Origin of the sequence: Winogradskyella sp. SYSU M77433, assembly GCF_029911945.1 — a bacterium.
Taxonomy (GTDB): domain Bacteria; phylum Bacteroidota; class Bacteroidia; order Flavobacteriales; family Flavobacteriaceae; genus Winogradskyella.
Window position 1 is genome coordinate 1 of sequence record NZ_JARYTG010000001.1, and the last position, 461,373, is coordinate 461,373.

The 461,373-nt window shown below is 32.8% G+C and carries 398 protein-coding genes, 2 tRNA genes and 1 pseudogene (1 of these 401 only partly in view); 186 read left to right on the plus strand and 215 right to left on the minus strand.

Annotation, left to right across the window (positions count from 1 at the left end):
* The first annotated feature begins 50 nt into the window (after positions 1-50).
* From QGM60_RS00005 to QGM60_RS00025, 5 genes are all read left to right on the plus strand, one after another.
* Entirely contained in the window at positions 51-584 is a 534-nt protein-coding gene (locus QGM60_RS00005) for a hypothetical protein (RefSeq protein WP_281138103.1), read from the plus strand.
* Between the two features lie 147 nt (positions 585-731).
* The gene (locus QGM60_RS00010) at positions 732-1,364 is read left to right on the plus strand and encodes a hypothetical protein (protein WP_281138105.1); all 633 of its coding nucleotides are present in this window, start codon (positions 732-734) and stop codon (positions 1,362-1,364) included.
* Positions 1,365-1,474: 110 nt separating this feature from the next.
* Positions 1,475-2,233, plus strand: a complete 759-nt coding sequence (locus tag QGM60_RS00015; protein ID WP_281138107.1) for a DUF6090 family protein — start codon at positions 1,475-1,477, stop codon at positions 2,231-2,233.
* A 278-nt stretch (positions 2,234-2,511) separates the two neighbouring features.
* A complete protein-coding gene (locus QGM60_RS00020; RefSeq protein ID WP_281138108.1) occupies positions 2,512-2,970 on the plus strand; it encodes a DUF4352 domain-containing protein in 459 nt (152 codons plus the stop codon).
* A 65-nt stretch (positions 2,971-3,035) separates the two neighbouring features.
* The gene (locus QGM60_RS00025) at positions 3,036-3,770 is read left to right on the plus strand and encodes a class I SAM-dependent methyltransferase (RefSeq protein WP_281138109.1); all 735 of its coding nucleotides are present in this window, start codon (positions 3,036-3,038) and stop codon (positions 3,768-3,770) included.
* 6 nt (positions 3,771-3,776) lie between these two features.
* On the opposite strand, the gene QGM60_RS00030 is transcribed toward QGM60_RS00025, so the two are convergent.
* The 5 genes from QGM60_RS00030 to QGM60_RS00050 all read right to left on the minus strand — a co-directional run bounded on the left by QGM60_RS00030 (position 3,777) and on the right by QGM60_RS00050 (position 9,455).
* Complete coding sequence (locus QGM60_RS00030; protein ID WP_281138110.1) at positions 3,777-4,376, minus strand: MCP four helix bundle domain-containing protein; 600 nt, start codon at positions 4,374-4,376, stop codon at positions 3,777-3,779.
* Between the two features lie 247 nt (positions 4,377-4,623).
* Positions 4,624-6,843 carry a TonB-dependent receptor gene (locus QGM60_RS00035; protein WP_281138112.1) on the minus strand — a complete coding sequence of 740 codons (2,220 nt, stop codon included), beginning with the start codon at positions 6,841-6,843 and terminating at the stop codon, positions 4,624-4,626.
* A 2-nt stretch (positions 6,844-6,845) separates the two neighbouring features.
* Positions 6,846-8,120, minus strand: coding sequence for a cell surface protein (locus QGM60_RS00040; RefSeq protein WP_281138114.1), 1,275 nt, complete (start codon positions 8,118-8,120; stop codon positions 6,846-6,848).
* Between the two features lie 94 nt (positions 8,121-8,214).
* On the minus strand, positions 8,215-8,778 hold the full coding sequence (locus QGM60_RS00045) for a DUF4331 family protein (protein WP_281138116.1): 564 nt from the start codon (positions 8,776-8,778) through the stop codon (positions 8,215-8,217).
* Positions 8,779-8,798: 20 nt separating this feature from the next.
* Positions 8,799-9,455, minus strand: coding sequence for a DUF4331 family protein (locus tag QGM60_RS00050; protein WP_281138118.1), 657 nt, complete (start codon positions 9,453-9,455; stop codon positions 8,799-8,801).
* A 147-nt stretch (positions 9,456-9,602) separates the two neighbouring features.
* On the opposite strand from QGM60_RS00050, the gene QGM60_RS00055 reads away from it, so the two are divergent.
* The gene (locus tag QGM60_RS00055) at positions 9,603-10,790 is read left to right on the plus strand and encodes an LETM1-related biofilm-associated protein (RefSeq protein WP_281138120.1); all 1,188 of its coding nucleotides are present in this window, start codon (positions 9,603-9,605) and stop codon (positions 10,788-10,790) included.
* A 2-nt stretch (positions 10,791-10,792) separates the two neighbouring features.
* On the opposite strand, the gene QGM60_RS00060 is transcribed toward QGM60_RS00055, so the two are convergent.
* Genes QGM60_RS00060 through QGM60_RS00085 form a run of 6 tightly spaced genes read right to left on the minus strand, consistent with a single transcriptional unit; the run spans position 10,793 to position 14,614 of the window.
* Positions 10,793-11,548 carry a LytTR family DNA-binding domain-containing protein gene (locus tag QGM60_RS00060; protein WP_281138121.1) on the minus strand — a complete coding sequence of 252 codons (756 nt, stop codon included), beginning with the start codon at positions 11,546-11,548 and terminating at the stop codon, positions 10,793-10,795.
* A gap of 30 nt (positions 11,549-11,578) precedes the next feature.
* Entirely contained in the window at positions 11,579-11,905 is a 327-nt protein-coding gene (locus QGM60_RS00065; RefSeq protein ID WP_281138122.1) for a 2TM domain-containing protein, read from the minus strand.
* 12 nt (positions 11,906-11,917) lie between these two features.
* Entirely contained in the window at positions 11,918-12,265 is a 348-nt protein-coding gene (locus QGM60_RS00070) for a 2TM domain-containing protein (RefSeq protein ID WP_281138124.1), read from the minus strand.
* An 11-nt stretch (positions 12,266-12,276) separates the two neighbouring features.
* Positions 12,277-12,630, minus strand: a complete 354-nt coding sequence (locus tag QGM60_RS00075) for a 2TM domain-containing protein (RefSeq protein ID WP_281138126.1) — start codon at positions 12,628-12,630, stop codon at positions 12,277-12,279.
* Positions 12,608-13,960, minus strand: coding sequence for a histidine kinase (locus QGM60_RS00080; RefSeq protein WP_281138128.1), 1,353 nt, complete (start codon positions 13,958-13,960; stop codon positions 12,608-12,610). The genes QGM60_RS00075 and QGM60_RS00080 overlap by 23 nt, the downstream gene beginning before the upstream one ends.
* Positions 13,961-13,975: 15 nt before the next feature.
* Entirely contained in the window at positions 13,976-14,614 is a 639-nt protein-coding gene (locus QGM60_RS00085) for a hypothetical protein (protein WP_281138130.1), read from the minus strand.
* A 474-nt stretch (positions 14,615-15,088) separates the two neighbouring features.
* Here QGM60_RS00085 and QGM60_RS00090 point away from each other — a divergent pair, with 474 nt between their 5' ends.
* From QGM60_RS00090 to QGM60_RS00105, 4 genes are all read left to right on the plus strand, one after another.
* Positions 15,089-15,364, plus strand: a complete 276-nt coding sequence (locus tag QGM60_RS00090) for a hypothetical protein (protein ID WP_281138132.1) — start codon at positions 15,089-15,091, stop codon at positions 15,362-15,364.
* Positions 15,365-15,499: 135 nt separating this feature from the next.
* Complete coding sequence (locus QGM60_RS00095; RefSeq protein ID WP_281138134.1) at positions 15,500-16,168, plus strand: SLATT domain-containing protein; 669 nt, start codon at positions 15,500-15,502, stop codon at positions 16,166-16,168.
* A gap of 118 nt (positions 16,169-16,286) precedes the next feature.
* The gene (locus tag QGM60_RS00100; RefSeq protein ID WP_281138136.1) at positions 16,287-17,237 is read left to right on the plus strand and encodes a hypothetical protein; all 951 of its coding nucleotides are present in this window, start codon (positions 16,287-16,289) and stop codon (positions 17,235-17,237) included.
* A 132-nt stretch (positions 17,238-17,369) separates the two neighbouring features.
* Positions 17,370-17,900, plus strand: a complete 531-nt coding sequence (locus tag QGM60_RS00105; RefSeq protein WP_281138138.1) for a GNAT family protein — start codon at positions 17,370-17,372, stop codon at positions 17,898-17,900.
* 298 nt (positions 17,901-18,198) lie between these two features.
* Here the strand turns inward: QGM60_RS00105 and QGM60_RS00110 are convergent, their stop codons facing one another.
* Positions 18,199-18,618, minus strand: coding sequence for a nucleoside-diphosphate kinase (locus QGM60_RS00110; RefSeq protein WP_155089679.1), 420 nt, complete (start codon positions 18,616-18,618; stop codon positions 18,199-18,201).
* A gap of 239 nt (positions 18,619-18,857) precedes the next feature.
* Between QGM60_RS00110 and QGM60_RS00115 the strand changes: the two genes are divergently transcribed.
* Genes QGM60_RS00115 through QGM60_RS00125 form a run of 3 tightly spaced genes read left to right on the plus strand, consistent with a single transcriptional unit; the run spans position 18,858 to position 21,642 of the window.
* Positions 18,858-19,877, plus strand: coding sequence for a bifunctional oligoribonuclease/PAP phosphatase NrnA (locus QGM60_RS00115; RefSeq protein ID WP_281138144.1), 1,020 nt, complete (start codon positions 18,858-18,860; stop codon positions 19,875-19,877).
* A 30-nt stretch (positions 19,878-19,907) separates the two neighbouring features.
* The gene (gene gldI, locus QGM60_RS00120) at positions 19,908-20,441 is read left to right on the plus strand and encodes a gliding motility-associated peptidyl-prolyl isomerase GldI (protein ID WP_281138145.1); all 534 of its coding nucleotides are present in this window, start codon (positions 19,908-19,910) and stop codon (positions 20,439-20,441) included.
* Positions 20,434-21,642, plus strand: a complete 1,209-nt coding sequence (locus tag QGM60_RS00125) for a peptidylprolyl isomerase (protein WP_281138146.1) — start codon at positions 20,434-20,436, stop codon at positions 21,640-21,642. The genes gldI and QGM60_RS00125 overlap by 8 nt, the downstream gene beginning before the upstream one ends.
* 98 nt (positions 21,643-21,740) lie before the next feature.
* Here the strand turns inward: QGM60_RS00125 and QGM60_RS00130 are convergent, their stop codons facing one another.
* Positions 21,741-23,207: an aminoacyl-histidine dipeptidase gene (locus QGM60_RS00130; RefSeq protein ID WP_281138148.1), complete on the minus strand. Its 1,467-nt coding sequence runs from the start codon at positions 23,205-23,207 to the stop codon at positions 21,741-21,743.
* Between the two features lie 152 nt (positions 23,208-23,359).
* On the opposite strand from QGM60_RS00130, the gene QGM60_RS00135 reads away from it, so the two are divergent.
* The 4 genes from QGM60_RS00135 to QGM60_RS00150 all read left to right on the plus strand — a co-directional run bounded on the left by QGM60_RS00135 (position 23,360) and on the right by QGM60_RS00150 (position 29,392).
* Complete coding sequence (locus tag QGM60_RS00135) at positions 23,360-24,427, plus strand: DUF3810 domain-containing protein (protein WP_281138149.1); 1,068 nt, start codon at positions 23,360-23,362, stop codon at positions 24,425-24,427.
* Positions 24,428-24,504: 77 nt separating this feature from the next.
* A complete protein-coding gene (locus tag QGM60_RS00140; protein WP_281138150.1) occupies positions 24,505-27,480 on the plus strand; it encodes an amidohydrolase family protein in 2,976 nt (991 codons plus the stop codon).
* Between the two features lie 11 nt (positions 27,481-27,491).
* Positions 27,492-28,802 (plus strand): amidohydrolase family protein, encoded by a 1,311-nt coding sequence (locus tag QGM60_RS00145; RefSeq protein WP_281138151.1) that lies wholly within the window; start codon positions 27,492-27,494, stop codon positions 28,800-28,802.
* Positions 28,803-28,897: 95 nt separating this feature from the next.
* The gene (locus QGM60_RS00150) at positions 28,898-29,392 is read left to right on the plus strand and encodes a class I SAM-dependent methyltransferase (RefSeq protein WP_281138153.1); all 495 of its coding nucleotides are present in this window, start codon (positions 28,898-28,900) and stop codon (positions 29,390-29,392) included.
* Between the two features lie 194 nt (positions 29,393-29,586).
* Here the strand turns inward: QGM60_RS00150 and QGM60_RS00155 are convergent, their stop codons facing one another.
* The 3 genes from QGM60_RS00155 to QGM60_RS00165 form a co-directional block, all read right to left on the minus strand.
* Complete coding sequence (locus tag QGM60_RS00155; RefSeq protein WP_281138154.1) at positions 29,587-30,345, minus strand: hypothetical protein; 759 nt, start codon at positions 30,343-30,345, stop codon at positions 29,587-29,589.
* A gap of 125 nt (positions 30,346-30,470) precedes the next feature.
* Positions 30,471-31,271 (minus strand): DUF6503 family protein, encoded by an 801-nt coding sequence (locus QGM60_RS00160; protein ID WP_281138155.1) that lies wholly within the window; start codon positions 31,269-31,271, stop codon positions 30,471-30,473.
* Positions 31,272-31,377: 106 nt separating this feature from the next.
* Positions 31,378-33,759, minus strand: a complete 2,382-nt coding sequence (locus tag QGM60_RS00165) for a T9SS type A sorting domain-containing protein (protein ID WP_281138156.1) — start codon at positions 33,757-33,759, stop codon at positions 31,378-31,380.
* 41 nt (positions 33,760-33,800) lie between these two features.
* Between QGM60_RS00165 and QGM60_RS00170 the strand changes: the two genes are divergently transcribed.
* The 17 genes from QGM60_RS00170 to QGM60_RS00250 all read left to right on the plus strand — a co-directional run bounded on the left by QGM60_RS00170 (position 33,801) and on the right by QGM60_RS00250 (position 53,808).
* Positions 33,801-34,598 (plus strand): RNA methyltransferase, encoded by a 798-nt coding sequence (locus QGM60_RS00170; protein ID WP_281138157.1) that lies wholly within the window; start codon positions 33,801-33,803, stop codon positions 34,596-34,598.
* Between the two features lie 97 nt (positions 34,599-34,695).
* Complete coding sequence (locus QGM60_RS00175) at positions 34,696-35,928, plus strand: M48 family metallopeptidase (protein ID WP_281138158.1); 1,233 nt, start codon at positions 34,696-34,698, stop codon at positions 35,926-35,928.
* Positions 35,929-36,056: 128 nt separating this feature from the next.
* Complete coding sequence (locus tag QGM60_RS00180; protein ID WP_281138159.1) at positions 36,057-37,142, plus strand: FUSC family protein; 1,086 nt, start codon at positions 36,057-36,059, stop codon at positions 37,140-37,142.
* A gap of 99 nt (positions 37,143-37,241) precedes the next feature.
* On the plus strand, positions 37,242-38,879 hold the full coding sequence (locus QGM60_RS00185; RefSeq protein ID WP_281138160.1) for a glycoside hydrolase 43 family protein: 1,638 nt from the start codon (positions 37,242-37,244) through the stop codon (positions 38,877-38,879).
* A gap of 102 nt (positions 38,880-38,981) precedes the next feature.
* Positions 38,982-39,158 (plus strand): hypothetical protein, encoded by a 177-nt coding sequence (locus QGM60_RS00190; protein WP_281138161.1) that lies wholly within the window; start codon positions 38,982-38,984, stop codon positions 39,156-39,158.
* A 116-nt stretch (positions 39,159-39,274) separates the two neighbouring features.
* Positions 39,275-41,482, plus strand: a complete 2,208-nt coding sequence (locus QGM60_RS00195) for a RelA/SpoT family protein (RefSeq protein WP_281138162.1) — start codon at positions 39,275-39,277, stop codon at positions 41,480-41,482.
* Positions 41,483-41,508: 26 nt separating this feature from the next.
* Entirely contained in the window at positions 41,509-41,961 is a 453-nt protein-coding gene (locus QGM60_RS00200) for a transcriptional repressor (protein WP_281138163.1), read from the plus strand.
* 13 nt (positions 41,962-41,974) lie between these two features.
* Positions 41,975-43,255 (plus strand): adenylosuccinate synthase, encoded by a 1,281-nt coding sequence (locus tag QGM60_RS00205; protein WP_281138164.1) that lies wholly within the window; start codon positions 41,975-41,977, stop codon positions 43,253-43,255.
* Between the two features lie 85 nt (positions 43,256-43,340).
* Positions 43,341-45,161 carry an OstA-like protein gene (locus QGM60_RS00210; RefSeq protein ID WP_281138165.1) on the plus strand — a complete coding sequence of 607 codons (1,821 nt, stop codon included), beginning with the start codon at positions 43,341-43,343 and terminating at the stop codon, positions 45,159-45,161.
* A 7-nt stretch (positions 45,162-45,168) separates the two neighbouring features.
* Entirely contained in the window at positions 45,169-46,344 is a 1,176-nt protein-coding gene (locus QGM60_RS00215; RefSeq protein ID WP_281138166.1) for an aspartate aminotransferase family protein, read from the plus strand.
* Positions 46,345-46,504: 160 nt separating this feature from the next.
* Positions 46,505-47,911: a tetratricopeptide repeat protein gene (locus QGM60_RS00220; protein ID WP_281138167.1), complete on the plus strand. Its 1,407-nt coding sequence runs from the start codon at positions 46,505-46,507 to the stop codon at positions 47,909-47,911.
* A gap of 36 nt (positions 47,912-47,947) precedes the next feature.
* Positions 47,948-48,916 (plus strand): DUF368 domain-containing protein, encoded by a 969-nt coding sequence (locus QGM60_RS00225; protein WP_281138168.1) that lies wholly within the window; start codon positions 47,948-47,950, stop codon positions 48,914-48,916.
* Positions 48,916-49,938 carry a DUF368 domain-containing protein gene (locus QGM60_RS00230; RefSeq protein ID WP_281138169.1) on the plus strand — a complete coding sequence of 341 codons (1,023 nt, stop codon included), beginning with the start codon at positions 48,916-48,918 and terminating at the stop codon, positions 49,936-49,938. Before QGM60_RS00225 ends, QGM60_RS00230 begins: the two co-directional genes overlap by 1 nt.
* Entirely contained in the window at positions 49,904-50,665 is a 762-nt protein-coding gene (locus tag QGM60_RS00235; protein WP_281138170.1) for a shikimate dehydrogenase, read from the plus strand. The genes QGM60_RS00230 and QGM60_RS00235 overlap by 35 nt, the downstream gene beginning before the upstream one ends.
* Before the next feature lie 90 nt (positions 50,666-50,755).
* A complete protein-coding gene (locus QGM60_RS00240; protein ID WP_281138171.1) occupies positions 50,756-52,729 on the plus strand; it encodes a DUF349 domain-containing protein in 1,974 nt (657 codons plus the stop codon).
* A 55-nt stretch (positions 52,730-52,784) separates the two neighbouring features.
* Complete coding sequence (locus QGM60_RS00245) at positions 52,785-53,129, plus strand: hypothetical protein (RefSeq protein ID WP_281138172.1); 345 nt, start codon at positions 52,785-52,787, stop codon at positions 53,127-53,129.
* 283 nt (positions 53,130-53,412) lie between these two features.
* Positions 53,413-53,808, plus strand: a complete 396-nt coding sequence (locus QGM60_RS00250) for a DUF2459 domain-containing protein (protein ID WP_281138173.1) — start codon at positions 53,413-53,415, stop codon at positions 53,806-53,808.
* A 243-nt stretch (positions 53,809-54,051) separates the two neighbouring features.
* Here QGM60_RS00250 and mazG read toward each other — a convergent pair whose 3' ends face one another.
* The 4 genes from mazG to ruvX are packed head-to-tail and all read right to left on the minus strand — an operon-like array spanning position 54,052 to position 56,311.
* Positions 54,052-54,825, minus strand: coding sequence for a nucleoside triphosphate pyrophosphohydrolase (gene mazG / locus QGM60_RS00255; RefSeq protein ID WP_281138174.1), 774 nt, complete (start codon positions 54,823-54,825; stop codon positions 54,052-54,054).
* A gap of 1 nt (position 54,826) precedes the next feature.
* Entirely contained in the window at positions 54,827-55,258 is a 432-nt protein-coding gene (locus QGM60_RS00260; RefSeq protein ID WP_281138176.1) for a DUF5606 domain-containing protein, read from the minus strand.
* A gap of 10 nt (positions 55,259-55,268) precedes the next feature.
* Positions 55,269-55,859: a peptide deformylase gene (gene def / locus QGM60_RS00265; protein WP_281138177.1), complete on the minus strand. Its 591-nt coding sequence runs from the start codon at positions 55,857-55,859 to the stop codon at positions 55,269-55,271.
* A gap of 38 nt (positions 55,860-55,897) precedes the next feature.
* The gene (ruvX, locus tag QGM60_RS00270) at positions 55,898-56,311 is read right to left on the minus strand and encodes a Holliday junction resolvase RuvX (protein ID WP_281138179.1); all 414 of its coding nucleotides are present in this window, start codon (positions 56,309-56,311) and stop codon (positions 55,898-55,900) included.
* A gap of 378 nt (positions 56,312-56,689) precedes the next feature.
* Here ruvX and QGM60_RS00275 point away from each other — a divergent pair, with 378 nt between their 5' ends.
* Entirely contained in the window at positions 56,690-57,505 is an 816-nt protein-coding gene (locus QGM60_RS00275; RefSeq protein WP_281138182.1) for a 2,3,4,5-tetrahydropyridine-2,6-dicarboxylate N-succinyltransferase, read from the plus strand.
* Positions 57,506-57,602: 97 nt separating this feature from the next.
* The gene (locus QGM60_RS00280) at positions 57,603-58,667 is read left to right on the plus strand and encodes a glycosyltransferase family 9 protein (RefSeq protein WP_281138183.1); all 1,065 of its coding nucleotides are present in this window, start codon (positions 57,603-57,605) and stop codon (positions 58,665-58,667) included.
* A gap of 3 nt (positions 58,668-58,670) precedes the next feature.
* On the opposite strand, the gene QGM60_RS00285 is transcribed toward QGM60_RS00280, so the two are convergent.
* Entirely contained in the window at positions 58,671-59,492 is an 822-nt protein-coding gene (locus QGM60_RS00285; protein ID WP_281138184.1) for a glycosyltransferase family 2 protein, read from the minus strand.
* A 219-nt stretch (positions 59,493-59,711) separates the two neighbouring features.
* On the opposite strand from QGM60_RS00285, the gene QGM60_RS00290 reads away from it, so the two are divergent.
* Positions 59,712-60,467, plus strand: a complete 756-nt coding sequence (locus QGM60_RS00290) for a glycosyltransferase family 2 protein (protein WP_281138185.1) — start codon at positions 59,712-59,714, stop codon at positions 60,465-60,467.
* Positions 60,468-60,509: 42 nt separating this feature from the next.
* Here the strand turns inward: QGM60_RS00290 and QGM60_RS00295 are convergent, their stop codons facing one another.
* Positions 60,510-61,283 (minus strand): Kdo domain containing protein, encoded by a 774-nt coding sequence (locus QGM60_RS00295; RefSeq protein ID WP_281138186.1) that lies wholly within the window; start codon positions 61,281-61,283, stop codon positions 60,510-60,512.
* A gap of 124 nt (positions 61,284-61,407) precedes the next feature.
* Here QGM60_RS00295 and QGM60_RS00300 point away from each other — a divergent pair, with 124 nt between their 5' ends.
* The 6 genes from QGM60_RS00300 to QGM60_RS00325 all read left to right on the plus strand — a co-directional run bounded on the left by QGM60_RS00300 (position 61,408) and on the right by QGM60_RS00325 (position 67,669).
* Complete coding sequence (locus QGM60_RS00300) at positions 61,408-62,259, plus strand: glycosyltransferase (RefSeq protein ID WP_281138187.1); 852 nt, start codon at positions 61,408-61,410, stop codon at positions 62,257-62,259.
* A 39-nt stretch (positions 62,260-62,298) separates the two neighbouring features.
* Complete coding sequence (locus QGM60_RS00305) at positions 62,299-63,405, plus strand: glycosyltransferase family 4 protein (protein ID WP_281138188.1); 1,107 nt, start codon at positions 62,299-62,301, stop codon at positions 63,403-63,405.
* A 2-nt stretch (positions 63,406-63,407) separates the two neighbouring features.
* A complete protein-coding gene (locus tag QGM60_RS00310) occupies positions 63,408-64,589 on the plus strand; it encodes a glycosyltransferase family 4 protein (RefSeq protein ID WP_281138189.1) in 1,182 nt (393 codons plus the stop codon).
* Between the two features lie 86 nt (positions 64,590-64,675).
* On the plus strand, positions 64,676-66,094 hold the full coding sequence (locus tag QGM60_RS00315; RefSeq protein WP_281138190.1) for an HD domain-containing protein: 1,419 nt from the start codon (positions 64,676-64,678) through the stop codon (positions 66,092-66,094).
* 18 nt (positions 66,095-66,112) lie between these two features.
* A complete protein-coding gene (locus QGM60_RS00320) occupies positions 66,113-67,129 on the plus strand; it encodes a COX15/CtaA family protein (RefSeq protein ID WP_281138192.1) in 1,017 nt (338 codons plus the stop codon).
* A 24-nt stretch (positions 67,130-67,153) separates the two neighbouring features.
* Entirely contained in the window at positions 67,154-67,669 is a 516-nt protein-coding gene (locus QGM60_RS00325) for a hypothetical protein (RefSeq protein WP_281138194.1), read from the plus strand.
* A gap of 7 nt (positions 67,670-67,676) precedes the next feature.
* Here the strand turns inward: QGM60_RS00325 and QGM60_RS00330 are convergent, their stop codons facing one another.
* Positions 67,677-68,738: a hypothetical protein gene (locus tag QGM60_RS00330; RefSeq protein ID WP_281138195.1), complete on the minus strand. Its 1,062-nt coding sequence runs from the start codon at positions 68,736-68,738 to the stop codon at positions 67,677-67,679.
* 99 nt (positions 68,739-68,837) lie between these two features.
* Between QGM60_RS00330 and QGM60_RS00335 the strand changes: the two genes are divergently transcribed.
* The 7 genes from QGM60_RS00335 to uvrB all read left to right on the plus strand — a co-directional run bounded on the left by QGM60_RS00335 (position 68,838) and on the right by uvrB (position 85,746).
* On the plus strand, positions 68,838-69,737 hold the full coding sequence (locus QGM60_RS00335; protein ID WP_281138196.1) for an ATP-binding cassette domain-containing protein: 900 nt from the start codon (positions 68,838-68,840) through the stop codon (positions 69,735-69,737).
* Positions 69,738-69,792: 55 nt separating this feature from the next.
* Positions 69,793-70,620, plus strand: a complete 828-nt coding sequence (locus QGM60_RS00340) for an ABC transporter permease subunit (RefSeq protein WP_281138197.1) — start codon at positions 69,793-69,795, stop codon at positions 70,618-70,620.
* A gap of 105 nt (positions 70,621-70,725) precedes the next feature.
* Positions 70,726-74,163 (plus strand): T9SS type B sorting domain-containing protein, encoded by a 3,438-nt coding sequence (locus QGM60_RS00345; protein WP_281138198.1) that lies wholly within the window; start codon positions 70,726-70,728, stop codon positions 74,161-74,163.
* A gap of 38 nt (positions 74,164-74,201) precedes the next feature.
* Entirely contained in the window at positions 74,202-75,986 is a 1,785-nt protein-coding gene (locus QGM60_RS00350; RefSeq protein ID WP_281138199.1) for a gliding motility-associated C-terminal domain-containing protein, read from the plus strand.
* 449 nt (positions 75,987-76,435) lie between these two features.
* The gene (locus tag QGM60_RS00355) at positions 76,436-81,277 is read left to right on the plus strand and encodes a choice-of-anchor L domain-containing protein (protein ID WP_281138200.1); all 4,842 of its coding nucleotides are present in this window, start codon (positions 76,436-76,438) and stop codon (positions 81,275-81,277) included.
* Between the two features lie 78 nt (positions 81,278-81,355).
* Complete coding sequence (locus QGM60_RS00360; RefSeq protein ID WP_281138201.1) at positions 81,356-83,704, plus strand: choice-of-anchor L domain-containing protein; 2,349 nt, start codon at positions 81,356-81,358, stop codon at positions 83,702-83,704.
* A 35-nt stretch (positions 83,705-83,739) separates the two neighbouring features.
* Positions 83,740-85,746, plus strand: coding sequence for an excinuclease ABC subunit UvrB (gene uvrB / locus QGM60_RS00365; RefSeq protein WP_281138202.1), 2,007 nt, complete (start codon positions 83,740-83,742; stop codon positions 85,744-85,746).
* Positions 85,747-85,858: 112 nt separating this feature from the next.
* Here uvrB and QGM60_RS00370 read toward each other — a convergent pair whose 3' ends face one another.
* On the minus strand, positions 85,859-86,260 hold the full coding sequence (locus tag QGM60_RS00370) for a TerB family tellurite resistance protein (protein ID WP_281138203.1): 402 nt from the start codon (positions 86,258-86,260) through the stop codon (positions 85,859-85,861).
* Positions 86,261-86,401: 141 nt separating this feature from the next.
* Between QGM60_RS00370 and QGM60_RS00375 the strand changes: the two genes are divergently transcribed.
* Positions 86,402-87,202, plus strand: coding sequence for an alpha/beta hydrolase-fold protein (locus tag QGM60_RS00375; protein ID WP_281138204.1), 801 nt, complete (start codon positions 86,402-86,404; stop codon positions 87,200-87,202).
* 33 nt (positions 87,203-87,235) lie between these two features.
* Positions 87,236-87,496 (plus strand): DUF1456 family protein, encoded by a 261-nt coding sequence (locus tag QGM60_RS00380; RefSeq protein ID WP_281138205.1) that lies wholly within the window; start codon positions 87,236-87,238, stop codon positions 87,494-87,496.
* A 33-nt stretch (positions 87,497-87,529) separates the two neighbouring features.
* Here the strand turns inward: QGM60_RS00380 and sucC are convergent, their stop codons facing one another.
* Positions 87,530-88,720: an ADP-forming succinate--CoA ligase subunit beta gene (gene sucC / locus QGM60_RS00385; RefSeq protein WP_281138206.1), complete on the minus strand. Its 1,191-nt coding sequence runs from the start codon at positions 88,718-88,720 to the stop codon at positions 87,530-87,532.
* Positions 88,721-88,949: 229 nt separating this feature from the next.
* On the opposite strand from sucC, the gene lysA reads away from it, so the two are divergent.
* The 3 genes from lysA to QGM60_RS00400 all read left to right on the plus strand — a co-directional run bounded on the left by lysA (position 88,950) and on the right by QGM60_RS00400 (position 91,811).
* On the plus strand, positions 88,950-90,152 hold the full coding sequence (gene lysA / locus QGM60_RS00390; protein WP_281138207.1) for a diaminopimelate decarboxylase: 1,203 nt from the start codon (positions 88,950-88,952) through the stop codon (positions 90,150-90,152).
* Between the two features lie 160 nt (positions 90,153-90,312).
* The gene (locus QGM60_RS00395) at positions 90,313-91,416 is read left to right on the plus strand and encodes a sensor histidine kinase (RefSeq protein ID WP_281138209.1); all 1,104 of its coding nucleotides are present in this window, start codon (positions 90,313-90,315) and stop codon (positions 91,414-91,416) included.
* On the plus strand, positions 91,413-91,811 hold the full coding sequence (locus tag QGM60_RS00400; protein ID WP_281138210.1) for a response regulator: 399 nt from the start codon (positions 91,413-91,415) through the stop codon (positions 91,809-91,811). Before QGM60_RS00395 ends, QGM60_RS00400 begins: the two co-directional genes overlap by 4 nt.
* A 164-nt stretch (positions 91,812-91,975) precedes the next feature.
* On the opposite strand, the gene QGM60_RS00405 is transcribed toward QGM60_RS00400, so the two are convergent.
* From QGM60_RS00405 to QGM60_RS00445, 9 genes are all read right to left on the minus strand, one after another.
* On the minus strand, positions 91,976-93,385 hold the full coding sequence (locus QGM60_RS00405; protein ID WP_281138211.1) for a M20/M25/M40 family metallo-hydrolase: 1,410 nt from the start codon (positions 93,383-93,385) through the stop codon (positions 91,976-91,978).
* A gap of 17 nt (positions 93,386-93,402) precedes the next feature.
* A complete protein-coding gene (locus QGM60_RS00410; protein ID WP_281138212.1) occupies positions 93,403-94,281 on the minus strand; it encodes a PPK2 family polyphosphate kinase in 879 nt (292 codons plus the stop codon).
* Between the two features lie 9 nt (positions 94,282-94,290).
* Positions 94,291-95,454, minus strand: coding sequence for a sigma-54 dependent transcriptional regulator (locus tag QGM60_RS00415; protein ID WP_281138213.1), 1,164 nt, complete (start codon positions 95,452-95,454; stop codon positions 94,291-94,293).
* A gap of 1 nt (position 95,455) precedes the next feature.
* Positions 95,456-96,340 carry a DUF6268 family outer membrane beta-barrel protein gene (locus QGM60_RS00420; RefSeq protein WP_281138214.1) on the minus strand — a complete coding sequence of 295 codons (885 nt, stop codon included), beginning with the start codon at positions 96,338-96,340 and terminating at the stop codon, positions 95,456-95,458.
* A gap of 26 nt (positions 96,341-96,366) precedes the next feature.
* Positions 96,367-97,245 (minus strand): mechanosensitive ion channel domain-containing protein, encoded by an 879-nt coding sequence (locus QGM60_RS00425; protein WP_281138790.1) that lies wholly within the window; start codon positions 97,243-97,245, stop codon positions 96,367-96,369.
* 7 nt (positions 97,246-97,252) lie between these two features.
* Entirely contained in the window at positions 97,253-98,566 is a 1,314-nt protein-coding gene (locus tag QGM60_RS00430) for an ABC transporter permease (RefSeq protein ID WP_281138215.1), read from the minus strand.
* A gap of 2 nt (positions 98,567-98,568) precedes the next feature.
* Positions 98,569-99,495 (minus strand): ABC transporter ATP-binding protein, encoded by a 927-nt coding sequence (locus tag QGM60_RS00435; protein WP_281138216.1) that lies wholly within the window; start codon positions 99,493-99,495, stop codon positions 98,569-98,571.
* A gap of 244 nt (positions 99,496-99,739) precedes the next feature.
* Positions 99,740-100,858, minus strand: coding sequence for a molecular chaperone DnaJ (gene dnaJ / locus QGM60_RS00440; RefSeq protein WP_281138217.1), 1,119 nt, complete (start codon positions 100,856-100,858; stop codon positions 99,740-99,742).
* Between the two features lie 47 nt (positions 100,859-100,905).
* On the minus strand, positions 100,906-101,457 hold the full coding sequence (locus QGM60_RS00445; RefSeq protein ID WP_281138218.1) for a nucleotide exchange factor GrpE: 552 nt from the start codon (positions 101,455-101,457) through the stop codon (positions 100,906-100,908).
* A 153-nt stretch (positions 101,458-101,610) separates the two neighbouring features.
* On the opposite strand from QGM60_RS00445, the gene QGM60_RS00450 reads away from it, so the two are divergent.
* Both QGM60_RS00450 and QGM60_RS00460 read left to right on the plus strand, forming a co-directional pair.
* Positions 101,611-102,264: a YceI family protein gene (locus QGM60_RS00450; protein WP_281138220.1), complete on the plus strand. Its 654-nt coding sequence runs from the start codon at positions 101,611-101,613 to the stop codon at positions 102,262-102,264.
* Between the two features lie 309 nt (positions 102,265-102,573).
* Positions 102,574-102,960 (plus strand): nucleoside triphosphate pyrophosphohydrolase family protein, encoded by a 387-nt coding sequence (locus QGM60_RS00460; RefSeq protein WP_281138223.1) that lies wholly within the window; start codon positions 102,574-102,576, stop codon positions 102,958-102,960.
* A gap of 53 nt (positions 102,961-103,013) precedes the next feature.
* Here QGM60_RS00460 and QGM60_RS00465 read toward each other — a convergent pair whose 3' ends face one another.
* The gene (locus tag QGM60_RS00465) at positions 103,014-104,081 is read right to left on the minus strand and encodes a branched-chain amino acid aminotransferase (RefSeq protein ID WP_281138225.1); all 1,068 of its coding nucleotides are present in this window, start codon (positions 104,079-104,081) and stop codon (positions 103,014-103,016) included.
* Between the two features lie 117 nt (positions 104,082-104,198).
* Here QGM60_RS00465 and QGM60_RS00470 point away from each other — a divergent pair, with 117 nt between their 5' ends.
* The 4 genes from QGM60_RS00470 (at position 104,199) to QGM60_RS00485 (ending at position 106,876) form a co-directional block, all read left to right on the plus strand.
* Positions 104,199-104,708, plus strand: coding sequence for a DUF4920 domain-containing protein (locus QGM60_RS00470; protein ID WP_281138226.1), 510 nt, complete (start codon positions 104,199-104,201; stop codon positions 104,706-104,708).
* 7 nt (positions 104,709-104,715) lie between these two features.
* Positions 104,716-105,144 carry a hypothetical protein gene (locus QGM60_RS00475; RefSeq protein WP_281138228.1) on the plus strand — a complete coding sequence of 143 codons (429 nt, stop codon included), beginning with the start codon at positions 104,716-104,718 and terminating at the stop codon, positions 105,142-105,144.
* 1 nt (position 105,145) lies between these two features.
* A complete protein-coding gene (mnmD, locus tag QGM60_RS00480) occupies positions 105,146-105,844 on the plus strand; it encodes a tRNA (5-methylaminomethyl-2-thiouridine)(34)-methyltransferase MnmD (RefSeq protein ID WP_281138229.1) in 699 nt (232 codons plus the stop codon).
* 129 nt (positions 105,845-105,973) lie between these two features.
* On the plus strand, positions 105,974-106,876 hold the full coding sequence (locus QGM60_RS00485) for a TIGR01777 family oxidoreductase (protein ID WP_281138230.1): 903 nt from the start codon (positions 105,974-105,976) through the stop codon (positions 106,874-106,876).
* A gap of 81 nt (positions 106,877-106,957) precedes the next feature.
* On the opposite strand, the gene QGM60_RS00490 is transcribed toward QGM60_RS00485, so the two are convergent.
* Positions 106,958-108,997 (minus strand): dihydrofolate reductase, encoded by a 2,040-nt coding sequence (locus tag QGM60_RS00490; protein WP_281138232.1) that lies wholly within the window; start codon positions 108,995-108,997, stop codon positions 106,958-106,960.
* Positions 108,998-109,096: 99 nt separating this feature from the next.
* On the opposite strand from QGM60_RS00490, the gene QGM60_RS00495 reads away from it, so the two are divergent.
* Together QGM60_RS00495 and crcB are read left to right on the plus strand one after the other, a co-directional pair.
* Positions 109,097-110,119 (plus strand): GyrI-like domain-containing protein, encoded by a 1,023-nt coding sequence (locus QGM60_RS00495; protein WP_281138234.1) that lies wholly within the window; start codon positions 109,097-109,099, stop codon positions 110,117-110,119.
* Complete coding sequence (gene crcB, locus QGM60_RS00500) at positions 110,120-110,488, plus strand: fluoride efflux transporter CrcB (protein ID WP_281138235.1); 369 nt, start codon at positions 110,120-110,122, stop codon at positions 110,486-110,488.
* Here crcB and QGM60_RS00505 read toward each other — a convergent pair.
* Complete coding sequence (locus QGM60_RS00505; RefSeq protein WP_281138236.1) at positions 110,485-111,087, minus strand: DUF1684 domain-containing protein; 603 nt, start codon at positions 111,085-111,087, stop codon at positions 110,485-110,487. The two genes, crcB and QGM60_RS00505, sit on opposite strands and share 4 nt — an antisense overlap.
* Before the next feature lie 235 nt (positions 111,088-111,322).
* Here QGM60_RS00505 and QGM60_RS00510 point away from each other — a divergent pair, with 235 nt between their 5' ends.
* Positions 111,323-112,534 carry an MFS transporter gene (locus tag QGM60_RS00510; protein ID WP_281138238.1) on the plus strand — a complete coding sequence of 404 codons (1,212 nt, stop codon included), beginning with the start codon at positions 111,323-111,325 and terminating at the stop codon, positions 112,532-112,534.
* A gap of 33 nt (positions 112,535-112,567) precedes the next feature.
* Complete coding sequence (locus tag QGM60_RS00515; protein ID WP_281138239.1) at positions 112,568-113,539, plus strand: YpdA family putative bacillithiol disulfide reductase; 972 nt, start codon at positions 112,568-112,570, stop codon at positions 113,537-113,539.
* A gap of 6 nt (positions 113,540-113,545) precedes the next feature.
* Here QGM60_RS00515 and QGM60_RS00520 read toward each other — a convergent pair whose 3' ends face one another.
* Positions 113,546-113,983 (minus strand): Lrp/AsnC family transcriptional regulator, encoded by a 438-nt coding sequence (locus QGM60_RS00520; protein ID WP_281138240.1) that lies wholly within the window; start codon positions 113,981-113,983, stop codon positions 113,546-113,548.
* Between the two features lie 121 nt (positions 113,984-114,104).
* On the opposite strand from QGM60_RS00520, the gene QGM60_RS00525 reads away from it, so the two are divergent.
* Positions 114,105-114,500, plus strand: a complete 396-nt coding sequence (locus QGM60_RS00525) for a hypothetical protein (RefSeq protein WP_281138241.1) — start codon at positions 114,105-114,107, stop codon at positions 114,498-114,500.
* Here QGM60_RS00525 and QGM60_RS00530 read toward each other — a convergent pair.
* The 4 genes from QGM60_RS00530 to QGM60_RS00545 form a co-directional block, all read right to left on the minus strand.
* Entirely contained in the window at positions 114,497-115,036 is a 540-nt protein-coding gene (locus tag QGM60_RS00530) for a sigma-70 family RNA polymerase sigma factor (protein WP_281138243.1), read from the minus strand. The two genes, QGM60_RS00525 and QGM60_RS00530, sit on opposite strands and share 4 nt — an antisense overlap.
* 219 nt (positions 115,037-115,255) lie before the next feature.
* Complete coding sequence (locus tag QGM60_RS00535; RefSeq protein ID WP_281138244.1) at positions 115,256-115,591, minus strand: DUF3703 domain-containing protein; 336 nt, start codon at positions 115,589-115,591, stop codon at positions 115,256-115,258.
* Positions 115,592-115,653: 62 nt separating this feature from the next.
* On the minus strand, positions 115,654-116,283 hold the full coding sequence (locus tag QGM60_RS00540) for a transglutaminase family protein (protein WP_281138245.1): 630 nt from the start codon (positions 116,281-116,283) through the stop codon (positions 115,654-115,656).
* A gap of 102 nt (positions 116,284-116,385) precedes the next feature.
* Positions 116,386-119,826: a methylmalonyl-CoA mutase family protein gene (locus tag QGM60_RS00545; protein WP_281138246.1), complete on the minus strand. Its 3,441-nt coding sequence runs from the start codon at positions 119,824-119,826 to the stop codon at positions 116,386-116,388.
* 203 nt (positions 119,827-120,029) lie between these two features.
* Between QGM60_RS00545 and QGM60_RS00550 the strand changes: the two genes are divergently transcribed.
* The 4 genes from QGM60_RS00550 to QGM60_RS00565 all read left to right on the plus strand — a co-directional run bounded on the left by QGM60_RS00550 (position 120,030) and on the right by QGM60_RS00565 (position 123,707).
* Positions 120,030-121,619, plus strand: coding sequence for a HAMP domain-containing sensor histidine kinase (locus QGM60_RS00550; RefSeq protein WP_281138247.1), 1,590 nt, complete (start codon positions 120,030-120,032; stop codon positions 121,617-121,619).
* Positions 121,612-122,001 carry a response regulator gene (locus QGM60_RS00555; protein ID WP_129761587.1) on the plus strand — a complete coding sequence of 130 codons (390 nt, stop codon included), beginning with the start codon at positions 121,612-121,614 and terminating at the stop codon, positions 121,999-122,001. Before QGM60_RS00550 ends, QGM60_RS00555 begins: the two co-directional genes overlap by 8 nt.
* A gap of 67 nt (positions 122,002-122,068) precedes the next feature.
* The gene (purU, locus tag QGM60_RS00560; RefSeq protein WP_281138249.1) at positions 122,069-122,923 is read left to right on the plus strand and encodes a formyltetrahydrofolate deformylase; all 855 of its coding nucleotides are present in this window, start codon (positions 122,069-122,071) and stop codon (positions 122,921-122,923) included.
* A gap of 79 nt (positions 122,924-123,002) precedes the next feature.
* Entirely contained in the window at positions 123,003-123,707 is a 705-nt protein-coding gene (locus QGM60_RS00565; RefSeq protein WP_281138250.1) for a DUF4197 domain-containing protein, read from the plus strand.
* A gap of 311 nt (positions 123,708-124,018) precedes the next feature.
* On the opposite strand, the gene QGM60_RS00570 is transcribed toward QGM60_RS00565, so the two are convergent.
* The 4 genes from QGM60_RS00570 to prfA form a co-directional block, all read right to left on the minus strand.
* On the minus strand, positions 124,019-124,795 hold the full coding sequence (locus QGM60_RS00570; protein ID WP_348634876.1) for a helical backbone metal receptor: 777 nt from the start codon (positions 124,793-124,795) through the stop codon (positions 124,019-124,021).
* Between the two features lie 11 nt (positions 124,796-124,806).
* Positions 124,807-125,625, minus strand: a complete 819-nt coding sequence (pyrF, locus tag QGM60_RS00575; RefSeq protein WP_281138252.1) for an orotidine-5'-phosphate decarboxylase — start codon at positions 125,623-125,625, stop codon at positions 124,807-124,809.
* Positions 125,626-126,300, minus strand: a complete 675-nt coding sequence (locus QGM60_RS00580) for a S26 family signal peptidase (RefSeq protein WP_281138253.1) — start codon at positions 126,298-126,300, stop codon at positions 125,626-125,628.
* A gap of 67 nt (positions 126,301-126,367) precedes the next feature.
* A complete protein-coding gene (gene prfA, locus QGM60_RS00585; protein WP_281138254.1) occupies positions 126,368-127,444 on the minus strand; it encodes a peptide chain release factor 1 in 1,077 nt (358 codons plus the stop codon).
* Between the two features lie 112 nt (positions 127,445-127,556).
* On the opposite strand from prfA, the gene QGM60_RS00590 reads away from it, so the two are divergent.
* Complete coding sequence (locus tag QGM60_RS00590) at positions 127,557-127,847, plus strand: hypothetical protein (protein WP_281138255.1); 291 nt, start codon at positions 127,557-127,559, stop codon at positions 127,845-127,847.
* An 87-nt stretch (positions 127,848-127,934) separates the two neighbouring features.
* Here the strand turns inward: QGM60_RS00590 and QGM60_RS00595 are convergent, their stop codons facing one another.
* From QGM60_RS00595 to QGM60_RS00620, 6 genes are all read right to left on the minus strand, one after another.
* A complete protein-coding gene (locus QGM60_RS00595; protein ID WP_281138256.1) occupies positions 127,935-130,493 on the minus strand; it encodes an adenosylcobalamin-dependent ribonucleoside-diphosphate reductase in 2,559 nt (852 codons plus the stop codon).
* 301 nt (positions 130,494-130,794) lie between these two features.
* Complete coding sequence (locus tag QGM60_RS00600; protein WP_281138257.1) at positions 130,795-131,793, minus strand: DUF3078 domain-containing protein; 999 nt, start codon at positions 131,791-131,793, stop codon at positions 130,795-130,797.
* Between the two features lie 4 nt (positions 131,794-131,797).
* Complete coding sequence (locus QGM60_RS00605; RefSeq protein ID WP_281138258.1) at positions 131,798-132,976, minus strand: AIR synthase related protein; 1,179 nt, start codon at positions 132,974-132,976, stop codon at positions 131,798-131,800.
* Between the two features lie 42 nt (positions 132,977-133,018).
* Positions 133,019-133,693 (minus strand): Curli production assembly/transport component CsgG, encoded by a 675-nt coding sequence (locus tag QGM60_RS00610; RefSeq protein WP_281138259.1) that lies wholly within the window; start codon positions 133,691-133,693, stop codon positions 133,019-133,021.
* 180 nt (positions 133,694-133,873) lie between these two features.
* Entirely contained in the window at positions 133,874-134,011 is a 138-nt protein-coding gene (locus QGM60_RS00615; RefSeq protein WP_281138260.1) for a hypothetical protein, read from the minus strand.
* A gap of 215 nt (positions 134,012-134,226) precedes the next feature.
* Entirely contained in the window at positions 134,227-136,413 is a 2,187-nt protein-coding gene (locus QGM60_RS00620; protein WP_281138261.1) for a glutamine synthetase III, read from the minus strand.
* A 177-nt stretch (positions 136,414-136,590) separates the two neighbouring features.
* Here QGM60_RS00620 and QGM60_RS00625 point away from each other — a divergent pair, with 177 nt between their 5' ends.
* On the plus strand, positions 136,591-137,607 hold the full coding sequence (locus QGM60_RS00625) for a glutamine synthetase beta-grasp domain-containing protein (RefSeq protein ID WP_281138262.1): 1,017 nt from the start codon (positions 136,591-136,593) through the stop codon (positions 137,605-137,607).
* A 62-nt stretch (positions 137,608-137,669) separates the two neighbouring features.
* Here QGM60_RS00625 and QGM60_RS00630 read toward each other — a convergent pair whose 3' ends face one another.
* A complete protein-coding gene (locus tag QGM60_RS00630; protein ID WP_281138263.1) occupies positions 137,670-138,620 on the minus strand; it encodes a calcium/sodium antiporter in 951 nt (316 codons plus the stop codon).
* Between the two features lie 165 nt (positions 138,621-138,785).
* Between QGM60_RS00630 and QGM60_RS00635 the strand changes: the two genes are divergently transcribed.
* Together QGM60_RS00635 and QGM60_RS00640 are read left to right on the plus strand one after the other, a co-directional pair.
* Positions 138,786-139,145 (plus strand): BlaI/MecI/CopY family transcriptional regulator, encoded by a 360-nt coding sequence (locus QGM60_RS00635; RefSeq protein ID WP_281138264.1) that lies wholly within the window; start codon positions 138,786-138,788, stop codon positions 139,143-139,145.
* 2 nt (positions 139,146-139,147) lie between these two features.
* On the plus strand, positions 139,148-141,541 hold the full coding sequence (locus QGM60_RS00640) for a M56 family metallopeptidase (protein ID WP_281138265.1): 2,394 nt from the start codon (positions 139,148-139,150) through the stop codon (positions 141,539-141,541).
* Between the two features lie 69 nt (positions 141,542-141,610).
* Here QGM60_RS00640 and QGM60_RS00645 read toward each other — a convergent pair whose 3' ends face one another.
* Positions 141,611-143,572 (minus strand): endonuclease, encoded by a 1,962-nt coding sequence (locus tag QGM60_RS00645; protein ID WP_281138266.1) that lies wholly within the window; start codon positions 143,570-143,572, stop codon positions 141,611-141,613.
* Between the two features lie 575 nt (positions 143,573-144,147).
* Between QGM60_RS00645 and QGM60_RS00650 the strand changes: the two genes are divergently transcribed.
* The 10 genes from QGM60_RS00650 to QGM60_RS00695 all read left to right on the plus strand — a co-directional run bounded on the left by QGM60_RS00650 (position 144,148) and on the right by QGM60_RS00695 (position 162,063).
* Entirely contained in the window at positions 144,148-144,300 is a 153-nt protein-coding gene (locus QGM60_RS00650) for an SsrA-binding protein (protein ID WP_281138267.1), read from the plus strand.
* Between the two features lie 161 nt (positions 144,301-144,461).
* A complete protein-coding gene (locus tag QGM60_RS00655; protein WP_281138268.1) occupies positions 144,462-146,003 on the plus strand; it encodes a trypsin-like peptidase domain-containing protein in 1,542 nt (513 codons plus the stop codon).
* Between the two features lie 24 nt (positions 146,004-146,027).
* Positions 146,028-147,470, plus strand: coding sequence for an alpha/beta hydrolase (locus tag QGM60_RS00660; RefSeq protein WP_281138269.1), 1,443 nt, complete (start codon positions 146,028-146,030; stop codon positions 147,468-147,470).
* 28 nt (positions 147,471-147,498) lie between these two features.
* Positions 147,499-148,935: a hypothetical protein gene (locus tag QGM60_RS00665; protein WP_281138270.1), complete on the plus strand. Its 1,437-nt coding sequence runs from the start codon at positions 147,499-147,501 to the stop codon at positions 148,933-148,935.
* Positions 148,936-148,942: 7 nt separating this feature from the next.
* Complete coding sequence (locus QGM60_RS00670) at positions 148,943-150,919, plus strand: caspase family protein (protein ID WP_281138271.1); 1,977 nt, start codon at positions 148,943-148,945, stop codon at positions 150,917-150,919.
* A complete protein-coding gene (locus QGM60_RS00675; protein WP_281138272.1) occupies positions 150,920-152,224 on the plus strand; it encodes a CHAT domain-containing protein in 1,305 nt (434 codons plus the stop codon). It begins immediately after the preceding gene.
* 13 nt (positions 152,225-152,237) lie between these two features.
* Entirely contained in the window at positions 152,238-154,334 is a 2,097-nt protein-coding gene (locus QGM60_RS00680; RefSeq protein ID WP_281138273.1) for a CHAT domain-containing protein, read from the plus strand.
* Positions 154,335-154,348: 14 nt separating this feature from the next.
* On the plus strand, positions 154,349-157,342 hold the full coding sequence (locus QGM60_RS00685) for a caspase family protein (protein ID WP_281138274.1): 2,994 nt from the start codon (positions 154,349-154,351) through the stop codon (positions 157,340-157,342).
* On the plus strand, positions 157,339-159,012 hold the full coding sequence (locus QGM60_RS00690; RefSeq protein WP_281138275.1) for a DUF6531 domain-containing protein: 1,674 nt from the start codon (positions 157,339-157,341) through the stop codon (positions 159,010-159,012). Before QGM60_RS00685 ends, QGM60_RS00690 begins: the two co-directional genes overlap by 4 nt.
* 60 nt (positions 159,013-159,072) lie before the next feature.
* On the plus strand, positions 159,073-162,063 hold the full coding sequence (locus QGM60_RS00695; protein WP_281138276.1) for a caspase family protein: 2,991 nt from the start codon (positions 159,073-159,075) through the stop codon (positions 162,061-162,063).
* A gap of 1 nt (position 162,064) precedes the next feature.
* Here QGM60_RS00695 and QGM60_RS00700 read toward each other — a convergent pair whose 3' ends face one another.
* The 17 genes from QGM60_RS00700 to QGM60_RS00780 form a co-directional block, all read right to left on the minus strand.
* Entirely contained in the window at positions 162,065-166,177 is a 4,113-nt protein-coding gene (locus QGM60_RS00700; RefSeq protein WP_281138277.1) for a hypothetical protein, read from the minus strand.
* A 1-nt stretch (position 166,178) separates the two neighbouring features.
* Entirely contained in the window at positions 166,179-166,952 is a 774-nt protein-coding gene (locus QGM60_RS00705; RefSeq protein ID WP_281138278.1) for a hypothetical protein, read from the minus strand.
* On the minus strand, positions 166,931-168,094 hold the full coding sequence (locus QGM60_RS00710) for a CHASE2 domain-containing protein (protein WP_281138279.1): 1,164 nt from the start codon (positions 168,092-168,094) through the stop codon (positions 166,931-166,933). Before QGM60_RS00710 ends, QGM60_RS00705 begins: the two co-directional genes overlap by 22 nt.
* A gap of 6 nt (positions 168,095-168,100) precedes the next feature.
* Positions 168,101-169,000 carry a hypothetical protein gene (locus QGM60_RS00715; RefSeq protein WP_281138280.1) on the minus strand — a complete coding sequence of 300 codons (900 nt, stop codon included), beginning with the start codon at positions 168,998-169,000 and terminating at the stop codon, positions 168,101-168,103.
* Positions 169,001-169,141: 141 nt separating this feature from the next.
* Positions 169,142-171,034 (minus strand): OmpA family protein, encoded by a 1,893-nt coding sequence (locus QGM60_RS00720; RefSeq protein WP_281138281.1) that lies wholly within the window; start codon positions 171,032-171,034, stop codon positions 169,142-169,144.
* Positions 171,035-171,052: 18 nt separating this feature from the next.
* Positions 171,053-171,961, minus strand: a complete 909-nt coding sequence (locus tag QGM60_RS00725) for a type IX secretion system membrane protein PorP/SprF (RefSeq protein WP_281138282.1) — start codon at positions 171,959-171,961, stop codon at positions 171,053-171,055.
* A 26-nt stretch (positions 171,962-171,987) separates the two neighbouring features.
* On the minus strand, positions 171,988-173,901 hold the full coding sequence (locus QGM60_RS00730; RefSeq protein WP_281138283.1) for a gliding motility-associated C-terminal domain-containing protein: 1,914 nt from the start codon (positions 173,899-173,901) through the stop codon (positions 171,988-171,990).
* An 83-nt stretch (positions 173,902-173,984) separates the two neighbouring features.
* Positions 173,985-177,947 (minus strand): hybrid sensor histidine kinase/response regulator transcription factor, encoded by a 3,963-nt coding sequence (locus QGM60_RS00735; protein ID WP_281138284.1) that lies wholly within the window; start codon positions 177,945-177,947, stop codon positions 173,985-173,987.
* 111 nt (positions 177,948-178,058) lie between these two features.
* On the minus strand, positions 178,059-179,981 hold the full coding sequence (locus tag QGM60_RS00740; protein ID WP_281138285.1) for a T9SS type A sorting domain-containing protein: 1,923 nt from the start codon (positions 179,979-179,981) through the stop codon (positions 178,059-178,061).
* Positions 179,982-180,236: 255 nt separating this feature from the next.
* Positions 180,237-181,844 carry a peptide-N-glycosidase F-related protein gene (locus tag QGM60_RS00745; RefSeq protein ID WP_281138286.1) on the minus strand — a complete coding sequence of 536 codons (1,608 nt, stop codon included), beginning with the start codon at positions 181,842-181,844 and terminating at the stop codon, positions 180,237-180,239.
* A 110-nt stretch (positions 181,845-181,954) separates the two neighbouring features.
* Positions 181,955-187,297, minus strand: coding sequence for a T9SS type B sorting domain-containing protein (locus QGM60_RS00750; protein ID WP_281138288.1), 5,343 nt, complete (start codon positions 187,295-187,297; stop codon positions 181,955-181,957).
* Positions 187,298-187,505: 208 nt separating this feature from the next.
* Positions 187,506-187,799: a hypothetical protein gene (locus QGM60_RS00755; protein ID WP_281138289.1), complete on the minus strand. Its 294-nt coding sequence runs from the start codon at positions 187,797-187,799 to the stop codon at positions 187,506-187,508.
* Between the two features lie 11 nt (positions 187,800-187,810).
* Positions 187,811-188,224: a nuclear transport factor 2 family protein gene (locus QGM60_RS00760; RefSeq protein WP_281138290.1), complete on the minus strand. Its 414-nt coding sequence runs from the start codon at positions 188,222-188,224 to the stop codon at positions 187,811-187,813.
* A 77-nt stretch (positions 188,225-188,301) separates the two neighbouring features.
* Complete coding sequence (locus QGM60_RS00765; protein WP_281138292.1) at positions 188,302-188,745, minus strand: hypothetical protein; 444 nt, start codon at positions 188,743-188,745, stop codon at positions 188,302-188,304.
* A 17-nt stretch (positions 188,746-188,762) separates the two neighbouring features.
* A complete protein-coding gene (locus tag QGM60_RS00770) occupies positions 188,763-189,311 on the minus strand; it encodes a carboxymuconolactone decarboxylase family protein (protein WP_281138293.1) in 549 nt (182 codons plus the stop codon).
* A 65-nt stretch (positions 189,312-189,376) separates the two neighbouring features.
* Positions 189,377-190,237, minus strand: coding sequence for a helix-turn-helix transcriptional regulator (locus tag QGM60_RS00775; RefSeq protein WP_281138294.1), 861 nt, complete (start codon positions 190,235-190,237; stop codon positions 189,377-189,379).
* Between the two features lie 171 nt (positions 190,238-190,408).
* Positions 190,409-190,482, minus strand: a tRNA-Arg gene (locus QGM60_RS00780).
* 86 nt (positions 190,483-190,568) lie between these two features.
* On the opposite strand from QGM60_RS00780, the gene QGM60_RS00785 reads away from it, so the two are divergent.
* The 4 genes from QGM60_RS00785 to QGM60_RS00800 are packed head-to-tail and all read left to right on the plus strand — an operon-like array spanning position 190,569 to position 192,465.
* Positions 190,569-191,204 carry a Crp/Fnr family transcriptional regulator gene (locus QGM60_RS00785; protein WP_281138295.1) on the plus strand — a complete coding sequence of 212 codons (636 nt, stop codon included), beginning with the start codon at positions 190,569-190,571 and terminating at the stop codon, positions 191,202-191,204.
* Between the two features lie 22 nt (positions 191,205-191,226).
* Positions 191,227-191,784: a YeeE/YedE thiosulfate transporter family protein gene (locus QGM60_RS00790; RefSeq protein WP_281138296.1), complete on the plus strand. Its 558-nt coding sequence runs from the start codon at positions 191,227-191,229 to the stop codon at positions 191,782-191,784.
* 1 nt (position 191,785) lies between these two features.
* Positions 191,786-192,202 (plus strand): DUF6691 family protein, encoded by a 417-nt coding sequence (locus tag QGM60_RS00795; protein WP_281138297.1) that lies wholly within the window; start codon positions 191,786-191,788, stop codon positions 192,200-192,202.
* A 56-nt stretch (positions 192,203-192,258) separates the two neighbouring features.
* The gene (locus QGM60_RS00800) at positions 192,259-192,465 is read left to right on the plus strand and encodes a DUF2892 domain-containing protein (RefSeq protein ID WP_281138298.1); all 207 of its coding nucleotides are present in this window, start codon (positions 192,259-192,261) and stop codon (positions 192,463-192,465) included.
* 16 nt (positions 192,466-192,481) lie between these two features.
* Here the strand turns inward: QGM60_RS00800 and QGM60_RS00805 are convergent, their stop codons facing one another.
* Together QGM60_RS00805 and prmA are read right to left on the minus strand one after the other, a co-directional pair.
* Positions 192,482-192,754 (minus strand): ATP-dependent Clp protease adaptor ClpS, encoded by a 273-nt coding sequence (locus tag QGM60_RS00805; protein ID WP_281138300.1) that lies wholly within the window; start codon positions 192,752-192,754, stop codon positions 192,482-192,484.
* 37 nt (positions 192,755-192,791) lie between these two features.
* Positions 192,792-193,625, minus strand: a complete 834-nt coding sequence (gene prmA / locus QGM60_RS00810; RefSeq protein ID WP_281138301.1) for a 50S ribosomal protein L11 methyltransferase — start codon at positions 193,623-193,625, stop codon at positions 192,792-192,794.
* A gap of 76 nt (positions 193,626-193,701) precedes the next feature.
* On the opposite strand from prmA, the gene QGM60_RS00815 reads away from it, so the two are divergent.
* Positions 193,702-194,904 carry a porin gene (locus QGM60_RS00815; RefSeq protein WP_281138302.1) on the plus strand — a complete coding sequence of 401 codons (1,203 nt, stop codon included), beginning with the start codon at positions 193,702-193,704 and terminating at the stop codon, positions 194,902-194,904.
* Between the two features lie 5 nt (positions 194,905-194,909).
* Here the strand turns inward: QGM60_RS00815 and QGM60_RS00820 are convergent, their stop codons facing one another.
* The 11 genes from QGM60_RS00820 to QGM60_RS00870 all read right to left on the minus strand — a co-directional run bounded on the left by QGM60_RS00820 (position 194,910) and on the right by QGM60_RS00870 (position 207,499).
* A complete protein-coding gene (locus QGM60_RS00820; RefSeq protein WP_281138304.1) occupies positions 194,910-195,545 on the minus strand; it encodes a response regulator transcription factor in 636 nt (211 codons plus the stop codon).
* A complete protein-coding gene (locus QGM60_RS00825; RefSeq protein WP_281138305.1) occupies positions 195,535-197,475 on the minus strand; it encodes a sensor histidine kinase in 1,941 nt (646 codons plus the stop codon). Before QGM60_RS00825 ends, QGM60_RS00820 begins: the two co-directional genes overlap by 11 nt.
* Positions 197,476-197,533: 58 nt before the next feature.
* A complete protein-coding gene (locus QGM60_RS00830) occupies positions 197,534-197,998 on the minus strand; it encodes a hypothetical protein (protein ID WP_281138306.1) in 465 nt (154 codons plus the stop codon).
* 21 nt (positions 197,999-198,019) lie between these two features.
* Entirely contained in the window at positions 198,020-199,198 is a 1,179-nt protein-coding gene (locus QGM60_RS00835; RefSeq protein ID WP_281138307.1) for a T9SS type A sorting domain-containing protein, read from the minus strand.
* Between the two features lie 12 nt (positions 199,199-199,210).
* On the minus strand, positions 199,211-200,290 hold the full coding sequence (locus tag QGM60_RS00840) for a right-handed parallel beta-helix repeat-containing protein (RefSeq protein WP_281138308.1): 1,080 nt from the start codon (positions 200,288-200,290) through the stop codon (positions 199,211-199,213).
* A 134-nt stretch (positions 200,291-200,424) separates the two neighbouring features.
* Positions 200,425-202,869, minus strand: a complete 2,445-nt coding sequence (locus QGM60_RS00845) for a tail fiber domain-containing protein (protein WP_281138309.1) — start codon at positions 202,867-202,869, stop codon at positions 200,425-200,427.
* A gap of 139 nt (positions 202,870-203,008) precedes the next feature.
* Positions 203,009-203,758: a triose-phosphate isomerase gene (gene tpiA / locus QGM60_RS00850; protein ID WP_281138310.1), complete on the minus strand. Its 750-nt coding sequence runs from the start codon at positions 203,756-203,758 to the stop codon at positions 203,009-203,011.
* 77 nt (positions 203,759-203,835) lie between these two features.
* Entirely contained in the window at positions 203,836-204,912 is a 1,077-nt protein-coding gene (locus QGM60_RS00855; RefSeq protein WP_281138791.1) for an ABC transporter permease, read from the minus strand.
* Between the two features lie 14 nt (positions 204,913-204,926).
* Entirely contained in the window at positions 204,927-206,510 is a 1,584-nt protein-coding gene (locus QGM60_RS00860) for a BT_3928 family protein (RefSeq protein WP_348634877.1), read from the minus strand.
* 59 nt (positions 206,511-206,569) lie between these two features.
* Positions 206,570-206,923, minus strand: coding sequence for a four helix bundle protein (locus QGM60_RS00865; protein WP_281138311.1), 354 nt, complete (start codon positions 206,921-206,923; stop codon positions 206,570-206,572).
* Positions 206,924-206,956: 33 nt separating this feature from the next.
* Complete coding sequence (locus tag QGM60_RS00870) at positions 206,957-207,499, minus strand: DUF1599 domain-containing protein (RefSeq protein ID WP_281138314.1); 543 nt, start codon at positions 207,497-207,499, stop codon at positions 206,957-206,959.
* Positions 207,500-207,630: 131 nt separating this feature from the next.
* Between QGM60_RS00870 and folP the strand changes: the two genes are divergently transcribed.
* The 5 genes from folP to QGM60_RS00895 are packed head-to-tail and all read left to right on the plus strand — an operon-like array spanning position 207,631 to position 211,630.
* Complete coding sequence (folP, locus tag QGM60_RS00875; RefSeq protein WP_281138315.1) at positions 207,631-208,452, plus strand: dihydropteroate synthase; 822 nt, start codon at positions 207,631-207,633, stop codon at positions 208,450-208,452.
* On the plus strand, positions 208,449-209,210 hold the full coding sequence (locus QGM60_RS00880; RefSeq protein WP_281138318.1) for a hypothetical protein: 762 nt from the start codon (positions 208,449-208,451) through the stop codon (positions 209,208-209,210). Before folP ends, QGM60_RS00880 begins: the two co-directional genes overlap by 4 nt.
* Positions 209,211-209,244: 34 nt before the next feature.
* Complete coding sequence (cdaA, locus tag QGM60_RS00885) at positions 209,245-210,027, plus strand: diadenylate cyclase CdaA (RefSeq protein WP_281138321.1); 783 nt, start codon at positions 209,245-209,247, stop codon at positions 210,025-210,027.
* Entirely contained in the window at positions 210,027-210,806 is a 780-nt protein-coding gene (locus tag QGM60_RS00890; protein ID WP_281138323.1) for a DUF3667 domain-containing protein, read from the plus strand. The genes cdaA and QGM60_RS00890 overlap by 1 nt, the downstream gene beginning before the upstream one ends.
* A complete protein-coding gene (locus tag QGM60_RS00895) occupies positions 210,803-211,630 on the plus strand; it encodes a DUF3667 domain-containing protein (protein ID WP_281138324.1) in 828 nt (275 codons plus the stop codon). The genes QGM60_RS00890 and QGM60_RS00895 overlap by 4 nt, the downstream gene beginning before the upstream one ends.
* Here QGM60_RS00895 and QGM60_RS00900 read toward each other — a convergent pair.
* Together QGM60_RS00900 and truA are read right to left on the minus strand one after the other, a co-directional pair.
* Positions 211,627-213,393 (minus strand): ABC transporter ATP-binding protein, encoded by a 1,767-nt coding sequence (locus tag QGM60_RS00900; protein WP_281138325.1) that lies wholly within the window; start codon positions 213,391-213,393, stop codon positions 211,627-211,629. The two genes, QGM60_RS00895 and QGM60_RS00900, sit on opposite strands and share 4 nt — an antisense overlap.
* A 3-nt stretch (positions 213,394-213,396) precedes the next feature.
* A complete protein-coding gene (gene truA / locus QGM60_RS00905) occupies positions 213,397-214,140 on the minus strand; it encodes a tRNA pseudouridine(38-40) synthase TruA (RefSeq protein WP_281138326.1) in 744 nt (247 codons plus the stop codon).
* A gap of 71 nt (positions 214,141-214,211) precedes the next feature.
* Between truA and QGM60_RS00910 the strand changes: the two genes are divergently transcribed.
* Positions 214,212-214,703, plus strand: coding sequence for a metallophosphoesterase family protein (locus QGM60_RS00910; RefSeq protein WP_281138327.1), 492 nt, complete (start codon positions 214,212-214,214; stop codon positions 214,701-214,703).
* A 62-nt stretch (positions 214,704-214,765) separates the two neighbouring features.
* Here the strand turns inward: QGM60_RS00910 and QGM60_RS00915 are convergent, their stop codons facing one another.
* Positions 214,766-215,176 (minus strand): DUF4293 domain-containing protein, encoded by a 411-nt coding sequence (locus QGM60_RS00915; RefSeq protein ID WP_281138328.1) that lies wholly within the window; start codon positions 215,174-215,176, stop codon positions 214,766-214,768.
* A 216-nt stretch (positions 215,177-215,392) separates the two neighbouring features.
* Between QGM60_RS00915 and rho the strand changes: the two genes are divergently transcribed.
* Positions 215,393-217,063, plus strand: a complete 1,671-nt coding sequence (rho, locus tag QGM60_RS00920; protein WP_281138329.1) for a transcription termination factor Rho — start codon at positions 215,393-215,395, stop codon at positions 217,061-217,063.
* A 52-nt stretch (positions 217,064-217,115) separates the two neighbouring features.
* Here the strand turns inward: rho and QGM60_RS00925 are convergent, their stop codons facing one another.
* The 3 genes from QGM60_RS00925 to QGM60_RS00935 are packed head-to-tail and all read right to left on the minus strand — an operon-like array spanning position 217,116 to position 219,693.
* Entirely contained in the window at positions 217,116-217,574 is a 459-nt protein-coding gene (locus QGM60_RS00925) for an RNA methyltransferase (protein WP_281138330.1), read from the minus strand.
* A gap of 51 nt (positions 217,575-217,625) precedes the next feature.
* A complete protein-coding gene (locus QGM60_RS00930) occupies positions 217,626-218,741 on the minus strand; it encodes an aldo/keto reductase (RefSeq protein WP_281138331.1) in 1,116 nt (371 codons plus the stop codon).
* A 4-nt stretch (positions 218,742-218,745) separates the two neighbouring features.
* A complete protein-coding gene (locus QGM60_RS00935) occupies positions 218,746-219,693 on the minus strand; it encodes an aldo/keto reductase (protein WP_281138332.1) in 948 nt (315 codons plus the stop codon).
* Between the two features lie 90 nt (positions 219,694-219,783).
* On the opposite strand from QGM60_RS00935, the gene QGM60_RS00940 reads away from it, so the two are divergent.
* Positions 219,784-220,638 carry an AraC family transcriptional regulator gene (locus QGM60_RS00940; protein ID WP_281138333.1) on the plus strand — a complete coding sequence of 285 codons (855 nt, stop codon included), beginning with the start codon at positions 219,784-219,786 and terminating at the stop codon, positions 220,636-220,638.
* Between the two features lie 56 nt (positions 220,639-220,694).
* Here QGM60_RS00940 and QGM60_RS00945 read toward each other — a convergent pair whose 3' ends face one another.
* The 23 genes from QGM60_RS00945 to QGM60_RS01055 all read right to left on the minus strand — a co-directional run bounded on the left by QGM60_RS00945 (position 220,695) and on the right by QGM60_RS01055 (position 245,120).
* Positions 220,695-220,973: an STAS domain-containing protein gene (locus QGM60_RS00945; protein WP_281138334.1), complete on the minus strand. Its 279-nt coding sequence runs from the start codon at positions 220,971-220,973 to the stop codon at positions 220,695-220,697.
* 104 nt (positions 220,974-221,077) lie between these two features.
* Entirely contained in the window at positions 221,078-221,548 is a 471-nt protein-coding gene (locus tag QGM60_RS00950) for a hypothetical protein (RefSeq protein WP_281138336.1), read from the minus strand.
* 30 nt (positions 221,549-221,578) lie between these two features.
* Positions 221,579-222,766 (minus strand): glycosyltransferase family 2 protein, encoded by a 1,188-nt coding sequence (locus QGM60_RS00955; protein ID WP_281138338.1) that lies wholly within the window; start codon positions 222,764-222,766, stop codon positions 221,579-221,581.
* Positions 222,767-222,890: 124 nt separating this feature from the next.
* Positions 222,891-223,514 carry an acyltransferase gene (locus QGM60_RS00960; protein ID WP_281138340.1) on the minus strand — a complete coding sequence of 208 codons (624 nt, stop codon included), beginning with the start codon at positions 223,512-223,514 and terminating at the stop codon, positions 222,891-222,893.
* 2 nt (positions 223,515-223,516) lie between these two features.
* On the minus strand, positions 223,517-224,719 hold the full coding sequence (locus QGM60_RS00965; protein WP_281138341.1) for a glycosyltransferase: 1,203 nt from the start codon (positions 224,717-224,719) through the stop codon (positions 223,517-223,519).
* Entirely contained in the window at positions 224,716-225,882 is a 1,167-nt protein-coding gene (locus QGM60_RS00970; RefSeq protein WP_281138342.1) for a glycosyltransferase family 1 protein, read from the minus strand. The genes QGM60_RS00965 and QGM60_RS00970 overlap by 4 nt, the downstream gene beginning before the upstream one ends.
* A gap of 1 nt (position 225,883) precedes the next feature.
* Positions 225,884-227,095, minus strand: coding sequence for a glycosyltransferase (locus tag QGM60_RS00975; RefSeq protein ID WP_281138343.1), 1,212 nt, complete (start codon positions 227,093-227,095; stop codon positions 225,884-225,886).
* Between the two features lie 25 nt (positions 227,096-227,120).
* The gene (locus tag QGM60_RS00980) at positions 227,121-228,086 is read right to left on the minus strand and encodes a phosphoribosyltransferase family protein (RefSeq protein WP_281138344.1); all 966 of its coding nucleotides are present in this window, start codon (positions 228,084-228,086) and stop codon (positions 227,121-227,123) included.
* Positions 228,087-228,097: 11 nt separating this feature from the next.
* Positions 228,098-229,570, minus strand: coding sequence for an O-antigen ligase family protein (locus QGM60_RS00985; protein WP_281138345.1), 1,473 nt, complete (start codon positions 229,568-229,570; stop codon positions 228,098-228,100).
* Positions 229,571-229,790: 220 nt separating this feature from the next.
* Positions 229,791-231,161 carry an oligosaccharide flippase family protein gene (locus QGM60_RS00990; protein ID WP_281138346.1) on the minus strand — a complete coding sequence of 457 codons (1,371 nt, stop codon included), beginning with the start codon at positions 231,159-231,161 and terminating at the stop codon, positions 229,791-229,793.
* A gap of 93 nt (positions 231,162-231,254) precedes the next feature.
* Positions 231,255-233,579, minus strand: coding sequence for a hypothetical protein (locus QGM60_RS00995; protein WP_281138348.1), 2,325 nt, complete (start codon positions 233,577-233,579; stop codon positions 231,255-231,257).
* Between the two features lie 18 nt (positions 233,580-233,597).
* Positions 233,598-234,332 carry a TolC family protein gene (locus QGM60_RS01000; RefSeq protein WP_281138350.1) on the minus strand — a complete coding sequence of 245 codons (735 nt, stop codon included), beginning with the start codon at positions 234,330-234,332 and terminating at the stop codon, positions 233,598-233,600.
* A 219-nt stretch (positions 234,333-234,551) separates the two neighbouring features.
* Positions 234,552-235,733, minus strand: a complete 1,182-nt coding sequence (locus QGM60_RS01005; protein ID WP_281138351.1) for a sugar transferase — start codon at positions 235,731-235,733, stop codon at positions 234,552-234,554.
* 38 nt (positions 235,734-235,771) lie between these two features.
* Positions 235,772-236,158, minus strand: a complete 387-nt coding sequence (locus QGM60_RS01010) for a response regulator (RefSeq protein ID WP_281138352.1) — start codon at positions 236,156-236,158, stop codon at positions 235,772-235,774.
* A gap of 23 nt (positions 236,159-236,181) precedes the next feature.
* Positions 236,182-237,123 carry a UDP-glucuronic acid decarboxylase family protein gene (locus QGM60_RS01015; protein WP_281138353.1) on the minus strand — a complete coding sequence of 314 codons (942 nt, stop codon included), beginning with the start codon at positions 237,121-237,123 and terminating at the stop codon, positions 236,182-236,184.
* Positions 237,124-237,159: 36 nt separating this feature from the next.
* Complete coding sequence (locus QGM60_RS01020; RefSeq protein ID WP_281138354.1) at positions 237,160-238,524, minus strand: UDP-glucose/GDP-mannose dehydrogenase family protein; 1,365 nt, start codon at positions 238,522-238,524, stop codon at positions 237,160-237,162.
* A gap of 342 nt (positions 238,525-238,866) precedes the next feature.
* Positions 238,867-239,580, minus strand: coding sequence for a LytTR family DNA-binding domain-containing protein (locus QGM60_RS01025; protein ID WP_281138355.1), 714 nt, complete (start codon positions 239,578-239,580; stop codon positions 238,867-238,869).
* A 9-nt stretch (positions 239,581-239,589) separates the two neighbouring features.
* Positions 239,590-239,907, minus strand: coding sequence for an Hpt domain-containing protein (locus tag QGM60_RS01030; protein ID WP_281138357.1), 318 nt, complete (start codon positions 239,905-239,907; stop codon positions 239,590-239,592).
* Positions 239,894-240,931, minus strand: a complete 1,038-nt coding sequence (locus QGM60_RS01035) for an ATP-binding protein (protein WP_348634878.1) — start codon at positions 240,929-240,931, stop codon at positions 239,894-239,896. The genes QGM60_RS01030 and QGM60_RS01035 overlap by 14 nt, the downstream gene beginning before the upstream one ends.
* Positions 240,932-240,955: 24 nt before the next feature.
* Positions 240,956-242,089 (minus strand): FIST N-terminal domain-containing protein, encoded by a 1,134-nt coding sequence (locus QGM60_RS01040; RefSeq protein WP_281138359.1) that lies wholly within the window; start codon positions 242,087-242,089, stop codon positions 240,956-240,958.
* Between the two features lies 1 nt (position 242,090).
* On the minus strand, positions 242,091-244,073 hold the full coding sequence (locus QGM60_RS01045) for a PAS domain S-box protein (protein WP_348634879.1): 1,983 nt from the start codon (positions 244,071-244,073) through the stop codon (positions 242,091-242,093).
* Complete coding sequence (locus QGM60_RS01050; protein ID WP_281138360.1) at positions 244,070-244,609, minus strand: heme NO-binding domain-containing protein; 540 nt, start codon at positions 244,607-244,609, stop codon at positions 244,070-244,072. Before QGM60_RS01050 ends, QGM60_RS01045 begins: the two co-directional genes overlap by 4 nt.
* Before the next feature lie 100 nt (positions 244,610-244,709).
* On the minus strand, positions 244,710-245,120 hold the full coding sequence (locus QGM60_RS01055) for a response regulator (RefSeq protein WP_281138361.1): 411 nt from the start codon (positions 245,118-245,120) through the stop codon (positions 244,710-244,712).
* 309 nt (positions 245,121-245,429) lie between these two features.
* Between QGM60_RS01055 and QGM60_RS01060 the strand changes: the two genes are divergently transcribed.
* The 5 genes and pseudogenes from QGM60_RS01060 (at position 245,430) to QGM60_RS01080 (ending at position 248,976) form a co-directional block, all read left to right on the plus strand.
* On the plus strand, positions 245,430-245,801 hold the full coding sequence (locus tag QGM60_RS01060) for a transposase (protein WP_281138362.1): 372 nt from the start codon (positions 245,430-245,432) through the stop codon (positions 245,799-245,801).
* Between the two features lie 29 nt (positions 245,802-245,830).
* Positions 245,831-246,652: pseudogene (locus QGM60_RS01065) on the plus strand (IS3 family transposase); the annotation flags it as partial.
* Between the two features lie 63 nt (positions 246,653-246,715).
* Positions 246,716-247,621, plus strand: coding sequence for a hypothetical protein (locus tag QGM60_RS01070; protein WP_281138363.1), 906 nt, complete (start codon positions 246,716-246,718; stop codon positions 247,619-247,621).
* Positions 247,622-247,849: 228 nt separating this feature from the next.
* Positions 247,850-248,443, plus strand: a complete 594-nt coding sequence (locus QGM60_RS18160; RefSeq protein ID WP_348634880.1) for a phosphopantetheine-binding protein — start codon at positions 247,850-247,852, stop codon at positions 248,441-248,443.
* Positions 248,444-248,628: 185 nt separating this feature from the next.
* Positions 248,629-248,976 carry a VOC family protein gene (locus QGM60_RS01080; protein WP_281138364.1) on the plus strand — a complete coding sequence of 116 codons (348 nt, stop codon included), beginning with the start codon at positions 248,629-248,631 and terminating at the stop codon, positions 248,974-248,976.
* A 140-nt stretch (positions 248,977-249,116) separates the two neighbouring features.
* Here the strand turns inward: QGM60_RS01080 and QGM60_RS01085 are convergent, their stop codons facing one another.
* On the minus strand, positions 249,117-249,317 hold the full coding sequence (locus QGM60_RS01085) for a hypothetical protein (protein WP_281138365.1): 201 nt from the start codon (positions 249,315-249,317) through the stop codon (positions 249,117-249,119).
* A 272-nt stretch (positions 249,318-249,589) separates the two neighbouring features.
* On the opposite strand from QGM60_RS01085, the gene QGM60_RS01090 reads away from it, so the two are divergent.
* Positions 249,590-250,798 carry a site-specific integrase gene (locus QGM60_RS01090; protein WP_281138366.1) on the plus strand — a complete coding sequence of 403 codons (1,209 nt, stop codon included), beginning with the start codon at positions 249,590-249,592 and terminating at the stop codon, positions 250,796-250,798.
* On the opposite strand, the gene QGM60_RS01095 is transcribed toward QGM60_RS01090, so the two are convergent.
* The 5 genes from QGM60_RS01095 to QGM60_RS01115 all read right to left on the minus strand — a co-directional run bounded on the left by QGM60_RS01095 (position 250,788) and on the right by QGM60_RS01115 (position 257,060).
* Entirely contained in the window at positions 250,788-253,163 is a 2,376-nt protein-coding gene (locus QGM60_RS01095) for a tetratricopeptide repeat protein (RefSeq protein ID WP_281138367.1), read from the minus strand. The genes QGM60_RS01090 and QGM60_RS01095 overlap by 11 nt on opposite strands.
* 639 nt (positions 253,164-253,802) lie before the next feature.
* Entirely contained in the window at positions 253,803-254,384 is a 582-nt protein-coding gene (locus QGM60_RS01100; RefSeq protein ID WP_281138368.1) for a tyrosine-type recombinase/integrase, read from the minus strand.
* 265 nt (positions 254,385-254,649) lie between these two features.
* Positions 254,650-255,312 (minus strand): hypothetical protein, encoded by a 663-nt coding sequence (locus tag QGM60_RS01105; protein ID WP_281138370.1) that lies wholly within the window; start codon positions 255,310-255,312, stop codon positions 254,650-254,652.
* 3 nt (positions 255,313-255,315) lie between these two features.
* Positions 255,316-255,837 (minus strand): hypothetical protein, encoded by a 522-nt coding sequence (locus QGM60_RS01110; RefSeq protein WP_281138371.1) that lies wholly within the window; start codon positions 255,835-255,837, stop codon positions 255,316-255,318.
* Between the two features lie 83 nt (positions 255,838-255,920).
* Positions 255,921-257,060: a hypothetical protein gene (locus QGM60_RS01115; RefSeq protein WP_281138373.1), complete on the minus strand. Its 1,140-nt coding sequence runs from the start codon at positions 257,058-257,060 to the stop codon at positions 255,921-255,923.
* A 467-nt stretch (positions 257,061-257,527) separates the two neighbouring features.
* Between QGM60_RS01115 and QGM60_RS01120 the strand changes: the two genes are divergently transcribed.
* From QGM60_RS01120 to QGM60_RS01135, 4 genes are all read left to right on the plus strand, one after another.
* Positions 257,528-259,138: a BspA family leucine-rich repeat surface protein gene (locus QGM60_RS01120; RefSeq protein ID WP_281138374.1), complete on the plus strand. Its 1,611-nt coding sequence runs from the start codon at positions 257,528-257,530 to the stop codon at positions 259,136-259,138.
* A gap of 83 nt (positions 259,139-259,221) precedes the next feature.
* Positions 259,222-259,494 (plus strand): helix-turn-helix domain-containing protein, encoded by a 273-nt coding sequence (locus tag QGM60_RS01125; protein WP_281138376.1) that lies wholly within the window; start codon positions 259,222-259,224, stop codon positions 259,492-259,494.
* Between the two features lie 3 nt (positions 259,495-259,497).
* Positions 259,498-259,770 (plus strand): hypothetical protein, encoded by a 273-nt coding sequence (locus tag QGM60_RS01130; RefSeq protein ID WP_281138377.1) that lies wholly within the window; start codon positions 259,498-259,500, stop codon positions 259,768-259,770.
* A gap of 50 nt (positions 259,771-259,820) precedes the next feature.
* Positions 259,821-260,279, plus strand: a complete 459-nt coding sequence (locus QGM60_RS01135) for a JAB domain-containing protein (RefSeq protein WP_281138378.1) — start codon at positions 259,821-259,823, stop codon at positions 260,277-260,279.
* A gap of 29 nt (positions 260,280-260,308) precedes the next feature.
* On the opposite strand, the gene QGM60_RS01140 is transcribed toward QGM60_RS01135, so the two are convergent.
* Positions 260,309-260,989: a hypothetical protein gene (locus QGM60_RS01140; protein ID WP_281138379.1), complete on the minus strand. Its 681-nt coding sequence runs from the start codon at positions 260,987-260,989 to the stop codon at positions 260,309-260,311.
* A gap of 46 nt (positions 260,990-261,035) precedes the next feature.
* Here QGM60_RS01140 and QGM60_RS01145 point away from each other — a divergent pair, with 46 nt between their 5' ends.
* Entirely contained in the window at positions 261,036-261,329 is a 294-nt protein-coding gene (locus QGM60_RS01145) for a hypothetical protein (RefSeq protein WP_281138381.1), read from the plus strand.
* Here the strand turns inward: QGM60_RS01145 and QGM60_RS01150 are convergent, their stop codons facing one another.
* From QGM60_RS01150 to QGM60_RS01175, 6 genes are all read right to left on the minus strand, one after another.
* Positions 261,330-262,205 carry a hypothetical protein gene (locus QGM60_RS01150; RefSeq protein ID WP_281138382.1) on the minus strand — a complete coding sequence of 292 codons (876 nt, stop codon included), beginning with the start codon at positions 262,203-262,205 and terminating at the stop codon, positions 261,330-261,332. It abuts the gene before it with no gap.
* Positions 262,202-263,617: a TraM recognition domain-containing protein gene (locus QGM60_RS01155; protein WP_281138383.1), complete on the minus strand. Its 1,416-nt coding sequence runs from the start codon at positions 263,615-263,617 to the stop codon at positions 262,202-262,204. Before QGM60_RS01155 ends, QGM60_RS01150 begins: the two co-directional genes overlap by 4 nt.
* A 515-nt stretch (positions 263,618-264,132) precedes the next feature.
* The gene (locus QGM60_RS01160) at positions 264,133-264,483 is read right to left on the minus strand and encodes a hypothetical protein (RefSeq protein ID WP_281138385.1); all 351 of its coding nucleotides are present in this window, start codon (positions 264,481-264,483) and stop codon (positions 264,133-264,135) included.
* Between the two features lie 501 nt (positions 264,484-264,984).
* Positions 264,985-265,926 (minus strand): hypothetical protein, encoded by a 942-nt coding sequence (locus QGM60_RS01165; RefSeq protein ID WP_281138386.1) that lies wholly within the window; start codon positions 265,924-265,926, stop codon positions 264,985-264,987.
* Positions 265,927-266,063: 137 nt separating this feature from the next.
* Positions 266,064-266,426, minus strand: coding sequence for a DUF3768 domain-containing protein (locus QGM60_RS01170; protein WP_281138387.1), 363 nt, complete (start codon positions 266,424-266,426; stop codon positions 266,064-266,066).
* A 50-nt stretch (positions 266,427-266,476) separates the two neighbouring features.
* A complete protein-coding gene (locus QGM60_RS01175) occupies positions 266,477-266,887 on the minus strand; it encodes a hypothetical protein (protein WP_281138388.1) in 411 nt (136 codons plus the stop codon).
* Positions 266,888-267,233: 346 nt separating this feature from the next.
* On the opposite strand from QGM60_RS01175, the gene mobF reads away from it, so the two are divergent.
* Both mobF and QGM60_RS01185 read left to right on the plus strand, forming a co-directional pair.
* Complete coding sequence (mobF, locus tag QGM60_RS01180) at positions 267,234-269,930, plus strand: MobF family relaxase (protein WP_281138389.1); 2,697 nt, start codon at positions 267,234-267,236, stop codon at positions 269,928-269,930.
* On the plus strand, positions 269,914-270,321 hold the full coding sequence (locus QGM60_RS01185; RefSeq protein ID WP_281138390.1) for a hypothetical protein: 408 nt from the start codon (positions 269,914-269,916) through the stop codon (positions 270,319-270,321). The genes mobF and QGM60_RS01185 overlap by 17 nt, the downstream gene beginning before the upstream one ends.
* Here the strand turns inward: QGM60_RS01185 and QGM60_RS01190 are convergent.
* The gene (locus QGM60_RS01190; RefSeq protein ID WP_281138392.1) at positions 270,303-270,743 is read right to left on the minus strand and encodes a type II toxin-antitoxin system HicB family antitoxin; all 441 of its coding nucleotides are present in this window, start codon (positions 270,741-270,743) and stop codon (positions 270,303-270,305) included. The genes QGM60_RS01185 and QGM60_RS01190 overlap by 19 nt on opposite strands.
* 33 nt (positions 270,744-270,776) lie before the next feature.
* On the opposite strand from QGM60_RS01190, the gene QGM60_RS01195 reads away from it, so the two are divergent.
* Positions 270,777-271,157: a hypothetical protein gene (locus QGM60_RS01195; RefSeq protein WP_281138394.1), complete on the plus strand. Its 381-nt coding sequence runs from the start codon at positions 270,777-270,779 to the stop codon at positions 271,155-271,157.
* Between the two features lie 89 nt (positions 271,158-271,246).
* On the opposite strand, the gene QGM60_RS01200 is transcribed toward QGM60_RS01195, so the two are convergent.
* The 3 genes from QGM60_RS01200 to QGM60_RS01210 all read right to left on the minus strand — a co-directional run bounded on the left by QGM60_RS01200 (position 271,247) and on the right by QGM60_RS01210 (position 273,345).
* On the minus strand, positions 271,247-272,530 hold the full coding sequence (locus QGM60_RS01200) for a tyrosine-type recombinase/integrase (protein WP_281138396.1): 1,284 nt from the start codon (positions 272,528-272,530) through the stop codon (positions 271,247-271,249).
* Positions 272,531-272,799: 269 nt separating this feature from the next.
* Positions 272,800-273,012, minus strand: coding sequence for a hypothetical protein (locus tag QGM60_RS01205; protein WP_281138397.1), 213 nt, complete (start codon positions 273,010-273,012; stop codon positions 272,800-272,802).
* A 60-nt stretch (positions 273,013-273,072) separates the two neighbouring features.
* Positions 273,073-273,345, minus strand: coding sequence for a hypothetical protein (locus QGM60_RS01210; protein ID WP_281138398.1), 273 nt, complete (start codon positions 273,343-273,345; stop codon positions 273,073-273,075).
* 222 nt (positions 273,346-273,567) lie between these two features.
* On the opposite strand from QGM60_RS01210, the gene QGM60_RS01215 reads away from it, so the two are divergent.
* Positions 273,568-273,936 carry a hypothetical protein gene (locus tag QGM60_RS01215; protein WP_281138400.1) on the plus strand — a complete coding sequence of 123 codons (369 nt, stop codon included), beginning with the start codon at positions 273,568-273,570 and terminating at the stop codon, positions 273,934-273,936.
* A gap of 276 nt (positions 273,937-274,212) precedes the next feature.
* Here the strand turns inward: QGM60_RS01215 and QGM60_RS01220 are convergent, their stop codons facing one another.
* Positions 274,213-278,481: a hypothetical protein gene (locus tag QGM60_RS01220; protein WP_281138401.1), complete on the minus strand. Its 4,269-nt coding sequence runs from the start codon at positions 278,479-278,481 to the stop codon at positions 274,213-274,215.
* A gap of 141 nt (positions 278,482-278,622) precedes the next feature.
* Between QGM60_RS01220 and QGM60_RS01225 the strand changes: the two genes are divergently transcribed.
* Complete coding sequence (locus tag QGM60_RS01225) at positions 278,623-282,213, plus strand: hypothetical protein (protein WP_281138402.1); 3,591 nt, start codon at positions 278,623-278,625, stop codon at positions 282,211-282,213.
* A gap of 715 nt (positions 282,214-282,928) precedes the next feature.
* On the plus strand, positions 282,929-284,122 hold the full coding sequence (locus tag QGM60_RS01230; protein ID WP_281138403.1) for a hypothetical protein: 1,194 nt from the start codon (positions 282,929-282,931) through the stop codon (positions 284,120-284,122).
* A 569-nt stretch (positions 284,123-284,691) separates the two neighbouring features.
* Here the strand turns inward: QGM60_RS01230 and QGM60_RS01235 are convergent.
* The 20 genes from QGM60_RS01235 to QGM60_RS01330 all read right to left on the minus strand — a co-directional run bounded on the left by QGM60_RS01235 (position 284,692) and on the right by QGM60_RS01330 (position 322,186).
* Positions 284,692-286,155, minus strand: coding sequence for a hypothetical protein (locus QGM60_RS01235; protein WP_281138404.1), 1,464 nt, complete (start codon positions 286,153-286,155; stop codon positions 284,692-284,694).
* 5 nt (positions 286,156-286,160) lie between these two features.
* A complete protein-coding gene (locus QGM60_RS01240; RefSeq protein ID WP_281138408.1) occupies positions 286,161-286,484 on the minus strand; it encodes a hypothetical protein in 324 nt (107 codons plus the stop codon).
* Positions 286,485-286,486: 2 nt separating this feature from the next.
* On the minus strand, positions 286,487-286,948 hold the full coding sequence (locus QGM60_RS01245; RefSeq protein ID WP_281138409.1) for a hypothetical protein: 462 nt from the start codon (positions 286,946-286,948) through the stop codon (positions 286,487-286,489).
* A gap of 19 nt (positions 286,949-286,967) precedes the next feature.
* Positions 286,968-287,567 carry an N-acetylmuramoyl-L-alanine amidase gene (locus QGM60_RS01250; protein WP_281138410.1) on the minus strand — a complete coding sequence of 200 codons (600 nt, stop codon included), beginning with the start codon at positions 287,565-287,567 and terminating at the stop codon, positions 286,968-286,970.
* A 4-nt stretch (positions 287,568-287,571) separates the two neighbouring features.
* Positions 287,572-289,122, minus strand: coding sequence for a T9SS type A sorting domain-containing protein (locus tag QGM60_RS01255; RefSeq protein WP_281138411.1), 1,551 nt, complete (start codon positions 289,120-289,122; stop codon positions 287,572-287,574).
* An 18-nt stretch (positions 289,123-289,140) separates the two neighbouring features.
* Positions 289,141-289,950: a hypothetical protein gene (locus tag QGM60_RS01260; RefSeq protein ID WP_281138413.1), complete on the minus strand. Its 810-nt coding sequence runs from the start codon at positions 289,948-289,950 to the stop codon at positions 289,141-289,143.
* Positions 289,951-289,967: 17 nt separating this feature from the next.
* The gene (locus QGM60_RS01265; RefSeq protein WP_281138415.1) at positions 289,968-298,151 is read right to left on the minus strand and encodes an Ig-like domain-containing protein; all 8,184 of its coding nucleotides are present in this window, start codon (positions 298,149-298,151) and stop codon (positions 289,968-289,970) included.
* Positions 298,152-298,166: 15 nt separating this feature from the next.
* A complete protein-coding gene (locus tag QGM60_RS01270; RefSeq protein WP_281138416.1) occupies positions 298,167-305,462 on the minus strand; it encodes a hypothetical protein in 7,296 nt (2,431 codons plus the stop codon).
* Between the two features lie 125 nt (positions 305,463-305,587).
* Positions 305,588-305,848 (minus strand): hypothetical protein, encoded by a 261-nt coding sequence (locus tag QGM60_RS01275; protein WP_281138418.1) that lies wholly within the window; start codon positions 305,846-305,848, stop codon positions 305,588-305,590.
* 6 nt (positions 305,849-305,854) lie between these two features.
* Positions 305,855-306,331: a hypothetical protein gene (locus QGM60_RS01280; RefSeq protein WP_281138419.1), complete on the minus strand. Its 477-nt coding sequence runs from the start codon at positions 306,329-306,331 to the stop codon at positions 305,855-305,857.
* Complete coding sequence (locus tag QGM60_RS01285) at positions 306,331-309,606, minus strand: hypothetical protein (protein WP_281138420.1); 3,276 nt, start codon at positions 309,604-309,606, stop codon at positions 306,331-306,333. The genes QGM60_RS01280 and QGM60_RS01285 overlap by 1 nt, the downstream gene beginning before the upstream one ends.
* A 7-nt stretch (positions 309,607-309,613) precedes the next feature.
* A complete protein-coding gene (locus tag QGM60_RS01290; RefSeq protein ID WP_281138421.1) occupies positions 309,614-311,854 on the minus strand; it encodes a hypothetical protein in 2,241 nt (746 codons plus the stop codon).
* Positions 311,855-312,058: 204 nt separating this feature from the next.
* The gene (locus QGM60_RS01295; protein WP_281138422.1) at positions 312,059-312,730 is read right to left on the minus strand and encodes a response regulator; all 672 of its coding nucleotides are present in this window, start codon (positions 312,728-312,730) and stop codon (positions 312,059-312,061) included.
* 466 nt (positions 312,731-313,196) lie between these two features.
* A tRNA-Met gene (locus QGM60_RS01300) sits at positions 313,197-313,269 on the minus strand.
* 119 nt (positions 313,270-313,388) lie between these two features.
* Positions 313,389-314,231, minus strand: a complete 843-nt coding sequence (locus tag QGM60_RS01305; protein ID WP_281138423.1) for a Two component regulator three Y domain protein — start codon at positions 314,229-314,231, stop codon at positions 313,389-313,391.
* Positions 314,232-314,372: 141 nt separating this feature from the next.
* Positions 314,373-314,555: a CPXCG motif-containing cysteine-rich protein gene (locus tag QGM60_RS01310; RefSeq protein ID WP_281138424.1), complete on the minus strand. Its 183-nt coding sequence runs from the start codon at positions 314,553-314,555 to the stop codon at positions 314,373-314,375.
* 14 nt (positions 314,556-314,569) lie between these two features.
* Entirely contained in the window at positions 314,570-315,886 is a 1,317-nt protein-coding gene (locus QGM60_RS01315; RefSeq protein ID WP_281138425.1) for a TolC family protein, read from the minus strand.
* The gene (locus QGM60_RS01320) at positions 315,876-319,073 is read right to left on the minus strand and encodes an efflux RND transporter permease subunit (RefSeq protein WP_281138426.1); all 3,198 of its coding nucleotides are present in this window, start codon (positions 319,071-319,073) and stop codon (positions 315,876-315,878) included. The genes QGM60_RS01315 and QGM60_RS01320 overlap by 11 nt, the downstream gene beginning before the upstream one ends.
* A complete protein-coding gene (locus QGM60_RS01325) occupies positions 319,073-320,212 on the minus strand; it encodes an HlyD family efflux transporter periplasmic adaptor subunit (RefSeq protein WP_281138427.1) in 1,140 nt (379 codons plus the stop codon). Before QGM60_RS01325 ends, QGM60_RS01320 begins: the two co-directional genes overlap by 1 nt.
* 63 nt (positions 320,213-320,275) lie before the next feature.
* Entirely contained in the window at positions 320,276-322,186 is a 1,911-nt protein-coding gene (locus QGM60_RS01330; protein ID WP_281138428.1) for an ABC-F family ATP-binding cassette domain-containing protein, read from the minus strand.
* Positions 322,187-322,294: 108 nt separating this feature from the next.
* On the opposite strand from QGM60_RS01330, the gene QGM60_RS01335 reads away from it, so the two are divergent.
* Entirely contained in the window at positions 322,295-322,684 is a 390-nt protein-coding gene (locus tag QGM60_RS01335) for a DUF983 domain-containing protein (RefSeq protein WP_281138429.1), read from the plus strand.
* Between the two features lie 3 nt (positions 322,685-322,687).
* Here QGM60_RS01335 and QGM60_RS01340 read toward each other — a convergent pair whose 3' ends face one another.
* The 9 genes from QGM60_RS01340 to QGM60_RS01380 all read right to left on the minus strand — a co-directional run bounded on the left by QGM60_RS01340 (position 322,688) and on the right by QGM60_RS01380 (position 333,204).
* Complete coding sequence (locus QGM60_RS01340; RefSeq protein ID WP_281138430.1) at positions 322,688-323,734, minus strand: FAD-binding oxidoreductase; 1,047 nt, start codon at positions 323,732-323,734, stop codon at positions 322,688-322,690.
* Between the two features lie 109 nt (positions 323,735-323,843).
* Positions 323,844-324,755: a gliding motility protein GldN gene (gldN, locus tag QGM60_RS01345; protein ID WP_281138431.1), complete on the minus strand. Its 912-nt coding sequence runs from the start codon at positions 324,753-324,755 to the stop codon at positions 323,844-323,846.
* Between the two features lie 50 nt (positions 324,756-324,805).
* Positions 324,806-326,380 carry a gliding motility protein GldM gene (gene gldM, locus QGM60_RS01350; RefSeq protein WP_281138432.1) on the minus strand — a complete coding sequence of 525 codons (1,575 nt, stop codon included), beginning with the start codon at positions 326,378-326,380 and terminating at the stop codon, positions 324,806-324,808.
* 52 nt (positions 326,381-326,432) lie between these two features.
* Positions 326,433-327,065 carry a gliding motility protein GldL gene (gldL, locus tag QGM60_RS01355; RefSeq protein WP_281138433.1) on the minus strand — a complete coding sequence of 211 codons (633 nt, stop codon included), beginning with the start codon at positions 327,063-327,065 and terminating at the stop codon, positions 326,433-326,435.
* 85 nt (positions 327,066-327,150) lie between these two features.
* Positions 327,151-328,503, minus strand: coding sequence for a gliding motility lipoprotein GldK (gldK, locus tag QGM60_RS01360; protein WP_281138434.1), 1,353 nt, complete (start codon positions 328,501-328,503; stop codon positions 327,151-327,153).
* A 159-nt stretch (positions 328,504-328,662) separates the two neighbouring features.
* Complete coding sequence (locus QGM60_RS01365; RefSeq protein WP_281138435.1) at positions 328,663-329,829, minus strand: formimidoylglutamase; 1,167 nt, start codon at positions 329,827-329,829, stop codon at positions 328,663-328,665.
* 6 nt (positions 329,830-329,835) lie between these two features.
* Positions 329,836-332,349 carry a type I DNA topoisomerase gene (gene topA, locus QGM60_RS01370; RefSeq protein ID WP_281138436.1) on the minus strand — a complete coding sequence of 838 codons (2,514 nt, stop codon included), beginning with the start codon at positions 332,347-332,349 and terminating at the stop codon, positions 329,836-329,838.
* Positions 332,350-332,508: 159 nt separating this feature from the next.
* Entirely contained in the window at positions 332,509-332,943 is a 435-nt protein-coding gene (locus QGM60_RS01375; RefSeq protein WP_281138437.1) for a hypothetical protein, read from the minus strand.
* 45 nt (positions 332,944-332,988) lie between these two features.
* Complete coding sequence (locus QGM60_RS01380; RefSeq protein ID WP_281138438.1) at positions 332,989-333,204, minus strand: hypothetical protein; 216 nt, start codon at positions 333,202-333,204, stop codon at positions 332,989-332,991.
* A gap of 159 nt (positions 333,205-333,363) precedes the next feature.
* Here QGM60_RS01380 and miaB point away from each other — a divergent pair, with 159 nt between their 5' ends.
* The 8 genes from miaB (at position 333,364) to groL (ending at position 341,043) form a co-directional block, all read left to right on the plus strand.
* Entirely contained in the window at positions 333,364-334,809 is a 1,446-nt protein-coding gene (miaB, locus tag QGM60_RS01385; RefSeq protein ID WP_281138439.1) for a tRNA (N6-isopentenyl adenosine(37)-C2)-methylthiotransferase MiaB, read from the plus strand.
* 12 nt (positions 334,810-334,821) lie between these two features.
* Entirely contained in the window at positions 334,822-335,751 is a 930-nt protein-coding gene (locus tag QGM60_RS01390) for a hypothetical protein (RefSeq protein ID WP_281138440.1), read from the plus strand.
* A 2-nt stretch (positions 335,752-335,753) separates the two neighbouring features.
* Entirely contained in the window at positions 335,754-337,022 is a 1,269-nt protein-coding gene (locus tag QGM60_RS01395) for a sigma-54 dependent transcriptional regulator (RefSeq protein WP_281138441.1), read from the plus strand.
* A 78-nt stretch (positions 337,023-337,100) separates the two neighbouring features.
* Positions 337,101-337,607 (plus strand): LptE family protein, encoded by a 507-nt coding sequence (locus QGM60_RS01400; protein WP_281138442.1) that lies wholly within the window; start codon positions 337,101-337,103, stop codon positions 337,605-337,607.
* A gap of 7 nt (positions 337,608-337,614) precedes the next feature.
* Positions 337,615-338,550 (plus strand): hypothetical protein, encoded by a 936-nt coding sequence (locus QGM60_RS01405; RefSeq protein ID WP_281138443.1) that lies wholly within the window; start codon positions 337,615-337,617, stop codon positions 338,548-338,550.
* 1 nt (position 338,551) lies between these two features.
* Positions 338,552-338,893, plus strand: coding sequence for a preprotein translocase subunit SecG (gene secG, locus QGM60_RS01410; protein ID WP_281138444.1), 342 nt, complete (start codon positions 338,552-338,554; stop codon positions 338,891-338,893).
* 144 nt (positions 338,894-339,037) lie between these two features.
* Complete coding sequence (locus QGM60_RS01415) at positions 339,038-339,313, plus strand: co-chaperone GroES (RefSeq protein WP_281138445.1); 276 nt, start codon at positions 339,038-339,040, stop codon at positions 339,311-339,313.
* A gap of 101 nt (positions 339,314-339,414) precedes the next feature.
* Positions 339,415-341,043 (plus strand): chaperonin GroEL, encoded by a 1,629-nt coding sequence (groL, locus tag QGM60_RS01420; RefSeq protein ID WP_281138446.1) that lies wholly within the window; start codon positions 339,415-339,417, stop codon positions 341,041-341,043.
* 373 nt (positions 341,044-341,416) lie between these two features.
* On the opposite strand, the gene QGM60_RS01425 is transcribed toward groL, so the two are convergent.
* The 4 genes from QGM60_RS01425 to xrtF all read right to left on the minus strand — a co-directional run bounded on the left by QGM60_RS01425 (position 341,417) and on the right by xrtF (position 343,849).
* Positions 341,417-342,274 (minus strand): HAEPLYID family protein, encoded by an 858-nt coding sequence (locus QGM60_RS01425; protein WP_281138447.1) that lies wholly within the window; start codon positions 342,272-342,274, stop codon positions 341,417-341,419.
* Positions 342,275-342,356: 82 nt separating this feature from the next.
* Positions 342,357-342,743: a hypothetical protein gene (locus QGM60_RS01430; protein WP_281138448.1), complete on the minus strand. Its 387-nt coding sequence runs from the start codon at positions 342,741-342,743 to the stop codon at positions 342,357-342,359.
* A 133-nt stretch (positions 342,744-342,876) separates the two neighbouring features.
* Positions 342,877-343,305: an exosortase F system-associated protein gene (locus QGM60_RS01435; protein ID WP_281138449.1), complete on the minus strand. Its 429-nt coding sequence runs from the start codon at positions 343,303-343,305 to the stop codon at positions 342,877-342,879.
* Positions 343,298-343,849 carry an exosortase family protein XrtF gene (xrtF, locus tag QGM60_RS01440; RefSeq protein ID WP_281138450.1) on the minus strand — a complete coding sequence of 184 codons (552 nt, stop codon included), beginning with the start codon at positions 343,847-343,849 and terminating at the stop codon, positions 343,298-343,300. Before xrtF ends, QGM60_RS01435 begins: the two co-directional genes overlap by 8 nt.
* Positions 343,850-343,944: 95 nt before the next feature.
* Between xrtF and QGM60_RS01445 the strand changes: the two genes are divergently transcribed.
* Positions 343,945-344,400, plus strand: a complete 456-nt coding sequence (locus QGM60_RS01445; RefSeq protein ID WP_281138451.1) for a GAF domain-containing protein — start codon at positions 343,945-343,947, stop codon at positions 344,398-344,400.
* A gap of 43 nt (positions 344,401-344,443) precedes the next feature.
* Here QGM60_RS01445 and QGM60_RS01450 read toward each other — a convergent pair whose 3' ends face one another.
* Positions 344,444-345,694, minus strand: coding sequence for an ABC transporter permease (locus tag QGM60_RS01450; protein ID WP_281138452.1), 1,251 nt, complete (start codon positions 345,692-345,694; stop codon positions 344,444-344,446).
* Positions 345,695-345,833: 139 nt separating this feature from the next.
* On the opposite strand from QGM60_RS01450, the gene purH reads away from it, so the two are divergent.
* The 6 genes from purH (at position 345,834) to rodA (ending at position 353,069) form a co-directional block, all read left to right on the plus strand.
* Positions 345,834-347,363 carry a bifunctional phosphoribosylaminoimidazolecarboxamide formyltransferase/IMP cyclohydrolase gene (purH, locus tag QGM60_RS01455; RefSeq protein WP_281138453.1) on the plus strand — a complete coding sequence of 510 codons (1,530 nt, stop codon included), beginning with the start codon at positions 345,834-345,836 and terminating at the stop codon, positions 347,361-347,363.
* Positions 347,364-347,488: 125 nt separating this feature from the next.
* On the plus strand, positions 347,489-348,517 hold the full coding sequence (locus tag QGM60_RS01460; protein WP_281138454.1) for a rod shape-determining protein: 1,029 nt from the start codon (positions 347,489-347,491) through the stop codon (positions 348,515-348,517).
* 10 nt (positions 348,518-348,527) lie between these two features.
* Positions 348,528-349,349, plus strand: coding sequence for a rod shape-determining protein MreC (gene mreC / locus QGM60_RS01465; RefSeq protein ID WP_281138455.1), 822 nt, complete (start codon positions 348,528-348,530; stop codon positions 349,347-349,349).
* A complete protein-coding gene (locus QGM60_RS01470; RefSeq protein WP_281138456.1) occupies positions 349,342-349,848 on the plus strand; it encodes a rod shape-determining protein MreD in 507 nt (168 codons plus the stop codon). Before mreC ends, QGM60_RS01470 begins: the two co-directional genes overlap by 8 nt.
* A complete protein-coding gene (mrdA, locus tag QGM60_RS01475) occupies positions 349,845-351,788 on the plus strand; it encodes a penicillin-binding protein 2 (RefSeq protein ID WP_281138457.1) in 1,944 nt (647 codons plus the stop codon). Before QGM60_RS01470 ends, mrdA begins: the two co-directional genes overlap by 4 nt.
* 3 nt (positions 351,789-351,791) lie before the next feature.
* On the plus strand, positions 351,792-353,069 hold the full coding sequence (rodA, locus tag QGM60_RS01480; RefSeq protein ID WP_281138458.1) for a rod shape-determining protein RodA: 1,278 nt from the start codon (positions 351,792-351,794) through the stop codon (positions 353,067-353,069).
* Positions 353,070-353,125: 56 nt separating this feature from the next.
* Here the strand turns inward: rodA and QGM60_RS01485 are convergent, their stop codons facing one another.
* Both QGM60_RS01485 and QGM60_RS01490 read right to left on the minus strand, forming a co-directional pair.
* Positions 353,126-353,785, minus strand: a complete 660-nt coding sequence (locus QGM60_RS01485; RefSeq protein ID WP_281138459.1) for a hypothetical protein — start codon at positions 353,783-353,785, stop codon at positions 353,126-353,128.
* A 244-nt stretch (positions 353,786-354,029) separates the two neighbouring features.
* Positions 354,030-356,663, minus strand: a complete 2,634-nt coding sequence (locus QGM60_RS01490; protein WP_281138460.1) for a valine--tRNA ligase — start codon at positions 356,661-356,663, stop codon at positions 354,030-354,032.
* A 186-nt stretch (positions 356,664-356,849) separates the two neighbouring features.
* On the opposite strand from QGM60_RS01490, the gene QGM60_RS01495 reads away from it, so the two are divergent.
* Positions 356,850-357,275 carry a DUF1573 domain-containing protein gene (locus tag QGM60_RS01495; protein ID WP_281138461.1) on the plus strand — a complete coding sequence of 142 codons (426 nt, stop codon included), beginning with the start codon at positions 356,850-356,852 and terminating at the stop codon, positions 357,273-357,275.
* Positions 357,276-357,308: 33 nt separating this feature from the next.
* Here the strand turns inward: QGM60_RS01495 and QGM60_RS01500 are convergent, their stop codons facing one another.
* Positions 357,309-358,643 carry an aspartyl protease family protein gene (locus tag QGM60_RS01500; RefSeq protein ID WP_281138462.1) on the minus strand — a complete coding sequence of 445 codons (1,335 nt, stop codon included), beginning with the start codon at positions 358,641-358,643 and terminating at the stop codon, positions 357,309-357,311.
* A gap of 161 nt (positions 358,644-358,804) precedes the next feature.
* On the opposite strand from QGM60_RS01500, the gene QGM60_RS01505 reads away from it, so the two are divergent.
* The 11 genes from QGM60_RS01505 to QGM60_RS01555 all read left to right on the plus strand — a co-directional run bounded on the left by QGM60_RS01505 (position 358,805) and on the right by QGM60_RS01555 (position 369,992).
* Complete coding sequence (locus tag QGM60_RS01505) at positions 358,805-359,995, plus strand: pyridoxal phosphate-dependent aminotransferase (protein WP_281138463.1); 1,191 nt, start codon at positions 358,805-358,807, stop codon at positions 359,993-359,995.
* Positions 359,995-361,008 carry a UDP-N-acetylmuramate dehydrogenase gene (gene murB, locus QGM60_RS01510; RefSeq protein WP_281138464.1) on the plus strand — a complete coding sequence of 338 codons (1,014 nt, stop codon included), beginning with the start codon at positions 359,995-359,997 and terminating at the stop codon, positions 361,006-361,008. The genes QGM60_RS01505 and murB overlap by 1 nt, the downstream gene beginning before the upstream one ends.
* A 223-nt stretch (positions 361,009-361,231) precedes the next feature.
* On the plus strand, positions 361,232-361,765 hold the full coding sequence (locus QGM60_RS01515; protein WP_281138465.1) for a sigma-70 family RNA polymerase sigma factor: 534 nt from the start codon (positions 361,232-361,234) through the stop codon (positions 361,763-361,765).
* Positions 361,766-361,776: 11 nt separating this feature from the next.
* On the plus strand, positions 361,777-362,562 hold the full coding sequence (locus QGM60_RS01520) for an anti-sigma factor (RefSeq protein ID WP_281138466.1): 786 nt from the start codon (positions 361,777-361,779) through the stop codon (positions 362,560-362,562).
* 144 nt (positions 362,563-362,706) lie between these two features.
* The gene (locus QGM60_RS01525; protein ID WP_281138467.1) at positions 362,707-362,910 is read left to right on the plus strand and encodes a membrane or secreted protein; all 204 of its coding nucleotides are present in this window, start codon (positions 362,707-362,709) and stop codon (positions 362,908-362,910) included.
* A gap of 6 nt (positions 362,911-362,916) precedes the next feature.
* Positions 362,917-364,032 (plus strand): glycosyltransferase, encoded by a 1,116-nt coding sequence (locus QGM60_RS01530; RefSeq protein ID WP_281138468.1) that lies wholly within the window; start codon positions 362,917-362,919, stop codon positions 364,030-364,032.
* Complete coding sequence (locus tag QGM60_RS01535; protein WP_281138469.1) at positions 364,023-364,568, plus strand: sigma-70 family RNA polymerase sigma factor; 546 nt, start codon at positions 364,023-364,025, stop codon at positions 364,566-364,568. Before QGM60_RS01530 ends, QGM60_RS01535 begins: the two co-directional genes overlap by 10 nt.
* Positions 364,568-365,782, plus strand: coding sequence for an Nramp family divalent metal transporter (locus tag QGM60_RS01540; RefSeq protein WP_281138470.1), 1,215 nt, complete (start codon positions 364,568-364,570; stop codon positions 365,780-365,782). The genes QGM60_RS01535 and QGM60_RS01540 overlap by 1 nt, the downstream gene beginning before the upstream one ends.
* Positions 365,783-365,833: 51 nt before the next feature.
* On the plus strand, positions 365,834-366,706 hold the full coding sequence (gene lipA, locus QGM60_RS01545) for a lipoyl synthase (protein WP_281138471.1): 873 nt from the start codon (positions 365,834-365,836) through the stop codon (positions 366,704-366,706).
* Positions 366,706-367,722: a type I glyceraldehyde-3-phosphate dehydrogenase gene (gene gap, locus QGM60_RS01550; protein ID WP_281138472.1), complete on the plus strand. Its 1,017-nt coding sequence runs from the start codon at positions 366,706-366,708 to the stop codon at positions 367,720-367,722. The genes lipA and gap overlap by 1 nt, the downstream gene beginning before the upstream one ends.
* 29 nt (positions 367,723-367,751) lie before the next feature.
* Positions 367,752-369,992 (plus strand): ATP-binding protein, encoded by a 2,241-nt coding sequence (locus QGM60_RS01555; RefSeq protein ID WP_281138473.1) that lies wholly within the window; start codon positions 367,752-367,754, stop codon positions 369,990-369,992.
* Here the strand turns inward: QGM60_RS01555 and lpxK are convergent.
* Positions 369,985-370,983, minus strand: coding sequence for a tetraacyldisaccharide 4'-kinase (gene lpxK, locus QGM60_RS01560; protein ID WP_281138474.1), 999 nt, complete (start codon positions 370,981-370,983; stop codon positions 369,985-369,987). The two genes, QGM60_RS01555 and lpxK, sit on opposite strands and share 8 nt — an antisense overlap.
* 40 nt (positions 370,984-371,023) lie before the next feature.
* On the opposite strand from lpxK, the gene QGM60_RS01565 reads away from it, so the two are divergent.
* The 3 genes from QGM60_RS01565 (at position 371,024) to msrA (ending at position 373,715) form a co-directional block, all read left to right on the plus strand.
* Positions 371,024-372,139: a Nif3-like dinuclear metal center hexameric protein gene (locus QGM60_RS01565; RefSeq protein ID WP_281138475.1), complete on the plus strand. Its 1,116-nt coding sequence runs from the start codon at positions 371,024-371,026 to the stop codon at positions 372,137-372,139.
* A gap of 2 nt (positions 372,140-372,141) precedes the next feature.
* Entirely contained in the window at positions 372,142-372,927 is a 786-nt protein-coding gene (locus tag QGM60_RS01570) for a C4-type zinc ribbon domain-containing protein (RefSeq protein ID WP_281138476.1), read from the plus strand.
* Positions 372,928-373,052: 125 nt separating this feature from the next.
* Positions 373,053-373,715, plus strand: coding sequence for a peptide-methionine (S)-S-oxide reductase MsrA (gene msrA, locus QGM60_RS01575; RefSeq protein ID WP_281138477.1), 663 nt, complete (start codon positions 373,053-373,055; stop codon positions 373,713-373,715).
* 99 nt (positions 373,716-373,814) lie between these two features.
* Here the strand turns inward: msrA and QGM60_RS01580 are convergent, their stop codons facing one another.
* Positions 373,815-374,615 (minus strand): methyltransferase domain-containing protein, encoded by an 801-nt coding sequence (locus QGM60_RS01580; RefSeq protein ID WP_281138478.1) that lies wholly within the window; start codon positions 374,613-374,615, stop codon positions 373,815-373,817.
* Between the two features lie 39 nt (positions 374,616-374,654).
* On the opposite strand from QGM60_RS01580, the gene QGM60_RS01585 reads away from it, so the two are divergent.
* From QGM60_RS01585 to QGM60_RS01635, 11 genes are all read left to right on the plus strand, one after another.
* Positions 374,655-375,338 carry a hypothetical protein gene (locus QGM60_RS01585; RefSeq protein WP_281138479.1) on the plus strand — a complete coding sequence of 228 codons (684 nt, stop codon included), beginning with the start codon at positions 374,655-374,657 and terminating at the stop codon, positions 375,336-375,338.
* A 221-nt stretch (positions 375,339-375,559) separates the two neighbouring features.
* On the plus strand, positions 375,560-376,828 hold the full coding sequence (kynU, locus tag QGM60_RS01590) for a kynureninase (RefSeq protein WP_281138480.1): 1,269 nt from the start codon (positions 375,560-375,562) through the stop codon (positions 376,826-376,828).
* 70 nt (positions 376,829-376,898) lie between these two features.
* Positions 376,899-378,302, plus strand: a complete 1,404-nt coding sequence (locus QGM60_RS01595; protein ID WP_281138481.1) for an NAD(P)/FAD-dependent oxidoreductase — start codon at positions 376,899-376,901, stop codon at positions 378,300-378,302.
* 12 nt (positions 378,303-378,314) lie between these two features.
* On the plus strand, positions 378,315-378,728 hold the full coding sequence (locus QGM60_RS01600; protein ID WP_281138482.1) for a RidA family protein: 414 nt from the start codon (positions 378,315-378,317) through the stop codon (positions 378,726-378,728).
* Between the two features lie 77 nt (positions 378,729-378,805).
* The gene (locus QGM60_RS01605; RefSeq protein WP_281138483.1) at positions 378,806-380,245 is read left to right on the plus strand and encodes an aldehyde dehydrogenase; all 1,440 of its coding nucleotides are present in this window, start codon (positions 378,806-378,808) and stop codon (positions 380,243-380,245) included.
* Between the two features lie 36 nt (positions 380,246-380,281).
* Positions 380,282-380,599, plus strand: a complete 318-nt coding sequence (locus QGM60_RS01610; protein WP_281138484.1) for a GIY-YIG nuclease family protein — start codon at positions 380,282-380,284, stop codon at positions 380,597-380,599.
* A gap of 33 nt (positions 380,600-380,632) precedes the next feature.
* A complete protein-coding gene (locus tag QGM60_RS01615; protein ID WP_281138485.1) occupies positions 380,633-381,415 on the plus strand; it encodes an SDR family oxidoreductase in 783 nt (260 codons plus the stop codon).
* 141 nt (positions 381,416-381,556) lie between these two features.
* Entirely contained in the window at positions 381,557-382,093 is a 537-nt protein-coding gene (locus QGM60_RS01620; protein ID WP_281138486.1) for a 3-hydroxyanthranilate 3,4-dioxygenase, read from the plus strand.
* An 80-nt stretch (positions 382,094-382,173) separates the two neighbouring features.
* Entirely contained in the window at positions 382,174-383,262 is a 1,089-nt protein-coding gene (locus tag QGM60_RS01625; protein WP_281138487.1) for an amidohydrolase family protein, read from the plus strand.
* A gap of 60 nt (positions 383,263-383,322) precedes the next feature.
* The gene (locus tag QGM60_RS01630) at positions 383,323-383,556 is read left to right on the plus strand and encodes a hypothetical protein (protein WP_281138488.1); all 234 of its coding nucleotides are present in this window, start codon (positions 383,323-383,325) and stop codon (positions 383,554-383,556) included.
* A gap of 23 nt (positions 383,557-383,579) precedes the next feature.
* The gene (locus QGM60_RS01635) at positions 383,580-384,221 is read left to right on the plus strand and encodes an O-methyltransferase (protein WP_281138489.1); all 642 of its coding nucleotides are present in this window, start codon (positions 383,580-383,582) and stop codon (positions 384,219-384,221) included.
* Between the two features lie 55 nt (positions 384,222-384,276).
* Here QGM60_RS01635 and QGM60_RS01640 read toward each other — a convergent pair whose 3' ends face one another.
* The 6 genes from QGM60_RS01640 to QGM60_RS01665 form a co-directional block, all read right to left on the minus strand.
* Positions 384,277-385,788 carry a S8/S53 family peptidase gene (locus QGM60_RS01640; protein ID WP_281138490.1) on the minus strand — a complete coding sequence of 504 codons (1,512 nt, stop codon included), beginning with the start codon at positions 385,786-385,788 and terminating at the stop codon, positions 384,277-384,279.
* A gap of 110 nt (positions 385,789-385,898) precedes the next feature.
* Positions 385,899-386,189 (minus strand): twin-arginine translocase TatA/TatE family subunit, encoded by a 291-nt coding sequence (locus QGM60_RS01645; RefSeq protein WP_281138491.1) that lies wholly within the window; start codon positions 386,187-386,189, stop codon positions 385,899-385,901.
* 97 nt (positions 386,190-386,286) lie between these two features.
* Positions 386,287-388,584 carry a M1 family metallopeptidase gene (locus QGM60_RS01650; RefSeq protein WP_281138492.1) on the minus strand — a complete coding sequence of 766 codons (2,298 nt, stop codon included), beginning with the start codon at positions 388,582-388,584 and terminating at the stop codon, positions 386,287-386,289.
* Between the two features lie 63 nt (positions 388,585-388,647).
* On the minus strand, positions 388,648-389,154 hold the full coding sequence (locus QGM60_RS01655) for a DUF6702 family protein (RefSeq protein ID WP_281138493.1): 507 nt from the start codon (positions 389,152-389,154) through the stop codon (positions 388,648-388,650).
* 45 nt (positions 389,155-389,199) lie between these two features.
* Positions 389,200-390,012 (minus strand): hypothetical protein, encoded by an 813-nt coding sequence (locus QGM60_RS01660; protein WP_281138494.1) that lies wholly within the window; start codon positions 390,010-390,012, stop codon positions 389,200-389,202.
* On the minus strand, positions 389,999-390,814 hold the full coding sequence (locus QGM60_RS01665; protein WP_281138495.1) for a carboxypeptidase-like regulatory domain-containing protein: 816 nt from the start codon (positions 390,812-390,814) through the stop codon (positions 389,999-390,001). Before QGM60_RS01665 ends, QGM60_RS01660 begins: the two co-directional genes overlap by 14 nt.
* Positions 390,815-390,959: 145 nt before the next feature.
* Here QGM60_RS01665 and pepE point away from each other — a divergent pair, with 145 nt between their 5' ends.
* Positions 390,960-391,667 (plus strand): dipeptidase PepE, encoded by a 708-nt coding sequence (gene pepE, locus QGM60_RS01670; RefSeq protein ID WP_281138496.1) that lies wholly within the window; start codon positions 390,960-390,962, stop codon positions 391,665-391,667.
* 2 nt (positions 391,668-391,669) lie between these two features.
* Here the strand turns inward: pepE and QGM60_RS01675 are convergent, their stop codons facing one another.
* Both QGM60_RS01675 and QGM60_RS01680 read right to left on the minus strand, forming a co-directional pair.
* Complete coding sequence (locus QGM60_RS01675) at positions 391,670-392,095, minus strand: GNAT family N-acetyltransferase (protein WP_281138497.1); 426 nt, start codon at positions 392,093-392,095, stop codon at positions 391,670-391,672.
* A gap of 120 nt (positions 392,096-392,215) precedes the next feature.
* Positions 392,216-392,611, minus strand: coding sequence for an ankyrin repeat domain-containing protein (locus QGM60_RS01680; RefSeq protein ID WP_281138498.1), 396 nt, complete (start codon positions 392,609-392,611; stop codon positions 392,216-392,218).
* Between the two features lie 264 nt (positions 392,612-392,875).
* Between QGM60_RS01680 and gpmI the strand changes: the two genes are divergently transcribed.
* Entirely contained in the window at positions 392,876-394,393 is a 1,518-nt protein-coding gene (gpmI, locus tag QGM60_RS01685; protein ID WP_281138499.1) for a 2,3-bisphosphoglycerate-independent phosphoglycerate mutase, read from the plus strand.
* A gap of 44 nt (positions 394,394-394,437) precedes the next feature.
* Positions 394,438-394,836 carry a hydrolase gene (locus QGM60_RS01690; RefSeq protein WP_281138500.1) on the plus strand — a complete coding sequence of 133 codons (399 nt, stop codon included), beginning with the start codon at positions 394,438-394,440 and terminating at the stop codon, positions 394,834-394,836.
* Positions 394,837-394,851: 15 nt separating this feature from the next.
* Here the strand turns inward: QGM60_RS01690 and QGM60_RS01695 are convergent, their stop codons facing one another.
* The gene (locus QGM60_RS01695; RefSeq protein ID WP_281138501.1) at positions 394,852-396,117 is read right to left on the minus strand and encodes an acetyl-CoA hydrolase/transferase C-terminal domain-containing protein; all 1,266 of its coding nucleotides are present in this window, start codon (positions 396,115-396,117) and stop codon (positions 394,852-394,854) included.
* A 125-nt stretch (positions 396,118-396,242) separates the two neighbouring features.
* On the opposite strand from QGM60_RS01695, the gene map reads away from it, so the two are divergent.
* From map to QGM60_RS01715, 4 genes are read left to right on the plus strand one after another with little or no spacing between them, the layout of a single operon-like run.
* Positions 396,243-397,061 carry a type I methionyl aminopeptidase gene (map, locus tag QGM60_RS01700; RefSeq protein WP_281138502.1) on the plus strand — a complete coding sequence of 273 codons (819 nt, stop codon included), beginning with the start codon at positions 396,243-396,245 and terminating at the stop codon, positions 397,059-397,061.
* 9 nt (positions 397,062-397,070) lie between these two features.
* A complete protein-coding gene (locus tag QGM60_RS01705) occupies positions 397,071-397,850 on the plus strand; it encodes a DUF3050 domain-containing protein (RefSeq protein WP_281138503.1) in 780 nt (259 codons plus the stop codon).
* Positions 397,851-397,855: 5 nt separating this feature from the next.
* Positions 397,856-398,626, plus strand: coding sequence for a class I SAM-dependent methyltransferase (locus QGM60_RS01710; RefSeq protein WP_281138504.1), 771 nt, complete (start codon positions 397,856-397,858; stop codon positions 398,624-398,626).
* Between the two features lie 6 nt (positions 398,627-398,632).
* Positions 398,633-399,001 (plus strand): DUF423 domain-containing protein, encoded by a 369-nt coding sequence (locus tag QGM60_RS01715; protein ID WP_281138505.1) that lies wholly within the window; start codon positions 398,633-398,635, stop codon positions 398,999-399,001.
* Positions 399,002-399,094: 93 nt separating this feature from the next.
* Here the strand turns inward: QGM60_RS01715 and QGM60_RS01720 are convergent, their stop codons facing one another.
* From QGM60_RS01720 to QGM60_RS01730, 3 genes are read right to left on the minus strand one after another with little or no spacing between them, the layout of a single operon-like run.
* Positions 399,095-400,072 (minus strand): FAD:protein FMN transferase, encoded by a 978-nt coding sequence (locus tag QGM60_RS01720; protein WP_281138506.1) that lies wholly within the window; start codon positions 400,070-400,072, stop codon positions 399,095-399,097.
* 20 nt (positions 400,073-400,092) lie between these two features.
* Positions 400,093-400,470 (minus strand): Na(+)-translocating NADH-quinone reductase subunit F, encoded by a 378-nt coding sequence (locus QGM60_RS01725; protein ID WP_281138507.1) that lies wholly within the window; start codon positions 400,468-400,470, stop codon positions 400,093-400,095.
* A 20-nt stretch (positions 400,471-400,490) separates the two neighbouring features.
* On the minus strand, positions 400,491-401,357 hold the full coding sequence (locus tag QGM60_RS01730; RefSeq protein WP_281138508.1) for a DUF4846 domain-containing protein: 867 nt from the start codon (positions 401,355-401,357) through the stop codon (positions 400,491-400,493).
* A gap of 68 nt (positions 401,358-401,425) precedes the next feature.
* Between QGM60_RS01730 and QGM60_RS01735 the strand changes: the two genes are divergently transcribed.
* Both QGM60_RS01735 and QGM60_RS01740 read left to right on the plus strand, forming a co-directional pair.
* Positions 401,426-401,791, plus strand: a complete 366-nt coding sequence (locus tag QGM60_RS01735) for a cupin domain-containing protein (RefSeq protein ID WP_281138509.1) — start codon at positions 401,426-401,428, stop codon at positions 401,789-401,791.
* A gap of 38 nt (positions 401,792-401,829) precedes the next feature.
* A complete protein-coding gene (locus QGM60_RS01740; protein ID WP_281138510.1) occupies positions 401,830-402,267 on the plus strand; it encodes a Na(+)-translocating NADH-quinone reductase subunit F in 438 nt (145 codons plus the stop codon).
* Between the two features lie 98 nt (positions 402,268-402,365).
* Here QGM60_RS01740 and QGM60_RS01745 read toward each other — a convergent pair whose 3' ends face one another.
* The 7 genes from QGM60_RS01745 to QGM60_RS01775 form a co-directional block, all read right to left on the minus strand.
* Positions 402,366-403,202 (minus strand): hypothetical protein, encoded by an 837-nt coding sequence (locus QGM60_RS01745; protein ID WP_281138511.1) that lies wholly within the window; start codon positions 403,200-403,202, stop codon positions 402,366-402,368.
* Between the two features lie 116 nt (positions 403,203-403,318).
* Positions 403,319-404,629 carry an NADH:ubiquinone reductase (Na(+)-transporting) subunit F gene (nqrF, locus tag QGM60_RS01750; RefSeq protein WP_281138793.1) on the minus strand — a complete coding sequence of 437 codons (1,311 nt, stop codon included), beginning with the start codon at positions 404,627-404,629 and terminating at the stop codon, positions 403,319-403,321.
* A gap of 12 nt (positions 404,630-404,641) precedes the next feature.
* The gene (gene nqrE, locus QGM60_RS01755) at positions 404,642-405,376 is read right to left on the minus strand and encodes an NADH:ubiquinone reductase (Na(+)-transporting) subunit E (protein WP_281138512.1); all 735 of its coding nucleotides are present in this window, start codon (positions 405,374-405,376) and stop codon (positions 404,642-404,644) included.
* Positions 405,377-405,461: 85 nt separating this feature from the next.
* Entirely contained in the window at positions 405,462-406,106 is a 645-nt protein-coding gene (locus QGM60_RS01760) for an NADH:ubiquinone reductase (Na(+)-transporting) subunit D (protein WP_281138513.1), read from the minus strand.
* Positions 406,107-406,110: 4 nt separating this feature from the next.
* Positions 406,111-406,902, minus strand: coding sequence for a Na(+)-translocating NADH-quinone reductase subunit C (locus tag QGM60_RS01765; RefSeq protein WP_281138514.1), 792 nt, complete (start codon positions 406,900-406,902; stop codon positions 406,111-406,113).
* Between the two features lies 1 nt (position 406,903).
* Positions 406,904-408,127: an NADH:ubiquinone reductase (Na(+)-transporting) subunit B gene (locus tag QGM60_RS01770; protein ID WP_281138515.1), complete on the minus strand. Its 1,224-nt coding sequence runs from the start codon at positions 408,125-408,127 to the stop codon at positions 406,904-406,906.
* Positions 408,127-409,476 carry a Na(+)-translocating NADH-quinone reductase subunit A gene (locus QGM60_RS01775; protein WP_281138516.1) on the minus strand — a complete coding sequence of 450 codons (1,350 nt, stop codon included), beginning with the start codon at positions 409,474-409,476 and terminating at the stop codon, positions 408,127-408,129. The genes QGM60_RS01770 and QGM60_RS01775 overlap by 1 nt, the downstream gene beginning before the upstream one ends.
* A gap of 161 nt (positions 409,477-409,637) precedes the next feature.
* Here QGM60_RS01775 and QGM60_RS01780 point away from each other — a divergent pair, with 161 nt between their 5' ends.
* From QGM60_RS01780 to apaG, 3 genes are all read left to right on the plus strand, one after another.
* On the plus strand, positions 409,638-410,885 hold the full coding sequence (locus QGM60_RS01780) for a DUF5103 domain-containing protein (protein ID WP_281138517.1): 1,248 nt from the start codon (positions 409,638-409,640) through the stop codon (positions 410,883-410,885).
* 72 nt (positions 410,886-410,957) lie between these two features.
* Complete coding sequence (locus QGM60_RS01785; RefSeq protein ID WP_281138518.1) at positions 410,958-412,334, plus strand: aminotransferase class V-fold PLP-dependent enzyme; 1,377 nt, start codon at positions 410,958-410,960, stop codon at positions 412,332-412,334.
* A 61-nt stretch (positions 412,335-412,395) separates the two neighbouring features.
* Positions 412,396-412,782 (plus strand): Co2+/Mg2+ efflux protein ApaG, encoded by a 387-nt coding sequence (gene apaG, locus QGM60_RS01790; protein ID WP_111682085.1) that lies wholly within the window; start codon positions 412,396-412,398, stop codon positions 412,780-412,782.
* Here the strand turns inward: apaG and QGM60_RS01795 are convergent.
* Positions 412,779-413,786: a DUF6695 family protein gene (locus QGM60_RS01795; protein WP_281138519.1), complete on the minus strand. Its 1,008-nt coding sequence runs from the start codon at positions 413,784-413,786 to the stop codon at positions 412,779-412,781. The genes apaG and QGM60_RS01795 overlap by 4 nt on opposite strands.
* A gap of 144 nt (positions 413,787-413,930) precedes the next feature.
* Between QGM60_RS01795 and pruA the strand changes: the two genes are divergently transcribed.
* The gene (gene pruA / locus QGM60_RS01800; RefSeq protein WP_281138520.1) at positions 413,931-415,556 is read left to right on the plus strand and encodes an L-glutamate gamma-semialdehyde dehydrogenase; all 1,626 of its coding nucleotides are present in this window, start codon (positions 413,931-413,933) and stop codon (positions 415,554-415,556) included.
* A 143-nt stretch (positions 415,557-415,699) separates the two neighbouring features.
* Complete coding sequence (locus QGM60_RS01805; protein ID WP_281138521.1) at positions 415,700-417,400, plus strand: T9SS type A sorting domain-containing protein; 1,701 nt, start codon at positions 415,700-415,702, stop codon at positions 417,398-417,400.
* Between the two features lie 64 nt (positions 417,401-417,464).
* Here the strand turns inward: QGM60_RS01805 and rsmG are convergent, their stop codons facing one another.
* Positions 417,465-418,091, minus strand: coding sequence for a 16S rRNA (guanine(527)-N(7))-methyltransferase RsmG (gene rsmG, locus QGM60_RS01810; RefSeq protein WP_281138522.1), 627 nt, complete (start codon positions 418,089-418,091; stop codon positions 417,465-417,467).
* A 146-nt stretch (positions 418,092-418,237) separates the two neighbouring features.
* Between rsmG and QGM60_RS01815 the strand changes: the two genes are divergently transcribed.
* Both QGM60_RS01815 and QGM60_RS01820 read left to right on the plus strand, forming a co-directional pair.
* Positions 418,238-419,338: an acyl-CoA desaturase gene (locus tag QGM60_RS01815; RefSeq protein WP_281138523.1), complete on the plus strand. Its 1,101-nt coding sequence runs from the start codon at positions 418,238-418,240 to the stop codon at positions 419,336-419,338.
* Between the two features lie 21 nt (positions 419,339-419,359).
* On the plus strand, positions 419,360-420,544 hold the full coding sequence (locus tag QGM60_RS01820) for a pyridoxal phosphate-dependent aminotransferase (RefSeq protein WP_281138524.1): 1,185 nt from the start codon (positions 419,360-419,362) through the stop codon (positions 420,542-420,544).
* 68 nt (positions 420,545-420,612) lie between these two features.
* Here QGM60_RS01820 and QGM60_RS01825 read toward each other — a convergent pair whose 3' ends face one another.
* The 4 genes from QGM60_RS01825 to trkA form a co-directional block, all read right to left on the minus strand.
* Positions 420,613-420,894 (minus strand): hypothetical protein, encoded by a 282-nt coding sequence (locus tag QGM60_RS01825; RefSeq protein WP_281138525.1) that lies wholly within the window; start codon positions 420,892-420,894, stop codon positions 420,613-420,615.
* 88 nt (positions 420,895-420,982) lie between these two features.
* A complete protein-coding gene (locus tag QGM60_RS01830) occupies positions 420,983-421,231 on the minus strand; it encodes a hypothetical protein (protein ID WP_281138526.1) in 249 nt (82 codons plus the stop codon).
* Between the two features lie 160 nt (positions 421,232-421,391).
* Positions 421,392-422,894: a potassium transporter TrkG gene (locus tag QGM60_RS01835; RefSeq protein WP_281138527.1), complete on the minus strand. Its 1,503-nt coding sequence runs from the start codon at positions 422,892-422,894 to the stop codon at positions 421,392-421,394.
* A gap of 5 nt (positions 422,895-422,899) precedes the next feature.
* Complete coding sequence (trkA, locus tag QGM60_RS01840) at positions 422,900-424,249, minus strand: Trk system potassium transporter TrkA (RefSeq protein ID WP_281138528.1); 1,350 nt, start codon at positions 424,247-424,249, stop codon at positions 422,900-422,902.
* A gap of 171 nt (positions 424,250-424,420) precedes the next feature.
* On the opposite strand from trkA, the gene ubiE reads away from it, so the two are divergent.
* Both ubiE and QGM60_RS01850 read left to right on the plus strand, forming a co-directional pair.
* Positions 424,421-425,152 (plus strand): bifunctional demethylmenaquinone methyltransferase/2-methoxy-6-polyprenyl-1,4-benzoquinol methylase UbiE, encoded by a 732-nt coding sequence (gene ubiE / locus QGM60_RS01845; RefSeq protein ID WP_281138529.1) that lies wholly within the window; start codon positions 424,421-424,423, stop codon positions 425,150-425,152.
* A gap of 1 nt (position 425,153) precedes the next feature.
* Positions 425,154-425,870 carry a porin family protein gene (locus QGM60_RS01850; RefSeq protein ID WP_281138530.1) on the plus strand — a complete coding sequence of 239 codons (717 nt, stop codon included), beginning with the start codon at positions 425,154-425,156 and terminating at the stop codon, positions 425,868-425,870.
* On the opposite strand, the gene QGM60_RS01855 is transcribed toward QGM60_RS01850, so the two are convergent.
* Positions 425,857-426,588, minus strand: coding sequence for an RNA methyltransferase (locus QGM60_RS01855; protein WP_281138531.1), 732 nt, complete (start codon positions 426,586-426,588; stop codon positions 425,857-425,859). The two genes, QGM60_RS01850 and QGM60_RS01855, sit on opposite strands and share 14 nt — an antisense overlap.
* A 147-nt stretch (positions 426,589-426,735) precedes the next feature.
* On the opposite strand from QGM60_RS01855, the gene QGM60_RS01860 reads away from it, so the two are divergent.
* The 3 genes from QGM60_RS01860 to accD all read left to right on the plus strand — a co-directional run bounded on the left by QGM60_RS01860 (position 426,736) and on the right by accD (position 431,616).
* The gene (locus tag QGM60_RS01860) at positions 426,736-429,327 is read left to right on the plus strand and encodes a BamA/TamA family outer membrane protein (protein WP_348634881.1); all 2,592 of its coding nucleotides are present in this window, start codon (positions 426,736-426,738) and stop codon (positions 429,325-429,327) included.
* 125 nt (positions 429,328-429,452) lie between these two features.
* Positions 429,453-430,520: a class II fructose-bisphosphate aldolase gene (fbaA, locus tag QGM60_RS01865; protein WP_281138532.1), complete on the plus strand. Its 1,068-nt coding sequence runs from the start codon at positions 429,453-429,455 to the stop codon at positions 430,518-430,520.
* Positions 430,521-430,758: 238 nt separating this feature from the next.
* Positions 430,759-431,616 (plus strand): acetyl-CoA carboxylase, carboxyltransferase subunit beta, encoded by an 858-nt coding sequence (gene accD / locus QGM60_RS01870; protein ID WP_281138533.1) that lies wholly within the window; start codon positions 430,759-430,761, stop codon positions 431,614-431,616.
* Between the two features lie 41 nt (positions 431,617-431,657).
* Here accD and QGM60_RS01875 read toward each other — a convergent pair whose 3' ends face one another.
* The 3 genes from QGM60_RS01875 to QGM60_RS01885 all read right to left on the minus strand — a co-directional run bounded on the left by QGM60_RS01875 (position 431,658) and on the right by QGM60_RS01885 (position 434,875).
* Positions 431,658-432,503 carry a hypothetical protein gene (locus QGM60_RS01875; RefSeq protein WP_281138534.1) on the minus strand — a complete coding sequence of 282 codons (846 nt, stop codon included), beginning with the start codon at positions 432,501-432,503 and terminating at the stop codon, positions 431,658-431,660.
* Between the two features lie 70 nt (positions 432,504-432,573).
* Entirely contained in the window at positions 432,574-433,689 is a 1,116-nt protein-coding gene (locus QGM60_RS01880; RefSeq protein ID WP_281138535.1) for a sensor histidine kinase, read from the minus strand.
* Positions 433,690-433,756: 67 nt separating this feature from the next.
* A complete protein-coding gene (locus QGM60_RS01885) occupies positions 433,757-434,875 on the minus strand; it encodes a sensor histidine kinase (RefSeq protein ID WP_281138536.1) in 1,119 nt (372 codons plus the stop codon).
* A 190-nt stretch (positions 434,876-435,065) separates the two neighbouring features.
* Here QGM60_RS01885 and rpsO point away from each other — a divergent pair, with 190 nt between their 5' ends.
* The 9 genes from rpsO (at position 435,066) to rpe (ending at position 444,790) form a co-directional block, all read left to right on the plus strand.
* A complete protein-coding gene (gene rpsO, locus QGM60_RS01890; protein WP_281138537.1) occupies positions 435,066-435,335 on the plus strand; it encodes a 30S ribosomal protein S15 in 270 nt (89 codons plus the stop codon).
* A 194-nt stretch (positions 435,336-435,529) separates the two neighbouring features.
* The gene (locus QGM60_RS01895) at positions 435,530-437,776 is read left to right on the plus strand and encodes a polyribonucleotide nucleotidyltransferase (RefSeq protein ID WP_281138538.1); all 2,247 of its coding nucleotides are present in this window, start codon (positions 435,530-435,532) and stop codon (positions 437,774-437,776) included.
* Between the two features lie 177 nt (positions 437,777-437,953).
* Complete coding sequence (locus QGM60_RS01900; protein ID WP_281138539.1) at positions 437,954-439,375, plus strand: glycosyltransferase family 2 protein; 1,422 nt, start codon at positions 437,954-437,956, stop codon at positions 439,373-439,375.
* Positions 439,376-439,650: 275 nt separating this feature from the next.
* Positions 439,651-440,457, plus strand: a complete 807-nt coding sequence (gene proC / locus QGM60_RS01905) for a pyrroline-5-carboxylate reductase (RefSeq protein WP_281138540.1) — start codon at positions 439,651-439,653, stop codon at positions 440,455-440,457.
* Between the two features lies 1 nt (position 440,458).
* The gene (gene proB / locus QGM60_RS01910; RefSeq protein WP_281138541.1) at positions 440,459-441,238 is read left to right on the plus strand and encodes a glutamate 5-kinase; all 780 of its coding nucleotides are present in this window, start codon (positions 440,459-440,461) and stop codon (positions 441,236-441,238) included.
* 11 nt (positions 441,239-441,249) lie between these two features.
* Complete coding sequence (locus tag QGM60_RS01915) at positions 441,250-442,449, plus strand: glutamate-5-semialdehyde dehydrogenase (protein ID WP_281138542.1); 1,200 nt, start codon at positions 441,250-441,252, stop codon at positions 442,447-442,449.
* 69 nt (positions 442,450-442,518) lie between these two features.
* Complete coding sequence (locus QGM60_RS01920) at positions 442,519-442,893, plus strand: hypothetical protein (protein WP_281138543.1); 375 nt, start codon at positions 442,519-442,521, stop codon at positions 442,891-442,893.
* A 94-nt stretch (positions 442,894-442,987) separates the two neighbouring features.
* Positions 442,988-443,851 carry a sigma-70 family RNA polymerase sigma factor gene (locus QGM60_RS01925; RefSeq protein WP_040247666.1) on the plus strand — a complete coding sequence of 288 codons (864 nt, stop codon included), beginning with the start codon at positions 442,988-442,990 and terminating at the stop codon, positions 443,849-443,851.
* Between the two features lie 276 nt (positions 443,852-444,127).
* The gene (gene rpe, locus QGM60_RS01930; RefSeq protein ID WP_281138544.1) at positions 444,128-444,790 is read left to right on the plus strand and encodes a ribulose-phosphate 3-epimerase; all 663 of its coding nucleotides are present in this window, start codon (positions 444,128-444,130) and stop codon (positions 444,788-444,790) included.
* Positions 444,791-444,794: 4 nt separating this feature from the next.
* On the opposite strand, the gene QGM60_RS01935 is transcribed toward rpe, so the two are convergent.
* The 16 genes from QGM60_RS01935 to QGM60_RS02010 all read right to left on the minus strand — a co-directional run.
* Positions 444,795-445,214, minus strand: a complete 420-nt coding sequence (locus QGM60_RS01935) for a CBS domain-containing protein (RefSeq protein WP_281138545.1) — start codon at positions 445,212-445,214, stop codon at positions 444,795-444,797.
* Positions 445,215-445,327: 113 nt separating this feature from the next.
* On the minus strand, positions 445,328-447,664 hold the full coding sequence (locus tag QGM60_RS01940) for a tyrosine-protein kinase domain-containing protein (RefSeq protein WP_281138546.1): 2,337 nt from the start codon (positions 447,662-447,664) through the stop codon (positions 445,328-445,330).
* 7 nt (positions 447,665-447,671) lie between these two features.
* Positions 447,672-448,436: a polysaccharide biosynthesis/export family protein gene (locus tag QGM60_RS01945; protein WP_281138547.1), complete on the minus strand. Its 765-nt coding sequence runs from the start codon at positions 448,434-448,436 to the stop codon at positions 447,672-447,674.
* Between the two features lie 97 nt (positions 448,437-448,533).
* Positions 448,534-449,640, minus strand: a complete 1,107-nt coding sequence (locus QGM60_RS01950) for an MraY family glycosyltransferase (RefSeq protein WP_281138548.1) — start codon at positions 449,638-449,640, stop codon at positions 448,534-448,536.
* A gap of 82 nt (positions 449,641-449,722) precedes the next feature.
* Positions 449,723-450,472, minus strand: coding sequence for a glycosyltransferase family 2 protein (locus QGM60_RS01955; RefSeq protein WP_281138549.1), 750 nt, complete (start codon positions 450,470-450,472; stop codon positions 449,723-449,725).
* The gene (locus QGM60_RS01960) at positions 450,473-451,024 is read right to left on the minus strand and encodes a WcaF family extracellular polysaccharide biosynthesis acetyltransferase (RefSeq protein ID WP_348634882.1); all 552 of its coding nucleotides are present in this window, start codon (positions 451,022-451,024) and stop codon (positions 450,473-450,475) included. It lies immediately after the preceding gene.
* 9 nt (positions 451,025-451,033) lie between these two features.
* Positions 451,034-451,990, minus strand: a complete 957-nt coding sequence (locus QGM60_RS01965; RefSeq protein ID WP_281138550.1) for a UDP-glucuronic acid decarboxylase family protein — start codon at positions 451,988-451,990, stop codon at positions 451,034-451,036.
* Between the two features lie 3 nt (positions 451,991-451,993).
* Positions 451,994-453,148, minus strand: a complete 1,155-nt coding sequence (locus QGM60_RS01970; RefSeq protein ID WP_281138551.1) for a glycosyltransferase — start codon at positions 453,146-453,148, stop codon at positions 451,994-451,996.
* Complete coding sequence (locus tag QGM60_RS01975; RefSeq protein ID WP_281138552.1) at positions 453,141-454,133, minus strand: glycosyltransferase family 1 protein; 993 nt, start codon at positions 454,131-454,133, stop codon at positions 453,141-453,143. Before QGM60_RS01975 ends, QGM60_RS01970 begins: the two co-directional genes overlap by 8 nt.
* Complete coding sequence (locus tag QGM60_RS01980) at positions 454,133-455,509, minus strand: hypothetical protein (protein ID WP_281138553.1); 1,377 nt, start codon at positions 455,507-455,509, stop codon at positions 454,133-454,135. Before QGM60_RS01980 ends, QGM60_RS01975 begins: the two co-directional genes overlap by 1 nt.
* A gap of 14 nt (positions 455,510-455,523) precedes the next feature.
* Complete coding sequence (locus tag QGM60_RS01985) at positions 455,524-456,333, minus strand: hypothetical protein (RefSeq protein WP_281138554.1); 810 nt, start codon at positions 456,331-456,333, stop codon at positions 455,524-455,526.
* Positions 456,334-456,348: 15 nt separating this feature from the next.
* Positions 456,349-457,344: a glycosyltransferase family 2 protein gene (locus QGM60_RS01990; RefSeq protein ID WP_281138555.1), complete on the minus strand. Its 996-nt coding sequence runs from the start codon at positions 457,342-457,344 to the stop codon at positions 456,349-456,351.
* Positions 457,337-458,497: a glycosyltransferase family 4 protein gene (locus tag QGM60_RS01995; protein WP_281138556.1), complete on the minus strand. Its 1,161-nt coding sequence runs from the start codon at positions 458,495-458,497 to the stop codon at positions 457,337-457,339. The genes QGM60_RS01990 and QGM60_RS01995 overlap by 8 nt, the downstream gene beginning before the upstream one ends.
* A gap of 10 nt (positions 458,498-458,507) precedes the next feature.
* Positions 458,508-459,752 carry a hypothetical protein gene (locus QGM60_RS02000; protein ID WP_281138557.1) on the minus strand — a complete coding sequence of 415 codons (1,245 nt, stop codon included), beginning with the start codon at positions 459,750-459,752 and terminating at the stop codon, positions 458,508-458,510.
* Positions 459,752-460,939, minus strand: a complete 1,188-nt coding sequence (locus tag QGM60_RS02005; protein WP_281138558.1) for a hypothetical protein — start codon at positions 460,937-460,939, stop codon at positions 459,752-459,754. The genes QGM60_RS02000 and QGM60_RS02005 overlap by 1 nt, the downstream gene beginning before the upstream one ends.
* Positions 460,940-461,151: 212 nt before the next feature.
* A protein-coding gene (locus tag QGM60_RS02010; protein ID WP_281138559.1) for a glycosyltransferase family 2 protein crosses the window boundary here: on the minus strand, positions 461,152-461,373 show its end. 744 nt of this gene lie beyond the right edge of the window; the window shows 222 of its 966 coding nt (coding positions 745-966); its start codon lies beyond the right edge, outside the window; its stop codon occupies positions 461,152-461,154.

A 461,373-nucleotide genomic window follows, 5' to 3' on the forward strand; every position in this document is an offset into this window, starting at 1 on the left:
GAAAAATAATAACAAGCTGGAATTTTTAACCATTTAAAATACATCCAAAAATGGTCAACCTATTTCAGGACAAGACAAAACAGAGAACTAAAGACATTTTAGCAATTATTCTGATAATATTAGTTACTGCTGAATTGCTGATATATAAATCTGAACTGAATTTTGCTCATTCTAATATTTATAAAATTACCTTCCTAAATTTAATAGTTATTATCGGATTTACTTTATTGCATTCCAATAAATTAAGTCATCGGATTTTATCATTGATTTTGACAATTGGAATTGGATTTACAATACTTTTCTTTGAGTTTATTGGAGATTATTCTGGAACTGAAAAAAAACATAGTTCGTGGGAAATTGATAATTATGAAATCATTTATGCAACTCAAGAATACTTCGCTGGTCCTGGAAGTGAACCTTATTTGAAATTAAGAAAAAAATATTTATTTGGAACTTTCTATGAGGACATTGATGAAACCGAAACTGAAGTTCTTTTTTTAAAATCTGAACCCGAAGATTTCATTGTGAAATTTATAAAAACCAAAACTGAATTTGATCTTTGCAAAAAGAAACAACTGAAATAAAAACGATTTGCCAACAATGTACAACCGCAATTACGGCGGATTCGACTACGTCCGAATCCACTCGGAATTGCTAACGTCAGTGCTTAACCGAAAAGTAAAACATATAAACCCGTAACTGACGGTTATACGAGACCGTCGTTCACAATTATGAAAAAACTCAACATGAAATCCATTCACATTATATTTCTTATCGCAATTTTAATTGTTGGTTGTTCTAAAAACGACAAAAAACAATCTACTATTGACAAATTAAACGAAACACCTGAAACTCTTGAAGGAACAGAAAGTAGAATTTTAAGTACATATCGATATGATGGAAATATTATTGATAACCTTTACAAAGAAGCACTTAGTAAAAATCAAAAATTGGAAGAATTAAATGATCGAATTGAAGAAATCTCTTCGGACAGTTTAACCGAAAAAACAAAAGAATATTTAAAATATAGAAATATCAATAAAAGATATTGGTCTACAGCAAAAAGCTATGCTAATAACTTGAATGATAGTATTTGGAAAATTGAAATGATTGATATAATTGAAAAGTTAGAATCGAGCTATGAAAAAAAAGTCTCAAAACATGAAAGCAAAATGGATTCAATTGAAGAACTAAAATCGACTCTACGAGATAAACTTATTCTAATGAAATTATTCATTACTGAACCTATGATACATAATTATCAGTCTAACGAATTACCCGATATTATACAGCTCGAATCGATAATAAAAGATTATAAGAAAGCAATTGAGGATTCAAAGGAATATACCAAAATCAACAAATAACACTGTAAATTAATGCCTATAAGTAATAGCTTGCTCTCACCTATTTCTGAAAATAGTAACAACTAACCCTGATTTCATTTCACAATATCACAACAACAAACCACTAACCAATGATAAAATTCTTTAGAAAAATCAGACAAAATTTACTTTCAGAAGGAAAAACTGGAAAGTATTTTAAATATGCAATCGGAGAAATTATTCTTGTCGTTATTGGAATTTTGATTGCCTTACAAATCAATAACTGGAATGATAACAACAAAAAAAATGAGTTAGAACAAGAAGCCTTATATAATCTAAAAGTAGATTTTGAACTCAATAAAAAAGAACTTGAGAACATCATTGCATCCACAGAATCTAGCATCAACAAAAGCCTAGAGATTCTTAAACATACCGGAAAAAATAATTCGGATAACTTTCTTCTCGATAACTTGCTACTTGCCACAGTAAGCGGACAAATATTTAATGCTCAAAATGGTTTTTTAAACGATTTAATTAACTCAGGTAATCTAGGGATTTTAAAAAATGTACAATTAAGAAGTAAGCTATCATCTTGGGCTCCAAATCTAGATAAGTTAGCACGTAAGGAGGCATATCTTGAGGGAAGCGAATCAGAACTCATTCGTTATGTTACAAAAAACGGAAGCTGGCTCAATGTCGATAATTACATTTTCTCAAAGTCTAAATCGGACTTAAAAATTCCAAAATCTGGTTTCGATGTGTCTAATAATGATATGCTCTCTTCTTTAGAGTTTGAAAACCTAGTAGAAAATTGTGTAATTTATCATAACATCAACTTAAGGTATCAAAAAGAAATTTTAAAATTATCTAATGAAATCTTAGAGTTGATTCAGTCGGAAATTGATGAATAAAATAATGAAATTAATTCTACTACTATTATCACAATTCAATATGATTCGGATAATTATCCAATAAGCAGGACTGCTGCTTATACAACAAATGGTTTTGACAACGGAACAGTTACTTCAAATTTTACTTATCAATAGGATTTAATTTTTAAAAAATTGTAATTAATTATTAGGCATTGTCTATTTGTAAAAATTAATCTTCATATTCATCTAGAAATTTTTGTACTGAGCCATTACTCAGTTTTATTCATTAGATTAGAGAAAAATTAAATTATTTCAATATGCGTAGAATCATTTTCCTTTTTTTACTTTTTTCTATTTCTGTTTCAGCCCAAAAAATTGATAGAAAAATTTTTTATGAGTTCAATGAAAATGTAGATTTTCGAGTATATAACATGAGTAAAAGTCGTACGACAAGTAGAAATCATTTAACTTATATAGCTAAAAAAGGGCAAAGATATATTTCTATGACATTAGAGCTAAGAAACAATTCCTCAGAAACTCAAATTGTAGATTTTAGAGATTTTTATTTATTGGATGCAAATTCTAAACTTAATGAACTAGAAATGGTTATTAAAGCAATGAAATTAAGCGGCAATCCCAAACAATTTGAACAAAAAATAAAACCGAACAAAAAAATTAAAGTTGGTATTGAATTTAAATATCCCATTTCCAAGGAAGAAATTATAAAAACTATTGTAATAGACGGAAGAAAAATTGAATTGGAGTTAAAAAGTTAAATTCAATTTTTAATCCTAATTGAAGAATATCACATTAAAAATATACCATTAATATCTCTTCAAAATTGAAAGACAACTTCTCTACAGCTTCAGATAATTATGCCAAATACAGACCTAAATATCCTACAGCTTTTTTTGAGTATTTAAACACTTTAATACCCGAAAAAATAAATGCTTGGGATTGTGGTACTGGTAATGGCCAAGTGGCTTTTGAGTTGTCTAAATATTTTAAAAATGTTTGTGCTACAGATATTAGTCAATCACAATTAGATGAAGCTTTAGAAGCAATGAACATAGCCTATTCGGTGCAACCTGCTGAGAAAACTAATTTTAAGGACAATACATTTGATTTAGTTATTGTAGCTCAAGCCATTCATTGGTTTGATTTTGAAAAGTTTTATACCGAAGTAAAGCGTACAGCTAAACAGAATGCTATAATTTGTGCTGTTGGTTATGGATTGATTAAGATTTCTCCAGAAATTGATAGTGTTATTTCTCACTTTTACACGAACATTATTGGATCTTATTGGGATAAGGAACGCCAATATATTGATAACAACTACCAAACCATACCTTTTCCTTTCAAGGAGATTACAACTCCAGATTTTGAAAACACATACAGCTGGACATTAGTACACCTCATTGGATATCTTAACACTTGGTCTGCTGTAAAACATTACATCAAAAACAACAATACCAATCCTGTCAATGCTCTTGAAAAAGAACTGAAACCTCTTTGGAAAACTGATGAAACCAAGCTGGTCACATTTCCTATACTCTTAAGAATCGGTAAGGTTTAAAAACGACTAACTTTTATCTTTTGGTTGGTATATAATGATGATTTGTATCAACAACGCTAAGAATATTAAAAAATAAATTTCCATTTGGGTAAACAGTTCTACTGTATCAATAGCGCGTTTACTAATGGCCATTTGTTTGTTGCCTTCATCTAATTGAATTCTAGATAAATCATCTAAATTGGCTTTTATCGCGTTTATGTCATTATTAATCGCACTTTTATCACTCAACTCAGAGTCTATAAATTGTTGTTCAGAAGCCTTTAAATCTTTGAGATGTGCTTTCAAATCATTAAAGTTCTTATTTTCTTCATCAGTGAGTTTTGTTTTTTCATAATTTGAAATCAAGACTTCTAATTCCTTATTTATTTTAGGATTTTCAGCGTCAAAAAAAGACGTATCAGATTTAGCGACAGCTAACTCTTTTTCTTGAATTGTTTTTGAAATATCATAGATAATACCTTTTACAATAAGTCGGTCTTCATAGATGGTAACTACCGAATCTCTAACTCTAACAAAGTTGTTTCTATCAATTAGATTAGTCGTAATAATCAACACAAATACAATCAGTATACCTAAAATCCATTTTACTTTATTGAAAAAATTCATAGCCTAAAATTTGCAAAATCATAAATTATCCTAAAAATAATTAAAAATCCTCAACAACCATACTAATTAACATTCCTGATTCTATAAATAGAAACACCCACGCCTAAACGTGGGTGCCCAACTAACAAAAAAACTCAAAAACATCATGAGCAATCATGATATGATTAATCAATGATTAATCTTTCTTGCTAGCAATCAATCAACTTGAATTAACTTGCTTCCCCACAAGTTAAACCTTGATATCTATTTAAAACTTATAGGTTACCATGCCTTTTATAAAGAATGGTGTTCCTGGTGTAAAATGTATTTCTTCTACCGACTGCGTTTCATTTTGTAATCTCGATTCTGTTGCAAACTGTGTTTCATTCCAAGCCACATCAAAAAGGTTTTCTACTGCCACACCTAAAGTGATATCATTAAATTCATAATTGATGTTTAAGTCTGTAATAAAATAACCTTCAGCGACTATAGAATTATCTTCATTCGCAGGTCTGTCATCTAAGTATCTAAATCGTATACCTCCAGAAAAATTATCTAAATCATCAACAGACAAACCACCTGTTAATGTGAAATCTGGTGCTAGAGGAATATAGTTTTCACCATCAGGATCATCTATACTTCTAGCTTCTGTAACAGTAGCATCTGCATCTAAAAACAACCAATCATTAGCTTGATAACGTAGGCCTAAATCCAAACCATAGCGTCTTGTTTTTCCACTTGGCTCCACAATTCCTGCATCACCTACATACACAAACTCTTGCTCTAGAAATAAGTACCACAACGCAGAATTAACAACAAGCTTTGGAAACGGTTTCCAAACAGTTCCTAAATCAGCTCCATAAGAACGTGGTAAAATATCTTCACCTCCATTAGCCACAACTACTCTAGTATCATTAGAATGAAAGCCCAAACCAGACTTTAAGTACAGTTGTAAATTATCTTTAGCATTTAGGTAAAAGTTAAGCTTTGGACTTAAAATAGTCTTGGTCTCCGATTGTGTTTCGTAAGCAGTTTGTAATTGATCGTTGTACATAAACTTGAAATAATCTAATCGTAACGCTGGAGCGATTTTAAATTTTCCAAATTCAAACTCTGCTTTGGCAAAAGCATCAATATTTGTTTGATTGATATCGCCAAGTTGAATGTATTCTAAAGTTTCTGTTCTATTTAAAGTATGAGAAAGTTCTATGTCATTTACAATGTCATGTCTAAATCCTAAACCTGTAGTTAGATTGAATTCGGTATCACCTAAAAATGTTGCGTATTTCAATGTTGAATTTGCACCGAAAATATTACGATCTTCTTTCTGTTTTATCTGATCTCCATTAACAGGATCTTCTAAGAAAAATGTGAAATTAGAATACAATTCAAAGGCATAACGCGAATAAAACGCATCAGTACTTATTGAAGTATTATCATTAATATACTTATCGAACGTTACATTGAAATTGGTACGTTCGGTCTCACCTCCTTCGGTATCATCTATAGCTCCAAAACGTGAAATATTTCTATTATCAACTTCACGTTGCGGAATTTGACCTGAGGCATCCCAACGACTAGTAAAATGAGAAGCCGTTAAAGTTAGTTTGTCATTTTCAGGAGAAAACATAACGTATTTTCCAAACATGTTTAAGCGGTTGAAATTTTGAGGAGACTCAAAAGGACCGTCCGTTGCCAAATATTCAATTGCCATATATGCATTTTGATTTTTTGTATTTTCCATAAGGTCGAACAATCCAACTGTTCTAAGCGTATTGAATTGTCCTGCTGAGAATGAAATACTACTATTTTCTAGATAATCTCTGGTACTAAAATCTACATAACCTGCAGTGTTAAAATCGTCTTCCTGTGCATAATAACCACCTTTACCAAAATCGATTTTATTTACCGTTTCTGGAATTAAAAAGTGTAAATCGCTATAACCTTGTCCATGTGCATGGGACACCATATTGACTGGCATACCATCTACTGAGATAGAAACATCAGTTCCATGATCGATGTCAAATCCTCTGAGGAAAATCTGTTCAGCCTTACCTCCACCTGCATGTTGGCCAATAAATAAACCTGGTACTTTTCTTAAAACTTCCTGTGAAGAATTTACAGGTGTTACTTTAAGATCTAATCGGGAAATTGTGCTTACCGTATTCAATTCTTCTTCAATAACCATTTCATCTAACTGAAAGGCTTTTTCTTCTAAAATGATATTTTGAAACTCCGTAGTCTCTAATATAATCGTCTTTGTTTTATAGCCGAGTAAACCTATTTTTAAAGAATCACCAACTTTTGTATCCGTTATAACGAACATACCATTTTCTGAAGTGTGTGCATGAGATTCTGAGTTCAAATTATAAACATAGGCAGCTTCTAAAGGTTGATTGAGCTCATTAGCCACAAGTCCTTTTATGTTTTGAGCTGTTACAGTAAAAGCAAAGCTCAAAAACAATACTACTAAAATTAAATTTTTCATGATTACAGTTGTTTAATTTTAGCCTCCATTGTTGGCCCTAGCTCATATAAGCTTGCCAATAATTCTTCTTTAATAGGCATAACTTGTTCCTCTTTACCAGCAGCTTTATATATTTCAGCAATGTGGTATAAAACCTCTGGTTCAAAGGTTTGACCTTCTATATGTTTAACAACAATTGCATATGCCTTCTCTATATCTCCTTGCTTAAAATAACTCCAAGCCAATAAATCGTAAGATTCTGGTGTTGGTCTATTTTCTACCTCCTCTAATGCTATCGCAATAGCTTCTTCACGACGCTTTAAATCTTCAATTAAAAGCAATACATTATATTTATTATACATATCACCATAAAGCTTGTTTGCTACTGATTTTTGATAATCTTTTAAAGCATTTTCTTTTAGTTTATCATCACTTTTGAATTCTGCGATTTCAGCTTTTAACAAATTATAATCTGGCGCTTCATAATAGGATGTTACATGGTTTAGAATTCTTAAAGCTTCTTCAGGGTTTTTCTCATAAGAATAGGCTATCCAAGCAATACCACGTTTGGCATGCGCATCATTAGTGTCCAATTCTAAAGCTTTTAAATAGTATTGGTAAGATTTCTCTATCTCTCCAGCATGTCCATAAAAGTCGGCCAAATTGGTATAAGACCATTGCTTGTTACTTTTTAGATTAGAAGATTCTGCAATCTTTGCCGCAGCTTCCATATTTTCTATCGCTTTTTCTAGATTACCATTATGATCTTGCCATTTTGCTAAGCGAATGAGATAATCAAAATCTGATGTATTTTTAATCTGGAATAAATAGCTTTCTGCTTTAAGGTAATCACCAAGTTCTAAATACACATCAAAAAGCATCTTTTTGGTTCCTGTTAAGTTTTCACCATTTTCTTCTGCTTTTTTCAGCAATTCCAATGCTTCTTTAAAGCGATGTTGAGAAATATAATTAGAAGCTAATATCTTAAGATAAGACGCTTGTTTGCCTCCAGTCATTTCTATAGCTTTAACTAAATCCTCTTCTGCTTTTATTAAGTAAGAAATATTGCCTGTAGTATTAAATATTTGTGTGTACGCACTAGCGCGTTTTGCTAAATAAGGGAATTGATTTGGCCCATTTTGTAGTTTATCTGTCCAAAATTGAGCACTTTGCATTAGTTCTGTGCTATCAATTTTAGTATCTAAGTAGGTGTTATAGTCTTCTGATTTGGTGATTTTTTTATCACAACTATACATTACTACTAATACAATGAGGGGAAGGTATCTTCTTAGTATCATGATTATTTGTTTTTATGAGTTTTTTGTTTTTAAAATAATTCTGAAGCGAAACAAATGTCCCAAATGCTCCACTTCAGAATTGAGATCTAGCAACCTACCATGGCGAAGCTAGATAAGGGAAAGCGGTTGTAAATGCTTTATCGTTGGCATCTACGTTATCATTGGATAAACCTGGGTTTTCGCTAAAATCTTCACCGCCAAAGATTAAAAGCAATTCTACTGTGATGACATCATCAGCTAAAGCTCTACCAGTAAGTACATTTGTACCATCGTAAAATGTTGTTGTTCCGTCTAAAGAAACATTAAGTACATCTGTTGCTAAAAGTCCTGTGAAAGTTGCAGAGTCTAATCCTAAGGCATTTGTATCACCTGGATTTGCATACGCTGGACTCAATGCCTCAAGATTTGTTTGAAACATAGATTGAAAAGCTGCATTCTGTTGTGAAGGTACTGTTGTATTAAAAGCATCTTTCATTCCTGAGGACACAAATACTGTATTCACAGCTGGTCGTCCCATTTGATCTTCTTGTGCATAAGTCCCTGAAAAATCAGGTCCTGTTGGAGCTACATAGCCTCCTTCGTCGTCATTACTACAATTGTAAGCTGTCATTGACACTACAACTGCGATTGCAAAAAGTTTTATAGTATTAAATTTCATGTGTTCTAATTTTTAAGTTCTTATTGTTTTCTTTTAGATTCTACCCAAGTGTTTATCGTACCTGATCCACCAATCATAGATTTTGGTACTTCAACAACTACAGACATCACATTACTTCCTGCAAATGTGTCCATACCCGGATCGTTAAAACTTGTGGCATTACCACCTATAATTTGTCCATACTGTGCAAAATCCATAAAGAAAGGATCATCTCTTGGTCCTGCAAAGGCCATAATTCCACCTGAAGATTCAACAATTGCTGATTGTCCGTAAGGAGTAATATCTACCACGACTTGATTTGAAGAAGTTGAAGCAATTGTGCTATTTAATCCTGTTTGTGAAGGAGCTGTTGGTCCGAAAACATACATTTTCCCATCTCTTGGAGTGGCTTGAATCACTAAGTCTTCAACATTGTCACCATTGGTGTCAATATTAAACTCTATTAATACATTTTCATCAAAAGCTGCATTTTGGGTGTCACTACCAGGACCTAAAAGTCCTTGTACATTAGCTACAAAAGCAATGTTTGAAGTGTTTTCGCCTTGAAAAGCGTAGAAATCTGTAATGTCACTCGTTCCGTTTGTGACTGCAGGAGCATCGATATGATCTGCTGCAATGGCAACAAAAGTAGCTACCACCACGATTGCTGTTGCGAATAATAGTTTTGTTTTTTTCATAATTTTGAGATTTGTTAATTATTTGTGTCTCTGCATTACCTACGCAATTATCATCATAGCAGTTTTGTTAAAATTTTGTTAATGAAATAAATTGATGCTAAATCCACATAAAAAATTAATTTTGCATCATCAAATTGAAAATGGTTTATGAACCCGTCAACAAGCGGTTGGATAGTTAATTTTTGTTCTCAGATTTCTAAGAACCCATTGCCCTATGAAACTTATGAAGACCTCTACGAAGGTTTAAAACAGAATGGTTTTATCTATGGTGTTAATGTTGGTATAACACATGCTATTAAAAAAATTCATAAATATTCTGAAGACGAACTTGCCAAAGTAAATTTAATTACGGCTTTCTATCATGTATACAGGTATCATAACCCTTATTTTACTACTGAGGAATTTATCTCCAAGCTCTTAAAATTCTACACACAACTTGAAGTTTCGGATTTAAACCTTTGGGATAAATTAGTGATAGGAAAGAGTGAAACGTCGATGTTAGAACGACTTATTCACGACCGTATTCAGATTGATGACAACCTATTAACTAGAAATTTTAATAAGTCTATTACCAACTCACTACTCTTTGTAGATGTTCTTACTTTTGAAACACACCTGAGACGTGAGTTTGACATAAAATCTTATGCAGCTAACTTAGAGAGTATCATTATTGGTACACTATACCAATCCTTGAATTCAAAAAGTAAAATTACCGATTACGATAAGGAGATTATTGAAATTATAGAAACCTCAACCTCTTTTGTAGATGATGAAGAGCTCGATGTAGAAGATTTAATCTATGATATTGATTACAACATTAATTATCATGAGAAAAAATATCTTCTGGACTTAATGTGTCTTTCCATTTGGGATGATGAAATACTTGAAAAATCGGAATTTAGATTCCTAAAAAGCTTAGAAAAACGATTAGATTTAGAAGAGCACGAAATTTATAAATCCATTATAGACGTTAATAATTTTCATAAAGAACACCGAAAGGAAATTATGCTTTTTCAGCAATCTAATCCTATCAGTAACTTTTATGAAAACTCATCTCAGCTGGTTAACAAACTCATCCGAAGAAACAGTAAACGCTTAGTAAAAGAGTTGAGACAAAGTAAAGAGTTACTCTCTCTAATTTCGAAATCAACACATTCAGATTTAACCAAAGAAGAGCAAAAACAACTACAAGAACAATTATTGGATATTTTAAAAACCGTACCAAGTTTGGCTATTTTTATGCTACCTGGTGGAGCCATTTTATTACCAATTTTTGCGAAACTTATCCCTAATATGTTACCATCGGCTTTTGATGATAATAGAGTTGAAGATTAAATCTATTCTAACCAGTTTTTAAAATCTTTCACACGCTCGCGTGATACAATAACCTCCTGCTCACTGAAGTGATTCAGTTTTATTTGAAGTCTAGAATTGGTATAACTGATAATATCTTTGATAGCGTTGATGTTAACATAGAATTTACGACTAATCCTGAAAAATACATCTGGTTCTAATTCATCTTCAAGTTGATCTAAGGTGACATCTAGAAGATAATCTCTACCTTCAGAAGTATGTGCATATGTTCCTTTGTTTTCGCTATAAATACATTCTATATCTTCAATATTTATAAGCTTAATATGTTGACCAACTTTTACAGAGAAACGTTTTTTATATTCTCGTTCTATAGGATTGACCAAAAGTTTTTTGATATCGTTAAAATCTAAACTTACCGATTGTTTTTGAGGTGTACGACCTTTAAATTTTTCTACAGCTGTTTTAAGATCATCCTCATCAATTGGTTTTAGTAAATAATCTATACTGTTGAGTTTAAAAGCTTGTAGCGCATACTCATCATAAGCCGTTGTAAAGATTACCGCAGAATTGATTTTTATAGCTTCAAAAATTTCAAACGATAAGCCGTCACTCAACTGTATGTCTAAAAATATTAAATCGGGATGCTCATTCTCCTGAAACCAAGCTATGGATTCTTCCACAGAATGCAACATGGTTTCCGCCTCAATATCCAAAGCTTTTAGCATACGTTGCAATCGTCTTGCTGATGGTTTTTCGTCTTCTATAATGATTACGTTCATTGGTCAGTTATTCTTTTTAATGTATTTAATTTATTCCCAAAAGGTCTGTTCTTCTTGGTGCTTATCCTTTAAATATTCTTCTATCTTTTTCTCTTCCCAGTCTTTATTAAAAATTGGTTTTTTTCTAAAAACTACGATAGCATTTACAATAATGGCAATACTCCACAGCACAATTATTGACACATTTAAACCTGTTATTGGCTTTACATAAGGCCCTTCTTCCATAACGTAAAAGTTCAGTAGAATTAGTGCCATTACAATAAGATATAAGGCTAAATGCCAATAAAATATCTTAATCTGCCTTACTCTTTTCTGAGCTTTTAGAAATAACTCTTTTTCGTCTTGTTTTGGTTGCATATCACTTCTGATTTATTCCCAGCGTTTACGTTCCTTTTCCATGTATTCTTCAATCTTTTTGTTTTCCCAATTACTACCGAAGAAAAAGTTAGGACCAAAAACTCCTAAGAAGTGAAATATTAAACCAATACCCCAAAATGTCGCTGTGGCATAAGGTCCAAAACCTGAAAATCCACTTTCAGAATTTAAGGCAATTAATAAAATTAAAAAGATGTTTACCACAACATAGACTGCCAAATGCCAATAAAACCCAATAATGGCATCTACTTTTTTCTTGGCTCTTAAGTAAGCTTCCTCTTCTCTATAATCTCTGTTAGAATCACTTGATTCTTTATACGGTTCTAAACTATATTTTTCCATTGTGTAATGCTTTAATCTTTATTTAATTCTTCTTTCATATGCTTTTGTATCATACGCTCTTCCCAATCGTCACCTACCAATTTTGGTAAAATAAACACTGAAAACGCATGCAATGCCAAAGCAATGCCCCAAGCCATCCATGTTAGTAATGTAGAAAAACTAAAAATGGCTTCACTAATAGTTTGTCCTGCTTTTACTCCATACATCACTTTTACAATTGTAATAACCGTATTAATGGCAATAAAAACAGCTAAGTGCGAATAAAAGCGTTTTAGTTTTTCAACCTTACGTTGTGCTTTTTGATATTTTAAATCTTTCTCTAAACTTTTCATAACTCCAGTATTAATTCCAACGACTTCTTTCATCCTCTTTGCGCATATATTCTTCAATTTTGCGCTTTTCCCATCCAGCTCCAAAGGCACCATTATCTACAAAAACTCTGTAGGCTTGAAATACTAGACTCAATCCCCAACCAAAGGCCGGAAACCAAAACCATTGTATGGTATGGCTAGAATAGTTGTACCATATAAATACCAAAAATGGTATGACAAACACATAGGATATTAAGCTGTAATAGAAACCTTTTAATTCTTCTACGCGTTTGCGAGCTCTTACATAATCGTCGTTAAGACGTTCTCTTGATTTTTGTGCTGTTCTCATAACTGACACTTGTTTTGTGAGCATCGGAATCGCAACTGCAAAATCCTTCTCTCGTTGATTGATAATAACTTTTCTGTTGGATAATAGGCTATAACGTTGTTTAATGTTTTCTAGACCTACTCCACTACTTTTCTTTACAATTTGTTTTAGTTGAAGATTGTTCATCACTACAAGGTAATTTCCATCTTCATATATTTTAATGTGCAACGGTTTGCTTGAGGTTACCATATTATGTTTCACTGCATTTTCCAACAACAATTGAAGCGACAATGGCACGACTTTACAATCTGGATTTGAAGCTTTTTCAGGCATTTCAAAAATGATACTATCCTCAAAACGCATTTTTAAAAGCGACATATAAGTCTTAGCAAAACTCAGTTCCTCATCAACCGTTACTAATTCTTTATTCTTCTGTTCTAAAACATAACGATATACTTTAGAAAGCGACGTTGTAAACTTTTGTGCTGCATTAGGATTTTCCTCAATTAAGCTCGTTAATACATTAAGACTATTGAACAAAAAATGCGGATCTAACTGATTTTTTAAGGCATCAAACCTAGCACTTGCTGCGCCTGCAATAACTTTTTGTTCTTTTATTTTATTCTTCTGGTAACGATTGTAAAAGTAAATGACATAAAAGATAGAAACGATAGTCAAAGTAATCCAAAGACCGAATGAATAGCCGCTCCAAGTTTCATTAGCGAGGAAGACTTCAAACGCTTGTCCAAAAATGATGACTTCTACAAAAACCCGTAATAAAAATATGGTAACTAAAGTTATTACTGTGCTTCCTAAAATGCCATAAACAATACGTTTTAAAATTTCATAATCTCTAATTTTTCGCTTTTCCAAGAAATCGAAAAACAACGTATTTACATAGTTTAGAACAAAAGTATAGAGTTGATATATGGCAAAGTAAATTAAAAACTCATTGGTACTCTCGTAATGAAATCCACCAGAAAGCAGTGTTCCAATAACAAATACAATACAGCCTAAAAAAAAGGTGATAATGATATTTTTAACTTTCTTGTTCATAATCATTTTTATAATTTATTCTTTACAAGATTTTGTAACTTCTTCAGCACGTTCTCTTCCCCAGTTTGGATGAAAAGCACTCTCTGGCTTAAAGGTATCAAAAAGTTCTAATGATGCTTCTATTTCATCACAATAAGGTGTGGTATCCTTCCCGAAATATTTAGCACTTCCCATCTCCCAGTCAGCTTTACAAAATACGGCTCTTGGGTTTTCTGGCTCTAGCTCTAATGCTTTTTTGTACAGTTCATTTACTTTTCCGCTATACTTCATGCCGTAGGTCATGCCATCAAACACAATCCAGTTGGTATAGATTTGCGCTTGCATAATGATTAACTCTACATTCTCTTCAGAAGACTTTGTTTTTGCGATATCTAAATGTTCTTGCGCTTTACCTAATTGTGCTTTTATTACCGTAGCATCTTTTTCATTCCAACTTTTTAAGCTATTCATTTGTGCTACATAATAATTAGGTAACCATTGGTCTTGTTCTGCTTTGGCAATACGTTCAAACATATTTTCGGCTTCGTCCCATTTACCTTCTTCCCAAAGTTCAAAGGCTTTGGTCATTCCTTTTTCAAAATTGGTCTGCGCTTTTGCTTGATTATTGGTTAACGCTAAAACCAATATAACTGCGATTTTTACTAGTGTGTTCATGATGTCTTGATTGATATTTTATGATTACGGTACAAATATCTTTCACAACTCTAGCTTTTTAAAATAGGAATTACCGAACTGTATGTTTTTAATGACGAATTGTAATTTTTTAAAAATTACTTCTAAATAACAGTAACTTAGAACATCTTTTTACGACTGATGAGACAGTTAGTAATTATGAAACCGTCATTTCGAGTGTTAATACGTCTGTCGTTTTAATGTATGGAGAACTGCTTTTATTACTCTCCATATAATTTTTCATCTTTTCATCTTGAAAAACCACTCGAACTGACGATTTTCAACCAAAAACCAAAAAAACCAACCATAAAAACAATAAAACATAACACTCTAAAAACAAAGCTGGCAACTATAAACAATACTAAAATTATAATTATCTTACTTGTTTGAATGTAAGGTGGGTATAACCGATTTGATGTTTTATTGTTATCTCACCATTAAACTTAAAATGTAATTATGACTGATAACGAAATTTTAAACGAATTAAATAATCCTGAGTTTAGAATAAATATAACTAGACTTATTTGGCGTTCTCATCAATTTAATAGGCTAAACTCTGAGTATTTAAAAGAAATATTGAAACAACAACTTGAATTAAAAGAATTACTCAAAGGGAACAAAGAACATAAAATCGAAAATAATTTGGAATCAAAATTCTCTGAAATAGATTCAAAGATTCGGGCTTATGTCAATAAAGATTTAATTGATGACATGAATTACATTCAAGAATAATTTTAGGTTTCTTAAATATCATTTTCAGCACTAGGAATTATACCAAAACGAAACAAGAATATTTTTGAGTATAAACTACCTTTTGAAACAAAAAGACTCGTAATAAGTTTATTGAAAAATTTTAAAACAAAGTTAATGTCAAAAAAAAATAACCAATTTACTGGACCTAAAAAATACTTAGAAAAAAGTTTCTTAGAGGAGTTGAATTATAAAATATGGTCAACCAAAGCTGCTAGATTTCACGCCGACAAAAGATTAAAAATTAAAGCTAAATTGTCAAATATCAGCTTAGCATTTCTTTCAGCTTACTTGATAATTGCAAGTTTGATCTCTGTTTACAACATTAATACTGGCAATAATGAAGATATAATAAATTACATTATTACTGCATTATCAATTTTAGTTTTAGTTGTCAGCCAATTTGAGAATGCACAAGATTATAAACTAAATGCAAAAATATTTCATGATTGTGGACTTGAATTATCTGTCCTTTATAATGATTTACGTGTATTTAAAACCTTAAAGAAAAAGCCATCGGAATACGAACAATACACTTTCGGAAAGAATCTCTCTGAAAAATATCAAAATGTTTTGAGGAATTACCAAAACCATTCACCAATAGATTATGATATGTTCCAAATTAGCAATATAGATTATTTCGAGAAAATTGCACCTAAAAAAGTAACCCCTAAAAACATAAAAAAAGTTAAACGTAAATATATTTGGCAAGTTTATGGTTGGTATTCAATTATGATTATTACTCCTCCTATATTTATAGCTGGTATAATAATAATTACAAAATAAAATCATGTTTTGTAAAGTAATAATTATTTACTTTCTATTCTAGCCTTATAAAATCACTCTAGAACTTTACCTGAAAAATTAGAAAAGTTTTAGTTTTTTAAAGCAAAAAAACAGCCAAATGAACAAAACACTCAGAATCTTAAAAAAGATAATTTTATATACATTTTCCATTCTTTTATTGCTCTCAGTGGTAGGTTATATTTACCTCTATGTGCTACCAAAAGGCCCTGAAATTACTGCAACCAATAAAATTAATGTAGGTACAGACACTTTTGTTATGCATGCTTATAAAGATAGTGAGCGAAAATCAATCAAAGTGTGGACATACAAACCTAAAAGTTGGAACGACAAAGACAAAATAGTTTTTGTAATGCATGGTGGCGGACGAAATGCAGATGATTATCTAAACGCATGGATTGAATTAGCTGATAAAAATAACCTACTCATTATAGCACCTGAATTCGAGAATAAGTTTTCAAAATATACAACAAACGACTATCAAGAAGGGAATTTATTTACCTTCTTCGGAACTAAAAACCCGAAAAGCGAATGGGCTTACACAGTCATTGAAAACATTTTCGACCACATTAAATCAGTTAATAATATCACCAACGAGCAGTACGATATTTTTGGTCATTCCGCTGGCGGACAATTTGTACATAGAATGGTTATGCTAATGCCAGAGTCTAGAATCGGAACAGCTATTGCCGCAAATTCTGGATTTTACACTTTGCCAAACGAGAATCTTGAATTTCCCTATGGAGTGAAAAACACAGAGACAAATGTACAAAAAGCTTATAAAAAAAGATTGGTTATTCTATTAGGAGAATTAGATAATGATCCAAGTTTAGGAACTTTTAGAACAACAGATTTAGCAATGGAACAAGGAGCTCATAGGTTGGAACGTGGAACAACATTTTTTAATGTGAATAAAGAATTGAAGAACAAAAATAATTGGACATTTAATTGGGAAATAGACACTGTAAAAAACACAGGTCACAACTATAAAAAAATGTCTAAAAGTGCCATTGAGTGGATAAGGACTAGTCCTTATAATGAGTATGAGTAATTACTTGTTATCAGCTAGTTATGAAAGTCTTTTAGCATTTTTATCAAGAAATATAAGAAAATCATAGAAATCAAAATTATTACACATCATAACACATACAATGATACTTAACAAAACAATTTCAATTAATTGATGATTACCTTTGAAAACTATACCATAAGACCTCTAAAGATTGATGACCTTAACCCCTACTTTGATCTTGTAGAAAGAAATCGAAAAAGGTTAGAAGATTTTTTTACAGGAACAGTTTCTAAAACAAGAGATTTAGAAGCTACTAAAAACTTTTTGGTTGAAATCGATAAGAAAAGGAATAAAAAAGAATATTACCCATATTTAGTAGTTGATAATATAACAAACAATTTTGTTGCATTTATAGACCTTAAAAATATAGATTGGTCAATTCCTAAGACAGAAATCGGGTGTTATACAGATGAAAAGCATGCAGGAAAAGGAATAACTACAAAGGCACTTAACTTATTTATAGATTTTTGTTTCGATAATTTCAACTTTAAAAAAATCTATCTTAGAACACACAAATCAAATAAAGCTGCTCAAAATGTAGCTAAAAAATGTGGCTTTGACCTAGAGGGAACTATTAGAATGGATTATATAACAACTGCAGGGGATATAGTTGACTTAATGTACTTTGGTCGTTTGAATTGAAAAAAGCACTTGAGTTTATTAAACAGAAAGTAAGAAAATATCCATTTCACCATAATCATATAATCAATTGATTATATGATATTTAATTAATTTAAAAATTAGAAATTCTATTGAAGGAAGAAAAATAATACGATAAGCTTTAAATAGAAAAGAACTTGTTAAACTATCTATTCACAATAGAAATAAAGCTGCTATTAGTCTTATTGCTTTAATAGATGAATACTTATAGATGGAACTATCTCAAAAAAAAAGACCATCCTAACAGATGGTCTTTTCATATCTAAAATAAATATTTTTTTTAGAACATCTCTCTACCAGAGAAGTGGAAAGCACCTTCAATAGCAGCATTTTCATCACTATCACTTCCGTGTACTGCGTTTTCACCTATTGAAGCAGCATATAACTTACGGATAGTACCTTCAGCAGCATCTGCAGGGTTTGTAGCACCAATTAAAGTTCTAAAGTCTTCAACAGCATTATCTTTCTCTAAGATTGCAGCTACGATTGGTCCACGAGTCATATACTCTACTAACTCGCCAAAAAATGGACGTTCTTTGTGGATACCGTAAAATTCTTCAGCATCTGCAGTTGTCATCTGAGTTAATTTCATTGCTACGATTCTAAAACCTGAAGCTGTAATTTTTTCTAGTATTGCGCCAATGTGTCCTTTTTCAACAGCATCTGGCTTTAACATTGTAAATGTTCTGTTAGTTGCCATGTGTAATTTTTTAATTGGGTGCAAAAGTAATGTATTTCTTTTATTTATCAAGTTCAGGTTTATTAAATTAATGTTACTACACGCTGCCAAACTGAGTACAGGAGAAATGCAACTGAAACAAATAACTCATTAGGCTTCAACTGCACTCAGCCTGACACATAACAATAGAAAAAGAACGATTCTTAATTTCATATTAAAACCATAATTCAGAAAAAGTAAAAATTGTATATTCGTCCACTATGATTACAGCACAAATTCCTGAAATAAAAACACTCTTAAGCACACCAAAAAACTGTGTTATTGTACCTCATAAAAATCCTGATGGTGATGCTATGGGTTCTACTTTAGCGCTATATCATTATCTGAAAATTTATAATCACAACGCTGTTGTTATTGCCCCTAATGATTATCCAGATTTTTTAAAATGGTTACCAGATAATGATTCCGTTTTAATTTTCGATACTAATCAGGAAGCTTGTCAAGCCTTTATTGAAGATGCCGATTTACTTTTCACTTTAGATTTCAATGCTTTTCATAGAGCTGGTGATGGCTTAGGCAATGCTATGGAAACTTCAAAAGGCATTAAACTAATGATAGATCATCACCAACAACCCGATGATTATGCTACATATATGTATTCTGATGTAAGCATGTCATCAACTTGTGAAATGGTTTACAATTTTATAGAAATGCTTGGCGATTTAGATAAAATTGATGCTGAGATTGCAACATGTCTCTACGTTGGAATAATGACAGATACAGGATCTTTTAGATTTCCAGCTACAACGAGTAGAACTCATCAGGTCATTGGTGACCTAATTGAAAAAGGAGCAAACAATTCAGAAATTCACAATAATATATACGATACCAATAGCTATAGTCGTTTACAGTTGCTAGGCAAAGCCATGCAAAACTTAAAAGTAATTCCTGAATTAAAAACAGCTTACATCACTTTATCTCAAGATGAATTGGATGAATACCATTTTAAAAAAGGAGATACAGAAGGTTTTGTTAACTATGCACTGTCTTTAAAAGGCATTGTTTTTGCTGCTATATTTATTGAAAATAAACAAGAAGACATTATTAAAGTCTCATTGCGTAGCAAAGGTGACTTTTCAGTTAATGAATTTTCTCGTGCTCATTTTAATGGTGGTGGACATACCAATGCTGCTGGTGGACGTAGTGAAAGTGATTTAAAAACAACGATTGACAAATTTATTAGTATATTACCGCAGTATAAACAACAATTGTCCCAATAACCCTCAATTGGGTAAATAAAATAGAATAATATGAAACACCTACTCTTTATCATATTTATTGTGGCACTTTGTGTAAGCTGTAAATCTCCTGAGGCGAGAATGCCAGAGATTGTACAATCTGGTTCATTTTTAAAAGAATCTGCTGAGCGTAACAAAAAACTCAACGAGCTAGAGTACAAACAAATTGAAGCTATAATCGAAGATAATCCTGATATAGAATACCTCACTTCTGAAAGTGGCTTTTGGTATTTCTATGAAAATAGGATTGAAGAAGATACTATACAACCTCAATTCGGTGATCTTGTTGATTTTCATTATAACGTCTCCAATATCCAAGGTTCTGAAATTTATACCACGCAAAACAAAACCTATATTATGGACAAAGAAGAACTGTTCACAGGTTTACGCGAGGGTTTAAAATTAATGAAACCAACAGAGAGTGTAACTTTTATTTTTCCATCACAAAAAGCTTTTGGCTACTATGGTGATGATAATAAAATAGGAACGAACATTCCACTAATTTGCGAAGTAACTTTAAACACAATAACCCAAAACAATGATTAAAAAAACTCTTACAGCAATAGTTGTATTATTAGTCTTGGTAAACATTTCTTGCCAAGAGAATCATCCTGATTTAGAAGATGGACTTTATGCCGAAATAGTAACAACCAAAGGTACTATGGTAGCTAAACTCTTTTATGATAAAGTACCTGTAACTGTCGCTAATTTTGTAGCACTTGCTGAAGGCAACCACCCTATGGTTGAAGAAAAATATAAAGATAAACCATTCTATGATGGTCTAACTTTCCACAGAGTAATGGACAACTTTATGATCCAAGGTGGAGATCCTTTAGGAAACGGATCTGGAACACCTGGTTATAGGTTTGCTGCAGATTTTAGCCCTGAACTTAAGCATGATAAGCCAGGCATTTTATCAATGGCAAATGCTGGTGGAATAAATACTAACGGAAGCCAGTTTTTTATTACTGAAGTTCCTTACCCAAGAGGAAATTTCTACGACGAAAACGGAGCTTTAAAACCATGTGACCAACCTGGAGTTAGCTGTCACTCGGTATTTGGTGAACTAGTTAAAGGGCTTGAAATACAAGATTCTATTTCTAATGTAAAAGTGATAAACCCAAGAGCAAGAAATAATAAGCCTGTTGAGGATGTTGTTATCACTAAAGTAAATATTATCAGAAAAGGAAAAGAGGCTAAATTCTTTGATGCACCAAAAGTGTTTTCTGAAGAAATGCCAAAAGTTGAGGATAATTTTAGATCAATTAGAGAAGAAGCTAAAGAAGCTGCTAAAGCTAAAGCCAAAGAAGCTAGAGATGAATGGCTTAAAAAGAATGACTCTTTAGAAGGTCGTAAATTAGAATCTCCAACAGGAATGGCTATGATTTTCACCAAAGAAAGTAATAGTGTAAAACCTAAACCAACAGACCAAGTAAACATTGATTGTGCTGGGTATTTTGAAGATGGTACATTATTTTGGACTACTTGGAAAGAAGTTGCTGAGAAAAATGGCAAATACGATGAACGACAAGATAAAGCTGGGCAATACGCTCCCTTCTCTAAACCTTATAATGAAAGTGCTGGCTTGATAGCTGGTTTTAGAGAAGCGATGTTAAACATGAAAGTGGGTGATAAAGCCAGAGTGTTTATACCTTATTATTTAGGTTATGGAGAAAATGGCAACGGACCAATACCTCCAAAAACCAACTTGGTGTTTGATATTCAACTTACAAGTATTGCTAATTAAGCAAACCAAAATAAAAGATAAAAAGCAGCTATTCATTCTGAGTAGCTGCTTTTTTTTAATCTTATTGTCATGCTGAACTTGTTTCAGCATCTAAAACATTAATCTTTCTTCGGGATGTTTTTCAAAATCTCTAAAACAAAATCCCAATACTTTTGAGCTGAAGAAATCTGAGCACGCTCATCAGGTGAATGTGCTCCTTTAATATTTGGCCCAAAACTAATCATGTCCATTTCTGGATAATTCTGTCCTAAAATCCCACATTCTAAACCTGCATGGCAAGCCGCTACATGAGGCTTTTCGCCATTATTTAAACGCTCGTAAATTGGCACCATTACTTTTAAGATAGCAGAATCCATATTTGGCGCCCAACCAGGATAACTACCCGAAAATTCTACTTCGCAACCTGTTAATTCAAAAGTAGCACGTAATGTATTGGCTAAATCCCATTTAGAACTTTCCACAGAACTACGTGTTAGACAACCTATTTTAATAGCTCCATCTTTTACGATTACTCGTGCAATATTATTAGAGGTTTCAACCAAATCCTTAATATCAGGACTCATTCTATACACACCATTTAAAGCAGCATATAAGGCTCTTGTTAATCCTTCTTGTACTCCTAAGTCCATGATTTTTTCTGGTGTTTCAGATTTAGAAATCTTAATTTCTAAGTCAGGTTCCATAGTTTTAAACTCATGCTTTATTGTATCTGCTAAAGCCTTCATTTCAGTTTCAAAAGCCGCTTCATTAACGGCATCTATAGCGACTATAGCTTTACTTTCTCTTGGAATAGCATTTCGCAAACTACCACCATCAATTTCAGAAATACGTAAACCATAATTTTCAAAACCATCAAATAATAAACGGTTCATTAGTTTATTTGCATTTCCTAATCCTTCATGAATTTGCATACCAGAATGTCCTCCTTGCAAACCTTTAACTTCAATTGTATAACCAATTTTAAACTCAGGAGTTTCCTCTTCGTTATAAGTACGTGTAGCAGTAACATCTACTCCACCAGCGCAACCTACTCCGATTTCATCATCCTCTTCAGTATCTAAATTTAGTAGAATATCACCTTTTAGCAAACCACCTTTTAATCCCATAGCACCTGTCATACCAGTTTCTTCATCTATAGTAAAAAGTGCTTCTAATGCTGGGTGAGCAATACTATCACTTTCTAAAATAGCCATTATGGTTGCTACTCCCAATCCATTATCTGCGCCAAGTGTTGTCCCTTTTGCTTTTACCCAATCCCCTTCAATGAACATATCGATGCCTTGTGTATCAAAATCGAATTGGGTATCGTTATTTTTTTGGTGTACCATATCTAAATGCGATTGCATAACGATTGGCTTTCGGTCTTCCATACCTGCTGTTGCTGGCTTTCGAATGATAACGTTTCCTACCTCATCTACAATAGTTTCTAAACCTAGATTTTCTCCAAAGTCCTTCATAAACTTTATAACGCGCTCCTCTTTTTTTGAAGGTCGAGGTACAGCATTAAGATCTGCAAATTTGTTCCAAAGTACTTTAGGCTCTAAGGCTCTTATTTCTGTGTTCATGTTTGTTTATTTTAGTATTGCAAAATTACAAAATGACTTGCTGAATGACGTATCATTTGCTAGTTGATTCTTTTCTTAATCAAGAATTAAAATTTTCATAAATGGATTCTTACAAAATAAAGTAATGACAAGTTTTTTCTATTTTTGAGACTATGCGAAAAAACATAAAATTCGGCCATACTATTTTTTTAGTTGTTCAGATTGTAATTATTTTAATTCTGAAAAAATCACCTGAGTTTATTGAGCAATTTTATAGTAATGGCTTATATGTTTTTATCTCTAAACTAATGCATTATAGTTTTGGCTGGATTCCTTTTTCTGTCGGAGATATACTGTACACCTTAGCAGGAATATATCTTCTAAGATGGTTATTTCTTAACAGGAAACGCATCTACAAAGACACGATCAAATGGTTACTCGATGTTGGAGCTACATTATCTTTAGCTTACTTTGCATTTCACCTCCTTTGGGCTTACAATTATTATAGACAGCCGTTGTACAAATCCTTAGATATTGAAGCTGACTACACAACCGAACAACTCGTTTCGTTTACAAAACGACTTATCGCAAAATCAAATACTATTTATTTAGAATTATCTCAAAATGATAGTTTAAAAATAGATTTGCCTTACTCTAAAGCTGAAATATTCAATAAAGTAAAAGATGGCTATGATGAACTGTCAAAAGAGTATCCACATTTGAAATATAATCCAAAAAGCATAAAACAATCACTTTATAGTTTACCATTAACGTATATGGGATTTTCGGGATATCTAAATCCTTTCACTAACGAAGCTCAGGTAAATGGCCTTATTCCTATTTATAAATTTCCAACTACAGCTTGTCATGAAGCGGCTCACCAACTTGGTTATGCCGCCGAAAATGAAGCTAATTTTATTGGCAGTTTGGCTGCTATTCATAATGAAGATCTATACTTTAAATATTCTGGCTATACGTTTGCACTACGCTATTGTATAGTTGAAATTTACAGAAGAGACCCTGAGCTTTATGAAAATATGTTAACCACAATCAACAAAGGTATCCTTAAAAATTATCAGGAAGTGCAAGACTTTTGGTTATCTCACGAAAACCCAATCGAACCTTTTTTTCAAAAAACATTTGATAACTTTTTGAAAGCCAACAACCAATCCGACGGTATGAAGAGTTACAGTTATGTTGTGGCACTTTTGGTTAACTATTATGAGAACCAACCACTCTAAAAGTTAAAAAAAGAGATATTCGCTGTACCTTGAAATGATAATTCTTATATTTAGAATTCTAATTTAACTAACCACATATGATTAAACTACATCTACGGCTGCTCATGCTTATGTGCAGTTTTTCGTTGTTTGCCCAAGATTACTTCCCAAGTAATTCTGGTGTAAAATCTAAAAACACGAATTACACAGCATTTACAAATGCTAAAATTCACGTTTCACCTACAAAAGTTATAGACAATGCCACACTGCTTATCAAAGATGGTAAAGTTATAAGTGTTGGCACATCGGTTAAAATCCCAAAGAATACAACGGTCAATGATTTATCTGGTAAAAGTATCTACCCATCTTTTATTGATATGTACACCACTTTTGGAGTCAAAAAACCTGAACGTGGAGGTAATGGTCCACAGTATGGACCAAGTAGAAGTGGTTATTATTGGAATGATCATATTATGCCTGAGCAAGATGTAATGAACAGTTTTACTTATAATGACAAGGAAGCTACAGAATTACACGAACTAGGTTTTGGTGTTGTAAATACCTATATGCCTGATGGTGTTGCAAGAGGAACAAGTGCTTTAATTGCTTTAAACTCTGATGCCGACAATTCTATGAGAATTGTTGATGCCGAAAGTGCTCAGCATTTCTCATTTTCACCTAGCGTTAAATCTCGTCAAACCTATCCTTCTTCAATTATGGGAAGTATGGCGTTGTTAAGACAAATGTACAATGATGCACAATGGTATGCCGCAGGAAATATTGACACCAGAGATTTATCGCTCGAAGCTTTAAACGGCAATAAAAACCTACCACAAATTTTTGAAGCAGGCAGTAGAGCTAATCTTTTGCGAGCCGATAAAGTTGGTGATGCTTTTAATATTCAATATACTATTGTTGGTGGTGGTGATGAATATGAAAGATTAGATGAAGTTAAAGCAAGTAATGCTACAATAATTCTTCCTATAGATTTTAGAATAGCTTATGATGTTGAAGATCCGTTTTTGGCTTCAACGCTTTCACTGAGTGATATGCGCGCTTGGACACAAGAGCCTCATAATCCAAGATTATTAGCTGAAAATGGTATTGTTTTCACTTTAACAACACACGGACTAAAATCTAAAAAATCTTTTCAATCTAACTTATTAAAAGCTATTGAAAGCGGGCTTTCTAAAGAAAAAGCCTTAGAAGCTTTAACAACGATACCTGCTAAACTTTTAGGAAAGTCTAATGTTTTAGGCACCTTAGCAGAAGGCAGCTATGCGAACTTTTTAATTACTTCTGGTGATGTTTTTGATAAAGACACTAAACTTTTTGAAAACTGGGTACAAGGGTCGCAACATATCATTTCTGATATGAATGTGAAAGATATTGATGGTGATTACACTTTTGAATTGAGCGGTAATGACTATAAATTAAATATCTCGAACAGCATAACTAAACCTAAAGCAAAATTAGAATCTGACTCTATAAATTACGACACCAAACTTTCTTACGAAGATGATTGGGTAAAACTAACTTTTAAAACCACAGACTCTACAAAAAAAGAATATGTAAGAATTGTTGTAAATACTACAAATAACAATAGCTTAAATGGTAAAGCTATTTTACCAAACGGAAATGAAGTTTCTATTTTTGCACTGCAAGCAAAACAAGATGACAACGAAAAAGATAAAAAGGACAAGAAAGATGCTGATGACGAAAGTGATACGCCTTTTATGAGTCCTATTTCCTATCCAAATGTTGGTTTTGGGTTTAAAGAAAGTCCAAAATCTGAAACGTTATTATTCAAAAACGCCACTGTTTGGACTAATGAAAATGAAGGTGTCCTTGAAAATACCGATGTTTTAATCAAAGATGGAAAAATTGCCAAAATAGGCAAAAACCTATCGGATGGTAAAGCAAAAGTTATTGATGCTACAGGTAAACATATAACCGCAGGGATTATAGATGAACATTCTCATATTGCTACAGCTTCCGTTAATGAATTTGGTCAGAATTCTTCTGCTGAAGTTACTATAGAAGATGTGATTGATGATGAAGATATTGATATCTATCGCAACTTGGCTGGTGGTGTAACCTCTATTCAGATATTACATGGTTCGGCTAATCCTATTGGTGGTCGTTCAGCTATTATCAAGCTAAAATGGGGAGAAGCGGCAGAAGATTTAGTGTATAACAATTCACCTAAGTTTATAAAATTTGCTTTAGGTGAAAATGTAAAACAAACACGATTGAGCCGTAATGAGCGTTTCCCTCAATCTCGTATGGGAGTTGAGCAGGTTTTTGTAGATTACTTTTCTCGTGCAAAAGCTTATGATGAACTCAAGAAAAGCGGTAAACCCTACCGAAAAGATATTGAAATGGAAGTTTTAGCTGAGATTATTAATAAAGAACGTTTCATCACCTGTCACTCTTATGTGCAAAGTGAAATCAATATGTTAATGAAAGTTGCTGAGCAATTCGACTTCAATATTAATACTTTCACTCACATTTTAGAAGGTTATAAAGTTGCTGACAAAATGAAAGCTCATGGTGTTGGTGGTTCAACATTTAGTGATTGGTGGGCCTACAAATACGAGGTTAATGATGCTATTCCTTACAATGCGGCTATTATGCATAACGCAGGTGTTACGGTTGCTATAAATAGTGATGATGCCGAAATGTCTAGACGCTTAAATCAAGAAGCTGCTAAATCCGTAAAATATGGTGGCGTTAGCGAAGAAGACGCTTTAAAATTTGTGACTTTAAATCCTGCAAAATTATTACATCTAGAAGATAGAGTTGGTAGTCTTAAAGTTGGAAAAGATGCCGATGTTGTATTGTGGTCTGATCATCCTTTATCAATTTATGCTAAAGCTGAAAAAACCATTATCGAAGGAGTTACCTATTTTGATCTTGAACGCGACCAACAAATGCGAGATGCTATAAAAAAAGAAAAAAGCGAGTTAATTAATAAGATGCTTCAAGAGAAAAACAAAGGTTTAAAAACACAACCAATAGAGAGAAAAGAAAAGAAATTATTGCATTGCGATTCGATAGATGCTCAACAATAAAACAAAGAAATATGAAGACTTTAAATAAAATAAATATCGTATTGATTCTGTTGTGCACTATCTTAGGCTTTGCACAACAAACGCCAGCACCTAAGCAAACTAAAGATTTTGCTATTGTTGGTGCTACTGCTCATATTGGTAATGGCGAGGTTGTAGAGAACAGCATCATTGTAGTTAGCAATGGAAAAATTACCACTATAGGACCAGAAGCTACTACTCCACTTACCAGACAAGCTATGGATATCATTGACGCGAAAGGCAAACACGTCTACCCAGGATTTATTGTTTCTAACGGAACGCTTGGCTTAGTTGAAGTAGATGCTGTGAAGGCTTCCGATGATTTATCTGAACTCGGCACTTTTAATCCACATATAAGAAGTATAATTGCCTACAATGCTGAATCTAAAGTTGTAGAATCTATGCGACCAAACGGAGTGCTTTTAGGGCAAGTGGTTCCTAGAGGTGGTCGAATTTCAGGAACTTCTTCTGTAGTACAATACGATGCGTGGAATTGGGAAGATGCTGCTATAAAAACAGATAACGGCATTCACCTCAACTGGCCAAATAGCTTCAGTCGTGGTCGTTGGTGGCTTGGTGAAGATCCAGGTCTAAAACCAAACAAAAACTACAACAAACAAGTTACCGAAGTAGAAAACTACTTTAACGAAGCTAAAAGCTACAGTAAGGGCTCAAAAGATAATCGTCATTTACCTTATGAAGCAACAATTGGGTTATTTGATGGCACTAAACGTCTGTTTATAAATGCTGATGATGAAAAAGGCATTACTGATGCCGTTAATTTTGCAAAAGCTCAAGGAGTAAAACACATTACTATTGTTAGTGGTTACCAAGCTGGTAATGTTGCTGACTTTTTAAAACAAAATGATGTTTCTGTACAACTGCGACGTATACATTCTAGACCAGAATTGGAAGATGATGATTATGACCAATCCTATAAGCTAGCAAAAAAGCTTGTTGACACAGGTGTTTTAGTAGCTTTAGAGCCTAGTGGTGATATGGAACGCATGAACTCTAGAAACCTTCCTTTTTATGCAGGTACTACTGTAACATATGGCTTAACAAAAGAACAAGCGCTACAACTTATAACTCTAAATGCTGCAAAAATATTAGGGATTGATGATTCCTATGGATCGTTAGAAGTAGGAAAAAGTGCAACATTATTTATTAGTGAAGGTGATGCTTTAGACATGCGCACCAATCAACTTACTCATGCTTTTATTGATGGCAGGAATATTAGTTTAGAAACACACCAAACTGAATTATGGAAACGTTATTCTGAAAAGTACAAAAATGAACAATAAAAAAAGCGAGCTGTTTAGCTCGCTTTTTTTGTTTTACGTCTAATATTTATTGAGTTAAGGTAAATTAAATTTATTTTGATTCAAAACTATTTATTTTGAACGTTATAATTCGAACAGTAAAAAAAATTCACAGAGATGGATTCTCAAGGACATTTAGAGCTATGTATTCTCATCTTTACGATTTATATTTTGACTGGAAAAACAGTACCGATACTGTTTCTTGGATTTCTCACGAAGAATTAATTAGAGAAAATGATATTGCAAAGTATTCTGTCCACTATCAAGGGTGTAATGCATATCTTGTTAAATCAATTTTGAAGAAACTGAAATTACCTAAAAATCAAACCTTCATAGATATGGGTTGTGGAAAAGGAAAAATTCTACTACTTGCAAACAGCTATGGGTTTAAACAAGTAAAAGGCATAGAACTTTCAAAAAAACTTTGTGGTATAGCAAAAAGAAACATTTTATCTTTCGAATCCAAAACAAATTCAAAATCGAACATTTCTGTTGAAATAGAGATGCTACAACCTATGAATTTCAGCCTGAAGATAGTATCTTATTTATGTATAACCCTTTTAATGGAATAATTTTTGAAAAGGTTATTAATAACCTAAAAAAATCTTTGGATAATTCTCCTCGTAAAATGACTATTATTTATATGCATCCTACAGAAAGAAAGTTTTTGGAATCTACATTCAATTTTTCTTCAATACAGCATCATACCTGGAATGAAGATTATATTATATATACTATAAATTAAAAACATTAAGTCTATTTTATCCTAAGACTGTGTTACAACTATCTTTTTTTCTTCAGAAGAATATAACGGAGAAACATTAAAGTGTTTTGATTTTTTTGACTGGTAATATTTTCTATTTCTTAACTGTTTACGCACAAATTTTGATTTATCATACACTTCATAAACAAATAACTTATTATTTTTTCCGTCTTCGGTTTTAAGCTCTAATTCAATTTTGGAAATCATCTTTTCTATTTCTTCAACGCTTTTTAAGCCCATAGTTTTTCCAGACGAAAACTGAGAATTACTTTCATAAACTACCCAGTACATCATATCTTTATTAAACAATGTTTCTTCTGAGCTTTCTTTGGAAATGGTTATTCTTTCAATTTCATCAGAAACATCAATGATTTTATTTTCTAAAACAGCTTCTTTTTTCTCTAAGTACATAACAACCCAATGTCGGTCAATTTTAGCCTGTACAACATAATTACCTATAGGAAGATTTCCTAGCCCTACTTTACCACTTGTGTCATAAACGTCGATGGTTTCTAAATAATCATCATTAAGAATATCAATTTGACGAATTGGTTGATTCTCCGTTTCTAAAATTAGACTGTCACCAGTGGTTTTGAGTTCTTGAATAAATTTTAATTTTCGAGCTGCGTAACTTACGTTCTTTTGGAATGTGAGTTCATAACCAGAAGTGTCTCGTACTGTAATTTTATCTGTAGCATTGTTTTGTCCATAAGAGAATATGGTAATCAACATAACTACTATTACAGTACACTTTTTAATCATGGTTTTATTGAACTTTTTATAAAACAAAGATACAAGTACAAGTAAGTTTACTTAAACTCAATCCGATTAAACCTTAACTCTTATCAAAACGTATTCTTCTTATTCTTAAGACTTTTAAGGCTATATCACTCTATCAATCTGCCTTCCTCAGGTTTTAAAAACATTTGTTTATTTGATACTTCTTCAGAAATAGATACATTTACAAACTCAATAGTATTTCGCTTTTCAGTAGGCTGATTATTTTCGTATTTATACCAATCCATACTTTTAGGCAGCTTTAACCCACTTAGAGTTTGCCAATTATTGTATCTTATAAAATGAAAATCTTTACTTTTTTCACCTTCACCAAAAGTAACCGTGTAACCTAGCCAAGCCATCTCTCCTGTCAATTTATCATAATAAAGCTTGTATTGATCATCTGGTGATTCACCAATACCAGATTCATAGGAAATTAAAATCCCAGGATAAGTTTTACCGTCATAAGTCAATGGTTCTATTTCTTTATAAGAAATACCGTTATCTCCAAGTACAAAAGGCATGGCGTAAAAATAAAACATGAGTCCTTTATAGAATTTTGCATTTCCAGCAAAAGGCTTGTTGTTCTTTTCTAAAACCCATTGCGACTTTCCATCATAACCCATTGTATAGTCTGGCGTATCAATCAATTCAGCTCTCGTTTTAAGATTTATTGTCGTTACTTCTTTACCATCTGGTTTCTCCATAGTAAAGGATAGCATTCTCATTTTATTCCAGTTGTCTATGCCTCCATGAGCATCAAAAACTTTAGTTATAGTTTCCGGGTAAATACTAGTAGTAATCTGTTCTTTTTCGATTTCTTTAGTAATAGTTGGGATTTCTGATTTTACTTCATTTTTACAAGCTGAAGCAATAATTGTAAATAATAAAAGATAGACTGTTTTCTTCATGTTTTGGTTATTAGTTGTGATATTGGACGAAAACAGAAACAATACTTTACAAAAAAAGCCTCAGAGTTTTTCTGAGACTTTAAAATGTATCTATTCGAATAAGTACTTATTGAATTACCAGTTTTTCTGTAACCGATATTTCATCATTAGAAAGTTTGACAAAATAAATTCCTGATTCAAAATTTGAAACATCTAATTCAGTGATATTAGAACTTAAAGTCTTACTTAATCCTATTTGTTTGCCTTGAACATCATAAATTGACACTTCTACATTTGAATAAATATTATCCATTTGGATGTATAAAGTCGCTTTTGCTGGATTTGGGTAGATCTTGAAAGCTTCTACATTAAAATTATTGACATTAAGTGCTACCGCAGCCTCTAAATAATCTGGAATCATATTAGAGTTGGTATCATCGTCCGTTGGATCTCCATTGTTATTATAATCTTCGTCTATGGTTAAAACACCATCGCCATCATCGTCATTATCTAAATAGTTTTCAATAGAATCGTTATCTGTATCTATAAATTGGTGTAAAACTGTTGAACTATTTCGTCCCGAAACCTCTCCGACTTCAACTTCTGTTGGTATATTATCACCATCATCGTCACTATCTAGATAGTTAGGTATACCATCATTGTCTGTATCATCATCATCTAAATTGCCATTACCGTTAATATCTTCATCACTATCAATAACTCCATCAGAGTCTGAGTCAGTGCAGTCTACCTCTTCAATATTTATTTCTGTTGAAGTTATCCCACAACCAAATACAGAAGTAGCACTAACAGAATAAACTCCCGGTTGAGTAACTGTTAAAGTCGCTTGAGTTTCTCCTGTAATATTTGCGCCTTCATAATACCATGAAAAATAATAATTATTACTATCCAAACCTGTATCAATTACAACAGACTCCCCTTGGCAATAGGCTATATCACTAATAGAAAAATAAGGTAAAGGATTTACTAATAAGGTAGCTTCTGTTGTATCGTAACAAACTGAGTTGTTATTTTCCAATCTAGCATATATAATTTGTGGATTACTTATGTTCTGATATAATACTGGTAAAGGATTTATACCCATGTCAGCATCTATTAATGTTGCAAAATAACTTACTGTAAATTCTGATGGATCTTGACCACCAATGACCTGTGCATCCATATTTGATAAATCAAACTGAACACTATCATTGCTTATATCTCCATCTGTTTCTATATTATCATCACATTGTTCGTAAATAATTGGTGACATACTAGGATTTGCTTGTACTCCTTCGTTAACAATCAAATCAAAACTTTGTATAGCCGATGTACAACCTGAACTATAATTTGTAATTGTAAAATATATTGTTTCTGGATTTGAAGTATTAATCCAAGGACTTAATAGAGCATTACTTTGTGTTTGTGCATCTACTATAGTTGCATAGTATGTAACATAAAAATTAACTGGATCTAAACCATCAAGAACTTCTTCATCTTTATATGTTAAATCGAAATTAGCAATACCTTCAGAGTTTATTTGGCATACAACAAAATCTGTCACAGCTACAACTTCTGGCAGTGAATTGACCCATATATCAAAACTAGTAAGTGTATAACACCCTGTGACATCATTTTCTACCCTAACATAAATTTCTTGAGGATTACTAGTGTTTACATAATTTTCAGGGTTACTAATAGCATTAGTTCCAGAATCAGCATCAACTAAAGACACATAATAATTCATTAAAAAACCTTCACCAGAAGGGTCTAAGAAACTTTCATTAGTAGTTAAATCAAATATGGAAAATCCACTCCCATCATCACAAATTTCAATATCATCTGGGTTTTCTAATAAATCAGGACTAGGCAGAACTCTAATGGTCAAATTTCCAGAAGTATAAAAGTAACTACAACCATTAGTAAGATCCGTTAGTCTTAGAAATAAAGTTTGAGGGTTTGTAAGGTTTGTATAAGATGTAGGATTAGATATAGGATTGGTTTGATTTTCAGCATCTGAAATTGTTTCATAATATGTCACTGACACATTAGTATTTGCGCCAATAATTTCGGCATTTTTAACTGTTAAATCAAATTCAGCAAAACCATCATTTGTATCATCACATAAATCTAAAGATGATGGTTGAGTAGGAATAGGTGAAAAATTTACGATTAAATCTAATGTTGTGGTATCAAAATTTCCTGAACTGATTTCTTCCAAACGCACATATATAGTTTGTAATGATGGAACTACATTTCCATAGGGAGATTGTAATGCGTTGACACCATTTTCTGCATCACTTTGTGTTTCGTGATAGGTCACTATAAAATCTGCTGGATTTTGTCCTCCTAAAACTTCTGCATCTGCAAATGTTAAGTTAAAAAAAAGGAAAAAACCATCATTATCATCATCACAAACCATTAAGTCTGAAGGTTGATTTGCTACCTGAGCAAAAGAAAAAGATGAGACAAATAAGATTAAAAATAGGTTAAGTAGTTTTTGTTTCATAATAGCTTAATTTTGTTGTTGCCAAATATATAGAAATTAAAATGGTTAAAAACATTTCAAGCCCACAAAACCCTCTTATTAAACAACTTGTGCAACTAAAAGAAAAATCTAGGCAACGCAAAAAAACTGGTCAGTTCTTAATAGAAGGTAAACGTGAATTATCACTAGCTATAAAAGGCGGCTACAAAGTAGACACGCTTTTGTTTTTTCCTGATTTGTTTTCTGAAACTGAAGCCAGAGCTATGTCTCAATACGGTATTGAAATTATTGAAATTTCAAAAGAAGTTTTTCAAAAATTGGCACATCGTGATACTACTGAAGGTGTTATTGCTGTCGTAAAGAGTAGAGCACACCAACTTGAAGATTTAAAACTCTCTAATAAAAATCCTTTAATTCTAGTTACTGAAGCACCCGAAAAACCAGGTAACGTTGGCGCTTTATTGCGAACTGCGGATGCTGCCAATGTAGACGCTGTGATTATTGCCAATCCAAAGTCAGATTTATACAACCCTAACATTATTCGCTCTAGTGTTGGTTGTGTGTTTACGACTGAAATTGCCACGGCGAGTACTACTGAAGCTATTGATTTTTTAAGGCGTTATAATTTCAATATTTTTTCTGCTATTCTGCAAGAATCACAACCGTATCACACACAAGATTACACCTTACCTACTGCTATCGTCGTTGGTACAGAAGCTACTGGCTTAACCCAAGAATGGCGAGATGCTGCAATGCAAAATATCAGTATTCCTATGCAAGGCGTTATCGATTCTATGAATGTTTCTGTTGCTGCTGGAATTCTTATTTTTGAAGCCAAAAGACAACGAGACTTTAAATAATTATGTCATTGCGAGGAATGAGACACGAATGACGTCGCAATTTCTTAAGTTTTAAGATTGCCACGCTACGCTCGCAATGACAAAATAAAAACACACAATGACCGCACAAACCCTATTTTATATCATCATAGCTATCATAATCATCGATTTTGTTATTGATAAAATTCTAGATGCGTTAAATGCCAAACATTTTAACGATGCTGTTCCTGCTGAAATAAATGACGTTTACGATGAAGGTGAATACAAAAAGTCGCAAGCTTACAAGACAATCAATTATAAATTTGGCATTTGGTCCTCATTGTTTTCTTTAGTACTAACTTTAGGCTTTTTGCTTTTAGACGGCTTTGAATTTGTCGATAATATAGCCAGAAACTACTCAGAGAACCCAATTATTATTGGCTTAATTTTCTTTGGCATTATTATGATTGCCAGCGATATCATTACCACACCATTTGGTTATTACAAAACCTTTGTCATTGAAGAAAAATTCGGATTCAACAAAACCACAAAAAAGACTTTTATTTTAGATAAAATCAAAGGCTTGTTAATGACTGTTATAATTGGTGGAGGCATCATAGCTTTGATTATTTGGTTTTATCAAATTACAGAAAATCAATTCTGGCTATACACCTGGGGAATTGTAACGGTATTCACTGTATTTATGAATATGTTTTATTCCAAACTTATCGTACCACTATTCAATAAGCAGACTCCTTTAGAAGATGGTGATTTACGCCAAAAAATATCCGACTATGCTGCTTCTGTTGGTTTTAGCCTGAACAAAATATTCATCATTGACGGTTCTAAACGTAGCACTAAAGCCAATGCGTATTTTTCGGGTTTTGGAAGTGAAAAACGTGTTACACTTTACGATACTTTGGTCAATGATTTAGACGATGAAGAAATTGTTGCGGTTTTAGCACACGAAGTTGGGCACTATAAGCGCAATCATATTATTTTCAATTTGATTGCTTCTGTTTTACTTACCGGATTGACATTATATATTTTATCGATTTTTATTTCAAATCCATTATTGTCTAATGCCATAGGTGTAGAACAACCTAGCTTTCACGTTGGGTTAATTGCTTTTGGATTACTCTACTCACCTATTTCAGAAATTACAGGTTTGATTATGAATTACGTTTCAAGAGTTTTTGAATATCAAGCAGATGATTATGCCAAAAACACTTACAAAGCAGAACCTTTAATTACGTCTTTAAAAAAGCTGTCTAAAAACAGTTTAAGCAATTTAACTCCTCACAAAGCCTATGTATTTATGCATTATTCACATCCAACTTTGTTAGAAAGAGTTAGAAATTTAAAGAAATAATAGCATCACTCTTGCTATCTTTTTTCAGATAACTTCGGTATTTTTGTAATCTCTATTCAAAACTTTTTCTTTACGCATAAAATCACTGAAAATTACTTCTTGGGTAAGAATTTGATGCCTTTTTGAAAATGAAGCAAAGTATACATAAAGAGCTTAAACAATTAGTTACCCTAAAGGACTCTAATAGAAAATGGCAAATGGCTTTACTAATTGCCATTTCATTGGGAGTACCTCTATTTTTAGGGATTTACTTTGGTAACGTCAGTGCTGGATTAACAGCATGTTTAAGTGGATTGGTAATACTTTACTTGCCCAGTACTGGTAGTTTAACAAATAAAATATCAACACTGCTTATAAGTGCATTTGGTTTCATTTTATCGTTTTCTATCGGACAATTTTTCAGTTTCAATCATATCGTTTCCGTCATTGTCTTTGGAATTTTCTCAATGGTAACCCATTGGATAATGTTATATTATAAAACAGCTCCACCTAGAAGTTTTTTCTTTATTTTTTTAGTATCTATATCTATTTGTCAGCCATTTAACCTTAACACCATACCTTTTAAAGTCGGACTTATTAGCCTTGGTTTAATGTTTGCTAGTTTTTTAGCTCTAGCCTATTTAGTCATAGAATCCCTAAAGACTAACCAAAACACACAGCCAAAACCTTCACCTATACTTCAAAAAAACAACTATGCCGATTATTGGGAGGCGATTATCATGGGAGTGTTTATGGCCTTATCCTTAATGTGCGGTTATTTATTAAAAATGAATAATGCGTATTGGATTCCTGTATCGTGTGCAGCAGTTATGCAAGGTGCATCACGTTATCATATATGGCAACGCACGTTTCAAAGAATTCTCGGCACACTTCTAGGTTTAGGACTGTGCTGGTTATTACTCAGTATTACCAAATCTATAATTATACTTTGTGTTTTTATAATCGTACTACAACTTATTGTAGAAATACTCATTACAAGGAATTATGCGCTGGCAGTAATTTTTATAACACCTTTGGCTATCTTTCTCTCTGAAGCTGCCAACCCAATTATAACCACACCAAACGAACTGATTGTTTTACGTTTTCAAGAAATTATAATTGGAAGTTTTATTGGTGCCATTGGTGGATGGTTGCTACATAAAGAAAAAGTTAGATACGCTACCATTAAAGGCTTAGCAAAAATCACTAATGGTTTTGAAAATAAAAATTACTAAAAAACTACATACTTAAAATCCCAAACTTGATTTTATAACAGAAAAAGCCGAACTTGGTTAACTTATAATTAAGCATTAATCAACAATCTGAGGCTAAAAATGATAAAAGAAAATCATATTTCGAGAATAATACTAACTGTTTTAATTACGCTTTTCAACTTGAGTTTAATCAATATTTATGCTCAAGTTGCTAAAAACCCTGTTATTTGGGCAGATGTTCCAGATGTTAGCACTATCAGAGTTGGTGATACTTATTATATGAGTAGCACCACAATGCACATGAGTCCAGGATTACCAATTATGAAATCCAAAGATTTAGTTAACTGGGAAATCGCTGGTTATGCTTACGACCGTTTGGTAGAGAATGATAAAATGAATCTTGAAAATGGTCAAGAAGCCTATGGAAAAGGGTCTTGGGCTAGTAGTCTTCGTTATCACAATGGCATATTCTATGTGTCCACTTTTTCTGCCACATCAGGTAAAACGCATGTTTACAAAACAAAAAATATTGAAACAGAGCCTTGGGAAGCATTTTCTTTTGAGCCTGTTCTTCATGACAACTCACTCTTTTTTGATGATGATGGTAAGGTATATATGCTTTACGGAGGAGGAACTATAAAACTTGTTGAATTACTTCCAGATGCATCAGGAATAAAACCAAACGGTATAGAAAAAGTAATTATAGACAATGTCAACTTAGTTTTTGGTAAAGATGAAGTTGGAGGTTTACCTGGTGAAGGCTGCCAAATACGCAAAATAAACGGAAAATATTACCTTTTCAATATTGCCTCGCCTAAAAGTCATTGGGCACGTACAGTAATTGTGCATAGAGCTGATAAAATTACTGGTCCTTATGAAGGTCGTGTTGTACTTCAAGACCAACATATTGCACAAGGTGGGTTAATTGACACGCCAGACGGAAATTGGTATGCCATGCTTTTTGGAGACCGAGGAAGTGTTGGTAGAATTCCCTACTTAGTCCCTGTTAAATGGGAAAATGATTGGCCTATTTTGGGAACTAACGGTAAAGTACCTGAAACTCTAGATTTACCAGATAATTCAAATGGTATTTTTGGCATTGTAGCTTCTGATGAATTTGAACGAAAAGAAAATGATCCAAAACTTCCGCTAGCATGGCAATGGAATCATAACCCTGATAACAAAAACTGGGCTATTCTTGAAAATCCGGGTCGATTACGTATTACAACAGGTCGTGTTGATAAAAGTATTTTATTCGCAAAAAACACGCTTACCCAACGTACGTTTGGTCCTAAATCTTCAGCCACAACTCTAGTGAATGTTAGTGAAATGAAAAATGGTGATGTTGCAGGTCTCATTGCCTTTCAAAACAAATTCGGTTACGTCGGTGTAAAGAAAGAAAATGATAAAATGTTCATTGTAATGACACAATCTAGATTAGGTTTTGAAGATGAAGACCAAAAACAAGGCATTAAAATGATAAACAAATTAAGTGAGTCATTCAAAGAGATAGAACAAATCCCTCTTCATCAAGAAAACGTATATTTTAAAATAGATTGTGATTTTGAAACTGATGAAGCCTATTTTTATTATAGTCTCGATGGTGAAAAGTGGCAAAAAATAGGCAACACTTTAAATATGGTATATACCTTTACCAAGCACTTTATGGGTTATCGCTTTGGGTTATTTAATTTCGCCACAGAAGAGGCTGGTGGTTATGTTGACTTTGATTATTATCGTGTAAATAAGATTGATTAAAAAGTAAAAACCTGAATTAGAAAAAAGTTCATGCTAACATACCTAAAACAAGTTTATTCAATAATATCAACTGTTCTACTTTTAATTTGAAAAAACACAGAAATGAAAAAAATATCACTCATTAAACTAGCTGGAATATTGCTCCTTACGTTCGGGATTACGGATTTGGATTTCGATAATCTTTTGATAAGTACAAACTATAAAGCATATATCTCAATGATTATTGGACTCATCATAGTCATAATATCATTCTTTATGCCTCAAAAATTGAAAGACTGATTAAACTTACTTCACTATTATCTTGATTTCAGAATTCAATAACTAAAATATAACCAATCAAAATTTCCTCATCAAACTCCATTGCCAGTTAAAAGAACTTTTACTACATTAGTTCTATGACAGAGGAAGCTATAGAAAAAGAAAATAAAGCCATTGCCAAAGCTTACAAAGAATTACTAAAAGTAAGCTATCAAACCTTAACGGATGATGATAAAAAATTAATTCGTCATGCCTTTGATGTGGCTGTAGATGCACATAAAGATCAGCGTCGCAAATCTGGCGAAGCCTATATCTTTCATCCAATTGCTGTGGCTAAAATTGTAGCTCAAGAAATTGGTCTCGATGCAACTTCTATTGCAGCAGCTTTACTTCATGATGTCGTAGAAGACAATCCAGATTACACCATTGCAGATATGGAACGTCTTTTTGGTGAAACCGTAGCGCGCATTGTCGATGGACTTACAAAAATATCATCCTTAAAAAAGGATATGGATGTCTCGCTTCAGGCTGAGAATTTTCGTAAAATGCTTTTAACCCTTAATGAAGATGTTAGGGTTATCATTATAAAAATTGCCGACCGTTTGCACAACATGCAAACTATGGAGTCAATGAGGGATGACAAACAAATTAAAATTGCTTCGGAAACCCTTTATATATATGCACCTTTAGCACATAGAATTGGACTCTACAATATTAAAACCGAACTTGAAGATCTTGGCTTAAAATACACCGAACCTGAAGTGTACAATGACATTGCCGAGAAAATGCAAGAGAGCAAAGAAGAACAAGATGCTTACATTAAAGCGTTCTCCAAAGTCATTGAAAATTCTTTAAATAAAGAAGGTCTTAATTATGAAATAAAAGGGAGACCAAAATCTATTTTCAGTATTCGTCGAAAAATGGTCAAGCAAGGCGTAAGCTTTGATGAAGTCTATGACAAATTTGCCATTAGAATTATTTACAGATCCGATTTGGAAAACGAAAAGTTTTTGGCTTGGAAAATCTATTCCATAGTTACCGATCACTTTACACCAAACCCTATTCGTCTTCGTGACTGGATTTCGTCACCTAAATCTACAGGTTACGAAGCACTTCACATTACCGTTGTTGGCCCAAAAAGTCGTTGGGTAGAAGTACAAATACGTAGCGAACGCATGAACGAAATTGCTGAAAAGGGTTATGCTGCGCACTACAAATACAAAAATGCCAACGAAAAAGAAGACAGTTTAGATCTTTGGATTAATAGACTACAAGAAGCTTTAGAAAACAATGAAGCCAATGCTGTAGATTTTGTTGAGCAGTTTAAGCTTAACCTCTACTCTAAAGAAATCTTTGTGTTTTCACCTAAAGGTGATTTAAAATCCCTTCCAAAAGGTGCTACTCCACTAGATTTTGCATTCAGTATTCATACTGAAGTTGGCATGAAAACACGTGGAGCAAAGGTGAACGGAAAATTAGTCCCTCTGAGTTATGAACTAGAAAGTGGTGATCGTGTTGAAATATTAACTTCAGATAATGCCAAACCTAATAGCAACTGGTTAGATTATGCTACTACAGCTAGAGCTCGCAGTAAAATTAAATCGGCCTTAAATGCCGATACTAAAGAGATTGCAGAAGAAGGCAAGGAAATATTAAGACGAAAGTTAAAGCAACTCAAAATAACACTCAACGAGAAATCGGTTAATGAGTTAGTAAACTATTTTAAGTTAAGCACCTCATTAGATTTATTCTACAGAGTTGGTATTGGCACTATAGACAACACCAAGCTAAAAGCATTTGCATCTTCGCGAAGCAATGCTTTTGTGAGTTATATTAAAAATAAAATCTATAAACCAGAAGCGCCAAAAGACATTCATAAAGAAGAAATTACTTCTAAATATGATATGTTAGTTTTTGGTAAGGAAGAAGAAAAACTCAACTATACCTTAGCCAATTGTTGTAACCCTATTCCTGGAGATAAAGTATTTGGTTTTTTAACTATAAATGATGGTATAAAAGTCCACAAAAAGAATTGTCCGAATGCCGTAAGTCTTCAATCTAATTACGCGTATAGAATTATGTCTGCCAAATGGATTGATTCTTCGCAAGAAGTTTATACTTCTCATATAGAATTGTCTGGTATTGATAATTTAGGATTAGTAAATGACATTACAAGTCTCATCTCGCAAAACATGCACGTTAATATGAAAAGCATTAGTTTTTCTAGTGATGATGGCGTCTTTACAGGTAGAATAACCGTACAGGTAAAAAACCAAGCGATGTTAAAAAAATTAATGGACAATCTTAAAAAAATTAATGGTATCGATAAGGTTTCTAGAGTTTAAAAATTGTGTAAATTTGCACCTTAATTATGAATGCAACTACAGAAGAAAGTAATCAGGAAATTGTAAAACGCGTATTTACACAATTCCTTGAAGAAAAAGGACATAGAAAAACGCCTGAGCGCTATGCTATACTTCAAGAAATCTATGATAGTGAAGAGCATTTTGATATAGAATCACTTTATATCAAAATGAAAAACAAAAACTATCGTGTAAGTAGAGCTACGCTTTACAACACTATCGAATTGTTGTTAGAATGTGCTTTGGTACGTAAGCATCAGTTTGGACAAAGTCAGGCACATTACGAGAAATCCTATTTCGATAAAAATCATGATCATGTTATTTTAACTGATACTGGTGAGGTTATTGAATTCTGTGATCCTCGCATTCAATCCATAAAAAAAACCATTGAAGAGGTTTTTGATATTCAGATAACTAATCATTCATTATATTTTTACGGTAACCGTAAAAAGGACGACTAACTAATTTTTTACAATGGCAGTAGATTTACTACTAGGTTTACAATGGGGCGACGAAGGCAAAGGAAAAATTGTCGATGTATTCACCTCTAAATACGATATTATTGCACGCTTTCAAGGTGGCCCAAATGCTGGACATACTTTGGTTTTTAATGGCAAAAAGCATGTTTTACACACTATTCCTTCTGGGATATTTCATGATAACACAGTAAACCTTGTGGGTAACGGTGTGGTAATAGATCCTGTTATTTTCAAAAAGGAATTAGATAAATTAGATGAGCAAAATGTTGATTATAAAAAATCCCTTTGCATCTCAAGAAAAGCACATATCATTTTACCTACGCATCGCTTATTGGATGCTGCGAGTGAAGCTTCAAAAGGCAAGGCGAAAATTGGATCTACCTTAAAAGGTATTGGTCCAACATACATGGACAAAACTGGTAGAAATGGCATCAGAGTTGGTGATATTGAATTAGCCGATTGGAAAGAGAAATATAGAGCTTTAGCTGATAAGCATGAAGCAATGATTGAATTCTACAATGTAGATATTCAATATGATTTAAAAGAACTTGAAGCTGATTTCTTTGAAGCTATTGAGACTTTAAAATCCTTAAAATTTATCGATTCAGAAGAATTCATCCACCAAGCACAAGCTTCTGGAAAATCAATTCTAGCTGAAGGCGCTCAAGGCTCTTTGTTAGATATTGATTTCGGAACCTATCCTTTTGTTACCTCATCAAACACAACTGCCGCTGGTGCTTGTACTGGTTTAGGTGTTGCACCAAACCAAATTGGTGAAGTTTTCGGAATCTTCAAAGCTTACACTACACGTGTTGGTTCTGGACCTTTCCCAACAGAACTTTTTGATGAAGATGGAGAAACTATGGCTAGAGTTGGTAACGAGTTTGGTGCTACAACTGGTCGTCCAAGACGTTGCGGATGGTTAGATTTAGTGGCATTACGTTATGCTTGCCAAGTTAATGGTGTTACACAGTTAATTATGATGAAAGGTGATGTTTTATCTGGCTTTGAAACCTTAAAAGTTTGTACCGCTTACAAATATAAAGGTGAAACTATCACACACTTACCATATAACATAGAAGAGGAAAATGTAACTCCTATTTACACAGAAGTAAAAGGTTGGGCTGCAGACTTAACAGGAATGACAGAAGCTTCGCAATTACCTAAAGAGCTTAACGACTATGTTGAGTTTTTAGAAAAAGAGCTTAATATTCCTATTACTATTGTTTCTGTAGGACCAGATCGTAAGCAAACTATTGTTAGGAAGACAGTTTAGATTTTCAATTAAGATTCTGTTAAAAAAACTGTTAACTCATACTAAAGCAAATCTATAAGTGTTACTTTACAAAAAACATATTGCTTTGAATAGTTTTAAGAATCTTCTTTTTCTACTTGGTTTCATCATAGCTTTTTCTGTTTCTGCTCAAGAAAAACAACGTATTACAGTTGAGTATGCTGGAACGTTTTATTCTGATCCGGAAATAGAAGATGGCGCTAAGGTTTTTCTTAGAGATAAATCTCAACAAGTTCACTTTGTTCACAAAGGAGCCGATGTATTTTGTGATAAAGCAATTTATTACGAAGATCAGGATTACCTAGAAGCTTTTAGTAATGTAAGTATGAAACAAGGCGACTCTATTAATATGGTCGCCAAATATGTAGAATATAGTGGAAAAACGCAACTCGCCTTCGCAAGAGGTGATGTTGTTTTAACGGAACCTCAATCGGTTTTAACGACTGACAAACTCTATTACGATAGAAATCGTCAACTTGCGTACTACGACACTAAAGGTAAAGTAGTTAGAGACTCATCTGGCACAATAACGAGTCAGATTGGTCGCTACTACATGAATGCCCAAAAGTATCAGTTTACTCAAGATGTAGTTCTTGTAAATCCTGAATATACTTTAAACACGGACCGTTTAGACTTTTTTACAGAAAACGGACACGCTTACCTTTTTGGACCTTCAACAATTGTGGGCGAAACTAGTAAAGTCTACTGTGAACGTGGTTTTTACGATACTAATAATGATACAGGTCATTTTCAAAGAAATGCCAAAATAGACTACGATAATAGAACTGTTGAAGGTGATAGCCTATATTTTGATAGAAACAAAAGTTTTGCTTCGGCAACAAATAACATAACGGTTACAGATACTATTAACAATAGTATTGTCCGTGGGCATTATGCCGAAGTTTGGCGTGAAAGAGATTCTGTTTTTATAACCAAGCGTGCTTTAGCGATTACAGTACAAGAAAATGATTCTGTTTACATGCATGCGGACACTTTAATGGTTACTGGAAAAGCTGAAAACCGTATTACACGTGGCTATTATAATGCTAGAATATACAAAAGTGATTTAGCCGGAAAAGCCGATTCCATTCATGTTGATCATAAATCTGGACTAACACAAATGCTGAATCTCGCACGTTTTAGTTCTTCCGATGCTTTTGCTCTAGCAAGAAAACCAGTGCTTTGGAATTTAGGCAATCAAATGACAGGTGATACCATTCATCTACTCTCAAATACAGAAACCGAAAAACTAGACTCCTTAAAGGTATTTAACAATGCGTTTTTAGTGAGTAAAGATACCTTGAGCGAAGATGGTTATGATCAAATCAAAGGACAACGACTGATTGGTTTGTTTAGAGATAATGAACTCTACAATGTTGATATTATCAAAAATGCGGAAACGATTCGTTATTTAAGAAATGATAAAAATGAGCTTATAGGAATCCAAAAATCAAAATCAGGAAGTATTAATATTCAAATTGTTGAAAGTGCCATCGAAGAAGTTCGTTTTATAAATCAAATTGATGGCTATATTTATCCTGAAGAAGATTTTCCAAAAAGCGGAAGACGACTTAGAGGTTTTAACTGGCGTGGAGACGAACGACTACTGTCTATTGAAGATTTATTTAAAGACGATCCTCCTTTAGATCTTCCAAAAATTCAAGGTTTGGAAGACTATGTTCCTCCTGAAGAATTTATTGACGATGCCGTTACCGAACGTATTGAAGAGGCTGGAAAAGAAACACCAAACAAACCTAACAAAGCGGCTAGGAATTTACCAGAAAAGGAAAAAACTAAACCGTTACAACCTAGCGTAAAAAAGCCTCAAAAAGCTTTTCAAACAAAGACTTTAAAAGTAGATAGTAGCTCCGTAAAAAAAGAAGAGTAGCGTAAAAATGTTAAGTGACTTTTTTAAATACCAAGCACAGACTTCTCCTCATCCTTTAGCTATGGAAGTCAGCCATTCCAAAGGAAGCTATATCTATGATAAAAACGGTAAAGGTTATCTTGATTTTGTTGCAGGTGTTTCTGCGTGCAGTTTGGGACACTGTCATCCTAAAGTTATTGAAGCCGTTAAATCTCAACTAGACAAGTATCTACATGTTATGGTTTATGGCGAATATGCTCAAGAACCAGCTGTTGAGCTTTCAAAGTTTATTGCAGAACATTTACCTAAACCTTTAGACACCACATATTTAGTCAATTCCGGAACTGAAGCTATTGAAGGTAGTTTAAAATTAGCACGACGCTATACAGGAAGAACCGAAATTATTGCCGCTAAAAATTGCTATCATGGCAATACAATGGGATCACTGAGTTTAATGGATTATGAAGAACGCAAAAAACCTTTCCTCCCATTAATCCCTGATGTAAAACATATTCAATTTAATGATGAAGCTGATCTTTCTCAAATTACGGAAAATACAGCTGCTGTGATATTAGAAACTATTCAAGGAGGCGCAGGCTTTATTCAACCCACAAATGATTACTTGCAAAAAGTCCAAAAGCGCTGTAATGAAGTTGGTGCTGTTTTTATCTTGGATGAAATTCAACCTGGTATAGGAAGAACTGGTAAACTCTTTGGTTTTGAAAATTATAACTGCCAACCAGATATTGTTGTCACAGGAAAAGGTCTTGGAGGTGGTTTGCCTATCGGAGCATTTACAGCTTCAAAAGAGATGATGTACACATTAAGTGACAATCCTAAAATGGGACACATTACAACATTTGGTGGAAATCCTGTTATAGCTGCTGCTGCTTTAGCGACATTAAAGGAAATAACATCCTCTAACCTAATGACTGAAGCTTTAGAAAAAGAAAAATTGGTAAGACAACATCTTCAGCATAAACACATTAAAGACATACGAGGCAAAGGATTAATGTTGGCTGCAATAACTGAACATGCTGACATAACAAACCAAGCTATATTAAAAAGTCAAGAAGAAGGTTTAATTCTTTTTTGGCTACTTTTTGAACCAAAAGCTATCAGAATTACCCCTCCTTTAACAATTTCTAATGAAGAACTTATTAAAGGTTGTAAGATAATCACTTCTATTTTAGATTCTATTTAATTCACCTAAACACATTTCAAATCACTGAATATCAGCTTAAAATTAATTTCAATTGAAGTTTTATTTCAATGTTAATTAATTTGTTAAAAACATTCAAGCAAAAATCTACAATGAACAATTGATAACAGTAAATTTATTCATGTGAATCATTAATCCGCTTATGCAATATAGTCACGACGACGAAAATTTATCTCTCACAAGGTTTGAATCGATGTTAAAAACAAACGATATTTTGTTCTTCGATTCTGACGAATTTGAAAACATCATCCATCACTATCTTGAAAATGGAAAAATGGCTTTAGCTAAAAGAGCTATCAAATTAGGTTTAGAACAACATCCTACTTCCATTAACCTAAGACTATTCAAAGTAGAGATTTTGGTGATTGAGAATAAATTTGCACAAGCCAATGAAATTTTAGAAATGCTTCACACATTAGAACCTAACAATGAAGAAATCTTCATTCAGAAAGCTAATGTTTTATCTAAACAAGATCATCACCAAGAAGCTATACAAACACTACTTATTGCTATTGGTATGTCTGGTACTCCAGAAGACGATGCCGATTTGTATGCTTTGGTCGGAATGGAATATTTGTTTTTAGATGAATTTGAAAATGCACTCATCTACTTTAAAAAATGTTTAGAAACTGATACTTCAGACTATTCTGCACTTCATAATATTGTGTATTGTTATGATTTCTTAAACAAAAATGATGAAGCTATCAGCTATCTCAATGAGTTTTTAGATTCTAACCCTTATTGCGAAGTCGCTTGGCATCAATTAGGCCGTCAATATTTTACTTTAAAAGAATACGCTAAAGCCAATGCTGCTTTTGAATTTGCTATTATATCAGACGATACTTTTGTAGGAGCATATATTGAAAAAGGTAAAGTTTTAGAAAAGCTGAAGCACTATGAAGATGCTATAGAAAACTATAAAATTACGCTTGCTTTAGAAGATCCAACCTCTTTTGCGCTTTTACGTATCGGTCATTGTTATGATAAGCTTGGACTTGAAGAGTTGGCTATTCAGTTCTTTAGAAAAACAGTTGATGAAGATCCTCTTTTAGACAAAGGGTGGATTGCGATAACTAAGTTTTACATGAAGCGCTTAAACTACCAAAAAGCACTTTATTATATCAATAAAGCTGTAAATATTGATGGTGAAAATGTGTTATACTGGAAACTCTATGCAACAATCAATAAGCGATTAAATTTTCTAGAAGAAGCCGAACGTGGTTATAAACGTTCTTTGGAATTGGGTAACTATGAATTAGAAACTTGGATTAACAGATCTGATATCTTAACTAGTTTAGGAGAATACCAAGGAGCTATTTTTAATTTAATTCAAGCAGCTGAGTTTTATCCTGAAAATGCTGAAATAGAATACCGTTTGGCAGGTCTATATTTTACAACTCACCAACAAGAGGAAGGCCGTTTTCATCTTAAAAATGCTACAAAACTGAATATTGATTACAGTTTTATAATTTCTGAGTTGTTCCCGAACCTAAATAACAAGCCTATGGTTAAGGCTATTATTTCTGAATCCAAAAGAACTTCCAACTAAAAAATCCATACCTTAGCAGTTCATTTTTTAGAACGAATGCAAAGACGATTTTTTGACTATTTAATCATAAGCCTTAAAGGTATTGCCATGGGCGCAGCCGATGTTGTACCTGGTGTTTCTGGTGGAACTATTGCTTTTATTTCTGGTATTTACGAAGAACTTATTGAGAGTATTGATAAAATTAGCCTAGAGGTTTTTAAAGTTTGGAAAACAGAAGGTTTTAAATCTGCTTGGAAATCTATAAACGGTAATTTTTTACTCGCGCTGTTTTCAGGTATTGCTATTAGTATTTTATCCTTAGCAAAGTTAATTAAATGGCTTCTTCATAACGAACCTATCTTACTTTGGTCATTTTTCTTCGGATTGGTTTTAGCTAGTATTTTATACATCGCAAAGCAAATTGAAGGCTGGTCTATAAAAATAATTTTAGCCATTGTTGCCACATCTATACTTTCATATTACATCACTTTAGCAGAACCTTTTGCCTCACCAGAAAGCCCTTTTTATTTATTGTTTTGTGGATTTATAGCCATTATAGCAATGATACTACCTGGTGTTTCTGGAGCTTTTATTTTATTGATACTTGGAGCTTATCAAACAGCTATTGATACTGTTAACGATTTAAGGGATGGCTTACTTCAAGGTAATATGGAACTTTTTAAGAATGCTCTTTTAAAGTTCTTTCTATTAGCTATTGGTGCTGTTGTTGGGATTAAAGTATTCTCAAAAGCTTTGAACTGGATGTTCAAACATCAAAAAAACTTGACTTTAGCTATTCTAACTGGTTTTATGATTGGCTCATTAAATAAAATATGGCCATGGAAAGAAGTGCTTAAAACCCGCATAAATTCTGAAGGAGAAGAAGTCACACTTCTCGATAAAAGCATACTTCCATCTTCATATGATGGAGACAACCAACTTATAATGGCTATTATTTTTATTGTCATCGGTTTTGCTGCAATTCTGATTTTAGAAAGCTTAGGAAAAAACAAAACTAAAGCCTAATGCAAAGTACCAGAACCCTTAAAGATCGTATTTTCTTGGTCATTAAAGGTCTGGCTATGGGAGCTGCTAACAAAGTTCCTGGTGTTTCTGGTGGTGTTGTAGCTTTTGTTGCTGGTTTTTACGAAGAGTTTATTTATTCTTTACAACGCGTAAACAACAAGGCTTTTAAACTGTTTTTCAATGGCAGGTTTAAAAGTTTCTACCGCTATATTAATGGTAAATTCCTAAGCCTTTTATTTCTAGGCATGATAGTGAGTTATTTTAGTATTTCAAAAGTACTAGACTATCTCATTGTTAACTATCAACTCTATGTTTGGAGTACTTTCTTTGGTATGATCTTAGGATCTATCTACTACATCAATAAAGATTTTAAACAATGGAACCAAAAAACAATAACAGCCTTAATTTTAGGAGCAGCTGTTGGTATAAGCATTAGCTTTTTGGATCCTGCAACCGAAAATGACAACCTCTTCTTTGTTTTTTTCTGCGGCATTATAAGTGTTTCTGGCATGACGCTTCCTGGTTTTTCAGGATCTTTCATTCTTATTTTATTGGGCAACTACGTCTTACTTTTGGTAGATTCTGTAAATGCACTTTATGATACCTTATTCGATATTATTAGTGGAGATTTTAGCTTTTGGCAAGACCAAGCCAGAATGCGAATGCTAAAAGTACTTGGTGTATTTACATTAGGTTCCGTTACTGGCTTGGTGACCTTCTCACATATTCTAAATTACATTCTACATCACTACAAAAATATAACCTTAGCAACCATTGTTGGCTTTATTATCGGTTCGCTTGGAGTAGTATGGCCTTGGAAGGAAACTATATACAAAACAAATTCTGAAGGTGCTTTTATTTTGGATTCCACTGGAGAACAAGTTATTGCAAATTACCAACGATTTTTACCCGAACTTAATACCCAAACATACATTGCAATTGCTTATATTGTCCTTGGAATCTTTATAATTTTAGGACTAGAATGGTATGGGCAAAGGACTAGACAAGTTAAAAACAAGTAAGTACGGATTAGTTGGTAGAAATATCTCTTACTCTTTTTCTAGAGCCTATTTTGCAGAAAAATTCAAGTCAGAAAATTTGCCTCATAGTTATGTTAACTTTGATTTAAAATCGATACATGAACTAGATGACATCATAAAAAACAATCCAGATCTAAAAGGCCTTAACGTTACTATTCCTTACAAAGAAGATGTTATTCCTTTATTAGACGATCTTAATAAACGTGCCAGAAAAATTGGTGCCGTTAATACAATTAAAATTACACGCTTTCAAAAACTCATCGGTTATAACACCGATTATTATGGTTTTAAAAACTCACTAAAACCTCATTTAAAAAAGCATCATAAAAGTGCATTAATTCTAGGAACTGGTGGAGCTTCAAAAGCTATAGCTCATGCTTTAAAAAAACTAAAAATAGATTTTGATTATGTTTCTAGAACCGAAAAAAAAGACGCCAAATTTTTATATACAGACCTTACACAAGAAATTATTGCCTCCTATTCCATTATAATTAACTGCACTCCAATTGGCACATTCCCTAAAGTAAATGAATGCCCTGACATTCCTTATGATGGTATTTCGGACAAACATATTCTTTATGATCTTATTTATAATCCTGAGCAAACCAAGTTTTTAAGCTGTGGAGATCTCAAAGGAGCTGTTACAATAAACGGATTGGAAATGCTAAAGCTTCAGGCTGAAAAATCCTGGGAAATCTGGAATAAGTAAGCCATTCCTTACATATTTGCCAAATTATCAAAATGCTTTGTATTTCAAACGCTTGTTAGTATCTTTAACTTCTAATAAATACATTGACATATGTCTGAGCACGATAACCTGCAAGATGCAGATGGAAAAAAAGAAGTAGAATCTACAGAAGCTACTCCAATACAAGAACCAACATCTAAAGTTGAAGAAAACACAGAGACAACTTCTAACGAAACCAAAGAAGTTGAAACTCCTGATGCACAAGAAGCAACACCGAAAAATGAAAATCATGTGGATGAGATTGATGCTTCAAATGCTGAGGATGCAGAAGATGAATCTAATAGTGAACGTCACCAATTAGAGGATAAAGATTACCATGCCATGACGATGAATCAGCTGGTAACTGAACTCAATAATCTACTAAGACGTCATAAAATTCAGACCATTTCAAAACATGTCAATGAAATAAAAGCTGAGTTTAACGCTAAATTTGGTGAACTTTTAGAGCAGAAAAAAGAAGAATTTATTGAGGATGGTGGTAATGAAATAGACTTCTATTACACCAATGATGAAAAAAAACTTTTCAATTCGCTTTACAAAGAATACAAACAATCTATAAGCGCTTACTATAAAGACCGTGAGCAATCGCTCAAACAAAATCTAGAAAACAGATTAGCTATTATAGAAGAAATAAAAGGCTTGCTTAATGTTGAAGAAAACATGGGTACCACTTACAAAACCTTTAAAGAGCTTCAAGAAAAATGGAGAAATGCTGGTCCTATTCCTAGAGACAAATACAATAATGCTTGGAACTCTTACCACCATCATGTAGAAAATTTCTATGATTTCTTACATCTTAATAATGATTTAAGAGATATGGACTTTAAGCACAACTATGAGCAAAAGTTAAAAATCATAGAACGTGCTGAGGAATTAGCTGCTGATGATAATGTAAATCGTGCCTTTAGAGAACTTCAAGTTCTTCACAAAATGTGGAAAGAAGAACTTGGGCCTGTTGGTAAAGAACATAGAGAAGAAATTTGGGAGCGTTTTAGCAATGCTACAAAAACTATCCATGATAAGCGACAAGCTTACTATGCTGACTTAGATAAAGCTTACGAGAAAAATCTAGAAAGAAAAGAGGAGATTATTGCCAATATCCTAGCAGTAGGCGAAGAGCAAATTAATTCTCATGGTGCTTGGCAAAAGAAAATTAAAGAAGTTGAAGCATTAAGAGAAGCTTTTTTCAACGCAGGAAAAGTGCCAATCAAAGTCAATGAAGCAACTTGGGCAAAGTTTAAGGATGCCGTTCGAAGCTTTAACCGTGGAAAAAATAAATTCTATAAAGACTTAAAGAAAGAACAATACGAAAATCTTCAGAAAAAGAGAGATTTAATAAAAATTGCTGAAGACAATATGGAAAGTGACGATTTTGAAACCATCACTCCATTGATGAAGAAAATTCAGAGTGATTGGAAAAAAATTGGTCATGTACCAAGACGTGATAGCGATAAAATCTGGAAGCAATTTAAGAAAGCTTGTAATCATTATTTTGATAGAATGCATGCACAGCGTAAAGCTGAAAACCAACATTTATACGATGCTTTTGACAAAAAAGTAAAACTTCTTGATGAACTTAAGGAGTTAAAACTATCAGACGATACCAAAACCAATGTAGAAACCCTAAAAGCAAAAATTGCTGAATGGAAAGAAATTGGTTATGTACCTCAAAATAAACGTTACATAGACGGAAAGTTTTATAAAGCTATTGATGACGCCTTCGATAAATTAAAGATGGACAAGTCTAAATTAGAGATGGTGAAATTTGAAAGTAAAATTGAAAACTTCTCTAGCGATGACAACGACACTAGACTACTAGATAACGAACAAAACTTCATCAGAAAACGTATTAGTGAGATAAAGGCTGAAATTAACCAACTTGAAAACAATTTACAGTTTTTCTCTAATGTAGATTCTGACAATCCTTTGGTAAAAGACGTTCATAAAAACATTGACAAGCATAAAAAAGAGCTTGATACCTGGAAGAAAAAATTATCTAAGGTTAGGGATATGTATGATGAGTAGATGGTTTTTTCAATTGAAAATTGGACATTACCCTTATTTTTTTAGGTAATTAAAAATGAATATAGAGGAGTTAAAATCTAATATTAAATGGTGGGAATCCAAAAGATGGGTCTTCAATGTTTTAGTTGGATTATCTGGGTTATTTGCCATCTTTAATTTTCTTGCTGAAAGCCAGTATAAATGGACTTTTGAAGACACAATTGGTGTATTAATTTGGGGAATTGGTGCCAACATTTTTTATTCCTTAGGTACACTATTAGAACTATTTGACTGGTATTATCTTGATAGCAAAATAGGAATAAAAAGTTTTAGATTATTTTTCTTTATTTCTGGTACATTTCTGAGTTGCATTTACACCTTTTGGTGCGTTTTGGTTTACTTCTTGGGTACTGCTTTTTGAAAAACATTATCATCAGAAAAAAGAGCTAAGCTTATGAAATCACTTAAAAAGTTATTAAATGGTTTCTATATTTTTTACTAATTCCGATTTCATATTTAATCTTTTCAATGATCTTATCTGTAATAACTATAGATAGAGAAAATTCAGATTTGGTTTCCAATAAATCCATTTATTTGAGTACTAACGGAGTTCATTTAGACATTGTAATACCTACTTATAACATTGATAAATCATTACTTTCGGGAATAAAGCATAGCGCATCTGACAACTATTTATCTTTTGGTTGGGAGACGAAAACTTTTATATCAATACACCTACTTGGGGAGATTTAACGTTTAACAATGCATTCAAAGGTATGTTCTTAAAAAGTTCAACATTGATGCATGTTACACAATATAAATCAAAACGATCTCATTGGATTGAAATAAAAATAAACGAGATAGAACTTCATAAACTGAACAACTATTTATATAACACATTTTTAAAAGATGACAACGGAATGAAGATTATTCTTGAAAACCAAGGCTATACTTCTATCGATAATTTTTATAAAGCAAAAGGGAGTTATTCTTGTTTTAAAACTTGCAATAGTTGGGTTAATTCAGGCTTTAAAGAAAGTGGGCTAAAGTCCTGTTTATGGACTCCATTTGATTTTAGTTTAATGAATAAATACAACTAAAACTTTAAAAAATCAAAACCCACCTGTTATCCACAGATGGGTTATGCCCTAACTAAACTAAATTAACCTTAATTACAACCGCTTAAATAATAATTAAGATTCCTACTAAGAATACAAAAGCTTTAAACTTTTATATACTCTATTTACGTAGGTAAATTCTGTTTGGATGTTTTGGATTTCGTTTTATGATTTTTTTAACATTTTGAACTTTAGAAACAAGTTCTAAATATCAAAAATATAGTATTAAAGTGACTTAGCTTCTTCCCAAAATGTATCCATTTCAGCAAGCGACATATCTTTTAAAGATTTCCCTAAATCCTTAGCTTTTCCTTCTAAATATTGAAAGCGCTTTATGAATTTTTTATTGGTACGCTCTAGAGCGTTTTCAGGGTTTACTTTCAAAAAACGTGCGTAGTTAATCATTGAAAAAAGTACATCACCAAATTCACTTTCAATAGTATCTTGGTTACCGTTTGCTATTTCTGCTTTTAATTCAGCTAGCTCCTCTTCTACTTTTTCAAAAACTTGTTCTGGCTGTTCCCAATCAAAACCAACACCTGCAACTTTATCTTGTATACGGTTAGCTTTTACCATTGCTGGCAGACTTTTAGGCACGCCTTCTAGCACACTCTTTTTACCCTCCTTAAGTTTAAGCTGTTCCCAATTGCGTTTTACATCTTCTTCATTTTCTACCTTTACATCTCCATAAATATGAGGATGGCGCTCTACAAGTTTATCACAAATGCTATTACAGACATCAGCAATATCGAAGTCTTTGGTTTCGCTTCCAATTTTAGAATAGAATACAATATGCAATAAAACATCACCCAACTCTTTTTTAACCTCATCAAGGTCATTATCCAAAATAGCATCGCCAAGTTCGTAAACTTCTTCAATGGTAAGATGACGTAACGATTCCATAGTCTGTTTTTTATCCCAAGGACATTGCTCTCGCAACTCGTCCATGATAATTAACAAACGCTCAAAGGCTTTTAGTTGGGTGGCTTTGTCAAGCATGCTATTCTTCTTCGTCAGAAGTTTTAGTAGTTTCTTCTTCAGCTTCTAATGAAGCTAAAAGATCATTTTTTTGAAGAATATTATACCACTGAATAACTTTCTTTATATCCGAAGCATAAACTCTATCTTCGTCATACTCTGGTAAAACTTCAAAGAAAAATTCTTCAAGTTTTATTTTACTGTCTTTATGACTTATAGATGTTTGCGCGCCATTTTCTTTCTCTTTAATACTTTTAAGAACTTCTCTTAAAGGCACTTCCTCAGTTAAAGTGTAAATAGCAATTTCGCTAAGTATACTAATGTTGCTATGCGCACCAACAGTGATACGTTTTTTATCTATTAAAGATTCTACAACAGCACCTGTTCTGGTCTGCGTTACGATTTGGTATAATCCTGGTTTTCCAGAAATTGATAAAATTTTATCTAAACTCATAAATTCTTTATTAGCGTTTTTTGCTCATGGCAGGAAAACGCATTTTATAGTCAATTCTTATTTTTCCTTTTGAAATATTGGTTAGTTTACCTTTAATCAATCGCTTTTTAAAAGACGATAATTTATCCGTAAACAGTATACCTTCAATATGATCGTACTCATGTTGAATAACTCTAGCGATTAAACCGTCATACTCTTCAACATAGGTATCAAAATTTTCATCTTGGTATTGAATTTTAATTTTTGGCTTTCTAAAAACATCTTCCCTAACATCAGGTATGCTTAAACAACCTTCGTTAAAAGCCCACTCATCACCTTCTTCCTCTAAAATCTGAGCGTTGATAAAGGTTTTTTTGAAATCTTTCATCTGCTTTCTTTCTTTTTCAGAAAGATCCTCATCTTCAGCAAATGGAGACGTATCTACCATAAACATACGAATTGGCAAACCTACCTGTGGTGCAGCCAAACCTACACCGAATGCTCCATACATGGTTTCGTACATGTTTTCAATAAGTTCGTTAAGCTTAGGGTAATCTTTATCAATATCCTTAGCTTGTTTCTTTAAAACAGCATCGCCATAGGCAACGATTGGTAAAATCATAATTCGTTAATTTTCGGGTGCAAAAGTACAATTCTTATTTAAGATTGAGAAGCCAAATAACTCTGTAAAATCAAAGTGGCACTAATTTCGTCTACCAATGCTTTATTCTGTCTTTGTTTTTTCTTCAATCCACTATCAATCATGGTCTGAAATGCCATTTTTGAAGTAAAACGTTCATCAACACGTTCTACCGGAATCGATGGTATTTCCTTATTCAATTTTTCTAAAAACTTTTGAATAAATACTTCACTTTCAGAAACAGTGTTATCCATTTGCTTAGGTTCACCTACAACAAATTTTTCAACGTTCTCTGTTGAAATATAATTTTTTAAAAATGGTAAAAGTTCATTGGTGTTTACTGTTGTTAGTCCTGAAGCAATTATCTGCATTTCGTCCGTAACAGCAATTCCTGTTCGTTTTGTACCGTAATCAATGGCTAAAATTCTTCCCATAGGCTACAAAGATACGTTGAAGTTATGTAATGAAAAAAACGCTTCTCAATGACAAGAAGCGTTTTTCTGAAATTAGCTATTAATTAAGTTCTGAATTTATTACCCTCTAACTTAATAAAATCAGTTATTAATCTATTTTAAGACACCTTATAATCTCTAAGGTCACATTTTCTTTTAAGAAAACTCCTCAAAAAATGGGGTGAGGAGTTTTCGGAATTAGCTATTAATTAAATTCTCGGACGTATTTATTTAGATAAATCATCCTTCTTTTAATTATAGTTTAGACACTACTATTTTTAATTGGTCACATTTTTTTTGAAAAGAATTTTAGCTTCAGTTATTATAGAGGTATCTTTGGCATTTAAATGCAATTAACAGATGGAACAAGTAAAAACAATTATAGAAAGTGCTTGGGAAGACCGTTCTCAACTAAAAAATAAAGTTACCATTGATGCTATAAGAAGCGTCATAGAGCTTATTGATGCAGGAACACTTAGAGTTGCCGAACCAACAGAAAATGGTTGGCAAGTTAATGAGTGGGTAAAAAAAGCTGTGGTACTTTATTTCCCTATTCAGCAAATGGAAACTATGGAAGTTGGTATTTTTGAATACCATGATAAAATTCCACTTAAACGCAATTATGCCGAAAAAGGAATTAGAGTTGTTCCGCATGCTGTAGCTAGACATGGAGCTTATATTTCTTCTGGTACTATTCTTATGCCAAGTTACGTAAATATTGGTGCTTATGTTGATGAAGGTACGATGGTAGATACTTGGGCAACAGTTGGTAGTTGTGCACAGATTGGTAAGAATGTTCACCTTTCTGGAGGTGTTGGTATTGGAGGAGTTTTAGAGCCTTTACAAGCTGCACCTGTAATTATAGAAGATGGTGCTTTTATTGGTAGTCGTTGTATTGTTGTTGAAGGTGTACGTGTAGAAAAAGAAGCTGTATTAGGCGCAAATGTAGTACTAACTATGAGTACAAAAATAATTGATGTTACAGGAGATGAACCTGTTGAAACAAAAGGAGTTGTTCCTGCACGTTCGGTTGTAATTCCTGGAAGTTACACTAAGAAATTTGCTGCTGGAGAATACCAAGTCCCTTGTGCTTTGATTATTGGAAAACGTAAAGAAAGTACAGATAAAAAAACATCGCTTAATGATGCTTTACGTGAATATGATGTAGCGGTTTAATCTAAATGCTATAAAAACATATATAAAACCAAATTCCTTATTTGAATACTTCTTTTTTGGAATTTGGTTTTTATTATTTGTAATTTGAATTTTCAAGATGAAAATTTTAATCATACAACAAAAAATGATTGGTGATGTTTTAGCTACAAGCATTTTGTTTGAAGCTATAAAAAACATCTATCCAAATTCGGAATTACACTATGTAATTAATTCGCACACATACCCTGTTGTAGAAAACAATCCTTTTATTGATAAGTTTCATTTTTTTACTCCTGAACATGAAAAAAGTAAAAGGAAACTTTTCAAATTGGCTAAACAACTTCGTAAAGAAAAATTTAATGCTGTAATTGATGTTTACTCTAAGTTTTCGAGTAATTTTATTTCACTAATTTCGGGAGCAAACACAAGGATTTCTAAGCATAAGTCTTACACTTCTTTTGTTTATACGGATACGTTTAAAGATAAAGCTACACCGAAATCTAACGCTGGTCTGGCTATAGAGAATAGATTACAACTCTTAGAACCATTAGGCATTAATCCTTCAAATATTGTAAGACCGAAAATTTATCTTTCAGATTCAGAGAAAAATGATGCTAAAAGTTTTCTAGAAAACCATAATATAGATTTAAACAAACCTCTTTATATGATAGGCGTTTTGGGTAGCGGAGCTAGTAAAACCTATCCATTTGAATATATGGCTAAGGTAATCGACTCAATAATTGACGAGCAACCTGAAAGTCAAATATTATTCAACTACATTCCAAAACAAGAAGCTGATGCCAAAGCTATTCTTGAGTTATGTTCACCTAAAACCAAAGCACAAATTCATTTTGAAGTTTTTGGAAAAAGTCTCAGAGATTTTATGGCTATTACCTCGCATTGTAATGCTTTGATCGGTAATGAAGGTGGTGCAATAAATATGGCTAAAGCTTTAAGTATTTCAACATTCACCATTTTTTCGCCTTGGATAAAAAAAGAAGCTTGGAATATGTTTGATGATGGTGAAAAGCATGTTTCCGTTCACCTCAAAGATTATGAGAGCCAGCAGTATTCAGAAATCAATCATCCTAAAGAATTAAAATCGGAAGCTTCGGAACTGTATTTAAAATTTAAACCTTCTTATTTTGAAGAAGAATTAGTTCACTTTTTAAATCGAGTCTAGAAATTAACCTTTCTTAATACCGTATTCGGTCCACTTTAAATTTTCTTTCTTCACCTTCGCTCTAATAGCTAGGTTACGATCTAAGGATTCTTGTGTTTTATAACCACGTGCATGATCTAGATGTAGACAAATAGCTTTGTATCTTATTTGTTTGGTTTTAATACCACTGTTTACCAAACGCTCACCCAATTCTCTGTCTGGCCCACCATATTGCATACGTTCGTCATAACCGTTTATGGCAATTAAATCAGACTTCCAAGCAGAAGAATTACAATTATTAAATGTAGCTCCTGTTGGTGTTAATACATTTAAGAAGTTTGCCAATCCATTTTTAGCCGAAAGTTTTAGTTTGTTTTTTCCACTAAGATTACCTTGTTCTTCAAGCCATTTAACTTCAAAACATCGTTTAGATTTTATATCATCTTCTGCAATTGTTTCACTAATATCCATTGGCAATTTACAGTAACCACCAGATAAAAAGAAACCTTTTTCGGCATTCTTAGCATGAGTTTCTACAAAATCTTCACGAGGAATACAATCTCCATCAGTGAATAAAATGTATTCATTTTTAGCCATAACAATAGCTTCATTTAATATTTTTTGACGTCTATATCCTTCGTCTTCGTGCCATGCATGTGTGATTTCTACAGGATAATTTTCCTTAAACTTATCTATGAGTTCTTTGGTTTCGTTTGTAGAACCATCATCAGCAATTATGATATCAAAATCTTTATAGGTTTGAACACTATAACCATACAATACCTTTTCTAACCAATCGGTTTTATTATATGTGGCAATTATTACGGTAATTTTTGGAAATACCATAGTTTATTTCTAAATATTAATTTATTGACATAATAGTCCATTCAAATACCATCCATTTACTAATTTATTATACTCAAGACTACTAATTTTACAAATGTATGAAAATAGCGTGTTCATTTTATAAATAAAAGTAATTACACCTTATTTGAATTTAATAAGAAAAATAATATATGTAAATTAATTACTTTTGATTTTTGTTTTCTAAAACTCATACTCAATATGCAAAAACTGACTGCATTAATTCCTACAGGCAATGAAATCCATAATATAGAAGATGTTATTAAATCTGTCAATTTTGCCGATGAAATTTTAATTGTAGACAGCTTTAGCACTGATGGCACTTATGAGAAATCACTAGATTTAGCGACTAATGTAATACAAAGAAATTACGAATATTCTGCTTCACAAAAAAATTGGGCAATCCCACAAGCCAAGCACGAGTGGATATTACTAGTAGATGCTGATGAGCGTGTAACAAGTGAGCTAAAACAAGAGATTATCTCATTACTAAAAGAGCCCAAAAAAGATGTTGTCGCCTATTGGATAGGTCGCGAAAATCATTTTATGGGACAAAAAGTAAAATATAGTGGATGGAGAAATGATAAGGTTATTCGTTTATTTAAGAGAGATTATTGTTCTTACGAAGATAAACGAGTACATTCTGAAATTATAGCTAATGGTAAAGTTCAATTTCTTCAGAATAAGCTATACCATAATACTTATGTAACTTTTGATAAGTATATTGAAAAAATGAACAGATATGCTGATTGGCAAGCTAGAGATTACGATAAACGTACAGGCAAATTAACACCTTATCATTTCATAATTAAACCTTTTTGGGGATTTTTTAAACATTATATTTTACAAAGTGGTTTTAGAGATGGTGTCATCGGATTAACAATAGGATACATACAAGGATATGTAGTTTTTATAAGATATGTAAAGCTATGGTTATTAAGGAGAAATTTGAAGTAATTAATTTTTAGAGAAGCATTTTCAATTAAAAAATATAAAAGATTATTTTGCCTTCTTTCTCCAAAAAAAATATTTCTTTTTAAAAGCTTCCTTCTTTTTAAATCCAGATGAGAATTTTTCTGAAAAATAAAACATTCGTTCTCGTACTTCTACATGAGGTTTATTGATGAGCTTAGCATATTCATCACTAATGATATCTAACATATAATCTTTTGGTGATAATCGTGCAAAATTTGCTAATCGTTCATCAAGAGATAAGTTTTTAAATTCCATTCGGTTAAGGTCTACTAAGTAAAATTCGTAACCTGTAGCTGTTTTTCTTATAAGTGTATTACCTGGTGAGTGATCTAAAAAATGGATACCTTTTTCATGAAGTTCAAACGTAAACCTTGTAAACTCTCTCAAAATACTTTCATAATTCTCACACTTTGGTTCTCTTATAAGTTTTCGAATTGTAAAATCGTATTCCAGCTGTTTACTTATATAATAACTTTTCCCGAAAGTTAGTGGTGAGGTATATTCTACGTAAGCTTCTGGCGAAGGTGTTAGAATTCCCGAATCTAGTAAACGCTGGCCATAAAGAAATGATCGTTCTGCCTTACTTTTTCTAAAAAAACGATAGACAATTTTATTAACTAGATTAGGAATCTTAAATTCCTTGATATTATACCGTTGTCCATCAATCGTTAGAATTTTAATGACGTTACGGTAACCATTACCTATCATTTCTCCTTCATGGTCAAAATTCTCAATAGCTTTCATTAAGCTATCTTTTGACAAGGCTGAGTCTTTATGTATTTTAATGGTTACTGACATAGGTTAAAACATATCTAACAATGATTTGCAAAAGTAGGTATTTATAGCGTGCCTTTCAAATTAGCAAACTAAGGATGTAGAAATATTATTTCTTTAAATTTGTCTATCAAATAACAGCAAGAAGATGTTTAAACACTATCTCATTACACGTTTTAATCTCAAAAATAAAAATTGGGAGGTAACTAAAAATAACGAAACGCTTTTAACACGTGAATGGATGACACATCGCATTGGCTTGTTTAGCAATTTCTGCCTACCTTCTGTTGCTAACCAAAGTAATACTAAGTTTGAATGGCTATTGTTTTTTGACACAAGTACAGATTCTGATTTTAAGGATGAAATAAAAACTTTACTAAAACCTTTTTCGCATTTTAAATCCTTTTATATTGATGGCATGGACGCTTTTCACTCTTCCATCAAACAGCATATTGAAGAAGATAGCAAAGGTAGTCAATACATCATCACCTCTCGTATAGATAATGATGACTGTATTCATAAAGATTATATCGGCACAATTCAAGAGCAATTTAAGTCACAAAATTTTATGGCTATTGATGTTTTAAAAGGCTATTCGCTTCAAATTTCACCTGAAATAATGCTAGGTAAAAAAGAGCATATTTTTAACCCTTTTATAAGTCTTATCGAAAAAAATGAAGCTCCAAAAACAGTTTGGTTTAGCGATCATAATATGTGGAAAAAAGAATCGAGACGTGTTGAAATTTCAAACAAACGTCTTTGGATGTCTATAATACACGAAAAAAATAAAGTCAATGAATTTGATGGTTATGACAATGTAGATTGGGACGATATAAAAACTCAGTTCATGGTATCTGAAACTATTGAAGAAAAAATATCTAACAAGATTATTCCGCATAAAAAATGGCGAAAATTAAGCCTAAAGAATAAGCTCTACGTTAATTATGTTCTTGCCAGTAAAAAGTTTAAAAAAGCCTTAGGTCTCTATAAAATAAAGTAACTTGAAAGCCTTACTTTTGCTTTGCTAAAAACAATTTAAATGCGGTTAATACAATTTACAGCCTCTAATGGTTGGCGTGGTCACGAACAAAAAATCATTTATTTATATGAAGCTTTTAAAGCAGAAGGTTATGTGGAAGACCAATGGATTGTTTGCCCTATAGGCTCGGAAGTAGAACGCATTGCAACAGAAAAAGGCATGCAAGTAATTCCTTTTGAATACAAATCTGAATACAGTTTATCTTACGCAAAAGAATTTAAAAAGTTAGCCGAAGAAAAACAAGCTTCGGTAATTTTCATTCATAGCAGTAAAGCACATACTATAGCGGTTTTAGCACATTTTTTATTCGGAATGAAAGTACCTCTTGTACTTTGTAGAACACTAATAAAACGAGTAGATACCAATTTTTTCAGAAAGTGGAAATACAATTACAAAGGCATAAAAAAAATTATTTGTGTCTCTCAACCTGTTATAGAATCTTTAAAATTTGCAGTAAAAGATCATAATAAATTCACCGTAATTGGTAGTGTTACTGATGTAAATAAATTTAAAAAGCAAGAAGGCACCGGAATTTTACATGAAGAATTCAACATTCCAAAAGACTATAAAATAATTGGGAATATTGCCGAATTCACAGGTTTCAAAGATCATTATACTTGGGTAGATACTGTTGAAATTTTAGTTAAAGAAAATGCTATTAAAGCCAAATATATACTTGTTGGTAAAGGCAGTATGGAGCAAGACATCAAGAATTATGTAGAAGAAAAAGACCTAACAGAACACATTATTTTTACAGGTTTTAGAAGAGATGTTCCTGAAATTTTACCAGAATTTGATTTATTCTTATTCACTTCAAATAATGAACCTACAGGAGGAGTTCTTTTAGAATCTTATGCTTGTAAAGTTCCTATTGTAGCTGCCGATGCTGGAGGTATTTCTGAAGTTATTGTAGATGGCGAAACCGGTCTTTTAGCCAAGGTAGGCAATCCCAAAGATTTTGCAGAAAAAGTAAGTTTACTAATGCATAACGAAAACCTACAAGATAAATTTACCAAAAAAGGATATCAATATTTATTAGATAACTTTACCAAAAAAGTTATTGCTAAGAAAATGTATGATGAGTTATCTAAGCACGAAATAAATTAAGTATGAAAATCCTGTTTTTCACTAATGAATACTCACATACTAAATTACCTAATTCTGGTGGTGTAGGCTCTTTTTTAAAAATAATGAGCGAATCATTATCAAAGCAAGGACATGACATCTTTGTTTATGGCTTTTCTAAAAAACCTATAGAATTTAAAGACAAAGGCATTCATTTTAAATTCATAAAAAAGTACTCTAAACAATTTCGTTTTAACGAATTTATTAGATCTTCAGCTTCAAAGCTCGGACACAAAAAAGCTAACCTGAATTTTCTCATCAAAGAAAGAAAGTATTATGCCAAAAAGTTAAAAACCCACTGTAGAAAAAACAATATTGATATTATTGAGTCCTTTGTTTTTAACGGTTATACAGCATATTGGGATAACAGTACGCCTTTAGTTCTAAGATTTCATGGATCTAGAGGGTTTTGGCATTATTATTTGGGTGCTGAGAAAGATGAATTTAAAATTGAAATGGAACAAATAGCTTTAAAAAAAACAAAACACCTTATTGCTGTTTCAAAATTCTCAGCAGATGCTGTAAAGAAAATTTACAACATCAACATTCAGAATGTAATATATAATGGAATTGATTCTAGTTTTTTTGCTCCAGATGAGAAGAAATTCGATACAAAGAAACAATCTATATTTTATTTTGGAACAATTTCAAAAGCCAAAGGAGTTGATATTTTATGTGATGTATTTAATAGTATTTCTTTAAATTTCCCAGATGCAACTCTTCACCTCATTGGCAGAGGGCAAAATTACTGGGAACACCTATCAAAAGAAGTACTCACATCAAATGCTTTAAAGAAAACCACATACTACGGGCCAAAAAACCCAAGAGAACTAACAAGCCTACTTCAAGAAGCTAATATTTGTGTTTTCCCTTCTTTAAATGAAAATTTTAGTCTTGCAATAGAGGAAGCTATGTCATTGAAAAAAATTGTTATTGCTTCTGATATTCCTGCTTTTAAAGAAATTATTAATCATGGTGAGAATGGACTTATAGCTCATCATAAGAAAGATTATATAACTTTAATAAGTTATATTTTTAAATCGCCAGAAAGTTATAGTCCAATCGCGGTTAAAGCCAGAGAAGATATTCTCGAAAATTATACAAAGGAAAAAATGGTGGCTCAAACCCTTACTTTATATAAGAGTATTCTATCAAATAAATTTTAATAATCTAAAAATTAAGTTGTCATAAATCCTTTTGATTATACATGCCCTAAATTGTATCTTTGCAAAACCATTTTAGTGGGTAAAGTATGACACACAAAACAGCTCTAAAACACCTAATTTTTAAAATCATTTCTCAATCTGCTGAAGAATTGCAGCTAGATTGTTATGTGATTGGTGGCTTTGTACGCGATTATTTATTAGAGCGCGGAGATGCCAAAGATATAGATGTGGTTGCTGTTGGCAGTGGTATTGAATTGGCGCAACAAGTTTCTAAAAACATAGAAACCAATCCTAAGGTTCAAATATTTAAAACCTATGGTACAGCAATGTTGCGTTATGATGATATTGAAGTTGAATTTGTAGGTGCTCGTAAAGAAAGTTATCGTGAAAATAGTAGAAATCCTGTTGTTGAAAATGGAACTCTACAAGACGACCAAAATCGTCGTGACTTTACCATTAACGCTTTAGCATTAAGCCTCAATAAAGCTAATTTTGGTGAACTATTAGATCCTTTTAATGGAATAGCTGATTTAGATAAAGGTATTATAAGAACACCTTTAGATCCCGATATAACCTATAGTGACGATCCTCTTAGAATGATGCGTGCTATTCGTTTTGCAACGCAATTAAATTTCAAAATTGAAGAGCAGTCTCTTAAAGCTATTGCAGATAATAAAGATCGTATAAAAATTATCACCAAAGAGCGTATTGTTACCGAAATCAATAAAATTCTAGATAGTCAAAAACCTTCTATCGGTTTTTTATTGTTAGAAAAAACAGGGCTTTTAGATTATATTCTTCCAGAACTTATAGCACTCAAAGGTATTGATGAAGTTGAAGGCCAACGTCACAAAGATAATTTTTACCATACGCTTGAAGTGGTTGACAATATTTGTGAAACCACTGACAACCTTTGGTTGCGTTGGGCAGCCTTACTTCATGATATTGGAAAAGCTCCTACCAAGAAGTTTAGCAAAAAAGTAGGCTGGACTTTTCATGGCCATGAATTCGTTGGATCTAAAATGGTTTACAAGCTTTTCAAAAGATTAAAAATGCCATTGAATGACAAAATGAAGTTTGTTCAGAAAATGGTACTTATGAGTTCTAGACCAATTGTTTTAGCAACTGAAGTTACAGATTCTGCTGTTCGTCGTTTGGTCTTTGATGCTGGTGATAATGTAGAAGATTTAATGACACTATGTGAAGCTGATATTACTACAAAAAACCCTAAAAAATTCAAGAAATACCATAACAACTTTAAACTCGTAAGAGATAAAATTGTTGAAGTAGAAGAACGTGATAAAGTACGTAATTTTCAACCTCCTGTTTCTGGTGAAGAGATTATGAAAACTTTCAATCTCAAACCTTCTAAAGAAATTGGAATTATAAAAGAAGCCATTAAAGAGGCTATTCTTGAAGGTGAAATACCAAATGAACACGAAGCCGCTTATCAGTTGATGCTAGATAAGGGAAAAAAACTGGGTTTATCTATCAAGGATATATAAAATTCATAAGAAAGGCTAATGAAAAAAGACAATAAAGCCGTTATATATTGGCTACTTACAGGTTGTATTTTAATTTTTATTATGGTTATTGTAGGAGGCATTACTAGACTTACACATTCTGGGCTTTCTATTTCTAACTACAAACTTATCTCAGGAACAATTCCTCCAATGAATGACCTAGAGTGGCAAGAAGCCTTTGAGCTATATAAACAATACCCTGAATATCAAAAGTTGAATAACCATTTCACATTAGAGGATTTTAAGGATATTTATTTTTGGGAATGGATCCATCGTGTTATTGGTCGTTTTATTGGTTTAGTTTTTATACTTCCTTTTTTATACTTCTTAATACGAAAACAGCTTACTAAAGCCACGATCAAAAAATCTATCATCTTACTAATAATGGGTGGTTTCCAAGGTTTTTTAGGGTGGTATATGGTAAAAAGCGGATTAGTTGACAGACCAGATGTAAGTCATTTTAGATTGGCCGCGCATCTTACCACAGCGTTTTTAACTTTCGCTTACACGTTTTGGGTCGCATTGGATTTAATGTTTCCAAATAAAAAGAGTATAGATAAAAAACTCAGAAACTTTATAAGAATTGGTCTCGTAGTTCTTGTTTTACAGATTATTTATGGTGCTTTTGTTGCTGGTTTAGATGCTGGTTGGATTCATAACCATTGGCCATTTATGAACGAAGGTAAACTGATGCACGAAACCGTTTACACAGAACACACGCCAACTTATCTCAATTTTGTTGAGGGCAAAAGTGGTGTGCAGTTTGTACACAGAACTTTAGCTTATGTGGTAGTTATTTTTGTTCTTGCAATTTATTACAAAGCCAAAAAAACAACTTTAACACCTCTGCAAAACAAAGGAGTAAACGGTTTAATGATAATGGTTGGTGTTCAGTTTTTACTAGGAGTTTTAACTATTCTATTAGCCGTACCTGTTTGGCTTGGAGTAGCCCATCAGGTTGGTGCTTTTGTTTTATTAAGTTTAATGACATTTACATTACATCGTTTTTCTAAATAATCAAATTTCAATTAAATTTGCAGCATGATATACAGATTTAGAGTTATACTAGATAACGATACAGAAGACGACGTTTTTCGTGATTTAGAAATCCGTGAAACCGATACAATGGAAGACCTTCACAACATCATTACTCAATCTTTTGGTTTTGATGGTATGGAAATGGCTTCTTTTTATATAAGTGATGACGAATGGAATCAAGGTGAGGAAATCGCTATGATGGACATGAGTGAAGCTGGAAATGAAGTAAAAATGATGAATGAAACCATCATTAAAGATATTGTGCATGAAGCTTCACCTAAATTGATATACGTTTACGATTTTTTAAGTATGTGGACATTTTATGTTGAACTTGCTGAAATTGTAGAAGAAGCGCAAGGTACAGACTACCCAAACCTAATGTTTGTACACGGACAAATTCCTGATGAAGCTCCAGATAAATCTTTTGAAGCTGAAGATGATGATGCCTTCAATGAGTTTGATGACGATCTAGATATCGATGACTACGATAGTTTAGATTTTGATGAAAACTGGAACTAACTAGAAACTAAAAGAAATTTTTCATATTAATGCCTTGGTAATTTCGTCTCACGAAATCTAAGGCATTTTTTAGTACCGCTCCCATATTCTTACTACGTCTGAATTCAAGATCGTTAGTATAATTATAAATTTCTTCCTTCAGCATTTCTATATGTTTTGGTATAGAAATAACGTCATCTTCCATACAATCTATTAACTCTGTAATCCTATCATGATAACTTATCATACGACGTGCTACAATAGAGCGTTCCTCTATTTTATACTGATCTATGGATTCTTTTTGAATCTTTTCACGCACTAGCTCAACCATTTTAAAGTTTTCCTTAAAAAATTGAGGTCGATATATTTTAAGCTTTCCTTCATAACTCTGTTGGTCAAAATCTATCGCCCGAATTTTAAAAACCACATGGTCAAAATCGTGTGTTGGCACAATCACGTAGTTGTAAGATCGCATATCTCCCAAAAGTCTAATCATACAACGCTCATTAAACTTCACAAACTCTTTGGCAATTTGAGATTTTTCTGAAGGACTGCACTCTGGCAACATATTCTTTATAAACTCATCACCAGGAATCCCAGCAATATGTTCTTCTATTAAAGTATCCTTATACACCAAAAAGTTAAGATTATAAGGAGATAACATATGCTCCAACTCCAACCCATATACACGTGAGGCATCAGCTTTTTTTACATAAAAATAGGTGTAGTTGTCATTCAGAATATTCCTAACTTTTACACGGAAAGGTTTTGAATTTCCGAACGTACAGTAATCAATGGCATCAACACTAAGGTATTTAAAAATATGCTCGTTACCATCTGATATTAAAATGGAATAGACACGTTTTAGGCTTAAATCGATTTCTTCACGTTCAAATTCGTTATAATAAACCCTAACCCAAAGTGTATCCTCATCATTTTTATCATAAACCACAACAGACCCTTGAAAACGCAATAAATCATCATAAAATATTGGCAGTCTAATGTTTCTATTATAGACTTGTAGATAGTTATGCAGCCTTTCGCTTATTGGATAAGAAGGCTTCTTTTTTGAAATTTTTAAATCTTCCATAACAGTAAATTCATATCTAAAATAATCTTTTCTACTTTTATGATGTAACAATAACAGAATTAGTTCGTCATATTTTTAACTAATCAATCTATTTTTATTTTGGAGCCAATCCTTACAATCAATAACCTTACGAAAAAATTCGGCTATTTAACAGCCGTAAAAGACCTAAGTTTCACCATTAACAAAGGTAATGTCTATGGCATTTTGGGACCTAATGGCAGTGGTAAATCCACAACTTTGGGTATTGTACTTAATGTCGTTAACAAAACAAACGGAAACTTCCATTGGTTTGATGGTAATACCACTACGCATGATGCTTTAAAACGTGTTGGTGCTATTATAGAACGCCCAAACTTTTACCCTTACATGACAGCCGAGCAAAACCTAAAACTCGTTTGTAAGATAAAAGGAGTTGACCATAGTAAAATTGCTGAAAAATTAGAAGTTGTTGGTCTATTAGACCGAAAAGACCATAAGTTTAAAACCTATTCTCTTGGTATGAAGCAACGTTTAGCCATTGCCTCTGCTCTACTTAATGATCCTGAAATTTTAATTTTGGATGAACCTACTAATGGTCTAGACCCTCAGGGTATTCATCAAATTCGCCAGATTATTAAGGATATTGCTGCAGACGGCACTACCATACTTTTAGCCTCTCATTTATTAGATGAAGTTGAAAAAGTATGTTCTCATGTTGTGGTTTTACGAAAAGGTGAAAAACTGTATTCTGGCCGTGTTGACGAGATGATAAACAGTTATGGTTTCTTTGAATTAAAAACTGAAAAACATGATGAGCTCCTTAAATTATTAGAGGATAATTCAGATTTCGGAAAAATAAAAGTAGAAGGTGAACTCATAACAGCATTTTTAAACGAACCAATGTCTGCTTCAGAATTTAATAGGTTGATGTTTGAAAAGGGCATTGTGCTTTCACATCTTGTAAAACGAAAAGAAAGCTTAGAGGAACAGTTTTTACAACTTACCGACAACCTTAACTAAAATCAATCAAAAACAATAATTCTAGTAATTTCAGAATTACCAATCCAATCCAATTATGTTACGTCTTATACAATTAGAATTACAAAAACTTTGGCTTAACCGCACAAGTAAAGTCCTGATTTTTATATCATTTATTTTACCATTTACAGTTTTAGTATTATCCTCTATAAAAATTAACTTTTTCGGTTTTTTCACTTTAGAATTAGGAGAACTTGGAATTTTTAATTTTCCAATAATTTGGCATATAACTACATTTTTCGCTTCATATTTTAAATTTTTCTTTGCCATTGTAGTAGTAAGTATGATTGGTAATGAGTACAGTAACAAAACTCTTAAACAGAATCTTATTGACGGCTTAAGCAAAAAAGAATTTATTCTATCTAAGTTTTATACGATTGTTTTCTTTTCAATATGTGCTACACTTCTTATCGGAATAGCTACATTTTTAATCGGACTTTACTATTCAAGTTATACAGAAGCTTCAATTATTTTCAGGGAAGTTGAGTTTTTATTAGCCTATTTTATGAAGTTAGTAGGCTTTTTCAGTTTATGTCTATTTTTTGGAATGTTATTAAAACGCTCTGCTTTTGCATTAGCATTCCTGTTTGTATTATATATTGTTGAATGGCTAGTATTTTGGGGAGCTTACGAAATTTTTGATAGCGCAGATAAAGCTTTTCAAGTAAAAAACTTTATGCCATTAGAATCGATGTACAAGCTAATAGACCAACCTATACAGCGAATTATAATGACTAAGTTTCCTGAAAAAACAGATATTGCTTATGATTATGCCGTGCATTGGTACGAAATAGCTATCGTACTTGGTTGGACTGCTATATTTATCTTTTTATCGTACAGATTATTAAAAAAGCGAGATTTATAATATCTTTAAAGCGATTGCTATTTTCTTACAACATTAACTGAGGAATTTTCAAGTTTTAGTTGTTATATAGCTAAACAAATGTGTTTGCTATTAGCCAAAATCGTTATGAAAAAGATATACTTTACGCTTCTTTCACTTATTATTTGTACCCCTATTTTTGCGCAGAATGAAGCCGCTTATTGGTATTTTGGACAAAATGCAGGTTTACGATTTGATGCTGACACAGGTAATGTTACTGCTTTAACCGATGGGCAAATAAGTACTCTAGAAGGTTGTACTTCCATATCTGATGCTAATGGTGATTTAATGCTTTATACAGATGGTAGAACTGTTTGGAATCGCAATCATCAAATTATGGCTAACGGAAATTATTTTGGTGGAACTGGTTTACTAGGCGATCCATCAAGTACGTCTTCTGGGCTTATAGTCCCAAAACCAGACGACCCAACAAAATATTACATTTTTACTGTTGACGAGCCTCATCATCAAAATGCAGCTGTTCATCCAAATCAGTTCACTGGATTTTATGATAGTGGTGGGTCCGTTCCCAGTCAAGATGACGGCTTCAACAATGGCTTTAATTATTCTTTAGTGGATATGACGCTAAACGGTGGTCTAGGAGATGTAGATCCTATAGAAAAAAATGTCCATTTAGTAACTTATGATACAACTAACCCTGAAGAAGTAAAGTTTAAATGTGCCGAAAAAATCACAGCTGTTAGGGCAGAAGATTGTTCTTCTTTCTGGGTGATTACACATTTTACCAGTTCATTTTATGCTTTTAAAATAGATGCTAATGGTGTAGATCCTAATCCAGTAATTTCAACTGTTGCACCAAATATTCCTATTTCTGGATACCGTCGCAATGCTTTAGGGTATCTTAAAGCTTCTCCTGATGGATCAAAAATAATTGTTGCTCATATGGGTGAAGCTACTGTAACTGCAGGTGATGCTGCCGGAAGTGTTCACTTATATGATTTTGATAACAGTACTGGAATTGTTTCTAATGGTATAGAACTCTATGGTACTGCAAATGGCGATAGTCCGTACGGTGTAGAATTTTCTGCTGAAAATAGAAAAGCTTACGCTACAATAGGATTAGGAGCAGCTGGAAATGGTGCGAGCCAAGTTGTACAATGGGATTTAGAGAGTAGCGACATTCCTTCTTCTATGCAAATTATTCATAGTTCTAGCACCACTAGTGCTGGTGCGCTTCAACTTGCAGCAGATAGGAAAATATATAGAGCTCAACTAAGTTTTACAGCTGCAGACGGATCTAATCGATTTTTAGGAATCATTCATAATCCTGAAGCTAATGGAACTGCTGCAAACTATGATGCGCAGGGCATTCTGTTAGATGTTACTGGGCTTAACCAAAATTTAAGTCAGATAGGTCTACCTCCCTTCATTCAATCTTTATTTAATTCTGAGATTGATATCATCAGAAATGATTTAAGCACAACTGAGCTTCGACTTTGTACTGGAGACAGCTACACACTTCAAGCAGATGACATAGCAACTGCAGATTATTTTTGGACATTTGATGGTAATCCATTAGCTGAGGACTCTCACGAATTATTTGTTGATACACCTGGATTTTATGAAGTCTACATTGAGCCTAACAATGGGGATTGTCCAATTATAGGAAGTGCAGTTGTTGGTGTCTATGAAATACCTGTAGCAAATAATTTAGCCAATGTTAATGTTTGTGATGGTGACATACATGACGGTATTTCTACGTTCGATTTTTCTTCTAAAAATTCCGAAGCTTTATTAAGTCAAGATCCTGCCGAACATAATGTTCGTTATTTTGAAAGTCTTGATGATGCCAATAATTTAGAAAATGAAATTGTTTTTCCTTACACCAATATTGAAAACCCACAGACTATATATGTAAGGGTTGATAATGTAGAAAACACCAACTGTTTTGATGTTAACAGTTTTCAACTTGAAGTTTATAGTACACCACAAATTGTACAATTGAATGATATTGAATTCTGTGATAATGAAGGTGATGCCATGGACGGTATTGCTACAATAGATTTAAATGTTCTTATTCCAGCAATTGCAGGAAGCCAAGAAAATGCAGAAGTTAGTTTTCACAGTTCACAGGAAGATGCAGATGATAATATATCTTCACTTCCTTTGAGTTATACCAATACATCCTCCCCTTTTAACGATACAATAGTTGTTAGAATAGAAAATTCAGAAAGTACTGATTGCTACAGCACCCAAAGCTTTGAAATTACTATTAATGATGCGCCTATAGCTAATGATATATCAATAATTCAATGTGATGAAGATGGTATTCCAGAAGGCTTTACTACATTCAATATTTTGGCTCATGAAGAAGAAGTGACAAATGGTAACACAAATTCAGAAGTTAAATATTATCTATCGGAAGACAATGCACAAAATGATATTAACGAATTGACCAACCCAGAAGCTTTCGATAACTTTTTCACCCCACAAATAATTTATACTAGAGTAACCAACACTACTACCGATTGTGTTAATTTTAGTGAAATTTCTTTGGAAATCAGTACTACTTCAATTAACAATGCTACTCTAGAACTCTGTGATACCGATGGCACTGAAGATGGTTTTATGAACTTTGATCTTTCGCAATCCGACGCTATTGTTCTGGCTGGTGCTCCCGTTGGACTAGATCTTCAATATTACGAAACTTATGAGGATGCACTGCTCGAAACCTTCCCTTTAACTTCTTCTTTTACCAATTCTATAGCTTATAACCAGACTATATATGCTCGTGTTGAAAATGCCAATGCTTGTTTTGGCATTAGTGAAATAGAACTTCGAGTTTTTGAGCTTCCTAATATTGAAACAGAAAACGAAACACTTTACTGTCTCAATTTTTTCCCTGAAACTATTGTTTTAGACGGAGGCATTCAAGAAGATCTGGCTAACAATTATCTTTACTCATGGTCTACAGGTGAAAATACTTCAACTATCGAAGTTAATGAAACAGGTACTTATACTGTTAGAGTAACAAATACAAATGGTTGTTTTAAAGATAGAACTATTAATGTACTACCCTCTAACATTGCCACTATTGAAAACATAGAAATCGTTGATGCCTCTTCAAATAATTCTATATCAGTGTTTGTTACTGGTGAAGGAGATTACGAATATGCCCTTGATAATGTAAACGGACCTTATCAAGACAGTCCTATTTTTGAAAACGTAGAACCTGGTTTTTATACAGTTTTTGTTAGAGATAAAAATAACTGTGGTATTGCCGAAGAACTCGTCTCGGTAATTGGATTTCCTAAGTTTTTTACACCAAACAACGATACTATAAACGATTTTTGGCAAGTCTATGGGATTTCTAATCAGTTCCAACAAAATTCAATAATTTATATCTTTGACCGTTACGGTAAGCTTCTTACCCAATTAGATCCTTTAGGACCTGGATGGGACGGAATGTACAACGGTAAAAAAATGCCTAGCAATGACTATTGGTTTAAGGTAACTCTAGAGGATGGCAGAACTTTTACAAGTCATTTTGCTTTGAAGCGCTAAGCAAAAATTGTAATTTAGACTTCATCTAAACCAACCCATTGAAAAAAATCAAGTACATACAGTTTCTCTTACTATTTGGTCTTTTTTTTCAGTCATCAGCTCAGGATATTTCGTTATTTCAACAATTTAACGGAAGATATGATTACCATGCTATTGGTAATACTCTAAATACAACTGAAAATGGTACCAACGGACCATGCACTATATTAACATCTTCTTCTGCTTCACTCAGCTTAAATAGTAATCAGAATGTTGTTGCCGCTTTCCTTTATTGGGCAGGTTCAGGAAATGGTGACTTTGATATTACATTAAACGGTGAATCTGTAACTGCTGAACGCACATTTAATGACGCTCTTGATAGTGCTCGTGTATTTTTTGCTGCATTTGCAGATGTTACAGATATAATTTTAGATCAAGGAAACACAAACTATACTGTATCAGATTTTGATTTAACTGCTGTTCTAAATTCATCTTATTGTGATACCGGAACAAATTTTGGAGGCTGGGCAATGACCATCATCTATGAAGACACAAGCTTACCCTTAAATCAATTGAATGTTTATGATGGTCTGCAAAGTGTCCCTACATTTCTAAGTATTACTTTAGATAACCTTAATGTTCTTGATAATGAAAATGCCAAGATAGGTTTTATAGCTTGGGAAGGAGATAGTTCCTTAGCTGTAAACGAACAATTAGCCATAAATGGTAATGTTATTAGTAATTTCCCATTAAATCCAGCTAATAATGCTTTTAATGGAACAAATAGTTTTACAGGTGCTACTGACTTATATAACATGGATATTGATGTTTATAATATTCAAAACAACATCAATATTGGTGACACTTCTGCAAGCATAACATTAACATCTGGTCAAGATTTCGTAATGATTAATAATATTATAACAGTACTAAACAGTCAATTACCAGATGCTACTATTATTGTTGACAATTATAGTGTTGATTGTGGTGACAATACTGTTCAGCTCTCTTTTACAATTAATAATTTTAATAGTACTGATGCACTACCAGCAAATACACCTATTTCCTTTTATGTAGATGGAATTTTAATCGGTCAATCGGCTACTATCAATGAAATTCCAATCAATGGAAGTGAAAGTAATTCTGTTAGTGTAACCATTCCTGAAAACACTAACCCTAACCTAACAATTGTAGCAGCAGTAGATGATGACGGAACCATGTCAGGAGTTATTACAGAAACTAATGAAAATAACAACACTGATATTGTGAACATTGAGTTATTGACAATACCAGATATAATTACACTTCCTAACCTTATAGGTTGTAATGAAGGTTTTGAAACTTCAACATATAATCTATTTGAAGCTATAACAAGTATTGACTTTTCTAATGAAGACATTACTTTTTACCAATCTATTGAGGATTTGGAGGATTATAATAATGAAATTTTAATCCCGAGTAATTTTAATAACACAACTAATCCTCAAACCATTTATGTAAGATTAGAAAGTGCTCCTTGCTACGAGATTTTTCAGTTTAATCTAACTATTGAAAATTGTCCTCCATTAATTCCAGAAGGTTTCTCACCAAATAATGACAGCTATAACGATTGGTTTAATATTCAAGGGCTCTATGACGTATTTACAGAACATCAATTAGAAATTTATAACAGGTATGGTGATATTATTTTCTCAGGAAACAATGACAAACCATGGCAAGGAGAAATTAATAAAGGGTTGGGTAACCACGGTAATATAGTACCTGTTGGTACTTACTTTTATATCTTAAATTTAAACGACCCGAATTACAGACCATTTGTAGGTTGGGTATATGTAAATTATTAAATATGTTAAAATTTTAGTCCATTCATCTTATTTTTTTGTTGTTTTGACATTCTCTAGTTAGCTTTACTTTCGTTATAGTATGCCTATGACATTCTCCCTCTATAAATAAAACTCTCCCTCATTAGCCATTTGGCTATTAAACCTTGGTTTAGTTAGGTTAATTAAAAAACCACATAGAAAATATTAAAATATTGAGTTTCAGGTTAAGGGGCTTTCGGTATTTTTTACCTAAGTCTTAGAATTCAATTTGGGATGAAAAAGACCTCAAAATGGGGTCTTTTTTGATTTTAAGGTAGGTTTTTTCTTTCATTATGTTAATGTTTAGCGTATTTCATCTTGTTTTTTTGCATTTCATCATAAACACCTTTACTTTTCGCCCCTAAACTAAGTACGTGTTAGTGTCAGACCCAAAACTATACTAACCTAAGTATTAAAAACTTAACCTACTAATGAAATACGTTAACCGTTCCCTCTGCTTATTTTTATGCATTTTTAGCAGCGCTTTGTTCTCTCAGCAAATCACTGTTGACAACACAGTAACTGCTCAAGATTTAATTCAAAATACATTAATACAAGGTTGTGTCGAAGTCTCAGACATTTCGTCTCCTTATAATGGAAGTTCTATTGGTCTAGGTAGCTTTGGCTACTTTGAAAAAGGATCGTCAAACTTTCCTTTCGAAAATGGTATTGTATTAACAACAGGAAATGCTTACGCAGCTGGAAACGGTCTTAACAATACAGTTCTTAACGATGGTGATGATACTTGGACCACAGATGCAGATTTAGAAACTGCTCTTGGAATTTCAGGAACATTAAATGCTACATCTATAGAGTTTAATTTTGTTTCCATTTCAAATCAAATTCAATTTAACTACATTTTGGCCTCAGAAGAATATTACGGAAATTTCCCTTGTAATTATTCTGATGGTTTCGCTTTTTTAATACGTGAAGCAGGATCTTCAGATCCTTATACCAATATCGCTTTAGTACCAGGAACTTCAACTCCAGTAAATACCAATACTGTTCATGATGATATTATAGGATTTTGTGAAGCTTCTAATGGTGAGTACTTTGAAGGTTATAACTTGGGTGACACCAACTATAATGGTAGAACAACAGTAATGTCTGCTACAGCATCTATACAACCAAATGTACAATACCAAATTAAGTTGGTTATAGCAGATCAAAATGATGAAAACTATGACTCAGCTGTATTTATAGAAGGTAATAGTTTTAATGCTTCTGTTAATTTAGGAGAAGACATTACAACTTGTGCTACAAGTGCAGACTTAAATGGAGATATCCAAAACCCTGATGCAACATACTCTTGGTATTTAAACGATGTTTTAATTCCTTCTGCTACTCTACCCGATTATACAGCAGTACTATCTGGTACTTATAGAATAGAAGTAGAAATTCCTTTAGCTGGATCTTCTTGTGTTATTGAAGATGAAGTGAATATTAGTTTAAGTTCTACACAAACTGCAGAACCTATAGATGATTATGTTTTATGTGATGACAGTAGCGCTGATGGTGTAGAATTTTTTGACTTATCGACCAAAGATTCTGAAGTTTTGGCATCTGTTCCTGCTTCAAATTATACATTTTCATACCACTACACTAGCCTTGATGCTTTAAACAATGTAAACCCTATAACAGCACCAATACAAAATACCTCAAGTCCACAAACTATCCATGTCAGAATTGAAGATATTGACAATGGCTGTTTAGCGTATTCATTTATAGATTTAGTAGTTAATCCTTTACCTTCTATAACAGATCCTACACCTTTAGAAATATGTAGTGGCCAAGAATCAAGTGGTACCGCTTCGATTGACTTAAACTCTCTGAAAGATGACGAGATAACAAATGGACAAACAAATCTTATCGTTACATACCACACAAGTGCATCGGACGCTGAAGCTGGCACAAACGCTATCCCTATGCCTTACGTTAATACTAACGCAAATGAGCAACTGTTCGTTAGTGTAGAAGACCCTGAAACTGGCTGTAATAGTACAACAAGCTTAAGCATAACGGTATTAGAAAACCCTGATATTAATACTGAAGATTTATACATTGATGCCTGTGATGTAGACCATGACGGCTTTGCTAGTTTTGATCTTACTTCTATTACGCCAGATGTTCTACAAGGTGTAACAGGTGTAACAGTAACTTTTCACACTTCTGAAGAAGACGCGCTTTCAGGAGCTAATCCCATTGCTGATGAAAACAACTATCAAAACGTAGATACTGAAGAACAAACACTATACGTAAGAGTTGTAAGCAACGCTACTGGTTGTCCTTCAATTGCTTCATTTGAAATTCATACAAATTTATTATTGACTGCTACAAACATTAGAGATGTTAATGCTTGTGACGAAGGAGATGATGGTGTAGAAGAGTTTGATTTTGAAAATATTTCGGTTGGGATAATTAATAATGTTCCAGATGTTACCATCACATATTATGAGTCTGAAACGGACAGAGCCAATCAAGTAAATGCTATTGATACTTCTTCACCGTACACTAATTTATCAAATCCTCAGACTATATATATTACTCTAGAAAATTCAACTTGTAGTGAAGATGCTGAAATAGAATTAGTATTATTTCCTATCATTGAGTTTGAATCCGTAGGTAACTTAACTGTTTGTGATGAAGATCAAGACGGAATTACAACTATTGATTTAACTCAGTTCAATGATATTATAACTGATGGTCAAAATGGTTTTCAGGTAAAATACTTTTTAACAGAAGAAGATGCACTTAATAATCAAAATGCTATACAAGGTTCTTACACTAATGAATCATCTACATTTACACTTTATCCAAGGATAAGGCTTCCTCAAACAAATTGTTCTTCAGTAAACTCATTTGAGGTTACCGTTTTACCTGCACCTCTTGGAGAATCACCAGAAGAAATAATTATATGTGACGCGGACATGGATGGATTTTCTATTGTGAATTTGTTTAATAGTATACCAAATTCTATTCTTTCTACTCCGGACAGAAATGTTACATTCTATAACACGCAAGAAGATGCTGACACAGCTGCAAATGTTATATCTAACACATCTAATTATAATGCACAAACCGAGATTGTTTATATGCGTATAGAAAATACTATTACAGGTTGTCACACTACAGAAGAACTTAGTATTATCGTAAACACATTACCTTATATTGGTGATTTATCTAACTATGTAAACGAATATAATTTCTGTGAAGACGAAACCGACGGTATCGGAGAATTTGTTTTTGAACTTAAAGATGACGAGGCTCTAGATGGGCAAACAGGAAAAGAGGTGTCTTACTATCTTACGCAAGCCGATGCAGACAATAAAGTGAATGCTATTGACAAAACTAGTGTTTACGAGAATGTTAGCAACCCACAACAGATATATGTAAGAATAGATAACATCTCTGACGAATCTTGTTACACAACATCTTCATTTACTATTGAAGTAGGTACAAACCCACTATATAACGAACCAACAGACATATTTGTTTGTGATGATTTTTCAAATGATGGTTCTGAAACATTTGACCTTTCTTCGAAAATTGCTGAAGTTTCTCAAGGAATTCCAGACATTCAAAATGTAACATTTTATGCTACTGAAGAAGATGCTAGAAATAGTACAAACGCACTTCCAACAGAGTTTACAAATACGGTAAACCCTCAAGAAATATACGTCCAAATAGATAATGGTACAATTTGTAATTCTATAACTTCATTCGTTATCAATGTTATTTTAGTTCCTGAAGTAACTGCTCCAGAGCCAATAGTTGAATGTGACGATGATACTGACGGTGTTTTAACTTTTGATATTACTCAAGCTGAAACTAATATTTTAGATGTTAGACAAGAAGATATTGTTATTGACTATTATTTAACTTGGGAAGATTCTGAAGCTAATGTAAATGAAATCACTAACCCTGAAAGTTTTAACAACACATCAAACCCTCAGACGGTTTTCTTTAAAGTTACAAATACGGTATCTAATTGTTATATTACCTTACCTATTGAACTAGTTGTAAATCAACCACCATTAATCAATGATTTCGAAGTTTACAATGTTTGTGAAAATGAAAGCAATACAGTTGATTTATCTGAGATTAACGAGATAGCAAGGGATACTAATTTTAATGTTTTATATAGCTACTTTGCTACCGAAGCAGATGCCATAGCAAATGAAAATGCTTTAGATACAAATTACACTTACTCTTCAAATCAAGAAACCTTATTTGTAAGAACTGAATACAGTACAACTCACTGTTCTACTTATTATGAATTTGATTTAGTTGTAAATCCATTACCGATTGCAAACCAAGCCAATGACTTAATTGACTGTGATGATAATTTTGATGGTATTTTAGAGTTTGATCTATCTCAACAAGACGCTGACATATTAGGGTCTCAAAGTTCAAGTAATTATACTGTAACATATCATAATAGTGAATTGCAAGCTCAAGAAGCAAACTCTGCTTTAGAGACTAATTATATGGCGTTTGACACAGAAGTTATTTATGCTAGAGTTGAAAACAACATGACGGGGTGTTACGATATATCACAATTCTCGGTCTTTGTTAATCCACTTCCAGTAATAGATATAGAGGATCAAGTTATTTGTTTAGATAACTTACCGTTATTGGTTTCTGCAAATACAAATAATCCAAATGACACCTATTTATGGTCTACAGGACAAACAACACCAGAAATAGAAATCACAGAAATAGGTTCTTATTGGGTTACTGTAACTAGTGAGTTTGGATGTGAGAACACTAGGGTTTTTGGAGTTACAGAATCTGAATCTGCGAGTATTGAAGTTACTGAAATTTTAGATTTCTCTGACCCAAATAATATCACTGTTACGATAAGCGGTATTGGTGATTATCTTTATCAACTAGACGATTTGGAGCCACAGGAATCTAATGTTTTTTATAACGTGGCAATGGGTTATCATACAGTAACAATTATAGATTTAAACGGTTGTTCTAATGTTACTAAAGAAGTTTTAGTGGTAGATATTCCTAAGTTCTTCACCCCTAATAACGATGGAGCTTTTGATACTTGGCATATCGTTGGTGTAGAAACCTTACCAGGAACTACTATTGATATTTTTGACCGTTATGGTAAATTTATCAAAAGGCTAACCTCTAATACACCTGGTTGGGATGGCTATTATAATGGTGTAAAAATGCCTACTAGCGATTATTGGTATGTTGCAAATGTTCAACGAAACAATATTTCATTTGAAGTAAAAGGACATTTTACCTTGAGAAGATAACCCAACATCTTTTTTAACATCTCGTTGCATTTTCAATAAGGGTTAGATACGTATCTTTGCAATCCCTTAAAAAAGAAAATGAAAAGAACGTTAATAGCTGTAATACTGTTATTTCAACTATTTAGTTATAGTCAAGGTATTTCAGTAGATAGTCAAACTTATACTCCTCAACAACTTATTGAAGACATCCTCATTGATAGTGATTGTATAGAAAATGTAGTTGTAACAAATGTATATGGTGGAGACTTTAATGGCTCTGATCAAAGTTATGGCTATTTTGATGCTAGCGGAACTTCATTCCCTTTTCAAAGTGGCTTAGTTTTAAGTACAGGAAGGCTTCAAAATGTACCTGGCCCTAATAACTCTCTTAGTGATGATGATGCACCGAATTGGCAAGGAGATGTTGATTTAGAAACGGCTCTAAACGAAAACAATACTATAAATGCTACTATTTTAGAATTCGATTTCACTTCAATTGCTTCACAAATTAGCTTTAGATATATTTTTGCTTCTGAAGAATATCAAGAAGGTAATGCCAATAGTTGTCAGTATTCAGATTTATTTGGCTTTTTAATCCGTCCCGTTTCTGGTGGAGGCCAATATCAAAATATTGCTTTAGTACCTAATACTTACACACCTGTAAAAGTTACAACAGTTACACCTGGTGTGCCTGGGGCTTGTCCACCGCAAAACGAAACTTATTTTGGTAACTATAATTACGGTAATACACCTATAAATTTCAATGGGCAAACTACAGTTTTAACAGCAACTGCCAATGTAACACCAAACGCAACCTATCATGTAAAATTGGTTATCGCTGATGAACAAAATTACAGATATGATTCTGCTGTTTTTTTAGAAGCTGCAAGTTTTGAACTATCTACTGATTTAGGTCCAGATCGACTATTAATAAATAATAATGCACTTTGTGAAGGTGAAACTTTAGAACTGAGTGCTTCCCAACCTGGGCAAAACACATACGAATGGTATAGAAATGGCAATTTAGTACAAGGCGTATCTACAGGCTGTGGATCTTGCGACACATTTACCGTTACAGAACCAGGAAATTACAGTGTAGAGGTTAATTATGCTAACGGCTGTATCTCTTACGGAGATGTTATTATAGAATATGCTGATTTACCTGTAGCAAATGACAATGTTCTTATTGAGTGTGATTCTAATGAAGATGGTCTTACAACTTTTAATCTTTACGATGCTATTTCTAACCTAACGAGTAATGACAATACCTTATCTGTTTCCGACTTCTTTTTAACCGAGAATGAAGCGTTGGACAATAGCAATCCTATCACTAACCCTAATGAGTTTCAGAATGATTATCCTATGCAAATTGTTTTTGCAAGAGTAGTAAATAGCAACAACTGTTTTGATATAGCTAGCTTAGAGTTACAAACCTCTAACAATACATTGAACATTCCTCAATTAGATGCTTGTGATAGTGATGATTTTGATGGTTTTGCAACATTTAATCTTAATGAAATTGAAACTTCTATAATAGCTCAAATTCCTACAGGTGCAAATGTCACTTATTACCAGACTGAAGAAGATGCCTTAAACGAAGTTAACGTGCTACCGATTAGTTTTGAAAACACATCAGCCTACTCACAAACTATTTATGTAAAAGTTGAAAGCAATAGTCAATGTTACAGTATTACTACAGCAAACCTCAATGTTTTAGATCCTCCAATTCTTGAAAGTGATGCCACTACTATATATTGTATCAACAGCTATCCTGAAACCATTACACTTTATGGTGGTGTTGCTAATGATATACCTAACAACTATTATTACGAGTGGTTACTCAATGGGAATCCAACCGGAACAGATACTTCTTTCATAGAAATCAACGAAACAGGTACTTATACTGTTATAGTGACTAATACAGATGGTTGTTCTTCTAGTAGAACTATAAATGTGAATCCGTCTAGTACAGCAATCATTGATGATGTGAGTTATTCAGGAATGTATCCTAACAATTTTGTGGAAATTATCACTTCTGGAGAAGGTATTTATCAATATGCACTTGACGATAGTGAAGGCGCCTATCAAGATAGTAATATCTTTTACGGTGTAACAGAAGGTTTTCATACCGTTTACATTAAAGACCTTAATGGTTGCGGAATTATAGAACAAACAATTTCTGTACTTGGTTTTCCTAAATTTTTCACACCTAACGGTGATAATGATAATGAAACTTGGAGAGTTATCGGTAACGATGAACAATTGAGTGAAATACAAACTATAGAAATCTATAACCGTTACGGAAAACTTATTACAGTACTTTCTTCATCAAATCTTGTTTGGGATGGCTCATACCATGGCAAAAAATTACCCAGTGATGATTATTGGTTCAGCGTAAAATTTCATAATGGTAAAACTATAGTTAATCATTTTGCATTAAAGCGCTAATCTTTTTTATGAAGCAATTATCGTAACTTTGCTGTATGCGCTTTAAAATAGAATCAGAATTCAAACCTACAGGAGATCAACCACAAGCTATAAAAAAATTGGCTGGTGGAATTGAAAGCAATGAAAAGTACCAAACCCTACTTGGTGTAACCGGCTCTGGTAAAACATTTACCGTTGCCAATGTTATACAAGAAGTACAACGACCAACATTGGTTTTGGCTCATAATAAAACGCTTGCAGCTCAATTGTATTCTGAGTTCAAACAGTTTTTTCCTGATAATGCTGTTGAATATTTTGTTTCCTACTACGATTACTATCAACCTGAAGCTTATATTCCTGTTTCTGGTGTTTATATAGAAAAGGATTTATCTATCAATGAAGAGATTGAAAAGATGCGTCTCAGCACCACCTCTTCCCTACTTTCTGGCCGAAGAGATGTCTTGGTTGTTGCCTCAGTATCTTGCTTGTATGGTATCGGTAACCCAGTAGAGTTTCAGAAAAATGTAATCACTTTAGAACGCGACCAGGTCATTTCAAGAACAAAACTATTACATCAACTCGTTCAAAGTTTGTATTCGAGGACTGAAGCCGATTTTAAAAACGGAAATTTCAGAATAAAAGGAGATACGGTTGACGTATTTCCTGGTTATGCAGATCATGCTTTTAGAATTCACTTTTTTGGTGATGAAATTGAAGAAATTGAGGCTTTTGATGCGCATTCTAATGAAGTTATAGAACGCTACGACCGTTTGAACATCTATCCTGCCAATATGTTTGTAACGTCACCTGATGTACTCAATGGTGCCATTAAAAATATTCAAGATGATTTAGTAAAACAACATGATTATTTTAAGGAAATTGGTAAACATCTTGAAGCAAAACGTCTTAAAGAACGTACAGAATTTGACCTTGAAATGATTCGGGAACTTGGCTACTGTTCTGGTATTGAAAACTATTCAAGATATTTAGATGGAAGAGCGCCTGGGACAAGACCATTCTGTTTGTTGGATTATTTCCCAGACGATTATTTAATGGTTGTAGATGAAAGTCACGTGACTATTTCTCAAGTTCATGCTATGTATGGTGGTGACCGAAGCAGAAAGGTAAATCTTGTAGATTATGGTTTCCGTCTACCTGCTGCTATGGATAATAGACCTTTAAAATTTGAAGAGTTTGAAGCACTTCAAAATCAAGTTATTTATGTATCCGCAACTCCTGCAGATTATGAAATGCAAAAGACAGATGGTGTTTATGTGGAGCAAGTGATTAGACCAACAGGTTTATTGGATCCTATTATTGAAGTTCGCCCTAGTTTGAATCAAATTGATGACTTAATAGAAGAAATTCAGAATAGAGTTGAAAAGGACGAGCGTACTCTAGTTACAACACTTACAAAGCGTATGGCAGAAGAGTTAGTGAAATATTTAACGCGTATTTCTATTCGTTGTCGCTACATTCATAGTGATGTAGACACTTTAGAACGTGTTGAAATTATGCAAGATTTACGAAAAGGGCTATTTGATGTTTTGGTCGGTGTTAATTTACTTCGTGAAGGCCTAGATTTACCCGAAGTGTCTTTAGTTGCCATACTAGATGCTGATAAAGAAGGCTTCCTTCGCTCTAATAGATCATTGACGCAAACGGTCGGTAGAGCTGCAAGAAACCTCAATGGAAAAGCTATAATGTATGCAGATAAAATTACAAATAGCATGCAACAAACTATAGATGAGACCAACTATAGACGTGAAAAGCAAATCGCATACAACACTAAGAACAATATTACCCCAAAGGCTTTAAATAAAAGTTTAGATAGTGCCTTAGCTAAAAATTCGGTCAGTACTTACAGAACGGAATTGGATGCTAAAATTGCTGCAGAACCAGAGAGTGAATACCTAACAAAAGCTCAGCTTGAAAAGAAAATACGAGAAAAACGTAAGCAAATGGAACAAGCTGCAAAAGCGCTCGACTTTATGGAAGCTGCAAAATTCAGAGACGAAATTACTGCCTATCAGGAAAAATTGGAGAAACTGAAAGTAAAGTGATTAGTGTTTAGTGTTTAGTGTTTAGTGTTTAGTGTAACTAACAATCTAATGAGACCATAAACAACTTAAAGAAACGATTAAACAAATAAACGCTTCATCAGTTAAACATTATTTAATTATACTGAACCTTAAAGATATCAATCAAAAAGTCGGGTGGCACAATTTTATTAGGAAAACTATCCATTAGATCTAAAACTCTATTAATAGACTCATGGCTCAATCCCATTCTTAGACCAAAATTATGAATCTTTACCAATTGTTTTGGTGCAACTTTATGGTCTAAGTTCATTAATAAAACTAATCTATGGAACTGTACAATACGTTCACTGTGGGACTTTAAATGAACATAAGTTACAGGATGTTTAAAAAGGTATTCAAAATCTTCTTTAGAAATTTCCAATTGCTTGGCTATACTAAATAAGAAATTATATTCAATGGCTCTAATATTATCATCTGTCTGAGCGAATGCGATCATCTCGGAAAGTAGGCTCAATTTTTCAGCACGGTTAATCATAATCTTGAGGGAATTATTTATAGTGTAAAGTTAAAGAGGTTGTTTAATTTATTGTCGTTGATATAATGTATCTTGTCGAAAAGTTGGCTGTATTTAGTCGGTAATTTTAAACGTTTGTCAAACTTCGACACTTATAACTGCATGAAATTGAAGTATTTTCATTTATTAATAGTATTGATATTTCTTACAAAAATAAACAGTCAAACTACTGCCTCTAAACAAGTTATAAAAATAAACATAGATTCACCTGAACTTCATACAGATAAAACCATATGGATTTATTTACCTAAAAATTACGAAAATTCTAAAACGCGATTTCCTGTGATTTATATGCATGATGCACAAAATTTGTTTGATGCTGAAAGTGCCTATGCTGGAGAATGGCAAGTTGATGAATATTTAGGTGGCCTAGCCAATAATGAAAGTATCATTGTTGGCATAGAGCATGGCAATGAAAAACGTATAGAAGAACTTACTCCTTATAAACATGAAAAACATGGAGGAGGTAATGGTAATGCTTATATGAATTTCATCAAAAACACATTAAAACCACATATTGATCAATCTTACAGAACAAAACCTGAAGCAGAATATACTACACTTTTTGGTTCTTCTTTAGGTGGACTTATATCATTTTATGGTGTTATTAAATATCCTGAAGTTTTTGGTAAGGCAGGTGTTTTCTCACCATCATTCTGGATTAACCCTGAAATTTATGATTTTGTGAAATCTACAGAGATTCCTAAAAGTTCAAAATTCTATTTTTTAGCGGGAACCAATGAAAGCGAAGACATGGTTAAAGATCTTGAGAAAATGACAGCTTTATTAAATCTTAAAGGAGTTAAAAATAAAAACATCAAAAGTAATATTGTTGAAGGAGGTAAACACAATGAAACATTTTGGTCTGCTTATTTTGGTGAAGCTTATCAATGGTTGTATTAACTTTGTCCTATTAATAGAAATAAAAAAATAATTATGACTAATAACGATATATTTAAAAAGCTACGTGTTGCACACAAACTTCGTGATGACGATATTGTAAAAATACTGGCGTTAGTAGATTTTAGAATTTCTAAAAGTGAACTTAATGCTTTCTTTAGAAGAGAAGATCATCCTAAATATGTAGAATGTGGTGATCAAATATTGAGAAATTTCCTCAACGGTTTAATTATTCATCTAAGAGGGCCAATGCCAAAGAAAAACAACAACCCTAAACAAAAAAAGAGCAACGATTAAGTTGCTCTTTTTTATTTATATTATTAAAGCTTATTAGCTAAGTACTTCTTGTACTTTATCCGCAGCTTCTTTAAATTCTGTTGCACTTAATACATCTAAGCCAGAATTATCAATTAAGTCTTTAGCTACATCTGCATTTGTTCCTTGTAAACGTACAATAATTGGCACTTCAATGTTACCCATATTTTTATAAGCATCAATAACACCTTGCGCTACTCTATCACAACGTACAATACCACCAAAAATGTTAATTAAAATAGCTTTTACATTAGGATCTTTAAGAATAATCTTGAAAGCAGCCTCTACTCTAGCCGCATCAGCAGTACCACCAACATCTAAGAAGTTAGCTGGCTCACCACCTGCTTGCTTAATTAAATCCATGGTTGCCATTGCTAAACCAGCTCCGTTAACCATACACCCAACGTTTCCATCTAAATCTACGTAGTTTAAGCCTAAAGAACCTGCTTCAACTTCAATTGGGTTCTCTTCACGTAAATCACGCATTTCAGCTAAATCTCTATGTCTGTATAAAGCATTAGCGTCTAAAGTTACTTTAGAATCTACTGCCATGATTTTATCATCACTTGTTTTTAAAACGGGATTGATTTCAAAAAGAGAAGCATCAGATTTTGTGTATGCTGTATATAAAGCAGTAACAAACTTTGTCATTTCTTTAAAAGCTGTACCAGATAATCCTAAATTAAAAGCTACACGACGTGCTTGGAATGGTAAAATTCCAATTGCAGGATCAATTTCTTCAGTAAAGATTAAGTGAGGTGTTTCTTCAGCTACAGTTTCAATATCCATACCACCTTCGGTAGAATACATAATCATGTTTTTACCCGTACCACGATTAAGTAAAACAGACATGTAATATTCTTCTGGCTCACTATCACCTGGATAATATACATCTTCTGCGATTAATACTTGGTGTACTTTTTTCCCTTCAGCAGAGGTTTGTGGAGTTACCAAATTCATTCCAATGATTTGTCCTGCGATTTCTTCAACTTCTTGAAGGTTTTTGGCAAGCTTTACACCACCACCTTTTCCACGTCCACCAGCATGAACCTGAGCTTTAATAACATGCCAGCTAGTGCCAGTTTCCGATGTTAATTGTTTTGCTGCATCAACAGCCTCTTTTGCATTTTTAGCAACAATACCACGTTGGATACGTACGCCAAAACTACTTAGTAATTCTTTTCCTTGATATTCGTGTAAATTCATTTTTTATCAGAAATTTTTGATTGCTCTTCGGAAAAATTTAGACCGAAATATTAATGACACAAAAATAATTAATCGTATTTACTTACGCTAATATTTAATTATTAAATCCCCTAATTTTAAAGACAATCTCAAATTGTTAATTATATAACATATTGTTTAATATGTGAAATATTCTGTGGTATTCATTTTATAATGACTCTAAAAAAATATATTTGAAAAAAAATCTAGAATGAACAAGCAACTTTTACAAATCGCTAAAGACTTTGGAAGTCCAGTATATGTTTACGACTCTGAAAAAATTGTATCGCAATATCAACGTTTGACCAGCGCTTTTAGCAAAGTAAAAAAACTAAAGATAAATTATGCTGTAAAAGCACTTTCTAATATTTCTGTATTAAAACTATTTAATAGTCTAGGCTCTGGAATAGACACCGTTTCTATACAAGAAGTACAATTGGGTTTAAAAGCTGGTTTTAAGCCTGAAAACATCATCTACACTCCTAATGGAGTATCACTTGAAGAGATAGAAAACGTTGCGAAACTTGGTGTTCAAATTAATATAGATAACCTTTCCATTTTAGAACAATTTGGTACAAAACATCCTAATATTCCTGTTTGTATTCGTATAAACCCTCATGTGATGGCTGGTGGCAACACTAACATTTCTGTTGGACATATTGATAGTAAGTTTGGTATTTCAATACATCAAATTCCACTTTTGCTTCGTATTGTTGAGAATACAAAAATGAATATTAATGGTATTCACATGCATACTGGTAGCGACATTTTAGATATTGATGTCTTTTTATATGCTAGTGAAATTTTATTTGAAACTGCCAAAAACTTCAAGGACTTAGAGTTTATTGATTTTGGTTCGGGCTTCAAAGTACCATACAAAACTGGAGATATTGAAACAAATATTGAAGAACTTGGTAGTAAACTCTCAAAACGTTTTAATGAATTCTGTAAAGAATATGGTAAAGATTTAACTTTAGCTTTTGAGCCTGGTAAATTCTTGGTGAGCGAAGCTGGTGTGTTTTTGGTAAAAGTCAACGTTGTAAAACAAACCACCTCAACTGTTTTTGCTCAAGTAGATTCTGGTTTTAATCATTTAATTAGACCTATGCTTTATGGCTCTCAACACGAAATAATAAATATATCTAACCCAACAGGTCGTGAACGTTTTTATTCAGTTGTAGGTTACATATGCGAGACCGATACTTTTGCAAGCAACAGACGTATTTCTGAAATTACTGAAGGTGATATTCTTTGTTTCAAAAATGCTGGAGCTTACTGTTATTCAATGTCTAGCAATTACAATTCGCGCTACAGACCTGCCGAAGTACTCATTCATAATAAAAAACCTCACCTGATTAGAAAACGTGAGACTTTTGACGATATCATCAATAACCAACTGGAAATTAACATCTAACATTTTTTTAATCTCTATTTAGAGAAAAAACCTTACAAAGTATTATTATTACTGTGGTTTCCTTTTTAAAAAAATCATTATATTGAACTACGTTTGAATTTTTTATCATTATAAACACAATATAATCAACCCTTAGTAATCTGATCTAACCCTAAAGATTATGATAAAAAGTAAGTCCCTTAAAAGCAATAATGATGTTGATTTGTTCAACTTCATTCAAGAAGCTGCAGTAATTGGCACATGGGAATATGACGTAACAACTCAAGACTTATTCTGGAGTGATGTTACTCGCAAAATACATGAAGTCGACTCTGATTACGTTCCAAATGTAGAGTCCGCTATAAGTTTTTACAAAGAAGGTATTAGTAAATCTAAGATTACTCGACATTTTACCAGTGCTATAGAGTATAATAATAATTACGATATTGAAGTTGAGATAATCACCCCAAAAGGAAAGGAGAAATGGGTAAGAGCTATTGGTTATCCTGTTTTAGAAAACAATAAATGTATTAGGGTTCGTGGTTTATTTCAAGATATTTCTAAAGCAAAACGAACGGAAACAGAAATTAAAAAACTATTAAGAACCACAGTAGACCAGAATAAAAGACTAATTAATTTCGCTCATATTGTTTCCCACAATCTTAGGACACACTCTGGTAATTTATCTTTACTACTAAACCTAATTGAAGAAGAACACCCAAAAACTACGGAAAACGAACTTTTTCCTTTGTTGAAAAAAGCTTCTGAGAATCTTAATGAAACTATTTTGAATCTCAACGAAGTTGCTCAAATCAACATAGCTCTAACAGAAACTTACTTTAAAGTTAATGTTCACCAAGAAATTCAGAAACACATCAATAGTATTTCGGCAAAAGCTATTGATGCTCATGCTACAATAAATAATGATATTCCTGAAGATACTTTTTTAAACACTATTCCAGCTTATTTTGAAAGTATTGTAATAAATCTTTTATCTAATGCCATAAAATATAGAAGAGTTAATGTACCTTTAACTATTAATATCTTCTGTGAACAAAATGACGATTATTTTATTTTAAAATTTGAAGATAATGGTTGTGGTATAGATTTAGAACTACATGGCGATAGAATATTTGGCATGTACAAAACATTCCACAAAAACAAAGATGCAAGAGGCCTTGGATTATTTCTTATAAAAAATCAAATTGAAGCAATGCAAGGTAAAATAAAGGTGGATAGCTTTGTAAATAAAGGCTCTACTTTCACAATATTCCTGAGAAAATGAAAAAAATAGATACTGCCTGTATTATAGACGATGATGAAATATACATTTTTGCTGTAAAACGGTTAATTCAAAAAAATGATTTTTGCAATAATGTTATAGTCTACAACAACGGTAAAGATGCTTTGGAAAAAATCAAACATCTTATTTCAAGCAATGAAAATTTACCCGATGTTATTCTTTTAGATATAAACATGCCTATTATGGACGGTTGGCAATTCTTAGATGAATTCACCTCAATTAAAACTGAAAAAGAAATAACCATTTATATGGTCAGTTCCTCTATTAATCCTACTGATGTAGAACGTGCCAAATCTTACAAGAGAGTAAGTAATTATATTGTTAAGCCTATTTCAGGTGAAGATCTATGTGAAATCAAAAGATCGTTTGCTGCATAGTACTGCTTTATCATTTTAGATAATATACCATGACTGGTTTTGACATTGTTATAGTAATTTCCGTTATACTTTTCGCTAGACTTGGTGTGCGCTTAGTATCAAAATACATGAAGATGAAGAAAGGGAGCAAACAAGATGAAACGGATTAGATCTAATTAATAGCTCTAATTTTTTATTTCGGTTTCCTTAGTAATTGGATTAACACCATATTTATCATAAAGATAAACCAAAGCTGTCATAGTCGCAGCACCAAGTTCTAGTTCTCTTTTATTTACATGTTCAAACGTATCGTTAGATGCATGATGATGATCGAAATAACGTTGAGAGTCTGGTCTTAAACCAGCAACAACATTAGTTTCTGTTTTTAGAGGACCTACATCTGCTCCACTTCCACCTTGTTCAAAATAATGAATTAAATAAGGTTTGAATAATGATTGCCAACCCAAAACTTGATTAAAATTGGTATCATTTGCTGAAAATGAAAACCCTCTTGGAGTAAAACCTCCAGCATCACTTTCTAAAGCAAAAATGTGATTTTCATTATTTTCTTTTGCAACTCTAGCATATTCTGTAGCACCACGAAGGCCATTTTCCTCATTCATAAACAACACTACTCTAATACTTCTTTTTGGGGTAATACCACTTTCTTTTAAAAGTCTTAACACATCCATAGACTGCACCACTCCTGCACCATCATCATGCGCTCCATCTCCAAGGTCCCAAGAATCTAAATGACCACCAACAATGATATATTCATTAGGATATTCACTACCTGTAATTTCTCCAATAACATTATACGACGGCACATCTTCATACTGTTTACAATTCTGTTTAAAATAAAATTGTAAGTCTTTATTACTTTTTAATGCTACACTTAAAACATTAGCATCATTGGTACTTATTGCTGCAGAAGGAATACGTTGTTCTACCGGCAAATCACCATAACTCATGCTTCCTGTATGTGGAAAATCGTCTTGTCTTAAATTCATTGAACGTACTATAACACCAATAGCACCATATTTAGCAGCTTCCATTGCACCTGCATAACGCTGATTAACGCAACCTCCATAAGCATTAAAAGTGCTTATTAAATCAGCTTGCATTGGTCTATTGTAAAAAACAATTTTTCCTTCGATATTTTCTCTGCCAAGTTTTTCTAATTCTTCAAAATCATGAACTTCTACTATATTAGCTTGCAATCCATTCTCATCAGTTGCTATTGAACCGCCAAGGGCACAAATATTCACGTTTTTCTTTTGGTTTTCTATCAAATAAAAAGCTTCTTCCTTTTCTCCTCTTTCCCATTTTGGAACCATAACGGGTTGTAACCAAACTTTATCCAAACCTAATTTCTCAAGTTCAGCTTTGGTATACTGTACAGCTAACTCGGCATTTTTAGATCCAGATAATCTTCCACCTATTTCATTCGATAAATAATCTAGCCATTCATAACTTTTTCCATTGGTTAAGGATGTGGAATAAATAGTCTTTAATGCTGACTCATCCGTTTGACCGTTAACGTTAATAGAAATTAACAAAGAAAGTGTAAAGGCTAAAATTGAAAAATATCTCATTTCAGATGGTGTTTAAATTATTCGTTTTCCAGTTGCTGTTTATACAAATGAATTTTAGACTTTTCGTCAGCAGGTAATTCTGGTTCTTTAATATCGGTATATTCTTTTAAAGTATCGTATAAAATTTTAGCGACTAAATATCTTGCTGTAGGTTTATCATCTGCAGGAATGTTATACCAAGGTGCATGAAATTTAGATGTTTTATTGATGGCATCTTCATAACAATCCTGATATTGACCCCAAAGTTTACGCTCATCCAAATCATCAGAAGAAAATTTCCAATTCTTTGAAGGCTTTTCTAAACGTCTTATTAATCTATTTTTTTGTTCATCTTTTGAAACATTCAAAAAGAACTTAAAAATAATGGTACCATTATCTGCAATATGCTTTTCAAAATTATTGATTTCTTCAAACCGTATTTCCCAAAATGCTTCATTCACATCATCAACACTTTTAATGTCTGGCATATTTTCATACATCAAATATTCTGGATGAACTCTTGTTACCAATACATTTTCATAATGTGTACGATTAAATATTCCAAACTTACCTCTAGCAGGAAGTGCGATGTAGTGTCGCCACAAATAATCGTGTTTTAATTCATTTTCCGTTGGTTTTTTAAAACTATGCGCATCAATTCCCCTAACATTAAATTCTTTAAAAACCTCTCTAATCAAACTGTCCTTTCCTGCTGTATCCATACCTTGAATACAAAATAGTACAGCATATTTTCCATGTGCATACATGGTATTTTGAATTTCGGCTAATTCTTCACTTACCGTTCTTAACTCACGCTCGGTTTTCTTTTTGTTAACCTCTAAATCATAGGTTGTCGGTAAATCCTTAATACTGATTTTTGAAGTGATTTTAAAGTCTTCGATATTGATATCTTTCATAAGCTTAGTTTATTTTGAAGCAAAAGCTTTAACATCAGTTTCGCTTACTTCATTACCTCCAAGAATAATAAGTCGCTCTACAACATTGCGAAGTTCACGGATATTACCTGTCCAGTCATAATCTTGAAGCAATTTCACAGCTTTATCAGAAAATGATTTTTTTGATGTGCCTTGTTCGTTTGAAATTTTTTCAGAAAAATGTTCTATCAGCAGAGGAATATCATCTCGTCTGTCGTTCAATGCTGGAACCTCAATTAAAATCACAGCGAGTCTATGATATAAATCTTCTCTAAATTTTCCATCAGCAATTTCTTTTTTAAGATCTTTATTTGTTGCTGCAACTACCCTAACGTTGACTTTAATATCCTTATCACTACCAACACGTTGAATTCTACTTTCCTGTAATGCTCGTAGAACTTTAGCTTGGGCAGATAGACTCATATCACCGATTTCATCCAAGAAAATTGTTCCGCCATTGGCAGCTTCAAATTTACCTGCTCTGTCTTTAGCTGCAGAAGTAAAAGCCCCTTTTACATGACCAAACAATTCACTTTCTATAAGTTCGCTTGGTATGGCTGCACAGTTAACTTCAATCATTGGTCCTTTAGAACGCTCGCTCTTTTGATGTAACCAATGCGCCACTAATTCCTTTCCAGTTCCATTTGGTCCCGTTACAAGAACTCTTGCATCTGTGGGTGCCACTTTATCAATCATTTCTTTGATACGACCAATACTGTCACTCTCACCTATCATTTCGTAGTTTTTGCTAACCTTCTTTTTTAGCATCTTATTTTCAACTACAAGCTCTTTTCTATCTAAAGCAATACGTACAGTGTTAAGGAGTCTATTTAAATCTGGTGGTTTTGAGATATAATCAAAAGCTCCAAGACGCATCGTATTTACGGCTGTATCTAAATCTCCATGACCAGAAATCATCACCATTGGTGTTTCTGGTTTTATTTTTTTCACAGCTTCTAGCACTTCAACACCATCCATTTTTGGCATTTTAATGTCACAAAGCACTAAATCGTAATCGTCTTTTTTTATTTTTTCGACACCAACCAAACCGTCTTCGGCTTCTTCTACTTGGTATTTGTCATTTTCTTCGGATAGTATTTTTACCAGCACTCGTCGGATTGCTGCTTCATCTTCAATGATTAATATTTTTGGCATTTTATATTTTGAGTTTTATTCCCGTTCTAAAATACAAAGTATTTTTTGCTTCTATGGTATAAATGTCTTCACGTTCATTATCTCTTAACCTAAAGTCGTTAGAAATAGTATACGCAGCATAGCCATAAAACATAATATGATCTGTAAAATAATGCTCATAACCAAGACCTCCCAAAACTGTTGTCATAGAAATATTTTCAGCCACTCTACCATTTACTTCTTTATTAGCTTGAATATTTGCAAAGAAATTGTCAAGAGTTACAAAGGCTTGAACATGATTTGTCTTATCAAATTTATAACGAATGTTTGTTTTTGGCACACCTAAAGTATAGGTCCAATTGGGATGAAATTCTCTATAATAGTTTAAAATTGGTAATGGATAATTACGACCAGGTGTGGTTGTATACTGTAAACCTATTATGAGTCGATTGGGTTTATCTCCTTCTTTTACATCTTCTGTTCTATCTCTAATCGCATACACGTTTCCTACGTAAATGTAATCATCGCTAACTAACTTAGATGCGAAGTTAGATTGTAAACGCATTCCGGCTTTGGCAGCATAAATCCAATCACCACTTGTTCTATAAAGATAACCTAAAGAAGCTTCTATTCGTTGTACAGAATGTAAATCACTTGTATCAAAAGGCACATCTTTTAAATCTAAATTTATGTTTCTATACTCACCACCAACTACGATATAATTATTTTTCTTAAACTCTAATGGCAATTGAAAAAACGTTCTAAATCTTCCTATACTATTTCCTGTATTATCATTCGGAATATGTAAATATTCAATACGAAATAGATCTGAAGATTGCGCGTTTCCAACAAAAACCAAAGAAATTAAACAAAATAATAATGTAGCTTTAATGTGTTTTATAGACATAAATGATTTTTAAATTAAACTATACTTTATTGCGGTTTTTCAATAATATGAATATCGCGTTGAGGGAATGGAATCGTGACTTTATTTTCTCTAAATAACTTATCGATTTCAAACCGAATATCACTTTTTGGGAATTGTGCTTTAAAACTGTCTGCAAGTGTAAATACAAGCTTAAAGTTTAAAGAACTATCACCAAAATTGGTAAATATTACAGAGGGCTCTGGTTCTGAAATAACATCTGGATGTGTACTTGCTGCCTGTAATAATAATTTTCTTACCAACTCAACATCACTTCCGTAGGCTACACCAACTTCAACACTTTCACGTGTTGTGGTTCCGTTTTGTGTCCAATTGTAAAGCGAATTTGTTAAGTATAAATGATTAGGAATTACCAATACTTTATTGTCTATAGTTACTGCTCTTGTGGTTCTTAATTTTATTTCCTCAACTCTTCCTACTTTACCTTCTATTTCAATAATATCACCAACGTGTACCGACTGATCTACCAAAATAAATACTCCAGAAATTATATCTTGAAACAGTGTTTGAAGTGCTAAACCAACACCTATTAAAAGTGCTGCAGAAGCTGCAAAAACAGCCGTTACATTTACACCAACACTATGAAGCGTTATGAGCAAAATGATAAGATAAACAACCCATCGGAAGTAGCCATAAACCACATTAAACTTCCCTTTATCATCTTCTGGTAATTTTCTTGTAATTATTCTAAGTAGAATTCTTAAAACAATTGTGGTAATGAAAATAGCAGTTACTACTATGATAAGATCAAAAATTGATACGCTTATATCTTCCGTAAAATCTAAATGCATCCCAAGAAAATTCTTAACGGCTTCCCAAGCAGAACTTTCAGTAATTGTTTCTTCTATTTTTTCTAAATCCTGCATCATAATCTTAATACTTCAACCACTTAAATAGCTCCTTGTATGTTGGTTTTTTACCATACATTAAAATGCCTACTCTATATATTTTAGCTGCAAACCATACAGCAAAAATGAATGTTCCTATTAATAACAATAGTGACAAACCTTGTTGCCAAAGCGGTACACCAAAAGGAATACGCATTAACATAACCACAGGTGACGTTAGCGGAATAAAAGAAAACACTGTTGAAACCGTACCATGAGGATCTTCAATAACCGTAAATACACCAACATAAACTGCTAAAATCAAAGGCATTAATATTGGCAGCATAAATTGCTGTGTATCTGTTTCATTATCAACCGCAGCACCAATTGCTGCATATAATGAGCTGTATAATAAGTATCCACTAATAAAGAATAGTAAGAATGCAAAAACTAAATTAGCCAATGGTAAACTTTGAAATGCAATGAAAAAATCTCCTATATTCTTTTCTAACCCAGAACTTTCGATAGATTGCAACAAAACTTCTTGTCTCTGAGCTAACAGTGCTGTCACATCGATATTAAATATAAAACCAACTACTGCCATCAAAACTACACCAAGAATAGCCCAAATAGCAAATTGCGTAACACCTGCTAATGATGTACCTATAATCTTACCCATCATTAATTGTATTGGTTTCACAGAGGATATAATTACCTCAATTATTCTACTCGTTTTTTCTTCTATAATACTTCGCATTATCATATTTCCATAAATGATAATAAACATGAATAGCAAATAACCTGCCGCTCCACCAAAAGCTAGTTTTACAATATTATCTGCCTTAGAACTTTTTTGCCCATCAAAACTTTCTTGGGCAATATCAACCTTGGTGTTAGAGGCTTCTATCTGGGCCATCGTTACTCCATCTTTCTGCAATTTAAGCTCACGTAAACGATTTTCTATCTTGGACTCTAAATTAGAGATTACAGAAAATGATGGTGTTTCTTCTGAATAAAATTTTATCTCATTTGAAATATCATTGATAGAATCCGCTCCAGTAATATATAAAAGCCCATAACCATCGCTCTCTTTCACCAAAGTAATAGCGTCGTCCAAACTCAGCCCTGTTAATTGAGAATAAGTTGTATTTTCTGTATTCTTAAAACCTTCTGTTATATAGCCAGTTTCATCAAGTATGGAAATCGTTCGTTTTTTATCGTTGTTTAATTGAGATAAATAGGCAACAACAGCTATAAGCGCAATCATTATTACAGGACTTAAAAATGTCATAATAATGAACGACTTGTTTTTAACCTTAGTTAAATATTCGCGTTTTATTATAAGTGGTAAATGATTCATGCCTAATTATTTTTTACTGTTTGAATAAAAATGTCATTTGCTGAAGGAATAACTTCTACAAAATGATTTACCTGTGCTTTTGAAGTTAAAAATGACAACAAATCATTTGGAGATGTTGTTTCAGGAATCTTAACATTGAGTTTGATATCATCATACAAATTTTTGAATGTAGCTGGTAACACATCAAAACTATTCTGAATATCTGCAATCACTTTTTCCTTATCCAAAGCTTCTAAACCAACTTCAAACGTATTGGTTTTGTATTGACGTTTTATATCATTTAACTTGCCATCTAAAACTTTATTTGATTTATGAATCAAAGCAATATGATCGCATAATTCCTCAACAGATTCCATACGATGTGTAGAAAAAATAACAGTAGCTCCTTCATCTCTCAATTGTAAAATTTCATCCTTTATTAAATTGGCGTTAATAGGATCAAAACCAGAAAAAGGCTCATCAAAAATTAAAAGCTTTGGTTGATGCAAAACTGTGACGACAAACTGAATTTTTTGCGCTTGTCCTTTACTTAACTCTTGAATTTTTTTGTTCCACCAATCACCAATATCCAATTTATCAAACCAGTATTTTAATCTACTTTTTGCTTCAGATTTAGACATGCCTTTCAGTTGTGCCAAATACAAAGCTTGCTCACCGACTTTCATAGATTTATACAGTCCTCGTTCCTCTGGTAGATATCCAATATCCTGAATATGTTCTGGTTTAAGCGGTTGACCATCTAGCATTACAGTACCTTCATCTGGCATTGTAATTTGGTTTATAATTCTAATAAGTGTTGTTTTTCCTGCTCCGTTTGGTCCCAGCAAACCAAAAATACTTCCTTTTGGAACAGCTATAGATACTTGATTTAGTGCCTTGAAATCCCCATACTTTTTTGATACGGAATCAGCAACTAATAAGTCATTCATATTTGATAAGATTTTACTTAGGGTTAATACGTAAATATATTAAATGTTGTAGAGTAATAAAGAATAAATAGGATATATAATAATGTATTCTTTCACAGCAACTACCACACTTTCAACCTAAAAAACAAAACCCACCCTTATAATTAAATAAGGATGGGAAAAAATTGCTATGAAAAAGAAAAATTACCGCTAATTAGCATTAGCGATAATTCAAAGATAATATTTTTTATGAATTAATACCTTTTTATGAAAACATATCTTTTACCTTTTCAAAAAAAGATTTATCAGAGCTTTCTGGTTTTGGTTCAAAATGCTCGTCATCTTTCATACTTTCAAAAAATTCTTTTTGTTTTTTATTTAAGGTCTTTGGTGTCCAAACATTTACATGTACCAATAAATCTCCTTTACCATAACCATTAATACTTGGTATACCTTTGCCTCGTAATCTTAATATTTTACCAGACTGAACACCAGCTTCTATTTTAATTCTAACCTTACCAGTTACCGTATCTATTTCTTTAGATGAACCTAACACGGCATCAGGTAGACTTACATACATATCATAATGAAGATTATCACCTTCACGTTTCAATGTTGGATGTTCTTCTTCTTGTATTGCGACTAACAAATCACCAGAAATACCATTTCCAGGAGCTTCATTACCTTTTCCTGTAACTTTAAGCTGCATACCATCTACAACACCTGCAGGTATTTTTACAGACACTGTTTCCTCAGCTACTTTTAAACCTTGAGCATCTGCATCTGAAGGTTTTTTATCAATAGTTTGACCAGCTCCACCACAAGTTTGACAAGGAGCAGACGTCTGCATTCTTCCTAAAATTGTATTGGTAATTCTTGTCACTTGACCAGAACCGTTACAAGTACTACAAGTTTTATAAGTTGTACCAGGTGCTTGAACTTTGCGCTTAACTTTAATTTTCTTTTCTACTCCATTAGCCACTTCTTCTAAAGTCAGTGTGACACGAATACGTAAGTTACTTCCTTTTACAACGCGTTGTCTACCACCTCCACCAAAGCCGCTGAAACCGCCTCCTCCACCGAAAGCGCCTCCAAAAATGTCACCGAACTGGCTGAATATGTCATCCATATTCATACCACCTCCACCAAAACCACCTGATCCGTCAAAGGCTTGGTGACCAAACTGGTCGTAACGTGCTCTTTTATCAGCATTACTTAAAACTTCGTAAGCTTCTGCTGCTTTTTTAAACTTTTCTTCCGCTTCTTTATCATCAGGATTTTTATCTGGATGATATTTTAGCGCCATCTTTCGATAGGCTTTTTTTATCTCAGAATCTGATGCTCCTTTACTTATTCCTAATACGTCGTAATAATCTTCTTTCATCTAAATAATTAATTGTTCGTCTTTAATTCTCGAAAAACGATTTTCACTTACTGTCCAAAAACAACTTTTGGAAAACGGATAACTTTATCTCCTAACTTGTAACCTTGTTCAATTACATCTATGATTTTACCTTTAAGATCTTCTGAGGGTGCAGGAATTTGAGTTACCGCTTCATGGTCATCTGCATTGAAAGTGTCTCCTTTATTAACTTCTATTTTAGATAATCCTTTTTGCTGTAACGTACTCACCAATTTATTGTAGATTAACAAAACACCTTTTCTTAATTCTTCAGCTTCTTTGTCTTCTTCAATATGAGTTAAAGCACGCTCAAAATCATCTAAAATTGGTAACATAGCCGTCATAACATCTTGACTAGCTGTTTTGAACAAGTCTATACGTTCTTTAGTAGTTCGCTTCTTGTAATTTTCAAACTCTGCAAACAAACGCATGAATTTATCTTTTTCAGCAGCTAATTCACCTTGTAATTTTTCTTCTACAGATTGTTCTGTCTGTCCTTCATTTTCTGCTTCAGCAGTTGCAGTTGCTGTGTCCTCTATTTGAGGTTCTTCCACTTTTTTGTCTTTATCTTTTTTACTCATTTGAGTTCAATTTTTTAAATCTTCGATTTAGAAATGGCAAAAGTACTGCCATTATTATTAAAATGTCAAAATGTCATTAACATTTTTTTATAATTGTTGTGTTGAAACAATTATTAATTTTACGCCTCAAAAAAACAAACTTAAAACACTAACATGAAAACACCTATTTTTAAAATTTTTGCTGTTGTTGCTCTAATCACTTTTTCAAGTTGTGGTGACAAAGCTAAAGAAGCTGAAACAAAAGAAGCAACAGAAGCTGCAGTTGCTAAAGTTGAAGCTGTAGCCTATACTGCGAATACTGAAAAGTCAATGATTGAGTGGACAGGTTACAAGCCTACAGGATCTCACAATGGTACAATTGCTATTAAAGACGGAAAGTTAAAAGTAAATGATAATACTGTTGAGAGCGGAAAATTTGCAATTGATATGGCTAGTATCGAAGTTTTAGACATTCCTAAAGAAGATGAAGGAAATGCTAAATTAGCAGGACACTTAATGAATGCTGATTTCTTTGATGTAGAGAATCATCCTGTTGCTAATTTTGAAGTTACAGGTATTGAAACTGTTGACGGAAAAACAATGCTTTCTGGAAACTTAACTATGAAAGAAAAAACTAACAACATTAGTTTCCCTGTAACAATTGAAGTAAATGGTGATACTTTAACTTTAACAAGTGAAACGTTTACAATTGATCGTTCTAAGTGGAACATCGAGTACGGTTCTAAATCATTCTTTGATAATTTAGGTGATAAGTTTATCAATGATGATATTGAGTTAAAAGTGACTTTAGTAGCAAATAAAGCTTAATTAAAAGCAATTTTATATAAAAAAAAGCAGCTAGATAATAGCTGCTTTTTTTATGCTCTAAATTTAGCTATTACATAAAAATAAACTTAATAGCCGCTATCATGCCTATGAAAGCTATAAAAGCTATAAGTATCCAAATGGTTCCTTTGTAGTGTTGTTTATGAAGTTTAAGGTTTTTTCGATATTGAAAACCAATAATGATAACAAAAACAATAAAAAATAATAAACCAAAAATCAATTGACCGTTACTAAACATCTTCTTATTTTTATGCGAATTTAATAATTGCCAGAATAAAAAACTAACTAATAATGCAAGATAAAATCAATGCTGTTAAAGCATTTCATACCGCCTTCAAAATAGGACATAGAGGAACTCCGAAAGCCGATTTAGGTCTAGAAAAAAATATGCTTCGTTATAAATTAATGCGCGAAGAAAACGAAGAATATTTAGAAGCTGCCAACAATAATGATTTAGTAGAAGTTGCTGATGCTTTGGGTGATATGCTATATATTCTTTGCGGTACCATTATAGAACATGGTTTGCAACATAAAATAGAAGAAGTCTTTGAAGAAATTCAACGTAGTAATATGAGCAAACTTGGAGAAGATGGAGAACCAATTTACAGAGAAGACGGGAAAGTTCTTAAAGGCCCTAACTACTTTAAACCTAATATTAAAGATATTTTAGAGTCATAAAACAAAAAAGCAGTCAATAATTTGACTGCTTTTTTATTTTAATTATTTCCATATTACTTCACCTCATATCTCCAACCGTGAATATCCTCAGAGATATTGTTCTGAATATTCAGTAAGGTTTCCTTGAATAATTTTCCGTAAGAGTCTTCAATTTCAGGAACCTCAAACAATTCACCTTGATGTTGAAAAGCAGACACTGGACTTACAACAGCAGCTGTACCAACACCAAAAACTTCTTTTAGGTTACCTTCTCTAGCTGCCGTTTTAATTTCACCAACAGCTATTTGTCTTACCTCACATTCTATATTAAGGTCTTCTGCTAATTGAATGATACTTTTTCTTGTAATACCATCCAAAATTCTATCGCTAGTTGGTGCTGTTACCAATTTGTCATTGATTCTAAAAAAGACATTCATAGTACCAGCTTCCTCAAGATATTTGTGTGTATTGGCATCTGTCCAAATTACTTGCTGAAAGCCTTCTTTCTGAGCTAAGCTTGTTGGGTAGAATTGTCCTGCATAGTTACCTGCTGCTTTAGCAAAACCTATACCTCCATCAGCAGAACGGCTAAACTCTTCAGCAATTAAAACGCGCACTGGCGAATTATAATATGATTTTGCAGGTGAGCATATAATCATAAAACGGTAAGTGCTTGCTGGTGATGCCGATATTGCTGGTTCAGTAGCTATTACAAAAGGTCTTATGTATAAAGAATTTCCAACTCCTGCTTTTATCCATTCGTTATCTAATTTTAAAAGTGTCTCTAAACCTTCAAAGAAATAATCTTCAGGAAATTCTGGCATTGCCAAACGTGCTGCAGATTTATTAATTCTGTCAAAATTCTGTTTTGGTCTAAACAAAAATACTTTTCCGTTCTCATCTTTATAGGCTTTCATACCTTCAAAAACTGCTTGTCCGTAATGAAACACACGTGCAGAAGGTTCAAACGTCATAGCTTGGTAAGGCTTTATTTCAGGATTTTGCCATTTTCCATCTACATAATCGCAGACAAACATATGATCTGTAAAAATTCGACCAAAGTCTAGTTTACTAAAATCAACACTGTTTATTTTTGAAGATTGTATAGTTTCTACGGTAAGTTTGCCTGTTTCAATAGCCATAATTATCAATAATTTAGTCCACAAAAATACGCAATCATTACCGTTAAAAAAAGGCTACAATCTCTTAAATTTATGTAAATTTGTTAATCAATAACTTATTCAAATAAAAACTTAATAATGAAAAAATTAGCTTTATTAGCTATACTTGGTTTAGCTATGTACTCATGCAAAGACGACACAAAAAAAGTTGAAGAAGACGTCGCTGATGTTAAAGAAGTAAAGGAAGAAATTGCTTACGCATCTTTTGGTGATAAAATTAACGATACTGATGCTTTAAGTCCAGATAATATGATGGAAAAATACAAAGGTCTTAAAGCTGGTGACACTATTAATGTTAAAACCACAGGAAAAATTATTGAAGTATGCTCTAAAAAAGGTTGTTGGATGACTTTAGATATGGGTAGTGATGAAGTTATGGTACGATTTAAAGATTACGGTTTCTTTATGCCATTAAATGCTGAAGGCGAAGTTGTAATAAATGGTAAAGCTTTTATTACCGAAACACCTGTTGAAGAATTACAACATTATGCTGAAGACGCAGGAAAATCTAAAGAAGAAATCGCTGCTATTACAGAACCTAAATTAGAATACCGTTTTGAAGCTGATGGAGTTTTACTTAAAGAATAAAAATCTTTTGGCGGTCTTACTTTTCGCTTTCTTAGCTTTTAGCTGTGAAAATGAAGAAAAAAAGACCGAGGAAACAGCTCAAAAAAAAGTTGAATACGATATGTACAAGCCTTCTGAAATGGCAAATTTTATGAATGCTATGTACATATACAATCAACAAATTAGAGATCAAATTATTGCTGGAGAAATACCAAAATCAATGCCTTTGGATTTGATGACGCTTCATTCAGCAGAAATGTCTGATGGAAAAGGTAGAACACCAGTTTGGGACAGCTTTGTAAATGTGTTTATAGAATCTCAGAAAACTATTGCTGATACACTTTCTAATGTAGAGTTAAAACAGCGTTATAATGATGCTATCACAAATTGTTTGAACTGTCACAAAACAGAATGCGTAGGACCGATTCCTAAGATTAAAAAGCTTTTGATTCAATAATTTGAAACGAAAAATAATCACCACATCAGATGGTTCTAAAACCATACAGATAGAAGATTGGAATGAGCAATACCATTCCATTCATGGTGCCATACAAGAAGCAAACCATGTGTTTTTAAAACATGGTTTGCTTTATTTTTCAAAATCTTACCGTCCTGAAATTACTTCAGAATTCAATCCTATAAACATCCTCGAAATAGGTTTTGGCACAGGTCTTAATGCTTTTCTAACTTTAATCGAAGCCGAAAAAACAAATCTAAAAATCAACTATGTTGGTGTTGAAGCTTATCCTGTAAAGAAAGAGGAAATAAATCAGCTCAATTATATTGAACTTATTTCAAAAGAACACGATACTTTTTTTGAAAAAATGCATGCTGCTCCTTGGGAAGAAGAACACTTTATAACATCTAATTTTCAACTAGAAAAACAGAAAAAATTCTTTAAGGACATACAAGCCAAAGATACTTTTGACATCATCTACTTTGATGCTTTTGGAGCACGCGTTCAACCTGAATTATGGACAGAAGCTATTTTCAAGATTATGTTTACAGCACTTAAAAAGAATGGTATTCTAGTCACGTATTCTGCTAAAGGTAGTGTAAGACGTGCTATGCAAGCTGTTGGTTTTACCGTAGAACGACTTCCTGGACCGCCTGGTAAAAGAGAAATGCTGAGAGGAACAAAGCATTCAGTGGAATGAAATGAACTAAATGCTGAGAGCACCGAAGTATTCAACGAAATGAAACTTTAATTCTTGCTAAACGTTAAAGCAAAATTAAAGTTCTTACCTACGCTTTTCACCTTTCGTATCTTTACAAAAAAAGCAATAATGACAGTTTTAATAACAGGTGCAACAGGTTTAATAGGACAAGAAATTGTAAAAATTTGTCATGCCGAAGGTATAACTGTACATTATTTAACGACTTCAAAATCAAAACTAAAATCAGATCCTAATTATAAAGGATTTTATTGGAATCCTGATAATAACGAAATTGACCATAAATGTTTTGAAGGTGTTTCAGCTATTATCAATATGGTTGGTGCAACAATAGCGAAACGCTGGACAGATTCTTATAAAAAAATCATACTAGAAAGTCGAACAAAAACCGCAGCATTACTTCAAGACACTATAGAAAAACATAATTATAGTATAGATCAAGTTGTTTCTGCTAGTGCTATTGGTATTTATCCTTCAAGTTATGTGAATTATTACGAAGAAACTAATACTGAAATCTCGAGTACATTTTTAGGTGATGTAGTAAATGCCTGGGAAGATGCTGTGGATGGATTCAAAACTCCAACATGTAGAGTAGCTAAAATACGAATCGGACTTGTTTTAGCTAGTGATGAAGGCGCTTTACCTAAAATGGTTCAACCTATAAAATTAGGATTGGGAGCTCCCTTAGGAAGCGGTAAACAATGGCAAAGCTGGATTCATGTAAAAGATTTAGCTAATATGTTTGTTTTTGCATTAAAAAACGGACTAGAAGGAATTTACAATGGAGTGGCACCAAACCCGGTTACTAATAGAGATTTAACCAAAATAGCTGCTAAGGTTTTAAAGCGACCATTACTCTTGCCAAATGTTCCAAAATTTACTTTGAAATTAGTTCTTGGTGAAATGCATATTTTACTTTTTGAAAGTCAACGTGTGAGCTCACAGAAAATGGAAATTGAAGGTTTTGATTATACCTATGCCAATTTAAAACCTGCTTTAGAAGATTTACTTTAAAAAAATAATTACCAACATTATAAAAAATAAAAAAGCACTTACAAATTTGTAAGTGCTTTTTTAGTTTGAGTAAAGATTTTATTAATTCACCTCAGGCAAATGACTATACGCTTTACTGTACTCTAACATTTGTTCTGGGAAACCAGCTGGCTGTGTTACTTTAATTGCTGTGATTTCTCCATTATCATCCATTTCTGGAACTAAAACTGGGTTTACAAAACCACTATAAGGAGCAGATTTAAATTGCTTATTACGCTCTAAAACCTCAGCGTGAACATCTTGATCTACCTTAACACCATAACCTTCAACCAAGGCTTCAACGGCAGCATAATCTCCTTCAGACTTAATACGTTGTGTTTCTCTTAATAATTGTCCGAAAAGATCATGTAGTTTTTCGTAATCGTTAATATTGAAATACGTTTTACCGTCTTTGTTTACCTTTTCAATAACGTTATCTGCTTTTCCTTTTTCAAATACCCAAGCAGAAACCCATTGACGGTTTCTCATGTGAGCTTCTTCAACATCATCACCTAGATTCAAACGGATTAACTGTGTCATTAAACCATTTCTGATATAACCATCATAAGCTGCTTTTCCTACCTTTTGCCAATCTTCAACTAAACCTAATTCTTGTAATTTAGGATTGTATAAGTAATATAGACCAACTAAATCTGCACGTCCTTCTTCCAAAGTAGAGGCATAATTTTTCAAAGTTTCTTTGGTCTCACCTACTCCAGGATTTAACTGACCTGATGCATGACCAATAACTTCATGTAATGCTGTATGAAGTTTATCTGCCAATTGTCCGTATTCTTCTTCTAATTGCAACTCCTCTTCATCGTGAACAAATTCTTTTAATCTACCTGTACTACCTGCATTATTATATGCATTAATGATATTTCCAAGTGATACTGACTTACTTCCAACTTCTTTTCTAATCCAGTTGGCATTTGGTAAGTTCACACCAATTGGTGTACTTGGTGATGCATCTCCTGCTTCACCTGCAACAGTAACAACTTTGTAAGTTACACCAACTACATTTTTCTTTTTGTGCTCATCCATTAAAGGTGAATTATCCTCAAACCACTGTGCATTATCCGATAACACCTTCATCTTTTTAGACATATCAAAGTCGTTGATTTGCACAATAGTTTCATAAGAACCTCTATAACCTAAAGGATCGTTGTAGACTTCGATAAAGCTATTTATGTAGTCTACATTACCTTCTGTTGCTGCTGTCCAAGCGACATTGTAATCATCCCAAGTTTGTAAATCACCTGATTTATAATATTCAATTAACAAACCTAAAGCATCACCTTGTGCTTTATTTTCAGCTACACCTTGCGCTTTTTCTAACCACTTTATAATTTCATCAATAGCAGAACCGTAAAGTCCACCAGATTTATAAACACGTTCTTTCAATTCGCCATTTTCTTTTACAAGTTGAGAATTTAAACCGTATGATAATGGCTGCTCAGGGTTTGGTGATTTTTTATTTTTGTAAAAACCAATAACATCTTCATTAGTTACATCTGGACCATAAAAATTTACAGCAGATAAAGCTACATTATCAACACCTTTAGCTTGGTTTACTTTTTTCATGTCCTTATCATTAAAGATCACATCAAAAGCTTCACCATCTAACTTAGTGTTGGTTGCCAAAAGCAACTCATTTAAATAGTCTTTTGAAAATTCTGGTTTCAACTTATCGTTAGAATAATGATGATGAATACCATTACTGAACCAAACACGTTTTAAGTAAACTTCAAAAGCGTTCCAATCATCAGATGATTTATCACCTGAATAGTTAGCATAAACATTCTCTAAAGCTTTACGGATTTTAAGGTTATGTCTGTAGTTTTGATCCCACATAATATCTCTACCAGCTAAACCAGCTTGCGTTAAATAGTAAACTAATTTTTGCTCTTTTAAAGATAGATTGTCCCAGCCAGGAATTTGATAACGTAGAATTTTAATATCTGCAAATTGCTCTACGTTAAAGTCGAACTTTTCATCAGATACTTCAACAGTATCTTGCTCTGTAGGTGCTTTTGAATCGTCCTTGCAAGACCATGCAAACACTGCTACGAAGCAAAACACCACTATAGATTTTAGTTTCATATAAGTTAGTTTTATTTTGTTTTACACAAATGTAATGTTTATATCACATATAATAAATTACTATCTTTGAGAAACAACTAACTAACTCAACATTATTTAATGAAATCCCTAAAGTACATTTTACTACTACTGCTCATCCTTATTATTGGATTTTCCGTCTATGTTGCTGTGCAACCTAATGACTATAAATTCAGTAGAAGTAGGACTATTGAAGCACCTGTAAGTTTGCTTTACAATAAGGTTAACGACTTTAAAGAATGGCCTGAATTTTCCCCTTGGATTGAACAAGAAAAAGATGCTAAACTGACGTATTCTGAAAATACTAGTGGTGAAGGCGCAAGCTATAGTTGGAATGGTGAAATTTTAGGTGAAGGTTCTATGACGACCTTAGATACAGAAAAAAATAAGGCTATCAATCAAAAGATTGAATTTATAAAACCTTTTGAAGCGCAATCTAACATCAACTGGTATTTTGAGCCAACCGAAAAAGGCACCAAAGTAACTTGGGAAATGGAAGGCAAACAGGATTTCATGACAAAACTTTACACCACTTTTGCAGGTTCAATTGAATCTGGAACTGGTCCAGATTTTGAACGTGGTTTATTTAAATTGGATAGTATCACAAATGCTGAAATGAAAGTTTACAGCATAAATATTGATGGTGTAACCCAACATAGTGGTGGCTATTACCTTTACAATACAACATCTTGTAAGTTCAGTGAGTTTGAAACAAAAATGAAGGAAATGATGCCAAAAGTTGGTGCATATGCTATGACAAATAATATCACCATGGCTGGTTCACCTTTTGTACTTTACCATAAATGGGACGAAGAAAATAATGCCGTTATCTTTTCGTGTTGCATACCTACAAACTCTAGAGTTATTACTGAAGATTCAGATATTCTCACAGGAAAACTAGATTCCTTCAATGCGCTTAAGACTACTTTGAAAGGAAATTATGACAACCTTGAGGAAGCTTGGAACAAGTCTATGGAGTATATCAACACCAACAATCTTGTAATGTTAGAAGCTGGACCAATGTTAGAAACTTATGTTACTGATCCGATGAATCATCCTAATCCTGCAGATTGGATTACTGAAATCTATATTGCTGTTGAATAAATGAAACAAATTATTCTCGTTTTTATTGGTGGTGGTTTTGGCAGTGTCCTAAGGTTTATTATTGGGAAATGGCTAAATAGCAATGAAACAGGTATTCCATATGGTACATTTGCCGCCAACATTTTAGGTAGTTTATTAATAGGAATCATACTAGGTTTAGCTGCAAAAAATGATAGCTTATCACAAAATCAAACGTTACTACTTGCAACAGGTTTTTGTGGTGGCTTTACTACATTTTCAACTTTCGCTTATGAAAATCACGTGTTTTTAAAATCAGGCGATTTTATGACTTTCGCGATTTATACTATTGCCAGTTTTATTGTGGGATTTTTAGCTGTGTTCTTAGGAATGTATTTGGTGAAGGCTTAGTGTTTTTCAAACGCCTTTACTCCTGCTTCAACTTCTGTACTTAAATAATTTACCCTTGGTACAATTGGACAAGAATACTTTTCGTTATATGCACAATAAGGGTTATAGGCTTTGTTGAAATCTATTTCTATTTCGTCCCCTTCTGGAATTCGTAAGTCGATATAGCGTCCACCACCATAGGTTGCATCTCCATTAGTATCATCTAAAAATGGTAAGAATAAATAGTCTTCATAACCTTCGGTAGTCATTAAATCTTTACCCTGATACACATTTAGTTGAAACTTTTGTCCTTTCAACTCAAAAGAAAGGATACCAAAAACCCTTTCTTCCGATTCTCTACTTGTGGTCGTTTTCATTTTGAACCATTCCGAGTCTGGTGTTTTTTTTAGAACTGCTTTTACTACATATGTAGAATCAAATTTGAAAAAATCTAATCCTTCAAAAGCCTTCAGATCTTTAGCTTTTAATGGCGATTTTGAAGCATCTTTAAAATCTGAATTCATTTCTTTTTGCCACTCCGTATCACCTTTTGTAGTAGTTTTTTCTTGTGTACATCCTAAACATAAGGCTAAAGTAAAAATGACCAGTAGTTTTTTCATTCTTGATTTTTTTGATTTCCAAAAATACAACATATCAAAATTTATTGTAGTTTTACCGCAAGTAATTAAAAAATAAAATGTTACAAGTCATTAGATATTATAAGCAAACCTGGACAATTTCTTCGGAAATGATTCGGACGTATTATCTATTGTAGCTATTCCTATATACTATTTAACAATATTTAAAAGTCCGACGATACCGTCGGACTTTTTATTTTTATAATAATCAATCAAAATGAAAACATTATTCAAAAATTACTTAAGCACATTTAATGGACTCTCTAGAGAAGTTTGGTGGTTGGCATTAATAACATTTATCAATCGCTCTGGTACAATGGTTATTCCTTTTTTATCCTTATACCTAAAGGATGATTTACAATTCTCATTTGATCAAATTGCATGGATTATGAGTGCCTTTGGTTTAGGCTCTGTAATTGGTACTTGGATTGGCGGAAAACTAACCGATTCCATTGGCTATTATAAAGTAATGGTAAGAAGCTTATTGAGTACTGGTTTTTTATTCATTGCTTTACAGTACCTAAATACATTTACTAGCATTTGTATCGGCATCTTCTTGGTTATGGTTGTTGCTGACACTTTTAGACCTGCAATGTTTGTGGCCATGAGTGTTTATAGCAAACCTGAAAACAAAACACGATCTGTAACTCTAATTCGATTAGCGATAAATTTAGGATTTTCTGCTGGTCCTGCTATAGGTGGTTTTATCATAACAGCTATGGGTTATGGTGGTTTATTTTGGGTTGACGGCATTACCTGTATTCTGGCGACATTACTTTTGATTAAAGTTTTGAACCCTAGAAAAACTAAAGCTATTGATGAAATTACAATCGAAAATCCTGTATCTGTTTACAAAGACAAACCCTTTTGGATTTTCTTTGCAGCCATGACAATTTTCGGAATTATATTCTTACAATATTTTTCTACAATCCCATTATACTATAAGGATATTCATAGTCTTACTGAATTTGAAATTGGTGTGCTTTTAGGACTTAATGGCTTTTTCATTTTCTTACTAGAAATGCCATTGATTAAGTGGTTAGAGAATACAAAATATTCCAAAATTGGTCTCACACTCATTGGGCTTTTTCTAACTATTTTGAGTTTTTATGCGCTTAATATTTCATCTTGGACTGGGATTCTAATTGTAGGTATGCTATTTATGACTATTGGAGAAATGATTGCTTTTCCATTTTCTAATGCATTTGCAATGGACAGAGCAAAAAAAGGAAAGCAAGGCGAGTATTTATCTATGTACGTAATGTCTTTTTCGATTGCTCATATTTTTGGTCATAATGCAGGACTTCGCCTAGTGGATAGCTTTGGATATACAAATACTTGGTACATAATGATTGCTTTAGGAGCCTTAGGTATTTTACTTTTATATTATTTGAAACGTGTACTAATATCTAAGAATGAATTAGCATAATTCTTACCTAAAACCCGTAATTTTGCCTTCAATATGAAAGACGAAAATTTAGACATCATAATTATTGGCGCAGGACCTATAGGAATTGCCTGCGCCTTAGAATGTAAAAAACGAAATTGGAATTATTTGGTTATTGAAAAAGGAGCCTTAACAAACTCTTTGTTTAATTATCCTTTAAATATGACATTTTTTTCAACCTCTGAAAAACTTGAAATTGATGCTATTCCATTTATAAGTAATAATCCGAAACCAACTCGAAATGAAGCTTTGGAATATTACAGAAGAGTAACAACATCAAATGAATTACACATTAATTTATATGAAGAAGTAAAATCAATTTCTAAGGATAATGGTAGTTTTGAAATCACGACAAACAAAAACAATTTCAAAGCTAAAAAAGTCATTATTGCTACTGGTTTTTATGACATACCTAATTTATTGAATGTTCCTGGTGAGGATTTACCTAAAGTGCTACATTATTACAAGGAAGCGCATCCGTTTACTTTACAAGATATAGCAGTTGTTGGCGCCAGCAATTCGTCTGTGGATGCCGCTTTAGAAATATACCGAAAAGGTGGAAACGTCACCATGATTGTTAGAGGTGATGCCATCGGAGAACGAGTAAAGTATTGGGTTAGACCAGATATTATCAATCGAATTGAAGAAGGCAGTATAAAAGCCTATTTTAATTCTGAAATCACAAATATTGAATCGCATCAAATAACAATACAAACACCTGAAGGTAAAAAAATCTTACCTAATGATTATGTTGTAGCATTGACTGGCTATCAACCTAATTTTAAGTTTTTAGATAGTGCTGGAATTGAATTTTCAAAGGACGACAAACATATTCCTGTTTATAATGATAAAACCATGGAGTCTAACGTAGAAGGCTTATATCTGGCTGGTGTAATTTGTGGAGGTATGGAAACCCACAAATGGTTTATTGAGAATTCTAGAATTCACGCAAAGCTTATTGCTGAACATATTGAAAATTCAATTTAAGACTAATTATTTCAAAGGCTTTATTTCACTCTGTTTCACTACTCTAGAAAGTACAATATGTGTTTTTGTTTCACCATAAATAATGAGTTGATCAATAAAAGATTCAAGATGTTTATGATTTTTTAGCACAACTTCCATTACAAAATTTTCGTTACCAGTAATCCTATAACAATTGATAACTTCATCATAAGTTTTTACTTTTTCAAGAAAAGGTTTTAGCATTCCCATAAAAGCACGCATTGTAATTAAAGCCTTAATTTGATAACCGACTTCAAAAGGAGATACAAAAGCAGAATACCCTTGAATTATTTCCGCATCCTCCATCTTCTTAATACGCTCACTAACAGCTGGTGAGCTAATTCCAACACGTCTTCCGATCTCAGCATTAGACATACGAGCATTAGCTTGTAAACACTTTAAAATCTTCCAGTTTAGATTATCCATAGGTTTTTAAGGTAAAAACGAATTATTATTTTAATAATTAAATCAAATATAAGAAATCACCTTAATATCTAAAGTAAAATATCATTTCTACGCTGTAATTTCGTAATAATTGCTATTGAATATGAACTATAACCTCCCATCTCACCTATCTGATTTGCCTATATATAGAAAGGCATTGGATATTATTACCCTATCTCGAAGTATTTCGACTTATCTAAACCATGATTTATCTTACTTAAATCCTGATGGTTCAGAAGATAACAACATATATTTTTCGGGAGATATAGTACAGCAATCTACGAACTTGGCACCAGAGATTATTAATGCCGAACGTGAACGTTACTCTGATAAAAAACACAAACATTTAGAAAGTTTAGATCGCTTAACAACCAGACTATACAGCAATTGTAGACGTCTAGAACGTTCAAATAGCAACGGAAGAGATTATTTACCAATTCTTAGAGGTGAATTAAGAAAATTCAGAAAGTTACAACGTAATTGGATGATGACGCTCTAATTACAAACCTTGCAATCATCTCTATCCTGAATTTCTCCAACTAAATGGCCGTCTTCATTCATTTTATAACCGCAACAATCCATAAAACCTTGTGCAATCTGTTTTTTAGCACGTTGTATTTGAGACTTTACAGTTGGTAATGGTAAATTCAATCGTTCTGCAACCTCCTTTTGTTTTAAACCCATAATATCCGATAGAAAAATAGGCTCTCGATACTTTTTAGGCAAGTTTACAAGAATACCTCTCAGGCAATCCTTCTCGGTATGTTCATGATTTATAGTGGTATCTTCGGCTTCAAAGTCATTTAACTCTAAAACAGATTTAGAAGCTTTAAAGTGATCTAGAATGGTGTAACGCGCTACTGAAAATAGCCAAGACTTTAATTTATCCTCATTTTTTAAAGTATGTAATTTGGTATGTACCTTAATAAAGGTGTCTTGTAATATATCGTCAGTTATGGATTCATCTTTAGTTTTACTAAAAATAAAACGTCTTATATCATCCGAATAGGTATCCCAAGCTAATTTCGTATTCATAATTAAAGATAAAAAAATCAGCTTAAGTTACAGAACCTAAGCTGATTGATTTTTTTAACAATTACAGTTTATACATGTACAGTTTTCACAAGTACAATCTGTACACTTTCCATTATTACATGGTTCACAATTGCAAGTACATTCTTTATCGTTTTTCATAATTATAAGTTTTTAATATTCACTTAATAGACGATAGAAACACAAAAAAGATGCATGAAACTAAAAATATTTCTGAAGTTCTTTTCTTATCGGCATTCGCTTTACTGCTGATACATTAGATCCTCCCGTATTTCCAACCGGAACCCATATCAATGTAAATAAAACTGATGCTATAATTCTGAAAAGTTGACCTAGTACATCTTTGAAATTTTGTTTTTTGACACCTAAAATTAAAAGCCAAATGTGAGAGACGGTATGCCTATACAAATGTTTTTGACCTAATATATGAGCGTTCTCAAAATAATAGAATGCTTTTGAAAAGCGATGTTCTCTTAATGCTTTTTTCCCTAGTTTTAAATAATTGTAGAATGCCTTTTTTAGAATAGATTTTTCCATAACTAACTTACTTTATCAGTAGACGCTGTTAGTTATGAAAAGATGCAAATTTGTATAAAAAATTAAAGCTTAAATTCTTTTATAGACTCATCAATATCAAAAATATGAGGATAATGTTCCTTAATATTCTGCTTCATAAACTCTAAAGGCACATCTTCAAAAAAGCCATAATCAGCCGTATATTCCATGAATTGATTTCCTTCACTATTATAGGCTTGTAAAAACGAATCGCTTACACCATCAAAGTCTAAAACATCAACATTAAACTTTTTACAAAGTTCTTTATTGAAAGCTGGTGACAATTTCAACCATTTATCATTCAACCTAACATTGACCATACCATGTGGTGTCAACTCATTCGATCCGAATTTTTCAGTCAATCGTTCTACAGCAATATGATTTTTCACTTTACCTAAATGAAGTCTTGCTGGCAAGCCAACAGCTCTGTATACAGCTACCAACAACACAGACTTCTCTACACAATTTCCACTAGAACGTTTCGCTATGTGACTAGCTTTATAATTTGAAGCCTCTAAACTGATTGTGTACGGATCGTAACGCCAATCGTCCCTAACTTTTTCGTATAAAGAAATCGCCTTCTCTTTATCGGATAAGGTTTTATAGGCTTTTACTAAATCTTGAATTGATTTAGATTCATAGTCTATGTATGATGTTGCTTTTAGGTATGTCATTCTTTGTTATTAATTTTAACAAATAACTTTTTAAGACCCTTCGACCACGCTCAAGGTAAGCGATTTGCACGCTTTTTGAAACATCAAAAAGCGGCTCTCTGCTTACATATTTCGTCTATACTGTCCACCAACTTCAAATAATGCTGAAGTAATTTGTCCTAAACTACATACTTTACAAACATCCATTAAGGCTTCAAAAATATTTTCGTTGTTAATGGCTTTTTGCTGAAGTGCTTTTAATAAGCTTTCAGTATCATTTCCTTTGTGTAGATTTTCTAATGTTTTAATCTGATTTTGCTTCTCTTCTTCTGTTGCTCTAATCACTTCCGCAGGAATTACGGTTGGCGATCCTTTACTACTTAAGAAGGTATTTACACCGATTATTGGGAAATCTCCGTTATGCTTCAACGTTTCATAATACAAACTTTCTTCCTGAATTTTGCTACGTTGATACATAGTTTCCATTGCACCTAAAACGCCACCACGTTCTGTAATACGGTCAAATTCTGCTAAAACTGCTTCTTCAACTAAATCGGTTAATTCTTCTATAATGAAAGAACCTTGTAACGGATTTTCATTCTTTGCTAATCCTAATTCTTTGTTGATGATTAACTGAATTGCCATAGCACGACGTACAGATTCTTCTGTTGGTGTTGTAATCGCTTCGTCATACGCATTAGTATGTAACGAGTTACAGTTATCATAAATCGCATAAAGCGCTTGTAATGTGGTACGAATGTCGTTAAAATCAATTTCTTGCGCGTGTAAACTACGACCAGACGTTTGGATATGATATTTTAACATCTGCGCTCTAGCATTGGCGTCATATTTATTTTTTAAAGCTTTTGCCCAAATACGTCTTGCTACACGACCAATTACGGCGTATTCTGGATCGATTCCGTTTGAGAAAAAGAATGATAAGTTTGGTCCAAACTTATTAATATCCATACCGCGACTTAAATAATATTCTACGTAAGTGAAACCATTAGATAACGTCAACGCTAACTGTGTAATTGGGTTAGCGCCAGCTTCTGCAATATGGTAACCAGAAATAGATACCGAATAGAAATTACGCACGTTATTGTCAATAAAATACTCTTGTACATCACCCATTAAACGTAAGGCAAACTCTGTTGAAAATATACACGTATTTTGAGCTTGATCTTCTTTTAAAATATCTGCTTGTACTGTACCTCTTACTTGCGCAATGGTTTTGGTTTTAATATCGTTATAAACTGCTTCTGGTAACACTTGATCACCAGTAACACCTAACAACATCAACCCTAGACCGTCGTTTCCTTTTGGTAAATCTCCGTGGTATTTTGGTCGTTCTACACCTTTTTCTTTGTAGATGGTTTCTATTTTACCTTCAACTTCTTTTTCAAGACCATTTTCTTTGATGTAAATCTCACACTGTTGGTCTATAGCTGCATTCATAAAAAAGCCTAACAACATTGGCGCAGGACCATTAATAGTCATACTTACCGATGTTTTTACATCTGCTAAATTAAATCCTGAATAGAGTTTTTTAGCATCGTCTAAACAGCAAATGCTTACACCTGCATTACCTATTTTTCCGTAGATATCAGGACGTAAATCTGGATCACTTCCGTATAACGTTACACTATCAAAAGCTGTAGATAAACGCTTTGCTGGCATACCATCACTTACATAATGAAAACGCTTGTTGGTACGTTCTGGTCCGCCTTCGCCAGCAAACATACGTGCAGGATCTTCACCTTTTCTTTTAAAAGGATATAAACCTGAAGTATATGGGAATTCTCCTGGTACATTTTCTTGCAACGTCCATTTTAAAATATCGCCCCAAGCTTGATACTTTGGCAACGCGACTTTTGGAATTTGTAGATGTGAAAGCGACTCGGTATGCGTTTCTATTTTTATTTCTTTATCTCGAACTTTAAAGCTATAAATTGGCGCTTTGTATTTATTTACTTTGTCTTCCCAACCTGTGATGACTTCCCAATTGTATGGATCTAAGTTTAGTTTTACACGGTCAAATTCTGCAATAAGCATTTTGATGAAATCTTTTTTGTCATCCTGAACTTGATTCAGGATCTCATCAAAATTTAACCCATTTTTATCTAAAAGAGATTTCTCACTTTCGTTCGAAATGACAGCTACAGAACATATAGTTTTAAAAATTCCATATAATTTTTGAGCGACTTCAACTTGAACTGCCGCAGTACTATCATAAGCACGGTTATTTTCGGCAATTTCTGATAAGTAACGTGTACGATTTGGTGGAATGACGAATACTTTTTCGCTCATTTCATCAGTAATTTCAAAAGTTGAATTTAAATCAGTTTCTGTTTTTTCAACTAATTTATCCATTACTGTTTTGTACAGCGTATTCATTCCTGGATCGTTAAACTGCGATGCGATAGTACCAAAAACAGGTAATTTGTCTTGCGGAATATCCCAAAGATTATTGTTTCGCATGTATTGTTTACGTACATCTCTAAGAGCATCTTTTGCACCTCTTTTATCAAACTTATTGATAGCTACTAAGTCTGCAAAGTCAAGCATATCAATCTTTTCAAGCTGAGTTGCCGCACCAAATTCTGGCGTCATCACGTAAAGTGAAACATCAGAATGTTCTATAATTTCGGTATCGGATTGTCCTATACCAGACGTTTCTAAAATGATTAAATCGTATTCGGCAGCCTTTAAAACCTCAACCGCTTCATTAACATATTTTGATAATGCTAAGTTAGATTGACGTGTTGCCAAACTACGCATATACACGCGAGGTGAGTTAATAGCATTCATACGAATACGGTCACCTAACAATGCTCCACCAGTTTTTCGTTTTGATGGATCTACAGAAATTAAACCAATGGTTTTTTCTGGAAAATCGATTAAAAAACGTCTAACAAGCTCGTCTACCAAACTCGATTTTCCTGCGCCACCAGTACCGGTAATTCCTAAAACTGGTGTTTTTGACGTTTTATTTTTATTATGAATTTGATCTAAAGTGTCTTTTGCTACTTCTGGAAAATTTTCAGCTGAAGATATAACACGTGCTAAATCTTTTGGGTTTTTCTTAGCTAAATCTTCAACTTTTACCTCTAGCTTATCTCCTATTGCAAAGTCAGATTGTTGCACTAAATCATTAATCATGCCTTGTAAACCAAGCTCGCGACCATCATCTGGCGAGTAGATACGAGTAATACCGTAATCCATTAATTCTTTAATTTCAGCAGGAAGAATTACTCCGCCGCCACCGCCAAAAATTTTGATATGACCTGCGCCTTTTTCATTTAAAAGGTCGTACATGTATTTAAAATACTCGTTATGCCCACCTTGATACGACGTTAATGCGATTGCATTTACATCTTCTTGAATAGCTGTATTTACAACTTCTTCTACACTACGGTCATGACCTAAATGAATAACCTCTACGCCTGTAGCTTGTATAATACGGCGCATGATATTTATGGATGCATCGTGCCCATCAAAAAGTGATGCTGCGGTTACGATACGTACTTTATGTTTTGGTTTGTATGGTGCGATTTGTTCCATTCGTAAAAATCTATCTTTTTAAGAGCTGCAATTTACGGATAATTCAAAAAAATTGCGATTTATAAAAGGATTTTTCAATATCTAAGAAAGACTTATCCCTAATTATTTGTCTATGCTAGTTAATTTATTTAAATTGAAATTAATTTAAATAGACTTTCTTGTGTGTAAAGTCTTTTTTTTCAGACAATTAAAACATTAGCCCTATGCAAAATCTTGTAAGAAAAAACTTAAGTGTCAGTCTATTTTTTTCCTATAAGTTAACTGCTATAGTAACCATTCTTGTCTCTGTAATTAACATTACTTTTTGGCTCACTAGTGATTTTCATAATGTTTTTTCAGGTTATACTATAAATCCTAGCGCAACAATGAAAGTCATAACTAGTATTAGTTTCCTATTACTAGGTTTTGTTTATTTCCTTAAAAATAAGACTTTAATTCAGGTTCTAATACTTTCTGGTTTACTGATTCAAACTACACAACTTTGTTTAATAAGTTTTGGAATAGTTGACCCTATTGCATGGAGACTTAGCTCCATAATAACAATAATACTCTTTGTTTTAACCTATCTAGCCTTATATTTTATAAAAGTAAAGAGACTAAAGGTTGTGTTTTTATTGCTAAACGGATCATTATATATTTTATCTTCTTTTGCTGTTTTTTATTATTTATTGGACATGGAAGAACTCAATACCATACCTGGTTTTGAAACATTAAGCTGGAATACAGCTATGTTATTCTTTATGAATTCCATATCACTTTTTGAATTAAAATTAATTAAACGTATAAGCCCTATAAAGTTAGATCAAATAACGTCTAGGCGCACTCATCCTTATAATTATTTTCCATACTTCTTTTTAATACCTATACTACTTATAATACTAACTTCTGTATTAGCCTACAACAAGATTATTACCGTAGTACAGGCTGCGTTCTTTATTATTTTATTCTTGAATACCTCTTCATTTATAAATATGTTTTTTTACTCTTATAACTTTATCATATTCTATATAGAGATTACCAAAAAGTCATCTGAATTAAGAAGCAAAAACAGAAAGTTAAACACCATGAATACTGAGCTTGTAGAGCTCAATCAAAAACTAAAGAAAAAAAATGCGTATCTAGAAGATTTTGCTACAATTACTTCTCATAATTTAAGAGAACCTATTATAGCTTTAGAAGAACTCCAAAAAGTATCGGAACAAATAACTTCAGACGAAAGTTTCACTAACGAAGAAGTACAAACTATGTTCAACACTTCTATCCAAAGACTTAATCAAGGTATAAACTCTTTGGTGCAATATCACAATTTTATTAAAAATGAAGATTTAATTGATGATCAAAAGATATCCTTAAAAGCTGGTATAGAATATATTTATTCCAATTTAGAAAAATCCATACCCAAAAATACATCCTTAACTATTTCTATTAAAGACGATCTTATTTTATCTAAAAATTGTATCGATACGGTGTTTAGGAATTTATTGAGCAATTCCTTTAAATACAAGCGAGAGAATGTTGATTTAAAAATCACAATTTCAGCCTACAAAGTAAATAACACATACAATATTCTATACAAGGACAACGGATCTGGTATTAACTTAATTTTCTTCAAAAAACATTTATTTAGAAAACGAAAAAGGTTTCATAAAAGAAGTCATAACTCAAATGGCTATGGACTTTACTTTACAGAGCTTTGTATTAAAAAGCTAAACGGTAAAATGGATATATTTAGCACACCTGGCAAAGGCACTGCTTTTAGAATTAAAATAAAACTTCCCCATTCATATGAATAAAACAGCAATCATTGATGACAACATGATTTTTAGGAAAGTGACAAAGGTGCTCTTACTAAAAACAGGTATTAAAGAAGAAAATATTCTACTATTTGATAATGGGAAAGAAATGTTTGATTTTATGGAAAATCAATCGGAAGACATTCATTTTCTACCTGAAATAATTTTTTTAGACCTAAACATGCCTGTAATGGACGGATGGGATTTTTTGAGCGCTCTTAAAGCTTTTAGACAAAAATACAATTACAATCCTAAAATCTACATTTTAACTTCATCGGTTGATGATAAGGACTATCAAGAAGTGATTAAAATTACATCTGTTGAAGATTATCTTATAAAACCTATAGATCAAAATACCCTAACAAAAATCTATCACAAATAATTTTTCTTAAAAACTACCCTAACTCCCTATTTTATTTAACTTTATCTATTGAACCAACACTGTTTTCATGGATAAAATAACATTATTGATCCACTGTAAGGACCAACCGAATATTATCGCCTCAGTTTCTAATTTTATAGCTAATAATAAAGGAAATATCGTTTATTTAGATCAGCATGTAGATAGAGAACAAGACATCTTTTTTATGCGTTTGGAATGTGAATTTTCTTCAAGTTCATTCTCTTTAGAAGATTTTAAAATGGATTTCAAAAATGGTCTTGTAAAAACATTCCATCTAAAGTGGAGAATTTACTCTTCAGAAAAGAAACCAAAAATGGCTGTTTTTGTTTCTAAATATGACCATTGTTTATATGACATTTTAGGAAGATATAATTCTGGTGAATTAAATTTAGAAATCCCTTTTCTTCTCAGCAACCATAAGGATTTAAAACCGATTGCCGATAATTTTAAAATTCCGTTTTACCATGTTCCTGTAACTAGAAATAACAAAACAGAAGCTGAAAAGAAACAACTAGAATTATTAGAATCTCATGATGTAGACTTTGTTGTTTTAGCCAGATACATGCAAATTGTGTCTAGCACAATTATTGATAAGTATCCTAATAAAATTATTAATATTCATCATTCATTCTTACCTGCTTTTGTTGGCGCAAAACCATACCATTCAGCCTTTAAACGTGGTGTAAAAATTATAGGTGCAACAAGTCATTACATTACAGAAGAATTAGATGCTGGTCCAATTATCGCGCAAGATGTTGCTCACATATCCCACACCTACACTATAAACGATCTAATAGCAAAAGGGCGTGATTTAGAAAAAATAGTACTTTCTAATGCTATAAAACTTCACGCTAATAGAAAGGTAATGGTTTTCAATAATAAGACTGTTATTTTTTCTTGATGCAGATTTTTAGCGTTTTAAAACTATACTTGTTTAATCAATTGAGTTATCTTTGATTACTCAAAAATCATTATATATCATGAAGAAAATATTCTTACTACTTACTGTTTTCTCACTTATTTCTTGTGCTGAATTGCAAGATGTTGTTAACCAATTACCACAATCTGGTGGAGTTTTAAGTAATGCTGATATTGCATCTGGACTGAGACAAGCTTTAGATCTTGGTATAGACAAACAAGTTACAAAACTGACACAAACCGATGGCTTTTATAAAAATGAACTCGTAAAAATCTTGCTTCCTGAAGAACTTCAAAAAGTAGACAAAGGACTTCGTGATATAGGGCTTGGTAATCTTGCTGACGAAGGTTTAAAAGTATTAAATAGAGCTGCCGAAGATGCTGTAAAAGAAGCTACCCCTATTTTTGTTAACGCTGTTAAAGGTATCACTTTTGATGATGCAAAAAATATCCTGCTAGGTGAGGATAACGCAGCAACTCAATATTTAACCTCTAAAACGCAAACCGAACTTTACGACAAATTCCATCCTGTTATAAATAATTCTTTTGCTAAAGTTGGTGCAGATCAAATTTGGTCTAACCTTATTAATAAATATAACGCTATACCTTTTACAAATGACGTTAATCCAGACTTAACGGATTATGTAACCCAAGAAGCTTTAAGTGGCGTATACACTATGATTGCTGTTGAAGAAAAGGAAATTAGAACTAAAGTTTCGTCAAGAACCACAGACTTATTAAAGAAAGTTTTTGCGCTTCAAGATTAAGAACAGCTCTCTTTTTACAATATAAAAAAGCAAAATCTATTAAGGTTTTGCTTTTATTTTTTAAAGTCCGTCTTACTTAATAAATAAATTTACAGACAATAACAAAACAACACTAAGCTGCTGTCTCATAACTTATTACTTAGAGGGCTATTAAACTACATTTAATTATATCCTAATATTAACATAACATTAGTCACGTAGAAAGTCAGCATCTTTGCAGTGCAAAAGATTAAGTTAGTAAATAGTCTTACACAAGATTAAGAAACAGTTAGTTAGTTAGAAGTCGGTATTGTAGTTAGTACCGACTTTTTTTATGCAAATAACCTACTAAAATATTTGTAAGATTCTAGCAAGCGACTTCCGTACCAAGAAAATAGTTCACCATCAACAATTACAACCTCTTTATCTGGAAAAATTAATTTTAATTCCTTTATATGTTTTTCTTTGAATGGATAAGGTTCGCTTGAAAGTAATATAACTTCAGCCTCTTTTAATTTTGGATTATCTAATTTGATTTCAGGATAGCGTTTTTCACCTTTAAAAACATTTTCGAAACCAGCATCATTAATCATACAATTAATAAATGTTTCTGAAGCTACCGCCATCCAAGGTTTCTTCCAAATAAAATAAGCGACTTTTCGTTTTTCTCTATTCTGAATTATAGCACGAAAGTCTAATCTTTCCTTTTTGATATTTTCAATCAAATCCAAAGCACGATCTTCTACTTCAAAAATTTCACCGTACATTTTAATAAGCTCAAAACAATCTTCTAGATTATTGACATCACTAATATGAATCGGAGCAACTTTATTTAAGCTTTCAATTATTTCAGGTGTATTTTCTTCCTTATTACAAAGAATGATATCTGGTTGAAGTGTCTTGATTTTGTCGACATGAATCTGTTTAGTTCCGCCAACAATAGTTTTGGACTTAAGAATATGATTAGGATGAACGCAAAACTTAGTAATACCAACTACGGAATTCTCTAAACCTAAATGCACCAATAATTCTGTTTGAGAAGGTACTAACGATACAATTCGTATAGGTTTTTGTTTTAAATCAACGCTTCGATGTAATTGATCTAACACAACCAAAACTATTATAAAAGCTTTAATTCATCTTTCATCTGAAGCTGTAATTCTTCTGCTTTTTTTGCAACTGCTTCGGCAAAGTCGTCGTTTTGTGACGCGTAGATAATTCCTCTAGAAGAATTTATTAGTAATCCTACATTATCATTCATACCATATTTACATACATCTTGAAGATTTCCACCTTGAGCACCAACTCCAGGCACTAATAAAAAACTATCTGGAATTATTTTACGAATGTCAGCTAAAAATTCGGCTTTTGTAGCACCAACTACATACATTAAATTTTGAGCATTTTCCCAAGTTTTTGAAGTTTCCAAAACTTGCTTATACAACTCTACTCCATCAACTGTTTTAGTTTGAAAATCAAACGCTCCTTGGTTAGAAGTCAAAGCCAAAAGAATGGTGTGCTTATCTTTAAACGCTAAAAATGGTTCTACAGAATCCTTACCCATATATGGAGCAACTGTAACACTGTCAAAACCTAGATCTTCAAAAAAAGCTTTGGCGTACATAGAACTGGTATTACCAATATCTCCACGTTTTGCATCTGCTATAGTGTAAATTTCTGGATGATTTTCATTAAGATATTTAATGGTTTTCTCTAGTGCTTTCCATCCTTTTAAACCGTAAGCCTCATAAAATGCTGTGTTTGGTTTGTACGCCACACAAAGGTGATGTGTTGCATCAATTATAGCTTTATTAAAAGCAAATATTGGATCTTCCTCTTGCAATAAATGTTGAGGAATTTTATTTAAATCTACGTCTAATCCTATACACAGAAAGGATTGCTTTTTTTTGATTTGAGTGATTAGTTGGTTTGTTGTCATCTAAAAGTTAATTAAAACAGTGCCTATAATATTATTTTCATCAACGAAACCTCTATATCTAGAATCTATAGAGTTATCTCTGCTATCCCCTGAGAAAAAATACTTTTCTTCAGGAAGAATGATTGGTCCAAAATTATTAGTTGTCCAATCAGAATTCTCATTAAAAATCTCATTGGATAACATTGACCTTTCTTTATCATAATTTCTATCTAATTGTATAGGTAAATCATCAACAAAAGAATCATCTAAGAAAGCAATAATAGAATCAGAATAATAATATTTATAGAAATCCTCATCTTCAATTTTCCCTCTGATATAAGCATTGAAAACTTTTGGTGAAATTTTATAAGCAAATCTTAAATTAATATCTTTATCTATATTAACGCCATTTACAAAGTAATTTCCATTTACACATTTCAAAGTATCACCAGGTACAGCAATTAATCTTTTTACAATTGTCCAACCTTCTAAACTATCTGAAAATTTAAAGTAAGCAAAATCTAATGGCCTAGGCTTTTTTAAGCTTGATCCAAGAAACCTAGATCCAACTTTTAGATTTGGTTCATTTGATGTTGATGGGACTTGAAAAGCCATCAAAACTCCGGACCATTTCAATAGCATATAAACTATTATGAAAGCCAAGAGAACAATAAATACAATTTTCTTTGTTTTCATATACTAAATTCCTGCTTTCTCACAGGAACGAAAAATAAAAAAGCCTCAAAAAAGAGGCTTCAAAATTTTAAATTACATCGTCGCTAGCTTTTAACAACTCCGTGTTTTCTGCTAACATCAATTCGTCTATTATTTTCTGAATATCACCATTAATGATATTGGATAAATCGTAAAGTGTTAAACCAATTCTATGATCAGTTACACGTCCTTGAGGATAGTTATAGGTTCTAATCTTAGCACTTCTATCACCAGAGCTCACCATACTTTTACGCTTCTCAGAATCTGCTTGACGTTGCTTTTCAAGCTCTAAATCGTATAAACGTGTACGTAAAACTTTTAAAGCTTTCTCTAAGTTTTTGTGCGATGATTTTTGATCTTGACAACTCACAATCATACCTGTTGGTTCGTGGTGAAGCTTAATTGCAGAATAGGTCGTGTTTACCGATTGTCCACCTGGTCCTGTAGATGTGGTACGCTCTATACGTACTTCTGTCATGTCTAATTCAAAATCAATATCTTCTGCTTCTGGCAAAACCATAACTGTTGCAGCACTGGTATGCACACGCCCTTGAGTTTCTGTTTGCGGTACACGTTGTACACGGTGTACACCAGCTTCAAACTTTAGTGTTCCGTAAACATCTTCACCTGAAACTTCAAAAATGATTTCTTTGAAACCACCTGATGTTCCTTCACTCTGACTTACAACATCTACACTCCAGCCTTTGTCACTGCAATATTTAGAATACATACGGTATAAATCACCAGCAAAAATACTAGCTTCATCACCACCTGTTCCTGCACGCACCTCAACAACTACATTTTTAGCATCGTCTGGATCTTTAGGAATAAGCATGAAACGGATATCTTCTTCAACTTTTGGAAGTTCTTCTTTAGCTTCCTCTAGTTGCATTTTTGCCATTTCTACCATTTCTGCATCAGAACCATCCGCTATGATTTCTTCTGCTTCAGAAATATTATCTAAAAGTTCTTTATAAACTTCACCTTTATCAACAATCTGTTTAAGATCCTTGTATTCCTTATTAAGTTTAATATAACGTTGTTGATCTGAAATAATATCTGGCTGAATAATCAGGTCGTTTACCTCATCAAAACGTTGTTTTACTATCTGTATTTTCTCTAACATCGTTCTTCAAAAAATTGGAAGTCAAAAGTACAATTTTTTATGGATTTTATAAGAATTGTATTTTATTCTAAATTCAGAAAATATTTTTTGCGGTCTAAGCGTTTTAGATAGTATGCTAAGGCAGGTTTCCTCTATACTAAACTACTATAAACCGCTCGCTTCCTGGTCATTTTTAGTGACTATTGGCATTACGGTAATTAATCCAGAATTGATATTGGCGCTATGCACCAAATTATTTCTAACAGGTTTGTTATGGTTAATGCTTTCTGACCGAAAGTTGAGAAGACGCTTAAACTTCTATAGAATAAGCGGTGTATCTGATTTAAAATTCTTCGGGACATTATTTTTAATAGATAGTATTATCACCGGAACATTTATAACCTTAATAAAAGGCTTTATTTAATTACCCTTAAACTTTAAAGACCAGACATAAAAAAAGCTACGGGAATTAATCCGTAGCTTTTCATATTTTAGACTTAAAACTGTTTTCTTATCCGCATTTAGAAGAACCACAATCGTTACAGGTTAAACAGCCTTCTTGATAAATTAAGTTTTCCGAATTACAATTAGAACATTTTTGACCTTTGGCTTTTGTTCCATCAGCAACATAGCGTTTCAATGCTCTTACTACACCATTTTTCCAAGTATTAATATTCTCACCATCAAGTTGTAGACTATTTATTAAATCAACTATTTTATCAATAGACATACCGTGACGCAATGTACTAGAAATAAGCTTGGCATAGTTCCAATACTCCGGGTTGAATTTATAAGACAGACCTTCTATCGTTGTTTTGTAACCTCTTTTATTTTTATACTGAAAATCATAACGAGAGTTACCATCTTCGTCTCTATTTTTAATAATAAGACCTCCTTCTGCCCAACGTGGAATTAAAATACCATCTTCATCATCCGCCAGTCCTGTAAAAATCTCATAAGGTTTACCATCTATTAACCCAATAAAGGCAATCCATTTTTCTTTATTATTTTGAAAACGGACAACATCTGCCTCTAAAATTTGCGGACGTTTTACTGGAAAAGCTGAAGTAGATTCTTCATTTTCGTTATCTTTCTTTTCATCATTAGAAATTAAAACACCAGATCGTGATCCATCCCTGTAAACTGTTACACCTTTACAGCCAACTTCCCAAGCTTTTAGATATAAATCACCGACCAATTCTTCAGAAACATCATTAGGAAGGTTAATTGTTACACTAATTGAATGATCTACCCATTTTTGTACGGCACCTTGCATAGTCACTTTACTCAACCAATCTACATCATTTGAGGTAGCTTTATAATATGGTGATTTTTGTACGAGCTCATCGAGTTCTTCTTGCCCATAATTTTTAGTAGTATCTATACCATTGACTTCCATCCATTGTTTAAATCTATGATGAAACACTACATACTCTTCCCATGAATCTCCAACTTCATCTACAAAATCAACCCTAACGTCTTTATCATTTGGATTAACTTTTCGTCGTCTTTTATAAACTGGTAGAAATACAGGCTCAATTCCTGAAGAAGTTTGTGTCATCAAGCTTGTAGTACCTGTTGGTGCAATAGTTAATAAAGCTATATTTCTTCTACCATACTCTAGCATTTCATAATATAATTTCTCGTCTGCTTCCTTTATACGTTGAATAAAAGGATTATTTTCTTCTCTTTTTGCATCGAAAATTTCAAAAGCACCTCTGTCCTTTGCGGTATAAACAGATGCTCTGTAAGCTTCAATGCCTAAAGTTTTGTGAACTTCAACAGAAAAAGCATTACCCTCTTCACTTCCATATTGAATTCCTAAAGCCGCCAACATATCTCCTTCGGCAGTAATACCAATTCCTGTTCTACGTCCTTCTTTGGCTTTTGTTCTAATATTCATCCATAAATTTCGTTCCGTAGCTTTAACTTCGTCTAACTCTGGATCTGCATCGATTTTCTCTAAAATAGCATCAATCTTTTCAAGCTCTAAATCAATAATATCATCCATAATGCGTTGTGCCACATGCACATGCTTTTTAAACAGTGTAAAATTGAATGATGCTTTATCCGTAAAAGGATTCTCTACATAAGAAAATAAGTTGATAGCTAACAAACGACAAGAATCATAAGGACATAATGGTATCTCGCCACATGGATTTGTTGATACGGTTTTGTAACCTAAATCAGCATAACAATCTGGCACAGACTCATTAATTATTGTATCCCAAAATAAAATACCAGGTTCAGCCGATTTCCAGGCATTATGAACTATTTTTTTCCATAATCTGTCAGCTTCGATAGTTTTGGAAAATTTAGGATTTTCACTAAATATTGGATACTTCTGAGTATAGTCCGTATTAGACTTTACGGCTTTCATAAAAGTATCATCTATCCTAACAGAAACGTTAGCACCCGTAACTTTTCCTTGCTCTAATTTTGCATCAATAAAATCTTCAGAATCTGGATGATTTATTGAAACTGACAGCATAAGAGCACCTCTTCTTCCATCTTGAGCCACCTCTCTGGTTGAATTTGAATAACGCTCCATAAAGGGCACAATACCTGTTGATGTTAAAGCAGAATTTTTAACAGGTGAACCTTTTGGCCTAATATGAGATAAATCATGACCAACACCACCACGTCGTTTCATTAATTGCACCTGTTCTTGATCGATTTTCATAATTCCACCGTAAGAATCAGAATTTCCTTCATTTCCTATAACAAAACAATTAGACAATGAGGCTATTTGATATGGATTACCAATACCTGCCATTGGACTTCCTTGAGGTACGATATATTTAAAATCTTTTATATGATCAAAGATTTCATCTTCCGATAATGGATTTGGGTAACGCGCTTCAATTCTGGCAATTTCTTTAGCAATACGCCTATGCATATCGTTTGGAGTTAACTCATAAATATTGCCTTGAGAATCTTTTAATGCATACTTATTTACCCAAACTCTCGCAGCTAAATCGTCTTCATTAAAATATTGTAATGAAGCTTCAAAAGCTTCTTCTTGTGAGTAAGTTTTGGAATGTACTTTGGACTGGGTTTGTGTACTCATGGTTAGTTTGTGATTTAAGTCGTTAGATGAATTAATTGCAACAGCAAAGTAAACAAAAATCAAAAACTTACAACATGGCAAAAATCAGAAAGTTTTCAAAAAAAATTCATAAAATATTAAAAATCATACATTTAAAATTTTATCAACACAAAAAAGTTAACAAAAAAATATTTTATTTTAGCACCTTTAAAAAAATAAGACAGATAAAAATCGTTTAACTCAAAGAGGTTTGAATAAGAAAATTTTTAAGAATTTGGAAATTACAAGCCAGAAAAAAGAATTATTTTGAATCACCCTATTACTAACTCTTTCCAATACTATTTAAGTCCACAACAACACCTACTCCAAGTAGCTGTTTCCACTGTAATTTAGGACCAGAAATAACATATTCTTGGTTAGTCGTTTCATCAGTTTCTACTTCGGTTTTGACATCATTATCGTACCTTAGATGAGAGCCTAACATCGCTTTTACGTATTTGTTTACTTTCATATCAAAAGTAAGCTCCCATTCTAAATCTACATTACCAAAACTATTGATGTAGTCTGTATAAAGCCTTACAAGACTATTCACTTTTATATTCTCAAATAACTCTTCTTCGTATTGATTTGTTAAAAGAATACCTAATTCATTTCTTGTTTTTTTCCCTGGTTTTAGTAGATTCCCTTCATCATCATAAATTGCTGGATCTACACCAAAAGCTCCAATATTTGCTAAATAATCATCTAGCACAAATGTTGTTTTAACAGTGAGCGGTGAGGCATAAAAAGACAAACGATCTATGTGCCTACCATATTCCATACCAGCTCCAAAAAACATGTAGCCTGGTGCCATAAATTTGGAAATAGGTTGCGAAGTATCAGGATAATTATATCCGTATGAAAATTGAGAATTAAAGCTAAACTTTGCAGAATAAAACCAATTACTTGTGGAGTCTTTTTGAAATCCTAAATTAGAAATTAATTCAATAACATCTTCTGTTTTTTGCACACTTTGATCTTCTTGTTTATTTATACCATAACGCAATGACACAGAGGAATTCCAAAATAGATATTCGTCTTTATATTTAGCAGCTGCTTTTCCTGTTGCAATAGCAGAAATAGAGTTTGCACCACCAGCATTCCAGTTTGTAAAAGATACTTGGTTAAGATACAAACCTACTTCTTTTACCATTTTCCAACTTGGTGCAATAACTTTTTTAGCTTCCTTGGACTTGAAAAACAAAGAGTCTGGTTGAGCTGTTAGATTATTTATAAAAAATAAGGAAGCTACAACTAAGAAATACGAAAAATATTTTGTCATTTTATTAATAATTGAATGTACCATACTCACTTTGAATAGTCAACTTCTTTTCATCTGAAGATTCTACTCTACCTATAACTTGAGCATTTACATTAAACGATTTTGAAATAGCTATAATATCTTCAGCTACTTCTGGCTTTACGTACAATTCCATACGATGACCACAGTTAAAAACTTGATACATCTCTTTCCAATCGGTTTTAGACTGTTCTTGTATCAATTTAAATAACGGTGGTATTTTGAACATATTATCTTTGATAATATGAAGGCTTTCTACAAAGTGTAAAATTTTTGTCTGAGCACCACCACTACAGTGCACCATACCGTGTATAGAATCACTTTGATATTTATTTAGGATTGCTTTTATAATCGGAGCGTATGTTCTGGTTGGTGACAACACTAGTTTACCTGCATCTATTGGTGAATCTGCTACTTCATCTGTTAGCTTTATTGTACCTGAATATACCAGCTCATCTGGCACCGCAGCGTCAAAACTTTCTGGGTATTTTTCTGCTAGGTACTTTGCAAACACATCGTGTCTTGCTGATGTAAGTCCATTACTTCCCATTCCTCCGTTATATTGAGCTTCATAAGTCGCCTGACCAAAAGATTCAAGACCAACAATAACATCTCCTTCAGAAATATTTGCATTGTCTATAACATTAGAGCGTTTCATTCTAGCTGTAACTGTAGAATCTACTATGATTGTTCTTACCAGATCTCCAACATCTGCAGTTTCACCACCTGTTGAGTGAATAGTAACTCCAAACGAATTCAAATCTTCAATAAGCTCTTCTGTTCCATTTATAATGGCTGAAATCACCTCTCCTGGAATAAGATTTTTATTCCTTCCTATTGTAGAAGACAACATAATATTATCTGTAGCACCAACACACAGAAGGTCATCAATATTCATAATTAAAGCATCTTGAGCTATGCCTTTCCATACCGATATATCGCCTGTTTCCTTCCAATACATATAAGCTAAAGACGACTTTGTACCAGCACCATCTGCATGCATTATTAAGCAATAGTCATCATCATTGGTTAAATAATCTGGAACTATTTTACAAAATGCTTTTGGAAATAAACCTTTGTCTATATTTTTAATAGCGTTATGCACATCTTCCTTTGAGGCAGAAACACCACGTTGTGCATATCTTTTGCTAACCGAATTGCTCATTGAGGATTATTAAGATTGGTTATGCAAAAATAAGGATTGTGTTTAATTATTAGGAACTATTGGGTTAGAATTAATAACTGTCTTTATTTTTTTTCTAAGTTTTTCTCTTTTTTTCTGGCCACCAAAGTAGACGTTAAGCCCTAAACCTATTCTGTAAAACACATCATCTGTGTCTCCAGTAGTCATTTCATCAAGCTCATCTGTAAAAGCATGATTATATTCCCCAAAAATCTTTAATCCTAAATGTTCTAAAACAATAACTTCAACACCAAACCCACCCTGAACTTTATTCGAAGTTTCCTCAAAATAGTTACTAGCATTATACCCTCCTCCTGCATATAAATAAGGTGTAAATCGACCAAAAGGGTTTAATAAAAGTTCTAAGTTTAAATCAAAAGACATAAAGCCTTTATTATAAAACTCTTTATAAGCTAGATTATACTTATTGTAAGTTGCATTAAAATTAAGATGGCTTGTAATATGGTATTTAAAACCACCTCTAAAGTAAATTTCAAATTCAGGATCTTGATAATCCCCATTTATGATAGAGTTTCCTGCTGCCACATCTAATCCCCAGACCCCTCGGTAATCATAGAAGTCGAGCCTGTTTATTATTAACTTTTCCTTTCTACTATTTTGTTCTTGAGAAAATGAAAAATTAATGCACACCAGGCACATTAAAGTAAATAAAAAAACGACTCTATGTTTAGAAATCATAAACTACAATTTAATAGTACGTTTATTTCACATAGATATAGGAGCGCCGCAATATAGAAAAATATTTAGCAATACATTAATTATGAGGAAAATGTATAACACAAAAAAAGATAAAACTGTTTCCAATTTTATCTTTCTTCTTTATGACAATAATTAAATTGCCTATGTTAAAAATCTTTTTTAAGATTCTGCTTGTAGCTTTGACTGAATATCTACAATGTTTTCTTTAGTAACATCGTTCAAGTCTTCTGAATTGTCTTGTGAAAGAATTAAGGTTGCACCCACAAGTATAGCTACGCTTAATAGTAACTTTCTCATTTTTACAAATATTGATTAATAGCACTACAAAAATACTAAATAAACCCCTTGTAAAAATGGGAGATACAAGTTTTTTAACATGATTTAACCCCCTTTTCGATAATTCGTTAAATGTAATCGACAAACGACATAAATCACAATTTTTAATTTAACTTTTGTACGTATGATTACGTATGCTTTTCAACGAATTAACATTCAAATAACACTCAAAATTACTATTTAGTGAATAGTAACTCCCTGTATTTTGTCAATGGCCAAAGTTCATCATCTACCAAAAGTTCTAGCTTATCACAGTTGTATCTAATCTTATCAAACAAGGGCTTAACTTTATTACAATAGCCGTCTGCCTTTTTATCTATATCTATATAGGTATTACAAGTTTTTCGCTCTTCCGTCATTTGCGTTACCAAAGAATTTATAGCCTCTATATGTTTTGAAATCTGCTCTATAAGAGACAATTGTTCTTTCGCTACTTCTTTAAAATTATCTCCATAAATAGTTTTTAAACCCGTAACATTCTTTATCAATATATTTTGATATCTCACCGCTGTTGGTACAACATGATTTCTGGCAATATCACCTATTACACGACTCTCTATTTGAATTCGCATAACATAGTCTTCCATCTCAATTTCATAGCGTGCTTCAGATTCAACTTTGTTCATCACACCTAAATTTTCAAAAAGTTCTAAAGTTGATTCTGATATTTTAACCTTTAAGGCTTTAGGTGTTGTTTTGTTATTACTCAAACCACGTTTCTTTGCCTCTTTCTCCCAATCTTCACTATAACCATTACCTTCAAAAAGAATAGTTTTCGACGTCTTAATATACTCGCGCAACACATTGAAGATAGCATCATCTTTTTTCATGCCTTTTCCATCTATCAATTTATCAACTTCAACTTTAAAATCGATTAACTGCTTAGCTACAATTGTATTTAAAACCGTCATCGGGTTTGCACAGTTTGCAATTGATCCCACAGCTCTAAATTCAAATTTATTCCCTGTAAAAGCAAATGGCGAGGTTCTGTTTCTATCTGTGTTATCCAGAAGAATTTCAGGTATTTTCCCAACAACATTAAGCTTTAGATCTGTTTTTTCCTTTGGAGATAATTTACCTTTCGTTACCGTTTCAAGCTCTTCTAAAACCTTAGTTAATTGCTCTCCTATAAATATTGAGATAATTGCAGGAGGTGCCTCATTTGCTCCTAACCTATGATCATTACTAGCCGAAGCAATAGACGCTCGAAGGAGCTCTTCATATTTTAATACTGCTTTAATAGTATTAATGAAGAAGGTTAAAAATTGAAGGTTACTCATAGGTGTTTTTCCTGGAGACAGAAGATTAACACCTGTATCTGTACCTAAACTCCAATTATTATGTTTACCCGAACCGTTGACACCCGCAAAAGGTTTTTCATGAAGAAGTACAGAAAAATTATGACGTTCAGCAACCTTCTGCATCACATCCATTAATAAAGAGTTATGATCTACAGCTAAGTTAGCCTCCTCAAAAATTGGAGCTAGCTCAAATTGATTTGGTGCCACTTCATTATGTCTTGTTTTTACAGGAATCCCTAAAAGCATGCATTCATTTTCTAAATCCCTCATGTAAGCCATTGCTCGATTAGGAATAGTACCAAAATAATGATCATCTAACTGCTGTCCTTTTGCTGGCGAATGCCCCAAAAGTGTTCTTCCTGTTAAAGCAATATCTGGTCTAGATGCCACTAGCGTGCTATCGATTAAAAAGTATTCTTGCTCCCACCCCAATGATGCATTTACCTTTTTTACATTTTTATCAAAATACTTACATACAGCTACTGCAGCATTATCTACTATCTGAAGCGCTCTCAACAATGGTGTTTTATAATCTAAGGCTTCACCTGTATAAGCCACAAAAACTGTAGGAATACACAGTGTAGTTCCATAAACAAATGCTGGTGAAGAAGGATCCCAAGCCGTATAACCGCGTGCTTCAAAAGTGTTTCTTATTCCTCCATTTGGAAAACTTGAAGCATCAGGTTCTTGCTGAACTAACTGACTTCCTTCAAATTTTTCAATAGATAATCCATCGCCTATAGTTTCAAAAAAGGCATCATGTTTCTCTGCTGTGGAACCCGTTAAAGGCTGAAACCAATGTGTATAGTGTGTTGCACCTTTAGAAACAGCCCATTCTTTCATTCCTGTTGAAATATGATCAGCAGTAACTCTATCTATTTTAGTGCCTTTTTCTATAGCTTCCGTTATACTGTTTAACGCCGATTTTGTTAAGTACTGACGCATAGATGTTTGATTAAAAACATTAGCACCAAAAGCTTCGGAACGCCTTTTAAATTCTTTAATCTCTAATGGTTTTCTATTTAAAGATTCTTTTATAGCATGAAATCTCAATGTTGACATATTCTTAGTTTTTAGGGCGCAAAAATACGAATAAATGATTTTCCTAAAACACACCCCTTAAATATTAGGGCTGTTAATAATTAATTAATAACCTTTCATCTAATTACCCCTCTTTTTTTTGAGCAATAGAAAAAAATAACAATATTTGCACTTGAAAACCTATTAAATAACAACACAATGAGTAAATCTAAGTTAGAGTATATATGGCTTGACGGCTATAAGCCTACTCAAAATATGAGAAGTAAAACCAAAGTAGAAGAGGATTTCAGTGGAAAACTGGAAGATTGTCCTATTTGGTCTTTTGATGGTTCGTCTACAAGACAAGCTTCAGGAGGTGCTTCTGATTGTTTATTAAAACCTGTAGCAATCTATCCTGATCCTACAAGAAAAGATGGCTATTTAGTAATGACAGAGGTTTTAAATGCTGATGGCACTCCTCACGAATCTAATGGTAGAGCAACGATTGATGATGATGATAATGATTTTTGGTTTGGTTTTGAGCAAGAATATTTTATCATGGATAAGAAAACTCAATTACCTTTAGGTTTCCCTGTTGGTGGATATCCTGCGCCTCAAGGTCTTTACTACTGCTCTGTTGGTGGAAGAAATACTCACGGAAGAGCTTTTGTAGAAGAACATGCTGATTTATGTATTGCTGCTGGCTTAAATTTTGAAGGTATCAATCAAGAGGTTGCTTCTGGTCAGTGGGAGTTTCAATTGTTTGCTAAAGGTGCAAAAAAAGCAGGAGACGAAATCTGGGTAGCACGCTACTTATTAGATCGTTTAACTGAAAAATACGGTTACTATATAGATTATCATCCAAAGCCATTAGGTAAAGACATGGACTGGAATGGTTCTGGTATGCACGCTAACTTCTCTAATGAAGTATTAAGAACTTGTGGTGACAAAGCAACTTACGAAAAAATTTGTGAAGCATTTAGACCTGTTGTTCAAGAGCATATCGCTGTGTATGGAGAGTTTAACGATCAACGTTTAACTGGTGAGCACGAAACTCAATCTATAGATGAATTTAGCTATGGAGTTTCTGATAGAGGTGCTTCAATTCGTATCCCAATTATTACAGTTGAAAAAGGCTGGAAAGGTTGGTTAGAAGATAGACGTCCTGCTTCTAATGCTGATCCATACAAAGTAGCTGGTAGAATAGTGAAAACTGTAAAAAGTGCAGACGTTTAAGACAACGTAAATAAATATTAAGTTTAAAGAAGACTCATTTAAAATAAATGGGTCTTTTTTTTTTATTTAAGTGTTAAATAAATAAATACCATATATGCGCCAAACAATAGCATTCCTTTATAACGTCCTATTTCAAATCGTTTTGGAAGAATCATCAAAGGGATTAATACTGCTGCAAAAGCAATCATCCAGAATATATTAGTAGACAAGATTTCTGGTGTGTCAGGATTTACCGCAATAGGTTTTATGATAGCTGTTAACCCTAAAACAGATGCTATATTAAATATGTTAGAACCTATGAGATTCCCTAAAGATATAGCTTTTTCTTTCTTTAAAGCCGCAATTACCGAAGCCGCTAACTCAGGCACACTAGTACCAATAGCAATCACTGTAACCGAAATAGCATAATCACTTACACCTACTGCTTCCGCTAATTGTTTTGCCCCTTGTACTAACCATTCAGAACCAAAATACAAACCTGCCGCCCCAATTAGCAACCACATAACGATTTTGAAGTTAGAAACTTCAGCCAACGCATCGTTAACTTCATCCACATTTGCTGTTAAAGTTCTTCTTGAATTTCTTATTAAAATTATAAGAAAAATGACTAAAGCCACAAATAATATAACTCCTTCTAGAGCTGTTAAAACTTTATCATTATTTAAACAAAAATAAAGTGCAAATGATATTAGCATCATCATTGGCCAATTCAACTTATAAAATTCCCTATCAACAACTAATGGAGAAATCATAGCCGTAATCCCCAAAACAAGTCCAATATTAGCTATATTAGAACCTATAACATTACCAAGAGCTATATCAGAAACTCCATCTAATGCCGCCTGTAAACTCACTAAAAGTTCTGGTGCTGAAGTGGCGAAAGACACTACAGTCATACCAATGACAAGCTTTGAGATTTTTAATTTAAAAGACAATCCTACCGATGCTCTAACCAAAAAATCACCACCTACAACTAACAACGCTAAACCAGCAACAACAAGGAGTATACTCATATTCGTACTATAAAATTAAAGCTTTAATTATTTGAGTTGCGAAGATACTACTTCATTTTTACACAAACTAAAAACTAAATTTTTCGTTAAATAACTATTATTATAGTTTTATAACTACAAAAATAGTTATATTTGAAATATATCAATTAAAAAACAAATACAGTTATGCTAAAGCTCACAAATAAGGAAGAAGAAATAATGCATATTTTATGGCGGCTAGAAAAAGCCTTCGTAAAGGATGTACTTGCTGAGATAACTGATGATAAACCACATTACAATACACTTTCCACAATCATAAGAAACCTGGAAGAAAAAGGTTATGTTAGTTATAATGCCTATGGCAAAACCCATCAATACTACCCTATCATCTCTAAAGAAGATTACAAAACGAAATTTATGAATACCGCTATTGAAAATTATTTTAATAATTCATACAAAAACGTTGTGTCTTTCTTTGCCAAAGAAGAAAAAATAAGCGTAGATGAGCTTAAAGAAATTATTGCACTAATAGAAAAGAAAGATTGATTATGGAATATCTTTTAAAATCAAGTGCCGTAATTGCATTATTTTATCTTTGTTATAATTTCTTTTTAAAGAAAGAAACTTTTTTTGAGCACAACAGATGGTTTTTATTACTAGGAATATTAGCAGCTGCAATATTCCCTCTAATTATAATACCTATTGAAATCATCATTGAACCTGTAGCTATACCAGAAAATAATTTTATTGTCCCTGAAAATACTCCTATAAACTACCAAGAAATTAATACTGCCGAACCTTTCAACTGGATTAACTTATTTTCAACAATTTATATCTCTGGCGTGATACTATTTTTGATTCAATTTGTATTTCGTTTCGGATCATTAATTGTTCTGCTTTTAAGAAACCCGAAAAGAAAAGACAATCTATACACTTATGTATTTATCGACAAGAAAATATCACCATTCTCATTTTTTAAATGGATTGTTTACAACCCAAACAGTTTTAATGACGAACAATTAAAACTAATGCTGACACATGAAAAAATTCATGTCGACCAATTACATTCTATAGACCTTGTATTTACTGAATTGGCACGTGTTTTATTCTGGTTCAATCCTTTAATCTGGCTATATAAAAAAGATGTTCAACAAAACTTAGAGTACATAGCTGACAAATACACACAAAGTAAATCTAAAACACAAAAAGACTACCAACGCTTACTCTTAAAAACAAGCATTACAAAATATAATATTTCATTTTCAAATAATTTATACAATTCATCAATCAAAAAACGAATCGTTATGTTGAACAAATCAAAATCAAACAACAAAAGGCAGTGGAAATATTTATTAATACTTCCTCTCTTGGCAGGACTGCTTATAAGCATGAATACTAAAGAGGTTTATGTAGAATCTGGGGTTTCTAAAACATCTAGTGATAAAACCATAGAGCTGATAGTCACAGACAAAACTACTGACAAAGAGCTTGAGGCAATGTCTAAATTTGTTAAAAACCATGGAGGTTCTCTACTCTTTAGTAAAATCAAAAGAAATAAAAATAATGAATTGACCAATCTATTTGTTAAATTTTACGGACATAGCTATGGAGGTGGCAATTCAATAAATCCCATAAATTCTTTCTTAATCTACAAAGAGCTATATGGAGACAAAGGAGGTTTTGTGGGTAATCTAAATGGTTCAACCTTACATTTTGATGATCAAATAGATACTGAGACAATAAAACAAGAACGTATTAATACTTTAAAAGAAAGAGCACATCAATCTTTTTTAAAAAACACAAAGAATTCTATAAAAGTAATTTTCAATAAATCGATATCTGATGAAGAGTTAAAAAACATTTCAAAAGAGCTAAAATCTCAAGGAGTTGAAATGATTATCAATAAAATAAAAAGGAACAATAACGGAGAAATAACAACCATCAATATCACCTTTAAATCTAATGATAATAGTGCTAACTACGGAGTTTCTGGCAGCGTTGGTATAAAGCCATTTTATTTTGAAATGAATGAAGACAGGTTTGGTGTTGGAAATTTTGGCAATGATGAAATTATAATTATTGAAGAAATTGATACTACCAACAATAAAATACAGATATCAAAACCAAAAACATTTATTTACAACAAAAATGAAGACAAGCTGTATTCAGTAGACTCAACCCAAGCTAAAGAATATGATAATCAGAAAAACATAATGATTAAAAAAATTGAAGAAAAAATAAAAAATAACGACACTCAATATTATAACTCTTTAGATTCTGTGGAAATAAAGAAATTGACAAAACTAAAGTCTGATCTCTATTTTCAAAGTGATGAACCCGTACAAATTCACAGTGAACATATTAAAATATTAAAACCTAATGAAATAAAATTAAAATCTGCTTTCGATGAAACCCCAAGACCATTATATATAGTTAACGGTAAAACTTTTGAAAAACCTATTTCTACAATAAGTTCAAATACCGTCGAAAAGATGGAGATAATAAAAGGAGAAAAAGCTATAGAAGCTTATGGTAAAAAAGGCAAAAATGGTGTTGTAATAATTGATCTTAAAGACGAAAACATATGGACCACTAAGTCTAGTAATAAAGAAACTGATGCTAAATGGGAAATAGCCTACAGCGTACAATATTATGATGATGAAAACCCTACTCGAAATGGAACTTTAGTTTATATTGATAAAGATAGTAAAGATTATATTCTTGATCTTCAAAAAACAACACTCGAGAGAGAAGATATTTCTGTAAAATACTCAAAAATAGAAAGAAATAAAACTGGTGAACTAGTAAGCATAAAAATCACCCTGGAAAATAAAAATGGAAATAAAACAAGCGCCACCTACAAAGATAATAACGGAATTGCTAATATAGAATATGGGATTTCTGAAGGTAAGCTAGTAGTTAGAACCAGTAGCTTAAATTAAAAGTTACATATACAAAATCAAAAAAGCCAAACTTTATAAGTTTGGCTTTTTTGATATTTAATATATAAACTACCTCACAACAATCTTCTTCACGACAGAGCTATTTTCAGTTTTTAACTTTAACATGTATATACCAGAAACCAATTCTAAATCTATATAATCATTCACAGTGCTATAACTTTTAAGAAGTTTACCTTCAATAGAAAACACTTCTGCAGAAGCTTCGGAATGTAATCCTGAAATATAGATTCTATTATCTGTAGGGTTTGGGTATAAACTTACCTTTAGTTGCAATTCATCTTCAATGCTCAAAGATTGCGTCCATACATCACCTACATTATTTCCCCAAATGTATTCTATTAAATCTGGTTGATCTATAAATGGATTTCTATTGAACTGCCAATTATAAACCACATTGTTTCTATTCATTTCAAAATCATCTGGTGGATCATTTCTATGCCAATCTAACAAAGTTGCTAAATCACCAAAATCACCCACTGAGCTCTCCGGATAACCATTTACAATTTCTAAACCGTTATAACGGACTGCCATATAAAAAACACTCCTAGCCACATCTCCTCTAAACATTCCTAAAGTTCCAGAAGGTCCGGTGTATTGCCCATAAAACTGATTACCTCTACTACTATTTTCTTGTCCATCAACCGCTCTTAAAGCATGTGCATCAGAATTCCCATGCCTTAGAGAATCCGCTTCGGTTGTCCAATACACATCAACTCCATCCGCAACCTCATCTTCTTCAATACTGTAAAAACCACCTCTAGATCTTGGAAATGTATGTTCCCTATTCCATTTACCTACATTAGAAGAACCGGTTTGTAAATCTAACTTTGCTCGCCCTTCCTCTGAATAAACCAACCAAACCTGATTACTGTTTAAAGGGTTCTGATCCGCTTCTTTCAAAATATCTATAACATCTGCATAGGTTTGAGCCCTTACAGTTGTAGGGTCTGCAATAATATCTTGTAAAGCTTGTCTAAGTGCTGTATCTGCCAAACCATCCAAACTATCGTAATAACCATTAGGCTGTGTACTAGCCACAACTCCGTAGGTTGGATTAACAGGAGTTCCAAAAGGCGCTATAGTAAAGTCGTTATCCACTACTCTAACTTCTACATAATTATTAGAAGGCACTATTGGTTCTACCAAATCTAAAAAACGAATAAGCAATACTTCGTCTCCCTCATCTTCAGTATCATCAATCAAAGTTATACTTATGGTTGTTGTATTTTGCCCTGCAGGAATTGTTAGTGAAGTATTTCCTGTATAATCTGAAGTATCGAATCCTTCATTAGATAAACTGATATTAAAATTTAAATCTGAGGTTAAATTGGTCTCAGCCATAAATGTAATATCAAAAGTTTCACCTTCGCCATATTGAGTATCACTCACAATTATTGATACTGGATTAATTGGAATTCCTGAACCATCATTTTCTCTTCTTGGCGTTGGTGTTTCAGAAGAAAAAGTAATATTTCCCAAACCATCATCAAAACGTTGTATTGATCTTGGATTAGCATTGGTACCACTATCATTATACTGTGTAGTTTCTCCTAGCAAGGATAAAAGACCAGTATCCACTGCATCATTTGTACCGTAAACCATCGCATCAATTAAGTTAACCTGAGTTGCAACAGTTCCTTCTGGAAAATCAAATACTGATGCTTGATATATACCCACTGCATCTGCTCCATTTTGAATAACATTATCAGATATTACACCCTGAGGAAAAGGTCTTACTCCTACATTCCCAATAACCAAAAGCCCATTATTGTCTGTAGAGTATCCATTGAGGTCAATAACCATATAACTTGCATCTCCTCCACTAGTAGAACCATTAAAAAACACCAAAATATAACCATCAGTAGAAAAATTGGGAGTTTGAGATTTTAACTCAATAAACTCTTCGGTATCTGTACTTGGTGTATCTGCATCTAATTCATTTATAAGTAAAACCTGAGACCAATTAAGACTAGGTATTAAAAATAACATTAGAAGTAAAACTCTTTTCATATCAAATATTTTTTTTTGCAAAGATAGCCTAATATTAATCGGAAGTGTTAACTAAAAATTATTTAAGAAAACACAGGTTTTAAACACAGTGTTTTTTCATAATCTAAATTTTTGAAAAAGATGAAAAGCTAAAAAATGAGTGTTTTGGGAATAAAATTCCTCTACGTTTTAAAAAAAGGCCTCAAAAAACCCCTACAAATATTACAAATTATAACAATAAAACATATTTTATAAAACAATTTAAAACTTATATGAAGACATTATATAAAAATATATAATACTTTTCATTTTTAAAGTTACAAATGTAAATGCAATTTCGTCGATTTTTATAAAAACGCTTGGAGGAATATTTGTTCTCGATATATATTGAAAACTCAATCAAAAAAATAAAACAAATTATTAACCTCTAAACCAAAAAAATTATGATGACATTAGCTAAATTGATTATTGAAATAATATTTTCGATATTCTAAAAAATAACCAACCAATCAAAATACGTAAAACTTAGTTCTAGAATAAGTTTTACTATTTTTGTTTCTAAGGGAATAACACAAAAGTTATTTTACTAGAAAAAAATGAAAAAGGCTTTCTTTAAAATCTTAGCAAAACTTAATAAAGCTATTCTTCCCTCTTACAGTAAAAAACAACTAGACCTTAGCAGAGCATCTAAGCTACAGCTTGCTATTATAGGTTGGCGTGTTTTTGTGACAAAAAATGCCTTAGACTAAAATTTATCTTGCCTCTTATCAAGTTTATTTTCTCAATCAATTTAATTACAATTATCTCACTGATATTATTAAAGTACTATCAATAGCTTATCATTTTGGCATATTACTTGTTTAAATCATAAAAAGCAATAACTTTAAAGCGCTATTAATTAATAATTATCATGAAGAATATTAATCTAATCCTATGGGTTTTATTAGTAAACCTATGTGTATTACCAGTTAATTCTCAAAATCAAACATTAGAATATCCATTTGCAGAACCAGGAACAGATGTTTCCAGAGGTGTATTTGGTGATGATGACCGTAAAGAAGTTAAGGATGCAGAAGGTTTTAAAGATTTTGTAAGAGCCACTGCTGTTATGATTCCTAAAACAGCCATTTACAACAATGAATTCTACGCATGGTCTTTAAGAGATCTTTTAAAAAGACAATTTGGAACAGATAAATTTGATGACAACGTTAAATTTTTGGACCAGCCGACTGTAGGATCTTGCACAGGCTTTTTGATTGCTCCAGATGTATTAGTCACAGCTGGTCATTGCATAAATTCTATGGAAGATGCTAATAAATATGTATGGGTTTTTGATTACACAAGCGACTCTGATTTTGTAGATGGCAAAAAATTAAAATTTAAACCCGAAAACATTTTTGAGGTAGAAAGTATAATTGCTTCAGATCTTACAGAAGACAATAAAAATGACTATGCCGTTCTTAAGCTAAAGAAAAAATCTAATAGAGCTCCATACCGTTTTAGAACAAGTGGTGAAGTATTGCTAGATGGACCTATAAACACTATTGGTTGTCCAACGGGATTACCTCTAAAATTTACTACCAACGCTACTGTAGTAGATACCAGCCAAGAAACTTGGTTTAAAAGTGATATAGATGCCTTTCCAGGAAATTCTGGAGGACCAGTTTTCGACAAAAACGGCTTTATTGAAGGTATATTAGTAAGAACTACTGCTGAGTATAGTTTTTTTGCAGGAAAATACACAGGCGACTATAAGTATGACTATTGGTGCGACTGTGTAAAGACTGTAAGTTTTCAAGATGTTGAAGACAATCCTGGATGTGCATCGCACAGAATTACAAAAATACCAGTCAATATTCTTATAAGTTCCGTTTATGAAAATTTAGAATATGCCTTAAAGAACAAATTAGATGATCGTTTCAAATCTTGGTCAACTTACAAGTGGATTTTCAACCATAATTACTCTGACACCAATGGCAGGTTTGAAAAAATGGCTCTTAATTATAGCAATGATTATGCATTGGGAATAGTATTAGAGTACACTGCAGAAAAACTATCTGATGACTCAGCTCGAGAACTTATAGATTTTTCAATTAATAAAAATGATATTGAAACGTTAAAGGTCATCCTAGACAAAGGAATTTTTGCAGATGCCGGCATGTCTTCTACACATACAGCTTTACAAAACGCCGTAATAAACAATAATAGTAAACTTGCCGAAACTCTTATTTATTATGGAGCTGATGTAAATATCAAGACAAAGACTAATGATAATTTATTGCATATAGCAGCTAAAAATGGCAACAAGAGTTTAGTTGAAGTTTTAGTAAAAAAAGGAGTCGATGCTGGTGCAAAAAACAAAGACAATAAACGTCCTGAAAAGATAGCAAAAGCAAATGTCTACAAGGATTTAGCTAAACACTTAAAAAAAGCTAGAAAGGGAAAGCTATAACAATCACGTTAAATCACAATCAAGATGTTACGAGTCTTAACACAACTGTTTCACAAACCTCTGTCAATCATTTATTTGTTTGTAGCTCTGATGTTTTCCTCATCATTATTGGCACAAAACAATGATTATATCAAGCTACAAGATTCAACTCTAGTTAAGTTAGATTCTTGTCTTAACAACCGAAGTGATTACAGTAATTTCAAGCTGATAAAAGTACAACCAAGTACTTCATTAGACAGCTTAAAAATTCAAGTTGCTGCTAATTACAAAACTGAAGAGTTTCAAACTATTGAAAGGTTCAATGCCTTTGATTTCAAATTTTGGCTACTTTCTAACGATAGTTTTAAAAAAGGTAATGATTTTGAAATCAGAATTACTTACTTGATTGACAACTCACCTATTGAACAAACTTTCAAGATTTGTTTAACCTACATTGATAATAATAAAATTGGTCGTGGTCTTACAACTACAGAAGGTCCTGATTTTGTAAAACTGCCTATATATTTTGGAACTGACAGAAATTACACTTCATCAGAAGATCTTAATAAAGCCTTTGGTGTAGAACGGTCTAAACTAAAATATGGTGTAGTAGATGTAAGTATTCCTCACGATCATCGCGTTGGGGAAGTTGAAACCCCATCCATCTGGAAATTCGAATTTTCAGAAGATCCTTCCAAACACGTTATGCTACATGAAATAACATTATTGGAAAAGCAAAAATTCTTCAAGAAACTAGCTGATGATATTCAGAAGTCCGAAAAGAAAAGTACCTTCTTGTTTGTTCACGGTTACAATACTTCTTTTAGTGAAGCAGCAAAACGAACAGCTCAAATTTCTTACGATTTAAAGTTTGATGGCAAAGCTGTCTTTTACAGTTGGCCTTCGCAAGCATCTACATTTAGATACGGAAAAGATGAAGAAAACATAGAATGGTCTCGAAAAAACATAAAACGCTTTTTAGAAGACTATTTATCCAAATCTGGCGCTAAAGAAATTTACCTTGTGGCCCATAGTATGGGAAACAGAGGCTTAACAAGAGCTATTGTTGAAGTCATGGAGAGCAAACCTGAGTTGCGTTCAAAGATTAAGGAAATTATTCTAGCAGCTCCAGATATTGATGCTGATGTTTTCAAAAATGAAATTGCTCCTCAAATGGTTTCAAAAACCAAAAAGCCAATTACGCTTTATGTTTCTGCAGATGATTTGGCATTAAAAGCTTCAAAATTATTACATGGAAATCCAAGAGCTGGCGATGCTGGTGAAAAAATGGTAATTCTAAATGGCATTGAAACTATTGACGCTACAGGAATTGACACTAGTTTCTTAAGTCATTCGTATTTTGCAGATACCAACTCAATCATATCCGATATTTTTGATATAATTCAGTCTGGACAACGTGCTCTAAAACGAAAAAGCCTTTACTTAGCTAAATTAAAAAACGAAATATACTGGAAGGTGAAACAATAGATTTTTACCCTCTCTAATTTCCCCTATTATGAAAACAAAACAACAACATTTTCAACTGCTCGCATTCTTATTTGTGCTTTTCTCAACTAGCACATTAATCGCTCAAGAACGTTATAGAATAACTTATGATTATCAGACTGAAAAGATTAACTACTTAAAATTAGACAAAAACAGTCAGGTTGTAGATACTTTAGATAAACCAAAACTGAAACGAAACAGTATTGTAGAAATAAAACTAAAAAACGTCAACCCATTTGCAGTAAAAGTTGCGACTGACGTTAAAGAAGAACAGCTCATTAAACCTGGACAAGGATTTAATTTCACTTCGCTTTTAGGTGGTATTAATTCGTTTTCTGGGAATAGTATAGACTTAAACACTTCTAGTCTTCCCGACTCTAACATGTTTAGATCCGAACCTGGTTCTAGAGGAAGTGCAGAAGCCAAAAGTAGTTTTGAAGATTTGAATAATACTATAACTAATGTTTCGGCTCTAAAAACCACATTGATTTCCAACCTTCTAAATCCTAATTTAGATAAGGAAACCATCCTTAATAATTTAATTAAAACTGCTGATGCCGAACCAGATATACGCTTACCAAGTGCAAAAGATAATTTTTACATGTACTTAGCTAAAGTTGAAAAATCTATAAAGGATAGTAAATCTAGCCTTGAAAGTAGCATTAACCTTATGAGTAGCGAGATTGAAAAATCTAGTACTAGCACAGACCAAGAACTTTCTCGTGGTGAACTTGTTTCTAAAAATATTGCTTTAGCAGATTTACAACAACTCATGAACAACCTAAGCAAATCTACTTCTCAAAGTGTTCAAACTTTAGAAGAATTACGGTCTTTATATACCGTTTTAGAGGCTTCAAATTTTGAGCAAACTTATGACTATGAACTTTCGGCTGATAAGGTAAATATTGAATTAAAATTCGTTCAAAGTGATTTTTCAAATAGCTTAGATAATGAGGGAGAAGAAACAACTTTAAAAACTAGAAACATACAATTATCTTCTAAAGGCGGATTCAAAATTAATACTAGTGTAGCATTAACCTTAAATAATTTTGGCTCAAAATCTAAAGATTATTTCATTGATGACGATGGCTTTGTTGGTGCCGACGATAATGATCATTTTGTACCAAACCTTAGTACTATGGTAAATTTCTATCCATTTCTTGGTGAAACATTTAATGTCGGTGGAAGTTTTGGACTTTCCATTCCGATCTCTGGAAATGAAAATATAAACGGTATTAATTTTCTCTTTGGGCCTTCCCTGTTTTTTGGCAGCGAGAGCCGCTTATCACTTTCAGGAGGTGTTGCCTATGGCCCTGTAAAAAAACTAACAAACGGCATTGAAGTTGGTGACGAAACAACCTTCGGAAGCATAGACAACTACACCAAAAACGTCTATGATTTTGGCTACTACTTCGGTATATCCTTTAGTCTTTTCGATTTAAACTAAACCTATTATGAAACAAAAAATATTTATCCTGGCAGCCTTAATGTTTAGCCTAAATGTTATGGCCGAAAAATATGCTTTAATCATTGCTGTTGGCAACTATCCTGCTAAAACAGGTTGGTCTTCTATCAGCTCAGTAAATGATGTGCCATTAATCAACAATGCTTTATTAAATCAAAATTTTAAAGCAGAAAACATCACTATTCTTAAGGATGAAGCTGCCACTAGAGCTGGTATTTTAAAAGCTATTGAAGCACTGCAAGCTAAAATACAACCTGGTGACATTGTCGTGATCCATTACTCTGGTCATGGACAGCAGATTTTTGATAATAATGGAGATGAAATCGATGATAAAGATGAAGCCATTGTACCTTATGATGCTTTGGTAAAATATACTTCAAACTATAAAGGCGAAAATCACATAAGAGATGATGAATTAGGAAATATCATTACAAACTTTAGAAATAAACTTGGTAAAAATGGTCAGCTATTAATGTTGTTAGACAGTTGCCATTCGGGCTCTTCTACACGTGGTGGTGTTGCTCGTGGTGGAGAAGGCACTTTTGCTCCACCAAACTGGACACCTAGTTCCGACAGAAATACCAAAGGAAGCGATATGGTAGAAAAAACCATAGTTAGTGCTGATGCAGCTCCTTTTGTAATGCTTTCTGGAGCTTCCGCCAACGAATTAAACTATGAATATGAAGGTTACGGTTCTTTAAGTTTTGCTTTCTCAAAAGCTATGAATGAATTAGGAAGTGATTTCACATACAGAAAACTCTTTTCAGCCATTGCTGCAAATATGAATGTTATCTCACCAAAACAGACACCAACTATTGAAGGTGATGCCGATTACAAATTATTTAAAGGTGAATATGTAAAACAGCAACCTTATTTTGAAGTTACAAAAGTTCCGCGAGCAGATGTTATAAAAATTGGCGCAGGAAAATTGCAACGTCTTTTTGAAGGTACAACCGTAAATATTCTTCCATCAGGAACCAATAAAGTTGAAGACGACGCAATCATCACTAAAGGAAAAATTACAAGAGCAACATTTAACGAATCTATTATCAAGCTAGATACTCCATTAAACTCTACAAATGAAAAAAAATATTGGGTGTTTATTGATAAACAATCTTATGGTGATATTGCTCTTAAAGTGTATTTTGATAAGTCCTTAAAATCTAAAGGTGTCGAAAAAAGCGTTACCGATTTTCTCACTGAAAATAAACTTGGTGAAGTTGTAAAAGATTCCACCCAAGCCGATCTGATTATTGAAGAATTAAAAAAGAATACCGAGCTATCCATTATAACGACTAATGGAGGAAATGATGTCTATAAACAAACTCGAATTGATGGCGATTACAATAGTAAATTAGTAACAAAAACGCTTTTCAATTACGCACAAGGCAGCTATCTCAAAAATTTAAAATTAGACAATCTTGATTATGAATTTGAATTCAAATTATTGCCTGCAAAAAAAGATGATTTAACAGGTGAAATTATAGATTTAGAAGAAACTGCATTCACAAATGAGGCTGGGAAATTTCAAGTTAACACTGAATACGACAGAGTGTATCTACAAGTCACCAACAAAAGTGACCGTCCATTATATTTCAGCATTATAGAAATAAACTCCAAAGGTGAAATTGTACCTTTCATGCCAAACAATGATTGTACCCTAAACGATAATGAACGTTTAATTGCGCCTGGTAAAACCATGACCTTTAAAAACTGCGTTTACAGTTTCGGAGATCCTTATGAAACCTTAATATTAAAAGGTTTTGCTACAACTTCACCAATCAATTTCAAACCAACTGTAGAATCAAATGGTGAAAGTGCTGGCACAAGAGGTGTTACTGACCCACTAGAGAGTTTTGTGGGACAAACCTATTCGCAATCTCGCGGAAGCAGTGGTTCTTCTGTTAGCGGACCAATTGATGGTTATAGTACAGAGTTTGTTTACGAAATTGTAAGAAAAAAATAAATGATTACCAGAAAAACATCTTGTGCTATTTTGTGTTATGCTTGCTTTATTTCAAGTTTATCACTTTTTAGTCAAGATGTTTCAGAACTCATACAATTACATAGGCAAAACCTTAAAGAACTTTACCAAACTAGAGGTGCTCCACCAGACTGGTTAGAAACAGGCCATGTAGATGACCATTATTTGGAATGGTGCTTAGAGCATTATTCTAAACCCACTGCAATACTTCTCTATACGCATCAAGAAGATACACTCACTATAAACCTTTTTGATAAGGATAGAAAAAAATTACAGTCCAAAAAACCTATAAAGGCTGAAGAATTGGTCGATCATATCAACAATGTTAGTCTTTATTATTCTAAAGGTCGGAAAAATAAATCTCCGAAACTGAGAGGTTCAAAATCTGTTTCTAAGAAAAGTAGTCAACTAAAAACTAGCTTAAAAACCGTAAATAAGCTGTTATTACCCGATGCCTTTGGTCTAGAAAACTATGAGCATATTATTATTGTTCCTGTTTTCAACATCTCTACACTACCCTTTTCTGCGTTTAGAATTGGTGATAAAGAACTCATAAATATCATGAGTTATTCTATAGCTCCTAGCCTGTTTGAATTAATGGTTTCGAAGAAGCTCAATAATGATGACTACTACTATAAAAAACGACAATACAATTGGGAAAACGCCTTATTTGTAGCTAATCCAGAATATCCTAGCGATTCTATCTGGAATTTCCCTGACCTTCCAGGAACTCTTAGGGAAGTCAATACGATCACCAAAGATTTCTCTGAAGACTCTTATACAAAACTCACAGGAAAAGAAGCTACTAAAAATAATGTGCTGGATTCTATCTGTAATTATGACTTAATCTATTTTGCTACTCACGGCATATCAAATTCTGAAAATCCTTTAGAAAACAGCTTTTTGGTGTTATCAGAATCTGAAGATTCTTCTGCATATTTTAGTTTAAGTGAAATAATGAACATTAGAAAAGAATGTTCTTTACATGCAGATCTTGTAGTATTAAGTGCTTGCCAAACAGGCTTAGGAAAATCTCATGAAGGTGGAATTATAGGTTTAGCGCGCTCTTTTCAAATTGCAGGAGCTAATCATGTAGTGATGAGTTTATGGAATATTGATGATGAAAAGACTGCAATCTTTATGTCGTTTTTCTTTGAAGAATTAAGAAAAAGTAATGACTTAATGCCCCATGAAGCTTTAAGACAAGCCACTTTAAGATTTAAATCAGAAATAGATAATGATCCTAAATATTGGGCAGCGTTTTCTATTTTCGGTGTACCATACTAAACAACACTAACATATGCCAATCAAAGCTATTTTTTTGCTGTACTTTTTATTTAATCTGTCTTTAATATTTTGTCAGTCGAATGAAGCTCAGCTTCAAAAGGAGTTTGACCTTCAAATTGAAACTATTAATCAGCTCGCGCAAGCCGGAAATATCAACGAAGCTATTGAGAAAGCAAAATCAACTAAAGAATTTGCTTTTAATAATTTCAAAACATCAAATTATAATCAGAAAACAATTCTTTACAAGCTTAATTTTTTCTATCGCTACATTAAAAATTCTGAAGAGGAACTCACCACTAATATTGAGCTCAATAAGTTAAGAGAAAATGACTTAATAGCAGAATCTTCCTCTTTTCAAAACTCTTTAAAAGAATTAATCTCATTTTATAACCACACAAGTAATCCTAGAGAAGTAATTCCTGTTTTTACGCAAGCCAATGAACATTTAAATAATCACATTAAGGATGCTTTAAAACAACGTTTCGAAGACGAAAAATCACTCTTTCTGGACAAAAACATAAAACCTTATTTTAATTTATTTCAGTCTTTTGCGTATAAAACCAATTACAAGTATCAAGTTTTCAACAATGTACTACTAAACAACACCTTACTTATAAAAGGTGCACTTTTAAATTCTTCAAAAGATATTCTTAAAACATTAAAAACGCTAAACGATGATTTAATCTCTAAGAAAATAGAAATTTACCGTGATGAAAAAGACTTTATATCGTTACAACTATGTTTGCCAGAAAATCAAAGACACCCAGATTTAGCAACACGCCAAGAACGATTAAGAGGTTTAGAATCTGAATTAATCTCCATCTATAGACAAAAATTTCAAGATCAAAGAGAAAATCCAATCAACTGGAGACGAACCCAACTTACCGAAAATGAGATTGCCGTAGAGTTCACTCACTTTAAATACTATGACAAAAAATGGACAGATAGCATTATCTATGTTGCCGAAGTCTTTAGGAAAGATTGGAGATACCCTAAGATTATCCCTCTTTTTGAAGAGGCTCAGCTAAAACAAATTCTAAATCAAAAATCAGCAACACAAATCTATCAATCCAGAGGATCTCAAGGCAGAAAAACCAATGCCACCAATTACGCAAAAGAGATATACAATCTTATAATTACGCCTATTGAACCTTTACTAAAAGACAATAATACTATTTATTTTTCACCAGACGGTATATTGCATCAAATTGCGTTTGCGGCATTAAAATCGGAAACTGGAAAACTTTTGATTGAAGATTTTGAGCTCATACAAGTTAGCAATTCTACAGTGATTAAAAGAGAAAAGACAGAACCTTTCTCTAAAAATATTCTACTCATTGGAGGTGTTAACTACGATTTTGATTTCGATAAAAATATCACCAATTCTAATGAAAAAAAGGGTTATTTAGATATGCCGACATTTAACAATAGTAAATCTACAACTAATAGAAACTCTACTTGGCCATACCTACAAGGCACACAAGACGAAATTGATAATTTAGAAAAACTATTCAACTCTAGAGCTAAGCAGTGTATGGTATTAAATGGTGATAATGCTACAGAAAATGCCATAAAAAGCCTAAGTTCAAATAGCCCAAACATCCTTCATATTGCAACCCATGGTTTCTTTTTTGAAGACCTTGACAATAAAGACTTAATTAAAGAAAACCAAACCCAATACCAACACTCTGAAAATCCACTTTTAAGGTCTGGCTTGCTTTTTGCTCATGCTAATTATGCTTGGTTAAATGGACACAACAACTTTGAAGATGAAGATGGAATTTTAACAGCTCTTGAAATTTCGAATTTAGATCTATCACAAACAGATTTGGTAGTATTAAGCGCCTGTGAAACCGGTTTAGGAGATATAAAAGGTAATGAAGGCGTTTATGGATTACAACGTGCTTTTAAGATGGCTGGTGTAGATATGATTATAATGAGTCTTTGGGAAGTTCCAGATGTTGAAACCGCTGAGTTTATGAATCTGTTATACACCAACTGGCTCGAAGGACAAAACATAAGAGAAGCGTTTAGAAACACACAGTTATCTATGTCCAAGAAATATGAAGATAATCCAGAAAAATGGGCTGCTTTTGTACTTTTAGAATAAATTAGAGTGCTCTAATGAAATTTAAGATAACCTACATATTATTCTTTTTCACACTTCTTGGTCTTGCCCAAGATGGTGCTCGCGGTTCACAAGGAACAGCTGTAGCGTCGGCTAACTCTGGTGTAAAACGCGCTTTGGTCATAGGCATTTCAAAATACAAAGCATCTGAGCTCAATCTAAATTATGCTGATAAGGATGCCGAACTATTTAGGGATTATCTTATAAAAATAGATTCCATTCCTGAAAAAAACCTTACCTATCTTACTAATGAAGATGCCACCTCATTTAATATTTCTAATGCACTTTCAAAACTTATAGAGAACACTAATGAAGGTGATAAAGTTTATTTGTTTTTTGCTGGTCATGGCGATGTTGTAGACCAAGATAGTGTTGAAGAAAAAATTGGCTTTTTACTCGCTCACGATGTTAACAAAGAGCGTGAATATTACGGCACGCAAGGTGTTGTTCCTTTTAAAGACATTAACACCACTGTAAATTCAATCGCTAATAAAAACGCCAAAATTGTATTGGTTTTAGACGCCTGTAAATCGGGATTTTTATATCTCGATGGTAGTCAGAGGAATTTAGAAACCATAAACAATACCTTTGAAAATTCCACAAAGCTTCTCAGCTGTAAGCCTAATCAACTTTCTTATGAATCTTCAAACGAAACCAGCAACATTGGTCAAGGCTTTTTCACTTACTATTTAGTACTTGGATTAATGGGTGCTGCCGATAACTTGGTACAAGATTTCAACTTACAGTCTTTTGAACTTCAATCATTTTTAGATACCAATGTTGCTGCTGCTACGGCCAACAAACAATCACCTGTTGTAAAAACTACGAAGTCTACCGAAATTCTCAAGAAAGTAAATATCACCGACAAATCTGATGCTTTACTTCAAATTCAGAATTCTACAGCTATAAAAACACTTTTAGCCAATAGAAATGACACTTATAATGCAGAATCGACATTTAAAGACAATGATGGAATTATAGAAAAATTCAATAAAGCATTACAATCCAAAAACTATTATGGTTCAGAATCTAGTGCTCAAGAAATTATAAAAAATGCTGAAAGTGATAATTCTACTTCAGAAGAATTGGTTCAAAATTTAAAAGATAATCTCGTCAATGCACTTTCGCTTGAAGCACAAACATTAATTAATACCTACATCAGTAATAGCAAAAATTTACCTAGTGGAAATGTATTCTTAGAAAATGCTAAATACTTAGATATCTGCTTATCCTACATGAATGAAAATGACTTTATGTATGATCGGTTTTTGTGTAGTAAATTATTTTTAGAAGCTTACTCTACTATTAAACTACAGCGTTTCGATAAATACAACGAAGCCAAAGAAAAACTTCAATCTGCTCTTAAAATAGAACAAAAAGCAGCATATATTTATAATGCTTTAGGCATTATAATGAATGATTTGGAATATTATGAAGAGGCTTTTAAAAATTATCAAAAGGCTAATGAGTTAATACCTACTTGGTCCTTTCCTTTAAATAATATTGGTTCTAACTATTTAGACATTAATAATTACGAAAACGCAATTGATTTTTACACCAAAGCAAGCAAAATGAAGTTTGCACAAAAAATGTCTTACAACAATATTGGTGTAGTTTACGATCGTATGGGAAGGTTTAAGGATTCTGAAACTTTCTATCTTAAAGTGGGTGAAGTTGATGGTGATTTCTTAGATATTACACTAAGAAACTTAGCTAAGGTCTATAACAGCAGAGGTAATCTTAAACAAGCATATGACTATTTTGAGAAGGCCTATCAACAAGACTCTACAAATATTACAACTTTAACTGAATATGGTGAATTTTTAATTGATGAGGCATTAAATCCTGCTCGAGGAGAATTATTAGTCAATAGAGCCATTGAACTAGCACCATATCAATCTGATGGTTATAGAGAATTAGCAGACTGTTACAGAAGATTTAAAAGGGAAACTAAATTTTACCTTAAAGCAGATAGTTTATACCAAAAAGCAATTGAGCTGAATCCTCACGATACTTGGGCTTATGCCGGACGCGCTTGGAACTATAAGAAACTAGATAAAAACAATGAAGAAATTGAACAGCAATTTCTGAAAGGCATAAAAGCCAATCCACAAAAAGCAAGTGCTTATTACTACTTGGGTAATTATTATCCTGAAGATGATAAGAAAGAAGAATTTTATAAAAAAGCTATTGCGCAAGATTCATTTTATATGCCAGCATATAAAAGTTTAGTGAAAGTTTATAACGATAACAAAACATATACTGAATCGCTTTCACTCTTAGAGGGTGTTACACGTTGGAACTCTAAATCACCTGACATCTACAACTTAATAGGAAACACCTATTTTGAACAAAATGATTTTCAAAATGCTACGATAAACTATCAAAAAGCCATCACTCTAGATTCTACATATGCTAATGGCTTGGTAAACCTTGCCTATTGCGAACTAAAAAATAAAAATTACGAAAGTTCTTTTCAATATTTTCTTAAGAGTTTTAAGGCTAATCCTTACAAGTTAAAACTTAATGATTATGCACAATACTTTTTATTTGAAGCAAGAACCTCTAAAGACGATAAACTGAAATTATACGAGCTAGCCTACAAGCTAGAAAGTAATGCTGAAACCAGATATCTTTTAGCTAAACACTATTATCTTAATGATAAATCAGATTTGGCTGAAACTTTATTAGCAAATGTAAATCTTCAAGAATTGAGTAGATCGTGGAGAATTCAATATTTAAAGCTCATGATACTTTTAAATTTTGAAAGTGAATCCACAAAAAAAGCCAATCAGTTAAATGAAGAACTAAAAAAAGTCAATCCTAAGAAGGATAAAATTTTAAATGTTCTATTGCTCTACTTCAATAAAGACAAAAAAGAAGCCAAAGAGGCTATAAAAAATATTAATCCTTATTTTTTAAAGGATAAACAACTGCTTAAAAACTATAATTCAACAATTGTAGAAATCATAAAATCCCTAAGGTTATGAAAACTAAATTTTCCCTTTGTCTCATTTTTTTAATCACCTTTAATCTTTTTGCTGGTGTCAATCTCAAAAATGGCAATTTTTACATTTCTTACACTGATCTTTTAACCAAACATGTTCAATTTGTGTTTGGTGACTTTTCAAGGACATATAATTCTAAATCCATTAAAACCGGATTATTTGGTTACGGTTGGGGAACAAAATGGGAAACAGAACTGTACTTTTTTCCTGATGGTTATATTTCCGTACACGAATATGGTGCTGGTGGTAAATCTGCTTTTAATTCAGACTTAGTTTCAACTGAGAGTATTCAAATGATGGTAGACATTATCATCGATACAAAGTTAGAGCACGGTTTACTAGACAACAACCCTTCTGCCATATTAAAACTTCAGAACAAGCTTACGGACATGATGGATGTAAGACATGCCGAATGGCTAAACCTCAAAAAAGAAAATAAATTAGATTTTGAACAAGAACTTATTGACGGCTTAGTATTTGATGGCTTTTCTAGAGGAAATCAAAAAATTACGATTACCAACAATGGTTTTGAACGTATTAGCATCTCTGACCAAACAAAAGAATTCTTCGATATTAATGGTAGATTGATAAAGTACACTGATAACAACGGCCTTTATACAGAAATTAAATACGTTGATGATAAAATCACCCAAATGATTTGCAGCGATGGAAATGTAATTTATTTTAAAACCAATGATAATGGCTATATCATTGAAGCAAGATTAGAAGATAATGTTTCAACATATAAGTATGATGGAGACAACCTAGTCTACAACAAAGATGGTGGTGGTAATCAATACGCTTATGAATATGACAATATTCATAATCTCACCAGAATCATTTATAATCCCGTGCGTTTTAAAGGTGAAGCAATAGACGCTATGACAATTACCTATGAAGACCGAACGTATTATTGTTCTAGCATTACCGATAGAGATGGAAAAACTGTAAACTACGAATATAAAAAGTACTTTAATGAAGATGGAACTGAGGATCCCGATCATTATTCTACAACAGTGATAAAAGATGATTATTATGGTAATAAAGCCAAAAGTGAATATGAATACTTTATTAAAGTAGGAGCTAGTGGTAATCGCTACACGCATCAGATCATTACAACAATTCAAGGTATTACAACAAATACAACCTACGATGAGCAATGTGGAAATCCCATAAAAATCATAAAAGGTCGTAGAGAAACAGATTTTAAATACAATAACCGTTGTAGATTAATTAGAAAAACTTCAAATTATGGAGATGATATAGAAATGAAATATCATCCTACACTAGAAAAATTGACCTATGTTAGAAATGATCAAGGTGAATTCAATTTTGAATACAATACTAAAGGCAACTTACTTAAAGCTTCTAAAAGTAATGGAGATACTGTTGAGATGGAATATCTAGACAATGGTAAAATATCCAAAATGGTCTCTAATGATGAAACTTTACTTTTTAAGTATAATGCCATGGGAAAACCAATTGCTATAGAAATTGAAGGTGAAGGAAAAATCGATGTCACTTACGATAAATATGGCGAAATAGAGCGTGTAGATAGTGAAGATGGACATTCAATGGCTTTAAAGGTTACGCAAGCATTTCAAAACTTGTTAGCTATTGTTAAACCTTCAGGTGTCAATTTAGGCATGTAATATTAGTCATACATTAAATTTGTATCTTAACACTACGATTGTCAATTGAATTTTATTCCAATGAAACACATTTTACTTTCATTTTTACTTTTATCAGTATGCGTAGGAACTGCCCAAGACGGTGAACGTGGTTCTAAAGCTAGCTCAGTAGAAAATACTGCAGAAGGTAAAAAACGTGCCATAATCATTGGTGTTTCAAACTATAAAGAAGAAGCTCTAAAACTCAATTATGCAGATAATGATGCTTTGCTTTTTAAAAACTATTTAAGTCTTGCTGAAAAATTACCACAAGAAAACATAAGCCTTCTTATCAATGAAGATGCCGTAGCTTTAAATGTTGTTCAACAATTCAAAAAGCTATTATCAAAAATTGAAGATGGAGACACTACATATATTTATTTTGCAGGTCATGGTGATGTTGTGGACGATTTTGGTGAGAAAGAAGGCTTCCTACTTACGGCAGACGCTAATGCCAATCAAGAGTATTATTCTGGTGGAGTAATTCCTCTAGCCCTACTCAATAAAATTATAAGTAGCTATACTAATAAAGGCTCTAAAGTGATATTGATTTTAGATGCATGTAGATCGGGTTTTGTTTTTGAAGAAGGCACTCAAAAAAATATGGGGACCATTCAAGCTATGTTTGAAAATTCAACTAAAATCCTAAGCTGTGGCTCTAACGAGTTGTCTTACGAAAGTGGTGATTTAAATCACGGATACTTTACATATTATTTGGTTAAAGGTCTCACAGGAAATGCAGATAGCAATACTGATAATTCAATTATATATCGTGAAATAGATGACTATTTGTACGATAATGTTTCTGCTACAGTTTCAACTAAATTCAAGAAAAACCAAACACCTGTAGTTCGTACAAAAAATGATAGAGCAATCTATAAAACTATAGAACCCAATCAGCCTACAATAGCTTTTGAGGTTATAAACTCAGATATTGAAAAAGATAAAACCTTAGCTTCAAGAGGTGTTTCTACTACAGATTTAAAAGATAAAACCGCTGGCTCAGTTATTAAAAAATTTAACGATGCCATTGAAAGAAAATCATACCACGGCAAATCTTCTAGTGCTTATGAAATCTATAAATCGGCTAAACAGACTAATCAATTATCCGAAGGTTTAGCTGAAAAAATGGAAAGCATCCTTTTAAAAAAATTGTCTGGTGATGCACAACAACTTATCAATAATTATATTGATGGTTACAAAACTTTGCCTTCAAGTAAATCATTTGTTGAACAAGCTAAAAATCTGGATGTTTGTTTAGAACTTATTGGTGAAGACGATTACCTCAGCAACCGTATTAAGTCAAGCAAATTGCTTTTAGAAGCTTATGCTATTATTAAAAGCAAAAACTATTCGAGATATAAGCTAGCTAAACGAAAGCTTAATTCTGCTTTACAATTAGAACCTAGAGCAGCTTACATACACAACGCCCTTGGCGTAGTCTATAATCAGGAAAAAACCTACGATAGCGCACATTACCACTTCAATAAAGCAAAATCTTTGATTGTTAGCTGGTCTCAACCCATAACCAATATCAGTGATAACTTTTTAGACCAATATAAATATGAAGATGCTAAAACTAACTTGAGCAATTCGCTTGGTACAAACGGTATTAATGCTAATTTAAAACTTGGTGAAATCAACGAAAAAGAAGGTAAATACAATATTGCTGAAGACTACTATTCTAAAGTTTTAGAACTCGATACCAATAATACCTTTGCTTTGCAGAAAATGAGCCATCTTCAAAAATTAAAAGGCAATAATAAAGCCTCATTAGATTGGTACAAAAAAGCTGTTAAGTCAGATTCTATAAATTCTATATTTGGCTTAGGTTTAGTGAACTATATACAAGAAAATAAGCTTTCTGATGAAGAAGGTGAAAAATTATTACTAAACGCTATAGACTATGAACCTGAATCGTCTATCTTATATTCTGAATATGCTGACTTTTTAAGATTAACTCAAACTAAACTTACACGGTTACGATTAGCAGATTCACTGTATAAAAAAGCTATAGAACTCAATCCATACAACACCAAAGCTTATGCTGGAAGTGGCTGGCTTCAAGATAAATTCAAAAAACTTTTAAAAGCTAAACAAGCTTTTGAAGATGGTATTGCTAAAAACCCTGAAAATCCTGAAAGCTATTTCTACTACGCCAATTTCTTAAAAGAACGTGCAAATACAGTTGAGGACGCAAAGGCTTTGTATTTAAGCTCCATTGAAAAAGATCATTTTTTTATTCCTGCTTACAATGAATTGATCAATCTCTACAACAGTGAAAATGCACAAGAAAAGTCATTAGAACTTTTAAATCGCATGATAAACAAACACCCAGAAACATTAGATTTTTATAATCTATTAGGGCAAACCTATTTTTCAAAAGGAGAATACAATAAAGCTATTGAAGCTTATAAAACAGCTTCAGATATAGACAAAACTTACACCAAAGGTTATAAATCTCTTGGATATAGTTCATTGAAAACAGACAATATTGATGCAGCGAAAACATATCTTATTACCGCAGCAGAAAATGATGCCAATGAGGACACCAAAAAAGAAATATCAGAGTTTATTCTCACTATGGCTAGAGATAAACAAAAATTTGGTAAGCCTGAACAGGTAAAACAACTATTTGAACTTGCCTTCACCATTGATAACTCGGCCAAAACGGCTATAGTCTATGCTGACTTTTTATATCTTAATAACGAAGCTATAAAGTCTATAGAAATTGCGCTTCCTGCCATGAGTAAAGAAAATACTAAAGCCGAAAACATTAGCTTATTGGAAGTTATGACAAAGGCTGCTATTGATGCAAACGCTATGGATAATGTGAAATACTATTATCAAAACTTAATAAATCTTGATAGCACTCCAGATGCACTTTTAACTTCTGTTTATTTCAGATTTATTGGTGATATGAATACAAGCATGACTTTCAGAAGACGTGTCGATCAAAACTTATTACGATCTAATAAATTAAAAGACCAGTATAGCCAAAATACTATTGACAAGTATATTTTACTAGATTAAACTACCACATTTTCAAATTAGAACTCGCATTGATTTCTCTCAAGTCTGGGAATTGTTTACCATTGGTAAGCTGCATTACTTGTTTTAAAAGTTCAGAAATATCATCTTGTGTAAGTTCAACGGATTTTTCTAAGGATTTTTCAGTTAAAATAATACTACCTCCTAATTTCTCTTTTAACAGATTAATGTAAGCACTCGTAAAAGCACCGTTTCCTAAAGCTTTATTTTCATAAGCTACATCACCTCCAGAAGACGCAGAAATAACCGTAATACCACTTTTAGACAAGAAGTCATCAAAGACATCAGACACCACATTAGACAACCTGAACTCTGGTTCTTTTTTTGTACTTCGCGATTTAGAACCACGCTGCCCAGAACCTTCTGTTACGCTATTGTTTGAACCTGATGAAACATCTAAAGTATTTCCAGAATGACAGGTATCCATAAGCAATAGCTTATTATTTGCTTTAGATTGATTAAGCGATTCAATAATGGTATTAAATGCTAAACCGTTTTTTGAAACATTATTAAAATCCATATCGTGTGGTGCGTAATAATAATTCAAATCGTTGTCCAAGACTCCATGGCCAGCAATAAAAAGCACAACTTGATCTTCTGGCTTGGCGTTTTTAAATACTTCCAGAATCGTTTTTTCTATAGATTTTGAAGTAGCTTTTTCGTTAACTAAATATTCAACTTTGGTACTTTTAAATGACGGTGATGTATGCTTAATAAAAATATCTTCAGTTGACATAAAACGTTCTTCAACAAGCGGTTCTCCTTCAAAAACATAATGCAATTGATTATCTACAATAGACAGTCCTTTTACGCTATCTGAAAACACCTTTTCATCCAATACATCTCCTTCTAAATTATATTTGATAATCTTGTATTTGAAATTTTCACCATGAGACTTAATCACAGAAAACGTTTTACCATCCTTAGCAATAGATAACTGATCTAAACTTTCAATTTTTGGGATTTTCAACTTGAGTGGTAGTTCATCTTTTAAGTCTAGATTTTTATAATATGAATTGCCATCTAAATCCGAATAAAGCAAATGTTTACCATTTGATGAAAGCGCTTTTAAATACACCAAATACACATTCGCTGAATCTATAGCTGTTCTTTCTGGTTTTATATTATAGATATCTGGATTAAATTGTATTTGAGTCGTATCCTTTTTTTGGAAATTACCCAAAGCCACAGTTACTAAATTATCTAAACCTGAAGCAGATGAAAGCTTGGCCCAACCATCGTTTTCTAATATTGTAAAATTATCCGTAGACATATATTCGTCGTCTTTTTTTATGGATAATTTTAATTTTTTGAACTTCTCAGTCTTAACATCATACTTGTAAAAATCGCCGTTATCCGACTTTACAACAAAGCTCTCATTATCTAATCCAGGAAAGAATATTGGGTCTACCGTATATGTATTTATAGTGACGTCTTCAGGAAAAGTGATGGCTGTAATTGTCTTGGTTTTAAAATTCCACAAGTAGTTTTCCTCGTAATTACTTTCTAACCATAAATGGCCATCAGCCGTTAAAGGCTCTAAATTAGAAAGGCTCTTATAACTTCCAAAATACTTGTTGATATCCGTCAACGGAGTATCGTCTCCATCTTTTAGTGTATAAGGATTTCCAAAGAATTTAGTCTTGTAATTTTGAAATGCTTCATCCGTTACAGTGCCATAAATTTTGGCAATATCAAAGGCATCTTTATCTGCGTAGGTGAGATTATAGGCATTTTGCTCGTAATCTGATACGCCTACAGAAAGCACATATAAATCTCCTTTTTTCTGCTCTACTGTCTTTGGAATTGAGTTTTCCTTTTCTATATCGACTTTAGTGTTTTCATAAAGATTTGCAGTTCTTAGACGTAAGGCTTCATCTAAAAGTTTTAAATATTCTGCATTTGGTTTTCCGATAGACTTCAACACTTCAGAAGGATTAAAGTAATCTTTTTCTAACGTCTGTATTGGAACAAGCTTTTTATCTTGAGTAGACACTATGTAATCTTCAGGATTTGTATTACTGAAATAGAAATTATCACTGTTTACAAAAACATGGCTGTCTTTATCTGGATGTATCATTTCTAATACTGACTTAAGTCCATTTACTGTGTAAATTTTAATCTTACCATTACTAAAACTTGCCATTAGTTTTGAACCGTCTTCATTAAGAGAAATCTTTTCTGGAAATTCTGAGAGTGGAAACTTATATATTTTTTCTCCTATAACTAAACCTATATTCTCTACAGACAATACCGTAACATCGCCTTTACTTGCTACATCAATAATATTTAAACAATCTAAAGTTTTTGTCTCTACAGTATTAGAATCCGAAATTGTAAATGTTAAGGTAGATTGGTTGCAGTTAAATGGATCTATTTGATAATATGAATTTGAAATCAAAAAATCACGATCACCATCAGCATAGATTTTATATCTCCCATCTTTTAATTCGGTTGAAAAAATAGTTTTTAGAGATTTTATGTCTTTTATAATAACTTCATTTTCATCTGAAATTAATAGCAGAAACTCACCATTTTTAGAAAACTTACCAAACTTATACTTTCCTTCTATTTTAGTAACAGTATCTCCGTTTAAGATGGCAAACTCTTGTGGATCTGTATGGCCGCCATTATAATATACTTCAATACTTAAAAGTAAATCTCCTGTAATTGAATTATAGTCTAGAATACTTCGTTGCCTAACTTCTTTATACGACAGTTCTTTCACCATATCATTTACAATATCGTATACAAAAAAGCCATACTTATTATCATATTGCGAGCCTTTTTTATATCCATAAAAAGGTTTTAATCCATTTTCTTTATCAAAAGCTATTTCGGTGCTCATATCTGAGTAACCGTGAGTAACTTCTAAATAATCATTATAACTTAATGTTCCGAATCTGTTATTGAAAGTTCCTGTTTCAAAATATTTTAATTGGTCGGCATAGAATGTTAAACTTAAGCTAGATTCTTTCAACGCTTTTCCGTAAATCAGCCAATTATTATTTGGTAAAAACATTCCTGAATAAAAAGCTCTTGTTTCCTTAGGAATACTACTAACAATACGTTCTTTATTATAATCAAAAACCGCGAAACGAGCTGAGCTTACAATATTCTTATGGTATTCTTCAAAAAACAATATTTCATCAGTACTTTTAAGATATACTGCTTGTGTAGATCCTTGAGCTGTTTTTGGATTTAAATCTTTAAAATTAAGACCTTCCTTTTCAAGAATTACAGGTTGAACAAATGAGTTATTTGCTGTTATTATAATTGTTTTTAAACCATCTCTTTCGGAGTGTGAAACGTTTATAAAGTTCGTATTAAAGTCAATATCATGAATAGATTTTGAAAAAGTTGCTGTACTAGAAAGGTTGTAAATTTCAAGTTTACCATTAGTATTGTTGGTTGTGATGGCAAACAATTGACCATCATCAAAAAATAAATCCTGAATTTTTAATGCCTCAGGAATGTCAATCTCCGTGATATTTTTATAATCATTACCTACTTGAAGAGACACACGTAATTGTTTTCCAATTTGCCCTTCTACCAAAGCCATAGTTTTAGTGATAGAGTCATAAGCAGCCATAGTTACTTGTGCCGCCACAAAATATCTATTAACCTTCTCGAATTTAATGTTATAGAGGTCAACAATATTTAACGATTTATCTGGATTAGTATCTTGAATAATTATGGCATCTTTTTGATTCCCAATAAACGCAACATTGGCTTGCATTTTTTGTAATACTTTCTGATCAAAAACACCAATACTGATTATAGAATCCTGACTTCCGTCGGTAAATGCCAATTTTTGATTTATTGTGAGTACTCTATCATCAAACAACAATTTCATGTCTGTAATAGGCAAACCTGAAGCCGGCTTTATGGTTTTTATAACACGTTTAGTTTCCGAATTGTAAGCTAGGATTTTTCCGGATTCGTCTGCTGTAAAAAAATAAGGATATGCATCTGATGCTACCACATTTGTAATCCTAGCTGAATGATAATCCCTAAGTTTAATATCTACATTAGAATCTTGAGCTCCGGATTTAAAAATTAATAGAACAGTAAAAAAAGTAATTATGTATTTCACTCTATTTACAAAGTCCATAAATTTCGCAAATTGTAGTTTCTATTTCGGCATCAGATAAGCCCAAGGCTTCCAAATCCGTTAACAATGCTGTATAGTTCTTTACTTGTTCAGCATATTGATTTCTACTAATCAATTCAAAACTGTAAAACGTAAGATTATCTAAACTTGGAAACTCTTCAGTAGTCACGGCCCATTCAAAAGTATTGTCTTCTGAGAAAAATGGTTGAGTTTTGTATAATGAGATTTGGTTTCCATTTGTTGCCAGTTTCAACATCTCATCTGTTTTTTTATTTCTGACAAATACATAATAGGAAGAATCTACTTCATTAGTTTTCCAACTAAAGGTTAGTTTTGATGAGGCCAGCATGACACTATCTTTTGGAAATTCCATTAAAATATCTCCTCTGAACACACCTCCGATTACGGTAGAACCTTCTTCTTTTTTGACAAACTCGTCCCAAATTACTTTAAAGTACTTCGAGGTTAAACTACCCGACTGTTGAGTCTTTAGCTTCAGGATATCCTTGAATTTAAATTGACCATTACTTTCAACTTTATAAGCTTCACCAGAAGCATTAATAGCCGTTAATTTTGAGGATGAATCTAGGATAAGGGTTTGGTTCTTATTAATAAACTTTCCTTTTGAGAGTGGTTGAAGTTTGTTAGTTGTTTTCGCATAAGCACTACCATTAAGTTTAAAAACACAGAGGCTATCCTGAGCTTTCAATAGAAATGTAAAACAGCAAAAAAACATTACAACAACTGACTTTTCCATTCGTATTTTTTATTGAGAAATATTACTAAATGCTCATAAAAATCTATCATTCCTATACCGAATAAAGGTAAAATGATGATAGGCATAATATTAACATATACATTAGCTTGAAGCATTAATAATGCCAGATATAACAGAATCACAGAAATAATTAGCTGCACAGCTTTCTCGGTTAAATCATAAATAAAGCTATTACGTTTATACAACTTCATAGAAAGAAGTACAGTAATATATGTAATTATAAAAGCTATAAGATATATGATAAAAGTAGATACTTTGGAGATGTAGTTTTTATTGATAAGCATATTCAAAATATTAGCATGAATAGCGACTCCATAAGTATCTGGAACAGCTCTACCGACCCAAGCCTTATTGAGAGGTGTAAAATGTTTGTCTTCTATATCATAAATTTCATTACCATTACCTAAATACCCAAAAATAACCACTGCGTCTTTTATTGCAGGAATCTCATCAGTATTCAAAACCTCATCAATGCTAAAGTTTAAAAAGACATCTTTATTACCAATGTAGTTTATTGGTAACGGTTCATTTAATTTTTTTAAAGCATATTCTTCATCTATATAACCAGCAGTTTTAGCAAGTTGTGAAGTAAAAGACAACTCTTGATTTTCTTTTTTAGCACCTAAAAAATCACGAATTACAGTGTTTTGTCCATTTAGGTTTAAGTTTATGAATCCTTTTTGTAAACCATTAACTTCAAAATAAGAGTGGTTAGTTACTGCGGAATCATTTTCGCGATAATACGCTGTTACTATATTGGGTGTATTAGCTAAAGTACTTTTTAAAATAGAGTCTGTAAATTGACTTTTTTGGTCTTTGAAGATAATATCTAAACCAATTGCTTTAGGATTTTGCTTTGAAACAACTTCAATTGCTTGCGCTAATTGAAACCGGTCTGCATGCTTAATATTAACTAATATAATATTAGAATTTACACGCTGATTATCTAGTCTCTCTGCATAATATATATCGGTAAACTTAAAGTCTTTAAAAGCCTTTTCAAAAGGATCTAAAATTGTAAGATTGATAAAAATAAAATATAAAAGTCCAGCGACCACAAAAGTCATTATGGTACATAAAAGTGCATCTTTGCTTAAAGAACTTTTATAAAAAAACCTCATTGAAAATTAGTTAGCGATTTTTTCAATTGCAGATGCTCCATCAGAAATAATAGCATCTTTGTTATCACTCAACATCGTTGGCAATTGATTAATATACTTGCTCTTATTGCCTTCATATTCATCTAATCTTACATTCACTTTAACTATTCCGTAATTCTCGTTCCCATCTATTTGCGTTGTAAACGGTATATCATAATACCACGGAGATAAAATTGGTTGTTTGATAAGATTATCTGCTCCATACTTCAAATTTTTGAAATCATATTCTTGCTCAATGAGTGTAGCGCTTTTAGGGGTTCCATCATCTCCTCTCCATTGTCCTTCAATAGATATTGAGATTTTAGCATTTAGATTTTCGTCTGTATAAACCTTAGTTTTAGAGAAGAAAATGCGCAATTCATTAAAGCTTAAACGTGTAATACTTGGATTTTCAGGATCACTAATAAGCTCTATTTTAGCATAAAAATTGAGTAAATCATCTTCTTCTAGTCTAATAACATCATCCAATTTTAGAGATTGAGCAGCACCACGAGATTTTGGCATGCTATTAAAATCTTCTTTTACTAAAGTCGTTATTCTTTCTTTCTCTGTAACATCATTAGGTTTCGAATATTTCTTGATTTCAATCTCTTTATAAGTTTTCTCAACCTCACCTAAATCTGTATTGTAATAATTATTGATAGACAATGATTGAGAATACGTATTTGTCAAAGATTTAGATGTTTTTTCTGCCAAATATGAAGCACCAAAAAACACTCCTTGCAAAACCGTTTCTATCATACCACCTCTAGTATCTGCACGTTTTAGGTTTACTACAAACTCTTCGTTAGATTTAATATTAGATTTTTGGTGTACACCACAGGAATAGGCTAAAACAGCCAATAGAATAAAGATTGTTTTTTTCATGATAGCAAGACTTAATATTTTACTAATTTATACAAAAAAGACAAAAACCGAACCGTTTTAGAATTTATAAAGAAAAAGGCAAAGTATTTCCTGAAATTATTTCAGTTACTCTGCCTTAAAAACCAATCTAAATTTAATTTTTTATTCCTTCAATGGATTTCCTTTTACAATAATAAATTCTGTTCTTCTATTAATTTGATGATCTTCATCTGTACATTTTGAACCACAGTCTACTTTTGGGTCTTCCTCTCCTTTACCTACACCTGTGATTCTACTTTCATCTATTCCTTTAGAAATTACATACTGTACAGTTGACTTTACTCTTTGTTCTGATAATTGTTTATTATATTTTTTTGAACCTATGTTATCTGTATGGGATTCCGCTAAGATTTCCATCTTAGGATACTTTTTCATAACTGCTACTAGTTTATCTAGCTCAAAAGCTCCTTGAGAAGTAATATTAGCCTTATCAAAATCAAATAAAATTGGATCTAAGACTACTTTTTCATCTTTGATTATTTTTTCAATTGGTGATAACAATATCTGTATAGTTTCTTTTTCATTTTTACTACCACTAAATATAGTAGACACACTCTCATAACCTTGTAAACTTGCCTTTATTTCAAGAGCTTTATCACAAGCTACTTCATAAACTACATTTCCATTATTATCTGTTACTTTTTCAACTACTTTATCTAAATGATTTTTTATAACAATATCTACTCCTGATAGAATCTTCGACGTTTCCTCATCCAAAACTGTAATAGTTACTTCTACCCTACAAGGTTGTATTCTTTCTATGGCGTATATATCATCATTACCCTTTCCACCTTCTCTGTTAGAAGACACAAACCCTTTACCTGTTTCTTCATCAATCGTAAATGCTAAATCATCCGATCTACTATTTACAGGCACACCAATATTTTGAACTTTATTATTTTCATCAACATAAAACACATCTAATCCACCTAAACCTAAATGACCTGTTGAAGAAAAATAAAGAGTATTGTTACTGCTTACATAAGGAAACATTTCATGTTCTACAGTATTAATTTCATCACCTAAATTCATAGGTTCTCCGAAGGTACCATCCTTATTTATTGCTACCTTAAAAATATCATAGCCTCCAACGGATTGTGGCATGTTTGAGACAAAAAATAAAGTATTTCCATCAGCACTTACTGCTGGATTTTTTACTGAATAATTTTTATTATTGAATGGTAACGGTTCTACATCATCCCATTTTCCATTTGTTTTAGTTGCTTTAAACAAATAGATAACGCTAGTTTTAGTTCTATTTTCCTTATTTTTTATGTAGTCTCCATCAAAAAAACTTTCGCGAGAAAAATACATAGTGTTGCCATCTGGACTAAAAGACACTAGACCTTCATGATACTTTGTATTAATAGAACCTTCTACTTGCTGTGCATCTTCTTCTGTACCTTCACCCAAGACTACTTGGTAAATATCTAAATATGATTCGTTATCCCATCTGTATTTTTTTCCCGAAGTGTCTCTTCCTGATGCAAAATACAGAACACCATCTTGTTGTGTACCACCAAAATCTGATTCTGTAGAGTTAAAATCCAAACTGGTTAACTTATACAGTTGCTCTCCTTCTAGAATACTTTTTACATAATCAGGATTCTCACTGTAAGCTTTTGCACGTTCATCCTTTGGATTTTGTTCTACAAATTTTTGCATCCAAATCTCAGATTGCTCGTACTTACCATTAGCCTTTAACATTTCAGCATATTTATACATTGTATTGGCATCCTGAGATGTTTCTAAAGCTTTAGCATACCATTTTTCTGCTTCTTTAGTATTGAAAATATTAAAATTTGCCTCAGCTAACTGCGAATAAACATATACATCTGCTTTATTGCTACTTACCAGTTTATTATAACTTTTTATAGCTTTGAGGTATTCTAATTCGGTAAAATATTTATCTGCCTCCTTTGTATCTTTATTTTGAGCAAAAAGTCCAAATACACAAGTAAAAAACAGAACAATCGTAATTTTTAAAGGTTTCATAAGTATCTACTTAACAGATTAAAAAAAGCGTGGTGAGTTTGAAATTTTCTTGAAAGTTCTGATGTCAAAGGTTATAAATACTTCATGTGAAGCATTTGTAGTTATATTTAAATCAGAAACTATATTATCGTAAGCATAGCCAATTCTAATATCTGGTGTTATGGAAAAATTAACCATTCCACTAAAAGAATCGTCTAATCTGTATCCAAGACCAACTTCTACAAAATTGTACATAAAAAGATTTGCATTAAGATCGAAACTTACAGGACTATCTATTGCCATTTTTAAAAGACCGTGTGGCTTTAATTTAAAATTATCTGACAAATCAAAAACATAACCAGCTGCCGCAAATAAATGCTGTACTTCAGACCCTATTTTGTTTCCATTAGTGTCTAAATGTACCGAATTTAAAAGGTTTGGCATAGATAAAGCTGCGTAATATTTATTTGGCTTATAAAAGTATGCTCCTGCACCTATGTTAGGTGTTACCTCATTAATATTTGATACTAATGGATCATCTTGCTGTAAAACAACTAAATTAGATAAACCTATATCATGAAACGTTGCGCCTGCTTTTATTCCAAACGCAAGTTTATGTTCGTTAAATAATGGTATTGTATAAGAAAAATCGGCATAAGCATTGGTTTCACTCACAGGCCCTATTTCATCTTTTATAACAGATACCCCTAAACCAACTTGTCCTCCTACAGGTGCATGCACAGAAAAAGTCCCTGTTTTTGGTGCACCTTCTAAACTATTCCATTGTGTTCTATACAAAGCACCTATTGATATTGCTTCTGTAGATCCTGCATAAGCTGGGTTTAGCACATTCATATTATACATGTACTGTGTATATTGAGGGTCTTGCTGAGCTTGTATTTGCATCACAAAAAGCAATGCTATAATCAGTATATATGATTTATTCATTATGATTACGTAAAAATGATTGTTGATTATTTTTCTCTATTAACATATACCCAACCCATTTTGGTTGAATTGTCTTGAAACACTAGTGTATAAAAATAAGTTCCGGTTGGAAGTTTATGACCTCCACTAGAAACACCATAAAATTCATTAACATAACCATTGGACTTATCAAAAACTTTAGTGCCATATCTATTAAATATTTCTATGGCTTTTACGTTAAAACCAGTTAAATCGAATCTATCATTATAACCATCCTCGTTTGGAGTAATGACTTCAGGAATAATACAATTTTCTATAGTTACCGAAGCGTATTCTGTTTGAGGACATGCTCCACTAGTTGTATATGCTATAGTATATGTTGTGCCTAAAACACCATTTGTAATTTCGCCTGTATCAGGATTTATTAAAGCTCCATCTGTTGGCTGATTGTCAAAGGAAAAAACACCACCCAAATCACCTAATATTTCTGCTACAGCTCCACAAGTTTCAGGAACCAAAACAAATGAAGCATTACCTGCATCTAAAGTTGTTACTGTTTGGATACTAGAATCCGGACAAGAACCTGATGTTGTATATTCAACTGAATAAGACGTATTAGGTTGTGCATTTATAATTTCGCCTGTAGCTTCATCTAACAAAGCACCATCACTTGGCTGAGGATTGAATTGAAAAACGCCACCTAAATCTCCAGTTACATTAGCAGTTCCTCCGTCACAAGTCGCAGAATAGGTAAAGGAAGCATCTTCACTACTAGCTACACTAACTGTAGCTGACTCTAAAAGTGTTGCTGAACAACTAGAATTTTCCGTAGATTCAATATATGTTACATTGATGGTTTGATTTGATGATACATTTGAAATTAACACTAATGCATTTCCCGAAGCATCTAGTACCACTGTTTCATCCGCACCTCCATTAATATTATAAGTCACTTCTGCATTCGGTGTTCCTGTTATTGTGAATTCTGCATTATCTCCTTGACATATCGTAGGTATAACAGCTTGTACATCATCTATTGACACCTCATTTACCAATACACTAAAACTTTTGGTAACGGTATCACCACAACTATCGATGATATCAACAGAATAAACAGTGTCGACTGCTGGAGAAAACTCTGGATCTGGCAAAAACACATCACTAACTCCTTCTGATGGTGACCATAAATAGGAAACAGCACCATTATAAGTAACATCTACTGTATCTATTACATCACCAGAACAAATTTCTGCATCTAATACATCTTGTGTGTCTGCAAAAGACAAATATTTAAAACATATCTGCTGAAGGTTATGATACAAACCTGTAGACCCTGTAAAACCAAAATATATTTGAGAAGTCCCATTAAAAGCTGTGTTGACTAAATCACCTGTATAAGTAATTCGTTCCTCACAATCAAAAAGTACTGTTAGTGTTTGCGAAGCAGCAACCCAAGCAATTTTTATTTCGTGAAACTGATCATCTTCTATATTAGGGTTTGTAGATAAAGCACTAACTGGACCTGCTAAATTTGAAGCAGCAGAATGAAATGTACTTCCGTTAGATATTAATGCTATATGGTCGGACGCTAAATCACCTCTCTCGCTATTTTGGTAGGTATCGAACTCTACTGCAATTGAAGACATTATACCTGCATACCCTAGACCATTACCTTGTTGCCCAACCTCATAAGTCGGGTTGTTTTTCATGACCAATGTAATGCCATCTGCTCCATCGTCATCGTTTGCACCAAAGTTGGCGTCAAATATAATTTCGAAATCAGCCGTAAAATCAATAGCATTATCATACCATACAGCACCTAATTGACCTTGGGTATTTGAAGTGATGACATAGCAGTCGCCTCCTCCAGAATAGGCATTACCTAAAAAATTAGGATCTAATTGAGCAAATGCTTTAGTTAAGCAGAGAAAAACGACACAAAGGAACAGATAGTTTTTCATGTTTTGAGTATTTATTTTTAGTGTTCACCAAAAATCTCTATACTCAATGATTTTCTATATCAAAATTGTTACAATATGTAGAATTATTGTTTCACACTATGATTTTCAACATATTCCGATGGTGTTAACCCATAAGTTTCCTTAAAACATTTTGTGAAATATGACGGACTTCCAAAACCTGTTTTATAAGACACTTCAGATATATTGTTCCCAGCCTTTAAAAAAGAAGAAGCTCTTTTTAATCTATAAATCTGAATAATTTTACCAGTTGAGATATTTGTGAGTGCCTTTATTTTTCTGTGCAAGCTAGTTCTACTCATATTCAATCTAAGCGCCAGATCATTAACCCCAAATTGTTCATCATCTAAGTGTTCTTCAAGAATTTGATCAATTTGAATTAAAAAATCATCCTTAACTTCTGGCTCTGTAACTTCTAACTCATTACTTGGTAGCAACTTTAACTCTTCAAATATTGTTTCTCGTTGCTTTTCTTGAATTTCAATTCTATTTCTTACTCTAAGCAACAACTCAGAGACACTAAAAGGTTTAGTAACATAATCGTCAGCACCAACCTTCAAGCCCTTTAACCTACTTTTTAATTCGGTTTTAGCGGTTAATAAAATTATAGGTATGTGGTTAGTTGCTATGTTTTCCTTTAATTTCTTACACAATTCCAAACCATCCATATTAGCCATCATAACATCACTAATAATTATTTCTGGAATTATGGCTTGAGCTATTTTTAAACCTTTCTCTGCACTCTCAGAAAGTACAATTTTATAATAGGGCTTTAAACTAATGGATAAAAACTCTAGCATTTCTTTATTATCCTCAACCACAAGAACCGTAGGTAAGTCTTTATCATTAGTAATAAGTGGCAATAACTGATCCTCAATAATCATCTTAGGTTCAGTAATATCTTCTACTTTTTTATAAGGAAGCATTATTGAAATTACTGTACCAGAGTTTTTACCTGTTTCGCTTTCAATTTGTATTTCACCCTTTTGTAATTTCACCAAATCATAAACAAGGGCCAAGCCTATTCCACTACCAGTAGCATTAGATTTGTTATCTGGTAAATTCACCTGATAGAATCTCTCAAAAACATGAGGTAAATCCTTTTTTGATATTCCTGTGCCATCATCTTCTACTTTGAGAATTAAACCCTCAAAAGATTCGGTCATGGTAATTTCTATTTTGCCTCCCTCATAACCGTACTTTATAGAATTGGAAACAAGATTATTGATTATTCTTTCTAATAAATATGGGGAAAATCTATATCTAGCTGATAAAGGTGAAATAAGATCTATTGAAATAGCTTTTTCGTTTGCCTCCTCTTTAAAAGCTTCAATACACTTTTTTAAGGACACTACGATATCACCGTGTAAATAGTTGGGTTTTAACATCCCTGCTTCCAACTTAGCTATATCCAATAACTGGTCTGAAAGGTTTAATAAATTGTTAGCATTGCGTTTTATTATTTTTAATAATTGCTTTTTATGCTTTTTATTATCTGTATTTTTTAATTGTTCAACAGGAGCAATGATAAGAGACAATGGTGTTCTTAGTTCATGAGTCATATTAGTAAAGAACTTAGTCTTTATCTTATTTATTTCTCTAAAATGCTTTGCTTCTTTACGTTGTAGTTCTATTTCTTTTCTTATAAATTTTTGTTTTATTCTCCAATTTATAAAGAAGTAAACCATACTAATAACACAAACTACATAGAGTATAATTGCCCAAGGTGTTAACCACCAGGGAGGAGATATGGCTATAGCTATTTCTTTTACCTTATCACTCCACAAACCTGATGTGTTTGTTGAATTAACTTCAAAAACATAGTTGCCTGGTGAAATATTAGTATAAACAGCTTCTCTATAGTTATTTGAAGGAATCCAACCATCATTATAGCCTTTTAATCTATACCTATACTTTATATCATTTGGATAGCTATATTCTAGAGCTACAAATTCAATTGCTAGATTATTTTGGTCGTGTGGAAGGTTTATTTCCTGTATATCGTTATACTGAAAAAAAGATTGTTGATCTTTATTATAGCTGTCATTATTAACCTTTATTGATGTTACTGCTACATTTGGAGCAAAGTCATCTTCCTTAATTTTTAATGGATCGAACATAACACCTTTACTGATGCCACCTAATGCAAAAAGTCCATTTGGCATTATCAGTTGATGATACCTATTAAACTCCATAGTAGGCAAACCATGAGTTAATGTATAGGTTTTCTGTTCTTCAGAATCAGGATTAAATTTACTAAGACCCTTATTTGTACCTAACCATAAAGCAGCTTGATCATCTTGCATTATCGTATAAATAGTATTGTCCGGTAAACCCTCTTGATTTGAATAAAAATCAGTTTTTAACGTTTCCTTATTCAGTTTTATTAACCCACTGTAACTGGCAATCCAAAGAATATTTTTATCCCTTTTATCTAAAATGACATTAATTAAATTATTAGTTGGAAAACTTTCATCTTCTGATTGTTTTTGGAAATGTTTCAATTTACCATGCTTGTCAATACATACTAAACCATTATACTCTGTGGTTATCCAAATTGAATTTTCATCATCTACAATTAAAGCATTTGGCTTTAGTTCGCCTTTGAAGTTTTTATATAGAAGTAAGGTTGAAGGATGTATTTCCCACTCTTCAGCATCAAAATTGTACTTATAAATATTCTTGTTTTCATCAATAACCAACGGACTACCATTTTTACCAATAGCAATACCTTTTAAAGGAATAAAATCCTCTGTTCCATCCAAGGGTATTTCGTCCAGCTTTATAAGTTCTTTTGTATCTAGATCATAATAAGAAACCGTTCTGTTAATTGCCATCCATATCTTTCGATCATTTTTTACTGATCTTAAATGATACGCGGGCAATAATGTGCCCTTTCGTTTTAAATCGAATTTAAAGAAGTCTTCTAGTGCAATATTAAACTGGTTCTTAAAGATGCTTATTGCAAAATCATCTTTGTATTCAAAGGTTTTAAAATCGATATTTAAATCAACTTGATAAATACCATCTGTGTTTACTGCTACCCATATTAAACCAGATTTATCTACTAAAAAAGCTTGGGTGTCTATATCCTTTTCATGCAAAATACTTTTGTTAGGCTTGATTCCTCCCAGCTCCTTTATACCTATGAGATCATCGTAACTATAGATTTTATTATCTACAAAAAAATATTCCTTACCATCCGGACCTGTTTGTATTTCTTCTGGATTTACCAACAAATCATCTATAATTAATTGCCTTCTATAAACTGATGTTGTTGGGTTATAGAAATAGAGATAGCTCTTGCAGAACCACATTAATTCACCATTATCTCTTTCTGTTAAATCCGAAACTGCTCTGGCTATATTTTTATCACCATCATAATCACTTTCAAAACTAACTTTGAAAGGCATAGGGTTTAATTCAAACTTATCTAAACTTTCATTGTATTTGTTAAGCCCTTTCTGACTATATACCCATAAAGAGTTATTCCTATCATAAAATACGGATCTAATTGTATCCTCTTCAAAGCGATATTTTTTACCAGCTTTTTTATTTAAACTGTCTAGTCTATAAAGTAAAATTGTTTGCTTATCAAAATAGCTCCATAGCCTATTTTTACTATCTATTACACAACTACTTGTTGATATTGGTTGCTCATATTCTTTAGTATCTTCATTAGTAATCATGTTGGTTATACAACCCGTCTTTAAATTCAATAAATCAACCTCTTCTGTTTCATAAAAAATCCACAGTTTTTTATTCTCTCCTTTTTGTAGCTTAGAAATAATATTAGAAGTTATTGAGTTATTCTCACCAGGAATATGATTTATAGTTTTAATTTCATGACCATCAAATCTTGCTAAACCGTTTCTAGTTGCAATCCACACAAACCCATCATCATCTTCTACAATATCTGAAACAAATGATTGAGGAAGACCATCGTCTACTGAAAGATGACGTGCATTCTGAGAAAAACCTAAGAAAGAAACAAATAGAAATAAAAGAAAGTCTAGTTTTATTTTCATAAATAACTTTAAAGAACCAATATAAAAAATATCTAAAAAAAAAGGGAAATAAGGCAGACACCTATATTTCCCTAATTTTCGCTATTAACAATTTACGTTATTGATTAAGGATTATTTTTTCAAAACTTTAAATGTCTTTGATTGACCTAAATCATTAGATACTTTTAGAAGATACATCCCACTATCCAATGAAGAAACATCAACTTTTCCCTCTTTAAATTCAACATCAATTCTTTCTCCTAAAATATTGTACATTGATATATCGTACACATTTACCCCTTCAATATAAAGGTTATTTTTCACAGGGTTAGGATAAATGTTTAAAGACAGATTATTTTGATCTGTTACAGATAAACTTTCACCAGACATTTTAGAAGTTATTGCAAAAATATTTACAACACCACCTGAATCTTTTGTAATATCAATAGATGTAATCGTTTTTGTTTGATTAGCATTATCTATACTTAATTCCAACTCATAAATACGAGGATTATTAAATGGATTTTGAATAACGTTATCAAACGTACTAACTCTACCTATTCCAGAAATAGCAACTGGTAAAGCTGTAGAATAATACCAATCTGGTACAGTTACCGAAGTAAAAGATTGGCTAGTGTTGTCACTAAAATTAATATCACCAGAAATTGAGGCAGACCCACTTCCTGAGGTAGTTAACAAATATATTTTCTCTGACGGGTAGCCTGCAGGTAATGTTATCGTCTCTTCAACTCCAGCCGTTTCTATTCTTAAAGAATTATTCGCATCATAAGATGCAAAATTATATTCTAGTCCGTCTGTATTTGGACTTGGTAATACACCGTTAGCAGGAAGTCCAAAGCTTAAATCTGCATCCGTTTCTTGTACTTTAAAATCTTCACTCAAGTAAGCATAACCCGTACCATCAATATCTTGAGGCGCAGATACAGAAGCATCTCCTACTCCGTTAGCTATTACATCTGCATTTAAGCCTGTAAGCTCTAGAGGTTTATAATCTCCAAATACAAATGGTCCTGCCCAAGGGCTAAAATTTACATTATCTGGACATAAAGCTCTAACATAAAACTCTTGAGTAACTCCTATATTTGTATTAGCATCGTATGTAGTTGCGCTTACTGTCTCACCACTTCCTGATGGCAAACCACTTCCTTCAGGTTGTACCGTAATTTCCCAACTTGTAGAAACTGTATCTACCCAAGATAATGTAGTTGTTACAGGTCCAATCTCTGCACTTAAATCAGTAGGAGCATCACAATATGGAACTTTTTTAGCACTCACAGCAAATAAATTAAAAACAGAATCTCCTGTGGCATCATTTTGAAAATCCATACCTGTAACTAATTTTGTTTGGTTTGCGACATCAACATCAATCGGTATTTCAAAAATATACGGTCCGCCTGATGGTGCTCCCGAAAGAGAGTTGTCACTTCTGCGCCCCCTTCCTAAGTTATTAGCTATAATAGTAGCGCTATTTGCATACCAATCTGGAATTGACACTGTAAAAGCCTGAGTACTGTTGTCGTCAAAAATAATATTTCCTGAAACTGAAGAAGTTCCACTACCAGAAGTAACAGCTAAATATATAGTTTCGATATTCTCGTTTTCTAAAAAAGTAACACTACCAGATGTAGGTCTACCTTCCTCTAATCCGCCTGCTCCAGCTAATGAATTAGTTGGTCCAATTAACCTTAATGCATTGTTTGAGGTATAATCAGCTAACTGATAAGGGATATTTCCATTATTTAATTCACCATTTGTTGGCAGACCATAAGTAATTCCCACGTTGTAAGCAATGTAGCAATAATCATCCGTAGCTTTATCTACACTTGCTGTAGTAGTACCTGCTAAATCACCCGTCTCCGCAATTACATCTTCATTAAATCCTGACGATATTGTTAAAGCAACATAATCTCCTGTTGTAAAGAAATAAAATTCGGATACATTGTTTGTTTTAGATTTTGCAAAAGAAGCCAATAAGCATAATGCAAAAAGATAAAAGAAAACTTTACTCTTTTTTAAAATGTCGTTTTGTTTCATAAATTAATTGATTTGATTAATAACTATTTAAATTATACTTGAATGACTTTTTATAAACACCTTACTACAAGTACAATTTTTCCCATTCGCAAATTCTTATAATTTTAACATTTTGACTCAAAACATTGTTTCATTTTGTGTCAATTTTGTTTCAAAACATTGAAAAATTGTCGTTTACGAAAGAAAATAGCCAATAAAAAACGCCACTGACTTCAGTGGCGCTTCGAAATAAAAAGAATAATTTATTAAGTTGAATTATAACTCTCCTTGTAAATAGACAGACACAGGAAAATAGCCTTGATTATCTACAAATTGAGCATCAGGAACATCCAAAACAAACGTATGAGCACCAGCTGAAACACTGCCTAAATCATAAGTCCTGATTGGAATAACATCTCCAGGACACCAATTACTAAAAGAAGCCCAAACACTATCTGGTCTAGGTGTCGGCCCATAAATTCCATTGGCTTGTGTATTATAAACCCTAAAAGGCTCGCAGGATTCTCCACCTGGCGTATAACTATCCACTAACATCCCATCCATGTATAAGAAATGTTGTCTTCTCTCATACTCTTCACCACCAGAATTTGCTCCATGATTTGAGATAACCACATGGATTTGGGCATCAGAAATATCAGTAGTCGTCGTAAAATTAAATGTTTTAATTGATTGACCTATTGCGTCTGAAGCTCCTGAATCATAATCATTAAAATTAAAATATGTAGTTACAGACTCTAAATACTGATTTTGTGGTGTGTAAGATTCATTTCTGGATTTAAAAATTACCGTACCTCTAAATACATCATTCCTCCCACTACATCCTGCCACTTGTTCGTTTGCAGCATAAGGAACCCCAAATACATTGAATTCTAAAAAGAAATCGTGTGTAGATGAGATATTTTGATCATTCAATATTTTTGCAATATTATCAACTTGAAATAAATATGGCACTTCATCCGGACTTACATTTTTATTCATAAAAGGGGTTATAAATCTTCCTATCTCTATACGCTCTACAATATTAGACTCAGAATAGTCATCACCTTGGTTCACTAGATTTAAAAATAAATTACCTATTCTATCATAATTATCACATAAAGCCCCAATTATAACTTCAATTTCTAACTCTTCATTGATTTGAGAAATATGCTCATCCGTGATTTTGGTCACATACGATGCATTGTTAACCCTTGTAATTCCAGAAGGTACAGGCTCATTGACAGTAGCCGCATAACCATCATAAAAAACTATTTCGTCAAAAAACATTATTTCTGTTGATTGTGCTATAACAGTTAGTTGGATCGCATTAGAGTTGTAGGTTAATCCATCAATAGTATATTCCGCTCTTACTTCATACTCACCAGTTTCTAATGGTATGTATACATTAGATTCTATCAACTCATCATTTATAAAAAATGACGAGTCATTTGTAAGACTAGTAGAGTTATCACCATGAACAAAAAATGTAAATTGGTCACCCATTTCAATCTGGTTAGCACTGCTTGATAGCACAATTTCAGTTAATGGAATTTCAGTTGCGATTACCGTTACAACATTACTTTCAAACTCTCGCCCACCTGTACTATAAATTGCTTTAATATTATATTCTCCAGGTGAATTAGGCATAAAACTTGTCAAATTACTAAGTTCTCCATTAATATATATATCTGATTCACTAGTAACAATTTGATCTAAATTCGTAGTAACAGTAAAATTCACCGTTGTATTAATATTAACTTCAATTGCACTAACAGAAAGTTCAATAGATTCCACACTAACCTTGTTTTCATCATCTTTACTACATGACAAATAAGTTAATAATGTAACACTGAAAAGTGTTAAAATAGTAAGTTTTGCTTTCATTTATTTAAAATTTATTTTTTACGAACATACTTTCATAAGTGAAGAAATGGAATAAAATCTGTTTCATTTTCTAAAACATATGTTTCAAAAAACAACAAAGAGAAGTTACCCTATCTTTTAAGCGTAAAATGAGCTTTAAATGTCTTTACACTTTCCTCCAAAACTCCAGGCTCTCTATATTCTACTAAAAACCAATAGTCATCTGTTGGCAAATCATTGCCATTATAAGTACCATTCCATCCTTCACCCGAAGGGCTTATTTGTTTTATTAGTTTTCCATAGCGATCAAATATGTAGATTTTAGCGCTACTTTGATCTTCTAACCCTACTATATTCCACGTATCATGTTCAGTATCCCCATTTGGTGTAAAATATTTAGGGTAGCCTATTACGATTACAGAATCTATTGACTCTCCACAGCCATTTTTATCTCTTACAGTGACTAAATGCTCTCCTATAGAAACATTTGTGAATATACTTTCATCTTGCCAATCTCCCTCATCAAGACTATATTCATAATTTCCAAGACCAACAGCATTAACTTCTATTATTTGATTTTCTGAAAATGCTGAAGAATTAACCATTACCTCTATCAATGGAGGCGAACTGTTTACTACTTCTGTACTGGCACTACTTGAACAATTTGTTTCTATTGAAGTCATTCCATCCGTTGCAATTACACTATATGTCCCGGCTTGGGTTGGCTCATAACTCCCTTCTGTAGCTCCTAATATTTCTTCACCATTATAAAACCAGACAAAACTGTATTCTGGAGTTGCTAAATAAGTATCTATTATTGGGGATTGTATAACAGAGTTTCCATCTGCACTTAAGCATAGCGTGTAACTACTTTCCAACTCAAAAGTCGGTTGAGGATTTACCTGTAAAGTCAACGGAGCTATATCAAAGCATAAGGATGTATCTAAACCATTCCCATCTAAAGTATTATTATCAACCCTCACCCATATCTGTTGTGGGTTTACTGTGTTTTCATATAGAAAATCTAACTCATTTTCTGCCATTACAGCATCTACTTGATTTAAATAATAGCTAAGGTGATAGTTTGACGGATCTTGTCCATCTAAAATTTGAGCCTGAATACTTCCAGGTAACAAATCTGAAATATCTTCTACTGGAGTTAAATCAAAAACCGCTGAGTTATTTGCAGAATTGTTATCAAAATCTATTTCATCATCACAAATTTCATATACAATAGCTTCTGAGTTTTCATTTGCTAATGCTCCTTCCTGTACCTCAACATCAAACGATACTGTACTCACTGAGCAACCTGTTTCATTATTTGTTATAGCTATATAAATTGTTTGTGGATTACTAGTGTTAGTATAAGGCATGACCAAGTTATTCTGAACAGAATCTGCATCTTCTTGAGTTTCGTGATATGTAACGGTATACAATGTCTCATCTAAATCCCCTAATACCTCATTATTTTTTAAAGTCAAATCAAATTCATAAATATCGTCAGTATTGATTTCGCATACGATCATATCTGAAACTTCAGAAGTTTCTGGCAATGGATTTACCAAAATATCAAAATCAACTATAGTATAACATCCCGTAGAATCATTTGTAACTCTTACATAGATGGTTTGAGGATTACTTATATTTGTATAAGATTCTGGAGCTGTAATTTCATTGGTTAAATCTTCTGCATCTTCATAACTTTCATAGTATGTAGGTGTAACACCTAGTTCACCATTCAACAATAAGTTTTGATTTGTAGTTAAGTCAAAAGCCACCTGAAAATCCCCTGAATTAACATCATCACATAGAGTTAAACTAGGTAATTCTTCTGTCGGTGTCGGGTTAGGAAGTACACCAATTGTCAATATTTCTTGCGCTGTACAACCTGTATCAGTATCTGTTACTACAACAAATAATGTTTGAGGGTTAGCAGGCTCCCCATTTATTGAAGTATTAGTATAAGCTGTTGCATTAATTGCATTATCTTGAGCTTGGGCATCTTCTTCTGTCTCATAGTATGCAACACTCCAACTCGATTGTCCTCCTGTTATTTCATAGTTCTTTACTGTTAAATCGAATACCGTAATTTCATCAGCGATATCATCATCGCATAACTCTAATGGAGTTGGATGAATTGGCTCTGGTGGTAATGCCACTTCAATATTAAACATACCAACATCTACACAACCAGTTATATTACTTAACAATCTTACATAAATGACCTGAGGATTTCCTGAATTTATATATAAACTAGGATTAGATATTGGTGCATTACCAGATAAAGCATCCGCTTCGGTAATATGATATGTTAAAGTCACATCTGTTTGAGACCCTATAATTTCAGAATCCTTTGTTGTTAAGTCAAAGGTCGCAGTGCCATCACTATCAGCATCACAAATAATATAATCTTCAATTGTAAAAGGCACCTCTGGCTTCTCTAAGACCCTAAGAGTTAATTGCTCAGAAATGTCGTAACATCCTGTTATCACATTTGTTAATCTCAGATAAATTGTTTGAGTATCAATTACAATATTTTCATAAGGACTAGCCAAAGCATTAGACCCTGTGTTTGCGTCTTCTAGTGTTTCATGATAAGTAACCTCTACATCTAATTCTCCTCCAATAATTTCATCGCTTTTAGATTCTAAATCAAAGCTTGAAAAACCATCATTATCCTCATCACAAACTTCCAAATCAGTTGGTGTTGTTGGTGAAGGTATAGGATTAACTCTTAATGTTAACGGTAAGGTTGATGAGCAACCCGTTTCATTATTGATACCTTTTACGATTACCGTTTGAGGGTTTTCAATGTTGGCATAAGGACTTGTTATTGGATTGAGATTATTATCTGCATCTTCTTGAGTTAAGTAAAAAACAAGCTGAATTCCTGTTTGACCATTTAAAATATTATCAATTGCAGTTTCTAAAATGAATAACTCTACTTCATCTCCGGTATTATCATAATCGCATAATTCTAAAGGTGATGGTTGGTATAAAACAGGTAATTGACTTACTTCTAAATCTAATGTTGTTATTTTAAAACAGCCCGTATCATTATCTTCTATCCTTACCCAAAGTATTTGCTCAAAAGCATCTATATTAGTATAATTACCAGGTGTACCAATAGGGTTTGTATTATCTTCTGCACTAGCTGATGTTTCATGAAAAGATATTATGAAAGAAGAAGGATTTGACAAATTCTGAGTGATTTCAGAGGTCTTAGATGTTAGATCAAATTGTCCAAATCCATCACCAGATTCATCATCACAAATACTTAATGGGGTAATTTCATCAAAACCTAATTGAGGTGTTGGGTTAACAACTAATTCTAATTCAACTATTGTTGCACAATCTGTTGCTATTGTAAGACTTTCAACTCTAGCATATATAGTTTGAATATTTTCAACAATATTATTATACGGACTACTTATAGCATCAACATTGTTTAATGCATTAGCATAAGTTTCATGGTAACTTACTGATAAACTATTATCTCCATTAGTAATCTCGTCATCCTTACTAGAAATATCGAAACTACCAAAACCATCACTATCTGGATCACAAAACTCTAATGCCGTTGGCGTAATCGCCGCAGGTGCTTGCTCTACGGAAAGAATTAAAGTTGTTGTATCGTAACATCCGGTAGTACTATTTTCAACTCTAACATAAATTTCTTGATCATTAGATGTGTTTGTATAGGGTATCTCCAAAGAATCTATATCATTATCTGCATTGTATTGTGTTTCGTAATAACTTACTGAATAGCCTGAGTTTCCTCCTGTAATCTCATTATTTTTTATGGTTAAATCCATACTTGTAAGACCATCCGAAACAGCATCATCACAGACTTCTAAAGGAGTTGGATCAATAATCTGTGGTAAAGTATATACCTCTACATCAACATAAGCTGTGTTTGGACAATTTCCACCAGTTATATATTCTACACTATAAGTCTCACCAGGAGTGGCGTTAGTTATTTCACCAGTGGTTGGATTAATATTTGCACTATCAGTAGGTGTTTCAGAAAACGAAAAGATTCCACCCGCTTCATCTACACTAGAAATTTCTGCGCCATAACAATTTGGCGCGTAAGAAAAATTAGGACTCTCGTATGGATTTACAATAATTGAAAATTGAGATATATCATAACAAGACGTGTTATTTACATTTTCAATTCTTACATAAATAATTTGGGTTTGAGGATCCTCATTTTGGTATGCTCCTGCCGATGTAATATCTCCTTCAGCAATCTCTGCATTTTCATATGATAAATGATAAGATATATTAAAAGTATTTGGATCCTGGGTTCCTAAAGCTTGTAAACCCGCTGGCACTAAATCAAAAACAGAAAACCCATCATTAGAACTATCATCGCAAACTTCGATGTTAAAAGGTGTCTCTGCTATAGGTAATGCATCTACAGTTACAACTATAGGTACTAAATCACTTTCACACCCATTAGTAGTTTGCTGAGAAACATAGTATGTTGTTTGAGAAACCACACTTGTATCCACGACTGGCTCTCCAGCTAAAGGTGTATTACCTGAACTATCTGAATACCAATTTAAGGTATAATCTTCTATAGGCTCCACATCTAAAGAATCAACCACACTATTCTGACAGAAGAAAACATCTTCGACTACTGGTGGCTCTACAAATCCTTCACCATAAGTTATTGTGATTGAAGAAGTACAATAAACAGAGTCCCACTCATAAACATAATCGCCAAAAACAGAAAAACCTGTTATTGTAATATTATTACTATTTACATTACTAATAGTGGTAGCCGAAGGATTATCAGGACTAGCAATCCAAGTACCTCCACCTAGACTTTCTATTACAGCTTCATCACCACAATAAATCTCAATTGGCCCTTCTGTAAGTATACCCAATTCAGCAGTAAAACTAATACTATCCAAGAAATTACCAACACTATTGTCTCCACTACTACCATTTACAGATTGAAATATAAATCTTGTAATAGGCTGACCTGCTGGTACGGTATAAGTCCCTGTATTATAACTCCAAGATGTATTTCCTGTAGAAACTGGTGGACCAACATTGACATAAGGTCCTCCTGGTGGTCCTGCTAATAGCTGACATGTATCAGTTCCTTGACGACCTCTATGAGCAAAACCATAATTAAAAATCGTTCCTTCGGGACTATCGTAATCTTGATATAATCCTGAAACAACATTGGCATTCAGCTCCACAAACTGGCTTCCAGAATAAGCAGGTACATTTTCAAAATTAGGGGAAGGCCACAATTCTATTTGACCATCCGATGCCGTGGTGTTCCAACCTGGCATACTATTTTGATTAATAAACAATGGATATATCCCACTGTGATTTGGCTCTTCAAAATCGTAATTTATGGTTGTAACATTACATTCATTACTACTATCCTGAGGGAAGATACAAAACGTTACAAAAAGTAATAATACAAGAGTATATTTTCTTGAAACCACCATTAGTTTCTATGTATTTATTGGATTTTACACTTATTTGATTCTTACAAGAATAAATCATAATTATAATATTAGCTGTAAATCCTGTTACATAAACTAGTGATATTGTTTCAGAAGCATTGATACTGGACTTTTCAGAACCAACAATAGCTAAAATTCTGAAAAACCGTTGAGATACCAATCATTAAAATTAAACACTTATAACCTCAACTTACACATGTTCATATAGTTTATCCGTGAATTTTTTGAGTCCTATTTCTGGCATAAACTGATCTGAAATGGTTAAAATCGCATTCAAATTATTTTTTAGATGTTCTATATTTATAGGGTTTGGATTTATTGATGTTTGCAATAAATGAAGTGCCATATCTGCAAGAAGAAGTCGTTGTTTTTCAAGCCAATTATCATCACCTTTAACTGCTTTATTATTTAAATAACTCGTTTCAACAAGTGTATGAAGCTCTTTACTAACGTTTAGAATTACTTGTTTATCTTCGTTTTTCATTCTTAACTATTTTATTTTAAACGTCTGTCGCTTTCTGCTATTGGCAAATCATTGATACTTGCATAACGCTTTTTCATTAAGCCACTAGCATCAAACTCCCAATTTTCATTTCCATAAGCTCTAAACCACTGATTATTCTTGTTTCTATATTCATATTCAAATCGTACAGCAATTCTATTTTCGTTAAATGACCATAATTCTTTTTTCAATTTATAATCGAGTTCATTTGTCCATTTGCCTTGCAGAAACTCAATAACCGCATCACGACCATTTATAAATTGATTTCTATTTCTCCACTCTGTATCTACACTGTATGCGAGTGCTATTTTTTCTGGATTTTTACTATTCCAAGCATCTTCAGCCATTTGAATTTTCTCAATAGCGGTTTCTTTATTAAAAGGTGGTAAAGGATATTTCTTTTCCATTATTATATATTTTATGTTCGTTTTTTAATGAGTAAAAGAGCAGATATTCCACACAAAATACCTGCTCTTATTTATTTTTAAACTGTCTTTACAGCAACACTAGGTTTTGTTTCTAGCTTATGAATAAAGTACCATAACGGAATACCGTAAGCAAAATGTCTTACCATAGTTACAATTGGTATCATAATACCTAGGTTAACACCTGCTATTCCTGCTCCTAAAAGCGGCAACATAAAAAACCAAACTAGCGCCACAGTTTCGGCAGTAACAAATAAAAGTGACCTTAGCCAGTTTGGTCCCCAAAGTGATGGTGCAATACCAGCATAAAGTACTGAAAGTAAAATACCATTAGCATAATGACCTACAAGCCCATAACCTAAACCCAAACCTGTTTTCTCTCCTAAAAGTGAAGGAATATCCCAAAAGTTTCCTGTCATTAACCATCCTACTATATCAAATAGGATGGTTCCTAAAACGCCTGCTATAATGGCTTTTTTCCAATTAATCTTATTAGTGTTCATCGTTTTTTATTTTAAGATTAATTCAATTCAGGCTCTAATTCTGGTGCCAAAGGAAAATCGACAGGAACATTAGTTACGTTATGTAAATAGTTCATCACAACTTTATCTGCGATTAATAAGATTAAGTCTACCAAATGTCCTTTACTATAACCTTGCTCAAAGAAAACTTCAAGTTCTTCACTAACATCCGTTCCTTTAGACACAGTTATAGCTTTTGCTAATTTTGCTAAAGCATCTATTTTTTGATCCCAATCAGATGAAGCAGTTCTTATTTGCAGTATTTGCTCGTCTGTAAATCCGTTCATTTTTCCGATGGCTGTATGAGCTGCCAAACAGTAACTACAGTTGTTTACTTGGCTTACCACTAAGTTTACAACTTCTTTTTCCTTATTACTAAAGGATGTTTTTCCGTTTTGGAATTGTAGGTAATTAGCAAGTGCTGTTTCAGAATATGCCATAGTCGCATACAGATTAGGCACCATACCAATGGCTTTGTTTAAATTGTCAAAAATTGCTTGATTGTTATCAGATACTTCTCCTCTGACAGGAACATTAAATTGATTCATTTTACACTGTTTTTAATTAATAATTAATTTACAGTGCAAAAATGGCTCATATGTGTAAGTGACTGTTAGGCAGGAATTCCTGACTTGTTGGCTATTTTTCCCATAACCATATTTTTGCGGTAAATTGATGGTGAAACCCCTTCAATTTTCTTAAAAAAACGACTGAAAGCTTGTATATCCTCAAATCCAATATCATAAGCTATCTCTTGAATTTGCTTCTCTGAATATTGCAATAATCGCTTAGCTTCAAGACATCTCCTTTGATGAATGAATTGCAAAGGTGTTTTAGAACTGATGTTTGAAAACACGTTTGAAATAGTTTTTGGGGATTTATTCAGCAACTCTGCATAATCCGAAACTGTGTGTTTGGTTTTATAATGTTTTTCTACCAAGAAATTAAACTCACGTACCAAATCTGATTCTGATTGCTCTCTTGGATACTGTGACTGATTTTTAAAGATACGTGTGTTCATAATCAAAAAGCGTTTTAGCATCATTTGAAGCATATCTTTTTTTAGGTCATCAGAAGATTCCATCTCTAAAGTAAACATGCGCCAAAAAATCTCGAACCGTTCTACATCACTAAGTGGAACTTTAATTGATGGTAATGCCGAAGCAGCAAAAAACAGTACACCTTTACATCCTACTTCAATATCATGATCTAAGATGCAATAGAACGGTCGGTTAAACTTTACCAATCGTACTTTTTGAATCTCATGAATTTCTAACTTATGAAATTCGGTTAAAAAAATCATTTCATACTTATTAAAGCACCTGCTCTGCCCATCTATAGTTAATCTATTATTATCTGAAATAAACCATAGAATGGTTAATGAGTTTTCTAATTTTTGTTGAAGTAAATAGGAATTCTTTTCCGTAATTTCTTGTAGTGTTAGAAATTCACCAGATGTCGATTGAAATTGCATAAGCTTAATGGTTGATTGATTAATGTACTATTATATAGTCGATATTTTTTTCAATCCTTAACAGCAGCTATAGCAATGTTTATTTTTAAATCTTTGAATAAATGAGCATTAGTAAAGAGTTTACAAACAAAAAACCCACAGTTTTAGCAACTATGGGTTTAAAAATTTTTGTGACCTCGACAGGATTCAAACCTGTAACCTTCTGAGCCGTAATCAGATGCGCTATTCAGTTGCGCCACGAGGCCGTTTTAAAGTGGGTGCAAATATAATACATTTATTAAAAAACCACCAAACTATTTATTTCAAAATTGGAAATCATTATTTTTGACATATGATAGCAAAAGAAACCTTAGAGCCTTTTAAATATTTATTCGATACTGAAACTATTGACAATATCGCTGATGTTGCTGTTCTTAAAAGTTTCAATAAAAATGATATTATTATTGATATTGGTCAGGAATTAAAATTTATTCCTCTGCTAATAAAAGGAAATATTAAGGTGCTAAGGGAAGACAACACTGGCAATGAACTATTGTTATATGTGCTAGAATCTGGTGATACTTGTGCTATGTCGCTAACCTGCTGTATGGCAAAATCTGTAAGCAAGATTAGGGCTATTGCCGATGACGATGCTACGGTAATTATGATTCCTATTGATAATATGCGACTTTGGTTTCATAATAATGAAAGTTGGAGAAACTTTATTTTAGATAGTTACCAAGTGCGTTTTGATGAAATGCTAGAAACTATAGACACTTTGGCTTTTATGAAAATGGACGAGCGTCTGTTTAAATATCTCAAAGATCACGTAAAGCTGTCTGCTTCTACAACTTTAGAAATTACGCATCAGGAAATCGCTGAAGATCTTCATACTTCTAGAGTTGTGGTTTCCCGAATTTTAAAACAGTTAGAAAACGAAGGAAAAATTGAACTGGGCAGAAACAAGATTTTTGTCCTTGAATTTTAATTTTTATCATTAAAAATTAGCTATGAATTTTATTTTAGAACCTTGGCCATGGTATATAACTGGTCCGTTACTAGCTTTAGTAATGTTTGCGTTACTTTATTTTGGAAGAACATTCGGCATGTCTTCAAACCTTAGAACACTATGTGCTATTGGTGGTGCCGGAAAAAAAGTACCTTTCTTTAAATTTGATTGGAGAAGTCAACGTTGGAACCTTATCATGGTTTTAGGCGCTATAACTGGTGGTTTTATTGCTCACTTCTTATTATCGAATCCTATAGACATGCATCTTAATCCTGAAACGGTAAACGAATTAAAAACTTTAGGTTTTGAAAATGCTGGAAAATCACTTCTACCTGAAGAATTGTTTGCTTGGGACAATGTATTTTCTATTAAAGGCTTACTTATTTTAATTGCTGGTGGTTTTATGGTTGGATTTGGTACGCGCTATGCTGGTGGTTGTACTTCAGGCCATGCCATTACAGGCCTTAGTAGTTTGCAATTACCTTCACTAATTGCTGTTATTGGCTTTTTTGTAGGAGGTTTAATCATGATTCACTTCATCTATCCAATATTATTTTAAGATGGGAAAGTATATTAAATTCTTTGTTGTAGGTATTGTTTTCGGAATTGTTTTAGTAAAATCCGAAGCTGTTTCTTGGTATCGTATTTATGAGATGTTTAAGTTTCAATCCTTTCATATGTATGGGATAATTGGCTCTGCTGTAGTAACTGGTATTCTTCTTATTTTACTTTCTAAACGGTTAAAACTAAAAACAATTGAAGGTAGCCAATTACGTGTACCCTTAAAAGATAAAGGCTTTACTAGGTATATTATTGGTGGTTCTATTTTTGGATTAGGCTGGGCACTTTGTGGTGCTTGCCCTGGACCTATGTATATCTTAATTGGTACAGGAGCTTTCTCTATACTTATTGTTATTGCAGCCGCTTTACTGGGCACCTATGTATATGGTTTACTGAAAGATAAGTTACCACATTAAAATTTTAGCCTATATTTTTATTATCTTTAGTATTAGTAAGATTAAAAACTAATATCATGAAGAAAAATATGGGAAGCTTAGACAAAGGTATTAGAGTAGTATTAGCTATAACCGTAGCTTTACTCTATTATTTTAATGTCATTGAAGGAACTTTAGCTTATGTATTAATGGCTTTCGCCATCATCTTTTTATTGACAAGTTTTATAAGTTTTTGTCCACTTTACACCGTTTTAGGTATAAATACTTGCAAGATTAAAAAATAAGATAACGAATAATATCTTAAACGATTTCAGCACTTAAACCTGCTTGAAGTAATTTTGAACAACGTGGTTTTAAATCATCGTAAGCACCTGTTTTAACTGTACATTTTCCTTTATAATGTACTATGATAGAACACTGTTCAGCTTGTTCTGGAGTATGATCACAGGCATAAATAAGTGTATCAATGACATGGTCAAAAGTGTTGACATCATCATTGAATAGCACAATTTCATTTTGTTTTAAAACCTCTTCTTCTAGTAGTAATTCTTCTGAATATTTTTCTTTTGTCATAACGTAAATGAATTTGAGGATAACTTAATTCACCACACTAATTTATAAATTTTAGCGATACCCACTGACCTCTTTCTATAATTTCATTCAATTTTAACATGTGTTTTTCACATTCTGCCTCAATCATAGGTATGTCTTCTTTGTAAAATCCACTTAAAAACAACATCCCATTAGCATTCAAGCATTTAGCATAAGATGCCATATCTGCAAGTAGAATATTTCTATTGATATTAGCTATAATAGTGTCGTAATGTCTACCTTCTAGCAAAGTTGCATCACCTTCATAAACTGAAATGTTTTTGCAATCGTTTCGTTCTACATTTTCCAAACTATTTAGATAGCACCAGTTATCAATATCTATAGCGTCTATTTTTGTAGCCCCAACTTTTTCTGCTAAAATTGCCAAAACACCTGTACCACACCCCATATCTAAAACCGATTTACCTTCAAAATCATTTTTTAGAATATGTTGAATCATCATATGTGTTGTTTCATGATGACCTGTTCCAAAACTCATTTTAGGCTCTATAACCAAATCGAACTTTGTACTTGGCTTTTCGTGAAATGGTGCTCTTACAGTTACCAAACCATCAACTTCAATGGGATTAAAGTTCTTTTCCCATTCTTCATTCCAGTTGGTTTGTTCAATTTCATTGAAGTTATATGTGATTTTAAACTCAGTTGATTTTAAAATCTGTATGTCTTCAAGAATAAAAGCATCCCATTCATCTTTTTTTATGTACGCTGTTACTCCTTCTTCATTTTCTACAAAACTTTCAAAACCAGCATAACCCAATTCTGCAATGAGAATTTCAGTTGCTGGTTGAACCGGTTCTACAACAAAATCGTAGCTAATATATATTTCAGACATGTTAAACTATTTATTATTGCAAAAATAGTAATCATTACCCGAGTTGTATTATTTTTGCCTCCCAAAATACTCTTTTATGCTGAAGTATATTTATGCTATTTTGCTAATTTCACTCTCATTTTCTATTCATTCTCAAGAAAACAACGATATAAAACTTTCTGCTCTACCTTATTATAGCTACGGAAAAGGGCTAGGTATTACTTCACCTGATAGTATTTTCAAATTGAATATTAGGTTTAGAATGCAAAATCGATTCACCTATTTAAACAATAGTGATACCGAAGATGGCTACGAGGCAATGATAAGACGACTGCGTTTACGTTTTGATGGCTATGTTGGTGATCCTAGTATTATTTATGTGATTCAATTATCGTTTTCTCCAAATGATGTGGGAGCTATTGAGGATGGCGATAACTTAAATATTATTAGAGATGCCATTGTATTTTACAGACCAAATGAGCATTGGAATATTGGTTTTGGACAAACAAAATTACCTGGTAACCGACAACGTATAAATTCTTCTGGAGCATTACAACTTACAGACCGCTCTATAAACAACGCTCGATTTAATATTGATAGGGATTTTGGACTACAAGTGTATTACTTAAACGAATTAGAAAACAAGTTTTCTTATAATGTTAAAACAGCTATAAGTACTGGTGAAGGAAGAAACTGGACTAAAGAACCCGATAATGGGCTAGCCGTCACAGGACGTTTAGAACTTTTTCCTTTTGGTGCTTTTAAAAGTAATGGTACGTTGTTTGAAGGAGATCTTAAACGAGAAGAAACACCTAAATTGATGCTTTCTGGTGTATATCACTTTAATAATAATGCTAGAAGAACTCGTGGTACCATTGGTGATGATTTATATGAACAACGAGATTTACAATCCGTACTTTTAGATGCTGTATTGAAATATAATGGTTGGGCTTTTCAAACGGCATATATGAATAGAACAACAGACAATCCTATTACCATAAATCCTGAGGATGCCTCAGATTCTAGGTACGTTTTTGTTGGTCATGGTTTTGATACGCAATTGAGTTATATTTTTGAAAGCAATTATGAAATTATTGGACGCTTCTCTTATCAAGAACCTCACAAAAAAATTGAAACGCTTACACCACAAACTAATCAGTATAGCTTAGGCGTAACCAAATATATTTGGGAGCATTCTCTAAAACTACAGGCTGAAGTAACCAATAGTGAATTTAATTATTTTGATTCAAGTACTTCTAACGATTGGTATTTACGATTTCAGATTGAAATAGGTATCTAAATGTGTTATAGTAATTGTCTTTCCATAGCTATTTTAATCATTCCAACACTATTTTTTGCACCAAGTTTGCTCATAATGTTCATGCGATGTGTTTCAACGGTTTTAGGACTAATAAATAGCTTTTCTGAAATTTGTTGCGTAGTCAGTTCTTCAGAAATTGCAATAAGAACTTCGCGCTCTCGTCTGGTAAGTTTTATGTTTAAACCGTTATCAAAAGGTTTGGATTTGGTTTGATTCAGTAATCGTTCATTTATACTTTTTTGAATATATAATTCGCCAGACAATACCGTTTTTAGTGCCGTTACCAGCTCTAACTTATCAGCGTTTTTTAATAAATAGCCATGAATGCCATTTTTGAACATACGCTTCACAAATGACATATCATCAAAATTAGTCAAGGTTATTATCTTTAAACCCTTATGAGTTTTCAGTAGTTGCTTGCTTAAATCTATCCCGTTAATATCTGGTAAATTTATATCTAGAAGCAATACATCTGGATGATCGTTCTTTAAACCTTCAATAGTTTCTTTGGCATTGGTATAGGTTGCAATAACTTTGATTTCTGCAGTATTATTCAACATGGTTTCAATACCACGAAGTACCATTTCATGATCGTCTGTTATAGCAATATTAGTTGTCATTCATATTGTTTAAGTCAATATCTATGGTATACGATGTGCCCTGAGCATTAGAAATTACATCTAAATTCGCATTGAGGTAATCTACTCTAGACTGTATATTACTTAACCCAATACCTTGCGAATCTACGTTATTCTTATCAAAACCTTTACCATCATCTTCTACTGTAATCTGAACAAGATTGTCTCTATGACTTATCTGAACATTTATCTCACTTGCTTCTGCATGCTTTAGAGCATTAGTGATTAATTCTTGAATAATTCTAAATGCATTAACCTCAGCTTTTTTCGTTAAACTAATGTCGTCTCCAAGATGTTGAAACGTTATTTGCTCTTTACTTACTGCATCTAAATTAGCACAATAATTTTCTGTTGCTTCAATGAGATTAAAATTCTCTAAAGATGGTGGTACTAAATTATGGGAAATAGCTCTCACTTGCTCACAAGAACTATCAATCATTGCTATTGCTTCGTTAATGACATTATTATTCATCTCTAACAACGTTGAAAGTTTGTGCTTAATGGCAGATAAATCTCCGTTGACGCCATCATGCAATTCCTTAGCAATACGTAAACGCTCCTTCTCTTCTCCTTCGATTAAAGATTCTAAAGATTTGATTTGATATTCTCTTTTAAGGGTTATTAACTCTTGATTTTTTCGTTTTTGTTTTTGCCTAAACACTATCCAAGACGCTATGGCAATTAATAGTAATAACACTACCAAACCTGAAACATAGAGAAAGCGTCTATCCTTTTTCTGAATTTCAATTTCTTGCTCTTGTAAGGTTATTTGTTGCTGCAGAATAGATTTGTCTTTTTTCTCAGTTTCAAATTGAATTTGAAGTGCATTAATGTTCTTCAGATTGTTTTCATTGAAAATACTATCCTTATAAATAGTGTAAGCCTTGTAATGTTCTAGTGCTTTTTTAGGTTGATTAGTAGCATTATAAATCCTGTAGGCTTGTTGATGTGCAGTCTGATATTCTTTTACTGATGGTATATCATTCTCAAATGCCTCCTTGATTAGTGCTTCACTTTTTTGATAATTCCCCAAATTGAAATGCACCACACTCAACTGGGTTAATGTTTCAGCAATGTCCGCTTCGTAATTATGCTCTCTTTGAATTTTTAAGGCATTAGTTAAATAACTTAGAGCTTCGTTATACTTCCCATTTTCAATGTAAACATGACCTATATTGTTACCTACTTTAGCAGTTCCCCAATTATTCCCAATTTCTTTATCCAGATCCAAAGCTATCTTAAAATATTCTAAAGCTTCATCTGATTTTTCTTGCTCGGCATAGACTGCACCAATGCTATTATAAACATTAGCCAGGTTACCTTTGTCGTTCATTTTTTGATGCAAAGCGATTGCTTGTTCATAATTTTCAATAGCCTTATCGTACTTCTTTAAATTTTTATAGACAATACCAATACTATTGAGGGTAAAGCCGATACTAGCAGAATCCTTGATGGCTTCGTAAAGCCTTAAAGTTTTGTGATACTCCTTTAAACTTGATTCGTAATCGGTTTGCAAACTATAAATCACACCTTTTTGATAAGCACTGTTGGCTATCTTAAACGTGTCACGTTGTTCTTTGGCATAATCTATATAAAAATCAATAAAACGGTGGGCTTCCGGATAATTTCCAATGACACGATTGTAGACTGCATATTTATAATTTGAAATCGCTACACCGTCCATATCTTTAAGCTTAGAATAAACAACCATTGAAGTATCTAAATGTTCTTTTGCTGTTGACACATCAGAATTAAGATACATCCAAGCCAATCTGGAATGTGCAAGTGCTACTCTAGAACTGTCTTTGGACTCTTGAGTAACATTAAGCAAACTATCCATGAGTATTTGGCGTTGCTGACTATAAATAGCCATGGTAAAAACCAGAAATAGATAAGTGAATAGCGATTTCAAATTGATAGAATTACTTTTTGAAATTAGGTATTTTATTTTTCTTACAAAAATTAAGTTTTTAGCCATCTGTACCTCCAGAAGGTTCTGAATATTCGCAAGTCACATTTCTAGTAACTGTAGAACTATTACCTAAAATATCTTCAAACTTAAATTCTAAAGTATAGTTGCCTGGTTGAATTGTCCTGAAAGATGTATAAATATCTATAATTGAAATTCCGTTTTGTGTTGAAGAGGTTTCCTCATAATATTTAACTTGCATTCCAGAATCATTATAGACAGTAACAGAACCCATGTCTATTTTAGAGTCATCAGTAGCATCAGCTGTTATAACGATATAATCTGGAAAATCTACGCCTCCATCGGTATAAAACACAGCATTTGCTGAAGGAGTATTGATGGTAATTACTGGTCCAGCATTATCCGCATCTTCACCTTCTCTTGGTGCATCTTCCTCACATCTCATACTCATTAACGAAAAACTTAAGGCTATAGTTAGGGCTAAAAAGAATTTTGATTTTTTCATAATTGATTTGATTTAGTTTTTTTAAAGTTTGATTAGTTTTTTTGAGATGCTTCCTGTTTGGGTAGTTAAGTACAATAGGTATGTGCCAGAATTAAGCGCACTCAAGTCTACTTTAGAGTTTAGTGGTAGTTTTTCCAATACAACTCTTCCGTTAGTATCTATAATTTTTAAATCTTTGATGTCTTGATTGTTCGTTTCCAGATACAGCATATCTTTAACTGGATTTGGATAGAATTTGAATTGATTTGCTATTTCATCCTCAATTGACAAAGACGTTAAGGTCTCTGAAATTGAGTACAAACTCCAAACTCCATCAGTATTCAATACTCTTAGGTACAAATAATGATCTCCCTCTGGTAAATCTGTTGGTACCTGTACCGTGAAATCTTGATCAAGGTTTTCAACATCTCCAAAATCTATTGAAGTAGCGTTACCAAAGCCTGGATCTATATCAAAAAAATATTCTGCTGCTGTTATAAGCGCTGTATTGTTCTGATAAACATGTAACAACTTTTTCTCATACAAACTCCACATACCTTCAGCATTTAAGACTCTAACATAGATTTTATGAAAACCATCCGCCAAACTATGAGTTAAAGCTAGGTTTTGATTAATTTCAGTTCCTGAAATACTTAAAGTCGTTCCGTTGCCAAAACCTGGATCTGTACCAATAAAATATTCCGCCGAAACTATGGTTGACGCATTAACTTGAGAAGGGTTTACATAGAACAGGTTTTGATCGTAAAGACTCCAGTTTCCATTAGAATTTAGAACTCTTATATAAAATTTATGTGTTCCTTCAGGAAGTCCTGTTGTTGGTATTGTATAGTTCTGATTTATGCTTTCTCCAGTCAAAGCTAATGCTGTTCCATTTCCTATTCCTGGATCTGTATCTACAAAATATTCTGCCGATGTAATATTTGCAGTATTTTCTTGAACAGGGTTAATGTAAAACACTTTGTTTGCATATAAGCTCCAATTACCATCTGTACCTAAAGTTCTCACATAGAGTTTATGAATACCTTCTGATAAACTAGTGGTTGGTATTGTGAAGTCCGAATCAATCACTTCACCAGACATACTAATAGAGGTTCCATTGCCTACACCAGGATCTGTATCTATAAAATATTCGGCTTCAACAATTTGTGAATACCCAGAAACACAAAAAAAGAACATCAATATATTAAGCAACCTTTTCATACGATTCATATTTTAATCTGTAAAGTTTGCGTTAGCTTTCACATTCACATCCAATGTTTCACCTGCACTTATAATATTATTATAGATAACAAAATCTGTGAGGTATGGTAATTCAGTTGGATAACCTCTTAAGCTAAAAGGAAAGTTACCATTAAAGACACCCAAATCATTACCATCAGTACCAGCACCTTCGGCAGGAGAACCTGATTGAATTTCAAAATCGTTAGATGTACTATTTAATGATGTATTTTGATTGAAAGCTGTAAATTGAGGATCGGTATCATCAATATTATTGGTTCCAGACAATGGATCAAATGTTGCATTATAACTATAGGTTAGGTTGTTTTGAAAGTCTAAACCTGAATTAGTACCCAAATTCATATTAGTAACACTATTTCCAGTAAATAGAAAGATATTATTACTTACAAGTGCTCCTGAACAATTATGAAACATTCTAATTGATTGGGTTGAGTCTCCATTCTGACGAGTTAACACAACATTATTATTAAAGGTTGATGATACATTGAACCTATTAAAAAGAGAATATGTTGAGACTGTATTATACTGCTCTATTATATTATTAGAAATTATCCAATTTTGAGAATTGTAAATATCTATGGCATTATTGCTATTATGTTGAATATAATTTCCAGAAATGATAGTATTATTTGCTCTTACCGTAGTACTATTTCCTAAAATTCGATATATCTTGTTGTTGGTAATAACAACATTATGATTATTGTAAGTGGTATTATCTAAATAAATTCCATTAATATTTAAACCAGAAATTTTAGAACCCGAAGCATCAGCATATCTAAATAAAATATTGCTAACAGTTGCCACAAGACCATTATTAAGTTCAGGATTATGCCCTAATCCATAAATGGTTAGAGTTTTAGTCATTTGAATATCTCCGTATCCATTGGGAGATGGCTGAATATAAATAATATCACCAGCCGAAGCATCATTTATAGCAGCTTGTACACTGGTGTAAGCAGCAGCTGAACCTTCATTATTGTCTACGGTATAGACGGTTTGAGCAGAAACAATTGCAGAAATGAGAAGTGCAATTAAAAGACTAATTTTTTTCATGATTACAGTTTTTTATAGTTGATTTTCACTATTGCAATGTAAAACCACTAACTATCATTTACTTAAGGGCATTCCTTGAATTACAAAAATTAAGGGAATACCCTTATAGACCTAAACACTTAATAACAAAGCTTTTAATCTATTTTATAATTCTCTTTAAGCAGAGCTTTTATAGCTTCTATTTCCTCCCTTAGACTCTTTAATTCTTGATTTTGAGTTTCAATAATCTCTTGCTGTTCTTGCATCGCTTTTACTAAAGGCACAACAAACTCCGCATACCTCAAAGCATAAGTGCCGTTTTCATCATAAGGTTTTACTACACCATGAAAATCAAAACCAACCGCTTGTGCTGCTTGTTCTACTTCTTGCGCAATAAAACCAGTTTGAATCTCTTGAATCTTTAATTTTTCTGCTTCTCTAATACGCAAACTATCTGGTGTGTTCTCAAAACGAGCAATGGCATCCATATCGTAATTATAACTTACAGGACGCAATTTTTTTATAAACTCTAAACCAACAATATTTTCTTGAATGTTTGTTTTCAGCCTCCTATCTGAAAAATTAGACCAGTTGGCATAACCACCTATTACGGAAACACTAGAGTTACCTAAACGCACTTGATTTGGCGAGTTTGGTGCAGCACCATTACCCAAAGCAGTTGTGTTATAAAATGTAGCACCTGCTGCTCCTGCGGATGTACCTAAAGCAGTATTAGAATAACCCGTTGTGACAAGGTTAAGTGAATTATAACCGATAGCAACATTATTATTACCTGTAGTATTGTTCTGTAATGCATGATAACCCACAGCAACATTTTGATCTCCAGAACTATTATCTAACAATGAGCGATACCCAATTGAGGTATTATAGTCTCCTGATGTATTTGAAGATAAAGCTTGGTTACCAACACTTGTATTACCATCGCCATTAGAATTACTATCTAATGCTATATAACCAACTGCTGTATTATAATTACCATTGTTTGTTTCTAAAGCCTCAAAACCAACAGCAGTATTTTGATTTCCTATCGTTGCTGTCATTAAACTTCTATTACCAATAGCTACATTATAATCACCATTAGTGTTATTTGTTAAACTTAAATACCCAAAAGCTGAATTATTATTACCATTGTTATTGTCTTGCATAGATTGGTATCCGATTGCTATATTTCTGTTATCTGTCAAATCATCATTTGCTCCTGCATCAACACCTAAAAAAATTGAAGAGCCATTATTTGTACCATCGTTATCTGATTTACCATCGGCTAAATCGTTAATTCGCTCTACTGCATTAGAAGAATTCATAAGATTAACCCATGTTGTCGCTGAATTATTCCAGTAATAAAATGAGTTATCAGAGGTTAAAAACACTAACATCCCGTTTTGATTAATTCCTGGGTTTGTTGCAGGAAATACATCAATTCTAGGAATTAAAATTCCGTCTGTGTTTGTTGGTGTTGCTTGGTTTATAGCTTCTATATCTAATCTGGCATCTGGTGCAGTGTCATTCATTCCTACTCTTCCATCTTTTAGCCATGTCATACGTATACCTTCATTACCAGCAAAGGTTCTTGACCATAAATACAATTTATCTGGTGAACCATCGTATTGAAATTCGAAACCATAGTCACCGCTCCCTCCTCTTTCAAATAATTTTAAAGACGATTGATAGCCAAAAGGGGTCACAACAGTTGCGCTTGCGTTTGTCGTTTTTTCAACTTCAAAATCACCATTTATTCTTAAAAAATCAGTATCAAATTCACCATAAATCAAAGGGCTAGAACTTGTTGAATTTTCTATATATAAACGATTATCATTTGTCTCATAACGGCCAGAATTTGCCCCTATAAAAACTCCTCCTATCATTGTATTAGAAGAATAAGAACCAGCTTGATAACCTACAAACACATTATTATTTCCGTTATTAAAAAAACCTGCATAATAACCCAATGCTACATTTTGATAACCATCCGTATTATGAAACATAGCAGATCTTCCAATAGCTGTATTACTATAACCACTTAAATTACTATACATTGACGTAGCTCCAAGTGCTGAATTTGTCGAACCAGTAGAATTGCTAAATAATGATCTATGACCCACAGCTACATTACGCAATCCTGAAGTATTTGCCTTTAATGCCTCAAAGCCTAATCCAATATTTCCATTATCCGTTCCATCATCATTAGCACCAGCATCAACACCTAAGAAAATTGACGAACCATCGTTTGTACCATCGTCATCAGATTTTCCGTCTAACAAATCATCAATTTTCTCAATTGTTGTTCCCGCAAAAGAAACCCAAGAGGTTGTGTTATTATCCCAATAATAAAAACCTTTGGTGACACTTCCATTTCCTGTGACATAAACCAACATTCCATCTTGGATTGCTGTAGGATTTATAGAAGGGTATTCATCAATTTTGGGAATTAATAAACCGTCAGTGTTATTTGGAGAACTGGGATTAGAGGTACTTATGTCTAAAAGTGCATTCGGATTGGTAGTATTAACGCCAACTTGTGCTGAAATTAGAACTGGCAAAAGAAAAAAGAAATGCCATATCTTGATTCGGTATTTCATTAGAGGATTATGATTGTTAATGACAATCACAATTTAAAATCCTCTAATTTTAAAAAGTTAAGGGCATTCCTTGAATTCAAAAAATTCAGGGAATACCCTTAAGTATAATTCCTGCTTGTTTAGGAATGACAATTAGTTTTTAAAATGCATTTACTATAGCAAAGAAATCCTCTGCCTTTAAAGAAGCACCACCAATTAGTCCACCATCTACATCTTGTTTTGAAAAGATTTCTTTAGCATTATTTGGCTTTACACTTCCACCGTAAAGAATTGAAACTTCGTCTGCAACGTCGTTACCATACTTATCAGCTAATGTTTTTCTTATAAAAGCATGCATATCTTGAGCTTGCTCTGGAGAAGCAGTTTCTCCTGTTCCTATAGCCCAAACTGGTTCATAAGCTAAAACAATGGATTTAAAAGCATCGGCTCCTAAATGAAACAAAGCATTTTTAATTTGACTTTCAACAACTGCTTCTTCATTACCAGATTTGCGATCTGCTAACTCCTCACCAAAACAAAAAATCACTCTCATATCATTTTCTAAAGCAGCATTAACCTTTTTAGCTAAAGATTCATCCGTTTCATTAAAATATGCTCTACGCTCACTGTGGCCTAAGATTACAGTTTTAATCCCAATACTCTTAAGCATACTAGCACTCACTTCACCTGTATAAGCTCCATTTTCTGCAAAATGCATGTTTTGAGCAATAACTTCAATACCTTCTTGCCTTAAGGATTCAAAAGCTTGCCATAGGTTCGTAAACGTTGGTGCAATCATAACTTCTGCATCTGAAGTTTGATTTTGCTTTATTAAATCTGATATTAACATTTCGGTTTCTGGTAAATCGTTATTCATTTTCCAGTTACCTGCAACAATATTTTTTCTCATAGTCTAAGTTGATTTATCAATATGAACAAAAATAACATAAATAAGGCGAAAATCACTTGATATTTATCAGTATAGCTTTAGGATAACTTTACTCTTGGATCTAACCAAGCGTAAGCAATATCTACCAATATATTTATGGTTATAAAGACGATAGCTATAACTAAAACTGCTCCCATAATTACAGGCAAGTCTAGAGTATTTAAAGCATTTACGATTTCTTTGCCTAAACCATTCCATCCAAAAATATACTCCACAAAAACGGCACCAGCTAACATGGAAGCAAACCAACCTGAGATGGCTGTCACCACTGGATTTAATGCATTTTTAACTGCATGGTTTTTAATCACCTGAAACTCACTCAATCCTTTGGCTCTAGCTGTTCTTATATAATCTTGATTTAAAACTTCTAATAAAGAGTTTCTCATCAACTGAATAACAACAGCCAAAGGGCGAATACCAAGAACTATTGCTGGAAGAATTAAATTCTTCCATTTGATTTGCATTTGCTCACCAAAATCATCAAGTTCATATAAACTTCCTGTCATTTCTAAATTGGTGTATTTATGTAATACAAAACCAAATAACCATGCAAAAAGAATAGCGCTAAAAAATGATGGTACACTCATACCAAACGTACTGAGAACCTGAATAGTTTTATCGACCCAAGTATCTTTATATAAAGCCGAAATGATTCCAAAAACAATACCCAAACTTATAGCTATTATAATTGCAGAAACCGCTAGAACAAACGTATTAGGAATGGTTTCTCCTATAACTGCTGTTACTTTTTTCCCTTGTTTTGTAAAAGACTCTCTTAAATAAGGTGCTTTAATCACAATATCAGTATTAGCAATGCTAAACAGTTGTTGGGCCGTATACTTATTTTCGCTTAAAAACGTATAATCTTCTTGATTTTTTGAATGAAAAGAAATTGGTGATAAATCATTAAGATAGTATAAGTATTGTGTTCCCAAAGGCTTATCAAAACCATATTTGTGTTTTACAGCTTCTACTTGTTCTGCTGTTTGATTTTGACCCAACATCATTTTTGCAGGATCGCCTGGTAAAATTGTAAAAAGGAAGAAAATAACAGTAACGACACCCAATAAGGTGATGAACGCGTAAAACAGTTTATTTAAAAGATATCTTATCAGGTCTATATTATTTATTATTCACAATTATACTCAACTGAATAATACTTGATTGGATTTTTTTCAGCAAATTCCTTTCCTTTTATGGATTTGCAGAATTTATCAGTATCAGCTTTTATTATAAGTTTTAAATTTTCAATAAAACCTTCTGCGTATTCACCATCTGCAAAACTCGCCAATTGAATACTTGGCATGTAAAAATTATCATCTTTTTCTGAAACAACTTTTTCAAAAATCCATTGTGTAGTTTCATAAAAAAAGTCTGTTTTTCCCAGCTTATGATCTGGTCCTGTTGTCATATAAAACAAGTGAAATTCATCATGGTTATGAGGTACTAATTTCACCAATATTGAATCAGGTATTTTTAAAGTATTCAAATAATATTCAGATGCCATGTACATGCTCTTTTCATACTCTGTTTCGTATAAAGCCAAATCGTCGAATGTTGGTTCCATTTTCTCTTCTGGTTTACTAATATTTTCATTTATCGAAACAATTTCTTCTCCTTCTAATTCTATATCCTCAATATCATTCCAATGTGCTTTATTCATAACAGTTCCTTTGTTAAGAATTACAATTCCTGGGTTGGCACGAACGATGGTTTTTATCACCTTTTCATCACATAAATAAAAATCGAAATTCAAGTTATGTCCTTGCTTAAATCTAACTTTGTCTTCAGCACCAGAAGACGTTAAACCTATAACTTTATAACCTTTTTCAATGGCTTGATCTGTAAATGATTTTAGCTTTGCAACTCCTTCGCTTTCACCTGTATTTATATTATACATCGCAACGATAAGTAGTTTATCTTCGTCTAAAAATTGTGAGGTTAAATCTTCATCTTCAGACTCAATAGAAAAGTCTTGGATTGGTGGAATGTAACCTTCATCAATAATTTTTGTTTCTACACTTACATATTCACCATCTACTTGCGGATAGCTTCCGTTAGTTACAAATTCCTTTTCTTCACCATTCACGTTAAAAGTCCAAGTATATTCAGTTACCCGTTTGGCAGCATCTTCAGGAATATCCATTTGTTTCTGCAGGTTTTTCCCTATGGCGTAAGCTCTAAAATCTATAGCTGGTAAGTGCATTAACACATGGTAACCAAACCAAAGCGAAACCAAAAAGCTTAAAAGCGCTAAAACCGTTGTTGGCAACTTACCAAAAATTGGTTTTATGTGTTTAATTCCGAAGAAAAGGATAAGAATGAACACAAGAAGGATAACATCTTTAGTAAAGCTTTCCCAAGGTGTCAGTTTTAGTGCGTCACCAAAACAACCGCAATCCTTTACTTTATCAAAATATGCTGAATAAAAGGTTAAAAACGTGAAAAACACAATCATTAGTAATAAGCTCCAAACCGTGAATTTAGGCTTGTAGCCTATTAATAAAAATACACCAAGCACAACTTCAAAAACAACAACAAAAACTGAAAGTCCAAGCGCATAAGGAATTAAAAATTCTATATTAAGAACGTCAGCTCCAAAATATTCTTGAAGTTTATATGAAAACCCTAATGGATCGTTCAGTTTGATAAACCCTGAGATTATAAATAATACTCCAACGAAAATTCTGCTTATTTGTGTTATGTATTTCATATAAAAATTCAAAAAAACAAACACTAAATTCCAAAAAAATGGAATTAAACATTTGATTTTTAACTTAATTTATTAATTATTGATGATAATATTTTTCTCAACTCTCCAGCCTCTTCTATTAAATTTTGTATTCTTTCTTGATATTGTTCATTCAAAGCTTTTAAAAGCTTCAACCAATATTCACTTTCCTTAGCTTCCTTTCTAGAAATTTTTAAACGAAACTTTAAGTCTTTATCCCCTAACTTCTCATTCCCTTCAATATAATTTGCTCCAACTGAACCTGAAGATCTAATTAACTGCTTACCATCCTCATTATTTGATATTGTATTTTTCAAATCTCTAACTAAAAACCTACAATCTCTAGCAAACAAAAATGTTCTAACTTCTAAATCATATGTTTTGTTTTTTGGCAATTCTATTGGAATTTAGTTTTTGGAATTTGTTTATTAATTTGATTCTCCAAGATGAATCATTGCAAAAACCGCATAATTAATCATATCCTGATAATTAGCATCTATACCTTCACTAACAATAGTTTTACCTGCATTATCTTCAATCTGCTTAACGCGCAATAACTTTTGAAGGATTAAATCCGTTAATGAACTCACACGCATATCTCTCCAAGCTTCACCATAATCATGGTTTTTATCGAGCATTAACTGTTTTGTTATCGCAATTTTCTCATCATAAAGTTGAGTCGCTTCGGCAGTTTCCATGTCTGGTTGCTCTACAACTCCTTTTTCTAACTGAATCAGCGCCATTATGCAGTAGTTAATAATACCTATAAATTCACTGACTTCACCTTCATCAACTTTTCGCACATCATTCTCTTGTAATCCTCTTATACGTTGCGCTTTTATAAAAATCTGATCCGTTAGTGATGGTAGCCTTAAAATACGCCAAGCACTTCCATAGTCGCTCATTTTATTTACAAAAAGCGTTCGGCACTTATCGATAACAGCATCGTACTGTTTTGAGGTATCTTGCATTAAATTCCGTTTAAATTTGCGTAAATTTCGCTTATTTAGTTTAAAGTTCAAAGTTCTGTATTCAATGTTTTGAAAAGCACTTAAAAGTTTATGAATATGTTAACTTTGAATTTTAAATTTCAATCCAAAAGATGACAATCAACTGCAAAGGCCAACTTATAGATGTATCGCTTCCCAAAGTTATGGGTATACTTAACGTAACTCCCGATTCTTTTTTTGACGGAGGAAAGTATAAAAATGAATCTGAAATTTTAAGCCAAGTTGAAAAACACCTTTCAGAAGGTGCAACCTTTATAGATTTAGGTGGTTACAGTTCGCGTCCTGGTGCTGATTTTGTTTCGGAGAATGAAGAATTACATCGTGTTGTTCCTGTTGTTGAACTCATTCTTAAACAGTTTCCTGAAACCTTAATTTCTATTGATACCTTTAGAAGTAAAGTCGCTAAAAAAAGTATTGAAGCTGGTGCTGCTATTATTAATGATATTTCCGCAGGAAAGCTTGACGAAAATATGTTATCCACTATCGGTAAACTAGGTGTGCCTTATATCATGATGCACATGAAAGGCAATCCTAAAACGATGCAACAGCAAACGGATTATGATGACTTAACCAAAGACGTTATATCGTATTTTGCTGAGCGTATCCATGCTGCTCATGCAGCAAAAATCAACGATATTATTATAGATCCTGGCTTTGGGTTTTCTAAAACCACAACACAGAATTATGAATTATTGCACAATCTTGAATTATTACAAATGATAGACAAGCCTTTATTGGCTGGCATTTCTAGAAAATCCATGATTTATAAAACTTTAAACACCACTCCAGAATATGCCTTGAATGGCACAACCGCTTTACATATGATTGCATTACAAAAAGGCGCTAAAATTCTCAGAGTGCACGATGTGAAAGAAGCTGTGGAATGTGTAACGCTTTTTAACCAACTACAATGAAAAATTATTACCTAATACTTTTATCAGTTTTTATATTGAGCTGTAACAACGAGCGTGTTTTGCTATTACCTGAAGTAGAACATGCTGAGATTACTGAAGTGTTGGACGTCTCACCAGCCTATATTTTTTATGATGAAACACAACCTGATTCGGTTTTGCTAAATCGTAAAAACCTTATCAGTACCACAAACTGGTTAGTTAATGTAGATAAACGCTTAACGCTTAAACAAGCGATTCCACACATTAAGTTTTTACAAGACAAAAAACGCGATGCGAAAATGCACAAAAACGAAAATGCAAAAAACTACTTTACTTGTAATTATACAGGCATTGGTGATTTAGGGTTTGTTGAGTTTACGGATGTCAATTACATTTTTAGTGATGAAGAGATTAATTTAGACATCAATCATAAAATAACTAATTCTGATCAATATTTAAATAGAACTAAAGATTCAACTAATATGTTTGGTTCATTATCGGGAATTCATCACACAGACGTAGATTTAAAATTTGGATTTAAAAATGATAAATATATTATATCTCAACGTTCATCATTTTTAAATACGGAAGTTAAAAAGTCTTTGTTCTATGATTATTTGAATGTTGTTATTGAAAACCCTTTATTAGGAAATGTATCAAAAATTAGCCTTCACTTTTCAGAATCTTTATCTTTTCAAGAATACATTTGGATAAAATCCAACCTCAAAAAGGTTGATTCTAAAATGTATTTCATCGAAAACAATGAATTCATTTATTAACATAAATTATTAAATTAGCAAAAAGCTCTAACCTTTGGAAAACTTACAACTTTGGGATTTTAGATTTATAGATTTTGTAGATGTCTTCCTCGTGGCCATACTACTCTATTACATTTATAAACTTGTAAAAGGTACGGTTGCTATCAATATTTTTATTGGGATTCTTGTCATTTACATCGCTTGGCGATTGACCGACTATCTTGAAATGCAAATGCTTTACAGCATTTTTGATGGTTTTATGAAAGTTGGTATTATAGCTCTGATTGTAGTCTTTCAACCTGAAATACGAAAGTTTCTGCTTATGGTAGGCTCTACCAATATTGGTGGAAAAAAGAGCATTTTAAAGAATTTTAAATTCCTTAAAAACGACGATCCAACCTCTACAGATGTTGATGCCATAATGAATGCTTGCAACAGAATGGCAACAACAAATACTGGTGCTTTAATCGTTATTGAACGTAACAATAATCTTGACTTCTTAACCAATACAGGTGACGCTATGAATATTTTGGTATCTCAGCCAATCATAGAAAGCATCTTTTTTAAGAATAGTCCCTTGCATGATGGTGCCATTATTATAGAGAAAAACATAGTGAAAGCAACGCGTGTTATTCTTCCAGTAAACAACGAAAAGAATATTCCTGAACGATTTGGACTGAGACACAGAGCTGCTGTGGGAATTACTGAAAAAACCGATGCGCTTGCTATAGCCGTAAGTGAAGAAACCGGACAAATTTCCTATTTCAAAAGTGGTGAATTTGTAATGTTCAAAGATACCGATGATTTAGTGTCTAAAATTAAAAAGGACTTGGCTTAGTGACCTGCAGAAATTGCCATAAAGAATTAAAAGACTCGCAAAAATATTGTGATGAATGTGGTGCCAAGGTTATTAAAAACCGATTGACACCAAAAATCCTTACTAAGCAAATCAATGAACAGTTTTTGTCAATCGATAATAAACTTTTACTAACTTTTGTAGACTTATTCAAAAGACCTGAAACCGTAATTGTAGAGTACATTGAAGGGACTCGAAAAAAGTACATTGATGTCTTACAGTATTTTGCTATAGCCTTAACCTTAGCAGGTATTCAGGTGTTTTTAATGACGACATTCTTTAAAGATTCCTTAAATATGGATTTTTTAGTGAATTCTGCTTCACAAGAAGATAATCCCTTTAAGGATTTGAGTTTTGAAGGAATGAACCAATATCAAGGTATAATATATATTATTATGGTTCCTTTTACTGCGTTTTGTACATGGATAGTTTATTTTTTATTGGGACAACGACAATACAATTACACTGAGCACCTTGTCATAAATCTTTATTATTCAGCTCAAATTATAATCATAACGGCCGTTTTTAGTATTTTATTTCTGTTATTTGGTCTTAATTATTTAATTGTCTCAACAATACTTACCATACCTCTTTTCCTATATTTAGGATATGTTCTACAACGTATATTCAGAGAAGATTTTTGGGCCACTACGGCAAAGTTTCTTCTTGTAGTAGTGGTTTATGTTATACTCTATGCTATTTTAGGTTTTATTTTTGGCATAATTTTAATTTTATTTAAATACAAAACAATAGCTAATTGAATTGCAGAAACTGTCATACCGAGTTATCTGAAACAGATGATTACTGTAAAAGTTGCGGTGGTAAAATAATACGCAATAGACTGACGCTAAAGAATCTTTTTGAACATGTCAGTGAAACGTTTTTGAACTACGATAATAAACTACTAAGAACATTTATTCAACTTTTCAAAAAACCTGAAGATGTTATTGTTGGCTATATTAACGGTACAAGAAAAAAGTATGTTAATGTTATCAGCTATTTTGCATTAGCTATCACGCTTTCCGGATTACAAATTTTTATCATGAAAAAATTTCAAACGGAGCTATCCCTTTATGATACTACAACCGAAGTTGGTAAAACACAACAAGCTTTTTTTGATTCTACTTATAGCCTTACTACCGAGTATCAATCATTAATAATGATGCTCTATATTCCACTTTATGCAATAATTGCTAAACTGAGTTTTTTAGGAATTAAAAAATTTAATTTTACGGAATTGATAGTTGTTTTTCTTTATGGACAAGCACAACTTTCCATTTGTATTGCAGCTTTAACCGTTACCCTAATTCCGCTAAATATATTATCAGTACAAATGCTTGGATTAATTACAATGCCATTTACCTTCTTTTACTTCGCTTATTGCCTAAAACGTGTTTATAGCCTTAATTTTTCTCAAATATTATTACGGTCGCTATTATTTATTGGAATTATAGGTGTACTTTTTATTTTAGCAATAGTACTTACTTTAATATTCATGTACTATACTGGCAATCTTGACAATATAATCGAAGCTCAAAAAGCTAACGTAGAAGCTCAAAGAGCCTTAAAGGATAGCATAAACTAAACGGCTTCAGCTTTTAAAAACTGTACTTCATAAAGATTTTTATAGTAACCTGACTCTTTTTTAAGAAGAGATTTGTGTGTACCGATTTCAACAATTTGTCCAGAATCCATAACAATAATCTTATCGGCTTGCTGAATGGTTGCTAAACGATGCGCTATTACTATAGAAGTACGTCCTTCAGTAATTTTATCAGTAGCATCTTGTATCAATTGTTCAGAATATGAATCTACAGATGATGTTGCTTCATCTAATATTAGAATACTTGGATTGGTAACATAAGCTCTTAAAAATGAAATTAACTGTCGTTGACCAGAAGATAACATCACACCACGTTCTTTCACATTGTAATGATAACCACCAGGAAGACTCGATATAAACTCATGAATTCCAATAGCCTTAGCAGCATTAATAACGTCTGCTTCTGTTATGTTCTCATTATTTAAAGTAATATTATTCAGAATAGTATCAGCAAATAGAAATACATCCTGCAATACAACAGCAATCTGACCACGAAGAGACTCTAAAGTGATGTCTTTAATGTCAATATCATCGATTTTAATTGTACCAGAATTGATTTCGTAAAAACGATTCAGCAAGTTTATAATTGTAGATTTACCGGCACCTGTAGCACCAACGATAGCTACAGTTTCACCTGCATTAACATCAAATGAAATTCCTTTTAAAACTTCTTCATCTTTAACATAAGAAAATCTGACATTGTCAAAAGCTATATTCCCCTTGAAATGCTCAGCTTCAATTGTGCCATTATCATCGATATTAGAATTGGTATCTAAAACTTTAAACACACGATCTGCTGCAACCATTCCCATTTGTAATGTGTTGAATTTATTGGCAATTTGATTTAAAGGTCTAAACAGCATTGGAATAAACATTGTAAAAGCAATCAAATCACCCATTGTGGCTGTTTCACCAACAACTGTATTTAATCCACCAATCCATATTACAGCTCCCATAGTTAATGAACCAACAAATTCTGCTATTGGAAAGAAGATAGAGTTATACCAAACGGTTTTTAACCATCCTTTTTTATGACGTTCATTAATCGCTTTAAACTTTTTATACTCTGTAGTTTCTCTTGTAAAAAGCTGAAGAATTTTCATTCCAGTAATACGTTCTTGAACAAAAGAATTAAGATTAGACACCTCAGTTCGCACATCTTCAAAGGCGCGCTTCATATATTTTTGAAATATCTTTGTCGCTATTACTATTAATGGCAATGTAGTAAATACGATAAGGCTCAATTTCCAGTTCATGGCCAACATAAATCCTGCAACAACTGCCATTTTCAAAATATCACTGAAGATCATAAACAAACCTTGACCGAAAATATCAGCGATACGTTCCATATCTGTCACTGCTCGAGTTATCAAAACACCTACGGATGATTTATCATAATAAGTCATTTTGAATCGTAACATATGTCGGAACAACTTCACTCTAATATCCCTAACCACTGACTGTCCCAACCAGCTAGCATAATAAATGAAAAGTAACTGGCAAACTACTTCTAAAATAAGAAGCCCTAAAATTATGATAATATAAAAGATAAACCCGTCATACTTTTTTAGGGCTATTTGTGTATCTATCGCTTTTTGAAGAACATCTGGACGCAAAGCACCAAAAACTGCTAAACCAACAACACAAACCAGTGATACTATAAAAACTGTTCTGTACGGTTTTATGTATTGTAATAACCGTTTGAATAACGATAAATCAAATATTTTCTTTCCTTTTTCTGCCATTCTTTAATTCCTAATATCTTCAGGATATACTATTTCCGTTAAATATAATCCATGTGCTGGTACCGAAAACCCAGCTTCACCTCTATCTTTCGATTTTATGATAGCATGCAAATCTTCAGGTTTCAACTTACCTAAACCTATGTTAACCATGGTTCCGACAATCGCTCTTACCATATTTCGCAAAAAACGATCAGCCGTAATTGTAAATATAAGCTGATTATTGTTACTTGTCCAATACGCTTCCTTAATATCACAATTATAAGTTTTTACATCCGTATTGCTTTTAGAAAAACACTGAAAATCTCTATACTCAAATAAAATTTTACAGGCTTTGTTCATAGCATCGACATTCAATGGCAACTGAACTTCGTATGCAAAATCATAATCAAAAACATTTTTCGATGTAGAAACTTTATAATGATATGTTCTGCTTACAGCATCAAACCTTGCATGAGCTTCTGGCTTCACTTTAAAAATTTGCTGAATAGCAACATCTTTTGGCAAAAAAGAATTGAGTTTATAAACCAAGTCCTTAGCTTCAAAATTTTCATCATAATCAAAGTGAGCAAACATTTGTGATGCGTGTACTCCTGCATCTGTTCTCCCAGCACCAACAATACTAATTTCCGATTTTAAAATCGTAGACAGCGCTTTCTCCAAAACTTCTTGTACAGTAATTGCATTGGGCTGATTTTGCCAACCATGATAGGCCTTACCATTGTATGATAACTCAATAAAATATCTCAAAAGATTAGCTATTTTTGCTAGAAGCTACAAAGATAAACAGAAATAGTAGTAAAACTCACAATATTATCTTAATGCAAAATATCCTACTCTTATCCGATACACATAGCTATATCGATGATGACATTTTAAAGTATGTAAAACAAGCTGATGAAGTCTGGCATGCTGGAGATATAGGCGATTTAGAGGTCACCGATAAAATAAAGGCTTTAAAACCCTTAAGAGCTGTTTACGGAAATATAGATGACAACAAAGCTAGGGCTGAGTTTCCGCTAAACAATAGATTTTTTTGTGAAGAAGTAGATGTTTGGATTACCCATATTGGTGGCTACCCACCAAAATATAATTCTAAAGTTAGTGATGAATTGATATCCAATCCTCCAGATATTTTTATTACAGGACATTCCCATATCTTAAAAGTAATGCCAGACAAAAAACTAAATCTACTACATATGAATCCTGGTGCTGTTGGCAAACATGGGTTTCATAAAGCTAGAACTATGCTACGCTTCAAAATTGAAGGAAAAAATATTAAGGATCTAGAAGTGATAGAATTTAAGCGGTAAAAATGAAAAACCCAGACGGCAGAGTCTGGGTTTTTCGCACTAATACTACTAAGATTTTAGGTTCATCGTAATCGATCTACAGATTTTACGAGATCTTCATCCTTCTTAATAGCCTTGTTAGCCAAGGCTAAACACACAATAGAAAAAATAGGAAGAAGAATCCCAATACCTTTCTCAGAAACGTTAGTTTCTCCAGATAAATTTAGAGATTGATACACAAAGACTCCTAGTAAAATAAAGTTTAATATTATATTCAGTCGTCCCAAAACAAATTGAGATTTTCTGTTTTTAAATCTAAAAATTGAAATAATTGATAACAACGCTGACCCTAAAAACATACCTAAATAGGTATAGTTATCTACCGCAAACACCTTAGTACCTTCACTATTTGTCCATAAGTGAAACACAAATATTAAGCCTGCAGAAATACCTGCAGCTAAAATTAAATAAAGTGTTTGTATACGTTGAATCATTATTTTATTTCAAAAGCAGCACAAAATTAGTAGTTTATTTTTTAAAAAGATAGATTTTATTTTAAAATAAAATTGTATTATTGCAATAGAAAGAAGTAACGCACTGAGTTGCATCATTCTAATCTTCCAAATTAATTTCACTTTTTTTCTTTTTATTTCATTTAGAAAATATTGAATTAATAGTATCAAAAATAATTTACATTATATAACATAAGAATGTTTGAAATTTCCCAGTTAAAAGCTAAAAAGCTTCCTGAGTTGCAGGATATAGCTAAACAACTAAATGTACCTAAATATCGTACTTTAAAAAAATTAGACTTGGTATATCAAATTTTAGATTATCAAGCTGCAAACCCAGAAGCTGTAAAGGCTACAGTAAGTTCTGAACCTAAAAAGGAAGAACCAAAACAAAGTAAGCCACAGCAAAAACGTGCTAGAGTTCAGAAAAAAACTCAGCCTAGTCCAGAGCCAAAACAAACTGAGGCTAAGGACAAAAAACAAGACGCTAAACCTCAGGACAACAAGTCCAACACCAATAATAGCCAGAACTCTAAAAGACAAGACAACAAGGCTAAAAACGACAAACCGAATACTGATAAAAAGGACGATAACAGACCACAGAATCGTTCTAACAATAATCAAAAACAAAGTCGTCCTAACAACAACAATCAAAAAAATAATAACAACAATAATAACAGCAACAATAACAACCATTCAAAAAATAATGGCAACAAGGATAACAGAAACCGTTACCGTGAGCCAGATTTTGAATTCGATGCTATTATTGAAAGTGAAGGTGTCTTAGATATCATGCAAGATGGTTATGGTTTTTTAAGATCTTCGGATTATAACTATTTAACCTCACCTGACGATATTTATGTATCTCAATCTCAAATCAGATTATTTGGTTTAAAGAAAGGTGATACTGTTTTAGGAAATGTTCGTCCACCAAAAGAAGGTGAAAAATATTTTCCTTTAATTAAAGTAAATAAAATTAACGGACAAAGTCCACAAGTGGTTAGAGACAGAGTTGCTTTTGAGCACTTAACTCCATTATTCCCTAAAGAAAAATTCAACATTGCAGAAAAACAATCCACTATTTCAACACGAATTATGGATTTATTTTCTCCAATTGGAAAAGGGCAACGTGGTATGATTGTGTCTCAACCAAAAACAGGAAAAACAATGCTTCTAAAGGATGTAGCAAATGCTATTGCTGCTAATCATCCTGAAGTTTATCAAATGATTTTATTAATTGATGAACGTCCTGAAGAAGTTACAGATATGCAACGTAATGTACGTGGTGAGGTCATTGCTTCTACCTTTGATAAGGAAGCTCACGAACACGTAAAAATTGCTGATATCGTACTAGAAAAAGCAAAGCGTTTGGTAGAATGTGGACATGATGTTGTGATTCTTTTAGATTCAATTACACGTTTAGCCAGAGCATACAATACGGTTCAACCTGCTTCAGGAAAAATCCTTTCTGGAGGTGTAGATGCAAACGCACTTCACAGACCAAAACGTTTCTTTGGTGCGGCACGTAACATCGAAAATGGAGGTTCTTTAACTATTATTGCTACAGCGCTTACCGAAACAGGTTCTAAAATGGATGAAGTAATCTTTGAAGAATTTAAAGGTACTGGTAATATGGAGCTTCAGTTAGATCGTAAGATTTCTAACCGTCGTATCTTCCCTGCAATTGATTTAACATCATCTTCTACGCGTCGTGATGATTTATTACTTGACGATGCTACGATACAAAGAATGTGGGTAATGCGTAAGTATTTAGCTGACATGAATCCTGTTGAAGCTATGGAATTCATTAACGAAAGATTTAAACAAACAAGAAATAATGAAGAGTTTTTAATCTCAATGAACGGTTAAAAAACTTTTTTTGATACAATAAAAAACCTCGAATTAGTAATTCGAGGTTTTTTTATGATCTCGGTTTACCGAGCGTTCTATCGTACATTACTATACTTCCTGCTACGGAAACATTAAGACTAAGTTGCGAATTAAACTTTACTAAAAAGTGACTCTTATCAATAGCTTGTCTTGACAATCCATGATCCTCTGCTCCTAGCAAATACACACATCGTCTTGGATGATGAAATGTTTCCAAATCCTCTGCTTCATCTGTCAATTCAACACCTACAATTCTTGCGCCTTTTGGTAAATTATTAAAAAAATCATCAAAAGTTTCATAATGAAAATAAGGCATTGACTTTACAGCATTATGTGTATCACAAGCCTGTTTTGCATAACGGTTACCAATGGTAAAAATGAAACTCGCACCCAAATTTTGTGCAGATCTCCAAAGCACACCTAAGTTTTCAGGAGTTTTTCCATTTTGAATACCGATACCGAAGAATTCATTTTTTAAATTATCATTCATGGTGTAAAGCTAAACAAAAGCTTCAAAACACAGAGAACTCTAAAAATTTATTCAGACAGGAGCATTCTGCTCTATCAACTTAGCGTCTTTTAACTCTTCCCAAAGTGCTTTCGGTACTTTTGTTTTAAAGGAGTCTACATTAGCTGTAACTTGCTCAGCTAAACTAGCTCCTGGAATTACTGATGCCACTGTTGGGTGCGCTGCACAAAAATTTAAAGCTACAGTTGCTAAATCAACATTATATTTTTTTACGATTGCATTGATCTGTTTTCTTTTAATCACCATACTTTCTGGCATAGTTCCACCATAGTTAAAACGATTTCTATCTGCTAAGAAACCAGCATTTAATGGTCCTCCAATAACAGCTTTTACATTTTTCTTATCCATTTCTGGAAAAACATTATTCAAAGCATTTTTATGGTCTACCAATGAATATTGAATAGCTACCAACATTATATCAGGGTCTGCTACTTCCAAACATTTAAGAATAGGTTGTGGTGTATTTACTCCCATTCCCCAAGCTTTTATAATGCCTTCTTCTCGCATTTTGGTCAACTCAGGAAATGCTCCTTTCTTAGCTATTTCAAATTGTTCAGTCCAACTTTCTCCTAAATCACCATTATCTGGTGATAAGTCATGCACAAAAACAACATCAATAGAAGATAAGCCCATACGCTGTAAGCTGTCTTCTACAGAATTTCTTACGCCTGAAGCTGTATAATCATATTTATGCTTAAAGTTCAGTTTTCCTTTCCACAATAAATCTGAATTTGGAGTAAAGTTATCGTTAGGTTGCATCAATCGTCCTATTTTAGTAGAAACGATAAAATCTTCACTATTTTTTTCGAATAAAAACTGTCCCAATCGACGCTCACTGAGACCTAAACCATACCAAGGAGAAGTATCAAAATAACGAACACCAGCGTTCCATGCCGCTTCTAGTGTTTTTGTTATTTTCTCGTTACTATTTTCCTGAAAGCCATTACCCAAAGCAACACCTCCCATACCAAATTTTGATGGAAACTTTAAATCACCTTTAGGTAACCCTTGAAGTCGTGTACTGTGTTCTGAATATATATCTTGACTAGCAAAGCTACTTAATGGTGAAGCAGCTATCGCTGCAGTTGCCAAAGCAGATTGCTTAAAAAATTTTCTTCTTGTATTCATAGTGTTATTTACTTGCTGTATTTAATAATTCTAAATCTTCTGAATCTAGTTGAAGTTTTGGTGCGTCAAACATTGTTTTTAAATGACTTTCTTTGGTTGCACTTGCAATTGGTGCGCCAATATGCGGTTGTGCTAATAACCAAGCTAGTGATACTGTAGCTTGAGTTGTATTGTTCTTTTCTGAAACTTTATCTAACGCAGCTAGAATATTTAAGCCTTTCTCGTCTAAATATTTTTCTACACTACCACCACGCACACTTTTACTTAAATCATCCTTAGAACGGTATTTACCCGTTAAAAATCCTGAAGCTAAAGACCAATAGGTAAATACCGAAAGGTTATACTTATCTGCTAATGGCGCATATTTGCTTTCGTAGTTTTCTCTTTCTACCAAATTATAATGTGGCTGCAAAGCTTCATACCTTGGCAAACCATATTTTTCTGAGGCTGCAAACGATGCTTCTAAACGCTCTGGAGATATATTAGAAGCAGCAATGTAACGTACTTTACCAGCTTTGATGATTTCATCATAAGCTTCAAGAGTTTCTTCAACTGGTGTTTTTTCGTCATCAAAATGCGTGTAATACAAATCAATATAGTCGGTTTGAAGACGTTTTAAAGATTTATCTACCGCTTCTAAAATGTGTTTTTTACTTGTATCGACTGGGTGCTTACCGGTTTCACCACCAACTTTAGTTGCTAAAACAATGTCTTTTCGGTTGTTTCTAGATTTCATCCATTTTCCTAAAATGGTTTCCGATTGTCCACCTTCACCTCCATCAACCCAATATGAGTACATATCTGCAGTATCAATAAAGTTGAATTCTCCAGCTGTATAAGCATCTAAAATTTTAAATGATTCCTTTTCATCTAAAGTCCAACCAAAAACGTTTCCACCTAAATTAATTGGTGCTACTTCTAGGTCTGTATTTCCTATAATTATTTTTTTCATTCTTCAGTAGTTTCGATTTTTTATCAAAATTAATCAAGAACTCACAAAGCAACCCTGTAAATATCTATGGTAATGTTGTAATTTTACATTATGAAACGTTATAAGCAATTCAGTGAACTAAAGGTTCATGATTTTGAAACTGAGTTTTGGGAACATCCTTTGCACAATCACAACCATTTTGAGATTATATTTATCGCAAAAGGTTATGGTGTTCATCATCTAAATAAACGACTTGTTCCTTACAAAGCTGGTCACTTATATCTTCTAGGCCCTGAAGATGAGCACGAATTTATTGTGTATGAAAAAACGCGTTTTATCTACTTTAAGTTTACTAACTTTTACCTAGACACCAAGGATGTTGACAATCCTTCAAATTGGAATAGAGACGTTGATATTATTCTTAATAACAAAGCTAGAACGTCTGGTAATATTTTAAAGTTTGAAAAAGATAAAACTCTTGTGGAAAACATTTTGAACTTAATCGTGAGAGAGTATGAGAGAAATGAAATTTTGAGCAAGAAAATTATTTTTCAGTTTTTTAAAGGCTTGGTGCTTATTATAAAACGCAACTTATTACAAGACTCTAAACTAAAAAGTGAATTAAGAAAAATAACCAATACAACAGAAGAATTGTTAGAATATATTGAGGTTAACATCTATAATCCAAAGTTATTAACGCAAAAGCAAATTGCGAATCATTTTAATCTTTCGCCTAATTACATTGGTATTTATTTTAAGGAAAAGGTTGGCACTGCCTTAAAGCAATATATTCAAGAATATAGATTTGAGCTTTTAGAACAACGTCTTAAAAACGGACAAGTAAGCACCAAACAGTTGGCTTTAGATTTTGGCTTTACCGATGAGAGCCACTTGCACAAATTTGTAAAAAGTTATTCTGGAAAGCGATTGGCAGAATTGAAGCATGAATTTTCTACAGTAAGTTAGTTATAACGCTCCTAATGACACTAACTTATTTACACCAACCTTTTATTTCTAAAAAACTATGCTGCATAATTGGTTCTAAAGTCATCATAAATTTCTTTACAACCATAGCCTGTAATAAAAAACGATCGATTTTCTTTTTGAGAATTATTGAAGAAATATCTTAAAACTGAAAGTCCAGTGACATCTATTTCAGTAACGTTATCAATATTTATTACTACCTCTTCACAGGTTTGAAAAAGCACATCCATATGAATTTTAAACGATTTTGAAGTCTCGGTATTTAGAGAACCTTCTACTGTAAATATTCCGTTGTTTTCTGTAATTTTTAGTGCCATAACTAATATCTTTTTTGAGTTATTACTAGTGTAAAATTAACTTACATTCACTGATGTTTTTTAAATATTCTTTCTTAAGTATTTGTCTTTAGGTAGATTACATTTTACTGTCGACGAGTTGTAAAAATCGTTTCTGAATTTATTTTCTCAATACTTTCAGAAACAGAAAATAAGCTTTGATAGTAAGTCTGTCTTACTTTTTTATTAGCTATTTCTTGTTGATTAAATTCTAGAATAGGTTGATAATTTTCAACAAAGTCTTCTAATTCTTTCAAAATTTCAATATTATCTGATCCGATAATATAACCTACATACTTTAAGTTATCATCACTATACAGAGACCTTGCACCTGATTTGATTGAAATTGTATTAGACTTCTTCCGTTTATTATTTACAACTGTTGTGTTTTCGTTTTGATGTGCTATTTCTGAAAGAATTTCAAAAACCTGATCGCTACTATTATTACACACCAAACAAATCTTGACATCTTTAAGTTTATTAAATGATGAGATAAAATTGCTCTTTAATACATCATTTTCAAATTCATTAAATACTATAATAAGACCTACATACATAATCCTGAAAATTTATCTTTAATTTTTAATTTAAACTGCTCTTTTTGCACGTTCCCAATTCACAGATTGTGTATTATTCATAAATCTGAAGAAGCCTAAAACAACCGACAAATTCATAATAAAGAAGTAATACGGCACAAATAACACTTTGATTCTTGTGGCATTATTTTCTAATAACCAACCTAATAAAGCTGACATATACATTACTATTTGCAACCAAAAGAAAACCGTGTAAAATTGAAAATTATTGAGTCCTTCGTTGAAGGCTAAAAGTGCAGAAACAGGAATTAACAGCAACAAACTTAACGGTGTTATCGTCCAACGTAACACACGATGCGATATATATTGAAATGACAATAATCCGTATTTGAAAATATTGAGTAACGAACGTAACCTGATTACTGATTGAATACCGCCAGCGGAAATCCTAATCTTTCGTTTTAATTCTTCTTTTACATTAGCCGAAGCTGTTTCGATAGCATAGGCTTCTGGGTTATATTGAATAGTATATCCTTTTTGCGCGACTCTTAATGAGATAATGAAATCATCCAAAAGCGTATCTTGCTCTACTTCGTTATATAATTCGGTTTTTATAGCAAATAATTCACCTGCTGCACCAACTGCTGAATACAATTCTGCATCCCATTTTTTTAAGGTAGATTCATACTTCCAATACAAACCTTCGCCTGCGCCTGCAGCTGCATCACTTTCCTTTTTTACTATGCGTTTTTCACCAGAAACACAACCTACTTTTTCATCGTTAAAACAATTTACAATGTGTGTAATTGAGTCTTCACCAAGGTTAGTATTTGCATCACTAAAAATCACAATTGGTGTTTTTATATGAGGCATAACTCGGTTCATGGCATTGATTTTTCCTCTTCTTTCATCTTTATGAAACAACTGTACATTTTCGTAATTTTCTAAAAGTGAATTTGTACCATCGTTAGATCCATCGGTTACCCAAACTATATTTAATTTATCTTTTGGATAATTAAGATTCTGCGTGTTTTCCATCTTTTGAAACACATAATCTTTTTCATTGTATGCAGGAATTAAAAGCGTAACTTTTGGCAATTCTTCAATAGTATTAACACTTGTTTTTGTTGAAAATAATCGCTTGATTTTTACCATAACATACAAGATAATGCCATAACCTACATAGGTGTAAAAAATGATAAATAATAAAATCCAGAAAAGTATTTTTAGAGTTTCCATAACATTTATTTTTGGGTGAAATTAGCTGAGTTTTTGATGTAACTTTTTAATTTTCTTTGTGACGACTTTCAGCTTAGATTAATGGCTATTTAGTTTCGGTAGACTGCTTTTTAAGTTGGCTTGATTATTTGTGATTTACCTTTTCCCAAGTTTTAGTTTCAAAATTATATTGCTTTAAAACTCTTGCCGGATTACCAGCAGCAACAGCATATTGAGGGATATCTTTAGTCACAACACTACCTGCTGCAACAATAGAATGTTTGCCAATAGTAACACCAGGAACAATCACAACGTTTGCACCAATCCAAGATTCGTCTTCTATAACAATAGGCTTTGTAGATACGCCTTGCTCGTGAATTGGACTATCAATTTCGGCATAATTATGATTTAAACCAGACAGCACTACATTTTGCGCTAATCTTACGTCATTTCCTATTTTTACTGGTCCAATAATAGTATTGCTTAATCCAACACGCGATCTATTACCTATAATAACATCGCCTACACCATTATTTACTGCTGAAAAATCTTCAATTGTAGATGCTTCACCAAGAGTAAATTTATTCCAAGGAACAACGTCTAACCTCGTGCGTTTTCTTATGCAAGATTTTTTTCCTTTTTTATGAATAAATGGATTGACAAACCATTTGATCCATAATCTTGGTCGTGCTTGATTAGGAATTAAAATTGACCAATGTGCTAATTGTTTTAAGGTACTATTCGATTTTATTTTTGCTACTAATTCCATAATTAAATAAGTTTTAAGGTTGTTTCCATTGCCATGTAAATATCTTTTACACTGTTTGCCCAAGTATGTTTGTTGGCAAACTCAATTTGTTGCTTTGCTTTGGTTACAGAGTGTTCTGTTAAAGCTTTTTCGATTAGTGTTACGTAATCTTCCTTAGTTTTCCCTAAATAGGTAAAGTCTTTAAACATCTGCATAGCTTTGGTTTTTGTTGCCACTACAGGTTTTCCCATTGCGAGATATTCGTCTATTTTTCTAGGATAATTTCCTATAGTGATTTCATTTACGACTTGCGGATTTACAGCTACATCAAAACCTTTGATATATGACGCTAATTGATCTGCTGGTTTGTTGCCAAAAAAGTGAACATTTTGTAAGTGATGTAAGTTTGATTGCTTAAAATTTTCGTCTTCTGGCCCAACTAAAACAATGTTCCAATCTTGTCTTTGTTTAGCAATAAATTCTATCAATTCTATATCTAATCGTAATGTAGTCAATGAGCCAACGTAGCCAATTACTGGTCCGTTAATGGCATTAAATTCTTCTGGAACAGGAATATTTCCTTCGGAATCATCAAACATTGTGACATCACAACCTTGACCAACCATTATGCTATTTTGGTTATATTTTGAAGTATAGTCTACATAGTATTCTGAATTATTAACTACAACATCTGCGTTTGCAATTACTTTTGGCTCTAGTTGTTCGCCGTGTTTTTTCCAGTAAGGCACTTTTACCAAATTGTCTCTTACGTAGTAAGTGTATAATTCTGGTCTTAAATAGTCTTTTAAATGAAGTCCTAAAAACATTGAACTATCGTTAAATAACAGCACATCTTTAAAACCCAAACGCCTTACAGCCTTTTTAATATCATTTGCAAAACGTTTTGTATTGTGTTTATTTAAGGTGTTATAAAGCTGATGATTTGGTACCCAATTAATCGACTCAATCAATGTTTTTGGATACAGATTCCATAAGTTTTCATCTATTATTTCGATGTCAGACTGCTGTCCTTTTGAAATTTTTATTCGTTTTTGAATGCTTTCCTTCTGTTTTTGCTTGTATCTAGTAATTCTATCTAAAGGCGGGTTCACGTAAAGTACGCGATTATCTTTAGCGAATTCTGTTGCAATGTTTTTACAATTACTACCAATTTCGATATCCCAAGGTTGAATGCCTACAATAATTATATCTCTTCCTTTTATCATAATTTCTGAATGTTTTTGTGATTAAATTGTTGATAGATGTTCAACACTTTTTTTGCTGCATTTTCCCAAGAAAATAATTTATGACGTTCTAGTCCTTTACTTATTAATTTGTCTCTAAACTCTCTGTCTAAACGCAATTTTACAATAGCTTCAAAAATGCTTCCTACCCTATTTGGATCTACAAATAATGCTGCATCACTAGCAACTTCAGGCATTGAAGAAGTGTTTGAAGTAATTACAGGAACACCACAAGCCATAGCTTCTATAATTGGTATTCCAAAACCTTCGCGTAAGGATGGAAACAAGAACATTTCCGAAAGATTAAATACAGCAGGTAAATCTTCATCCGAAACATATCCTGTTAACACAATCTTTTTCGCTAGTTCTTTTTCTAAACCTATGTCTTTCAATAGACTTTTCAGCTTAGATTCATTTAGACCTATTAATACGAGCTTTACTTCATCTGAAAAATTATTGTTGTACTTATTAAATGCTTTTAAAACTCTTGCTGTATTTTTTCTAGGCTCTGTATTCCCAATGTGAAGTAAAAACTGTTTTGGAAGGTTATATTTTTCTCTTACCATTTCCTTTTTAGCTTCACTAATTTCTGATGTAAAGTTTCTATTTACACCATTATGAACGGTTTGTATTTTTGAATCATCTAATCTGTAAACATTAGAAATATTATGCTTTTCATAATTTGAAACTGTTATTAATTGGTGACTTCTTTTTACAACAGCATCTACAATTAATCGTCTGTATAGATTCCCTATTTTTTGGTACCATGATGCACTACTAGTCAATTGTTTTTGTATAGTACTTTCCTTAAAAATAACATCGTGAAGTGTTGTAATTAATGGAATTTTTACATTTAATGGTGCTGTATTACTTGTACAGTGCAACACATCGCAGTTATAAGATTTTACCATTTTTGGCAGTTTAACCTGTTCCCAAATAGGATACGATCCGCCTTCAACTTCAACAATTTTAAAGTTTTCAGTTTCTTCAATTACAGTATTGCCTTCATCTGGTTTTACAAAAATGAAATACTGATTTTCTTTATCTAACACTTGTAAATTCTTAATTAACTCAAGTGCTACTCTATCCATTCCGTGTTTATGCGGTCTGAATAATCGCTGTGCTTCTATACCAATTCTCATCATCTTAACTTTTAATTACACCGTGCGATGTGTGAATAAATTTGGTGTTTGCACCTTTTAAATTGAACAACAAACGGAACATTCTAAAAAACGCTGAAGGCATAGAAACCATAGCTTTTACCGTTGCCGAATTATAAAAAGATTTTGGAAGCGCTAACACAAAAGCAACTACTAAAAGTCCAAAATTGATTAACCAAAACTGACTAGAAACGAATATTGTAATACCGAAACCAAAATCTAAAACACAATAGATTAGTGTAGTAATTGTAGTGATTCCTAAAAGCAAAATTCTTGGTGGCACAACCATTTGAAACACTTTATCAAAGAAGTTTATATTGCCTTTTAAAAGCGCTTTAAATCCTAATTTATAGTTACGTTTTAGATATATAAATTGTGTTGCTAACCAACGTCTTCTTTGCTTAGAAAAATCTGAAGACTTCTGAACTTTTTCATCTAAAACCACTGTATCCTGAAGATATTCTATGGTGATGTTTTGTTTAGCTAATTCAAACTCTAATTCCTTATCAAAACCACCAACAGCTGTTACGGTTTTCATAATAGATTTGAATAAGTTGTACTCAAATCCCATTCCTGATCCAATTAACCCAGAAGATAAACCTAAAGCACTGTGACCTCTTCTGTAAATGTGATTGTTAATTTCTTCACTAGCTGCATCTAAAATAGCAAATGATGTATTTAGGTTTTTAGCTTTTCTATGTGCTTGCACCACTTGGTAACCCTTGTTAAATGCAGTATTCATTTTAGTTAAAAAATGAGATTCCATAATATTATCTGCATCAAGGATTATGGCATAATTGTAGGGTTTTGTCAAGCTAAACATTGCTGCATTTAAAGCTTTGGCTTTTGTACTATTTTCAAAACTTACTTCAACTACTTTAAGCGGTAATTCTTTTAAATTATTTAAGGTTTCATTTTTCAAAGAATCTGCAATGACAATGACATCAAAAAAGCTTGGTGGATATTGTTGAAACAAAGCTTTTTTTGCCACATCAACAATCACTGCATCTTCCTTATAGGCTGGAATAAATACTGCTATTTTATTCAGTTTATCGTTAGCGACTTGCTTACGCTTTTTATAGAAATGTCCTGCGACAGCAAACACTAAAACATACAAACATGATATAGCGAAATAGATGACTAAAGCAACTTCTAAGCTTTGTATGATATAATTAACTATTTGATTTAGGGTTTCCATTGGTTTAGTTTTTAGGGTTAAACTATTAGTTTGAATTAAGCTTTAATTCTCTTCTTTTCAACTTGTGAAATAGTGTTCTTAATTGCAATGCTGATTCTCTTAAAAACGGAAGATATTTTCCACTTTTGATGTTGTAAGTCATAGATTCTGACTCATAAATCATTTTGAAGTTTTCAGTACAAAAAACAGGCTTCTTGGTTAGTTTATTGATTTCGATTGCTTGTTTTAGATCACTTTCAACAAACAGATTGTATTTACTGTTTTTAAACTCGTTTGCCTTATGACTTCCGTGACAATTTGCCTTTTGTCTTGCCTTCATATCTGGCAAGTCTAACATCACTAATTTATCGTATTTAATACCGTGATTTTTTAACCAAGTTTCGGTTTCTGCTCTGTATTTTTCTAACCTTGAAGTCACTAATGTCCCAATTTTACTACCAGGAATGTAAAGTGGCGCAGCATTCAATAAAAATGAAACATAATTTGGTCCATCATCATTTTGTTCCTTTGTTGGATCTACACAAAGCACACCATCTATATCAAAACACGCTTTATCTAAAGTTGAATGGTTAAAAATGTTCCATTGAAAATAACGTGGTGTCGCAACAGTTTCTAAAGCAATATCTACTACTCTTTCTTTTTCTGGTGACGCATAAACCACGCAATATTTAAAATTGAATGTTGAGTTTAAATGCTCTAAACTTTTTTTGCATTCTACCAATGCTGAGCCTGAAGCAATACTATCATCTACTACCAAAATGTTTTTATATTCTGAAGCTTCAAAAAATTGTTTTCTTGCACCTGCTTTATACACAAAACCTTTAATAAAAGAGTGAATATCTGTATAAGGCAAATTAAGATAAAGCGCCAATAAATTAGCTGGTAACATTCCACTTCTTGGTACACCAACAACCAAATCTATGTTTCTTGGAATAACGTGAAGCTTTCTTAAAATTGTTTCGTTTAAATCGTTGATACTTCTGTAATTCATCACTTAAAATTTTATTGGTTTGTTAAACTTTTCTTTTTATCTAATTGCGGTGAAATGAACATAAACACCATAGTTACGTACATAAGAATTCCTGATGGCATTTGTCCAAACACGCCATTTCCGTAAGATGCCATCATTATACCTGCCATTCCGCAGGTAAGCGCTGTAATCTGAACTTTTAAATTGTTATCTCTTATTTTGAACATCACATTTCGAGCACCAGAAATGAGAATAAAAAACAGCATAAACAAGTAATACACTAAGCCTACTATGCCTGTATCTGCCCAAATCATCACGTACCAACTATCTGTTGCTGTATTGGCTAAAAAACTGTGTGGTGTAAAACGTTGTCCCCAATTTCCTGTTGCGCCAAGTCCGCCACCAAAAGGTCTTGAAGCCAAGTAACCTTTAAGTTTTCTTTGATTAGCCAAACGTACTTGTAGCGATGCTTCGTTAGGATCAAAAGCTGTTCGCATTCTTCTAATTTCAGCATTACCTTGCCCAATAGTTGTATGAGCAAAAAACACATATACACCAATTCCTAAGATTGCGCCTAAGACAAGAACTTTAATGTTTTTACGAAGAATTAAAAACATAAAACCACCTAGAGCAGGCACAGCAATAGCGCCTCTTGTTCCAGAGATAATCATCCCTAAAAAACCAGCCATTGCCACGCCAATAAAAAATGCTCTAAGTTTAAAACTTGTTTTTTTGAATGCTGCCAAAATGCCAAACACAACACCTGTATGTGCTTGTGATGCACCGTATTGTCCTGCATCTGAATAGAATGAAAACACTCTAAGTTTCCCAAAAAGTATATGAGTTTCTGCGCCACCTTGATCTAACCAACGTTGCTCAAAAGGATCTACACCAAAATAGAACTGCTGTAAGCCTTTTAATGTTCCTATTACTGAAAGAATACCCCAAATGATGAAGAAATTATCTAAATCTTTTTGCTTATTAAAAAGCATAAATAATAACGGAATTGCCAAAAATTGATATAAAGCAACACCGCGCATTGCATAAAACCAAGCTTCTCTACTTAACACTTCTGGATTACCTAATTCTAAAAACACATAAGCCATCCAAATGCTAACCACTAGAGTTAAGCTTGATTTTGCTTTAATCCACGGTAATTTCACCGCAAATCCTTTAAAAAATAAAGCAATATAAATAAGTACAAGAACAGCATCTATAGTCAATCCCCAAGGTGCTACGACATATCTAGCTGCACCTGTAACAAAAAAGCCTAAAATGATAAGTAGATAAATACCAACTTTAGGTGTTTTGAATACAGTGTAAACTAAAGCTGTTACAAAAAACAACGCCATACATAATGCAAATCCTAAAACCTCAGCCTTTATAATAATAAGTCCTAAAACGCTTAACAGACCAATCACTGCAATCACAGTATTTAGGTTTGTAATACGCATTGAACCTGAATTGGTTTCAAAAGGATTGATATGATTTTTTATTGCATTCATTGTATGTTCAAAAAACTTGCTAATTGCTTGTTTTACAATACAAACATAGCTTGAAGACAGAGAGAATTCTGTTAGATTTCGATGGATGAACATTAAGTGTAGACGAATAGAAACCTAATATTGATGAAGTCGTTTCATCGTTTACAACTTTGAATTTCACTTATAAAAAAAGCTACAACTTTTACATTGTAGCTTAGAAAATTGCTATTAATCTCAACTTTTATAAAGCGGGATATCTTCTTCTAAATTGCTTAGACTTATACCATAAATTCTTATAAAACAGATTGGCACTTTTGAAAATTTCGACTAAGGAAACCTTAAAGCTTTTATTGAGAAAATAAGCACCAACTACAATACCAACGGTTGTAAAAATTAGTGTTGAAACGGCAACCATTTCTATGGAATGAAATACATAAATAGACACCAAATCACCTATTATATTTGCAACTAACATAATAAGCACTTTTATAGCATTTATATTAGGCTTGTTAATACTATCCAAACCAATTCCTGTCATTCTATCAATTGGTAATAACAACCCGTAAACGGATAGTATTTTTACAATTGAAACAATGTCTATTCCTGTAATGTGTTCATCTAAGTATTGTGTTCCTGAAATAAGCATTACAAACTCTTTAGCAAAAACAAAAGTGACTATCGAGACCGCAAAAAACAAATAGGTTATGGCACCAGAATACACATTGAACAATTCTTTAACCTGGTTGGTTTTTCCTTCTAAACTTGCTTTTGACATTTTTGGAAATGCTGTCGCGGTAAAACTTCGTAACGGAATTTGCTGGATTTCAGTCAACTTTAAAGGAATACTAAACAAAGCTACTGCTGTGCTACCAAAAGGACTAATACTTATGATTAAGATGTCTGCGTTACGCAATAGGTTTGTCCCAATTAGTGTGAATGTACTATACTTTCCAAAATTGAGCAGTGTATTTAAAGTGGCTTTATTCGCTTTTTTAAACAGTAATAAACCATCCCAAGATTTGCCAATACACACCAAAGAAGTTAAGGTGTTGATTAGTAAAAAAACGATTGTAATTTCTAAAATTGAAAGTTTTAAAAAAATTGTATTTACCAACAAAAAGCTAAAAAACAATCCACTATTTAGGGCTTTAATAAAAAGGATGTTATCATATTTCATTTTAGCTTGTTGTACTACAAGCGCATTATTTAGTGGCAAATTCACAAACGCTAAAACAGGATACCATTTAAAGAATAATGCATAAGAAGATGTATTAATTACATTACTAAACAACAGTTTTATTGCTATTAATATTAATGCGATTATCAATGTAGCGCAGAAGCTAATTACAACATTTGCACCAATAAATCTTTCTTTATTTTGGTCTGTAGCACCAGATAAAAACCTAACTAATCCATTGTTAGTAATACCGTAACGTAGCATTTCGACTAATGATCCACCTGAAATAAATAATACCCATTGTGCAAATTCTTCAGTTTCTAAACTTCTTGCCAACAGTGCAAATCCGCCAAAACCAAGTAATGCAATAATTAAGTTGCCTGACAAGGATAAGAAGTTATCTTCTCTAATTATTTTATGTATTAGCTTTTTCATGTGTTAATATTTATTTTTTCCAACGGTCACATGGAACATCCTATTATCATTTTTTTGCTGTGTTATTTAAGATAAATCGTGGATGTTTCATTTTTAAATATGGTTGTTAGTGAAAAACTGAAAACGGAACATATTTTTTATTCTAACTCTAGTTTTTGATCGCTTTTTAGGTAATTCGCCTAAAACCGTTTCAATTTCTTTAATATCTACACCGTTGACGATGAATTGAATCTTATCACCTACTAATTCTTTTATGTGATCCAGAATATTATTGTCGGCTTTTGTCCATAAGCGGTTAGAGCGACAAACCATTAATACTAAATCTGAATTTGCTATCAATTCTGAAGGATAATTAAACTCTATTAAGTTTGGTAATTCTATTAAAACATAATCTGGGTTTTGGTTGATTGCTTCTGAGGTATCAACACTCAGTTCTTCATAATTTACAACATCTTTATAAGCTTTATTCGTGTTATAAACACTGTATTCCGAAGCACTTAAACCAGTTGTTATTTGTGATAAAAATGGGTGATCATAATCTATTCTCGGATCTTGATAACCTAAAAATTTATACAACCAAGGTGATTTAGAAACTCTTGTTTTTGACTTATCTTCATTTGAATGATTTAATACTAAAACTGAATGTCCAGATGCTTTTAATCGTTTTGCAATATTTGCGGTAATAACACTTTTACCTTCATTATTTCTAGTACTAAAAACAATAATAATTTTTGGTGTTTTGGTATTATTTTGAGCTTTAAAGTTTTGATGAAAATTTTGCATCACAAAATCCATTAATCGGTCTTGCATTCTTACCAGATCTAAATATGGTTTTGCTTTAAAAAGCTTTGGTAACATACCCATTGATGGTATTTGTAATTTTTCTGAAGCCTTTAGCTCATTTTTTAAGGTATCATCAAAAAATTCCATAAACAAAATGGTGGCCAGTATTATAATTCCAGTGATAAATACCATTGCGATAATGATGATTTTTCGTTTTGATGGAATTGGTTTTAACGGATAAAAAGGTGGATCTACAGCTGTTAAATTGCTAGACAATTGAGCATCCTGAAATTTTAATTTTGCCAAATTAAGTCCGTGTAAAATCTCTAAATATTCTTGCTCTGCCACATTAATTTCACGTTCTATACGCTTCAGGTTTGCACCAGCTGGTGCGTAAGTAGCAAATTGCTTTTCGATAGCTTTGTTTTGTTGATTCATCACCGAAAGTTTCGCTTTTAAATCTTCACTTTCTACAGTTTTGTCTACCCAATCTGGCAATACTTTTTTTATAGGAACACCATCGGTTGAATTTTGAAAGGTGTACAACTCATCTACATTAGATTTAATTTCTTTTTGAAGTGCTTTTGCTTGCTTCTTAAGGTTTTCTAAATTCTGTTTTGATACTTCATCATTACTAGATTTTGCGGTGTACATTCCTATTTTATAGTTAAGTTCACCCAATTCTTTTTTGCTATCTACAATTGCATTATTTTTTTGTTGAATTAGCTCTTGTATTGCTAATTTTTCTTCTAATCGCTGAGCAGAAGCTTCAGATCCTGCCAATTGTGCCATTCCTTTTTTGTAGGCGACATCCATATCTTCTTTAACAATAGCAACTGCTTTACTCTGTTCGTAATAGTTGATAATGTTGTTATCTTGATTGAATTTTAGTAGTTTTTGCTCTATCGTTTTTAGCTTTTTTTCAGATTCAGAAAGTTGTGCTTCAAAATATTTCACCACTGTATCAGACCCATTTTCCTTTAAATCTTTATACTTTTTTGTGCAAACATCTATGTAGATTTTTAATGTTTGTTGGCAGATTCCAGGATCATCAATTTCGTAACTTAATTTTACCAAATCACTAGAAGAAATACGCTCTACTTTCACTTTAGAAATTGCTTCGAGTGAATAATGTGGATCGTCAAAACTTAGTAATGAATACACAAAATTTGAGTTGTCACTATTCATTAATTCAGTTAAGTATGTAACTGTTGATTCGTAATCTAAGTTCCCGTTTTCATCTAGATTTTGATCATTTGCCAAATAGCTTTTTAGATCTTCCGGAAGAATTTCCATCAACGCCTCATAAGATTCATCTGAAATGAATTTATGATTTGGCTTTTTTAATGATAAATGCTGACTTAATAGACGTATCGCCACTTCTTCTTGAGTATCTCTTGATTTTATAACATTAATCAAATTGTCAAACGCGTTATTAGCTGCCAGATAGTTAAATGTTTTGTCCATTTCTATAGACGAACCCGAAGCAATACCAGTGTACAACATTGTTTCTGAGTAGTAGCTTCTTTTTGGATTAACGGTGAGTAACACCGCCAACAACCCAAAAATTAAGGGTACAACTATTAGAATAGTTTTGTGTTTTAGGATAAGTTTTATAAAATCAATTGGTTTCATCTTGTTGTGTTTAAGACATTAGTTGATTTGAACACCTGTATAGTTTTCTAAAAGTTTTTTGGCTAGTAATAAGTTGGATTTTGCCTTTTCAAACTCGGCAGTAACACCTGCTGTGATATCAGAAATTCGAATGTATTCGTAAATTTCTATTTGCCCGTTGGTAAACTCTTTTTTAGCCATTTCCATATTTACTTTGGCATCGCTTAGATTGGTGGCTTGAATTTCTAGCAGGTTTTCTTTCAAAATTAAATCCTCATAATAGCGAATTACTATTTCTTTAATTTCATCTTCTTGAAATTTCACCAAATTTTCTGCTTGAGAAATTTCTGTTTTAGCTTGTTTGATTTCAGATTTTCTGTTGAAAATATCAAACACAGGAATTTTTAAGTACAATCCAACACCGTAGTTAGTCTGCGTTGTTGCACTTGAAAGTGTTACAGTATTTGAACCTGAAACATTGTTAGAAAAATTGTTGAAGTTACCGTATCTTGTATCTGCTTGGATCCCAAAATTTCTGGTCCAATTGCGACGCTTAGATTTTAGGTTGGCTTTTTTAACTTCAATTTCGTCTTTTCTATATCCTAACATCCCGTTGTTTGCCAAAGCAGAATCTATTAAAACTTCAAGCTCTGGTATTAACAGTTTAAATAATTCTTTTTGGTTTACATCTACAATTGAATCTTGCGCGTATACAGAATAATTAACCAACGATAGGATAAATACTGCTATTAAAACTTTTAAAGTAGGTTTCATAATTTTAAACATTTGTCTTTGTTAGACGTGTTTTAACTGATACAAACTTACACTGCTATTAGAGTGAATTCTGGTATATTTCGATGGATGAACGGTAAGTGTAGATGAATTGAAAATATACTATGTTTAAGCTATTTGGGGTCTATTGAAATAAAAAAAGCTACTATTTCAACCTAATGAAATAGTAGCTAAAATCAACAACCAAAAAATCAAAAAAAATTATACTGTGCTCTTTTGAAATAATGCAGGAACAGTTCTCATGAGAATCTTTAAATCGAACCATAATGAATAATTATTACCTGCAAAATAATCTGCATAACGGTTATCTAATGCAATACGTTCTTCTTCCGACATATCGCCACCTTTTCCTCTTAATTCCACTTGCCACAAGCCTGTAATACCTGCTGGTGCCAAAAAACGTTTAGACATTTGATCTTGAGTTAGCAGTTCTGCTTCATAGACTGGCAAAGGTCTGTTTCCAACTAAAGACATGTCTCCTTTAATGACATTGATTAGTTGAGGCAACTCATCTATACTTGTGTTTCTTATTATCTTACCAACTTTAGTAATCCTTGGGTCATCAACTATTTTTATAAAACTTGAACTGTTTTTCTGTTCTTGCTTTTTTTGTTTTGTATACCAATAATCACAAATTTTATTTCCTTCAGCATATTTTAATGGCGAACAAGATTCGCCTTTTTGCAGTTTACTACATCGTGGACATTCTTCTTTTTCATCTGCTACCTTAATTTCAGGTTTATTATATTGATTTTTATCTTTAGCTAGTTGTTGCAATAGCTTATCCGATCCGGTTCTCATGGATCTTAGTTTGTAAAAATCAAAGGTTTTTCGGCCAACACGCTTTGCTATATAATAGACTTTTCCTTTCGATTCTAATCGAATTGCTATAATCGTAATTAAAAACAGTGGTGAAAGAAAGAATAAGATTGTTGACGCTATAACGATATCAAAAATTCTCTTTGAAAGTGGAAATTGATACTTGATTGGTTCAACTTCTTTACTGCCCAATGACGCTGCTTCTTTTCCTCTAGACAATTGTTTTGCTCTAAGAAAAATCTCTTCTATGTTAGTCGATTTTATCACAAAATAATCATTCACGCCAGCTCTAAAAGCATCTTGATAAACTTGATTATTATGTTCCTGTAAAAGAAGAATAAAAGGTATCGCTGACAAACAGACCTCTTCTTTTAGTCTTTTGTGTAAATAAAGACCGTTATTTCCAGTCAAATTATACTCACATATTATAGCTTCAACATCCTTTTGAACTTTTAAAATATTGACAGCCTCTAAACTATTACTACAAAAAATCACTGAGATTTCTGTATTCTCAATACTCCATTGGATGTCGTCTATATTTTTTCCTATGTATAGTGTTTTCATGTTATCTGGGGAATTAATATCTAACAGATCATTTACTTTTACCAAGCATTAGCATAATGGATTGGGTATAGATTTTTCTTTACAACCTCATCTAATTCTTCTGGATTAAATGGTTTTATAAGATAATCTTGAGCTCCTAGCTTATAAGACTTTATGCGTTCCTTACTTTCGGCTTTACCAGAAAGCATTATAACTGGCGTATGCTTTGTATAACCTCTTAATCTAATATTTTGCAATAGCGAAAACCCATCCATATCATCCATTTGAATATCGCTGATTATTAAATCTGGTAGATTGTTTTCTAACCAACTTTCCGCTGCTTTTCCTGAGTTTACTGCTTTAACCTCGTACTTATTAGATAAGAAAAATTCTAAAAGCGTTGTCATTGTTAACTCATCGTCTATAACTAATATCTTTTTTTTCATGACTTTAAAAATTGAATTTTTTACTATTTAATGGCTTCTTTAAAAAAGGCAATGGTTTTCTCTAAGCCTTCATCTAATTTCACTTTAGGCTCCCAGTCTAGTTGCTTCTTAGCTAAAGTGATATCTGGTTGTCTCATTAATGGATCGTCAGATGGTAATGGTCTAAAAACTATTTTAGATTTTGAACCTGTAAGTTGAATGACTTTTTCCACCAATTCGATGATTTTGAACTCATCTGGATTACCAATATTAACTGGGCCTGTAAATGAACTATCTGTTGCCATGGTTTTTATCATACCTTCCACTAAATCATCTACAAACTGAAAGCTTCTAGTTTGTTCTCCTTTACCATAAACAGTGATATCTTTATTCTGTAAAGCCTGAACAATAAAATTAGACACCACTCTACCATCATTTGGATGCATTCTTGGACCATAGGTATTAAAAATCCTAACAATTTTAATATTGACATTGTTCTGTGCATGATAGTCTCTAAACAATGTTTCCGCTGCTCTTTTACCTTCATCATAGCATGAACGTTCACCTATTGGGTTTACATTTCCCCAATACGATTCTGGCTGTGGATGTACCATCGGATTGCCATACACTTCACTCGTTGAAGCTTGTAAAATTTTAGCATTGACACGCTTTGCTAATCCTAGCATATTAATGGCTCCCATTACAGATGTTTTAATGGTCTTTATAGGATTATGCTGATAGTGTACAGGCGAGGCAGGACAGGCCAAATTGTAGATTTCATCTACTTCTATTAAGTAAGGGTTAATAACATCGTGGCGAATTAGCTCAAAGTACGGATTAGACCTTAGATGCAGAACGTTCTGCTTCTGTCCTGTAAAAAAATTGTCTAAACAATATACTTCATGTCCTTCGGACAATAATCTTTCGCAAAGATGTGAGCCTACAAATCCTGCTCCTCCTGTAACTAATATTCTTTTTTTATTCATGATTCTTGGGGTTGAAGTCTTCTGAATTGAAACTGTTTATGCTACTTGTATATTTAGCTGAGTTTTAGTGATGTTTTTCTTTTCAGTATTTATACCAATACAAGAATATTGATAACCTAAAGCATGCATTTCTTCTTTGTCATAGATATTTCTTCCATCGAAAACAATTGGACTGTTCAACAAATGCTTCATCACTTTGAAATTAGGAATCTTAAATTCTGCCCACTCTGTTAATATGGCTAAACAATCTGATCCAATTAACGTTTCATATTGATCGTCGCAGTACGTAATTGTATCTCCAAAATGATGCTGTGCTTCCTCTTTAGCAACAGGATCGTATGCTTTTACCGTTACGCCAGCAGCTAATAGTTCCTTTATGATTTGCAATGAAGGTGCTTCGCGCATATCATCGGTTTGTGGCTTAAATGATAATCCCCAAATTGCTATGGTTTTTCCTCTTAAATCACCTTCAAAATGTGAATTGATTTTATTGAACAACACTAACTTTTGAGCTTTATTAACCGATTCAACTGCTTTAAGTACTTGTAGTTCATATTTATTTTCACTAGCCGTTTTTATTAAAGCTTGCACATCTTTCGGAAAACATGATCCACCATATCCAATTCCTGGGTAGATGAATTTTGTACCAATACGAGAATCTGAACCTATCCCTTTTCTAACATTATTGATATCTGCTCCAACAATTTCACAAAGGTTTGCAATGTCATTAATGAAACTAATTTTAGTAGCAAGCATTGAGTTTGCTGCATACTTTGTCATTTCGGCAGAGACGATGTCCATTGAAATTACCGGATGACCATTTAACGTAAAGGGTTTGTATAACTTTTCAAGTACCTTTTCTGCTCTTTCACTTTCTGTACCAATAACAATTCTATCTGGTTTCATAAAGTCATCAATAGCGGCACCTTCTTTTAAAAATTCTGGATTTGAAGCTACATCAAAAGTAACATCTACCATGCGTTTATCCAGCTCGCCTTGAACTGCACTTTTAACTTTTTCAGAAGTTCCCACTGGTACAGTGCTTTTAGTTACAATCAACTTGTAATCGTTCATGTGTTTACCGCATTCTCTTGCAACTGCTAGTACATGTTTTAAATCTGCACTACCATCCTCATCTGGTGGTGTACCAACACTAATAAATATTGCCTCTGCTTCTGATATGGTTTCAGCAAGACTTGTAGAAAAGTTTAAACGCTCTTTAGACATGTTACGCTTAATCATATTTTCTAAACCTGGTTCATAAATTGGGATGATTCCGTTTTTTAGGTTTTCGATTTTTTGCTCATCGATGTCTACACAAACAACATCAATACCTACTTCTGAGAAACATGCTCCGGTAACTAAACCTACGTATCCGCTTCCTACTATTGCTATTTTCATAATTAAAGTTTTTTAGTTTTTTAATTCTGAAGCAAACATAGTCGTGATAGCGCTTTTGGTTCGGTAAATTTCGATGGACAAACATTATGTGTAGACCAATGGAAGATAATATTTGATGTGTTGTTTTTCAGAATATTACAAAACACATTAGATATTTCTACAAAGTAAAAAAGGCACAGAAAACCTGTACCTTTTTTACTTTTGCTATCTAACCATATTCATAAAACTAACTTTGAATATGATACAAATATAGATTTGAAAGTAGTGTAGAGTTAATAATATTCGTTTGTTGGTAAACCAAGTACCTTGAATCACATTTTTGAAACGTTAAATGGATTTTGATTAAAGAAGATTTAAGCGCTTCATTAATTCTGGACGGTTAGAACGACTCACCGGAATAACATCTTTCTTTATTAAAACACTATTGTCTTCAATGTCTATAATTTTATCAACGTTGATGATATAGGAACGATGAATTTTTAAAAATAGACTGTCTGGTAATTTGTCTTCAATCTTTTTTAAAGTGGAGTGTACGGTGTAGTTTTTTTCTTCGGTCTTTATTTGAATATAATCACCTTTAGCTTCAACCAAATAAATGCTAGGAATATCTATCTTAATAAGGCGTCTATCAATATTAACATAGAGATCATTTCCTGAAGTAGTTTCTACCTCATCGAAAGCTTTTGCTTTAGATTTTATAGGTTTTGCAGAACTCTCCGCTTTTTGTATCGCTTTACTAAAACGGTCTGGTGTAATTGGCTTTACTAAATAATCTACGATACAATCATATTCAAAAGCTTGAATGGCAAAATTAGCATCTGAAGTAGTAAGTATAATCTTTGGTGGGTTTTTAATGGTTTCAATAAAATCGAAACCTGTAAAATCTGGCATATGAATATCCAAGAAAATTAAATCTACATCATTTTGATTTAAATATTTAATAGCCTGAATTGCATTTGGAAATTCCTCGAGAACATTTAAGCTAGATTCGTTGGTACAAAGCTGAGATATAATAGCTCTGGCTGTGGCTTCATCATCAATAATTATACAATTCATAAAATAGGGTTATAAGGTCTCTAAAAAATCGGTTATGTTTTGCAAAATTGATTCAAATTCAATTTTGCCTTCTGTACTGTGTTCCATGAGGTTATTCTCATAATTCACAGCAACTTCATAACTCTTCTCAAGACCTAAAATACTAATTTTATGTTTAATCTTATGTACATTTCCTGCCGTTTCTTTATAATTACCAGCCTCTATATTACTGAAATAGAATGCTTTTTCATTTGGAAACTCTGCTTTAATAATATCTATGAGCTTTTGCTCAAAGTCTTTATCGCCACCAGACATATTATAAATGTAATTGAGATTAGGCTGCTCCACGAGGTTGTTTTTTTATAGTGAAATAAAATGTTGTGCCTTTACTCATTTCAGAAGTTAACCAAATTTCGCCACCATATATTTCTACTATCTTTTTTACGATTGATAAGCCAATTCCTGTAGAATCTCCATTGTTTTCAAGCTTTTCAAATGTGTTGAAAATCTTATCGAAATATTGCTCCTCAATCCCTAAACCATTGTCTTTAACGTAAAATTCCCAAAATGGTTCTTTGTTGCTAAAGCCTATCTTAATCTGGCATTGAGGTTTATCATTATACTTAATTGCATTACCAATTAAGTTTTGAAATAACTGTTGCAATCTGTACTTATCACCAATTATGGTTGGCAAATCTTCTATTTCAATGGAAACATGTTTCGGTATTTCCATCATTTTAAGCACATCTTTCAGTAATAAATTAAGATCTATGTTATATGCTTCTATTTGGTTTTTACCAATAGTTGAATAGTTTAAAATACCATTAATAAGCGCATCCATTTTTTCAACGTTTGAGCGGATTAAACCAAGTTGCGCAGTAACATGACCATCTAGCTTGTCTTTATTATCTTCCATTAACCAAGCGGTTAGTGTATCTACACTACGGAGTGGTGATTTTAAATCGTGAGACACCATATGTGCATAATCGCTAAGCTCTTGATTTTGATGCTCTAGCTCCTTCAAAAGTAGCTCTCTTTGATTATTTATCTCAACAATTTCCTTAGCCTGATTTTCTATAAAACCAACAAGTTCTATTCCGTTGAGTTCTTTGTCTTCTTTACTTTCAGAATTACTGTCAAAAAACTTTAATCTATTGATAACATTTTTAAGCTTGTCTATTAATTCTTTTTGTTCTTTAGCTTCTCGCTGTAGTTTTCTGTTGGCTTCAAACAACTCTTCAGAACTAATTTTCATAGCTCTTTGAATCATATTAGACTGTTCTTCAAAATTATTATAAGACAAATCAACAGCATTTAGAAAAGCTTCCAAATCTTTATTCTCCTTAAGTTCTTCACTTAAGAACTTGCGCATTTGTCTTTTGAGCAGTGAATTCATTTATTCACTAATTAAAGTAATAGTCATTGTTTGATTATGTAATTGGCATGCAACTTCACCATGAAAAGGAGCTATTTCTCCATAGGAATAAAAACCTGAAATAGTAGTGTCTTTCCCCAACACTTCAATGACCTCTTCTATTTCTTCTTCAACACGTTGGTCTAAAACCAATTTTCTACCTATGCAGCTAATTAGCATGGCAAGTTCAGGTTTTGTTTCTCTTAGCTCTAATGCTTGTTTTGCAGCTCTCTCTGATGCGTTGGCTATATTGTCTACATTGGTCATCATGAGTTGTACTTTAGCATTTTCTGCTATATCGCCTGCTAAAATTACAGCATTGGTTTCTTCATCAATATTTAAAATAGACCTTACTATAGATTGTTTTTCATTTTCTGAAGTTACATTCAATGGGTAAAGCAAAGCCGCACTTGGAAGATCTTTTGCTTTATCTCCTAAATACGATTTATACAAATCTAGTGCAGGTTTTCCGTCTAATTCATATAGAGTGTTACCTTCAGATTTAGTGACGATTCGTTCTGGTCCAAACGGTGTCCAACCACCATGAATAGAGAAAGAAATATCTAAAGTATCCCCATAAAAACCAATAGCTACAATTTCGCCTGACTTCGGATTTTCATTGTAGCCTGCTATTGTTTTTTCAAATCGGGTATCGTCACCACATAATCCACCTGTGATAATAATGTTATCTCCAGTTGAAGAACTCATTCCTTTTGTGAGCTGACTTCCGTTTATAAAACTTCCTTCAGATACCACAAAAATATATTTTAATCCTTCTTTTGGAAACTGACCAATTAACTCATCACCTGTTTTATAACTATCTAAATCTTTATTTAAAACATTACTAGTTTTAACTATAAAGTTGCTTTTTTCAAACTCTATGGCCGTTATGGTAATACTATTTTCATTAACTGTATCAGAAGATATTTCTGCACATGCAGATCCAAAAATAATTTCACCATCAGGAAAGAGCTCCTTTATTTCGTCATAAATTTTGGTATCTTCCAAAGCAAAACGATTACCGAACACTAATACTAAAGGTCTTTTCAAGTCTTGTTTTGGGGTTATATAATCCCAGCTTTTATTACCTTTTTTTACTAATTGTAATGTTTTCATATTATTTTTTTAATGTAAAATGAAACGTAGTTCCTATTCCTGGCTTACTGTTTAGCCAAATTTTGCCATCATGAAGGTCAACAATTTTTTTCACTATGGAAAGTCCGATACCTGTTGAATCTTTACTTTTATTTAAAGAATGAAAAATCTTAAATATTTTTTCATGAAATTTTTCTTCTATGCCTATACCATTATCACTAATTGAGAACTGGTAATAGTCAGAAGACACATTTAATTTTATGTCTATCTTTCCTTTAGGCTTATCAATGAACTTTACAGCATTACTGATAAGGTTTTGAAACAGCTGTTGCAGTTTTGTTTTATCACCAGTGACTATAGGGAGTTTATTATGAACCTCTACCTCAATATGCTCTGGGATGTACAGAATCTTTATTAAGTCATTAACTAAATCATTAGTGTCCACAGACTCATTTTTACTATTATCTGAACCTACACTAGAATATTCTAAAACATCAGAAATCAGTTGCTCCATTTTCTCTAATGTTGTTTCAATATGACTAATATTTTGCATACTCGCTTCATCCAACTTATCCTTATTATCTTCTTTTATCCATTGTAATAAAGCATCAATACTACGTAGCGGAGATTTTAAATCATGAGAAACAATATGTGCATATTCTTGAAGTTCATCATTACTTTTTTCTAGCTTTAAGAGCAAGTTTTCTTTTTGAAGATGAAGTGCCTTTATTTCTGTAATGTCATAAACAATACCTATAGAACCTGTGACTTGACCATTAAAATTATAATTCGGTGCACCACTTATTAGCCAGTGTCTTAATTCTCCTTTTTTATTTTTTATCCTAATTTCATAAGCGTTGGTTAATCCATTCTTTCTTTCCTTCATTCTCTCTTCCACCATATCTCTATCAGCTTTTGCTAATAGTATATCCTTACCTACCTTACCTAAGACTTCATCTTCAGAGTAACCTGTCATTTTAAGATAGCTCTGATTAGCCATCACAATGCGTTCTTCTTTATCTAGTTCTACCAAACCGAGATGCATGTTGGCAATGATGCTTCTGTATTTTTCTTTCTCTATTTCAATACTCTGCCTGTATCTCCTTTTTAAAGTTATATCTCTATATTTCCACAAATGACCTTTGTATTTAGAGTCACTAAAAACAGGTATATAATCTCGCTCTAGAATCTTTCCATTAACCATTTTGAGTTCATCGCCTAGAGTCAATTCCCTTTTTTCAACAATTTCATTGATTCTTTCTACGAATCCTTCTGGATCTAGAAACATGTTTTTACTTTGCTCTGCTGAATTTGAACAATCAGATCCAACTAACTGTTCTGGTAGTAGAGGAATCTCAAACAAGTTGCAAAACTTGTTATTAGTTAATACAATTTTTCTGTTTTCATCCTCTAGAAGAACGCCAGAATCTAAATTTCTTATGAGTGTAGATAATCTGTTTTCTGATTGTATAAGATGTTCTTCAGCCTCTTTATCCTTGGTAATATCTCTAACAATACCTTGTGCTGCTATAGGCTTGTTTTCTGAACCTATAATAATACTTGCATTGATTTGAACTAGCTTTTGTTCACCAGATTTCGTGTTAATTTTAACCTGAAAATTAGTTACTGCTCCTTGATTCATTAAAATATCGAAAGCTCCCATAACATTATCTACCTCTGATTCATCAGCCAATGTAATGAGATTGAAATCCTCTAATCTTTTATCATAGCCCAAAAGATGGACTGCGGCATCATTCATCTTTAGAACATTTCCCCACAAATCCATAACAACGTAAGCATCAATGATGTTTTCAAATACGCCTTTTAGTTCTGAAGTACGTTCTTGAACAATCTGCTCTAGCTTAGTGTTCGATATCTTTAACTCTTGGGTTAGGTTGTAAAGCTCAGTAGATTTCTCTTCAAGAATTTTTTCAGCTGCTTTTCTTGAAGCTCTTTCACGCTCTAGTGCTCTTTTTAAGATTTCTGTTTCATCTAAGGTCATCATGCTTTATTGATAAAAAACCGTACCTCTGTACCAGCTTCATTTAGTTTTTCAAGATTAATTTCAACAGGAGTTTTGAAAAGCTTGAATGTTTCTTGCATTAGACCTTTACCTAACATATACAATGCCTTATCTGATTTATAAACCATAACCATCTTATCGTCATTTCTATCTTCTAACTCAAAGGTTGGTAATTGGGCATCTGGATAAATTTTTTGAACCTCTACATGAATATGGTTTTCTATTGAAGCCAATAAATCCATAGGGTCTTTGTAGTGGTCTACAAGATTTGGGTGCGATCGCACAAGCGCTTTAAATAAATGCTCTGAGTACACTAACAATAAATCGTCTTTAGAAATATCTGTATTCTCACTAAGGTGCGTAAGCAATTGAAGCATTTCTGAAAACTCATAAGTTCCTACTGAAGTATAGATACCACCAGATTGTAGCTCGGATTGAGTGATAATTTTATCTACCATAGCTAAACCAAACTTCTCTTCTACGAGTTCTAAAAATTCAGTAAAAATTATTCCTTTCATGTGTTTATTTATATTGCTTTTGAATGACTACATGAAACCTTAATTATTAAAAATAATTACATAACTCTATGTCAATATTTATTTTAAAATCTTGAGTTCGCTATACCGTAATCAATTCATTTATACTCCAATATGCTAATAATTTTTCAATTTTAGAAACATAATCTTCATATTTTAAGGGTTTTAACACATATCCTGCGATACCGATTTTAAAACATTCTAAAAGATCACGTTGATTATTAGAGGTGGTTAATATAATTGTTGGAATATATTTTAAACGGTCATCGGCTTTTAAGATTTTTAAAAACTCAATACCATTGATTTTTGGCATATTTAAATCCAAAAGAATAATATCTGGAAGACTGTCTTTTTTCTCTAACAATTGTAAAGCTTCTTCACCATTGTTGGCTTCAGTAATTTTATGATTTAACTGTAATGAATCTGTAGCTCTTTTGAGCTTCATTACTTCTATCATATCGTCTTCTATAAGTAAAACATTGAGGGATTTCAAAGCATTAAATTTTAAATTTCCACACAAAATAACCTATTTATAATGCATTATTTTTTGAATTTAGTCTAAACGGAGTTTAACGTAGACGAATGGAAATTAAGTGTCGACGAATGGTAAAAATAAATACTAATGTTTACGATAATAAATCCTTAGAAACATATACTTATCTCACTTTTAACAGCTTATTAAATGATTTAAAAGATTTGTTATCTTAGTAAACCTATAATGTGGATATAGTTAATGCGTATATCCTGTTGTTGTGAGCAATTATGACCCGTCCTGAATAAAGGCTACATAATTTTAAACATTATGTACAAAAACGACAAAATCATCAGAAGGTATTCAGAACCTTTTAAACTGAAAATTTTAGACGAACTTACAACCGGTAAATTAAACAAGTATCAATTAGGTAAGGCTTATGGAATTAATCCAACCACAATCAACGAATGGATTAAAAAGTACAATCGTAAAGACCTTATGAACACTAGAATAACTGTGAAAACTAAAGATGAAATAACACGCATTAAAGAACTTCAAAAAGAAATTGAACAGCTTAAAAAACTCTTGTTAAAAAAAGACCTAGATGCCATGATTCAAGATTCATACCTTGAAGTTGCTGCGGAAGACCTTGGCTATAAATCGGTTGCTGAACTAAAAAAAAAGCTAAATATAGAGCGTTAGATAAAACTAAAGTCAATGCTAAAGGATTTGCGTCTTTAACCACAATTTGTAACGCTTTCGGACTTAAACGTGATGCTTACTATAAGTATAAAATCAGAGCTGATAATCGTTTAAAACTCGAACAACAGAGCATTCAAATTGTCAACCAAAAACGCAGATCCTTACCTAGAGAAGGTGTGCGTAAACTCAAAATATCTCTAAAAGATGATTTTGACAATGCTAACCTTAAAGTAGGCAGGGACACACTTTTCAACATTCTTAGAAAACACAATATGCTTATTAACAGAAAGAAACCTAGCTATAAAACAACCAATTCGTTACATAGGTTCTACAAACATAAAAACATTATCAAAGATGTCATTGTTAATAGACCTAATCAAGTCTGGGTAAGTGATATCACCTACATCAGAACTGTAAAAGGGTTTTGTTATTTAGCGCTTATAACCGACATGTATTCTAGAAAAATTATAGGTTATGACCTTAGTGACAGCCTTGAACTTAGCGGTTGTACCAGAGCGCTTAAAAAGGCTTTATATCAAGCTAAAAGCACAGAGAACCTCATACACCACTCAGATAGAGGAATACAATATTGTAGTAATGTGTACACGCAAATTTTAAAGAAAAACAACATCAAAATTAGTATGACAGAAGATAACCATTGCTACGAAAACGCTATTGCGGAACGTGTAAACGGCATCCTAAAAGACGAATTTTATCTCGACCAGACCTTTGATAGCGTGAAACACGCGAAAAGAGCTACCAAAAATGCTGTTAATCTATACAACCAAATAAGATTACATGTATCTTTAGACTATAAAACACCGAATATGGTATATTTAAAATCAGCTTAAAATCAATTTTTAACCTGTAGCCATATTTCAGGACTAGACATTAAAACCAACATTCGTAAAATTATGATGAAATCGCCATTATATGTAAGTGCAATAGAATTATTAGCACACGCTACCGAACTTTATGGAGAAAAAAATGATAGAAAATTTAAGTTTGTAATTCTTCATTTAGCGAATTCAGTAGAGTTAATTCTTAAAGACAAATTGTTAGTAGAAGGGAAATCAATTTACAGTACAAAAAATCAGAATTTGACAATTGGAATTTGGGACTCTTTCAAAGGTTTGGCAGATTTAGGAATTACTATACCTGAAAAACCAATAATTGAATTACTTGTAGATGATAGAAATACATTACAACACAGATTTGGTTTTCCTAATGAAGAGGCAGTCTATTTCTATTTGACTGGAACTAAAGATTTTTTCCATCGTTTTCTTAAAGATGAATATAATTCCTCATTAAGAGAAGAATTAGAAGTTTATCTCTCAAAAGATAATTTGGAACTATTAGGTATATCAAAAAGTGAATTAGACCACATCAAAAAGTTAAAGGATGTTTCGGTGAAAATGGCGATTCTACAAATATCTGGAGATATTGAGAAATTAGGTTTTGATATAATAAAACCATATCGTGAAACAAAAAACACGAGGGATATAAATATTCGTAGAAAGCTAATGATGCCAATGATGTATTCATTGAACGTATTATTGCGAATTCTACTCGAAACGAATGAATTAACCGAAGATGATTATTCTGACTTAAAAAATAAATATCATCAGTTTAGGGATTATCGTAACCAAATTTCTCACGGTCGATTAAAAAAGTCGGTAAGCAAGAAAAAATTAGAAGATGTTTACAAATATGGGATTGAACTATTAAAAGTTTTAAAAAACGGAACCGAAAAAAATATATTTACGCACGAGAGATTGGATAATGCTTTTGGGTTTAGTGATGAAGAAACTGACGAATAATAACTGCTCACAACAACGGCTATAAGTAATGCGGGATTAGGTGCTTAACCCGAAAGAAATCGTTATTTTGCAATGACTGCCAAAACCTTGTTTTGGCTTTTTGAAATATTAAGATAAAAACCCGAAAAACAAGGTTTTGGCCCTGTGCTCAACCGAAAGGAAAGTGCTTGTTTGCGCCCGCACTACTCATAGCCACGACCGTTGTAAAACATTTAAATCAAACCGATAATGGGATTAGATTCAGTCGAATTAGTGATGTCTATTGAGGACAAATTTGGAATACGAATTGAAGATTCTGAAGCCGAAAAAATTTATACTATTCAAGATTGCGCTAACATTGTTTTCAGCAGAATTATTATAAATCCCACAGATAAATGTCTAACTCAAATAGTATTTTATAGAATCAGAAAAGGGTTAAGAAATTTGACTTCGGCCGAAAAGGAAATAAAAACTGATATGAAAATATCGGAATTATTTAATCAATCGGAATTGAAAGAAAAGTGGAGTCAATTAAAAACGGAAATTGGACTTGAATTACCTGATTTAGTAGCGTTAGATTTTAATCCAGAATTAGGTTCTCACGTCAAAATTTTCGGAATTAAAACTATTAAACGAACAACACCTGTTTCAAAAGGAACATTAAGACAATTAGTGGATTGGACAATATCTTTAAACAGGGACAAACTAATTGACATTGAAAATATATCAAGCAAATATGAAGTTGAGCGAATTATTTGCGGAATAACTGAATATAATACTGGAGTTCCAATAAGTGAAATTGAATTACATCATTCTTTCACAAATGATTTAGGAATTGACTAATAAAAACGTTTTACAACAATGTGTATAGTTCATTGCTGGTAAAGGCTTACAACGGAAATTCCTGCGGAATTTCCTCGTCATTTTGTACTTGCAAAGTTAATCGCTAAATTCTCACAAGAAACCATAGCCAAAACCGTTATAAAGCATTAAATAAACCCTTTTGTCATTGAAAAATCCAATAATAAATGAAAATAAACCTTCTTGTAATCAGAACACAAAATCCTGACCATTTAAAAACTCAATATGAGGAAATCGGATTTGAATTTGATTATCACCAACACGGAAATGGACCTTTCCATTACGCAAGTGAAAATAATGGATTTGTATTCGAGATTTACCCTTTGACTAAATCAATGAGAGAAGCTGACAATTCTTTAAGACTTGGATTTGAAGTTGAGAATTTAGAAACGACAATTGATAACATTAAAAATACCAACTGGAAAATCCTAAATGGAATAAACATAACTGAATGGGGGAAAACAGCAATCATACAAGATTCTGATGGACGAAAAATCGAATTAAAAAATAAATAACGCTTTGCAACAAGGGCTATATTTCATTGCGGCTGGTTTTACTAACCCTCGACTTTATTCAGAATATACTCTAACATATTTTATCGCTAAAGGCTAATCTAAACCGAAAATATATACCTTTAAAATTATATAAAAATGATTTAGTTAGTCATTATATCATAATAAGGTAATTTCCCAATTTTAGGATTACGATAAGAGAAATAAACATACCAGCGTTTATTCAAATCCCCTTTGGCATTAAAGATCCTAGGTTCTGTAAATTTCGGTTTGTGTTCCAAATTGTGTTCTAAATCGTGTTCATTTTGACACTCTAAGGTAACCAATTCATGAATATAAAGCATAAAAAAACGGTTTAGAGTGAACTAAACCGTTGGTTTTGGTGCGATTTACGCTTAGTAGCGGGAACTGGACTCGAACCAGTGACCTTCGGGTTATGAGTTCTATGACATATGGTCTTAAATGAATTCAAATGGATTTAAAAATAATGACATACAGTATTTTATAAAAATCACACAACTTCTTAAATTCAAAATTTAACATATAAAAACATCATTTGTTGTACATATGTTGTACATAAAATTCATATCTTTATATTAGTAAAATCATAGCAAATATGGCAACTGTAAAGATAGTACTCAGAAAGAGTTATAAGAAAAAAGAGGGGACTTTTCCCATAGCCCTTCGCATTACCCAAAATCGTAAATCAAGATTTATCTTTACAGGTGAATATATCAAAGAAAGTGATTGGAATTCCAAAGAGGGATTGGCTAAAAAATCACATCCAAACTCAAAGAGGTTAAACAACTATCTTTTGAAGAAGTTAAGTGAAGCGCATAGTGTAGCTCTTGATGCCCAAACAAATCAAAATTCCGCTTCCTCAAACAGCATTAAGAAAAAGATAGTCGGAAAAGACAAAATGGATTTTTTTGAGGTTTCAAAAATTCACTTATCAGCGATAAGAAAAAGAAATAAGATTGGGCAACTGAAAACCGAAGAAGGAAGACTAGGTATTTTTCAAGATTTTCTAGGAACTAGCCATCTACCCTTTTCCGAACTGGATGTTACCCTATTAAAAAAGTTTCAAAATCATCTTTTATACGAGAGAAATGTTTCAACCAGAACTGCTATTAACTACCTTATATTGATTAGGACTATTTACAACCTAGCGATTAAGGAATTTGATATTGACTCTAAACCCTATCCTTTCGGCAAGGATAAAGTACAAATTAAGCTTCCTGAGAGTGAAAAAATAGGACTGAACAAAGAAGAAGTTAAACTTTTGGAGGAGGCCCAAAACCTCACTCCTCCCCAACAAGTCGCAGTTCATATTTGGCTTTTGAGTTTTTACTTTGCTGGCATTCGTGTCGGGGATGTTATAAAACTCAGAAAATCTGACTTTAGGGATGGTCGGCTTCATTATCGAATGGATAAAAATGAAAAGCTTGTTTCTTTATCCATACCAGAAAAAGCAAAAGCTATATTAAACATCTATATAACGACAAAAGAAAAGAGTGATTTAATTTTTCCATTTTTACAGGAATCCGACATTAAAAATCCAAAGAAATTAGCCACGAGAAAAAATACAATCACAAGAAGCATCAATAGACGGTTAGAGAGGGTTGCGAGTAAATTAGGTATTGATAAAAAGTTATCAATGCATATTGCCAGACATACTTTTGGCAATCTATCGGGTCATAAAATTCCAATACAAATGTTGCAAAAATTATATCGCCACTCCTCTATTATGACTACAGTGAACTATCAGCAAAATTTTATGCACAAGGAAACTGATGAAGCTTTGGATGCTGTAATTAACTTTTAATACTATTATAAGCACAGTCACAGAAAATTCTGAAGTTATTTGCATTGATAAGAAAATTGTTTCCAACTTTGTTCAGCATATATTCTAAAAAGGCTTCAAATGAAAATTTTTGGTAGTCAATATCATTGACTGATTGAATAAGCCAGTAAAATATTTGTTTGGTGACAAAACCTTTTTTTGATATTGCTACTGCATAGCTCCCAAAACATGGAGCCAATGAAGATGATATTCCTGATATGAAATAGTAGCTTTGATTTACTTTACCATATTTTTCTCTTATCTCTGGATTATAGACTGTATTTATTGACTCTATATTTCGTCTTCGTATTCGTGAATCTTCAAAAGACGACCAAAACGAGCTTTTGGGTGGTAATTCAGTGTGAGTTGAGTATTCATATGGACAAGAACTACAGTCTTCAAAATCAATATTTATTTTTGTATCTGTTTTTTCATTTAAGATCACATCATAGTTACTTGGATGAATATTAAAATAATCTTCAAACCTTATTACTTGATCGGTATCCCAATCAGAATCCGTTAATAAAAACACTAATGGTTCATCATAATCATAGTCAAATACTACATGAAAGAGATCCTCCGGCCAATAGACATTAGCTTTGTCTTGAGCCTTGGGGGTTGTTAATAAGAGTCTTTTATTTTGAGAAACTTGCAAATAAGAATCACTTTCACTCCAACTATCTCGTCGAGGGATATTTAAAATATTATTCACAGTTAGTTTTACTCTATTAATGCCATTCAGCCACTTGTGAAATTGATTATCATTTTTTAACGAAATAAAACTAGGGTCTGTTAAAGCTTTTTCCCTAAAGAATAAATAGTAATTATGAAGACTGGATTTAACGAAGTACTCTGATAAAATTTTATGTACGCTGTATGTTTCATTATTTAAAGCATAATATCTAGCTAAATCAAAATAAAATCTTGGTCTATATAAGTACGCTATTGATTCATGTCTTGAAAGTAAGTTTATGGCATCTTTATATCTTAAATTTATGGCATATATTTCGGCTATGGCGGAATCAATAAAAATCTCTTCCTTATTTTCATTTAAGCTAGTTTGGAACAACTCATAAGTTGATATGTGTGAGTCATCAATTGTTACTGCCTTTTTAAAGATGTCCTTAGCTTTCTCATATTTCTTAGCATCAATTAAATCTGCTACTCGAGATAAATAAAGATTATATATATATGCTTGTATTTCACTATTGTATTCGTCGTCTTTTAAGGCTAACTCACACAATTCTATTTGTTTATTAATATCTGTTGTTTCTGCCACTGCCATTGCAAAGAAAATTTGTGCTCTCAACTCATAATATCTTCTTTTATGGCTACTTCTTCCTTCATCTAAAGATGAATTAATCAGCTTTAATGCTTCTCGAAGATTATTCTTTTTGAATTGGATATTCGCAAGTTCTTTATTTATTAATCCTCTGTTATATAATAGATTTTTGCTAGAAGAATATGAAATTGCCTTATTAATGTTCTCCAAAGCTAAACTGAAGTTCTCTCGATCATATTCTCTCGTAGCTCTAAAATTATAAACGTCGCTTTTTAAGCGAAGAGCGTCTTTACGGTATTTATTCATGTAAACCGTATTTGAGCTTATTACAATATCTATATCTTTTAATGCTAGAGCGTCTTTACTTTTTGATAAGTTGTATTCTGCAACGAGTAGCCTAACTCTAGGTTCAAGGTTTTTTATTTCCTCATGAATAGGTATTAAAAATTTATCATTTTGTTCGACAAGTAAGCTATAATTACTAATTACTTTTTGGGGAAGATTATCTGTTAAGTCAATTTTAATGTTTTCCAATAATATTTTTGCTCTTAGTTCTAAAGCAATTTCTAAACTTGGGAAATCATCCAAAGATTTATTAATGCTAATAAGCGATTTTTTAAAATGACTGTTGGAATATTCTTTCAAAGCAATTGAATAGTAACTAAAACCACGGTCTTTAATGGCTTTTTCATTACCTTGATTTATTGCCTCATCAAATAATGAAATTGCATCTATGTATTCTTTTTTTTCATAAGCCAATTTGCCAAGTCCATAGTAAGCATTTGAATTGTTCCTATTTTTTTCAAGTGCTTTTCTGAATAGCTCATTTGCCTTTGGATATTCCTCTTTTTCAAGTTTTTTAAAACCCCTTTCAGTTAATTTAGCGGAGGAACCACAATTAAATAGCAGGAGACATATTGATATTATTACTAGGCGGTAAGGACGTTTTAAATTTTCTGCTAAGGTGTTTTCAGAGCTAAAGTATTTATGTATTTCGTTTATTGTTTGTTGTAAAAAATAATTTCTAAATTGAAGAGGTAGAATAATACCATTGATTTCTTCCATTACTTAATAGTTTTAAAATAAAAAATATCATGATCGCACACCTAATGTGTTGCAATAAACTATTAATTAACTATAGGGAGAATATTAAATTTAGAATTTTTATTTTAATTTAGTGCGTATTATCTCATATTTATTTTTTGTGCCATTTTTCGATGACAGAAAAATTCAAAACTAATATTAGTGAAATTACCATAACTTATAAACGCAAGTTCAAAGTCTCTGACTGTCCAAAAGTATCTTGTTTCAAAGATCCTGAAAAACTCTTTCGTGACAACTGGAATGATTTGACCATCAATTTATATGAAGGGTTTAAGATACTGAGCCTTAATCGTAACAATACCTGTATGGGAAATGTTCCAATATCCCAAGGGAGATGGTCGGGTACTTTGATCGATGCAAAACTGGTCTTTACCTCTACTCTGAAAGCTAGGGCTTGTTCTATCATTCTTGGACACAATCATCCCTCTTGCAATACAAAAACCAAATCAATCTAACATCAATTTAAAAAAAGGTTAGTGAAAGGATCTGGTTATCTTGGTTTAAAAATTCTTGATGATTTGATTTTAGCCGAAGATAGTTATCATCCGTTTGTTGATGCTCGCACTATATATTTTATACCATAAAATGTATAACAATTTACTACTTAAGCCAGAGTTTTTCAGCAATTTCTCTCTCTTCTTTACCAACTACATCAAGATATATAGCCGTTGTTTCAAGAGAGGAATGACCTAGCCATTTTCTAACCATTGTCAAAGGTGCATGTGAAACGGCATGAACTGCAAAACCGTGTCTCAAACCTCTTGACGAGCTTTTAGCCCCAGAGATTTTAGCTTCAATCATTATATGCTTTATATGCCTAGAAGCAGTGCGTAAAGAAAATAGAAACAAGGACTGATTATTAGGAAATCTCTTAAGTAAGCCTTCAATATAAGTTTCAAGTATGTTCAAAAGTGATAAAGGCAAAGGGATTTCCCGAAAGACACCTTTTTTTCTCCGTTTCAGGGTTTCAAGTATAACCGTTTTATTTGAAAAATCTATACTGAAAATATGCAAGTTGTGTATTTCAGCAATTCTGGCACCCGTATAAAACAATAATTGACTGAAAATCTTGACATCAATCGGTTTCTTTTTTGAAATTTCTAGAAATATTAATCGTTCCTCTTGATTAAGGTATTTCCGTTGCCCGCCTTTACCATGCAACGTCATGACAGTTTTATACATGTCTATCCTTTCCAATCATAACTGTCCGATTATTAAATATTTTCGGACAAAAAGCAAAATAAAAACGAATTTTTATTAAGTATAAAAATAATCTTTCTATTGAAGAATATTATCGATATAGAATCTATAGAAAAAAAGTTACTGAAAATAAAAATAAGCTCTTTATCTAGGTTATTACATAGAGTCTAAGTAGATTTCTACCGTACAGAAAAAAATCAGAAAATTACCCAGTTTTGAAATTCAAATGAATGAAATAAGATTTTTATTAATTTTGAAATTGCTGAGTTTTCAATTTTAAATCAAATTTCAACTCTTCTGTTCTTTGTATATCTAACTTTTTAAATATTTCGTTATTATTTTGAAAGTACCAATTGACATAATTTTGATTATCTAAACTTTTTATGAGATTTGATTCTTCGATAATCTTCTTTTCAAGTTTTTGATTATTAACATGAAATTCATTTTTTAATTTAAAATACTCATTCTTTAATTCACTTGGCAAATTACTTAAAAAACTTTCACGCGCATTGTTGCTCATATAATATGTTGCAAGTAAATAAGAAGGTATTTCCTTTCCTTTGGTATTTCCAATACCATTTCCACCGACAGTAACTTTCCTTGTAAGAGAATAACCTGAGGGTATACTGAGGGCATTTGGCCTACAATTATTTCTATTTAATTTATTCTCAATAAGTTTCAATGCTTCTGAATTATCATGCAATATTGATTTATGATTTTTATGAAGTTCTTGGTAAGCTAATAAAAAAATTTTAGCTTTTTCTAAATTGAGACATTCTCCACCATCTAACAATTTAACCTTCATCAACAATGTATTACCCGTTATTTTTATTTCGTCGTCATTATAATTTTTAAAAGAAAATAAAAAAACAACAAATAAAAATAGAATTATTAGACCTCTTTTTTTCATGCTTTAATTAAATTTTAAAAAATCTTTTACTTTTAATGAATCAATATCTAAATCATTATTTAAATCACTTGTTTTTTTAGTTTCATATTCAGTTGTAGTTAATGGGCTATCTGAAAACTCATATTTATCGCTTTTTAAAATTGTTGTTATCACAATTATACCACCTAAAAAAACAACAAATACCCCTGGGGATGTAGTCGTAATTTGAAATTTAGCTTTTTCAAAAGTATCAACACTGGAATTTACCGAACTTTCAATTTTGCTTATTATCAATATTGTTCCTAAAATACTCATCATAGTACCTATTAAAAATGCAATATTTTTTCTGGTAGAGTTTGACAATAATACCTTAGACATATAATCATATCGAATGACTGTTTGTTCTAACTGAGGAATCTCATTGATTAATTTTCTGTTAATTGTAATATTTTCTCTAAGACTATTTTGAGTATTTGATAGTATTAAACTAACATAAAAAAATACTCCAATTCCAATTACATAAAGCAACATATCTTTCTTGCTCATATTTTACTCTTATCATTACCTGAATTAATGATCTCTAAAAACCACTGAAGGCTAGTTTTTAAATGTTTTTATTATTGTTTGTATTACTCATTTTTTGGCTTTAGCACATCTGAAAGTATATTTTCAATTAATGCATCGTATTCTTCTTTAGCCTCAAGGTATTGGTCTGATTCTTTGTCTTCAATTTTATCCATATCCTCTTTTAAGCTATCTGCTTTTCTTCTAAACTTATAATCATTATAAACCTTAATTGCGTCTATCAACGGATCTAATGTTTGTCCTTGTCCTTCTCTAATATTGTAAAACTTTTCAAGAACAACTGCCGAAGCCGCAGTTGGTATGAACTCATTGTAATTGTCGTTTTTCGCACCATCTAAACTTATGATGACATATGGTATATCTCCGTCGTACTTGTTGCCACTAGTATCTACTAATCCATCTGTCGATAGACTGTATTTTCCAAATTCTCTATTTATATCTACACTATCTTCTACGATAAGTCTGAAATCAGCTACAGGAATTGATTCCCCTGGAGTAGCAAACGCTAAAGATTCAGTAGCTTTAAAGACTGGTGATTTGTCAAATACCCTACTTCCTATATTACCAGCAACCTTCAAAATTGAGCTTGCAGCCAATAAATGGGTACTCGCCGACATAAATAGTGGTATTCCAGCTGCTTGGGATAATGCTGAACTAACGACATCAAATGCTTGATTTGGAAATTCATCAAAACCTATTTCTAATGTTAAAATTGTATTAGTTTCAGTCAATGCTGGGGAATAATGAATTAGAGGCGTACCTTTATCAGTAGCTGCTGGGTTGGACATCCCATGTTTTTCTCTTACATCATTTGTTAGAAAGTTTATCGCTCTTGGTGCGGCATCAAATGTAGCTATGCTTTTCATAGCTGATGTAACAAGCATGTCTTTGGTTTTGTCAAAAATACTTTTCTTAGGATACTTTCCAGTATAAAGATGTCGTATTTGAATCGTTAAGGGTTTACCACCACCGATAGGTTGAAAAGGGGTAATCTCACCATTTGGTTGTAAAATAGATTGAACAAAATTGTTTGATTCTAATTTTCCGTTCTTGAACTCCACTGACGCAGAATTAGCATCTGTTTTTAGTTGGTTTGAGAATGTTGCAATTTGTCCTAACACTGCCTTTTCCTGAAATTCAGCATTTGAGACAATAGCATTTCCAAGAAGTCTGTAAACTGCCATTTTAAATGTTTTAATAGTTAATAAATCACTTTTCAATTAGGGATAATATACATTTTCACTATTCATCACTCTGAACGACAGGCAAAATGTCTTGAATAAATCCAACAAGAGAATAGTTGAATTTATTAACTATTAAAATCATAAGGGAATTATTGTAAATATAATAAAAATTGAAGCGCTATGGTTAACGAATTAAAAAATTCCTTTGGATGTAACATTTTTATCTATATAGATACCATTTTTAAATTTGGACTTTTCTATGAAAACAAGCAATAAGTTAATTAAACTCAATCATTTTGTTAGCATTAATAAGAAAATTCATGTTGGCACAATATATTTAATTTTCGGACAAATTGTACCTAGAAGACCAAAGGCAACTCTATTGTGGGTTTCATTAAGTAAACTATAATCATAAATCGTCCTTACTCAGGGTATTCTACTTTTATTAATCTTTCAACTTTGATACAATGCGAACAAATACGAATAAGGGATTTTGGGTGATCATTTTTTTGATTAGTCAAAGCCATTTTTTTGCACAAACCTCTGAAAATGATTTTGTGACTACTTGGAAAACTGATAACCCAAGTACTCTAGATAATTTAACTATTAAAATTCCTGTACTTTCAAATAGTTTCACCTATAACTATGATGTGGATTGGAACAATGATGGGGTTTTTGATGATTTAGGGGTGACTGATGAAATATCTCATTCCTATAGTGTGCCAGGCACTTACACGGTCAGAATAAGAGGTCAATTTCCAAGTATTATAATCAATAATGATACTGATGTTGAAGAAAAGATTATTTCTGTGGAGCAATGGGGTAATATTCAGTGGGGTTCAATGTTAGCTGCCTTTAAAGGTGCAAAAAATTTAACAATAAATGCTACTGATACCCCAGACCTGTCTAATGTTGATACGATGTACGCTATGTTTGAGGGTGCAATTTCGTTTAATCAAAATATTAATAGTTGGGATGTCAGCACTATAGAAAAAATGCAATTCGTATTTCACAATGCCACTTCTTTTAATCAACCTTTAGATAATTGGAATGTTGGCAATGTTGATAACATGCAAGAAATGTTTTCTGGTGCAACCTCATTTAATCAAAATATTGATAGTTGGGATGTTGGTAATGTTGCCAATATGAAAGAGATGTTTTTTGATGCTGAATCTTTTGACCAACCTTTAAATAGTTGGGATGTTAGTAGTGTCACAAACATGGAAAAGATGTTTGCTTTTACAGCTCCACCTCCTTTTGGCGGTCCAAGTTTTAATACATTCAATCATCCTATTGATCAATGGAATGTTTCTAATGTGACCAATATGAGAGGCATGTTTCAATACTCGCAAAGCTTTAATCAACCACTTAATGATTGGGATGTTTCTAGCGTTAATTTCATGTATTCAATGTTCTGGTCGAGCGACAGTTTCAACCAACCTCTTGATAATTGGGACGTAAGTAATGTTACTGACATGGGGGGAATGTTTGCACTTACAGAAAGTTTCAATCAACCTTTGAACAACTGGGATGTCAGTAGTGTCGTATTCATGGATTATATGTTCGACTTTGCAGATGTTTTTAACCAACCTTTAGATAATTGGAATGTAGAAAATGTGACAACAATGGAAAGAATGTTTACTGGTTTGACACTTTCAACAGAATACTATGATGCAACTCTAAATAGTTGGGCAAATCAATCATTACAATCTAATGTTGAGTTTCATGGTGGAAACAGTAACTATTGTAATTCTGAGACAGCAAGAAACACCCTCATCGATACATATGGGTGGACGATCACAGATGGTGGTCTTGATTGCTCTGGGTTAAATATAGAGGAACTTTTAGTTGAGAATATTGATCTATACCCTAATCCTACAGAAGGTATAATAAATATTGAATCACCAAGCTATATTAATATTGATACAATTGAAATTTACACATTATCAGGGCAACCTGTAGGGGTTGCAAACTTTGGAAATAAACAAATGAATTTAGAAAATCTTAAATCAGGTATTTATTTTATCAAACTTATTTACGACAAACGCTATGTTATAAAAAAGATAGTAAAACAATGATTATTTAATTCACTATATAATTGGCCCACTAATAGTGGGCTTTTATTTTGCTTTTTATTCTCAATTTTTCCGATATTAGCACTATGCAAGTTGTTTGTTTACAGGAAGAAGCATTTTATAAGCTTTTCGACAAGGTCGTTGAACACTTGGAAGAAAAGCGTGACAAAGACCATCAATTCAAATGGATCGATGGCGAACAGGCCATGTCTCTGCTCAATATATCTTCAAAGACCACATTACAAAAGCTCCGTGATGAAGGAAAAATTCGTTTTTCCCAACCCAAAAAGCGTATCATTCTCTATGATCGCAATTCCATAAATGATTATTTGGAACGTCATGCAAAAGAACCATTTTAATACATGAGCGATACAAAAGTTGACAGGGATTATCTGGAAGCCTTTAACCAAGGCTATGAAGTGGCCAAGGAATTGGGGCTCAAACCTGATGATCTAAACGGTATCAATGCCGGCAATAACCGCATGCAGGCTATGAAAGACGGTATGGAACAATATGGTAAAGATATTGCCCTCGAGAAAGATATCATTCCTCCATTAGATTTGGATGGTATGGACAGAAGCTATACCGATCTAACACCTAATCCAAAGCACAAGGATAAGGATATTGAACTATAAATTTTCTTTATGTCAGTACAACCTTAATTTAAATTGGCCATATTGGCCTGATGACAAAAAGAGACCTTTATAAAATTTCAGAGATAAAATTGACCTATACTCGAAAGGTAAAGGCAGATGAACGTCCAAAAATTTCCAGTTCCAAGGATGCCCACAGACTCTTCCGTGAAAATTGGAATGACCTTACTATTAATCTTTTTGAGGAATTCAAGATATTATTACTGGACAGGAACAACCGCTGCATGGGTATAGTACCCATATCACAAGGTGGTGTTTCAGGCACCTTAGTGGATGCCAAACTTGTCTTTTCCTCAGCACTGAAAGCAAGAGCATGTGGTATTATTCTAGGACATAATCATCCTTCAGGAAACACAACCCCTAGTGATAGTGACATAAATCTGACTAAAAGACTTGTAACAGCGGGAAAATACCTTGATATTTCAGTCCTTGACCATATTATACTAACTGATGAGAACCACACTTCGTTTGCAGATTTAAGTCTTATGTAAGAATTAATTGACCTAGCCCTAATAATTGATCACTCAAAATCGTCTGAAGGTGAAGAAGTTCTACTTCTTCCCACCGTAATATCTTTTTCATTATCCTTAAAGTCATCCTTTACAGACCTCCTATTAAAAACTTTTTTATTTTTTTCTTCGTCCATATGTACGAATTGTTCAATGTTCTTTTGTTGCTTGAAATCCTTTTTATCTATCTCCACAATATCCTTTTCTGATTCCAAGGTACCAAACACCTCCCTGGACTTCTTGTCATCCATTGTAATATCTAATTTGTGATCTTTTGTTTCTTGAAGTTCTTGTTCTTTCCACTTATCCAAAACAGCATCAGAATCTTTCTCTAGTAATAATGCTAAATCTTCCCTCCCTAATTCGTCCAACAGTTGTAAATCTTCTGGCGGGTTACTTTCTTCAAAATGATTTTTAGTGGATTGAAAGATCTTATCATTGTAACCTTTATTGATTGTCTCATATTTTTGTATGTATGTTTCATTATCCAATCCTTTTGACTTAAAAGTCTTATCAATGGTTATGTCATTTTCAGGTGTCAATTTAGGACTTGGCTTATTATAGGATGTTGGTCTTTCCTTTTTTAAATCATCAAGTGCATCCTTTTTTTCCTTCATCAATTGATGAATATTTTTATCCCCAAAAGCATTGCCCTTGATATATTCAAGCTGAAACTTTTCTAACCTTGCCATAATCTCATTTTTATGTTATTATTTTTTTTTGAACGGAGGAAAATCAATGAGTAACAAACATCCACTTATGTCATGGTCATCAATGGATAAATACCTCAATACCAAGCCAGAATATAAAGATGAAGCTCGTCAGTTGATTTCCAAGGAATTGGGGTTTAAGCCTAATCTTCAGGCATCGATGGCCTCAGAAATTCAAATTCGTGGCAGTATTGAACGTTTCCACAAAGGCGAACTTCCCAAAGAACAACTTGAAAAATTTGTTAAAAATATGGCTAAGTATATTGAAGATGTCATCCTTGAAAAATTTCCTGAACAAGCTCATCTAGTGAAGAAAAAATAATCATCCATTTCCTCCACCGGTACTCTCAATATTTTCATTTAAGCCTGTGCTTTTGTGATCCTCATCCAAAAAATCATTGACCCAAACATCCTTTGTATCGCTCATTGAACTGTTAACTGCATTGTAAAGGGCCGTCCTTGTTTGTTTATCCTCTGGTAGCTCGATAGGTAAATACACCCCTTTTGTATCCTTTTTGGATTTTCTCCTGATAAACACATCATATTTCATTTCATTGGAAATCTTCTTATCTATGTTATCCAGAACCCAATTACGTCCCTTTTGTGCCTTGACAAAATTTCTGACACCGTAGACAAAGCCACAAAATATAAGGATTATTCCTACCGCTTTGGAAAATTCAAAAAACGATAATAAACCACCTATAAAAATCGGTAAGGCAGGCTCCAACAAAACCCTGACATGGTAACTTGAGATTTGTACACCCAAAAATTTATTTCCAATCAGTTCCCACCAAAATGGGGCTATCTCCCCATCTGAAAGACTAAAGCGCTTAAAGTCATAGGTAGTACCGTATTTTTTGATCTCCAGTCTATGTATTATAGCCATTACTAGAAAGCCTACCGAGAAAAGAAAGAGAAAAGTACCGCCACCTTTTAACCTAAACCACTTATCAAGAAACCCATAGGCAACATTGATAACTATAAAAAGACCGATGGACTGTGCCAAGGTTATATAGCGTTCCCCAAAACGCCGTCTCAAGAACACTTCTACAATCGCAGAGGCATGGGACGCAAACAACATAAAAAAGCTAGAGAAAAATTCCAAGGCGGTGTTGTTGCGACTACTGTGAATCTCTATAAAAATATTTCTTTTTTCTGGGTTGTACTTGTAAAACAAGCTGTCGGTTGAATTGCTCATATTTGTTTTTGGTTTATAGTGAATAATGCATGATTCTTTCCAGTGCTCTCAAAGGGAATACCTTGACGGTGTACAATAGTTTCCACACAGAATTCATTGAGTGGCCCACCTGTTCTTTGTCTTGCAAAATCTGACGGCTCGATGGTATAGAGCATATTCTGTGAACTGCCTTCGCTAAAACTCGAATTTTCCCCCATGGATTGCCCTTCACTCCCAACCCATTTAAGTTCCTTTCCAACTAGGTTGGCTGCATATTCATTAGTCTCTACATCGGAATTGGCGTGAAAAAACTTTGTCCCCAAGTTGCCCGCTAGTGCCTTAAAATGGTACATTCCCCTTTCCCCTCCACCTGCATGCAAACTGTAATTAGGCAAGTTTTGTGTTAGGTATACGGTACAGGCACGATAGCTTCTTGCTGTGGATTGATGATCAATATCATGGTCGTGAAGAAAGTAATGAGCTTCATCGACCCATAAGAACACAGGGCGACTTCCCTCCCTTATCTGCCGTCTTTGCATCGCTCTTTGCCATACGTACTTAAATAAAATCTGACCGTCTCGTCCTATATTCTCATAAATCAGATAGGGCAAGTTGAAAACAATAATTTTCCCCTTAATGGTATCCTCAGGTGTTACGGTCGTGTCTGTATTGAACAGAGAATACAGAGGATCACGCATAAAACGGTCCCCAAAGCCAAAGAACATCTGCTCTACAATGGATCTGGTTTTTTCAGAAAGATAGAGCCAATTACCAAGAAAGAAGTCCTCGATGATATAGAGCCGTCTTGCCATATTATCACGCTCCTTGGATTGTGGGGCTTTGTTGAGTTGCGTAGCAGCGTGCTCCATTGATTGAAAACAGGCTGAATTTTTTCTCCAAGTTTCGTTAGCCAATTCAGACTTACTTTTGGGGGCGGATTGGATGATTTGATAAATATGTTCGAAACGAATTTTCTTTTGTACCAAAAGGCACAAATCCACGGCATTGACCAATAGTTGTTGTAAAGATGCATCCCAAAATGCCTTATCGGATTCCCTTCCATCATCTGCTCCTGCCTTGATAACTGTTTTTAATGTATCGGCTATATTATGAGTGATTCCTGTTCCCTTATCGGAACGGCTACTTTCATAGTCCAAAAAATTGAAGCACTCCGGGGAATCTTGACCTATGACTATTAGGTCATCTTCCCGACCAAAATCCTTACAATAGGTTTTCCAAAGTTGAAGTTCATCTTCCTTGGCAGTCAAGATCAATCCCCCAAACCCATTTTCTAGATATTTTTTTGCCAGTAGCGCTCCTGAACCTGATGTCTTACCACTGCCTAGTCCTCCCATGATGAGAACACCCTCGCAGGCATCACGAATGGTAAAGGGATGACCCATTGGCCATTGTATCATTGGAATGTCTAACATCTGTTTCAATCGAATTCAGATGTTCTTAGGGGATTAAGGTGTTTAAATATAAGGATTTATTTTTTACTAACTGATTTTCAAAACAATACAATCTACATTTTATGTTTGAATTATCTTAATATTCATAAAAAAAATTGCATAAGCACCGCTTAGGGGAGATGTCTGATTACTTTTAGCACTGCTTAGGGTTAGGTATTATGCAGTGCTTAGGGTACGTTTTGTAATTGGTAATTAGCAATGCATATTGTTTTATAAGGGTCAAAGTTAAGGATTTTCGATAAAGGATGACAAAGCTTGACCTAAGCGATGCTAGCTAAGTGTTAACAAAACAATTAGCACCGTTAAATAAAGTTTTTGGTTAAAGACCAACCTGTTGAATTAAAGGTATCTTTTACTTAGGGATAAGTTTTTAATTTGCTTAGGGGCAGATTTATAAATGGTTAATTTTGTGTTCTATTTAACCTTTTTTGGTGATTAAAGAGTATCAAAATCAATATTTGAAAATGAAATATGCTTTAACCGTCATCAATTTCAGTATAGATTTGAAAGGCAGTTTCCTCAAAGGCAAACCAAGCCAAAAAGTTTTTGATATCGTCTTTTATTTGCAATGCTTTACCTGTGTTACTTTCATAAGTCTCTTTTAAAATTTGGATGTCATCATAATAGCAATCAAAAAAATTGTGGGTGTCTTGGTAGTAAATCAGGGACGTTACCATTCCACTGATACATCCGTATTGCTGTAAATCCTCAAAAAACAATTTGGGATTATCATATCCAAGAGCCTCTTCAGCCACGAATGCTCTAATGGTTTCAGGGTCGTCATCGATAATATCGTTTAGGTATGTTTTGATTTTGGATTTATCCATAGGTCTGCTCCTTCAATAATTTTAAAGTGGTCCCATCGAAAACCTTTAAAAGAGCAAGTAGGAATCTGAAAGAGCATTGCTTGTCCCTATTCAAGGTTTGAGATATATTCCAAAAATTATTGATTGGTAGTACTGAGCTAAATAAACCAAAAGAATTTAAAACGAATTTTAGAGTCAGTAGAAAAACCATTGCTAAGTAAAAGAACTAACCATTGGGCAAAAGCGCACCAACCCCAATCCCATATCACAGACCAAAGGCCCCAAAACTACCAAAACTAATACTACGCAGTGTCTATGGGATTAAAAAAATAAACAACCTGAAATTAAAAAGACCATTCATATGAATGGTCTTTAAATCGTTTATTTTCTAACGACTAGTGAACTCCACCACCGCCAGCATATTTAATTGTATACATTTTAATATCCTTTTTTATTTTCATAAGTAGTTAGACAAATATAACATTAATTTTTGAGATTGTAAATACAAAACAAATGCCAAGTTTAAGAACTTGAAATGTAAAACAAAACCTTATCCCCAGGATATAAAGTTTCATTTTTCAGAAGTTCATGTGTGTCTTTCATATTTTTTGGAAGCATTTCAGTATTTTCGCATTCATCAAGAAACGTCTTCGTATTTCGCTCTATCTTGTAATCTATCTTTATTGCAACATCTGTTCTATTAATCATTTTTAAAGAAAAATTATTAGTAAACCTTTTTACATATGTGTAATGCCAATTGTTGTCATCATTTTTATCGGTATCAAGTTCTTCATAAACAGAATATTTAAGACCTGAAATAGCACTCCCGCCATTTGAGATTTTAACCTCTTCATTATCTTTCCTATGTATCTTATCTGAATATAATATTTCTACTGATTTATCAATAAATATTTTATCATTACTAGGATTTAGAGTATCTTTTATACCTGCATATTTTATATAACCATAATTACCTTTTAGTTGTTTATCAGGCTTTACAGAGTAACCTGATTTGACTGTAAAAGGTATATCCTTGCACATATTTACAATTTCAGCTTCTATTTCACTGTAAACTTCTACTAAATTGTCATTCTTATTTTTGATTTCTACATAAGTATGATTTTTTTCTGTATAAGCAACTATGTCTTTAATTTGTTCTTCTAGATAATCTTTACCTTCATTTTTAACTTTTGGATTATTAGCAATTGACCTTACTCTACTTCTAAATTCTTTATTTTCAGGATTTGACATTGAAATTTGTATGATCAATAATAGAATTCCAATAGAAGTAAAAAATATGATATCTTCTAGTAAAGATGCATTAAAAGACACCCAGTAGTCATCTTTTTTTGATAAAAAGAAAAAAAATTGTATCGCCCAAACTCCTAAAAGAAGGATTACAGAAAAGATTAAAATCCAACCTATGTTATATTTATTCCAAAAAAAAGATAACTTTTGATTCATTTCAAAAAACTGTAAAACTTTGTTTTTCAATAACGTAAAAAAAATAAAAATATCCAATAAAACATATAAATACTCTACGCTATGCTTTAATTATACTTATTTCTATGATGATTTTTTTTTAAGTTAGACTTAATTTCCTAATATTCATAAGGCAACATAACAGTTAAAACACGTCTTGTAATTTCAAGATTGGAAGGATCTTCACTACCATAAAGGTATTTAGTATCATAATAATCAATCTTCCAGATAATGTCCTGTTTATTTTCTTCCAAGGTAAAACGCCCATAATCGTGTTCACTATAAGGATCATTATCTTCATTGAAATTTTCATACTCCCACAGCTTTATGAGGGTATCAAGTTTCTGAAAATTGCTAAGGTTCATAACGCCCTGCGTCATACAATATTTGCCCTTGACCTCTATAGTATTGGATTCAAGCGTTCCAATATGTTTTCTGAACATATCATTTTGCTCGGCCAATAACTTAGTGTTATAGTTCATAACATTTCCTTTCCTGTAAAGAATAAGGGGGCTTTTGCCCCCTTATCGTTTTATGGTCGTGGCTGTCCGTTGACGGCTACTTTCTTCTTTTGTGCTTGTTTGGTTTCAACCACTTCACGAGGCTTGTTCTCAAAAATCACAAGGTCTCCAAGATTGACCTCAAAGCAGTTTTCTTCCTTTTCGGGTTTAATCTCGCCAAACTGTATTGAGGCTTCCTGCCCATAGATTTTGGTCTTAAGGAACAGTTGGAAACGAGGTTCGCCTTTCTTGGCATTAGGAAACTCCTTGATGCGAAGCTTTTCGGGACTTAAGCCCATATAGCCCTTTTCGGGATTATTCCAAATGGCTGATAGCCTCATATTTATGGGATTTCCAAATTGCTCACTCTTCACATAGAGGGAATGCGTAGGCTTGTCGCCTTTGGTTTTGGTGTCCGTGGCTGTTTTGTTCTGTGTTGTCATCGTCTTACTCCTTTGTTTTAAAATTGAGATGATGGGGCTTAAAGAACATCAAGGCAGAAGTTGTTTGTCTAGAACCACACGTTTACGCGGGCAAGTGGCGGGCAAACAACTGCATTGGTGTTAGAGCCTTTTTCAATCATCCAGTGCTTTGATACGGCAAAGGAAAGCGATGGTGTACTGACAGATATAACCAAAAGCCAATACTTTATAACCAAAGGAAAAACGTATCAGAATATTTTGTATTTTAGGATTTCTTAATCCCTTAAGTATCCGTCCGTAGCTCGGTTAGCCAAAAACCCTTATAGAACAATTGTCATCAAAAATTGTTAGGTAGGATATGATACGTATGTTTCAAAGCAAGACCTCTGGTCACGCCAAGAGCTATTTTCGGGATGCTCTTTCCAAAGCGGACTACTATATCGAGGACCAGGAACTTAATGGTAGGTTCAATGGACGCATTGCCAAACAGTTGGATATTGAAGGACAATTTGTCGATAAGGAACGGTTTGAAAAACTCTGCGACAATATCAATCCCACTAATGGTAACTCCCTGACCCAACGAACGGTCAAGGATAGACGTGTTGGATACGATATCAGCTTTCATTGCCCGAAATCCGTGTCCATCTATCACGCTTTGAGCGATAATGATACGGCATTAAATCTATTCAAGGAAAGTGTCAGGGAAACAATGGTTGAAATGGAATCGGCAATGCAGACTCGCATCCGTACACAAAACCAATATGATGACAGGGATACTGGCAAAATGCTTTGGGCTGATTTTATCCACCAAACGGCAAGACCTGTGGACGGACATCCACCAGATCCGCATTTACATTGCCACTGCTTTACGTTCAATGTGACCTATGACGAGGTTGAGAACAAGTTCAAGGCAGGGCAGTTCCACAATATCAAAAGGGATATGCCCTATTATCAGGCACGATTTCAAAAGCGCTTGGCGGACAAGTTTTCTGAAAAGGGTTTTGATATAAGAAAAACCAAGAACGGTTTTGAGCTTTCCGTTATCCCTCAAAAAGCCATTGACCATTTTTCCAAACGCACCAATAGGATTGGTCAGGTCGCCAAGGAAAAGGGAATTACCAATCCCAAGGAACTGGACGAGCTTGGGGCAAGGACTCGGGCTAAAAAGCAAAAAAATAGAACAATGCCAGAATTGCAAGCATCGTGGCGCAATCAATTACTGGATAATGGTATTAATGAACAAGTAAACAGCGAGACAAAAACGACCAATAAAAACCTAACCGCCAAAAAAACCATAGAATACGCTATTGACCATTCCTTTAGTCGGGCAAGTGTCAAGCGAGAACGGCAAATTTTGGCAGAGGGTTACACCTATGCGATTGACAACAAGGACGTGTCCTTGGATGCCATAGATAATGCCTTGGATAAAGATGATAGGGTTTTTCAGATTGAGGTTGGAAGCCAAACGCTTTGCACCACGGCTTTGGTCTTAAAGGAAGAATGGACTATGGTTCAACTTGCCCGAGAGGGAATGGGCAAGTTCAGACCTTTTCAACCGTCATTTCATCCCGATAAGCAATTTAAAAAATTAGGCAAGGAACAACAGACGGCACTTAAACATATCCTGACTTCCCAAGACCAGCTCACGATGATAAAAGGCGGTGCAGGGACTGGTAAAACAACCTTGATTTCTCAAGCCGTAAAGAATATTGAAAAATCGGGCAAAGAAGTATTTCTTTTTGCACCGACCTCCAACGCTACACACGATGTATTGAAAAGCGAGGGTTTTGAAAATGCCCAGACCGTGGCACGATTTCTCATTGATAAGGATTTACAGGATCAGACCAAAGGACAAGTCCTTTGGATTGACGAGGCAGGAATGCTTGGCACTAAGGATATGGCGGATATTTTGAACATTGCCAACAAGAACAAATCTCGGGTCATTCTCTCTGGTGACCCAAGGCAACATTCAGCCGTTGACCGAGGGGATGCAATGCGGATTTTAAAAACCGTTGGATACGTCCCACAGGCTTCCTTGGAAACCATCTATCGGCAAAGGGAAGAAAACTATAAATCTGCGGTTTTTGATATTAGTAAGGGCAATATTGTGAGTGGTTTTAAAAAACTGGATACGATGGGCAGTATAAAGGAAAGTGACTATGTTGATATTTCAAAGACTTTGGCAGATGATTATTTAAAGACCATCAATGAAAAGAAATCTGCACTGGTCATTTCTCCAACTCGGGAACAGGCAAGGAAAATCAACCAAGATATCCGACGAGGCTTGAAACAGAAAAAATTAATTGCCCAGAGAGAACGTATGGTCACGATATTGGACAACAAATATTTGACATTGGCTGAAAAACAGGATGTCAGGAACTACAACAAAGGGGATATCATCCAAGTCAATCAGCATATGAAAGGTATTAAAAAAGGTGAAAAATTAACCGTAAAGAAAACCAAGAACGGTCAGGTTATTATAATGAATGTTCAGGGCGTACATCATATCCTGCCCACACTAAAGGCAAAGGATTATGATGTGTGTCTTCCTCGACAAATAGCTTTGAGCAAGGGTGATGAAATCCGAATTAATAAGCCACGTTATGACGAGAAAGGAAAACGATTGAATAACGGAACAGTCCTAAAAATCAAAAAACTTAGCAAAAAATACGGCATCACTGCTGTTAAAATATCCAAGAACAGGGTAAGTGAATTTCAACTGTCAGAGGATTTTGGTAATTTTGATTATGCTTATTGTTCCACCTCTTATGGAGCGCAGGGCAAAACAGTTGACCATGTCTTTATCAATCAACCAAGTGCGACCTTTCCCGCCAGTAACCAAAAACAGTTCTATGTATCGACTTCTAGGGCAAGAGAGAATGTGACTATTTACACAGATGACAAAGACGGTCTATTGACACAAATCCAAAAATCAGGTGACAGACAGGGTGCAACAGAACTAGTCAAGGACAAGGATTTTATGCCAAGAACCGTTGATATTGATGTGCCCAAAACAAAGAACAAATCTAAAAATATAGACAAGGATTATGAGCCAGACCTATAAATTCAAAAGCTTGGAAATTGCCAAGAACGGCAAAGAAAAAAAAGAAACGACAAAAGACCCAAACAAACTTAATGTTTATGAGGTTGGGGAAACCAAGACCATTGATTTTGAACTCCTTGATGGAACGCGGCAGAATTTTAGCTATGCCCATTATATAACTTCTTGGATAGGCAAGGATGGGGATGAGAGGGTTATCAAGATTTTTTTTGCTACGCATTTAGTCACTATTAAAGGTTATTGTCTCGATCCTGTTTATGAAGCAGTAGCATCACTTAAACTTAAGAAACTTAAAGCTAACAATGTGCGTTATATAAAGAGTATCGAGGAAGGAAAGACTTATATTATTATGATTGAAATAAGGTGGAAAAATAATCAGTTAGACAAATCTTGATTTTTAGAAATCGAATTAAGTCTAAAATCTAGGTCATATCCAAGAATATTAAAGGCTTTTTCAAATTCAACAATAGTTGACGGATGTTTTACATCGAGAAGTCCGTTTTTTTCGAGTAACTTAAATTGTTGGATGTTTTCAAAATCAGTTAACAGATTATATATTTCAATTTTTAAACTAACATTATTAGTTAGTTTAAGGACACCATCTGCACCTGTTTCTTTAGCACTTTTAATATCTTTAAAAGAATCTGGAATTTTTTTATCATTTTGAATGAGTGTGTTTAATTTATTATATAGATGTTCCCATAATTTTATAAACGCCTTATCATACGTATTACCTTTTCCTGTTATATTATCAAAGCTTGGCAAGCTTATTTTGTATAATCCATCCATTCGAGTAATTTGTATTGTATAGTACATTTAAAATCCTTATTTTTAAGAAAACTCTATGATATGAAAAACTTAACACCGCTTGTACACAATAGTTTAAAACATGAAATGGACATAAAGTCAATAAACGATAGCGACACTGAATGCTTAAAAGAGATAAAAGAAGTTTTGAAAAAATATAATTCTCTTGATAGATTTGGAATAACATTATTGCACAAACATTTTGAGCTTGATAAGGATGAAATTCTTATAGAAGCTGTAGATGAAGAAAATAGAATCCAAATTATAAAGCCCTTTAAGATTGAGGAAGTAGAAAAAATGGAAGGCGAAGTTATTGAAACTTCGTGGGCATTAATTGATGAAAAAGAAGCTATTTTGGCTTGTAGAAGAAAATGTGTTAAAACTGGAGAAGGTCATTACAATTCTCACGTTTTTGGCTCTTGAAGTAAATTGTTGATTATTAGTTTTCTTATAATCAAATAGCTTAAATCACATTGAGTTGATTTAAAAATATTATCTTCAATTAAACACTTTCAAACATTAATCTTAAAGATAATTTCTCTCAAATGCTCTAAGCTAGCCCCATCCCCATATTTGGGTCTTTTAAATTTGTGCCCCATTAATTGACATTGAATTCTATCGGGAATCTCTAAAGCTGTCAGTCTATCCTGAAAACTATGCCTCAAAGAATACAGACTATGTTTGAGTGTTGGTCTTAAATTATTTTTAGAAAGCCATTTATTGATTGTAGAAGTTAATTTATCTGATTTACTTAGATATTTGCAAAACCCTTGTGGATGCTCCTTAAATGCTTTTAGTGCTAATCCAACCAAGGGTAGTTTTCGTTCACTCTCTTTGGTCTTTAATGAATACCCCAATCTTGGTCTTATATGGATATAGGGTATTTCTTCATCCAAGAAAATATCATCCTCTGTAAGATTAACTATTTCAATAGGTCTAGCTCCTGTATTGGCACAAACAAACAGGATATTTTGCGCCTCCTTATCCAGCCCTTTTAGTGTTTTAGGGTTTAAAATTTTATTCCTAATAAATTTAGTTGGGTAGGATTTTCGGGTTTGCCTATCCGTTTCCTTAATATGGATTTTCTTGAATATTTTATCGACATCTAAATTTATTTGTTCGTGCGTAGCAACGATTTCCAAAACACCTTTTAAGTGCGTAAAGTCCTTATTTACCGTGTCAGCCTTTATACCATCAGTTTTCATTCGTTTTAACCACCAATCCCTGAATTTTACTAGGTCGAGATTGGTTATTTCATCTATTGGTTTGTCATTTACTTGCTGGATAAAGTTATTTACCGCTTTGATTCGTGGATTCTTCCACTTACGCTGTTGGTCAGGGTTTTTGTTCATCAATGTTGGTTTTGAATATTTCCAAAACCTCTCTAGGGCTTGTGACAATAAAACATTGCTTTGGGTATGTGTTTCCTTGCCCAATAGAGCTTTTACGATAATTTCATTATCTATATGTTTCTTGATTGCGAATATGCGCTCCAACAGCTCTATTAAATTAAGCTCACTGATTTCCTCAACTGGACGATATCCAAAGCCTAGTTGCTTTGATGTTTCCATCAATTGCTTAAATTTTACAGGGCAATGTTTTTCTTTCTTCTTTGAAAGTGTTTTCCAATAGTTTTCAATATTATCGTTTTCAGCAACCACTTTTCTAAAAGCGGTTCTTTTGCATTGGGTTCTCAGAGCTACCCTTACTCGCCCTCTATCATCATACATAGAAAAACATTTAGGGACTCGACGGTCATAAAAATACCATCCGTTGCGATTGAGTAAATATCTCATTTTGGTTTCCGTTCTGGTTACCACTTTGGTTGACAGAATCACAAGGTTTTGACCCTTATGAAACCTGATGAGATAATAATTTGATTTATTCCAATGGCTTACTGACATAAAAACTTATGTAAATGGAGGAGAGGATGGGATTCGTAAGGAATTTTACTCTCGGCTTAAGCCCTTGATGTGTAAAGAATAAATCTTTTATTAAAAACTCATCAGGTCATTTTTGGTTGACAACGTGGTTACCGTTTTTGACTGCCAAACACTAAAAGCTATTATGACCTATCATTGATCATTTGTAAAGCTATTTTTTTATAGTTTTGCTTTTCCTTTTGTTGCTCAATCTCTTTTAAAATTCTGACGAATATCGACAAGTATGCATCACCATATAACTTGACCACTTCTGCCATTATGAGACTGGCTTCTTGCATTAACTCGATGTTTATATCCTCTTGACGCAATGTTTTTCTTTTTGGAATGACACTCATTTAAATCCCCTCTCTTTTTGAAAAAGGGTGTTTGCAATTCTACAAACACCCTTTATTTAACTATGACTTATAATTTTGAGGATTAACCAAATACGCTTTCAAATCATCAATTCTATAGGCCTTACGTTTACCGTGTAGAGTGAGATTATGAAGTAAGGGAAACCGTCCTGCTTTTCGCTCTCTGTACTGTGTTGCTTTATCAAGTGTTGTCATTATCTCCATAGTCCTAATGGATATAAAGGCGTTCATATTCTCCATTAATGCAGCTACGACTTTTGGTTCTTCATCGGGGTCAATAAGAACGACAGAATTGTTTTCGATTGTTTTAACCATTTGTTTTCCTCTTTTTGGTTTCAGTTCTTGAATGTTTTAGAAGGAAAGTTCAAAATAGTGTACTGACTTAAGGTTTTTATGCTTAACACCTTAATGTGTTTTTTATCACGTATAATCTATAATCTTATGGAAATTTGAAAAATATGCACGTATAAGCTCACTGTCTTTTGGCTTATGAAAAAACAGTCTTAGGACATTAACTGAAATAGAAAGGAATATAAAATGCATATTAAGTTTAATTATCCTCATAAAATCAGAAGTGATTTTCTCCATGATGTTGTAAAGCAGTTGATAAGGCAACGCTATCGTCTTGGAATTACCCAAGACGAACTAAATCATACACTTGGCGTTGCGGACAGACTGGTCAGCCACTGGGAATGTGGCGTAAGAAGTCCGACTGCTTTTCATCTTTATTGTTGGGCAGATGCATTGCAAAGCAAGTTAATGATTATTCCCAAAGGCATCGATGCTGATGGATTAATTAACCTTCTTGAAGAACAATCGGCAAATGACAATTCACAAAGATGTGAAAGGTCTGTCAATGATAACAAGCCTTTTATACCTGAAAATAGGTTAAGGGTTTGTAATTAATCTTTCCTAAATAGGTAAAAGGGAAGCGGACACACAAAAGTCCGAGCTTCCCTTTTTTTTAATTATTCATCGATGAATTTAGTACTACAACCAAAATGTTGTAAAACCTGGTCTTTTGCCATTAGTATTCAACTCTAAGGGCTTGTTGATTGACCGCTAGTTTAATCTTTCCCTAACCTATTTCACATGAAGAAGTTAATCATACAAGAAAATCATTAAAAACACCGATTAAATAGTTTATAATATAAATATGCTCTGAGTTTATTTCAGATACTTCTATGCAAAATAATACTGATATTCTCTGATTTTACCTACAATAGACGGAAATGGCATTGGTTTGGATTCAAGCTTTATGTGTATATCTTTTAAATCCAATATAACTTGATTGATATAATATAAATCATGCTTATCGCTGTTGAGAGATTGCCTAATTTTCTCTAACTCATTTATGAGTTGTTGACATACCTCTTGTGAGTTATTCTGAGCAATAGCATTAATTGATTCTACAATAAACCTAATGGGATTGCTGTAATCATCAAAATTAAATTCATTGTTGTCATAATAAGTATTTATTAACTCTATTATGTCAGGAATTGATTTTGGGTTGGTGTGTTTAGGAAAATCTTCTGTTCGTAAACTGTTTTTTGTTCTTCTTGTGTAAACTTTTTGCCCTTTAATCCAATTGTTAAAATATGAAAAGGCTCTTTCGTAATTAGACTTGATAAGATATTTAATACCAATTAATTCTTTTAAAGACTCTTCATTGGATTGATAGTAGTAAAGTATTCTATCTTTGACAAAATCGCTTTCATCGTTTTCAATTAAAATATCAAAAACAGGCCAAACGATATCATCCGTAATTTCTTCTTGCATAGATTTATCAGCGATATCTTTGAGCAAGGAAACCGAAAGGTTTATTTGACAATACTTCTTAAGGATTTCTTTTCTAAAATAGTTGTTCTGATTATTTTCCAGTAGATATTCTTCTATCTTAGGATATGTGTCCTTCAATTGGTTATCGAAGGCATACACAAAATGGTTTTTTCTTATTTGTTCATCACTAATTCCGTTTCGTATATTTTGAATAATTCTATTATCAATTATTGACTTATCAAGTAATTTACATATATAACCAATACCAAAATGTTGTTCATTAAAATTCATCCTTCCGTCAACCTCTAGAAGTTCTAAAAGAATCTCATCTGGGTATTTTAAGTTTAACAAGTTTCTGAAATACCATATAAGACCGCATTCTTCCCTATCCAACAAACATTCCGATTTCTCATTAATAGACTTAATTTTTTCTTGGCACCAATCATTGATAAAATCAAACTGTGATTTGGTAATTCTCACACCGCGCTTATTCATATTACTTAAGTTATTCTTTCGCTTAGAATGAATATTATCCTTGATTTTTTTAATAAGATATAAATCAGTATCAATCAATTTAAATACATCTTCACAGGTAATATGTTTAAAATCAGAAAGCCTCAAGGTGTCATGCACTACATTGATGGCAGATTGAGGAATTGACCTTTGTAGTTCAAGACTCTTCCAATGCAATTGTTCAAATGCATGAAGCACATCCCAATTTGTTTTATTCGATTCAAGTTTATCAAAAAGAAGTTTAATGACATCTTTCATCTTGTCCTTGTGAAATAATAAATCGAAGCTCAGACCTTCCTTGAGTTTATGGAATTTTTGCCATTCGGCCCTCTCGGATTTCTCTAATATTTCACCATTAAAATCATAGTTTGTTTCTTTCAAAATAAGTTTTTGAAAATCGAGACTCAATTCTAAGTTTTCCCAGCTTAGATTGTTCCTAAAGTAGGATATAGTTTTATTATTAACCTTATCTTTCTTGTATTCTTCTAACAAAAACTTAATACTATCTTCATCGGCTATATATGACATAAACCGTATACCTATCCTATCTCTTAAATCATAAAACCTTAAAAAACCTTGGTATTGAGTATTAGTGATTTTAAAAAATTCGCAGAATTTTTCTTCAAATTCAAAGAGATATTGCCTTTTATCAATTCCTAAATAAATAAAGTTTACGACCTTGTCAAACACCTTTTTGTCCTCAAAGTACATTTCCGATAGTCTTTTGACCGTATCTTTTATTTCGCTTTCGTTAAGATGATAACTGTCTCTTCTTATTAGTAAAAAATCTAGAGCAAATAAGAAATCGTCAATGGCTTTAAACTGTAACAGAACATTCTTTAGGTTCTGTCTTTCAGTTGAGGCTACGTTTCTTTCGCCATCAAACTTTCTTGTCTTTTGTCCTGATATGATGGCAGCGACATTCTTAATATATTTTCTGTGATTATTAGAGTCAATAGATTTTTCGTTAGTTAATAGGTCTTTTTGAAAACATTCCAGTATGGCTGTGAAAGTTCTGTGATAATCATTTTCTACAATATTAGATAGCAGCTTTTCAAAAAATGTTTCGTCAAGATGATATTCAAGACGTTTTACAAACCCAATCAAATCTGCTTTTGCATCTAAATCAAAGTCATCATTTCTATCATCCAGATACTTTAGGACAAGTTCTTTTATCTCATTTTCTCTTTCTTTCAAGTTCATGTAAGACAGTAAATGGAAGGCAGATATTCTTGTTCTTCTATGATTTGTAATATCATTAATTTCAGTTATTAAAAAATCAATGTCTTTTTTAGTGTTCGCGAACTTGGCTACTTTTCTTGTCTCATTATCGTAAGACCTTATCCATAACGTGTTCTCTTTACACCTCTTAATAAAGTAATCTTGAAAAACCTCTGACCTTATTTCTTCGGAAACTCGGTCAGAATCTGACTTAAATAAAACTTCAGGGTCGTTCTTTTTTAACCATTGAATTAATTTAACATATACATCTTCGCTTGAATCCAAATCATTGATGAGATAGGATATTGAATTTAGCCAAGATGGATGTGTTTTATTATTTGCAGAATTAAGACTTATAAAACTTATAATTTCTTCAAACGGAAGTTTCATCAAAGCCTTGGCGACAAAAAACTCTTGAAGGTTTTTATGCTCAAATTGCCACCTGTCAGCATTATATATTTTTTCAACAAAACAGGAATTAATCAGTTCAGCCTTATGATTTGGAATGAGAATTGTTAATTCTGAATCTTCAATTATTCTTGATTGCATAGCCTCTATCGATAATGCAATTTTTTTACAACCAGAAATTATTATTGATTTGTCAAATACTTCTTTGTTCCTAAATTTTTTAACCCTATCCTCTTCCAATCTTTTGTCAACGTACTTTTCAACTAGATCTGTCTTGTTTTTTGGCAGGCTCGATTTTACCGAATAATACTCCCCAAAAAGGTTTAGATAAAAAGGATTTTCTAAAAACTCTCTTTGGTCTTCATTGACATATAAACTTGAAATTACGTTACGTGGTAATTTGAATTCTGACCGTAGATAATCTATGGCACTTCGGTAACTGATGCTATGCAGAAAAAAACATTCAAATTTTGGAATTCCTTTTACGATGTTTTCATAGACATTCGTTCTACAACTGATAACAAAATAAATATGCTGTAAGTCATCTCTATTTTTATCTAAAAAATTCTGAAGCTTGGATTTGAACTCATTGATATATGATATTTCGTCAAGACCATCTAGAACAATCAATAGCTCAGGTATCTTATCCCAGTCCTTAGGAAGAAAATCACTTATTTTACTATCAACAGTAAAACTGTTTATAACTCTGTAAAAAGGGATAATGTTTGTTTCTTCTCTATTTTCCCAAAAATATAGTGCCAATTCAGTCAATTCTACAGACTTACCCAAACCTGGATTTCCCAATAGTGCCAATCCATCATTTTCCGAGTTAGAAATGTTATCTTTAACTATCGAGATTAAATTACCTAAGCCTTCTTCATTGTGATAAAGTTGTCTATGAGATTTTTTGGTTTCTCTTTCCTTAATTATAGTTCGCGGAATATAATTTGAGCACTTTTTTGTATCAGAAATGTATTTTACTTTATCTTCTTCTTTTATTACAATCTTTCTAAATTTTCCCCTCGAAAGAATGATGCTTTTAAACTTATCAATTTCCTCTTGGTCATTTATTTTAAAACTAAGCTCTTGATTATAAATTTCCTTGTAGATGTCTTTATTCAAAGCGAACAAGCTTTCAACACCATTAGATTTCTCTAATAGTCTTATGTTGAAAGGAAAAATTCTATTTAATGTTGGCTCTGATTTTTCTGCATTTTTACTGTTTTTGAAATTCGACTTAGGACTTACAAATAGTGCCATATCTTTTTTATTCAAATTGTAATTTGTTACTAAATCATGTGCTTTTGTATATATGCTGGCAAAATTTACATCGGTAGAGTAGTCTTTACACTCTATATAAAATATGCGCTCTTTATAATCTTTACCAATAACCATTTGAACATCAAAACCATCTTGTGTTCCATTAAATTGAATACGTTCTTTATGTACTGTATAACCAAGCTTTTTAAATAGGAAAGAGAAGAACTCTTTTGTTAGTATTTCAAATTTTTTACCATCGTTTTTCATCATTTAAGTTTAATTAATTTTATAGATATTTCCTAAATATTTGCAGCAGAAACCTTCAACTTTTAATTATTGAAGCCTTGAGAGGTTATTTTTAATTTTTTTGATTTATTAGAACTAAATTTGTGAAATACCAAAACCACTTTTTTGAGCAAAAAAACCTCAAATATCGGACCTAGAGATTATAAGATTTCAGAAATAAAAAGGCTATTTGTTGAGTCGCACAACCAATGTGCTGAACCAAATTGCAGTAATTTCTTGATTGCAGAAGATAACATTACTGTCATTGGAAAAATATGTCATATAGAAGCCGCAAACAAAAATGGACCTCGGTTTAATGAAAAAATGACCAATGACCAAAGACGGTCTTATGATAATTTAATTTTGCTTTGTGATAAACACCATCAGGTTATTGATAATCCATTAAATGAAAGTAAGTTCAAAAAAGAAAGGTTACTTCAATGGAAATATAACCATATCAAAAAAAATAGAGGACAGAATCTAGAGGTATCAATTGATAGCATCCAAGAATTTATTAATGAAACCAAAGCATTTTACTCAAAAATAGAGAGTTTGGATGGGCCTTATAAACCACAGTTGACACAAGGCTATGTTGAAAGGAATATAGAACAAGAGCTTATAGCTACTCTAAAAAAAGAAAAAGTTCTGCTCTTAACCGGAATATCATTTTGTGGTAAATCGCAAACTGCATTCAGGATTGCTTTAGATTTTTATAACCAAGATTATTTATATAAACGCGTTTTGAACACGCGTGATGCGTCCTCATTTCTTGAGTCTGAAGGCAAAAGACGTATCTGTATCTTAGAAGACCCTTTTGGCCACACCTTTGGTGATGAAAAACTCTCTGAGCTGAAATTAGTAAAAGATTTGCTTGAGACTTTACCCGAAGAAAATCTTCTAATAGTGACTTCAAAAAAGGAAATCGTTCTTTCTATTTTCAATCAAACCAATTTGAGCGACTCTTCTTTAAATGGATACCAATGGCTTGATTTAACAGTGGAGGACCAGAAGTTTTTATTAGACATCTGGGAGCAGCTAATAGTTGATTCAGATATTTTACCTGAAAATGAAAGCGCTATAAGGCAACTGATTATTGAGGGAAATGAAATTCAACCAGGACAATTGTATTACCTCTCTAAGCAAAAACAGTTGTCATCAAAAAAATTCCTCAAAGTGGATTTGTATAAAATGGCTCAAGTTGATATTGATGATACTTGTAACCATTTACTGGCAAAAAATGACCTCGCTTGGAAGATACTCGCATTACTTGGATTGGGCGCAAATACCAAATACGGATTATCTATCAATGACTTTGATTACATTTTCAATAATCAAAAACAAAAACTTTCTTTAGAGAAAAAAAGTGAAGATCTAGAGACATATTCTTTTTATCAAACGAAAGAGTTTTTGCTACCAGAATATGACCCTTCTGGCGACGACATTTCAGATATAGAATTAGCATTAGATACTTTGGAACAAAGTGGCGTTATAGATTTTATGGATGACCAATATGTTTTCACACATCCTCATTATCAAGAAATCGGCAAGAAGTTACTTACCCATTTGTCCCGTGGAAAAAAAAGAAGATTAATATCTGAAATTAGCAATCTTTTAACTTGTTTAAATGAAGAATCAGCTTTCATTTGTGCAAACAATATTGATGCTGTTTTCAAAAATTTTACCGAGCAACAAAGCACAATCATTGAAATTGTTAATGAAGTTCATGTTAATAGTATTTATCCAAAAGTCTCAGATAGTTGCGCACAGTTTTTAATGAGCATTTATGATAATACATTAATGGAACACATGAGGCCTTCACTAGTTTTTAAACTTCAAAGTACATCTGAAGAATATAAAATCACGTTTCATAATGATAAACCTTATCGCTTCAGTTATGGCGACTTTTTTAATGATTTAGAATTTATTTCTAAGGATGCTTATCAAAGCATATTATCAAAACTGAGAGCAAATAGTAATTTATCAATTAGTGATATATGGAGTGGCCTATTGACTACCCAAAATTATGGTATGGTTCCAAATATTAACTTTTTGGAATATGCTTTTAAGAGTAGTGAAGTGTTTATAAGAAACATTACTGCCTATCTCTACTTCTTAAATTTTAATTCTGACGCTTATTCCCAACTCAAAGATAAAATTCTAACAGATGAGCATCCTAGTGTACTCTTTTTTGCCTTAAAAGGATTTTTTCAAGGTTTACACAATAACAGCAAGGCTATAAACAAAGATCTAAGTGAACGATTTGAGTATTTTTTTAAAACCAATAAAATATTTTGTATTCGGGCTAGTAATTTGATGACCAATTTCAATACAGATTATGCTAGCGATAGTATTAGCTGGAGAGACATTCCTAAAAATGTGCATAAATGGCATTGGAGAATTTGGGCCAGACTTTTTGTTCAGTTTTTAAAAACGTTTCCTAAAGATGTTGAATATTTTCATTACGCACGTTTTTCTGGGACTATGAATAAAGCTAAGGATATGATATATCCAAATCAAGGGCAACAGATAACTAAACAAATGTTACAAAGGCTCAAAGAGATTTCCAAATTGAGAATACTTAATCACTTTGAAATGCATTTGATTGAGTTTTTTATAGTCTCAACCAAAGAGGAACCCTCTCTAAGAAATGGATTATTTAAAAAGTTTTTTGACCAAAACTTACCGACCTATTTTGTAGGTTACAATATGGTGTGGACTTTTGGAGTATGGGAAAATTTAACAAAAGAGGAAAAAGGTATAGTTTGTAGTGCTTTATCTGATAGTAGGTCTGATAAATTATGGCTTCAAGCTATGGTTTTGAATAACCAAATAGTCCCACCAAAAGAAATTATAGAAACTATTTTTGGAAATCAAAAGACAATTAACCAAAACCCAAAAATCTTTTTGGAAGAGATTGACCAAGAACTTATAGATAAAATCATTACAGTTTATTTGGGAAAAGACAGCGCTTTTGAAGAACTTGGTGTTTCGGGTTCTAGTAATTGGGTAAGGAATATTTTGTACTTCATAGTTCAAGAAAACTTACCTTATAGGTACTACGACTGTGTCAAATTATTTTTATTACATTTTATCAACGGTATACCAAGTGACGAAGTAGACTTTTTCGTAAAATTGTGGAAGGAGGCTTATAACAATTGTTCTAATAAGGATAAGCTTCTTGATACAGTTATAAATTCTGTAGGTAGGTCATCGTTCTGCATGCATGAAACCACCAAAATTTTCCAAGTGATTATTGACTACCACTTAGACTATAATGAAGGTAATTTTTTAGCAACGAAGCTTGCAAGTAACTACCAATACTTATGCTATTCGAATTCAGACGGAGATATTTTTAAACTTTTAGAGCACAAAAACTTCTTAAACGAATTTTTTGACTTGGAGATGCAAAATCAAATTCAAGCCTTTCATTTATTTGAAAAAATTATTGAGAATAATTTAAGCTCTGATGAAAAAGAAATTACATTTTCCAAAATTACGGAAATAAGTAACTCAGAAGGTTTAAAATTACAATGGTTTCAGCAATTAACACGAAAGCTAAGAGAGGGTGACATACTTGAAACCGAAAAACTTAATGAAATCGAACAGATATTAGAAAGCTTGAAGGAGGATCAATGGAATTTCTTTTATCCAAAAACAGAAGATAAAAAGCTTCACGGATTTAAATATCATTATGGTGTACTCTCTGTGAAAATATAACAAACCACCAATTTTCTTGAAGATATTTTACAAGTTTAATGAGACTGACGCCCACTAGTGGTTTAAGCTTATTTAATAGATAACTTAAAGGTGTTTTATATAAATTTGTTGTACCTATGTTGTACCTGAATAAAAAAAGCCTTTGCAAGAAAACTCGCAAAGGCTAGTACTGAAGGCGGGACTTGAACCTATACGGCTATAATCCATAATGTCATCGGATTTTAATAAGTTCAATAGCTTTTACCTCTTCTGTTTGGTACATGCATTGTAAAGCAAGCTAATTATTATTTGCAAGGTTATAGATATCGAAGGACTGATTAACATTTTTGAAGAATAACTTGTAAATTTTAATTCACATGAATGCGAAAGGTTTATCAATAATAAACCTTATATGATCGAGAATAGGATTAGGGTTTATAATTAAACCTACATAAAAAGAAAAAGAGAAGCTGACAAACAAAGCCTAGGCTTCCCTTTTCTATTTAGTATTTTCTTAAATTTTATATACGAACCTTTTCCTTTAACTATAAAAATATATACTTATTGACTAATGCTCATGTGTATATTTTATGTAAAAAAAATAAATGATATGCTGGTCAAATTGGGTTCTAAGAAAATATTATTTTTAATGGCAATTGGTTCTTTAAATAAATAGATATCGACAAAAATGGAAGGTCTTAAACTTAAAATACTATTCAAAAACGCTCAAGCCTACTTGACGGAAGACAAGGCGATCAATATTGAAAACCAGACACTAAAGCAACAAGTGACTAACTTTCAGTCAGATGCTTATTGGATCATTAGGGTATTGAAGCATTTCAAGCAGGAACGTCGGTTTTTTTGTGAGGTGATTTCATACAATTATGGAAAATCAGAGTTTGATAGTTCCCAAGAAAAATTAACCAAAAAACTAAACCAGTTGCAAAGCGTTTCTTTCAAAAATATAGACACCCTTGGACTTCTTAGCACCCTTTTAAGTAAAGGAAAATATTCAAACCGAAGAAATATTAGACGACAAGCCGTCCAGAAAACCCAAGATTTCCACTCGATAAAAGAAGATGTCAAAATAAGCACTCTAAATTATCAGATCAATAGGTCTTTTTATTTTCCTATAAAAGACCTTGCTTTTAAAAACGGATTTGTATCATTTGAACAAAAGTTTCAAGAGTACCAAGACAGTATTAAGTTCATTGTTGAAAATGATGCTATTTTGGAGCAGTACGATGCCGTAAAAAACTATTTTGAAAACGTTCTAAACACCAAGAAAGTAAGAGTCACTGTAAAAGTAGATATTGAGAACCATCAAGTGGTTTCCTCGTTTGCTCAATCCGAAGAAATTGAAAGAATTGATGAGGAACTTATTGAAGAAGTAAAACTGAGATTTGTAAAATCAACTATTAAAAATAGTTCGAGAGCGGAACAAGAAAACAACCTCTTCACAACAGAAGAATACTTCGAAACGTTTTCAAATGGTGACCTAGAACTAAAGGCTTTATATGAAGATCATGAAGAGCTGATCGAAGACTTACTCAAGATATCCAACACGAAGCATTATGATCATTTGAGGTATCTCTCAAGTAAACATACACATGAACTGATGAAGTTAAGGTTTATTAACAAACCTTTCTCATTCGTTTTCCTGATAGAAGGTGATAATAGATATCATTTCATATGGGAAACATTGAATACAAAAGAGGCTACTTATGTTTGGAGTACAGAAAAGAGTGTCGGGGTTATACAAGATTACTTGGGTAAGATAAATGAGATAATCAAAACTGTAAGAGCAGATGGTAAGTTGAAGTATATTAGCAAGACCGAGGACGGATTCAGAAGGGTTTTCCACAACTATAATAAATCAATTGATGGATTTTCGGAGTGGAAAGAAGATCTGAAAAAAGTATTGACGTAAAAATTATAATTGAAAGATTACAATATTTCGGATTTAAACCTTAAAGATAATTATCATGTGATTCAATACCTCACAATCTAATATAGATATTATATAAAATTTTTCTGGTGGGAATTCGGTTAAAGTATATGCTTTATTATAAAACCACGGATTATATTTGTGTAGGTTTTAAGTAAAGTTTGATAATGACTAGAAAAGAGAGACATAAGTTGGAGGTCGAAATTATTAAGTTTCAAATGTTCCTTGAGGAAATCGGCAAACCACTACCTAGTAATAAGTTGGTATACGACCACACATTTATTTTCTTTAGGAAGATATTGGGCTATCATGTTGCTCCCATACACTTAAATATCAACCTCAATATATATATTTCACTATTACCCTTATGGCAGGAATATGTCCTGAACGAACTTGAGACCTTTGATGATGAGTCCTTTAGAAGGATCAATGAGAACTATCACGACAATGTCCATATATCTCTCGAAGATTTAAGAGATTACATAAAGTGCTTAACTAGCCCTTTAGTTAAGTAAATTACTTACTAAGTATTTTTAAAAATTTATACATCTTTATGGTATATAGATTTGAGACTTTAAAAAATGCTTAGGGTTTTCATTTGCTATCTTAAAAAACAAATCTTCACCTATATAACTACGTAAGTTCTGATACAATGCTTTTTCTGAATTCTTTTGAGCTACTACATAATAATCAGTACCAAAAAGAATTTTATTACTGACTTTTTCATCTTCAAGCAAAAATTTTAACAGAGGAAAAAGTTCCTGATTAAAAATAATAAAACTTATATCAGCATATACACCTTCATAAAGTATCATTAGATCGTAAATAATAGACAACCAACTGGCATTCCACCATATGGTTCTTGAACTACCGTGATTAAGTGTAGTCTTTATTTTTCTATTTAAGTATTCGTTTTTTGAAAGATGAGATATATTGTTATTATAGTTGTTCCAATTATCCTCAGAATATCTGTTCCATTCTTTAGTACCACCAAAATGTGCTAAACAAATTTTTAGCTTGCTCAGATCAGTTTCTTTTCCTAAGTACTCCGATAGTAAGTCCTTATTTAGTAAGCAATGATAATTAAGAGGGTGCGTAAAATTAGTTGTGAAATCAAAATTCTTCTTCTGTGGCAAAGGGATAAACACGGGATCTTCTCCTCTTTTTTTAGTATATTTTAATATTGGATGAGTATCCCATTCTTTTTCTTTTCTACCTCGGTAAAAAACTGTGCCTTCTATACAATGAGTTATGATAGGTATATTGAATTCTTGAGCAAATTTATAGGTCTCTATTAGATTTTTATCAAAGGGATAATAACCTAATGCTGGATACATTTTTATCCCATAAAAAACTCTTTTCGATAGGTTTCTCGTTACATAATTTTCATAACAATTAATCCCCTTCAAATCACATGTTTCCTTAATTCTTCTCGGATCTAAAAAAATAAATGGTAATAAGCTGTTTTTGTTGTTTTTAGCTACTTTAATTAGTTCATCTATTTGATTTTGATAATTTGCTATAGGTTTTCCCGCACCCATATAATCCATGTCCATTGGAAGAACTACAAATTTTGTGTTTTTGTCATAAGTTTTTTCAAGAAGGTCAAAAACTTTTGATTGACCTTGCTTGCTGTAGGATGCATAACGCCCCAAATTAACAAAGCGTCTATAAGCAGCCTTACTTTGAGGTCCGAAAAAATTACTTATTGCTAAAAAATTAGAGACAATTTTAAAAGCCCATTTTAGAACAAAGAAAAGAATACTGAATACCCAGTACCCAATTACAGTAAATTTTAGAACATCGACAACAAAATATTTAACCTTATTCCATCGCTGTTTCCATTTCCGATATTTTGAACTTCTATCAGTTAAGTTAAGATAATACCATTTGACCAATTTCATGGTCACAATCTGGTAGGCTAAAGGAACGAGTTTCTTACCAAATAAATTTGGTACATGATCAATTGTAAACGTATGCGTATGACAATTATATACCGTTCTATCCTTTTGCATATTTTTTAAAGAACTACTGCTTTAACTACATCTATTATAGTATTAACAACTTTATTCTTAAAATGCCCTAAACTTATTTTATGAACTCCAGCACTATGAAGCGCCTGCATTAACATTAAATCTTTTTGGCTCTTTATAAGCCATTCATAATCGTCAAGATCAATATCACCATTAACTAATAGTTCAGTCCAACGTTTTAATTTGTCCTTACTATCATTTAAAAACTGTTCTATATCTTTTTTAGATTCCCCTTTTAAATCTGACCATTTCTCACCGAAGAGTTGTGTCAATGCCGATTTTAGTTCCTTTAATAATGCTTCAAAATCCATAGTTATTGAGTAATTAATTGTAATAATTTATCTTCCGTTTCCTTATCTTTTTTTATTTCATACTCTAACAACAAATCCATTGCCTGCATGATTTGAACTTTAGCTTCCTCTACAAAAAATGAGTTAAGTTGCCCCTTTTCTTTCCAACGCTTAAAAAAACCAACTAGTAAATTTTTATCCTTATCTGCTAATACTTGCCACATGGCATAAGTAATTTCATTATTTGGTTTATTCTTTTCGTACTCAATAATTTTTTGAATTTCCAAACCTAACTCACCTACTTCTTGAAGGTTGTCTTCATATGGCGTTGTTGCCTTATCAATTAAGTTCGAAGCTTCAACTTTTATCTCTACTGTTTTTTGGTAAGAATATTGGTCATATACAGCTGTTTTCAGACTATTACATGAAAAAAATAAAAAACTGCTTATAAGTAAACTAGTAATTGTAATTTTTATCGGCTTCATAATTATAATTTTAGATATTTTAATTATTAAATATTTCCTTTTTTGTTCTAATTATAGCTTTAATATGATAATCTACTATTTTTTGTCGTCCTTCTCTAGTATTTAAGATTGTACTGAATTCATCGTAATTATCCATAAAGAAGTTTTCAGTTAATACAGCTGGCATACTTGTTTTAGTCAGCACATAAAAGCGTTGCTCCTTATCCAGATCACCATCAGAAAAATCTGTCCTTAATTTTCTATTAGGAAATTCTGATTTGTATTCCTCACCAAAAATAGTAGCAATCCCATCACTCTTTGTATCACCAGGTGAAGTAAACATCTCGCTGCCTTCACCTCCACCTGCATTGCTATGTACGCTTAAATAAAAACAGCTATTTGGCGGATATTTATTAGCGCGTTTAACACGAGTTTCTAAACGAACATCCCAGTATTCAGGAGCTATATTAACGTAGGGGATTTTTAGATAAGTGAGTTGTTCTATGATTCCACCTACAATAGCTCTATTGAATTCACCTTCGTAAATAATTCCCTTATCGCCCCAATCCTTTCGCTTACCTGGTGTCTCATATTTTCCATTTATTAGACCACCATGACCATTATCTAAAAGAACTAGCATAATCCTATTTTTTAATTATTTTAAATGTAGATGTGTCTTGTCCGCTTTTTGTCTGGATGAGATATACACCATTAGATAAATGACTAATATCTAAAGATTCAATATTTTCTGATTTCAGAGTTTTAATGAGTTGCCCTTGTGAAGAAAACAGTTTCACCTCATCTACTATTCTATCCTTTGATATAAAATTTACAACATCTGAAACAGGGTTTGGATATAAGCTCAAACTATTATTCCAATCTATATCATCAACGGATAAGTTTCCGCTATATTCAAAAATATAGGCAGAGCCAGCAAAATTAATAAAATTTGTCTCATTACTATCTTCATCTTCACCTAACGCACCATATACCACAGATCCACCAGAAATAGCAGTAGAGTAACCCACATAATCATCCTGAAATCTTACAGGTGCTATTAGCTGTTGTTGTTCTGACCAAAAATTATTGCTGTCCCTCCCGAATATATATCCCACACCTGCTCCACCATCTTCAGTATAAGCACTAACAGAAATAAAATCACCTGAAATTGATGCATGGTAACCAAAGTTTGTACTTGAAGCCCTTTGTGAGGAAACTAATTTTTGTACAAAGTTCCAATTACCACCACTATCTCTTTCATAAACAAACGCTGCACCTGTATTGTACCCATAATTTTCGCTGTTTTCATCCGTATTTTCTGAAAATGTACTAACGACGATACGATTGTTATCAATGTCCACTCTAAACCCGAACAAATCACTATCCTCTCTATTGGTGCTCTCAACAATTTTTTGAACCTGAACCCAATTACCTACTGAATTTCTTTCAAAAATGTAGGCAGAACCCGCATTATCTACAAAATTTAAACCATTTTCATCCTCGTCTTCCTGTTTTGCACCTACGATCGCATAATTACCTGAAATTCCAACAGAGGAACCAAAAAAATCTAAAGAGCTTCCAGTATCAGCAGCATAAATGAGTTGTTTTTCAATCCAAGTGCCTGATGAATTACGCTCAAAAATATAGGCTGTACCTTGTGATGGCATATTTGGTCCAAGGCGATCTGTTTCTGCTGCGATAATTATATAATCACCAGATATAGCAACCTCTTCTCCAAAAGAATCACTTGATGTGGTATTAGGAGAAGTTAATATTTGTGTCTCTTGCCAAATACCGTCACTACCTCTATCAAAGACAAAAACTTTTTCAGATTCATAAGTACCAACGACCATTGTACTTCCAGATATAGATAGAGAATTTCCGAACCAATGTGTGCTTCCTGTCATTCTATCGGAAGCAACAATTTTTTGTGTTTGAGTCCAATCGCCAGAGGTGTTTTTTTCAAAAATAAAAACAGCACCTGGTGATTCAGAAGGTAATGGGTTCATATTATTTTCGTCAGTGTCATTTCCCACAGCGCATACAGCAGCATAGTCACCATCTATAGCAACGGACCAACCAAACTGGTCCATTTCTGCACGATCTGATGCCGCAATTTTATTCGCAAGATTCCAATCTTGGGAGAATAAATCAATAGAGATCAACAAAAATGCGGTAATTAAGTAATACTTCATAATTTTTAAATTAAAGTACTAAGGTAAAGTAAAATGAAGATATCCTTGCATAATCCACATTCGAGTTGCTGTAATTGTTCCTACTGGTCGACAACAAAACTCAATTATACGATCCCTATCTAAAACAAAATCTCCTAGAGGTAATATATGACGTTGCATATCTTGAAAACTTGGTGCATTATTACCTAAACTTGTTGGTGGTAATATTACTTCATTTAGAGCTTCCGCTATAGAGTCATATCCAATACCTTCGTCCAAATTATTTCCTTGACAAGAAAGTTGTACTTCAATACCTGTTACCTCAGCGTTATTGACCCGCCCCACAAGTTCTAAGCTGTGTAGAATGGTGTTTTGTGGTAAAAAACCAATTCCTAAAGAATTCCATACTACAGAAGGAGTAGTACCTGTTCCATGATTCTGATTCTTATTTTCAGCTTCTTGACCATAATCGATACTAACACCTACCCATCGATTATTTGTATTCATATAAAATCTGCCACCAAAATAAAGCCAATTAGCCTTGCTAGAAGCTATTGTTATCGTCCCTGTTTGACCATTGACGCTTTGAACAGGTGCAAAAGTCTGAGCTGCCGTTTTTGCTCCTAAAGGAGTTACATATTTAGAATTGTTAACTCCCAAACCTACTTCGGATTCTGATGCCTGTTGTACAATCCCTTTTTGTGACTCATTACCATCTGGTAAAGTTGCAACGAAATCATCATCAAGTCTATTTACAAAACTATCTATTAGATCTTCAAATTGACTTTCAGTAGGTCTATCTCCTTCCTCAAAATAGGCTTTAAGGTCAGTTCTGTTTTTCTCTGCCATAATATTATTTATTTTTATTAATCTAAATTTTCTCTTATAATAAAAGTCCCTCCTATAATCATTCCATCTGTACCATCCGAGGATATACCACCAAGATCCTGCCATTCATCTTCCGTATATATTGTTAAAATATTCTCTTCTGTACTGAACATACCAGATGTATTTTCCGCAATAACCTTAAAATGATGATATAACGGATCACCATCTTCATTTAATACCACGAGATCTGCAGAATTTAAGTCTGTAAGATGCAACGGTACATATATATCTTCATTATTGGTTTTTACTTCATATATTTTTACCCAATTCCCCTGAATATTCATTTTATAAATATGATACTTGCCCATATAGCATGTCTTATTCCAATGAAGGGTGACCTCTCCCAGAACACCTTCTAGAGTTATAGGTTCGGAATAATAATCCGCAATAGGTGCTAGAGGGTTTTTAACCTCAACCATCAAAGTTGCTACTAATTTAGAAGCTTTGGAAGGTGCGTACTCAGTTACAATATTATCATCTTTGTCGGTATACTCAACTTTCCTAGCTACTGTAACTCTATAAAACAAGGCATCACCATAGGGTACTTCCTGTAAATCATCAAATGTATCATGAACTTTCCAGATAGCGTTATCAATGATTTCTTCTACTTCCAGATCAATAGTTTTTACAAGATCCATAGTACGTATAGATTGTGCATCCAACCTGCTAAATGCCCTGTAAATATTTATTTTTTTAATTTTCTGAACTTTAGGGTAAGCATTGACCTCTAGTTGAATTGACGGAGGTATTCCAAGAACCGTATTTTCCAAAACAGGCATTATACGCTTAACTTCTGGTGCCTCTGGAGCATTTGTATTAACTAGCTTGACCGGTCCCAAAAATGGACTAAAATCACCTAGTTTCATTGTTGATCCCATTTCTCTTACTGCATAGAAGTACAAATTATCTGACGTACCGTCTAAATTAAAGTCTGTATAAAGTGTGGCATGAGGATCATTCCCTGTAACACGCATCATAGGTGCCATATCAAAGGATTCGTCTGTAGGTAATAAAATATTTCCATTGGTATCCCTAATGTTTTGAGGCTTTGCTTTAGGTTGATATACTTCTCCTGTTAATGGATCTAGTTCATTTATATATTCGTATACAATTGGAACCTCAGTTAAGGAGACAAAAGCATTGAGAATAGCCCCTTTTACATAAGGAAAAATTCTAGAATCACCAGCCGCAAAATCACCTAAATCATTATTAGGGTCCTCAGGATCCGTATTAAACAACTCCAATACTGGTGATGGTGGTTCTATACTGTTGTTTAATTGAGTAATAATTTCATTTGCCCAATCAAATAAGGCTTTTTTATCTGGGTTAGGAAATGTATAGCCTTCATATGTTTCGAAATTACCAGCTGTATCCAAATTTTCGAAGTCTAAGAAATTTCTCCATCTATCGACAATAAAATGTTCTACACCACTAATCGGTTTTAAAGCTTCCTTGATCTCCAAGACTGTACTCTTTGTGTATAAGGCATTTAAAAGAGATTCATCATTACTTCGATAAAATAATAAGCCATGTGGTTTATGTATATAACTAGCATTAAATGAAAAAGTAGAACGCCCAAAGAAATCTGGCATAGTAGCATAGATAAAGCCTTCAGGAAGTTCAATGTTTGGTTGTTGTGGTTCAATTATCTCATGAGCAAACATCAGTGCGGGAACACTAATTTTAGAACGGTAGGGGTCACCTGAAACATCAAGTTGATCTGTAGACACACTCCTAAATCCAAATATTGAATTTCTTACACCTTCCCCTTCTTCAGGTAAAATAATATCTTCCGTTAATCCGTGTGTTATATTTTCGTACAAATAAACCTTATAACTAGGATAAAAGTTGACTTCTATTTCACTGCCTGTGAGTACCGCATCATAACTTGACTCAGTTGAGAATGTTGGGTCTTTAGCATAAACAATAACATTTTGACCACCAATATTCTCTATTTTACTAACCTGTAAAACCTTGCGTGTTTTTTCTAGAACACCACCAATAATCGAATTATTTGATACTGTTCGTACCCTAATAATACCTTTATACCACTCCACGGAATCTCCAGACGCGTTGTATTGAGAATGTTGATTTAGGCCTATGTCTAAAGTAAATTTATACTGCCCTAAATGAGCCGTGGCTATGATGTTCCCATCAGCATCTATGTCTGTTGGCTCCATAACTTCTTCTATAACTGCCTCGCTCCAAATACCTCTTGTCTTTTCTACTTTACGCTCTATCTGTCCATCGGTATTTATAAACTGAATCACTTCTCTATGAATATCATCCAACTCATTAACCTTAACCTTAAAACTATGTGGATTATTTACACCTACTTGTTGCCAACTGGCGTTATTTTGCATATTTTCAATAACCATGAAAAGCGCATCACCAACTAATTGAGGGGGTTGAAGGTTGTCAACATCTACCACAGGTGAAACTTCATAAACTATGGAGTTACTGATTTCCTTTTTATAAACTGAAAATATTGGCCATTCCCCAGAGTTATCAATATCATGAATTATGTATTGTTCATTGTTAATTACAAAAACCCCACCTATATAGTTGTCTTCAGTTCCTGAAGAAATTTCCGGTGCTAAGACTTGACCTGTACTTGCAAGCATGTAATCTTGAGAGGTTATAATAGACAATAACGGATTACTTGGATGATCATCTATAGTTACTGCCTGACCTGTAATCTGGTTAGGCACCTGATTTCTAAAGAATATATCTATCTCATTTGCAAAAATTTCTTCATTGTCAGGAAATAGTGCTTGTGAATTATTTGGATCGTTAATTAGTTGACTATTCGATATATTTATATCTGGTTCAATATTATAGTTAATAAGCTCATGGGCAGAATGATAGTTCCATGTTAACCTTACCAATATTTCATTGGGTGCTACAGCCATTAATCTAGCCTGCTCTTCTGCAGTTGTAAGCATTAAAATATTTTCCTTACGAATAAGAAACGCCTTATTATTAGTTGGTGGCACAAGAGGATTAATTGGACGTAAATCTGTTTCTATAGTTAATATTGTATCTCCAGATACAGCTCTAGAAAACCAGTTTATTCCATAAGCATTATAATAATGTGTACCGCTAACTTTTTGCTTGTGGACGTATAATGGATAATTAGGATCTGGAAAAACGATAGGAAGGGTCTCAAAATATGCTACCTCACCAGACGGAACTGTATTGTAATATTCAGTATCATGAGACAATTCAGGTACTTGCCAAACAGATTCATTATTTTTTCTATATTCAAGCCCAGCATATAAAGGGAATGTAAATTCAGAACGATTATATTGTTCTGAAATATTATAAAAATCTGAATCAATTTCATCTTCCATAATATCTTGGCAGAATAATGTAACAAAACGATATCTTCCATCGTGGGTATATCCATCTTCTGCTGTTAAATTTTCTGGTGAATCGGTATCATCACCCAAAAAGACGCCTGGTTGAAATTCACTTAAATCAGCTGGTAAAGGCAAACGTTCATCAGCAGTACCTGTAGGCAAACTCATTGATAAATGTTGTACTTCTCTAGCACCCAAGCCATCTTCTAGATCAGCCTCAGTATAGTACTCAGCAATATAGATATATTGATTACCACTAACTGCTTGAGTATCCATGTCCAATACACCTAACCCAAGCATACGTGCAATATGATAATCATAAGCAGCTATATTCAGCATAGTTAAATTGGATATATCCATAGATTCATAATCATCTACAGGTACGGCTTCAATTGCTGTAGGATTATTTGCATCCAGATCACTAAGTTCTATGAACTGTTCTACTATTTGCTTAATGTTTCTATCACCTGAATCTACGGTGCCTCCCCATTTATCTTGATAATTTAAGACATTAACATAGGCATCATCATTGTAGCGCTGCCAATGTCCATGCACAGAACCAGCTACAGGCTCAAGTCCATTGAATGCTGTTCCATTATCTAATGTTAAAGCATATTCACCTTTAAACTCCCAACTTTGTGCATCGTTTGCTTTTCCTATAAAATCTTCATAAAGTTCAAAATTAATGGTACTTACAGTAGAATTATAGGATTTGTATCTTATACTTCTACCATTTTCACATAAAAGCCTAATATTATTTAATTCAGAATCAGAATAGGTTTTTCTAGCACCTACTATTTTTGATGCTATAAAACTGTTTTGAGTAACATATAGACATTCCAATTCTAGAGAACTAGTACCCGAATAATTATCAACTGCCATTTCAACGGCAAAAAATAACGCAGTTTTATTTTCAATTTCTATAAGTTCAGAACCGTAAGCCTCTATAAATCCTTGAGGATTTGTCATTGGGTTTATGGTAGCTAGAACTGTATTATACTTACTAGAGTTCTTAAAGTACACATAAAAATCTCGACCATCAGGTCTATAAATCCAAAGTGCATTATCATTATCTACCAAATCAGGATTACTAAAGAGATTTAAAGTAATTTGTTCTTTTACATAAGGTGCCCTAAAAATTTTAACAAAATCATTAGGTCTATTAAAATTATTTAATGTCTGAGCATGGTTACCTTTAGGTAGATGCTTTTCCCCTAATGCACCTCTAAACAACCAGCGTAAATGTATTCCCATTGTACTCTCTAGCCCTAAAGACCCTGCTGCTTGCATATAGAAATTAGGAGATTGTATAGATGTATTTTCCCTTATAGGTATTTCCCTACCTTCTTTGTGAATATTTACCGCTGCTGTATTACCAATGGCTTCTTGGCCTCCAACAGTAAAACTGACAATAACATTTTCCTCTGTAGTTGAAGAAACTAAATTAGCCGTATATATATTGGCACTACCGCCGTTTTGGTTGAGAGTAGCTACATAAGTTGTACCATTCGCAAAGACAACCTCCACAGGAAGAGTCGTTGTTACTGGTGCTCCATCGCTATCCAATAACGTGACCGTTATCAAGGACGAAGAAGTCCCATTAGCCTCAATATTATTCGGTGTAGCAATTATTGTACTAACATTTAGGTCTACTTCACTACCACCTGAATCGGATGTTATAGTTACAGTATCTTGCGCAGGAGCTGTTAAACTATCGACCGTAAAACTTAAAGTTGCTAACCCATTTGAGCTACCTGTTAATTCTGCTTTATATTGTCCATTAACAGGGTCAAAAACAGTTGGAGTAATAGATCCAAAATCTGTAAGAATTTCTACCAAATAATCATTGGTTATTATATAGTTTCCACTGGTATCCACTAATTGAACACTGACAATAGAAGTATCTGCCCCATCACTTAAAATGATACTAGGAATTGCTATAATAGTACTTGAATTTATATCTAAATCTGTACCAGTACCTTCACAGTCTTTTGAAAAAGTGACTGTTGATAAGTTAGGACTTAGAGTATTATCAACTAAAAATGTCAGAGTTGCTTCACCTTCAGACGCATTGGATAATAATGCTGTATAGGTACCATCACCATTATCGTTAGTTGGTGATAGAGTACCAAAATCTGTATGTATTATAACACTTTGCCCACCAATTAATATTGGATTTCCGCTTAGATCATATAATTGTACTGTTATAGTACTTTGTGCTATTCCGTCAGGAGGTAGACAGGATATAGATGCGTTGATTGTACTGTAATTAATATCCGGCTTAGTAGTACCACATCGTCTAGACACTAATATGTTAACGGAATTATCACTATACAATCCATTAACAGAGAATGATATGTTTGCAAGTCCAACTTGATTACTACTGAAATAAGCTGTATAGGTTCCATCATTATTGTCTACAACATTGGTAAGAGTTCCTATACTACTTTCAATAACAACTTGATCACCACCTACAAGAATAGGGTTTCCACCTTCATCATTTAAAGATACTGTGATTAACGTCTGATTTCCTGGTCTAACGCAATTGGCTTCAGCATGTATTGTACTATTATCTACATTTGGTACAGATGAAGAAATACCACATTTTTTTGAAATTGTAACCAATACAAAATTTTGACTTTGAACCCCATTAACCGAAAAAGTTAAGAAAGCTGTTCCACCGATTGTACTACTCAAGTTTGCTGTATAAGTTCCATCACCTAAATCATTAACATTTGACAGTGTACCTAAACTTGTCTGGATCACTACGGTCTGACCACCCGATTGTATAGGATTGCCATTGCCATCAAATAGCTGAACAGTAACAACTGAAAACTCTTCCCCCTTTGAAGGAACAATACACATAGAATTTGCACTTATTATACTTAAGTTTGCATTAGGATCTTCTTTACCACAACTATTGGATATAGTGATATTAGCAGTTTGAATTGCCATTACATCATTAATTGAAAAACTTAATGTTGCAATACCTTCTACTGTACTGAAAAATTCCGCAGAATAGGTTCCATCACTATTATCCTGAATATTGACAATTTGACCTAAGTTCGTAAATACCTGAATATTATGGCCGCCTGTTACAACAGGATTACCTGCATTATCATATATCTGAATTAGAATATAACTACTGGGTGAAGAGCTAGGCGCAACACAAGAAGGCCTAACACTAATTAGGCTAAATCTAATACTCGGACTATTGTTAACACAAGAATCGGATATTGTAACATTCACCGAATCTGGCGCCTGAGTTCCATCAATACTAAAGTTTAAATTCGCAACTTCCCCATTTACAGTTCCTGTTAAAACTGCAGAATAGGTTCCATTATTATGATCGGTAACCGAAGTTAATTGCCCATGACTTGATGAAATGGCGAGATTCTCACCACCAGATGTCATTGGGTTACCATTAGTATCACAAAGATTAACAGACACAATAGACTGCATTTGACCATTTGGTAGTATACAGGTTGGATTAGCATGTATTGAACTCTGATTTAAATCAGGCTTTATATCAGAAGAATCCTTACATATATCAATATGTTGTATTAGATCAAGGGCAAATACGCTTATATTGGGGTCAGCATACTGGGAAATATTATAATCATTTGTCTGTAAATCAAGCTGATTAACACTTACTCTTATTGATTCAAAATTAAGTGATTCCTCTAAACCAACTGTTTCACAGGTTTCAAAATCTTGTTCTGTCTGACCGATGATGTAGTAGCCATTGGGATCTGTTTTAGAATATTGAGAATAGATATAATTATCTGAATCGTAATCTACTGGAATAACCTGTCTGTTGATGGATGAAACTCTTATTTCTTTAGACCACTCAAGATTTCTGCTGCTATCTAACTGATGTAGTATTCCCTTCTTACAGAATTGATATCCACTATTCTTCCTTTCTATATTACCATAGCTCTGATGGAAATTTTCATCGCAAGCATATAATGTGTTTATACTATTAAGGTTATCAGGATCTAAATCTGCCAATAACATCTTGAATCCATTAGAAGAGGCATAAGCACCCAACAATGCAAAATTTCCAACATTTGGATTATACTCACTAGCATGATAAAAATGAAAACTATGGTATCCTCCTGGATTACCATCAATCACAATAGAATAAGATTTATCAATATTTAAATTTTGATCTATTTTAAACACGACTCCGCTTCCACCTACTAAAATGATAGTATCTTTGTAAACTATTTGATCTCTTATTACTATGTAAGGACTTTGCGTTGGTAATATTTTAGAAAGAATAATATTTCCTGATGCAATTCCTATTTTAATAAACTTATAATCTATTTTTTTTACGCCCCCATTGTAAGAATGGATATCACTTATAACAATTACTATTTCATCTTGGTTTATGTGGTGTAATCTTACTTGAAAACTCAAGTAACTATAAACTAAAGCCGTATCTGATTTATCATAAACCTTTTTTACCCATATTAAATCGCCTTGGGAAGATAGCTTAATCAATAAAACATTGTTAAGATCTCTGGCCAAGACTATTAAATCACCGTTAGCATCTACTTTCTTTATGTCTGAAAAATGAAGCTTATGAATTAGTGATCCACCTATGACTGTGTCTGGAAAAACAACCCTTTTGTGCCATACTAAATTACCTAAGCTATCAATTTTTGAGATGTATAAGCGATACTTTGGAGTTTCGTTATAACTGTAATCATAACCTAATACAAATATACTATCATCTACTTCTACCGTTTGGTAAACATTTGAACCTGAGTGATTATATTGATTTAAAAATGCCATTCTTTCTTAATAATTTTATTGAATTTCTAATTCTTGAACAATTACTGTATCTGATAATTCATACTGTCTACTATTACCGTTCCATGTCTTATACAAGAACTCTATTGAAATATTCGTAGCTGAGATAAACCCATCAGAATGCATGATAAGTGCTTGAGAATAGTCTTTTGAGTGAAGTACACTATAGTCATTAATATCATCTACTACACTTATAGTGTCTGCTATGACATCTAACGGAATCTTTGGAATATTAAATGGTTCAGGGTTCCTTATTAAAATCCCAATTACTTGACCGTTATTTTTGATAATATTAAATTCAGTAGAAACCGCAGGATCCATTGGTGTTATTCCCCAAACCCCTTGAATAACTCTATCGAAAAGGTGCTGATAATCACTTTCCAAAGCATCACTTTCTAAATCACTTATCCCTGCAACAATGTTATAAGCGGTTGTTACCTCATCAGCTGTAACATTAATTGGCAATTCAAAAATAGCAGGACGAGTTTCTTCGCTTTCCTCATCTATAAGTATATAACTATTAACCTGCTCTTCAAAATTACGATAACGCGAAGTTTGGAAAACATATTGGTGAATCTCCTTACTGTCTAAAACATTATCACTATTTACTTCGAATGCGTTGTAAAAAAGTGCAGTATACAATTTTTGAGGTTTTAGATTGGATAGCGTTACATTGTAAGTGTAGCCAGCTGGCGAAAGCGGGTCACCTATGGTGAGCTCACAACTTATATGTGAACTATTAGTATTAATGTGATTTATTAAGTTATTTAATAATAAAATCCCTGTTGGAATGCTCGGGTCAGTATCACTTTCCCAAACCTCGTTTGTTGGTTCAGGTACAGATTCATCAAAGTCTGCTGGTAATGGGTAAGGGATAATGACATCTGTAACAGGATCTTTTATTGCAATATGCAATGCGCCTGATAGCTCATTCATATCTTGGTATTCAGACCAACTATTGAGCATATGATACGCCCACTGCTTGTCAAAAAATAGACTAATTTTACATTGCTCATTACCGTAAAATATTGGTTTTGCCTGTAACAAACTACCATCCGCATTAGGATAAGATCGGTTGTAATCTATATACTGTCTCAGTGAAGTTATAGGATACTGATCTGGATTTGCATCCTGAGGAAGATAGTCTACTTCTGGGTGATGTTGGAAATGACCAACAGGACCAACAGTTTTGAAACCGTAATAATAATCGAAAATACCTTCCTGACTTTCACCATTATCAACTTCATCTTTTAATGTAAATTTGATAAAATATTTGGTATTTGGTCTCCATATAGGTTGTACGACTTTTTCAACGGCCTCTACCATAAACTTCTGGTCTTCGACTATTGCAGCTTGTCCTGGAATTGCTGAATTGTATTCAAAATTTTCTAAAGTCATCCAACAAATACGCTGTAGAGATGTATAACATTTCTGCGGTGTTATATCATCAAAAGTAACAGGGCATATTTCCTCTAATATAATTGAAGCACTAGTTTGACTCTTATCCAACTCAATCTGTTCAACTTCTTCATCTCTAGTTGCTGCTTCAATAATGCTTGATTTTAGCTCTAAACTTTCAAAACCATTAGCTACACTATAAGGAATGAAAATACATGTATTAAAATCATATTTTACTATACCCGTATAGGTATCATTAACTCCTTCTATTAAAGCTGAATAAACTACAAAGTGATCTTCGTTAAGATCGTATCTTATAAATTTTATTTCATTTCTTTGATCTGCTACTCTCCAAGCTTCTAGGATATTGAAATCTTCTTTTTCTGATAATTGAATCTTAAATACATATTTGCTATTTCTAACATAGACAACACCATCTTTTTCATATTTCGATATAAACTTCAGGTTTGTAAATTGAGGTTCATTTGATGTTTGTGTTAGAATATGATCTAAAACAAACCCATCAGTTCGTTTATTAATAGTTATACAAAATTTTTCATCGATTAAGGATGAGATAAGCAGAAGATCTTCGGATATATTTTCTATATCATAGACACTTGATGCATCAAGTTTTTGTACTTCGTTCAATACTATTTTATCAGATTCAATCATAAAATCTAACAAGAAATATTCCCCCTTGGTTTCTATCAAGATAGATGCGCCCTCTTGTTTATTATATGGGCTAATTTTAATAATTGATGTAAGGAGGTCTATAGGAACTTCACTTGTTGAAACAAAGTGAATTTTATTACCCTCTTTATCCAATAAAGTAAGATTTAATGATATATTTTTTGTATTAACAATACTAAAAATCGTATATCTAGAATTTAAGGCTTTAATGTAGTTTGAAGGTGGATTTTTTGGGTCCGAAATTTCAATATTATACAGAACATCCTTATTCCAAATAACATCTAAATTGTTATTAAATTTTGTTGCTCGTAAATCAAAGGCTCTTTCTTCATTTTCTACAAACTTGTAATCTATCCACACTTCATCTGTTTTAAATAAAGTATCACCTTTAATCGTAATGCATTGATTTAAGGTTTCAAATGATTCTATAATATTACCTTGCTCATCAAATTTATTTATAAATCGACTTACCATAGCACCTTCACCAGTCTTGTCTAAATTACCGATTGAGAAATAGTTTGATTCATACTTAAATAAGTCTGGGATATTAATTGTTGTCTTTGAGACATTCTCATTATATTGATTAACAAAATAATAAGACCTAACTGGTAAAGTACATGCTTCACCTTTTAATTCAGCTAACTGTGCCTCCCAAGAATTAATTTGTGCTTCTTCGTTTGCACTTAGAATAACAGCATCTTGTCCAGAGGCATTAGAGTATGCTTCAGCATATAAAGCAGCAATTTGAGATTGTATTAGATCAATCTGATCTGAATTTGGTGTATTAGGTGAAATAATTATTTTGCTTATGAACTCTTCCTCATTAGTATAAGAAACTACATTCTGTAGTTCATTTGCCGTTTTATAAACTGAAGTGATCTGCTCATATTCAGCGCTGGAATTGAAATTATTTAGAAGTGTTCTATAATATATAATATTTACACCTTGAGCATGAGTATTCAAAAGCAAATCTACTTGAGTAGAAGGTTCTGGAAGAAGAATTTCTAAAGCATTATAATTATCAAACTCTAACGATCTCGTATAACCATGTGAGTTTGAAGCATCAGATATTCTAAAATTATCACCACTAATAGTAACTGGTTCCCCTTCTTCTATAGTTTCAAAATAAAATCCGACAAGATTAAAAAACACGCCATTAATATCGTGGAATTCAAATTGCGTTGGTGGATAGTAAGTTGCACCTAAACTCGGAGAAACTTGAAAATCCATACAATTTATGTCTCTTTGCTCCCCTTCACAGAATAAATCCGAAGGACCAATACCCATCTGTTCTGGAATTAACCAACCTGGTTCCCCAGCAGTAAGATACGAGAAAGGGTTTGTAGCCAATAATCTTACAGCATTATATTGCTTGCTTGACTTCTGCCAGTAACCAAATGGTAAATCTGTAAAATCAACTGTACCATCTTCTGGCTTTACAACGGCCTGAAAAGGGTGATAAGGTTTCCAGTTACCGTCCTTATCTAATGCGTTAATTTCAATATGTTCAATACTATATTTATGTTTTACTTGACGAAGTTCACGACCTCCTTTAACCACTTTCTTTGGTGGAATTAAGTCAACATAGTTCGATGGCGGATTATTATAACCACCTATGAGGCCTGAAACTTCTCCTGGTATCAATCCCTTCATAGCTTTGAAATCTATAAAGGTATCTACAGGAATAATCTCCGTTATAGAGTCTGGATCTACATTAATTTCGTCACCATTTTGTACAACAGTTAAGAAATTAATATCAAATACTTCTCCTGTAAGCATATGGATACCTTTTACTGATTGCTCAGTTCTATCTATATGATGACTACCTGCATTAGGAAGTGGGGCAATAGCGTCTCTGTTTGGCTGATCATCACCACCCCATTTTAATTTTAACGTAACTCTTGGGGAGCAAATTCTAAAAATAAGCTTTATACATATTCTAATTCGAAGTTCTGCATAGAGAAGGAATGGTTCTGCAGCTTCTGCAGAAAGTATGGCGTCTAATTTAATTTTAAACCCAGCAACTTTCCAGAAGGATACCCTAATCATTCCTCCCATAGCCACATAGCCTCCTAATTGTGGTCTCTCAAAACTTATAAAACCACCTGCCTCTACATAGGCATTCAATTCAACTTTTATTCCAAAAAAGTTTTTCTTCAAATCTAATTCTACACGTGCACCTGCTTCAATACCTTGAGAAGAAAGCATTAAGAACGATTGGGCCGTAAGGATAGTTAAGAATCGAGCAGATATAGGATTCTCTTTAGTTCCAAAATTCAAATACCACGCTGAAGGATTATTAAAAAAGAAACCTGCTTGAACCTCTGCAAATAAATCTATGATAAATCCATTGTTTGGCAACTGGTAATCTGCACCAAACCAAAACTCCAGAGAAGAATCACCAAAAGCTACACCTGCAAAAAATGGAGGTTCACTATTATCTAGCATAGCAATTCGCTCGCCTAATATATTCGCCCTACCATCTAAAATAAATACTGAAGGTAAAGACAGGATAGCCATTAACCTTGTAGAGAACGTAAATCCATCATCAAACATTGTACCTAATACGGTGCCAGCACCTACAGAGAACGGAATATCGTGGTTTCTCTCTGGTCCAGAGAACTTCATAAGGTTTACGCCTCGTTGAGGGTAAACAAAATAATCATACCATCTATCTTCTTGAGATAAGTTGACTGCAGCTTTTTCAGCCACATACTTATAGCCCAACAACCCTCCAAAACCGTAGAACCCTACACCTGTAGCCGCAAGAGGTATAGGCACTGGGATTTCTATTCCTGCCTCAATTAAAAATGCTGGATGTCTAGGCTGTAAGCGCATAGCTGCACCTCCACCGATTTTTGCCTTTGGTAAACGAACACTAACTTCCCCTATATATTCTGGGGACTCTCCGGGCTCAGGGATAGATAACATTCCATGAATTATGGCTGTCGCATTACTTGGATCAGCATTACCAGGTATGATTAAATCGACTTCAATTGTCTTTATATGTAAGTATGAGTGTTCATAATCCTCTGGATTACCACCATGTTCTACAGCTACTTCTTCATTGTCTACTGTATAATAATATTTTATTCCCTCACCACGAGCATCAACACCTAAGGGATCTAAACTAATTGCACCATCAAAACCCCAATAATTATATTTACGCATAATTCCATTATGCTCTCTCTGATGTGACCCAAAATGGATTCCTGTTACTGCAATTTCTACTGGACCAAGGTTTAATGAAATATTTGTTGGGATAAAACCTGTACCACCAACAATTTCCATGTTCCCATTATCATAAATTCTAAAATTTGGTATTACTATTTTCTGACCATCAAGAATTTTATTCATTATGTCATTTTGAAACCAAATCTCACATGATGTACCTATGTAGAAATTATCATCTTGACGACCAACCTCTGCACTTAACATATTTATTGTTACAAAATTGAACAATGTAAAATCTAAGCCTGTAGGAAGGAATGCAGCTGTTAAATTAAAGTTATCTTCATTATTCCAATGTCCAGTTAAATCAATAATAGTTTCACCATTCTCATTGGTTTCCCCGTTAACTCTACGAAGTTTTGGTATTACCAATTGAGCATGTAAATTAGATTCAATAACTTCTCCATGATGAAAAACTAGATCAAAACGATCAAAACCTATTTTCCATGCTTTATCTGGATTCTTACCCAGTTTAAACCACATAAAACGATTAACGTCTATTGCGTTTATAAAACTATAATAATCTGATTCAGATTCAAAGTTATAAACAGAGCCATTAGTATTAGAAGTAATACTTAATGGAAACTTAAATCTTAAGTCATAAGGACTTTCTAAAGCGTTTATATGCGGCAATAATTCACCATCATTAATAATTTCAGGAGAACCATTAGAAAGAACAGTTATAGGATAATTAAATTCAAAATATTCCGAAAAATAATCGGTAACTTGGCCTGCTTCATCTTTTGCATAAGTTGCTCTAAGCGCAATTGAACCAGACATACCGCCTGTACCAATCAATAAACGTTCACCCGTAATAGCCAAAGTCTGCCCAGTATCCTTTTTAAACCACTTTTTAGGTAAAAACACATCTGTTCTTTCCATATAAACACCCATAAATTCTGGAGGGCGATTATCTAAATTGGCCTCTACAATATTTTCTTCTGTACTAAGGTCTATCTTTAGATTATGGATATCTATAATCAACCCTGTATTGCCTATTTGTGCAGGTGTGTTGGTATTAAGTACAATATCCATATTGTAACCAAACCCCTTTTCAGTATCTGCGTAAAATAAAGCCTCGCCAAAACTTAACATCACGTTATCTGGGAATTCATCTCCTGGATCTTCAGGTATAACCTCTAAAGCATTGGGATGGCCTTCTGGATATACTGGTTTTAGCATATTTCTTGGAAACTCAATAGCTGCTGTTAGCAATAATGTGGCTCTAAATTTCGGGATAAGGATATCTTTGATGTATTCTTCTATATCCTGTGGTAGTAACGATTGAAAATACACCTTAAGTTTTTCCTTTGTTTCTTCAAGGTTGTTGTTTAGTATGTAAGCCCCAAATGCTGTTAAAGTTGCATAATCTTGGGTTTTAACATATATATCCCTTACTACATCAGTTAAGGTGGTATTGTCATCTATGTTTGTATCTATACCAGCATCTGTATTGAAAGCGTGCATGTCGTTAACAAACTGCTGTAGGCTAGAATTACCACCTACGGGTTCGGTAAACGTATTGATAAAGTTGGCTATGGCCTGTTCTTGGGAAATGCTTAAGACACGTAATGCAGTTTCAAAAAAAGCTTTGGGTGAAAAATCGAACTGGTCTAAATTAAATGAGCGCAGGTAAGCCAAGATACGCCACTCATACTCTATGGTAATGGGAAAAGCAGATATAGTATTGTCTGGATTTGCCGTGCTAATATCTGGGTTTAATACTAAGAACACACCTGTGCCAGGAATCTCAATATCCACTCGGTCTTTGGTAACTATAGAAAGGCTATAAAAGGCTGCATCACCTCTAGGGCTTTTAGAATACTGTAAATCCTTAAAATGTATCTTATCGAAAAGAAATGCAATACCATCCTTTATAAATCCTAAAGCATCAGGGATTTCATCCTGGTTTACGATGCTCGATAGCGTTGGATAAAACCTTCTGGCTAATACTGGTGTGCTGTTTTCTGGCATGTTCTTTCTGTTATTTGTTTTTCTTTTCTGTTTTTGTTGGCTTACACCATTTTTTTTATTGTCATAAAGTAGTAACTCCTATGACCGTTAAAAGCTTTTTGTTGGTTTTCATTGTTCTAGTATATCTAATCATCTTCATGCTTAATCCTAATTTTTTCCCATTCTTCATCATGTACTTGTTGTTGCTCTGGTGTCATTAATTGATACTTGATCTCTCTAATCTCTATTTTAGCATTTCTAAACTCGGTAAGTCCCTCATTATTTACATGATAACCTCCTGAGAAATTTAAAGGGTTACTATAATAATTCCTATATTCTTCTTGGGCTGGTGCAGCAATAAAGCTTTCTAACTCCACTAGTCGTGCTCTTAATTCTTCCTCTGTCATTTTTTATTAAAACAAGTTATGTGTATGTCTAATCACATGCCATATTAACTGAGATAATGTTTGACCAAAAGTTTGAATAGAATCATCTCTTGTATCTATATGATGTACTATTGGATCATTGCCTTCATCTAGATAAACAAATCTAAAATTACCTACATATACAGAGTCAATTACATAGAAGGGTCTAGTGAAATTCAATCCCATATTAGGAATTTCATAATTTCTTACTGATTCTTGCATATAAGTCTGAGTAGGTTCAATAAAATCTGGGTCTACAGCATTATATTCCAGACAATAACAATTCTCACCAGCCAAATACAATAATTCTCTCAGTACTTTTGGGAAAGGAGTTCCATTATTATACGTCAATTCTAATTGTAAAATCTCTTCCATTGAACTTGGTGTGTTCTCAAAAGAAATTTCCCCATATGCATCTCGCCCTGCTGGATACTCAATCAATTTTTTTAAATATTGTATTTCCATTATTCATTTATTATTGTATTAACATCACTATTTTTAAATGCTCGTGGATGTGCTCTAGAAATTATTGATAAATCAACATTCTGTGTTTCTGCATATTTTTTTAATGCAATAATGTATTTTCTACAATTTGCACAAGTATACAATACTGATTCTATTTCCATAACAACTCTATTACCACTGCCAATATGATTAATTAAATAATTATAGATATACTTCACCTCAGTATCATCAAACCTGGCAATACCTTTAGAAATATCCATAGATGCTCGATTAAATACATCAAAGTATAACTCTTCATTTAATGGTTCAACGAACTTGTTTCGTATATCTGGTGGAAAATTATCCAAAATAGGATCTACTTTAGCCTTATCTCCAGAAATAAATAGTTCTATAATCTCATCAATCAAGACATCATCTTGATAACGTTTTGTGATAACACGTAATCTATTAGACTTGAAAAATAAATTCTTCAATTCAGGATTACTCACAACATATTGCGAAAATTCATTTCTAAACGACGTCAATTCCGTTTTACTCATCGGAACAAAATCATCTATTACATTTAAGAAGCTAGGTTCAACATCACTCCATTTAATAGAATTTTTCATAGCAATAAAACCTAATACATCAAACTCATTTGCTGCAAATGTGGTTCTTAAAATGTCTTTTATTTCATCTAACTTTAATACATCTCCGGAGGTAGCTACAGGAAATATTCCCTGCATTCCCAACTCAATACCATAAGGGTTATTATTGAAATTATTAAAAATAGCATCTTCAGCATCGGCAAATTCATCAATAAAAGCTATTCTCTCTGTTTGAGAAAAATTTCTAGACAATATGGTTTTAGATACATCTTCGTTATAATAGCGAATAAATCCATCGGTTCTATTTTGATTTGTAATTACTCCTACTAATTTTGTATCTTGATATTCAACGTTTTTAAGGGCAACCCAATTATTAAAGGCCTCAGGTGAATTACTAATTTTATTCCAAGAGTCTATATTTTTAAGATCATTAAAATCATCATAAAAAGACAGTTTTTTAAGCTCAGACAGTGCATCAAATCTATTTACTAAATTAGCTAAACTATGGTTGCTTTCTAAAAACGTCAGATAACTACGCATTTGAGTAATAAAGATATCTGAATTACCAATGGTTCTGATTATGTTGTCTAATTCTGGATCTATATTATAAACTACACCATCCACATCCATATCATTCACAAGCTTTCTAGCTTTTTTAATAGCTAAAGATCTAGCACCTATTGAGCTAACACCACTTGTTAAAGCTAATAAACCAAAAAACATTCTTAGGTCTTTATATTTTTCGTATTCAGGTGTACCAATAGTTGTCGTACTTGCTAAGTAATTAAATGTAGATGAAATTGTACCTGTTGAAAATGATAACGCCTCTAAAGCCACTTCTGCACCTCGCCACAACTTAACTGCATTGCCTGTACCAGATATGCCTCGCCCTAGCTTTGTTGCATACCTTAGGTGCCTTATTTGTGCAAGAGAGCTTGCTCCACCAGAAATAGCAAAGAAAAGTACCTCTAAACTTAATTCTGCTGCAAGTACAATTGTAGCATCAAGTTCTTTCAGCTTTTCATATTCTTGTTCGTAAAAAAAAGCTAATGCAGGTACAGTCTCAAAAGATAGAATTCGGTTGCCATCATCTTCATACTGGATGAATTTTATAGGTTGATAAACGTGGTATTTTAGTTTATTATTAGTGTCCCCAAAAAAGGGCGGTAGAAATTCTATACCATCAAAAACAGCATCTCCATATACAGGTGTATAGCCTCTATCCTGATGAATGGTAATTATCTCGTTTACAAAATCTTCATCTTTACCGGATTTATAGTGTTGACGAAAATTGAATGTTAAAGGTCCTAGATTTACTAATTGATCTTCGTCATCATACCAAGTACCAAAACTACCCATTTCTATAACAGGCTCTCCTAAATGTTCTATATCTTTATTTTTTATGTACCAATATGGGTTTTCATCATCAATAAAATACCTTAACCCTTCATTATTAAAATAACTAGTGGTATCTATGTTTTGGTCATTATCACTAGATTGACTGTGATCATAAAAACTGTATTTAGATTTTTTCCATAACCCAATTATTAATTCGACAAATTTCTTTCTATTATCGTTCCCAAAGATTGTGAATCTTTGATCGTCAATTGCTTTATAAAGTGCTTTCAGTCTAATAGGATTATGTAAATTTTCTCCTAATGCAAAATCAGTATTGCTTGGTCTTTCTAATAGATCTTCTAAAAAATCGCTTGCTTCGCTATCGTTTATTGTCCTAAGGAGTTTAAGCACCATTGGCTCTCGTAATGGTCCATTAAAATCTGTAATATATCTTTCATGGATATTTTCCGTTAAAAATTTATCAAGAACACTTATCTTATCTTGGTAAGGAATGGTAACTAATACTTTCTCGTCAAGCATAAAAACCAACCAATATAATTTGCTGACATTATCTTCATTTTGAAAGCGTTCTCTTTTATCATCATACCATTTGTTAAAAGCTTTTAAATAATCTCTATATTCTATAAGCTGTTGGTTGGTGTAATAATAATAACCTAAATCTGCTTCTTGATCCCAAAGTGACATTTCTTCATCATATAAGTTAATCATTCCTATATTTTGCAGTGCCTGTGTCACATCTGGCTCAAACTTTGTCAATAACTCAACTATATCTTCCACTACCGCCATATCCCAAAGTAAATCACCAGAAAAGTTTCCAATTCGATTTTTAGCCATATTATATATTTGCCTAGCTTCATCAGTAAGATGCAAACAATCTTCTAATCCAGTACTAATTACTTCAACACCTTCAGGTGGTGCTAACTCTGGCGAGAATGCAGTTGTGCTATAAATTTTTCCAGTAAAAGACCAACTTTTTACCTCTTTACACAATTTATGGGTACCATCACCTTCTGTGATTCGCTTTCTTATTTGAACATTTATAGTATCACCTAGTACTGCTTGATACTGCGAGAGATTACTTTCGGACAAATAATGTTCACTCAACTTTTTTGTTCGCTCCTCACCAGCTTCGATATTTTTATATTCATTATATTTATCTTTCCGAATAAAATGTGTGAATTCTCCTGTACCTTTACCACTATACAAACTTGTATAATATATATTGTTTAATTCAAAACCTATTACCCAACCCTTTGAGTAATAACGTACATCGCCAAATGCACTACGTTTATATGCCTTTCCATTTGCTAGAATTATTGTTTGTGCCATAATACCTCTATAGGTTTTGAGTTAAATCAGTGTCAATCAATGGTAAGAGGTAATCATCTTCATAAGTGCTAAAGCGATCTGGTACTGCACTTGCATAATTTTTGGAAGCATAAACAAGTCCTTTTATGTGATACACTTTGACTTCTTCTTGTGGTTTATAAACTTTCAATAGACCAGTACTCTCTTCTGCGACAATAAATAAATTGTAAAGCTTATATTCATAACCTTCTGGTGCTATGAAATACTCTTCTGTAGTATGGTTGTTATCCTTAAAAAATAACTTCGCATTGACTAAATTATTTTGAGATATTAGAACTTTTAACTGGGTAAACTCCTCTGCGGTAATTCCTAATATTTTCTTATTTGGTAAAAGACTATCCTGAATTTCTAATTCCAATCCTGTAATTATTTCATTATTAATAGTTAGAAATCTTTTCTTTAAATAATGAGGTTCTTTAGGCAGATAAAAAGCTTCCTGTTCTATTCCATAGTTATAAAATCCGCTTTTAGTATTGTCTATATTTTTTATTGCTTTTTCCTGAAACATAGGTGCTCTACTAGCAATGTTATTCATCAAAGTCTCATAAGTAATCCGTTGCAAATTTGAATCCTCAGTTATCTGTATCTTATCCTCAATTTTCTGGTATTTAATAACCCCAATATCTTTACCTCCTAAAGCATTGGAGAAATTTATAATTTGCAAAGTTTCATTCACTATTGTTGGTAATTGCTCTTCGTTAAACTCAAAAACACTCTTAGAATCTATAAGCCCAAATACATCATCTATATCTTTTAATACATAGTGTTGGTCTGGGTTTATAGCCTCTGCAGTCAATAGTTGTTTGCCTTCATAAACCAATTGTGTAAACGAAACAATTGTATTACCATCTATTGCTGGTGATGTTAAGATCACAGATTGCGTGTAGTTAAGATCTATGGTTATGTTTTCGTCTTCTGATGGCTGCTGTAATAAATTGGAATTTCTTACAAAATTTTCTTCGTGTGGGGAGTCTAACTCACCCAATTGAACAAACAAAGCAGTGTCCTCATGATTGTCAGTAATTAATTGAAATGCAAAACTATTGCTTTCGTTAGACGGGTCTTGTACATCGCTTGCAATATGTACTGGCCAACCATTAGTGCCAAAAGTGGTTTCTGTTAAGTTATCCGCAGATGCACCTAATTGAAAATTATTGTTAGTATCTGGATGCAAGTAGTTATCGTAAAAATTGTAACTACGCTGTCTATTACTTTGTATGTATAAATAGAAATTGTTTTTGGTAGCAAAATTTACTAGCCTTGAAGCAATATCTGTTTTAGTTGATAAAATTGTTGCTCCATCATCTACGTGTAACTTACCTACACCATTGGCATGCAAACCATAAAATGCCGCTATGTCTATAAACTTAGTAGCATTTTCTTTAAGGCACTTTATTTCATAAGCCCCTGAATCTGTAGAACCATCTATTCCAGAAGCATCCAGTTCGTAAGCTGCCGATCTTGCATAGACCAAATCTAGCTTAAAAGGGTTTGTATCTCCTTCTATAATATAGTCCCCATCGTTAAGGACAATGTCTATACCTATCTCACCAGAAAAAGCACCTAATTGTGTTCCTCTAGGTATCATTGGCAATTCATAATTGTTAGGGTCTTCTTCTTGAGCTTCCTCATCTAAAAAAGAAGCCACTTTGTAAAAGTATTCGTCAATTAACTTATTGTTATCAATAGTTCCTGTAGGGTAACCAATGAGTTTCGCCATAAACTCTGGCCGATCTTCAGGGTCTTCATCTCCATAAAACCTATTGAACTGCTTCCATATTTCTTGTACAAACCCTGAACCTGTGTCTTCAGTACCTGCAATGATATCGTCATTGTTGTTATTCTGAGTAAAAAACTGTACTTTCTCTAAGCCTCTATATATAATATATTTTACACTTAGTCCTTTAATTGGTTGCCTGTAGGGTCTTAAAATAAGGTTTACTTTATTAGCATCACCTTCCTGAGGTAGTAAGCATACCAAGCCCATGCATAAAGTGTAGATATTAGTATTGGGAGACAAGGTAACCAATGCTGTAGTCCTAAACTTTGTATCGTCAACTACCCCAAAAGCCTGACTTGCCGATTGTGAATAATTAGAGCCATGAACAAAAAAATATGATTCTGGATTTAGCTTAGCCACAACATTTGTCCCGTCTTGGGAAGTAGTTAAGTCTTGCATCTGTTCGCTTGTTTGAGGTATTTCTGACATTATAAAAAGGCTGTTTGAATATTTCTATTTTAAATTATTTTTGACAATGTATCATGGATTTTTTTGGGTGCTTTTATATGTTCTAATTCTTTGATTGGGAAATTTTAATAAAAAATACTTTACATAAAATAACTAAGAATTTGTAAGAAATGTTGTTATATTCATGAGGCAAAAAACATACAATTATTACGCTTTTTTAACCAATCAAATGAAACCTCTTTGTTTTGCGGCAAGAACCAGATCTCTATCGCTATTGTTTTTTATGTTAAAGTGGGATTTCAGAAGGCGCTTTCTCTTTTCAATTGCAGCTCTAGAAAGTGGAATTACTTTTGTGAGTTCTTTCATACTTGCCGCGTTAGAGACTTCTTTTAAAATATGAATATCTAAATCATCAAGAACCAACGAAGCAGACACTTTACTTCTTAAAAAGTTTAGAATGGTTTTACTATAATACGTACCTCCATTTATTAGCTTTTTTAGTGCCAAAACAATGTCGCTTGAGTCTATGTCACTTTTTATTAAAAAGGCTTCAGGGTTCAAAGTCTTCATAATATTATGTAACCTTAAATTATCCGCAAGGCTAGTGCATACTATTATTTTTACTGAAGGAAATTTGTTTCTTATTTCTAGTCCTAAGTCTTCACCAGATGTAAATTGTTCATTCTTTGTTGATGGTAAACTGATATCTAAGAAAACCAAGTCTAACTCGGATTTTAAAGTCTTAATCTTATTGTAGCCTGATTGACAATCTTTTGCCTGACTTACATTAAAGTCTGTTTCTTCTAAGCTAAATTCAAGTTGTTTGATTGATGATCTATAACAGTCTATTATAATTTGGTGATCATCAATTATAAGAACGTTATAAGTTTTTTTCATTGTATTATTAAGTTTTAACCTACTGTTTCCGAAAAACCAAAATCGACTTAATCATTTGTATTTTAATTAACTAACTATTATAAAAGTGCTTTTATTACCTAAAACACAATTAAACATTTGTTAATTTTTAAATAATTGAAATGATTTCGATTTGTAAGTTAATACTTATAGATATGCAATAATATACGTGACTTTACGTATTTTTTGGAAAATATAATTCTAACTTTTTACCATTAAAAGACTGATAATTTGATATTTACAATAATACAGACTGTATTTTGGAATTTTGGATATAGAGTAACAAACTTCTAGTAACAATTAAACTTGAGCTTTGTTTAAAAAATTAAAATCTAAGACTGATGTATACTCTTACATTGAAATGAATAAAATCCATTTTTGTTGTACATATGTTGTACAGAGAAATCAAAAAAGGCTTCACAGAAATGTGAAGCCTTTTATTTACTAGTAGCGGGAACTGGACTCGAACCAGTGACCTTCGGGTTATGAGCCCGACGAGCTACCTACTGCTCTATCCCGCGATATCGGACTGCAAATATACAATGCTTTTTAGATTTGACAAGTTTTAATCAAAAAAAAACACTCAAATAATTTTTGAGTGCTTTTAATATTAAATTATGGCTAAGAAATAATTCTAAATTTAATCGTCGTCTTCCTCTTCATCTAAAGTTGCTAACTCCCCTTCGGTATTTGCTTTGTCTAGTTCAAAATCTACAATTTTAGGAAACTTCCCCTTTAATGCAGCAAAATTCCCCTGAAGTTGGTTATTGTTTAATAATAGAGTTCTTAGATTACTTAGTTGTGCTAATTCTCCTGGAATATTTCCAAAGAATGCGTTATTAGATAATACTAGTTCCTCTAACTGACCAAGTTCACCTAGTGAAGCTGGTATAGCGCCTAATAAGCTATTATCAAATACACTTAAAACTTTTAGAGATTTTAGGTTTGCTAAACTTTCTGGCAATCTTCCTATAAGGTTATTACTGCTAAGAATTAAGCTCTCTAATTTTGTAAGATTTCCAACTGAAGCTGGTATTTCACCAGTAAAATTATTGTTGAATAATTCTAAAGACTTCAAATTGGTTAACGATCCTATATCTGATGGAATTTTTCCTGTTAAATTGTTTGAAAACAATTTTACCTCAACAAGACTAGTCATACTAGTCAATGTTTTTGGTAATTCTCCTTCCAATTTATTAAATGATAGATCTAAAACTTTAAGACTTGATAATTTAGAAATAGACTCTGGTAATGTTCCTTCTAGTTTATTGAAGCTAAGATTAAGCTCTACAACACTTGAATCTTCAATTTTTACTCCAGACCATGTTGAAACTGGTTTTTCTAAATTCCACGTTCTATTCCACGATTTACCATTTGTAGAATTGTATAAGTCTATAAGAGCTGCTTTCTGATCCGTTGAAATCTCAGCAAAAGAGAGCAACGAAACGAAGCAGAAAAGTAGGGTTAGTTTAAGCATTTTCATTCAAGTAGGTTTTGGTTAGGGTACACACTATGCTTGCTTTAAGTAAACGAATATATAAGCAAATTCTATAAACTGCAACTTTTTTCGATGAACTGCACAGGGTGTTTTTTCAAATAATTGATTATCAGTTAATTAAAAAACTTACTGTTCAATGTTTTTTGCTTCAAAATTTATAATTTCCTGATTTTCAACCACTATAGACACTTGAATAGGGTTACAGCAAATCTCACAATCTTCTATATAATTTTGATGATTTTGGGAGGTATCTACAAGCATAGATATTTGCTCCCAACAATAAGGACATTGAAAAAAATACTCTTCCATAAATTTTACCTCTTTTAAAACTGAACATTAAGAAGTTCACCACTTATCTGTAGTATTTGTAACTCTGATAACTTTGCTTCAAACTTAGCGCTATTTCTACTTAATTCTGCATTTAATAAGTTAAGTTGAGCTTGCCTAAACTCTATGGAATTAACTTGACCTATTTTAAATTTTTCCTCTGTACGTTCAAAATTATTCTGAGCCGTTAGAATATTTTTTTCTTGAATATTATAAATTTCAAGTTTATTCATATAATCATCCCAAGCATTATTAAAATCTCTTTCAATACTCAATAGCAAATTTTCTTTTTCGAGCTGCTGAGTTTCTAAATTAATTCTAGCATTTTTCACCCTTGTTATGGTAGCTCCACCATCAAACAAATTCCAGCTTAGGTTAACGCCACCTGATAGACCTGTATTTGTAGATACGGCAACGAAAGAAGCCGCATTATTGTTGTTTTTATTCCAACCATAAGAACCTGTTAAACCCACTGTTGGTAGGTAAGCAGATTTACCTGAATTAATATCTAACTTACTAATGGCTATATTTTTTTCGGTCTGAAGTAAAGCTACGTTTCTAGATTTAGCTTTTTCAAACAGACTATCTTTCTGAAACTGTAACGTAAAATCAACCTCAGTTTCAACCTGAAAATCCTCTGTAAAAGTTTCACCTAAAACAAGCTTAAGATCACGTTTTGCATTCTTTAATTCTTGTCGAGTATTAATGATATTAATACTGTCGTTATTAATATCTACTTCGGCATTCAGTACTTCTAATTTAGTATTTTGACCATATTCAAACTGGTATCCTGCTCTAACCAATCTATCTTTTGTAACATTCAATGTTTGTTTTAAAGCATCTAGATTATCCGTGAGTTGAGCTGCATTGTAGTATACCGAAAACAGTTGTAAAATGGTATTCTCAATGGTTTCTCTTGCCTGAAGTTCTGTTAATTGATACTCTTCTTTGAGTCGCTTGTAATTGTAACGTCTTCCTAAACCATCAAATAAAACATAGTTCACATTAACCGAAGCATTGTAACGTGAACTTTCAGCACCATTAAGGATTGTGGTTTCACCGTTAGAAAATTCAGCTTCGGTATTATCTAAATTATAGGTAGCTCCTGCACTTCCTGAAACAGTAGGCAAAAATCCTGCATTAAGAATACTAGTATTATTATCTGCTACCTCTACAGATTTCTTAGCTATTTTAACACCATAATTATTATCAAGAGCAGTGGCAACAGCTTCTTCTTTGGTCAATACATTCTGTGCTGTAAGACCACTACAAATCCAAGCAAACACAACAGTCAGGTAATATTTAGTCTTCATGTAGTTCATTCTGTTCTTTTATTGCGCGTTCTACTTCTTCTTTTGTGACATCTTTACCTGTAGCCAACCACTTGGTGTTCTTTTTTATGTTATTACTAAAAGATAAGAACAATGGTAATACCAGTAGAGTTAAAACTGTAGCGTAAGCAATACCGAAAGAAATTGAGATTGCCATAGGTTTTAAAAACTGAGCTTGCCGACTTTTCTCCAATAGTAATGGTGCTAAACCTGCAATTGTAGTAAGTGATGTTAAAAATATAGCTCTAAAACGGGATTTACCTGCTTCGGATAAAGCATCATCAAAAGGCATACCTTCTTTAAGGTTATTATTGAACTTCCCTATTAACACCAAACCATCATTTACCATAATACCTATCAAAGCAATAATACCTAGAAGTGATAATATATTTACCTGAAAATCTAACAACCAATGTCCCCAAGCTACAGCCGTTAAGCTAAATGGAATAAGTAAAATAAGTAGCAGTGGTTGCGAATAACTTCTGAATGTGAAAGCTATAGTAACATAAATCAACAATAAAATTATTGGACCTGCAACCGCCAATGAACTGGTTAATTTTCCTGCTTCTCTATTCTGACCTTCGTAAGACGCACTTATCGTAGGATATTTTGATTGAAGATTAGGAATGAATTCCGTTCTTATTTCATCAATGATATCTGTAGCACTAGTAGCAGGATTTTTTAAATCTGCATAAACCTGAATTTCTCGTTTTGCATCAAGGTGATTAATGGCTACATCTCCACGTTCTATGCTATAAGTTGCTATATCTTTTAAGGTAACACGCTCACCAGAAGGGGTAACAATTCGCATTTCATCTAAATCGTTAATAGAGCTTCTATTGTTTCTATCGTATCTAACCCAAACCTTTATTTCATCTTGTCCTCTTTGAAAACGCTGTGCTTGTGAGCCAAAGAAACCTGAACGAATCTGAGACATTACTGTTCTTAAGTCTAAACCGAGCAAGTAAGCACTTTCTTTGAGCTGTAATTTAATCTCTTTTATTCCTGCAGGATCATTATCACCTATATCTTTTAGCAAAGGATTGGATTGCAGATACTTTTTTAATTCTTGCTTCGCAGCTTTTAATTCATCTATATTATTACTTAACAAAGAAACTGAAACAGGATTACCTCCAAAATTACCTCCAGAACCGTAGATTAGTCGTTCTGTTCCTATAACCGGACCAACTAATTCCTCTAATCGATTAGTGATTAAAAAGGATTGAATTTCGTCAGGTCTTTCCTCTCCTGGCAACAGGTTGATTCTAAGATTAGCTGTAGAACTACTACTAATATCAACAATTGTGTTTTCAAAAAGCTGTTTTCCTGTTCCTTTAAGATACTTTTCTGTTAGCTCTTCATTGACGATAAAAGACTTTTCTTCTATCATTGAAATAATAGAATCTGTAATCTTCACATTAGTTCCTGCAGGCATTACCAATTCTATGCTTGCCGCGTCACTTGCGATTCTAGGAAATATTGTAACACCTATTATGCCTCCACCTAATGATCCAAAAGTCAATACTAACAAGGCTAAAAATATACCTAGCGCAAGTAATTTAAAACTCAACACAAAATTTAAAACAGGCTCATAAAACTTATCTCTCATAAAAGACATAATTTTATCACCCATTTTATTTAAACCTCTCATAAAAGAGAAAAACTGTTTTGTTTTAGATGAATTGTCACTTGGTTTTTGTTTACGTAAAGCTTTAGAATGGGCTAAATGGGCAGGTAAAATTATAAGTGCTTCAACTAAAGAAACTACCAAAGTTAAAATTACAATGACCGAAACTTCACTAAAAAACTCACCTATTCTACTATCCAAGAAAAAGAATAATGAAAAGGCCAACAAGGTTGTAATAATTGCAGAAACTACAGGCGGAATTACCTCCATAGTTCCATCTATAGCTGCTTGAACTGGTTTTTTTCCTTTTTCGTAATGCTGGTAAATATTTTCAGCGATGACAATACCATCATCTACTAAAATACCAATTACGATAATCATCCCAAAAAGCGACAAAACATTTATAGTAACATCAAACTGAGATGCAAACATAAACATCCCTAAAAATGAAATTGGCAGACCAAAAGCAACCCAAAGTGCTAAACGTGTATTTAGGAAAATAGAAAGAAAAAACAGTACTAGTAAAACACCTTGCCATGCATTTGTAAAAAGTAACCAAGTACGCTGAATTAAAGGTATAGATCTATCACTAACCACATCTATTTGTACATTATTATACTTTTGATTGTATTCTTCAATGTAGGTGTTCACCTTATCCGCTGAAGAAATTAAATCTTCATTATTTGTACTTGTTATAGCAATATTTACAGCTAATTCCTGATTGAAATATGTAGCATTTGGTGTTTCAGAAAAACGGTCTCTTATAATTGCAACATCCTTTAATCGAATTACTTTCCCATCAGATGAAGCTCTAACCACAATATTAGAAAGCTCTTTCCCATAATATTCCCTATTATTAGCTCTAATTAAATATTCCTCAGCAACAGTCTTTACATTTCCACCTGTAACTAATATATTAGAACTACTAACAGCTTCAGCTACTTCAGAAAACGTAAGGTTATAAGCTAATAAATCTGTTTCATTAACAGCAATCTCAATCTCTTCTTCAGGAAAACCAGAAATTTCAATTTGAGAAATTCCATCTATAGCTCGTAAGTCGGATTCAACCTGACGCGCAATTTGTTTTAAGGTTACTAGAGGAATATCTTTTCCACTAATCGCAAAAGAAATGGTTTCTCTTACAGCCTCTTGTTTAGACACAACTAAAGGTTCCATTCCTGTTGGAAAAGAAGGCACTCTATCCACAGCATTTTTTACTTCAAGAAGCATAAAATCTAAACTCTCACCTTTTTCAATTTCTACAGTTATAGTTCCACTGTTTTCTCTTGATGTAGATGTTACTCGGTCTATGCCTTTTAAACCTTTTAAGTTATCTTCAATCTGAAGTACGATACCTTCTTCAATTTCTTGAGGAGACGCTCCTGGATAAGTTATGGCTACATTTATTATTCGTGATTCTGTAAGTGGAAAAAACGATGATTTCAAAGAAAGGTAACCGATAATACCAAAGACAAAAAATGCTAGGATAAAAACATTTACCGCAACATGATACCGAATAAAATATTCAATTATCCTTCTCATTATTGTATCGAATCTTTAGATTTCTCAACTAGATCTGCAGCCTTTACCTGCATGCCTGCATAAGCACCTGGTACAGGTTTTCTTAAAATAATTGTACCATCTGGCACTTCTCTTAAAACTACTTTCTCACTAGAAAAATGTACTGGTTTCACCGGAATAACATCCAACAAGCTATCTCTAACCACATAAATTTCTTGGCTATCTAACAGAAGATTTCGATCAATTTCAATGGCATTTTCAACCTTTTCAGCATTTAATTCTGCTTCGAGATACATCCCTTCTTTTAGGTCTGGACTTTCAACTTGGATAAAAACAGTAATGGTTTGTGTTGTTGCATCTATGCTGCCATTAATTCTAGAGACTGTTCCGTAGTAAGTTTTAGTTTTTTCCAAATTGGTAAGTTTTACGGACTCTCCTTCTTTTAATACTTCTGTAAAAGATTTGCTTATGGCAACTTCCATTTCATAAACCGAAGGATTAATGAACTCACCCAACTTTTGTCCATTTCTAACCAATGTTCCTTCTGTAACTAAAGCTTCGGTTAAAATTCCTGAGAAAGGTGCAGTAATTCTATATTTAGCTAAACGTTGTTCAAGATTTCTAACACTGTAGTAGGAACTTATAATTCCTCTTCCTGTAATAAAATAATTTTCTTTTTCATTGGAAATTTCTGGAAGTGTTGGTGTTGTTTTATTTAAATCAAAACCATTTAAATAGGTTTGCCATTTTGGAAAAACATCAGGAAAATCTAATCTTAAATCTGGCATTATTGCAGCAATACTGTTATACAGGTTACTTTTTGCAGATTGTACACTAGCATAATATTCTGATGCATCAATACGAATTAAAACTTCTCCTCTATTGTATTTTTGACCAGGTTTAAAAAGTTTAGATCCTGTTTTAAATATACCCTGAACTTCCGAATACAATTCCACACGTTCTTTAGCTGTGAGATTACCATTTGCAGAAACTACAATGGGTACAGAACCATTCTTCACAGTATCAATCAACACTGTTTTTATAACCTTTGGAACAACAGGTTTTGGTTTGTTTTTATTATCTATAAGATATTTGGCGAAGATGAATGCACCTACAATAAGGGCAATACCTAGGGCAGAGAGAATAACTTTTCTTAGCATGTTTATGATAGTCAGTAAACTGCAAAGTTATCTTTATCAATAAGCGAAATCGTTAAAAAATTCTTAATTATTGATAGTGTCCAATTCTTCTTGTACACTTTCCCAATCATTCATTAAAGATTCTAAAGATTTCTTCTTGGCTTGGTAATCATCAAAAAACTTTGGATCTGAGGCTGTTTTATCATAATCAGTTTCTAATTTAGTATCATCTGCTTTGATATCTTTTTCTAACTGATTTATCTTAGCTTCAATATTGCTCAACTTATTATTTAAGGATTTAATTTTCTTTTGATCTTCGTAACTCTGTTTATTACTCTCTTTTGGTTGTTCTGTAACTACCGTTCGTTTTTCAGCTTCTCTTAAATTTTCAATATTACGCTGTTCTAGGTAGAAATCAATATCACCTAAATACTCTTTAATATTTTGGTCTTTGAATTCATAAATACTATCCGTTAAACCTTGAAGAAAATCCCTGTCGTGCGATACCAAAACTAGCGTACCTTCAAACTTTTTTAAAGCCTCTTTAAGAACATTTTTTGATTTAATATCTAGGTGATTCGTAGGCTCATCCATTATTAGAACATTCAATGGTTGAAGCAAAAGCTTAGCCAAAGCTAAACGATTTCGTTCACCACCTGAAAGTACCTTCACATATTTTTCAACCTCCTCACCTCTAAACAAAAATGAACCTAATATATCTCTAACTTTACTTCGGTTGGTTTCGTTTGCAGCATCTATCATGGTATCTAATACTGTTTTGTTACCATCTAAGTATTCTGCTTGGTTTTGAGCAAAATACCCAATCTGAACATTGTGTCCTAAAGTTACTTTACCTTCATGCTTTAATTCACCAACAATAATTTTAGCTAAAGTGGATTTTCCTTGTCCATTCTGGCCAACAAATGCCGTTTTAACATCTCTAGGAACTGTTAAATTTACATGGTTTAAAACCTGAAGATTTCCATAATTCTTTGATACGTTTTCAACCTCTACAACAACTTTTCCTGGTGTGATGGAAACTGGAAAGTTTAAAGTCATAACGCTATTATCATCTTCATCGACTTCAATCCTATCAATTTTATCCAGTTTTTTAATAAGCGATTGTGCCATCGTTGCTTTCGATGCTTTAGCTCTAAATTTTTCAATCAGTTTTTCGGTTTGCTGAATCTGCTTCTCTTGATTTTTTTGAGCTGCTAACTGTTGTTCCTTTATTTCTTTTCTAAGTTCTAAAAACTTTGAATAAGGTTTGCTGTAATCATAGATACGACCTAAGGAAATTTCGATTGTTCGGTTGGTAACATTATCTAAAAACATCTTATCGTGAGACACAATAACTACGGCACCAGGATAAGTTTTAAGGAAATTTTCTAACCAAATAATAGATTCTATATCTAAGTGGTTTGTTGGCTCATCTAACAGCAATAAATCGTTATTTTGAAGTAATAGCTTAGCGAGTTCTATTCGCATACGCCAACCACCAGAAAATGTATCAGTAAGCTTGTTAAAGTCTTCACGCTTAAAACCAAGACCTTGAAGAATCTTTTCTGTATCACCTTGATAATTATAGCCGCCTAAAATCTCATATTGATGCTGTATTTCATTGAGATCTACCATTAATTGATGATAAGATTCGCTTTCGTAATCGGTTCTTTCGGCCAATTGCGTGTTGATCTCTTCTAGTTTAGCCTCGCAATCTTTTATTTCTTTAAAGGCTTCATACGACTCATCTAAAACTGTTTTACCAAAATCAAAGTCTATATCTTGTTTTAAGAATCCTATTTTTAGATTTTTATCAGCAGCTATTTGTCCTGTATCAGAATCTTGCTCTTTTGCCAATATTCGCAACATGGTAGATTTTCCGGCTCCATTCTTACCAATTAGACCTACACGATCACCAGGACCTAATTTAAATGTAATGTCTTCGAATAAGTACTCTCCTTGAAATGAAATTGATAAGTTATGAATATTTAGCATACTATTTCTGAATAATTCAACTGTAAAATGTCACAATTGTTACAATGCCAGAACTACAAATATTTATCTTTGCATTGTATTAAAAACGCAAAAGTAAAGGTTTTAGTTATGATTAGAAAAGGAATGAAATTATATAGCATACTTTTTGGAGCTTGCCCAAAATGTCACCACGAGTCTATGTATGTTAATAAAAACCCTTACGCACTTTCTGAAACATTAAAGATGAATGATGTGTGCTCTCATTGTAAAACCAAATACCAAATAGAGCCGTCATTCTTTTATGGTTCAATGTATGTAAGCTATGCTGTGGGTATTGCTTTCGCAGTTGCAGCTTTTATTATTAGCCATGAATTTATTGGGTTTGGCTTAATGAATTCCTTTATAGCTATTGTGGTGACTTTGATAGTGTTTATGCCAATTATAATGCGCCTTTCTCGTAATATTTGGATCAATTTATTTATGAGTTACGATAAAGAACTTGCTGAAAAAAGCAAATAAAGATTAGGATTTGAAACGATTAACATCAATTTCTTGATCCAAAGCTTCTCCTTTTTCTATAAAATTAAATAGTTTTTCTGCTACATAAGGCGCTATCATAACTCCACGCGTACCTAAACCATTTAAAAGATATAGGTTTGAATACTTCTCATGCTGACCAACCAAAGGTCTTCTATCCTTTACTGTAGGCCTAATTCCTGCAACATGGTTCACAATTTCAAAATCACAATTGATGAAGGTTTTCAGTTTAGAAATCAACTCTTGCTTTCCTTCTTCGGTTGGTTCATTGGTTTTATCTGTCCAATTATAGGTCGCACCAACGTTATAGAGATCATCTCCTATCGGAAGTATAAAAACTGAAGACTTAATTGCATAGTCTATATTTAAATCTGGCGCTTTTATAGTGAGAACCTCTCCCTTTGTTCCATTAAGTGGCACATCATTAAAAAAAGGATTTTTCTTTACACCAAAACCTTCTGTAAATACAATTTGCTTAGAAGAAATAGTATTGTATTGTAACGTTTTATCAAAAATTTGAAGACCATCATATCTAAATGTTTCTTCCTTGAAGCTATCTATTGTATTCAAAAAAGATTTGTATTCTGATATTAATGTATTTGTATCTAAACGACCTGCGTGCATTACTTCTCCAAAACCATAAGGAGCATTTACAAAGGCATTAGTGTTTTTTAAGAGCTGAGTAGCGAGGTAAGGTTCTAAATTGGGTTTATCAGAAGCATTGAACCAATTGTTTTGTTCTTCTATTGAATTGAAAAGCCTTAAGATTTTAAGCTTATAATCTATTTTTATATTTAAATCTTTTTCAATTTTGGCATATACCTCTGAAGCCAAACTTAATTGTTCGTTAGCTTTCCAAACTTCAGAAAATCGTTTAAGAATAACAGGATTATATAATCCTGCTGCCACTAAAGATGATTGTTGGGAACTATCATCAAATACTACAAAAGATTTCTTTTTAGCTCTTAATTGTTCACAAAAAGCAATACTAGCTAAACCACAACCTACAATAATATAATCTACGTCCTTCATTATAATGCGAAAATATTAAAAAGATTTCTGCTGTTGCATAAATGATGGCTATAAAAAAACGCCCACTATAAAGTGAGCGTTTTTATTTAAATTTTGTAAGAGTTAATAATTAGTAACTCCACATATCTTGTTCAAAGTTTCTGATTTTTTCTTTGATTCTATCAGATTCTAAGAGTTGCATTAAAGCATTTTCAGCAACATATTCTTTTATCTCTCTATCACCATAAACGTTTTCTTCTTTGTAGATTAATCCACTAAAACGTCTACTGTTAAGTATATGATCAAAAGATAATGGAACAGCACTGTTTTTATTATTGAATGCTTTAGCATCATGTAAAATATCTCTTATCTCTGGATAGAAAATCCAAAACATTGGAATTGGTTCTTTCATAGAATCATCTTCAGAATCGATAAAGTTAACGTCTGGTGCCGCAGGAGCGATACCTAAAATACGATACTTTAATTCTCCTTGACGCTTATCGAAATACCATAACCCCTTAATTAAATAAGAACTGATATCAGCAGGGACAATTTCACGGCGAATTACATACTCTTCAGGAACTAAAGAGGTATCTGTAACACCTTCTTGGTTCATCCACTCAATACCGTAATCAGTGATCTCTTCACGTCTAAGAGAAGGTGCTAAATCTTCTAAAGTACGCTCAGTAGTGAAATACGAATCGGCATAAACTTTTGGAATGTTTCCATTATTAACATTTTCTAATAAAACCATATAAAGCGACTTTCTATCATCACCTAAGTTATCTTCTACAGGAAAATATAAAGGAAAGTTTGCACGTTCATCTAAAACCACCTTTTCCCAAGTCATTTTAGAAAATAAGATATCTCTATCTCCTACATAACCGTATTCTAAAGGTTTATCATTATCTAGAAGTAACTGTGCTTCAGTCTTCATACCAATTTCTTCTGGTATTTTAGCGTTAAGGATATTAGCTTGAGCAAACATAGTATTTGCAGCAAACAATCCTAATCCAATACATAAAAAGCTTTTTAATTTCATCTTATCTAATTATTAATTTGGGATTTCTTTTTTTTTGTAGCGTATCTAATTTAGTTAGTTACTTCTACGGTTACAGGTGAAACACCTTTTAATCTATAAGAGGCATTACCTGTGATTTGAGCTTTGATATCGAAAATAGCAATAACATCTCCAGTTCGTGCTCTGCCAATAGCAGACTTAGCTTGACTATTCATTTTTGTTCCAGTAACTTGAACTGTAGGTTGTCCAGGTACTTTAATCTTAAATGATGTTACGTTAATCGGTAAATCAAAGACAAAATCTTCTAATACTGCACCAACTGTACCTATTTCAACATTACGTTTAGGTAATTTTACAATACCATCTTGTCCTGCTATTGTACCTGTTGGCTTAGGAATATCTTTAATTCTGAATGTTTGCTGATCACTAGCCTTTGAACCATCGTCTAAAGTAGCTGTTACATTAATAGTAACCTCTCTACCTGAACCAGGGTTCATCACATATTTACCAATACCAGAAGCTTTTGATAAACCAGCACCTGACGCATTTACTTTGTTATCTGGAACACCAGCAAAAGAAATTGTCATAGGGTTAGCAACACCACGATAAACTACATTCATTTTATCTGCAGAAATTGTTGCAGAGTTTGGTCTTGGTACAACTACATAGTTCGCTACAATTGGAATAGGTAATTCTTTACCATTTTCAATAAAAGTAAACTCTCCTTTAATATCATGTTCACCAACATTACCAACGTTAAAATCTAAAGTTGCAGCTCCGGTAGAATCGATAGCTTTTGACAAATCTACTTCTTCTCCTTGTACTACTAATTTAGTAGGTGGTACATTGGCATACTTTCCAATAACTACACGTCCTTGAAACTTTTCACCTGCGAAAAACGCAGATTTATCAGCTAATACAATTGCTTTATAATTATTAAGAGTTGTAGCTTCTGCTAATGTATTTCCTAAGAATAAGTTATACAAATTAGCTTCTGTAACTCTAACATCATTTTGTAAAGCTGTTAATTTAGTATAAGATGCAATTGCAGGATAACCTTGGAAATTATAATTTAACCAATCGATTTTCTTTCCATCCTTATTAACTTCTTTCTCTGTACTAAATGTTTTTTCAAAAGTTTCACTTTCTCCTCTATAAGCCTCATCTTTAGCTAAGACCGCTTTCACAGAAGATTTATACTCATTAACTTGAGCCATAAATTCTTCACCTTTCTTAGTTAAACGATCACCTGTAAACCAAGCTTCATCCAAGATATCTGTTTTATCCATTGCTTCGAATGGTAATTTACCAGTTTCAGGATCTACTTCATATTTACCAGCTTTAATTAAATCAGCTTTAACTGTTTCTAAGTACTTATAAAATTTATCTGAAGCTATTTGCACTTGTTGTGCTCTTGCTGCTGGTATTTTAAATTCCTCAGGTTTCTCTTCACCTTTAGTTTTTAAATCCGTCAACATTGCTTCGTTTCTATTTCCTGTAGCCTCATTTGCATCAGCAAATTTTGACTCCATTAATCCAAATGCAGATAGTACCTCTTTAGACATATTCATCGCCATCATAGCAATAAACACTAAGTACATTAGATTAATCATTTTCTGTCTTGCGGATAATTTTCCTCCTGCCATGTTCTAATTAGTTTTTTTAATTATGAATTAATTTATATCTATAAAAACCTAATTAGTTTTTGTTCATTGCAGATAGCATACCTCCATAAACACCATTTAATGATGATAGGTTAGATGCTAAAGACGCCATTTGCTCTTTTAACTTTTGTGCATTTTCTACAGCTTCCTCGTTGATAGCAGCTTGACGATTTGCACTTTCCATTTGTACTTTGTAAAGACTATTTAAAGACTCCATTTGAGCAGCAGCTAAAGACATTTCTTCGCTATATTTCTTTTGAGCAGCCATAGAATCTACAGTTGGTGAAATACCTTTTGCAGCACCTTCGAAATTCTTGATACTATCTCCTAGGCTAGCCATAAGAGCACCATCAATTTTAGCTTCTTTCAATAAGTTATCTAATTTTTTAGATAATAAACCTTCTGCATCTTTAGGCTCTTCTTTCTTAGCCTTTTTTCCTGTAGATTGTCCACCTGCTAATTCTGGATAAACAAGAGACCAATCTAAGTCATCACCTTGCTTTTCGAATGCAGATATTGTAAATACAAGAGCTTCAACAATCATACCTATCGTTAAGATAAGAGATCCATAAGGCCAGTGTTGGATTTTAAATAACGCTCCAACGATTACGATTGCAGCTCCAAGTCCATAGACCATATTCATTGTTGATAATTTCTTTTGTGCCATGATTTTTTAAGTTTTAGTGTTTTAAAGAGTTAAGTTGTTAATTAACTCAATGTAAGGATTAATATTTAGTTTAAGTTAAGTTTAATTAGTTTGTTGCTGCGTTTTTAGTTACTTCAGTTCCCATGTAATCTTGAACTGTTCTAAATCCAATGTAACTTCTAGCTGAATCCGCATACTCGTAATCTCTAGAACTTACTTGTAAGAAATAGGCAACATCTTTCCAAGAACCACCTCTAACAACTTTACGAGCATTGTCTTGATCGTTTACATTAGGATTGATTGTTGAAGAATATTCATAAGATGCAGGATCGTAAGAACCATTTACCCATTCTGACACATTACCTGCCATATTATATAGGTTAAAATCATTAGGATCGTAAGCATCTGCTTCTACTGTATAAAGTGCTTGGTCAGCAGCATAATCACCACGTAAAGGTTTAAAGTTTGCCATGAAACAACCTCTATCATTTTTAGTATAAGGTCCACCCCAAGGATACGTTGCACCTTGAAGACCTCCACGAGCAGCATACTCCCACTCTGCTTCAGATGGTAATCTATATGAGTTTATAGGTTGTTTACCTTTACTTTTCTGATATGCATTATGGTATAATGTTCGCCACTGACAGAAAGCTCTTGCTTGTTTCCAAGATACACCTACTACAGGATAGTTTCCGTAAGCATCATGCCAAAAGTAATCATTGTGCATTGGCTCATTATAAGAGTAAGCAAAGTCTCTAATCCAAGCTGTAGTATCAGGATACACCTCAACTTCTTGTTGTACAACAACCTCAGAACGCTTTAAACCTCTGTTTCTTGCAGCTTTTTGGATATCCATATAAGTATATTGGAATTTGAATTGCTTTACATCCCAAGTTCTTTGACCATTATAAGACTCTTCTAATGGTAAGTACATGCCATCCATAACTTCAGCATATAATTCATCTGGATAATCGGCTGTATCAAAAATAAGATCTACATCACGATTAATTTTTCTTTGCTCGTTACCATAAGTATTAAGCATGTAACTTTCGTAGGCATTAAGTTCATCTGGGTCTGAATCTTGGTAAGCAAACTCACCAATATCTCCATTACCAGGAGTTTTACCTTCTAAATCAGCCATCTCAGCTAATTTCAATCTTAGAATAGAGTCACGAACCCATTCTACAAACTGACGATACTCGCTATTTGTAATTTCGGTTTCATCCATGTAAAATGCACGAACTGTTGCGGTTTTAGTTGGCGCATCTTGTACACCAGCTAGGTCATCATCAGATTTTCCCATAATAAAAGCTCCGCCAGGTACCAAGGTCATCCCATAGGGCTTTTCTGGATGCCATGATTTTCCTCTAACTCCTACTAATTGTCCACGGTCTCCAGAATTACAACTGGACACCAAAACTAGTACTGCGGCAAGTAAAATAAACTTATTAATATTCATAGTAACTCGAGGTTAAATTAGTCATTTTTAATTTTGAGGTCGTAAACATATTTATATATTTTCGAATAAACAACTTTTTTTCAAATTTTTTTGCATTTAAACCTAAAAATATGCATTTCGTCGATGAAAAAAATGTTAAATATCGATAAAAAGCCTCTTTTAAAAGCTATTCTTCCTGAATGCCTTATACCAGCGCTCTGGTATCTCACCCTGTGTTGCGAGCACATAATCGGAATGCATACACGGTAATAACGTGTGCTTTTTTAATTTATTATTAACATCTGGTAAAAAAGGAATCTCTATCCACCATCTACCTGTTTTTAAACTTTTATAGAAGATAAGTTCATCATCTTCTACCAATACATTATATTTTTGATAATAATTTTCGTTTGTAAAATCATCATCTTTTACTCTACAGTTAACACCTTCGATAAAATACCATATCATCTGAGATATAAGCATTGAAGTAGAGTTGTCTTTTTGAGAATTTAAATATTCATAGATACCAAAAGAAGACACCTTATTACTTATTCCTGCATAGCGACTTATGGCACAAATTTCTTTCCCTGTGAATCCATTAGGTGAATATTTTTGATTCTCACTAACTTCGGCTGATCTAATTGACTTTAAATCTACTGATACAATGTGAGCATCTCTCATTAAAGGTTCAACCTTATTAATATCACCTGATATCTCTCCAAGTCGGTGAGCTTCGAAATATAATTTCTCAATAAGGTCTAACTCTTCTTGTGAATTGAAATAGGTTTGATAACCTATTGTGGCATAGTTAAAAAGGTTATATGGTTGTTCCACTATAATCTTTCCTACATAACTATTATTCTTTATTGGTAAGTTGGCGTCACCGAGATCAAAATTAGTATCTACACTTACAATATTTACCATTGGCAAAATATTATCGTAAGCCCTATAATTAGCATAAGTTAAATCTTGGCTTCCACCTAATACAATCGGAATGATATTTTTTTCAACAAGAACCGTAATGGCTGTTCTTATGGCGTAATAGGTGTCTTCAACTGTTTCACCTGGCTCTATATCACCTAAATCGGCTATAGTTGTATGCCAATTACCAGGAAACAGGGTATATAAAGTAACTCTGATAGAATCGAAATTGACGTCTGCACCAATATAATTGACATCATTTCTATTTTCTTTAACTCCGATGATAGCTATCTGCACATCATCTAAATCTGGAATACCGTTTTGACGAGAATGAATCTTGATTTTTTTTCCCAGCGCTTGTTGCGCTATTAGTTCGTTATGAGCTAAAACCGCATCTGATACAGGCGTTAGAAAGCTAAAATTCATATAATATTACTTCTTTTTGGTCGTCGTTTTCTTTTTAGTAGTCTTTTTTCTTGTTGTTTTCTTTTTAGGAGTGTTTTTCTCAAGCAAAGCTTTTGCTTCTTCTAAAGTCATATCGCTAACATCAACTGTTTTTGCTAGCTCTACTTTTTGCTTACCTTTTATAACATTGTGTCTACCCCATCTTGCCTTCTCAACTCTAATACCTTCGTCTTCCCAAACGTGAATAAGTTTATCTTTTTCCTTTTGGATTTTGTCTTCGATCAAAGTTACAATGTCTTCTTCAGATAAATTGTCCCAATCGTATTTTTTATTCACATTTATGAACATGTTGTTCCACTTGATGAATGGCCCAAAACGTCCTTTTCCTTTTGTAACTTCTAAACCATCATAAATATATATAGGTGCATCAGCCTTTTCTTTCTCCTTAATATATATAATAGCTTCATCTAATTCTACACTTAAAGGATCTACACCCTTTGGTAACGAAACGAATTTTTCACCATATCTTACATATGGACCAAAACGTCCGTTATTAACCTCTACTTCATCATCTTTATAATGCCCCAAGGCTTTTGGTAGTTTGAAAAGGTCCATAGCCTCTTCAAAAGTTATAGAATTGAGTTGTTGATCTGGTGATAAACTAGCAAATTGAGGTTTTTCTTCTTCGTCTGCAGTTCCTATCTGAACCATCGGCCCGAATTTCCCTAAACGCACACTTACTTGACGACCAGTTTTAGGATCTGTTCCTAAAATACGTTCTCCAGACTCGCGCTCGGCATTTTCTTGAACATCTTCAACTTGTGGATGAAAGCCTTTATAGAAATCTTTCATCATTGCTCTCCAATCTTCTTTGCCTTCAGCTATATCATCAAAACTCTCTTCTACCTTCGCTGTGAAGTTGTAGTCTAAAATACTTTCAAAATGGTTCACTAAGAAATCGGTTACAATGAAACCAACATCTGTAGGTACTAATTTTCCTTTATTAGAACCTGTTTTTTCAGAAAGATTCTTTTCTTTTATTTTTTGATTTTCAAAAATCAGTTGTTTGTACTCACGCTCATCACCTTCATGAGTTCCTTTTTCTATATAATTTCTATTTTGAATTGTAGAAATTGTTGGTGCGTAAGTAGATGGACGACCAATACCTAATTCTTCCAACTGCTTTACCAATGACGCTTCGGTGAATCTTGCTGGTGGTCTTGTAAATCTTTCTGTTGCAGTAATATATTTATTACGTAAGTTTTCGCCAATTTTAAGATCTGGTAAAATACCTTCTTGCTCTACATCTTCATCATCTGTGCCTTCTAAGTAAACTTTTAAGAAACCATCAAAAGTTATGATCTCACCATTAGCTGTAAATTCCTCATCAACTTTATTTTTGGAGTTTACTTTTACTCTAAGGTTTGTACGTTCTAGCTCAGCATCACTCATTTGAGATGCAATAGCTCGTTTCCAAATTAAATCATACAATCTTGATTGATCGCGCTCAACATTTACAGTGTGGCTCGAAAAATCTGTAGGTCTTATAGCTTCGTGAGCTTCTTGCGCTCCTTTTGCTTTACCTTTATAATTCTGAGGTTTACTGTATTTTTCACCGTAAGCGGAAATAATTTCTTTCTCAGCTCCTTTTTTAGCCTCATCAGATAGGTTTACACTATCTGTTCTCATATAAGTAATAAGACCTGCTTCGTAAAGTCGCTGTGCATTACTCATTGTTCTACTTACCGAAAAACCTAATTTACGTGATGCTTCTTGTTGAAGTGTTGATGTTGTAAATGGTGCCGCTGGTGATTTTTTAGCAGGCTTCTTTTGTAAATCGGAAACTTGATACGTAGCCTCAATGTTATCATTTAAGAACTTTTCAGCTTCTTCTTTTGAATTGAAATTTTTTGGCAACTTAGCTTTAAAAGATGTTCCGTCTTCAGTGGTAAATTCAGCATCTACTCTATAAGAAGCTACGGCCTCAAAATTTTGTATATCTCTTTCGCGCTCAACTATTAATCTTACCGAAACAGATTGCACTCTACCAGCCGAAAGTCCGCCTTTTACTTTTCTCCATAATACTGGAGATAATTCATAACCTACAATTCTGTCTAATACACGTCTTGCTTGCTGTGCATCTACTAAATTATAATCGATACCTCTAGGGTTTTCAATTGCTTTATTGATAGCACTTTTAGTAATCTCGTGAAATACAATACGTTTTGTTTTGTCTTTATCTAAATCTAAAGACTCAAATAAATGCCAAGCAATAGCCTCACCCTCGCGATCCTCATCACTTGCTAACCAAACAATTTCTGCTTTCTTCGCTAAATCTTTTAGTTTCTTAACAACATCTTTCTTGTCTTTAGAAACGCGATATTCTGGTTTAAAATCTCCTTCTACATCTACACCTAATTCTTTGGAAGGCAAGTCGGCAATGTGTCCAAAACTAGACTCGACTTTATAATCTTTTCCTAGAAATTTTTCAATGGTTTTAGCCTTTGCAGGTGACTCTACTATTACTAGATTCTTTGGCATTCTTAACTTTTTTGAGGTTACAAATGTATATGAAAATTAATTTACAATCCTAATTTGGTCTGAAATCTGACACATTTTATCGTATTTTTAACTACTCATCAATGTAAAAAGCCTTACAAAGTGTAAGGCTTTAATATTTAAATCTAAGATTATATTTTATTAATATGTATAGTTTATTGACTCTTCAAATCCTTCTATATTGAGAACAACCTCTGTTGTCCCTTCTATTGATAATGAAGATAAATCAAAAGATTGACTCTTGGTTAAAACTGCTAGACAAGCTTCATTATTAAACAACTCTAGCTTTAAATAGCGTTGAGGCGGAAAAGACTCTGCAACACTACCAGAATCTATCAATGAAAGTTGCCAAGCATCTGCATCACAACCACTCGATGAAATTTCAATATTGAGACAATCACCTTCAATCTCATAATTCACAATACTGTAATTTGCTGACTCCGAATTTTCGTATGCTGTATTATCTACTATAACCAAAGTATCACAATCACTATAAATGACTTCATCTTCATCACACTGAAAATTAAAAAGCAATAAGCATAAGGCTAAAACCGAAAAAACTTTACTGTATTTCATAATTTAATGTTTTAAAAAAGATGAAAAACACATGAAAGGGTTGCGTTAAAAAGTAACCTTTTCATCTAAGTCCAACAAAGTATCACCTGAGTCAGGATCAGAATTAAAACCAATAATATCTTTATATATAAGGTATGGAGGCAAGTAACTAAACGATGCTGTGACATAAATCCCAACAAAACACATTAAAAACCCAATAATACTAGCTACCATTCCACCAACGAATAAAAGTCCGAATGTTATCAACCATTTTTTGTTCAAAATCTGAAGTTCTCATAATATTAAATTGGTTAGTACCTCAAAAGAAATCTATTTTCAGCAAAAATTCAAATAAAATATTACAACTGCCACTTTGTCACAATCAATAAAATAATCATATCTTTGCATGCTTATTGAGAATTGAAAAATTCATTTTAGCTGATGGAAAAGACTATAGACGAAAATAAACAAGGAGAAGCCTTAATACTAGACCAAAAAGACGGTAACCAACGTAAACTTTTTATTGAAAGTTATGGTTGCGCTATGAACTTTAGCGATAGTGAAATTGTAGCTTCAATCCTTTCCGAACAAGGTTTTAACACTACTCAAAATCTTGAGGAAGCTGATCTTGTTTTAGTAAACACCTGCTCTATTAGAGACAAAGCAGAACAAACGGTAAGAAAGCGTTTAAAACAATACAATACTGTAAAACGTATTAATCCAAATATGAAAGTTGGAGTACTTGGTTGTATGGCAGAACGTCTTAAAACTAAATTTTTAGACGAAGAAAAAATAGTAGACCTTGTTGTTGGTCCTGATGCTTACAAAGATTTACCTAATCTTTTAGCTGAAGTAGATGAAGGTAGAGATGCTATAAACGTTATTCTTTCTAAAGAAGAAACATATGGAGATATTTCTCCCGTTAGATTAAACAGTAATGGTGTTACGGCTTTTGTTTCTATAACTCGTGGTTGTGATAATATGTGCACATTCTGTGTTGTACCATTTACTCGTGGTAGAGAACGTAGTAGAGATCCTCAAAGTATTATTGAAGAAATAAACGAATTATGGGCTCAAGGCTATAAAGAAATCACACTTTTAGGTCAGAATGTAGACAGCTACCTTTGGTATGGTGGTGGACTTAAAAAAGATTTTGAAAAAGCTTCAGATTTTCAAAAAGCTACCGCTGTAAACTTTGCTAAGCTTTTGGAAATGGCTGCAAAAGCACAACCAAAAATGCGTATTCGTTTCTCGACATCCAATCCACAAGATTTTACTATGGATGTTATTGAAACTATGGCGAAGTACAACAACATCTGTAAGCATATTCATTTACCTGTTCAGAGTGGAAGTGATCGAATATTAAAAGAAATGAACAGACTTCACACACGTGAAGAATATTTTGAAATTATAGATAACATCAAACAATTAATACCTGATTGTTCCATAAGCCAAGATATTATTGCTGGTTTTCCAACGGAAACAGAGGAAGATCACCAAGACACATTGAGCTTAATGGAATATGTAAAATATAATTTCGGTTATATGTTTGTCTATTCTGAACGCCCTGGAACTTTGGCTGGCCGTAAAATGGAAGACGATGTTCCTGAAGAAGTAAAAAAACGAAGACTTACAGAAATTGTAAATCTACAGAGAAAGCATAGCGCTTTAAGAACTGAACAACACCTCAACAAAACAGTTGAAATTCTTATCGAAAAAGAATCTAAAAAATCTGATCTGCACTGGTCTGGCAGAACTTCTGATAATACCGTTGCCGTATTCCCTAAAGAGAATTACAAAGTTGGTGATTTTGTAAATGTTCATATTTCAGATTGTACAAGTGCCACACTCATTGGTGAAGCCGTGGGTTATTCAGAAAATAATTAAACAAACAAAACAATGAAGAAAATACTATTTATATTATTATCACTAACCTTGATAACCTCTTGTGACAACGAACCTATAGACCCAGAATTAACTGGAGAAACTGGTGGCAATAATGGTGGTGGCAATAACGGAAATACGAGTGAAGAATTTTTAGCATTATCTAGCTATTCATATAATACAAATACCAATGTTCCATTTTTTGGTGAAATTGTAGTTGACATTGATTACACTTTCAACTCAGATAATTTACTCGATGGGTTTATAACTGATTCACCTGTTTTTGGACAAGAAATTATAACAAATACTACAGTTACTAGAGATGCTAACAATAATATTATAGAAACTAACACCTATTATCAAGGCAGCTTAAGTGACGTTACAACTATAACATATAACGGATCTGGACAAATAACCCAAATTGCATATAACGATATAGAATCTGACGATGAGGATTATGAATTTAACTATACTTATAGCGGTAGTGAAATCACTAAAACTGAAGTAGGTTCTGATATTGTTACTGTTTACACTTTTAACGGAAACGGCAGATTGGTTAAGAAGGAGTCCTTTATAAATGACAGCTCAATTCAGCTTGAAATATTGAATTATGATAGTAATGGCAATGTAGTTTCTTCAGTAATGTCGGGTGAAATAAATACTACTTCAAGTTATATTTATGACTCAAATGACAACCCGCTGTTAGAACCTTTTCAAGCCAGAGATCAATATAGTATTATCGGAGATTATTATGACGATCAATCAGGCAATAGTATAGCGCATTTTGGCGGTTCAAATAATTGGACTGGTGTTATTTCTGATAGTTCAGAGTATAATTTTACAATCACTTATGATAGTGACAATAGAATACTAACTCGCAACGGTTCATTTGGTGATGCTGAAGTTCAAATTTCCCAAGATGAAATTTTCACTTACGTTAATTAATTATGGAATCGGTACAAGCTATTAAACAACGCTTTGGTATTATAGGGAACGACCCTAAACTTAACCGTGCCATAGAAAAAGCAATACAAGTTGCTCCTACTGATATTTCGGTATTAGTTACTGGTGAAAGCGGTGTTGGTAAAGAAAGTATCCCAAAAATAATACACCAACTTTCACATAGAAAACACGGCAAATACATTGCAGTAAACTGTGGTGCTATTCCTGAAGGCACCATAGACAGTGAACTTTTTGGTCATGAAAAAGGAGCATTTACAGGTGCCACACAAACACGATCTGGTTATTTTGAAGTTGCAGATGGTGGTACAATATTTTTAGATGAAGTTGGCGAATTACCATTAACAACGCAAGTACGCTTACTTCGTGTTTTGGAAAATGGTGAATTTATAAAAGTGGGTTCTAGTAAAGTTCAAAAAACCAATGTAAGAATTGTGGCAGCGACAAACGTTAACATGTTTGAAGCTATAAAAAAAGAAAAATTCAGAGAGGATCTTTATTACAGGTTAAGTACAGTAGAAATCAACCTACCTCCACTTAGAGATCGTAAAGATGATATTCATTTATTGTTTAGAAAATTTGCGAGCGATTTTGCATTAAAATATAAAATGCCAACCGTAAAGCTGAACGATGATGCTGTCAATCTACTTTTAAAATACCGTTGGAACGGTAACATTCGTCAACTAAGAAACGTTGCTGAGCAAATTTCTGTTTTAGAGCAAAACCGTTCAATTAACGCTTCTACTTTACAGAATTATTTACCAAACACAGGAAGTACGCTTCCAGCTGTAGTAAGCTCTTCAAAATCTGAAAGTGATTTCAGTAGTGAAAGAGAGATTTTATACAAGGTGCTTTTTGATATGAAAAGTGACCTGAACGATCTAAAGAAGCTAACCATGGAATTGATGAAAAATGGTAGTGCTTCAGATGTACAAAAAGACAACGAGCATCTTATTCAAAAAATTTATGGTAACGACAATGATGATGATGATTTTGAAAATGCTGTTGAAGATTTAGAAGTTCTATCTATACCAGAACATTCCGAGGTTAATGAGTCTGTTTCTTCAGATGTTGAAGACAAGTACCATTTTGCTGAAGAAATTGAAGAAGAAGAAACCTTATCTTTACAAGACAAGGAATTAGAGTTGATAAAAAAATCTCTAGAACGTCATAACGGTAAACGCAAATTAGCTGCTGCAGAGCTTGGTATTAGCGAACGCACGCTTTACAGAAAAATTAAACAGTACGATCTTTAAGACAAATTTATGAAGGTTGCAAAAATATGAAGCGTCACAAAATCGTTTCTTTGAAAAAGCAATCTAATCACATATAAAATGAAATATTTAAAATACATCTTTGCTCTGTTAGTCTTAACGACGCTTACTAACTGTAACGTTCAGTATTCTTTTACAGGAGCCCAAGTTGGAAACGCAAAGACTTTTCAGGTGAATTTCTTTCAGAATAATGCCGATTTAGTAGAGCCTGGATTGGATATTGATTTCACAAATGCTTTGCAAGATTATATACAAAACCAAACAAGTTTATCTTTAGTAAATTCTGGTGGAGATCTAATCTATGAAGGAGAAATAACCGAATATAGAATTGCTCCAATGACAGCGACAGCACAAAACACAGCTGCCCAAAACCGGTTAACCGTCTCTGTAAATGTTAGATATTTCAACATGAAGGATACCGAAAAAGATTTTGAAAAGAATTTCTCCTTCTTTTATGATTATCCTGCAAATGCGCAACTTATAGGAGGTACAAAAGATGAAGCTTTTGAAGTTATCTTTGAGCGTCTAACCCAAGATATTTTTAATGCATCTTTAGCAAACTGGTAATTTATTTATGCAAAACCAAGAACTAACATATCTTTTACAACATCCTGAAGCGGTTACCGCTACTCAGGTAGAAGCGTTACGTTCTAAAATTGAAGAATTCCCATATTTTCAGCCTTTAAGAGCTTTATATCTCAAAGGTTTAAAACAGAAAGAGAGTTACAAGTACAACAATAGCTTAAAAATTACTGCAGCTTACACGGCTGACAGAAGTGTTCTTTTCGATTATATAACTTCAGATATTTTCACTCAGAATGAAATATCTCAACAAATAAAACAGAATTCTGAAGTTATTAAATCTTATGAAGTTAATGATATAGATGACATTTCGGTAAACAAAAGTGTTACTATTGATGAAGCCTTAAAAGAACATATAAAATCTACTGAAGGTGTTTTAGATCCCGATTTGTTTAAGGCCAAACCAATCGACACCTCTTTAACACCTGAAGAACCTGCAAAACTTGAAGATTCTATTATAGCTGTTGATGTAAAAAACATTACACCTGAAGAAAAACTGAACATAGGTAAACCGCTAGATTTTGACAAAAATGAAAGTCACTCTTTTGTAGAGTGGTTAAAAATCACAAGCTTTAAACCTATAGTTAGAGAGGAAGAGTCAGAACAAGAGGAAGCAGTTGAAAATGAAATTTCTACACCTCCTTTACAGAATAAATTAGATATCATTGATAAGTTTATTAGTGAAAACCCTAAAATAAAACCTGTAAAAAAAGATCATACACCAAAACCCAAATTAGTAAACAATGACGATGATGTTTCAGAAAGCATTATGACTGAGACTCTTGCTCGTATATACTTAGAGCAAAAAAACTATGATAAAGCTATTCAATCTTACAAAATTTTAAGTTTGAAATATCCAGAAAAAAGTAGTTTCTTTGCAGACCAAATAAAATTGGTACAAGAATTAAAAGATAATAACACAATATAAAATGAGTGCATTTACAATATTTTTAGTTTTAATCGTAATCGTTGCATTTTTGCTCGTAGTAGTAATCATGGTACAAAACCCTAAAGGTGGAGGTTTATCATCATCGTTTGGTGGTGGTGGTACACAACAATTAGGAGGAGTTAAGAAAACAGGTGACTTCTTAGATAAGAGTACTTGGTTTTTAGCTACTGCTTTAATTGTTTTGATTTTAGCATCTAACCTGACTATTGACACACGTTCTTCAATAGAATCTAAAGCTTACGATGCTGATGAAACTACAACTATGCCAGTTACACCATCTACTAACGATTCTGGTACTGCAATTGATACAACTCAAGGTTAAATAAACCTTTTATATACAATATTTTAAAGCCAGCTAGATAGCTGGCTTTTTTATTTCTGCAAGTTTGTCAGTCCTTCTGACTTGGCATAATTTTCGAAATACGCTAAAGCGTAATTTAATAAACAACTAAAAACATTATAACAAATGGGCTTAAACATTAAACCTTTAGCAGACCGCGTTCTGGTAGAACCAATGGAAGCTGAAACTAAAACAGCTTCAGGGATTATCATTCCTGATAATGCAAAAGAGAAACCACAAAAAGGAACTGTTGTCGCTGTTGGCAATGGAAAAAAAGATGAACCTTTAACAGTAAAAGTTGGTGATACTGTACTTTATGGAAAATACGGTGGCACAGAACTTAAACTTGAAGGTAAAGACTATTTAATGATGCGCGAAAGCGACATATTAGCAATTGTATAAAACTTTAGCTATTAGCCTTTGGCTAATAGCATCTTAAAATTAATTAATAAACGTGTAAGCTAATAGCGAATAGCTATAGGCAAAAGCTAAAAATTTAAGAAATGGCAAAAGATATAAAATTTGATATTGAAGCACGCGACGGCCTTAAACGTGGTGTTGATGCTTTAGCAAACGCAGTAAAAGTAACTTTAGGACCTAAAGGTCGTAACGTAATTATTGGAAAATCATTTGGTGGACCATCAGTAACTAAAGATGGTGTGTCTGTAGCAAAAGAAATTGAGCTAGAAGACGAGCTTGAAAATATGGGAGCACAAATGGTAAAAGAAGTAGCTTCTAAAACCAATGATTTAGCTGGTGACGGAACAACTACTGCAACAGTATTGGCACAAGCTATCGTAAAAGAAGGTTTAAAAAACGTAGCTGCTGGTGCTAACCCAATGGACTTAAAAAGAGGTATTGACAAGGCTGTTGAAGCTATTGTTGCTAATCTAGATAAACAATCTCAAAAAGTTGGTAGCTCTTCAGAGAAGATAAAACAAGTCGCTTCTATTTCTGCTAACAATGATGATGTTATTGGCGATTTAATTGCAACTGCATTTGGTAAAGTTGGAAAAGAAGGTGTTATTACTGTTGAAGAAGCAAAAGGTCTTGACACTTATGTTGATGTTGTTGAAGGTATGCAGTTTGACAGAGGTTACTTATCTCCTTACTTCGTTACAGATTCTGATAAAATGGTGGCTGATTTAGAAAATCCATACATTTTATTATTCGACAAGAAGATTTCTAACTTACAAGAAATCCTTCCAATTTTAGAGCCAGTTGCACAATCTGGTCGCCCGTTATTAATTATTGCAGAAGATGTTGAAGGACAAGCTTTAGCAACTTTAGTTGTAAATAAATTAAGAGGTGGTCTTAAAATTGCTGCTGTTAAGGCACCTGGTTTTGGTGACAGACGTAAAGCAATGTTAGAAGATATTGCCATCTTAACTGGTGGTACTGTAATTTCTGAGGAAAGAGGTTTCTCATTAGAAAATGCAGATTTATCAATGTTAGGTACTGCTGAAACTGTAACAATTGACAAAGACAATACAACTATTGTTAATGGTGAAGGTAAAGCTGCTGACATCAAAGCTCGTGTTAACCAAATTAAAGCTCAGATAGAAACAACAACTTCTGATTATGATAAAGAAAAACTTCAAGAACGCTTAGCTAAATTAGCAGGTGGTGTTGCTGTACTTTATGTAGGTGCTGCTTCTGAAGTTGAAATGAAAGAAAAGAAAGATCGTGTTGATGATGCTCTACATGCTACACGTGCTGCTGTAGAAGAAGGTATTGTTGCTGGTGGTGGTGTTGCTTTAGTGAGAGCTAAAAAGACTTTAGAAAAAATCACAACTGATAACTTAGATGAAACTACAGGTGTACAAATCGTGAACAAAGCTATTGAAGCTCCTTTACGTACCATCGTAGAAAATGCTGGTGGTGAAGGCTCTGTAGTTATTAACAAAGTTCTAGAAGGTAAAAAAGATTTTGGTTACGATGCAAAATCCGAACAATATGTAGATATGCTTAAAGCAGGGATTATAGATCCTAAAAAAGTAACGCGTATTGCTTTAGAAAATGCTGCTTCTGTAGCTGGTATGATCTTAACTACCGAGTGTGCTTTAGTAGACATCAAAGAAGATGAACCAGCTATGCCACCAATGGGAGGCGGAATGCCAGGCATGATGTAATTCGTAGCATGGACAAGTATTGAACTCACCGTTACTGATATGTTGAGTTTTAATATATAAAAACAAAAGCCTTTGGTGAAAATCAAGGGCTTTTGTTTTAAATAATAATTACTAAAATATAAAACCACCTCTTTTGGAGGTGGTATAATAATCTTACTTACCAAAAAATGAGGCTTATACTTTGATAAACCGTCCACAAATTACTTCTTCTTTGGAGAAGCCTGTGGAGTCTTCTTAGGCGCTTGTTTTGCCACTGAAGGTTTGCCTTTAGACTTTGTTTGTCCCATAACTTATATGTTTTAAAAGAACATATTAAAGGTACTTATAAAGTAAATCCGTGATATTTTCATTGGCAAATATTTAACTAAAATATTTAGTGCCTATGCTTTGGCTCCCATATAAGCCTAAGAAACGAACTAAACCTTTCATTTTCTCTACTTATAGGAACTCCTGCTATGATGCCTATCATCAGATCATCTGCTATCCCCAACCGCATTTGCGGACGCAACGTCATATCAAAATCACCTCCATCAAATGTCTTATTAAATTCAATACCTAGGAAATTTCTAGTTCCTGTTATCATATAATGAAAACTTGTATTAATATCATAGGTTGTATGGAATTCATTTGTACTAAAATCCTGCCCAATCATTGGCCCTGTATATATTAATGAATGAAAATTATTCCCCCAACGTTTCGCTACAACAAGAAAAGGATTATAAACATTTCCTTTTATAAAAGGTTTACCAAAATCTCTAAAACTAGATAACTCAAATTCATTGATATAGCCTATTGCCATAGAAGTAGCCATTGGTTCACTTACAAAAAATGACCATTGAGCTGCTACTTTTATGCTGTTAAGTTGATTAGAAGGAATGTCACTTCTAGGGGTTCCATTTATGGGTGAATAAAACGTAAAAGGCAGCTCTACCTCTAGCCCTAACCTATCCATTGGTGCCCATTCATACTCTATAAGGGCTTCATAAGAATCAAAGTCTGTATTATCCGTAAGTCCTAATCCAAGGTTCCATTCTCGCTCCCCTTTTCTAGCTCCTAAATCCCGTATTAAATCAATATACAAAGGTTCTGCGTGTAGAACTTTAGCTGGTTCTTTATCTTTTTCTACTTCTTGAATATAAATGCTATCTTTTAGTGTCTCTTTATTTTGAGCAAAAGCATAAGGTGATGATACCAATATAATTATTAGCATCAGTATTTTATTGATGTTCATTTTGATTTGTTTATTATGTATTAAAAATTTACCCAATACATTTTATAGAGTATTGGACTAAAAAAGTCTTATAAAAAACAAATCAAACTTTAGGCGGTGGACTATCTATTTCCTTAAAACCATTGGCTAAATGAGAACTGTAGTCTAGGAAATTATTTTTCTTTTCGGTTAGCCAGAAGTGCGACTTAGCTTCATTATCTGAGTCTAGGTAAACCAAAAAGTCAATCTTAGAATTCTTTTTTGTATTATGATCTTCGGAATCATAATCGTCATATTCTTGTATGGCATCTTCGTAGCCTAATACCTTTTCTAGAATAAATTCAATTATACTTTCTTGATCATTAAACGATAAATCTTCAGGAATATATTCTGGGTTAGGGTCTGCCGCATCAACACTTATATTGAGAAAATAAAGTCCCATGAAACCCCAAAGAATTTTAGAAAAAAGGCTATTTCTTATACTTTCCATTGCATTTCAAAACTAAAACTTATACTACATTTTTCATAGCAATATGCTCTTTAAGTTTTTAAAAAAACATTTAAAAACTTAATTTAATGTTTTTCAGATAGTTAAATTCACTTATGGGACAGACACCAATAAATTAGCGATGAATTTTATGATAGTAAAAAGCAGGTAATAGCAGTATAAATAAAATTGGCTGAATCAGAAAACGCCTAATATTAAAGAATAAATAATAATCTTCTTGCTTTGGATTAATGACAAAATATAAAAAAGGAATAATCAAAAGGATATAAGCCACACTGAAAATAATGACTGAAAATTTCAAAATACCTTTATCCCTAAAAACCAAATACAAAATTCCTAATGAAATAATTGAATTTAAAACAAAACGTAAAGTTGTATTTAAAACCAATTTTACAACTTCTCGCCTTGGACTATCCATGTGCAAATAATCATTTTCAAAAAAAGTGAGGTAAGGATCATAAAACAAAACATCTTCAAATGCTCTTATAAAAACCAAAAGCAAGAGCAGAACTCCTATCAAAATAAATCTTAAAGCTTTATGCATTGGTTTTTAATTTTTTCGAAAATCGGTTAACCCAAACCATCCAAAGTATAAAAACCACACCGTAAATAAGCATCGGAAAAATCACCTTGTGTAGTAGCTCTTGATGCTCTGGATAATGATACAATCCTATAGACAATATCACAATTCTCATAATGTTAAAGACATAAATAATAATGCTTCCTGCAAAACAATAGATTAGTGTTGTTTTCCAACTTCCTGAAAAAGCTACTACAAATGCAATAAATAAAATAATGATACTTACAGCATTACATCCTTCTATTACTCTTGCTACAAATTCACCGTTGATAATAACTTTTATAGAGGGCTCATTAGAGTGAGGTAATATACTTGCATTATATCCAAATCCGTTAATTACTGTATTAGTCTGCCTTGCTACTAAATTAGTGATATAATCAGGATAAAATTGCGAACCATCTGAAAACTTCAGGTATAAATGATACTCTAAAATCAACATTCCATAAACTACCAAAAAGGTGACAATAAACCGAATAACTAATTTATATTTTGATATTAGAGCTCTCAAGTAAAGACTATGTTAGTTTGGTGTTAAATTTATAAAAACAGTATCTCAAAATAGATCATTTTAAAATACTTTTGCAAAAAAGCTTTAAGGAAACAATGACATTACAAGAATTAAAACCACAAGTTAAGTCTATTATTGCTCAACAAGATGTTGATGTTGATGCGCAATTATTGAAAATTTGCGAACTCTTAGAAGCAAATGTTGATTATTATAATTGGGTAGGTTTTTATTTTAAAAATGGAGATAAAGACGAACTAAAGCTTGGGCCATATGTTGGTGAACCAACAGACCATACTATTATTCCATTCGGAAAAGGTATTTGCGGACAAGTTGCCGTAAGTAACAAGAACTTTGTAGTGCCAGATGTTTCTGCTCAAGACAATTACATTGCTTGTAGTATTACAGTGAAAGCGGAAATTGTAATACCAGTTTTTGTTAATGGTGAAAATGTTGGGCAAATAGATATTGACTCTAACACTCCAGATCCTTTTACAGAAGATGATGAAAGATTTCTAGAATTTGTTTGTAAGCAAGTTGCTAAATTGCTCTAAAGTGTAATTTAACTTAATTACTGCTTACTGCTTACTAAAAATACTACATACCAGTCCTAATAGCTTCCACAGGATCTAGTTTTGAAGCAGATATAGCTGGAATAACTCCAGATATTAACCCGATTAATGTAGAAAGCCCAAAGCCAATAAACATATTCCAGAATGAAAGAACGAAGGTGAAGTCCTCTACCACGTTATTCATTATCATGGCTATTCCCCAAACCAAAAACAGACCAACCAAACCACCAACAACAGCTAAAATTACCGCTTCAAATAAAAACTGAAATAATATAAACCTGTTTTTAGCTCCCAAAGACTTTTGAATACCAATAAGATTGGTACGCTCTTTTACACTTACAAACATAATATTGGCAATTCCAAATCCACCTACTAAAAGAGAAAATGCGCTTATAACCCAACCTACAGCATTTAATCCAGAGATAATGGCATCAATGAAAGTCACTAAACCGGATAATTTATTGACAAAGAAATCATCATCTTCATCAGCTTTAAGACCTCTGTAGGCTCTAAATTTTTGTTTTAGTACCTGTTCAAAGGCACCAACATCTACACCTTTTTCTGGTTTTATAACCACAGCACCAGGTAAACCATCAACTCCTCCATTTCTAAAACGACGCACAAAATTGGCAGGCACAAAAGCTTTATCATCTGGTGAATCACCCATTCCTGCTCCATATTTTTTCAAAACACCTATTACCGTAAGCTTTCTACCAAAAATTCTGATGACTTTTCCAATTGGGTTTAAATCATCAAAAAGGTTTTCTGCCAAATTAGTGCCTAGTACCACAACAGGAGCTCCTGTATCAGATTCTAATTCAGAATAAAAACGTCCATTTTCAATTTTTAAATCATCTATGGCATAAATTCCATGTGAGACTGGCGTCACATTAACATTAGAAATTGTCTCAGCCTGATAGCGTACAGTTTCACTTCCACCAAAGATTACATAAGCCGCCTCTTCAATGTCTGGTACATTTCGTCTTATAAACTCATAATCATCGTGATCTACCTGTGGAAAATTATCACGCTTCCAACGTGGCACTTCGCTAGGTCCAAAAGAAAATTTGGTTAAGTAAATGGTATTCTTATCAAGTCCTGAAAGATTTTCTTTAATGTTTCTATCCAAAGAATCCACAGCTGCCAAAACAGCAATTATAGAAAAGATACCAACCGTGACTCCTAAAAGAGATAAAAATGTACGTAACTTGTTATTTCTAAGCGCATTTAGCGCAAAAGAAAAACTTTCTTTAAATACCCTTAAATAGACAAGCATGTATTGGCTGTTTTAAAACAATTTAAAGATAGGACGTTTTCAACAATTTATTGTTACAAAAAACTTAAAGAAACTGTATTTTACTATAAGCTTTTCTTTGGTAATATGTGTATTTTTGCGGCATCAACAACACAACATTATGACTAACAAAACCATTTCATCGGCACTTATTTCTGTATTCAGTAAGGATGGATTAGCACCAATTGTAAAAAAATTAAACGATCTTAATGTAACCATCTACTCTACTGGTGGTACAGAGAAATTTATAAAGGATTTAGGTATAGATGTGGTACCTGTAGAAGACGTTACGTCTTACCCTTCAATTTTAGGTGGTAGAGTAAAAACTTTGCATCCAAAGGTTTTTGGTGGAATTCTTAACCGCCAAAACCATGATGGTGATGTTGCTGAATTAAAGGAATATGACATTCCACAAATAGATTTGGTTATTGTTGATCTATATCCTTTTGAAAAAACAGTAGCTTCAGGAGCTAGTAACCAAGATATTATTGAAAAAATCGATATAGGTGGTATATCTTTAATTAGAGCTGCTGCTAAAAATTATGCTGATGTTACTTGTGTATCTTCAGTTGATGATTATGCTGAATTTTTAGAGTTACTTGAAACTAAAAATGGTGAAACTTCAGAAGAAGACAGAAAGCGTTTTGCTTCAAAAGCATTTAATGTATCCTCTCACTACGATTCTGCTATTTTTAACTATTTCAATAAAAACGAAGAAGAAACGGTTTTAAAAATTAGCGAGACCAAAGGAAAAGTGTTGCGTTATGGAGAAAATCCACATCAAAAAGGATTTTTCTTCGGTCATTTTGATGCAATGTTTACCAAACTTCACGGTAAAGAACTAAGCTACAACAACCTTCTTGATGTTGATGCAGCTGTAAATCTCATATTAGAATTTAAAGGTGAAGCTCCTACTTTTGCCATCTTAAAACATAATAATGCTTGTGGTTTTGCACAAAGAGATACTATTCATCAAGCCTATATAGATGCATTGGCTGGAGATCCTGTTTCTGCTTTTGGAGGTATTTTAATTTCAAATACAGAAATCGACAAAGCAACTGCTGAAGAAATTCATAAGTTATTCTGTGAGGTTGTAATTGCACCTTCATTTAGTGACGAAGCTTTAGAGATTTTAAAAGGAAAGAAAAATAGAATCCTTTTAATTTTAAATGATGTTGAATTATCTGAAAAAACTGTTAGAACATGTTTAAATGGTGTTTTAGTTCAAGATAAAGATAACAAAACCGACAGCCTTGAAGATTTAAGTACAGCCACCACAAAAGCGCCTACAGATGCTGAAAAAGAAGATTTAATTTTTGCTTCAAAACTTTGTAAACACACCAAATCTAACACTATAGTTTTAGCCAAAAACAAACAACTTTTAGCAAGCGGAACAGGCCAAACAAGTAGAGTCGACGCATTAAACCAAGCTATTCATAAAGCTAAATCTTTCAATTTTGACTTAGAAGGTGCTGTTATGGCAAGTGATGCGTTTTTCCCTTTCCCTGACTGCGTAGAGATTGCTGACAATGCTGGAATTACTGCGGTTATTCAACCTGGCGGATCAATTAAAGATGAGTTGAGCATTAATTATTGTAACGACAATAACGTGGCTATGGTCTTTACAGGAACACGTCATTTTAAGCATTAAAAGCGGGTCAGAAAAAAATAATGTAATAAACGTCCATAATCATTAAATTATCGTATAATTTATTACATTTACAGATAATCGCAAGAAGTAGACAAAATAACCCAAAATAATTATAAGTACAGCGCATGGGATTTTTTGATTTCCTAACCGAAGAAATAGCCATTGATTTAGGAACCGCAAACACACTAATAATACACAACGATAAGGTTGTTGTTGACAACCCTTCTATAGTAGCAAGAGACCGCATTAGCGGAAAAATCATAGCAGTTGGTAAAGAAGCCAACATGATGCAAGGAAAAACGCATGAAAACATTAAAACCATCAGACCTTTGAAAGATGGTGTTATTGCAGATTTTGATGCATCTGAGCAAATGATTAGTATGTTTATAAAAAACATACCCGCTCTAAAGAAAAAGTTTTTTAATCCTGCACTTAGGATGGTGGTTTGTATTCCTTCTGGAATTACCGAAGTGGAAATGCGTGCTGTAAAAGAATCTTGTGAACGTGTTAATGGTAAAGAAGTTTACTTAATTCATGAGCCAATGGCTGCGGCAATCGGTATTGGTGTTGATATTATGCAACCAAAAGGAAACATGATTGTTGACATAGGTGGTGGAACTACTGAAATTGCGGTTATTGCACTTGGTGGTATTGTTTGTGATAAATCTGTAAAAGTTGCTGGTGATGTATTCACTAACGACATCATTTATTACATGCGTACACAACACAACTTATACGTTGGTGATAGAACAGCTGAAAAAATAAAAATACAAATTGGTGCTGCAACGGAAGATTTAGAATTACCACCTGAAGACATGAGTGTTCAAGGTCGTGATTTATTGACTGGTAAACCTAAGCAAGTCAATATCTCTTACCGTGAAATTGCTAAAGCATTAGATAAATCAATTCTACGAATTGAAGATTCTGTTATGGAAACTCTATCTCAGACTCCACCAGAACTGGCTGCAGATATTTATAACACAGGTATCTATTTAGCAGGTGGTGGATCTATGTTACGCGGCTTAGACAAACGTCTGTCTCAAAAAACAGACTTACCAGTTTACATTGCTGAAGATCCTTTAAGAGCTGTTGTTAGAGGTACAGGAATCGTACTAAAAAACTTATCTAAATACAAAAGCGTATTGATAAAATAAGAAGTAAATAATGCAACAAATATTCAATTTTGTTATACGAAACAAAACGTTTCTGTTGTTTTTATTACTCTTTAGTATTGCATTAGCCTTAACTATTCAATCACATTCTTACCACAGAAGCAAATTTATAAATTCTGCAAACGGAATTACTGGTGGCGTTTATGGTACTGTTAATTCTGTTGACCAATATTTTGATTTAAAAGACGAGAATCAAATTTTAGCTGAAGAAAACAGATTGCTAAGGGAAAAAATATTAAATCTAGAAAATAAATCAGATTCTTCTTTTATTGACACCTCATACGCTAAAGAAAAATATAAAGTATTTACTGCTGAAGTTTACAAAAACAGCTATTCACTTTCGGATAATTACCTCACTATAAACAAAGGTGAAAAAGATGGCTTAGTAGAAGATTTTGGTGTAATTACCTCTAATGGTATTATTGGCATTATTGATAACACTTCTAATGGTTATGCAACCGTACTTTCTATATTGAATAGAAAAAGTAGAATTAACGCCAAATTGAAATCTACAAATCATATAGGCTCACTAAAGTGGAATGGTAAATCCCCTGAATTCACTCAACTGATTGATGTCTCAAAATTTGCACCTGTAAAAGTTGGTGACACTATTGTAACAGGTGGTCAATCTTCTATTTTCCCTCAAGGTATTGGGATAGGAACTATTGATAGTTTTGAAACTGACATTAGTGGTGACACCTACAACATTAATGTGAAGTTGTTTAACGACATGACCAATATTGGAACAGTATACATACTTCAAAATTTAGATGCAGAAGAAATTAAAACACTACAAAACAGCATAGATGAATAGTGTTATTGGATCAAATATCGTTCGGTTTGTAATATTGCTATTGTTGCAAGTTGTTATTTGTAATAACATCAATTTTTTTGGTTACATCAATCCATATATCTACATAATATTCATCTTTTTATATCCCGTAAAAGAAGACAGATTGATTTTACTATTGGTTAGTTTTATGCTAGGCATGTTTGTCGATATGTTTTCAGATTCTGGTGGTGTACACGCTGCTGCTGCTGTATGCTTAGCATACGCTAGGCCTATACTTCTTAAGTCTTCTTTTGGTATGCTTTACGAACACCAAAGTATTAAGTTCACTAACACCGAAATTGGCAGCTTAATAAGCTATGTTACTTTCGGTACTATTTTGCATCACCTTATACTTTTTTCACTTGAGATATTTAACATAACCGATATACTATTAATTTTAAAAAAGACGTTATTTTCTAGTATTTTCACTATAATACTTAGTGTATTGATTATAATTTTATTTAGCCGAAATCGTAAATGAGAAAACTCCTACTCTTAACCACTGTTATTTTAGTTGGACTCGTTTTTATTGCGCGCTTATTTTATCTTCAAGTTTATGATAATTCTAACTACGACCTTTTTGAAGATACCGCAATAAGAAAAGAGTTTAATTACCCTAAGCGTGGTTATGTCTATGATAGAAACGGTAAGCTATTGGTTGCAAACCAACCTTCTTACGATGTTATGGTTATCCCTAGAGAAGTTGTTCCTCTAGATTCTACAGACTTAAATGAGTTTTGCAGTTTATTAAAAATCACTAGGGAGGATTACAATAAAAAACTAGAACGTGCCACAACATATTCACCAAGATTACCATCTCCTTTTGTTTCTCAGTTATCTAAGACAGACTATGCTGTGCTTCAAGAGAAAATGCGAAAATATGAAGGATTCTATATTCAAAAACGTTCATTACGTTCTTATCAGACAACTATTGGCGCCAATGTATTGGGTGATATCGGAGAGGTAAACCGCTCAATAATTGCTAAACAACCGTATTACAGATTAGGGGATTTGATTGGTAAACAAGGTATCGAAAAAACCTATGAAGATATTCTACGAGGTACAAAAGGTATAAAATTCATTCAAAAAGACCGTTTTAACAAAAATATTGGTCCATACAAAGATGGCATTTACGATACCTTACCAAAACCAGGAAAGGACATTACTATTACCATAGATGCTGAATTGCAAGCCTATGGAGAATTATTAATGACCAATAAACGTGGAGGAATAATAGCCATAGAGCCAAGCTCTGGTGAAATTTTAACTATGGTCTCTGGACCTTCTTATAACCCAAATTTACTTGTTGGTAGAGATCGATCTAAAAATTTCAGCAAACTTTACAGAGATACAATTGCTAAACCTCTATTCGATAGAGGCCTACAAGCTATGTATCCTCCCGGATCACCATTTAAGACATTAAATGCCTTAGTAGGTTTACAAGAAGGAGTTGTTACTACACAAGAGCGTTTTAGCTGTAATATGGGTTATCGCTATGGCAACCGTAAAATGGGGTGTCATGCTCATGCAAGTCCCGTAAATATGAATATCGGTATTTACGAATCTTGCAATGCCTATTTTGCTAATGTTTACAGAAAAATCATGGACAAATACGATACTCCAGCAGAAGGCATGGATGTCTGGAGTAATCATATTAAAAGTTTTGGCTTAGGAAATTATCTAAATAATGACTTATCTGTTGGCCAACCCGGAAAAATACCAGATGCAGAAACTTACAACAGAGGTTATGGTGAAAACAGATGGTACACTACATTTACCCTTTCTAATTCCATTGGTCAAGGAGAAGTCTTAGCAACACCTATACAACTTGCAAATATGGCTGCTGCTATAGGAAATAGAGGTTATTATTTTACTCCACATATCATTAAAAATATTGAAGAAGACTCTATACCTTCAGATTTTACAACACCAAAATATACGACAATAGACAGAAAACATTTTGAACCTGTTGTTGAAGGTATGTTTGATGTCTACAACAAAGGAACTGCCAAATACCTTAAAGTCCAAGATATTGAAATCTGTGGTAAAACTGGTACGGCTGAAAATTTTGCTATGATTGACGGTAAAAAAACGCAATTAACTGACCATTCAATTTTTGTAGCATTTGCACCAAAAGATAATCCAAAGATAGCTATTGCTGTTTTTGTAGAAAACGGCTATTTCGGTAGTCGTTTTGCAGGTAGAATGGCTAGTTTAATGATTGAATATTATCTTAAAGATGGTGAAATAACTAGAACAGATATGGAAACTTTCGTGTTGCAACATTCTTTAGAACATGAATACGAAAAACCCTATTCTGGTGAGCCTTTTGGCATAAACAGACAAACAACTTTAAACCCTGTTACTGAGCAGGAGTTTCAAAATTTACTCGAAATAAAATCTGAAATTCCTAAGTCGTAAGTTATGATAAGAGATCAAAGACGTTTTAAATTCGACTGGATTACCATAATTATTTTCTTATTATTAGTAGGTTTTGGTTATGTAAATATACTATCTGCATCTCATGTAGGAGAAGTTACAAGTTACTTTGATTTGGATCAATCCTACGGAAAGCAAACCATTTTTATAGGCTTAACATTTGTTCTAATTATCCTCATACTATCCTTTGAAGCTAAATTCTACGAGCGTTTTGCAAGTGTTATTTATCTGGCTGCCATTTTAGCGCTTGTTGGTCTTTTCATCTTTGGAAAGGATGTGAATGGCGCTCGCTCTTGGTATGGCATAGGAAGTATGACTATACAACCAAGTGAATTTGCCAAGTTTGCCACTGCACTTGCTGTAGCAAAATATATCAGCGATATGCAGACCAATATGCAAACCATTAAAGATCAAATTAAGGTTACGGCTATAATCATAGTGCCTGCATTACTCATATTACTTCAGAATGATGCCGGAAGCACCATTGTTTACTTAGCTTTTTTCTTTGTCTTTTATAGAGAAGGCTTACAACAAGTTTACCTTGTTATTGGTTTGTCATTAATAATCTTAGCTGTTTTGGGTCTCAAATTCGGTGCTTTAATTGCTGGTTTGGTAGCTGCTGTAGTGTTAACGATTGCCTACTTTTTTAGAAAGAAAAAAAGAGGTTCTATATTTCAGTATATCATCGTTCTTTTAGTATGTATAGGTTTTTCTTATGGTGTAAAACTATTTTATGAACATGGTTTAAAAGCCCATCAACAGAACAGGATTAGTCTTTGGTTACGATTAGAAAAAGATCCGGCCAAATTAGAGCGCATGAAAAAAGAAGAGGCCTATAACCTCATCCAATCTGAACAAGCTATAAGTTCTGGTGGTTGGACAGGAAAAGGATTCTTAGAAGGTACAAGAACCACAGGAAAGTTTGTACCAGAGCAGCATACTGACTATATTTTTAGTACTGTAGGTGAAGAATGGGGTTTCTTAGGAAGTAGTTTTGTCGTGATACTTTTTGTTGCTTTAATACTTAGAATTTTGTTCTTAGCAGAATCCCAGAAATCACAATTCAGCCGTGTGTATGGCTATGGAGTTGCATCTATATTATTTATTCATTTTACCATAAATACGGGTATGGTAATGGGTTTAATTCCTACGGTTGGTATTCCATTGCCATTCTTTAGTTACGGTGGATCTGGGCTTTGGGGCTTTACAATACTGCTTTTTATTTTTATAAAATTAGATAGTAATAAGATAAATGAATGGTAAATAAAAAAGGACAGATTTAAAATCTGTCCCTCACTAATTATCTAACGAAAAAACTATTATTGCTCTTCATAATCAGCAATTTTATCATTCTTTTTTATTTCTTCATTATACTCTTCAACAGCAGCTTTTTTCTTTCCTTTTTTCATTTCCTCGTTATATTCTTCAATGGCATCTGCATGATTTTTTAAATACTCATTAACGGTTTCCGTTAGCTCTTCTTGCAAATCATCAAACTGTTCTGAAAGCTCTTCAAGGTTTTCTTCTCTTTCCTTAGCAGTTGTACTTTTTTCATTTACCAACTCCTTATATTCTTTCTGAACGTCAGCGACATCTTCCATAACTTCTTCAGTTTTTAACCAATCTGGTATTGTATTTTGAAGATTAGCAATCACTCCATCCCAACTTGCAATTCTCTCATTTGTAGTTTGGAGTTCTGCCGCTTCCACTTCTGATATTTCATTGTTTAATGTGTTATATGCTTCCCAATCTTCTAAAGATTCTACACCATCATTTCCTAAACTATAACTTATTTCACTACCATCATTCATGGCATACTCGCGAGTTGTTACTGTATTATCAATAGTTTTATTAGAATTGAAACTAGAACTCATTGCAGTGACTTCAGAATCGTTCATTTTAACTTCCTTTGTTTTTCCTTCATTACAAGACATTAAAACAAATCCTGTAGCTAAAAATGTAGTTGTAAATAATTTCATCGTTTTCATAATCATTTTGATTTTAAAATTATACACTGATAAAATTAAAAGCGATCTTGAAAATTTGAAAACATCTCAAACTAAACTATTCTTAAAATATTGATCAGTTTTAACAAATTGAAGTAATTACTTAACACTTTATGAGAAGGTTAACTTAAATTAGACGTTTTTAAGATTTATTCTTGAAAAAGAAAAGCCTCAAAATTTTCATTAAGAGACTTTAGTTCTAATCTTTAAAATAGTCTTATTGTAAACTTGCCAAACTAGATTTTATAGTTTCAATCTTAGCTAAAGCATCTGCTTCTTTTTTCTTTTCTGAAGCTACAACTTGTTCTGGCGCATTATTTACAAAACGCTCATTCGATAATTTTTTCTGAACTGACTTTAAGAAGCCTTCAGTATAATTTAACTCTTCAGTTAACTTATTAATTTCAGCTTCTACGTCTATACTACCTTCCATAGGAATAAAGTACTCATTAGACTTTACCCTAAACGTTAAGGCACCTTCAATTGGCTCTTTTATATATTCAAAACTATTTAAATTACCCATTTTTGAAATTAAACCATCAAAAGTAGAGGCTACATTTTCGTTGTTCACAACAGAAAAACCAATAGCATCTTTAAAAGCTATGTTCTTTTGTTTTCTAATATTTCTAATACCAGAAACAACTTCTGCAGCAAAATCAAACTCGGAAATTAATGCTTCATTAATTGGTTTACTTGCTGGCCATTTTGCAATAATAAGCGCTTCTTCTGGTGAACGCTCCTCTATATATTGCCAAATTTCCTCGGTTAAGAAAGGCATAAATGGATGAAGGATTTTCAATAAATCTTCAAACACAGCAATAGTAGCCTTAAAAGTTGTACTATCTATTGGCTCTCCATAAGCTGGTTTAATCATTTCTAACAACCATCCGCAGAAATCATCCCAAATCAACTTGTAAGTTGCCATTAAAGCATCACTCAATCTATATTTGCTGAAGTGATCCTCTATCTCAATTAGTGTTTTTTGCAATTTGGTTTCAAACCACTCTAACGCTATTTTACTTGATTGAGGTTGCTCAATACCTTCACTAACGTCCCATCCTTTTACTAATCTAAAGGCATTCCATATTTTATTAGCAAACTTCTTTCCTTGATCACATAAGTCTTCATCAAACAACAAATCATTTCCAGCAGCAGAGCTTAACAATAAACCTACTCGCACTCCATCTGCACCAAACTGTTCAATAAGCTTTAAGGCGTCTGGTGAATTACCAAGCGACTTAGACATTTTTCGTCTTTGCTTATCTCTTACCAATCCTGTGAGATATACATTTTCAAATGGTCTTTGGTCTTTATACTCATAACCTGCAATAATCATACGAGCTACCCAAAAGAACAGAATATCTGGACCTGTTACCAAATCATTGGTTGGGTAGTAGTATTTTATTTCTTCATTTTCAGGATTTCGTATTCCATCAAAAACACTCATTGGCCATAACCAAGAAGAGAACCAAGTATCTAGTGCGTCAGTTTCCTGTCGCAAGTCTTTAGTTGTTAGTTGTAAGTTGTTAGTCTTTTCTTGCGCAAGCTTAACAGCTTGCTCAAGTGTTTCAGCAACTACAAAATCTTCTTTTCCATCACCATAGTAGTAAGCAGGAATTTGCTGTCCCCAAAGTAATTGACGTGAGATATTCCAATCACGGATGTTTTCCATCCAATGACGGTACGTATTTTCAAACTTTTTAGGGAAGAGCTTTACATCTCCATTTGTGAGAACAGCATCTAGTGCTGGTTTTGCTAAGTCTTCCATTTTTAAGAACCATTGGTCGCTTAAACGTGGCTCTATAATGGCTTTAGTACGCTCTGAAATACCAACTCTATTAGTGTAATCTTCAATCTTTTCAATTTGCCCTAAAGATTCTAACTCCTTAACAATAGCTTTACGCACTGCAAAACGATCTTGACCTTCGTAGTGCATACCAAAGCTATTTAAAGTCGCATCTTCGTTAAAGATATCTATAACTTCTAAATTATGCTTATCACCTAAAACTTTATCATTTTCATCATGAGCTGGAGTAACTTTAAGGCAACCTGTACCAAATTCCACATCAACATAATCATCTTCAATTATCGGAATAACACGATTACAAATTGGTACAATTACTTTTTTACCCTTAAGATTTTGATGTCTTGGGTCTTCTGGATTAATACAAATAGCAGAGTCTCCTAAAATTGTTTCAGGACGAGTCGTAGCTATAGTTAAAGTGTTATCACTGCCTTCAATCTTATAATTAACATAGTAAAGCTTTCCTTGTTTTTCAACATACTCTACTTCTTCATCTGATAATGTTGTTTTAGCTTCCGGATCCCAATTTACCATGCGGTATCCACGATAGATAAGTCCTTTATTATATAAGTCTACAAAAACTTTAATAACAGCTTCAGACATATCGTCATCCATCGTAAATTTGGTTCTATCCCAATCACAAGAACATCCTAGTTTTTTTAATTGTTCTAAGATTACTCCACCATATTCATGTGTCCAATCCCAAGCGTGCTTCAAAAACTCTTCTCTAGACAGATCATTTTTATCTATACCTTCAGCTTTTAACTTAGCAACTACTTTAGCTTCAGTTGCAATTGAGGCATGATCTGTACCAGGTACCCAACAGGCATTCTTTCCTAATAAGCGTGCACGACGAATAAGTACATCTTGAATAGTGTTGTTTAGCATATGTCCCATATGTAAAACACCTGTAACGTTTGGAGGTGGAATTACAATGGTATATGGCTCTCTTTCATCTGGTGTAGAGTGAAAATAATTATGTTTCATCCAGTAGTCGTACCACTTATTCTCTACTGACAGTGCATTATATTTTGATGGAATTTCCATGTTTTGGTATTGTTTTTGCTAAGTAACTGACAAAAGTACTTATATTTCTTTTTTTGAAAAATTATTAGGTGATTATTGTGTTTACAAATCTTTAATTATTGTTAAATACGCTGTATTACGTCTAATTAATTTTGAGGAGAACGAAAAAGTACCTAGTTTTGAAAGTATCTATTTAAAATTAAAATGATGAAAAATTTAATAGCAATTTTATTTGTAAGTTTTATAGGCTTTACATCTTATGCTCAAGAAAAGACAGCAAAAATCGAATTTGAAACCGATGTTATCGATTATGGAACTATCGAGAAAGGTGCTGATGGTGTAAGAATTTTTAAGTTTACCAATACAGGCGATGCACCACTTATTATATCTAATGCTAAATCTACTTGTGGATGTACAGTGCCTAGTTGGCCAAAAGATCCTATCGCACCAGGAGAAAAAGGTGAAATAAAAGTTAAATATAACACTACAAGAGTTAGCCCTATTAGAAAGACAATAACTATAACTTCTAATGCTGAAACTCCTACAGTTGCCTTAAAAATTAAAGGTTTAGTAGTTGACTCTAGTAAGACAAGTGTTTTAGAAAAGAAAGAAAAAAGTATGATTGAAGAGTAAATTTCAATCTAATTAATAAAATTTAAAGAGCACTCAATTTGAGTGCTCTTCTTTTTTGAAGGCGTTATCTAACTTAAATTTAAATCGTATTATTTGTCCGTTTCGCAATACACTTAATCTTATAGTTCTACCTGTTTTTCCATATAGGTCTTCATTAATTTGCGCAAGAGTAGTTTTTTCACCAACCTTCTTTCCATTAATACCAACCAAAAGATCACCTATTTTTAAACCTACTAAATAAGCATTAGAAGATTTCCTTAACTCTACAATTTTAAATAATGGCTTTAGTCTAGTCCTATAATTAACTAAATCGCGAAGTTTGAAAGCTACACCACTATTAGCACTAGTAGACGACCCTTCATGCTTTCCATAGTTAGTCTTAACTGGTATTATAACTTTTTCTTTAAAAAAAGTAAAACCATCATTCTCAAATACAATCCCGCTGTTATTGTAAGTAAAAGGATCTTTAAACATGTTATTTTTCTTTAAATACAACCTTTCATGTGTATAATCAAAAAAGAGCCTAAATCGTTTTAAAATCTCTCCCCCCAAACTACCTTTTCGGTTACGTGTCGTTTTTGTAATATCAACCGATAATGAATCAGGAAAAGCAACATTAACATTTTTGAGATCAAACTCACTTATACTAAACATATCAACTTTAGATCGTTTTCCATATACGGAACCACTCAGACCTTTACCTAAATAATCTTCAAAAAATAAATCTTCGTTCGGCTCAATGCCTAATTCTGTTTCTTCAAACAACCATAAAGCATCACTACTTCCTGTGTCTATTAATAATTTAACTTTATTAATAGATTCTTCAATGTTAACTCTAGCATTTATATAAGGTTTCTTATTATAAATTTTAAGAGGTATTGTTTCCCATTTTCTTGATATCTTGGGCCTATAGCTATCAGGCTTATATAATCTAATATATTCCGAACCATAATTAATCTCTACCACAAAATCTTTAAAAATATTATAACCAATAATTCCATGAACTAATACACCTAACCTAGATGCAAAATTGATATCTCTATCAAAAACTACATATACATCTTGTTTTAAACCAATAGCGTCCCCTATTTTCAGTTTATTATAACTAGATTTTATGGCTTGAATTTTCCCATCACCTCCTAAACCATGTAGATAAAATGTTTCAACATTTTTTAAATCTAAAGAGTCTTTTTCTGATAAATTGAAGAGAATTGGCTTACTTACTCCTGTATCTAAAACGAACGATAATTTGACTCCATTAATTTCTACAGGTACTATGATTAAATTATTGATGAATTGAAATTCAATCTTTTTACTAACATCTTCTTTTAAAAAAAATTTACCCTGAGCTGGTAAAAACCCAAACATTAAAGACATTAATACAAAAACATTATGTCGACAAAAGAAAGTCAAAGATTCATGTATTTTAAATTAAGTTACAAATCTTTAGCCTAAATCATATTTTTTAAGGCTTTTTTTTAAATAAACTTTAAGAAATTTAAGACCTTAGCATTTTTAAAAACTATTATATGCCAAGAATTTCTCACAAAGGAGTTAATATGCCTGAATCACCAATCAGAAAATTGGTGCCATATGCTGAAGAAGCTCATAAAAACGGAAAAACAGTTTATTACTTAAATATTGGACAACCAGATATTAAAACACCTACAGTTGCTTTAGATGCTGTTAAGGTTCATTCCCTTGATATTTTAGCCTACTCTAGATCTGAAGGTTCTGAAGATTACAGAAAAAAGATTGCTCAATACTACGAACGTAATTCTATTGAAGTTACCCATAACGACATAATCGTTACAACAGGTGGTAGTGAAGCTTTACTTTTTGCTTTTGGAAGTATTATGGACGCTGATGATGAAATTATTATTCCGGAACCATTTTATGCTAATTATAATGGTTTTTCAACCGCTTCGGGAATAAACATAGTACCTGTAATTTCTAAAATTGAAGATAATTTTGCATTACCTCCAATCGAAGAATTTGAAAAACTTATTACACCAAAAACCAAGGCCATACTTATTTGTAACCCAGGAAACCCAACGGGTTATTTATACTCAAAAGAAGAAATAAAAAAACTTGCTGAAATCGTTAAGAAACACGACCTTTTCTTAATCGCTGATGAAGTATATCGTGAATTTGTTTATGATGGTATTTCACATTATTCTATTCTTCAAGAGCCAGGTTTAGAAGATCACGCTATTGTTATCGATTCTGTTTCTAAACGATATAGTATGTGTGGTGCACGAATTGGTTACTTAGTTTCTAAAAATAAAGAAGTGATTAAAACGGCTTTAAAATTTGCTCAAGCTAGGTTGAGTCCGCCAACATTAGCACAAATTGCTAGTGAAGCTGCTCTAGAAACTCCTCAAAACTATTTTGATGAAGTTAACGAAGAATATGTAAAGCGTAGAAATACATTAATTGCCGAATTAGAAAAAATTGAAGGTGTTAAAGTAGCAAAACCTAATGGTGCTTTTTATTGTATAGCCGAATTGCCAATTAAGAATTCTGATGATTTTGCAAGATGGTTATTAGAGTCTTTCGATTATGAAAACAACACTGTAATGGTAGCACCTGCTGCTGGTTTTTATTCTACTAAAGGAGTCGGCTTAAACCAAATTAGAATTGCATACGTTTTAAATGAAGAAAGCTTAAAGATAGCTGTAAAAGTACTTGCCGAAGCTTTAAAAGTTTACAAAGACTAATGACGATATCCCACAATGTTTCTTTAAAACCTTTCAATACTTTTGGCATTGATGCTAAAGCAAATTCATATTGTAACATAACTTCAATTGAAGATTTGCAGAAAGTTTTAAAAACCGAAAGTCAAAAACCTTTATTCATTTTGGGTGGTGGCAGTAATATGCTACTAACCCAAAATGTGAATGCTTTAGTACTTCACATTAACCTAAAAGGAAAAGAAATTGTTGAAGAAACTGAGGATAAAGTAATCGTTAAAGCCATGGCAGGCGAAAACTGGCACGAATTTGTTTTATGGTGTCTCAAAAATGGTTATGGTGGTATAGAAAATTTATCACTAATACCTGGAAATATCGGTACTGCTCCTATTCAAAACATTGGCGCTTATGGAGTAGAATTAAAGGATGTGTTTGTTAGTTGCGAAGCTGTAAATATTAAAGATCAATCTTTAAGAACCTTTTCTAAAAACGATTGTAATTTCGGCTATAGAGAATCTATTTTCAAACAAGATTTAAAAGGTGAATATATTATTACAAGCGTTAATCTTCAGCTTACTAAACACAACCATACGCTGCATATGGATTATGGAGCCATTAAACAAGAACTTGAAAATTCAAATAGTACTAAACCAACAATTCAAGATATTTCAAAAGCTGTTATTGCCATTAGAGAGAGTAAATTACCAAATCCTAAAGACATAGGTAACAGTGGTAGTTTTTTCAAAAACCCGATAGTTTCAACAGAACATTTTAATCGACTGAAAGAAAATTTTCCTGAAATACCTTCATATAAAATTTCAGATTCTGAAGTCAAAGTTCCTGCCGGATGGCTAATAGAAAAAGCTGGTTTTAAAGGTAAGCGTTTCGGTGATTATGGTGTACACAACAAGCAAGCTTTAGTACTCGTTAATTATGGTAACGCCAACGGAAAAGATATTTTTGAATTGGCACAACTCATTCAAAAAACAATAAAACGACTTTTTGAAATCGATATTGAAACTGAGGTCAATATTATCTAAAAAAAACAAAAGTCATAATTCCAATAATTATGACTTTTGAATTTAGAATAATTTTAAAAATGCTATTAACCAATTACTTCGTATGAAGAATAAATTATTCTAATTTATGTAGATCACCTTATCGGTGCATTATTTTATTCTGATAAAGTGTATTTAATTATATTTACGTTTTTAAATCCCGATTTGGATTACAAATATCAAAAAAACTTTGATTTAATAAATTTTGAGCATCACACCTACCGAACAAAAAATCATCGATTTCCTTCAAAAAGGAGATAAGCGTGCTTTGAATTTACTTTACGAGCACTATTCCAACAGTTTATATGGAGTAATTTTAAAAGTAACTATCAATGAGGAAATTGCTGAAGATGCTTTACAAGAAACTTTTGTAAAGGTTTGGAAAAATGCTTCTAAGTACGACCCTAAAAAAGCAAAACTCTTTACATGGCTATACCGTATAGCTAGGAATACTGCTATCGATAAACTGAGAAGTTTTAATAATAGATACAAAAAAGAAGTCCAAATCGATACTTCAAACGTATATATATTACCAACATCGAAAATAAACCAAGATGTCTTGGATATTAAAGAGCATGTTGGACGATTAGATGAAAAGTACCAAATTGTGTTAGATGCCCTATTTTTTCAGGGAATGACACAACAAGAAGCGAGTGACGAGTTAGACATTCCTTTGGGTACTATAAAATCTAGATTAAAAATAGGATTAAGGGAACTGAAAAAGGTTTACAATCCATAAATTATTTGATCATGGAAACAAAATTACATAACTTCTTAAATTCTGATTTGCTTAGCAAATATATACTAGGTGAAACTTCTCATGAAGAATCTAAAGAAGTTGAACATTTTATTTCTAATTATCCAGAGGCTGAGAAAGCTTATGATGAACTTCAAGATAATTTAGAAATATTAGCAAAAATTGACGCTGTTGATGCACCTAATGTTTTAGGTGATGTGTTAGAAGCTTTAAATGATGAGCCAAAGGTGATACAACTTCAACCAAAAAGAAGTACGCCTTGGTATAGCATTGCTGCTAGTGCAGCTGCTGTATTGTTTGCTGTAACATCTTTTATGTTATATCAAAAGAACCAAAATTTAAATGCTGAAAACAATGTTGTTGTAGATGAAATCTATGACTTAAGGAGTGACATTGAAAAAAACAATTCTAAGTTAGATGAACTTTCTAAAGAATTGATGAAGCTTAACAACCCAGACGCTAAAAAATATGTTTTTAATGGTAATGATCGTGCTAAAGATTTAAAAACTGTAGCATACATTAACCCAGTAGATAAAACATCTATGATTGATGTTATTACACTACCTCAATTACCAAAAGAACAACATTATCAAATTTGGGCCGAGCTTCAAGATAAAATGGTTAATCTTGGTATTTTAGATGAGTCTGACCGTAAGTTGAAACAAATTCCTTATATGGAAGATGCACTCGCACTTAGTATAAAGATTGGAACTGATGGTGATGACACTAACGAAAACAACACTGAAGTTGCTGAAATCTCATTAAAAGAAGAGAAATAAGATTTTTTTTTTTTTGAATAAAGCACATGACTCTTTATGAATCATGTGCTTTTTTATTATATATAGTTAAAAAGTATTGTTAACTAATTGTCCTTAATTTATGCAATAAATGTAAAAGCATTATCTTTGCACCAAATAAAAGTTATGAAGTTATTACTACTTACATTAGGATTATTAGCTCTTGGATTTGCAGGAATAGCTATTAAAATCTGGGCAAAAAAAGATGGGAAGTTTGCAGGAACTTGTGCTAGCCAAAACCCAATGCTAAATAAAGAGGGTGAAGCTTGTGGTTTTTGCGGAAAAACTCCAGATCAATTTGAAAACTGTAACGAAACTCAACATTCTTAAAGCTTAATGTTGTCACTTCCCTCGGTGCTCTTCATTACGTTTATTGTAATTGTTGGTATCCAAATTGGTTATTATTTAAGTTTTCTTGTTACTTTCTCTGTAAAGCGAGCTGAAAATAAGCAAAAGACAAATATTCCACTTTCAGTTATAATTTGTGCAAAAAATGAAGCCGAAAATCTTAAGAAAAACCTTCCTTTAATTTTAAATCAAGATTATCCGAATTTTGAAGTTGTTTTAGTAAACGACAGCTCTTCTGATGATACATTAGAAATTATAGAGGACTTTGCATCCAAACACACTAACATAAAGTTAGTAGATGTAAAAACCAATGAAAGGTTTTGGGGTAATAAAAAGTATGCACTAACGCTTGGTATAAAAGCATCTAAACATGAGCATCTAGTTTTTACAGATGCTGATTGCAAACCAATATCAACCAAATGGCTGTCTTACATTGCAGGAAGTTTTTCTAAGGAAAAATCAATTGTTATTGGTCATGGAGGCTACTGTAAAAAACCATATTCGCTATTAAACAAGCTCATACGCTTTGAAACCACTATGACAGCTTTACAATATTTCTCCTATGCCAACCTAGGTTCACCTTATATGGGAGTTGGTAGAAATATGGCTTATAAAAAGGATTTGTTTTTTGGTAATTCCGGTTTTAGCAATCACGTATTTATTAATTCTGGTGATGACGATTTGTTTATCAACGAAACTGCAAACAAATCGAATACATCAATTTGTTTCAATACCGATAGTTTTACGGTTTCTGAACCAAAACACAAGTTTAAAGATTGGATTTTACAAAAACGAAGACATATCAGTACTTCTAAATTCTATAAGTTTAAGCATCAGTTTTTGTTAGGATTATTCTATATGTCACAATTTCTATTTTGGGCATTAGGAATCTTACTTCTTTCCCTAAATTTTAATTGGCAATGGGTTTTAGCTTTAATTGTATTGAGATTTGTCATATACTTCTTCTCTTTCGGGTTCACTGCTAAAAAATTAGGAGAAATAGACTTATTAGTTTTATCACCTTTTTTAGAATTATGCCTTATTACATCTCAATTATTTATCTTTATTGCTAATCTTATATCTAAACCCAAACATTGGAAATAAAAGACGCTATTAGCAAAGCCAAAAACAACAATCAAATTGCATTCAATTTTCTATTAGATACTTATTGGAATGATGTTTATGCATTTCAACTAAAAAGAACTGAAAACGAAAATGATGCTGAAGACATTACCATACAAACATTTTCTAAAGCTTTTGATAAAATACATACCTATAATGAGGATTATAAGTTTAAGACTTGGTTAATTACCATTTCCAAAAACATACATATAGATTTAGTTAGAAAGCAACAACGTAGTTTTAGAAATACATCAAAAGACAACGAAGACAGCTATCTCGATATTATAGACGACTCTCCTTCTCCTGAAGATAAAATTATTACAGAGCAAAACTTAGCTAAACTCTTACGTGATATTAAAAAGTTGAAACCGCATTATCAGGAAGTTATTAATTTAAGGTATTTCCAAGAGCTTAGTTATAAAGAGATTTCAGAAGAACTTAAAGAACCTATAAACAATGTAAAGGTGAAGTTACTTCGTGCTAAAAAACTATTAGCAGAGATTATTCAAAAGAAATAATGCGATTTAGTCTAAAAACATTAGGACCAGGTTTATTATTTGCCGGTGCAGCAATTGGTGTTTCTCATTTAGTTCAATCTACAAGAGCTGGTGCAGAATTTGGTTTTGGTTTTATTTGGGCTTTATTACTCATTAATGTAGTAAAATATCCTTTTTTTCAATTTGGTCCAAGATATGCATTAGCTACAGGCGAAAGTTTATTGGACGGCTACAAGCGACTTGGCAAACCTGTTTTGATAATTTATTTCATATTGACTTTTTTAACCATGTTTACTATACAGACTGCGGTTACTATTGTAACTGCTGGTTTGGCCAGTAGTTTATTTGGAAACTTTATTTCGGTTGAAATCTGGACAATCATTATTCTTGCTGTTTGCCTAGGAATTGTACTTAGAGGCAGATATAAGTTTTTAGACCAGCTGATGAAAATTATAGTCATTATGCTTACCGTAAGTACTATTATAGCTGTTTTTTTAGCTTTAAAAACTGATAACCAAACTATTGTTTTCACCCAAATCATTCCTGAAAATGCTAGTAGCATAGGTTTCTTAATTGCTTTTATGGGATGGATGCCAGCACCTTTAGATGTTTCTATTTGGCAATCGCTTTGGGCCATAGAAAAGCATAAAGATAATAACGATTATGATGTAAAATCCTCTCTATTTGATTTTAATGTAGGATTTATAGCTGCCATATTTGTTGGGCTTGGTTTTATTGCGCTCGGCACTTTAGTAATGTTCAATTCTGGTGAAACTCTCAGCGATAAAGCTTCTGTTTTTGCCAATCAGCTCATTAGCATGTATACAGAACAACTGGGAAATTGGTCTTATATTATAATTGGTATTGCGGCATTTACAACAATGTTTAGCACTACGCTTACTACTTTAGACGCTTCTCCTAGAGCAATGCATAAAACCACAGAGCTATTATTCAAAAAGAAACAAAACAACGGTTTTCTTTTATGGGTTTTAGTTTTAGTTGTTGGTACTATTTCAATATTTTTATTTTTAAAATCTGAAATGGGTTTCCTAATAGAATTGGCCACGATACTTTCTTTTGTTACAGCGCCATTTTATGCTATTGCTAATTACAAATTAATTACCAGTAAGCACACACCAAAAGAATGGAGACCAACACTAAAACTTCATGTTTTATCATGGATTGGCATTCTGTTTTTAATTGGTTTTAGTATTTGGTATCTATTAACACTCTAGCCTATTTTTATTATTAAGTTCGTATCTTTGTAAATTGAAATTACAATTTGCATGGAAACAAAAGTTGCTTCAAATATATTACCAGAACGTAAACCAAAATGGCTTAGAGTTAAGCTTCCTACCGGAAAAAAATATACTGAGCTTAGAAGTTTGGTAGATAAATATAAACTAAACACTATTTGTACTTCGGGAAGTTGTCCTAATATGGGTGAATGTTGGGGAGAAGGTACTGCAACTTTCATGATTTTAGGTAATGTTTGTACACGTTCTTGTGGATTCTGCGGTGTAAAAACCGGAAGACCAGAAACAGTAGATTGGGATGAGCCAGAAAAAGTGGCACGTTCCATAAAAATAATGCAAATAAAACACGCTGTTTTAACAAGTGTAGATAGAGATGATCTTAAAGATATGGGAAGCATTATGTGGGCAGAAACCGTGAAAGCTGTACGACGCATGAACCCTGAAACCACTCTAGAAACTTTAATTCCAGATTTTCAAGGTATAGAAAAGCATATCGACAGAATAATTGATGTTGCGCCAGAAGTTGTATCCCACAATATTGAAACGGTTAGACGTCTTACGCGTGAAGTAAGAATTCAGGCAAAATACGACCGTAGTATGGGAGTATTAAAATACCTAAAAGAACAAGGTCAACGAAGAACAAAGTCTGGTATAATGCTAGGCTTAGGTGAGACTAGAGAAGAAGTTATTGAGACGCTACATGATCTTAAAGATAATAATGTAGATGTCGTAACTATTGGCCAATATCTTCAACCTAGTAAAAAGCACTTACCTGTTCAGCGTTTTATAAATCCTGATGAATTCAAGGAATACGAAGAAATTGGATTGGATTTAGGCTTTAGACATGTTGAAAGTAGTGCATTGGTTAGATCCTCTTACAAGGCTCAAAAACACATTAACTAATGATTAAGGTTGCCATCAATGGCTTTGGTAGAATTGGCAGAAGAGTTTTTAGATTATCACTTCAAAATCCAAAAATTCAAATTGTTGCTATAAATGATCTCGCTGACAGTAGAACGCTTAGTCATTTATTAAAGTATGATAGTATTCATGGTGTTTTAAATGAATCCGTTTCATTTGATGGAAATCATATCATCCTCAATGATATTAAAATTCCACTCTACAGGGAAACGAGTCCAAAATCTATAGATTGGTCATCTGTAAGTCCAGATGTGGTAATAGAGTCAACAGGAAAATTCAAAACCAAAACAGAACTCCAACAACATATAAACAACGGTGCCAATTCTGTTATTCTCTCTGTTCCTCCTTTAGAAGATGATATTAAAACTATTGTTTTAGGTATTAATGATAATCTTTTAGATGATTCTGACACTATATTATCAAATGCTTCTTGTACTACAAACAATGCTGCACCAATGATTTCTTTAATTAAGGAGCATTTAGGCATCAAGCAGGCTTATATTACTACGGTTCATTCCTACACAACAGATCAAAGTTTACACGATCAACCTCACAGAGACTTAAGGCGTGCTAGAGCAGCTGGACAATCTATTGTACCTACAACAACAGGTGCTGCAAAAGCATTGACTAAAATTTTCCCAGATTTATCTGATGTTATAGGTGGTTGCGGTATTAGAGTCCCTGTTGCCAATGGTTCATTAACTGATATTACCATTAATGTTAAGAGAGATACCTCAATAGAAGAAGTTAATTCTATTTTTAAAAATGCAGCAGAATCAAACTTAAAGGGGATATTAGAATACACTGAAGACCCTATAGTTTCAGTTGATATAATCGGAAATTCTCATTCCTGCATATTTGATTCTCAAATGACGTCTGTTATCGGAAACATGGTTAAAATAGTAGGCTGGTACGATAATGAAACTGGCTATAGCTCAAGAATTTTAGATTTAATTTGCAATTTATCGAATAAAAAAGCACTTTTGTCGAATAAATAATTATATTTGTTCAAATAAAGAAAGCTGAAATGTCCCAGATCAAATATCACATATTTGTTTTTTTAGCATGTTTTTGTAGTCTGGCTTTTGCACAAGAAGAAAGTGTAGAGGACGCAGACATGCTGTCATTAAGACTTCAAAACCGCATTGAACAAGCTAAGTTGGAGAGCGATAGAGGTGATTACTATAATGCTTTAGATAACCTTAATAAAGCTTTTGAAATTGCTGAAAAAATTGAAGATAAAGCCAGTCAAGGTAAAATTCACACTAAAATTGCCAAAGTCCAATTTTTGGTAAATGAGCAAGATCAAGCTAATATCTCCTTAAATAAAGCTAGTCAAATTCAACGTGAAATTAGCGACTATTCTGGTTTGGCAGTAACCTACAATATTAAAGGTGTTATTCACAGTACAAAAGGCGAATATCAAGATGCTTTAGAATACTTTACCGCATCAAAAAACTTATTTGAGCAAGAAGACTTAGAAGAGTACATCTCTGAAGTAACCCTAAACGAAGCAAAAGTATTTATTGCTGAAAAACGTTATGAAGAGGCAAAAGCTCAACTGGAGAAGACAATCATTTTAGCTAAAAAATATAAACAGGATAGACTCTTAAGTAGTGCGCTTATTCAGAATGGTAAGGTTTCAAGTGCTCTTGAAAATGATGACTTAGCACTTTCGCAAGCTCAAGAAGGTCTCACCATTGCTCAAGAAAATAACATTGTTGAAAATGTTAATCAAGCTTATCTTATAATCAGTGATATTCATAAAAACAAAGGAGACTTTAAAAACTCTTATGATTTTATAAAGCGACACATTGAGCTATCAGATTCCATCCTTAACGTAAAACGCGAAAATCTAGCTCAAGGAGCAACTGGTGAATCCATTAATAAGTATAAAGATGATGAAAACGCTCAGCTTTTAGCTCAGATTGAAGAGGTTAACGCAGAGAGTACTTTTACGAGAATAACAACAATTTTAAGTATTGCTTTAATCACAATTCTTTCGCTTCTAACATTATCATTATATAAAAACAATAATATTAGACTGAAAACCAACAATATGCTTCATAAGAAAAATGATGAACTTATTGTTGCAAAAGAAAAAGCTGAATTAGCTTCAAAAACCAAAGCAAATTTCCTTTCTACTGTTACGCACGAACTTCGTACACCACTTTATGCAGTAACAGGATTAACAAATATGCTTTTAGATGAAGAACCTAAAGAACATCAAATTCCGCATTTAAAATCATTAAAATTCTCTGGAGATTATTTATTAACGTTTATTAATGATATTCTTCAGATTAATAAGATTGAAGCTAACAAAGTTGAATTAGACCCAGAACAATTCAACCTTAAAAATAAAATAGAAAATGTAATGTCTGCGCTTGGCAATTCTGCTAATGACAATGACACTTCATTACACTTTGATTATGAAAAAGGGTTGCCAGAAACCTATATTGGTGACCAGCTAAAGATTTCCCAAATCTTAATTAACCTACTAGGAAATGCCATTAAATTTACTAAAGATGGAGACATCTGGGTAAGAGCGTACAAAATTGCCCAAAAGGACAAAATGTACACGCTTCGATTTGAAATTGAAGACAATGGCATCGGTATTACAAAAGAAAAACAAGACCAAATGTTTGAGAGTTTCTCTCAAGGTTCAGTACAAATTAACAGAAAATATGGTGGTACAGGTCTAGGACTTTCTATTGTAAAAGGGCTTATTCAGATTCTGAAAGGTAAAATTTACTTGAAGAGTGAACTTGGAAAAGGCACTACATTCTTCTTTGAAATTCCTTTAGAACACACTGAAAGCATTGATGAGCCAATAGTAGAGGAAACGAAAAAAACCAATAAAATGGAAGATTTGGATCTAAGCGATGTAAAAATCTTGATTGTTGAAGACAACAAGATTAACCAGATGATCACCAAAAAGATTCTTACCAAAATGGGTCTTTACTGTGATATTGTAGACAATGGTGAAGCAGCTGTAGAACAGGTAAAAGCTGTTGAATACAATGTTGTTTTAATGGATATTCATATGCCTGGAATTAGCGGATTGGAAGCCACAAAAATCATTAGAACTTTTGACAAAGAACTAACTATTTTTGCGCTTACTGCCGTAACTCTTGAAGATAAAATGCATGAATTCGGTGAAGCTGGTTTTGATGATATTATCTCTAAACCTTTTAAGCAAGAAGATTTTGAAAAGAAATTGTTCGCTGCTTTATCTGGCGAAAAAATTGTCTCTAGCTTTTTTAGCTAACAAATGATTTTATAGTTTCATCAAATTCTTTATTATTGAATATTTGCATTTGTATTGGCAAATAGTATAGCTTATCCTTAAAGCTTTCATAGTCCGACAACCTTACGTAATCCTTTTCGGTTGTTAAAATAGTCCCCTTCCTTTCTAATAATTCTATATCATTTGGCCTAAAGCTATAATGATCCGGAAATTCTAAATGCTCGAATTTCACCCCTTGCTTCTTTAAAAACTCTACTAACGGAGTAGCATTAGCAATACCTGTTACCAAAGTAAATTCTTGTAATTGATTTAATGGTAATTCCTTCTGCCAAGAAATTACATTTTTAGCATAGTCTATATAACTAAAAAATGCTTTTTGATGGGATTTGAGTTTTAACCTTCTAGTAATTTCATTCCTTTCTGCCTCCGATATAGAAGGATTACATTTTGTTACAACAACAACATCTGCACGTTTAGAACCAGATCTTGGTTCTCTTAGATTTCCTGTTGGTAAAACCATATCATTATAATACGGATTAGCATAAGATGTCAATAGAATATTAAACCCTGCTTTTACCTTTCTGTGTTGGTACGCATCGTCCAATAAAATTACTTCTGGCTTACTCTCCAAACTTCTCAATTCTGCAATACCATTTTGTCGGTTGCCGTCTACAGCAACTTTTATATCTTCGAACTTTCTAAAAAACTGAAACGGTTCATCACCTATAGTATCTGCAGTTGCATTTTCATCTGCTAAAACAAATCCCTCAGTAATTCTTTTGTAGCCTCTACTCAATGTAGCCACTCTTTTTTCTTCCTTCAATAACCTGATTAAATATTCAATCATTGGTGTTTTTCCTGTTCCACCAACACTAAGATTACCTACACATATTATAGGAAAATCATAAGACTTTGAAGATTTAACACCATTGTCGTACAGTTTATTTCTGAACCATGTCACCAAATAATAAATGGGTACAACAGGAAACAATATTTTTCGAATCAACTTCACGAGCACTAAATTATATTATTTTTGAAACAAATATACACTTATGATTGTTCAAGATGTTATAAATCAACTTCACGATTTAGCTCCCCTAGCCTATGCTGAAGATTTTGATAATGTTGGTCTTTTGGTTGGTGATAAAAATCAAGAAGTTACAGGAATCCTTGTTACTCTAGACACTCTCGAAAGTATCGTCGATGAAGCTATAGATAATGACTGTAACCTCATTGTGAGTTTTCATCCCATTATTTTTAAAGGTTTAAAAAAATTAACCGGCAAAACCTATGTTGAACGTGTGGTAATTAAAGCTATACAGCACAATATTGCCATTTTCTCAATTCATACAGCTTTAGACAATGCCATTCAAGGAGTTAACGATATTATATGCAACCAACTAGGCTTGAACAATAAAAAAATATTGATCCCGCAATCTGGCACTATAAAAAAACTTCAAACATATGTTCCTAAAGAACATGCTGAATCACTTAGAAAAGCACTTTTTGAAGTTGGAGCGGGAAGTATTGGCAATTATGAATCTTGCAGTTTTAATATTGATGGTGAAGGTACCTATTTAGGAAATGAAAATTCTAATCCAGTTATTGGAGAAAAAGGTAAGTTACATACTGAAAATGAAACTGCTATTTCCGTTACCTTTCATAAACATTTAGAATCTATAGTTCTAAAAACCTTATTCAACACGCATCCTTATGAAGAGGTCGCCTATGAAATAACAACTTTAGAAAACACCAACCAACATATCGGCATTGGTATGGTTGGTGAACTAGAAACCAAAATGGATGCAAAAAGCTGTTTAAAATTCATTAAAAACAAAATGAATACTGAGTGTATAAGACATTCTGAAATTCTTGATAAACCCGTTAAAAAAATAGCCGTTTTAGGTGGCTCTGGTAGCTTTGCTATTAATGCAGCAAAAGCCTCAGGAGCAGATATATTAGTTACAGCAGATCTTAAATATCATGATTTTTTCACGGCAGAAAAGAGCATTATTTTAGCCGATATAGGACATTATGAAAGTGAGCAGTTCACAAAATCGTTTTTAGTAGACTATCTCTCGGAAAAAATTACTAATTTTGCACCTGCCTTGCCGGCAGGCAGGATCATTTTATCAAAAATTAGTACAAATCCGGTTAAGTATTTATAATTATGGCAAAAAAAGCTGAAGTTTCTGTTGAAGAACGTTTAAGAGCATTATACGATTTACAATTAATTGACTCTAGAGTAGACGAAATAAGAAATGTCAGAGGTGAGCTTCCTTTAGAAGTTAGAGATTTAGAAGACGAAGTAGAAGGATTAAACACCAGATTAGAAAAGCTAAATGATAGCCTTGCTATTATTGACGATGAGATTAAAGGCAAGAAAAACTTAATTGAAGAAGCTAAGGCCTTAATCAAAAAATACAGTGAGCAACAAAAAAATGTTAGAAATAACAGAGAGTATAACTCATTGACTAAAGAAATTGAATTTCAGGAATTAGAAATTCAATTAGCTGAAAAGCACATCAAAGAATTTAAAGTACAGATTGAGCAGAAAAAAGAAGTGATTTCTGGAACTAAAGATCGTTTAAAAGATCGTCAAGCACACCTTAAACACAAAAAAGGTGAACTTAATGAGATTTTAAAAGAAACTGAAAAAGAAGAAGAAGCACTTTTAGGTAAGTCTGATGAATACCAAAAGAAAATTGATGAGCGTTTAGTAAAAGCTTACTTAAGAATTAGAAATAACGTTAAGAATGGCCTAGCTGTTGTTGCCATAGAACGTGGTGCTTCAGGTGGTTCTTTCTTTACAATTCCTCCACAAGTACAGGTAGAAATTGCTTCTCGTAAAAAAGTAATTACTGATGAGCATAGTGGACGTATCTTAGTTGATGCTGAGCTAGCTGAAGAAGAAAAAGCAAAAATGGATAAGTTATTTGCTAAACTAGGCAAGTAATCCTAAAATAAAATATTGATATAGCCTCTGCATTTGCAGAGGCTTTTTTATTTTAATAGAATTTTAAAACAATACGCATTAAGGTTTTGTAATTTTAAACGACTATTGAAAAAAGAAAAAATTATATGAAAAAGATTTTATCTATTCTAATACTGAGCGTCGTTTTTAGTTGCCATAATCAAGCTCAAGTAAATCCAAAACAAAAAGCAGTAATTGAAGCCGAACCTACAGAAGTTCCTTTAGAAAACGGCAAAGCAAAAGCCTATTTTGCAAGTGGATGCTTTTGGTGTGTTGAAGCTATTTACCAAAGTGTAAAGGGTGTTGAAGAAGTTTACAGTGGTTTTTCGGGCGGACATACAGATGACATTACATATGAAAAAAGTCACTCAGGCACAACAGGACATGCCGAAGCTGTTGAAGTGATTTATGATCCAAAAGTGGTGAGTTTTTCTACTTTAGTAGATGTCTATTTTGGATCACAAAATCCAACTCAAGTTAATGGACAAGGACCAGATAATGGACCTCAATACCGTTCAATAATTTTCTACCAGAATGATGAACAAAAGAAAATTATTGAGGAAAAGAAAGCTGCATTAGCTAAAAAGTTAGATGCTACAATAGCTGCTGAAGTGTATCCTTTTCAAAAGTTTTATAAGGCATCAGCCTACCATCAAGATTTTGAAAAACGAAATCCAAATCAAAGCTATGTAAGGGCTGTTTCTATTCCGAGATTAAATCGTTTTAAGGCTAAGTTTCCTGAATTGTTAAAAGACGAAGAAAAGCACTAAATTAAATGCTTGTTAGAAGACTAAAAAAACTGTCATTCTGAATTTATTTCAGAATCTGTAACGAGTTCAGATTGACAGAACACTTTTTTGCTAAACACCTTATTTTTTTGTCGCCTTTAGCTCAAAAATCATAGGAAACAATTGGTTTTTCATCTTATATAATCCTGTTTCAGTTTTTGTTAAATCAGGAAACACATCATAAGGACTCTCGTCATATTCATTAAGATAGTCTATTTGCAAACCAGCTTCAATAAGTGCGTTTACCACTTCACTCAATCCATGGTTCCAGCCGTATTCCTTACTCACCATTTTTGAAGATTGATTAGCATACGTACCTTCGTACTCTTCATAAATTACTTCATCTTGACTGTAATGATATTTCATTTCTGGTTGACCATCAACATAATCAAACATCCAAAGAATAGGATGAAATTCAACAATATAAAACATACCTCCAGTTTTTAAACGTTCCGAAATCATTTTAGCCCAAGGCTTCAAGTCGGGCAACCATCCAATAGTACCGTAACTTGTAAAAACAATATCAAACTTATCCTTTACGTATTCAGAAGTATCCAAAACATTACAACATACAAACTCAGCATTAAGCTGCAGTTCGTTATTAAGTTGCTTGGCAAGCTTAATGCCTTCATTACTTAAATCCACACCAACGCATTTGGCTCCCATCCTACTCCAACTCAATGTATCTTGCCCAAAATGACATTGCAGATGCAAAAGTGATTTCCCTTTAACATCACCTAAAGCCTTTAATTCATATGGCATTAAAGAAGATTTACCAGACTTAAAAGATGCTAAATCATACATTTCACTTTGCGCATGTATAGCTACTTTTTTGTTCCAAGTTTCTTTATTAACATCAAAATAATTAGCGTACTTATCCATGGTTGATTAATTTTGATGTAATTTAAAACATCTTTTTATATGAAACCGCTTTACCTCAGCTTAATATGTCTATTAGTACTTTCATCATGCAAATCTGAAAAAAAAGAAACAGCTATTGAGGAAGAAGTAATCGAATTAAGTGTTGCTGAAAAAATCGCTAATGCTCATGGTTACGAACATTGGAAGAATGTTGAAAAAGTAGCATTTACTTTTAAAGTAGATAGAGACACCATAAAAGGCAGTGGTCGTTCTTGGCAATGGTTTCCTAAAAAAGATAGTGTTGTAATGCATGCTGGAGAACAAAATGTAAAATATATAAGATCTAAAATCGATATTGTACCATCAAATGCTGATAAAAATTTCGTTAATGATAAATTTTGGTTTTTTGTCCCCTTTCAATTAGTTTGGGATACATCTGCAACCATATCAGAACCAAAATCAGCAATAGCTCCAATTAGCAAATCTGAGATGCAAATGATTACTATAACCTATCCAAAAGAAAGCGGCGGTTACACCCCTGGTGACGCTTACGATATTTATTTTGATAAAGATTATCTAATTAGAGAATGGACGTATAGACAAGGAAATTCACCAGAACCATCATTGTCTAATACATTTGAAAACTATAAAGATTTTAATGGTATTAAAATCGCTATTGACCATAAAAAGGAAGGTGGTAATTGGAATCTTAATTTCTCAGATATTGAAATTTCAATGAGGTAAAAATCTTAAAATTCAATTTTTAAAAATCCAAAGGAAAGTCTATCTGCGTATATATTACAAACTAAATATTCCGCCATAGGCGTCCATATATATTCAAATCGCTTCAATTAGAAAAAATTGAAGCGATTTATTTTTTATATGCATCCAAACGTCTTTAAGCACTCACTAATTATCCTTATTTTTATACTCAGATTACAAAAATCAACTAAAACTAAAACACATTGTCTGACTATAAAACAGGTCTTAATTATGCAAAAATACAAGACCAAAACGATTCTTTAGCGCAGTACCGCAGTCAATTTCATATTCCAAAAGACAAAGACGGAAATGATTGGTTATATTTTACAGGAAACTCGCTTGGACTACAACCAAAGAGCACACAAAAATACATTCAACAAGAATTAAACGATTGGGCAAACCTTGGTGTAGAAGGTCATTTTGAAGCCAAAAACCCATGGATGCCATATCACGAATTCTTGACTGAAAGTATGGCGAAAATTGTAGGTGCAAAACCTATAGAAGTTGTAGTGATGAACACGCTAACCACTAACCTACACTTGCTAATGGTTAGTTTTTATCAACCAACGAAAACCAAGTATAAAATTGTAATTGAAAGTGATGCGTTTCCGTCAGATCGATATGCTGTACAAACACAACTAGATTTTCATGGTTTTGATGCTAATGAAGATTTAATTGAATGGAAACCACGCGAAGGCGAAGAATTACTAAACATTGAAGATTTAGAAACAATCCTAGAAGAACAAGGCGATGAGATTGCTTTGCTTTTAATTGGTGGTGTTAATTATTACACAGGTCAATATTTAGATTTAAAACGTATTGCCGAATTAGGTCACGCCAAAAACTGTATGGTTGGTATCGATTTAGCTCATGGCGCAGGAAACATTCAACCAGAATTACATAATTCAGGAGTCGATTTTGCAGCTTGGTGTACTTACAAATATTTAAATTCTGGACCAGGTAGTTTAGCAGGTCTTTTCGTTCACGAAAAACATGCACACAATAAAGATTTAAAGCGATTTGCAGGTTGGTGGAGTCACAACAAAGACACACGTTTTAACATGCGTCAACCATTAGACGTTACACCTGGCGCCGAAGGTTGGCAACTTAGTAATCCGCCAATTTTATCTATGGCTGCCATAAAAGCATCTTTAGATATGTTTAATGAGGTTGGTATGGAAGCTTTACGCAAAAAATCAGAACAACTAACAGGTTATTTTGAGTTTTTAATTAATGAATTAAACAACGATAAAATAAAAATAATCACACCAACAGATCCAAAACAACGTGGTTGCCAATTATCGATTCAAGTTAAAGATGCCGATAAAAGTTTACATCACAAATTAACCAAAGCTAATATTATTACAGATTGGCGCGAACCTGATGTGATTCGTTGCGCACCAGTACCACTTTACAACAGTTTTGAAGATGTATTTAGAATGGTTGAAAAGTTGAAAGAAATTTTAAATTAAACGGTCACCTCGAGCGCAGTCGAGAGGTCAAAAAAAGGTCTCGACTGCTCTCGACCAGACAACTAACATAATGAAACAAAAAGAAAACATATTAATCATTGGCGCAGGTTTATGCGGTTCACTTTTAGCACTACGTTTAGCACAAAGAGGTTACAATGTCAATGTTTATGAAAGCAGACCAGATCTACGCACAACAGACATTTCCGCAGGAAAATCAATCAACCTTGCCTTATCAGATCGCGGATTTAAAGCTTTACGTTTAGCAGATGTTGAAGATAAAGCTCGTGAGATTTGTATCCCTATGAAAGGCCGATTAATACATGATATTGAAGGCAACACCTTTGCGTCCAACTATTCTGGTCGTGATAACGAATACATCAACTCAATTTCAAGAGGCGATTTAAACGGCATGTTATTAACTGAAGCCGATAAATACGACAATCTAACCATTCATTTTAATACAGAATGTGAAACAGTAGATTTAGATACAAACACCGTTCATTTTGTAAACCGAAACACAAAAAAAACATTTAACGTCACTGCAGATGTTATTTTTGGTACAGATGGCGCAGGTTCAGAATTAAGAAAAAGCTACTTTTTACAGCGTAAATTCTTGTTTAGTTTTTCTCAAAATTTCTTAACGCACGGTTACAAAGAATTAGAAATTCCTGCAGCAAAAGACGGAAGTCATCAAATCAACAAAGACTATTTACACATTTGGCCAAGAGGAGAATATATGCTTATCGCCTTAGCTAATTTAGATGGAAGTTTTACGGTAACCCTATTTTTAGGACATGAAGAAGGTACTTATAATTTCAAAGATTTAGATACTGAATACAAAATAAAAGCCTTTTTTCAAGAGCAATTTCCGGATGCTTTAGCGCTAATTCCAAATATTGCTGAAGAATTTGCAAACAACCCAACAGGTGCGTTAGGAACTATAAAATGTTCACCTTGGCATTATCAAGGCAAAACTTTAATTTTAGGTGATGCCGCGCATGCTGTTGTTCCGTTTTACGGTCAAGGAATGAATGCCTCTTTTGAAGATGTTGCTGTTTTAGATAGCATTATCGATAAAAATGAAGGCGATTGGGAAACCATTTTTAAAACCTACCAATCGGTTAGAAAAGCAGATGCAGATGCTATTGGCGAATTAGCAGAAGAAAACTATTACGAAATGCGAGATCATGTTGCTAATCCAATTTTCAAGAAAAAACGCCAGCTAGAAATGCAATTAGAAAAGCATTTCCCAGAGCAATATTTTTCAAAATACTCGATGGTCACATTCAATGAAAATATTGGCTATAACGAAGCTATGACCAAAGGTCGTGCGCAAGACAAAGCCATTTTAAACATGATTGCAGCCAACGAGATTGATTTAAATGATGACCTTTCAGTTTTATTAAAAATAGTACAAGAAAAAACTAACGACATCATTGATGATGACAACGTTGCAAAAACAATGCATCATTAAGATAAAAATATTATGAATACAAACGAAGGAACTAAAGTAACACCAAGAGGCGCATATCCACACGTAAAAGTGGTAGGCGATTTCATTTTCGTTTCAGGAACCAGTTCAAGACGAGCAGACAACACAATTGCTGGTGTAGAACTTATTGACGAAATGAACACCAAAAAATTAGATATCGAAGTACAGACTAGAGAAGTTTTAAAAAACATCGATAAAAATTTACAAACGGTTGGTGCAAGTCTAAAAGACGTTGTTGATGTGACCACTTTTTTAGTAAACATGAACGATTTTGCAGGTTATAACAAAGCCTACGCTGAGTTTTTTGAAAAAGCTACTGGACCAACAAGAACAACTGTTGCTGTACACCAATTACCACATCCAGATTTATTGGTTGAGATTAAGGTGATGGCTTATAAAAAAGAATAAAAACTGTCATGTCTAGCGCAGTCGAGACATCTCATTATGTGATTTCTCACATTCGTTCGAAATGACAAAACAGAAGAATGAACATCAAAAACTACATAAACGGAGATTTCTATCTTCCCATTGCTAATAAGTGGATTGACAATTACAATCCTTCAAATGGTGAAGTCTATGGACAAATCCCAAACTCATCAAAAGAAGACGTAGAGCAAGCTTATCAAAGTGCTAAATCTGCTTTTCCTAGCTGGAGTCAAACTACATTAGAAGAGCGAAGCAGAATTCTAATTAAGATTTCAGAATTATTAGAAGCCAATTTAGACCGTTTTGCAGAAGCCGAAAGTAAGGACAACGGAAAACCCGTAAATCTCGCCAAAATGGTCGATATACCAAGAGCAGCAAGTAACTTCAGGTTTTTTGGTAATGCCATTACCCAATTTGCAAGTGAAAGCCACGAAAGCGTTGGTCAAAACGCTGTAAATTATACACTACGCCAACCTATTGGTGTTGTTGGTTGTATTAGTCCGTGGAATTTACCTTTATATCTGTTCACTTGGAAAATAGCACCTGCAATCGCGGCAGGTAATTGCGTCGTTGCCAAACCAAGCGAAGTCACACCAATGACGGCTTATTTGTTAGGCGAAATTTGCAACGAAGCTGGTTTACCCAAAGGCGTTTTAAATATTGTTCACGGTTTAGGCACTACGACAGGTCAAGCTATAGTAGAGCATCCCAACATCAAAGCCATTAGTTTTACTGGCGGAACAGCAACTGGAGCACATATTGCCAAAGTTGCAGCACCAATGTTTAAAAAATTGTCTTTAGAATTAGGAGGAAAAAACCCAAATATCATCTTTGCCGATTGCGATTATGATGATATGTTAAGTACAACCGTACGCTCGTCGTTTGCTAATCAAGGTCAGATTTGTTTATGCGGAAGCCGAATTTTTGTAGAAGAAACTATTTACGAGAAATTCAAAACTGACTTTGTAGAAAAAGTAAAAAGCTTGAAAGTTGGTCATCCTTCTGAAAAAGACACTAAAATTGGTGCTTTAGTTTCAAAACCACATCTTGAAAAGGTGAAAAGCTATATCGAAATTGCTAAAGAAGAAGAGGCAAATATTTTATATGGCGGAAACGAAGTTACTGTTGAAGGCTACGAAAACGGCTACTATTTGCAGCCAACAATTATCGAAGTAAAAACAGACGATTGTCGCGTGAATCAAGAAGAAATTTTTGGTCCAGTAGTTACCATAATGCCATTTAAAACTGAAGACGACGTGTTAAACATGGCTAACAAAGTAAAATACGGATTATCAGCAACACTTTGGACAAATAACCTAAAACGCACGATGAGAATGAGCAACCAACTACAAACAGGTATTGTTTGGGTAAACACTTGGATGATGCGCGATTTACGCACGCCTTTTGGTGGTGTAAAAGCAAGCGGAGTTGGTCGCGAAGGTGGATTTGAAGCTTTACGCTTTTTTACTGAGGCTAAAAATGTGTGTATAAAGTATTAATTTGATGTCGCCTCGAGCGCAGTCGAGAGGTTAATTATGAAAACGTATTTTGTTTACATATTGAAATGTTCAGATGGTTTAACTTATACTGGAATAACAAATAATATTTCTAGACGGTTTGAAGAGCATCAAAAGGGATTAAACAAAACCTGTTTTACATATAAAAGAAGACCTTTAGAATTAATATTTCAACAAAAGTTTAACAATGTAGAACAAGCAATATATTTTGAAAAGAAAATAAAAAAATGGAGTGCAAAAAAGAAATTTGCTTTAGCTATTGGAGAGTATAATTTGTTGCAAATTTTAGCCGAATGTAGAAATGCAACACATTCTAATTTTAAACCGAACAGTTAAGTAGGTCTCGACTGCGCTCGACCAGACAAAATTATGGACTTAAAACTAAACAACAAATACGCACTAGTTTGTGGTAGCACAGCAGGTATTGGTAAAGCAACTGCTTTAGCTTTAGCTGAAGAAGGTGCAAATATCACACTAGTAGCAAGAAACGAAGACAAGCTAAAGGCAGTTTTAGCCGAATTACCAAAACACAGAAATCACGATTATATTGTTGCCGATTTTTCTAATCCGATGGAATTGAAAGAAAAAGTTGAAAGCTACATCAAAAACAATCACGGATTTCATGTGTTGGTAAACAATACAGGCGGACCAGCTGGCGGACCAGTTTTTGATGCAAAAATTGAAGAATTTGAAAGCGCTTTTACACAGCATTTAAAATGTAATCATGTATTAGTACAAGCGGTTGTTCCGTTTATGAAAGATGAAAATTATGGACGTATTGTTAATGTAATTTCAACGTCTGTAAAACAGCCATTAGATGGACTTGGTGTAAGCAATACCATTCGAGGTGCTGTAGCTAACTGGAGTAAAACCTTAGCTAATGAACTTGGTCAGTTTGGCATTACCGTAAACAACGTATTACCTGGAGCAACAGGAACAGAACGTTTAACCGAAATCATTAAAAACAAAAGTGCTAAAACTGGTAAAACAGAAGAAGAATCTGCTAACGCTATGAAAAGTGCTGTACCAGCAAAACGTTTTGCTAAACCAGAAGAATTAGCTGCTGCAATCACCTTTTTAGCAAGCGAAAAAGCGAGTTATATAAACGGAATTAACCTTCCGGTTGATGGTGGAAGAACAAAAAGTTTATAATAGCCCATCCTAACCTTCTCAAAAGGAAGGAATAGATTGAGCAAAAAATACCATATCTTTATATCAGTAATTATTTTATAACAAAACTCTATTCCCGGATGAGTTTTTCCCCTTTGGGGAAATTAAAAAGGGGCTTTTATTATGAGTAAATTATATCCTCCGATTAACTTTAAAGCATGGATTGAAGAAAACCGTCATTTACTTAAACCACCTGTTGGCAATAAAGTTGTTTGGAAAGATGGTGATTTTATTGTGATGGTTGTTGGCGGACCAAATAGCCGTAAAGATTACCATTATAACGAAACACCAGAATTTTTCTATCAAGTTGAAGGTGATATTACTTTAAAAGTTATTGATAACGGTGAACCAAAAGATATTTATATAAAAGAAGGTGAAATCTTTTTGTTACCACCAAAAGTTCCGCATTCACCTCAACGTGGAGCAAACACTGTTGGATTGGTGATAGAATATCCTCGTGAAGAAGGTGTACAAGATGCCTTACTTTGGTTCTGCGAAAGTTGTACAACTAAATTATACGAAGAAGATTTTACTTTAGATAATATCGAAACCGATATGCCTAAAATTTTCGACAAGTATTATGGTGATAAAGAAAAACGTACTTGCCCTAATTGTGGCTCTGTTATGGAACCACCTAAAAAAGTACAATTAGAAGAATAATATTGTTCTTTCAAAAAAAAGCGATAAAAAAAGCACGATTTAATTTATAAAAGATTCCTGCCTTGGCAGAAATGACAGACATGGAAAACAAACGTAAACTAAGAATTAACGGTCATTCTCACCTTCTTCCTTATCCTGAAGAAATTCCTGAATTCATGAAAGATAAAGGGATTTTCTGGGTTGATAAAGATCGTAAATTCATGCTTCAAAAAGATTGGAACAGACCAATTACAGACTCAAGTTTTTTCTTAAATGAGAAGTTGGCTTGGATGGAGCATTTTAAAATAGATCATGCTGTTGTTTTAAATTTATCCCAACTTTATGGTAATGGTTTGCGTTTGGAAGAAATGAAGCAAGCGTTGCGTTTTCAGAATGATTTTAATGCTCGCATTCAACACGACAATCCAAGTAAATTTACATGTGGTTTTGTAGTACACCCTGGTTTTGTGAGAGGTGCTTGTTGGGAAATAGAACGTTGTGTTGAAGAACTTGGTTTACAACTACTTTGCCTTCCTACACATTATATGGATACTATTGGAACTTGGCGTTGCATTTTTGATGAGGAAAACGAACCAATTTTTGAACTGGCTAACAAATATAATTTAGCTGTTGAAATCCACCCTTATGATGGTGAAAAATTCATAAAATTAGAAAACACATCTTGGCGTTTCCATTTAATATGGATGTTAGCACAATGCGCAGATGCGTATCACTTTCTAACCTTAAATGGGTACTATGAAAAGTACCCTAATATGCGCGTTTGTTTTGCTCATGGTGGACAGTTAGCACAAATAAACCTTGGTCGTCGTATTCAAGGATTTGATGGTAGACCAGATTTATTTGAAGGTAAAAAACATCCTAGAAAAGCGGTGGGTCATAAAAATATTTTCTTTGATACTTTGGTACATGATACAGGTTCATTAGAGCTATTGATAAAAAATCAAGGCTACAAACAAGTTATTATGGGTCTTGACGATCCTTATCCATTAGGTGAAATGGAAAGTGCCAAACAATCTTCTTATCCTGGAAAAATTTTGGATTTAGCATTTGAAAGAAAAATTATAAATGAAGAAGAACAAAATGCCATTTGGAAATGCAACGTAATACAATGGCTATGTGGAGATGATGAAGTGGCCAAGGACAAGCTAATTAATCGTATTTTATCTTGATAAGGTTATTTTTCTGACAATAATTTCTATATTTAGAACCTAATCAAACAATCATTTATCATGAAAAAACTTGGAGGTTACATGGTCTTTTTTGGCCTTTTTGCTATTGTTCTAGACTTTTTTGACAGAGTTCCTACAATACTTATGTGGATTTATTCTTGGGGAGATACTGCGGCTTGGGCCATAAAAATAGGTCTTGTTGTTTTAGGTGCTGTTCTCTTCTTTGTGGGCAAACCTGCAGAAGATCAACCTCAAGAAGAAGCGGTACTTCCAGAAAAAGAAACTGCCGAATAAAAACTTTTCTTTTATTATTTTTTATGTTTTTCTTACCTGAAAAATTAGACCACTATGTTGTAGAACATTCTGAGCAAGAACCTCAATTATTACAAGAGCTTACTCGAGAAACCTATCAGAAAATTTTGCAACCTATTATGCTTTCTGGACCTTATCAAGGTAGGGTTCTAAGCATGATTTCTAAATTAGTGAGACCAAAAATCATATTAGAGTTAGGTACTTTTACTGGTTATGCTACACTTTGTTTAGCTGAAGGCTTACAAATAGATGGTGAAATTCATACTATTGATATTAACGAAGAACTTCATGATTTTCAGCGTAAATATTTTGACAAATCTGGATTTGGAGAACAAATCATACAACATACTGGAAATGCTTTAGATATCATTCCTAGTTTAGACATGTCTTTCGATTTAGTGTTTATTGATGCTGATAAGCCTAATTACAGTAATTACTTTCACCTTATAATTAACAAACTTAATCCTGGAGGTATTATACTTTCTGATAATGTATTGTGGCATGGAAAAGTTGTAGAACCATTAAACGATAAGGACAAATCCACTAAAGCAGTTTTAGACTATAATACACTTTTAAAATCCGATGAGCGTGTAGAAACTGTTTTATTACCTATACGAGATGGTTTAACAATTAGCCGAAAGAAATAAAAAAAGAGCTTTGTAAAATAACACAAAGCTCTTTTTAATTTTTGATTGGTTTAACTTACTGCACCGCTTGCAGAGCATCAATATTTCCATAGCCAAAACTACCATTCTTATTTGGGTAGAATTCCGCTGATTGCTTTAATCTGTTTAAAACTTGCGTTCTAGACCAACTTGGGTATCTCGACCAAATTAAAGCTGCAATACCAGCCGTAGTTGCTGTAGCTACAGACGATCCACCAGTATAACGACGCTGTCCATTGTAAAACCCTAAAACAGGAGGAGCTTTACTTGTATTATTATCACCTTCCATAATAATAGTAAAATCAATTTTACTTCCACTATGGCAAGTTTCACATCTCTCATAATTTGGCCCATCATCAACTCCAGTCACTGCAACTGTTTCGCTCATCGTAGCTGGAAAAATCACACCAAAACCATTTGTAAAACTTGTAGAAGTTCCGCCTGCGGCAAAAATGAGTTTACCTTTACTGTAAGCATATTTCACCGCATCTTTAATATTTCCTATAGACCAAACATAACCTATAGACATAGAAATAATCTTCACATCATTTCTATTTCCTAATTGTGTTAAAGCTGCTGAAACGCCTTTTCGTTCGTGGTAATCATTCAATAATACATCTTCAGTTGCTCTATAAGCTACTAAATTGGCATTGTATGCTACACCAACTGGCATGCCATTATCATTTCTTGGCGCAGCCATTGTAGAAGCCATAGCGGTTCCGTGACCACATTTGTCGTGCGGACCGTCATAATTACTACTCCACCACCACGCAGAATCTATAAAAGTACCATACTTCTGCACAAAGCGTCCGTTAGAATAGCCATCGTTAAAACCGCTAGAATTCAATAAGGATTGTGATTGAGACACACCAGTATCTATCAACCCAATAGTTACTCCAGAACCTGTAGTATAGTTCCAAGCTTGTTGGATGTTATGCTCATTAAAATGCCAAGACACTTGAGCATTATTTGGTGCCACTGTTGTGTAATGCGAAGAATTTATAGTATCAGCATTTTTATCACAACCTGAACTACTTTTAGCTATGCTATTTGAATAGTGGTTGTAACCATTAGGTTCTAAATACCTTACATACGGATTTTTCCTTAGTGCTATGATAGTTTCAATGTTTTTTACCTCAACATCAATTACAGTAATAATTTCATGCTCAACAAGCCTTAGCTTAGCTTTAGGCGTATCTTCAAACTTTAAAACCGTATTTATAATTTCCTCTTTTTTTCGTTCTAGAGCTGAATCTTCTGTTTCACTAAAGCTTTGACCTTTGTTTCCATAGCCAATAGTTAAGATGTTTTGTCCGTGAGTGACAGCGCTCCACAAAAAGTGTTCGTTTTGTTTACTCCAATCAAAGTCTCCTGTTTTTTTGATTGTTTGGGAAATTTTGGAGTTTATTTCCTCAATAGAAAGCGGCTTTTTTGAAAATTGAAGTTCTTTTGAATCTAAAGAATCCGATTCAAAAACAGATTCATCTTTTGTACAAGCCCAAATAGTAAGTAATACTAATGCAAGTAGGCTGAGTTTTTGTTTTTTCATTTAATATGATTTAGATGGTTATTCTCTAAATATATTAAATATTTACCAACTCAAAGAATGTATTTTTACGAATACGGTATTTTATGTTATTCTATTTTAAGAATATAGAATTATTTTTCTCTTTTGATAGAACCAGAAAAATCTTCTATCTCATCTCTTACCTTATTAATTTCCTTTTGGATTTCTTTAGTTGTATCATTATCCATGATGTTACTCTCCTTAGCACTTTTGGTAACTTCATGCTTTATGTCGTTAGTAGCATCCTTTAATTGGCGCATACCTTTACCAAGACCTCTGGCTATTTCAGGAATTTTATCTGCACCAAAAACCAATACTACTATAAAGAGTATAAATATAATTTCGGTACTTCCGATGAATAAGAATGTTGTTAAGTGTATCACGTTGCAAATATATAGTGAGTTTATGAATAAAACGATATCTATAAAACAAAAAAGCCGACTTTAACAAGTCGACTTTTATTATTACTTGGACTACTTCTTAGTCTTCTGTTTTATTTTTAAACTTGTCAAAGTCGCTTTCCTTCTCTTCTATTGGCCATGAGTTGTTAGAAGTATCTACATCAGCAGTTTCTAAATCAGGGTCTACAGTAATAGATACAATTTCTTTTTCAGAAGCAATAGCTTTACTAACCTCTTTATCATTTAGTCTCCAAATCTGAGCAGGATATGTTATCTTTTCTTTAGAACCGTCAGCATATTCATACTGAACGATAAGCGGCATTACCAAACCTCCTGGTTTATCAAAAGTTACTTGATAGAAGTATTTTGGAGTTTCTTTGATTGCCTTTTGTTCTTCTGGCGTAAAATTATCCATGATGTATTCTTTTACTGTCGGAAGATTTTCCATTGTTTCAGCGTTCTTGATAGCATCATCATAACCTTCTTCTCCTTCACCTATAAAATACACTAATGAATTTGGATCGATATTATAACGCTCTGCTAACCTTGTACCATTATCGTTTGGTTTAGATGTTACTGCAAATTTCTTTACTTCTTTAATACCAATATCTGTATAATCTGTAGTATAGAACCAACCTCTCCAGAACCAATCTAAATCAACTGCTGAAGCATCTTCCATAGTACGGAAGAAATCTTCTGGTGTTGGGTGTTTAAACATCCAACGTTGTGCGTATTCTCTAAATGAATAATCAAATAAATCGCGTCCCATTACGGTTTCTCTTAAGATATTCAACCCTGTTGCAGGCTTACTGTAAGCATTATTTCCAAATTGGTAGGTATTAAGACCTTTCGTCATAATTGGCGCGATGTAATCTTGATCACCTCCCATATATCTTACAATATTTTTTGCTGGACCTCTACGAGAAGGATATTTATCATGACCTTCAGATAAAGCTGTAGGGTTCCATTCCCCAAAATCTTGTTCTGCAACATACTGAACAAATGTATTCAAACCTTCGTCCATCCATGTCCATTGACGCTCATCGCTATTCACAATCATTGGGAAAAAATTATGCCCAACTTCATGAATAATTACACTGATCATTCCATATTTAGTTCTCTCAGAATAGTTACCATCTTTATCTGCACGACCAAAATTGAAACAAATCATAGGATATTCCATTCCCATTGGTGTATTTACAGAAATGGCTTTATGGTAAGGGTAATCAAACGTCATACGTGAATAAGATTTTAAAGTACTCGCCACAGCTCTTGTAGACCACTCTTCCCACAACGGATTACCTTCTTTTGGATATAATGACACAGCCATAACATCCTTGTCTCCAATTTTTACAGCCATCATATCCCAAATGAATTTTCTTGACGTTGCAAAACCATAATCACGCACCATTTTAGCTGAAAACTTCCAAGTTTTTTTCTTTTTGCTTTTAGATTTTTCTGCTTTTATCGCTTCATCTTCAGTTACAATCATTACAGGATTATCATAAGATTTTTGAGCTTTTTTGTAACGCTTCATCATCTCTTTAGAAAAAACTTCTTCTCTATTGGTTAAAACACCTGTAGCGTCTACAATATGATCTGCAGGTACTGTAATGTTTACATCAAAATCACCAAATGGTAAAGCAAACTCATCACGACCCCAGAACTGAGAATTCTGCCAACCTTCAACATCATTATAGACTGCCATACGTGGATAAAATTGCGCTATGGTATACAGATTATTACCGTCTTCTTCAAAATGCTCATAACCTGAACGGCCACCATCTTCAACATGGTTATTAATGTTATACCACCATTTAATTTTAAAAGAAAATTTATCACCTGTATTCATTGGTTTTGGTAGCTCAACACGCATCATGGTTCTATTAATTGTGTATGCTAAATCTTTACCATCAACATTTTTTACATGTTCAATGTTAAAACCACCATCAAAAGGTTCTTCTAAATAGGTTTTTACAGCTCTAGAAGATGTTGTAGCTGGGCCAATACCAGAAGAGTTTATTAAAGGTGTTTTAGAATCTTTGGCACGCATATTTTGATCTAGCTGTACCCAAAGATATTTTAATTCGTCTGGTGAGTTGTTTGTGTAAGTAATGGTCTCATCACCATATAATTTTGTGTTATCATCATCTATTTCAATATCCATCTTATAGTCTGCTTGTTGCTGGTAATAAGCTGGACCTGGCGCACCAGAACCTGTTCTAAACATGTTTGGAGTTGCAAACTCATCATACAACTGTTTGAATTTGTTTTGGTTAGTATGACCCGGCTTACGTTCAGGTTTTGTCTCATCTTGAGCATATGTGCTTGCTGAAACTAAAAATAAAGCACACAGAAAATAGTTGAAAATTTTCATATGAAATTTTTTGTTTAAAAAATGAGCCCTAAAATAATTATTTAAGGCGTTTTTAACGTTTTTTTAATCAAAGTTTAACATGCATTCATCATTGTCTGGGATAAGTAGAAAGCTCTTATTGACGTCAAAAGCTTTTATCCTAACAATATTTTGCTGAGCAGGAAGTATATCAAACAAAACCTTATTTGTTATCTCAATGGTCTTTACGTCAGAAACATTCTCTATTTCAAGATAGCAATAGGTAATGTCATCTTTATATTCTTTCCCGATATAATTGAAACTTAGTTTTTGACCGTTAACTTTAACTTGAAGTTTATCTTCCAAATAACGTTTTATATATGCTTTGATTTCTTCTGCTTTGTTGTCTGGTGCTAAAATGATGTCTTCATCATAGCGTTCTCGTAGAAGCTTTTCAAAATCATCAATAAATATTTGACTGATAATCTGTACAGATCTTTGATCTTTTACATACTCAACTTCTGTAACACTTACATAGTATTCATGCTGAATATCATTAGATGTAAGCAAAGGCATTAAGAAAAAAGCAAAAGCTATTTGAAGTAATTTCATTTTATAAAATTGATTTTTTAAGCAAATCCAAAAAACATTCCAAAATTACTCTTTAACAGCGGATTCTCTATTTTTCTTGTAAGCTTTTAACTTTGCTTTTAGAAAATCTATGGCTTTGAGGTCGTTGTTTTCGTAACATAACGCTTTAAACCCATCATCTTCCTGACAAAACATAAAGTATTCATTCTTTAAATTATCGGCTAAAGTATCGGTTTCAAAAATAGCTGTTTCATATTCTCTTCTTAGCCTGCTTATGCATTTTTCCTCTTCATCTAAAGCTACTATTTCCTTGAGTTTTTTAGTTCTTCCACTTACTGTGTTAAGTATTTTATGTAAGTTAAGAGAAACTCCAGCGCCGAAAGGACCTCCATTTATTGAACCTATTGGTCCACTATCCGCATCATGGAGCTTACGTTCATTTTGCGTTAACGGTTTGCCTTTGTAACCTGGAATTCCTAAATCGTAAAAATTAATTTCTGTTTCTGCATCTGAGTTTTCTAGATCAGACTGCAAACTTCCTGTCAAAATCTTACCTACAATAACCTCTCTAAGTTCATTAATTGCTTCGGTGAGTTGCACTTTGAAATATCCTAAATTGACGATAGAATCGGTGATGATAAATTGTTTGTTTTGATATTTTAAACTAGAAATAAACAAGGTATCTGAAGCCTTTGCCACAATGGTAAAACTCCCATCCTCTTCTGATACCGTATATTTTGAAGCAGTTTGATTTAAAATATGTATGCCTTCAACTTCGTCATTAGCTTCTAGCTGTCCATTTATTTCTTTCCGTTGAGCATTACCAACAGAAATAAAAAAAAACAACAGTAAAACGAGAAGTTTTTTAATCTTTATCACCTTCTTTTTTTAGGAAAGATTTGCTGAGTTGGGTAATACGTTCTAAGAATTGTATTTCTTTGTCTTCTTCTAAAAGCTCTTCATCAATACCTTGCTCTTCCACATAATCAATAAACTCACCTATTTTTTCTAGAGGTATATCAAAATTGTTGTGGATGTAATTAATACTATAATTATCTAAAGCCTGTTTGAATGGAGTTCTTTTTAGTTCTTTTTCTTTTTTTGTTTTAGACTTCTCTTCAATATCTGCTACCTGACTTACTAAAAACCCAGCAAGGTTTACAAGGTTAAGCATGTGTTCCATTCCTGGATTATACTCATTAAATGCAACGTTTTCCGCTTCCGTTTTATAGTCTGCCGAGAACTCAAAATCTTCAATATGATCTAATCCAAAATAAACATCATCTAAACTTACGTTATAGGTTCTTACATTTTCAAGATCTGCCCCAAGATTTCCTGTTAAACCAAAAGGCAAGAGCACCACCTCATCTAGCTTATTAACTTCTTCTACCAAAATCACTGTAAGTTGTTTAGACTCTATTACATCCTCAGTAATTGTAACTTTAAAATCCTGAAATTGCAAAGCGCCAAATTCAATGATATCATTAACAGCAACATTTATCTTAAAATCACCTTTTTCATCTGTGACTGTACCTTTATTTGATGATAAATTAAAAACCGTTACCCCTTCCTTATCTGGTGATGAAACAATAATTCTTCCATTGACAGGAAACCTCTCTGTTTCTTGAGCAAAAACTGAAATGGATAAGAGAGTAAATAATATGAGTAGTGTATTTTTCATTATGTTGGTTTTATTGTAATAAATTTCGGATATATTCTTTAAATCTCATAGCAATACCTTGATAAATGTTTGTTAAAACCGTAAACGGATATTCTAAAAAAGTCTTTTGTACTTTGTATTTTTGAAAAAAATAAAACCTAATATTTTGAAATCCATATTAATTGCCAGTACTTCTACAATACATGGAAGTGGTTATTTAGAGTATCTTTTAGATGAACTTAAAGTACATTTTAAAAATGCTAATGAAATCTTATTCATTCCTTACGCAAGACCTGGTGGTATTTCTCATGATGAATACACCTCAAAATCTAGTGAGGCCTTTCTTAAAATAGGAAAAACGGTAAAAGGTATTCATGAATTTGAAAATGCAAAAGATGCTATTGAGAATGCTAAAGGTATATTTGTTGGTGGTGGTAATACTTTTGTTTTAGTTTCACAACTATATAAAAATGATGTCCTTTCTTCCATAAAAAATGTCGTGAATAATGGCATACCATATCTTGGTACAAGTGCCGGAAGCAATATTTGTGGACTTACAATTAATACTACTAACGATATGCCTATTGTTTATCCACCAAGTTTTAAAACTTTGGGTTTTGTTCCTTTTAATATCAACCCTCACTATTTAGATCCCATTCCTGGCAGTACACACATGGGAGAAACTAGAGAAACACGTATTAAGGAATTTCATGCCTATAATACACAACCCGTTATTGGTCTTAGAGAAGGTAGTTGGATTGAAGTAAAAGATGAAAAACTAACTTTAAGAGGTAACCTTGAAGCTAGAATTTTTGAATATGGAAAATCCCCTTATGAAATTGAAACTAATTCTGATTTAGCTTTTCTGAAGTAAAATTATATTCTCTTCAAAAAGTGATATCCTAAGATTTCAAAACCTTCATTAAAATAAAACTTGTGTGAAGGATGATTACTTACATAGGTATTCAACTCTATGGATTGGCATCCTTGTTGTTTAACATAATCATGTACCCAAGCCATAAATTGCTTACCTAAACCATTACCTCTAAATTCTGGCTCTATGTAAACATGATCTAGTTCAACAGACCTTCCACTATAATGCCTGGTACAGAACCACATACCACAAACACCAATAATAATATCATTTTTTAATATCACAGCACATTTGTAATTCTGATATTTTATTTCCTCGAATCGTGATTTTAATAACTCTTCACTAATCTTAGCTTCATTCAACTTAAAAATTAACGGAACTATATTTTCCAAGTTCTCATTTGAAATAATTTTGAAATGATAATCCATAATTAAAAACTATATAATATCCTAAACACTAAATTAATAAAGGTTTATAATTTTATAAATAAAAAAGCGCCTCAATGAGGCGCTTTTTTTAACTAACTAACTCAAATAATTGTCTAATCCTTAGACATCTGTTCTTTTAAAACGCTTAAGAAACATTTCTGCATCTTTTGCTTTGGCGTTCTGTGCATGCCTTAATGGCGTAAAGCCTAAATCACAACCTTCATGTATTTTAGATCCTGCTGTAATCAACACTTTAAGCATATCTACACGATTATATTTTGCAGCATAATGAATTGGCATCATACCATTAGATTTCACATTTACATCTGCTCCTGCTTCTATAAGATTTTTTACAGTTTCAATATCGCCTGTGGCTACTGCTTTACAAAGCGGACTAACCTCAACTGGTTTTACCGCTACATTTTCAAAATTTGAAATTTCTACTTCGTTTGTTGCATTTAAATTACTGATTGAAAAGCCTAATGCTAAAGCTAAAATTACTACTGTTTTTTTCATGATGAAAGATTTTAAAATTTAATTGATTTGTTTTTTGATATACTAAATAGACGACAGAAAATTCATTCTGTTACACCCTCAAAAATTTTATAACATTTTTTTAACGCTTTGAAAACAAATATGTTAATGCTTTTACAAAAGCTTCAACCCTCATTATTACTACTTTACCAAAACTTAAAATAGAGTTAATCTCTTAAATTTTTTCGGCTAACAAATTTGTAATAGTGTTGTATATGTTATCTTTGATATGTTAAAAATTCACTCATGAACAAAAAGGTTATTTTAATGATTTTAGATGGTTGGGGTAAATCTCCTGACCCTAAAGTCTCAGCTATAGACAATGCAGAAACTCCATTTATAGATGCTCTTTACACACAATACCCAAATGCAAGCCTTAGAACAGATGGGTTGCATGTTGGCTTGCCAGAAGGACAAATGGGAAACAGCGAAGTTGGACACATGAATCTCGGTGCTGGACGCATTGTATATCAAGACCTAGTGAAGATAAATCTTGCGGTTAAAAACAAAACCATTCAAGATGAACTAGTCTTAAAAAATGCCTTTGAGTATGCTAAATCAAATAATAAAAATGTTCACTTTTTAGGTTTAGTAAGTGATGGTGGTGTACATTCACACATCAATCATTTGTTTGGACTTATAGATGCCGCTAATGATTATGGTCTAGAGGATGTTTTTGTACATGCGTTTACAGACGGTAGAGATGTAGACCCTAAATCTGGTTATGGTTTTATTTCCGATCTAGAAGACCATTTAGAAAAAACTACTGGCAAACTTGCAACTGTTACTGGTCGCTATTACGCCATGGACAGAGATAAACGTTGGGAACGTGTTAAACTAGCTTACGATGCTTTGGTTGAAGGTAAAGGAGACCACACTACCAACATCTTAAAATCTATTCAAGAAAATTATGAAAATGATGTCACAGACGAATTTATAAAACCTTTAGTTATTGTTGATGATAATGACAATCCTAAAGCCATGATTAAAAATGATGATGTTGTTATTTTCTTCAATTTTAGAACGGACAGAGGTAGACAATTAACACAAGTTTTATCTCAGGAAGATTTTCATGAATATAACATGCATAAGCTAAATCTTCACTACGTTACTATGACGAATTATGATGACAGTTTTACAGGCATCAACGTTGTTTTTAATAAAGACAACCTCACCGAAACCTTAGGTGAAGTCCTAGAAAAGCATCACAAAAAGCAGATTAGAATTGCTGAAACAGAGAAATATCCTCATGTTACTTTTTTCTTTTCAGGAGGTAGAGAAGAACCTTTTAATGGTGAAACAAGAATTTTGAGAAACTCACCAAAAGTTGCCACTTATGATCTTCAACCAGAAATGAGCGCTTACGAACTGCGTGATGCCTTAGTTCCTGAATTACAAAAGGGAGATGTTGATTTTGTCTGTTTAAATTTTGCTAATGGAGATATGGTTGGTCATACAGGTGTTATGGAAGCTGCTATAAAAGCTTGTGAAGCGGTTGATGAATGTGTAAAAGATGTTGTTACAACAGCATTAGAAAACAACTATACAACAATCTTAATTGCAGATCATGGCAATTGCGAAACCATGATAAATCCTGATGGTACACCTAACACAGCTCATACTACAAATCCTGTTCCTGTTATTTTAATTGATAAAGATTTAAAAGAAATTAAAGACGGTATTTTAGGTGATATTGCTCCAACAGTATTAAAACTTATTGGTATTCCTCAACCGGAAGCAATGACACAACACAGCCTTGTATAAGGTTGTTATTATTGTACCTTTGCCTCTCAATTTGAATTAATAGCATGAATTTTCAGGATAGATTGATTATAGCCGTAGATTTTGATGGTACCATTGTTGAAGATGCCTACCCTAAAATTGGTAAAACAAGAATCTTTGCTTTTGAAACTTTAAAACGCCTACAACAAGATGGTCACAGACTCATACTTTGGACCTATAGATGCGGATCAAAACTTCAAGAAGCAGTTGATTTTTGTAAAGACAATGGTATTGAATTTTATGCTGTTAATGCTAGCTTTCCTGAGGAAAAATTTGACGAAACCAGAAGCCGTAAAATCCATGCGGATATCTTTATAGATGACCGTAATATAGGAGGCATCCTCGGTTGGGGTGAAGTTTATCAACTAATTACCAACGAGGAGCCTGATATTAAAAGTGTTAAGAAAAAATGGTGGCAGTTTTAATAAACTTAATTTCCATTAAATCATCTCATAGTAAGCTTTATCTATAGCTTCTCTATGATCTGGATGTGCAATATTAACTAAAGCCTTTACACGCTCTTGAATGGTTTTTCCATATAAATTAGCCACACCATATTCTGTAACTACATAATGTATGTGTGCTCTTGTTGTTACCACACCTGCACCAGGTTTTAGCGTTGGCACTATTCTACTAACGCCTTTTTTAGTAACAGACGGTAATGCTATAATAGCTTTTCCTCCTTCACTTAAAGATGCGCCTCTAATAAAATCCATCTGTCCTCCAACACCAGAATACATATGTCCACCTATAGAATCTGCACAAACTTGACCAGTTAAATCGACCTCAATTGCCGAATTTATAGCAACCATTCTAGGATTTTGTTTTATTACAGAAACATCATTAGTATAGTTAGAAGCTCTCATTTCTATAAAAGGATTATCATCTACATAATCGTATAAACGCTGTGAACCCACCAAGAATGTAGCTAAGGCTCTACCTCTATTAATACCTTTGTAATTACCATTTATAACATCTTCTAAAATCAAATCGATGACTCCATCAGAAAACATTTCGGTATGTAATCCTAAATCTTTGTGATTATGTAATCTTGTTAATACCGCATTAGGAATATTTCCTATTCCCATTTGCAACGTACTTTTATCTTCAATCAATTCTGCTATATAATCACCTATTTTATTTTCAACGGCAGAAGGCTCAGCCATATCATGAGTTGGTAAAGGAATATCGCACTCTACAAAAGCATCAATTTCTGTATGGTGAATAATGCCCGCTCCGTGCGTTCTAGGCATTTGTTTGTTAACCTGAGCAATGACGTAATCTGCATTGTCAATAGCAGCCAAAGTAGCCTCTACAGAAACACCTAATGAACAATAACCATGTTTATCTGGAACCGAAACATGTATAAGTGCTACTTGTAAGTCAACTATATTTCGTTTGAATAACAATGGTACCTCACTTAAAAAGACAGGTGTGTAAGAACCGTTTCCAGCGTGTAACGTATGTCTTACGTTCTTTCCGATAAAAAAGGAATTGACATGAAAACTTTCAGCATATTCTGGATTAGCGTAAGGAGCTTCACCTTCAGTATGTAACTGGCAAATCTCAACATTTCTCAACTCTTCATGTCTATCGGCAAGTGCTTTAACTAATAAGGTCGGTGCTGCAGCGGCTGCTTGCACATATATTTTATCGTTAGACTTTACAACTTTTAATGCTTCTTCTGCGGTAACTGTTTTATACATTTTATATCAATTTTTGTACTACAAACTTATAACAGTAAAGTTATTTAAAAACTGTTATTTATCATGTTTTAGTAAAATTATAAAATCGTTATAATTACCTATCTTTGCAGCTCAATTTAGGAAACATGATTATCGTAAAAACAAGAGAAGAAATTGAATTAATGCGTCAAAGTGCACTTATAGTTTCTAAAACTTTAGGTATGCTCGCAAAAGAAGTTAAAGAAGGTGTTACCACCAATCATTTAGATACAATTGCTGAAGAATTTATTAGAGACCACGGAGCTTTACCTGGTTTCAAAGGACTTTATGATTGTCCTTCAACGTTATTATGTAGTGTTAATGAAGCTGTTGTACACGGGTTACCTACAGACACACCCTTAAAAAATGGAGATATTGTTTCTATAGACTGTGGAGCATTGATGAACGGTTTCTATGGAGACCACGCTTATACCTTTGAAATTGGTGATGTTGCTGAAGACACTAAAAAATTAATTAAAACCACTAAGGAGTCTTTATACGTAGGTATAGAGCAATTGAGAGTTGGTAATAGAGTTGGTGATGTAGGCTTTGCTATACAGCAGTATTGTGAAGCCGAAGGTTATGGTGTTGTAAGAGAACTTGTAGGACATGGATTAGGACGTAAGATGCATGAAGATCCTGAAATGCCAAACTATGGAAGACGAGGACGAGGTAAAAAATTTATTGAAGGAATGGTTGTTGCTATAGAACCTATGATAAATATGGGAACACATAGAGTAAAACAACTAAAAGATGGTTGGACAATTGTAACACAAGACGGTAAACCTAGTGTACATTTTGAACACGATATAGCCATTGTAGATGGGCAACCAGAAATACTTTCAACCTTTGCTTATGTTAATGAAGCTTTAGGAATCACCTCGACTGAAGAAGATAAATTTAGACAAAAAGCATTGGTTTTATAATTACACCGAATGAACATTACGCAATTAGAATCCGAATTAACATCCCTAAGGGCTGAGTTAAATAATCATAAGTTATATAGTGCTTTAGAATCCATTGAAGATATCAAAACTTTCATGGAGCAACACGTATTTGCTGTTTGGGACTTTATGTCTTTGCTTAAAGCACTTCAAAATCAACTGACCAATACAACTGTACCTTGGACACCTGTTAAAAATCCATCCACTGCACGTTTTATTAACGAAATTGTACTTGGTGAAGAAACGGATGTTAACGAATTAGGCGAGCCTAAAAGTCATTATGAAATGTATTTGGATGCTATGGATCAAATTGGTGCTAACACATCTCAAATCTCAGATTTCATTAACTATATTGTTAATGGTTATTCTATACTTGATGCTGCGAAAAAATCAGATTTAAATTCTGAAACTCTAAAATTTGTTCAGTTTACATTTGATATTATAAATACTAAAGAATCACATAAAATTGCTTCGGCTTTTACTTTTGGAAGAGAAGATGTTATTCCTGATATGTTTTTTCAAATTATAAACCAATCTAAAACCGAAGATGAAACCTATAGCAAGTTAATCTACTATCTCAATAGACATATAGAGTTAGATGGTGATGAGCATGGTCCTTTATCACTAAAAATGATTGAAGAATTATGTGGAGAGGATACTACTAAGTGGAATGAGGCTTTAGAAATCTCAAAACTTGCATTACAATATAGAATATCACTTTGGGATGGTATTTATAATTTAATTACTTCTAACAAAACTATTGAAGTTTAGCAGTATTGAAACGTCTTTCAAAATTTATATTAAACCTTATTCCGAGACCTTTATTAATAAGGCTAAGCTATGCTGTAGCGCCTATTTTAGCATTAATACTAAAAGGTAAGCGCTATACAGATCCCATTGATGGTAAAAGTTTTAAAACGTTTTTGCCTTATGGTTATGTAAAACAGCGTGAAAATATTTTATCGCCTTCTACCCTTTCTTTAGAGCGTCATCGTTTACTATGGTTGTATTTAAAAGATGAAACTGATTTCTTTTCAGCTCAAAAAAAAGTGTTACACTTTGCGCCTGAACAGTGTTTTTTAAAACGCTTTAGATCACTCAAAAATTTAGATTACACTACTACTGATTTATTATCACCAATTGCAGACGTTAAAGCTGATATATGCAATCTTCCTTTTGAAGATAACAGTTATGACGTTATACTCTGCAACCATGTTTTAGAACATATTCCTGATGACACAAAAGCAATGCAAGAGCTTTTTAGAGTTATGAAACCTAGAGGTTGGGGAGTTTTTCAGATCCCTCAAGATTTAAACCGAGAGATGACATTTGAAGATGATTCTATTACGGATAAAGCCGAACGTGCCAAAATTTTTGGACAATACGACCATGTTCGTGTTTATGGTAGAGATTATTTTGATAAATTAAGAAGTATTGGTTTTAGAGTTGAAGAAATAGATTATACATCAAAACTTTCTGATACTAAAATTGACAAATTCCGTTTAGCTAAAGGTGAAATTATCCCTTTGGTTTACAAAGAAAACTAATAACAAATGCCACAACAAATTTTTATAATTACGGCTGCTATTTTTGGTATGCTAGCTATAATTATTGGTGCTTTTGGAGCACATGCCTTAAAGAAAATCTTATCCGAAGATCAACTCAAAAGTTTTGAAACTGGTGTAAAATATCAAATGTACCACGCTATAGTTTTACTTGTACTTGGATTCAATTTTCAGTTTTCAACCTCTGCAATGTATTGGTGTTTTACTTTGGGAATTATCTTATTTTCATTTAGTATCTATGGTTTAGTAATAAGCGATGCTAAAAGAAAAAAACTACGCTTCTTGGGTCCAGTCACACCACTTGGTGGTTTACTTTTCGTAATTGGTTGGTTACTTATTCTGTTACAAGCTTTATAAATAAAAAGTCGCACCTGAAACGAACAACGGCACGACTTTTTGAATTTTGATTAATAGCAATTATAAGACACACTATTTCTGTGCGAGTCACTATTATTCAGGAAAGTTATTCAAAGAAAGTGTTTCTAATTCTCCGTTCTCGTTTTCAAAAATAAAATAGGCTTTAAGCTCTTGTCTCGCGTATAAAAAATCTGTTACCTTTTCTATTCCCATAGCCTGAAAAGCTGTAGCGTATGCATCTGCCGCCATACAGTTTTCTGCAATCACAGATACGCTCAAAATATTCGTTTTTGTTGGGTAGCCTGTTTTTGTATTAATGATATGTGCATAGCGATTGCCAGCTTCATCTACTTTAAATTTTCTATACGTACCTGAAGTTGCCATAGCTTCATCTTTAAGCGCAATGACTTTAGAATAGGATTGTTCACCTTCAAAATTAGGATCATCAATACCAACTTTCCATGATGTGTTTTTTTCTAGGTTAATGCCTTTTACGCGTATTTCTCCACCTATCTCAACCAAGTAGTTCTCAATATTTTTACTTTCTAAAAATTCACCAATAACATCGACTCCGTAGCCTTTGGCAATGGCATTAAAGTCTAAATAAGAATTTGTGCTTTTTATTACTTTTTTATCCCTTAATCCCATTCTATTAAAACCAACAGTTTTCATCAAACTATCGATAGCTGTACTATCTATATTGGTTATTTTTCCTTCAGGACCAAAATCCCATGCGTTTACTACAGCACCAATTGTGGGATCAAAAGAACCTTCAGTTTCTCTATAAATACGTTTTGCAGTTGTAAACACGCGCTCAAAATGCTCATCAACTTCAGGAGATTCTCCTTTATTAATTCTAGAAATTTTAGAATCAGCAATGTAAGTCGACATGGATTCGTTTACACTTTTGAAAAGCTCATCAAACTGCTTTTTGAAATTTTCGTCGTCTTCCGAATAGTATTGTATATTATAAGTAGTACCAAATACAGGACCATTTATCTTTATATTCTTTGGTTCGCTTTCGCATGAAAAAAACGCAATAAGAATAAAAATAATGAGAAGCTTCTTCATAAATTTTTATGGGAATAATATTAATTTAGGTTCATATCAATAACCTGAATTCCGTTATATTCAATAAGGTATTCTTCGTTTAAGTAAATAGGTAAATCCTCACCGTTTGGGTTGCCTAAGCCTACTCCTGCATAAAGTACTTTTGCATTTTTTTCAAAAGCGTGTTTTTTGAACGTCTCCATCCAAACCACATCAAAATTATTAGGATTGTCTGGCAATATTACAGCTCTAACCACTACAAAATAGTATTGACTATTTTTATCGATACATACAAATTGCGGGTGTCTTTTTAGTTTACTGTTTATGGCAATAAATTCAAAACCACGTGATTCTAAATCTTTACCAACATGATTCATTGCTAAGTTATGTATTTCTTGAGGTGTAAGGGATTTACTCATTATACAAAGATACAAAGTTGTTATTTAAACCTCACAAATTTTGCACTGCTAAAGGTGTAGTTTGAAACTGGAGTAATGGCATCGTCTTCTAACTCATACCAAGGAGATATTGTTGTATCTGTAAGATTCTTAACTAGGTGAACGCTCTGCGCTGGTGTATTACCTTGAAAAAGTAAGAATAGCTTCTCTCCGCTTTCATTTTCCGCTTCATCACATATCATCACAATATGCCCAGGAGATCCACCTTTAATCAGCATATCACCAATTTGTAAATTTTTTGAATTAATAGATTTTAACTCATTATAAAGTGATAACGTACCAGAATACATATAAATAAGATTCAAATACTTGTAAAAATTGTCTTTAGAATGGTTGGCTGCAGCCGTTTTATGAAAAGTTACTTTATTTCCATTGATTTTTGGTCGGTACCCTTCGGCATATTTTTTCCAAGAACAATAATGACCAGATGTAAAATTAAAGCCAATCTCATCTTTTCTATTGTTGTCCCAAAGGTATTCACTTCGTATTCTTATTAATGCGTCTGCGCACTGTTGTAAACCGTTTTTAGGTACAGGGACTTCAAGTATACCTATATGACCTCTTTGCCAAAAATATTCAGTGTCATCATAGTTCATAATCTTACTTCCGAAAGCTTTTAACTTGTAATTTCTAAGATACTCTTGAAAACTGCCTTTTGGGTAATTTACGCGCTTATAACCTTCCGGTACATTCACTCTAGATTTTATAGTTAAACTATCCTTGTTGATTAAACTTGGAGTTCTTATGGTTGACTCAACAACACTTACCACTTGTTTTACAGGCTTAAATTGATAAGCCAAAACAACTACTGAAATAATTAATAATAAAACGAGTAAAGCTTTTTTCATATTAAGAAAAACGTTTGAACATTCTACTTTGTTATATAAAACTCAAAATTGTTAATTTTAAGGCACTTATGAAACAGTTAATTCTTATTTTCTTACTTTTTATTTTCTCATGTGAAGAAAACAAACCTAATCTACCAGATCCTTTAGAAGCTGGTTGGAAAAGTGAATCAGTTTGTGAAGTTATTGAGGACAGCAAAGAACTTAGAGTCTTAAAATGTACATTCGAACCTGGTGTAGGTCATGAAAAGCATTATCATAATCCACACTTTGGTTACACATTAAAAGGAAGTAAGTTCAAGCTTACGGATTACAAAGGTACCAGAGAAATTAATGTTCCAACTGGATATACTTTTAAGAAAGATAGTATTACAACTCATGAGGTCCTAAATATTGGAGATAGTACAGCTGTTTTTCTGATTATGGAATACAAGTGAATTTTATTTCTTATCTTTTATACTGAAAAAGATGAATTATGAAAACTTCAAATCGCTTTGATAATGCTATCAAAAAATTATATACTGCTTTTCACAATAACACACTAAATCCTGAAGATTGTAAACAATGTGCGGTTGGAAACATTTTGGATCACAAAGATAGTTGGAAACATCTAACGGACATTCATGGCTCTGTACGTCTAAATTATGTTGGTTTGGTACATCAAAATCTTGGTAGAAAATTCAATGGTTTTTCACCTTTAGAATTACTCCAAATTGAAGCTGCTTTTTTAAAAGCTTGTGGTTATGATTTAGGACATAGTTTCTGTCATAAACCAGAAAAACCAATGACAAAAGACATACTCTTCAAAGGCCTTTCTGAAGTAGTTTCAATACTTTGTGAGTTAGATGAACTATCAGATGTTATGGATTGCTCTGAGCTATTTGACTTTAATGCTATAAAGCAAATGCTTTAGTTTGCAAATAGAAATAACAAAGCATTTCAATGAAATATGCAAAAAAACAGCCCATATTTCAAAAATATAGGCTATTCTAAATTAATTAAATTTATACATTAATAATAAGTGTATTCATATCTTAATGATTGACTTATGCTACCTCCCTCAGTCATATAAGTTCTTTCCATCACAGTAGGATAGCCGCTATTGTTATAGGTATACTCATAAGATATTGTTCCAGTTAATTCATCTGTATCAGAATTATATTCACTAGCAGCATTAATATTATTATTTGAAGATGCTCCTAATAACTTTCTAAAATAATCTGGTTTGACATTCTTAAGTGGATGATTTTTGTCATCATAACTATATGTCAAATAAGTCGGAGACCAAAAGTAATCACTATTTTCATATCGAGTCATATTACCATTTGAATCAAATTCCATAGTTTCCGTATTAGAGATATTATCTACATCATCACAATCTGAAAATTCTGCATCTTCATAATAGAAATGTCTAAATAAACTAACATTTTGAGTACTATCATCATATTCAAATTCAATTCTATCGACCTCAGGTAAATCATCGCTATAAGAAATATCTTGACAAATTTTTACAACTAAATCATTTTCATATTCTAGATAATCTATCTCAGTTCTAGTATCACCCCAAGCATCTAATTCAACCTCTGTGAATGAAACCATAATATTTTCTGAATCATATTCATAAGTTGTTTCAATTGATTCACCATAAATATTTGTAAATGTCATACTAGACACATTGCCTTCTGAGTTATACTCATAAGTAGTTGTCTCCTCAGTAACACCACTGCTTATTTTTTTAATTGTTTTAATTTTTGATCCATCACCTGCAGAAGGTGAATCATTGTCACTGTTTTCAGATGAGCATGACAAAATAATTGAAGATAAAGTAAAAAGTAATAGTTTTTTCATATTGTTAAATTTCAGACAAATATATAATTATATACAAATTACACAACTCAACAACACTCAATAAACAAAAAGCCGACTCTAAAAGAGTCGGCTTTTTGTTTTTTTATATGTTTGGCTTATCCACCAAAGTCGTCAAATCTAATGTGTTCATCTGGGATACCAAAATCCTCACCCATTTTCTGAACAGCTTGGTTCATTAATGGTGGACCACAAAAGTATAATTCGATATCTTCTGGCGCATCGTGAAGGCTTAGGTAATTATCAATAACACAGTTATGAATAAATCCTACGAAACCATCACCTGCTTCATCATTGATATCTTTCTTCACTTTCCAGTTATCTTCCTCAAGAGGTTCAGATAATGCCAAGTAAAATTTAAAGTTAGGGAAATCTCTTTCTAATTCTCTAAAATGCTCTAAATAGAACAATTCACGCTTAGAACGACCACCATACCAATAGGTTACTTTTCTACCAGTTTTTAATGTTTTGAATAGATGATACAAGTGAGAACGCATTGGCGCCATACCTGCACCACCACCAACATAAAGCATTTCACTTTCAGATTCGTTGATAAAGAATTCACCGTAAGGACCTGAAATTACTACCTTATCGCCTGGCTTTTGAGCAAAAATGTATGAAGAGGCAACACCAGGATTTACATCCATCCAGCCATTTTTATTTCTATCCCATGGTGGAGTAGCTATACGTACGTTAAGCATAATTTCTCTACCTTCTGCTGGGTAAGAAGCCATAGAGTATGCACGCTCTACCGTTTCATTATTCTTCATTACTAAAGGCCAAAGACCAAACTTATCCCACTCTGCTTGAAACTTATCTGGTGTTTCGTGCTCTTCAGGGTGAGCTGTAATATCTATATCTGAATATTTAATTTCACAAGGTGGAATTTCAATCTGAATATATCCACCAGCCTTGTAATTCATATCTTCAGGAATTTCTACTACGAATTCCTTGATAAATGAAGCTACGTTATAATTTCTTACAACAACAGCTTCCCATTTTTTGATACCAAAAATCTCTTCAGGAATGGTTATTTCCATATCCTGCTTTACTTTTACTTGACAAGCCAAACGTGCACCATGTTGCAATTCTTTTCTAGAGAAGTGAGGTGTTTCAGTTGGTAATGCTTCACCACCACCTGATAATACATGACATTCACATTGGATACAAGTTCCACCACCACCACAAGCAGATGGTAAAAAGACTTTTTGTCCACCTAAAGTACTTAAAAGTGTACCTCCAGAAGCTACTTCTAATTCTTTTTCACCATTAATAGTGATCTTTACAGGGCCAGAAGGAGATAATTTTTGTTTTACAAATAGCAATAATGCAACCAGTACTAATGTTACTAATAAAAATGCACCTACTGTTGCTACTATTGTTCCGATTGTATTTGCGGCTAATATCATCATACTAATCAATTACTTGTTTGTATTTTCAGCTACATTTAAGTTAGACTCAACTTTAGCTTCTTTGTTTACTTCTTCTTTTATTGTTTCGACAGTTGCAGTTTTGTTTTCAGGTTTAGACTCTTCATCACCACCTGTCAACATTCCACCAAAACTCATAAAACCAATCGCCATTAGACCTGTAATAATAAACGTAATACCTAAACCTCTTAAAGCTGGTGGTACGTTACTATATCTAATTTTTTCACGTATAGCAGCAATAGCTAAAATTGCCAAGAACCAACCAATACCAGAACCTACACCATAAGTTGTAGCTAAACCTAAAGTTGGTATTTCTCTAGATTGCATAAATAAAGAACCACCTAAAATAGCACAGTTTACAGCAATTAATGGTAAGAATATACCTAATGAGTTATAAAGTGATGGGGAAAATTTCTCAACCACTATCTCTACTAATTGTACCATCGTTGCGATTGTAGCAATAAACATGATAAAGGATAGGAAACTTAAGTCATAAACTGCATAATCTTCTCCTAACCATTTTAATGCTCCTGGTTGTAATATATATTGATCTAACAACCAGTTTAACGGTACTGTAATTGCTAAAACGAAAATTACGGCAGCACCCAGACCAACGGCAGTAGACACTTTTTTAGATACAGCTAAGTAAGAACACATCCCTAAAAAGGTTGCGAATACCATGTTATCTATAAATATCGATTTAAAAAATAATTCTATATGTTCCATATTTTTAAAAGTCTTCAGTTTTCAGTTTTTCAGTCAACAGTAGCTTATCTGCATACTGTTAACTTATTTACTGATTACTTAATTATTAGTCTTCTATTAAGTCTTTATTTCTTGAACGTTGTACCCAGATAATAATACCTACAACTATAAGTGCCATTGGCGATAATAACATAAAACCGTTATTTTCATAACCTATAGAATATAGTCCTGTTTTTTCAATAGGGTCACCCAATACTTTAAAACCTAATAAAGTACCAGAACCTAAAAGTTCTCTAAAAAATCCTACTATAATTAATATTACACCATAACCTGCAGCATTACCAATACCATCAAGAAATGATCTCCAAGGACCGTTACCTAAAGCAAACGCTTCAAAACGTCCCATGATAATACAGTTAGTAATGATAAGCCCAACGAAAACAGATAAGGTTTTACTTAATTCATATGAGAAAGCTTTAAGCACTTGGTCAACTATAATTACTAAAGCTGCAACAACTACAAGCTGAACTATAATTCTAATTTTAGAAGGAATAATATTTCTCATTAAAGAGATAACCACATTCCCTATACCTAATACAGCCATTACTGATATTGCCATTACTATAGACGCTTTTAATTGCGCTGTAATCGCTAGAGCAGAACAAATACCTAATACTTGGATAGTAATTGGGTTATTATCCGCTAATGGATCAGTAATTAATTTGGCATCTTTTTTTGATAAAAGTCCCATATGATTAGTTGTTTTTTAAGTTATCGAAATAAGGCTTGTAAAGTTTTAAATCACTTTTTATCATTGCTGTAACACCATTTCCTGTAATGGTAGCACCAGCAATAGCATCAACCTGATTATCTGTTTTATCTTCGTTTTTAGGATCTGCGTTACCTTTAGCAACATCAATTCCTTTAAAAACTCCTGCTTCAGTTAATAAATGCTCTCCGTAGAAATCGTCCATAAAGAAACGTTCTTTAATATTAGCACCTAAACCTGGCGTCTCACCTTTATGATCAAAATAAGCACCTTGAACAACCATATCTTTATCCATTGATATGAATCCCCAAATAGCATCCCATAAACCTTTACCATATATTGGTGCTACATAATAAGTCTTACCATCTTTTTCACCTATAAATAAAGGTAATTGTCTAGGTTCACCAGCAGCTGCATTAGACTTTTGCTTTTTAATATCAATTAGATACGGCTCCTTATTATTCTCAGCAACATATTCGTCACCTGTTTGAGTTTTTAAGATTTTTCCATCAGCATCAACAGTGATAACAATTTGTTCTTTTATGTATTTAGAAAAATCTTCTGGTGCTTGTTCTGTAGAAACAAAAATCGCACTACTCTCATCATTATTGTTAATACCCATTGCGTATAGAATATTTTGTTGCTTTTCTATACGTTGGTTTTCAGAAATTTTTGGAGCTAAAGATGACGCTGTAAAGGCTAATAAAGCTCCTACAATAAATACCATTATGATGGCAAATATTATTGTGTAAATATTACTGTCTGTTTTATTACTCATCTTAAGCTGTTTTTACTTTTACACGTTTCATTCTTTTCTTCACATTACCTTGAACTACGTAATGATCAATTGTAGGTGCAAAAACGTTCATTAATAAAATTGCTAACATCACACCTTCTGGATATGCTGGGTTGAATACACGAATCATAATTGAAATAAAACCAACTAAGAAACCATATATCCATTTACCTTTTGTAGTTTGAGAAGCCGTAACAGGATCTGTTGCCATAAAAACCGTACCGAAAGCAAAACCACCAATTAATAAATGATGCCAGAACTCAGTACTCATTAAGCCATAAAACTTACTAGATTCTGTGATCCATCCTGAACTTACAACACCATTAAAGATTAAGCCCATTACTAAAGCTCCTAGTACTGAAGATAACATAATTCTCCAGCTTCCAATTTTAGTGAAGATTAAGAATAATGCTCCTAATATGATTAGTAAGGTTGATGTTTCACCAACCGATCCTGGTATAATACCGTAAAACATATCCATAACATCATATCCTGCTGCTTTACCTTGTGCTAAACTTCCTAATATTGTTTCACCAGATATGGCATCTACATTTTGACCTGCCGCAATCATTTGATCACGTTCAACTGCTCCATGTACCCATACTTTATCACCTGACATCCATGTTGGATAAGCGAAGAATAAGAATGCTCTTATCGTTAAAGCTGGGTTAAGAATATTCATTCCTGTACCACCAAACACTTCTTTACCAATTACAACACCAAAGGCTACTGCTACTGCTAACATCCAAAGTGGTGTATCTACAGGAACTATTAACGGCACTAACATACCTGTTACTAAGTACCCTTCTTCTACTTCGTGTTTTTTAATAACAGCAAATAGGAATTCTATTGCTAAACCAACACCATAAGATACAATGACTAATGGTAAAACTTTTTGCAAACCGATAACTAAGTTATCCCAATTCCAAAATGCTCCATCAAAGAATCCAGCCGCAGGAGCAATTTCTCCTAAAGCTAAGTGGTGCTGATAACCAGCATTGAACATACCGAAAATTAAACATGGTACTAAAGCCATGATTACAATATTCATTGTACGTTTTAAGTCGTCCGCCGCCTTAATATGTGTACCACCATGAGTAGTTTCGTTCGGCAAGTATAAAAATGTATGAAGTGCATTAAAAGCCGGAGCCATTTTAGTGCCTTTATACTTTTCTTTAAGATTATGTAAATTACTTTTTAAGCTCATTATCCTATCTCTTTAAGCATTAAGTCTAATCCTTCTCTAATTATTTTTTGGTGTGGTTGCTTAGATACACAGATAAATTCTGTTAATGCAAAATCTTCTGGTGCAACTTCATACATCCCTAAAGCTTCCATTTCATCTAAATCTTGATACATACAAGCTTTTAGAATTTGTAATGGATATATGTCTAATGGAAAAACTTCTTCGTAAGAACCTGTAACAACAAATGCTCTGTGCTCACCATTAGTATTGGTATTTAAATCAAATTTCTTCTTAGGGTTTAACCATGAAAATGTTAAAGCTCTAGATGTTGAAACTTTATTGAAAATTGGCTTATTCCAACCAAAAAACTCGTAATCATCTCCTTCTGGAATAACTGTAATTACATTACTGTAATAATCTAAATTCCCATCTGGAGCTACTTGCTTTCCTGACAATACGTTTCCTGAGATAATACGATCATTACCGTCTTTATCAACTCCGTTATCATACACCATAGTTGAAACCTCTGAACCAATCTTAGTTTTAAAGTATCTTGGTTTTTTAACTGAAGATCCTGCTAAAGCAACAATACGTTCAGCATTGAATTTACCAGTTAAAAGAAGCTCTCCTATAATTACCAAATCTTGAGCATTTACTGTCCAAGCAACTTCACCTTTATTAATTGGATCAACTTTGTTGATAAGAGTTCCTACGTTTCCTGACGGATGTGGTCCTGAAACTTTATGAACAACAACATCATTCAAACCTGCAAGAGGAGAACTGTTGCTACCTACAGAAACATGAACCTTACCTTCTGTTAACTTTGATAAAGCTGTTACTGCTGTTTGTAATTCAGTTTCTTTTCCTTGAAGAGTATAATCTAAATCTGCAGCTAAAGGTGCACTAGCATAACCCGAAATAAAGATTGCCTTTGGCGAATGCTCTGGGTTTGCTACTACATCGTAAGGACGTTGCTTAACAAAAGCCCAACATCCCGACTGTAATAAATGAGCCTTTAATTTATCTGCATCTGATGATAAATCAAATTTACCATGATCCACATAAACCTGCTCCTTATCTGCAGTTATTTTTATAGCGTCTATACGACGTCTTGGTCCACGTTGTACTTCAGTTACTTCACCAGAAACTGGCGATACAAACTTCATAGCCTCATAATCTTTATTATGAAATAAAGTCTCACCTGCCTTAACACGCGTACCTTCTTTAGCAATAAGTTTTGGGATAATACTGTGGAAATCTTCGGGTCTTACAGAGTAGAAATTGCTTACTATAGCATTTTCTGTTGCTTTTTCGGCGTTACCTACAAGCTTTATGTCTAAACCCTTTTTAATTCTGATGTCTTTTGACATATGTATTAAAGATTAGTTATCTAAAAATCGGTGCAAATTTAATAATTAATGCGCAATAATATTTCAAAATAAAGTTAGTATTTTTATTTATAATGATTATAAATAACTAAAACCACCAAGGCATAGAATTTGATTATCTTTACACCATAGTTTTATTACATATGAAAAAAACACACAGTTTCGTTATTCTTTTTTTGACTTCATTAAGCCTTTTAGCTCAAGTAGAAGAAGTTAGTGCACCATATTTTATAAAAACCATCACTTTCAAAAGCAATACAACCCAAGGTCAATTACCTATTCTAAAACTTGGTGAACAATTAGTTTTAGAGTTTGATGCGCTTACTGGTTACGAAGAAGATTTTTACTACGTCATTGAACACTTCAATTTTGATTGGACACCGACAAATTTGGTAAAATCGGAATACATAAGAGGTTTAGACAACCAACGCATCAGAAATTACGAAAACTCATTTAACACATATCAAATCTACTCACACTACACTTTACAAATTCCAAATACTCAAACCCGAGCTATTTTAAAAAGTGGCAATTATATGATTTCAGTCTATGATGACTACGAAGAACTTATGTTTAGCAGAAAATTTATGGTCTATGAAGATTTAGTAAATGTAGGAGTTCAAGTAAAGCGCTCTAGAAATGTTAAAGAAATTGCTGAAAAGCAATCTGTAGATATGGTGATTTCAACCAGTAGTCTTAATTTCAATAACCCTTTGGAAAACATCAAAACATTGATAATTCAGAATAACAATCTAAACACATCTATCTCTGACTTAAAACCTCAATATACGCTAGGAAATGAGCTTATTTACAGATACAACAAAGAATCTGCTTTTTGGGGAGGTAATGAATATTTCTATTTTGAAAACAAGGATGTTAGAGCAGCTAATGTTGGAGTTCAATTTATAGATTTAAAAGACATTTACCACAGCTATTTGTTTACCAATGTATCTAGAAAAAATTTACCATACACTTACAATCCTGATATTAACGGTAATTTTCTGGTAACAGCCATCGACACCGAAAATGTTGATGTAGAAGCAGATTATACTATGGTACACTTTTCCTTAAAAAACGAAGAATTACTCGATAAGGACATTCATGTTTATGGTAATTTTAATGCTTTTGCAATTGAAGATTTAACCAAAATGCAGTACAACCCAGAAAGCGGTCGATATGAAACTATGTTGAGATTAAAGCAAGGATTTTACAACTACAAATATGTAGCTGTAGATAAAACAACCAAGGAGTTAGACGAAGGAGCTATTAGCGGAGATTTCTGGCAAACCGAAAACAATTATAAAGTATTGGTGTATTACAGAGATTTGGGAGCTCGCTTTGATCGACTTATTGGATTTGGCGAAGCAAATTCTGAAAACATAACAAACTAAACTTTATTAATTAGAAGTTCCTTACACTAGTATTTCTTTTTATCTTTCTATATCCTAAAAGTTAAAGACCCAATGGAAAATGATATTGCCCTATTTTCTGAATTATGCAATGAACTTTTTGAGCAGGAAAAAAAACAACCTGTTGCCAAACTCATTCCATCTTCAGAATTATATAAAAAATTAGACTTATCATTAAATGCGGAAGGACTAGTCGATGAGCAACTAAAAGAATCTCTCAGACAAATTATAAAGTACACACCTAAAACCGCCTCCAAATCCTTTTTCAATCAACTTTTTGGTGGTCGTTTAAACAAAGCAACATTAGGTGATTTACTTGCTGTAATGTTAAATAACAGTATGTATACCTACAAAGTCGCTGGCCCGCAAGTAGGTGTTGAAAAACAAATCATAAAAAATATTTGTCAACTAGCAGGCTACAATCCAGAAAGTGATGGAACATTTGCACCTGGCGGATCCATGACTAACATGATGGCTTTGATTATGGCCAGAGATTATAAAAACGAATCTGTTAGAGCCACAGGGATAACCAAACCTATGACGCTTTACACTTCGATTGAATCGCACTATTCGCTTTCTAAAAATGCTGCCATGACTGGTATTGGACGTAATCAGGTTCGGTTTGTCCATACAAATGAAAAAGGCCAAATGTCAGCGACACATTTAGAAGAACTCATTATAAGCGATATAAAAGAAGGCTACGAACCCTTTTTTGTTAATGCTACAGCAGGAACTACTGTACTTGGAGCATTCGATAATATTGAAGAGATTAGCAAGGTCTGTAAATCACATAACTTATGGCTACATGTAGATGGAGCGTATTGTGGAAGTGTTATTTTTAGTGAAAAATATAAGCATCTTGTTCGCGGCTTAGAACACTCAGATTCTTTTAGTGTTAATGCCCATAAAATGCTAGGCACACCTTTGAGTTGTTCTATAATTGTAACACAGCACAAAGAACAACTTCATCATTCCTTTTCTAATGAAGCAGATTACCTTTATCAAACTGATGGTGATGAATTCAACTTAGGAAAAACCTCTATTCAATGTGGAAGAAGAAATGATGCCCTGAAGTTTTGGACGCTATGGAAGTCCGTTGGTACAAATGGGTTAGAGAAGATTGTAGACAAACAGTTTAAAATGGCTGATATTGCTAGAAATTACATCAAAAACCACGAAGATTACACACTCTATAGTTTTGAAGAATCCATATCTGTTTGTTTCAATTATAAAAATATTCCAGCGAAAGAATTATGCACAGCACTTTATGAAAACTCTGAATTAATGGTTGGGTTTGGAAAGTTCAAAAATCAAGAGTTCGTCAGGATGGTTACCATCAATAGCTTGCTAGATGAAGCGTCAATTTTTTCGTTTTTTGAAACCTTAGAAGCATTTGCATCTCGTAAAATGTTAAAAATCACCACTACTTAACAGATTTTATGGTGCTTCATTCAAAAAATATGCTATTTTAGCATACAATTTTACAAGATTAATGGTACAACAAGTTACAAGCGGGATTAAAATTTCGGTAGAAACCAATTTTGAAGGCACATTTTATAAGAATTATAAAGTGCACTTTGCTTTTGGCTACAAAGTAACTATTGAAAACCAAAGTAAAGATTCCGTCCAATTAAACTCTAGACACTGGAAAATACTTGACGCCTTAAACAATGAAGAAATTATTGAAGGTGAAGGTGTTATTGGTAAAAAACCTGTTTTAAAACCTGGTGAATCTCATACTTATAATTCTGGCTGCTTACTAACGTCTCCTTTTGGAGCAATGCAAGGCCACTACAATATGGTTAACTTTACCAAAGCCAGCAAATTTAAGGTTTACATTCCTTCTTTTAAATTGAGCGCTCCATTTGCACTTAACTAATTATTATAGTTTTTCAAGAATTCAAACTTGTAGATTTTAGACTTTTGTTCTATTTGAAAGAACAGACAGTTTGAATAATGCACAAAATTGTATTCTGCATCTATATCAAAATTCGCTGAACAAATTTTATAAACTCCATCGCAATCAATATTTCCGTAAGGTGAAATACGTCTGAACCTATACTCAAACTCATGATTTAAACTGTAAAGCTCAAACCACGCTCCTGCCGCTATTCCACCAAGCCACTGCGCATGATGTTCTTTTTCGTCATTGTGTTTAGGCTTAATAGTTCCAACTACACTCGGACTATAATCTTTCAATGTATCTAAAAACAACCTCCTATTTTCTTTACTCACGGATGATTTAAATTCCTTTATCTCACCTTTTTCAGAAACAACATAAACATCATTTTCCGTATCAGCTATTACCACGTTTCCGATGGTACTAGGCGTAAACCATTTAGAACGTTTCAAATCTCTTTTTATCTTCGAATAGGTAATTGAAGCTATTAGTGTATCCGTCACAAACCTTGCACAATTACAAGCATCTTTTATAAAAGCAGCATACCTTATAAAACCTTCGGATTGCATTTTATTTATATGGTTCCGAGCCAAATTATAGTCTATTGTATCACAAACCGAAGCATATAAATTACCATCACCATGAGTTAATTTAGGATTAGCAGCTAGAAACTTTAGAATTTCGTCTAGATTCTCAATTCTATCGTTTTTAATCATAGCCTTCAAAGGAAAATTGAGCTCAAAATCGGTTTCTTTTCCTCTCACTCTACCATTAGGCGAAGGCGTGATGTAACGTCCAAAATCGTGATATTCTAAAACACCTGTAGACTTCTTAATAAGAACCAAAGCTGCATGACCTGCTCTTACGTGATTTTTATTCCCAATGAAAAAGAACCTGAGAAACTTAGAATACCATTCTTCTGCATGAGAAACAATAGTTTCTGGATAAGCCAGTGTTAAAATAAATGCATCATTTTTTACCATATTCAATTGACTAGAATTGAGAGGACAACTTACAAAAAATATAGTTTTATACGTCTCAGAAGTGTATTGATTGTAACCTATATTCTATTATAAATATTGTACCTTTACTGCTCTTAAATTTTAAACTTAAAAATAACGACAATTATGGGAAAAGGATTCTTTAATGTACCTGTTGCAGTTAACGAACCTGTTAAGTCATATGCTCCAGGTTCTCCAGAACGCGAAGCTGTAGCCGAAGCATACAAATCATTATTCAATAGTAAAGTTGAAGTGCCTCTATACATTAACGGAAAAGATATTAAAACTGGCAACACCAGAACTATGTCTCCACCTCACGACCATCAACATATTGTAGGCGAATACCATGTAGCTGAAAAGAAACATGTTGAAGACGCTATCTCTACTGCATTAGAAGCACGTAAAGCATGGTCTCAATTAACATGGGAACAACGTGCTGGTATTTTCTTAAAAGCTGCCGAATTAATTGCAGGTCCTTATAGAGCAAAGATTAACGCAGCAACTATGATTGCTCAATCTAAAACAATTCATCAAGCTGAAATTGACTCTGCTTGCGAATTGATAGACTTCCTAAGATTTAACGTTCAGTATATGACTGACATCTACATGGAACAACCAGAAAGTACAAGTGATGCTTGGAACCGTGTTGAATACAGACCTCTTGAAGGTTTCACATATGCCGTAACACCTTTCAACTTTACAGCTATTGCAGGAAACCTACCTGCTTGTATGGCATTAATGGGTAATGTTGTGGTTTGGAAACCAAGTGACAGCCAGATTTATTCTGCTAAAGTTATTATGGATGTATTTAAAGAAGCTGGTGTGCCTGACGGTGTTATTAATGTTGTTTTTGGTGACCCAGTTATGATTACCGATACCGTATTAGCTAGTCCAGATTTTTCAGGATTACATTTTACCGGTTCTACATTTGTATTTAAAGAATTATGGAAACAAATTGGTAATAATATCCATAACTACAAAACGTATCCGAGAATTGTTGGTGAAACCGGAGGTAAAGATTTCATTGTAGCACATAAAACAGCAAACCCAAAACAAGTAGCCACTGCTATAACTCGTGGCGCTTTTGAATTTCAAGGTCAGAAATGTAGTGCTGCTTCTAGAGCTTACATTCCTAAAGGTATTTGGAACGAGGTTAGGGATTTTGTTTTAGAAGACCTAAAATCTTTTAAAATGGGATCACCAGAAGATATGAGCAATTTTATTACTGCTGTAATACATGAAGGCTCATTCGATAAACTTGCTAAGTATATTGATGAAGCTAAATCTGCAAGTGATGCCGAAATTATTGCTGGTGGTGGTTATGATAAATCTAAAGGCTACTTTATAGAGCCAACAGTTATATTAACAACTAATCCAAAATATACAACAATGTGTACAGAGCTATTTGGCCCTGTAATTACTATATATGTTTATGAAGATGATGCATATTCTGAAACTTTAAAATTAGTAGACGAAACTAGCGAATATGCGCTAACTGGGGCCATATTAGCAACGGATAGATACGCTATTGATCAAGCAACAAAAGCGTTACAGAACTGTGCTGGTAACTTCTATATTAATGACAAACCAACTGGTGCTGTTGTAGGTCAACAACCATTTGGTGGAGCTAGAGCTTCAGGTACTAATGACAAAGCTGGTAGTGCTCAAAACTTATTACGCTGGGTATCTCCAAGATTAATAAAAGAAACTTTTGTAACTCCAACGGATTATAGATATCCTTTTTTAGGATAAGTTTCTAAACAACTAAAATTAAAACCCTTAAAGGATATTTTTCTTTTAAGGGTTTTTTATTGCGAATTGAAATTCATAAATGAAAAGTACAATCTGCATACATAATCTTTGTACCTTTAAGCTGTTAATCAAAATGTTCCAACATGAAAAAAAGCTACTTTACACTTTTATTTTTATTACCCTCACTAATTTTCTCTCAGGTTTCAATCACTTCAGGAATAACTCCAGATTTATCTTTATATGGAGAATCTACTAACTATCCTGGTGAAGGTGAGTATCAAATATTCTTAAGTTCAGATAACATTTTAGATAAACCAATCATTTTAGTTGATGGTTTTGATCCAGGCGACACTAGAGATATAACTGGAATTTATGATCTTTTGGATTTTGAAGGCACTTCAGGAACCGAAAATTTAGCAGACCTGCTTCGCGTGGAAGGTTTTGATATTGTAATCTTAAACTTCCCAACCTACGTAAGAACTGCTGATGGCGCCACTATTGATGGTGGAGCTGACTTTATTGAACGCAATGCAATGGTTTTGGTTGAATTAATTGATACTATAAATACTGCTAAAGCTAGCAATAGCCCTGAACAAAATGTAATTATCGGCCCAAGTATGGGTGGCATTATTACCAGATATGCTCTAAATTATATGGAAAATCAGACTTTAGATGCAGATACCAGATTGTATATCTCTTTTGATTCTCCTCATCATGGTGCGAATGTTCCTATTGGCTTACAACACCAATTGAATTTTTTAGCTAATAACGCATTAAGTCCTGTTACTGAATTGCAGCCTTTGATTAACGGTTTTTTAAAGTCTTCTGCAGCAAGACAGTTATTAGTCGATCATCTTGAAGCTCATTTATCTGGTGTTGATGCTTATACTTTTGATCCAGCATTAACGTTACCAGAACCTCATCCATTCAGAAGTATATTAGAAAATGACATTAACAGTTTAACAGCTTCAGGCTTTCCAGAGAATGTTAGAAATGTAGCTATTGTAAATGGTAGTGGTATTGGGAGTGCTTATCTAGCAAAAGACAACATTACTCCCGTGACAAATGGATTTGTAATTGCTGACACTACTATACCTGTAAGTTCTCCTATTGGTACTATTAATGTAGATATTGAATTAAATATGACACCAAGCGCAGGAACTCCACAACAAGTCAGTCGTTTCTTTGCTCCGCTTATTCCGCCTGTAGTACCAAATTTGGAATCTACAGCTGATTCTGGAACAACAAATTTTGACGGTGTAGATAGTGCGCCTGGTGGGTTATTCGGTTTATCTGCTCTAACTGGTGATCCTGGCACTGGTAGTGATATTGCAACAGATTTTATAAATGCCTTACAAATAGATAAGTTTAGCTTTATACCTACTGTAAGTGCTTTAGCTTTAGAAATCACCAATGAAGCAAGTGGAGACAATATTGATTGGCATCACAGTATCAATTTAGCAAGTAGAGGCACAACAGATTTAACTCCTTTTGACAATACTTTTTTACCTGATGATAACGAGTACCATCTACAACTAACTGAAAATAATGTTGCTTTTGCTCTATCAGAAATTCTAACTCCTCCTTTAAATATCTCTGAAATCAATAATCACAATTTTAGATTGGAAAAAACTGTAATTGAAAATAACCTAGTTTTGATCTCTGATGATTATACAGATGCTAACATTACTGTTATAGACATTACAGGAAATATTGTTTTCAGCAAAACAATAGCATTAGAAAATCGTACTGATATCAATATAAACGTTGGAAAAGGAATGTATATCATCAATTTAACTAGCGCTGATAATTCAGTATTTACCTCTAAGTTTTTTGTGAATTAAATTCAACTTTCATTGAACCTGAATATAAATAAGTTGATATTCAGGTTCAATGATAAGTTTATATCTATTTATATTTCAAAGGCAAATAAATTACCTTTTTTGTTTCGAAGAAATCTTCTTCAAAATAATCTGAAAGCAAATAGGCCTTTACATTTGTATATTGCTGTAATTCTTCTGTTAAATCTCCTCCTTTAAGATAAAGGATTCCATTTTTGAATTCGTTTTGTTGCTTTTTAGCAATTTTTCCTTTTACCCATTTTGTAAATTCTGGCATTGCTGTCACTGCTCTACTTACTATAAAATCATAAGTTTCATCAAGGGCTTCTACTCTACTGTGAGTAGTTTTTACATTATCTAGACCAATAGATTCTGCTACAGCATTAATTACTTTTAGCTTTTTATTGATACTATCTACCAAATGAAATTTACAATTAGGAAACATAATAGCCAATGGCACACCAGGGAAACCACCACCTGTACCAACATCTAAAATAGAAGAACCATCTGTAAACCTCATCACCTTTGCAATACCCAAAGAGTGTAACACATGTCTTAAATAAAGTTCGTCAATATCCTTTCTTGAAACAACATTGATCTTAGAGTTCCAATCTTTATACAAATCTTCCAACATTTTAAATTGATTGATTTGTGTATCTGTTAAATCAGGAAAATATTTTAGAACTAATTCCATGGTTTATACTTTTTGGCAAAAGTACTTAATTTTAATGTGGATAATTTAATACGCATTAATAATGCTGCATTTTAATTATTAACTATCTTTGAAGCCCATATAATGTATTTTAATCCCTTACGTTATATTATTAAATACAAAGACTAATGGCACAACAAACATTATCATTCTCTAGAGTTGATTCTGCAAAATTCTTTAGAACCCTTAACAAAAGAGTTAACAACTATTTCAAAGAGAATAACATTAAAAGAACAGGAAATTGGCAACTTTGGGTAAAAACAGTAGTGATGTTTGCCCTATTTTTAACGCCTTATTTTTTACTATTAACATTAGATATTCCCACTTGGGCTCAACTATTACTTACAATAGTAATGGGTATTGGAATGGCTGGAGTTGGAATGAACGTCATGCACGACGGTAATCATGGTTCTTTCTCAAATAAAGAATGGGTAAACCGATTAATGGGAAGTAGCATTTATATTTTAGCTGGTAATGTATACAACTGGCAAGTACAACACAATGTACTTCACCATACTTATACAAACATACACGGTCATGATGAAGATTTAGAAGCTGGTAGAATTTTAAGATTCTCTCAACATGCTGAGTGGCACAAACACCACAGATTTCAACATTATTATTCTATTTTACTATACGGTTTATTAACTATAAACTGGGCAATTACAACAGACTGGCAACAAATGAAGCGTTACATGAAACGTAAATTGTCTTATGGAAAATTACCTAATCCTGTTGTAAACTGGAGCAAATTGGTAATCTCTAAATTAATCTATGTTTCAATGTGGATTGTATTACCAATTTTGTTAACTGACTTAGCATGGTACAAAGTACTTATTGGTTTCTTCATTATGCATTATGTAGCAGGCTTAATATTGAGTGTTGTTTTTCAATTAGCGCATGTTATGGATGAAGCAGAAATGCCAATGCCAGAAAAAGATGGTACCATGAAAAACACTTGGGCTATTCACCAATTAAAAACCACAGTAAACTTCGGAGCTAAAAACTGGCTAATCAACTGGTATACAGGTGGATTAAATCACCAAGTAGAGCATCATATTTTTCCTAATATCAGTCATATTCACTATGGAAAAATAGCTAAGATTGTAAAAGACACTGCAAAAGAATTCAATTTACCATACAAAGAATACGAAACCACCAGAAAAGCAATTGCTGCGCACTTTAGATTTTTAAAAGAAATGGGAATGCAACCAGCAATGCAAGCATAATTTCTATTACTAAATTATAACATGAATCAACTATCAGATAGAATTAATAATCTATCAACTTCAGCCACCCTTGCTATGGCAGCGAAAGCTAGAGAGCTTAGAGCCGAGGGAAAAGATATTATTGGACTTAGCTTAGGAGAGCCAGACTTTGACACTCCCGATTTTATCAAAGAAGCTGCTATTGAAGCTATAAACCAAAACTATAACAGCTATACACCTGTTGATGGTTATGTAGAGCTTAAAGAAGCTATTATTACAAAATTCAAAAGAGATAATAATCTTTCATACACATTACCTCAGATAGTGGTTTCTACTGGTGCTAAACAGGCATTATACAACATTGCTTCTGTTATGCTAAATGAAGGTGATGAAGTTATTTTACCTTGTCCTTATTGGGTAAGCTACAGCGACATTGTTAAACTAAATGACGGTGTACCTGTTGAAGTAAAAACATCTATTGATAATGATTTCAAAATGACAGCCGAACAATTAGAAGCTGCCATTACCCCAAAAACCAAAATGATTTGGTACAGTTCTCCTTGTAATCCTAGTGGATCTGTTTATAGCGAAGATGAATTAAGAGCTTTAGCTGATGTACTTCAGAAACATCCTAACATTTATGTGGTTTCTGATGAAATTTATGAGCACATCAATTTTGTTGGTGGTCACTTTAGTATGGCTCAGTTTGAAGATATGTACGACAGAACTATTACGGTGAATGGTGTATCTAAAGCATTTGCCATGACAGGTTGGAGAATTGGTTACATTGGTGCACCAGATTGGATTGCTAGAGCTTGTAATAAAATACAAGGCCAAGTTACCAGTGGAGCCAATTGTATTGCCCAACGTGCTGTTATTACAGCATTAGAAGCACCTGCTTCTAGCGTAAAATATATGGTTGATAAGTTTAAAGAACGCAGAAAATTAATACTTGATCTTCTTGGTGAAATTGATGGTTTTAAAACCAATGAACCAGAAGGAGCTTTTTATGTATTCCCTAATGTTTCGGCTTTCTTTGGAAAAACCATAAAAGGAAAAACGATAAATAATGCTTCTGATATGTCTTTGTTCTTACTAGAAGAAGCTCATGTAGCTACCGTTACAGGAGAAGCTTTTGGAAATCCTGATTGTATCCGTATTTCTTATGCAGCTTCAGAAGATAATATTAAAGAAGCTATAAAACGTATTAAAGAAGTTTTGAGCTAAGTATTCTTTCAATACTAAAAAAACTAAAAAGCTATAATGATATTATTTCATTATAGCTTTTTTTATAATTAATAGGTTAATAGTTGAACAAATCCATCTGCAGAAAATAAGAATACCCATAACAGCATTAAAAAAATAATAGCTGTAACTAGTATTACTTTAAACATTCTTATCTTTTGTTCTTCTACAAGTCTTTTCCTAATACTTTTAAGCTGCTTAACTGTAGCTTTAGGTAAATTATATTCGGTTGTTTTCCCTTCTTTATAACCACCAAGTGTGTACTTAAACTTTTCTCTTTGAGAAAGTTGATTTCTGTTAAAGTTTATAACCTGCATTGAATTTGATGACATAGCAAAAGAACTTAAAAGGTGAAAGGTCTAAACTAAAAGACACTTTAAAAAAAGTGTCAGTTAAAAGGTCTTGTATATAACTATTCTTTTAAAATAGTGCTATAAGAATTGTAGCAAAAACTGACAGTTTTAATAGTGCTGCTACGTGATCTACTTTATTAAATTGTGAAGACTTAATTCGCTGTCTAATTCCGAAAACGGACTTTGCTGTAGACTTACTAAAGTTGTGCTTCACAACAGATTTGTAATTAGAGTTTAATAATCCTCTTGATGAGTTTTGAGACACCTCAATGGGTTCTGGTACAAATTCTAATTCTTGATTTAATACTAATTCCATGATTGATTATTTTAATTGGTTACACAGATATGACGCATAACTACAAAAAATGTTACACACTGAACTACAGCGCTTAACAAAAAATATAATCAAAAACCAATGAAATATCAGTAAAAATATAGGCTAGCTGTAAATTTATTTTTTTGAAAAAAAATTAAATTTATCTGTTACGCCAGAAAAAAGGCGTCAACAAAATAAGTACTGTAAACAATTCTAAACGCCCAATAAGCATTAAAAATGATGCCCACCATTGACCTAAAGGCGGTAATGCAGCATAATTATTTACTGGCCCAAATTGTCCCAATGCTGGACCTACATTTCCTAAACTTGAGGCCGAGAGCCCTATAGCAGATTCAAAATCCATTTGGAACATAGAGAATACCAACGCACCAACAATAAAAGATAACATATATAGTATAAAGAAACCTAGAACGTTAAATACAATGTCTTTAGAAATAGACTTCATATTATATCGTACAGGTACTATAGCATTAGGATGTAATGATCTTTTAAATTCCAAAAAGCCATTTTTTATCAAAATCAAATGTCGCACTACTTTTACACCTCCAGATGTACTTCCTGCTGAGCCACCTAAAAACATTAAGCCAAAAAAGAAAACCGTTAAAAATGGTGTCCACAATGTATAATCAGCAGACACAAAGCCTGTTGTTGTAATTACTGTTAATACCTGAAATAGAGCATGTCTAAATGCACTTTCAAATTCTCCTAAAACCATGGGGTGTTCTATAGATGAGATAGAAACATCCGCCCTAAAATAAATCAGTAAGGCAGCAATAACCGTAAAAATTGCTATAAACTTAAAGTAGAGTTTAAACTCTTCATCTTTAATAATTTTGGCTACTTTCCCTTTGAACAAATAATAGCTTAGAACAAAATTTGTTCCTGCCAAAAACATAAAGAATATTATAATGTACTGTATTGCTGGATTATCATTCCAATACGCTACGCTTGCATTTTTTGTAGAAAAACCACCAGTTGACAATGTACTTAATGCATGATTGATAGCGTCGAAAAAGGACATACCTGCTACTTGTAAAAGAATAGTTTCCGCAGCTGTGTAGCCTACATATATTAGCCATAAACGCTTTGCTGTATCTGTAATTCTAGGATGTAATTTATCACCACTTGGCCCAGGAGCTTCAGCAGCAAATAACTGCATTCCACCTACTCCCAGTAACGGTAAAATAGCAATTGCTAATACGATAATTCCCATACCGCCAATCCAGTGTGTTGTACTTCTCCAAAACAATACACCTTTTGGAATAATCTCAATATCATTGAGAATACTAGCTCCTGTGGTTGTATAACCAGACATCGTTTCAAAAAAGGCACCTGTAAAAGTTGGTATAGATTCGGTTACCAAATAGGGTAAAGTTCCTGAAAGCGACATAACAATCCACCCAAAAGCTACCACCATATAACCTTCACGCTTGTTCATCTCCTTTCTATGGTTTCTTGTACCTATCATTACAAACGAACCAATTAAAAGTGTCGCTAATCCTGCTAAAAATAAATTGAGGGTAACTCCATCATCATAGATAAGACTAATCAATGTCGCTATAAGCATAAAACCACCATTGAACAACAGAAGTAGTCCAAAAAAATGAAAAATGATTTTATAATTGAGTTTTATTCTAGACATAATATCTATGCAAAAAAGGCTTCTACTTCAGAAATAGAACGTGGTAAACAACACACTACAACACGATCTCCAGCCTCAATCTTAAAGCTACCTAATGGAATTATACCTTCCCCATCCCTAATAACACCACCAAAAATAGCAGACCTCGGAAAATTAAGATCTTTTACAACCTTATTAGTGATTTTAGAATTTGGTTTTACAACAAATTCAAGAAGTTCAGCATTCATATTGGTAAGCTTAGTCATAGCAACTACCTCACCTTTTCTGATGTATCTAAAAATATTGTTCGCTGCTAAGAGCTTTTTGTTAATCAAGGTGTCAATGCCTATAGATTGAGATAATTGATAATAATCCATATTCTCTACTAAAGCAATGGTTTTCTTTACTCCTTTAGATTTTGCAAGGAGACAAGACATAATATTGGTTTCCGAATTTCCGGTTACAGAAATAAAAGCATCCATATCCGAAATATTTTCTTCATCAAGAATGTCTACATTTCTACCATCTCCACAAATAACAAGTGCATTAGGTAATTCTTCAGCTAAATCTTCGGCGGTATCTCTTTTGCTTTCTACAAGTTTTACATTAAACTTACTAGCACAAAGATCTTTAGCTGTTTTATGACCTATTTGGCTACCTCCTAAAATCATTACGTTTCTAATATCTACTTTCACTTTTCCTGAAAGTCTGAATAGCTCTTCATCACCACCTTCAGAAGTGATAAAAACAACCTTATCACCTTCTTTAAAAATGGTATCACCTCTTGGTATTATAGTATATTGCGTTGCATAACGCTGAATTGCAATAGGTATAAAATGTAATTCAGAATATAATTCAGCAGCTTCTTTCACTGTTTTATCAACAAAACTCGCGGTTCTTGACAAACGCAATCCAAGCATCGTTAAAGCTCCTCCTTCAAACTCATAAGTGTCATTAAAACCGTACTGATTTAATAATAATTCAATCTCAGATGCAGCCAAGGCTTCCGGTGAAATCAATTCATCTATTCCGAACTTAGAAAACCCAACCTCTTCTTTATTTTCAATAAACTCGGTATTAGAAATACGAGCAATGGTACGTTTGGCACCTAATTGTTTAGCCAATACACTGGCTGTAATATTAGTTGTTTCAGAAGATGTTACAGCTATAAAGAGCTCTGCACTGTCAATTCTCCCTTCTTTTAAAATGGCTATTGACGTTGCATCTCCTTTTATGGTTTTAATATCTAAATGCTCACCTGCATAAGTCAGACTTCCTTTATTGGTATCAATAAGTGTTATCTCCTGTGATTCGTAGGATAATAATTTTGCTAAATGAAATCCAACTTCTCCCGCACCAGCTATAATTATTTTCATTGTTAATTATTAAAAAGATAGACAAATATACTAAGAAGTTGTAACTGTAGCTAAACTCTTAACTGTTTTCATTTTGTTTGAACTATTATAAGTCAATTTGTTTTGAAAACAATAAATTCTTGTCTGCTTTAAGTACTTATAACTTATGCATATATTTGCCAAAAAATTTTAATGGCTGAAAAAGTAAATCCATATAAAGATAGTGACCAATCCAAAAAGGCTCAGGTTACCCAAATGTTTGATACAATATCTAATGAATATGATGGATTGAATCGTGTTATTTCATTTGGAATTGATGTAAAATGGCGCAAAAAAGTAGTTAAGCTTGTTGCTGAAACTCAACCTGAAAATATACTTGATATTGCTACTGGAACTGGCGACTTAGCTATTAACCTCACTTCTACAAATGCTAAGGAAATAATTGGTTTAGATATCAGTGACGGCATGCTAGAAGTCGGTAGGAAAAAAGTAGCTTCAAAAAATCTTAGCGACACTATCTCTATGGTTATTGGTGATTCTGAAGACTTGCCTTTTGATGATAACACCTTTGACGCTATTACCGTCGCTTTTGGTGTTAGAAATTTTGAAAACTTAGAAAAAGGGCTTTCTGAAATTTTAAGAGTATTAAAGCCAAATGGTAGATTTGTTATTTTAGAAACCTCTGTACCAACTAATCCTTTATATAAATTTGGATACGGTATTTATTCCAAATTTATTTTACCTACAATAGGAAAACTATTTTCTAAAGACAGAGTTGCGTACAAATATCTCAGTGAATCGGCATCTGTTTTTCCTTATGGTGAAGCTTTGAACAATATTTTAAGAAAAATTGGGTTTATAAATGTCGAAGACAAGCCACAAACTATGGGTGTGGCTACAATTTACATAGCATCTAAAGCATAGTATGAAGCACATTGCCATCTTAATAATATCTCTGTTAGCGTTTCAAAGTACATCTGCACAATTATTTACAAAGGAAAGAGTTGCTAATAGTGTTGACAATATTGACATGAAACCTTTGTCTTGGGGTTATTTTTTAGGTTTCAACAGTTATGATTTCAAATTTCAGTATAATGAAAACCGAGAAGATATTCTTGTAGACAAAACCACAGGTTTTCATTTAGGTCTTATTGGTGACGTGAGAATCAATGATTATTTTAACCTTCGATTAGAACCTGGTGTATTTTTCACAACAAGAAACTTGCAATATTCTGAAAGTTATTTTCAGGGTATGGAGTATAATAATTCGGATTTATTACGCGAAGTAAAATCTACTTATGTTCATATTCCTTTATTAATTAAGGCTTCTACTAAACGCGTCAATAACTTTAAACCTTTTATAGTTGGTGGAGTTTCCATGGCTTTGAACCTCTCTAGCAATCAAGATAACCCAGACGATAATAGTGTTGGGGAATTTAGAATGACCAAAACCACCTATTTTTATGAAATTGGTTTTGGAATTGATTTCTACCTATTATACTTCAAATTTTCACCTTCAATAAGAGGTGTTTTTGCCATGAATGATGAAATTGTAAGAGATGCAGACCCTAATAGTCCTTGGACAGGCAATGTTGCCAAAATGCAGACTCGAGGTATCTTTATTAATTTTACTTTTCAATAGTTCGTCGCTTAAATTCGCTTAGAATTATTGCTGTAGCGTTAGCTACATTAAGACTTTCAGTAGTTTGGTTTTTCCCAAATTGAGGAATGGTTATTTTTCTTTCAACCATAGATTTTATGTTTTCGGAAATCCCGTTAGCCTCATTTCCTAAAATTACAACACCTGTTTCGGGCAAATTTGTTGTGTAAATATTTTCACCAGACATAAATGTGCCAAAACTATTTTTTTGGGATTTTAGATAATCTTCCAAATCTAAATAAACCACATTTACTCGTGTTAAAGATCCCATGGTTGCTTGTACCACTTTAGAATTGTAACAATCTACGGTTGCCTTACTGCATACCAAATCCTCTACTCCATACCAATCACAAAGACGAATAATAGTTCCTAAATTACCTGGATCTCTAACATCATCTAAAACCACTATTAATCCATCATTAGAAGGCTGAACTGGTTTTGGAATTTTAAAAATCGCTAAAGCTGTATTAGGATTTTTTAAAGATGATACTTTTTTAAGCTCTATCTCTGAAATCTCATTTGTTTTGTTTGCAGAAGTATCAAAAATCAATTCTGTTGTAAAAAGACTTTCGAGTTCAAAATCTGAATCAAGAAACTCATTGATACCTTTTATACCTTCAACCGTAAATAAACCCAATTGTTGTCTATTTTTTTTTTGACCTAAACTCTTAATTAACTTTATTTGGTTCTTTGATAACATTAAAATATCTTTTCTTTGCTTATTAATTACAAAGTAAACCTTTTTGAAATTATTTAAGCTTAATATTTATTTAAGTCCGATAATTTTAAGCTACAATGGTATTATTTTTGTTTACCAATACATTATCAAAATTTAAAGCGGTAACTTTTGAGTTTTCCAACAGGTACATTTTCATTTTCTAAACGACAAAAGCTAATTTGTCAATGTATTGTATTGGCCTCTATGATTATCTCTTTTACCTCTTGTAGCGTTGTAAAACGTGTTAAAGAAGGAGAACATCTTATAATCGAAAACACTATTCTTGAAGACGATAAAAAAACTACTGATGAGCAAATTAATAATATCGTCATCCAAAAAACCAATACAGGTGTAAATGGTTTTTTTAGTTTTCCTCTTAGGCTGCATATCTACAATTTAGCAAGACCTAACATAGATTCTATAATTGAAGCTAAAGTTTTAAGTGATTCTTCTAAAGTAAAATGGAAGACCAAATTATTATCTAAGAAACAGTTCGACAAAGACATAGAATTTAGAAAAAACTTCAATAGTTGGCTGAAACGTACTGGTGAAGCTCCTGTGATTTTTAATGAAGATAAAACAGAAAAAACAGCAACTAACCTTAGAAAATATTATTTCAGTAAAGGTTGGTTTGATAATGAGGTAAACTATGAAGTTGAAAAAGACAGTAATAAAAAGGCTAAAGTGACTTATAAAGTTACAAGAAACACACCTTATATTTTAGACTCTCTAAATCCAGTAATTAGTAGTGCTAGTATAGATTCGCTTTATCCAAAATTTATGAAGGCATCCTTACTAAAAAAAGGTGAGCAATATGACGAAAATAATTTTGAAGCTGAGCGCGATCGCATCAATACTTATCTAAGAAATTCGGGTTTTTATTACTTCGGACAAGATTATATCCGTTACGAAATGGATACCATTAATACCAACAAAAAAATCAACACTGATATTATAATCTCAAATAGAAGGATAAGAGGAGATGACTCAACGGCTACGGTTCCTTTTAAAGCTTACAAAATTAAAGAGGTTAATATTTTCACTGATGATAATTTTGATAATAGGTTCAAAGCCATTAAAGACACAACCGTTTATAAAGATTACACCTTATATAGCAAAGAAAAATTACGATTTAGACCCAAAGCACTTACAGATGCTATTTTTATAAACAAAGGTGATATTTATAGCGACTTAGCTAGAAGCAGAACATCACGATACCTCAACGACTTACAGATGTTTACTTACCCTAGCGTTGAATATGTTGAAAATGAAAATGACACAACCTTAACCGCAAACATATATTTAGCGCCAAGAAAAAAATATGATTTAGGTTTTAATTTTGATGTTACACAAAGTAATATTCAGACCATTGGGTTTTCATTCAGTACAGGACTAAAAATCAGGAATGTTTTTAGAGGTGCTGAAACTTTAGAATTGAATGGTATTGCTGCTATTGGAGCTTCTGATGATGCTTCAGACAATAGGAGTACCTTTTTTGACATTAATGAGTTCGGAGGCAACATACGATTGACAATCCCTAGATTGTTTACCCCATTTAACACGGACAAAATTATCCCTAAATATATGTCGCCTAGTACAGTTATTAGCCTTTCTGCGACTAGTCAGCAAAACATAGGCTTAGACAAACAAACGCTATCTGGTGTTTTAAGTTATAATTGGTATCCATCTCGTACAGTCACAAATAATTTAGAGTTGTTTAATGTTCAATACGTAAAAAACCTAAATACAAGTAATTATTTTGGTGTGTACTCCAACTCTTTTAGCAGACTAAATAACATAGCGAGAAACATAAATTATATAGGTAATGATGAAAGTTTAGAAGACCCAGAACTTACAAACCCATTCTCACCAGCAGACGTATTTATAAGTGATGTGCTTTCAGGCGATACGAGTTTATCACCAAATGACAATGACTATGTAACAGTAAATAATATTCAAGAACGTAAGGATAGGTTGACTGAAAATAACTTGATTTTTTCTACCAGTTTTTCATACAAAAAAGATAGACGTCAAAATATTTTCGATAATGACTTTTCTGTCTTTAGATGGAGAGTGGAATTGGCTGGTAATACACTTTCTAATATTTCGAGTTTATTGAGTTTACCAAAAAATGAGGATGGCAATTATGAAGCTTTGGGTGTAGTCTTTTCGCAATATTTTAAAACTGAAATAGATTACGTAAAATACTTTGACTTAGGAAGAAATAACATTTTTGCCTTTAGAAGTTACGCAGGTATAGCCATTCCTTATGGTAACTCCAATAGTATTCCGTTTGCTAAAAGTTTCTTTGCTGGAGGACCAAACGACAACCGTGCATGGAGAGCCTATAACCTAGGACCTGGTAGTTCTAGAACCACAAACGAGTTTAATGAAGCTAACTTCAAAATTCATTTAAGTGCCGAGCAACGTTTTAGCCTTTTTGGAAATTTTAAAGGTGCTCTTTTTGTTGATGCTGGTAATATTTGGAATGTAATGGATAACGTTACTGAAGAAGCCGCTACATTTGACAGTTTAAGTTCTTTAAAAGATATTGCTGTAGGCTCAGGGTTTGGTCTTCGTTATGACTTTGATTTCTTCGTTTTACGATTTGATGTCGGTTTTAAAACCTATAACCCAGCTTTAGAAGAAAATAATAGATGGTTTACGGATTACAATTTCAGAAATGCCGTTTATAATATTGGTATTAATTACCCATTCTAAGCCTAAGAAACACCCCTTACTTTCTACAACGTTTTCGATATTTTATCTTAAATCTTATTATAAAAACCACCTGATTTTAAGGTTAAAAATCGTATTTTTGATATCTAATTTTCAATCATAAAATTATGAGTCACAATATTAAACCTGGTGTTGCAACAGGTAGAGAAGTTCAAGAAATTTTCAAATTAGCTAAAGAAAAAGGCTTTGCCTTACCAGCTGTAAATGTCATTGGATCTAACACAATCAATGGTGTTTTGGAAACCGCAAAATCTTTAAATGCACCTGTTATCATTCAATTTTCAAATGGTGGTGCGCAATTTAATGCAGGTAAAGGTCTTGGTAATGAAGATCAGAAAGGTGCTATTGCTGGTGCTGTTGCTGGTGCTAAGCATGTACATCATATGGCAGAAGCTTACGGAGTACCTGTAATTTTGCATACGGACCATTGTGCTAAAAAACTATTACCTTGGATAGACGGTTTATTAGATGCTAGCGAAAAGCACTTTGAAGAAACAGGAAAACCTCTTTACAGTTCTCATATGATTGATCTTTCTGAAGAACCAATCGAAGAAAATATTGAGATTTGTAAACAGTACCTAGAGCGCATGAGCAAAATGGGCATGACTTTAGAAATTGAACTTGGTATTACTGGTGGTGAAGAAGATGGTGTAGACAATACAGATGTAGACGATTCTAAATTATACACACAACCAGAAGAAGTTGCCTACGCTTATGAAGAATTGAGTAAAGTAAGTGATCAATTTACTATTGCGGCTGCTTTTGGTAATGTTCATGGTGTTTATAAACCAGGTAACGTAAAATTAACTCCAAAAATTCTTAAGAATTCTCAAGATTATATTTCTGAAAAATACGGAGTTGGTCATAATCATATCGATTTTGTATTTCATGGTGGTTCTGGTTCTACTCTAGAAGAAATTAGAGAAGGTATAAGCTATGGTGTTATAAAAATGAACATTGATACAGATATGCAATGGGCTTTCTTAAGCGGAGTTAGAGATTATGTACAAGATAAGAGTGATTATCTTCAAACTCAAATAGGAAATCCAGAAGGCGAAGATGTCCCTAATAAAAAATACTACGACCCTCGTGTTTGGTTAAGAAAAGGCGAAGAAGCTTTCGTTGAAAGACTTAAAAAAGCATTCGAAGATTTAAATAATGTAGATACATTATAGAAGTTTCTTAATAGTTTGAAAACCCATTAGGACTTAAAATCAAAGTTTTAGTGGGTTTTTCATTTTATATCGAATGAGAATGTTCAGATAGTTTTTTCAATTTTTGAGTTGTAATTAATAAAATCGTAATTTTGTAGACTTAAATTTTTGAATAACTAACTCGATTAAGGTTATTTTTTAATTCTTAATCAAAAATCATCCTGAGACTTGTCAAAGGATCCAAAATCTAAAAATTTATATGGCTTGGTTTAAAAGAAAAGATAAAGGCATACAAACTTCTACCGAAGAAAAAAAAGACACCCCAAAAGGTCTGTGGTACAAATCACCGACTGGTAAAATTATAGACACAAAAGAATTAGAACAGAATTTTTACGTTAGCCCTGAAGATGGTTACCATGTTAGAATAGGCAGTAAAGAATATTTTGAAATTCTTTTTGATGATAATGAGTTTAAAGAGCTAGATGCTGACTTAAATTCTAAAGACCCATTAAAATTTGTCGACACAAAGAAATACCCAGAACGCTTAAAAGCAGCACAAGCAAAAACTAATCTTAAAGATGCTGTACGCTGTGCTGTTGGTAAATCTAAAGGTCAAGATTTAGTGATTGCTTGTATGGACTTTGCATTTATTGGTGGATCTATGGGAAGTGTTGTTGGTGAAAAAATTGCACGTGCAGCAGACTATGCTCTAAAAAAGAAAACACCTTTTATGATTATTAGTAAATCTGGAGGTGCTCGTATGATGGAGGCTGCTTTATCTCTAATGCAGTTAGCTAAGACTTCAGTAAAGCTTGCACAATTAGCAGATGCAGGCATTCCTTATATTTCTTTATGTACCGATCCTACAACAGGTGGTACAACAGCATCTTTTGCTATGTTAGGTGATATCAATATTGCTGAGCCTGGCGCTTTAATTGGATTTGCAGGACCAAGAGTTGTAAGAGATACAACAGGAAAAGAATTACCTGAAGGTTTTCAAACTTCAGAATTTTTACTAGAGCACGGTTTCTTAGATTTCATATCTCACCGTAGAGATCTAAAAAATAAAATAAACCTCTATATTGATTTGATAAAGAATCAACCTTTGAGAGCTTAAAACATCAAAAAAAAAAAGAGAACCAGTTGGTTCTCTTTTTTTTAGTTTAATGTTACACCTATTTCTTCTCCATTATTAAATGTAAAGGTTGCTTGATTATCGCATTCTCCTTCTCCATAATCAAAAAGTCCACCAAAATTGGTGCGTTGTACATCAAAGGATCCGCTCACAAAATAAGTACAACCTATTTCTCTACGTAAAGGTATAATAACCTCGTAAGTATGTGTATTTCCATTCAGAAAAGTTGAGGTCCAATTGCCTGTTATTTCAAAAACATTATCTGAAAAAGCACCAGAACCAAAACCTTCTACCCATTCTCTAATTTTTGTACCTTCTCTTGAAGCTTGAACTCCATTTGGCCAAATTACTGTAATACTTAAATCGTGCGTAAATTGTGGATTACCATTTTCGTTGGATAATTCTTTAAGAATAGAGCGACTTGCTATAATATTCTTGGCATCTAAGTAAAAGTCTACTAAATTATAATTTATAGTAATTTGCTGGGCTTCGGGATCTCTAGTATAATCAAAAATGATTTGACCTCTAACTAGGTGACCATTGAATAAGCAACCATCAGTACCAAAGTCCACCGTTACTGCTCTATAGTTTTGTTCGGCCACAACAGTTATGGTAATACAACTAGGTATATTATTTGCTTGAATTGTTCTATCAGCTAAATCTGATTCTTGATCTTCATAAACTTGAATAATTAGATCTCCTAAAATGTTATCAATTTGATCTATCTCAGCCGATCTTTGAACTTCTAAAGTGTTTTCTAGCTGATTTTCGGTCTCAATTGTTTCCTCATTTTCACTACACGAAGTAAAAACCAAGCTTAATACTAGGAAACTAAATAAAAATGTGCTGATTGAATTAATTTTTTTCATGATTACGCTTTTTTGTTAATATACTGTTAAGACCAGCCTACATAAAAAAGGTTTAAATCATTGAAAAAAATTATTTTCCTTTCTTCAGAAAAATTGAAAATTCTGTACCAACATCTACTTTACTATCTACAATCACTTTTCCGCCTAGTGATTCAATATGATTTTTAGTAATAAATAATCCTATTCCTCTAGCATCATCATTACAATGGAAGGTTTTATAGATTTGAAATATTTTATCTCCAAACTTTTTCATATCAATACCCAAACCATTATCCTTTATATTCAATACAACATAATCTTTTTGGATACTAGAGGTCAATTCAATCTGAGGAACTCTTTTTTCAGATCTATATTTTATAGCATTAGTAAGAAAGTTTAAAATTATACTATCTAAGTACGCCGGAATGCCCTTAACATGATGATTTTTATCAATGTTATTTAAAATTATAGCATTCGTACTTTTAGCAAGAGCAGTTATATTATAGATTGCCTTCTCGGAATAATCGAATAAATTTAAATCTTCAATTTCGCTTTTATTAATCACTCTTTTACTTTGAGCAACGTCAGATAAATGGGAAACGGTTTCTTGTAAATTTTGAGCTGCTAATTTTAAAGTTGAAAAATTATCGTTATCGTTTATCCAAGGAAAATCTGTTTCTAAAAATTCTATCAATGTTGCTAAATTGCCAGAATGTGATCTTAAATTATGAGTAGTAATATCCGCAAAAGAATTTAGTCGTTCATTTTTATCTTGAACAAGATTGAACTTCATTTTTAGTTTTTGCTGATTCTTTTTTCGCTCAGAAATATCAATAAATTGCCATATCATTCTATGTGGAATGCCATGCTCATTATTATTCAAAGAAACTGAGATTAGCATCCAAATAATTTCACCACTTTTAGAAAAAAATCGCTGCTCAACTTGATAGTCCGCAATTTGACCTTCTATTAGCTTATTATATTTTTTGGCATGAACATTTAAGTCTTCTTTTAAGACAATATCCTTAACACTGATATTGTATAACTCGTCTTTAGAATAACCTAATAATTTACAAAGGCTGTCATTGACTTTTAGCCAACTTCCTTCTAAATTTAAAACAGCAATTCCGTTGTAGGTATCATTAAAAACTTGCTCTAAAGCATCGTAAGTGTTGGGGAACTTACTTTGAGGATATAGCATTTTCATGCATGTAAAATTATACCCTACAACATGTTAAAAAGAGTTCAAATAAACAAAAGATGACCTCAAATCATTAATCGACTCTTAAACCTTTCTTAAAATAAATGGTAAACTCCGTACCAACATCAACCCTACTCTCTACAATCACTTTGCCGCCTAAAGACTCTATATGGTTCTTTGTAATAAACAACCCTAAACCTATAGAATCTTCCTTATTATGAAAAGTCTTGTACATCTGAAATAACATCTTACCATACTTTTCTAAGTCAATTCCTAATCCATTATCTTTTATTTTCAGAGCTACATATTCTTCATCTACTTCCGTGCTTAGTTCTATAACCAAAGGCCTTTTATCCGATCTATATTTTATTGCATTCGTAAGAAAATTTAAAACTATACTATCTAAATAAGCAGGAATTCCTTTAATAAAAATATCGTCAGGTAATTCATTATATATAGTAGCTTCAGCATTTTGTGCTAAGGCAATAATGTTATACATAGCTTTCTCTATGTAATCATATAGATTTAGATTTTTTAATTTAGAAGGTTCAATTTGTCTGATTTTTGCTACTTCCGTTAAATGAGATACAGTTTCTTGTAAATTTTCAATTGCTGTTTTAAGCAACAAATAATTTTCATTGGTTTGAAGATTTGAAATATCGCCTTCCAAAAAACTTGACAATGTTGCCAAATTACCTGAATGAGACCTTAGATTGTGTGTAACAATATCTGCAAAAGAAGTTAACCGTTCATTTTGTTCTTGAGCTACACTAAGCATAGCTTTTAGCTTATACTGACTTTTTTGTCTTTTGGTAATATCCGTAAACTGCCATATCATATGTGGTCTACCTTCCTTAAAATACACAAGTGACACATAGATTAACACCCAAATTACAGAACCATCCTTATGAAAATAGCGTTGCTTAACACGGTATTTATCAATTTTTCCTCGTACCAGTTTATCATATTTCTTTTGATGTACACCTAAATCCTCAATATATATGATGTTATTAATATCCATATTGAAGAGTTCCCATCTGGTATACCCAAAAATATCACAGACACTTTCATTAACCTTTAACCAATCTCCTTCAAGGTTTACTATAGCAATACCATTATATGTATTATTAAAAATGCGTTCTAGGACGTCAAAAGCATTGAAGAAATTCCGCTGAGGGTTTGAAACTTTCATACATATAATTTTAAAATAATTATTGAAAGCCACAGATTAGCAAGGGGATGCTATTGATTTACAAAACCATAAAGTCAAAAATCAATTATAAAAAGTTACGAAAAAAATACTAAATGACAAAAAAACATTATATTTGCCGCTCGAAAGAAAGGCTTTCGAGTACATAAAAATCATTTACAATAATATTAGCATGTATTTATCAAAAGAAAAGAAAGAAGAAATCTTCACAAAACACGGTAAAGGAAAGAACGATACGGGTTCTGCTGAAGGACAAATTGCATTATTCACTTACAGAATTAACCATTTAACAGAGCACTTAAAACAAAATCGTAAAGATTTTAACTCTGAGCGTTCTCTTGTAAAGTTAGTAGGTAAGCGTCGTGCTTTACTAGATTACTTAACTAAAAAGGATATCTTAAGATACCGTGCAATAGTAAAAGAATTAGGATTAAGAAAATAATCAGAAAAAGAGGCTTCGCGCCTCTTTTTTTCATTTATATCAACTCGCTTTCGAACGAGTATAACCATCGGAATTGAAGAAGCTAAATACGGTTTTTCATTGGTCAAAAAACAACAACTACACACAACAACACAACGACCTTTGTTTAACTTTGTACTAACAGGAAAAACTTTTAGTACTTGAATTAAAAATTTATGATTCCAAAAACTTACAAAGAGGTCATTGACCTTGGTGATGGTAGAGAAATCTCTATTGAAACCGGAAAACTTGCAAAACAGGCACATGGCTCTGTTGTTGTACAATCGGGTGAAACCATGCTACTTTGTACTGTAGTTTCTAACTATGAAGCTGCAAACGTAGACTTTTTACCATTAACGGTAGATTACCGTGAAAAATTTGCTGCTGCAGGACGTTATCCAGGTGGATTCTTTAAGCGTGAAGCACGTCCAAGCACTGAAGAAATTTTAGTAATGCGTATCGTAGATCGTGTGTTACGTCCATTATTCCCTAAAGATTATCATGCTGAAACTCAAGTTATGATTCAGTTAATGTCTTTAGACAAAGATGTTATGCCAGATGCCTTAGCTGGTTTGGCTGCATCAGCTGCAATTCAATTAAGTGACATTCCTTTTGAAACTCCTATTTCAGAAGTACGTGTTGCTAGACTTAATGGAGAATTTATTATCAACCCTAGTTTATCACAATTAGAACAGTCAGACATCGATATGGTTATTGGTGCTTCAGAAGATTCTGTGATGATGGTTGAAGGTGAAATGAGCGAGATCTCAGAAGAAGAAATGGTTGAAGCAATCAAGGTTGCTCACGAAGCTATTAAAGTTCAAATCGAAGCTCAAAAACGTTTAGTTGCTCAAGTTGGTAAAAAAGAAACTCGTGACTATGAGCCTGAGCCAGAAGACGAAACTATATTAGAAAAAGTAAAAGCTTTTGCTTACGAAAAATGTTACGACATTGCTAAAGGTGCATCATCAAAACACGATAGAGGTTTAGCTTTTTCCGAAGTAAAAGAAGCTTTAAAAGCAGAATATACTGAAGAGGAACTTGAAGAAGTTGGTGGATTGGTTTCTAAATACTTTAGTAAAGTACAGAAAGAAGCCGTACGTAACTTAGTACTAGAACAAGGTATCCGTTTAGACGGTCGTAAAACTACAGAAGTAAGACCTATTTGGTGTGAAGTAGATTACTTACCTTCTACACATGGTTCTTCAATATTCACACGTGGGGAAACTCAAGCTTTAGCAACCGTTACTTTAGGAACATCTCGTGAGGCTAATGTTGTAGACAACCCATCATTAGAAGGTGAAGAGCGTTTCTATTTACACTATAACTTCCCACCATTTTCAACTGGTGAAGCAAGACCTTTAAGAGGAACTTCTCGTCGTGAAATCGGTCATGGTAACTTAGCTCAACGTGCTTTAAAACGTATGGTTCCTGATGATTGTCCTTATACAGTACGTGTAGTTTCAGAAGTATTAGAATCTAATGGTTCGTCTTCTATGGCTACAGTATGTGCTGGTACAATGGCATTGATGGATGCTGGTGTACAAATGATTAAACCTGTATCTGGTATCGCTATGGGATTAATTTCTGATGGTGAACGTTACGCTGTTTTATCTGATATCTTAGGTGATGAAGATCATTTAGGTGATATGGATTTTAAAGTAACAGGTACAGAAGACGGTATTACTGCTTGTCAAATGGATATTAAGATCAAAGGCTTAAGCTACGAGATTTTAGTAAACGCTTTAAACCAAGCTAAGGAAGGTCGTATGCACATTCTTGGAAAATTAACAGATACTATTGCTACGCCGAATGCTGACGTTAAAGGTCATGCTCCGAAAATGGTTACAAGACGTATTCCAAATGAATTTATTGGAGCACTTATTGGCCCTGGTGGTAAAAACATTCAAGAATTACAGAAAGAAACAGAAACTACTATTGTTATCAATGAAGATCCTGTAACTGAAGAAGGTATCGTTGAAATCTTAGGAGTTGGTTCTGAAGGTATTGATGCTGTATTAGCTCGCATCGATGCTATGTTATTCAAACCTGAAGTTGGTAGCATCTACGAAGTAAAAGTGATTAAAATGTTAGATTTTGGAGCTGTGGTAGAATATACTGAAGCACCAGGAAATGAGGTTTTATTACACGTAAGTGAGCTTGCTTGGGAGCGTACAGAAAATGTATCTGATGTTGTAAACATGGGAGATGTATTTGATGTAAAATACTTCGGAGTTGACCCAAGAACGAAGAAGGAAAAAGTGTCTCGTAAAGCTATTTTACCAAAACCTGAAGGTTGGCAAGATAGACCAAAGCGTGACAACAATAAAGGTGGTAACAGAGACAATCGTGGACGTGATAATCGCAATAGAGATAATCGTAGAGACGATAGAAAACCTAGAGATAATAGAAAGGAAGATTAATTTCTTTTAACTATCATTAAATATTTTAAAGTTTCCAAAAAGAATATCTTTTTGGAAACTTTTATTTTTTGCAAATCATAATGTTATTATAAAATTTTCTTAAATAACAGTTTATGAAAGTCTAAAAGCAATTTTAAGAGCGTAGATAAAGTATATCTTTAATTAATACCCTCTTATATGACAACAAAAAATACGTATCCAAAAAGAAGAAAAAACTTCTTTCAAAAATCTATTAACAAATTAAATGGGTTTTTCCACAGTAAAGGAAAAACTGAAAGCCCGCAGAATAGAACAGTTCTGATAAGTACATTTATTTTAATTCTTATCGGAATTTATTTTTTCTCCGTGTTTCATGGAGATTTTGAACAATTCAATGCAGAACGAAGAGCATCTACCCTTGGTCTCACATTTATTATCATCGCAACTGCCCTATTCATTTACAGAGCACTTTTCTTTTTATATACAGGGTATAATTACATTAAATACAAACCTATAAAATCAGTTAAGGATAATGAGCTTCCAACTTGTACAATAATTGTTCCTGCATACAACGAAGGTAAACAAGTATACGACACTTTAATAAGTCTTGCTAAAAGCAATTATCCTAAAGAAAAAATTCAATTATTATCAATTGATGATGGAAGCTTAGATGACACTTGGGATTGGATGCTGAAGGCGAAAGAGGAATTAGGTAGCAGATTAGATATATTTCAACAACCAGAAAACAAAGGAAAACGTCATGCATTGTACCGTGGGTTTAATGTAGGAACTGGTGATATTTTTGTAACTGTAGATAGTGATTCTATTGTTACAGAAGATACTATTAGAAACTTAGTTAGCCCTTTTGTAAAAAATGAACAGTGTGGTGCAGTTGCAGGCAACATTAGAGTCCTGAATAACAAAAAAGAGATGCTTCCTAAAATGTTGGATGTTAGTTTTGTAATGAGTTTTGAATTTGTGCGTTCCGCAGAAAGCAATCTTAACTCTGTACTCTGTACACCTGGTGCATTAGCTGCATATAGAAAAACTGCTGTAATGCAGTGCCTACCAGAATGGATTAATCAAAAGTTTATGGGACAGCCTTCAGACATTGGTGAAGATAGAGCCATGACAAACATGATTTTAAAACAAGGTAAACATGTACTTTTTCAACGTAATGCAGTTGCCTACACTAATGTCCCTGAAAAATATCCTGGACTTTATAAAATGTTTATTAGATGGGGACGCAGTAACGTACGTGAAAATCTAGAAATGGCTAAATATGTATTCTCAAATTTCAGGCAAGATTCTAAATTAGGGATAAGACTACTTTTTATTAGTCAATTTTCAAGATTGTTAATGAGCTATCCATTTTTAATATTTATGCTCTTTTTTGTAGTAGTTCACCCTTTGCTATTTATAGGATCTACTTTGATAACTATTTTAATTTTATCTACTTTCTCTTTATTATTCTTTTTTAATAGATATAAATCATTACAAGGTTTTTGGGCCTACACATATAGTATTTTTTATACTTTTGGATTATTCTGGATAACACCATACGCTATTGCTACAGCTAATAAAAGAGGTTGGCTTACTAGAGGTCTAGCTCAGAAATAATTAAAATTCAACACAAAACAATTGTGTTTTGATAGGGTTAATTGTGAAAAACTTACAATATGTCACCGACATACTGTCACAATTAACCCTTTTTCAATTGTCTTCAATTTTCATATTGCTAAATATTTCTTCTATTACTTTTCAATATGTTAAGATTTCGCAAGAATTGTTTGAGACTCCTAAATTCTTCAAATCTGTTTTTCTATTTGGCACTATCGCACAGTGTTTGTGGCTTATATAGCGACTGACAAGTAAAGTTTAATTAAAATTTAATTATGAAAGTATTAGTAATAGGTGCCGGAAATATGGGCTTAACCTATTCAGAAGGAATGGCTGATTCTTCTTTATTAGGAAAACAAAAGTTAAGAATCTACGATACAGATCCTAACACAATTGAGCGTCTAAGAAAGACTCAAAAGTTTGATGTATACACATCTCTTGAAGATGGTTTACCTAAATCAGACATTATATTCTTAGCAGTAAAACCATATCACTGCGAAGGATTATTTAAAGATATGAAACCTTTAATCAACAACGAGCAAATATTTGTATCGTTAATGGCAGGTGTAAGTATAGACACTATTCAAAAAGGTTTGGGCATAAAAAAAGTTATTAGAACTATGCCTAATCTACCTGCAAAAGTTGGTAAAGGAGTTACATCTTATACAGGTTCAAAAGCTATATCGCGAGTAGAACTTTTAATGGTAAGACACCTATTAGATACCACAGGAACGTCTATCCATGTAGATACTGAAAAATTTATTGATGCCTCAACAGGTATTTCTGGTAGTGGACCAGCCTACGTATTTTACTTTATGCAATCTATGCTAGAAGCTGCTCAGAAAATGGGCTTTTCAGACTATGATTCTAAAGTGCTTGTAAGCAATACTTTTGAAGGTGCTATTGAATTGTTTAACCAATCTGATATTTCACCAGAACGTTGGATTGATAAAGTGGCCTCTAAAGGAGGAACAACCCAAGCAGCAATAGACTCAATGGAAGACAACAATGTAAAACAACTTATTCAAGATGCAGCTTATGCTGCGTTTGATAGAGCAGTTGAATTAGGAAAAAACAAATAAAATGAAAGATGATATTAAACGTGTGGTCGTAAAAGTAGGAACCAACGTTTTAACCAATAAAGACAATAGAATTTTAGGACCAGTCCTAAGAGAATTAGTACGCCAAATAGCCGTATTATATGAAGAAGATATTATGGTAATCCTAGTGTCTTCAGGTTCTGCAATTGCAGGAATGGAAGTTTTAGGAGATACTAAAATTGATGATAAATCTATAAGACGGCAAGTTTATTCGGCAGTTGGACAACCAAGAATGATGCGTCATTACTACAGTATTTTCCATGACTACGGAATGCGTTGTGCTCAAATATTAGCTACAAAGCGTGACTTCGATCCTGGAAAACACAGACAAAACATGATTAATTGTTATGAAGGCTTATTAGCCGAGGGAGTCATTCCTATCGCTAATGAAGATGATGCAGTATCCTTAACCATGTCAATGTTTTCGGATAATGATGAGTTAGCAAGTTTAGTTGCTGAGCTTTTAGATGCAGATCGTTTAATTATTTTATCAGATACCGATGGCCTCTATACAGGTCATCCTGATGACGAGGAATCAAGAAAATTAAACGTCGTGAAAACAGACCAAAACGTAGAAAAATATGTCTGTGCTTCAGACAAAAAAGAAGGCGAAGGTCGTGGCGGTATGGCTTCAAAATTAAAGATAGCCAAAGGAACTGCTAATAAAGATATACCTACTTACATTGCTAACGGTAAACGCGAAAATGTAATTGTAGATATAATTAATAACAAACAAGTTGGTACTAAATTTATTAGTGCCTAAAAATAAAATTTATGAAACTTTTAAATACAGATATAAAAAACAACGTATTAAAATCCATGGCAGAAATTCTGGATCGTAAACGCGATGCCATTATTGATGCTAACAAAAAAGATTTAGAAGCTTTTCAAAAGGAAGACCAAGCGCTTTTTGATCGTTTAATCGTGAACAACAAAAAGGTTGATGAAATGATTGAAGCTGTAAATTCCGTAAGACTTCAAGACGATCCTGTTGGACAAGAAATTTCAAATAGAACCTTAAAGAATGGACTAAACATTGTAAATACTACAGCACCATTCGGAACTATTCTTATCATATATGAGTCTCGACCAGATGTAACTATTGAAGCTGCAGTTTTAGCCTTTAAGGCCAATAACAAAATTTTGCTAAAAGGTGGTAAAGAAGCCTATAACAGTAATATTATTTTAGAACAATGTTGGCATGAAGCTTTAACTGAAAACGGTTTATCTAAAGATTGGATTAAGTTATTACACTTAAAACGTGAAGAAACGCAAGAATTTCTTAGAAATCCAACTGAACCTTTAGATTTAATAGTACCAAGAGGTGGAGAGCGACTTATTGAATTCGTAAAAACTCATGCTACATGTGCCGTTTTAGTTAGTGGTAGGGGAAATAATTTCTTGTATGTTTCTGAAAAAGCAGATTGGAGCAAAGCCGTTAATGTAATTATTAATGCTAAAACCGATAAAATTTCAGGATGTAATGCGCTAGATAAAGTACTTATCAATAAGAACATTCCAGAGTATGAAACTAAATTAGCTATGCTGCAACAAAAGCTAGAGCAGTATAAGGTTGAAATAATAGCTGATGAAAGTGTTTCTAAGGTATTAGAGAATGTCAGCAAAGTATCTGAAGACAGCATTTGGTTTGAAGAATTTTTGGCATTGAAACTTCTCATTGCTTCAGTTGACACTATTGATGAAGCTACAGAAATGATTAATAAGTACTCAGGCAAACATTCAGCAGCCATCATAACTGAAGATAAAAATGAGGCTTTAACTTTTATGAATAATGTAGATAGTGCAGCTGTTTACCATAATGCCTCTACCCGATTTACTGACGGTGGCCAAATGGGTGTTGGTGCAGAATTAGCAATTAGCACAGATAAATTACACCACAGAGGCCCATTAGGTTTAAAGCAGTTAGTAACTAATAAATATTATGTATTTGGCGATGGTCAAATAAGGGTATAAGCCACCCGAAAACTCTAAAAATCAGTATGAAATTTGATTTTATAGTGAAAAATCATTATATTATAGGTTATGATTCCAGAAGATAAAATAAAATACAGCACAGAATTAAGTAACTCTATTAGTTATTTAGAGAATTTAGGATACAGTAATATTAAGGCAGATATAGAGGGTTATGAAACCCCTAAATCTTATCACAAAAAAGGAAGTGATATAGATATCACCCCAGATATTGTTGCAGAAAAGGAAGGACGTAAGCACATTTTTGATCTAAGCTTAAAATCTGAAAAACCTAAGCTACTGAAATCTAAATGGTTATTCCTAAACACTCTGAGTCAACTTAAATCTTATCGTTTTAGGTTAATTACAACAAGAGGCCACTACAAATTCACCAATGAAACTGTAGATGCCATTCATCTCGATACTGTAAAACTGCTTAAAATTTAATTTTTTGAAAGATTTTGTAACATTTTGCCAGGTTGCTACGTATAATAAAAGAACAACATACTGTTCATTATAATTTAGCACAAATCGAAATTACATGAGACAACTTAAGATTACCAAGCAGGTAACTAACAGAGAAACGGCATCGTTAGACAAGTACTTACAAGAAATTGGTAAAGTAGATCTAATTACCGCAGATGAAGAGGTTGAATTAGCACAGCGAATTAAAGCTGGCGATCAAGTTGCTTTAGAGAAGTTAACCAAAGCCAACTTACGTTTCGTTGTATCTGTTGCAAAACAATACCAAAACCAAGGTTTAACCTTACCTGATTTAATTAATGAAGGTAATTTAGGTCTAATCAAAGCTGCACAACGTTTTGATGAAACTCGTGGTTTTAAATTTATTTCGTATGCTGTATGGTGGATTAGACAATCTATTTTACAAGCATTAGCTGAGCAATCTCGTATTGTCCGTTTACCATTAAACAAAATTGGTTCTATTAACAAAATCAATAAGACTTTTGCATTCTTAGAGCAAAGTCATGAGCGTCCACCTTCTGCAGAAGAAATTGCAAAAGAGTTAGACATGACCATTAATGATGTTAAGGAATCAATGAAGAATTCTGGTCGTCACGTAAGTATGGATGCTCCACTTGTTGAAGGTGAAGATTCTAACCTATATGATGTCTTAAGAAGTGGTGAGTCTCCTAATCCTGATAAAGATTTATTACATGAGTCTTTAAGAACAGAAATAGAGCGTGCTCTTGAGACACTTACTCCACGTGAAGCAGATGTTATCCGTTTATATTTTGGACTTGGAAACCAACACCCAATGACATTAGAGGAAATCGGTGAAACATTTGATTTAACTCGTGAGCGTGTAAGACAAATTAAAGAAAAAGCTATTCGTAGATTAAAACATACATCTAGAAGTAAAATATTAAAAACATATTTAGGATAATTTTTAAATTATTAAAACTCTAATTTCTATATTCAAAATAATTATTAGAGTATTTAGAGTAAAAATGATTTAAAAGTTTATTTGGGCTCGGTTTTTTGTATATTTAACCACCAACCTAATAAAGGTAACAACAGTTACAAAACATAACTGTTCGTTTTTTGATTGATGAAAGAACCCACGGCTGATTACCGTGGGTTCACTTTTATATCAACTTATCACTTTTTAAAGTTTGTTTTTTAATTACCTTTGCAAAAAATTAAACACAACACTTTTACAATGGCATCAAAAATTATAGCTCCTTCAATGCTTGCTTCAGATTTTGCTAATCTTCAACGTGATACGGAAATGGTAAATAACAGCGAAGCAGACTGGTTTCATATCGATGTTATGGATGGGCACTTTGTTCCTAACATTTCTTATGGCATGCCTGTTATTGAAGCTATAAAAAAACATGCAAAAAAACCTCTTGATGTTCATTTAATGATTGAAAAACCTGAACGCTATATAGAAGAGTTTGCTAAGGTTGGAGCAGATATTATTACTGTTCATTATGAATCTACTGTTCACCTTCACAGAACACTTATACAAATTAAAGATGCTGGATGTAAAGCAGGAGTTGTACTAAACATTACCACTCCCTTAGTCGTTTTAGAAGATATTTTACCGGAATGCTACATGGTCTTATTAATGTCCATTAATCCTGGATTTGGTGGACAGAAATTCGAAGACATTACCTATAAGCGTATCAAAAAACTACGTGAAATGATAAACGAGCAAGGTTTAGATACACGTATTGAAGTTGACGGTGGTGTTACCGATAAAAACATCAAACAACTCGTTGATGCAGGGGCAGATGCCTTTGTTGCCGGAAGCCACGTTTTTAAAAGTGATAATCCTACCGAAACCATTAAAACACTAAAAAACCTTGCTAATTCTTAGAAGCTTATAGTTGTTTTATCAGGTAGTTTACCAAGTCTGTTGTAGTTACAATTCCGACTAAACAACCGTCCTCTATCACAGGTAAAGCATGAAATTCTCTTTTGGCTAAAATTTTAGCAACCTCTTTAATTGATGTATTAGCATCAACAGTTACTACATTTTTTACCATGACTTGTTCTATGGTAAACATGTTATACACCAAGCTATCGACATCACTTTCAGACTCGTCTACTGCATCAGCAAAACTAATTCTCAACAAATCTGTATAGCTCAACATTCCTATAACTACTTCTCCTGAAACTATTGGAATATGTCTTATTTTATGTCTCTTGAATAATCGCTCTGCTGTCTCTAAATCTCCATCTCTATCCATCGCAATAATATCTGTTGACATTATTGAAGAAATTGGTGCTATATATTCCATAACATTAGTGTTTTATAATTTATACTATTAAAAGTAATTTATAAAACACTTAAAATTCATGACAAATATCATAGAAGTCTATGATTTAAAATGAAATTTGTTGTAATGATGTTTTATTTTTTTCTACCGTAGCCGTAGTTATAGCCGTAGTTATAGCCATAGCCGTAAGACTTATTTGTGTCTACACTATTGATGACATAGGCAATATTTTTCAACTTACCTGAATCAAACAAGTCTTTAGAATAACTAAGTAATTTTTTCTCGGTATAATTTGCTCTAACTAGATAAATAGTAGCATCTGCTAGTTGAGATATCAATAATGTATCTGTAACTAAGATTGTAGGAGCCGTATCAACAATAATATAATCGTATTCTTGTTTTACTTCTTCTATTAATTTTTTAAATCTACCATTTGTAAGTAAATGTGCAGGATTTGGCGGAATACTACCCGATAAAATAATATCATGATTTGGATGTTTATCAAAACCTTTTATCAAAGCTTCTTTCCAGTCATAATTTGTATCATGTAAATAATTTGAAAGTCCTGACTTATGTTTATCCTCTTTAATATGGGTATGTATCTGTGGATTTCTTAAGTCTGCACCTATTAATAGAACTCTTCTGTTAATACTTGACAATGCTAATGACAGATTAATACTAGTATATGTCTTACCTTCTCCTTTTATTGTAGATGTACAATAAATAACTCTACCTTTTTTATCTTTATTAGGTAGAATATAATCTACATTAGAACTCAAAATCCTGAATGCTTCAGCTTGAATCGAATTATCCTCTGGGTCTTTAAAAATTAAGTGCTCATCCTTTACTTTAGGCAATTCACCTACAATTGGAATTTTGGGATTACGAATCATCAAATCTTCTCTTCCTTTAACTTTAGTATCTAAAAGAAGCATAAAATATATAACGCTCAAAGGAATTAACAGTCCACCAACTAAAGCCATTATATAGATACTTTTTGAATTAGGCGAAACAGGTGAAGAATTTGAAATACCATATTCAACCACTTTGATTGAAGGTTCTGTAATTGCAAGATTTATAGCTGCTTCTTCTCTTTTTTGAAGTAGAAATAGATACAAGGTTTGCTTTATTTCTTGTTGCCGCATTATTTCAAGAAGCACTTTTTCTTTAGCAGGAAGACTATAAACTTGGGAAGTGTATTTAGCGTTTTTTCTTAGTAACTGCTGTTTAGATGCTTCCAGTTGTTTTTGATATGAGGAAATGGAAGTTTTAATATTGGATTTTAGATCAGTCAATTGACCGTTAATAATAATAACGTTAGGGTTATTCTCTCCAGCACTAACAGCTAAATTATCACGCTCAATCACCAAGTTGTTATAATTACTGACCAAACCATTGATACTAGAGTTTGTTAACCCTATATTTGAAGGTAATAAATCTGTTTCTTTATTACTACTTAACAATGTTTCTCTTAATAAATCGGAAAGTATAATTTGATTTTCAACATCAAATAATTCCTGCTCAGACATGGTTCTCTGACTTAATCCCAATTCTGCATCTGTCTCTATAGTTATCAAATCATTTCTCTGTTTAAAATCCTTAATACCTATTTCAATAGAATCTAACTCTTCAACCAATAACACAAGACGTTCTTTAATAAAATCTATCGTTCTTTCAGAAACCTCTTTTCTATCTTTTATCCCATCTTGATTAAAAATGTCTATCAATGTATTGAGTATACGCTCATTTTTTGCTCTACTTTGACTATTAAAATTTAATTGTAATAAGTCACTGGTCTTTCCAACTGTATTAACACTTATAGAGTTTTTAAGACCTTTAGTGACTGTATTTACCGGTGCAAGTTTCACAATAAAAGTCTTACCTTGTAACTCTTTAATCTTTGACTTCTTAGTCAAACTCAACTCAAAAGGTAAATTATTAGCTTTTATTGTTGTATCGAACTCGGAGAATATAATGTTTTTATCTTCCTCTCCTTTTGAAACCTCAAAACCATTAGGTGTTATTTTTATAAAATAGGTAGATACTGATTTAATACTATCATTTTCAATTGTTTTAAGAAACCCAAAAGGAAGTCTATCTATTTCTGTAGTAAGAACATTTCCTTCCTCATAAAAACGTTGTGTTAAATCAATCTTCTTAACAACTTCTTCAACAATTCTATAAGACTTTAAAATTTCAATTTCATTTTCAAGATTGATATTTGACCGATTAAAGACAAATGCTGATGAAGGCAATTCAATTCCCTTTGCCTTGTTTAAAATCTTTATTTTAGCACTGGATTTGTAAACTTTTGGAGTATATCTTAGATACAAAACAGCAGTTGCTAAAGCTAATAACACACCTAAAACAAACCAGTACCAATATTTTAAATATTTAGCTATTTCACTTTTTATGAATTCACCTTGATCTGTATTTTTACTAGTGTGACTATTTTTTAAGTCTACATTCATACTCTATCTACCTTGTTATTAATATAATTGTAGAAAATAATATTGAAACAACTGATAACAATGTTCCTACATTTCCAATGAAACCTGCACTTTTAACTTTAGGACTATTCGGATTTACCACGATAATGTCATTTGGTTTTATAAAATTATATGGACCGTTTAGCCAATCTGAAGTAGTTAAGTTTATGTGAGTTACCTTACGGACTCCTTGCATATCCCTCATAATTATGACATCCTCTCTCTTTCCATTTATAGTCAAGTCACCAGCATACCCTAAAGCTTGTAAAAGTGTGATATTTTGCTCTGTGAAATTATAGGTACCTGGTTGATTAACCTCACCTAATACAGTAACCTTTGCATTAATTAGCCTAACATCTACAGAAGGCTCTTTTAAATGTCCTCCTTCTTCTAATAAGTTTCTTAAATACAAAGCAAACTCTTGAGTTGTTTTATTTCCTACTGAAAGCCTACCTAAAACTGGAAAATTAATAGTTAAATCTTCAGATACCAGATACCCTTGCAGCTGCATCAACTGAATACTATTTCCGCCACTATTGCCATTATTGGCTTTATTATAAGGTTTAGCTGATTCAGGTATAAGAGCACTAACGTCAATCCTTAATACATCATTAGGCTGAATTTTTGCATTTGTGTAATTTATTTCATCATTTACCCTAGAATCTACATCTTGTAAATAAAGAATCTCTTTTTTAGTGGCACAAGAAAAACACATACCCACAAAAAAAACTATTAATATATAGCGTTTTAACATTATCTATTTTTTAGCTTAAAACAAATATAAATGAATTATACATCTTACAAAGTAATAATTAAGAAGTAAAGCTTTACTTATCAATATTTTTGACCAATTAGGATCTATTACTACTCGAACGAACTAACCAATCATACAAGAAATATAACGAATATAAAACCGTACCACTAGCTAATAAAATAACGAGTTGCAAATGAATATCTAGTTTTTTGGCTTGAAAAGCAATTACTATAAGTAAAACATTTATAAATACAATAATCGAAGTTGTTTGTTTATGAGTAAATCCTAAACTTAAAAATCGGTGATGTAAATGGTTCTTATCTGCTGAAAAAGGGCTTTTCTTATGGACAATTAGTCTTATAAAGAAGATTCTGAGAGTATCTAACAAAGGGAAAAATAAGAATGCTAAAACCAATATAGGTGAAGAATTTCTGTATACACTAGAGCCGAATTCCTGAGAACTATCAATAAACCTAACAGCAAAAACCGATAAGATAAAGCCTAAAATCATAGAACCCGTATCACCCATAAACATTTTATTACGCTTAGAAAAATTCAACCTCAAGAAAGGAATCAAAGCTCCAATTACAGCTGCTGCCAATACAACCATACTAATATCATTATATCTATAAAAAACAAAACCGAAAGCTACCGTTGCCATAAGCGCTAAACTTCCTGCTAAACCATCTATTCCATCAATAAGATTAAAAGCGTTTATGATTAAGACATAAACAAAAAGGGTAAAAACCACAGATAACCAATAAGGCATTATGGTGATATTCAAAACACCTGACAAACCCACAATTCTAGTATCTGTAAAAATTATAAGTAATAGTGCTGCTATAAGTTGTCCTGAAAACTTTTTACGTGGAGACAGGATGAGGATATCATCCTTTAATCCAAGAAAAAACAAAAGGGTTATACTTCCCAAAATCAACAATAAGCTTTTCGTATCTAACAAAGCCCCAACAATTGTTATAGCAACAACAACACCAAGATAAATACCAATACCCCCCAAATTTGGTACTTTACCTGAATGACTACTTCTGTCATCTGGATCATCCATCAAATTTTTAGATTTTGCAACATTAATAATTGCTGGGTAACTAGATACAGATACTATCAAAGATATAAATGCAGCTACACATAAAAATAAACCTATATAATCCTGAGGGTTAAAATTTTCGAGTAATTCCTTTACCATATTTACCTAAATTCACAATTATTTGTGACTTCCAAAATGTATTAATAATTTAAAAATTCGATAAGATATCTAACACTATACATTAGGTCTTAAATTGTTTGATTTTAGACACGTTTTTCAAAAAAACAGTTAACACGTTTCCTGTATTGTTAGACTTCACAGCCCGATAATCTTCTTTAGTTTTTTGAATAATATTCTTCAAGCTCTTATTACTTGCGCCACCAATTCTCATTTTAACAATGGTTTTAGGGAGATAATGAAAGTTGTAATTAGACTCTTTAAAGATACGTAAAATAAAATCATAGTCCGCTGCTATTTTGTAATCTAGATTGAATCTACCATGCTGATTATAAAGTTCCTTTTTCACATAAAGTGTTGGGTGTGCAGGCATCCAACCCTGTCTAAGTAATTGCGGAGTAAAGTTCTCACTTTTCCAATTACGTACAATATTTTCAGGATTATTAAAAGACACATAATGCAAATCCCCATAGACTCCATCTGCTTCAAAAGTTTTAAAACTCTCTACGATTTGAGAAATACAGTCTTTATCGGCTAAAAAATCATCAGAATGAACGAAACCTACTATATCTCCAGTCGAATTATCTATCCCTTTATTCAGGGCATCGTAAATACCTTTATCTTTCTCAGAAACTATTACAACATTTGAAGCGTTTTGTGATAGTTCTTGAATCTTCTCTAGCGTTCCATCACTAGATTTTCCATCTATAATAACATATTCAATATTTGGATACGACTGACTTAACACCGATTCCATACATTTTTCAATAGTATTGACACTATTATAGGTTGCTGTTATTATTGATACCTTCATTTAGCTTTTAGAAAACACTCTATTCTTTATTTTAACAGCAGGATTACCTTGGTATATACTATAAGCTTCTAAAGTACCAATTGCTACTGAACCCATACTTAATACCGCATGACTTTCAAAAACTACTCCAGGAGCTACACTACTATTAGCGCCAACCCAACTACCTTCTTTCAAATAAATTGGCGCAACAATTAAATCGAAACTTGTAGATTTATAATTGTGATTACCACATTGCAACAAAGCACCTTGGGAAATACATACATTATCTTCAATTGTAACGATATCAAGATTATCTATCCAAACCTCTTCTCCAATCCAACAATAATTGCCTATTTTGAGTTTCCAAGGATATTTAATGTTAACATTAGGCTTTATTACAACACCTTTACCTATCTGCGCACCAAACATTTTCAATATAAACACTTTTAAACCAGAAAAAACATTCCATGAAGCTTTCAAAAAAACGAAATTGAACAGGTACCAAATAAGGCATTTTAATTTGGAACCTGGTTGATACCAACTATTGTTATATGAAGACAAATCTGTTTTCAAAGAATGAAATTATATAATTGAATCGTCAGATTTTAATAAGTCATCAAAATATTTAATAGTATGCTTCAGCCCTTCTTTTAATTGAATTTTCGGTTCCCAGCCATTTAACTCTTTGTGAGCTAAACTAATATCTGGCTTACGTTGCATTGGATCATCCTGAGGAAGAGGCAGGTGTATGATTTTAGATTTTGAACCAGTAAGGCTAATAACTTCCTCTGCTAATTGAAGCATTGTGAATTCTACTGGATTACCGATATTTACAGGACCTACAAAACCATCTCTACTATTCATCATTCGTATGGTCCCTTCAACCAAATCATCAACATACTGAAAGCTTCTTGTTTGGGTACCATCTCCAAAAACCGTAATATCATCACCTCTTAATGCTTGTACAATAAAATTTGAAACCACTCGACCATCTTTCGGATGCATTCTTGGGCCATAAGTATTAAAAATCCTGATGATTTTTACATCTACCTGATTTTGATTGTGATAATCCATAAACAACGTTTCGGCACAACGCTTTCCTTCATCATAACAAGAACGTAAACCGATAGGGTTAACATTTCCCCAATAAGATTCTGGTTGTGGATGAACATTTGGATCACCATAAACCTCACTTGTAGATGCTTGTAAAATTTTAGCATGTACTCTTTTTGCAAGCCCCAACATATTTATAGCTCCCATCACAGAAGTCTTAACCGTTTTTATAGGATTATATTGATAGTGCACTGGTGAGGCTGGACAAGCTAAATTATAGATTTCATCTACCTCTACCATGTACGGATTAGTAACATCGTGTCTAACCAACTCAAAGTAATGATGGTCCATTAAATGCTCTATATTACGTTTTGAACCTGTAAAGTAATTATCTAGACAAATAACCTCATTACCTTCATTTAATAAACGTTCACTAAGGTGCGACCCTACAAAACCTGCTCCTCCGGTAATTAAAATTCTTTTCATAAATCATATATTAATAGCGTTCAAAAATAAGGTTTTATTTTGTTCTAACAGCTCTGGGTTTTCTGTAAATTTTTTAGCATAAACTATTGACGCACTACTCCATCTACTAAATTCTTCATTATCCATAGCAGCAAAAAAATCTAGAGTCTTTACAAATCTATCTGTGTGAAAAATTGGTATATCAAAACCTATATTTTGCTTTTCCAAATCCTTCCATGGGGTTTGATCTGAAATTATAACAGGGCAGCCATTTTGCCAAGACTCCATTATAACATGACCAAAATTTTCATGATGAGTTGGTAAAAGTAAGACATGTTGATCTTTTAAATAATTTACGATTTCAGAATGCTGAATTGCACCTAAATATTTCACACTGATATTCTGAGGCAATTTTTCTTGTTCGTGTTTACATTTTTTCCAATATTCCTCTTCTTCAATCGGACCAATTATACTAAAGTTAATATGATATCTTTCATTAACTTCTGAAAGAAATTTAATCGCACTCAACAAATTCTTTTTGAATGATATTCTTGATAGAAAAAATACATTTATCTTATTAACCTCTTTAACCTTATGGAGATTAGTTAAGTTTATTTTACCCGATAAGTTTGGTGCTATCAAAACTTTAGACTGATCCCCAAAACATTTTTTTATTTCCAGCATTTCACTTTCAGCTGTTGCGTGCCATGTTATGTGCCTATGAAATCGCAATACCTTAAATAAACTCAAAAAGAGCTTTTTCTTTATTGGCTTTATACTTAACGCACCTTTGCCTAGCATACCTCTTGGGGCTAGAACCTTTCTTATCATGACATTTCTATATAATATAAGGGGTATCAAGGTGAATTTTTTTGAAAATATTGAATTGAAGTATATAACATCAAAATTTTCTTTTAAAAGGAAATTTTTATAAAACCTATATGTCTGATGTTGAGAATCAATATACACGATTTTATAACCTTCTCTTTCTATCCAAATATTGAGATATTTTTGGTCTATATCTAATTGTTGGTCTATATCTGAATTTGATGTTGCGACGTAAACATCAAACTCTTCCTTAATATAGTTTATCAAATTAGCAACAGATTGTATGGGACCACCTGCCTTATATGCAGGCAAAAACCAATCAATCATTATTAGTAGCTTTTTTTTAGCCATTTATAATATTTTTATATATCTCTATATATTTTTGAGCTATAATATTTGCACTAAACCTCTTAGAGTTATCGTATCCTTTTTTTATCAAATCTCTACGATATGATTCATTATTTATAACTTTTAAAATACCTTTTCTAATAGAGTCACAATTATAGGGGTCGACTAATGAGGCTGAGTTATTAGCTATTTCACTCATTGCTCCTACATTAGATGTAACAACTGGCCTACCTATAGTTTGAGCTTCTATAATTGGCATACCAAACCCTTCATAAAGTGATGCAAAACATAAAAGATCGCACTCTTTATATAATTCCACTATTTCGTAATCAGATATATCTACATAGTTAAAATATTCTAGTTTATATTCACTTAAGATTTTTTTCTGATCATTTTTAAGTTTACCTATTATAGTTAAGGAACATTGAATTCCTGATAAAGCTTTAAAAATTCTCTTTAAATTTTTATTTTCCTTAGTCCCAACACATAAAATATTGGGTCTATTTGTATTGAACTTTTTTGGCGAATTTACATAACCTGCACCTATCGGATTATTAATAACTACAACTTTTGATTTCACAAAAGGAATATATTTATAGACCTCATCTTTCGTATAGTTTGAAATAACAGTGATTTTTTTTACGAATAATACTGGCAACCAAAACCATAAAGCAAGCATAAAAAATCTTTTGATTGGATTTCCTTGTAGAGCAGAAATCATATCATGAATTGTTAAAACTGTATTTCTACCAGAAGTTATAGCAATATAATTAACATGGCCAGTAATATGGTTTACTTCTTTTCTGTTATTCCTGACAAATTTTAAATTTTCTACTATTGATTTAAAACTAATTTTTGACTGAGGTAATTCTAACCTCTCTACTTCAATTTTTTTTTCTAAATAAGGCTGAATTGTATTAAATACAGTTTCAATACTATAAAACCCAGCTTGCGATTTTCTAAAAAATAGACCTAATTTTAACTTCACTATCTAAGAAAATATTTATTGAAAATTTTGAACATAATTTTACGAATTAGCAAAATAGGAATTATATAAGTAATAAAATTCCCCATAACTTTCATCATGTTAAAACTATATACACTTAACAAAAAGTAAAACGGCACTATAAAAAGTACTCCCCAGAACATATTTGGGGATTTTATAAGTAAAAAATTCATGCTCCAACCAAAAACAACTCCTAAAAACATCAATAAGACCATCATTCCATACACACCAAAATCTATATAAGCATCAGTCATAAATCCAATACTATGAGACGCTTTCCCATTATCCCAAAGCTCTAATCGTGTATATTTATTGGTATGATCTGAGTCGTCAACTACAGCCTTTTCTGGAAAAAAAATTCTTGGCTTAAAATAAAAAAATGTAGACTCTTTAATTATTTCGCCTCTCTCGTAAGGTATATATTGAGGCACATTTCTCAGAACAATTGAGAAAAACTCAATATAACTTACCCTATCTAATAAAGCTTCTGTAGCAAACCCCACATCCTCTAGAGAAAATTCAGAGGCTTGATTAAAGAATTCACTAATGGCGTCAGATTTGTCTACAACAACTCGTTGAGAACGCTCACCACCAGAGAGATATTCCCTATAATCCTTTTTTATAGCTGTCCAAAAAACACCAAAAGAAAGAACAAAAAGAAATATGACTGAGAACTTTAATATAGTCTTGGATTCTAGTTGATTTTGCAAAGAGAGTAAAGCAATAACTACTATTAAAATTATATCTTTAAATCCTGAAAAATACCCTGTAAAACCTATAAAAACTTCTAAAACTAAAACAAAATAAAGTACCTTTTTACTTTCGTTAAAAAAATTACAGTATACAAAAGTTAAAACCAAAAGACCCCATTTCAATTTAGAAAATGCTGTTACAATTGTATTAATACCTGGTAAGCTATTTCTAAAAGCTAGCAAAAAAGAAATACCTAATGAAAATAGGATATAATTCCTCAAAACTTTTTTGGGATCGTAATCAAAACTGATTTCCTTTAAAATATCAAAATTAGCAAACCTCTTTTTCAAAGGTAAATAAATACCTATTGAGAAAAATATTAGACCTATATTACTGATATAATTAGCTTGATAGATAAACTCATCATCCTTATGGAAACTAAATTGCACATCCAATGTTGAGTTGGTTAAGCTCCCGTAAATAAGTTTGATATTAATTTGCAACCACTGAAACAACAAAGCAAGAAATACTGTTAAGAATATTGGGTTTCTTAACTTGAAAAACATCCCTACTATAAACAATAAAGGAAAAAGTGAGATTAAGGAATTGAGGAAATGGGGGCCAATAATAGAAGTAAACAATATGAATACTGATAATATAGACATTAATCTTTTTTGACTTACATCCATAATGACTCTTGCTTTAAAACTTCTAATATTTTTTTCAAATTCTTGCGAGAAAAAAACCTAATTTTTAATTTCTTAGTCTTTGACTTTTTTAGTAATGATTTTTCAAAAACGCTATTAACATCAATAGTTTTTAAATTTATATTAAAACGAGAATTTAAATTTTCTGTTATTAAATTATAATTTTCTAGAAAAAAATCTAACTCAAAAATAACAACATCATCAGGGTATCTTTTTTTAAAATCTAAAATGTTGTTATTATAGACACTCCAGGCTCTATAAGCCTCTCTTTTCTTTAAAATCAAAAGTAATGGATAAAACAACAAATGCTTAAGCCTTATTATTTTACTCATACCCACACCTTTTTTTAATTTATGTTTATATCTTCTGATCAAAGAATTTTCAACCTCATCATAATGTCTAAAAATTGCGATACATTTTACATTTGGTAATTTTTCTTTCCAAGCTTGTAAGTATAACGTGGTTCTAGGTTCTTTCCATCCCCAAAAAGTTTGATTGCTACGTTTCTTTAAAAATGAATTAATTTTATTTTCTGTGGATTTTTCAAAATCCAGATTTCCTTTTATATCACCTTTAATACCTCGTGTATCAAGCCCCTTTTCCTTTAGGTCAGTTTCATGAATTTTTAAGATCTCTAAATCTTCAAAATGGCCTTTTTTGTTATCAAAGCCGTGTGAAAGTAAATCTTCTCCAATAAATAACCCTGATTGTTGAAGTAGATTTCCTGAAAGCGATGTTCCAGACCTATGCATTCCAGCTATTATTATAATATCTTGAGACAACTGACTATGTTTAGTTTAATGAGTTTTTAACTTTTCTAGCTTTTTGTAAAATACAATTTTATAAAATTTAGATTCTAATCGCAAAAACCTCAAAACTCTAACTACTGTCCACTTTACAAACATTAAAAATAAATCATCGTACTTTTTAAGTTCTTTAATATAGCGCTTTCCTAACTCTAAATCATTCTGCTTTAAAATATAGAAATATTGATTTAGATAAGTTGGGTATACTTTCCATTTAATAATCTTATTTAAATGTTGCCTTAATTCAGGCTTTAAAGTTGACAAATAGCATTGATATACTTCGTAATTTTCCTTCATTCTAAAGAATGATGCTTTTAAATCCCTACTTAATTGACCAGTATGCTGTCGGACATTTACTAAAATATTACCATACATTCCAACAGGTGCATCCTTAGAGAGTAAACACCACATTTTAAAATCTCCAACATAAATCATAGACTCATCAAAATAACCCACCGACTCACAAGCTTCTTTAACTAAACAAACATTAGCGATATTTCCAGAAATACTTCCAAATAGTAATGAGCTTATAGCATGATTTTCTACAGAAATAGTTTTATTATTAAAAACTGTTGGACGTTTTAAGTAATTTCCATTAACATCTATACCCTGAAGTCTAGAAAAACTGAATTTAACCTCAGGGAATTCTCTATGAAACCTTACCATTTCGACAAGACAATTAGGTAACATGATATCATCTTGGGCCCATAAATGTACTAAATCTGCTTTTGCTTTTTTTATTAGCAAATTTAAAGTTGGAAACAGACCTTGATTTTGTTCATTTTTATATAAAGTGACCCTAGGGTCCTTTAGAGTTTTTAAAAATTCATAACTTTCATCTTTGGAGCAATCATCACAAATCAAAAATTCGAAAGTAATCTCTGAATCATCTTGTCTTAATACCGATTCTACTGATTGCTGTAAAAATGCCATCCCTGTGTAAACAGGTAATACTACACTTATATCTGGCTTAGAGACCTTATTCATTTAGTTCGTTTTCAAAAGCTTTTACAATATTGCTAAAGTTATAACTCATAATTTTTAATCTTGCTTTTTCACCCATTAATTTTAGCTCACTTTTGTTCAAATTCACAAGTATATCTTTCAACTCTAACAAATTATCATAACTAAAAACAAAACCTGTTTTGTTTTGAGAGACTAAGTCCTTAACACAGCCAACCTTATTAGATACTATTACAGATCTACCACTGGCCATAGACTCATTAACAGCTAAACCCCATGTCTCACCAGGTCCTTTTGATGGAAGACAATAGACATCTGCCATTCTATATACCAAAGGCATCCTTTTTTGATTTTGAAAAGTTAAAAACTTTATATCATCATTTTCAAACTCTTTTAATTTTTCCTCCAAAGGACCACTACCAATTATTAGTAGCTTTAATAATTCTCCTCCTTCTTTTTTAGCTTTATTGAAAGCTTTGATTAAAAAATCAGGCTGTTTTTTAGATTCTAATTTACCTGAGAAAACGATTAAAATATCCTCTGAACTATATCCTAAACTTTCTCTCCAATTTTTAGCATCAATTAAGTAATTAGGATTTTTTTCATCACTAAATCGATCATTATCTATAGCGTGAGGGGAGCAAACTAACTGATCAGGTTTTAATCCGTGCTTTAAAAAATAGGCTTTACTTGCCTCTCCAACAAAAAAAGCCTTATCTACGTAACTATAAACTTTCCTCAACACCAAACGTCTTAATGTTGTCTTTAATCCGACAACCTCATCCAATAATGTAGAATCACCTCTAAACCAAACAGGAATCTTTCCTTTAAAATGACGCATAGCCAAAAGATGGCTTTTAAAATTCCAACCAAAAAACAGTATTGCATCAGGCTGAAATGCTTCAATCTTAGCTATCAATGTTGGATTATCTATACCAAAAAAATGGTGAGAACCAGGTTTTTTAGACACATTATCCACAAATTCATAATCATAGCCTTCTCGTAATGGTATATCCCATTTTATTGTTTTACCAAAAACTTTATCCTCCACAGACTCGTTAGTCTGAGACCAAGTATAAAACACTTTTAAACCAAGTTTATTCCTTTTTTCTAACAACTGAAATAAAGGAGCATAATACTGAATAGGATGACTTATAACTACAGCTATTTTTTTCATTCTTCAGTTACTAATTTAACAACACTTTATCCATTGCTTCTGCTAATACCTTAGCAGATTGTTTAGATGTATATTTATCTAAAGGCTGTAAATTTAGAGTCCAATCATCTATTTGCTGAAAAGACTTTAGAATGTGTTCTACACCAATTTCAATTTCATTTTTAGTAAATCCGTTTTTATAAGGGAATAAAAACCTTTCAGCATTGCATTGCCTAATCACTTCAACTGCTGAGCTATCATTATGCAACATAGAAAACAAAGGTCTATTACTTAATAAGCATTGAAATGTTTTTGATGCGGTATAATGTTGTTCTGTACTACCAAATAACAACACCTTATCTGCTTTGGATAAAAAATTTAAAATGTGTAGAAATGGATATCGCTCTCTATTTTCAAAAACAATATCATCTATTCCTTTATCCTTAGCATATGATGTAATTCTCTTTGCAGGATACATTCCTGTACCTACAAAGTATAATCTAATTTTATCGTCCCAATCTCCTTCTTTTCTTAGTTTAGCAATCACCTCAAAGAACGATTCTACAAAGAGATGTGAATTAGGTAAGAATGCACCTGCATAAACCCATGGTTTACAATCTGGTTGGTTGTCCCAAGGGTATTGAATATCGTTGAGGTGAATTTTATGATCATTTGGATCGAAACCGTATGGCATTCCTGCATGTACTGGTTTTACCTTAAAGTTTCTGTCCAACACAGACTGATAATAAGGTGTAGATACACCTGTTATCAAAGCAGCTTTTTTAACCGCAAAAGGTTCAAGTGTTTTTGCCACAACCTGACTTAATTTGGCTCTTAAGTTATTTTGATTGGTTATGTCCCTTACCCATGGGTCTATATAGTCTATACCATAAGGGATTTTAGTTTTATTATATAATAACCTTCCTAGAATAGCAGTGTAAAATGATGGTATGGGAATCCATATAAAATCTATTTTACGTTCTTTGCAAATTCTGAGAGCTTCTTTTTTTAGGAAAGGAAAAGCTCTTAGACCAATATCACCAACAATTCGTGGTTTAAAAACCTTGTAAGCTTTGGTAAAAACAACTTCGATATCTTCTGAAGCTGTCTTTTCCATTAAAGGATCTAACCTCTCTTCATAATATTCTGATTTTACAGTTAGCAATAATGGCTTCCAACCAAAACCTTTTAAATAATTACCTATTAATCGTGGTCTTTGAACACCTGCTAGATTAGCAGGAACCCAATGTGGGTATATAATAAGAACTGTATTCATTAAAATATTTCTAAAAGTTTAGTTTGTTCCTCTTCCCATGAAAACTGACGTGCACTATTCCATCTATTTATTTTAGCTTGATGAATAAATAAGTTCTTATCTATTTTAGATAGTTCATTTGAAAGAGAGCTTTCTATCAATTTTCCTGCTTCAAAATTTATAGACTCTAAAAAATTACGTTGCCCAAAGGTATCAGTTGCCAAAACATACAAACCAGCTTGAACATAGGCTAGAAATTTATTTGTTAAACAAATATTTCTATTATAATCAGCTTTTTCACTCTCTAAAGCCAAACCTATATCCATAGTCCTTAAAAACTCATGAAGATCTGATTGCGACATAACTTCATGAAAGATTACGTTTTTTGCAAACACTATATCCTTTACGTACTCTTTATTTACGTTACCAATAAGATGAAACTCAATATCTGAATGAGCTTTGGCTGCACTAAACACCTGCTCTAGTCCCCTATTTGGCCCAATGTACTGGGAAAACCAAACTGTTTTCAGCACGTTCTCTTCTGTCGCTATTGGCTTTATAAAATCATCTCTTTTAAATGCATTAATAATGGTCAATTGGTACACATCTTTAGATATACTATACTTTTTTTTACACTCTAAAGCTATACCTTCTGATGCATAAGTAATAGTATTTGCTTCATTAAAACTATACTGCATAATCCTATGCCTATTAGTTTTCTCAAGTTTTTCATTAAAATACAAACTTTCCCCTGGATGATAGTCTTCAATATCTAACTGTAGATCTATATCCTGACTTTTTGAAACCCATACAGCAGGATAAAATGCACCTAAGTTATGTGCCACAATTCTCTTAAACTCTATATCTCTAGATAATTGCTTAACTACATTTAATAGTTGTGCTGTCTTATCATTACTTGCAAATGCACAAACCTTGTAATTGTTTTTATAAAAAGGATTGATTCTTATAGCTACCTTATGTTTTATTTTAGAAACAATAGTTGATAAAAACTTTTGTTTCCTATCAATTTCAATAAAGTTAACTTCTTTATTGTCTGACTTGATTTTCTCTGAAAGCTCCAAACTCCAATCATGATGTTTATAGCATACTACAGTACACACATAATTTGATTTTAAACTTTCAAATTCTTTAACTAAACGAGGGTTTGAAGCGATACTAGAAGTAGTTATAAAAAGTAGTTGCTCCATTTGATTTTTTTACAACATAAGCACAGACTTTATTTCTTTAAGAAGAAGTTTTATCTACAAAATCTGTTTTCATAATTTGTCGTTGTAAATATCTCAAATTATTATTTATATGACAAACATTATTCCTTTTAGAATTACATTTTATATTCATAACAAGGTAATTCTAAATATTATTTTAAATCCCGAACAAATATTGAGTTTTGATTAATAATCTATAATTTATGCACCCAATAAGATATAATTTTTGCAATTTTCCAGCCAAAAATTTTTTTAAAAAACTCTATTACATTACCTCCTAATACTGGTAAATAATCTATCTGAGCTAAATCTTTAGAGCGACTTAATACCATAGACGACAGATCTTTAAACTCTGGAAAAGCATCAATAGCAATAAGCTTGTATTGTAAAGCCATGGCATTTTTATAAGCTTGCGT

Coding starts and splice junctions, on each gene's coding strand:
- QGM60_RS01260 (WP_281138413.1), bottom strand. CDS start 289,950: ATGGCAGAGAAAAACAGAACTGACCTTAAAGCCTATTTTGAGGAAGGA.
- QGM60_RS00140 (WP_281138150.1), top strand. CDS start 24,505: ATGATTAAACTACATCTACGGCTGCTCATGCTTATGTGCAGTTTTTCG.
- nqrF (WP_281138793.1), bottom strand. CDS start 404,629: ATGATATTAGCCGCAAATACAATCGGAACAATAGTAGCAACAGTAGGT.
- QGM60_RS01570 (WP_281138476.1), top strand. CDS start 372,142: ATGGCAAAAAAAGCTGAAGTTTCTGTTGAAGAACGTTTAAGAGCATTA.
- QGM60_RS01245 (WP_281138409.1), bottom strand. CDS start 286,948: ATGAAGCCGATAAAAATTACAATTACTAGTTTACTTATAAGCAGTTTT.
- QGM60_RS00405 (WP_281138211.1), bottom strand. CDS start 93,385: ATGAGATATTTTTCAATTTTAGCCTTTACACTTTCTTTGTTAATTTCT.
- QGM60_RS01585 (WP_281138479.1), top strand. CDS start 374,655: ATGAAACCGCTTTACCTCAGCTTAATATGTCTATTAGTACTTTCATCA.
- QGM60_RS01980 (WP_281138553.1), bottom strand. CDS start 455,509: ATGTCTATATTATCAGTATTCATATTGTTTACTTCTATTATTGGCCCC.
- QGM60_RS00240 (WP_281138171.1), top strand. CDS start 50,756: ATGTCTGAGCACGATAACCTGCAAGATGCAGATGGAAAAAAAGAAGTA.
- gldK (WP_281138434.1), bottom strand. CDS start 328,503: ATGAATATTAATAAGTTTATTTTACTTGCCGCAGTACTAGTTTTGGTG.
- QGM60_RS01155 (WP_281138383.1), bottom strand. CDS start 263,617: ATGTTAGACATTCCAATGATACAATGGCCAATGGGTCATCCCTTTACC.
- QGM60_RS01880 (WP_281138535.1), bottom strand. CDS start 433,689: ATGAAAATGCTATATCCTCAAAGTAAGTTCCCCAACACTTACGATGCT.
- QGM60_RS01615 (WP_281138485.1), top strand. CDS start 380,633: ATGGACTTAAAACTAAACAACAAATACGCACTAGTTTGTGGTAGCACA.
- QGM60_RS00060 (WP_281138121.1), bottom strand. CDS start 11,548: ATGAACGTAATCATTATAGAAGACGAAAAACCATCAGCAAGACGATTG.
- QGM60_RS01335 (WP_281138429.1), top strand. CDS start 322,295: ATGATTAGAAAAGGAATGAAATTATATAGCATACTTTTTGGAGCTTGC.
- QGM60_RS00170 (WP_281138157.1), top strand. CDS start 33,801: ATGGTTAAAAACATTTCAAGCCCACAAAACCCTCTTATTAAACAACTT.
- QGM60_RS00065 (WP_281138122.1), bottom strand. CDS start 11,905: ATGCAACCAAAACAAGACGAAAAAGAGTTATTTCTAAAAGCTCAGAAA.
- QGM60_RS00315 (WP_281138190.1), top strand. CDS start 64,676: ATGACACACAAAACAGCTCTAAAACACCTAATTTTTAAAATCATTTCT.
- QGM60_RS00380 (WP_281138205.1), top strand. CDS start 87,236: ATGACTAATAACGATATATTTAAAAAGCTACGTGTTGCACACAAACTT.
- QGM60_RS00525 (WP_281138241.1), top strand. CDS start 114,105: ATGAACTATAACCTCCCATCTCACCTATCTGATTTGCCTATATATAGA.
- QGM60_RS00580 (WP_281138253.1), bottom strand. CDS start 126,300: ATGAAAACAAAGAAAATTGTATTTATTGTTCTCTTGGCTTTCATAATA.
- QGM60_RS00070 (WP_281138124.1), bottom strand. CDS start 12,265: ATGGAAAAATATAGTTTAGAACCGTATAAAGAATCAAGTGATTCTAAC.
- QGM60_RS00180 (WP_281138159.1), top strand. CDS start 36,057: ATGAAGCAAAGTATACATAAAGAGCTTAAACAATTAGTTACCCTAAAG.
- QGM60_RS00970 (WP_281138342.1), bottom strand. CDS start 225,882: ATGATGAGAATTGGTATAGAAGCACAGCGATTATTCAGACCGCATAAA.
- QGM60_RS00285 (WP_281138184.1), bottom strand. CDS start 59,492: ATGGTATTTCCAAAAATTACCGTAATAATTGCCACATATAATAAAACC.
- QGM60_RS01830 (WP_281138526.1), bottom strand. CDS start 421,231: ATGGAATTAGTATTAAATCAAGAATTAGAATTTGTACCAGAACCCATT.
- mrdA (WP_281138457.1), top strand. CDS start 349,845: ATGAGAAAACTCCTACTCTTAACCACTGTTATTTTAGTTGGACTCGTT.
- trkA (WP_281138528.1), bottom strand. CDS start 424,249: ATGAAAATAATTATAGCTGGTGCGGGAGAAGTTGGATTTCATTTAGCA.
- QGM60_RS01780 (WP_281138517.1), top strand. CDS start 409,638: ATGAAAAAAACACACAGTTTCGTTATTCTTTTTTTGACTTCATTAAGC.
- QGM60_RS01275 (WP_281138418.1), bottom strand. CDS start 305,848: ATGACAGAGGAAGAATTAAGAGCACGACTAGTGGAGTTAGAAAGCTTT.
- QGM60_RS01215 (WP_281138400.1), top strand. CDS start 273,568: ATGCATATTAAGTTTAATTATCCTCATAAAATCAGAAGTGATTTTCTC.
- QGM60_RS00945 (WP_281138334.1), bottom strand. CDS start 220,973: ATGGCACTAAAAATTACAGAAAACAACGGAATATTTACAGTAGAAGGT.
- QGM60_RS00395 (WP_281138209.1), top strand. CDS start 90,313: ATGATAAAAAGTAAGTCCCTTAAAAGCAATAATGATGTTGATTTGTTC.
- tpiA (WP_281138310.1), bottom strand. CDS start 203,758: ATGAGAAAAAATATTGTTGCAGGTAACTGGAAAATGAATAACGATTTA.
- QGM60_RS00660 (WP_281138269.1), top strand. CDS start 146,028: ATGTTACGAGTCTTAACACAACTGTTTCACAAACCTCTGTCAATCATT.
- QGM60_RS01595 (WP_281138481.1), top strand. CDS start 376,899: ATGAAACAAAAAGAAAACATATTAATCATTGGCGCAGGTTTATGCGGT.
- QGM60_RS01020 (WP_281138354.1), bottom strand. CDS start 238,524: ATGAAAATAGCAATAGTAGGAAGCGGATACGTAGGTTTAGTTACCGGA.
- uvrB (WP_281138202.1), top strand. CDS start 83,740: ATGCGCTTTAAAATAGAATCAGAATTCAAACCTACAGGAGATCAACCA.
- QGM60_RS01290 (WP_281138421.1), bottom strand. CDS start 311,854: ATGTCAGAAATACCTCAAACAAGCGAACAGATGCAAGACTTAACTACT.
- murB (WP_281138464.1), top strand. CDS start 359,995: ATGACGATATCCCACAATGTTTCTTTAAAACCTTTCAATACTTTTGGC.
- QGM60_RS01565 (WP_281138475.1), top strand. CDS start 371,024: ATGATTGTTCAAGATGTTATAAATCAACTTCACGATTTAGCTCCCCTA.
- gldM (WP_281138432.1), bottom strand. CDS start 326,380: ATGGCAGGAGGAAAATTATCCGCAAGACAGAAAATGATTAATCTAATG.
- QGM60_RS00360 (WP_281138201.1), top strand. CDS start 81,356: ATGAAAAGAACGTTAATAGCTGTAATACTGTTATTTCAACTATTTAGT.
- QGM60_RS01160 (WP_281138385.1), bottom strand. CDS start 264,483: ATGGATAAATCCAAAATCAAAACATACCTAAACGATATTATCGATGAC.
- QGM60_RS00020 (WP_281138108.1), top strand. CDS start 2,512: ATGCGTAGAATCATTTTCCTTTTTTTACTTTTTTCTATTTCTGTTTCA.
- QGM60_RS01635 (WP_281138489.1), top strand. CDS start 383,580: ATGTTTTTCTTACCTGAAAAATTAGACCACTATGTTGTAGAACATTCT.
- QGM60_RS01340 (WP_281138430.1), bottom strand. CDS start 323,734: ATGAAGGACGTAGATTATATTATTGTAGGTTGTGGTTTAGCTAGTATT.
- QGM60_RS01680 (WP_281138498.1), bottom strand. CDS start 392,611: ATGAAAAAAACAGTAGTAATTTTAGCTTTAGCATTAGGCTTTTCAATC.
- QGM60_RS00550 (WP_281138247.1), top strand. CDS start 120,030: ATGCAAAATCTTGTAAGAAAAAACTTAAGTGTCAGTCTATTTTTTTCC.
- QGM60_RS01205 (WP_281138397.1), bottom strand. CDS start 273,012: ATGAGTGTCATTCCAAAAAGAAAAACATTGCGTCAAGAGGATATAAAC.
- QGM60_RS01285 (WP_281138420.1), bottom strand. CDS start 309,606: ATGGCACAAACAATAATTCTAGCAAATGGAAAGGCATATAAACGTAGT.
- QGM60_RS01530 (WP_281138468.1), top strand. CDS start 362,917: ATGTTGTCACTTCCCTCGGTGCTCTTCATTACGTTTATTGTAATTGTT.
- groL (WP_281138446.1), top strand. CDS start 339,415: ATGGCAAAAGATATAAAATTTGATATTGAAGCACGCGACGGCCTTAAA.
- QGM60_RS00925 (WP_281138330.1), bottom strand. CDS start 217,574: ATGAATGATAATTTAAAAAATGAATTCTTCGGTATCGGTATTCAAAAT.
- QGM60_RS00470 (WP_281138226.1), top strand. CDS start 104,199: ATGAAAAAATTAGCTTTATTAGCTATACTTGGTTTAGCTATGTACTCA.
- QGM60_RS01730 (WP_281138508.1), bottom strand. CDS start 401,357: ATGAAAAAAGCTTTACTCGTTTTATTATTAATTATTTCAGTAGTTGTT.
- QGM60_RS00135 (WP_281138149.1), top strand. CDS start 23,360: ATGCGAAAAAACATAAAATTCGGCCATACTATTTTTTTAGTTGTTCAG.
- QGM60_RS01170 (WP_281138387.1), bottom strand. CDS start 266,426: ATGAACTATAACACTAAGTTATTGGCCGAGCAAAATGATATGTTCAGA.
- QGM60_RS01400 (WP_281138442.1), top strand. CDS start 337,101: ATGAAATATTTAAAATACATCTTTGCTCTGTTAGTCTTAACGACGCTT.
- QGM60_RS00760 (WP_281138290.1), bottom strand. CDS start 188,224: ATGGAAAAGAAATATCCTTTACCACCTTTTAATAAAGAAACCGCTATT.
- QGM60_RS01485 (WP_281138459.1), bottom strand. CDS start 353,785: ATGAAATTATTTACAACTACATTTTTAGCTACAGGATTTGTTTTAATG.
- rpe (WP_281138544.1), top strand. CDS start 444,128: ATGGCATCAAAAATTATAGCTCCTTCAATGCTTGCTTCAGATTTTGCT.
- QGM60_RS00185 (WP_281138160.1), top strand. CDS start 37,242: ATGATAAAAGAAAATCATATTTCGAGAATAATACTAACTGTTTTAATT.
- QGM60_RS01925 (WP_040247666.1), top strand. CDS start 442,988: ATGAGACAACTTAAGATTACCAAGCAGGTAACTAACAGAGAAACGGCA.
- QGM60_RS01220 (WP_281138401.1), bottom strand. CDS start 278,481: ATGATGAAAAACGATGGTAAAAAATTTGAAATACTAACAAAAGAGTTC.
- accD (WP_281138533.1), top strand. CDS start 430,759: ATGGCTTGGTTTAAAAGAAAAGATAAAGGCATACAAACTTCTACCGAA.
- QGM60_RS01375 (WP_281138437.1), bottom strand. CDS start 332,943: ATGAAATACAGTAAAGTTTTTTCGGTTTTAGCCTTATGCTTATTGCTT.
- QGM60_RS01825 (WP_281138525.1), bottom strand. CDS start 420,894: ATGTCATCAAATTCAATGCAGGTTATAAACTTTAACAGAAATCAACTT.
- QGM60_RS01000 (WP_281138350.1), bottom strand. CDS start 234,332: ATGAAACCTACTTTAAAAGTTTTAATAGCAGTATTTATCCTATCGTTG.
- QGM60_RS01495 (WP_281138461.1), top strand. CDS start 356,850: ATGAAAAATTTAATAGCAATTTTATTTGTAAGTTTTATAGGCTTTACA.
- QGM60_RS01995 (WP_281138556.1), bottom strand. CDS start 458,497: ATGAAAAAAATAGCTGTAGTTATAAGTCATCCTATTCAGTATTATGCT.
- QGM60_RS00595 (WP_281138256.1), bottom strand. CDS start 130,493: ATGAGTACACAAACCCAGTCCAAAGTACATTCCAAAACTTACTCACAA.
- QGM60_RS00735 (WP_281138284.1), bottom strand. CDS start 177,947: ATGAAAATAAAACTAGACTTTCTTTTATTTCTATTTGTTTCTTTCTTA.
- QGM60_RS00730 (WP_281138283.1), bottom strand. CDS start 173,901: ATGAAAAACTATCTGTTCCTTTGTGTCGTTTTTCTCTGCTTAACTAAA.
- QGM60_RS00205 (WP_281138164.1), top strand. CDS start 41,975: ATGGCAGTAGATTTACTACTAGGTTTACAATGGGGCGACGAAGGCAAA.
- proC (WP_281138540.1), top strand. CDS start 439,651: ATGAAAGTATTAGTAATAGGTGCCGGAAATATGGGCTTAACCTATTCA.
- QGM60_RS00155 (WP_281138154.1), bottom strand. CDS start 30,345: ATGATTAAAAAGTGTACTGTAATAGTAGTTATGTTGATTACCATATTC.
- QGM60_RS01855 (WP_281138531.1), bottom strand. CDS start 426,588: ATGTTATCAAAGAACCAAATAAAGTTAATTAAGAGTTTAGGTCAAAAA.
- QGM60_RS01085 (WP_281138365.1), bottom strand. CDS start 249,317: ATGCTTTATATTCATGAATTGGTTACCTTAGAGTGTCAAAATGAACAC.
- QGM60_RS01500 (WP_281138462.1), bottom strand. CDS start 358,643: ATGTTTGGGTTTTTACCAGCTCAGGGTAAATTTTTTTTAAAAGAAGAT.
- QGM60_RS00785 (WP_281138295.1), top strand. CDS start 190,569: ATGATAGCAAAAGAAACCTTAGAGCCTTTTAAATATTTATTCGATACT.
- QGM60_RS00710 (WP_281138279.1), bottom strand. CDS start 168,094: ATGAGGTTTTTTTATAAAAGTTCTTTAAGCAAAGATGCACTTTTATGT.
- QGM60_RS00445 (WP_281138218.1), bottom strand. CDS start 101,457: ATGAGTAAAAAAGATAAAGACAAAAAAGTGGAAGAACCTCAAATAGAG.
- QGM60_RS00045 (WP_281138116.1), bottom strand. CDS start 8,778: ATGAAATTTAATACTATAAAACTTTTTGCAATCGCAGTTGTAGTGTCA.
- QGM60_RS01675 (WP_281138497.1), bottom strand. CDS start 392,095: ATGGATTATCATTTCAAAATTATTTCAAATGAGAACTTGGAAAATATA.
- QGM60_RS01185 (WP_281138390.1), top strand. CDS start 269,914: ATGAGCCAGACCTATAAATTCAAAAGCTTGGAAATTGCCAAGAACGGC.
- QGM60_RS01490 (WP_281138460.1), bottom strand. CDS start 356,663: ATGGAAATTCCATCAAAATATAATGCACTGTCAGTAGAGAATAAGTGG.
- QGM60_RS00355 (WP_281138200.1), top strand. CDS start 76,436: ATGAAATACGTTAACCGTTCCCTCTGCTTATTTTTATGCATTTTTAGC.
- QGM60_RS01315 (WP_281138425.1), bottom strand. CDS start 315,886: ATGAAGACTAAATATTACCTGACTGTTGTGTTTGCTTGGATTTGTAGT.
- QGM60_RS00770 (WP_281138293.1), bottom strand. CDS start 189,311: ATGAATCAATTTAATGTTCCTGTCAGAGGAGAAGTATCTGATAACAAT.
- QGM60_RS01460 (WP_281138454.1), top strand. CDS start 347,489: ATGGGATTTTTTGATTTCCTAACCGAAGAAATAGCCATTGATTTAGGA.
- QGM60_RS01555 (WP_281138473.1), top strand. CDS start 367,752: ATGTCCCAGATCAAATATCACATATTTGTTTTTTTAGCATGTTTTTGT.
- QGM60_RS01045 (WP_348634879.1), bottom strand. CDS start 244,073: ATGATGACCTTAGATGAAACAGAAATCTTAAAAAGAGCACTAGAGCGT.
- QGM60_RS00490 (WP_281138232.1), bottom strand. CDS start 108,997: ATGAAACTAAAATCTATAGTGGTGTTTTGCTTCGTAGCAGTGTTTGCA.
- mobF (WP_281138389.1), top strand. CDS start 267,234: ATGTTTCAAAGCAAGACCTCTGGTCACGCCAAGAGCTATTTTCGGGAT.
- QGM60_RS01665 (WP_281138495.1), bottom strand. CDS start 390,814: ATGAAAAATACACTACTCATATTATTTACTCTCTTATCCATTTCAGTT.
- QGM60_RS02005 (WP_281138558.1), bottom strand. CDS start 460,939: ATGGAGCAACTACTTTTTATAACTACTTCTAGTATCGCTTCAAACCCT.
- QGM60_RS00680 (WP_281138273.1), top strand. CDS start 152,238: ATGCCAATCAAAGCTATTTTTTTGCTGTACTTTTTATTTAATCTGTCT.
- QGM60_RS00095 (WP_281138134.1), top strand. CDS start 15,500: ATGTCAAAAAAAAATAACCAATTTACTGGACCTAAAAAATACTTAGAA.
- QGM60_RS01630 (WP_281138488.1), top strand. CDS start 383,323: ATGAAAAAACTTGGAGGTTACATGGTCTTTTTTGGCCTTTTTGCTATT.
- QGM60_RS01435 (WP_281138449.1), bottom strand. CDS start 343,305: ATGCATAAAGCTTTAAGATTTATTTTGATAGGAGTTCTGCTCTTGCTT.
- QGM60_RS01280 (WP_281138419.1), bottom strand. CDS start 306,331: ATGGAAATACAATATTTAAAAAAATTGATTGAGTATCCAGCAGGGCGA.
- rpsO (WP_281138537.1), top strand. CDS start 435,066: ATGTATTTATCAAAAGAAAAGAAAGAAGAAATCTTCACAAAACACGGT.
- QGM60_RS01805 (WP_281138521.1), top strand. CDS start 415,700: ATGAAAAAAAGCTACTTTACACTTTTATTTTTATTACCCTCACTAATT.
- QGM60_RS00755 (WP_281138289.1), bottom strand. CDS start 187,799: ATGAAAAACGAAGATAAACAAGTAATTCTAAACGTTAGTAAAGAGCTT.
- QGM60_RS00605 (WP_281138258.1), bottom strand. CDS start 132,976: ATGAGCAATTCGGTTAGCAAAAGATATGCACAACGTGGTGTTTCTGCC.
- QGM60_RS00635 (WP_281138264.1), top strand. CDS start 138,786: ATGCTAAAGCTCACAAATAAGGAAGAAGAAATAATGCATATTTTATGG.
- rsmG (WP_281138522.1), bottom strand. CDS start 418,091: ATGGAATTAGTTCTAAAATATTTTCCTGATTTAACAGATACACAAATC.
- QGM60_RS02000 (WP_281138557.1), bottom strand. CDS start 459,752: ATGAATACAGTTCTTATTATATACCCACATTGGGTTCCTGCTAATCTA.
- QGM60_RS00625 (WP_281138262.1), top strand. CDS start 136,591: ATGAGTAAATCTAAGTTAGAGTATATATGGCTTGACGGCTATAAGCCT.
- QGM60_RS01135 (WP_281138378.1), top strand. CDS start 259,821: ATGACAAAAAGAGACCTTTATAAAATTTCAGAGATAAAATTGACCTAT.
- QGM60_RS00840 (WP_281138308.1), bottom strand. CDS start 200,290: ATGAAAAAAATTAGTCTTTTAATTGCACTTCTCATTTCTGCAATTGTT.
- ubiE (WP_281138529.1), top strand. CDS start 424,421: ATGGCTGAAAAAGTAAATCCATATAAAGATAGTGACCAATCCAAAAAG.
- QGM60_RS00590 (WP_281138255.1), top strand. CDS start 127,557: ATGCTAAGGCAGGTTTCCTCTATACTAAACTACTATAAACCGCTCGCT.
- QGM60_RS01900 (WP_281138539.1), top strand. CDS start 437,954: ATGACAACAAAAAATACGTATCCAAAAAGAAGAAAAAACTTCTTTCAA.
- QGM60_RS00030 (WP_281138110.1), bottom strand. CDS start 4,376: ATGAATTTTTTCAATAAAGTAAAATGGATTTTAGGTATACTGATTGTA.
- QGM60_RS00650 (WP_281138267.1), top strand. CDS start 144,148: ATGAAAAAGGCTTTCTTTAAAATCTTAGCAAAACTTAATAAAGCTATT.
- gldL (WP_281138433.1), bottom strand. CDS start 327,065: ATGGCACAAAAGAAATTATCAACAATGAATATGGTCTATGGACTTGGA.
- QGM60_RS01010 (WP_281138352.1), bottom strand. CDS start 236,158: ATGAAAAAAAAGATATTAGTTATAGACGATGAGTTAACAATGACAACG.
- QGM60_RS00015 (WP_281138107.1), top strand. CDS start 1,475: ATGATAAAATTCTTTAGAAAAATCAGACAAAATTTACTTTCAGAAGGA.
- QGM60_RS00115 (WP_281138144.1), top strand. CDS start 18,858: ATGATTACAGCACAAATTCCTGAAATAAAAACACTCTTAAGCACACCA.
- QGM60_RS01105 (WP_281138370.1), bottom strand. CDS start 255,312: ATGAAAAAAAGAGGTCTAATAATTCTATTTTTATTTGTTGTTTTTTTA.
- QGM60_RS01915 (WP_281138542.1), top strand. CDS start 441,250: ATGAAACTTTTAAATACAGATATAAAAAACAACGTATTAAAATCCATG.
- QGM60_RS01655 (WP_281138493.1), bottom strand. CDS start 389,154: ATGAAATTACTTCAAATAGCTTTTGCTTTTTTCTTAATGCCTTTGCTT.
- QGM60_RS00900 (WP_281138325.1), bottom strand. CDS start 213,393: ATGGCAGAAAAAGGAAAGAAAATATTTGATTTATCGTTATTCAAACGG.
- QGM60_RS01745 (WP_281138511.1), bottom strand. CDS start 403,202: ATGAAAAAACTATTACTTTTTACTTTATCTTCAATTATTTTGTCATGC.
- QGM60_RS00080 (WP_281138128.1), bottom strand. CDS start 13,960: ATGAACAAGAAAGTTAAAAATATCATTATCACCTTTTTTTTAGGCTGT.
- QGM60_RS00340 (WP_281138197.1), top strand. CDS start 69,793: ATGTTACGTCTTATACAATTAGAATTACAAAAACTTTGGCTTAACCGC.
- QGM60_RS00720 (WP_281138281.1), bottom strand. CDS start 171,034: ATGAAACCTTTAAAAATTACGATTGTTCTGTTTTTTACTTGTGTATTT.
- QGM60_RS00835 (WP_281138307.1), bottom strand. CDS start 199,198: ATGAAAAGGTTGCTTAATATATTGATGTTCTTTTTTTGTGTTTCTGGG.
- ruvX (WP_281138179.1), bottom strand. CDS start 56,311: ATGGGAAGAATTTTAGCCATTGATTACGGTACAAAACGAACAGGAATT.
- QGM60_RS01785 (WP_281138518.1), top strand. CDS start 410,958: ATGGAAAATGATATTGCCCTATTTTCTGAATTATGCAATGAACTTTTT.
- QGM60_RS00125 (WP_281138146.1), top strand. CDS start 20,434: ATGATTAAAAAAACTCTTACAGCAATAGTTGTATTATTAGTCTTGGTA.
- QGM60_RS00300 (WP_281138187.1), top strand. CDS start 61,408: ATGTTTAAACACTATCTCATTACACGTTTTAATCTCAAAAATAAAAAT.
- QGM60_RS00295 (WP_281138186.1), bottom strand. CDS start 61,283: ATGTCAGTAACCATTAAAATACATAAAGACTCAGCCTTGTCAAAAGAT.
- QGM60_RS00740 (WP_281138285.1), bottom strand. CDS start 179,981: ATGAAACAAAACGACATTTTAAAAAAGAGTAAAGTTTTCTTTTATCTT.
- QGM60_RS01320 (WP_281138426.1), bottom strand. CDS start 319,073: ATGAGAAGGATAATTGAATATTTTATTCGGTATCATGTTGCGGTAAAT.
- QGM60_RS00815 (WP_281138302.1), top strand. CDS start 193,702: ATGCTGAAGTATATTTATGCTATTTTGCTAATTTCACTCTCATTTTCT.
- QGM60_RS00005 (WP_281138103.1), top strand. CDS start 51: ATGGTCAACCTATTTCAGGACAAGACAAAACAGAGAACTAAAGACATT.
- QGM60_RS01740 (WP_281138510.1), top strand. CDS start 401,830: ATGAAAACTTCAAATCGCTTTGATAATGCTATCAAAAAATTATATACT.
- map (WP_281138502.1), top strand. CDS start 396,243: ATGATTATCGTAAAAACAAGAGAAGAAATTGAATTAATGCGTCAAAGT.
- QGM60_RS01720 (WP_281138506.1), bottom strand. CDS start 400,072: ATGAAGAAGCTTCTCATTATTTTTATTCTTATTGCGTTTTTTTCATGC.
- QGM60_RS00745 (WP_281138286.1), bottom strand. CDS start 181,844: ATGAAAGCAAAACTTACTATTTTAACACTTTTCAGTGTTACATTATTA.
- QGM60_RS00750 (WP_281138288.1), bottom strand. CDS start 187,297: ATGGTGGTTTCAAGAAAATATACTCTTGTATTATTACTTTTTGTAACG.
- QGM60_RS00805 (WP_281138300.1), bottom strand. CDS start 192,754: ATGACAAAAGAAAAATATTCAGAAGAATTACTACTAGAAGAAGAGGTT.
- QGM60_RS01725 (WP_281138507.1), bottom strand. CDS start 400,470: ATGAGTAAATCCCTTACACCTCAAGAAATACATAACTTAGCAATGAAT.
- QGM60_RS01795 (WP_281138519.1), bottom strand. CDS start 413,786: ATGGTAAAAAATGATGCATTTATTTTAACACTGGCTTATCCAGAAACT.
- QGM60_RS00100 (WP_281138136.1), top strand. CDS start 16,287: ATGAACAAAACACTCAGAATCTTAAAAAAGATAATTTTATATACATTT.
- QGM60_RS01415 (WP_281138445.1), top strand. CDS start 339,038: ATGGGCTTAAACATTAAACCTTTAGCAGACCGCGTTCTGGTAGAACCA.
- QGM60_RS01430 (WP_281138448.1), bottom strand. CDS start 342,743: ATGGAAAGTATAAGAAATAGCCTTTTTTCTAAAATTCTTTGGGGTTTC.
- apaG (WP_111682085.1), top strand. CDS start 412,396: ATGGTACAACAAGTTACAAGCGGGATTAAAATTTCGGTAGAAACCAAT.
- QGM60_RS00430 (WP_281138215.1), bottom strand. CDS start 98,566: ATGAATCATTTACCACTTATAATAAAACGCGAATATTTAACTAAGGTT.
- QGM60_RS00975 (WP_281138343.1), bottom strand. CDS start 227,095: ATGGAAACCCTAAATCAAATAGTTAATTATATCATACAAAGCTTAGAA.
- QGM60_RS00935 (WP_281138332.1), bottom strand. CDS start 219,693: ATGAAAAAAATAATTATAGGAAATACAGACCTAGAAGTAGCACCAATT.
- QGM60_RS01600 (WP_281138482.1), top strand. CDS start 378,315: ATGAATACAAACGAAGGAACTAAAGTAACACCAAGAGGCGCATATCCA.
- QGM60_RS01920 (WP_281138543.1), top strand. CDS start 442,519: ATGATTCCAGAAGATAAAATAAAATACAGCACAGAATTAAGTAACTCT.
- QGM60_RS01265 (WP_281138415.1), bottom strand. CDS start 298,151: ATGGCATTTTTAAATCAATATAATCACTCAGGTTCAAATGTTTACCAA.
- QGM60_RS01715 (WP_281138505.1), top strand. CDS start 398,633: ATGCCACAACAAATTTTTATAATTACGGCTGCTATTTTTGGTATGCTA.
- QGM60_RS01610 (WP_281138484.1), top strand. CDS start 380,282: ATGAAAACGTATTTTGTTTACATATTGAAATGTTCAGATGGTTTAACT.
- QGM60_RS00090 (WP_281138132.1), top strand. CDS start 15,089: ATGACTGATAACGAAATTTTAAACGAATTAAATAATCCTGAGTTTAGA.
- QGM60_RS00195 (WP_281138162.1), top strand. CDS start 39,275: ATGACAGAGGAAGCTATAGAAAAAGAAAATAAAGCCATTGCCAAAGCT.
- dnaJ (WP_281138217.1), bottom strand. CDS start 100,858: ATGAAAGAAGATTATTACGACGTATTAGGAATAAGTAAAGGAGCATCA.
- QGM60_RS00420 (WP_281138214.1), bottom strand. CDS start 96,340: ATGTCTATAAAACACATTAAAGCTACATTATTATTTTGTTTAATTTCT.
- QGM60_RS00965 (WP_281138341.1), bottom strand. CDS start 224,719: ATGATAAAAGGAAGAGATATAATTATTGTAGGCATTCAACCTTGGGAT.
- QGM60_RS00215 (WP_281138166.1), top strand. CDS start 45,169: ATGTTAAGTGACTTTTTTAAATACCAAGCACAGACTTCTCCTCATCCT.
- QGM60_RS00230 (WP_281138169.1), top strand. CDS start 48,916: ATGCAAAGTACCAGAACCCTTAAAGATCGTATTTTCTTGGTCATTAAA.
- QGM60_RS00290 (WP_281138185.1), top strand. CDS start 59,712: ATGCAAAAACTGACTGCATTAATTCCTACAGGCAATGAAATCCATAAT.
- QGM60_RS01070 (WP_281138363.1), top strand. CDS start 246,716: ATGATGAAATCGCCATTATATGTAAGTGCAATAGAATTATTAGCACAC.
- QGM60_RS01990 (WP_281138555.1), bottom strand. CDS start 457,344: ATGAATAAGGTCTCTAAGCCAGATATAAGTGTAGTATTACCTGTTTAC.
- QGM60_RS00765 (WP_281138292.1), bottom strand. CDS start 188,745: ATGAACACTAATAAGATTAATTGGAAAAAAGCCATTATAGCAGGCGTT.
- QGM60_RS01775 (WP_281138516.1), bottom strand. CDS start 409,476: ATGTCAAAAGACATCAGAATTAAAAAGGGTTTAGACATAAAGCTTGTA.
- QGM60_RS00145 (WP_281138151.1), top strand. CDS start 27,492: ATGAAGACTTTAAATAAAATAAATATCGTATTGATTCTGTTGTGCACT.
- QGM60_RS01110 (WP_281138371.1), bottom strand. CDS start 255,837: ATGAGCAAGAAAGATATGTTGCTTTATGTAATTGGAATTGGAGTATTT.
- QGM60_RS01240 (WP_281138408.1), bottom strand. CDS start 286,484: ATGGATTTTGAAGCATTATTAAAGGAACTAAAATCGGCATTGACACAA.
- QGM60_RS00460 (WP_281138223.1), top strand. CDS start 102,574: ATGCAAGATAAAATCAATGCTGTTAAAGCATTTCATACCGCCTTCAAA.
- QGM60_RS00375 (WP_281138204.1), top strand. CDS start 86,402: ATGAAATTGAAGTATTTTCATTTATTAATAGTATTGATATTTCTTACA.
- QGM60_RS01625 (WP_281138487.1), top strand. CDS start 382,174: ATGGAAAACAAACGTAAACTAAGAATTAACGGTCATTCTCACCTTCTT.
- folP (WP_281138315.1), top strand. CDS start 207,631: ATGACAATCAACTGCAAAGGCCAACTTATAGATGTATCGCTTCCCAAA.
- QGM60_RS00055 (WP_281138120.1), top strand. CDS start 9,603: ATGAACCCGTCAACAAGCGGTTGGATAGTTAATTTTTGTTCTCAGATT.
- QGM60_RS01770 (WP_281138515.1), bottom strand. CDS start 408,127: ATGAGCTTAAAAAGTAATTTACATAATCTTAAAGAAAAGTATAAAGGC.
- QGM60_RS00305 (WP_281138188.1), top strand. CDS start 62,299: ATGCGGTTAATACAATTTACAGCCTCTAATGGTTGGCGTGGTCACGAA.
- QGM60_RS00505 (WP_281138236.1), bottom strand. CDS start 111,087: ATGAAAAAACTACTGGTCATTTTTACTTTAGCCTTATGTTTAGGATGT.
- QGM60_RS00645 (WP_281138266.1), bottom strand. CDS start 143,572: ATGAAAAGAGTTTTACTTCTAATGTTATTTTTAATACCTAGTCTTAAT.
- def (WP_281138177.1), bottom strand. CDS start 55,859: ATGATTTTACCAATCGTTGCCTATGGCGATGCTGTTTTAAAGAAACAA.
- QGM60_RS00540 (WP_281138245.1), bottom strand. CDS start 116,283: ATGACATACCTAAAAGCAACATCATACATAGACTATGAATCTAAATCA.
- QGM60_RS01950 (WP_281138548.1), bottom strand. CDS start 449,640: ATGGTAAAGGAATTACTCGAAAATTTTAACCCTCAGGATTATATAGGT.
- QGM60_RS01875 (WP_281138534.1), bottom strand. CDS start 432,503: ATGAAAAAAATTAATTCAATCAGCACATTTTTATTTAGTTTCCTAGTA.
- sucC (WP_281138206.1), bottom strand. CDS start 88,720: ATGAATTTACACGAATATCAAGGAAAAGAATTACTAAGTAGTTTTGGC.
- QGM60_RS00705 (WP_281138278.1), bottom strand. CDS start 166,952: ATGGAAAAGTCAGTTGTTGTAATGTTTTTTTGCTGTTTTACATTTCTA.
- QGM60_RS01850 (WP_281138530.1), top strand. CDS start 425,154: ATGAAGCACATTGCCATCTTAATAATATCTCTGTTAGCGTTTCAAAGT.
- QGM60_RS00050 (WP_281138118.1), bottom strand. CDS start 9,455: ATGAAAAAAACAAAACTATTATTCGCAACAGCAATCGTGGTGGTAGCT.
- crcB (WP_281138235.1), top strand. CDS start 110,120: ATGAAACAAATTATTCTCGTTTTTATTGGTGGTGGTTTTGGCAGTGTC.
- QGM60_RS00955 (WP_281138338.1), bottom strand. CDS start 222,766: ATGGAAACTCTAAAAATACTTTTCTGGATTTTATTATTTATCATTTTT.
- QGM60_RS01100 (WP_281138368.1), bottom strand. CDS start 254,384: ATGTATAAAACTGTCATGACGTTGCATGGTAAAGGCGGGCAACGGAAA.
- QGM60_RS01935 (WP_281138545.1), bottom strand. CDS start 445,214: ATGGAATATATAGCACCAATTTCTTCAATAATGTCAACAGATATTATT.
- QGM60_RS00940 (WP_281138333.1), top strand. CDS start 219,784: ATGAAACGTTATAAGCAATTCAGTGAACTAAAGGTTCATGATTTTGAA.
- QGM60_RS00530 (WP_281138243.1), bottom strand. CDS start 115,036: ATGAATACGAAATTAGCTTGGGATACCTATTCGGATGATATAAGACGT.
- QGM60_RS00685 (WP_281138274.1), top strand. CDS start 154,349: ATGAAATTTAAGATAACCTACATATTATTCTTTTTCACACTTCTTGGT.
- QGM60_RS00630 (WP_281138263.1), bottom strand. CDS start 138,620: ATGAGTATACTCCTTGTTGTTGCTGGTTTAGCGTTGTTAGTTGTAGGT.
- QGM60_RS00610 (WP_281138259.1), bottom strand. CDS start 133,693: ATGATTTCTAAACATAGAGTCGTTTTTTTATTTACTTTAATGTGCCTG.
- QGM60_RS01175 (WP_281138388.1), bottom strand. CDS start 266,887: ATGACAACACAGAACAAAACAGCCACGGACACCAAAACCAAAGGCGAC.
- mazG (WP_281138174.1), bottom strand. CDS start 54,825: ATGCTTGACAAAGCCACCCAACTAAAAGCCTTTGAGCGTTTGTTAATT.
- QGM60_RS01940 (WP_281138546.1), bottom strand. CDS start 447,664: ATGAATGTAGACTTAAAAAATAGTCACACTAGTAAAAATACAGATCAA.
- QGM60_RS01090 (WP_281138366.1), top strand. CDS start 249,590: ATGGCAACTGTAAAGATAGTACTCAGAAAGAGTTATAAGAAAAAAGAG.
- QGM60_RS01195 (WP_281138394.1), top strand. CDS start 270,777: ATGAAAAACTTAACACCGCTTGTACACAATAGTTTAAAACATGAAATG.
- QGM60_RS00880 (WP_281138318.1), top strand. CDS start 208,449: ATGAAAAATTATTACCTAATACTTTTATCAGTTTTTATATTGAGCTGT.
- QGM60_RS01115 (WP_281138373.1), bottom strand. CDS start 257,060: ATGGCAGTTTACAGACTTCTTGGAAATGCTATTGTCTCAAATGCTGAA.
- QGM60_RS01445 (WP_281138451.1), top strand. CDS start 343,945: ATGACATTACAAGAATTAAAACCACAAGTTAAGTCTATTATTGCTCAA.
- QGM60_RS00930 (WP_281138331.1), bottom strand. CDS start 218,741: ATGAATACAAGAAGAAAATTTTTTAAGCAATCTGCTTTGGCAACTGCA.
- gldI (WP_281138145.1), top strand. CDS start 19,908: ATGAAACACCTACTCTTTATCATATTTATTGTGGCACTTTGTGTAAGC.
- rodA (WP_281138458.1), top strand. CDS start 351,792: ATGATAAGAGATCAAAGACGTTTTAAATTCGACTGGATTACCATAATT.
- QGM60_RS00690 (WP_281138275.1), top strand. CDS start 157,339: ATGAAAACTAAATTTTCCCTTTGTCTCATTTTTTTAATCACCTTTAAT.
- QGM60_RS00565 (WP_281138250.1), top strand. CDS start 123,003: ATGAAGAAAATATTCTTACTACTTACTGTTTTCTCACTTATTTCTTGT.
- prmA (WP_281138301.1), bottom strand. CDS start 193,625: ATGTCTGAAATATATATTAGCTACGATTTTGTTGTAGAACCGGTTCAA.
- QGM60_RS01640 (WP_281138490.1), bottom strand. CDS start 385,788: ATGAAAAAACAAAAACTCAGCCTACTTGCATTAGTATTACTTACTATT.
- QGM60_RS00400 (WP_281138210.1), top strand. CDS start 91,413: ATGAAAAAAATAGATACTGCCTGTATTATAGACGATGATGAAATATAC.
- QGM60_RS01945 (WP_281138547.1), bottom strand. CDS start 448,436: ATGTTAAAACGCTATATATTAATAGTTTTTTTTGTGGGTATGTGTTTT.
- QGM60_RS00130 (WP_281138148.1), bottom strand. CDS start 23,207: ATGAACACAGAAATAAGAGCCTTAGAGCCTAAAGTACTTTGGAACAAA.
- QGM60_RS00165 (WP_281138156.1), bottom strand. CDS start 33,759: ATGAAACAAAAACTACTTAACCTATTTTTAATCTTATTTGTCTCATCT.
- QGM60_RS01705 (WP_281138503.1), top strand. CDS start 397,071: ATGAACATTACGCAATTAGAATCCGAATTAACATCCCTAAGGGCTGAG.
- QGM60_RS00620 (WP_281138261.1), bottom strand. CDS start 136,413: ATGTCAACATTGAGATTTCATGCTATAAAAGAATCTTTAAATAGAAAA.
- QGM60_RS01690 (WP_281138500.1), top strand. CDS start 394,438: ATGAATTTTCAGGATAGATTGATTATAGCCGTAGATTTTGATGGTACC.
- QGM60_RS00725 (WP_281138282.1), bottom strand. CDS start 171,961: ATGAATAAATCATATATACTGATTATAGCATTGCTTTTTGTGATGCAA.
- QGM60_RS01425 (WP_281138447.1), bottom strand. CDS start 342,274: ATGAACATCAATAAAATACTGATGCTAATAATTATATTGGTATCATCA.
- QGM60_RS01525 (WP_281138467.1), top strand. CDS start 362,707: ATGAAGTTATTACTACTTACATTAGGATTATTAGCTCTTGGATTTGCA.
- QGM60_RS01540 (WP_281138470.1), top strand. CDS start 364,568: ATGCGATTTAGTCTAAAAACATTAGGACCAGGTTTATTATTTGCCGGT.
- QGM60_RS01820 (WP_281138524.1), top strand. CDS start 419,360: ATGAATCAACTATCAGATAGAATTAATAATCTATCAACTTCAGCCACC.
- QGM60_RS01255 (WP_281138411.1), bottom strand. CDS start 289,122: ATGAAGTATTACTTAATTACCGCATTTTTGTTGATCTCTATTGATTTA.
- QGM60_RS00075 (WP_281138126.1), bottom strand. CDS start 12,630: ATGAAAGAAGTCGTTGGAATTAATACTGGAGTTATGAAAAGTTTAGAG.
- QGM60_RS00675 (WP_281138272.1), top strand. CDS start 150,920: ATGATTACCAGAAAAACATCTTGTGCTATTTTGTGTTATGCTTGCTTT.
- purH (WP_281138453.1), top strand. CDS start 345,834: ATGACTAACAAAACCATTTCATCGGCACTTATTTCTGTATTCAGTAAG.
- QGM60_RS00435 (WP_281138216.1), bottom strand. CDS start 99,495: ATGAATGACTTATTAGTTGCTGATTCCGTATCAAAAAAGTATGGGGAT.
- QGM60_RS00105 (WP_281138138.1), top strand. CDS start 17,370: ATGATTACCTTTGAAAACTATACCATAAGACCTCTAAAGATTGATGAC.
- QGM60_RS01330 (WP_281138428.1), bottom strand. CDS start 322,186: ATGCTAAATATTCATAACTTATCAATTTCATTTCAAGGAGAGTACTTA.
- QGM60_RS00345 (WP_281138198.1), top strand. CDS start 70,726: ATGAAAAAGATATACTTTACGCTTCTTTCACTTATTATTTGTACCCCT.
- QGM60_RS01270 (WP_281138416.1), bottom strand. CDS start 305,462: ATGCCAGAAAACAGCACACCAGTATTAGCCAGAAGGTTTTATCCAACG.
- gap (WP_281138472.1), top strand. CDS start 366,706: ATGATTAAGGTTGCCATCAATGGCTTTGGTAGAATTGGCAGAAGAGTT.
- QGM60_RS01025 (WP_281138355.1), bottom strand. CDS start 239,580: ATGAATTGTATAATTATTGATGATGAAGCCACAGCCAGAGCTATTATA.
- QGM60_RS00845 (WP_281138309.1), bottom strand. CDS start 202,869: ATGAAATACCGAATCAAGATATGGCATTTCTTTTTTCTTTTGCCAGTT.
- QGM60_RS00520 (WP_281138240.1), bottom strand. CDS start 113,983: ATGGATAATCTAAACTGGAAGATTTTAAAGTGTTTACAAGCTAATGCT.
- QGM60_RS00325 (WP_281138194.1), top strand. CDS start 67,154: ATGATATACAGATTTAGAGTTATACTAGATAACGATACAGAAGACGAC.
- QGM60_RS00310 (WP_281138189.1), top strand. CDS start 63,408: ATGAAAATCCTGTTTTTCACTAATGAATACTCACATACTAAATTACCT.
- lysA (WP_281138207.1), top strand. CDS start 88,950: ATGAACAAGCAACTTTTACAAATCGCTAAAGACTTTGGAAGTCCAGTA.
- QGM60_RS00280 (WP_281138183.1), top strand. CDS start 57,603: ATGAAAATTTTAATCATACAACAAAAAATGATTGGTGATGTTTTAGCT.
- QGM60_RS00775 (WP_281138294.1), bottom strand. CDS start 190,237: ATGCAATTTCAATCGACATCTGGTGAATTTCTAACACTACAAGAAATT.
- QGM60_RS00870 (WP_281138314.1), bottom strand. CDS start 207,499: ATGCAAGATACCTCAAAACAGTACGATGCTGTTATCGATAAGTGCCGA.
- QGM60_RS01970 (WP_281138551.1), bottom strand. CDS start 453,148: ATGGCTAAAAAAAAGCTACTAATAATGATTGATTGGTTTTTGCCTGCA.
- pyrF (WP_281138252.1), bottom strand. CDS start 125,625: ATGACAACAAACCAACTAATCACTCAAATCAAAAAAAAGCAATCCTTT.
- QGM60_RS00860 (WP_348634877.1), bottom strand. CDS start 206,510: ATGAAATACATAACACAAATAAGCAGAATTTTCGTTGGAGTATTATTT.
- QGM60_RS01295 (WP_281138422.1), bottom strand. CDS start 312,730: ATGAAAAAAACTTATAACGTTCTTATAATTGATGATCACCAAATTATA.
- QGM60_RS01050 (WP_281138360.1), bottom strand. CDS start 244,609: ATGAAAGGAATAATTTTTACTGAATTTTTAGAACTCGTAGAAGAGAAG.
- QGM60_RS00320 (WP_281138192.1), top strand. CDS start 66,113: ATGAAAAAAGACAATAAAGCCGTTATATATTGGCTACTTACAGGTTGT.
- QGM60_RS01450 (WP_281138452.1), bottom strand. CDS start 345,694: ATGCTTGTCTATTTAAGGGTATTTAAAGAAAGTTTTTCTTTTGCGCTA.
- QGM60_RS00160 (WP_281138155.1), bottom strand. CDS start 31,271: ATGAAGAAAACAGTCTATCTTTTATTATTTACAATTATTGCTTCAGCT.
- QGM60_RS00450 (WP_281138220.1), top strand. CDS start 101,611: ATGAAAACACCTATTTTTAAAATTTTTGCTGTTGTTGCTCTAATCACT.
- QGM60_RS01395 (WP_281138441.1), top strand. CDS start 335,754: ATGGAATCGGTACAAGCTATTAAACAACGCTTTGGTATTATAGGGAAC.
- QGM60_RS00515 (WP_281138239.1), top strand. CDS start 112,568: ATGAAAGACGAAAATTTAGACATCATAATTATTGGCGCAGGACCTATA.
- QGM60_RS00415 (WP_281138213.1), bottom strand. CDS start 95,454: ATGCCAAAAATATTAATCATTGAAGATGAAGCAGCAATCCGACGAGTG.
- QGM60_RS00190 (WP_281138161.1), top strand. CDS start 38,982: ATGAAAAAAATATCACTCATTAAACTAGCTGGAATATTGCTCCTTACG.
- QGM60_RS00225 (WP_281138168.1), top strand. CDS start 47,948: ATGCAAAGACGATTTTTTGACTATTTAATCATAAGCCTTAAAGGTATT.
- QGM60_RS00910 (WP_281138327.1), top strand. CDS start 214,212: ATGCAAAATATCCTACTCTTATCCGATACACATAGCTATATCGATGAT.
- QGM60_RS00040 (WP_281138114.1), bottom strand. CDS start 8,120: ATGATACTAAGAAGATACCTTCCCCTCATTGTATTAGTAGTAATGTAT.
- QGM60_RS01765 (WP_281138514.1), bottom strand. CDS start 406,902: ATGAGTAATAAAACAGACAGTAATATTTACACAATAATATTTGCCATC.
- QGM60_RS00985 (WP_281138345.1), bottom strand. CDS start 229,570: ATGAATGCAATAAAAAATCATATCAATCCTTTTGAAACCAATTCAGGT.
- QGM60_RS00950 (WP_281138336.1), bottom strand. CDS start 221,548: ATGTATGTAGGTCTTATTATAGTATTTAATGAATTTGAAAATGATGTA.
- QGM60_RS00995 (WP_281138348.1), bottom strand. CDS start 233,579: ATGAAACCAATTGATTTTATAAAACTTATCCTAAAACACAAAACTATT.
- QGM60_RS00425 (WP_281138790.1), bottom strand. CDS start 97,245: ATGCAGGATTTAGAAAAAATAGAAGAAACAATTACTGAAAGTTCTGCT.
- QGM60_RS01125 (WP_281138376.1), top strand. CDS start 259,222: ATGCAAGTTGTTTGTTTACAGGAAGAAGCATTTTATAAGCTTTTCGAC.
- QGM60_RS00220 (WP_281138167.1), top strand. CDS start 46,505: ATGCAATATAGTCACGACGACGAAAATTTATCTCTCACAAGGTTTGAA.
- purU (WP_281138249.1), top strand. CDS start 122,069: ATGGATAAAATAACATTATTGATCCACTGTAAGGACCAACCGAATATT.
- QGM60_RS01190 (WP_281138392.1), bottom strand. CDS start 270,743: ATGTACTATACAATACAAATTACTCGAATGGATGGATTATACAAAATA.
- QGM60_RS01735 (WP_281138509.1), top strand. CDS start 401,426: ATGAAACAGTTAATTCTTATTTTCTTACTTTTTATTTTCTCATGTGAA.
- QGM60_RS01095 (WP_281138367.1), bottom strand. CDS start 253,163: ATGGAAGAAATCAATGGTATTATTCTACCTCTTCAATTTAGAAATTAT.
- QGM60_RS01965 (WP_281138550.1), bottom strand. CDS start 451,990: ATGAAAAGAATTTTAATTACCGGAGGAGCAGGTTTTGTAGGGTCGCAC.
- QGM60_RS00370 (WP_281138203.1), bottom strand. CDS start 86,260: ATGATTAACCGTGCTGAAAAATTGAGCCTACTTTCCGAGATGATCGCA.
- QGM60_RS01605 (WP_281138483.1), top strand. CDS start 378,806: ATGAACATCAAAAACTACATAAACGGAGATTTCTATCTTCCCATTGCT.
- QGM60_RS00200 (WP_281138163.1), top strand. CDS start 41,509: ATGAATGCAACTACAGAAGAAAGTAATCAGGAAATTGTAAAACGCGTA.
- QGM60_RS00695 (WP_281138276.1), top strand. CDS start 159,073: ATGAAACACATTTTACTTTCATTTTTACTTTTATCAGTATGCGTAGGA.
- QGM60_RS01040 (WP_281138359.1), bottom strand. CDS start 242,089: ATGAAAACATTACAATTAGTAAAAAAAGGTAATAAAAGCTGGGATTAT.
- gpmI (WP_281138499.1), top strand. CDS start 392,876: ATGAACAAAAAGGTTATTTTAATGATTTTAGATGGTTGGGGTAAATCT.
- QGM60_RS00655 (WP_281138268.1), top strand. CDS start 144,462: ATGAAGAATATTAATCTAATCCTATGGGTTTTATTAGTAAACCTATGT.
- QGM60_RS00640 (WP_281138265.1), top strand. CDS start 139,148: ATGGAATATCTTTTAAAATCAAGTGCCGTAATTGCATTATTTTATCTT.
- QGM60_RS01895 (WP_281138538.1), top strand. CDS start 435,530: ATGATTCCAAAAACTTACAAAGAGGTCATTGACCTTGGTGATGGTAGA.
- miaB (WP_281138439.1), top strand. CDS start 333,364: ATGGAAAAGACTATAGACGAAAATAAACAAGGAGAAGCCTTAATACTA.
- QGM60_RS01035 (WP_348634878.1), bottom strand. CDS start 240,931: ATGCGCAAGTTCTTAAGTGAAGAACTTAAGGAGAATAAAGATTTGGAA.
- QGM60_RS01165 (WP_281138386.1), bottom strand. CDS start 265,926: ATGAATCAAAAGTTATCTTTTTTTTGGAATAAATATAACATAGGTTGG.
- QGM60_RS01405 (WP_281138443.1), top strand. CDS start 337,615: ATGCAAAACCAAGAACTAACATATCTTTTACAACATCCTGAAGCGGTT.
- QGM60_RS18160 (WP_348634880.1), top strand. CDS start 247,850: ATGGGATTAGATTCAGTCGAATTAGTGATGTCTATTGAGGACAAATTT.
- QGM60_RS00800 (WP_281138298.1), top strand. CDS start 192,259: ATGAAGAAAAATATGGGAAGCTTAGACAAAGGTATTAGAGTAGTATTA.
- QGM60_RS01150 (WP_281138382.1), bottom strand. CDS start 262,205: ATGAGCAATTCAACCGACAGCTTGTTTTACAAGTACAACCCAGAAAAA.
- QGM60_RS01580 (WP_281138478.1), bottom strand. CDS start 374,615: ATGGATAAGTACGCTAATTATTTTGATGTTAATAAAGAAACTTGGAAC.
- QGM60_RS00915 (WP_281138328.1), bottom strand. CDS start 215,176: ATGATTCAACGTATACAAACACTTTATTTAATTTTAGCTGCAGGTATT.
- QGM60_RS00790 (WP_281138296.1), top strand. CDS start 191,227: ATGAATTTTATTTTAGAACCTTGGCCATGGTATATAACTGGTCCGTTA.
- QGM60_RS00670 (WP_281138271.1), top strand. CDS start 148,943: ATGAAACAAAAAATATTTATCCTGGCAGCCTTAATGTTTAGCCTAAAT.
- mreC (WP_281138455.1), top strand. CDS start 348,528: ATGCAACAAATATTCAATTTTGTTATACGAAACAAAACGTTTCTGTTG.
- QGM60_RS01140 (WP_281138379.1), bottom strand. CDS start 260,989: ATGGCAAGGTTAGAAAAGTTTCAGCTTGAATATATCAAGGGCAATGCT.
- QGM60_RS00535 (WP_281138244.1), bottom strand. CDS start 115,591: ATGGAAAAATCTATTCTAAAAAAGGCATTCTACAATTATTTAAAACTA.
- QGM60_RS00545 (WP_281138246.1), bottom strand. CDS start 119,826: ATGGAACAAATCGCACCATACAAACCAAAACATAAAGTACGTATCGTA.
- QGM60_RS00555 (WP_129761587.1), top strand. CDS start 121,612: ATGAATAAAACAGCAATCATTGATGACAACATGATTTTTAGGAAAGTG.
- QGM60_RS00465 (WP_281138225.1), bottom strand. CDS start 104,081: ATGGCTATTGAAACAGGCAAACTTACCGTAGAAACTATACAATCTTCA.
- gldN (WP_281138431.1), bottom strand. CDS start 324,755: ATGAAATTAAAAAGCTTTTTATGTATTGGATTAGGATTGTTTGCTGCA.
- QGM60_RS00010 (WP_281138105.1), top strand. CDS start 732: ATGAAAAAACTCAACATGAAATCCATTCACATTATATTTCTTATCGCA.
- secG (WP_281138444.1), top strand. CDS start 338,552: ATGAGTGCATTTACAATATTTTTAGTTTTAATCGTAATCGTTGCATTT.
- QGM60_RS01235 (WP_281138404.1), bottom strand. CDS start 286,155: ATGCAAAAGGATAGAACGGTATATAATTGTCATACGCATACGTTTACA.
- QGM60_RS00795 (WP_281138297.1), top strand. CDS start 191,786: ATGGGAAAGTATATTAAATTCTTTGTTGTAGGTATTGTTTTCGGAATT.
- QGM60_RS00245 (WP_281138172.1), top strand. CDS start 52,785: ATGAATATAGAGGAGTTAAAATCTAATATTAAATGGTGGGAATCCAAA.
- QGM60_RS00275 (WP_281138182.1), top strand. CDS start 56,690: ATGGAACAAGTAAAAACAATTATAGAAAGTGCTTGGGAAGACCGTTCT.
- QGM60_RS01955 (WP_281138549.1), bottom strand. CDS start 450,472: ATGAAGGTATCAATAATAACAGCAACCTATAATAGTGTCAATACTATT.
- pruA (WP_281138520.1), top strand. CDS start 413,931: ATGGGAAAAGGATTCTTTAATGTACCTGTTGCAGTTAACGAACCTGTT.
- QGM60_RS01835 (WP_281138527.1), bottom strand. CDS start 422,894: ATGTCTAGAATAAAACTCAATTATAAAATCATTTTTCATTTTTTTGGA.
- QGM60_RS01250 (WP_281138410.1), bottom strand. CDS start 287,567: ATGCTAGTTCTTTTAGATAATGGTCATGGTGGTCTAATAAATGGAAAA.
- fbaA (WP_281138532.1), top strand. CDS start 429,453: ATGAGTCACAATATTAAACCTGGTGTTGCAACAGGTAGAGAAGTTCAA.
- lipA (WP_281138471.1), top strand. CDS start 365,834: ATGGAAACAAAAGTTGCTTCAAATATATTACCAGAACGTAAACCAAAA.
- QGM60_RS00990 (WP_281138346.1), bottom strand. CDS start 231,161: ATGAAAAAGCTAATACATAAAATAATTAGAGAAGATAACTTCTTATCC.
- QGM60_RS01885 (WP_281138536.1), bottom strand. CDS start 434,875: ATGAAAGTTTCAAACCCTCAGCGGAATTTCTTCAATGCTTTTGACGTC.
- QGM60_RS00410 (WP_281138212.1), bottom strand. CDS start 94,281: ATGAAAGATATCAATATCGAAGACTTTAAAATCACTTCAAAAATCAGT.
- QGM60_RS00495 (WP_281138234.1), top strand. CDS start 109,097: ATGAAATCCCTAAAGTACATTTTACTACTACTGCTCATCCTTATTATT.
- QGM60_RS01310 (WP_281138424.1), bottom strand. CDS start 314,555: ATGGAAGAGTATTTTTTTCAATGTCCTTATTGTTGGGAGCAAATATCT.
- QGM60_RS00980 (WP_281138344.1), bottom strand. CDS start 228,086: ATGAATTACAGAAGTATCAACGATTTAAACGAAACAATTTTAAGAAAG.
- prfA (WP_281138254.1), bottom strand. CDS start 127,444: ATGTTAGAGAAAATACAGATAGTAAAACAACGTTTTGATGAGGTAAAC.
- QGM60_RS01305 (WP_281138423.1), bottom strand. CDS start 314,231: ATGAAAATGCTTAAACTAACCCTACTTTTCTGCTTCGTTTCGTTGCTC.
- QGM60_RS00330 (WP_281138195.1), bottom strand. CDS start 68,738: ATGGAAGATTTAAAAATTTCAAAAAAGAAGCCTTCTTATCCAATAAGC.
- QGM60_RS01620 (WP_281138486.1), top strand. CDS start 381,557: ATGAGTAAATTATATCCTCCGATTAACTTTAAAGCATGGATTGAAGAA.
- QGM60_RS01505 (WP_281138463.1), top strand. CDS start 358,805: ATGCCAAGAATTTCTCACAAAGGAGTTAATATGCCTGAATCACCAATC.
- nqrE (WP_281138512.1), bottom strand. CDS start 405,376: ATGGAACATATAGAATTATTTTTTAAATCGATATTTATAGATAACATG.
- QGM60_RS01145 (WP_281138381.1), top strand. CDS start 261,036: ATGAGTAACAAACATCCACTTATGTCATGGTCATCAATGGATAAATAC.
- QGM60_RS01695 (WP_281138501.1), bottom strand. CDS start 396,117: ATGTATAAAACAGTTACCGCAGAAGAAGCATTAAAAGTTGTAAAGTCT.
- QGM60_RS00485 (WP_281138230.1), top strand. CDS start 105,974: ATGACAGTTTTAATAACAGGTGCAACAGGTTTAATAGGACAAGAAATT.
- QGM60_RS01210 (WP_281138398.1), bottom strand. CDS start 273,345: ATGGTTAAAACAATCGAAAACAATTCTGTCGTTCTTATTGACCCCGAT.
- QGM60_RS01080 (WP_281138364.1), top strand. CDS start 248,629: ATGAAAATAAACCTTCTTGTAATCAGAACACAAAATCCTGACCATTTA.
- proB (WP_281138541.1), top strand. CDS start 440,459: ATGAAAGATGATATTAAACGTGTGGTCGTAAAAGTAGGAACCAACGTT.
- rho (WP_281138329.1), top strand. CDS start 215,393: ATGTTTGAAATTTCCCAGTTAAAAGCTAAAAAGCTTCCTGAGTTGCAG.
- QGM60_RS01015 (WP_281138353.1), bottom strand. CDS start 237,123: ATGAATAAAAAAAGAATATTAGTTACAGGAGGAGCAGGATTTGTAGGC.
- topA (WP_281138436.1), bottom strand. CDS start 332,349: ATGCCAAAGAATCTAGTAATAGTAGAGTCACCTGCAAAGGCTAAAACC.
- QGM60_RS00665 (WP_281138270.1), top strand. CDS start 147,499: ATGAAAACAAAACAACAACATTTTCAACTGCTCGCATTCTTATTTGTG.
- QGM60_RS00960 (WP_281138340.1), bottom strand. CDS start 223,514: ATGGAATTAGTAGCAAAAATAAAATCGAATAGTACCTTAAAACAATTA.
- QGM60_RS01130 (WP_281138377.1), top strand. CDS start 259,498: ATGAGCGATACAAAAGTTGACAGGGATTATCTGGAAGCCTTTAACCAA.
- QGM60_RS00715 (WP_281138280.1), bottom strand. CDS start 169,000: ATGAAAAAAACAATCTTTATTCTATTGGCTGTTTTAGCCTATTCCTGT.
- QGM60_RS01650 (WP_281138492.1), bottom strand. CDS start 388,584: ATGAAAATTTTCAACTATTTTCTGTGTGCTTTATTTTTAGTTTCAGCA.
- QGM60_RS01060 (WP_281138362.1), top strand. CDS start 245,430: ATGTACAAAAACGACAAAATCATCAGAAGGTATTCAGAACCTTTTAAA.
- QGM60_RS00175 (WP_281138158.1), top strand. CDS start 34,696: ATGACCGCACAAACCCTATTTTATATCATCATAGCTATCATAATCATC.
- QGM60_RS00035 (WP_281138112.1), bottom strand. CDS start 6,843: ATGAAAAATTTAATTTTAGTAGTATTGTTTTTGAGCTTTGCTTTTACT.
- QGM60_RS01200 (WP_281138396.1), bottom strand. CDS start 272,530: ATGAGATATTTACTCAATCGCAACGGATGGTATTTTTATGACCGTCGA.
- QGM60_RS00600 (WP_281138257.1), bottom strand. CDS start 131,793: ATGACAAAATATTTTTCGTATTTCTTAGTTGTAGCTTCCTTATTTTTT.
- QGM60_RS00615 (WP_281138260.1), bottom strand. CDS start 134,011: ATGAGAAAGTTACTATTAAGCGTAGCTATACTTGTGGGTGCAACCTTA.
- QGM60_RS01120 (WP_281138374.1), top strand. CDS start 257,528: ATGCGAACAAATACGAATAAGGGATTTTGGGTGATCATTTTTTTGATT.
- QGM60_RS01760 (WP_281138513.1), bottom strand. CDS start 406,106: ATGGGACTTTTATCAAAAAAAGATGCCAAATTAATTACTGATCCATTA.
- QGM60_RS01005 (WP_281138351.1), bottom strand. CDS start 235,733: ATGAAAACACTATACATAGGAAAAAATATAGACGACATCCAATGGAGT.
- msrA (WP_281138477.1), top strand. CDS start 373,053: ATGAAAAAGATTTTATCTATTCTAATACTGAGCGTCGTTTTTAGTTGC.
- QGM60_RS01815 (WP_281138523.1), top strand. CDS start 418,238: ATGGCACAACAAACATTATCATTCTCTAGAGTTGATTCTGCAAAATTC.
- QGM60_RS00085 (WP_281138130.1), bottom strand. CDS start 14,614: ATGAACACACTAGTAAAAATCGCAGTTATATTGGTTTTAGCGTTAACC.
- QGM60_RS00510 (WP_281138238.1), top strand. CDS start 111,323: ATGAAAACATTATTCAAAAATTACTTAAGCACATTTAATGGACTCTCT.
- QGM60_RS01520 (WP_281138466.1), top strand. CDS start 361,777: ATGGAAACAAAATTACATAACTTCTTAAATTCTGATTTGCTTAGCAAA.
- QGM60_RS01390 (WP_281138440.1), top strand. CDS start 334,822: ATGAAGAAAATACTATTTATATTATTATCACTAACCTTGATAACCTCT.
- QGM60_RS00235 (WP_281138170.1), top strand. CDS start 49,904: ATGGGCAAAGGACTAGACAAGTTAAAAACAAGTAAGTACGGATTAGTT.
- QGM60_RS01470 (WP_281138456.1), top strand. CDS start 349,342: ATGAATAGTGTTATTGGATCAAATATCGTTCGGTTTGTAATATTGCTA.
- QGM60_RS01365 (WP_281138435.1), bottom strand. CDS start 329,829: ATGAATTTTAGCTTTCTAACGCCTGTATCAGATGCGGTTTTAGCTCAT.
- QGM60_RS00260 (WP_281138176.1), bottom strand. CDS start 55,258: ATGAGTTTAGATAAAATTTTATCAATTTCTGGAAAACCAGGATTATAC.
- QGM60_RS00110 (WP_155089679.1), bottom strand. CDS start 18,618: ATGGCAACTAACAGAACATTTACAATGTTAAAGCCAGATGCTGTTGAA.
- QGM60_RS01325 (WP_281138427.1), bottom strand. CDS start 320,212: ATGCTAAGAAAAGTTATTCTCTCTGCCCTAGGTATTGCCCTTATTGTA.
- QGM60_RS00830 (WP_281138306.1), bottom strand. CDS start 197,998: ATGAAAAAATCAAAATTCTTTTTAGCCCTAACTATAGCCTTAAGTTTT.
- QGM60_RS00820 (WP_281138304.1), bottom strand. CDS start 195,545: ATGACAACTAATATTGCTATAACAGACGATCATGAAATGGTACTTCGT.